The organism is Granulicella aggregans (genome assembly GCF_025685565.1).
Lineage (GTDB): Bacteria > Acidobacteriota > Terriglobia > Terriglobales > Acidobacteriaceae > Edaphobacter > Edaphobacter aggregans_B.
Window position 1 is genome coordinate 229724 of the sequence record NZ_JAGSYE010000001.1, and the last position, 461373, is coordinate 691096.

Genomic DNA, 461373 nt, shown 5'->3' on the forward strand with positions numbered 1-461373 from the left:
TGCACTCCGCGACCCCAGGCAGACCTTGCAGCAGAGTTTGCAGCGAACGCTGCACTTCCAACACAACGCGGCCTCCCCGCTCGGCGACTAACTCCGCATAGCGAGCGAATTGCAGCGTGTCTCCCTGGCCCTGCTCTGCGTAAAGGAGGATTGTCTTACCATCGAGAGGCGAACCATCCCACTGCGGCTGATCGAAGGCGCGGTGCTGGTCGACAAACTTGTCCACCTGCTTGCGCCACTCGTACTCCTTCCAGCCTTCGTGGAACCGTCGATGCAACAGCAGCTTCTCGCCGAAGTTCCAGTGGTACTCCGCCGAATCCGGCTGTTCGCGCACTGTCGCTTCCAGCAGATCGAGACCTTCGGGATCGCCCAGCGATGACTGCACCAATCCCAGGTTGTGGCTTGCGATCGACGAGTCGCGGGAGATCGTCAAGGACTGGCGATAGAAGTCCGCGGCTTCCCTCAACTGGCCGCGATTCTGCGCAATGAAACCAAGCTGCGTGTACGAAGCGGCATTCCGCGGATTGAGCGAAAGTGCGTGCTGCAAGAGCTCAACGGCGGCCGATTCATCGCCAAAGAGGCTGAGGTGCTTTCCGAGATTGAAGAAGGCTTCATCAGACTTCGGATCGAGAGAGGTCGCTTTGCGGAACGCTGCCTCAGCATCGTCAAGCAACTTAAGATCGGCGAGCGTGGCACCAAGGTTGTTCCAGCCTGCTGCATCGGTCGGCGATAGCTCTGTCACCTTGCGATGCATCGCAGCAGCCTCTTCAAGCCTGCCATCGGCTCGCATCAGGTTGCCAAGTTCGAGATGGGCGCCGACATGGCGTGGATCGAGCGAAATCGCCTTCATCAAGTGACCTTCGCCCGCAGCCAGATCACCAAGCAGCACAGCCTGTTTCGCCAGATTGAACCATCCATCGCTGGAGCTGGCGGAGATCTCGATCGACTTCGTAAGCGCGGTCTTGGCCGCCTGATGCTGACCAAGCTCACTCAACGCCAGACCGAGATTGTTCTGAATATCTGACGCGCCCTTCGGCGATAGATCCAGCGCGATCCGGTACAACTCGATGGCTTCAAGAACGCGGCCATCCGCGCGCAGGACGTTGGCGAGATTGAAGTGAGCGTCAGGGCTCTCCGGATCGAGCCGGATCGCTGTGCGATAGCTCTCTTCGGCCTCCTGCGTCTTGTCGAGCAGCAGTTGCGCGTTTCCGGTCGCGATGAACGCAGGAGCGAATGAAGGATTCAGCTTAGAGGCCGTGAGGTAGCAGTTCAGGGCAAGCTGCGCATTGCCTTCGCGCTCTTCAAGACGGCCCACGGACATCTGCGCTTCAACAGAGCGGGCAGACAATCGCTGAGCGGTCTTCAAGGAGCGCCGCGCCTCCCTGTCCCCGCGTTGGAACTGCAGCTTGCCAAGATTCAAATGAGCATCGCCGTTCTGCGGATCGACACGCAGCGCGCGCCTGTAGCTCTTCTCAGCTCCAGCTGTGTCCCCACTCTTTGCAAGAAGATTGCCAAGGTTGTTGTGATAAGCCGACATGCGCGGCTTCAGCGAGATCGCTTCATCGATCAATCGCGCGCCGTTGGAGTAGTCCCCTTGTTGGCCTTTCAGCACTCCCAGCAGATGGAGCGCATCGGAGTTCCGAGGCTCGCGTGCCATAATCTGCAGATAGCACTGCTCCGCGCTTCCGAGATCTCCGCGCTGGTGCAATGCAATGCCTTTGGCCACCAGGTCCGTGACGGGCTGATTCAGAGATGCGATCAATGCTAAATCCTCTTCTAAACACCACGCTGTGAGATCGGCTGTGAAGGTGTCCCCCGAAGTATAGCTAGGCTGTTTCGAAACGCTGTACAACTTTACTGTCATCAAGAACGATGCCTGTCTTCGCTATCATCTTGAGTGTTAGCGTGCCCATCGAAGTAGCACGGTGCCCTGGCCTATGCCGGGATGAGATCGACCGTTATTGATTGTTGTGCTGCACTACCTGGCGTTCCTTCCCCTTTTACGAAAATACCTCGAACTCCTAACGGTCCAACGTCTCGCACTCACTTCATGGATGCTGCTTGAGACGAGAGGACAAGCTTCAGGATGAACAACACAGGTCATGAAAACCTTCCCAGGGTTCTCGGCATCACGATGGTCAAGAACGAGCGGAGCATCATCGAAGCGTTCGTTCGGCACAATATCCGCTTTCTCGAAAAACTGGTGGTGCTCGACAACGGCTCGATCGATGGAACGGGCGAGATTCTGGCTGAGCTGGCGGTGGAGTTCCCTGCCCTGATGGTCGTTCAGGATGAGCGCTTCGGGTACACCCAGTCCGACATCATGACCGCGATGTTGCATCAGTACCAGGCCGCGGTTCGCGCGGACTTCGTGATTGCAATCGATGCAGATGAGTTTCTGGATGTTGCGGATGACGCCTCCTTCTCTGCAGCGTTGAGTCAGATTCCCGCCAGCGGCTTCGGCCTCGTGCCCTGGTGTACGTATGTGGTCACGCCGGACTTCGACCCGGCATCCGAGCCTGACCCGTTGAAGGCCATGCACTGGCGGAGAAGGCAGGAGGCTCCGCAGTATTTCAAGGTAGTGATCCGGCTTGATGGTGCCTCTGCGACTGATCTCTCGCTGGTCCAAGGCAACCACATGATCCAGTCGCGGACTGCCAGGGAGATTCCCGGCGTCGTGATTCGGGGCTTGCGGATGCTTCACTATCCCGTGCGATCGAGAGAGCAGATCGTCGCCAAGACGGTCGTTGGCTGGATGGCGTACCTCGCCGTGAACCCGCAGGCGGGAGAGAGCAAGTTGGGCGATCAGTGGCGGACGAACTTCCGCCGCATCGTCTCCGGAGATCGCCTGGATCACCAGGCGCTGTGCGAGATGTCGCTGCTGTACTCGCAGACTCCACGAAAGATCGACTGGACCAGCGACGTCATTTACGAGCCATCGCGGCTTGTCTACGAGCGGCGATACTCTACGGGCCTCATGCTCGATACGGTTGAGCTACTTGCGCTCTCCTGGGAGCAATCGATCACCAACTCGCGACGCCTCGCGCCCACTGCAAAGATCGCCGCGCTGATCGGCGAAGAGAAGCCATTGGCCGAATCGGCCGAAGCCGTTGCTTCCGTCCTTCCTGCGGCTGAAGTTGTCCCTTCGCCCATTGCCGCGGTCGAGGAGTTGCTCGCCGAAGGCAAGATTGACGAAGCGCTGGAGCTGCTGAGCCAGTCCCTTGCGAAGCAGGAGACTGCGGAGCTATGGAACGACTGGGCGACCATTCAATGCGCTCGGGGACAGCATGATCTGGCTGAGCAAGGCTATCGCCGAGCGCTCTACCTCGAAGCGTCTCACCGGTCGTCCGCTGTGAATCTGGGCATCTTCCTCATGAGTCGCGGCAGGGTGCAGGAAGGAAGCAGCTTCATTCAGCAGTTTGCTTCAACGCTGACGAAAGATGAGCAGGATACAGTTGCAGCGCTCTCGGCATCGTTCGCAGGGACAGAGCAGGCACAGCAAGTGGCTGCGCCGCAGATTGCCTTTGCCCCGCAGAAGAAGCGTTTCCTTGTGGTGGTTCGCGCAGGAGATAATTCGCTTCATCCGCAGTGGCTGCAAGGTTCGGAGGCGAGGAACTGGGACATGATCGTCCACTCCTTCGGCAACGAGTGCCCGTGGCAGAACGAGGAGGGCGTCGAGATCATTCGCGCGTCCGGCGCGGAGATCCAGGGGCCCAAACTGCGCGCGATCCACGCTCTCTACGAACGAAAGAAAGATCACTTTCTCTCCTACGAGTATGTCTTCTTTCCGGATGACGATCTTGCCGCGGATATAGAGACCTTCAACCGCATCTTTCTTCTTGCCGATCACTTTGGGCTTCACTACGCTCAGCCCGCGCTTACGCACGACAGCTTCATGGGCGCGTGGGGAATCACGATGGAGAACCGGTCGTTCCTGTTGCGGTATACCAACTTTGTCGAGGTGATGGCTCCGGTCTTCAGTCGCGCCTATCTCCAACTCTGCGCTCCAAGCTTCATTGAAAATATTAGTGGCTATGGTCTCGACCTTCTATGGTCGAGCTGGGTTCCGTCGCCCTGGAAGATCGGGATCCTCGATGCTTGCCCGGTGAAACATACAAGGCCCTTCCGCGTTGGGAAGTTATACGAGACTTTGAAGGAATTGGGTTCGAATCCGGATCAAGAGCTGGTTGACTTGATCCGCAAGTGGAAGCTGGTCAAAGAAGAAGAGCAGATCGCGGGGAGAGTGGTGATTCCGACGGCCAAGATTACGGGCGGCATCCTGCGAAACCAGACGAAGGTAACAGTTCAGGATGGGCAGGGCATGCTCTTGCTGCAATCGCTCCTCAACGGTTTTCCAGAAGAGATCACGCGAGATCACGAACAAGCGATCGGCCTTCTGCTACCCGTAATCCAAGGCACGATGGATTGCTGGAGCAACTACCGTCTGGTGCAACCCACAAGCTAACTACCGGGCGCTAGGATCTCGGAGAGAATAGATTCTCCGCCAGCAGCAAGCGGCGCATGCCTTCACGCAGGCTGATCTTTGCGTGCCATCCCGGGAGTCGAGTTCCCTGCCACGGCTCCATCACTTCTCGGTCCCGATACGGTCGCGCGCCGAATGTGATCTGAAGCCTTTTCCCGGCAATCTCTTCGAAGATCGCGACAAGTTCACGCAAAGTGTGTCGCTCTTCGCTGCTGACTGCGTAGACCTCATGCCGTGGTTCCTCATGGTTCAGCAAGAGATTGGCAGCGCTGAGAAATGCAGTGCAGACATCGTCCACATGCGTCAGGTCTAGGACCTGATCTCCGAGGGACATGCCCATCGGCTCGCCGCTCTTCAGGGAATCGATGAGGAGAGCCAGGAGCTTGCGGCGGGTGTCGGCTGGGCCATAGGTATCGAAGAGCCGAAGCGTGATCGCCTTGATGCCTGCGGTCTGCACGTAGTAGATCAGGATGTCTTCGAAGGCCTGCTTGGTCGCGGCGTAGAGGTTGACTGGGTTATAAACTGCGCCACTAAAGTTCTGCCATGCGGTCCCGGTATTGACAAGCGCAGTTGCCTTTGCGAGGCGCATCGCCTCAAGCAGCTGTGTGCCGAAGAGGATATTCGAAGAGATCAGCGGCGCGATCTGAGCGGCGTCATGTTGAGCAAGAAAGAGTGACCCAAGGTGAAAGACGACCTGTGGCCGAAACTCAGCAACAGCTTCAACCACTTCAGAGGTCTGTCCGGTATAGGTGTAGACCTTTGGCCCCGCCGGATTCGAGGCTAGGTCCGAGGCAGATGCAGTGCGCGCGATGACCGCGATTTGCCATCCTTCGCGGCTAAGGCGGCCAAGCAGATGTGACCCGATAAAACCGGACGCTCCGGTGACGATCGCGCGTGGAGACTCTACCAGCGGGTTCATAGTTTGAACGGGCTTTCGAAGAAGGAAAGCGGCTGAAGCAGCCTATCTCGCTGGGAGAGTATGGGATCGCTTATTGGCCAGGGGATGTTAGCGGAGTCCCAGCGTATGCCCGCATCGTGCGTGGGCGAATAGACGCTTGACTGCTTGTAGTAGAGAAGAGCTTCGTCGGAGGTCACGCAGAAACCATGTGCGAAGCCTGGCGCAAGATAGACTGCGTTCGACGCCGCGCCGCTCAGGTGGATCACGGCGTGTTCACCATAGGTGGGGGATCCTTTGCGAAGATCGACCGCTACATCGAATACCTCGCCCTTCGCGCAGAACACTACCTTGGCATGCTGCATAGGAGGGAGCTGAAAATGCAGCCCACGAATCGTTCGACGCACCGAATATGTCAGGTACTCCTCTTGGAATTCCGTACAGAGGCCATGCTCTTCCCATAAAGGCTTATGGAATATCTTGGCGAAGAATCCACGCTCGTCCTCAATGACGGTAGGCCGTATCTCAAAGCAGCCTTCGAGCGACGTAGCTACGAATTCGAGCTTTGGGCGCGGCAATTCGATCGGCGGCTGCATCAGCTGCGCCTCAACAGGTGTTCATAAGCAGCGATCTGCCGTAGAGTGAAGTCCTGCATGTTTGAAACGGATTGTTCGTGCGGCTGCCAGGCGCGGTACCAATCCACCAGCCACTCAAGCGCAGTATCGAGCCGCAACTGAGGAACCCAGCGCAGGTGATGCGTTGCGCGACTGATATCAAGCTTGAGGTAGTGGGCTTCATGCGGGCCGCTGTACTCTTCGAAGCTATAGCTCGCACCACTACCCCAGAGGGATGCCATGCGATCGGCGATCCAGGATACGGTCCGGGCATCATCCTGCATCGGGCCGAAGTTGTATGCCGTGGCAAACTCGCTCCGCGCCTCTGGGGAACCCGTTAGCAGTTTCTCCGCCAGGCGAATGTATCCATGCAGAGGCTCAAGCACGTGCTGCCATGGACGAATGGAGTGGGGATTGCGTATAGCAACTGGCTTCCCGGAGAGAAAGCCGCGAACGAGATCCGGGATGAGGCGGTCGCTTGACCAATCGCCGCCACCAATCACATTGCCAGCTCGCGCGGTGGCAATGGCTACGCCATGCTCCGAGAGCTTTTGAGGATGAAAGTACGACTGGCGAAACGATGCGGCCACAAGTTCCGCACACGCCTTCGAACTGGAGTAAGGGTCATAGCCTCCAAGTGGATCCGTCTCACGGTAGGGCCAGAGCCACTCTCTATTTTCGTAGCACTTATCCGTCGTGATGCAGACCACTGCCCGAACGGAAGGCGCGCGTCGCATCGCGTCGAAGAGATGGGCCGTCCCCATGACATTGGTGCTGTAGGTTTCGATGGGCGACTCGTACGAAGTGCGCACCAGAGCCTGCGCGGCGAGGTGAAAGATGACCTCAGGCGCGAACTCGCACATAGAGTGCTCGAGCGCACTAGCATCGCGAATATCTCCGCGGATGTCCTCAACCATGGAGGCGACGCGCGCTGTGTCAAAGAAGCTTGGTTGAGTCGCAGGATCGAGCGAGTAGCCCCGCACCTCCGCGCCGAGCCGCGTAAGCCAAAGCGCCAGCCATCCGCCCTTGAAGCCGGTGTGCCCAGTGAGGAAGACTCGTCTGCCCTTCCAGAAGGACGCGTCTGTTACCAACTCTTCCATGGCGCCGATCCTTTGCTCCACAGCTCTTCAAGTTGCATCTTGTCTCTTAGCGTGTCCATTGCCTGCCAGAAGCCGCGATGATGGAAGGTACACACCTCACCTTGCGAGACAAGCGTCTCCAGGGGTTCGCGTTCAAACATCTGGCTGTCGTCGGTGACGGCTTCAATCGCCTCTGGCGACAGGACAAAAAAGCCGCCGTTGATCCATCCGGCTTCGTCGGGCGGTTTCTCCTGGAACGATGTGACAGTCGTTCCATCGAGACCAAGAACGCCGTAGCGCGACGAAGGCTGAACGCTCGTGATCGTGACGAGCTTTGAATGCTCTTTGTGGAAGGCGATCGAGGCCCCTATGTTGACGTCGGAGACGCCATCGCCATAGGTCATGCAGAAGCTCTCTTCGCCCTCGAGGTATTGAGCCACGCGGCGCAATCTTCCTCCTGTTCCGCTGGTGTCCCCGGTATCAACGAGCGTCACGCGCCAGGGTTCCGCGGCCGAGCCATGGACTGTCATCTTGTTGTTCGTCATATCGAAGGTAACGTCGGAGGTATGAAGGAAGTAGTTTGCGAAGTACTCCTTGATGACGTAGCCCTTGAAGCCGCAGCAAATAATGAAGTCGTTGATGCCGTAGTGCGAGTAGAGTTTCAAGATGTGCCACAGGATGGGACGGCCGCCGACTTCGACCATCGGCTTGGGGCGAACGCTGGTCTCCTCGGCGATGCGAGTTCCCATGCCTCCCGCAAGGATTACTGCCTTCATGCGCGACTTCCTCCGTCAAGCCCATCATAGTCGTGGAAGCCTTGCTTTCATGTTGCTTGCGAAGGTGCGGGCATGACCCAAACGGGGGATGACCTTGTGTGAACTCATCGCTGTGAGCGGCGATTGAAGATGTATTCTGAAGGCACCCATGACGGAAAAAGCCAGCGAACTCCGCAAGCAGATCCTCGAGCTGACGGCTCTGTACCATGCGGAGGCGTTCCCTGAGACCGCCTTCGAGCCGGGCCGGTCCGCAGTGCCAGTATCGGGCAAGGTCATCGACGCGGAAGACATCGCCTCGGTGGTCGACTCCGCGCTGGACGGATGGTTTACTACAGGCCGATTCGCGAAGGAGTTCGAGCGCAAGCTGGCGAAGTTTGTGGGAGTACGCTCCGCGAGCCTGGTCAACTCCGGCTCGAGCGCCAATCTTGTAGCTCTTAGCGCGTTGACGTCTCCGAAGCTCGGCGACCGCGCGTTGAAGCGAGGGGACGAAGTCATCACCGTGGCCGCGGGATTCCCGACCACCGTAAATCCCATCTTTCAGAACGGCCTGGTTCCGGTGTTTCTCGATGTCAACTTGCAGACCTACGACATCGATTGCAGCAAGCTGGAAGAGGCGTACAGCCCCAAAGTAAAAGCCGTCATGATCGCTCATACTCTGGGCAACGTTTTTGATCTGGATGCAATTACCGCTTTTTGCAAGAAACACAATCTATGGCTTGTCGAAGACTGCTGCGACGCTCTGGGGTCGGCTTATAAGGGGCAGCATGTAGGCACCTTCGGAGATATCGCCACGGTAAGTTTTTATCCCGCACACCACATCACCATGGGTGAAGGCGGCGCGGTGCTTACAAACAAGCCCGCGCTTCAGGTATTGATTGAGAGCTTCCGCGACTGGGGCCGCGACTGCTGGTGCGAGCCCGGCAAGGATAATACCTGCGGCAAGCGGTTTGACTGGCAACTCGGCACGCTGCCTTGTGGCTACGACCACAAGTACACGTATAGCCACGTGGGCTATAACCTGAAGGCGACTGATATGCAGGCCGCACTTGGAGTCTCTCAGATTGACAAACTTCCGCATTTTATTGAACGGCGCAAAGAAAACTTCAAATATTTGGCGGAAAAGCTGACTCCTTTAGAGGAATATCTTCTGCTGCCAGTAGCTGCTGAACACTCGGACCCTAGCTGGTTCGGATTTCCCATCGCGGTCAAGCCCGATGCCCCTTTTACTCGCGACCAACTGACTCGGGCACTTACAGCGAAGGGCATCGGAACGCGTCTGCTCTTTGCGGGGAACCTGCTGCGACAGCCGGCCTATGAAGGCTATAAGCACCGAGTAGTTGGAGACTTGAAGAACACAGACTTTGTGATGAACCAGGTCTTCTGGATCGGCGTCTATCCTGGGCTGAGTAAGCCTATGCTGGATTTCATGGTCAGCGTGATCGCGGAGTTTATTCAATCGGCTAAAGATGGCTTGCTGACGATCTGACGACCATGCGCATATCGCTTATCAATCTGGAAAGAAGCACAGAGCGCCTCGCTTCGTTCCTTGAGATCAACAAGCATCTCTCCGATGTCTACCGCGTCCCTGCTGTGGATGGCAGCACTCTCGACCGCGGAAAGCTGCGCGAAGGGGGTATTCTGGCCGACGAGATGCCTCTCTACACGAACGGCGCCCTTGGCTGCGCGCTGTCACATCTCGCCCAATGGAATCTCGCCGCGAACAACGATCGCTTCGTTACGATCGCGGAAGATGATGCGATCTTTCATCTTCAGTTTGAGCCGCTGGCCGAGAAGGTCATCGCATCGCTGCCGCCTGATTGGGACATCATTCAGTGGGGATGGAACTTCGACTCGATCCTAGCGTTTGACCTGATGCCAGGGATCTCTAACTCGGTCGCGGTCTTCGACCAGGTGAAGCTAAGAGAGAACGTCGCTGCCTACATGCAGCTTCCCGTGACGCCGGTTGCGTATCGGCTGCAGCGTTCGCTGGGGACCGTCTGCCAATCGATCTCCCCTACTGGAGCGGCGAAGCTGCTCCGGCACTGCCTGCCGATCCGGCCCATGGAAGCCTTCTACCCCATATTGAACCGAAGCCTTCCGAACACGGGAATCGACAATATGATGAACGACCTTTACCCGCAGATGAATGCTTACGTCTCCTTGCCGCCTTTGGTCATCACGAAGAATGAGATCGGCGCGTCGACGGTACAAGGGAATCGCTAGCGGCTAAGTGCCCAGCGGCACCATATCCACTTCGACCTTCAGGGTGTTGTCGCCTCCACCGAGGATGAGCCCTCGCAAAGGACTGACGTCGCCATAGTCTCGCCCCCACGCAAGCGTCACATGGCCATCCGTGGGCGCGACATTGTTGGTCGGGTCCATGTCGAGCCAGCCCTGGCCTCGGCTGTATGCGGAGATCCACGCATGCGAGGCGTCCGCGCCTACCAGCCGGGGTTTACCGGGAGGCGGGTAGGTACGCAGATAGCCGCTCACATAGCGGGCCGCCACGTTAATCGAACGCAGGCAGGCGATCTCCACATGGGCGAAGTCCTGACAGACGCCGTGGCGCTTTTCGAAGACCTCTTCTGTCGAAGTGCGGACGTTCGTCGCCTTCGAATCGAAGCGGAAGTCTTTGTGGATGCGTGAGGTGAGCTCCATGAGCGCTTCGGCCATCGGTCTTCCTGGCGTGAAGGACTCAAGCGCATATCGCCTGAAGTGTTGATTCAGCCTTATCCGTGGCGAAGCGAATTGAAACTGATGAGCGGCCAGACCTTCCACGGTGTGGTCTTCTGCCAGGGGCGTCGCGGAGTCTTCCCATGCAAGCGAGGGTCCGCTCGACAGCCTTGTCTCGCGATCGACTTGGACCTGGCTCGTCGCCTCTACGATGAGTTCCTTATGCGGCTCTTCAACGGTAAAGAACGAAAGCACGTTGCCAAAGTAATCGGTGCGTTCTGTATAGGCCGTGGGCGCAGGGTGAATGCGCAGCGTGTTCTGCAACACCACATTTTGCGAGAAAGACCGAGGCTTGAGGCACGCCACATGCTCGCCGACAGAGACAGGATACGAGTAGCGATAGGTCGTCCGGTGGCTGACGTTGTAGAGCATCTCAGTCGTTTCCAATCGTGATGGGCAACGTGCGCGCATGGCTGAAGTAGTGGCTGGAAAGATTGTTCGACCACGAGGGCAGCAGGTTTTCGAGCCGCTCCAGAAGATGGTCGATCTCTTCATAAGCATTCGAAGGAGAAGAGCCGGGCTGGCTCGTCGTGTTCGATAAGGCACGCAGGTCAATGCGCTTCAGGGAGTCCACCGCATCGCGGATGGCCTGCAACTCTTCCGGTAGATGGCGAGGCAGCTTCGCGTAGAGATCGGCCAGATGATCGAGCTGGAAGTAGAGGGATCGCGGGTTTGTATCGTCCGCCATGAGGACATCGAGCACAGCGAGCGGCTGTAGGACTGCGTAGTAGCGATTGCGATAGGTCACCGTGCTGTCGGCGACCTCGAGCAGGCGGTCGAGATAGCCCCAGTCTTCCGCGGCGAGGGGTTTGGTGATCTGTCGCAGCTCGCGGGTCTGGTAGATCGCACGCTCCAGCCTGCGACCGATGCTCAGGAAGAGCCATCCCGAGCCTCGAATGACGTTCTCGCGCTCCATCCCAGAGAATGCCGAGAGCAACTCAAGGCACTTGGTCAGCATGGCCGCGTAGCTGGTGAGGAACGTACCTTTCTGCGGTCGAATGGAGCCACGCATCTGTCCCAGCAACAGCGTCATGTCTGCGGAGAGGCGCTCACGCACGCTTTCGCCAATCCGCGACACCTCGTCCAGTGTCGCAGGCAGGCCGTCGGTGCGCTTGCGGTCGGTCAACAGCGCAAGCACCTCTTTCCGCAGCGTTTGAAAGCTGGGATGACCACGCCGCCCCTTCGATCGCTTCGCGGAACGAGAACCCAGGCAACTGACGAGGCATATCAAGCCGCCGAGTTCTGCGTCCTCCGCGAGAGGGAGACGCGGAATGATAGAGCGAAGAATTCGCGCCTGGTTCTCCGCTCGTTCGACATAACGTCCGAGCCAGAAGGTGTTGTCAGCAACGCTGCTGGGAACGACCAGCGGCGCACGTCGTAACTCGACAGGCTCGTTGCGCGGACGCAGCAGGCTGAAGGTGTCCACGGGCCCGTCGGAGAGTACCCATGCGTCCTTGCTGTGGCCTCCCCTTTGCATGGAGACGACGGAGCCCTGGGCTTCAGCGACCCGCACCAGGCCGCCCGGGAAGGCAACCCAGCCGTTGCTGGTGTTGATGACGTACGTGCGCAGCACGACGGCGCGGGAGTGCAGGGACTGATCCTCCCATACCGGCGCGGTCGAGAGCTGCACCTGCTCCTGGGCGACGTACTCGTTGGGCCGGCTGCGCAGCGTGCGCAGGAACTCTTCCCGTTCCGCGCCTTCGAGAGTGGAGCCGAAGACCGGTTCCATGGTGCTCGATGAGAACGCTGCCTTCACCACGACGGATTGCAGATTGTCACAGACCCAGTTCAGGGCGCTCTCCTGCCCGCACCACCAGGTTGCGACGGAGGGAAGCTTCAGCTTCTCTCCCAGCAGATGCCTTGCGAGTCCGGGCAGAAACGGCATGATCGCGGGGGATTCGATCACCCCGCTGCCGAGGGCGTTGGCCACTTTTACATTGCCCGCGACCACCGCTTCCACCAGGCCCGCGACTCCCAGCAACGAATCGCCACGCAGCTCCAGCGGATCACAGAAGTCATCATCCACGCGGCGCAGGATCACGTCGACCGGCTCCAGGCCGCCCACGGTCTTGATGAAGACACAGCGGTCGCGAACGGTCAGGTCCGCGCCTTCGACCAGCGTGAACCCGAGATACTTCGCGAGATACGAGTGCTCGAAGTAGGTCTCGTTATGAGGACCCGGCGTAAGCAGAACGATCCGTGGATTCGTTTTGTCCGAGAGCTGAACCAGCGCCTCGCGCTGTGCCCGGAAGAAAGGCGCGAGCCTTTGTACGTTCGAGGTGCGGAAGAGCTCTGGAAGAAGCTCGGAGACGATGAGACGGTTTTCCAACGCGTATCCGCTGCCGGACGGTGCCTGGGTGCGGTTTGCCAGCACCCACCACTTGCCGTCGGGCGATCGAGCGAGATCGACCGCCAGCATATGCAGGCGGCTCTGACTCGGGACCTCAACGCCAACCAGGGGTCGGAGAAATGCAGGATTGGCGTAGAGCAGCGCCGCCGGAAGCAAGCCTTGCTTCAACAGGCTCTGCGAGCCATAGACGTCATCGAGCAGGAGGTTGAGAAGCTCCGCGCGCTGGATGATTCCGGCCTCGATGTAGCTCCACTCCTCGTGTGGGATCAGGAGCGGAACGAGGTCGATCTTCCATGGCCGATGCGCTCCGAGCGGATCACCGTACATGTTGTAGGTGATCCCGTTCTCGCGGATGCGCTGCTCGGCCTGGGCCCAGCGATAGGTCAGTTCCGCGGGGCCGATCGACTGCAAAGACTCCATCAGTCTTGCCCAGTGCGGGCGCGGCGTAATGCCGTCCGCAGAGGACTCCTCGTAGGCCTCTGCGTAGCGCAGGGGAGACTGATAGAGATCTCCGATCATGCCTTGTCCTTCTTGCCGCCGTCGTCAGCGGGGAATGGCTGCCAGCGCAGGTCAAGCGTCATGGGGAAGACCTGATTGTTCTCCTGCGGAGGAGCTGCCATGTGTCCCTCAGGCGGTGTGGCGACCACGAAACGCCGCAGACGGCGCTCCTTGGCCTCGGATGCGTTCGCGGGACGGTTGAAGTAGAGCGTGCCGTCGGGCTGGTTCGCGTAGTAGATGCAGCGACCGACGGAACGATCCTTCCAGGTGTCGATCAGGTCGAAGGTCAACGGCGTGTGCACCGGGATGGTGGGGTGGAGCGTGGCGGACAACATGCGCGCACGATACCGGATGCCGGCGAGCAACTCGTCGGGCTGGCCTGAGGGGTGCAGCGGCACTCTTCGGCCATTGCACGAGACCGCGTAACGCGAAGACGCGCCGAAGCCGTTCACTTTGACCTGTAAGCGTTCGAGCGACGAATCGACGCTGCGGCCGGTGCCGCCGGAGGTGGTCTCTTCGGCGAGAACGTTCCAGGGTTCAAGCGCCTGCCGCAGTTCGAGGCGAACTCCGTCGGCTTCGATCATTCCGATCTTGGGGAAGCGGAACTCGAGCTGCGCGGCAAACCATCTCTCCGGGAAGAGATATCCAGCGTCGCGAAGGCTGGCGAGAACATCGAGGATGTCGCGCTCGACAAAGTGAGGCAGCATGAAGCGGTCATGCAGAGCGGTCCCCCAGCGCAGCAGGCTGCCGGTGAACGGCTGCTTCCAAAAGACGGCGAAGAGAGCGCGGACGAGCAGGGTCTGAAGCAGCCCCATGCGATAGTGCGGAGGCATCTCGAAGGCGCGAAGCTCCAGCAAGCCAACTCGGAGGCCCTGGCCGACGGGCGGAAAGAGCTTGTCGATGCAGAACTCTGCTCGATGGGCGTTGCCGGTGACATCGACCAGCAGATTGCGGAAGAGGCCGTCGACGATCTCCGGCGGGCAGCCGTCGGGCGGGAGATGGCTGAATGCCAGCTCCAGCTCGTAGAGCGCGTCGGTGCGGGCTTCATCGACGCGGGGGTACTGGCTGGTCGGCCCTACGTACATGCCGGCGAAGAGATAGGAGAGCGACGGATGGTTCTGCCAGAAGGAGACCATGCTGCGCAGAACGTCCGGACGCCGCAGGATCGGGCTGTCGGCAAGCGTTGGTCCGCCCAGAGTGATGTGGCTGCCGCCGCCTGTTGCCAGATGCGTTCCGTCGTAGCCGAACTTGCCTGCGATGAGGCGATGTTCGTGGGCCTCATCGGCGAGCACCTTGTTGAGCATCTCCAACTCATCCCATTCGGAGGTCGCGGGTAGATTGACTTCGAGCACTCCGGGGTCCGGAGTCAGGCTGAAGACGCGCGTTCGCAAGTCGAACGGGGCCGAGTAGCCTTCCACCCATACCGGCTTGTTTAGATAGGCGCTCGTCTCTTCGATGGCTGCGATCAGGTCGAGATAGTCCCCCAGAATCGCGACGTAGGGCACGAAGACATGCAGCCTACCCTCGCGCGCCTGAACACAGAGGGATGGTCGAATGAGTTCCGGCGCGGAGGCTGCGTCGGCTGCGATCGCTGGCAGAGGATCGGGTGCGGGGTTCAGGCCGAACATCTCCGGCCGACGGGTCACCGTCTTCGGCAGAGCTACCTGGCCGTCCGCATCCAGCTCATAGGTCACGGAGTCCGGCGCTACCCAGGGCATGCTCTCAACCGGAATTCGATACCCAATCGGCGAGTCGCCCGGCGACAAGGTAAACCTCTCGGGCCGGTCGAACCATAGCTGGCTGGACCAGCTCAATCGTCCCTCTGGCTGACGCCGTCGCAGCGGCAGGATGTATCCGGCGGGAACTTCATCCTCGCTGAACGGTTCCATGGCAGGCAGGATGTTCTCCGGCTGCGCTCCGAGGCGGCGGCTGAGAGCTTCCAGGAACGCGAGCGCGTCGGCGTTGCTATAGCCATCGTTCTTGCTCTCGAGAGCGAAGAGATCGGCGTTCTCCCAGACAGGAACGCCGTCCTTGCGCGAGATGCAGTGAAACGCCCATCGTGGCAGCGGCTCGCCGGGATACCATTTGCCCTGGCCAAGATGAAGCAGGCCTCCGGTGGCGGTGCGCTGGCGCAGCGAACGGATCAGTCCCAGTCCCGCGCGGCGCTTGTTGGGGCCAAGCGCGGCTACGTTCCACTCGGCGTTCTCCGGCTCGTCGACGCCGACGAAGGTGGGCTCGCCGCCCATCGTCAGGCGCACATCGTGCGCTTTGAGATCGCGATCGACCTGGTAGGCGAGCTCACGTACCTGCTGCCAGTCCTCTTCGCTGAAGGGCGCAGCGAGGCTTGGCACGGCGTCCAGTCTGCGTATCGTCAACACGTGAGTGAACTCGACTCCTGCCGGCTCCACGGTGCCCATGATCGGAGCAACGTCGCTTGGCGTCGTTCCGCAGGCAAGCGGGATGTGGCCTTCGGCCGCCAAGAGGCCAGAGGTTGGGTCCATGCCAATCCAGCCCGCGCCGGGAAGATAGACCTCTACCCAGGCGTGGAGATCGACCGAGTCGGTCTTGCGGGCATCCTCTCCGGCGGTGTCGTTCGCGAGTTGAATGAGATATCCCGAGACAAAGCGAGCTGCGATTCCCATCTGACGGCATAGCTGCACCAGCAGCCAGCTTGAATCGCGACAGGAGCCTGTGCCCAACTGCAGGGTCTCCTCGCAGCTTTGCACGCCATGCTCCAGCCGCGTCGTGTAAGAGACGGTGTCGCGCACTTTGGCATTCAGATTGAGCAGGAACGTGACGGTCGACCCGCTCTTGTTCAATTCTCGAAGAAACCGGCTGACCAGAGGCCCTGCAAGCTCCGGGGCCAGAAATGATTTGAGGTCGCGCTCGACCTCAGCTTTGTACTTGAACGGGACGTTCTCTGCTCCGGGTTCGAGGAGGAAGTCGAACGGATTGACCGGTGCCATATCCGTGACCAGATCCACGTTCGCCGAAAACTCCGCTGTCTTGCTGGGGAAGATGGCCCTGGCGATGTGGTTTGCCAGCGGATCGAACTGCCACGACACGAGGGCGTCGGATGGGGTGATCTCCAGCGAGTAATTCAAAATGGGTGTGCGGCAGTGCGGCGCAGGCCGCAGGAGAATCGTCTGCGGCCCCAGCGAGACTGGCCGTTCGTAGCGGTATCGCGATTCGTGGTGCACTGCGATCTTTGTTCCCATTAAGCCTCGTGTTTTCCAGGGTGTCTTCTTCAGATTCACGTCTGCAGCTTCGTACTTTGGCCTAGGTCGTCGCAGCCTGCGTCTGCGTCGGACTGGCCTGGCTCGCATTGGTCTGCGTCGGCAGGCTGAGTTCCGAAGGATTCATCGGAGCTGCAACAGCCATTCCCGATCCTGGCTGTGGGACTCTGTTCCCCTCCGCATCCAGTTCATAGGAGTCGACGAAGAAGTAAGTTAGATGCGCCGCGCCAAAACTGGTCGTCAGGGCCACATCTGCGGCGTCCCTTCCGGTCGCCATCAGGATTCGCCCGAGCCTGGGGTAGTTGTGGCGGGCGTCCAGGTCGATCCATTGGCCGTCGAGAAAGACCTGGTACCAGGCGCTGAAGTCGCCCGGGCCGCTGGGAGTGCGTCGAATGTCCCCAATATAGCCGGTCACATAGCGGGCCGGGATGTTTTGGCATCGGGTCAGCGCGATCGCGAGATGCTGAAAGTCGCGGCAGACACCGATGCGCTCCGTATAGACGTCCATCGCCGTCTTCGTTGGCCGAGCGGCGTTGTAGTTGAACGTAACTTTTTCGTGGACCCAGTCGCGGATCGCGGTCGCGCGCGCCCACCCTGGCGGAAGAGTGCCAAAGAGATCATTCGCGATGCCGCCAAACCGGTCGACCTCACAGTACCGGCTGGGAAGCAGAAACTGGAGCACCTCGGTCGGCAGGTCCTCGATAGCGGCCTGTTGCGCGTCGGGATAGAGCGTATCTGGTTGCCCATCTGCTTCGATCACGTTTGTTCCGGAGAGGCGCAGGTGTCCGGCGGGAGCGACGAAACGGGAGCAGATATTGCCGAATGAGTCCGTATAGTCGGTCGCTGGGATGGGGACGATCGGGTCAACCCCTGCAAACTGGCTCGTCCCCAGATGCTCGATGAGCAGCTCCTCGTCGGCTTGCAGCCGCCCGTGGACAGACGGGTGCAGGCGCAGGAGAGCAACCATTACAGCCGGGTTCGGCAAATGAAACTGGATGTCGAACGTGGACCGGATTAACATGGAAACGTCACGGAGTCTCTCAAATGAAATGGGTGCGAATCTCAAGTCTAGCGCACACGCAGAAAATGCCTTCTGAGAGGCTTTGACTCATCTGATCGGGCCCATAACACTTACGAGGGAATCGGCTATTTTTGCTTTGTCTTCCTGGGTTGGGGCTGACTCGCACGATCGCAGCAAACGGCGACGATTGCCCCAAACACCTCGTCGACGATCTCAGCGATGGGCCGGGGCTGTTGAAGGACCCAATATTCAGCGCAGATGCCCGTCGCTGAAAGAGCGAGGCTGGCGAGCACATGGTGCTCGATGCCTGCATGACCCTCGTCGCCCTCTCTGCGGGCAAAGGCCGTGGCAATCTCCCGTTCAAGGATTGGCACTTCGAGAAACTGGGCCATTCGCGCGGCCCGGCTGCGCTCAGCGATTTGCAACACGCGTTCGGTGCCACGCAGGTCCGGGAGGAGGACCTTCTTGATGGCGGCCCTGGCTGCGTCGAGCTGGCTGATCTCGCGGCCCTCCGCGGCAATCGCTTTGATCAGGGCTTCTCCGTAGCTCTTCGTCGTCGATGCCATGACATCGTCTTTGGAAGAGAAGTAGCGGAAGAACGTGCGATAAGAGACGCCTGCCCGGCTCGCAATCTGTTCGACAGTGACTTCGTCGAAGCCTTGCTCATGGAAGAGATCGATGGCCGCGTTCCAGATCTCCCGGCGCACCACATCGTGCTTCTTTGCCTGCAGACTCTCCCGGCGTTCCTGTTCGCTGGCATCCATGATCTTCAGTTTAGCGCAAACAGCACTTCATGGCACATTACATCATTTGGGGCATTTTGCGTTGACAATGGCACATTGTGCCGTTAGTCTTCAGGAGCGACCTAACTTGCCGAGCAGAAACGAGAAGCCGGATTCATGCGAACCAGTCGTTCCAGCATTTCAGCAAAATCTACATATTTCCCTCGTCTGCGAGGGCTCGCTTTAACGGGGTCACTTGCGGTCCTGGTAGTTGGCTGTTCCCGTAAACCTTCCGCAAACGAAGCGCCGAAGGCAGCCACGGTTCAGGTGCTCGTGGCAAACGCGCAAAGCCGGTCCGTGCCGGTGTCCCTTGTGGAGACGGGCAGCTTCGTCGCGGATGAGTTATCGCAGGTCGCTCCGGCCCAGGCGGGACGCGTGATCAAGACGCCCGTTTCCGTCGGAGCTTACGTGAAGACCGGAGACGTAATCTGCGAGCTGGACCATCGGGATGCCGCGCTGAAGGTGGCTCAGAGTAAGGCACAGCTTGACCAGGCGATGGCTGCCGTCCGTCAGGCGCAGTCGCGAATCGGTCTGGAAAAAGGCAACTTCGACCCGATGGTCGTGCCTGAAGTATCGGCGGCGCGGGCGAACTATGAGTCGTCTGAGGCGCAGGCGAGATTGGCCACTGCCGATGCCAATCGGTATGCGAACCTCGTGGCCACAGGCGATGTCTCGCAGAGTATCTACGAGAAGCAACGCACCCAGGCGGAGACGGCCGTAGCCCAGGCCAAGGCCTCGAAGCAACAGTACGAAGCGGCAATCAACACCGCGAGGCAGAGCTACCAGGCTGTGGGTTCTTCGCAGGCCTCACTCGAAGCGATGCGGGCCGAGCTGGGACAGGCCGAGAAGGCGCTTGAAGACACGACGATTCGCGCTCCCTTCGATGGCTACGTGAGTGCGCGGCCGGTCTCCGTCGGCGAGTACGTGGCGACCTCAAGCTCAGTCGCCACGGTGGTACGAATCGGCACGCTCAAGCTGCAACTTCAGACGCCGGAGAAGAGCGCTGCCGGGCTGAAGGTGGGCATGCCTGTCACGGCAAGGGTCGCCGCCTACGGAGGGAGAGACTTCCAGGGCGTCACCTCCGCGATCAACCCGGTGGTCAGTTCAGACTCGCGCGCGTTCGTCGTCGAGGCTCGGTTCAACAACTCTGAGAACACGCTGCGGCCGGGAATGTTCGCAAGCGCGCGGGTGCTTCTGCCTGGCACGGAGCTCGCCGTCTTTGTTCCCAAGTCCGCGATCGTCCGCGACCGGACGACCGACTCCAACCAGGTCTTTATCGTCGAGGGCGGCAAGGCGCGCCTGCGAGTCGTCACCCTTGGAGACACCGACAAAGACCAGATTCGAGTGATCTCTGGAGTTACGGATCGAGAGATGGTGGCGCTCAACCACCAGAACGATCTCTACGACGGCGCGCCTGTAAACCCGCAGCCCGTTAAGTAACGGAGTGATGCAATGCATGGTTTAGCAAGTTTGTGTGTCCGTCGCCCGGTCTTTGCGACGATGTTGATTCTTTCGCTCGTCGTGGTCGGCGCGTTCTCTTACTTCACGCTTGGCGTCGACCTGCTGCCCAAGGTGGACGTCCCTACGGTGGCCGTGACTGTCTCCGATCCCGGAGCGTCGCCGGAGGAGATCGAGACCGAGATCAGCAAGAAGATCGAAGACGCTGTGAACACGATCAGCGGTATCGACGAACTTCGCTCGAACTCCTCCGAGGGGCAGGCCCAGGTCATCATCCAGTTCGATCTGGATAAGAACGGCGACGTGGCTGCCGAAGAAGTACAGAACAAGATCAATCTCATCAAGAACGATCTGCCGGCAAACGCCAAGGCACCGGTAGTGCAGAAGTTCGACCCCGATGCAGCCCCGGTGATCCAGATCGCCGTCTCCGCGCCGCGCGCTCTTCGTGATCTCACCCTGATTGCGGACAAGCTCATCCGGCAGAAGCTGGAAAACAGTCGAGGCGTCGGCCAGGTTCAATTGGTGGGCGGAGCGAGGCGCGAGATCCATGTGAATGTAGACCCGGAGAGACTCCGGGCCTACGGACTCACGATCACGGACGTGGTCAATGCGGTACGGCAGCAGAATCTCGAGTTGCCGGGCGGCTCTCTCAACGAAGGCACGCGCGAGTTTACGATCCGGACAATGGGCCGCATCACAAGCCCGGAGCAGTTCAACGACATCGCGATCGCCACAAGGCAGGGCTATGTCGTGAAGGTCAGCGACATTGGCTCCGCCGAGGATAGCTACGTGGAGCCGCGGACCTCGGGGAGACTGGATGGAACTCCCGCCGTGACGCTGGTGGTGTCGAAGCAGTCAGGCGCCAACTCGGTTGAAGTAGCTGACGAGGTCAAGGAGCGGCTGGCAGAGATCTCAGCGACACTGCCGAAAGACGTAAAAACCCAGATCGTGCAGGACCAGTCCGTGTTCATCATCGCGGCGATCGATGCGATCAAGCATCACCTGATCGAAGGCAGCTTTCTCGCTTGCGCGATCATCTTCCTGTTCCTGGCCAACTGGCGAACGACCTTGATTGCGGCGATCGCTATTCCTACCTCCATCATCTCGACATTTGCCTTGATGAAGGCCCTTGGGTTCACGCTCAACCAGATCACGATGCTGGCTCTGACGCTGATGGTCGGCATCGTCATCGACGACGCGATCATCGTGCTCGAAAACATCTATCGCTTCATCGAAGAGAAGGGTATGTCTCCGGTCCAGGCGGCCATCGAGGGAACCCGCGAGATCGGACTGGCAGTGATGGCGACCACGCTGTCGCTGCTTGCGGTCTTTCTTCCTGTGGGCTTCATGGGCGGGATCGTTGGACGGTTCATGAGCTCCTTCGGCTTTACGGCCGCCTTCGCCATCGCTGTCTCGCTGCTGGTGTCCTTCACGCTGACTCCGATGCTCTGCTCGCGCTTTCTCAAGCCGCCCGCGCAGGGAGATACGGAATCTCATGGCTCGAAGGAGTCGAAGTTCTTTCAGTACATCAGCAGCCGCCACCTGCGCTTGCTGACGTGGTCGATGGCGCACCGGAGGATCGTGCTCGCGATCTGTGGATGCACCATCCTGAGCATGGTGCCGTTGTTCATGCTGGTAGGCAAGGACTTCACGCCTGCCGATGACCAGTCGCAGTTCAACATCAATCTGCGTACCCCCGAAGGCACGTCACTGGCATCGACCACGCAGGAAGCGGAGGCCATCGCTCAGCAGATCCGAAACTTCCATGAGGTGAAGACCACGCTGATGACGGCAGGTGGTGGCACGGATGGAGCGGTCAACAGCGCGCAGATCTTCGTGAAGCTTGTCGACGTCAACGAACGGCACACCACCCAGACCGACATCATGCAGAAAGCCCGTGCGTTGCTTGCCAATTACCCCAACCTCCATAGCAGCGTAGAGCTTATCGCTACCGTGAGTAACGGAGGCACCAACGCGCAGGTGCAGTACTACATCCAGGGTCCGGACCTCGACAAGCTGACGCAATATTCCGATGAGCTGCTGAAGCGGATGAAGACGATTCCCGGAGTTACCGACTCCGACTCTTCGCTCAGGGGTGGGAAGCCGGAGATTCGGCTCGATATCGATCGTGCCCGGGCAGCAGACCTCGGCGTCTCCGTAAACAACATCGAAGAGGCGCTGAATACGCTGGTAGCTGGTCAGACAGTTTCGACCTTCAATGCGGGCGACGATCAGTACGACGTCAGGGTCCGCGCGGGCGAACAGTTCCGCAGCAGAGTGGAAGAGCTCAACAAGATCACCGTGCCTTCCTCAAGACAGCTCGGCCCGATCGGGCTCGACGAGGTGGTCTCCTCGCATCCATCGCTCAGCCCTTCAGCGGTGAACCGTATCGCTCGGCAGCGGCAGGCCACGCTGAGCTGCAACATCCTTCCCGGCTACTCGCAGTCGGCCATCATTGCCTCTCTCCAGAAGGCCGCGGCAGAGATGCACATGGATCAGGAGTATAAGACTGGTCTCGCCGGAGCGTCCAAGGAACTCGGGCGCGCGGCGTACTACTTCATCCTTGCCATCGTGCTGACCTTTATCTTCATGTACATCGTGCTGGCTGCGCAGTTCGAATCTTTCCTGCACCCGATTACGATCCTGCTCACGCTGCCTCTGGCAGTGCCCTTCGGAATCCTGTCGCTGCTGCTCACCGGGCAGACGGTCAACATCTTTTCAGGACTTGGGCTCCTTCTCTTGTTCGGCATCGTGAAGAAGAACGCGATCCTGCAGATCGACCATACGAACGGTCTGCGAGCGGGGGGCATGCCGCGATATGAAGCGATCCTTCGAGCAAATCAAGACAGGCTGCGGCCGATCCTTATGACCACTTTGGCGCTGGTGGCTGGCATGCTTCCCCTGGTCATCTCAAGAGGAACAGGGGCCGCGACCAATCGATCCATCGGAGTGCTGGTGGTTGGGGGCCAGTCGCTTTGCCTGCTGCTGACGCTCGTCGCGGTGCCCGTCTTCTACTCCCTCTTCGAAGATCTCTCGGAGCATCCCTTCCTCAAGAGAGCATCCCATCGCGGTCGCATGCTGATCTCGCAAATCCCGAAGAGATCGCGTCGCGTTCCCCCGGTCGTAACCACCTTGAATGGAGGGCTCTAGCGTGAAGAAGACTTTGCTTGCTGCTCTCCTCGCTTCAGTCAGCGCTACCGCTCAACTGCCAACGGTGAATCTGAAAGATCCCGCGTCACCCGCTCTGCCTCCCGCAACTACGCTTGAGATCGCGCCGAGAATCGGGATCACCAGCGAAGTGCAGCTTACTCTGCCGGAAGTGATCCGGGCTGTGCTCTCCAACAATCGTGACGTTGAAGTGTCTCGTCTCTCGCGAGAGAAAGCGGTGTTCACGCTGCGTGCGGCGAAGGGCTACTTCGATCCCGTCTTCGGCGGAAACGGATACGCAAACCGGCAGGTCACTCCCGCGGCGTCTTCTCTGGGCGGCGCAACCAACGGTGCGGTCATTCAGAAGGAGATCTACGCTGACCCGCAGATCACCGGCAGCTCCCCGTGGCTTGGAACGACCTACAAGCTGGACTTTGCCTCTGCGCGGATCGACAGCAACAACACCTTCAATAGCCTCAACCCTACTTATCCCACCTCCACGACCTTGCAACTGACGCAACCGCTCTGGGGAGGACTTTTCTTTGATCAGAACCGTGAGCGCCTGTCGGTTGCGCGGCGAGGCGTCGCGCAGACGCAGGAACAGTTTCGTCAACGAGTGATCGAGACAACGACGCAGGCAATCCACGCCTACTGGGAGCTGGACTACGCTCTCAACAACCTGAACGTTCAGATCGAGGCGGTCCGTCTCGCAGAGCAACAGGACGCCAGCAATCGGCGACAGGTGGAGCAAGGGATTCAAGCACCCGTCGATGTCATCCAGACCCAGACGCAGGTGTCGACCTATCAGCAGAACGTCTTCAACGCGCAGCTGCAACTTACCCAGGCGGAGAACACGCTGAAGGCGCTGATGCTGCCCAATCGCTCCGATCCGCTCTGGGATGCGGCGCTCAAGACCGCGACGAGTCTGGACGAATCGTCCGCCATTCCCACGTTTGAAGAAGCGATCCAGCAGGCTCTCGCGGAGCGTCCAGATCTGAAGGCGGGACAGATTGGCGTAAAGATCAGCGAGATCGATGCGCGCCTGGCGAGAGAGCAGGTGCGGCCTCAGATCAATCTCACCGCACAGGCTGGAGTACAGGGACTTGCTGGACGCACGGTCACACAAGCTGCCAATCCGTTCGGGGCGATCTTTGGCCCGCTCTTCACGCGGGTAGACGAGCTATCGGCACTCGCTGGCTTGCCCCCTGTCGATACATCCGGGCTTAGTGGAGGCAGCTCGGTACCAGGCTTCTTCGTCGGCGGCTACGGCGAGTCCCTGCAGACACTGCGGGACGGCAGGTTTCCAACGGTGCAGGTAGGTCTGCAGATATCGCTGCCAATCGGCAATCGCACCGCTCGCGCCGAGGCCCATATTGCGGAGACCAATACCAGGCAGTCCGTGGCGCAGCAGCAGCAGCTTGAGATGACCGTCGTCAGCGACGTACGGAACAGCCTACAGCAGTTGGTCAACGCCGATCTCGTGTTGACCGCTTCCCATCGTGCGGCCCAGCTTTCTGAGCAGCAGTATGAAAGCGAGCAGCGCCAGCTGAAAGCAGGCACGTCCTCGGTCTATCTCGTGCTTCAACGACAGAATGAGCTCATCAGTGCGAAGCTCCGGGAGATTCGTGCGACCGCGAACCGAGGCGAGGCCGAAGCTGAGTTCGACCGATCGACCGCCAATACGCTCCGCCGTCACAACATCGAGATAGCCGATAAAAAATAGAAGACGGGATATCGGCAGATCTTATTGGGATCGACCGATGACCTCTTCCCTGCCACTAGGGGATCACCCCGCGCCTTTTGACGGAGCCAAAGTTAGGAGCTGTACCAGAATCGCGGGTGCAAATCGCGCGTCCGACACGCCACCGTGGCCGGCAACAGCCCGGAACGATCTGAGGTGTCGCAGTTCGATCCTGCAAGCGGGGTGACGATATTCCTGCCATCGGTTCTCCTGATAGCGGTCATCACAACAAACGGCGTTACTTCTGACCAGTGCCGGGTTTAGATCACTTGAGTATCAAGACCATCGGCGACGAAGAGTTTCAGCGCCCCACGTAGTTGGTCGGCTGTAAATCAGCCCAAACCCAGGGTGGGGCGGTGTCTCGAAAAGTGTTTGGAAATTTGACAACAAGTGACACCAAACGCTCCCAGCAGGAGGCCGCTCGCTATCGCTAAACTATTGATTCGTAGAGGATTGTTTGGTGGACCTGATCGGGATCGAACCGATGACCTCTTCCATGCCATGGAAGCGCGCTCCCAGCTGCGCCACAGGCCCACTCTTGCAGAAGGACTTCTTTCATTCTCAGCTACGCCGCCCGTTTCGTCAATCCGCCTACCTCTGTCACTTTCGAGGCACGCTCAGACTGCCCGGGAACATTTCCCGCCCCCACCGGTGTCTAAGTAAACAGAGTGGTGCGAGACACTCGGTCGCCGGCGGCGCAGTTCAATCGCAAGTTTTATTCCATTTCAGCCACCTCCGGCAACCGTCTCTCGCTCGACTCGACAGACGTACCCCGGAAGCCGTACTTTAGAGGACACCCGACATGCAGGCGGGCACCAGAGTGGCAGATCTAGCGAGCGCAATCGGAATTCGTACCGAGGAAGCATCCCTCGTCGCCGACCTCAAGGCCGGCTCCGAAGAGGCCTTTGCGCAGCTCATCGCCCAGTATCACCAGCCCATCTACTCCCTCGTCGTCCGCTCCCTCAACGATCCCAGCGACGCCCCTGACATCACCCAGGAAGTCTTCATCAAGGTCTTTCGCAGCGTTCGCAGCTTCAACGGCGATGCCAGCCTGCGCACCTGGCTCTATCGCATCGCCCTGCATGAGGCCTCCAACCAGCGCCGCTGGTGGTCGCGCCACAAGCGTCAGGAAGTGACCATCGACGTTCCGGCAGAGACGGAAGAGTCTGGCGAGACCTTCTCTTTAGCTTCTACCCTCGCGGATCAAGGCGATTCGCCCTTCGACCACGCCTCCCAGAACGAGACTCGCATCAAGGTGGAAGCCGCGCTCCGCCAGCTTCCCGAGGTCTTCCGCACCGTCGTCGTCCTTCGCGAGATCGAAGGCTTCTCCTACGAAGAGATCGCCGAGATCCTGGACACGAATCTTGGCACCATCAAATCCCGTCTCACCCGCGGTCGTTCCGCCCTCCGCACCCTGCTCGTTGCCCAGGAATCCACAGCCGGATCTTCGCAGATAACGAGTCTGGGCCTGCTGCCGATGAATCAAAGAAACATGGAGTCGGCGCAATGAACCTGAACCCTTCGCTGGAGATCCTGAATCCGGAGTCCGCACAGGTCTGCGAGACGATGCGTGCTTCCTTCTCGGAGTACCTCGACGGCGCAGTCAACGGCCACGAGATGCACGCCATCGCGACCCATCTCCGCGCCTGCCCGTCGTGCGACGAAGAGTTCTCGAAGCTCCGTGAGATGCAGGCATCGCTCGCTAGTCTCCGGGCACTCAAGGCACCTGCGGACCTCGGCCTCAAGCTTCGCGTCGCCATCTCCCAGCAGAAGGCCAAGCAAAGCCGCACCTGGGCCGACCGGTTCTCTATCCAGTGGGAGAACGCCATCCGCCCGCTTGTGATCCAGGTCTCCGCCGGATTCGCCGGAACCATCGCACTCGTCGGCACCATCGCGATGGTACTCGGCATGGTCGCCGCGCCCGAGGCGGTGATGGCCCACGACGTCCCCCTAAGCGCCATCACGGCTCCGCACTTCCTCTACTCTGCCGCAGCCGAGCGCCCCATCGTCGCGGATCACGACACCACCATCGTCGTCGACGCATCGATCAACGCTCGAGGCCAGGTCTACGACTACAAGTACCTTTCCGGTCCCGAAAACCCGGAGGTCCAGAAGCAGGTCGCCGAGCAGCTCATGCTGAGTGTCTTCACCCCAGCCAGTGTCTTCGGATCGCCCGTCCGCGGCCACATCATTCTGACCTTCGATGGGATCTCCGTCCGCGCCTAGCCGTCCGGACCGCAATAGGTCATCGCAGACCTAAATTCACTTGATTTGTTCCATAACTCAGATCAAACTGCTCTGGGCAGCGACTGTCTGAGGTAGAAGTATGCGCAAACGCATCTCCGGAATCTTCCTGTGTGTCACGGCAGCGGCTTTGGCCTTCCCCACTTTGGGCCAGTTGGCGCGAACCCGGCCCACCATCCCCCGTTCTCCCTACACAGCGCACTACAAGATCACGCGGACCCAGAAGTTGTCGGACGGCAACGTCATCCGCAATGAGTCGACTGAAATCAGCGCCGTAGACTCGCAGGGCCGCCAAATGACTGCCACCACCGGGGCTTTGCCCTTCGGAGGCGACTCACTCCGAACGACGATCTTTGTCTTTGACCCGATCGCCCGAACCCACACCGTCTGGTCTTCTCCCGGCCACCAGGTGACGGTGGGATCGATGCCCGAGCCCGGAGCATCACGCATCTGCACTGCAAGCTCCACCGATGCCGATCCGAACACCAAGGGCGTACGCTCAGAGCGTCCGAAGCCGGTATTCGAGGCTCTTGGGACGGACACGATCCAGGGAATCGAGGCCCGCGGCCGGCGCATCACCACCACCTATCCCGCCGGCGAGATCGGCAATCAATATCCGCTGGTGACTACGTCCGAGGTGTGGACAGCAACCGCCCCGGCCCTTTCGGGCATGATCGTCCGCGAGACGTCGGACGACCCACGAACCGGCACAAGAAGCAAAGAACTTGTCAGCTACGAACAGGGAGACCCAGACGCGGCTATCTTCCAGCCACCCGCCAGCTACGAGATCGTCAAGAACACGACTGAAACCTCCTGTACGACCCAGACAATTTCAGCTCCACAGCAGTAACCGCTGCGGCCCGTGTTTGCATCGCTTCGATGGCTGCCATAAGCTAGCTGAGAACGTCGAATCTATCGTGCCCTCTACTGCTCCACACCCGCGTCAAATGCATCTCTCCAGGCCCCTGACCATGGCGCGACTCTCCAGACCTGCACTTGGTATCGCCGTCGCTGCGCTTCTGCTTCCGTCCTTCAGGCTGACGGCCCAATCCTCTTCGTCTTCCTCGCAGTCGTCCGGCACCGCGCCGCAGGAAGAGAGCCGCTCGACTGCAAAGCGTCCCACCGTCGAAGCCGGAGGCTCCGCCGTCACACTAGAGACCAGCGAACCTCTCTTCTACCTCGCTTCCGCACTCAACCTCTGCGGCTACGACGATGGCCTCGATCAATCCGACCCCGTCCGCGCCAAGGTACGCGCGGACATCGAATCTGCCGCCATCGCCACACCCGAGGCCGCCGACAGCCGCCGCGCGCTGTGCGAATACGTCCACACCCACCAGCTCTCCGACGGCGGCCTCAACCTCGCCCAGTACGTGTCGCTCGCGCTCTACCTTACCCCGCCGCCGGAACTCGCGCCGACCGCCGACGAGACCGATCTGCCCCCCGACTCCACCCAGGTCGTCAACATCCTGCCACTCCTCCGGACCTTCGCCGAGCAGGTCCACCTCCACGCCATCTGGATCAAGTACCGCCCTAACTACGAAGCGCTCGTCGACCTCGTCCACGACCCGCTGACCCGCACCATCCTCAACACAAACATCTACCTCAAGCTCCCCGCCAGCAGCTACGATGGCCGCCGGTTCCTCGTTCTGATCGAGCCTATGCTCGCCCCGGCGGCAAGCAACGCCCGCATCTACGGCAACGACTACACCGTCGTCGTCTCTCCATCTGCCACGCCACCCGGCAACGTCAAGATGGAGCAGGTCCGGCACACCTACCTCCACTACGAGGTCGAGCCGCTCGTCTACTCCCGCGCCACCGCGATGAACCGCCTGCAGCCCCTGCTCCGCACTGTGCAGGACGCTCCGATTGAATTCAGCTACAAATCCGACATCGTCTCGCTCATCGCCGAGTGCATGATCAAGGCTATCGAAGCCCACACCATGGACGCCGGCATTCCGAAGCCCGAAAAGACCACCAGCCACGAGCGCATCGATCAGGAGCGCTATACCGCGGAGATGACGGTATACGACCGCCAGACCGAGGCCGCCCGCCGCAACGCTGCCGAACTCTCTATGCGCCAGGGCTGGGTGCTGACCGGGTACTTCTACGACAGGCTCAGCGAGATGCAGCACGACGGCTCCAGCCTGAAGGACTCCATTGGCCAGATGGTCTACGGCATGGACATCGGACGCGAAGCCCACCACGACCAGCAGATCGTCTTCCTTCCTGAAGCCAGCCACGACGTTGTGCGCCGGACGCCCCGCCAGCCCACGGGCCTCGATCTCGCCGAGATGAAGCTCTTCAAGGGCGACAAAGACGGTGCCAGCGAGATCGCTGAGAAGGTCCTCGCCAGCCCGACCGGGGACCATGCCCGCGCCAACTACTTGATCGCCCGCGTCAACCTGCTCGACCAGCAGCCTGACGACGCCGTGACCCACTTCCACGCCGCGCTCGAGACCTCTCGCGACCCCCGCACCCTGGCCTGGTGCCACATCTATCTCGGACGTCTCTACGACATGCAGCAGACTCCCGACCGCAAGAAAGCCGTCGCCGAGTACAAGCTGGCCCTCAACCTCCGCGACGACCGCCCCGACACCAAGGCCGCCGCCGAAGCCGGCATCCGCGCTCCGTTCGCTCCACCCAAACGCGAAGCCATGCCCGATCCCGACGACAACGACAACACGCCCATCGACCCCACCGGCAAAGCCGAGAAAGACGCCTACAAGCCACCGCCTCCGCAATAACGCCCGAATCCCGAATCCTTGTCGTTTATCCACCTCACCTTGTCATTCTTCGACGAAGTCGGAGGATCTGCTTTCGCACTTGCCGTTGCCTAAACCCTCCCAAAGAAACGTCATCTCGACCGAAGCCGCGCAGCATCCCGCGCGGCGTAGTGGAGAGCCCCGCATCGGCACTGCACTTACCGCCGCCTACACCCTATTCGCTACCCCCTATACCCTGCTTTTCGGTCTAAAGTTAACAACTGGGGAGAGCTATCGACATGCCGCCAAGAAAATCCACACGCTCCCCCTTCGGCCACACCTTCAAGGACCCCTCCCTGCTCGAGCGCGCCCTGACCCACCGCTCGCTCGCCTACGAGACCTCCCCGCACCTGCTCTCCGACACCTCCGCCGACAACGAGCAGCTTGAGTTCCTCGGCGACGCCGTCCTCGGCCTGATCGTCGCCGAAGCCCTCTACCGCCGCTTCCCGCAGTCGCGCGAGGGCGAACTCACACGGCTCCGGGCCTCCATCGTCAGCCGCAAGCACCTTGGCGCGATGGCCGCGCGCATCGATCTTGGCAGCCATCTCCGCCTCGGCAAGGGAGAAGAACGCACCGGCGGCCGCGCCAAGTCCGCCCTGCTCTCGAACGCGCTTGAAGCCGTCATCGCCGCCATCTACCTTGACGGCGGCCTTAAGCCCACCGCCGCATTCATCGAGAAGAACATCCTCGAACCCGCTCTGCCCGAGATCACCCTCGCGCTCTCCACGCCCAACGGAGCAGGCTCCTCCACATTTTCGGGAGCCGTCGGCGACCACAAATCCGCCCTCCAGGAGCATCTGCAGGCCTCCGGTCTCGGCCAGCCCGAGTACCTACTCGTCTCCGAGTCAGGCCCCGACCACCAGAAGCGCTTCCACGTCCAGGTCGTGGTGCACGACCGTACCTCCGCCGCGGATGGTGTCCCAACCATCCTCGCTGAATCTGACGGCCCCACAAAAAAGGCCGCTCAGCAGGAGGCCGCACGCCTAGCCTTCCTGCGCATCGTGGCAGACGGCAACGCAGCCCACGCATCTCAAAAGTCTGTGGCAACCGAATGAGCGATCCCACCGAACTCCAGTCCGCCACCGTCGTGACACAGCCCGTAATCGTCGCGGAGACACTGGTTGTTGAGGATTTCGTCGTCACAACCCTCCCGCCCGGCCATCCCCGCTCACCCGAGTCTCACGGCATGATCCACGCCGTCCAGTCGCTGCTCTACATCATCATCGTCGCCATCTTCATCATCACCTTCGCGGTCCAGCCCTTCCGCATCCCGTCAGAGTCCATGGATCCGACGCTGATGGTCGGCGACTTCCTCCTCGTCGCCAAGCAGAACTTCCCCGCCTCCGCCGGCAATATTCCCCAGCCCTCTACCGCCATCCACCGCGGCGACGTCATCGTCTTCCACTACCCCGTCGATCCCTCCATCCACCTGGTTAAGCGCGTGATCGGCCTCCCCGGCGACCATCTCCGTCTCCGCGAGAACCATGTCTATATCGACGGCCGACCGCTCGACGAACCCTACGCCGTCTACCGCTCCGGCCCCGCAGACAACTTCCGCGATAACTTCCCGCGCCTTGCTAATCCCGATCCCGATGTCTCCTCAGCCTGGTGGATCCAGATGCGTTCGCTGGTCAACCACGGCGAACTCACCGTTCCGCCACACAGCTTCTTCGTCCTTGGCGACAACCGTAACAACAGCGAGGACAGCCGTTACTGGGGCTTCGTTCCCGCCTCCGCCATCGTCGGCAAGCCCCTGCTGATCTACTTCTCCGTCAACTCTTCGCCCAAGCCCGACGATGACGACGATAGCCGAGACCCCGATCCTACCCCCCGAGCATCCGCCCAGCCCATCGTCAAGCCCGCGAAGACTTCCACCTTCGGCGAGATTGCCAACTTCGCCCGCTGGAACCGGATACTCCGCGTGGTCCGCTAAACACCTCACTCCGGACCGAGCCGCCTCACCTCATTCAGCGATACACTGACAGAGCACCAGTGGAGAACGCGTTGACTAACGCCACCGAACCGATCGTGAACGAAACCGCCGAGTCCCAGCCCGTCGAGCAGCAGGAGACCGAGACTCCCCTCGAATCCCTCTCCTCCATCTGCACCGTGCTGGCAGTCGGCCTCTTCGTCATGACCTTCATCTTCCAGAACTTTGAGATCCCTTCGGCCTCGATGGAGAAGACGCTGCTCATCGGCGATCACGTCGTGGTCGACCGCGTCACGCTTGCGCCGCGGAGCCTCTGGGCACCGTTCCTCGACTACCGCCCCGTCCACCGCGGCGACGTCATCGTCTTCCTCAAGCCCAACCCCGAGACCCCCGACCTCTTTCTGGTCAAGCGCGCGATCGGCATCCCCGGAGATCGCATCCACCTTCGCAACGGCATCGTCTATCTCAACGGAGTCGCCCAGGACGAGCCCCAGGCCGGCAAGCCAGCCTACGATGGCAATCCCTATCATGCGTATAACCCCTACCGCGACGACTTCCCCAGCATCCCCGCCTCGGTCGATCAGGGAGCCACCGCGAGCTGGTCGCTGGAGATGCCCAGCCACGTCGAGGGCGACGACCTCGTCGTCCCTCCCGGCAAGATCTTCGCCATGGGAGACAATCGCACCGAGAGTCTCGACGGCCGCTTCTGGGGCTTCGTTCCGCAGGAGAACATCGTCGGCCGCCCCATGTTCGTGTACTGGTCGTTCAAGACCCCAGCCGATCAGATCGACAAGACCAGCATGGGCGATCGCCTGAGCTTCATCGTGCACATCGTTACGCACATCTTCACCGAGACTCGCTGGAGCCGCACCTTCCACGTCGTCCGCTAGATCCCCAAATATCGGGCAAGAATCGGGTGCCCCATCCATCGCGCCTTTGTCTCTCGCGATGGGTGGGATATTGGTGCGAAACACGAACCCCTTCTATTCCCTGAATCACCCCTCCCTGAGAATAGACGTGAGAATAGAATTGCCTCTTGAGTACCTTCATGCCCGAGACCTCCACCCCCGCCGAAGCCCCAGCACGCCCCCGCCGCAATTACTTCTCCTTCGGCTTCGCTCTGCTCTACCTCTTCATCGCCTGCATCATCGCTCTCGCCGTGCTCCCACCGCTGCTGAACGTCAACCGCTTCAAGCGGCGCATCGTGACCAGCATCAGCACCAGCCTCGGCCGCCCCGTCCATCTGGACAGCGTCACCCTCGTCCTGCTTCCGCTCCCCGGCTTCAAGCTTGAAAACTTCGTCGTCGCTGAAGACCCCGCCTTTGGATCCGAGCCCGTCATCCATGCCAATGAGGTCGAGGCCACCCTCCGCATCGCCTCCCTCTACCGCAAGAAGGTCGAATTCTCGAAGATCAGCCTGAAGGAACCCAGCATCAACCTCGTCCATGCCGAGAGCGGCCAGTGGAACATTGAAGGCATCCTCCTCAAGGCCGCGCAGATCTCCGCCGCGCCGACCGCCCAGGCCACCGCCGGCCCCGATCCGCGCTTCCCGTATATCGAAGCCACGGACGCCCGCGTCAACATCAAGTCCGGCCTCGAAAAACTCCCCTTTTCGCTTACTGAAACTGACTTTGCCCTGTGGCTTCCCCAACCCGGCCAGTGGCGCGTGCGCGTCGCGGGTAAACCCACCCGCACCGACACCAGCGCCTCCGACACCGGCATTGTCTCCCTTGAAGGCACACTTGGCCGCGCCGAACGCTTCGACCTCATCCCCATCGACCTCGCCGCCGAGTGGAAAAACGTCCCCCTCGGCGAGGCAAGCCGCGTCCTCACCGGCGACGACGCCGGAGTCCGTGGCGAACTCCGTCTCAGCGCCACGCTTCGCGGCACCGTCGGCACCAGCACCCTCAAGACCTCGATCGACCTCCGCGGTCTACGCCGCGCCGACTTCGTTCCCGACCAGCCAATCCATCTCCGTGCCGACTGCCAGGCCACCACCGCCGAGACCTTCCATGCCCTCCAGCAGATCCGCTGCAGTTGGCCTCCTCCGGGTGAGCCCACTCTCCTCGCCCTGACCGGCGATCTACCCAGCATCCACAATCCCGCCTCCGCCAGCTTCCAGCTCGGCACACCCGGCCTGCCCGCCGCCACACTCCTGCAGTGGCTCCGCGCCGCCAGCCCTCGCGTCTCGCCCGACATCATCGCAACCGGCACCCTGACGGGAAGCGTCTCCCGGACAGCGAATGGCGAACCGCCCACCACACCGTCCGGTCGGCTCGTCCTCACCGGAGTCGAACTCTCCAAAGGCCCGCTCGGCAACACCCCCATGGCCATCGGCGACACCACCATCACCTCAGCGGACTCTGCAGCGGGCTTCGTGCTTGCCCCGACCACTCTCGCTTTAGGAGGCAGGGAGCCAGCAACCCTCGAAGGCCACTTCGACAGCTTCGGCTACAGCCTCCACCTCACCGGCAACGTCCTCCCTTCGCGTCTTCTCGCACTCGGCACTGCGATCCCCCAGTTTGGCGACGGCCTCCCGGCACTCTTTCTCCCGCCGTCGGCCCCCCAGCCCCCGCCGTCGAAGGAACTCCCCATCCATATCGACCTGACCTCGATTCGTACCTGGGGCGGCGGCCAATCCTGGTCCCGTACCATCCCCACAAAGCCGACGGGCTCCACCGTACACGGCAGGCGCTCGCGTAACTAGCGCCCCGTCAGAAGCTCCCCGTTTTGTGTTGTCAAGCCCTGCCGTCTTGGGAAATGGCGGTAAACGAAACATTACAAAAGGCTTAAAGCCTGCAAAAAACTTGCCCATTTACCCCGTGCAAGCTGCTACGATTTAAACAGGAATTAGGAAAGCGCCGGTCTTTCGCCCGAGGCTTCTGAATGATTCGCCGGATGGAGCCTAAAACCTTTGTTTTGACGACTTTGGCTTCTAAGCCTTCTGTTATGAAGACTTTAGCCAGTCGAAACGAACGCACTCCGCTGATTCAAAGGACTTTAGGCAGAATCCGCCCTCTTTTTTTTTGGGGGGGAATGCTCCGTTCACTCAGGAACGATCTTCCGCGTGTGGATATTCTCGCGCAGCTCCGGCACCGTCCCGTCGCCGACGACAACCTCTTCCGGAGTGTCCTGGAAGACAATGCGGATCGCCGCGTTTGACCGCCCCGGAACCCGCAACCGCTCGGTCGCTGTCAGCTTCGCGGACTTCACCGTCACCGGCACCTCCGCCGCAGCGTCCCCGTCATTGCGAACGCTCACTGCCACCAGCCAGCCGTCCGTCTTGCCCGACGCAGCCGATGCCGGACGCGGAGCGACGTTCGCAATGCTCAGCTCCGGCAGACCCTTGTCGTGATACACCCAGTCGTCGAAGAACCACCGCAAATCTTCTTTTGAAGTCTTCTCGAGCACCTGCTCAAACCCTTCATCCGAGGCGTCCGCCGTCTTGTCCTTTCGGTAGAGCTGCAACGCCTGCTTCAGCGCATCGTCGCTCGTAATCGAGCGCAGCATCCAAAGCACCGCCGCCGCCTTCGTCCGGTAATAGATCTCGTTGCTGGCCCCAACCAGGCTCTGCCCCGATCCAGCCTTTTCTCCTTGCGAAAAGTCCGGCTCAGCCAGCGCCAGCGCCGAGGTCGTCTGATGCAGCCGGTCGAGCCCCGCCTGCCGCCCGTCATTCGTCTCCACCCACAGCAGCGACATCAACTGCGCAACTCCCTCGTCCAGCCACGCATGGCTTGAGCCAAACCAGGCATGGGAAAGCGTATGCACCATCACCGGCGTAAGCGCGAAAGGCTCCGCATCCTGCAACGGCGTTACCAGCAGAGCGTCATCCTCAAACGGCTGCCCCTCATGGTCCAGAATATCGAGCGGCTGCAGCGGACTCGTCCCCAGCCAGTCCATCAGCAGCGGCTGCACCTTCGCCGCCGCCTCCGCATACCGCTGCAGAACTCCATCCTGGTCCGTCACCGCGCGAAGCAGAGCGCCGTCGGTGGTCGTCGATACCTTCTCTGTGAGGAATAGGCTCAGCCCACGGAAGCCCATCGGCCTCGCATGGAACTCCGCCGTCGCCACACCGCGGCCTTGTGCTACGGGCAGATCGTCGTTATCGCTGACTGCGGCGAACAGCTCGCGACGCCCGCAAAAATAGACCGCATCGGGAGCGTCGCCGGTGTACTCGACTGTCAGACGCAGCTTCACCGTCGCCGCCTGCTGCCGCAGCTTCGCCCGGCCGACTGAATCGAAGAGCTTCGCTCCATCACCCAGAAAGACTGGCGCTCCAGCGACGGGATACCACATCACATTCCCGTACCCGCGCAGCGCCGTCCCGCTGGCAGAGACCTGGTCCCAGTCAGCCTTCGCCGCCTCGTCATCAGGCGCGCCAATCCGCTCCAGCCGTTCGCCAGACTGCGGAATGCTGCCCGAGTAGATCGCCGTCAGATCGATCGAAGCCCCCGGCGCAAGCGGCTCCGCTAGCGTCAGCAACGCCTCGCGCGCCACTCCGGTATGGTCAGCGTCGGTATTGATCCGGTGCTGAACGAACGTTCCCGCCGCACCCGAACGCACCTTCAGCGTCTCCCACGCCAGCGAAGACGAGACCTGTAGCGGAATCTGCTTCAGCGCCACCTTGCCATCGTTCCGCACTGTCAGATTCGCATGCGCCTCAACCGCCGACTTCGCCGTGACCAGGTGCAGGTCGAGGTCGTAAGTAGTAAACGTGACTGCCTCGCGCTCGTCATCCGATACGCTGACCTCCACATCGGGAGGCCCGGTCCTTCCATCGGGCATCGGTTGGCTCGAAGACTCACCTGTAGCCACGGGCGTAGTTTGATCGGGCATCGCAGTGGGATCAGCGTCAGTCGGCGTCTCCTTGCGCTCGAAGATCACCTTGCCTTTCGGCGGAAGCACCTCATTCGACGCCGGCTCAACCGGCCTGTCCTGGACAACAGGTGAGGCAGGCTTCTCCTGGGCCGGTGGAGCTGGCTCACTCTGCGTCGGCAACTTCTCCGGCGGCGTATAAGGAGCCGGCTCCTGCCCATGCAAACTTCCCGCCACTCCTAACAAAACCGCCGCTGCAAAACCCTTCAAATCAACCTCATCACTTCGTAACCTAGAATCACCGCAGTAAAGAACCGTCATCTCGACCGGAGCGCAGCGTAGTGGAGAGACCCTCGCATTTTTTCGAGGTGCCCCATTCATCGCGATGGGTCCGATCGAACGACCAACCCTCAGGGAAGCCTTTCACGACCCCAGCCCCTTCTGAACCTTCACCTTCTTCGGCGCAACCGGCACTTCGGTTAGACTCCGTCGCTGCCGCATGGCCTCGTACATCACAATCGCTCCCGCTACGGACACGTTCAGCGACGACACCGCTCCCGCCATCGGAATCCGCAGCAGGTGGTCGCAGGTCTTCTTGACCAGATCATGCAGCCCCGCGCCCTCGCGTCCCAGCACTAGCACGCAGTCCGTGCGGAAGTCGAAGTCCATGTAGTCGGGCGACCCGCGCTCATCAAGCCCCAGCACCCACACGTTCTCCTTCTTCAACTGCTCGAGCGACCGGACGAGGTTGGTCACCTTAGCGATCTTCACGTGCTCCGACGCGCCCGCTGAGGTCTTCGCCACCGTCGCGTTGATCGGCGCCGACCTGCGCTCCGGGATCAGCACTCCATCCACTCCGACTGCATCCGCCGTCCGCAGCAGGGCCCCAAGATTGTGCGGATCTTCCACTCCATCCAGAGCTAGGAAGAACTTGTGCCTGCCTTCCTCTGCAACCGGAGCGACCTTCGCCTTGCCGCCCTTCTTGCCCGAGGGGATCAGGTCTTCGATCGCGAGATACTGCCGCTCGCGCACCATCGCCAGGACTCCCTGGTGCTGGTCCGTCTTGGCCAGCCGCGTCATCTCGTCGCGCGACTGCGAAGCTACCCGCACTCCCGCCACCCGGGCCAGAGCGATGACCCGTTCCAGCCGTTCGTCCTTGCGGTCGCGCGCCACAATCACATGGTCCAGACCGCGCTGACCGGACTTCAGCGCCTCCTCCACCGGGTGCAACCCGTACAAAACTTCCATCCCTCAAGTCTACCGCTCCGCTAAGTCTGTGCCCCATTCATCGCGCTCTTGTCTTTCGCGATGAGTGGGTCCGCCACAAACCTTCCACGTTTCCCATCTGAAACATTGCGAACGACTGCCGCGTCTTCTGCTACGGATGATCTGTTGAAGCAGTTGAATTATCTGAGGGTTGCAACCATGCAGCGTCTCCCGGCAGTCCTTCTCGCGTTCTCCGCCATCGCCACGCAACCGGCAGTTGCCCAATCCAGAAACCAGACCACGCAGCTCCCCGCCGGAGTCCGAATCCCCCTCGCTGTCACGCGGCCCGTCTGGTCAGCGGCCGTCAGACCCGGCGACCCCATCTACACCCAGACTACCTTCCCCGCAACCGTCGATGACCACGTCGCTATCCCCTCCGGCACCTACGTCGAAGGCCAGATCGACTCCCTTACCAAGCCCACCCGCAAGCTGAACCACGCCACCTTAGCGATCCACTTCACCAAGATCATCTTCGCCAACGGCTACACCGTCCTTCTGCCCTCACCGGATGCCAATGCCGATTCGGCCGACCGCGCGACTCTGGACATCCAGGCCAGCACCGCCAACGATCTCCTGCTCGACAACGGAGCGAAGATCGAGATGACGCTCGGCTCGCCCCTCACGCTCGACGCCGCACAGGTCTCCGCGGCAATCCCGGCCTCGAAGCCTCTTGACCCCGGAGCCTTCAAGTCCGCCACTCTTTGCCGACCAACATCTGGATTTCCGGGCTCTCCAGGAAGCCCGGACACGGTCATCCCCGGCAGCCCAGGCACGCCATCGATCACCATCCCTGGCGCCGGGGGCTCGCCGGACATCACCATTCCTGGCACCCCGGCGACACCCGCGACCGTCATCCCAGGCTCACCGGGGACGCCCGATACCCCCGGAACCTTCTGCCCTGCGCCGCCTCTCGTCCTCTCAAGCAGCGCAGCCTTTTCCCCCCAAGCCAAGCACAACTAGGAGCTTGCTGAAGAAGGCCGAAATAGAACGAGAACCGTAGCCCAGCAAATACAGCACTTACGGCACGGTTGAAGCCGTGCCCTTAAGCAAAACGGAGTATTTCAACAAGTTCCTAGAAAGCGAACCGTCATGCGCTCCAGCGTCACTGCCGCACTTCTGATCGTCTGCCTCGTGTTCTCTCAACTGCCTGGCTCCGCGTCGGCCCAGGCGGCCCAACCTGCAACCGTCACCGTAGCTGCGGGAACCGTCGTCCCTCTCACCCTCGTCAGCCAGATCAAGAGCAAGTCTTCCAAACCTGGCGACTCGATCCGGGCCGTCGTCGCGTTCCCGGTCACCGTCGGCACCCAGAGCGCCATTCCTGCCGGAACCTACGTCGAAGGCACCCTGCTCACGCCCGCGCCGAAGGTGAAACATCAACCAGACCCCGGGGTAAGGATCCACTTCACCCGGCTCGTCTTCGCAAACGGATACAGCGCTCTGCTCGACGCCACCCAGACCTCTGCGCTGGCAATCCCACCCGTTCCGTCATCTCCCGGCGCACCACCGCAATGGGGTGCCATGGCACTCTCCGCGTCTTTCGGCAGCTTCGACCCTGCCAGCTTTTTGAGCGCAATGGGCTTCCGCATGCCTTCGCTTGCGAGCGGTTGGCGAAGCTGGCTCATGTCTCCGCAGACGACCACGCCTACGGCCCCGCCATCCCTTCCACATGTCGGTCCAAGCACGGGAGCCATCGTCGGTATCGCGCTGGCCAGCGTCGTCCCTCTCGTGCTCGTCGTTCTCTTTCACCACCGGACCGGAAACTCCGACTTCATCGTCCACGACGCCGGATGGCAGTTCCAGATGAAGCTGGACGCCCCACTCACGCTGAATACCGCTCAGATAGTTCCTTAAACTTCAAAGAAATCCCCTAAAATTAAGAGAAACCGCGACTTTTATTCCGAAACCGCCGTCTGATCTCTATATGAAAGCCATGGCCCTACCCCTATCCGCCGCGATGGTCGAGCAGAACGAGCGCGAGAACCTCGCCATTGCCCACGGATTGAAGCGGCAGGACCCTGAGCTCTTAGACAAATTGATCGAGCAGTACCAGCACCGCCTTCTCCGTTATCTTCTCTTTCTCACCGGCAAGCGCGAGGTCGCCGAAGACCTCTTCCAAGAGACCTGGATGCGCGTCCTTCTGCGTGGTGCGCAATACAACGGCAAGGCCCGCTTCGACACCTGGCTGTTCACCATCGCCCGTAACCTCGTCATCGACCTCTCCCGCAAGCGCACCATGGCCAGCCTGGACGAGATGAGCGAGGGCGGCGAGGACGAACGCCCCTTCGAGATCGCCATCGACGGCCCTTCGCCGCTCGACCAGTTCCGCACCCGCGAGGACTCAGCCGAGGTCGCGGAAGTCCTGCTCAAGCTCGAACCGAACTATCGCGAGGTCCTCGTCCTTCGCTTCCATGAGGAGATGTCGCTCGACGAGATCGCTAAGATGACCTCCGCACCGCTTTCGACCGTGAAGTCCCGGCTCTATCGCGGCCTCGCCGCCCTGAAGCCGGAGATGGAACGCATCCGCCGGACGCCTACCGCGATGGGGGTAACCCGCTGATGCAGGATGGAGCTGGACGCGAGACCATACCGAGCAGACTGGACGACGCGATCTCTCAGGCTCCAACTGCGCGAACGGTGCTGCGCGAGATGAACGCGACCGCAAACTCCGCCATGGTCAACCGCACCCACCGGGTCATCCGGGAGCGCGCCCGCACCGTCAAGGAACGCCGCTCGAAGATTCGCAGCCTCTGGATTCCCTTCATCATCTTTTCGTCGCTGCTTCTCGGAGTCTGTTTCGCGGTCTGGACCGTCCTTGAAGAGTACGAGTTGTATGCCGCTGGCTCGCAGGTTGCCGGCTACCAGGTAGTTGTACCTCTACTCTGGTCGATTCCTGTTTCAGCCGCAGTGCTCGCCGTGGTATGGTTCCGTCAATCGCGGTCGGATACAGCCCGCTAGTCCACGCAGGCGAGAGTCATTCCAAGAAGCAGCCAAGGAAATCTGATGAGAGCATTCTGGCATCACGACAACAAAGAGAACGATCGTCAGGAACCCTCGCACAGCGAACTCAGCCTGATTCCTGGCTGGTCGATCGCGCTTGCGGCCATCGCTTTTCTGGCAGCCCAGTATCTCTTCCACTTCGTCCTGCCGCACCACAAGCCTGACATGCTTCCGATGCGGCTGATGATGAGCTACTCCTGCGGAACCCTGCTCGCCAGCTACGTCCTGATGATCGGCTACGTCAGCCGCGACGTTCGCAGGCGCGGCATGTCGGCCCCTCTGTGGATGCTGATCGTCATCATCATGCCCGGCGGCGTTGGAGCGGTGGTCTACTTCCTGCTGCGCCAGCCGATGCTAACGCGCTGCCCGCACTGCTCCACCGAGATCGCTTCCACCTTCCACTTCTGCCCGCAGTGCCAGTTCCAGATGGCCCCCGTGTGCGGCCAGTGCTTCCGCGGCGTGCAGATCACGGACGTCTACTGCACCCAATGCGGACATGACCTGGCTGAGGACCATTCGCCCGCGCGGCTTCGGGTCTTCCGCGACTAGCCGCTTCAAGGACTAAACTGGAAGTCTGATGGCCCCTTATTCCACTCCGGCCGGCAATCCGGGCTTCCCCAGCCCCATACCCTCGACCACTCCGCTCACTGCCATCGTCGTCGACGACGAACCGCTCGCTCGCCAGGAACTTGTCTACCTCCTCGAGCAGTCCGATGGAGTTGAGGTTCTGGCGCAGGGTACGAACGGCATCGAGGCAGTCGATCTTGTCCGCTCCTTTCAGCCAGATCTTGTCTTCCTCGACGTACAGATGCCTGGCCTCGATGGCTTCGCGGTGCTCAAGAAACTCCTCGACAAGAAGATCAGGCTGCCCCAGGTTGTCTTCGCCACGGCGTTCGATCAGTACGCCGTCCGCGCCTTCGAGGTCAATGCCGTTGACTACCTGCTGAAGCCGTTCGATCGCAGCCGTGTGCTCAAGACCATCGAGAAGGCAAGGACGCGCATTGCGGCACCGCTTGAGACGCCGATCGAATCGAACAGCGACAGCCGGATCGACGCACTGTTGAAGTTGATGGAGGAGCAAGTCCAGGCTCCGAAAGCCTCGTCCCTGCGACCGCAGATCGGCAAGGTCGTCGTGCGCGCTCAGAACCGGCTGCTTCTGGTCGACCAGCGAGAGATCTGCTACGCCTCCATCGAAGACGGTGAGATTAATGTCTTCGCTCAGGCGATCGAAGGTCAATCGAACTGTCGAACGCTGGAAGAGTTGATGGACCTGCTTGATCCGGAGATGTTCTGGCGAGCCCACCGGTCCTTCGTCGTGAATATCCAGCACATTCGCGAGGTTGTGCCGTGGTTCAAGTCCAGCTACCAACTGCGCATGGATGACGCGAAGAAGACCGAGATCCCGGTAAGCCGCGCCCAGACCAAGCGTCTGCGTGAGCTTTTCAATCTCTAGGGCTTCGTCGCATCGGGTGCGACCGAGAGCAGCTCCGCATGCACCACGAAGCGCTTCGGAGCTTTGCCGATATAGCTGAACGGATAACAGGTGATGAGCACCAGCCCCGGCGTGGATTGAATATCCAGAACGCTCACCTTGTCCGGCGTCACGATCTCGGTCGAACTCACCCGGTAGTGATAGGTTCCCGTTCGGTCAATCAGCCGGACATCCATTCCCTTCGCCGCTTTGCGAAGCTGTCGGAAGTGCGTATCGCGATGTCCTGCGATCCCCACAGTCCCTAAGCCACCCGGATACGCCGTTCCGGGGATGTGGCCCGCACCCTCACTCAGACTGGTTGAGTCGTCGCCTGCGAGCAGCGGAGTTACAAGACCAATCTCCGGGATCTCAACCCTTCCGACAACCTGAGGCGCCCCCCCTGCTGTGACGTCCCAGGCTTCTCCCGGTTCGGCGGCGCTGCTCGAAGCAGACACCTTCACCGGAACAATTTTTGACCCTGCCGCGCGCGCGGACGACATTCGAACTCCAGCCGCTATGCAGACTGCGAATAGGCCAAGTCCGGCGAGCCATAACGAACTCTCAAGCCTTCGTGAGAAGCTCTTCGGGTCTTCGGCCGGTGATCCGGTCATTGGTGTCTTAGGCATGATGAGGGACTACGCTCTGCCGCGGGCCAGACGCAGCGAACCAGCCGCCATCAACATACCGAGAGACGACAGAGCCAGCAGGGGCAGATCACTGCCCGTCTGCGGAAGGCTGCTGGCTACCGGCTTTGTCTTCACCTTCGAGACACGCGCTGGACCCGAAGCATCAGAGACCGGAGGAGCCGGTCGCGGACTGGCAGCGCGAACTGGCGAAAGCTCTTCTGGCGGTTCGTTCCGCGCAATCTGCGTCGTCGCTGATTCGACCGGAGCGACAAAGCGCTTCGCCTCGATCGCCGGGGTCTCGTTCTTCGGCCCGACGCGCGTTGCTTCCAACATCCAGAGCGTGACCACCTCACGATCCTCCGGCGTGAGCTTCGGATCGGGCTTCCGGCCCTCCGACTCAGGATCAATCGCCGGAACGCTGTAGGTGTTCAGCTTTGCGATGGCGACAGCCTCGTCCTTGGGGTAGACGAACTCAAGAGTGTTCCCGCCGGGAAAAGAGAATCCGCGAATCGCCGCCGAACCCTTCGGGGCGGAGGTCCACAGGATCGGCCCTTGATGATGGAGAGCCACAAAGGGATCGAACTCGGGATTGTGGAGGCCGATGAAGGTTGCCAATGCCCGGCCTGAACTATCATCGACACGCAGGATGTAACGGTCCTTCAAGTGGTCGAGGATTCTGATCGAATAGTTTCCCGGATCGAGGACGTGACCTGGAACCGTCGTCTTGGCGTCCAGATAGAGAGGCGCCGAAACCAGGACGTAGCTGGGCTTCTGCGCTGCAGCGGAGGGGATGGAACAGAGTACCGGGGCTAACGTAAGTGACGTTGCCAGTACGGAACGATAGAGAATTTTCATGGGCGACTCCTGGCACAAGCGGACAAGGTCTCCTTGGAAGCTTGCTCCGGATACCCACATGCCTTGGAGGATCGGATGCCGATTCGGCAACAGGAGTTAGCGCTGTTGCCTAAGACCGACAGCTGCGGAGTAGCGTACGACGCTTTAAGCAGCAGGCGTTCAAGCTCTTATCGGGATGACTCGTTGCTCGGAGTCCGCCCCATGCACCCGGTTGCGACCCGCTGACTTCGCCTGGTAGAGAGCGGCATCGGCGATCTCCAGCAGCCGGGACTCGTCCTCGCCATGGGCCGGGGTCAATGCGGCACAACCGAGCGAGACCGTCACCTGCTCCCCTTCGGCGGCGCGATGCGGAATCGCCAGGTCGAGTACCGCAAGCCGCATCTGCTCCGCGATGTGCATCGCTCCTTCGAGGTCGGTATGCGGCAGCAGAAGCGCAAACTCCTCACCCCCAAAGCGGGCGAGATGGTCCTGACCCCGCTGGACCTTTGCCTGTAGCGCAGCAGCGACAGCCTGCAGACAGCGATCGCCGGCGTGGTGGCCATAGATATCGTTAAATTGCTTGAAGTGGTCGATGTCGATCATCACCAGCGCAAGCGGCGTCTGCACGCGAATCGCGCGGCCCCACTCCTGCGAGAATCGCTCGTCGAGCGAACGGCGGTTCGCAATTCCGGTCAGGCCATCGAGCGAAGCCAGCAGCAGGAGTTGCGCGTTGCGATCGACGAGCTCCGCGGCCATGCGCCGCCGCTCCAGGGTCATGATGGAGGCGGGAAAGAGCGCCACCAGATGGAAGCCCAGGAATAACTGGAAGGCGACATCGCGGGTCACGGGAAGGCCAGCCGGCCATCTGCCGAACGGCCCCATCGCATTCGTCGTCAGATAGACAGAGAGGAACGCGATCGCGGCGACGGCCAGCGCTGACCCGGAGAAGCCGAGGAGGGAGTCGACCAGCAGCAGCGTCGGATACAAGAGAAACAGCAGCGGATACTGGCTGACCGAGAAGACGACTCCGGCAGTGGCAAAGGCCATGCCGAGGACAACCAGCGTACGCCACACCGTCCTGACGCGGAAGAGCGCCAACATCTCCTGCGAACGGATAGAGAGCGCCAGCGGCATGATGGCCGCGATGCCGATGGCATCGGCGGTGGCCCAATCATCGAGCGCGGAGAAGAAGGCCTGGCCCTTCGTGATCTTGAAGTAGACAGCGGCCATGACGCCCGAGAACAGCGGTCCCACCACCAGCGCGCAGACGAAACGGATGAAGATTCGCGGCTTCCGCAACCACTCTTCGAGGGTGGTGAAGCGGGGCAGGAACCATGCGCTGACGACAACCTCGATGAGCGAGAACACCCGCTGCCAGATCGTGGAACCGAGGGTATTGTCGTCGAGAAACTCCCCCAGACCAATCCCCAACTCGATGCCAATCAGCATCGGCAGCCACTCCGACTTCGGACGGCAGATCAGCAGCGCGATGGTGATGCCGTTGAGCGGCCAGAGGATCGTCCACCCGGCGCTGAAGGCGAAGAGATTCAGCGACGTGTCGGCGATGAAGTAGATGAGGAAGAATGCGAACGCGAGTATCGCCGCCGTGCGAAAGGAGACGCGAGTTGGAGCGGCAACGGACAATGGCCCTCTGTCTCCTAACGCACACAGCTGCGCTGAGTATCGCTCACGCGCCGCAGAATGGCTATGGCACCTTTGGGGAGAGCTGGATTTCAGTGATGCGCCATTCTACCGTAGACTGACGGGCGCTAACTCCGGCAAGCGAGAGACTTAAGCGACGCTTACAGACTCGCTTAGCTCTGACGAGCTCTCACGGAGGTGAGGCGCGACGCCAAAGATGCCGATGGTTACGAGGATTACGATCACCGGCTCAATCGGCTGGCGGTAGTCCATCGAGGCGTGGGTGAGGTAGTAGGTCACCGGGAAGCACGCGATGAGAGCAAGAAGCGGAAGTGCCGCTTCCCTGCGTTGTGTCCAAAGACGGCGTGCACCGCGCAGCATCATCACCGTAACCCCCGTGCAGAAGAAGAAGTTGGGAAGGTCCAGCGGTTCCAGCCGCAGATAGGACGGGCTGAAGCTCCAGAATCCCGTCCAGTAGCGAACAAAGCGGCGGACCGTCGCCACGGCAAACCATAGCGGGTGATGGCTGACGAACTCCGCCGCAAGCCAGTGCTTCTTCTCAAGGTACTGGATCTCACCCAGCCGCTGGTATTCGCTCATCTCCACAGGATTGCTGGCGGGGTGCGCCCAGCGGACGTTGGACTCGAAGCTGTCGCCCGAGTTTCCCGCGTAGAACTCCAGCCAGAAGTTGTCGCGGATCGGAACCACGGTGCCCATCGTTCGCGAGACATGGACCGCCCAGGGAGCGAGGACGGCGAAGAGCGCCGCCAATGCAAGCAGGGTCTTCGCGCGCCAGGGCAGAGCCGCTTTGTGACGTTTCCAGATGGCGAGAAGCAGCAGAACGGGCAGCACCGAGAGAATGGCCGGGTTTACCAGCGCGGTAAGGCCATAGACCGCTCCGAAGGCGAGCCAGATCGACGTCCGATGGATCGCGTGGAGGCGGAGCAGGATCGCCAGACAGGAGGTAAAGAGCAGCGCCGTCAGCGACCACTCCCACACTACCGTCGAGTAATAGATGGAGAACGGATAGACGACCCACGCCCAGGCAGCATAGCCAGCGACTCGGCTGGAAGCTGCGGACTTCGCAATGAAGTAGATGGGGATGCAGGTGAGCGCGGAGAAGAGGCTGTCGAGCGAGAGGATGACCACGCCCGCATGCAGCGAGTAGATACCGAAGATCCGGAAGATGCCTGCAAGGAGATAAGGAAAGACGGGCGGAACAAGCGCTGTCGGTCCGGTAGCCGGCCAGAAAGGTGAGCTGAAGCCATGGCCATTTGCGATCGAGCCGGCGACCCAGCCAAGCTCCCAGCCGAAGCTACCGAAGTGCGGGCAGGAGGTGGGAAGGCTGCGGTAGACCAGCAGCACCACAATCATGCGGATAAAGAACGCAGCCGACACGGCGCGAAGCAGCAGAGCGGTGGAAGACCCGGGATCAAGTTGGCGAGCGAGAAGGCGAACGAAGGGAGATTTCGGACGGGGTCTGATGCTCTGAAGTTCTAATACCGGCAAACGGAGTCCTTGGATGGATTCGGGTGGAAAGCCCGTGTCAGCGGCCCGGTAAAAGGCATTCTCTGTGCTGATGTTACTGAAGTGTAAGACGTTCCACCAGAGCAATAGGGATGCACGCCAGTCTCACTTTGCCGGGTTTGCGCTTCACTAAAAAGTCACGGGATGATTGTAGGTGTAGACCCAGCAGGCGATCTCCGTGCCCGCGTCCGGACCGCTTTGAAGAGTTGCGAGGACTCGCTGACGGAGGAAGAGGCTGTTCGCGGGGTCGGAGCGGCGGAAGTCTTCGTAGTCGTCGAGGCGGGCCAGGATGGAGGGGTCGTCGGGCAGGATGAAGAGCTCTCCGGCGACAATGTCGGCGGGATCATCGCTGAGGACGACACCGGGGTAGGGGCCGAGGTCGTAGAGCCGGGCATGAATGGTGGCTCTGCCTCGAGGCTTCAGCAGGCGCGCGGTCGAGGAGATGGCGGCCGGAGCGCGGTCGGGGTGGAGGGTGCCGTAGATGAAGAGGAGGTCGGGCATGGGGCCAGACCTCTATCTTGCACCCTTCGGTCCTCTTGATCTAGGCGACGGTGATGCCGTGCTCTTCCGCAGAAGCCAGGGTCGCGAGCAGGTTGGTGAGCGTCAGCAGGTTCTTCACCTGTTTGCCGAGATGCAGCAGCTTCAACTCGCAGCCTGCGCCCCTGGCGTGGACGTAGAGGCGGACGAGGGTGCCAAGGCCCATGCTGTCGACGTAGGTGAGGTCTTTGAGGTCGAGGGTGAGTAGCTGGCAGGAGGAGGCGACCTCTTTCAGGTCGGCGTAAAACTCGTCGGTGAGGCCGGCTGTGAGGCGGCCGTGGCACTTGACGAAGGCGACTCCAGGCTCACGAACGATCTCGTAGGTGAGCGGCTTGGTGGGTACTTCTTCGGGCATCGATGGCTCCGTGAGGAAGAATGCGTTCGTAGAGACGATACTTGAAAGCGCCTGATCGCGCGAATACATTCATGATGTGGGTTCGAAGACGTTTGCCGGGGTTTGGTTCGCCGCGTACTCGCATGACCACCGCCTCCGCATGTGCATGGACAATATGCGGGTGTTCGCGTGGTGGTCGATCTGCTGACGAATGGGGACGTGCGGCAATCTTCGCGATGGAATGCGGTGACACCGCCCAACGCGAAACGGAGCGACGTGCGGCATATCCTGGCTGTAGCGGCTGGGCATTACGATGATCTGATGGCACTGTGGAGGACGACGCATGGCTGATTTAACAACCGACGAAGAGATCGACGCGGCGCTGGAGCGGGCGAAGGCGTTTGAGAGCTTTCCGCGCATCGTCGAGGCGGTGTATCGGCCTGAGCCGGGGCTTGAGTTCCTGATGCTGCGGCTAAGCGATGGGCGTCGGCTGCTGATTCCGCGCGAGGAGCTTGGGGAGTTGAAGGATGCCACGCCGGAACAGGCTGTCGATCTGACGATTGGGCTGCACGGGGTAGATATCTGGTGGCCGCAGCTGGATGACGGGCTTTATCTGCGGGATTTTCTGGAGTATCGGTGGGGTAAGGGGCAGCGTGGGGTCGCTGCGTAGGCCGAAGATTTCGGCTTTGAAGCACTACAAGCTGGAAGGGTTTTCGGTGGAGCGGTGGAAGGAAGATTTGAGACTGCGGCGGAGGTGGATTGATCAGAGAAGATGCCCCGGCGAGTAGACTATCTGTCGCGAATTAGCTACCACGAGGGCCTTTCCATGTGTATCCGTCGGGATAGGAGCCTGGGCAAAATGGAGTCTCAAGAGGAACAAGAGGGCGCTTATGCTTCTCTGGCTTTTCGAAGTAGCCTTTGTCGAAGAGCAAGGTGGGGTCAAGCTCTAAGGCGGGATCAAAGAAGTTATTCGGAATATTGTGAACAAGCCTAAATCGTTCAATCAGATTCAGGTTCCACCAAGGAGATCCCATCGGGGTTAGACTGTTCAACAAGAGCAGAGCCTGCTCATGGGTGGAAAGCTGTGCTCGTATAGTACTCATGTGTTGTTGAGCGGCGAAGTCAGAAGGTGCATTAGCCTCCACAAAACGAACCATTTGAAAGAGGTGGCGGTAATAGTGCCCTAGCCTTGATTGATGACCCTCAAATGGGAGGTAGGAAAGTTTTTTCTCTTCCCTCACTTCTTCTTTCAGCCCTTGGGAGTTGAGCGCCTTCTCAAGGATATCCACGAATGTGCCCCTGAACCCATCGAGCGACCTGCGGAGCATTCGGGAAGAGTTTGGACCGACACCATAGAACATGCATAAGAAAGAAATTTCTATAAGTTGGCGTTGGGTTAGCTCCTCAGCATTCACCTGTGCTTCATATCTAATGATATTCAGTATCCATCGCCATTCCCGGATCATTAGAACGAAAACCTTTCGTCCCTTCACTTCTTTAACTTCGGTCTCATCTACATTGTCTCTGTGAAGTTGTAAAAGTTGGAAGAAACGATTTTCGAACCGCTCCCTTTTAGCACGTGCATATTCAGTCCGAAATGTTGCGATCAAGAAACAGATGCCAATCAAAGAGATGAGCTGGCCGATATAACCGCCGATGAAATCCCCGAAAACTCCCATCGTTGCAGCGTCTAAGCTGCCGCTTCTGTATGGCGGCAATAGCATCGCGCAATGGATAAGGAGAAAACCTACTATGCCTCCGATTATTTCCCACCTATAGCTCAAGCGTGGCTCGAGGCTTGGCTTAGCTTCTGCTACGAAACCGTCTTTGCTATAGGTTTGAGGCACTCTATCCTTCAATGGGCTCACTTGAGAAGTGGATTTGCTCGCCACTACACACTCTTTGCCATCTTGCCATCCAACATTAACAGAGCGAAGGCTAGATCTTCAATAAGTCACGGACCTGCAAATTATTTATAGTCGCTAGCCTAGCCAAAACTCGCAAATCTTATTCCACCGTCACGCTTTTCGCCAAATTCCTTGGCTGGTCCACGTCACATCCGCGCCTTACGGCGATGTGGTAGGCGAGGAGTTGGAGGGGGACGACTTCGAGGACCGGAAGCAATAGCTCCGGGGCCTGGGGGATGTAGATAACGTGTTCGACCAGTTGGGCGATGTGCTCGTCGCCCTCGATGGCGATGGCGATCACGCGGCCGGAGCGGGCGGTGACCTCCTGGATGTTCGAGAGGGTCTTTTCGTACTTCAGGACGGACGAGGCGTCGTTGGGGTCTTGCGTGGCTATACAAACGCACGGTAAGGTCTCGTCGATGAGGGCGTTGGGGCCGTGCTTCATCTCGCCCGCCGGGTAGCCTTCGGCGTGGATGTAGGAGATCTCCTTGAGCTTGAGGGCGCCTTCGAGGGCGATGGGGTAGTGGATGCCGCGGCCGAGGAAGAGGAAGTCGCGGGCGGTGCTGAAGGACTTCGCTAATTGGCAGCATTGGTCGTCGACAGAGCGCAGGATCTCTTCGATCTTGCCGGGGACTTTCGAGAGCTCGGTGACGAGGTGGATGGACTCTTCCTGGGTGATGGTGCCGCGAAGCTGGGCCAAGTAGAGGGCGAAGACGAAGAGGGCGGTGAGCTGGGCGGTGAAGGCCTTGGTGGAGGCGACGCCGATCTCCGGGCCGGCGTTGGTGGTGATGGTGCCCTGAGCTTCGCGAGTGACGGCGGCGCCGACGACGTTGCAGATGGCGAGGGTCTTCGAACCTTTGGCGATGAGTTCGCGCTGGGCGGCGATGGTGTCGGCGGTCTCGCCGGACTGGGTGATGAGGAGGCCGATGGCGCGGGGGTCGGCGATGGGGTCGCGGTAGCGGTACTCGCTGGCGTAGTCGACCTCGACGGGGAGGCGGGCGAGGCGCTCGATCATGAATTTGCCGGCGAGCCCCGCATGCCATGAAGTCCCGCAGGCGGCGATGGTGATCTGGCTGGCGGTGCGGAAGTCTTCGGGGGTGATCTGCATTTCCTGGAGGAAGACCTGGCCGGTGTCGAGCGAGACGCGGCCCAGGGTGGTGTCGCGGATGGCGCGGGGCTGCTCGTTGATCTCCTTGAGCATGAAGTGCTTGTAGCCGGCCTTCTCGGCCTGGATGGGGTCCCACAGGATGCGCTGCGGTTTCAGGGGGAGCGGGTCGCCGTCGAAATTGGTGAGTTCGACTCCGTTGGTGGTGAGGATGGCGACCTCGTTGTCGGCAAGGAAGTGGATGTTGCGGGTGTGGTGGAGGATGCCGGGGACGTCGGAGGCGAGGAAGAACTCGCCGTCTCCGAGGCCGATGACGGCGGGCGGGCCCATGCGGGCGGCGACGAGCTTGTTGGGCTCGTTGGCGGAGAGGACGCCGATGGCGAAGGCCCCGGTGATGCGCTTGACGGCGCGGCGGACGGCCTCTTCGAGCGGGATGGCGCTGGGGTTGGGGGCGTGGACGACGGCTTCGGCGATGTCGGCGCGGTGGGTGCGTTCGCCGGGCTTGAGGCTGATGCCGCTGGCGAGCTCGATCTCGTCTTCGATGAGGTGGGCGATGATCTCGGTATCGGTCTCGGAGAAGAACTTGTGGCCCTTGGCGATGAGGGCCTGCTTCAGCGTCAGGTAGTTTTCTACGATGCCGTTGTGGACCACCACAAGCGTTCCGGAGCCGTCGCGGTGGGGGTGGGCATTTTCTTCCGTAGGACGACCGTGGGTGGCCCAGCGAGTGTGGCCGATGCCGAAGGTGCCGTCCACCGGCGATTGCGCGATGACGGCTTCCAGGTTGCGAAGCTTGCCGGGGGCGCGGCGGAGTTCGAGGCCGTTGGGGCCTCCAGCGACGGCGATGCCGGCGGAGTCGTAGCCGCGGTATTCTAGCCGGCGAAGGCCTTCAATGATGGTGGGGACGACTGACTTGGGGCCGATGTAACCTACGATTCCGCACATAGAGACAGGGTATAGGGAATAGGGAGAAGGGAGAAGGGGTGGTCCGTCGCCGCATCTAACGGGGGGTGAGGGTCGAATGAACATCGGTTATCTGGGAATGAAGAACTCGTTTTCGATGGAGATGGTGACGCGGCTGCAAGCGGAGTGCCCCGGCGATCGTTTCATCGAGTGGCCGCCTGTGGGGGCGGAGAGTGATCTGGATGTCCTGATCGCGGTGGGGCCGGTGAAGCCGGAGGTGTTCAAGGCGCAGGCGAAGCTGGGGCTTTTCCAGATGGCGTCTGCGGGCTACGACGGGGTGGATGTGGAGGCGGCGACCGAGGCGGGGGTGTGGGTCGCATCGGCGCCGACGGGCAAGACGGGCAATGGCGAATCGGTGGCTGAGCATGCCGTGCTGCTGATGCTGGCTGCGGCGCGGCGACTGAATGAGGAGCTGGCGTTTTCGCGGGCCGGGGCGGAGAACAGGCCGGAGAAACCGCAGGGGAACAAGGCGCTCTTCGGAAAAACGGTCTGCATCGTTGGGCTCGGGGGCATTGGGGAGTTGCTGGTCGAGAGACTGCGCGGCTTTGGGATGGTCTTGACTGGAGTCGATCGGCACCCGGAGCATGCGTCGGCGGGCGTGAAGGCTTATGGCGAGCACGAGCTGCGGACGGCCCTTGCGGATGCGGACTTCGTCGTGCTGGCGCTGCCTGCGACGAAGGAGAACGAGAACATGTTCGATGCGGGCGTGCTGGCGTCGATGAAGGAACACGCCATTCTGGTGAATGTGGCACGGGGTACGCTGGTCGACGAAGCGGCCCTGCTGGCGGCGGTGAGGAGCGGACATCTTTATGGCGCGGGTCTGGATGTGACGAAGGATGAGCCGGTGAGCGCGGGGAATGCGCTGCTCGGTGAGCCAAGGATTGTGGTGACGCCGCATATCGCGGGGTCTACGGACTTGATGCTCGATGGAAGCGTGAAGTTTCTGGTTGAGGTGCTGGAGAACTATCGAAAGGGTTTGAAGTCGGCTGGGATTTTGAATGAGCCGAAGAAGCCAAGGGTTGAGTTGCGGTAGGTGGGTGACGTGGCGGAATGATCTGAGTGCCACGGCCGGTGATTGCTTAGACACTACGCCCGAAGAAGTGGCTTTGCGGGAGTTCCGTTCAAGGTCTCTGACTCTCTAGATAAGTGAGTCGGCGATTTTGCGTAGAGCCAAAAGCCCCATTCTGGGGAAACCCGTCGCCGGACGGGTGCAAGACGAGGGCACTCCTCTAACAGTCGTGGCACTTTCAAAACTTGTTCTGCTTCAACTTGGGAAAGTGAAGAGCTCGACGAACATTTTCACGCGCTCCTTCTGACGGCTGGGTGGAAATCGCTTGGTTCTTGTGAGGTCGGCGATTCCGTGGAGGCCTGCCCAGAAGAGTTCCGTCAGGACAGCCGGCTTCGAGCCCTGTCCCTGAAATAGCTCCATGAGTTGTGCGAACGCGAACCGGAGCTCCGGAGGTGTTTGCGCGTCAGCGAAGGGAATGCTGAGACTGAGCGAAAACATCGCCTCGTAGAGTGCCGGTGAGGACGTGGCGAACTCCAGATAGGCGGTTGCGACTGCTTCGACGATCTTCCCTGGCTTGGCCCGTTTGCGTGCCTTCTCCAAGGCCAGGCCGATCTCCTGGAACCCTTCGATAGCCACCGCAGCGAGGATGCCTTCGCGACTTTCAAAGTGACCGTACAGGACGGGCTGGCTGTAAGAGATTTCGTCGGACAGCCGCCGAACGGTGACGTTGGGCCAGCCCTCCAGCTCCGCGATTCGCCTTGCGGCACTGATAATCTGTGCCCTTCGGGCTTCTCTGTCGCGTTGTTTTCGTTCTGCAATGCGGTTCGGCACGGTAATCTCCATTCGCAAATTATAGCACCGCTAGAACTTATAATTTTGTTAAAAATAATTACGAATGCTCTTGCATCGCGGGGCATCGCCGTGCATCATAAATAGCGTTGCTAGATTTTCTAACAAGGAGATGTTTATGCTCAGCCCAATTTTGCTTTCCCTAGCTGTTCTTATGGCCGTGGCGATCCTCATCATCGGAGGCTTCTACCTCTTTTCCCCGGAGCGAATGACGGGATCGTTCGGTCTCAAGCTGCCCGCAGCGGATGCAGACACTCGTGCATGGCTGCGCTTGAAGGGGGTCAGGGACATCGGATCCGGGCTGGTTGTGATGGCCCTGATGCTGACCACGGGTCCTCGCTCGGTAGGGATCGCGTTGCTGGCGCTGGCGGTCACACCTTTTGGCGACATGTCGGTCGTCCTCAAATCGGGCGGGTCGAAATCGGCGGCGTTCTCGATTCATGGCATAACCTGTGTGGCAATGCTTGTCGTCGGCCTGTTGTTGATCCATGCGCTTTGAGAGACGTGCGCCAACCAGTAGATTGCAAGACAAATTGTTTCTGGAGGAATCACATGGAAGTTCTGAATGTTGTGGTAATCGTCGTCGCTGGGTTGATGGTTGGATGTGAGTTGTCCATCGCCGCGTTTATCCACCCAACTCTGGATAAGCTTCCAGAGGAAGTTCACCTGCCAGCGGCAAGCGCTATCGCCCGGGTGATGGGAGCAGCCATGCCGTTCTGGTATGCGCTTACGCTCCTGCTGACCGTGGTCAAGGGTGCGATCCAATGGCATACCACTGGCCGCTTACCCATCTGGATCGTTGCATCCGCCGTTTTGTGGATGCTGGTGATTGTATTTACGGTGACGACCCTGGTGCCGATCAATAACCGAATTGCATCGTGGGAGACGTCCACTCCGCCTGCGGATTGGAAGCATTACCGGAGCAGATGGGATCTGCTTCACCGCTGGCGCGTTGTCGTGCTCGCGACAGCCTTCGTGTTGCTCATCGTGGGCATTCTGTAACCAACGCTCTTGCGGGCACGATGCGTTCGCAGGACCAACTGAACCACAGAGAGGATAATCCCATGTCTGAGATTGCAGCCACCTACGCTCAACTGCCTGCCGATGATCTTAGCCGCGCGCTGGCGTTTGCCCAGCTAGATAGTCCAACTGCCCAGCATATTGGCCTGGTTGGAAACACGTACACGATCACCGTCGCCGGTAAAGATACCAATGGGCGCTTCTGCGTGATCGACATGCATGTGCCACCTGGTGGCGGGCCGGGGCCGCATCGTCATGACTTTGAAGAGACATTCATCCTGCTGGAAGGCGAGGTGGAGATGACCTTTCGTGGGGAGAAGTCCATCGTTCGGGCGGGTGACACGGTCAACGTTCCGTCCAATGCTCCTCACCAGTTTCACAACTCATCGACGAGCCCAGCCCGGATGATCTGTATCTGCGCTCCAGCGGGCAACGAAAGGTTCTTCGTCGAGCTCGGGGTGCCCGTAGCGACACGTACTACCGCGCCACCCAAGCTCGACAAGATACAGATGTCCGAGTTTGCGAAGAAGGCGAAGGCTGTGGCAGCGAAGTATGGCACGGAACTTCTGGATCAAGCTTAGACAGACCACTTGCTTTGGAACAGATGCCAAGTGGCTTCAACACGCCAACTTGGGTTTAGCTAACGCGAGCGCCTTGAAATCTGGAAGAGCGAGAACAGGCCGATGCATTCATCGAGAATCTCAGATCGCGCGTGGGGCGGGCAGCTACCGCGTCAGACGAGGAGCCGATGCTCGCCTATTCATTTGGCTTGAAGTCCTTGAAGGGTTGGGTGAAGAACTCGTCGACCTTCTTGTTGACTTCGTCGGCGTGCTCGATGACGGTGGGGTGGCCGGAGTTGGGGACGATCCAGAGGTTCGCGTGGGGGAGGTTCTGGTAGATGACCAGGGTGTGCGGGAGCGAGATCACGTCGTGATCGCCGGCCATGATGAGCGATGGTGCCTGGATGGTGCGGAGTTGAGGGAGGGTGATGTGGGGTTCCCACCAGTCGAGGAGGAAGAGCTTGCGGTCGTTCTTCTCTTTGGGCGTGGTGTAGGTCTTGGTGAGGCCGGTGGTGTATGCATGCTCCATCTGGTCCCATAGGCCGGGGGCGAATGGGTCAGGGCCGACCCAGAGGTTGGCGCCGGTGGCGACCAGCTTCTTCACCTTTTCGGGGTGGCGGATGGCCATCAGAAGGGCGTTGATGCCGCCATCGCTCCAGCCGAGGACGTAGGCGGAGTCGATGTGCATGGCGTCAAGCAGGGCGGCGTAGTCGTCAGCCATCATCTCGAAGGTGAGCGGATGGTCGGGATCCAGCGAACGGCCTTGTGACCGGCTGTCGGCGAGGATGACCTTGTAGTGCTGGGCGAAGTACGGGACGTTCTTGCTGAAGGCGGACATGTCGCCGTTGTTGCCGTGGATCATCAGGACGGGCGGGCCTTCGCCGTAGACCTCGGTGTACATCTTGAAGCCGTTGATGTCGTAGAACCTTCCGGCGGCGGGATTGTGGTCGTAAGGAATGGGCTTGGCCTTTTGCGCAACGGTGAACACGACGAAGAAAAGGCTGAAAGCAACGAGGCCAGCGACCGATTTCAGACGAGACACGCGCATGGCCTTCAGGATAGAGGAAGTGAAAGTGCTGAGGCGCAAAAAAGCAGATCCTTCGAGGCCGCGGATCACGATGAGACTGTGATCCGCGGCCTCGAAGGATGACAAGGGTGGGGTTGGTGATACGGGTAGGGTTGGTGATGACGCAAGTTGGATTCGAGCGCGTCTACTCCGGGACGATGACGACTTCCTTCTTGTTGATCTTCGCAAGGAAGTCTTCGCCCGTTGCGATGTGTTGATTGACCAGGCGGGATGGCGTGTGTGCGAGCCATTCGGCGAGCGAGATGTCCTCGTAGTAGGGCGTGGGAAAGACCTCGATGAAGACGAGGTCGGTGTCGCCGGTGTTCTCGACGTAGTGCGGCGCGGACTTGTCGACGTAGCCTACGTCGCCTTCCTGGAAGTCCATGGTGCGGGCGTGGCCACCGGCGGCGAAGACGGTCATACGTCCCTTGCCCGAGACGTAGTACTGCCACTCGTCCTCGTTCGGGTGCCAGTGGAGCTCGCGCAGACCGCCGGGCTTGAGGGTGACGATGGCTGCGGCAATGTTGGTCGCGGGCCAGATCTTGCGGTCGACGATCTTGACCTCTCCACCCTTGCTGACCTTGGTGGGCTTCATCTCGCTGGGGCGGAAGTCGAAGCTGTGTGGCACGCGGCCGGTGCCGGCTTCGGCCTGTTTTTGCTCCTCGGCCAGGGGACGCGGAAGAGGACGCTCGAAGATGAAGAGCTCCTTGGGCGGGACTTTGGCGAAGGTCTCTGCGGGAACGTTGAAGTTCTTTGCCAGCACGTCGGGAGGTGTATGGGTCAGCCAGTCGGTGAGCAGGAAGGTGGCGAACTCGTTGAAGTTGCCGTCGTCGAAGACGAGAAGGAACTGGCAACCATCGTCGCCGAGGCCCTGGATGGAGTGCGGGATACCGCCGGGAAAGATCCAGAGGTCGCCCTTGTTGACGTCACTGACGTGGGAGCGGCCTTCCTGATCGACAGCGGTAATGCGCGCGCTACCGTAGAGCATCAGCGCCCACTCCGCGCCGACGTGCCAGTGGAGCTCCCGGACGCCGCCTTTGATGAGACGCATCTGCACGCCGGCCATCTTCTTGGAGATAGCGAGGTCGCGAACGGTGACCTGACGGGTCCAGCCGCCGCCTTCCATGCGCTTGTGAGAGAGTGAAAAGGAGTACTTGAAAGGGGGCTGACCACCCGCATCGGTCGCCGGAGACCAGACGGAGTTCGGATTCTGTTCGTCGAGCGCGGTGTTCTTCGCTGCCGGTTCGCTCTCGCTGGGGAGATGATGGTCTGGCGTGCGGATGATGGGCTCGTCCTTCGACGAGGTCTCCTGCGCCTGGGCCGAGCCCAGCCCTGCTGCTGCGGCGACGATCGCCGATCCGGCACCAAGAAACTTGCGCCGGCTTACCGTTGCTTCATCCTGCCCTTCAGACATTCGTATCTCCTTAAGGTTGAGTGAGTACATGGGCAGAGTTCTGCCCGAAAAGAGGGGATCACGCTATAAGAATGACACTGAATGAATGGGCCGTCATCAAGGGGCATCTACATCTATAGGGTTAGTGAGCAGGCAGGAGCGGACCGATGCATGTACTGGTGATTAATAGCGGGTCGTCGTCCATCAAGTTCTCGATGTTCGAGGTGGGAGGGCGGGCGAGTTCGCCGATCGCAATTTACGACGGCGAACTAGGCGGGGTCGGGACGCCGAAGCCTGGTTTCAAGTTTGCTGACGCTTCAGGGAACGACCTGTCTGGCGGGGTGGCCGTCCATGCGGGAACGATCGAGGAGGCGATCCAGACGGTCGAGCAGGCTGTTGGCGCTGGCGGGCTCCCGAAGGTGGATGCGGTCGGATACCGTGTGGTGCATCCAGGGGCGAGGCTCAAAGGGCATCAGCGGATCACGAGTGAGGTGCTACAGGCGCTGCGCGATGCGGAGGCGTTCGCTCCGCTGCATGATCCGGTTGCGGTCGAGATCATCGAAGAGATGATGAAGCGGCTGCCGGATGTGCCGCACTTCGCGTGCTTCGATACCGTGTTTCACGAGACCATGCCGGAGGCGGCCAAGACTTATGCCATTCCGTTGGAGTATCGCGAGCAGGGCGTGCGGCGGTATGGATTTCATGGGTTGAGTTGTGAGTCGATCATCGCGCAGTTTCGTGAAGCGGGAATTCCGATGCCCAGGCGGATGGTGATCGCGCACCTTGGCAGTGGATGCAGCGTGACCGCTTTGCTTGATGGCAAGTCGGTGGACACGACGATGGGGCTGACCCCAACCGGAGGCGTGGTGATGGGGACGCGGCCAGGGGATCTTGATCCGGGACTGATGGTTTATCTGCTGCGGCAGCAGAAGAGCGATCAGGCGAAGGAGGTTGAGGCGATGGTCAATCACAAGGCGGGGATGGTGGCGCTTTCGGGCATGGCGAACGATATGAGAGCCGTGCGTGCGGCGGCTGCGAGCGGAGATGCAAAGGCGGTGTTGGCGGTGGAGGTGTTTGTGCGCAGCGTGCGCAAGGCGATTGGTGGGTTCGCGTTTTTGATGGGCGGCCTGGATGCGGTGGTCTTTGCGGGTGGGATTGGAGAGCATGATACCTCGACGCGGCTCGAGGTGATGTCGGGATTGGATGGGGTGGGAATTTTGTTGGACGCGGCGGCGAATACGGCGAAGGGTGATGGGCTGCGGATGGTGAGCAGCGACAATTCAAAGACTGCGGTCTTCGTCATTCCAGCGGCGGAAGACCGGATGATCGCGTGGCACGTGAGAGAGATGACCGGGGCACCGGCGAAATGCGGGGATTCTTCGCTGCGCTCAGAATGACGATCGGGACGGTGGTGGCACTCATCGCCAGCGAGTCGTTGTAACAGGGCGTTGATGTTCGGGCAATCATTTGGGGCTAATTTGATCTTCTGTGACGCTCGTCACGGCTGCGAGCGTCCGGATTGCGTCTTATGTATGTAGAAGCACAGAACTCTGAGTTCTCCGCAAGCGCCAGGCTCACTCAATCGCCTGCCTACCCAACAAGCTAAGCAAGAAGCTCACACAAGGAGCTCCAAATGCCCGCAACGATCACTCAAGACGAACTGGAAATCGAAGTCCCGGCTCTTTCCGGCGAAGAGCTTCGCAAGATGGATGCGTACTGGCGGGCCTGTAACTATCTTTGCGCGGGAATGCTCTATCTGAAGGAGAACCCGTTGCTGCGCGAGCTGCTGAAGCCGGAGCAGATCAAGAACCGCCTGCTGGGACATTGGGGATCGGACCCAGGCCAGACGTTTACGTGGGTTCATCTGAATCGGCTGATCAAGAAGTACGACCTGAACATGATCTACATCTCCGGGCCGGGACATGGAGCGCCGGCGACACTTTCAAACTGCTATCTGGAAGGCGTGTACTCCGAGGTGTATCCGGACAAGAGCCAGGACGAGGCGGGGATGCTGAAGTTCTTCAAGCAGTTCTCCTTTCCGGGCGGCATTGGCAGCCATTGCACGCCGGAGACACCGGGGTCGATCCACGAGGGCGGCGAGCTTGGATACAGCCTCGTGCATGGATTCGGAGCGGCGTTCGACAATCCTGATTTGATTGTGAATGTCGTTGTGGGCGATGGCGAGGCCGAGACTGGCCCGCTGGCTACTAGCTGGCACTCGAACAAGTTTCTGAATCCGATTCGCGATGGCGCAGTGCTGCCAATTCTTCACCTGAACGGCTACAAGATCGCCAATCCTACAATTCTTGCGAGGATTCCCGCAGACGAACTGGAGATGCTCTTCAAGGGCCTGGGATGGAAGCCTTATGTGGTGGAGGGCGACGATCCGGCAGTGATGCACCAGCAGATGGCGGCGACGATGGAGAAGTGCGTACTGGAGATCCGCGCGATCCAGGAACACGCGCGTACGACCGGAGATGTGACGCGGCCCTACTGGCCGATGATTATTCTGCGGACGCCGAAGGGATGGACCGGGCCCAAGGAGGTCGACGGGCACAAGATCGAAGGCTCGTGGAGAGCGCACCAGATTCCGATTCTCGATCCGAAGACGAACCCGGAGAACCTGGCGAAGCTTGAAGCTTGGATGCGGAGCTATAAGCCGGAGGAGCTCTTCGACGAGAAGGGCGCGCTGATCGAAGAGTTGCGCGAGATGGCCCCGAAGGGGCAGCGGAGATTGACCGGCAATCCGCATGCGAACGGCGGGTTGCTAAGGAAGCCGCTGGTTCTGCCGGACTTCCGTGACTATGCGGTGAAGGTGGAGAAACCGGGGCAGGTTGAGGTGTCGCCGACGGCCACGCTGGCTAAGTTTCTGGCCGATGTGATGCGGAACAACATGACGAACTTCCGCGTCTTCGGGCCGGATGAGACGGCTTCGAACAAGCTGGACGGGATCTATGCGGCGAGCCCGAAGACCTGGATGGAGGAGCTGATCGCTCAGGACGCCGACGGCGGCTTCCTGGCCAGAGACGGCCGAGTGATGGAGATGCTGAGTGAGACGACGCTTGAGGGCTGGTTCGAGGGCTATGTGCTGACGGGCCGGCACGGGCTCTTCTCGACGTATGAGGCCTTCGTGCATATCATCGACTCGATGTTCAACCAGCATGCTAAGTGGCTGGAGAAGAGCAAGTCGGAGCTGCGCTGGCGCGCGCCGATCTCTTCGATCAACATCCTCATCAGCTCTGTGGTGTGGCGGCAAGACCACAATGGCTTCACGCATGAAGATCCGGGCTTTCTCGACGTGGTGACGAACAAGAGCCCGGAGGTGACGCGGATCTATCTTCCGCCGGATGCAAACTGCGGATTGAGCGTCGGGGCGCACTGCCTGGCGAGCACGGACTACATCAACGTGATCGTGTCGGACAAGCAGCCGCATCTCTCCTACCTGACGATGGACGAGGCGGTGGCGCACTGCACCAAGGGCATCGGCATCTGGGACTGGGCAAGCAACGATGACGGTTTTGAGCCGGATGTAGTCATCGCATGCGCTGGCGACGTAGCGACGGCTGAGGCTCTAGCCGCGACGGCGATCCTGCGCGAGCACTGTCCGGAGCTGAAGATCCGGTTCGTCAATGTCGTCGACCTGTTCAAGCTGATGCCCAGCACCAAGCATCCGCATGGCCTGTCGGACGCCGACTTCGATTCCCTGTTTACCTGCGACAAGCCGGTGATCTTCAACTTCCATGCCTATCCCTGGCTGATCCATAAGCTGACCTATCGCAGGACGAACCATGCGAACCTGCATGTTCATGGCTATAAGGAGCGGGGCAATATCAATACTCCGCTTGAGCTGGCGATCGTGAACAGCGTGGACCGTTTTCATCTGGCGATCGATGTGATCGACCGGGTGAAGAAGCTGCAGGGTTCGGCGGCGCATACGAAGGAGTGGCTGAAGGGCGAGATCATTGAAGCCGTGAACTACGCGCATGAGAATGGGATCGACAAGAAAGAGTTTCGTGAGTGGAAGTGGCCGGCTTAGGCGAGTTGTACCGGGCGAAGAGAAAGACAAATTCGGGGATTCTTCCCCTTCACTTCGTTTAGGGACAGAATGACGCCCCCATAGATCAGAATGGTGGTCTAAAAGAGAAAAGCCCCACTCCTGTGCAGGAGTGGGGCTTTTGAATTGGCGCAGGTTTGGAGTTCAGCTAGAAGATGATCTTTCCACCGAACTGGGTATTGAAGGGTTCACCCGAACCGATGCCGGGGGCTCCGTTGTAGTCGCCGATGGTGTCGGTGAGCTGTCCACTTCCGCTAGGCGGGGCAAAGTTGTTGCGGTTGAAGAGATTGAACATCTCAGCACGGAGCTGAATGGTCAGGCGTTCGTAGATCTTGAAGTTCTTGAACGCAGAGGCATCAACGTCTGAGAATCCAGGGCCATAGTACTGGTTGCGCCGAAGCGTGCCAAATGTTCCAGGCGTCGCATCTGGGAATAGAGATGTATCGATCCAGACGGCTTGTGGCTTCTGTCCCTGACCTCCGACCTTGACACCCGGTACATAGTCCACCCGGTCAAGCCCCTCGTTGGTTCCACTGATGTCGGATCCGGCGAAGATCTGGAACGGCTGACCGCCATGGAAGTTCATCAGCGCGTTGAACTGCCATCCCTGGGTGAGAAGCCTCATCCTCGAGGAGCCAGGAAGCTCGTAGCTCAAGAAGGTTGTTAGGTTGTGGCGAGTGTCGTAGTCCGAGTTGCCGTAGTCTCCCTTGAAGTTGGTGCTGTCCTGCGGGAGCGTACCACGATACTGCGAGACCTCGTCGAGGTTATGTGCCCAGGTGTAGACGGCCTGCGCGGTGAGGTGGTGCCAGTTGCTCATGCGAAGCTGGGCCTGGAGCGAGTTGTAGTTCGCGGTGCCGATGCTGGAGATCTGGTTGATGTTGCCGTAGTAGTTGTACTGGCTGTAGTACGGACGGGTCTGCTGACGTTTGAAGTCGGCACCGACCAGAACGGCTCCTGTTACGGGGTCAACGGTGTCAGTGTAAACGCCAGGGGCGGCCTGGTTAATGTCCAGTAGGCTGAGCAGATGACGTGCAGATGATCCGACGTAGCCAAGCTGCGCGATGACATTCTTCGACAACGTGCGCTCGATATTCAGGCTGTAGTTCTCGTTGTAGGAGGGACGGAAGTTTGGAGCAACCGTGAAGACACCGCAGGTTGAAGTTGCCTGGCAAGGAAATCCGGCAGAGGACGGAAAGATGGGAACGCCCGCAGTAATCGTGGTGTTATTACCACCGTTAGCCGCAGCGACGGAGAAGACAGGGCTGCCGCCGCCTGGGTTTCCTTCTACTCCGTTCGGGGCCTGGTTGCCGGGACGGTTGTCAAGGAAGGGGTTCAGGTTTGGGGTATCGGCGTACCAGCCGTATCCAGCGCGGAGCACGGTGTTTTCGTCCAGCGAATAGCTGAAGCCGACGCGGGGGCTGATGTTCTTGTAGTACTGCGGATAGAGCGAGCTGATCTGGTTGCCCTGGAAGGCAAGGCCATTGGTGGCGGTAAGCGCTGGACGGAAGACCGAGAGGTTCTGGTACTGGTTGTGAAGCGGGCCTTCGTAGTCGTAACGGATGCCGTAGTTTACGTTCAGCTTCTGCGTGACCTGCCAGTTGTCGCCGGCGTTGAGGAACCAGGTGTTGACGAAGACCTGACGGTCGGGATCGCCAATGGTTATGCTTGCAGCAGAGGTCTTGCCTGCGAGGAAGTCAGCGAGGGACGAAACGAGTATGCCGTCCGCAGTGTCGTAGCTGCTTACGTCAACCTTCGTCTGGCTGCCATCAAACGTGAAAGAGCCGGTGGCGTGGCGGTGATAGAACTCGTCGAGCTGGGCCTGACGATACTCGCCGCCGAAGCGGAACTGGTGCTTGCCCTTGACCCAGGAGACCTGGTCGGTAAGGTGGCCGGTGATGTCGTTACGACCCTCCGGAGGAGTTTGTCCGACCGGGTCGAAGTTCTTGATGGTGATGTTTGGTGCGTTCGGGAAGGTTGCGCCGGTGATAAAGCCGAGGCTCTGCACATTCTGGTTAGTCTTGTAGTCGTCAAATACTTGGTTGAAGTAGTTGACGCCGGCGAGCATTTCGTTCGAGATCGTGGGAGAAATCTGACGGCTATACACGATAGCGAGGTTCTGAACGTGGATGGGAGCTACTTCATAGTAGGCAAGAAGCTGCGAGCCGGCGGGTGCGACCTGGTTGCCTTGACCTACGAACCAGTGAGCGCTGAGTTGATCCTTGTCGCTTAGCTTGTAGTCGACCTTGCCCAGGCCGTTGTAACTGTAGCCGAACTCTGGATCGTTCGAGTGGAAGTTGCTCTGGGTACCGGTGGTGTCTACGGCGAGAACGCTCGTTCCCCATAGGTCATTGAGCACGTTCTGCATGAGGGGATTGACAGCTATTCCTTTAGCGGTCAAAGCAGCGATTGCCTTGCTCTGCCAGCCGACTGAAGGTTCCGTCGCGGTTCCGGACTGGCCAATGACGAAGCGCTGCTGCTCATAAGTGACGAAGCCGAAGAGTTTGTCCTTGAGGAAAGGGCCACCGAGCGAGAATCCAGTATTGTAGTTGCGGACTTTCTGCTTGGTATCTACGAAGGGACTCTTTGCGCCGAAGAGTTCGTTGCGGTTGAAGTAGTAGGCGGTTCCGTGGAGGGTGTTGGTGCCGGACTTGAGGGTCAGGTTTACGGTTCCGCCGGGGTTACGTCCGCCTTCGGGGCCAGCCTGGGTCTGCGCGGAGAACTGATCGACCGCGTCGATGGGAAGAATGATTCCGGCGATGCCGGAGACGCCGCCCTGGTTGACGGCGGGAACGTTATGCCAGAGGTCGTTGTTGTCGACGCCGTCGATCTGCCAGTTGACCTGGTTGGCGCGGGTACCGTTGAGCGATCCGAAGCCGCCGCCGGAGTAGCCGCCGAAGCCGGGCGTGAGGGCGATCATCTGCGTGAAGTCGCGGCCATTGAGCGGGATGTCCTCCACGGTCTTTGAATCGATGACGGTGTTCTGCACAGTGGAAGTAGTGTCGAGCGCGATGGCGCTGGCCTCAACCTCAATGGTCTGCGCCGAGGAGGAGACCGAGAGCTTAACCGGAAGGGTGAAGATGACACCGGCCGAGACCATGATCTTGTCCGTCTTCACCGTGCTGAAACCGGGAGACGAGACGACGACCGAGTAGGTGCCGAGGGGCAGGTCCTGAAACAAAAACTCGCCCGCAGAGGAGCTGGGCGCGGTCTTTACGGCTCCGGTATCCACGTTGGTGATGGTGACGGTCGCGTTCGGAATGACGGCGCCGGAGTTATCGGTGACGGTACCGTTGACACCGCCGCGATACGTCTGCGCGGTCGCCGTGACCGTCCATGCGAATAGCGCGAGCAAGAGACCTAAAGCTGCGGTCTGGAACTTTCTATACATCGTGGGCTTCACGAGTACCTCCTGAAAAATGAATGCAGTTTTCCCCGCCGTATATAACGGGTTTTTTGAAATGGAATGGAAAAAATCCCAGCGTTCGTGGCTGGATCAAGACACAGTTTTCACCGCCGTGCATCACGGGTAATTTTTTGAGAATGGAATGTAGGGATGCACCAGCTTCATGGCTGGGTGCTACATGAAACGGAACGAAATCAGAACCCGGTGCTTACTCGAAAGTTGGGGTACTTGAAAGTTACGTTATGTGAATGAGAGATGAAGCTAAGGTAATTCGGTTGGGCCGGAATTGCAAGCTAGATTTGGAAGTCTTGCCACAAACATCACGCTTCGAGATTGCCACGCAGGCTTTGGCCTCAGGTGCCAGCCACGCTACTTCGAAGGCGTTCCGGAGCGGCGAAGCTCATCCGTCTTGAGGACGATGAGGTACTCGTAGATGGACTGAAGCGCAGCGTAGGTGAGACCGGCGCGGCCATCGAGGATGGCCCGGCGGACCAGTGTCATATAAAGAAACTTGAGGACTGGGCGGAAAGGCAGCCGATAGAAGATGGCCTTCTGGTGCATCCGCCGCTGGTGGAAGTTCCTATCGAAGAGGGCCTTCCTGAGCGACGGATTGCGCAGACCCTGCTGGCGATAGATGAGCTGGGCTTCCATCGTGGAGTAGGTGTTGTGCTTGTCCATCCACTGGGCAATTCCCTTCGAGAAGGGGAAGTGATCGAGCGGAGAAGAGAGATCGCCGATCTCGCCTTTGACCTCAAGAACTTCGTTGATCGCGCGGGTGTAGTGGGCGCACTCGTGGCGGACGAGGCGAATATAGAAGGGCGAGATCTGCGCGTGTTTGAGCCAGGTGCCGAAGAGGAAGTCGCGACGGCGGAGGCGAAAGCCGGCTACTCCTGCAGAGGCGGATGCGACGGCCTTCAACATCTCCGCAGCCAACGGCGGCGCGGCGCGCTCATCGGCGTCGAGCAGGAAGAGCCAGGGATGTTTGAAGGGCACCTCGCGCAGAGCAGCGGTGCGATGCTGGGCGTAGTCGTCGAAGATTCGTTGATGCACGTGGGCACCGGCGGCGCGGGCGATCTCGACGGTCGCATCGACGCTGAAGGAGTCGAAGACGTGCACGTCATCGGACCAGGCAACGGAGGCGAGGCAGGCAGGAAGGTCCTGCTGTTCGTTGCGGGTAAGAATAAGTACGGAGATCATGACGGCCTATCGTACTGCTCGGAACATAAAGAAGCCGCGTTTCATGCAGAGCGGGCGGGAGCATCGTAGCGTTTGAGGGCGACGACGCCGTTGAGGCCGCCGAAGGCGAGCGAGTTCGACAGGGCGATACTGCGGTCGGGATCGGCGGGGCGGGGTTGGTTGAGAATCACATCGAGATGGATCGCGGGATCGATCGTCGTGACGCCAGCGTTGAAGGGTAACTGGCCGGTGTGAAGCGCAAGGATGGTGGCGATGGCTTCAAGAGCGCCAGTCGCGCCGATCGAGTGGCCGTGGAGGCTCTTGGTGGAACTGATGGGAATCTGCGCGGCGCGGTCGCCGAAGACCTTGTGGATGGCGGCGGCCTCGACGGTGTCGTTGGCCTGGGTGCCGGTGCCGTGGGCGTTGATGTAGCCGACGTCATCCGGTGAAGCCCCGGCATCTTTGAGGGCTTTCCGCATCGCCAAGGCTGCGCCGTCGGACTGCGGCTGGGTGATGTGGTGGGCGTCGGCGGACATGCCGAAGCCGACGATCTCGGCGAAGATCGTCGCTTTACGCGCAAGCGCTGAATCCAGGCTCTCGAGGACGAGCATGGCTGCGCCTTCGCCCAGGGTCATGCCGTCGCGGTCGGCTGAGAATGGCCGGCATGCGGTGGGGGAGACGACGCGCATGCTGTCCCAGGCGCGGAGGAATCCGAAGGTGAGCGGGGCCTCGTGGCCGCCGGCGATTGCGGCTTCGGACATGCCCGAGCGGACCATGTGGAAGGCCTGTCCGAGCGCGTGAGTCGAAGAAGCACAAGCGGTAGAGATGTTGAGCACAGGGCCGGTGATGCCGAGGTCGATGGAGATGTGGCTGCCGCCGGCGGAGGCCATGGTTCGGGTGACGGTAAGCGGGTGCACGCGGGCGTTGCGGTAGTAGAGCTTGGCGGTCTCGATCTCTTCCGACGAGCGGCCACCGCACGAGCAGCCGAGGATCACGGCGATGTCTTCCGGAGCGTAGTGCTTCATTAACTCGCTCTGCGCGGCGGCCTGACGAGCGGCGACGATGGCGAACTGAGCTGTGAGATTGGTCGCGGTGATGACGCCGGAGGTGAGGTGCTGATCGGGATCGAAGCCGATGACCGAGGCCATGCGATTGAAGCGGATGCCGTTCTGGCCTTCCACTGCCTCGGGCAGCAGGCCGAACTCGGCGATACCGGTGCGACCGGCGAAGAGAGAGGATTCGAACTCGGGGATTGTGTTGCCGATTGGCGTTACGCAACCCATACCGGTGATGACGACACGCTTCAAGTGGTGGTGCTCCTGCGAAGGTTTAGATGGCCGTGGCTGCCGGCTGGTCGGCAGCTTCGTGCTGCAGACGGATGACGCCGTCGATAACGTCTCCGACCGTTTTCAGGCTGGATATGGATTCGTCGGGGATCTGGATGTTGAAGGCGTCTTCGATCTCGAAAGAGATGTTGATCTTATCGAGGGAGTCGATGGCAAGCTCGTCGAAGGTCTTGTCCCGGGTGACGGTGTCTTCGGGGATGAGCTTGGACTTCGCAATGATGGCGATGCAGCGCTGCTCTACCGACCCTTCATCCATACGCCCTGATACCCTTCCCGGTTTGCGTCTGTCAGGATTGCGACGTTCGCGCGCCAGACAGACGTTCTTTAGGGTACAGCATTCCGCGGAACCGGGGTGGAAACGGAGCTGGGGTGGGCTGGTTTCAGGACGGGTCGCCGGTCGCGCGGCGAAAACCCGGCGTTACCGATATGGATCTCCAGCAGTTTGGCGAAGAGCCAGGGAATGCGGGCCAGAAGATCGATGGAGCAAGTGCGAAGGAGCGGAGAGCTGTCGAGCAGGAGCATGGTGCTGGCCATGAGATGGGGCCTCCGACGCATATGCAGGTGCGAACGCTGGTACGCGGCCAGATCGCCGGCTTGGATGGCGTCAGCGAGCGAAAGCGCCTGGCGAAATGCGAGCGAGAGACCTTCGCCGGTGACGGCGTCGACCGAGCCAGAGGCGTCGCCGAGCAGAGCGACATTGCCTTTGGTGACGCGATGCAGCTTGCGGCTGTAGGTAATAGCTCCGCGTGGGGCATCGCTGGGCTGGGCTCCTTCTAGGCGGGCCGCTAGCTGCGGGAAGTGGGCGAGGGCTTCGGGCACTCCGGCGGCAAACTTGGTGTGGGCTACGAAGGCGACGCAGATCTCGGTTGCGGAGACGGGCGTGACGTATGCCTGACCTCGGTCGCTCCAGTAGACCTCGACGAACTCTGTCCAGGGGGCAATGGCGAAGTGCTGGCGGAGACCGACTCTTTGCGCGGTGATTCTGGCGCGATCGAGGCCGGCGGCGGAGCGGATGCGGGACTGGTGGCCGTCCGCGCCGACGACGTAGCTTGCGTGGAAGCTGCCGCGGTTGGTCTCGACGGTAGTGTGATCGCTTCCTTGCCCTGTGAGGCCACGAACGACCGTCTCCCAGGAGAAGACGACGCCGAGTTCGATGGCGCGGTCGAGCAGAAGCTGATGCAGCGTCTTGCGCTTGACGCCGCGACCTTCTCCAGCGTGGCCCGGGAAACGTGCCTGGACGGTGGTGCCGTCCGCGGTATCGATGAAGCGGATGCCAAGGATACGAGCGGACTCTGCCTCAACCAACGCGGGGAGGTCGATGCCCAGGTTGCGGAGTGCGGCGAGGGTGTCGGGCATAAGTCCCTCGCCACAGGCCTTGTCGATGGGCGGCTTCATGCCGTCGGCCACAAGGACTCTGTGCCCTTTGCGGGCGAGAGCGATGGCACAGGCCAGACCTGCCGGACCGCCGCCCGCGATGAAGACGTCTGCTTCAGGGGCGATGGCAATTGGATGGGCGTAGGGCACTGTTGCTTGAGACTCCCGCTGCTTCAAAACGTATCACGCGGAGTTTGGGGCTTTGGTGCGTCAGACCGTCGATTTGTAGGGGTAAAGAGCGCGGTTCACACAAATGTCCCACCCATCGCCAAAGACAGCAGCACGATGGATGGGGCAGCCTGCGTGGAGTGGTTGCCGAGCGTAAGAGCCAATGCGGGGGGCTCTCCACTGCGCTTCGCTCCGGTCAAGATGACGGGTGTAAGGGGATAGAGTGGCTACCACTGGAGAAGAACGAGTTCCGAACAGAAACCGGGACCCATGGCGGCGAGAATGCTGTAGGTTCCGGGAGCGCCGCGGTGCTTCGCGAGATTTTCTTCGAGCACGCAGAGGACGGAAGCTGCGGAAAGATTGCCGACCTCACGAAGGCTCTTCCAGGAGAGTGCCAGAGCGTCCTCGGGGAGATTGAGCGTGGACTGCATCGCTTCGAGGACCTTGGGACCGCCGCTGTGGAAGATCCAGCTTCCGATGCCGTCGATGGTGACGTTGTTGGCTTCGAGGAAACGGGTGGCGTCGTCGAGGAGGTTCTTCTCGACGACCTTGGGGACTTCGGGCGAGAGGACGATGCGGAAGCCCATGTCGCCGATGTCCCAGCCCATGACGGTCTCGGTGTCGCGGTAGAAAGTGCTCTGCGTGGCGATGACGCGGGGTCCGGGCTGCGGCAGGTTAGGGATAACGGCGTTATCGCCGGCGATGACGACTGCGGCGGCTCCGTCGCCGAAGAGGCCGCAGGAGATTAGGTTCGCGATGGACTGGTCGTCATCCTGCCAGGTGAGGGAGCAGAGTTCGACGGAAAGGAGGAGTGCGATCTGGTCGGGGAAGGCTTTCACGTAGTCGGATGCCCGGGCAATTCCCGCTGCTCCGGCGACGCAGCCGAGGCCGAAGATGGGGGTGCGCTTCACGTGCGTCGGGAAAGGCAGCAGGTTGATCAGGCGGGCGTCGATGGTGGGACTGGCGATGCCGGTGACCGAAGCAAAGAAGATCGCCGAGATGTCCGCGGCGGTGAGGCCGAGGGGATCGAGCGCGTTGGCGATCGCGGCCTGGGCGAGGGTGACGGCGGCGTCGATCCACGCGGTGTTGGTCTGGCCGAAGCCCTTGAGAGTCGGGTAGACGTCGAGCGGATAGACGAGGTAACGGGTATCGACGCCGCAGTTGGCGAAGAAGCGCTTGATGAGGCGCGGCTCTTCCATCTTGCCTTCCCAACGGACGGTGAGAGCTTCAGCGATCTCGGACTGGGAGTACTTGTGCGGCGGGAAGGCTGTTCCTACGGAAGCGATCTGCATTCAGGTCCTTTGAACTGTTAATTTAGACGGAAGAGGTTACAGGCGTGGCAATTAGTGGATGCGGGCGAGTTGGCGTTCGTAGAGAGTGTTGCCGGGGTATTGCTTCATGAGCGCTATAAGGATAGAACGTGCCTGCTGGGGATTACCGTCACGGATCGCGGCTACGGCGAGCATCATGCGGGCGAAGGGTGCGAGATAGTGGCCCTGGTTCGCTGTCAGGGTGAGGAGCTTAATTCCCTGCTCCTTGTCGGTTGAGGCACCAGTGATGCCGAGAATCCAGCGCACGGCAGCGGGTTTCAGGCTGAGCATGTAATTCTCTACTCCACTGGCAAGATAGGCGTCGTACATGTGGGGATCGATGGCGAGGGCCTGCTTTGAATAGGCGCTGGCCTGCTTGGTGAGTGAAAGCGCGGCGAGATCTTTCTTGTCGATCATCAGGGCGTAGTCCGAACGCATGCCGTAGACGAGGGTCTTGGCGTAGAAGGCGCGGGCATCTTTCGGGTTGCGCTGGAGCGCGGCGTCGGCGAGCTTCTCGGCTTGATTGGTGCGGTCGTCGAAGGCCTTGCGGACGGCGGGGTCCGGGGTGAGGCGGCTGCGGTTGTCGAAGCGGCTTTGATCGGCAAAGAGCTGAACGTCGATGATGTGCAAGCGGTCGAACTCGCCGAAGAGGTAGGCGGCGGCGTCGGATGCAGCGGCGAGACCGTCCTCGGGATGCTGGGCAAGCCAATGCTGGAAGACCTTGTGGGCTGCGGGGAAGTTAACGTTGTACATGTCAAAGTAGCCCTGATCGAGGCCGGCAGAATGGTCTTGGATCGGCGTGGTGGCGATGAGAGGGGTCGATTGCGCGTGAAGCTGGCCGACTGGAGCGGCGGCCAGCACGGCGAGGAGGGTGAAAGAGATTGTGCTGGAGACGCGGCCCATCTTCTGGTGCAACTTCATGCGGACTTGCCTCAATTCCATGATGACGGGTCAAGGTTATTACTGCGTGACCAAGCAGTTAGATGCAGATTTTGGCCCTCCATCCCGGAGCGGGAGCTCTGAAGCAGTCGATCGGCGATGGAAGGCGACCTGCTAGCCTTAAGACGTCTGGAAGAAGGCTGGGTTACGAATGAAGTGGTGGCTGAAAGATGGGCAGCGGATGCTGCTGGCACTGCCCGCAGTGGCGCTGGTGCTGTGCCTGGTGGGGCTGTATCTGACGCGGGGAGCGATGGCGAACCTGTCCTTCCTCGGAGATAAAAGCACCGGACTTGTCGACCAGCGGCCCTGGCAGACGATACAGGCGCTTGCCCCGCTAGCGGTCTCGGCGGAGGAGCAGAGCTTCGCGCAGGAGGCGGAGCGACTGGCAGACCACGAGGTCGACCAGGCGTTTGCGCAGGCGCTTCGCGAGGCCAGCACGCAGTCGAAGACGATGACGCCGGAGGCACAGGCGCTCTCCGTGAAGGTCAGCCAGCTTGAAGATGAGGTAAAGGCGGACAAGGCGCGGGTGGTGGCGCTGGGCGGCGATCCGAAGGCAAAGACTGATACCGCAACCGCCGCGGCCTCCGACAGCGGCAATGATGACCTGGATGCAGCTCAGACGCAGCTTCAGCTCGACAGCGATGAGCTGGACGATGCGAATGAGAACCTTGCCAAGGCAACCGGCGACAAGCGCGGAACGATCCAGCAGGAGCTTTTGGCGCGCGAGAATGCGATGAAGAAGAGCGCCGTGGATGGCGGAGGGAAGACGGCGATCGTCTCGGCGAAGAGCAGAGGCACGTTGGCCGCGCGGATTGGAGCGTGGTTCGATCAGCGCAGCAGGCGTGCGCTCATCCTTGAGGCACAGCAGGAGGCAGACAAGGATGCCGAGGCGCTACGGGGGCAGCATGCAAAGATCGAGGCGCAGTCTAGCGCCGCAGCATCGGCGGCGAGCGCGGGTTTGATGGCGGCTGGAACTCAGACGGCGACGGAGCCGGACGCAAAGTCGTCGACACGAGTTGGAAGACTGCAGCGGCTGAGGACGCTCTCCGAGGAGCACTCGATTCTTGAAGACCGACTGGCGACGCAGCAGCAGCTTTCGAAGGTCTACGGCCAATGGGCGGCCCAGGTGGACCAGCAGCACAAGATCGTCTTTCACCTGATGCTGCGGTCGTTCGCGTTGATCGCATTCATCGTCCTGTGCGCGGTGCTGGCGGTATTTGGAATCGATATTCTGGTCGATCGCTCCACGATGGAGCCGCGCCGGATGCACACGATGAAGACGATCGCCCTGCTTGCGGTGCAGGTCGTCTCGCTGGGGCTGGTGCTGCTGGTGATCTTTGGAACTCCAAGCCAGATGCCGACGATTCTTGGCCTCGCGACTGCCGGGGTTACAGTGGTCTTTCAGGACTTCATCCTCGCCTTCTTCGGCTGGTTCGTCCTGATGGGCAAGAACGGCATCCGTGTGGGCGATTGGGTGGAGATCAACTCGGTTGGCGGCGAGGTGGTGGAGATCACACTCTTCCGCACCATGCTGATGGAGACCGGCAACTGGACCGACAAGGGCCATCCGACTGGGCGGCGGGTCACCTTCATCAACAACTTTGCGATTACCGGGCAGTACTTCAACTTCTCGACCGTGGGGCAATGGATGTGGGACGAGATCTCGGTCACCATTGCTTCCGGCGAGGCGGCCTACAAGACGATCGAGGCGATTCGAGACCGCGTCATCGCAGATACGCGCAAGGATGCGGAGCTAGCCGAGCAGGAGTGGAAGCTGGCGACGCGGCAGCAGGGGTTGAGCCAGTTTTCAGCGACGCCCTCAGTGGACCTGCGGCCCGGAGCGGCGGGCATCGACATTATCGTGCGCTACGTGACGCGCGCGGCGAACCGGTTTGAGATGCGGAACAAGCTTTATCAGGCGCTGATGGATATTCTGCAGTTGCAGCCGGAGAAGATGGCGTAGAGCTGATCGCTGCGTTGGTGGAAGAGCGAAATGCGGGGTTCTCTCTCCACTTCGCCAAGCAATGAGACCGCTTGGCTCCGGTCCAGATGACGTTTCTTTTGACGGTCAGTCGAGAGTTAGTTCGGCACCCTGAGGCAGAGTCGACTGGAAGACGACGAGCTCCTGGTGGACGCGCGCGGCGGTGCCGGAGTCGGTCGCGTAGAACTGGACTTCGGTCTCTCCGGCCGAGACCAAGGGCCCGGTGAACGCTAACGTGGCGACGTGGGTCCAGCCCTCAGGAATCTGATCCGGGAACCACTCCTGATAGATGATCGCCAGATGGACTCCATTTGCCGCGACGAAGGCCTGATATTCAGCCGGAGAAGCATGATGTGCGATCATAAGCCGCGCCTGCTCCGAGCCGAGGCCGCCCAGATCGAGCACAGGATACGGGTTGTGATACGAGGCCAATCCGAGGTCGTTCACCGCGACAGGCGCGCGATAGTAGCCATCGATGAAGCGGTGCATCTGCAGCTGCTGTTCATAAACGTTATTCGCTGCCCTGGGAACCTGAGCGGTACTGTTGACATAGCGCGCGCCGACCAGCAGAAGAGCGGCGAAGGCTCCGATGACGAGAACGACGCGGCTGCGGTGGACGACGTCGTAGCGCCTTTCCGGGGACATGGCGAAGCGGACGAGACCTCGCGCGAGGAAGAGGCTCATCAGGCATACGCCGAGCAAAAGGTAGTCCTCGTAGCGCTCGAGCCAGCCGAATCGGCCGGCCACTGCCTGGCCTCCGATCAGACACAATAGAGGAAGCGAGATCAGGCCGTTTGGAGTCCAGGGGCGGCCACGGTGGAAGAGGTCCTGAGAGAATCGGGCCGCCGCGAAGAGGCCAATGAGCAGTAACGGAAGTCCGATGGGGTGTCCAATCATGGTGTCGATAGTCATGATGAGACCGTGCAGGAACTGCTTCGGACCACCTCCCATGCCGCCTGCGACGACGGACTTGACCAGGATGGAGCTGGGAAGCGCGGAGAGGCCCAGATGCTTGAGGAAGAGGCTGAAGCCCGCGACCAGAGCGGTCATGGCGACGAAGGTGGCCAAGGCCGTCCGTAGACGACCGCGCAGTGCAAGCAAGACGATCGTCCCAAAGCTGAGGGCCAATCCCTCGTAGCGGACTAGAGGGGAGAGAACCAGGACAAGTGGCAGCCAGCGCGGCATCTGGTTGCGATCGATGAGAAGGACGGCACCGTAGACTGTCGCAGCCACCAGAGCGATGTGGAGACTGTGCTCGAGGCCGGTGAAGACGACTCCTACAAGATTGAACGAGATCGCGATGAGCGCGAGAGCTGCCGCCTGCGCGAAGCTCGCCAGATTATCGTTGCCCAGGCGAAGGTGGAGAAGGAAGCGGCGAACGATCTCAACGGTTGCGAAGAGACAGACAATGTTGATGATCAGCGGGAAGTATGGGTGCAGCGGAGTTCCCGACGCGATGGCGAGCAGAAACGGGAACAGGATCGAAGAAGAGGGAGCGGCGTGGGTGCCGGGGTAGAGTCCATAGTTGCCATGCCGAATCTGGTCGCTTAGGGCGAGATGGATGTAGGGATCGTCCAGCGTGTAGGTGAAGGTCCCGTGATTGAGCTTGAGGATTCCCGCAAAGAGGACGGCAACCAGCGCGGCGATGGCCGCGTAAGCGAGGGGTGAGGCGAGGCCACGCAGTATCCGCTGCCGATGGGTCGATAGCGCTTGATGCGGATCGACAACGGCAGACGCGGCGGTCGTTCTTGAATCGGTCATCAACACTTATAGCCCAGGGAAGATGCTACCTCGCCTAAGCATATCCGGAACTTCCCCAGAACTGTCCCGAAGACGCTTGAGGCCGCGCAAACCATAGAGGGATTGACCTGGCATCTGCGCGTGAGCTTCGAGACGCCGCGATCGGCGCCCGGCGGCGGGGGAAAGTTGAATTACAGGTTCCTGAGCAGTTCGGAGAGGGAGATCTTCATCCCCAACGCGATGACTTCAAGCATGGGCAGCGAGATGGACTTGCGACCGCGCTCGACGTCCGAGATAAAGCTGCGGTCGATGCCGAAGTCGCGGGCCATGCGGAGCTGCGTGAGATTGCGCTCGCGGCGCAGCTCGCGAAGACGAACGCCGAATCGGCTGCTGACATCGAGAGAAGGCGAGCTTTGCGGGGAGCTCGGGGCAGCGTCCGGCGAGGACATCTCGGCGGCGGCATCGGTCGGCGAATCTGCTGGGTGCCGCGGCGTCGCGGGGCGAATCGAGTCGCTCCATGTGAAGCTGGAAGAGGATGGCCGTGCGGTTGATGTCTTTGAGGGCTCCGCTACGAAGGTCTGAGTCGTTGTAGTTAGCATTGGCCCATTCTTGGTCGAATTTGATTGATGCCTTAGAGGCTGAAGTACACAAGACCCCACTTATCCGCCAGCTGCCAACCAGCTGGAAAAGCCCGGGCGACGATGTGACCTCGAGCCCATTTCAGACAAATTGAGAACTGTTGTTACGGAAGCTTCTATCAATTTGGGAACGATTTCCAAGGGAAATCACGCGAAGTGACTTTTTTGCTTTTCGGCGCGTTACCAGCAGAAATGGCGGCAGAGGCTGTCGTCTGGCTGCGCGAATCCGCCAGTTGACGACAAAGTCGGGGAAATTTGGAGTAAAAGGGGGCACTTGCGTGCCAGCACTAGCCAGGAAGGCATGCGCAACGAGTAACACGGGAAATTATTACTTCTGAAAGTTACCCGGCAGTTCGCCGGATATTGGCCGCTTTTTCACTCGCCGGAGTCGTCCACTGATGGCTTGGCAGGGACAGCCGGTTTGGAAGGATCCGGGGTCTTTGATCCAGGGACAGTGCCCTTACGCGCAGGCTTACGCTTCGAGCTGAGATAGTCCACCAGCGACTTGATCTCGTCGGGCTGGAGGACGTCGGCAAAGGCCGGCATGCCGTTGCCACCCTCGCGGATCTGCTTCTCAATGCGGTCCTTGTGCCACTTCTTACCGATGGTCGAGAGATCGGGGCCACGGTCGGTTCCGGTGGCGTCAGTGCCGTGGCAATGCTGGCAGCCCTTGTCGCTGAAGACTGCCGCACCCGCGGCCCGGGCCTGCTTGGAGGAGGCATGAACAGGGTGAGGAACAGTGGCGAGTAGAAGGCCGAAGACGATCGCTCCAACCGCGACGAAGGACGGAGCGGAGTATCGGTAAATAGTTTTCTGCAGTTGCGGTCGGTCGCTCTTCATAGGGCCCAGGAGGATGGTCTCTTCCCTATTGTGTACCACCACCGGCCATGTCCGCCGAAGTTGGGGCGACGGCGTCAACCTTCTTTGTCGGTGCGTCGAGTTCGTGAACATGCCAGACGACGCTCTCATTCGCGATCTCATTATGACCGCGCAGATATTCGAGCGCGTAGGTGCTGGCGGTGGGGTCGTCCTTCTGATCGGCGAAGATGGCCGCCTGTTCGGCTGCCTTGTCCTTCAGCTTGAGGCGGCGGTAGAGGATGGCGAGGTTGTAGTGCGCGGCGAGGTCGTCGGGGTCGATGCTCTGGACATACTCGTACTCGGAGCGGGCAAGCTCGTACTTGTGCTGCTGGTAGTAGGAGAAGCCAAGCTCGCGATGAGCGTCGCGGGACTGCGGGAAGAGCTTGATGACGGCCTGCAGGTCGAGGATTGCGGCGTCGAGGTCACCCTCGTTGCGTTCGACGAGAGCGCGATAGTAAAGAGCGCGGGCGTTGCCCGGGGAGAGCGACAAAGCCTTAGCGAGGCTGGGGCGGGCGTCGTCGTACTTCTCCCAGAGAATGTCGACGATGGCCTGGTTGGTGAAGGAGTCGGCGTAGTCGGGGCGGAGCTTCTGGACATGCTGAAAGGCGGCGACCGAGGCGGCATACTGCTGCGCGTCGAGCAGAGCGATGCCGTAGTTGTTCCAGCGCATCCACTCCTTGTTTTCGACCTTGGCCTCAGCAGCGGAAAGTGGCGCGGGAGCATTGTCGCCGATGTGAATCGTCCGCGTCTGCGAGACCATGTCGACGACTGGCTGAACGTAGTGCTGCTTGTTCATGCCGAAGTCGATGAAGTGCTGGTTGAAGCGACGGTACTTCACGGTGGCGGTCACGGTGACGTCGCCCGAGGCGGGCATGTGGAAGGAGTAGCGGATCAGCTGCGAACGGCCGGACTGGATGGTGTTGTTGTAGGCGACGACGCGGTTGTTCCAGACCTGGTGCAGGTTGTTGAGGCCGCCTTTGACGTTGATGAGGCGGTTGGTGAAGCTGTGGGCGCGCTCGTCGAGTTCGCCGTTGGTCTTGAGGAAGCCGCTGTCGTCGATGATCTTGCCGGTGGAGTCCTTGACGGTGAAGGCGACCCAGGACTCGTACATATCGCGCTGCTCGGGAACGTGGCTGTGAGCGATGCCCTTGTTCTGGATGATGACGTTTGCGGTGACGAGTTCTTTGGGGGCGATCTTGAAGCTGGTGAGGCCAAGCGGAGCGATGAGCGACTGCGGCTCGCCGGAGCCGGTCTGGGCAGCGACGCCATCAGGCTGCTCGCCGTGTTCGAGGGCGAAGATGTCGACGTTGAAGACGTTGTTTTGCAGGAACTGCACGATGCGTGTGGCCTGCTCGTCGAAGCCGTATATCTTGGGGATCAGGGTGTTTGCGCCGAGCCAGCGGTGCGAGGCAAGTTGGCCGTTCTTCGCGCCGTAGTCGGTCAGCTTCAGGACTTCGCGCTGCATGTGGCAGGTCTGACAGGTGGAGACGGAATCTTTCACATAAAAGGGTAGCGGCGATTGCTTGGCGAAGGAGGAGTTCTGCCACTCGTCATAAAGAGAGATGGCGCGCTGCCATTTGTAGTCATTGAGAGCCCGGGGCAGCGCCGCCTTGTGGCAGGCGGAGCAGTACTCGGAGGTCTTGTAGAACGGCTTCATCACAGCTTTACTGTGGCGGTCGAGATGGGTGAGAATCTCGGCGTCGGTGACTGGGCGGGTGATGGGATTGCCGTCTTCATCGACGAGCACGGCGGGGACGCCCATGACGTAGCTGCCGGTGCCGCGGGTGTCGACGCTCTTGATGGAGTGGCAGACGGTGCAGGTGACGCCGTCCTGATCGTAGGGGCGCTTTTTGGGAGCACCTTCGGTGAGCGCGCCGGCGACGAGAGCGATGGGGTCGTGACAGCCCTCGCAGTGGCGGGAGAACTCAATTCCCTTCTCCGTGTTCAGCAGGCCGACGTTGCGAAGGTAGTAGGGGACGCGGTTGGCGTTTGAGTGCGCGGATTCACGCCACTGCTGATGCGCTTCCTGGTGGCAGTGGCCGCAGTAATCGGCAGTGTAGAAGCTCTTCGGGCTGATGAACTCGCCAGTGTCGGTGGTAGCGTTCGAAGGCAGGAAGGGCTTGTCTTTGCCGTAGCGGAAGTTATAGCTGGTGGCGATCTTTTCGCTGTAAGCGTGGCGAGCAGCGGCGGCTTCATCAGCCTCCGTGCCCGCTTTAACGGTGCGATGTGCCCCTGTTCCCCAGACAGCGAGCAGCGTCGCTCCGAGCAGCGCGGCGGACGCATAGACGATGAAGCTTGAACGGAGTATCGAAGACGATTTGCGGCTGCTGATCAAAACTAAACCCACCCGGCTGCACCTCGAAGAGCCTTCCGCAAGTTTCGTGCTCTGCTGTTGCTGGAAGGCTGCTTCTACGCGTGCATGAGAATGCTATTCCCTGGGCAAAGGACTGACTAGGTGGAAACTGTTCTCCACCTTTCGGTTGATGACCAAGGTGTCATAGAGATGGCCAAAGCCATGCAGCGCCGCGGACTCCGCTGGAATCGCCGAACTTCGCGGGAACGAGGATGGTGTCGGTCTCGCGGCCGAAGACGTACTTCGGCAGAAGCGCGGGAAGATTGATATAGATGCGCCGAAGTAGCGAGAGACCACCGCCGAAGACGAGGATGTCGGGATCGAGAACGTTGATGACGGTCGCGAGGCCTCGGGCAAGGCGGTCTTCGAAACGGTCGAGTGCTTCAAGCGCCTGGGCGTCGCCGGTCTCAGACAGACCGACGATCTGACGGGTGGTAAGCGACTTGCCGGTGACGTCAAGAAAGTCGCGGGCGACGCCGGTACCGGAGATCCACATCTCCATGCAGCCGAGCTTGCCACAGTAGCAGGCGGGGCCGGGGGACTCGTCTGGTGTGGGCCAGGGTAGCGGGTTGTGGCCCCATTCGCCACCTACGCCGTTGGGGCCGGCGTGGACGGAGCCGTCGATGGCTACGCCGCCTCCGCAGCCGGTGCCGAGGATGACGCCGAAGACGACGTGGTGGCCAGCGGCGGCGCCGTCCGTCGCCTCGGAGACTGCGAGGCAGTTGGCGTCGTTGGCGACGCGGACCTCGCGTGCGAGTTCCGCGGAGAGATCTTCTGCGAGCGGCATACCATTGAGCCAGGTGGAGTTGGCGTTCTTGACCAGGCCGGTGCGGCGGGAGACGCTGCCGGGGATGCCCGCGCCGACGGTGCCGGTCGATCCGGTTTCGGACTCCAGGCGGCGGACGAGGCCGGCGATGGCGGTGATGGTGCCGGGGTAGTCGTTGCGCGGCGTGTCGACGCGATAGCGCAGAAGCTCTTTGCCCTCGCGGTCAAGTGCGAGAGCTTCAATCTTGGTTCCTCCAAGATCGATACCGATTCTCATCTCCGGGCAGGTCATAGCTCTCCTGGACACTCGTTTGCGGTGCCCGAGTCCATGATATCGTTCTCAGCGACGAGAACAGCTTTCAGAATCGCATATCCACCCTCTGCTCCGCGAGGACTTAATTGAAGGAATGAGAGTGCGTGTGCTTTGATAGACAGCGGGCGGCGGAGGAGACGGAAGAAGATGATGCGATGGATTCGGTCGGCGGCGCTGGTTTTGGTCCTCGTATTGCTCGCGGGATATCTTGGCGACGCCGCTGTGCTCCAGATACGCCTGAGGCATGGGACGGCCTACCGGGTGATTCAGGTGGATCAATTTCTTAATACTCCGCTGAAGGGGCAGAAGCAGGAGTACGACCTGGCCGGACAGGTCCAGGTCACGTGTGCGCGGTCACTGTTTCCGCAGTTGGGATATCAGCCGTGTTGGTGGGTGGAGCGGCATCGCGAGCAGTGGAATTAGGGCCCTCTTGTGCGGCCGGCCCAACTACAAGAACAAATGCGGGGGTCTCTCCACTACGCTTCGCTCCGGTCGAGATGACGTCTTTCTAGATGTCCTAGACAAATTCAGATGAGGCGGTCGACGGTGAGGACGGTTTGGTCGTCCTGGGCGTGTGCCCCTTTGCAAAAGCCCTTGATGGCATGGAAGAGAGATGGGACAGGATCGGGGCTGGAGAGATAGTGTTTCATCTCTTCGGCGCCAAACTGGGTGCCGTTCGGGTCTTCGGCCTCGCTGATGCCGTCGCTGAGAAGGACGATGCGGTCGCCAGGATCAAGAGTGATCAGGATGGCGTGGAACCTGGCGATCTCCAACAGGCCGACGGGCATGTCTCCATCGTGGATCGTCTCCACGGTGCCGTTCGACCGGACGATTACGGGAGAGACATGGCCGCCGTTGATGAGTTCGATCTGCGCGGGATCGCCAGGAAGCAGGGGGAAGGTGTAGCGCAGGATGGCAAGGGTCACGTACTTTTCGACCGGAGCGCGCAGGCAGACGAAGTTGTTGACCGCCTGTACGGTCTGGGCGAGCGACGTGACGTGGGTGGCCTGGGCCGAGATCTGGGCGTGCAGCATTCCCTGCACCATCGAGGCGAGCAAGGCCGCGGGAACGCCCTTGCCGCAGACATCGCCGACGAGGGCGACGAAGCCGTCTTCGACGGGGATGACATCGTAGAAGTCACCGCCGACGCCGGTGCAGGGGACGCTGCGGGCGGCGAGGCGGACACCGGGAAATTCGGGAAGCGTCTGCGGGATGATCTGCTGCTGGATGGCGGCGGCGATCTCGAGTTCCTTGCGCAGCAGGGCGGACTCGCGTTCGGCCTCGATCATCCGCAGGTTTTCGAGCAGCGTCGCCGCCTGGTGAGCAAGCGCCTGAAGGATCTGCTTGCCGGTGCGGGTGAAGTCGTGGGTGATGGACCGGCTGTCAAGATAGAGCACGCCCAGGAGCCGGTCGGAGTTCTGGCCACGCAGGGGGATAGCGACTACGGAGCGAATGGCGTTGAGGATCAGACTCTCGTGGCCGCGGGCTGCATCGGCGCTGATGTTCGAGAGGATGAAGTCCAGGTGGGAGTCCGCAGCCTCGCGGACAATGGAGTAGGAGATCGCGGGCCGGTCTGCCTGTTCGCCATGGATTGGGGCGAGCGGCACAGAGGCTGTCGTCGCGTTCCCATCCTTGTCCTGCCAGCATTCGAGCCGCAACGTATCGGCAGTGTCGCCGAGGAAGACGAAGCCACGCTCGGCGCCGGTGAGCCGCAGGGTGTATTCCAGCATGGTGCGGAGGACGTCGTTGACCGCGCCGTAGCTGTTGAGGCTCTGCGCGGCCTTGAGGAAGAGCGCCAAGGTCTCGAGCTCTGATTGGCCACCCATAGCCAGAGCGACCTGAGTCTTATCGATTCCCAGACCTGACCCAGGGCCAGAGGTCTTGGTGATCTGGGCGAGCAGGGTGCGGGTACTACTCTCTTCCTCGGCCTGCTCGAAGAGAAGCATGTCGCGCTCACCGGCGTCGGGAAAGAGGGTGATGCGATCACCGGCGCGAAGGCGCGTGGTCGAGACTCGGACACCGTTGACGAAGGTGCCGTGGCGGCTGGCGGTGTCGCGAAGGAAGTAGCCGTCGGAGTCGCGGTCGATGGCGGCGTGCTCGCGCGATACGTGGGGGTGGCCGATGGTGAGATGGCAGTCGTGTCCGCGGCCCAGCGTGAACGGCACATGATCCACGGGAACGGTGCGCCGGGTGCCCTCGGTGTGCAGGACGATCTGAGGCGACGATCTGGATGCGGGGGTCATGACGTGGAATTGCCGCCTGGAGTTACCCGACTGTCGGCTTGAGGCTGTGGGCGGGTTTAAATCGGATGGTATCACTGCGCAAGGGTTACGCGGGGTCAGACGGCGAACGACCGGCTGCCAGGCGAGGCATGCATGGGGTCATATAATCCGATTGAATCGTATGGATGAAGACCTCACGCTCGACATGAACACGCGGCCTTCCACACCGGGTGACGTTCCAGCGGTGCGCGATGCATGGGGAAGGTTCAAGCTGCTGGCGCGGGTGGGCCAGGGAGGGTTTGGCGAGGTCTACCGGGCGTGGGACCCGGACCTGGAGCGCGAGGTCGCTCTGAAGCTGCTTCTGCCTTCGCCGACGGGCTCGGGCCAAAGCGATGAAGAGTACAAGGCGATGCTGCGGGAGGCGCGGGCGCTGGCGTCGGTCCGGCATCCGAACATCGTCCCGGTGTATGGGATCGATCGCCATGATGGGCGGGTGGGGTTCTGGACAGACTTCGTCAAGGGCAAGACGCTCTCCGCACTGCTGGTGTCACAGGGACCGTTCGGATATCGCGAGGCGGTGCTGATTGGGCTCGACGTGACGCGGGCGTTGAGCACGGTACATCGCTCGGGGCTGCTGCACCGCGACATCAAGGCCGAGAACGTGATGCGCGAGGAGGGTGGCCACATCCTGCTGATGGACTTTGGCCTGAGCGCGCTGCCGCACCTGCAGGAGGACATCGCGGGGACGCCGAACTACATGGCGCCGGAGTTGTGGCAGGGCAAGACCGCGACGGTTGCCAGCGACATCTACTCCATGGGCGTGTTGCTGTTTTATCTGGTGACGGGCGAGTATCCAGCGAGGCTCGGCCGTCTGTCGCGGGCAGAGGCAATGGCTGCGCTGGCGCAGAAGCGGACGTTGATGGACCTTCGCAGCGACCTGCCGGACCAGTTTCTGCGAGCGGTGAGCCGGGCGATCGAGACCGATCCGGCGAAGCGGTTCAGCAGCGCAGGGCAGTTGTCCGAGGCTCTGGCGGAGTGCATCGGGACGGCGGTGCCGGTGGAGGCGGAGGTGCAGCGGGCCGCCGAAGTCACGACGGGTTCGCGGCGGTGGATGACCATAGCGGCGGCGATTCTGGCGACCACATTCGTGCTGGCCGCGGCGGACTATATAAGCCTGCACCGGCAGAAGGACGGCGCTGGGGCGAAGACGGCGCTGGCCGTGGCTGGCCCCGGAATTAACGACGAGTACACGCATGCCAGCGAGTTGTTGAAGAAGTCGTATAAGGACTCAAACATCGCAGAGTCCGTGACGATCTTCCAGCACATACTGAAGGAAGACAATACCTTCGCGCTCGCGCAGGCCGGTCTGGGGACAGCGTACTTCAAGCAATACAAGAACGACCCGAGCAAAGGCGATCTGCTGGATGCAGCAAAGGCCGCAACCGAGAAGGCGCTTGGGATGGACAAGGCCTGCGTTCCAGCGCTCGTGACGCGTGCACAGATCGAGGCGATCACAGGCCATAGCGATCTGGCGATCAACGACGCGAATGCGGCGCTTGAGCACGACCCCCATAGCGCTGAGGCCCATGCCGCGCTTGGTGAGGTCTACCAGTCGCTGGGCAAGGGCAAGGAGGCCATCGAGGAGATATCGCAGTCTGTGGCGCTCGATCCGGACAATTCAATGTGGCCGCTGAGGCTGGGCCATTACTACATGGGGGCTGGAAATCTGGCGACCGCGGCGGAGCAGTGGCAGAGTTCTGTACAACTTGATCCGCAGAATACACTCGCGCTGTATGATCTGGGCCTCGTGGATATCCAATTGGACAAACTCGAAGACGCGCGGAAGAACTTTCAAACGGTATTGAGCCTGCAGCCGGACGCATATAGCTACCGGGCCCTGGGCAGCGTCTTCCAGTTGCAAGGCAACTACGCGGACGCAGCAGAGATGGACAAGAAGGCGATTGAACTAAACCCTTCGGACTATCAAGCATGGGGAAGCCTTGGTAGCGTGTATCGCTGGAGCGGCGACAAACGCGAAGAATCGATGGAGACCTATCGGAAGGCGATTGAACTTGCAGAAGTTCAGCGACGAAAGTCACCTGACGATTCGGACCTATTGGCAGACTTGGCAGATTACTATGCTTCTGTCGGAAATACCGGGATGAGTCTTCCGCTGGCTCGGAAAGCGTTGATCCTGGCACCTGATGACCCGGACATCAGCTACATTGCTGGTTACAGTTACGAAATGGCCGGAGAAAGGGGCAAGGCCGTGCAGCTCATCTCTAAGGCGGTGGCACGAGGAATCCATAAAAACGAATTTCTACGAAGTCCGGAATTCGCTAAGCTCCGCAGCGACCCATCCTTTCTTACCGAACTCAACAAAGCGAGATCGATGCTGGCTGTGGACAGCAAGACTAAATTGAACTAATGTGAGGCACACTATGGCACATACCGAAGTCTTTATCTCCAACGATGCAGGAACGCTGGTGCCGAGTCAACCGTCGGTTGCAATAAGCAACGGCGACACGCTGGCGTTCTCTTTGTCCAACGCTGGACCAGTGTTTGCGTTCTTCTCGCCGGATGCCACTGCAGCATTATCGCCGGCCCCAAACGGCCCCGTCTCACTTGGTTCGAAAGGACCGACGGTGTTCACCTTCACAACCTCCGATCCGGGCGCCTACAGCGTCTATTTCGAAGCCACCGCGAGTGCCGCGATACCGGACTTTCCCGGTGGCACTTCGAATCTGCTTCACTTGGAGATCGACACCGACGGGGCCGGTGAAAGCGAAGGACCCGGTTTTGGTGGGATTACAAATCACTCGAGAGGTGGCTAGCGCCAGGCGGCTATGCCAGGGCAGTCGTGTACCGGCGGGTGGCCTCAGTCCGCCGGGGCTACCCGCAGCCTAACTGCCGGGTCGCCGAGCACGGTGTAGTTGCGGGCGTCGTCGCTGGCGATGTGCATCCGGAGGGCAGCGTTCGCGACTGGCGCGGGGTTGGCGTTGTGCAGCAAGCCTTCGATCGCGCCCCAGGTGGTGCTGAAGGCGTCGGCTGCGAGGCCGGCGCGGTTGCCCTGCATCAGGAGTTCCAGCGGCGTGCGGAGCATCTGCACCTGCGAGGTTCCGCTGGTATCGACGAAGCCGTATTTGAAGGCGCGGTCCACGTGGCCGATGACAGCGAGGGCCCCGTTGGCAAGAAGCGCCTGCGCCAGCTTCGAGATGAGCGGAGCTTTGGCGATCATGATGGGCGACCCGTCCGGGTTGGTGGAGTAGCTATCGGTGGCCGGGCAGCCCACGCTGAAGCAGGCGAAGAGGAAGACCATCATTCCCGGCAAGATGCTCTGGGCAGGAATGTCCGTGGCCTCGAAGAGATCGGCTGCGGCGGCGGGCTGGTTGGGAATCCATGACTGAGTGATAAGCGCGCCCTGGGTGCCGCGCTGGTAGGCGATGTCCGCGTCGGTGACGGGTGGGGATGTTTCGGCTCCGTGGGAGCCGGTGAAGAGGATCGATGCTGCGCCTCGAGTGCCGGTGAGGATGTCTAAGAGGCGGGCCTTGGTGGCGTCGGCGCGCAAGGAGAAGTCGGCGGCGAAGCCCCAGTCCTGTCCGAGCGGCGCCTGGGCGATGCCGTCGGTGGCCTGGAAGTCGCCGGAGACGGCGTTGGCGAGCATCGTGGTAGCGACGTCGCCCTGGTTGCTGGTGATCCAGACGGCGGTCTGCGCGGGTTGCACAGGCAGCGGCGGAGCGGTGGTGTTAGCGGGGTCGATCTCCTGAGCGATGACGTGGGCGGCGTAGCGTCCGTAGTCGGCGATGTCGTCGAAGTAGAGACGGCCTACAAGCCACTGGGCTCTAAGGTCGAACTGGAAGCTGAAGGGGATGCGCTCCGGCGAGCCGACGATGAGAACGTAATAAGGGACGATGCTGGGGACCACGGCAGCCGTGAGCGATGCGCCGTGCTGCTGGGTCCACTGCTGGGCGGTCTGCGGGGTGCCGTCGGGGTTGAGGAGGACGCCGCCGGTTGCGGGGTCTGTGCCTTCGAAGATGCGGAAGAGCGGCTTGCGTCCGGGGATGGCGCGCTTCGCGACCTGGCGCTGGCGGAGGTCGAGCAGAGGCTGGAGCTGGGCCTTGATCGCGGGGTCTGCGTCGGACGCGAAGAGGACGGACCATCCGGTCTGGCAGAGGTTGTTGCGGTCGGCCACGCTGCCGTCGGGGCCCAGCGCGGTGACGGATTGGACGCGAGCAAGGGCGGCGGTAGCTGGGGGTACCGTCGCTCTCCCAGCGAGAATGCGGTCTACGTCGGCTTGCGTCAGCGGCGGGTGGGGAGCGCCGGTGTCGATGCGGACGCCTAGCGGGATCGGGAGGGCGTTGGGGTCGTTTTGCGGATCGGACATTTCTGCTCCTCAGATAGCAACGATTGTGGCAGGGGAAGAACGGCTTACATATGCAACAACCAATGCGGGGGTCTCTCCACTACGCTTCGCTCCGGTCGAGATGACGGTTCTATGTAGGGTGGCGGGTTCATCCCCTTGATGAGTGACCCGGTCAAGCGCTAGAGGTCGAGCAGGCAGCTTTCGGGGCCGGTCTCGAAGACGACGGGGCCGGTTGATTCAGCAGCGGCAGCCGATGACCTGCCAAGAACAGGTGCGGCGAAGGTGATGTCGTCGGCGTCGGCGAAGGCCCAGGTTCCTGTGCCGGATCCGAGGGCCCCGCCGGGTGTGGGCTGCCATGTGAGGAGCATCGCCTTGAAGCCGAAGTTGGCGGCGGTGGGCGGCGTGGTCGCACTCTCAAAGGTGATGGCGGAGTTGGTGGCGGAGGATGGCTTGACGCTGACGTTGCCGCCGACGATGCCGTTGATCTCCGGAGCGCTGAGGGAGACGCCGTTGCCTTGGTCGTCGGTCGCCGTGACGGTGATGGAGGTGGAACGGATGACCTCGGTGATGATGTAGACCTGCGAGCCTTCGTCGAGGAAGCGGTGCTTCGTCTCGGGGTTGCCCACGTTGAGGGTGCCCTCGGTGAGATAGTCGCCGATGAGGCCGGTGTCGATCGAGACGGTGGTGACACCGGTGTAGTTAAACTGCAGCGACCTGGCGCTGGTGTGGCTGAGATCGAGCGATGGCGCGCTCGCACCGAAGACGGCGAGTGCTCCCTTGAGCAGGTCGAGGCCGAAGCCCAGCTCGAGCTTGTTGCTATGCGTGTTATTCAGGCTGGAGGCCGCGCTGGGTGGGCCGGGCACCGGGATGGGAGCGGCGGTCTTCCAGAAGGTCGAGATGGTTCCGATCTTGCGCAACTGCGGACTCGACGCATCGTGAGCGAGGAGATCGAGTGGGGCGATGTCCGTGCGCGGCACCTTGATGACGTTGTAGCCGAGGTCGTTCAACTTCGAGATGCTGGGGTCCTTCTGCTTCGGGCTCATTTCGCTCGCTCTGATTGGATTGAATTTCGACTCTCGAAGAGTAAATGAAAATGGACAGGTTCCGGGCTGCGCGGTTCAAGCGGATGAGGTCGAACGGTATGGTAGCGTGTCTGCATGTCGCATTACCGCAAGACCGCAATTGTCCGGCTGGTGTTGCCCAGCGGAGATTCGGGGCAGAGCCTGCCGCTGACCACTGACCGGGCGTATGGCGTGTTCGTGACGATCGAGGGCAAGGACTCACCGGCAGGCTACTTCCGTTCGCCGATCAACGACGACCAGTGGCGGGAGTTCCGCAACAAGCTGAGCAGCTGCAACACGGTGCGGCCCAGCGTGAACGATCCGGCAGCGGATGACCTTGCGTTTCGCAATGCGATGTTCATCCAGGACCTGGGGACAGCGCTGTTCACGGCGCTCTCCGGGCTGAACAAAGAGATGGCCGCGTTTCTTGCCGCGGGCTCCGAGAGCGGCGCGGTGGCGCGGCGGCTGGTGATTCAAACCCAACGGACGGAACTTCACCTGCTGCCCTGGGGCGCGATTTGCGATGGTGATGGCAAGCTGCTGGCGTCGCACGACCTGTCGATCGTGCAGTCATGGGACGACTTCTCCGACTCGCAGACGATGACGAAGTCGCGGCTTACGCTGACCCGGGTCGAGGGGATCGGCACGTCGGGCGCGACCGCCAACGCCTTGACGCAGCTTCTGACGCAATCGGGTGTCGTCGATATTTTGAACACGAAGTCAGGCGGGAGCGATACAGGCGATGGAGTTTCCACGACCGCGGGCCCGGATATTCTGCACGTCGAGGCCCACGGCGATGATGTGACCCACCAGGTAGGCGGAGTGAGCTCGACGCGCTTTGCGCAGCTGTATGGGCAGCCCCGGATGGCGATGCTGTGGAGCTGTTTTTCCGGAGCAGCGAACTCCTGGGGCGACTCTCCCGCGCTCTGGCTGCACCGCGACGGAGCGGCGATGGTGCTCTCGTTTCAAGCGGAGCTGCATGTGCTCGATGCGGCGAGCCTTACCCAGAGCTTCTACAGCGAGGTATTCGGCCCGGCGGCGAGCCGCGACCCCGAGACGGCACTGGTCCATGCGCGCTGCGCCAAGTTCAATGAGGGGTTTCAGAACGCCTGCTGGGCGTCCATGACGGTGTATCTGCGCAGCCCGCTCGACCTGAGCGCGCTGCCGTTGAATGGGCCACGGGTGCCGCAGTCGCAGTGGAGCTCTGCCCCGGCCCCGAGTTCGGAGGTAGGTCCTGCGCAGCCGGCAGCCGGCTCCATCTCCTATGGGCCACCACCTCCCATGACGGGCGGATACGGCGATTCGGCACCGCAGGCAGCAAGCTCGTACGGCTCGGCGCTGAACGCGGTCGCCTCCGCAAGCTCCGCTGCCGATGTTTCAGGAGACGATTCCGAGGAGACCAGCGATGACGCTGGTTCGCCGGACAGTGCAAGCTCTTCCAGCGATGACTCCCCTCCCACGGATGGAGACGTCGCTTCTGCCTCAACACCGACAACGGGCGACGCGGACGCGGAGATTGACGAGTGGGCAGCCGTGGAGCACGAGGTCTGCAAGATGCAGCCGGGTTCCTGGAAGCTGACGGACGCGCCGGTGGCGCTGGCTGAGCCTAACGCAAAGCTCCCTATCGATGTCTTCGGAGGATGGCGCGGCAACGTGATCCGCCTGGATGGCGGAGAGAATCCCGTCACCCGCGATATTCTCTCCGAACTCGATCTGTTGAGGGCCGCTCCGCTGAACGCCAACGCGGCGGAGAAGCTGGTGTGGTTCTTCAAACGGATAAGCAACTTCGGTTCTCCGCTGATCGTCTGGACGAACTGCCAGCGACGGCACATGGAGTTCCTGAAGGTCGTGGTGCCAAGCCCTTCGCTGACCTTTTTGTTACTTCTGGGGCCGGCCCCGGAAGAGACGATTCCCGGACTGGTCGATGAAAACCGGCTGGACGAAGCGCGTGAACTGAGCGCGAAACTGCCTGCCGATACGCCGGGCGCGAAGGTCTCCGACGAGACTCTTTCCGCCGCCTACTATGCCGGGGTGCGCGGTGCCCAGCCTGGGATTGCGAAGGAGTACCTGCAGCGGATCGACAGCTTCCAGGAGTGGCTGCTGTTGATGGGAAACCTTTACAGTCGCGACGATTCCAACACTCTCAGCATCCCCGACCTGCTGGCAACCGGCAGCCGGTTTCTGACCGGCGACTGCGCGGAGACGCGGCGGGAGGAGTTCGAGCTGCTTCGCAAACCGGAGGACTTTTATCGACTGGCGATGAACCAGCCGGTGGCAGCCAGCTCGCCCAGAGAGGAAGCGCGGGCGAAGCATGAGCTTGGCTATCTTCTGCAGGAGCAGGGCCAGCCGAGCACGGCCGAGGCGTTTTACCGGCTGGCTCTTGCCAATCTGGAGTCCTGCGACGACTCGAGCGACGGCACCCGGCATGACTCGCGCTGGTACTTTGCGCTTTCGGCAGTGCTGCGCGACCTGGCCGATCTGCTCTCCGAGAGGAAGAGCCGGGTGAGGGATGCGACAGAGTTGATGAAGCGCGCGATGGCCATCCAGGCATTCCGCGGGATGCGGCTTCAGCTTGCGTACTCCGAGACGACCGCGGCGCGGATCTCGTTGACGGAGGGCGAACATACCAAGGCGATCGACCACGCGCTGCGGGCCGCGAACCGGATGGAAGAGTGTGTCAACTGGACCGGCTGGGGGAAGGCGCTGGGCATCCTCTTCGACTCGCTGGCTGAGACACGCGAGACGGCGCGGATGATCAGCCTGGCAAACATCGCAAACGAGAAGATCCGGGCGTCGAACCTGAGTACGGAGAACATCGCGAGGCTGGAGAGGACGTTCAAGTTCGCCAAGGCGAAGGCTCACTGGATCGCCGGTGAACTGACGGAGGCGCGCGACGAACTTGAGGACATTCATAGAGAGTCTGACCAGGACGAGAAAGGTGCGATGGACCGCGAGATCGACCGCCTGCTGACCTTCTTACGCGTAACCCGGAAGACATCTGAACCACCGCCGGACCCGCAGCGTCCAGCGCATACGAGGAAGTCGCATTGAGTTCGCCGCTGGAGTACGGGATCTTCGAGCATGCTGTGCTGTTTACCGGGCATATGATCGACGCGCCGGTGCGGGAGACGGAGAGGTTTCCGGCACGCGCCGAGGCGGCGGCGAGAGCTGCCCTTGAAGAATCGGTGGCTGCGCTGCTCACGAGGCAGGAAAAGGTAGTGGGGATTGCCGGAGGTGCGAGCGGCGGCGATATCCTCTTTCACGAGGTCTGCGGTGCCTTCGGATTCCCTACGCTGCTCCGGCTGGCGCTTCCGGTAGAAGAGTACATCGCGGCTTCGGTGGCTCCGGCGGGTAACGAATGGGTGAGGCGATTCCGCGCGTTGCTCACAAGGCTGGAGCCGGGGGCGATTGCGGTTCTCGACGACTCAGTCAAGCTGCCCGAGTCTCTGACCGGAGGGGCGAAGTTGAACATCTGGCAGAGGACAAACCTCTGGATGGTCGATGAAACGCTGCGGCTGGCTCCGCGACGGACGCTGCTTGCGCTCTGGGACGGCAAGGTGGGCGATGGGCCGGGAGGGACGGAGCACCTGGTGGAACTGGCACCGGGCTTTGGAATCGAGGTCGCGCCGATCATCTGGACGCGAACCTTCGTTCCGCCGATCGCTTGAACCGTCCCGCGGATGCCAAGTTTCACGCGAGATAGAACCGGGTTCTCTACAATGGGACGGCCAGCAACCACCACTTAGATAGATGAGGTCACGCAAATGCCCTGCCTTCCGCAAGAATTGAAAGATATTCCGCTCTTTTCCCTGCTCGATGAAGACGAACTTGCCATCCTTGCGGCGCAGGTCGAGGTGAAGAAGTTTGCGGCCCGGCAGCGCATCTACAAGATCGGCGATATCGGCAAGAACGCTTTTGTGGTGATGTCAGGGAACGTCCACGTGAGTACGGTCGACAGCGACCACCAGGAAGTTCTACTGCACCAGGTTGGACATGGTGAGTTCTTCGGGTTTGCGTCGATGCTTGAGGAGACGCCGCACCAAACGAATGCCATGGCGATGACCGAAGTCGAGTGCGTCGAGATCGATCGCAACGACATCTCAGTGCTGCTGCAGAAGAAGCCGATGGCGGGGATGGACCTGCTTACCGTGATCGGACGGCAGTTCCACGCGACCCAGGAGCTGGTGCGACTGCGCGCGAGCCGGAATGCGAACGAGTTGATCGACGAGGAGGAGACCTTCGGCGAGCGGATCGCGGACAAGGTGGCGCAGTTCGGCGGATCGTGGACCTTCATCATCACCTTCGGCGTCGTCCTGAGCGCCTACACAGCGATCAATGTGTACCTCAGGGGCAAGGCGTGGGACCCGTATCCGTTCATCCTGCTGAACCTCTTCCTGTCGATGCTCGCCGCGATCCAGGCTCCAGTGATCATGATGAGCCAAAACCGGCAGGACTCTAAGGACCGTGTTCGCAGCGAGCTGGATTACGAGGTGAACCTGCGGGCGGAGACGGAGATCCAGGCGGTGTCGAGCCGGCTGCACCTGCTGACGGATAAGATCGGCGACCTCGATGATCTTATCCGCTCCGTCAAGAAGGAAGGCGAGCAGAAGTAGCGCTACTGCTGAATCGTCGTGTCGGGCTTGGTGAGTTTCTGGCTTACCTGCGCGGGGGTTGGGAGCTGAGTGCGGTCCCACCCTCCGCCAAGGGCCTGGATGAGGTTGACCGAGTAAGTCATCTGCTGGATCTGCAACTGGGTCACGGTCTGCTGATCGGTGAGCAGGGTGGTCTGTGCGATGACCACGTTCGAGTAGGGATCGAGGCCGAGTTTGTAGCGGTCAAGCGCGAGCTGGACGTACTGCTCGGCCGTGACCTGCGCCTGCATCTGCTGGGCGATCTGGTTCGAGCCGATGCGCAGGTTCGAGAGCGCATCTTCGACCTGCTGGAAGGCTGTGAGCACGGTCTGGCGATAGGTCGCGACGTTCGCGTTATAGGTGCCGATGTACTGGTTGACCGTGGCGCGGCGGAGGCCGCCGTCGTAGATCGTCTCGGAGACGCTAGGCCCGATGGACCAGAAGCGGCTGGAGATGTCGAAGAGATGCTTGAAGCTGGAGCTCTCAAAGCCGCCGGTCGCGCTGAGAGTGAGCGAGGGATAGTAGGCCGCGGTGGCGACGCCGATCTGCGCGTTCGACGAGGCCATGGTGCGCTCGGCGGCGGCGATGTCCGGGCGGCGTTCCAGCAACTGCGACGGCACGCCGACGGGGACGGCTGGCGGGGGCACGATGGAGGGCTTGACTGGGATGGTGAAGCTCGACGGATTCGCGCCGATCAGGACTGCGATGGCGTGTTCGTACTGGGCTCGGGCTGTGCCGATGCCGATGGCCGTGGCTTGCGCGTTCTGGAGCGTGTTCTGTGCTTCGACGACGGAGATCTGGTTGTCGACTCCGGTCTCGGCGCGGCTTTGCGCGATGTCAAGCGCGTTCTGGTCGGCGGCGACGGTGTCGGCATAGAGCTTCGCCAGGGCGTCCTGCCCGCGTAGTTCGAAGAAATATTGGGCAAGCGATGCCTGCTCAGTGAGACGTTCGTTTTCGAGGTCAGCGGCGGAGACCTGGGCGCTGTACTGGTCGCTGCGGATCTGGTTACGGATCTTGCCCCAGAGATCAGGCTCCCAGGTGAGAGAGAGAGGCAGACTGCCGAGAGAACTCTCGCGTCCGGTCGTGGTGGTGACGGTTGAGCCGGTGGTTCCTGTTCCCGTGCCAGTGCTTGTCCCGGTGCCCGCTCCTGTTCCGGTTGTAGTGGAGGAGTTCGTCAAGTTCGAGGATGACCGGGTGCGGGTATAGGCGGGCGCGGTGCCCAGTGTGGGGTAGAGTTGCGAACGCGCCTCCGCGATGAGGGCGCGGGCGACCATGAAGTTTTCGAAGTACTGCTTGATGTTCTGGTTGTCGATGTTAAGGCGGTCTTCGAGCGCGTTCAACTCGGGATCGTTGTAGATCTCCCACCACTTGCCGCGAAGCATCGCGTCCTGCGGTTCAGCGACCTTCCAAGTATCGTAGGCGGGCGCGGGAACGACCTGCGGGTTGGTGGAGTTGATGTCGGCCTTGATGACGGCAGGAGCGGGATTGGTTGCGCCCGGAAGCTCGCGATAAGCGGGTGGTGCGGTCTGCGCAGCGGTGGGCGGAACGTTGTACTTAGGCCCGACACGGCAGCCGGAGATCAAACAAAGCAGAGCGACGGAGAATACGGTTGCGGCGGGACGAAGAGAGAGGGTCATATTTGCATTCGATTCGTGGAAGTTATTCTGCATGGTTCGCAAGCTGACCTCCTGCGAGGGATGTGTCCTTGCGGTGGAAGCGCTTTCCTACCCAGAGGCGAAGGCGATCGAGTTCCAGATAGATAACAGGCGTGGTGTAGAGCGTGAGCAACTGGCTGACGATCAATCCTCCGACGATGGTGATGCCGAGCGGGCGGCGCAGCTCCGAGCCGGTGCCGGTGCCGAAGGCCAATGGAAGAGCGCCGAAGAGCGCGGCCATCGTGGTCATCAGAATGGGGCGGAAGCGCAGCATGCAGGCCTGGAAGATCGAGTCTTCCGTGCTAAGACCGTCGCGTTCGGCCTGCAGCGCGAAGTCGATCATCATGATGGCGTTCTTCTTCACGATGCCGATGAGGAGAACGATGCCGATGATGGAGATGACGTTGAGGTCGATCTTAAAGATCAGAAGTGCCAGCATCGCGCCGACGCTGGCCGAGGGGATCGTCGAGATGATGGTGATGGGATGCACGAGGCTCTCGTAGAGAATGCCAAGCACGATAAAAACCGCCAGCAGAGCGGTGACGATCAGAATTCCTTCGGTACTGAGGGACTGCTGGTAGGCGAGGGCCGTACCCGCGAAGACGCCATGGACGCTGGTCGGTGTACCAATCTTTATCTTCATCTCGGCGATCTCTTCGGTGGCCTGCGACAGGGAGACGCCTGGATTGAGGTTAAACGACACCGTCACTGAGGGGAAGAGGCCGGTGTGGTTGATACTGAGCGGCGTGGTGCCAGACTTCGACTTTGCTAGAGAGTAGAGCGGCGTGTTTCCTGTCGCAGTCTTGCTGGAGCTGGTACCACCATGAAAGTAAATGTTCTTGAGACCCTCGGGGCTCTCCAGGTACTCAGGCGCGACTTCCATGACGACGTAATACTGATTGAGCTGAGTGTAGATGAGCGAGACCTCAGACTGGCCGAAGGCAGAGTAGAGGCCGGAGTCGAGCGACTGCGCGGTCAGGCCGAGACGGGCCGCTGTGGAGCGGTCATAGGTGACGAGCTCCTGCAGACCGCCATTCTGCTGGTCGGAGTTGATGTCCGCGAAGCCGGGGAGCTTCTTCATCTCGGCCTGGATCTTCGGGGCCCAGACATTAAGATCGGAGACGTTCTCCGCCTGAATGGTGTACTGGTACTGGGCGTTTCCGCTACGACCACCGATGCGGATATCCTGGCCAGCCTGCATGAACGAAGACGCGACGGGGAGTCGATTGAGGTTAGGACGGATCCGGCCAATGACCTCGGAGGACGTGATCTGACGCGTGCCCGGGCCCTTTCCGATGGGCTTGAGCGACGCGAAGATAAAGCCGGTATTGGTAGGGCCGCCACCACCCGTGAAGCCGATGGCGTGTTTCACAGCGGGATCTTTGCGAATCGTATCGATGATTTGAAGAAGGGAGTCGCGCGTGGCGGGAAATGAGGAGTCCTGCGGGCCCTGGATACCGCCGAAGATGAGGCCGTTATCCTGCTGCGGAAAGAAGCCGGTTGGCGACTTCTTTACGAGGACGACGTTGAATGCGACCGTGAGCATCCACACCGTGAGAATGAGGATTGGGTTCTCAAGGACCCAATGCAGGCTGCGGCGATAGATGGAGAGTATCCAGTCGAAGAACCCCTCGCTGAGCCTGTAGAGGCGGCCGTGCGAGACGTGCTTCTCGTCTTTGAGCAGGTACGCGCACATCATCGGTGTAGTGGTGAGCGAGATGACCATCGAGACGAGGATGGCGGTCGATAGCGTGACTGCGAACTCGCGGAAGAGGCGTCCGACGATGCCGCCCATCAGCAGCAGAGGGATGAAGACAGCGATGAGCGAGATGCTGATGGAGAGGACGGTGAAGCCGATCTCCTGCGCGCCCTTCAAGGTGGCCTGCATGGGCGACATGCCGTCTTCGAGGTGTCGGGTGATGTTCTCCATGACGACAATGGCGTCATCGACCACAAAGCCGGTGGAGATGGTGAGGGCCATCAGCGAGAGATTGTCGAGCGAGAAGCCGAGCAGGTACATCACCGCGAAGGTGCCGATGAGCGAGACCGGGACGGCTACAGCGGGAATCAATGTAGCGCGACCGTTGCGAAGGAACAGGAACACCACGAGGATGACCAGCAGGATCGAGATGACGAGGGTCTTTTCAACGTCGAAGACCGACGCCCTGATGGTGGTGGTGCGGTCCATCATGACATCCATCTCAATGCCATTGGGGATGGAGGCCTTGAGCGCGGGAAGAGCGGCGTAGATGCGCTCAACGGTGTCGATGATGTTTGCGCCGGGCTGGCGCAGGATGGGCATCACCACAGCGCGCTTGCCATCGAAGTATCCGGCGGTGCGGGTGTTCTGGACAGAGTCGATGACGTCGGCGACATCTTCAAGACGGATGGCAGCGCCGTTGCTATAGCCGACGACGATCGGCTTATATTCTTCAGCATGCGAGATCTGGTCGTTGGCGAGGATGTCCATCGTCGTCTGGCCATCGGTGATCTGGCCCTTGGCGAGGTTGGAGTTTTGGAGACTGAGGACGGACTGGATGTTCGACAGTGCCAGACCATAGCTCGCGAGCTTGTTGGGATTGACCTCGACGCGGACGGAGGGCAGCGTTCCGCCGCCGGCGCTGACCTGGCCCACACCCTGGATCTGCGAGAGCTTCTGCACGATGACCGTCGACGCTTCGTCGTAGACCTTGTCCGGACCGTACTTGTCGGAGGTCAACGCGAGGATCATGATGGGCGAATCGGCGGGATTGACCTTGCGATAGGTGGGGTTGCCGGGAAGGTTAGCCGGCAGATAGGCGCGCGCCGCGCTGATGGCAGCTTCAACGTCACGGGCTGCGCCGTCGATGTCGCGCGAGAGGTCGAACTGGATGGTGATGTTTGTAGATCCGAGACCGCTCGAGGAGGTCATCTCGGTGACGCCGGCGATATGTCCGAGCTGGCGTTCGAGCGGCGTGGCGACCGAGGACGCCATGATCTCCGCGCTGGCTCCGGGCAGGCCGGCGTTCACGTTGATGGTTGGAAAGTCGACCTGCGGCAGCGGAGCGACCGGGAGGAAGTTGAAGGCAATCGCCCCGGCGATGGCTACTGCGATCGTAAGCAGCGTGGTCGCTACCGGCCGACGGACGAAGGGCTCGGAGATATTCATACGCCCGCCTCAGCCTCGGCGTGGGTCGCATGCTGAGGCTCATTGCCCGTCGGATTTCCTTTGGAGCGCTTCGAGAATCGGCCTGCGAGGTTATCGAAGAAGATGTAGATGACCGGGGTGGTGTAGAGCGTCAGCACCTGGCTGACGAGCAGTCCGCCGACCATCGCGATGCCGAGGGGACGGCGAAGCTCCGAGCCGATGCCGTGGCCGAAGGCCAGTGGAAGGCCGCCGAGCAGCGCGGCCATCGTCGTCATCATAATGGGGCGGAAGCGGAGCAGGCAGGCCTCGTAGATGGCTTCCGTCGCGGACTTGCCATGTTCGCGCTCTGCCTCGAGCGCGAAGTCGACCATCATGATGCCGTTCTTCTTGACGATACCGATCAGCAGCACGATGCCGATGATGGCGACGACGCTGAGGTCCTGCTTGAAGAGGATGAGCGAAAGGAACGCACCCACACCGGCGGAGGGCAGCGTCGAGAGAATGGTGATGGGATGAATGAAGCTCTCGTAGAGGACGCCGAGGACGATGTAGACGGTGACCAGCGCGGCGAGGATCAGGATGGGCTCGTTCGAGAGCGAGTTGCGAAAGCTGGCCGCCGTGCCCTGGAAGTCTGCCTGCACGCTGGCCGGCATGTTGAGGTCTTTCTGGATCTTGTCGACCTTATCGATGGCACTACTGAGCGATGCGTTCGGGGCGAGGTTGAAGGAGACGGTGATCGCGGGGAACTGTCCCTGGTGTGTGATGGAGAGTGGCGACGTGGTGGTCTCGAAGTGCGAGAACGCACTGAGCGGAACGGCGTTGCTCATGGTGGAGCTGGTCGAGCCCGCTGAGCTCGAGCCGCTGGTGGTTGCGGTGCTTGTCGTGGCCTTCAAAGCATTCGCGGGAGGCGTGAACGACGCCGAGCTTGGCGTGAACAGGAGGGTTCCTGTGAGAGCGTTCGAGCCGGCGGAGGTTGAACCCGAAGCTGAGAACGAGGCCGCCGCGCCCGCACCCGAGGTGCCCGAGGCGGCGTTGGCCTGGATGTAGATGTGGTTGAGCTTGTCGGGATCAACCTGGAACTGCGGCATACTCTCCAGCACCACGTGGTACTGGTTCAACTGCGTGTACATGGTGTTGATCTGGCGCTGCCCGAAGGCATCGTAGAGCGTGTTGTCGATGGTGGTGGGAGCGATGCCGAGACGTGATGCCGTACCGCGATCGATGACAAGCTTCACGGCGAGGCCGCCAGGCTGCTGATCGCTGGCGACATCTTCGAGTTCGGGCTGCTTCTTGAGCTCCGCGATGAACCGGTTGGTCCAGAGATTGAGCTCGGCCTGGTCGGGATCTTCGAGGGTGTACTGATACTGCGTGCGGCTGACGCGGTCGTCGACCGAGATGTTCTGCACCGGCTGCATGAAGAGCTGAATGCCTTCGACGTTGGCAAGTTTCTTTTGCAGGCGGCGGATGACGTCCGCCGCGCTGCGGTCGCGATCTTCAAGCGGCTTGAGGTTGATGGACATGCGACCACTGTTGGTCGTGGTGTTGGTGCCGTCTGCGCCGATGAAGGACGAGAGACTCTGGACCGCAGGATCTTTGAGGATGACCCTGGCGAGTTCCTGCTGTTTTTCGGCCATGGCTTTGCCGGCGATGGCTGGCGGAGCCTGTGAGATGCCCTGGATCACGCCCGTATCCTGCACCGGGAAGAAGCCCTTTGGGATGATGATGTACAGGAAGACGGTCAGCAGCAGGGTGAGGACAGCGACGATCAGGGTCAGGCCCTGGTATTCGAGCACCGTCTTCAGGGTGCGGCCGTAGAAGTCGATCATGCCGACAAAGACGGCCTCCGACTTGCGATAGAACCAGCCTTCCTGGGCCTTTGGATCGTGCTTCAGGATGCGCGAGGCCATCATCGGCGTAAGCGTGAGCGAGACGACGGCGGAGATGATGATGGTGACGGCGAGGGTGACGGCGAACTCGCGGAAGAGCCGGCCGACGACATCGCCCATGAAGAGCAGCGGGATCAGTACGGCGATGAGCGAGACGGTCAGCGAGAGAATGGTGAAGCCGATCTGTTCAGCGCCCTTGAGAGCCGCCTGCATGGGCGGCTCGCCCTCTTCGATGTAGCGCGAGATGTTCTCGACCATCACGATGGCGTCGTCGACAACGAAGCCGGTAGAGATGGTGAGAGCCATGAGCGACAGGTTGTCGAGCGAGTACCCGAGGGCGTACATCGCGGCCAGTGTGCCGATGAGCGACAGCGGGACCGCGACAGCCGGGATAATGGTCGCCCAGAGGTTGCGCAGGAAGAGGAAGATGACCAGGATGACGAGGCCGATGGTCAGAACGAGCTCGAACTCGACGTCATCGACCGAGGCCTGAATCGGAGTCGTAAGGTCGGTCAGCGTGGTGACGTCGATGCCCGCAGGCAGGTTCGCCTTGAGTTGAGGCAGCAGTGCCTTGATGTTCTTGACGACTTCGATGGTGTTGCCGCCGGGCTGCCGCTGGACGTTGACGATCACCGCTGGAGGCAGACTGCCGTCGGAGCTCTGGCCCATCCATGCGGCCTGGTTGTTGTTCTCGATGCCGTCGACGACTTGAGCGACATCGGTCAGGTAGACAGGCGCGCCGTTGCGGAAGGCGACGACAAGCCCCTGGTAGTCCTTGCTGGTGACCAACTGGTCGTTGGCGTCGATCTGGTAGTCCTGGCGCGGACCGTCGAAGTTACCTTTGGCAGCGTTGACGCTGTTTTGAGTGATCGCGGTGCGCAGGCTTTCGAGGTCGATGCCATAGGACGAGAGCGCTGTCGGGTTCGCCTGGATGCGGACAGCGGGCTTCTGGCCTCCGCTGATGCTGACAAGTCCAACGTCCTTGACCTGAGAGATCTTCGGAGCGAGGCGCGTGTCGACGAGGTCCTCTACCGTCGAGAGCGGAATCGTCTTCGAGGTGACGGCAAGGGTCAGGACGGGAGCGTCGGCTGGGTTCGTCTTGCTGTAGGTCGGAGGCGAGGGAAGGTTCGCAGGCAGGAAGCTCTGCGCGGCGTTGATGGCCGACTGCACCTCTTCCTCAGCGATGTCGATGTCGAGGCTCAGGTTGAACTGGAGGACGACGACCGAAGTTCCACCGGAGCTGGTGGAGGTCATCTGGCTTAGTCCCTGGAGCTGTCCCAGTTGACGCTCAAGCGGGGCGGTCACCGTGGTGGCCACGACGTCGGGGCTGGCGCCCGGATAGAAGGTGAGGACCTGAATGGTGGGATAGTCCACCTGCGGCAGAGCCGAGACGGGCAGCTGGGTATAGGCAACGATGCCCACCAGAAGGATCGCGGCCATCAAGAGCGAGGTCGCGACCGGACGCAGAATAAACGGACGCGATGGACTCAAGGAGCCGTACTCCCACTAGTTGCAGCGGACGGAACCGGCTTGGTGGAGATCTTGACGGTCGCCCCAGGAGCTAGCTTGTCGAAGCTGCTGTTGGCCAGAACGTCGCCGGGATTGATTCCCTGCACGGCAGTCGTGTTGCCGTCAGAGACGAGCGTCTTGACCTCCTTCTCCTGGGCCTTTTCGCCCTTGGCGTCAGACTGGATGACATAGACGAAGGAGGTGGTGCCATTGTGCTGGATCGCCGATGAAGGAACCAGCGTAGCGTCGTGCAGCGTGTTCACCAGCAGGCGGGTGTTCACGAACTGGTTGGGGAAGAGGGTTGACTTGCTGTTTGCGTAGAGCGCGCGGCCCTTAACGGTGCCAGTCGTAGTGTCGATCTGATTGTCGAGCGTGAGCAGGCTTCCGCTTTCAAGTTTGGTGATGCTGGTGCGATCGAAGGCGTCGACTGGCAGCTTCGCGCCCTTGACCAGACGAGACTGGACTTGTCCGAGGCTGTCTTCGGGGATGGTGAAGACCACCGTGATGGGCTGCATCTGGGTGACGACGACGAGTGCCGTGGTTCCGTTCGCCTGCACGACGTTGCCGGGGTCGACCAGGCGCAGACCGACCTTGCCGGTGATAGGCGACGTGATGTGACAGTAGCCGACCTGGACTTCGTCATACTGGACGAGGCCCTGGTCGTTCTTCACGGTGCCTTCGTCCTGAAGGACGAGCTTTTCCTGGTCGTCGAGGATCTGCTTCGCGATGGCGTTGCGGGACCACGCCGCCTGATAGCGCTGAAGATCCATCTTCGCCTGGCCGAGGATGTTCTGGTCCTTCTCGAGGGTGCCCTGGGCCTGCAGCAGCGTGGCGCGATAGCTGCGGTCGTCGATATCGATGAGCGGCTCGCCCTTGTGAACGAGCTGGCCCTCGCGGTAGTGGACCGCAACGATCTGGCCGGCCACCTGGCTGGTGATCGATGCCGTATAGACCGGGGTGACGGTACCGATGGCGTCGAGGTAGACGCCGATGTCACCCTTCTGGGCTGTGGCCGAGGTCAGCGTCACTGGGCCGCCGGCTCCAGCTCCGCGACCGCCGCCAGCCGCCTTGGGCGCGCTTTGCCGGGTCCAGACAAGGTAGAAGGCGACGCCAAAGATCAACAGGATGATCAGCCAGACAAGGATACGCACGCCATGGCTGCGGGGCTTTGGAGCAGGTAACTGGTGGTCGAGACCTACATGAGGTGTCGGGTGGGATTCAATCGGATCGGCAGGCAAATGTCTTTCCTTATCTCGTTGCAGGTGTGACGGCAGGGCGATGGTCGCGAGCGGTCAAAAGTTCAGGCGCAATCCTGAGTGCGAATTCTGCGCCCAGCTCCATTATGGACGATTCATCCCGGACGAAAGGACGCAGTGATTTTGAACGTCCACTGCAACTCCGCTCCCGTCCGTAAAGATTGCTAAATGTTATGGATGCAGCTGAGGCAGATAAGTTTACGCTTCTCTTTAGATGCCTGGCAGCTAGAATCCGGAGAAAGATTTATGTCGAAAGATGAGAGAAAGATAGATCCTTCAGCGCGCTCCAGACGGCAGTTTCTCGCCGCCGGGGCGCTGGGGGTGCTTGGAGTTGCGATGGCAGACGGTCCCACGAGCGCCGCACAGAGTCCTCCCGCCACGGTCCCGGCTGCTCCGGCCGGAGCGCCACCGGCGTTTGGGACTGCGCCCGCAGTTGGGCCGGAGGTATCGCCAGCGACTTTTCTTGAGGCGGAGAGGCTGGTGGCTGTCTCTTTAACCGAGAGCGAGCGGGCGCAGGCGGCGGGAAACTGGCGAAACTCGCTGGCACCGGTCTATGAGCGCCGAACCGGGCCGAAGAAGGTTGCCATTGAGTCTTCGGTCGCGCCGTGGTCGCGCTGGGATTGCGCGTTGCCGGGAACAGAACCGGGGCCGGCCACAAATCGGTTCGTAACCAGTCGAATGGATGCCGGGCCACTGCCGTCGAAAGACGAAGACATCGCCTTCGCCCAGGTCACCCAGCTTTCGCAGTGGATCGAGACTCGCAAACTTACTTCGGAGAGGTTGACCACGATCTACCTGGCTCGCCTGAAGAAGTTCGACTCGACGCTGCACTGCGTGATCACTTTGACAGAGGAGCTTGCGCTGGCGCAGGCGAAGCAGGCCGATGCCGAGATCGCCGCAGGACACTACCGCGGGCCGCTGCATGGCATTCCATGGGGATCGAAAGATCTGCTTGACACCGCGGGCATCCATACAACCTACGGTGCGGAGCCCTTTCGCAACCGCATCCCATCAGCAGATGCGACCGTGGTCGAGCGCCTTCATGCGTCGGGAGCGGTTCTCGTCGCCAAGCTGAGCATGGGAGCGTTGGCGCTGAACGATATCTGGTTCGGCGGGGAGACGCTGAATCCGTGGCTGTTGGAAGAAGGATCGTCGGGCTCGAGCGCAGGGCCGGGATCGGCGACTGCGGCTGGGCTGGTGGGCTTCTCTATCGGTAGCGAGACCGGAGGGAGCATCGTCTCGCCCAGCATGCGCTGCGGCCTGACCGGGCTTCGGCCCACCTTTGGACGGGTTCCGCGCACCGGCGCGATGACGCTGTGCTGGTCGCTGGACAAGCTGGGCCCGATGACCCGGGGAGTTGAAGACTCGCTGCTGGTGCTTCAGGCTATTACCGGCCCGGACGTCCACGATGTTTCCTGCGTGCCGTCGAAGTTGGCGTTCGATGCCCACGCAGACGTCAAGGGCCTTCGCGTCGGCTATATCCCCGCGTGGATGAAGGAAGCACCGGCCACGGAGGTCGATCGAGCGGCGCTGGAGATGGTGAAGAAGCTCGGCATGACAGCGGTGCCGGTGTCGCTGCCGGACTGGCCTTACGCGTCACTCAATGTCATCCTGTTTGCCGAAGCGGCAGCAGCCTTTGAGGAGATCACGCTTGACCGCGAGATCGATTCGCTGAAGATGCAGGTGCCCGACGCGTGGCCGAACCTCTTCCGGCAGTCGCGGTTTCTCTCTGCGGTCGACTTCGTCCAGGCCGACCGGCTGCGCCGCAAGGTGGCGATGGAGATGGGCAGAGTGATGTCGGAGGTCGACGTGCTTCTGGTGCCTTCGCTGCGCGACGACATTCTCAACATCACCAACGCGACCGGGCATCCGTCACTGACGTTGAGGGCTGGGTTCGTGGAGGTATCTGAGGCACGGAGCGACTGGGCTCCTGATCCAGCGCGTCCGCTGGCGAAGTTTTCTCCTCCCCGCAGGGTTCCTCATGGCATCACGTTGATTGGAAGGCTCTTCGATGAAGGCACTTTGGGCGAGGTGGGGATGGCGCTTGAGGCGACCTTTAATGTAGCGAAGGAACGTCCCTCGGGCTTCTAAGCGTACGCAAGTTGCTGACTATAAAGAGGTATATCCCGTCTAACGACTGGATATACCTCTTTTGGCTGCACCGTGCATCCTTGAAGGGATATCGTCCGACAGTTGGCGGGCATCCAATGTTCAGTTGTGGGACGGATGCGGGAACGACGCGCACCCCTCATGTAGTTCTGAAGTCTAATCTGCTGGCAACTCAAGGTAGGGCGAAGATCCGAGGAAGAGAGACAAGTCGAATCAGCCGCCGCAGCGCAATGGGTTTGATCGGAGGGACGGCCCTGTCTACGGTTGCGATTCCGAAGGCTGTCGCTGCCGGGCGTACGCAGGTACCTGCAAAAGTACAGGCTCCGCCGGTACGCCTGTCGCGCGAGGACAATGTCTTCCTTGAAGACCTGACACGCCGGGGCTGCATGTTCTTCATCGAGCAGGCAGACGAAGTCTCGGGACAGGTGCTTGATCGTGCCGCGAACAAGGTCTCCAGCGGAGACTTCGACAAGGACCGAAGCATTGCCAGCATCGCAGCGACGGGATTTGGCCTTTCCGCGCTGTGCATAGCAGAACGACGCAGATATATGCCCACCGCGCAGGTGAAGACGCGTGTCCAGGCGACGCTGCAGTTCCACCTGAATAAGATGCCGCACCAGCACGGCTTCCTCTTCCACTTCAACCATGTCCACACGGGCGAGCCCTTCGGCTTCAGCGAAGTCTCCTCGATCGATACCGCGATCTTTCTCTGCGGAGCGCTGACCTGCCGCGCCTACTTCAATGACGGCACGCCGGAGGGTACGGCGATCGGCGAGCTTGCGACGCAGCTCTATGAACGCGTTGACTGGCCGTGGATGCTGAACGGCGGCGACACTTTCGCCATGGGATGGAGGCCGGCGAGCGGCTTCATCCGTTCGCGGTGGAACCACTACTGCGAGTTGATGATGCTTTATCTGTTGGCGATCGGCTCGAAGACCCATCCGGTCGACCCGATCACATGGGATGCGTTTACGCGGCCACCCATGGTCTATGACGAGTACGAATACATCGCCGGGGCCGATCCGCTGTTCGTACACCAGTATTCGCACGCGTGGTTTGACTTTGCGAATAAGCGCGATGCTTACGCGAATTACTTTGAAAACTCCGTCACTGCTACCGAGGCCCACAAGGCCTTTTGCCTGAGTCTTGGGCGGGGTTACAGCGATGATTACTGGGGCGTGAGCGCTTCGGATTGGGAACACGGCTATGTGGCGTGGGGCGGGCCTCCGCTGATGGGACCGGTGAACGGATCGGTCGTGCCGTGCGCTCCGGCAGGGTCACTGCCATTTCTTCCCGCGCAGTGCATCCAGACGCTGCGCGCGATGAAGGATCGTTTCGGCGCCGATGCGTGGGGACGCTATGGGTTCTGCGATGCGTTTCATCCGGAGCTGCTGTGGTACGACCCGGACGTGCTGGGCATCGATCTCGGGATCGGCGTGCTGATGGCGGAGAATCTACGGACAGGACTTATCTGGAAGACGTTCATGCAGAATCCAGAGCCTGTTGCGGCCATGCAACTTTGTGGGTTTCAGGCCGAATAGCTTTCCTGCTATTCAACCTTGCCCACGCCACAGTTCACCCGTTCAATAGGGCCTCCGGGCTTGCTCATGTGCAACTTGAAGGAGCAGTTGACCGACGAGGAACCCGCGCCTACGCCCTGGTAGACGTACAGATCTTTCTCTGCACCGAAGTAGACGCCGAGCTGAGTAGCGGGACCGGTGCCCTGGAGTTGAAACTGCATCGGGCCGGGGTCAGAGGCCGCGCGAACAGTGGACGGAGAGTGGGCAAGCCAGCCAAGAACACCGCCGGCCATTACAGAGAGTGCGATAAGGATCGTGGGTTGAGCCTTCATGGGGATGGTCCTCGACAAAGATTGTGTTTGGAGTGAATTCTTCTTGTAAGACTCGACCGGTGTCCCGGCGTTAGTGATGACTCACTTCGTCAGCAATGCGAGCAGTCCGGCCTCATCCAGCACTGGCACCTGCAGCGACGTGGCCTTGTCGAGCTTCGATCCGGCTTCTTCGCCCGCGACGAGATAGCTCGTCTTCTTGCTGACCGATCCAGAGACTTTGCCTCCCGCCGCTTCTATCTTCTCTTTGGCCTCATCACGCGTAAGCGTAGGCAGGGTGCCAGTCAGAACGAATGTAAGGCCCGCGAGCGTGTCGGTGGTGACGCGCTTCTCCGCGGTGAAGGTGAGGCCAGCTTTGCGGAGGCGCTCGATCAGGGCTATGTTGCGCTCATTCTGGAAGAAGTCAAAGACAGTCTCGGCCACCTTGGGGCCGACATCATTGATGCGGGTCAGGTCTTCGATGGAGGCTTTCATCAGTTCATCGAGCGAGCCGAAGGCGTCGGAGAGCGCCTGCGACGTTCGTTCCCCAACATGACGGATACCGATCCCGAGCAGGACGCGGGCGAGCGGCGCAGTCTTTGAGCGCTCGATCTGCGCGAGCAGCGAGTCGGCGGTCTTTTCGCCGATGCGTTCGAGGCCGAGCAGGTCTTCCTTTTTCAGCGAATAGATATCGGCGATGGAATGGACAAGGGCCTTGCGAGTGGGCTCTGGTGCAGTCTCGGCGGCAGTTTCGACCTCATTCTCCGGTGTCTCCGACGCGCTGTGCCCGAGCAGTTGCGCAATGAGCGATTCGCCTAGGCCTTCGATGTTCATCACGCCGCGCGATGCGAAGTGGCGCAACTCTTCTTCGAGACGCGCGGGGCAGCTCGCGTTGACGCAGCGCAAGTCGACCTCGCCCTCTTCGCGGACGAGCGCGGTCTTGCAGCGCGGGCAGGCCGAGGGAAACTCTATCTCCGTGGTGCCGCGAGGATGGGCCGCATCTTCGACGACTTCGATGATCTTGGGGATGACATCGCCGCCGCGCTCCACCTTGACGAAGTCTCCGAGGCGGACGCCGAGGCGGGCAATCTCGTCGGCGTTGTGCAGCGTCGCGCGGCTTACTGTTGTGCCACCAACGAAGACCGGATCGAGTTCTGCGACCGGCGTGATCTTGCCCGTGCGCCCGGTCTGAAACGCGACACCGAGCAATTGCGTGATGGCGGCGCGTGCGGGGAATTTATAGGCAATCGCCCAGCGCGGAGCCTTGCCCGTAAAGCCGAGGCGGCGCTGCTGCGCGCGGCTGTCGGCCTTGATGACGACGCCGTCGATCTCGTAGCCGAGGGTGTCGCGAAGAGACTCTGCTGCCGCGATGAATGCGATGACTTCGTCGATGTTCGCGACGGTCTTTGCGTGGGTGTTCACGCGGAAGCCGGCAGCGCGAAGGGCAGCGAGGGCCTCAGACTGCGAGGGCATCAGGTAGTCGCCGTCACGAAGCAGAAAGTAGGCGTAGAGATCGAGACGGCGCTGCGCCACGATATTCGGTTCCAGTGTGCGGATGGTTCCCGCAGCCGCGTTGCGTGGGTTGACTGCTGGAGCCAGTCCCGCCGCTTCACGCTCCTGGTTCATCTTTACGAAGGCCGCTTGCGGCAAAACTACTTCGCCGCGTACTTCAAAATCCTGCGGCAGATCGGCGGCTTTCAACTTCGCCGCCGAGATGCTGAGTGGCACAGACTTGATGGTGCGGACGTTCGAAGTGACGTTCTCGCCGATCGTCCCATCTCCACGAGTCAGACCACGTTCGAGGCGTGCCGAACCGTTGGGTCCGGCAACGTAGTGGAGCGCAAGCGAGAGGCCATCGAGCTTCAGTTCGCAGACGTAACGGACGACCTCCGTGCTGGGCAGCGCCTCGCGCAGGCGAGTGTCCCACGCCCGCAGCTCGGCGTCGTTGTAGGCGTTGTCGAGCGAGAGCATGGGCCGCGAGTGCGGCACCTTCACGAAGCCGTCGGCAGGCTTGCCGCCCACACGCTGCGTCGGAGAATCGGGCGTGAGGAACTCCGGATGCTCGGCCTCAAGGGCCTTCAACCGGTTCATCAGCTCGTCGTACTGCGAGTCCGTCAGCTCCGGCGCATCGAGAGCGTAGTAGAGATGCTCGTGGTGATGAATCTCTTCCCGGAGAGAGTTGATCTGAGCTTCAACGGGAGATTCGGATGCGGAGGTCGGCTCGGACGGCATAGGCGAGATTATAGATTCGCGGCAGTGATGGGTTTGACGGATGGCTCGATCCAGCTTCGCCGGGCTTCGATTGACGCCAGGACATCGAAGTCGTAGAAGTCGCGGAAGATGTCGCGGCGATCCCGATAGGCCTGCACGGCAAGCGCGGTGAACTCGACGCGATCAAGAGCTGGATGGGTACCCCGGACAGCGGCAAGCGCCTTGATCCAGAAGACGGTGATGGTCTCGTGGTAGCCGCTAATTTCCCTGTTCTTGCCGCCGACGGCCTCGTTGAACCGGCGCACGCAGAGGCGCATGTGGTCGATCGCCGCGGCTTCATCGAGCATGTGGACGTAGCAGGCTCCGGCGGTCAGATGGCCTGCATGGGTGAACTCCTCTTTGGGTAGTGTTCCGGCTTCAAAGGCTGCCAGGAAGGCGTCAAGCTCCAGCTCCGATGGAGGGCGCGTGTCAGGCAGTATCGGCATGTCTTAAGAATAAAGGACACTGCGCGAGGATAATGGAGGCTGCGCGGTATGCTGGCTGCATGGAACCAGTCACCCACTTTCTTACCGGCGCGTGCCTTTCGCGGGCTGGACTGAATCGCAAGGCCGCGTATGCAACGTTGGCGATGACGCTAGCAGCGGAGGCGCCGGATATCGACACGCTGTGGTCGCTGGGCGGGCCCGTGGTTGGGTTCGAGCATCATCGTGGCTTCACGCACACATTTCTGGGGCTACCCTTCGAGGCAGCGATCATCGTGGGCGGGGTTTGGATCTTTCATCGATGGCGAGTTGGGCGAAATAGGACAACAGTCGCGCCGGTGCGTTGGGGGTTGTTGTACCTCTTCTGTCTGATCGGGCTGCTGAGTCATATCCTGCTGGACTGGACGAACAACTACGGCGTGCGGCCGTTCTTCCCCTTCAACCCGAAGTGGTACGCGGGGTCGATCGTATTCATCTTTGAGCCGGTCATCTTTTTGGCTCTGCTTCTGGCGCTGGTCGCGCCATTTTTCTTCGGGCTCATCAACAGCGAGGTTGGCGCGCGTCGGCAGCCTTTCCGGGGCAGAGGATGGGCGATCTTTGCGCTGGCTGTGATCGTGGGAGTCTGGGGATGGCGTTGGGTGGAGCAGGATAACGCCATCGCTCTGGCAAGGACAGAAGTCGCAGGCGGCAGAGTCTTCGCCAACCCCTATCCGCTGAACCCCTACCGCTGGCAAGTCATCGCCGAGACGCCTGATGCTTACCATTTGCTGACGGTCGATACCCTGCGTGGGATCGCGAGTGAGTCGCCGGAGAAAGATGTTCTTTACAAGCCGCCGACCACACTGGCAACGCTGGCGGCCAAGCGGAGTTTCCTGGGTGAGGTCTACCTCGACTGGTCCATGTTTCCCATCGTCGAACAGAGTGGCGTCGATCCAGACGGCTATACAACGGTCACCTTTCGCGATCTGCGCTTTATGTACGACACCTTTCTGACCAGTGGAAGAGGCAACAGCCGCGACAATCCGCCGCTCATGGGAACCGTAACGGTCGATCCGAATCGGAAGGTTGCGGAGATGGAGATGAACGGGCGAACGCAGAAGTAGCGAGTTGCCGGTTGACCAGAGAGGAAGTACCGAGGACAATCAAGACTGGCGCTAGTTTTGATGTGATTTGCCATCGGCTTCAGCCGCCCACCCTTCGAGGTTCCGACATGTCCGCATATCTTGTACTCCTGCTCGCTGTACTCAGCCGCATCCTGCCGCACACGTTTCATGTTGTCGGCTTGAACTTCACCGCTGTTGGCGGCGGCCTGCTGTTCTTCGGCGCTCGACGGAGCCGCTGGCAGGCGTTGATCGCGATCCTCGCGCTGGCTGCTACCGACTACTACCTGACGGTCTATGCCTACGGATTTCCCTTCCATGTGAGCAGCTACCTTGCTACTTGGGCGTGGTATGGGGCAATCTGCCTGCTGGGCAGCGGACTGCTCGCCAAGCGCGCGACCGCGCTGCGTGTGACTGCAGGCGTGCTTGCAACCTCTACTTCGTTCTTCGTGCTCAGCAACTTCATGGTCTGGGCTGCGGGCGGGATGTACCCCGCAACGACCGCTGGGCTTGGAGCCTGCTACGTTGCGGCAATTCCCTTCTTCGCCAACGACCTGATCTCAACCGCGATCGTCGCCGGTGCGCTCTTCGGAGTTCCCGCCCTGGCAAAGGACATCGCACGGACCGTGTGGCTGCCGGAAGGCTCGAACCAGCCGCTCGCGTAATACGCGATTCGCTTCATCAGGAAAAGGCCGCCACTGTGCGGCCCTTTCTTTTTGCAAACTTCAATCAAGCCAGTTTGAGACGTTCAATCGCTCGCTTCGCAGCAAGATGACCGCACATTCCGTGGACACCGCCGCCTGGGGGCGTAGACGCCGAACAAAGGAAGACCTTCGGAAGGCCGGTGCTGTAGAGCGACGGAGTCGGTCGGAAGATCAGCTGCTTCGCGGTCATGGCACCGCCTGAGATGTCTCCACCGATGAGGTTCGCGTTCCAGGCCTCGAAGTTCGCCGGTGTCGTGATCGTTCTCGCGAGGATGCAGTCGCGAAAGCCCGGAGCGAAACGTTCAATCTGCGCTTCGATGGCTTCGAAGTGTGAGGCAGTGGAGCCGTTGTGGACGTGGCAGTAGCCCCACGCTGTATGTTTGCCCGCAGGCGCGCGAGAGTGGTCGAAGAGACTAGGCTGTACCAGCAGCACGAACGGTCTTTCCTTGACCCTTTCGGAAGACCAAGGCGCAGCCTCGGAGGCGATCATCTCCTCCAAGCTGCCGCCAACATGCACGGTCGCGGCGCGGGAGCAGTCCTTCGCCGTCCATGGGATCGGATCGCTGAGTGCCCAGTCGATCTTGTACGCTCCGGGGCCATAGCGGTAGCTCTCCAGCTGGCGGCGGTAAGAGGCTGGCATGGCGTCTCCAGCGATGGTCAGAAGTTGCCTTGGCGAGATGTCGCAGAGTACGGCTTCGGCAAGCCCTATGTCTTCGAGAGAGGTCACCTGCCGGTTGAGATGAACGCTTCCGCCGAGGCTCTCAAGGTGTTCCACCAAAGCGTCGGAGAGCGACTGCGCTCCTCCCTCCGCGATGGGCCAACCGGTCGCATGTCCGGCTGCGGCAAGCACCAGGCCGACGGCGGACGAGAGTGGACTCGTGAGCGGCAGAACCGAATGAGCGGCCATTCCGGCAAAGAGAGCCCTGGCGCGGGTGCCTTTGAAGGCGCTGCGGGCGAGCGTCGAAGCGGAGAGCATCGCGTAGATGCCGAACCTTGCGAGCAACAAAGGGCTTCGGGGAAGGTGAACGATGGGGCCGAGGATCTCGGTGCAGAGCGCGGGCCAGTCATCTACGAGCGGCCTGATCAGGCTCTTATACGCGGCGGCATCACTGGCGTTGCCCAGGCCGCTGCATGTCGTGGCCATGTCGTGCTCCAGCATGACCGCGGTGCCGTCATCAAAAGGGTGCGCCAAGGGTGCGGGAGGTTCGATCCAGCGATGGCCATGCCGGTGAAGCGGCAGCGAGTTGAAGAAGGGCGACGCCGCTCCCATGGGGTACACGGAGGAGCCGAGATCGTGGCGGAAGCCGGGCAAGGTGATCTCGGCCGTCCGCGCTGCCCCGCCAGCCGTCGCGCCGGCCTCGAAGACAGTCGTCTCGATGCCCGCCTGCGCCATCGTAATGGCCGCGCTCAGTCCGTTCGGGCCCGCGCCGATGATCGATGCCTTCGCCATCTCTGCGTCGAGGATACGCGACATGCAGGCTAAGGGCGGGAAAGCACTACCGCCTGCTCCAGCGTGGTGCCATGGGGGACCGGCGTGTAGCCGGTCTGCACCTCGTCTTGCTGCTCGCCGATGTTCTTGAAGAGCAGCGCCTTGCCGTCGATGTGTACGTGGGTCTCGGTGATCTGCCAGAGCCCAGGCGCGAGTTGGCGGCGCTCCACCCGGAAAGTTCCGCCCTTCACCAGTCGGCCAAAGAAGCCGAAGCCGAAGGTGACATCCTGGGTAAGGCGTCCGCTGATCGTCATGATGCGGTGCTGCGCCTTATCGACGACGACGCTCCCATTCATCGCGGCCAAGACGCGCGATTGCAGCGTCGGCGGATGGAAGTCGGGTCGGGGTTCGAAGTGAAGGCGCACCACCGTTGCGTTCTGGGACTCCATCGTCCAGGTGAAGGCTTCGGGCAGCATGTCGAGGAGTTCGCGGGCGCTCTTGTCGTCAGCCATACCATCTCTCCTTTGCTTTGCGAGCTTGGAGCTGTCATGAACGAAACGGTTCAGCCGATCCTCTTCCTGACTCGCTTCGTCTGGAGAGATTGGCTTGCCGTCGCGCGAGATGAGTCGTTTGACCGAACCGAAGTCGGTCTGCACCACGATGGAGACGATATTGAGGTCTCTTTGCTCATCGCGATATCGCCAGCGCGAGTGGTCGTTATCGTCCGCGTCCAACTCTGTCTTTACAGCCACCTTCAACGTTGCAAGGGGATCGTTAACGGTCTGAGCGAAGGAAGCTTGGGTTGCTACCAGATTCAGGCTTGACATGACTAGCAGAAGAGCGACCCCGCGAAAGCGTTTCACGGAGGAAAAGATGCGAGGTGCGGCAGGCAAGTTGGCCCCTGGGCTCAGCTTCATATGGGTTCGACTATAAACTGGGCGGAAGGTGAGGCAGCCAGCGCGAGCGACAAACGAGGCTTCGAGGTCACCGCTTGCGCAGTTACGCTTTCAGTTCCTGATCTCGTTGGCGATGCGCGCCATCCTTGTCCGGGACGGTATAGCTGAATTGCTCGCAGGCCGACCCTCTGCGCCTTCGCACGAAGGGGATACAAGGCAGATTTTGATCCCAAGCGGATCGCGAGTGCTCGACGGGATGCTCCTGCGGCCTCAAACGGATTCAAAGGCTTCTGTCCTGATCCTGCATGGCATCGGCGAGCGCATGTCCTACTGGCACGAGGCGCAGGAGATGCTTGCAAGGCACGGAATAGCGTCGCTGATCTTCGACTACTCCGGCTATGGGAAGAGCACGGGAGCGACTACGCCAGAGAATCTGCGGCAAGACACGCTAGCTGCCTATGATTCGCTTCGAGCACTGCTTCCAGGGAGTCGGCCACCGTTACTTCTGGGGCTATCGCTGGGAACCGGAGTGGCTATTGATGCGGCCCCGTGCCTGATCCCGGTGCCTTCGGGCGTCGTGCTCTGCGAGGCGTTTTCGTCGTTGCGGGAGGCTGGCGATGCGGTTCTGACGGCAACGCGGCTACCGGGATTTGCGATCCGCGCACTCGCGAGGCTTCTGCCTGATGTGTATCGTACAGCCGAGTCGGTCCGACAGCTGACATCGCCTCTGCTGATCGTTCACAGCGACTCCGACGAGTTGTTTCCCCTGGCGATGGCGCAGGAGATCTTCGCTGCAGCCCGTGAGGACAGCGAACGGCGCGCGGAACTCTTCGTGCCTCGTGGGTTTGCTCACAATGATGCTTACCTGAACCCAACTCTGGGATACTGGCAGCCGATTCTTGATTTCCTGCTCTCGCCGGATGAAGCGCTAAAATGGCCGCATGGAACCCACCGAGATCCAGGAGTTTTCTAACGAGATGAAGGAAGCGGGCGAAAAAGCCCTGACCAGCGTCTCGCTCGCCATCAGCATCCTCGCAGTGCTTGTCGCAATGGTCACCGTTCTAAGCCATCGCAGCCACACCGAAGCGGTGCTGCTGCAGTCGAAGGCCAACGACCAGTGGGAAGAGTACCAGTCGCGTAAGCTGCGCGCGGAGAACCTGCAGGTCACGGTCGATCTGTTGACGCTGCAGCCGGTGACCGACAAGGCCACGACGCAGAAGAAGGTCGACGAGTACACGGCCAAGGTCACCAAGTGGACGGGCCAACTGGAAGAGGACCAGAAGAAAGCAAACGACCTCGAAGAGAAAGTGGAGATGGCTGAAGACAAGGCCTCACACTTCGATCTGGGCGAGGCGTTGCTTCAGATCTCCGTGGTGATGGCGTCCATCACGCTGCTGACCAAGAAGAATGGCTACTTCTTCTTCGGCCTCGCGCTTGGGCTTGCTGGGCTGATTGCCGCGGCGCTTGGCATCGCCATTCACTGACCCCGCAGGCTCGTCACTCCGCAGGCTTGGCGATTACGTTGAGATCGACCATACCGTTGACGAAGTACTGCATGGCCAGGGCCACCAGCAGCAGGCCCATGATGCGGACGAGAATGCGAACGCCGGTCTCCCCAAGAGCATTGGACACTTTGTCTGAGTTTCCCAGAACCAGGTAGCAGATCGCTGCGGTGACGAAGATCGCGGCAAGGATCGCGACCATCCGCCAGGGATGGTCTTCGACCTGGCCAACCAGCACCATGACGGCAGTGATGGAACCCGGGCCGGCAAGCATGGGGATGCCGAGGGGCACGATGCCGGCGTCGTCCTTGGTGGCCGCGTCTTCGGTCTCGCCGGATGCTTCCTGGGTCGCGGAGCGCTTAGCCTGAAGCATGTCCAGGCCGATGAGCAGAAGAATGACGCCGCCTGCGAGTTCAAAGGCTGGCAGAGTAATGCCGAACATCTTGAAGATGTACTGGCCGGCAATCGCAAATGCAGAGAGGACGACCCACGCGGTGAGCGACGCTTTACGGGCCATCACCTTGCGGCGTGCCTTGTCGACTCCCTGGGTGACGGCGAGGAAGGTCGGCAGGGCAGCGAACGGGTCGACGAGGAAGAAGATCGAGCTTAGAGCGAGCAGCGAAAAACGGACGTACACCGAGTGCTGCAACCCGGAGAGGGAGACACTTGCTGGATCAAACATAGAAATCCTTATATGGGGAGGGACGGGGCCGAATCGCAGAGCTACTGCCCGAGGAGACTCGGGCTATGCTCTTTCGTCGATACTTTTGCCGCTTCTACCTCTGTTGCTGGGCAAAGCCGTCTGGAACGGCCGCCACTTCCATTGGATGATGCCCGGTGTCGTTTCGACGCGCACGGACGATCACGACTACTTCTCAAGTATACCGGGCGGCTTCGAAGTTCCTGTTACGAGACCGGTAATTTGCCCTGTCGCAGGTAACCCAAGCGTGGGCTTTTCTCGTGCAGCCTATAATGTTAGGTCTAAGGATTGATGCACTTCAGGAGCGAATATGGCGATACAGGCAACCGACCACATCTGGCATAACGGCGAACTCATCCCCTGGAACAAGGCACAGATCCATGTGATGAGCCACGTCGTCCACTACGGCTCCTCGGTCTTCGAGGGCATTCGCTGTTACTCGCAGCCGAACGGCGCAGGCGTGTTTCGCCTGCCGGAGCACATGCAGCGCCTGGTCGACTCGGCGAAGATCTATCGCATGCCGCTTCCTTACACTGCCGAGGAGCTTGCGACCGCAGTGATCGATGTGATCGAGGCTAACGGCGTCGCTCCCTGCTACATCCGCCCCATCGCCTTCCGCGGCTACGGCGAGATCGGCGTCAATCCGCTCCGGTCGCCCGTAGAGGTGTACATCGCGAACTTCCCGTGGGGCAAGTACGTTCCTGGCAATGAAGGTGCAGACGTCTGCATCTCTAGCTGGAACCGCATGGCTCCGAACACGCTGCCGGCCCTGGCGAAGGCGGGCGCGAACTACATGAATTCTCAGCTCATCCGCATGGAGGCCGAGATTAACGGCTATGCCGAGGGTATCGCGCTCGACGTGAACGGCTACCTGTCGGAGGGCTCGGGCGAGAATCTCTTCCTGGTGCGCGGTGACGTTCTTTACACTACGCCGCTGGCGAACTCAGTGCTCAACGGCCTGACCCGCAGCTCGATCCTGCAGCTCGCGAAGCAGCTTGGCATCACCGTGGTCGAGCAGGCTCTGCCACGCGAGATGCTCTACATCTGCGATGAGGCTTTTTTCACCGGAACCGCTGCCGAGGTGACTCATCTGCGCTCGGTCGACCGCATCGTCATCGGCGACGGGACGATGGGACCAGTCACGACGAAGCTGCATAAGGCCTTCTTCGATATCGTCAATGGGCTTGCTCCCGACCGCTACAACTGGCTTACGCCGGTGAACGTAAAGGTCGCGGAGCCCGTCGGCGCTTAGGTCTGATCACACAAGAGCGGAAACGGGGCGCATGAGTCTTCTCATGCGCCCCGTTTCTCTTGTGTTTCGCAGGAAACAGTTGAACCAGAAAGATGATTCTGCCGATAGAGGCTGACTGGTAACTGGCCAGTTGGAGTTGCAGGATGAAAGTCGAAGACCGTTACACGGTCGGCGCGGCCCTCTTTATGGTGCTGACCTCCGCCGCCTACCTGTTATTTGCAGGAAGATAGGGACGGCGATCCGCTGCCCTGAATTAGAGCAGCTTTCGAAACACCGTCAGCTTCATATCGCGATCGAGCATGGGCTGGGCCTTTGCCAGCGCCGCCTTCGCGCCTTCGCCCGCAAGATGGGCCTCCAGAAACTTCAACTCCGCCCACTCTTCGTAGGTTGAAAAGCTGCCCGGATTCTTCTTGTCTTCGAGCAGATGATATAGCTCGCATCCGGCCTCGGCGCGCGATGGGGCGACGATCTCGTGCAGGATCACACGCACCTCTTCCTCGTGACCGGCCTTCGCCTTGAACTCCGCGATCACGCTGATCTTTTCGTGGTCGTCAAACATGTGGACTCCCTCGGTCATCATCTTTTCGAGCAGTGCTCCCAGCATCTTCTTGTTCCCTCACCTCTACTCGGATGCAGAAAGGCTACAGGTCGACGTGGGCCACGGTTTCATCGAGCGGCTTGGTCGTCTCGTGGCCGCGATAGAGGCCGTCGGTGTAGCCCCAGCCGGGAAGGTCCTGCGAGCCGGTGATGAGGCGGACGCCGTCGTTGAAGGTGAGGTAGGTGTAGGCCCACTGGCGAAAGACGCTGAAGCGGTTGCGGAAGCCGATGAGGAAGAAGATGTGGACGCCCAGCCACATGACCCACGCGGGGAAGCCGCTCATGTGGGCCTTGAAGGGCCACTCCACCTTGGCGACAGCGGCCTTGCGGCCTATGGTCGCCATGTCGCCCTTGTCGAAGTAGCGGAAGCCCTTGTCTTGCTTCCCAGCCAACTTCGCCGAGGCTCCGCCCGCAGCTTGGAGAGCGGCGATGCGCTTAGCCGCGTAGGCACCCATCTGCATGGCTGGCTGGGCGACTCCGGGGACCGGCTTGCCATCCTGCTCGACGTGGGCGAGATCGCCGCAGACGAAGATCTCCGGGTGGCCCTCGGGGTTCAGATGCTCGTCCACCATCACGCAGCCGCGTTTGTCGGTAGGAACGCCGAGCATCTTACCGAGCGGAGATGCCTGTACGCCCGCCGCCCACAAGGTAACGACAGCATCGATCTTCTCTTCGCCGATCATCACGTAGCCCGGTTGGACGTCTGTGACATGCGAACCGGTGCGGACCATCACGCCAAGATCCTTGAGTTGACGAAGCGCGGAGGCCTGAAGATCAGGGGGATAAGCCGTGAGGATGTGCGGCGAACCTTCGAGAATGATGACCTGGGCCGAAGAGGGATTGATGTGGCGGAAGTCTTTCGCCATGTAGAGGCGGGCGATGTCTGAGATGGCCCCCGCCAGCTCGACCCCCGTGGGGCCTCCGCCGATGACAACAAAGTTCAAAGCCGGATGGGTCCCGGTCTCGAGCATCTCGCGTTCGGCGAGCTCGAATGCCAGCAGAACGCGGCGGCGAATCTCGGTGGCGTCTTCGACGGTCTTCAATCCCGGCGCGAGCTTGGCCCAGTCGTCACGCCCAAAGTACGAGTGCGTCGAGCCGGTGGCGAGCACCAGATAGTCATACTCGATCTGCGGGCCTGCCTTCAGCTTGACGCGCTGGTTGGCGGTGTCGATCTCAACGACCTCGTCCATGAGGACATCGACGTTCCTGTACGGCCGAACGATCGAACGAATCGGTTGCGCGATATCACCCGGCGAGAGCACGGCCAACGCAACCTGATAGAGCAGCGGCTGGAAGGTGTGGTAGTTCTTTCGGTCGATCAGGGTGATGTCGAGGGGATAACTCGCGAGGCCGAGCGTCGCGTTGACACCGCCGAAACCACCCCCAACGACGACGACGCGAGGACGAACCCGGGCGGTACGAGGCGCCCCTGAGGGGACCGCTAAACTTGCCATGCGGATGTTCTCCAGTGCGCTGGTCGCGCGGTTGCTTGTCTGGAGTTTAGATGCGTGCCGCCTTGGCGCGATACAGGCAACACTGGCGAAGGTTTGATATCGCCGAGTTTCTTTGCTTTATGGGGTCTTTTGTAACGTCACGGAGACAAAGCCCTGGGTCCCGGTCGAGGCGGCGAGGGTCGTCGTCTGCGGTGAACCGTAAATTTGCTGGACCGTGGCCACGATGAGGCCGTTTGAGTCGGAGTTCGCCGTTGTTTGCGAGGTGGAGTAGACCGGAGCGACCGGGCATCTTCCCGCCGCTGGGCACACCTGGTAACCGGAGACCGTCTGGTAGATCGTCACCGGCGCTCCGATGACCGGGTTCCCGGAGCCGTCCGTGACCTGGAAGACGACGGGCTGCAAGATGCTCGTCGCGGAGACCGTCTGCGCGACACCTTCTATGGCGACTACCGTCCACAGGGAAGGATCAATGCCCACCGCGGTGAAGTTCCCGCAAAGACTTACCGAGGCTCCAATCGTCGCGCAGGCTGAGCCAGTTGCCAGAGTTCCGGCTGGCAGCGAGCTGACACTCGCGCCGATCGCCGCCAGCCCGTTCATGTCGGAGATGCTCTGCGATCCTCCGGGATAGGTTAGCGCTCCGGAGGCGGAGTTCCAGTTCACGGCGATGCCGGGAGCGGCTGCTCCGCTTTGCGAGAGGGATGCCACCGGCGAGAGCAGCACCGTCTGTCCAGCCGCGACATAGAAGGCGGGAGTGAGCACGGTCAATACGGGAGTCTGCGGCAGAGTGGAATTTTCCATGTATGTGAGAGCGGCGTACATGGTCGTCGACCCGCCGCTCATGGGATCGAGCACCGTCACATCGGCGGTCAGAGCGGCACCTGTTCCAAGCGCGGGAAACGGAGGGGCGATGGCAAGAATCGTGGTCGAAGTTGCGGCGATGACCTGGGCTGAGGCTCCTCCCACGGTGACTGTCAGGCCAGCGCGGAATCCGAGGCCGGTGATCGTCACCAGGCCTCCGGCTGGAGAGGTCATTGCGGGCGAGATGCTGTCGGCGTAGAGGACCCGGGCGCGGAAGTGATAGTCGGGGCGGCCGTCGCCACGCTGGTCTGTAATCGCAAGCCGGAGCGAGCCGGTGGCTGCGGTATCGAACTTCAGCAGCGTCAACCCTGCCGCGATGCTGTTGAAGGGTGACGCAGCCTGCGCCACTGTGGGCAAAGATCCGGCGGCATCGGTCTGGTTCCACGCACCCATCACGGGTTGAAGCTTGTTCTCCGTCACAAATGCGGACTCGTCGAGAGCGGTCACCTCTACCGAAAGGTTCCTGTTCGCCTGGACGTTCACGAGACTCCACGAGGTAGCTCCGTAGCCGCAGAGAACGTTGGTCCACCAGCCGGTGGCGGCGACAGGCGTTGGTGCGGCGGCAGTTCCAAGGGCAGTCGCGTCGCAGGTGGCCTCCGAGCCTGGGACGCTCCAGACGTAGAAGTTCTGCTCGTAGGGCATGACGTTGTTGTCGCGCCAGGGAAATGCTGGGCCGGAGGGAGTGACGGGTGCCGAGAGATAGGGCCCGAGCCCATATTGCCCGGTGTAGAGCGGATTGATGGGCTCGCTGGAGATGAAGGTGTCCTGAGCGCCCGCGTTCTGCAACAGGGGGATCGCCATCAGGCTAAACTCACCCTCGAGCGGCGGATTGACAGTGCCCATACTTGCGGCGACGGTCTCTGCTGGCGCGCCGGTCACAGGATTGCCGTTGCTCCATCGGTAGAGGTTCCCACTCACTGCCGAGACGACCGCGCCACGCTCGACATAAGGGGTCTGCAAGTCCGACCGCCGCACCAGGAGGTTCATTCCCTGCATCCCCTGTCCGTCGCCGAACTGCATCCGGCCGGTGATGGAGCTTGCATTACTAAGGGTGTCGGACTTCCCGGAGGGAGCGGTTCCCTGCGTGATGAAATAGAGAGCGCTGAGGGATGCGACGTCGTCCGGACGCAGCGTGAAGGGCGACGGCTGGCACTGATAGGTATACGGGCCGCAGACCACGTCGATGGGATGCATGATGGGCCAATTCTGGACCTCGTCCGCGGTTGGCATTGGCGTGCGTGTAAAGACATCGTCGTTGGTCTGCGACCACGCCAGGCCCAGGACGCGACCAAAGGCGCGCATCAGCTGGTATTGCAGTTGAAGCTGCTGCTCGGCAGCCGAACCGGTGCAGCGGCCATTGAGGATGAGCAGGGCGTGTTGAATCGTCCCCATCGGGGTGATCGAGTCGACACTTTCGGTCACGCCGTTCTGGCGGCACTCGACGGGATCGCTTGCGCCCTGCCCCAGCAGGAGATCGGTGACCGAGCCGTTGGTGTCGTAGATAACGGCGATCTGGATTGTCGCGAAATTCGAACTTGAGACATCCGCCGGGAAGACCGGGCCGTTCGCGCCGAGATAGACATTGGCCGACGAGACGTGTTCGGCGAGTTGGCCACCCTGCTCCAAGGCGATGTTTGCTATCGGGATGTTCCAGACGCCAGCAGCTGCGGCGACGATGGCATCCGCTGCATCGTGGCCAACAGCCGCACTCAGGTCGCCGGGATCGGTGAAGTAGGCGATGTTGGGGGTGTACCAGACGACGGGCTGCGATGCGACGGCGAAGTACGGCGGCCCCGTGACCCAGCGGGGGCCGCTGGCGTGAGCGGCTGGAACTGAGCAGAGCGGGCATAGCGCGAGAATCGCCAGCCGGAGCGCCATCGATTCAGCGCGAGGCATCTTGCTGTCCCGCTGCACTCGCGCAAAGGTTCAGGACGTGGGATAGAGGTTCCGCCTCGATGGTGACAGTCCGCTGTTCCACCCAGGGTCCGGGAAGGGCGTGGACGAGAAGCGGATTGTCGCCTTGAGGCGTCGCGCCTGTGACCTCGGAGTGCGGACCGCCTCCTCGGATCGGGATGGGGCCGCGGCCGGGGACGCCCAGAAGCACCTGACTTCGCAGAGTCTGTGCCTGAAGCCAGCGCACATCTACCATCCACTGGGACGCGCTCGAGGAGCCGTCGTCCGGCCCTGGTGGCGCCCCAGATCCACGGAGTGGAATCAGACCTTCTTCGCCGTGTACGGGCGAACTGAGCCCCGCTGTGTCAGGCGAGTGCAACAGCACTAACAGCCGTTGGCCCGTGCGATAACGTTCCGTTCCGCCCGCCCATAGCCCGCCCCACTCTCGCTGCGTGTAGATCGAGCCCTGTGCAGGACCACGAACCGCCTGATCGACGTAGAGGTCGACCTCGACAACGCCTTCGGCGGCAACCTCTGGCGAGCCGGAAAATCCCGCTCGAGGCTGGCGAACCTCCACGACATGGCCAACGAAGATGACACCCGCCGACCGCGACATTTGCACGATCAGATCGTCCGGGGTCGAGGGAATGCCCGCCGCGGCAACGATAGCTGCGGCTCGACTCGCGCGCGGCTGTGCTGAAGCGGACATACACCCGACGATCTGATCCACGAGAAGGGCCGCGGCCAGAGCCACGCCCGTGAATAAAATCGATCTCCCAACTGTCCAGGTTCGAGTAGACAAGCGACACCTCCGCCTGTCTTCCATTCTTGGAGCGAAGGAAGAAAAAGCGAAGATGGTTTTCGTGTTTTGTTAGACGGGATTCCTGTTACGGGAACACGGTCAACGCTTGAGAGCAGGCTATCCGAGCCGAGTACGTCCCACCCATCCTCGCAAAAGACGCGAGGATGGATGGGGCACCCGAACTCTTGAGGATGGCTAGGATCTCGGACGCACGACCCTAGATCTCGGGGTAAAAATCGAAGAAAGCGTCGATGCTGAGCTTCAACTGGGCCTCGATCTGCTCCCGCGAGCCCTCGAGCACGTGCATTGTGCAGTGTGCCTCGTTGCCATTCTTCAAGGCGATCGGCGCTTCTCCGACGCTTGCTACTTCTTCCGCTGGCAGCAGCCGCATGCCGTAAACCAAAGTCAAATTCGCCATCATGTCACCACTTTCCTGTCTCGTTGGATTCTTACACCTCCGTCTTCGATCCAAACGGCGCGCTGCCCGGAATGAATCCTTTCCGCCCAGCGCGCATTTACACTATGGAAGACCAATATGCCCGACACTATCTCGACTACTCCGACCGCTGCTGAAGTTCGCGACACGGTAATCCTCGGCTCCGGCTGCTCCGGACTCACCGCCGCTATCTACGCTGCTCGCTCGAACCTGAAGCCGCTTGTTCTCGAAGGCCACGAGCCCGGTGGGCAGCTCTCGATCACCACGCTGGTCGAGAACTTTCCCGGCTGGCCGGATGGCATTCAGGGACCGGAGCTGATCGAGAACATGAAGAAGCAGGCAACGCGTTTTGGCGCGGAGCTGCGTATGGCCCATCTCAGCTCGATCGACCTGACCAAGCGGCCCTTCGCACTGAATGTCGGTAAAGAGACGATCCACACGCGGACGCTGATTATTGCGTCCGGGGCGTCGGCACGCTGGCTGAACCTTCCCAGCGAACAAGCCTTGATCGGCCACGGTGTCAGCTCCTGCGCGACCTGCGACGGATTCTTCGCCTCGGGCAAGGAGATTGCAGTGATCGGCGGCGGCGACTCGGCCATGGAAGAGGCGCTGTTCCTAACGCGTTTCGCCAAGAAGGTCACGCTGATCAACCGCAGCGAAAACTTCCGCGCCTCACGCATCATGCTGGAACGAGCGATCGCTCACCCGCAGATCGAGTTCCTGCACAACACGGTCGTTGAAGAGGTGCTGGGAGTCGAGGAGAAGGACGTTCGCGGCCTGAAGCTGAAGAACACCAAGACCGGACAGCAGTCCGAGCTACCCGTCTCCTTCATGTTCCTGGGGATCGGCCACATCCCGAATGCCAGCGCCTTCAAGGGCATGTTGGACCTCGACGATGACGGTTACATCCTGACCCAGGGGAACGTCTTCCCGACGCTGAACGGTCAGCCTATTCCCGGAGTCTTCGCCTGCGGCGACATCCAAGACCGGCGGTATCGGCAGGCGATCACGGCTGCGGGTTCGGGCTGCATGGCCGCGCTTGAGGTCGAGAAGTATCTCGAAGAGCATGGCAGATAAACCCGTCCTGCCCACCGGGACGCTTCAGATCACTTCGTCACAGGAGCTATCGCAGATCGCACGGAGTCAGAGAGATTCCGCGTGATCTGCGGTACTGCGTCTGGGTGGGGATGGATATAGCGAATGTCGCGAACGAAGGTCTCAGGCGGCAGCAGGACGGGCAACGCTGCTGGAAGCGCATCGTAGCGGTGGTTCAGCAGCACAGACACGTTCGTGCATGAAGGGACCGGGGCCACGAAGTAGAGCACTTTGGTCTGAGATGACGCGTACTTTTCGCCCAGCGCCTTCACCCATTCGAAGCGGATGTTGTCGAGCAGCACGGGTGGAAAAGTGCACGGAGATGCGAGCACGCTTGGATCGGTGTTTTCGATGTGCCCGTGAGTGGATGCGAGGGTCTCTTCCTGGCCGGCGTGCGAGACCTTGTGCATCAGAAACTCCCAGGAATCAGCATAGAACCTCAGAGAGAACAGAGCCGCGTCTGCGGGATGTTTGGCTGCAAAGGAGGCTATCTCCTTGAAGGTTCCATGGGCTGCAAGCACCTCTTCGCCCTCGAATACCGGGATCGCATCGAACGACGTGTGGCCATAGTCGAAGTCCCACGGTGCTAGATAAAAGACGATGAGCTTCGGCGGCCGGTTTCCCGAGAGGTAGCGGCGAAGCGGGAGGTCGTCGTTGACCATGAGGCTGCCGCGCGTATTCGGCAGATTCAGTACGGTGACGCCGAGGTCGGACGACATCTGACTGGGATCGACTCCAAGCAGAACCGTTGAGTCGCCAAAAAGGACAATGTCCGCATCCTTTACCGGAGTCTGGAAAGCGTAGTTGAGTGGCCTGGAGTAGAAGGAAAGGCTGCGATGCGCGTAAAACTCGGTACGAACGAGCGCAAGAGGAACGAGATAGAGCACCGAGACAACGAGGAGCACCTTCAGAACATAGCGGTTCATTGCGCGCCGCGCTTCCATCGATTTAGGTGGTTCCATCGCTGTGGTTGGTTCCGTGATTGGTTCCGGGGATTGCATCGAAACCGCCACCTCTTCTCCTAAAGTATCAACATCCCCAGCCATGAATAGGCCCTTGGTTCCAGCCGCTTCGCCTTTTCATCGAAGAAGGCCTAAAACTGAAAATACAGGAAAGTTGACGGTTGCTGTAGCTCCACCAGGACCATGAAGAAGAGCAACCCCACGGCAAGCGCCCAACCGGTCGAAGGCGACCAGAGGAGGAGCCGAGACACTCCTTCCTGATTCCACGCCGTCTTTTGCAGCGACGGCTTGAACTTTGTGAGGATCTGCTGGGTGTTGGGCAGCCCCCACATGATGGCAAGTCCGAGCAGCACCTCTGGAAGTGCGCGGTGCATGTTGATGATGGACATCCAGTCTGCGGCACCCGGCCCACTCTTCGCCCACAGGCCAAACATCGCCGCGAGAATCGATGCTGCATGAGCGACACTATCGGCGCGAAAAAAGACTAAGGAGATCACCATGCAACAAAAGACAGAGCCGATGGTAGCTGCCTTCTTAATCCGCGCTCCGAAACCAGAGGACTCTTCGCGGGCGGATGCGGGTCGGCGATAAAACTGCCGCCAAGCGTTGTTGATGCAGAGATAGATGCCATGCAGGAGGCCGAAGACCATGAACTGCAGCCCCGCTCCATGCCAGATGCCCGCAAGGAACATGGTCAGCATAAGCGGCATGGCTACGACAGCAAGGAAGGCACGAGGCATAGCTCTCTCTCTTCGGGAGATTCCCTTGCCTTGCCTGCGCCGGCGTTCGCTAACCCAGCGGGTGACGGGATTGTAGATATAGGTGAAGATGTAACGGCCCAGCGTCATGTGCCAGCGCTGCCAGACCTCGATGATGCTGGCAGACTTTGCCGGTGAGTTGAAGTTCAGCGGAAAGTCGATGGAGAACATGCGCGCCAGCCCCAGGGCCATGTCGGAGTATCCGGAGAAGTCGAAATAAAGTTGGATCGTATAGGCAAGCGCTCCGACCCATGCGACCGAGGCAGGGAGCCTGTCGCGCGAGTGAAAGACAGCAAAGACGGTGCCCGCAAAGGTGTCCGCGATGAGGACCTTCTTTGCCAGTCCCAGGACAAACCATGTGCCGCCGATGGTGACGTCTGAGAGATTCAGCCCAAGGCGCTTGAGTTTGAACTGCGGCATCATCTCGCGATGATGAAGGATGGGGCCGGCGATCAGGTGAGGGAAGAAGGTTACAAAGAGAAGGTAGTCGGGGAAGCTCTCCTGCTCCGCCGAGCCCTTCGTCAGATCGACCAGGAAGGCGATCTGGGTGAAGGTGAAGAAGGAGATACCAAGCGGGAGCACGACGTCCGCCCAGTGCTTCGAAAGGCCAAAGGAGGTACTGAAGAAGTTCGCGGTCGGTATGAAGTATTTGTAATAGCCAAGAACAAGCAGGTTCAGAACAATCGCAGCGAAGAGCCACGTACCGGGCCTAATACGGTTCGGGATACGACGGCTTATAAGTGCTGCAGCGAGATAGTTGAGCGTTATGGAGCCGACCAGAAGAATCAGCAGGGACGGCTGCCACCAACCGTAGAAGACCAGCGAGATGAATCCCAGCCAGAGGACCACAGCCCGGTAGTGAACTCTGCTGGCTGCCTCATATCCGGCGAGCGCGACAGGTAGGAAGAGGAAGATGAACTGATACGAGTTGAAGAGCATGAGCCGTCAAATCCTTAGAAGTTGCGTTCAACTCGCACTACCCATCAAGGGTATGGCACCGGGGGCATCCGTTCAACGGGATTTCTGATCGAAGAAGCCAAAGCTACGCGTAAGTTGTAGCCGAATCGGAAGTGCGTGATGCATCTTCTCTGGTCGCCAGCCATGCGATCCATCCCAACGCAAGAACAAGACGCGGAGTGACACCGAAGATGCGGATCTGTGAGGGAAGGTAGAGAGGAACGAGAAACAGGAGTGCGTAGACGGTTGAACGCAGTCTTCCGATGGCGAGAAGGCAGATGGGGATGTACATCACGACGCCCATGGTCCAGAGGGAGGTGTTCATGGTCTGCGAGATCAGCGCCATACTGAAGAAGCCAATCTCCGGAGCCACGCGCTTGAAGAAAAGAAGGAACGCTGCCGCCACGGTGAGAGCCAATCCAACAAAGACGCCAGCGTTATCGAGCAGGATCAGCGGGTTGTTATAAGAACCGACGAAGCCCGGACTGAAGCTCAGCCAAGGTCCCGATGTGGACACAACGGACGAGCCCGAAGCCGCCTGCGAATGAAGCGACGTCAGGTTGTGCAGGAAGCTGATGTAGCTTGAAACGCCGAAACGCCATGCGGCCAGGAGACTGAGGACAGCCGTGAAGAGTGTCGCGGTTGCAACTGCTTTGAATCGCCTCTCCAGCAGCCACCAAAGCAGCAAAGCCGCGGGAAAGATCTTGATGGAGATGGCGATGCCCAGAGGGATGCCCGACCAGGATTTGTCCGAGAACCGATAGGCTACGACTACGCAGAGCAGGATCAGCAGATCGACCTGGCCGCGTTGCACGCAGGCAATCGTCGGCAGACTGATTCCGGTCAATACCAGCCAGATTGGATGGATCTCGAATCGCCGTCCGAGATAAAAGAGCACCCAGCAGGAGGCCGCAATGGAGATCAGCTCGAACAGTATCTTTGCGGTGGCAAAAGAAAATAGCCCGAGCGGAGCGACATAGAGCAATGCAGAAGGGGGATAGATCCATCGGCTGATGCCGCTTTCGGTTGCGACATCGACGAATTGCTCTCCGAAGCGGCGATTGTCGGCATAAGGATCAAGATGCGCTTCGGAGGCCTTCGAGGCAACGTAAAAGGCCCTGAAGTCGAGGCCCTCACTTCGGAACGCCAGCAGGATCAGCGGCACCGCAACGATCAAGAGCACCAGGGCCGCAGTCCATCGTCCGCGCAAAGAAAGCGCAAGAGCTGGTGAGAGCGAGTTCGTCGGGCTGTCTGCCATCTCTTGACTCTGAAGGTATCACCGGGAGTCGGGAGAGCGGACTTATGAGTTTCCGACCACAACCGCGTTCAACGCCCGGCGTACAGCTGAAACGGAGCCCAGTAGAACGGACGGCTGAAGTGGCCACCCGAATGAATGAGGGATAACTTGGCCGAACGCAAAGCAGTGGCCGGAGCCTGCCCTTGCCTGAGCCCCGCATACAGGTTGCTCATCAGCTCAGGGGTTGAGGCGTCGCTTACCTCCCATAACGAGCCGATGGCGTTATGGGCTCCGGCGCGCAGAAAGGCCCACGAGAGCCCGACCATGCCTTCGCCCGCAAACGACTTCGACCCGCTGCTGTTGCACGCGGAGATGGTCACCAGTTGCGCGTCGATGGGATGCCGCAGAATATCGCGCGCGTAGAGCCTGTAGGAATTCTCTCCCGTCCCTGCCCCCGACCCTCCCTGCGACAGAATCACCGCAGATTCGAGCGGGTCTGTCCGGCTCGCGGTCCCGTGGGTGACGAAGTGGATGTATTGAAACCTCTCGGGCGTGCTCGCAAGATAGGCCGCTGGCGTGGCCTGCGCGCCCTGGAAGACCTTCGCCGTGCCGGGGAAGTAGCCCTTCACCTTTTCCATCTCGACCGCAGCCATGGGAAGCGCGCGGAACTCCGCTCCTGACGGTGTCGCATCGCCGAAGAGCAGCATCTTGGGCTCACTCTTTCTGACAGCCGACGACGTACGGAGAGACTCCGCAAACATACGAATGGAGGGTGCGGAAAGTACGGTCGCATCCTCGATCCAGAAGTGGGGCGACGGCGATGGGACGACGAGAGACTCGAAGTTCAACTCCCCCATCTCGCCATCGACAAACAGGACCACCGGGCGATCCTGCCTGAGCTGGCCTGATGCGGGAGAGATCAGTTCACGGTAGAGCGAAGACGCATCCTTCGCGGCCTCGCTGTCATTGGCCTTCAATGGGTCCTTGAGCGAAAGGATGGCCCCCTTATAGCGCTCCATCGCCGGCAAAATTTCGGAGCGTGGGGGCAGGGCAACCCACTGCGTTCGTTCTGGTGTGATGACCCATAGATAGGACTGACGTTCTCCCAGCCAGTAGAAGAGCAGGCTCGCATTCGCCTTCCGCGCGATCTCCGCTTGCTTGAGCTTGGGAGCGGCGGTGAAGCTGCCGCTGACCGTCCGGGTGGCGGATTTCGACAGGGAAAGCCCCTGCTGGAGTGTGCGAGCGCGGCTCCAGTCGGCAGCTTCAAGCGCCTCCTGGGTCTTGCCTTCGCTGACCAGAAGATGGAGGTAGTCGTCGTAGATGCTCGACGCATTCTCAAGAAAGGTGAGCTGCGAGACCTCCTGGTTCAGGTCGGCGCGAGCCCCTTCCACAATTCCGAGGGCAGCTTCATACGCGCGCTGAGCGGAGGCCATGTCTCCCTGCGCTTCATACATGCGGCCAAGTGAGTGCTCTGCCTGCCACCGCATGGAAGGCTGGCTGTCTGGCGAGTTGGCGACCTCTTCGAAGAGGCGGAGGGAGCGAGCATAATCATGACGAAGACTTGCAGCTTCTCCCTTCAGGAGGCTGCAGGTCAAAAGGTCGACGGAGCTTCCTGTAGCGGTAGCCATCGAGCTCGCCTGGTTCAGGTATATGTCCGCAGCGTCCGGCTTGTTGAGGCGGATGTAGAGCCGTGCCAGGTCCATAGAAGCATCGATCTCAGTCTGTTTTCTACCGATCTTGCGAGCAAGCTCAATAGCGCGAAGATCGGAGCGCTCTGCCAAGGTCGGCTGCCCGGAGTCAGAGTAGGCAAGCGCCATTCCCGCCAGAATCACCGAATGCAATACAAGGTCGCCAAGAGACTTGGCTCGGTCTTCAGCCGCTGCGTACATCTCCAGCGCCTTCTCCGAGTTGCCCAATGCGTATTGTTCATAACCCTCGTTGAAAAGTGCCCTCTGCAGAAGGTCATTTGCATCAAGCTGTGCTGCTTTCGCAGCACAACGCCGGTAGTATTCGAGCGCCTCGTCGTGATGCTCTTCTTCGGATGCAATGCGGCCCAGATTCAGCAAATCGCTAGCAACAAGCATGCCGTCTTGGTTAGTGCGCCCGACCTCCATGCTCTTGAGAAACGAACTCTTGGACTCTCCTGTCTTCCCTTGCTCCAATTCAAAGAGGCCTTCCGAGCGAAAGACCGTGCCACACTGGCTTGAACCCGTTACGTCGCAGAGTCGCAGTGCTTCTTGAAGCTTCACACCTGCCTCGGAGAGTCGGTGCAGACGAGTCAGTGAACTAGTCTCAAGTGCCAGCCGCTGAACCCTATCATCGGCATCAACCCAGGGAATCCGGTCGTCGGCAAGCGGCTTCAATAGCTCCGCATAGAGCCCGCGCCGTAACATTGCGTTAGCCTGAAGGAGCTGAAACTTTCGCCCCCAGACCGGTTGAGAGAAGAGAAACCTTATGTATCCAGTCTCGGCTTCGAGTTGCGCAGTCTCTAAATAGCCATGCAGAAAGGCCCACTGCGCACGGTCGAAAGACGCCTGAGCGTCCACCAGCGGGACATCGGAGAGCGGCAGGAGAAATAGGAGCGATAGAAAAGCAATGAAGGCGGAGCGCAGCCTTCGACTTCCGACTCCGCCAGCGACTGTTACGGGTCCGTGATGCCGTTCGTCTTTGCCGATGCTGCCGACGCGCTTCCATGGCCAATGCAGCCCAGTGTCGCGTCGACCATCGTCAACTCGACCGTCGTCTTGTGGGGAACTCCGTTCACGAAGTCGTGGTGCAGCATCTTCACTGTCGCAAGGTGAATCGTCCCGAAGTGGGGAACGTACAGTGCGTGTCCGTAAGTCGTTCCCGGAAAGCTCCCCTCGATCTGGTTTACCAGCGAACATTCAACGGTCTCGGTGTCTCCATCTACCACTGCGCCCTGATTGTATCGTCCGTAGCGCTCGCGAGTGACCTCCGGAAGCTCATCGCTGGAGAGGAGATGCTGAGTCTGCTTCATGACGCGGCCCATGAATCCCTCGTCCTTGGTGTAGTGCAGATCGCCCTTGGGCTTCTTGCCAAAGACATCGATGTCCAGCTTCACGTCTACCGGCACGCCACCGATGCGCAGGTTCTCGAAGCGCGTGCCAAGGAACGAGATCGCGGGGACGTAGCCTTCGAGCGGATACTCGGCGAAGACCTGGGCAACGACGCGATCGGCGGTGATCACTTCCAGAATGTTCAATCCCTCGACGACCGAGGTGCTTACCGTGCTCCAGCCGTGTCCGTCCTTGACGTCCTTGTTGCCGGCCACCTGCGTATGCGCGGCACGGTACGAGACGACGCCTTCGGAGCGAAAGGGCAGAGCGTGCTGCGAGAGGTAACCACCGCTTTGTTCGAGCGCGGCGAACGCCTGCGGCTCGATGACGTGCTTCAAAGGGAGAAGGAAGTCTCCGTGGAGGGCCTTCGCTTCGGCGTGATGATAGTGCGTGCGCTTGACCCCATTGACGATGGCCGAATCAGACATTTGGTGTTTTCCTCGCGAGCTCAGGACTGGATCATACCGTTACTTCTTGACTTGCAGATCAAAGAAATGTTGTTGGACGGGAACCACTTCGCCGGTCGAGTTTACCCCGGAGACGGCGAGCTTATAGGTGTCCTGCTTGATGTGGCCGGGCAGCCAGATCGTCTGGGTATCCTGCGCTGGGCTAGAGACCGCAACGGTACGGGTCCAGATGAGCTTGCCCGCGGAGTTGTAGAAGTCAAACTTCCAGGCCGTGTAGCCAGCGCCTTCGGGAACTTCGACGAGGACAGTGCTTCCCTGCACCAGATCCGCATGAACGACCGGAAGAGCGCTGCGCGTGTCGCCGTGAAGCACGGTTGGGGAGGGCAGAATCTGAGGTTCGTTCGCGGCCACTTCGAGCGCGGGATAAGTGACCAAGTTCTGGTACGCGATGACACCGACCAGGCAAGCAAATACCGGCACCATCAGCGCGGGACGCAGCCACGCGAACCAGTCGCGCTTCACGGGCTCGGTCTTCGCGACAGCGGAGCCGCGCGCGGGCGTACGCGACGCCTGCATGGTGGGAAGAATTGCCTTTGCGTGGTCGACGAAGGTCGCGCCGAGTATTGCGTCGCCGGCGCACTCGGTACAGTCGAAGAGATGTTCTTCATAAGCGTCGCGCTGCTCCGGGCTAAGTTCGCCCAGGAGATACCGCTCCGACGCCATGGTTTCTATTGCTTCACGGTGATCCATATTTCCTGCTTTCCTGGCTGCACTCTCGGCGCTCCACCCACCCGGAATCAACCATCCTTCTATTCGCACTGCCTCCGACATAAACATCATGCTTCACCCGTAGCCGGCCCAAAGGGCAGCCGGTTTCCGTTCTTCTTCAGGTAAGCCGCCTTGAAGACGTGCTTGGCCCGATGCAGCAGGACTCGGAGATAGTCGCGATCCACGCCAAACTCGCGGCAGACATCGTCGCGATCGCGCTCGTCGAGAAAGACAGCCTTCAGCAGGGAGCGATCGTGGTCGCCCAAATCTTCGAGAACCTTGAGAACCTGTTCTCCAATTTGTTTCGTTTGGACAGCGTCGAGGACGCTGCCGCCGGGCGCAACTGGTTCGGGAGATCCCTCATCATCGAGAGAGTCGCTGCGCGCCGTTTGACGATAGTGCTCTAACAAAACGTTGTTACAGACGGTGTTGACAAAGGGGCCGAGACGGTCGGGCTGTCGCAGCGAACCTTCCTTACGGATCGCTAACAGGACGCGTGCAAAGGTCTCCTGGCGCACGTCTTCTATGGCCTGCGGAGAACGCAGGCGCGAGCGAAGCTTCAGGTGCAACAGCTCTGTGAAATAGCAGACGAAATGCTCTTGCGTCTGGAGATCTCCGGCACGAAGACTCTCCAGGTAGTCTGCATCGAAGGCATGAAATTGCAAGACTGATCCCATCCTTTGAAGAGGCTTCAAGGATAGCATCGCAGGCCGTCTCGGGCTGTCGGCGGCTGGCTTCACGCCGGGCGTATGTGATTGGTTCCACGAGCCTGAGACCGGGGGAGTGACGATCGGGATGGTCTGGGCGACGCTCATATACAACTCCCGCACTTCGCCTGGACCGCGGAATTGTTCGAGGAGTTTGCGAGGGTTGAGTCCGCCGGGCGACGATCGGTTGACCATACCAGCCGCAGGGCAATCAATCCGACGACTGCCAGCTCCCCGAGGATCTCCACCAGTTCCATCGCCATTCCACTCCAGTCCCCGAGATGAATTGATCCCCCTCCACCAGTCTTGAAGGGAGCCCTGATATCACCGGGAGGGGATTGAGGCTCTCTTCCACTCGTCCGGTGGCCGAGTGCAGCTCAGGTCGGCGTCAGAAAGTAGTGGCGCAGGGCAGCCAAACGTTTCACGCATTCTTTGCGGGATTGGGAAGAGTCTTTGGGGAAGGAGTCCCCGTGATCTAGAACGGGGCCGGTTGATCGAGACGCGCAATCGGCATCGAGTCTTTGCGAGCCAGGAGGGCGAGATAACCCGGCGTAGTCCGGACCTGGCGGAATGCCGGGTCGGTCTGCAAGGTAAGGAATCCAGGGTCGCGACGGTCACAGGCCATCTGAAGATAATGGATGGCGTGGCCGGCGTCGCCTGCAACGCCAAACAGTTGAGCAACGGAATAGGCGGACGCATGTCCGCTGTCCGCGAGCGGAGCATAGCTCAAAGCCAGATTGCGCAACATAAAGACCGGTCCGCGCGTCTCGAGATCTTTGCGCGCCTGGTCAAGGATCGCGACTTTGTTTGAGTCGCTGGACAGCGTCGCGGTCATTCGAGACTCGGAAAGGAACTTTGAGTAGTCCCCCAGATTGAGATAGACCCTCGCCAAGTAAGTGTGAGCCGAGGCAAACTCAGGTTGACTCTGGGCGACTTGTCTCAGCGCCTCCGCGCCACGCTCCGGATCTTCGGAGCTCAGGATCAAGCCACGATCGGCGAGGACCGACACCGATTGCGGCTCCAGTGTCCGGGCCAGATCGATCTGCGCGAGAGCCTCCTTCAGCCGTCCTGCGGAGAAGAGCGCCGTCGCATACCAGTGGTGGGACTGAGAGTTGTTTGGGTCAAGCTCGATGGCGCGAAGATATTCCTTCTCCGCAGCGGCCATGTCCCAGTTCCAGAACCGCAGGACGAACGCGATCGACCGGTGCGCGTCGGGCGAAGAGGGATCGAGCAAGACGGCCTGTCTTGCAGCAGCCAGGGCTCTTGGATAAGCTTCAGCGTCCGTCATGTGGCCATACTGGCGCAGCAGAAGATAGGAGTCCGCGAGTCCCGCGTACGCCGGAGCATATTGAGGATCGTTCACGATGGATTGAGTGAAGAGATCAATGGCCTGGTTGAGGCCGCTCTCGGTTCGCAGGTTCCAGAAGTATCGTCCGCGGAGGTAGAGTTCCTGCGCCTCGGGATTGGATCGCGCTACCTCCCGACCGGGTTGATGAAATCTCCGGTAGTGAACTACGGCGAAGCTCGCACCAGCGATGACGGAAGCAACCAGCAGGAGTGTCATGCCGTAGAGAGCCCATCGAGGCTTCTCTACCGGCTGGGCTTGGGGTGGTGATCTGCGCTCGCGAAAGGAACTTGAGGGAAGCAGGTTGGAGAAGCTGCCAGGGTCCTCTTTCGAAGAGGGAGAGGTCGCTCCCGAGGCGTAGACCGGGGTAGCGGACTCGACTTGGTCCTCTTTCAACGCCTTGACAATCGGCCCCGGAAGCTTGGGGCCAGACGATGAATCAAGCACCAGTGAATCACTGGCTACCGAAGAACTCTCTTCGACGACAGACTCAACGCCAGAGGAAACCGTAGGACTCTCTACCGGCACTGCGTCGGAGGCGCGCAGCCAGCGGTCGAGCTCGTCGACGTAGGCGAAGACGCCGCTACGCTCTCCGCCTGGTACGCGATGTACCGGGAGGCGCCGCTCCCGCTCCCAGCGCCGAACGGTCCGCGCATCGCGATGCAGGTAGGAGGCGATCTCCTTCCACGAATCCAGACGAACGGAGTCGAGAGTGCCAACTGGTGAACCTGACTGATTGTCCCGGTTGCTGTTCTGGCCCATTGCGTTCGAAATCCCTAGGTTTAGTGACTGCGGAACGAATTCGTTTCACAAGTCTACTAGGGAACGCAGGAACGCCCTGTAAAGATTGCCCTTGCGGGAGGCTTTGATGGCGATAGCCTACCACGAACGCGCCTTCGGCAAGGTTGCCGATCGGTGCTAAGCGGGGCGATCCGCATCTTCGATCGGTAGCGGTGTCCCGTTCCGGCGATCGAAGATCTTCCGCGTTACGAACAGAGCAATGAGGACAATGATCGCTCCGATGCCCGCGAGGATCAGACCCAGATGCTCATGGAAGGCGTGGCCGATCGTCTGCACGATGGCCGGGCCGTAGAAGACCGTGATCGCCGCCCAAAGCAGGAAGCGGAAGAACTTGCCGAGAAAGATGGCGGAGAAGAACCAGACTGGCTTCATCTCGAAGACCCCGGCAGCGAACTCGAAGAGCTTGACCGGCATGGGCGGAGGCATCATGGCGGGAACCATAATGGCGAGAAACTCCTGCTTCTCGAAACGGTCGCGGAGCTTCTCGTAGCGCTCGCGATTGACCCTCTTCAGAAGGAAGAGCTCGCCGCCTGCGCGGCCGATGTAATAGGGCACCAGCGATCCGATGGCCGAGCCCAGACCTGCCATGAACGCGTAGATGACGAACTTGGCGTGGTCCGATGCGACATAGCCGATGACGATGGCGTCGATCGGCATGGGGATGGAGCAGGAGTCAACGATAGCCAGCGCACAGACGCCCCAGACGCCTAGCGGCTTGAGGACGAGAAGCATCCAGGCGTTCCATTTATGAAAGAGTGATGCAGGAGCGATCTTCACTTGTATCCGTCAATCTTACCTTCATGTGGGAGTTCGGAAGTCAACGCCGCGTGACTTGAAGACTTCTCGGGTGCGTGGCCTGTCCGGCCTGCCAGGAGATCGAGCGCATGCGGCAACAACGGAAGCACAGCGGCGAGCGAGGTTTGGGCCCCGGAAGGGCTTCCGGGAAGGTTGACAATCAACGTCGAACCGAAGGCCCCACAGACCGCCCGGCTGAGCGGAGCGAACGGACTGTGGCGCAGACCGTCGGTGCGCATTAGCTCGGCAAGGCCCTCAATGAGGCGGTCGCAGACCATCCGGGTGGCTTCGGGGGTAACATCACGCGGCGCAAGGCCCGTTCCTCCCGTGGTGACGATCAGGTTGCAATCGCCGGCATAGCGGCGCAGGGCGGCGGCAATCTGGTCGATCTCGTCCGGCAGCGTCTCTGCCACGATGAGTGCAACTCCAGCGTCATCAAGCAGATCGGCGACGGTGGGGCCGGATAGGTCGACCTGCTCGCCACGGGAGCAGCGGTCACTGATCGTCAACACGGCGGCGCGGGTATCGGGATGGAAGGAAAGAGGCACAGAGGACAGGGTATAGGGTTCAGGGTGTAGGGTGTAACCCCTGCATCGACTTGCTACACGCTAAACCCTGAACCCTACCCCTGCATTTCCGCCAAAGATGAGAAAATAAGTAGATTCGAACATTTTGTGAGAACCGTAAATCCGACGCCTGAGTAACTTTACGTATCTCCGCCTCGTCAGACAGACATAGACATGCCAACCCTAGAGACGCCGCCAAACCCTGCCCCTCCCTCTCCCAGCCAACAGGAGGAGAACCGTCCCGCAGGGAAGGTAAGAGCGGGACGCTTTGGCGAACTGGACCATAGCGACCTCGTCCACCTGCTGGAGACGCTCGACGATGAACGATCCAAGGCGCGATTCCGCGAATCGATCTACATCTCCTTTCTTTTCTGGATGGCGGTTATCGCCGTCATCATCTTCGCGCCGCGCGTCTTTCCGCGCACGCCGGAGTTTATCGTTCCCACCGGTGAGTCCAAAGACCGGAAACTGACGAGCCTGACGATTCCGCCAGAGGTGCAGAGGGCGATCAACAACCCGCCGAAGCTGAAGCCCATGCCGAAGCAGTCAGCCCCTGCTGGACCGTCGGCTCCGCAGTCTCCCACACCCCCGGCTCCCACCCAGCAGGAGCAGCCCCAGGCGCAGCCTCGGCAGTCGCCACAGGCGACGGCTCCGCCGCCTGTGGTGCAGCAGTCGCCACTGCCACAACCTCCGCCGGCGCAGACGGCGGCGCTTCCTTCCGCTCCAACTCCGTCCGTGACTCCAACCAGGCCGAACTTTGGCAATCCGAACACCAGCGCCCACGACATGGTGCAGCAGGCGACACGAGCCCCGAGAGGCAATGGCGGCCTGACGATGGGCGGCGGAACGAATGGACCGGGCGAACATCGTGGGCTGGGGACCGGCGTCGATATCCTCTCCGACACCGAGGGCGTGGACTTCAACCCCTACCTACAGAAGATCATGCGCGAGATCTACGAGACCTGGCTGCCGCTGATCCCCGAAGAGGCGCGGCCGCCGCTGAACAAGCAGGGTGAGACGCAGATCCGGTTCATCATTCTGCCCGATGGGCGAATTGGCGGGATGGCGCTCGAAGGCTCGACCCACGACGACGCGATCAACAAGTCTTGCTGGGGATCAATCACCGGCGTAGGCCAGTTCCCTCCTCTGCCCAGCCAGTTCCACGGACCGAAGCTGGAGTTGCGCGTGCATTACCTGGTGAACAAGGAACAGAGGTAGCTTGAAGCCGCGCACTGAGGTTGAAAGGCGCGAGCAGGAGGGCCGCGAGCGCGTCCGGCAGATTCGCGGGCTGGTCTGGCTCGCGGTTGCGGCGGTCGTCTTTGCGGTCGCGCGGGCGGGCGGGCATCGCGTCTTTACTCCCGGATGGTGGCGCTTTTGGTAGAGAGCTCGCTGATCGTGATTGTTGGAGCAACTGCCAGCGGCAAGAGTGGCCTGGCTATCCGGCTGGCCGAGGAGTTCAACGGCGAGATCGTCAGTTGCGACTCGGTGGCGGTGTATCGCGAGATGGAGATCGGAACGGCTAAGCCTTCGTTTGAAGATAGAGCGAGGGTTCCGCATCACATGATCGATGTCGTCTCGCCGGACGCGTCCTGCACGGCGGGCGACTACAGCCGGGGGGCTCGCGCGGCGATCGCCGGCATCACGGAGCGCGGCAAACTGCCGATCGTGGCTGGCGGAACGGGGCTGTATCTGCGGGCGCTGATCGATGGTCTCTTCCCTGCTCCGCCGCGCCAGCCCGAGCTTCGCGCTGAATTGCGTCGCCACGCCGAAGAACATGGAGCGGAATCGCTGCATGCACGGTTGGCTGCCCTAGATCCGGCCGCGGCGAATCTCATTCACGCGAACGATGTCTCAAAGGTCGTGCGCGCCATCGAGGTGAGCATGGCGGCGAAGCAGCCGATGACCGAGATGTGGGAACAGGGCCGCGACGCTTTGACGGGATATCGGATTCTGCGGCTGGGGCTTGATCCGGGGCGAGAACGGCTCTACGAACGCATCAACCAGCGGGCAGCGGAGATGTTCGAGCGCGGTCTTGTGGAAGAGACGGAACGCCTGGTCGAGCGCTACAGCTATGAGTGCCGACCGCTGGGATCGCTCGGCTACGCCGAGGCTGTCGCTGTGCTGCGCGGTGAGATGACGCGCGATGAAGCAGTCGCAAAGGCTCAGCAGGGACATCGGAACTACGCAAAGCGGCAAGGGACGTGGTTTCGGAGGGATGCGGAGATTACGTGGCTACAGGGTGCAGGTGAAGAGGATGCGGTGGTCATGGAAGCGATCGAGAGAGTCTCGCAATCGCTCAGCAGCTCTCTGTAACCATTACAAGGGGCTGAAGCCTTCGGAAACCCGAATGTTATACTTCGCCCATGCCTCCCAGCATCTCTGAGAAGCGCTCCGAAGGATCCGTCCACATGGATATGGTTCGAGGGGCAGCGGCAATTGTCGTCATGCTCGGGCACTCGCGGGACCTTTTTTTTTCCTCTCTCAACAACACCGAAACTTCTACCTCGACGACCGTCTCCGGGCCGGCCGCTTCTCCGAAACCTCATCGTAATCAGATTTCGATGGGCAACGAAGCCGTGATGATCTTCTTCGTGTTGAGCGGATATCTGGTTGGTGGAAGTGTGCTGCGCTCCTTCCAGCGGGACCGGTGGTCCTGGAAAGACTATCTGTCGAAGAGGTTGGCGAGGTTGTGGGTGGTGCTGCTGCCGGCCCTCGCCCTGACCATCGTTATCGATATTCTTGGGCTTAAGTTGTTTACGGATCCAGCGAGCATCTATCGAGGGCCGGCTGCTCAAAGCGAAGTTAGAGCCCACCTCATCAGCACGCTGGCACCCCACATCGTCATCGGCAATATATTTTTTCTGCAGAAGATCCTCGTGCCTGTTCCCGGCACAAATATCGCCTTGTGGAGTTTGACGAACGAGTTTTGGTATTACCTGCTCTTCCCTTTGTTGATCTATGTCTGCTGGCGTTCGAGCACCATGATCGCTCGGGTCTTCTCTGCGTTGATGTTTACGGCGATCCTCTTTTTTGTAAAGGGGGATATAGCAGTTCTATTTCTTCCATGGCTATTCGGTGCAGCGATTGCCTTGTTGCCGCTCAAGCTGACTGAACGCACATCCTGGTGGATGGTGACGAGCCTTAGCGCCTTGTTAGTTCCTGTGATGATTCTGATTCGGCGATTTCCACTCGACGTTCGCCTCTCACAGATGTGCATGGCGGTCTACTTCAGCGTGCTGCTTTATGCGATGGTGAATCGAATCAGACCGGCGCGGCAGGGGCTGTATCCGAGATTTGCCGGCCTACTCTCCGACCTCTCTTACCCGCTTTATCTCGTACATCTGCCGATCATTGTTTTCTTGTGTGCGTGCACCGACCAACCCTGGCGACAGTGGACCAAGTCGCCGGCACACCTTGCTATGGTGGTCGCGATCGATGCAAGCGCCATGCTGGTTGCCTACATCTTCCATCTCTGCTTTCAGCGGCACACGGACGCGGTTCGTCTTGCAGTCCTGGGCGTTTACGCTCGCGTCAGCGATAACAAGACCTCGAAGACTCTAAGCGCCTGAGAGACGCAGGCGCTCGAGTATCGAAGGTTTGTCGTCGGGGCTGGAAGAGCTATCGCCCCTGCACTACCAGATCGTCCGCCAGCTTGAATCGAACGACGGACTCGGCAGGAATCTCGATATCGCGGTTGCCGGTCAGGCCGCCGATGGCTGTTCCCGTGCCCGCACCAGCAAGTCCGCCGACAAGCAAGCCGACTCCGCCCGTGGCTACTCCACCGACGAGCATACCCAGGCCCGCGCCGCCGCCGATGAAGGCTGCCGAACGCTTGCCCTTGCCCTTCTTTGTGCGGGTTAGGTCATGCGTGTCGAGAGCGTACTGTGTGCCGTTGAGAGTGAGCGTGGTCAACCGCAGTTCGAGAATGGAGCGGCCCTTGAAGTGGCCGCGGCGATGAGACTCATCGACGATGCCTTCGACTGGAACTCCACGAGGAATGATGACGCGATTGTTTGCGTCAACGACCGGCTCTTCGACCTCGCCGGTGAAGCGATCGCCGGCGCGGGTTGTCTTCACGCTGATGTGCTGATTGATGCGGATGGCAAGCGGCGTTCCGGCCTGCACGTGGACGTCAGCGGGACTGATCACCGGCTCAGTTGCCGGGTTGGCCACGGGTGCCGTTTGCGCGACGGGGGCGGCCGCCGTTCCCGAAGGCACGGACTGGCTTGAAGGAGTCGCGGCTACCGATGCGGCTGGCGTCACGGTCGTGGTGACCGCCTGCGTCGTCTGGCCCTGCTGCAGCGGCTGGACAACGGTAGTGCTCACGTTGCCGTTCTTGTCGGTGGAGACGACTTGCTGGGCCTGGCCGGTTGCGTTGGCCTGCTGCTTGGCCTGATCGAGTGCGGCATCCTGTTTCGATTTACAACCGGCGACAAGCGTGAGAGCGACGGCCAGGGCCGCGATGGAGCGGGTGTAACGCAGGGATACAAAGGGTGAGTTCATCGTTCGAGCCTCGTTCAGTTCTTTTGTTTGTTGAAGTGGATGGCGCAAATAGACCATCTAGACCATCTTTGTGTCGGATGACGGTTTGCCGGCCAGTGTTCCAGCCGGGCTGCGGGTCGAGTCCACATGGTTCGACCCTTCACGACACTCCTTAGGATGCAGAACCTGCCCTGCGCAACCGCCTGCGTCGCAAAAGGTTTACGATTTCATCTATGACGACGACCTTCGAACCCGTGACAACGCCTGCTGTAAAGCGGCAGCAACTGGCCCACCTGACCGCGCAGATGGACGCGCTGAAGCAGGGCGGAACCTACTTCAAGCTGCGCGTGCTGGATGACGAACAAGGGCCGGTGTGCAGCTACGATGGCAAGCGTGTGATCAACCTTGCCTCGAATAACTACCTCGGCCTGTGCGAGCACCCGAAGCTAAAAGAAGCAGCGATTGCGGCGACCCGGAAGTTCGGTGCGGGCTCGGGCGCGGTGCGGACGATCGCCGGGACGATGCGTATCCACATGGAGCTTGAGGAGAAGATCGCCGCCTTCAAAAACGTCGAGGCATGCGTGGTCTTTCAATCGGGATTCACCGCGAATGCGGGGACGGTCTCGTCGATCCTGGGCAAGGAAGATTTCATCCTCTCGGACGAGCTGAACCACGCGAGCATCATCGACGGCGCAAGGCTTTCGCGGGCAAAGATTAAGGTCTTCCGCCACAAGGATGTCGCCCATGCTGAGGAGTTGCTGCGCGAGATCCAGAACGAGCCGGGGCGCAAGCTCATCATCACCGACGGCGTCTTCTCCATGGACGGCGACATCGGGCCGGTCGACAAACTGGCTGATCTGGCAGAGAAGTACGGCGCGATCATGATGGTCGACGACGCCCATGCCAGCGGCGTGTTGGGGCGCAACGGACGCGGATCGGTGGACCACTTTGGAGCGCATGGGCGCGTGGATGTGCAGGTCGGCACGCTGTCGAAGGCGATTGGATCGCTGGGCGGATACGTCTGCGGCAGCCGCGACCTGATCGACTATCTCTATCACCGGGCGCGGCCGTTTCTGTTCTCGACGTCGCATCCGCCGAGCGTTGCGGCAAGCTGCATAGCCGCCTTCGACATCCTCGAGAACGAGCCCGAGCGGATCGAGCGGCTATGGTCGAATACGGCGTACTTCAAGCAACAACTGACGGACGCGGGTTTCGACGTGGGCGGCGTGAGCACACCGAAGAGCGAGACACCGATTACACCGATCATCATCGGAGATGGCCGCAAGACGATGGAGTACTCAAAGGCGCTGTTCGAAGCGGGTGTGATGGCTACCGGGATCGCGTTCCCGACCGTGCCCGAGGGCCGGGCGCGCGTTCGGACGATCATGACCAGCGAGCACACGCGGGAGCAGATCGACCAGGCGCTGGACGTCTTTGTAAGCGTCGCGAAGAAGACAGGGATTCTGGCTTAGGGCAAATCCGCCAACTTGCCATACTCAACAACAAAACGTCATTCTGAGGCGTAGCCGAAGAATCCCCGTATTTCTTCCGTGGAGCCATAGGTTTCATGGGTTTAGAAGAGAATGCGGGGATTCTTCACTGCGTTCAGAATGACGTTTTGAGAGGGCTACTTGCCCGTGTAGTAACCATCGCGAGTCTGGACGACCCACTTCTTCTTATCAGAGCTTGTCAGCGCGAGATCGATACGGTGGTAGCCGTCTTCGCTGGCGTCCTTATCCGGCGTGTAGCCGAGGCGGTACTGGGCGCGGAGCTCCTTGCCGATCTCGGCGTAGATGTCGGTGACAGGCTGCTTCTTGCTTACCTCGAAGAGACGTCCCCCGGTCTCGTGGACGATGCGTTCGAGCGTCTTCTTGCCGTCGGCTCGCTGGTCGGGCTCGTTGCTGGGGCCGCCGCCGCGACGTCCGCCGCCGCCGCCGGGATAGCCACCGCCCGGATATCCCCCACCAGGATAGCCACCACCGCGGGGAAATCCGCCGCCGCGATTGCTGTCATTGTAAGAGTCGTGCTGCGGGGCTTCGCCCTTGAAGTAAACAGCGTAGACGATGGTGTCGGCGCGCTGGGTGGCCTCGATGGCGTCGGTCAAGCGCTCCTTCGAGCCTCGGTCGACGCCGTCGGTCAGCACGATGAGCGCCTTGCGGCCCTTCTGCTTCGACATGATCTCGTCTGAGGCGAGAAATACGGCGTCGTACAGCGTGGTCCCGCCACGGGCACGATGAGTGCGGCCGTTCTTGTCGGGGGCGGAGTCGCCGGTGTTGTCGGTATCGGATGGGGAAGCGGTCTGAGTGTCCAGTTCCTTCAGGCCAGCCTGTAGCTTAGCGCGGGAGTTGGTCAGCTCCTGTAGCAGTTCCACAGAGCGGGCGAACTGGATGACGAAGGCCTGGTCCTGCTTGCCGGTGAGCATCTGGTCGAGGAAGGCGGAGCTGGCGGAGCGTTCGTCGTCGAGCGCGTTGCGCTGGCTCTCGCTGGTGTCGACCAGCAGGCCGAGCGTAAGTGGCAGGTTGTTGTCGAGGTCGAAGTAGCGGATGGTCTGGGGCTTGCCGTCGACCTGTAAGCTGAAGTCGGCCTTGGTCAGGTTCTGCACGAGGGCGCCCTTGTTGTCGCGCACGATGACAGGAATGTTCACGAGGCGCGACTCGGCAGTGATGGTGGTCGTGGGCTCAGGCGTATCCGTGGGCTTGACGAGGACAGGCTTATCGGATTGCGCGGCCAGAACGGCAGGCAGCAGGAAAAGAGCGGCAGATGCGAAGCGCAGGCCTTGCGGCAGAGAGCGGTGCATGAGTCTATAGACGGCGAGCCGCGCAGGAGGTTGCGGTAAAGTGTGGACAAAGAAATACGGGCCAGCTTCGACGCCGGCCCGCTCTCAGTGGACCTGAACGAAGTCCTAGCGCCTAACTTCTACTTCGTGGTCGCGTTCGAAGGCCGCAGCCTCCGCAGATTTCGCTTCGGCGTCGTATTTCGCGGAGCGGGCGCGGTCGACGAGGTCTCGGCAGCATCTTTCACGTTGCCCCAGGCTTCGCGGGCTTTGCCTTTGAGTTGGTCTTCCTTACCGGCGTTCTTCAGGGCCGGATCGTTCACAAGGACTCCGGCTGACTCCTCAATGCGACCGCCGATCTTCTGCAGCGTTCCCTTGATGGTGTCGTTATTCATGGCCACTCTCCTACTTGCTCCTGAATAGAGTGGGAAAGATGGCGGCGGGTTGGCTAGTGGTGGCGACGTTTTGGCTTTAGTTCGGCCGATGGGGGAAGGCCCGTCAGAATTGGCTGTACCCACCGCAGATAGTCGTCCGCCGCGTCATCCCAAGGATAGACACCCGAGGTGTTCGGCCAAAGCATCTGAACTGCGGGAAATTCAGTGCCGTCGTAGAACCATTCTGCCCAACCTAAGTGCTCCTTGTATTGATCGAGAGGAAGAGCTTGAAAATAGACCGTGAAGCCAGGCAGAACACCTTCCGCGCTCTCGCCATCGCGAAACGATCTACCGAGCTTAGTTTCATTCTTGATGTAGTTGATGACAGATTGCCGCAGGTCGGACTTCAGTCCGTAGATCAGCACCTCGGGGTGGTTCCTTGTATGCCAAAGCCCGACGGAATAGGAGAACTCCGGCTCTTCTCCTTCCGCGTCGAAGATATGCAAGATGTGGACGCCGGATCTCTTGATGTCAGCGATCAGCTTGCGTTCGCCCTCGTCTGTTGCTCGGCTTGAGGCTACACGTTCGGCGGAGTTCACCGAGCGGTACCGTGGCGATGGACGACACGGCCTTCGCTGATCGTCGCGTGGACTCGTCCTAACATCGGGGCTTGATCGAACGGAGTGTTCTTTGACTTCGAGAGCGACTGCGCCGCTGCGAAGGTCCACTCGGCGGCTGGGTCGAAGAGAACGATGTCCGCGTAGTTCCCTGCCTTCAGGCTGCCGCGATCTTTCAGATGGATGATCTTTGCGGGGTTGTTGCTCATCAATGCGACGATGTGTGCCACGGGCAGGCCGTGTTGGCGGTGGAGGACGCGCAGCGCAAGTCCGAGCGCCGTCTCGATGCCGGTGATACCGTTCGGGGCACGCTCGAACTCGACCTCTTTCTCGTGGGCCGCGTGGGGGGCGTGGTCGGTTGCGATGCAGTCGACGGTGCCGTCGAGGATCGCCTCGATGACGGCAAGGCGGTCGGTCTCGGCGCGAAGAGGCGGGTTCATCTTCGCGTTGGTGTTGTAGCCCTCGAGAGCATCGTCGGTCAGCGTGAAGTGATGGGGTGCGGCCTCGCAGGTGACGTGCAGGCCCTGCTGCTTGGCCTGGCGAATCGCCGCCAGCGCTTTGGCGGTCGAGACGTGCTGGACGTGGAGATGCGGGCGGAGTCCTTCATCGCTCTCGATCTCGCGGAGGAGAGCGATGTCGCGTTCGACGATGTTCGATTCGGCCTCGACCGTCATGCCGCGCAGGCCGAGACGGAAGGCGACCGGGCCAGCGTGCATGCTGCATCCGCCGGTCAGGCGCGTGTCCTCGGCGTGCTGCGAGACCGGAAGTCCCATCCGCGCGGCGGTGACCAAGGCGGCGCGCATGACGTGGTCATCAAGGATGGGCTTGCCGTCATCGGTGAAGCCTACGGCACCGCCCATGGCCAGAGCCTCGTAGTGCGTAAGGTGTTCGCCCAGAGAGCCTTGCGTGGCGGCGGGCATGGCGAGGAGGTTGATCGCGGAGTTGCGCTCGGGCGCAAGCATCCAGGTCAGGGACTCGACCGTGTCGTTGACCGGGACGGTGTTCGGCATGGCGACGACTGTGGTGTAGCCGCCGGCGGCGGCGGCACGGGTGCCGGTCGCGATGGTCTCTTTCCAGGTCTGACCGGGCTCGCGGAGATGGACGTGGACATCGATGAAGCCCGGCGCGAGGGCCAGACCGGCCGCGTCGATCGTGTCTTTGATCTCGAGCGTCGTGAACGCGCCGGGATGTTCGATGGCAGAGATGCGGCCTTCGCGAACGAGAACATCCTTTTGCGCGTCAAGCGAGGTTGCTGGATCGATAACGTGGGCGTTGCGGATAAGGAGGTCGGTCATGCGTTTACTCCCAGCGCTCGCACGAGCAGGGCCGTCCGAATTGCGAGGCCGTGGCGCACCTGCTCTTCGATGGCAGAGTTGGGACCGTCGGCAACCTCGCTCTGAATCTCAAGGCCGCGGATCATCGGACCGGGGTGCATGACGAGCACATTCGGAGCGTGAGCGGCGATGCGGGCCTCCGTCAGTTGATAGCCTTCGATATAGGCAGCAAGATCGAGCGACAGGCCAGCAAGGCGTTCCTTCTGAATTCGGAGCATCATCGCAACGCTTGCCTGTGAGAGCGCTCGGTCGAGGTCGCGTTCGATCTCGATAGCAGGATGGAGGCTTAGGGCCTCCCTGGGCAGCAGAGGTTCCGGCCCGCAGAGAATAACGCGGGCTCCGAGGCGCGGCAGCAGCATCGCATTCGAGCGCGCGACGCGGCTGTGGCGGATGTCGCCGGTGATAACGACCGTGACCCCCTTAAGGCAGGTCTCGCTTGCCGATGCAGCATCAAGGCCGAGCCTGGTGAGCATCGTGCGGAAGTCGAGTAGAGCTTGCGAGGGATGTTCATGCATGCCATCGCCGGCGTTCAATACGGGCAGGCCGGTCATGCGAGCAAGCAGGTCAGGAGCTCCGCTGGCGTTGTGACGAAGGATGATGGCCTCCGCACCCAGCGCACGGAGGGTGATGCCGGTGTCCTTGAGCGACTCGCCCTTTTCGATGGAGGAGGACTTATCGCTGACCAGCGTCGTCGTCGCGCCGAGCGACTTTGCGGCAAGCTCGAAGGAGGTTCGAGTGCGCGTGCTGGACTCGTAAAAGAGCAGAGCGACGCGGCGGCCGGCCAGGAGCTTCGCACGTTCGGGCGCGGGCATGGCCTCGATACGCGCCGTGGCGGCGAGGATCTCGCTTACATCGGGAATGGAGAGGTGGTTGACGCTGAGCAGCGAGCCGGGGTGGTGCGCGGGGAGTGTGTTCTCAGTTGTCAGTTGCCAGTTCTCAGTGTCGGTTAGGCGGGATCGACAAGTTCGACCAGCAGAACCTGCTCCTGGCCGTCGACTTCGTTGAGTTTGACCTCGATGATCTCGCGCTTGGAAGTCGGGACTGTGCGGCCAGTGAACGTCGCCTGGATGGGCAGTTCGCGATGGCCACGGTCGATGAGGACGAGAAGCTGGACGCTCTTGGGGCGGCCGTGATCGAAGAGCGCGTCGAGCGCTGCCCGGATAGTGCGCCCGGTGTAGAGCACGTCGTCCATCAGGACGATGTCGCGGCCGGTTACGTCGAAGCCGATATCGCCCGGATTGACGACGGGGCGCGGACCGGCGGTGGACAGGTCGTCGCGGTAGAAGCTGATGTCGAGGGTGCCGATGTCGACCGGCTGCTTCTCGATCTTGGCGATCATCGCTCCGATGCGCTGGGCCAGCGGGATGCCGCGGCGCTTGATGCCAACCAGGCCGACATTGGCCGATCCGTTGTTCTTTTCGACGATCTCGTGGGCGAGACGAACGAGCGTGCGTTCAATCTCGGAGGCCGACATGAGACGGCCCTTTTCGCGGAGGTTTGGCTTGGGTTTCGACTTGATCTCTTCGGTGATTTCGCTCATAAAAGGCTCGCCAAATGATAGCAGGTAAGGGCCAGCGTCAGGCCTTTCCGCCGAAGCGCCGGGTGCGTAGTAAGCCACCCACGGCACCGCCAAAGATCGAGATGACCAGAATCGCGAAGAGGATCAGCGAAAACGTGCTCAGAAGCCATGCCGTGCGGAACTGGAGCGAGTTGATCAACGAGAGGCTCTCCGGAGGAACCGGACGGGTCGCAGCAAGCTGATCGACCTGCGCCTTCATCGCAAGAGCGAGTTTCGTGTCGAAGCTGCCCATGATCCGCAGGCTGAAGCGGGCTATGCAAAGACCGGCGGAGAGAGTCGCAGCCAGGATAAAGACCAGCATGATGCCGACCAGGAGGCCGATCCTCGCACCCACGCTGGCATTCATCGCCGCCAGTGGCCGGCGGCGCTGGTAGAGCGCCAAGGTGGTGAGCGACGCGCTGACCACCCATACGGACCCGATCGCCGTAAAATCCGGTAATCCGGCAGCGAGCACGCTCAGCGCGGCGGCGACAACCGAGACGAAGATGGCCCCACGAAGTGCCATCGGCCAGTCAATCCGATTGGGCCGCGGCGGTGGTAGTGTACCGGTCGAGGCCGCGCCTGAAGCGTCGACCGATTCGACCCCCGTCGAAAGCGGCTCGGAGTAATCGGACAGGAGCAGCTGCGGCGCGCCGCAGTGCGGACAGAAGGCGGACCTGCCCTCGCTGGCAGCATGGACATCCGGAAGATCGCCGCCGCAACGGTGACAGGTTTCACTCATACCCTTTTGAGGCTACGCCTGCCTGTCGGCGCGGGCAAGAGAAGTGCGAGCGCACGCGCACCGGAAGTTCTGCGAACCTAGCGAAATGCCGTGACTCAAGCTTGCTGCCGTGACTTAAACCGTTTTAGCAGGTATTTTTTTGAGTGCTAGGAAGCGGGTCTACAACCGCCCGGCCCGAGCCTCGCTGTCTGTAGCGATGAATCCCGAATCGTTCGAATACCGGAGAAACCAGTCCATGCTCCCGCAGATCAAGAGTCTATTTTCAGGGATCGCCCTTGTATCGGTCGTGATGGCCGCCTCAGCATCACTGGCACAGCACGTCCTGCACGGCGGCGATATGCCTGGCGCTGGACCTTTGGTGAAGGACCGTCCCTGGATGAATACGGCGCTCTCTCCTGACGAGCGCGCGGACCTGGTGCTGAAGCAGATGACGCTGGATGAGAAGATCGCGCTTCTGCATGGCAACTCGATGCCGGGATGGCCGGGGCCAAAGTCGCCCTACGAGTATCTGAGCAATGGCGGAGCCGGTTTTGTCTTAGGCGTGGAGCGGCTCGGGATTCCTCTGATCCAGATGAGCGACGCAGCCTACGGCGTGCGCAGCAGCGGAGAGAATGGCCGCTATTCGACCGCGCTGCCGTCTAATCTTGGTTCGGCTGCAAGCTGGGATCCCCAGGCGGCCTGCGACTACGGCGCCCTGATCGGCCGCGAGCTTCGTAACCAGGGCTACAACATGACCCTCGGCGGCGGCACCAACGTCACGCGCGATCCGCGCAATGGTCGCACCTTCGAGTACATGGGCGAAGACCCGGTACTCGCTGGAACGCTGGTCGGCAACCGCATCAAGTGCGAGCAGGCGCAGCACGTCATCGGCGACATCAAGCACTACGCCGTCAACGACCAGGAGAGCGGCCGTAACGAGGTCGACTCCATCATCAGCAAGCGAGCGATGCGTGAGAGCGATCTGCTGGCCTTCGAGATCGGGATCAAGATCGGCAATCCCGGAGCGGTGATGTGCAGCTACAACGCGGTGAATGGCGACTTTGCGTGCGAGAACAAGTATCTGTTGACCGATGTGCTGAAGAAGGACTGGAAGTTTCCCGGCTTCGTACTCTCGGACTGGGGTGGGACGCACAGCACCATCAAGGCATCCGAAGCTGGTCTCGACAACGAAGAGCCGCTGGACGAGTTCTTTGGGCCGAAGTTCAAGGAAGCGGTGCAGGCCGGAACGATCTCGCAGGCCGCACTCGACGAGCATGTCCACCGCATCCTTCGTAGCGAGTTCCTGAGCGGCATCGTCGATTATCCAGTGAAGAAGAGCGTCCCAGACATTGAAGGTGGATGGGCCACCTCACGGAAGATCGCGGAGAGCAGCACGGTTCTGCTAAAGAACGCAGGCGGCGTGCTTCCGCTCGATGCCGCGAAGACGCAGACGATCGCCGTCATCGGCAAGAATGCGGACATGGGCATGATCTCGGGCGGCGGCTCGGCACAGGTGGACCCTCCTGGACGCACGCCGCCGCATTGGCAGGAGCATGTCTGGTTCCCGACATCGCCGCTGAAGGCGATCGCGGCGAAGGGTAAGACGATCACAGCGAAGTACGCCTCGGGGGAAGATGTTGCCGCGGCTGCTGCGCTGGCGAAGAGATCTGACATTGCCATCGTCTTTGCGTATCAGTGGACGAGCGAGGGGATGGACCTTCCGAACCTCTCGCTTGAGGACAATCAGGACAAGCTGATCGACGCCGTTGCAGCAGCGAATCCGAAGACCATCGTCGTGCTGGAGACGGGCACAGCCGTGACGATGCCGTGGAAGGACAGTGTGGCCGGTATCGTCGAAGCCTGGTACGCAGGCAGCAAGGGAGCGGATGCCGTCGCAAACATCCTCTTCGGCGACGTGAACCCGAGCGCCAAGCTGCCGATGACCTTCCCCGTGTCAGAAGCTGACCTGCCGCATCCGCAGCTCGTCGTGCCTCCTCCGGGAGCGCAGGGCCGTGAGGCTGTGATGAAGTCCGGAACGGCAAAGCCGACGTTCTCCGTTCACTACGACGAGGGCCTGAAGGTCGGCTACAAGTGGTACGACGAGGAGAAGAAGCCCGTGCTCTTCCCCTTCGGCTTCGGACTCTCGTACACGACGTATGCGTACTCGGGACTTGAGGTAAAGAAGGGGGGCGAGCCTTCCGTGAAGTTCACCGTGAAGAACACGGGCAGCCGCGACGGCATCGAGATCGCGCAGGTCTACGCTTCCCTTCCCGCAGGTTCCGGCGAACCGCCGAAGCGCCTGGTGGGATGGAGCCGCGTTGCGTTGAAGGCTGGTGAGAGCAAGACCGTCTCGGTTGCCATCGATCCAAAGTATCTCTCCGTATACGATGAGCCGAGTGATGCCTGGAAGCTGCTTCCGGGCGAGTACACGTTGCGTGTTGGCGGGTCTTCGGCCGCGCTCGACCTCACCAAGACGGTTGATTTGAAATAGGGCGAAGACTGTTCGGGTGCCCCATCCATCTCGCCGTTGTCTCTTGCGATGGGTGGGAACGTAGACCGCTCAATGGGCTATGTTGATGAAGCAGATTCCCTTCGGGAATGACAAACAAAAGGGGCAACGGTAACAGGAGACACATGGATCTGGGACTGACAGGCAAGGTCGTCATCGTCACGGGCGGCGGGGTAGGCATCGGCGCGGCGATCTCTCATGCCATTGCGGCGGAGGGTGCCGTGCCGGTCATCCTCAACAACGACACGCCCGCCGTACAAGCGAACCTTGCAACGATGCGCGAGAAGGGCCAGCGCTTCGGCTTCTACGAGATGTGGCTGGACTCGCCGGAAAAGTGCAGGGCGGCGGTCGAGCAGACGGTCGCGGAGTTTGGCCGCATCGATGGGCTGGTGAACAACATCGGCGTGAACGACAAGGTGGGCCTTGCGGATGGGACGCCGGATGAGTTCCTCAAGTCCGTCGAGCGGAACCTGTGGCACTACTACTCCATGGCGCACTATTGCCTGCCGCATCTGAAGGCGTCGAAGGGGGCGATCGTGAACACCGCCTCGAAGGTCGGCTACACCGGCCAGGGTGGGACGTCTGGCTACGCCGCAGCGAAGGGTGCGCAACTGGCACTGACGCGAGAGTGGGCAGTCGAACTCTTTCCCTACGGCATCCGCGTGAACGCAGTGGTGCCTTCGGAGGTCGATACGCCCGCCTACCAGGAGTGGTTGGCGAAGTTCGACGACCCGGCAGCAAAGCTGGAAAAGATCGTCAGGAACATCCCGCTTGATAAGCGCATGACTACCCCGGCAGAGATCGCTTCAACCGTGGTCTTCCTGCTATCGCCAGCGTCAGGGCACACGACGGGCCAGCATGTGTTTGTTGATGGCGGATACGTGCATCTGGACCGGGCAGCAACGGCGGAGTAGTCCTTGCCCTTCGCTATGCGGTCGTTGGCCTCTTAGGCATGACGGCGGTGGTGACGAGAGTGAGCGGCCCTATGTGCATGCGGCGCGTAAGTCCACTCCCGCACCGGTCCGGTATCCACGTGAATGAACTGGCTTTTGGGATAGTACCCTACGCCGCCCGCTCCAAGGGAAAGCGCAGCATCCCGCAGATTCGCCGCAGGAACGCCAGGGACCCGGATATCGAGGGCCTTGGCCTCGATATGCTGCGAATGCTCGGCTGCGTTCGTCGTTCCACTAGCACGGAGCGCATCGTTCGTCTCCTGCGTCCGATAGGCGCTCAGGATCTCGATCATGCTGCTGGACCGGTCCAGCTTCGCGAGGATCGTGTGCAGCACGTCAAAGGTGCGCGGATCGTAGTCTTTCACCTCGTCGTTGTGGCTGTCGTGCAGAAAGGAACTAAGCTGGTCCAAAGCCTCGGGGATATACGTGTCGCCGACCCTGTAGACAACGTCGATGATCTCGCCACTCTGGCGGGCCAGCTTGAGCTCGAACTTCTGGCCATCCTCCGATCCATCCGGCACATCGTCATCGTCGTAGGGGATCAGGCCCATTCCAGGCAGGCTCACGTTGAGCAGCAGGTGCTTCATCGCGTGCAGACGTGGGTGCTTGTGACGTGCGGTACTGCGCGCGCTGGCCGCAGGGCAAGCAACTAACAGCACTCCGAGGGCGGCGAACGTGAGAATTTGGGGGGCGGACGTGAGGCGGCGGATCGAGGTGGCGAGATTCAGTGGCAAACGGCAAGGCTCCTGATGTCGGTTTCAGCATCGTCACATCGCACAACCACATCCCAGTCAAGCCGAAGATCCCGGCCCTGCCGTTGGAGGTGATTGGTGTCACGCTACGGGTAACATGACCCATGATACCGAAATCCAGCCGTCAAGGGCGGCGATTCTAAGGATTTATGAGCGTGCGGGCTCTCACACTTCTGGGTCAGGCTCAGGCCACCTACTTCCCCGTTGACACAGTAGGCTGGCGCCGATCCTGAGAAATATCCGCTGGAGAAGCGGATGACGACGCCCGCGGGGATCGCGGCGACGGTGGTGTTTCTGCTATGGCCGATGTCGGGACATACGACCGGGCAGCATGTGTTTGTCGATGGCGGGTATGTGCATCTGGATCGGGCGAGTACGGCGGGGTAGGGTTACCATAGAGCCCGTGGGGCACATATCTGCTTCTCATAAGCAAACTCTTAGTCAGCCTCAAGAGGATTAACATTGGCAATTAGAAGCTGATGGAGAAGCCATATGAATGATGAGACTCCAGGTACTGCAACCGCAGCGATGCAAGAACAATTCGATGCACTACGCACAATGCTGATCGATATGAGGCAAACCCTTGATGGAACCGAAGGTTCATCCGAAAACAGCAAAAGGCTCGAAATATTTAGAGATGGGTTTTTCTGTATAGAGCTTGCTATGACTTTTTATGAAGAAGCAAACCTGGCGCTCGAAGCTGAGGCTTGGTTTGCGGCCTCAGCCCTTGCTTCTTCGGCTTTAGAGTCGGTGCTTCTATATAAGTGCTGCCTGTCGGAAGGAAGTGTCCGAGCTCTCTCGAAATTTCAAGGGTTGCCGCGAAAATACAACTTAGATTTTGGATTGTTCGTTAGGTCGCTAGATTTGGGCAAGTTGCTTGAAATGGCGAACTCTCTTCATTGGTTTCCGGAGGGAGGGATTCCAAAGACTTTCGCCAACTATCTTGCTGAGCATCTGGATGAAGACTCAATGTCAATCTTGCTCGGATTGTTTATCGACAATCCAAATATTGGGTGCCTCTGTGCAGATCACGTCAAGGAGTATCGAAACCTCCTACATCCGGCTGTTTGCCTTAGGGAAGGCAGGCAGCCTTCGAAAGAAGCCGGTATGACCGCTACATTCCTGCTCCTGATTGCTTTCTCTTCCTTAGCTGGACTTTCATGAGATCAGGCGACAAATCTTGCCCTTCGGACACAAAGATGCAACGGTGATTGAGTCGACTATGCCAAAGAGAAAAAAGAACCTGCTATCGCATTGACCCAAGAAGAGGGCAGTGCGAGAGCAGGTTCTTTATTGCCTATCAACTAAAACCTACTTCTCGACGGTAAACGTAAAGACCGTAGTGCTGTGCATGGTCTGGCCGGGCTTTAGTTCCGTGCTGGGGAACTTGGGGTGGTTTGGGGAGTCCGGGAAGTGCTGGGTCTCCAGGCAGAAGCCGGCGTTCTTCACGTAGACGACGCCCGCCTTGCCCTTGAAGAGTCCGGGGATGGATGTGCCGGCGTAGAACTGGACGCCGGGCTCGGTGGTGGTGACGGTGAGGACGCGGCCGGTGGCCGGGTCGAAGACCTTGGCGGCGAGATGAAGTTCGCCCATCTTTCCATTCAGCACCCAGTTGTGGTCGTAGCCGCCGCCGAGCTTCATCTGCGGGTTGGCGTCCGGGTCGGCCTTGCCGATCTCGGTGGGCTTGCGCAGGTCGAAGGGCGTTCCGGCGACGGGGGCGAGTTCGCCGGTGGGGATGAGGCCGGAGTCGACGGGGGTGTAGTGGTCGGCGTCGATGGTGATGTATTCGCCGAGGATGAGACCGCTGCCCTCGCCCGAGAGGTTGAAGTAGGTGTGGTTGGTTAGGTTGAGGACGGTGTCCTTGGTGGTGGTGGCGGAGTAGTCGATGTGGAGGGCGTCGCCGTGGATGGTGTACTTCACATGGGCGGTGAGGGTGCCGGGGTAGCCCATGTCGCCGTCGGGCGAGACGAGGGTGAACTCGACGCCGCCGGGAATCTCTTTGGCGTCCCAGACCTTCTTGTCGAAGCCGACGGTGCCGCCGTGCAAGGTGTTCGCGTTGTTGTTGGTGGGGATGGTGTAGGCCTTGCCGTCAAGCGAGAACTTGCCAAGCGCGATGCGGTTGCCGTAGCGGCCGACGACGGAGCCGACGTAGGTCTTGTTGTCCGCGACGTAGCCTTCGATGTCGTTGTAGCCGAGGGCGACGTCGGCGACCTTGCCAGACTTGTCGGCGGTCTTGATGGAGACGATGCGCGCTCCGTAGGTGATGAGGCCAACTTCAAGGCTGGGGCTCTTCAGGGTGTACTTGTCGACTGCCGTGCCGTCAGGCAGCTTGCCGAAGGAGGCCTTGGTGACTGCGCCGTGCGCCGCGATAGAGGTTGTCATAGTGAGTAGGATAGCGCGTGCCCATTTCATCGTTGGATTTCCCTCAAACGTTTATTGACTGCCAGGATTCGCTTCGGCCGGTCTTCGTTCCCGTCTTCGAGGATGGAGCGAGACCGGCAGGCACAGTCACTATACGTGAAGCATCAAAGGGTAGTGAAGCGCGGGTAGAATGAAGCGGCTGTTGTTGGCATGGGATTTCTAGGAGGTTGGGATGAGCAGTGTTGGGCGTGTGGTCGTGGGTTTGGGTCTGGCAATTGCTTTGGGCGTCGGAACAGGTCATGCAGCGTCACCGCAGGACCATTGGGTGGGGACGTGGGCTACGGCTCCGCTGGGTGAAGCGAATAAGGCCGACGGGCCGGGATCAGCGGACATGACGCTACGCGAGATTGTGCATGTCTCGCGCGGCGGCGACAGGGTTCGGGTGGAGTTTACGAATGAGTTTGGGACTGATCCGCTGACCATTGGCGCAGCCCATGCAGCGCTGAGCGCGGGTGGAAGCGAGATCAAGCTGGCATCAGCGAATGCGCTGACCTTTGGCGGCAAAAGCTCGATCACGATCCCGCCCGGAGCGATGGTGGTGAGCGATCCGGCGGACTTGAAGCTGCCCGCGCTGTCGGACCTGGCAATCAGCGTCTTTATCCCAGCGCAGCCGCTCACGCACGTGACGCAGCACACCTTCGCCGATCAGACGAATTACATGGCTCCAGGCAATGTCGTTGGCGAGAAGACGCTGACTGCGCCGGAGATATTCAAGCAGTGGCGTTTCGTGAAGGGCGTCGACGTGCTGGGAGCCGCGAGCGACGGGGCGATTGTGACGCTGGGCGACTCGATCACCGATGGTGCCTATGCGACGGAGAACGGGAATGCTCGCTGGCCGGATGTGCTCGCACGCAGACTTCAGGCGGACAAGAAGCTGAATGGGCTGGGCGTGTTGAATCAGGGCATCGGCGGCAACCGCGTGCTACGAGACGGCTACGGGCCTTCGGCAGAGGCTCGCTTCGACCGCGACGTGATGGCGCAGGCGGGCGTGAAGTATCTCATCATCATGGAAGGCATCAACGACATCGGCAACGCGACCAGTCCCACGAATCCGCATGATCCGGTGACGACAGAGGAGATGATCGCCGGCCTCAATCAACTCGTTGAGCGGGCACACATCCACGGTATCAAGGTGATTGGCGCGACGCTGACACCGTATGTCGGTGCGAAGTATCAGTCCGATGCGGGAGAGAAAATTCGCCTCGCCGTGAACGACTGGATTCGGTTGAATAAGTCGTTGGACGGATTGATCGACTTCGACATGGTGACGCGCGACCCCGCGAATCCATCGATGTTTCTGCCTGTGATGGACCACGGCGACCACCTGCATCCGGGAGACGCGGGATATAAGGCGATGGGTGAGGCGGTGGATCTGAAGCTGTTTGGCGGGAAGTAGTTCGTTGTTGTGCGTTGTACGTTGTACGTGCAGACAAAACGTACAACGTACAACTGAGAACGTACAACGCTCTTACGCCAGTTCGAGACCAGCGAAGAAGTAGCCGATTTCAAACGCAGCGGTATCTTCTGCGTCGGAGCCGTGGATGGCGTTCTCTTCGATCGATCCGGCGAACTTCTTGCGAATCGTCCCTTCCTCAGCGTTCGCGGGATTCGTTGCGCCCATCAGCTTGCGCAGGTCGGCGATCGCGTTGTCCTTCTCGAGCACCATCGGGAAGATGGGGCCGCTGGACATGAACTGAGTCAAGGACCCGAAGAACGGACGGGCGGAGTGGACGTGGTAGAAGCCCTCGGCCTGCGCGTTCGAGATGCTGATGCGCTTGATGGCAACGATCTTGAAGCCGGCCTTCTCGATCTCGGCGAGGATGGCGGCGGTGTAACCCTTGCGGACGGCGTCCGGCTTGATGATGCTGAAGGTGCGCTGTGACATGGTGCTCCGTTTCAGTGAACTTTTCGCAAGTTCGTTGATTGATTTTCTCTGTCTAGTTTACCTTGCGTCCGCACAGAATGCGGCTTGCAGCACTAAGTGACGATGAATCGCAGGGAGACTAGTACTTCCAGCTCGTAACATCAGCGCCAGCCGGGGCGGTCTTCGCGATGCGATCCATGATCTTCGGCAGGTACATGGTGTTGTAGTGCAGCCGGGAGTACGCATTTGGCAGCGAGGGATCGCCGTTCCAGCAGTGTTCGGCGCGGGGGCCGTAGAGGACTTCGCCCTCATACGGAACGCCAACGCCGGGCGTGCCGGTGGTCTTGAGGAAGTCCTCCATCAGATAGACGGCGTCGTTCAGGAAGTAGGTATCGTCGCTGCCGACGTAGAGATGGATCTTGCCCCGGAGCTTTGGCCCAATCGTCGTCCATTCCCGCTGCAGCTTCGCGTTCAGGTCGAAGTGCTCCTTCCAATAGGCGGCGACCTTGAGGTCGATCTCGCCGGTCTCCTTGTCGAAGATGGGCTGCGGGTAGCCGTCCGCACCGACGGGCGAGTAGACGGCCTGCCAGATGTCGAACTGCTCGCCGGAGCGGCCGTGATCGCCCAAAGCCGCTTCATACGCGATGTTGTCGCGGACGCTGATCAGCGTGTGGCCGAGGTAGTCGCGCATGGCGGGCTGCTCGACCTGCTTGTTCGCACCCTGGATGTAGAACATGTTCTTCTGCGAGTACAGATCGGTCGTCATGTAGGCGTGGAAGTCGACCGGGTCCGGGCAAGCGGCGAAGGCACCGTTATAGAAGTCGGGGTTGAAGAGTTGTACCGCAAGCGACTCCCAGCCGCCGGTCGATCCGCCGTAGACGAAGCGCGCCCAACCCTGGCCGATGCCGCGGAACTGCTTCTCGATCGCTGGAATCAGCTCTTTCTCGATGGCGCTACCGTAAGGGCCAAGATTGGCGGAGTCGACCGCATAGGAGTCGTCGTAGTACGGATTAGCGTGCTGAATCTTGACAACGAGAACACGCGGAAAATTCGGGCCACTCCACAGCTTGTACTCGTTGTACGCCTCCTGCTGCTGGATGCGGTTGTATCCAGCGAGGTGAAAGCGCTGGGAGTAGTCGGGCTTGAGGTCAGGATCGGGCGGCGTGGTGCGGAAGTCCTCGATGCCGTCGACAAAGTGGTCGTGGAAGATCATGAGCGGGAAGTGCGCCTGCGGGTGCTCATCGAAGCCTTCGGGCACAAGCACGATCGCCGAGAGATAGACGGGCGTACCCCAGAACTTCGAGAGCAGGTCAGATTGAATCTTGATGTGGCGAATGTACTTCGTGTCCGGCTCTGGCTTGATCGGCGGAATGACCTGATCGAGCGTCAGCTTGATCGGCGCGCCCTTCGGCCCGATGTGCAGCTTCACCGGCTTGCTGTAGAGATTGCCCGGAGCGATGTTCCAGTGCTGGCCTTCGCCACGGTCCGGCGCGAGCTTGATGGTGTGGCCATCGGCGCGGTGGAAGGTCTGGTAGATGTTCAGCACCGCCTGCACGGTGTAGTCGCCCTCGGGTACGTCAGCGAGCTTGCGCACCGGGTAGCCGGCGGCGTTGGCCTCGAGCTTCATCGGCTGACCGGGCTTCACGCCATCGACCGTCATGCCGAAGACGATCTGCGAACGCGGCGTGTCGTTGATCTGCATGCGGGGCTCCTCGCTGGCATCGTTCGAGAGCAAAAAGAGCAGACGGCCATCGAGCGACTTCGCGGACTGCGCTGCGGGGAATGACACCGTGACCGGCTGAACGCCTTTGGTCTGCGAGGGCGCGGCAATAGTGAAGATGGCAAGGATTCCTGGAACGCATGAGAACAGGAGTGAACGCATGGGGAACAGTATACAAATGGGCCTGGCGTTCCCTGTGGCTGCTATGCTGCGGTCGGACTTCAAGGAGCAAGAACCATGACGACGAAGCGCTGGACACGCCGGCGAGTTCTGACAACTTCCATGGCCGCGGCAGCCATGGCTATGGGAGGCACGGCGACCTCCGCGATAGCTCAGATGCCCGCTCCCGAGGTCCTTGAAGACGAACGCATCTCCATGGTGACGACGACCGAGGCCAGCGCATGGCAGAAGGGCAAGGTCCTCAAGCCGACGTTTCAGTGGGAGCTACTGAACCTGAACATCGACTCCGCGAAGACAGTAGGACGGCCGATGGAGGGCTTTGGCGGCTGCTTCAACGAGCTTGGCTGGACGTCGCTGAGCGCGCTTGGTGAAAGCGATCGCGAGACGGTGATTCGCGAGCTCTTCCATCCCACCGAAGGCGCGCGGTTCACCTACTGCCGCATGCCCATCGGCGCGAACGACTACGCCACCGAACCCTACAGCCTCGACGAAACCGATGGCGACTTCGCGCTGCAGCACTTCAGCATCGACCATGACCGCGCGACGCTGATTCCCTTTATCCACGCAGCCATAAAGCAGCAGCCAGAGCTGAAGCTGTGGGCTTCGCCATGGACGCCGCCGAGCTGGATGAAGCGCAATCACTTCTACGCCGAAGCGAAGGCCTTTGCGGGCATGAAGGAGAATGGCATTCGCCCGGACCAGCTAGGCCACGATGGCGAAGACATGTTTATCCAGAAGCCGGAGTATTTCAAGGCCTACGCGGAATACTTCGGCAAATTCATCGATGCCTATCGCGCGGAAGGCATCCGCGTCGGCATGGTTATGCCGCAGAACGAGTTCAACTCCGCGCAGAACTTTCCCAGTTGCACGTGGACGCCCGAGGGGCTCGCGCGCTTCATTCGTGAGCTTGGCCCGCAGATGCGGAAACGCGATGTCGACGTCTTCTTTGGGACGCTCGAACGCGGCAACCCGAAGCTGCTTGAGACCGTGATGCTGGACAAGGAAGCGGGCAGCCATATCAAAGGCGTCGGTGTGCAGTGGGCGGGTAAGAACGCGGTCGCGACAATCCACGACGAGTACCCGCAACTCGCGATCTTTCAATCCGAGCAGGAGTGCGGTGACGGAAAGAATAGCTGGAGCTACGCCGGCTACTGCTGGGAGTTGATGAAGCAGTACTTCCGCAGTGGCGCGACCGGCTATATGTACTGGAACATTTCTACCGCGGATGGCGGCGTAAGCACCTGGGGATGGCCGCAGAACTCTCTGATCAGCGTGAATACGGCGGAGAAGACCTTCCGTTTCAACCATGACTTTTACCTGCTGAAGCACCTCACGCATTTCGTTGATGTCGGCGCAAAGATTGCGCGGGCGACGGGGACCTGCGACGACGTGCTCGCGTTCGTCAATCCGGGCGGCACGGCGGTGGCACTCTTGCGCAACGAGCTCTCAGTGCCTCGGCTGGTACAGATTACCGCCGATCACACTACATTTGCGGTGGAACTTCCACCAGACTCCATCAGTACAGTTAAGATGAAGCTGAAGTAAGCACTGCGCCCACTCGGCAGACCGCCGTCGAAAACGATTCATCTTTACTGGAGACTTATGAAGATATTCACTTCCCCGAAGAGCTTGCTCCGCACCGCCGCATCGCTGCTGTTGCTCGGCGCGGGACTGCCTTGCGTTGCTGCCGACGCCCCCGCGAAGTTAAAGCTGCCCGAGCTAAAGTACGAACGCTTTACATTGCCAAACGGCCTCGTCGTGCTGACGCACGAAGACCACCGCCTGCCGCTGGTAGCCGTGGACCTCTGGTACCACGTGGGCCCGCTGAACGAACGCGAGGGCCGCACCGGCTTTGCGCATCTCTTCGAGCACATGATGTTCGAGGGCTCCGAGCACGTCGGCGAGAAGGCACACATCAAGTATGTGCAGGGCGCAGGCGCAACGGACGTCAACGGCACCACGAACTTCGACCGAACCAACTACTTCGAGACCATGCCTGCGAACCAGCTTGAGCTGGCGATGTGGCTCGAAAGCGACCGCATGGGCTTCCTGCTCGAAGGCCTCGACCGCGTGAAGCTGACCAACCAGCGCGACGTTGTCCGCAACGAGCGCAGGCAGCATGAGGGCTCGCCCTACGATCTGGCCGAAGAGGCCGGCTATCATCTCCTCTTCCCCAAGGGACATCCTTACTACGCTTCCGTCATCGGATCGCACGCAGACATCGAAGCCGCGCGCATCGCGGACATCCGCGACTTCCACCAGCACTTCTACACGCCGAACAACGCCAGCATCGCCATCGCTGGAGACTTCAAGCCAGCAGAGTTGAAGGCCCTGCTGATGAAGTACTTTGCCCCCATCCCCGCCGGCCCAAAGGTCGACCCGGTCAACGTCGTGACGCCCGCTATCACCACGCAGAAGCGCGAGACCGTCACCGACACCGTGAAGCTGACGCGGCTCGACTTCTTCTTCCTGCTGCCTGCCGCGTACAAGCCCGGCGATGCGGACGCGCAGTTGCTCAGCCATATTCTCGGCGGAGCAAAGGCCAGCCGTCTCGACCAGGAGTTGGTCTATAAGCGCCAGATCGCGCAGGCTGTCTCCTGCGATGATGATGCGCTGACGTTGACCTCGGTCTTCTCATGCTCCATCACCGTGAAGCCGAATGTGAAGGCCGATGAGATCGAAGCCGCGTTCTGGGAGCAGATCGCGAAGCTGCAGACAGAAGGCCCGACGCAGGATGAGCTCGACTCCGCCCGCACCGTCGACCTGACGCGGAAGATCACCGGTCTGCAGCGCCTCGGCGGATTTGGCGGCATCGCCGACACGCTGAACAGCTATAACCAGATCGCTGGCGACCCTGGCTATCTGCCCAAGGACATCGCCCGCTTCGAGGCCGCAACGACTGCAAGCGTGAAGGGCGTCGCAGCGAAGTATCTAAACAAGAACCAGGCAGTCGTGGTGACCACGGTTCCCGGCAAGAAGGTCGTGGACGATGTGCCGCGCAGCCCGGAGAACACCGACGCCGATGTGAAGCTGGTGAATCCTTATACTCCGGAGTTTGAAAAGGCACAGGAGTGGCGCAAGACCGTACCGAAGCCCGGCCCGGAGCTCGCCTTCCACCTGCCCGTTCCGACTACGTTCACGTTGAAGAACGGCCTGAAGGTCTACCTGATCGAAGACTCGAATCTGCCCGTGGTTGCGGCCACATTGGTCAGCCGCGCCGGTGGCGAGGCAAACCCAACGGACAAGCCTGGGCTGGCATCCTTCACCGCATCGATGCTGGGTGAAGGCACGGAACTCCGCACCTCCACACAGCTTGCCGAAGCCGCCGAGCGCCTTGGAACTCGCGTCGGCGTAGGTGCGGGTATGGACAGCGCCAGCGGCGGCATCAGCGTGCTGAGTAACCATGCCGACGCAGCGCTTGACCTGTTGGCCGATGTCGTCGAGCATCCGGCGTTCCGCCCGCAGGACATCGACCGCCTCCGTAAGCAGCGCCTCATCGGCATCCAGCAGGAGTCGGACAACGTTGGGGCCATTGCCCAGCGCGTAGTTCCGCATGTGCTCTATGGCGATCAGCCTTACGGATTCACCGGCTCGGGAACGACGGCCAGCGTCGAAGGCATCTCGCGCGATGAGCTGAAGGCCTTCTGGGCAGGCCACTATGGTCCGGCTGACTCAGCTTTGATCTTCGCTGGAGACATCAAGGAGCGGGAGGCCCGCGAACTCGCCGAGAAGCACTTCGGCGCGTGGACGGGAGCCGCAACTGGAGCCGTCACACTGCCCCCGCCTCCCGCACCGCCGACGCCTCGCGTCGTCCTTGTCGATAAGCCCGGATCACCGCAGTCTGCCCTACAGGCGGCAGGTCTGGGTGTACCGCGCACATCGCCAGACCTCGAAGCCATCCAGGTGCTGAACTACACGCTGGGGGCAAGCTTCGCGAGCCGCATCAACATGAACCTCCGCGAGGTCCATGGCTATACCTACGGCGCTCGTTCCGGCTTCAGCCTCTACCGCGAAGGCGGCCCCTTCACCGCGGGCGGTCTGGTCAAGACCGACGTCACCGCCGCGGCAGCGAAGGAGCTGGACTTCGAACTGAAGCGCATCCTCACCGTGCCTCCCAGCGACGCCGAGATGAAAAGCGCCAAGGACGCGCTGGTGCAGTCGATTCCGGCGCTCTTCGAGACGACGGCTGCGACAGCGGGCGCGATGTCTTCCATCTTCCTCTACGATCGGCCGCTCGATTACTACTCGAAGCTGCCGGAGCGCTACACGAAGGTCGATCTGGCCGACGTGATCCGCGTGTCGAAGGAGACCATCCATCCCGATCAACTCGTCTACGTCATCGTTGGCGATAAGACGAAGATCGAACAAAGCCTGAAGGACCTGAACCTTGCGCCGATCGAGTACCGGGATGCGCTGGGCAACGTAGTGAAGTAAAGCAGGGGGTAGGGGATAGGGTGTAGAGCAGCACTCCGTTCCCTTCACCCAGCACAGAGAACAAGCAAAGGCCTGAGAGCATCCGCTCCCAGGCCTTTGTTTTGCTACACCCTAAACCCTACACCCTGCGAATCTTTGGGTGCCCCATCCATCGCAGCGTCCGGGGTCCCCGGCGAACGCTCTTTGTTCGCTGGGGTGGCAGAGCGATGGGTGGGACGTAAACCCTAAACCTTACCCAGAACCCGTGCCATCGCCTCACCAATCTCCGCGGGCGACTTCACGACATGAATCCCCGCCGCCTCCATGGCCTTCATCTTCTCCGCAGCCGTGCCCTCGCCACCAGAGATGATGGCTCCCGCGTGGCCCATGCGGCGGCCAGGAGGCGCGGTCTGACCGGCGATAAAGCCTACGACCGGCTTCTTCACATGCTCCGCAATGTACTTCGCCGCAGCCTCTTCGGCGGAGCCGCCAATCTCGCCGATCATGATGATCGCCTCGGTCTCGGGGTCTTCGTTCAGCAGCTTCAGCGCGTCGATATGAGTAGTGCCGATGATGGGATCGCCGCCGATGCCAATGGCCGTCGACTGCCCGATACCACGCGTCGTCAATTGATACACCGCCTCATACGTCAGCGTGCCCGACTTCGAGACGATGCCTACGGAGCCTTCCTTATGAATGCGCCCAGGCATGATGCCGATCTTAGCCTTGCCCGGCGAGATGACGCCGGGGCAGTTGGGCCCGATCAGCGTCGATTTCGAAGACTTCACAATCTCCCACACCTTCACCATGTCGAGCGTCGGGATGCCCTCGGTGATGCAGATGACGAGCGAAATATCACTCGCTGCCGCCTCAAGGATTCCGTCAGCGGCAAACGGTGGAGGAACGAAGATGACCGTGGCGTTTGCGCCGGTCGCGTTCACGGCCTCTTCAACCGTGTTGAAGACGGGCCAGCCTTCGTGGGTGGTGCCACCCTTGCCTGGGGTCACTCCGCCGACGACGATGTCGTAGCCGAACTGCTTGGAGTATTCGGAGCAGCCTTTGGCGTGGAAAGTGCCTTCGCGGCCCGTGATGCCTTGAACGATGAGGCGAGTATTTTTATCGACCAAAACTGACATAAACGACCTTTCGAAAGAACAAGAGAACAGATGACTATGTCTTCAGCAATTTGGCGAGTGCCTGTGCAGCTGGAAAATCACGCTCAGGGCTGCCCTTGTCAAGAAATCCGGGTACATGAATCTGGTTTCGCGACCAGCGTTTCTTGTTCAGAAGATCTTGATTCAACGTAATACAGCGATCAATCAATTGCTGCTCTAATTGCTCGATTATGAGTTTTTGCGCCTCGGTGGCATCTTTCTGCGTGACAAACTTACTGTTATTTCTGAGCGCGATTAGGTGGATATCTAAAGCACCCTTCGCAGCAAGATCGGCAAACTTTCCGTTATTGAAATGTTCTACTAACCGTGAACCGAACTCGCGAACTGTTATGCCTACGTACCAAGGTATCGGGTAACCGCTGCTGGAACCGCCGCGACTATGTAAATTCCGATTGCATATTGGAGTTCTGCATCATCAGCTTGGATCTGTCTATATAAGTCGTTGATGCCATGGCTATCGTGTGAAGAGAGCAAAAAGGGACCATATGTATCGAACATAGCTTTTCCCTTAGCCTTTTGCTGCAGCAACTGCCAAATCAGCCGCTTCTTTCATCGTGGCTCCGACTTCAAACTTCAAGCCTGATTCAGCAAGTATCTTTCGGCCCTCTTCAACGTTCGTACCTTCGAGCCGAAGAATAATTGGGAGTTGCACATTCAATTTCTTTGCAGCGGCTACTACAGCAGTAGCTAGAACATCCACGCGCAGAATTCCGCCGAAGATATTAATGAAAATTGCCTTCACATTCTTATCGCTCAGCAGAATTCCGAAAGCATTTTCAATCTGCTCCTGGTTCGCTCCGCCGCCTACGTCGAGGAAGTTCGCAGCCTTGCCACCGGCGTACTCGATGATGTCCATCGTCGCCATCGCTAGGCCGGCACCGTTGACCATGCAGGCGATCGAGCCGTCGAGCTTGATGTAGTTCAGCGCGTACTTGGAGGCCTCTACCTCAAGCGGATCTTCTTCTGCGAGGTCGCGAAGCTCCTTTAGGTCCTTGTGGCGGAACATCGCGTTGTCGTCGAAGTTGATCTTGCAGTCGAGCGCGAGCAGCTTTCCGTCCTTCGTCGTGATGAAGGGATTGATCTCCATCAGCGTCGAGTCGGTATCGACGAAAGCTTTATAGAGGCCGGTCATGAACTTCACCGCATCGTTGATCTGCGTGGGCAGCAGGCCAAGCTTGAACGCCAGCCGCCGCGCCTGATAGGGCTGGAAGCCGACCGCAGGCTCGATGTACTCCTTGTAGATCAGCTCTGGAGTCGCGTGGGCGACCTCTTCGATCTCCATGCCGCCGCTCTGCGAGGCCATGAAGACGATCTTCGCGCTGGCGCGGTCGAGCACGAGACCGAGATAGAGCTCGCGGTCGATCGCCGAGCCCTCTTCGATCAGCAACCGCTGGACCTTCTGTCCCGCCGGGCCAGTCTGATGCGTGACCAGCTGCATTCCCAGGATGTCTTTCGACCGCGCGACGGCATCATCGAGCGTCTTGACGACCTTCACGCCGCCGCCCTTGCCGCGGCCTCCGGCGTGGATCTGCGCCTTCACCACCACAGCGGCGTTGCCCGCGCTGAAGAGCGACTTCGCGGCGGTCTCGGCCTGCTCGATCGTCATCGCCATCTCGCCGCCGGGGACAGGGACGCCGTACTTGCGAAGAATCTCTTTTGCCTGGTACTCGTGGATCTTCATCGGGGAGCGGTACCGCCTTTTCGCGCGCAATTGTAGCCGGGTAAACGTCTACGCTCCGATACTAGCGGAGCCAGAGGAACAGCGGCAACCGATGGCCGGACAGGTTGAGCGTTTATCGGACAGCGCTCAACTTGGTACTCTTCAAAGGATGGTCCTCAAGCCCTACCTTCGTAGATTGATCGAACAACGCGCTTCGCTCACGCGCGAAGAAGCTCGCGACCTGATGCGGCTCGTACTTCAAATGCGGGCGAGCGACATTGAGATCGCTACGATCCTCGGCGCATTGGCCGCGCGTGGAGAGACATCGGAGGAGATCGCGGGATTCGTCGACGCCATGCGCGAGGCGGCTACAGTCGTACCTCTCCATGAGTCGGAACGAGCGCAGTTAGTCGACACCTGCGGCACCGGAGGCGATGGTGCCAACACCTTCAATATCTCTACCGGAGCGGCCCTGGTCGCAGCAGCGGCGGGAGCGAAAGTCGCCAAACACGGCAATCGCGCGGTCACCTCAAAGAGCGGGTCGGCCGATGTCCTCGAAGTGCTTGGCATCCCGGTAGGGCTTCCGCCTGAAGAGGGTGCCGCGGCGATCCGGCAGCAAGGATTCGCCTATCTGCACGCCCCCGCGATGCACCCTGCGATGAAGGCCGTGATGCCGGTCCGCCGCGCCATCGGTGTGCGGACGATCTTTAATCTGCTCGGGCCGCTTTCGAATCCTGCAGGCGCGCGAGCGCAGGTCATGGGCGTCTACGCAGCGGACCGCGTCCCCGTCGTCGCGGAGGCGATGGGCCTGCTCGGAGTGCGGCACGCCTTCGTGGTGCATGGATACGTTGACTCAGAACGTAGCGCGGGGATGGACGAGCTCTCCGTCAGCGGTCCCAGCATGGTCGCCGAGGTTCGTGATGGCGCAGTAGCTTATTCGACGCTAATGCCTGAAGACGTGGGCGTGGAGCGATCGCCCATTGCGATGCTGCGCGGCGGTGACGCCTTGGAGAACGCCAACATCCTGCGTGCGGTCTTCGCGGGCAAGCCGGGTCCGTGCCGCGATGTTGTCGTGCTGAATGCCGCAGCCGTGCTCGTCACAGCAGGTTGGGCATTGGATCTTCGCGCAGGAGTTGCGTTGGCACAGCAGACCATCGATTCGGGCGCGGTCTTGTCCCTATTACATACACTTGGCGGAACTTCCCTTAGCATCGCCACGTAGAATGCTGTGCAAGCGGCACTTGCCGCTGCGTATACAGGAGAGACCACATGTCTGCCTCGCTCGCTGCTCCTTTCAGTCCTTCGATGGTCACCACCGCGCTTGAGATTCCGGGCTTCCGCATCGTGCGCAACTACGGCGTGGTTCGCGGAATCGTCGTGCGCTCGCGTTCGATCTTCGGCAACATCGGCGCGGGACTGCAGACGCTAGTCGGCGGCAACATCACCATCTACACCGACCTCTGCGAAAAGACGCGCAACGACGCCTTCGTGATGATGATGCAGCACGCTGCGGAACGTGGCGGCAATGCCGTAATCGCCGTGCGGTATGATTCGAACGAAGTCATGAACGGGGTCACGGAAGTGCTTGCCTACGGTACAGCCGTCTTCGTTGAAGCAGCGCGGGTTGAACCCGTCTAAAACAGGAGATTTTAGAGATGGCGAGAGTGACCGGAATTGGCGGCGTTTTTCTCAAGGCAAAAGACCCGAAGGCGCTTTACGCCTGGTACGCCGAGCACCTTGGCATCAAGATGAGCGAATGGGGCGGCGCGAGTTTCGAGTGGAGCGATGAAGTCCCAGCCGGCACCGGTACAACCGCGTGGTCGCTCTTCCCGGAGAGCTCGAAGCACTTCGGCGACGGCCCGCAGCAGGCGATGATCAACTACCGCGTCGACAACCTCGACGAGTTGATCGAACAGCTCACCGCCGCCGGGGTGACGATCGATCCGAAGCGCGAAGAGGCTAGCTACGGCAAATTCGCCTGGATCGTCGATCCCGAGGGCAATCGCGTCGAACTTTGGGAGCCTCTGGCTGACTGATCGCGGGAACAGTTTCCGGCCCGCTACGCACAGGCGCGGAGATTAGGATAAAGAGATATTCCTGCTGAAGGCTTATCTCCACGATGAATCCAGTCCCACCCGGCCGCATTGAAGTCATCACCGGCCCCATGTTCTGCGGCAAGAGCGAAGAGCTGATCCGCCGCCTGAAGCGGGCGCGCATCGCCAAGCAACGCGTCGCCTGCTACAAACCCGATATCGACATCCGCTACCACCGCGACGCCATCGCCTCACACAGCCACCACACGCACGAAGCAGTCACGGTGGTGAACGTCGAACGGCTGCGGGCGGAGCTGTTTCCGATCCTGAACGAGGTCGAGGTGATCGGCCTCGACGAGGCGCAGTGGCTGGATGACTCCATCGTCCCGCTGACGATGGAACTGGTGCATCTCGGCAAGCGCATCGTGGTCGCAGGGCTCGATATGACCTTCGCCGGCGAGCCCTTCGGGTCGATCCCGCAGCTGATGGCGATCGCCGATGACGTAACAAAGCTCTCTGCCGTCTGCATGGTCTGCGGCGCTCCAGCTATCCATAGCCAGCGGCTCGGTGCGAGCCAGGAGTTGGTCGTTGTCGGCGCGGCGGGCGTGTATGAGGCACGATGCCGGAGATGCTTCCTGCCCTATGCGGATGAGGCTGGCTCGGAGCAGTTGGAGCTGCCGGTCGGGAACTAGACTTCTTGCCATCAAAAGTGCCGTAATTGCCGTCCTTCTGAGCGTAGTGAAGAATCCCCGCATTCGTTCCCGGGCCACAGACGCCTGAGTGGCCCCACAGGCGAAATGCGGGGATTCTTCGGCTACGCCTCAGAATGACGGGGCGGGAGTGAGCGGAGTGCGTCGTTTACCTGAGCGACGACAGAAGCCCAATCCCCGGGCTGCGGCTGCTGAAAGATGCGCATCGACGGATACCACGGGCTGCCACCGCCGAACTCCGGCCAGCGCCAGTCTGGTGCGAAGGGCAGCATAAGCCACACCGGTACTCCAAGCGCGCCAGCCAGGTGCGCGGTCGTGTTGTCGATGGTGATGACGAGGTCCATGGCGGCGACCTGCGCGGCGAACTCGTCCATGTCGCGCAACTGATCGACCTCTGGATCGACGAGGAGTGACAGGCCAGCAGCGGCGACCTCCGCCTCGAGCGCTGTGGCATCGCCATACTGCAGCGACACCCAGCGCTTGCCGGGCACGTCAAACAGCGGCTTGAGTTGTTCGAGATCAATAGACCGGCCTTTACCGGTCTTTACATTGTTCGAGAACCACGCCAACCCCACAGTCCTTTCGCCATTCGCATAGCGGCCGCGGTAATGCTCGCGTTGCGTTGAGTCGGCGCGTAGATACGGCGAGGACGATGAGGCAAACTCGCTCCACTCCCTGCGATAGAGACCCGGCAGGCTCCCAAGAGGCAACTGCGCTACGATCCTTCGCGCCGGATCGAACCCGGCTTCGCGGTCCGAAATCACTTCAATGTCCGGGAAAGAGCGTGCGAGCAGCGGCTTTAGGCGGGCGTCGCACTCCAGAATGCAGCGGGTCCCGGCGCGGATCACGTCAGGTACCGCCGACGAGAACATGATCTCGTCGCCGATGCCCTGCTCTGGCCAGAGCAGAAGGCTGCCATCGATAGGCTGGCCTTTCCACGCGGGCTGGAGGTACGGGCGCATTGGAGTCGCGTGATCGGCTGAGCTCCAGCGGCATTCATAGGCGGCCCAGCCCTCGCGAAAGTTGCCTTGAAGAAGCAGAAGCAGAGCCTTGGCAAAGCCAGCTCGCGGGTGATCGGGCTCTGCCGCAAGGGCCTCGCGGAAGGCAGCCAGAGCGCCGTCGAGATCGCGGTTGGCGCGCAGCAGGATGCCAAGCTCATGCAGCGCGTCCGCATATCCTGGCTGGAGCGCAATCGCCCGCCGGTACGCGGCGATAGCGAGATCCGTCTTCAACTCAACGCGGTGTGCGTCGCCCAGCTTCTTATGGACTTCGGCCATATCCGGGCGCAGTGCGAGAGCGCGCTCATACCACTCGATGGCATTTCTGGTATCTTCGGCGGCGAGAAAAAGGTGCGCCAGGTTGACCTGCGCCTCCACGAGGTCCGGCTTGATCCTCAGAGCACTTAGGTAGCAGCCACCGGCGTCGCGCGCCAGGTCAAGATGCTGCAGCACGTTGCCCAGGTTCAGGTAGTAGGAAGAGGCGCGAGGGTTGAGCTCAATGGCGTGGCGGATTCGCTCGATCGCGGTCTCGCAGTCGCCGGCCTCGTAGGCGATCATTCCAAGCAGATGGAGGCTGTCCGCATGGTTCGGATCGGCATCGAGAATCTGCCGGTAGCCCAGCTCGGCCTCGGCTGTCCTTCCCTCGCGATGATTCTCGAGGGCTTGATCGAAGATCGTCTCAAGGCTCAAGTGCGCTATTCCAGTTCCCTTCTGAACCGTCGTATAGCTCTTAGACCGGGCCGATCGTGTCAAAGTTTCGAGCCTTTCCAGCGTTCGCGTTATTGAGATGGCCTGCGGCGAGGCCGATCTTCTCTGCTATCACCGGAGAGCCATTTGAGGCGAGATAAGCCCGCCGATAGGCGGTCAACGCGTGGTCGTGTTCGCCGGCGATCAGGAGCGAATCTCCGAGAGCATCATGCAGGGCGGGTGAGTCTTCGCCGAGAGCGAAGGCGCGCAGCAGACTCTGCCGGGCCTCGGCAATACGGCCAAGTCGCAGCAGGCAGATGCCGGCGTAAAGCGGGCCTCGACTGTCTTTTGGGCGCAGGGCGGATGCACGCTGCAGGTAAGGCAATGCCTCTTCGGAATGCTTCCTCTGCAGAAGCTCCGTAATGCCCATCTGCAACTGCGCCTCGAAGCTCTCCGGCTCATGGGCGATCTTCTCCAAGCCGAGCCGGCGATAGAGCCGGACCTTCTCCTCGACCACGTCGGCAGGAGTCTCAACCGGCCCAAAGTGATGGATGCTCAGCGGACCGTTCGTGCGTGTGAGGCCGAGGCTGTCGATGGTGCTTGTCACCTGCTCGTGAACGCGCTCGCGGAAACAGACCTCCGGGTGGGGTCGAAAGAGGCGGGTGTGCACGGAGCGGACATAGCCGGGATATCGACGAGCCTCTAGGAGATCGCTGGAGTTGGGCTCAACGGCGCAGGTGATCTGATCGAAGTACAGACGATCTACATAGTCGCGGCGAGTCAGGGTATAGGCGTGAACCGAGGTGTCGCGAACAAGTTCGGGCAGAAGGGATGCGGCCTCTATCGGGTCGAGCATCTCGTCTGCGTCGAGGACGAGCACCCACTCGCACCGGGCCAGGGCAAGGACCTGATTGCGCGCTGCGGCGAAGTCTTCCTGCCAGGGGATGGAAACGACCTCGGCACCAAAGCTCTCTGCAATTGAGCGCGTATCGTCAGTCGATCCGGTGTCGCCGATTACGATCCGGTCCACCAGCGGCCTTGCACTACGCAAGCAGCGGGCAAGCGAAGCGCCGCCGTTGCGGACGATCATGGACAGCTCGATGGTCGGGTGTGACATTGCCTTCGATCCAGCATCAGGGATTGCCGTATCGCTGAGCAACGCCACGAAAGTAGCAGGGCGCTCCCGTTTGCGACCAACGGGAGCACCACGCGAAGCCCAATACACGTCACGAAGTGACCGCCCCGCGCGTAGCGGACCTCTCTCTTAGTGCTTCTCGACCATCTCCATCACGTCCTTGCGCAGCGAGAGTGAACTGGCGAGCCGCGAATAGTACATGTGGCCGCCGGGATACTCATGCACGGAAATTCGAGTGGGATCGCCCATGATCGGAATCTGGCTGACCGTCAGGACGGAGCCCATGAACGGGCATGAGAGATCGGCCCAGCCGTGCGCAATCAGCACGCGCAGCTTGGGGTCCGTGGCGACCGCGGTGCGAAGATCGGTCGCGGATTCCGAGCCTTCGAAGACCCCCTTGCCGCCCGACCGGTCCCAGTTGCGGTTCACCTCGAAGGAGAGCGCGTTGTAGCGGGCGTCCGTCTTCCAGCCAACGGTGCGGGTGACGAAGTCGACCATCGCGGTCGTCGTTGGAGCGATGATGCTCAGAAGGATGGGGTCCTGCGTCTCCTGCGTCGGGTTGTAAGGGAAGGGATCGTAGGCGGTGACGTTGGGGTCGTAGCGGCTGCCTAGCTTGCCAGTCTCGCGAAACTCCTCCCGCAGAAAGGCCTGCGTCTCGAGGCGACCGCCGGACTGCTTGACGAAGGTGGGATCAAGTCCGGTCAGCTCCGTCACTTTCTTGACGATGCGCGGCGTAGCTGCTGGGTCGGAGAATCCCTTGCCCAGGTCGACCATGTACTCCCCGCGGGTGTAATCGATGACGGCAGCCATGTTCTCCGGCGTCAGCTTGCCCTGGCGCTCATAGTTCGCCGCCACAATCGAAGGCAGCGTAATCATCCACGGAATAGGCGAAAGGTCTTCCGACCCGGTGCTGGGGTTGAGCGCAGGAGAGACGAGAACAAGGCCGTTTACGGCTACCCCAATGGAAGACTGCAGATAGCTGGTAAGGCGCGGGCCGCGATAACCGCCGTAGCTCTCCCCGACGATGTACTTGCGCGACTGCAGCCGCTGGTTCTTGACCAGCCAGTCGTAGACGATCTTCGAGAGATAGGCGATGTCCTGATCGGGACCGTAGAAGAGCTTTTTGGTCTCGTCCATCGCGACCAGCGACCTGCTGAAGCCGGTGCCGATGGGATCGATGAAGACGAGGTCGGTGAAGTCGAGCCAGGTGCCGGGGTTGTCCTTCAATGTGGCGGGGTCCGACGGGCTCTGGCCCTCGGCACCGAAGTCGACGCGTTTAGGGCCGATCGCGCCGAGGTTCAGGTAGACACTGGCCGCGCCGGGGCCGCCGTTGAAGGCGAAGGTGACCGGGCGATTCGGGCCGTCCATCGTGTAGGAGGTAAAGACAACCTCTCCGACAGTCTTACCTTCCCCGTTCTTTACCGGCAGGGTTCCAACTGTGGCCGTGTACTTCAGGGTCTTGCCGCCCAGCTCCATGGTCTGCGCGACGGATTTGTCTGCGGGAAGATCATTGCTTACAGGCTTCACCTCGGCCTTTGCATCGGGCTTGGAATCGGGTTTCGCGTCCTGTGCGCGAGCGAGGCAAGAGGCGGTAGTAAAGCTCATGGTGAGGACGAAGATCAGCGTACGGTTCATGAAAACGAGGATACATTGTGTTGACGGTCATCAGATTTTGTTCGCGACGAGGCTTATTTCAGCGTTTAATGGCATCGAGCAACCCTAAGGAGAGAAAAGAATGCGTCTCGCACTGATTGGAATCACGGCCCTTGCCATCGCAACCCCAGCTTTCGCGAAGCCGAAGAACGAGATTGTCGTCCCCCTCAAGACCTCCACCGGCGAGGACGCGGGTACCGCCACCTTCAAGCAAGGTAAGAAGAATCTCACCATCAAGCTGGACCTGAAGAATCTCCCCTTTGGCGACCATGCCGTGCATATTCACGCCAAGCCGATGTGCGAGGCACCGGACTTCAAGAGCGCGGGCGGCCACTTCAACCCGGATGCCAAGCAGCATGGAACCATGAACCCGATGGGCCACCACAACGGCGATCTGCCAGAGAACATCAGCATCGGTGAGACGCACACCGGAACGGCGACCTTCAAGGTCGACTACCTGTCGATGACCGACGGCTCGCCCAACAACATCCTGGCGAACGGCGGGACGGCGATCATGGTTCACGAGAAGGCTGACGACATGAAGACCGATCCGACCGGCAACGCCGGAAACCGGATCGCCTGCGGCATCATCATGGAGCCGGCTGCGAAATAAGCTCTCGTCCTGACCTCAAGGTTGTAGAAGCCGCTTTTGGCGGATTGAACCACCGGGAACGCCCATGCGTATTAGAGCGCATGGGCGTTCTGCATATGGCCATTCCAGCTTCGATACCGATGTCCTCAAACCTTCACGGCATCCTGCCGCGCCGGCGCTTAAAGCGGCTCGCAACCGCCGAGGTGCAAGTGGTCGCCCTGCCCGTACCGCCAATCGCAACGGCAACGGTCGATTCGCAGGTTAGGACCACGTCGCAGCAAGGTACACTTCTGCCAGTCCCCCCAGTAGAGGTTCAGACGACGTTGGAGCGTACTCCACAGCAGATTGCCGAGCAGGAAGCCATCCTCAAGCTGGTCCGGCAGTGCATCGCGGGCGAGCAGCAGGCGTGGGCGCAGCTCGTCGCCAGCCAGCACCGGCGCATCTACGGCATCTGCTACCGCTTCACGAATTCAGCGTGCGACGCCGAAGATCTCACCCAGGACGTCTTCATCAAGGTCTACAAGAACCTGAACAGCTTCGACCTGCAGAAGGGCAGCTTTCAGACGTGGATGACGACACTGGCGCGTAACCTGCTGGTCGACCACTTCCGCAGGACGCGTCTGGACCGGGCCAGTGACTCGCTGGACGCGAGCCTGGGCAGCGACGACGACGGACCGACCATCGGCGACCGTTTGATGGACTCCGGCATCTCTCAAGATAAGCACGTGGCGGGTCTGGAATTGAAGGCTACAATTCAGGACGCGCTCAAGCAGCTGTCTCCTGAGTTGCGCGAAGCGGTCATCCTTCGCGACCTTGAAGATATGGATTACAAAGAGATTGCGCAGGTCCTCCGCATCCCGGAAGGAACCGTGAAAAGCCGCATCAGTCGCGGTCGCGGGGAACTGGCAAGGCTTTTGCAACGTATAGAAGGGCAGGTGATGTAACGTGGCCTCAAACATGAATCCGCCAAACCAATTCGGAAGCGCAAAGCCGTCAAGAGGCGGCGAAGGAACCACCTGCGCGCAGTGCGAGGCGATGCTGCCCGACTGGATGGACCACGCCGAAGGCGGCGAGATGACGCCGAAAGACCACGCCGCGTTCGAGCTGCACATCGCGACCTGCCCCGAGTGCAGCCAGATGCTGGCCGACGCCCAGCGCGGAGCAGCCCTGCTACAGATGCTGAGGTCCCCCCGGCCGGAGCCTTCTTCCGCCTTGATGGACCGCATACTCGCCAACACCAGCGGCCTTGCGGGGCCGGCCAAAAGCCGGGTATCCGGCGTGCTCGCGATGCCGTCTCTGGATGGAGCCGAGGTGGAGATTCAGAGCGTAATCCCGGCCAACTACATCCTGACCCCGGCCATCGCGCAGCCCGCGTTCGCATCGCCAGCAGGGAATGTCCTGCCCTTCCGCACTCCGGCGGCGTCACGGTTCAGCCTTCGCTCCATCACGCACACGATGATGCAGCCACGGCTCGCGATGACGGCAGCAATGGCGTTCTTCTCGATTGCCCTGACCTTGAACCTTACCGGCGTCCAGCTAAATCAGCTGAGCATCAGCGACCTGAAGCCCTCGAACCTGCGGCGCACTTTCTACCAGGCGGATGCCAGCGTAGTTCGCTACTACGATAATCTCCGCGTGGTGTACGAGCTGGAGTCGCGGGTGCAGGACCTGAAGCGCTCGAGCGACAACTCCGAGACGGATGGCGCTGCCTCCGGCGCGAAGGCAAACCCTGACTCAGAAGAGACGAAGGACAAGTCCAAGCAGGACCAGCAGCATAAGAACGCGCCGAAGGCTGGCAGCGGTACAAGCCAGCGGCATGATCCCATAAATCAGAACTTTAGATTAGCGGCAGCACGAGACCAAAGCCACCCTCCCCGAAGAGATGCATTTGAGCCAGCTTTGCTCACAGGTTTTCTTGAGCGCAAGACTGTAGCAACAAGCAATCAGTCGAAAGAAGAAAGACAGGAAGGGGTGCTGGCATGAACTGCGCAAATCATCAGGATCGGGAACGAGTCGCCTTTTGCCAGAACTGCGGGAAGCCGCTGTGCCAGGAGTGCATGAGAGCCGTCGGCTCCGCTGTCTTCTGCGAGCCTTGCCTCGCTGCCAAGCTCGCCGCCGCCGGAGCTGTCCCAGCGGGTGGCTATAGCTATAGCGACCCAGCCTCCGGAATCAACGCCAGCGGAACGGCTGCTGGCGGGACATACACCTACGCCGACCCGGTGGCAGGCACCTACGCCAGCGGCGTGATCCCTCCGCAGCCTCTCTCCGGAGTTCCAAACCCTATGCTCGCCGGACTTCTGGGTTTCATTCCCGGTGTCGGAGCCATGTACAACGAGCAGTATGCCAAGGGAATCGTCCATCTCATCGTCTTCGCGATCCTGGTCAGCCTTGCGGACAACCACGGCATCTTCGGTCTGTTTGTCGCAGGCTGGATCTTCTACATGGTCATCGAGGCGCATCACACCGCACGCGCTCGTCGCGACGGTCTACCGCTGCCGAATCCCTTTGGCCTGAATGATCTCGGCGAGAGACTTGGCTTTGGCAGGTCCTGGGGAGCCCCCGCGCAGGTTCCGAACATCGATCCAGCAGCGTCTCCGGGAGGTCCCCCAGCCGGGGCTTACACACCTGGCCCCGCCTACATTCCACCGGCAGGTAACCCTTACGTTGCAGGAGCGGTCCCGCCTAACTGGACCTCCGGCGCCTGGACGCCTCCGCCGACGCCCGGCTGGGAGCCCTACGCTCCAATCCCGCCGATTCCGCCCCAGGTTCCTTTGGACACCCAGGTCCCCTACCCCGGCAACCGCTTCCCTGCAGGAGCCCTGTGGCTGATCGGCTTCGGAGCGTTGTTCCTCCTGGGCAACGCGGGACTCTTCCACGGCTTCTCGACACGCCTGTTCCTGCCGTTCCTGCTCATTGGCCTGGCTGTGTACATCTTCGTACACAAGATGACTTCTTCTGGTAGCGGCATGACCAGCGACGGCTCCGCCAGCTATCGTCTGCGCGTCTTCCGCGCACTTCGCGGATCCGTCTGGATCGCTCTCGTCGGTCTGCTCTTCTTCCTGGACCAGTTCGATATCCTCTCGTGGGGACATAGCTGGCCACTGTTCATCATTCTCGCTGGAGTCATGACGGTGCTCGAACGGGCAGCGTACAGCGCGGCAGTAGCCGCCGGCCCGATGCCCATCGACCCTAACTATCCGGCTGGATACCCCAACTACCCGCCAGCGCCCGTGTCGCCCGCACCTCCCTCATCGTCGGTATCGATCGTGCCGGCGACCGAGGACTCCCACGGATTTCACGAATCGGCAATTGAACGCAAGGAAGGAGAATAACGATGTCTGGCTATCCTCCACCTTATCCCCCTCCCGGCTCGCGGCCTCCTTACGGCCCCAACGACTTCCGAGGCGACTGGAAGTACCAACGTCGCATCCTGCGCGACCAGGCGCGCGCCCAACGCGAAGTGTTCCGTGCGCAACGTGACGCCTACCGCGCACAGTACCGTGGACTTCGCCGCGGCTCCATCGTCGGACCGATCATGGTCATCGCGATCGGCGTGGTCTTTCTCCTGGTGCAGTTGGGCAAGCTGCCAAGCTTCGCCGTGTGGGCGTGGCTGGGCCACTGGTGGCCTCTTCTGCTGATCGGAGTCGGCGTCATCGTCCTGATCGAGTGGGGATTCGACCAGACCTTCCGTGGAGATACGGGACAGCCCTACGTCCGGCGCAGTCTCGGTGGAGGCGTAATCACCCTGCTGGTGTTCTTGATCATCGCGGGCGGAATCCACCAGGGAATTCAAGGTAACTTCCACGATGGTCATAACTTCTTTGGCGACAGCTTCAACCAGGAGAACATCGACCAGTTTCTAGGCGACAAGCACGAGAGTGAGCAGACACTCGATCAGGCCTTCGCCGGCGAGGGCACGCTGCAGGTCGACAACCCACGCGGCGATGTGACCATCTCGGGCACGAGCGACGACAACCAGATCCACGTAACCGTCCACAAAGAGGTCTACAGCCGCAGCGACTCGGACGCGGCGAACAAGTCGCAGCAGTTGAGCCCGAAGCTTGACCGCAGCGGCAGCATTACTCACCTCTCACTGTCATCTCTGGACGGAGCGCGGGCCGACCTGGTCATCACGGTTCCGTCCATCTCGTCGAACACGGTCGTCGCAAACCACGGCGATGTGAAAGTAAGCGGCGTGCGTGGCCCGGTGAATATCACGTCGAACCACGGCGATGTGGAGCTGAGCGCCATCACCGGCAGCGTCACCACCCACATTCAGAACTCAGGATCGGACTTCTCCGCCCACAGCATTACCGGCCCGGTCACACTCGAAGGCCGGGGCGGAAGCATCACTCTCTCGGACATCAACGGTCCCGTATCCGTGCAAGGCGACTTCTTCGGCGACACGCACGTGGAGCACATTCGCGCCGCCTTTCGCTTTCACACCAGCCGCACGGACTTTCAGCTTGCCCGCCTCGACGGCCAGCTCGACATCAGCTCCGAGGAGGACCTCTCCGCCGACCAGGTGGTTGGCCCGGTCGTCCTGAATACCCGCAACCGCAATATCACCCTCGATCGCGTCGCTGGCGACGTGACCGTCACCAACAAGAACGGCAAGATCGACCTGACGGGCGCTCCTCCGCTGGGTAACGTCTCCATCGAGAATCGCAACGGCGAAGTCTCGGTGACCGTTCCGGACCAGGCTGGCTTCAATGTTCAGGCAGAGACCACCGAGGGCGACGTGGAGAACGACTTTTCACTGCCTGTCTCGGAGATGGGCAACAGGAAGTCGATCTCTGGAAACGTCGGCAAGCCGGCGGTAAACATCAAGATCACGACAACGCAGGAAGATATCTCCCTGAAGCGTGCCAGCATTGCACCCCTGCCACCGTTGCCACCACCGCCGCCCGCCTTCACGGATATGCCTGCAGGCGCGAAAAAAGCTGTGAAAGATGCAAAGAAAGCAGCGGCTGAGGCTCAGAAGGAGGCTCACGATGCGGTCAAGGCTGCGCAACAGCCTTGAACTGCTAGGGTCTTCCATCCTCGTTTGAGAACTACTCGCTCGAGTTCAAGTTTGCCTAAGGGCCGCTTGAACTCGAGCTTTATAATGGGCGGTACGTTGATCGCGAGCTCTTACTGCTGTAGGGTCAATCTCTCCCACCGAAGCACATCCGAGGAATCTTGCAAACACTCTACGTCAGATACTGCGCCTTCTTCCCGATAACTCGCACTCAGGATATTGCGATCGAGTTATTACTCTCTGTAACGACGTTGGAAGAGCAAGTCTCCCGCTATGCCAACATCACGCTAGTCTTCTATACCCTGTCCGCTTACAAGCAGAACTATCTCGATCTATGCGCGATGTTCAGTTTTCCGTCACGAGTGATTGCGCTTGATGAGGAATACGCCTCCGAACTTACTCGGTGGGAAGAGATTGCCAACGAGATCAAGCACAAGACGAAGACAGACCATCGCTGCATTATCCGGATGTTCGCCGACTTTCATATCCTTCCGCCCGACCAGCACCGCCTACTCATTGGTTGTGACATCTTCTTTCTGAAAGTACCGCAGGAGGTCCTTGCCTTTACTTGGAATCCCAATAAGCAGGCAAAAGTCCTCTATATGGCGGATATGTTTAGCTTCGGCGGTACCTTGTACAAGCTTCGCCACTATAAACCGCCTATCCTTGAAGGCCTGCTTGGCGATTTCTACTGCCTGGCCCCTGGAGTTCACCTAACTGAGGAAGCGATCAAAGGCTGTCTGAGGATGATCGATGACTGGCCCGGAGGCGCACACCGCTGGGACCCGATACCTCGCTTTGATGACGCTCATGCCTGTGAACAACAGGCGGCGGCGATCCTTCTTCACCCCTTTGGCGGCCAGCTTCTACCCGCGGGACGCTACTCCCACAACACCATCCTGGATGAACTCGCTGTGATTCATACCCACTCGATCAGCAATATCACTGTCCTTCTGGCAGACAAGATGAAGGCTCGCGCGAGAGAGTTAGTTGCCGTCTGGCCTGAATAGACGCTGACTTAGCAAGACTGGTCAGCCTTTCGGAAGATACGATAAAGGTAGCTAAGCGAGTCATTCATTTATGTCGCGATGTATTCAACTGACCATAGGCATCCCAACCTATAACCGTGCCGGTCTCCTGGCTGAGCAATTAAATCGGCTCAGCCAGGAGGGACTCGGCGATGAAGTTGAGATCCTCGTCTCAGATAACGCTTCTTTGGACTCCACTGTCGAAATAGCTGAGTCTTTCAGGGAACGAATGGGTCGCCACTTTGTCGTCGCCACCAATGAGCGCAACGCTGGCTTCGACGGAAATATTTTCACCCTCTATAAAAAAGCTCGCGGCCGCTATCTTTGGTTCCTAAGCGATGACGATAGCTTCTTCCCTGGCACCGTCGCCCGACTCCTTCAGATCGTGAGGACCGAAAAGGATTGTGGCCTTATCGCGTTGCCCGGTTTCAATATGCTGCCCTATGAATCCCATGAAGGCGGCCATATCATCCAGCTCTTACCTTGGAGTCCCACCGGCAACGCTATCTCAGTCGTTCTCGGGCAGCGATTTCGTCTCACTGCAAACGAGTTCGAGCGCTTCGGCCTGATCTCTGCTGCGTCACAAATTTCCCATTGCGTTGTGCGTCGCGGTGCAAGCATCGACAACGCCGAGCGAGGCGGCGGCGTACTGCAAAGCCGTATAGCCAATCTCAACTTGCTCAGCGAGCCCCACTATTACATCCTCCCCGAACCTGCTATCAAACAAGGCGATTGGACGGAAGTCTCCAACACGTTCATGGAGTCGACCCTCTTCGGTATCCGCGAACTCTATAGCAGCGCCGACATGCAATTTAGCCGAGAGGTCGTTGACTTCGCCTCAGTTCAAAACTGCCTCTTCGCGATCCGGTTGCTCCGTGCCCACTACGCGGGCGAGAACCCTACTCGCATCAACTTTCCATCCGTTGGCCGTGGATTCGCAGATCGGCTTATGCGGCTCTTCGGAGGGGCTTATCACCAGCTTGACAGCGCAGTAGAAGATCTTCTTGACGTTGCCAAGCAGCATCAACGTTAAACAATAGGCAAAGAACACCAGTGCTGAACGCGATGACGAATACGAGACCACAGCCCAAATAGAAAAGCCCCATCCGAAGATGGGGCTCTCTGTATTATGCCGGCGATCACCTAATCTCCCACACACTTACGCGTGCAGTACCATCGGCCCAACGAGGCTTAACTTCCGTGTTCGGGATGGGAACGGGTGTGACCCTCGCGGTAAACTCACCGGCAAACTTTAGAAACATCGCGCTCGCGATCTTCCACAACTGAATAGATTGGGTGTTCCCAGACGTTTATTACATTGTTGCGTTTTATCCAAAAGTTATAACTACAAAGCTTGTATTGAATGACTCTAGAACAGTGGACATTTCACATAACGTAAAACTCACTGCGCAGAGTAAATTCTATGGACAAGCCGAACGGGCGATTAGTACTGGTAAGCTACATGCATTGCTGCACTTCAACCTCCAGCCTATCAAACAGGTGGTCTTCCTGAGCCCTTCATTTCCCTTTTGGGTTGGGAGATCTCATCTTAGAGCGTGCTTCCCGCTTATATGCATTCAGCGGTTATCACAACCGAACTTCGCTACCCAGCCGTGCCATTGACATGACAACTGGAACACAAGAGGTTCGTCCATCCCGGTCCTCTCGTACTAAGGACAGCCCTCTTCAAATCTCCTACGCCCACAGCAGATAGAGACCGAACTGTCTCGCGACGTTCTGAACCCAGCTCACGTACCACTTTAATCGGCGAACAGCCGAACCCTTGGAACCTTCTACAGCTCCAGGATGTGATGAGCCGACATCGAGGTGCCAAACCGAAGCGTCGATATGAACTCTTGGCTTCGATCAGCCTGTTATCCCCGGCGTACCTTTTATCCGTTGAGCGATGGCCCTTCCATACAGAACCACCGGATCACTAAGGCCTGCTTTCGCATCTGCTCGACTTGTAGGTCTCGCAGTTAACCACACTTATGCCTTTGCACTCGACGGTCGATTTCCAAACGACCTGAGTGTAGCTTCGCGCGCCTCCGTTACAATTTAGGAGGCGACCGCCCCAGTCAAACTACCCGTCTTACTATGTCCCTCTTCCAGATAATGGAAGCAGGTTAGAATCACAACAATCGCAGGGTGGTATCTCACCGTTGGCTCCACCAAACCCAAAAGTCTGGTATCAAAGCCTCCCACCTATCCTGCGCAGCAATGGCCGTAACTCATAGTAAAAGTATAGTAAAGGTGCACGGGGTCTTTTCGTCTAGCTGCGGGTAACCGGCATCTTCACCGGTACTACAAGTTCGCCGAGCAACTCGTTAAGACAGTCGAACGATCGTTACTCCATTCGTGCAGGTCGGAACTTACCCGACAAGGAATTTCGCTACCTTAGGACCGTTATAGTTACGGCCGCCGTTCACCGGGGCTTCAATTCAAAGCTTCGCCTTGCGGCTAACCTCTCCTTTTAACCTTCCGGCACCGGGCAGGAGTCAGCCCCTATACGTCGTTTTTGACTTTGCAGAGACCTGTGTTTTTGTTAAACAGTCGCCGTTCGCGTTTCACTGCGGCCCCACCAGGCTTGCACCCAGGGGGCGACCCTTCTCCCGAAGTTACGGGTCTAATTTGCCGAGTTCCTTAACAAGCTTTCACTCGAGCGCCTTTGGATATTCTCCTCGTCTACCTGTGTCGGTTTGTGGTACGGTTCCCAATCTTTCTCCTTAGAGGTTTTTCTTGGCACCATGAAATCAGCTGCTTTCAGCCATACGGCTTACTGCTTTACACCTCACTGTTAAGTCTCTCCGGATTTGCCTAGAGAAACCAGCTTACGCGTATCGAACCCCATAGTCATAGGAGGTCCAGCTTATCCTTATGCGTCACCCCATCGTGATAACGAATTATTGGGAGGTCCGGAATATTAACCGGATTTCCATCGTCTACGCCTTTCGGCCTCGACTTAGGGACCGCCTAACCCTGAGCGGATTAACCTTCCTCAGGAAACCTTAGACTTTCGGCGTGAAGGGTTCTCACCTTCATTATCGCTACTTATGCCGGCAGGGTCTCTTCTCTAATGTCCACGTATCTTCCCAGTTACGCTTCATCCACGAGAGAATGCTCTCCTACCACGTATCTTTCGATACATTCGCAGCTTCGGTATACAGTTTTAGCCCCGTTGTATTGTCGGCACCGGACCTCTTGACCAGTGAGCTATTACGCTTTCTTTAAAGGATGGCTGCTTCTAAGCCAACCTCCTGGCTGTCTGAGAGTTCCGACTTCCTTTCCCACTTAACTGTAATTTTGGGACCTTAGCTGGCGATCTGGACTGTTTTCCTTTTGACTGTGAAGCTTAGCCCCCACAGTCTGACTGCCGGGCTGGTTGTGATCGGCATTCGAAGTTTGGTTGGATTCAGTAAGCCGGAAAGCCCCCTAGTCCATCCATGTCTCTACCACCGATCCAAATCACCCGACGCTAGCCCTAAAGCTATTTCGGAGAGAACGAGCTATCACGGAATTTGATTAGCCTTTCACCCCTACCCTCAGCTCATCCGAGCTTTTTTCAACAAACACCGGTTCGGTCCTCCAATAGGTATTACCCTATCTTCAACCTGGCCAAGGGTAGATCATCCCGCTTCGCGTCTATTCCTGCCAACTTAACGCCCTATTCAGACTCGCTTTCGCTGCGGCTCGCTCACGCTTAACCTTGCTGACAAGAATAACTAGCCGGCTCATTATGCAATAGGCACGCGGTCAGACATTCCCTTACGGGCATAGTCCTCCCACTGCTTGTAGGCACACGGTTTCAGGTACTTTTCACTCCCCTCAATGGGGTGCTTTTCGCCTTTCCCTCACGGTACTGGTTCACTATCGGTCAGAAACGAGTATTTAGCCTTACGGGATGGTCCCCGTGGATTCAAGCAGGGTTTCTCGTGCCCCGCCTTACTCAGGTACCTGCTTCGAGTCTGGATCGCTTTCGTCTACGGGTCTGTCACCCTCTTTGGATCTCCTTTCCAGAAGATTCGACTAGCAACCAGATTGGTAACTCTACTTTTGCAGGCCCTACAACCCCCGAGACACCGAAATGTCACGGGTTTGGGCTGTTCCGATTTCGCTCGCCACTACTATCGGAATCGAGGTTTCTTTCTCCTCCTGGAGGTACTGAGATGGTTCACTTCCCTCCGTTCGCCTGTTCCAACCTATGAATTCAGTTGGACATACCTAGGTTTTACCTAGGTGGGTTTCCCCATTCGGAAATCTCCGGATCAACGCGTGTGTGCCGCTCCCCGAAGCTTATCGCAGCTTGCCGCGTCCTTCATCGCCTGTTTCTGCCAAGGCATCCACCGTGCGCCCTTAGTAGCTTGACCATAGAATTTACTCGCACGCAGCAGAGTAAGAACCCCTGCAACATCGGTAATCTACGTTTTTTGATAATTTGTCCACGCCTGTGTCGTACTGCTTCGATCTACAACGTGCGAGATCTAAGCAGGTAACACGAAAATAATTATTCTAAAGACACTCAATACTGATTGACAATGTCGCTTTCAGATAAGACCTGATCGCTAAATTGCTCAGCCTTGTAGTTATATTTACCCAATCTATTCAGTTGTCAAAAATCGTCGAGCGAGTCGTATAAAACGTCGTCGCTATCGCGCCCTTGGGCGGCTTGAGCATTCCTGCTCAAGGTTCAACCTCCATCGCGATGCAGTGCGCGGTGGCTCAACCTGAAGCAGATTTGCTTTGAATCGTTGCCTTATCGAGTGATGGTGGAGCTGACCGGGATCGAACCGATGACATCCTGCTTGCAAAGCAGGCGCTCTCCCAACTGAGCTACAGCCCCATCCTGCGTTACTTCGAAGATCAGAATAACATATCTTCGGCGTAAAGTGGTGGGCCTGGGTAGATTCGAACTACCGACCTCACCCTTATCAGGGGTGCGCTCTAACCAACTGAGCTACAGGCCCAAACAGCGACTCGTAGTTTGCAGCCCCTAGCGCGTAGCTAGAAAGCTAACGGCTAGGAGCCTAGCTGGATTTCTCGAAAGGTTTCGAGGACACAGTTGAACGCGCATAGCAGCTACGCCGCTATTGACCATCGGTGTTGACAGATAGCGAAAAAGAGAAGGTTTAGTTCAGGCTCATCGGTAGCCTCCCGGCTTGCGCCGAATGCAACGTCCGATGGTACTCGGCAACATCACTATCAAACTCGGATGGTCGTGAGACCAGAGCCGCTCGCGATACGCGAGGCGCTGAAGTGTGCCGAGACGTTCTCTCTTAGAAAGGAGGTGATCCAGCCGCAGGTTCTCCTACGGCTACCTTGTTACGACTTCACCCCAATCATGAATTACACCTTGGGCGGCTGCTCCCTTGCGGTTAGCGCACCGACTTCTAGTGCAACCCACTTTCGTGATGTGACGGGCGGTGTGTACAAGGCCCGGGAACGTATTCACCGTGGCATGCTGATCCACGATTACTAGCGATTCCAGCTTCATGGAGTCGAGTTGCAGACTCCAATCCGAACTGAGGCCGGCTTTTTCCGATTAGCTCACCCTCGCGGGGTTGCAGCGGTTTGTACCGGCCATTGTAGCACGTGTGTAGCCCTGGACATAAAGGCCATGAGGACTTGACGTCATCCCCACCTTCCTCCCCGTTATCCGAGGCGGTTTCGTCAGAGTGCTCAACTAAATGGTAGCAACTGAAGATAAGGGTTGCGCTCGTTGCGGGACTTAACCCAACATCTCACGACACGAGCTGACGACAGCCATGCAGCACCTATACACAAGTCCATTGCTGGACGCCGACGTTTCTGCCGGATTCTTGTGCATTTCGAGCCCAGGTAAGGTTCTTCGCGTTGCGTCGAATTAAACCACATGCTCCACCGCTTGTGCGGGCCCCCGTCAATTCCTTTGAGTTTCAGCCTTGCGACCGTACTCCCCAGGCGGATTGCTTATCGCGTTAGCTTCGGCACGGCAGGATTGGGTACCTGCCACACCAAGCAATCATCGTTTAGGGCTAGGACTACCAGGGTATCTAATCCTGTTTGCTCCCCTAGCTTTCGTGCATCAGCGTCAGTTATTGTCCAGTGAGCCGCTTTCGCCACAGGTGTTCCTTCCGATATCTACGCATTTCACCGCTACACCGGAAATTCCACTCACCTCTCCAATACTCAAGCCCGACAGTTTCGCCTGCAGACTATGGGTTGAGCCCATAGATTTCACAGATGACTTGTCAAACCGCCTACGCACCCTTTACGCCCAATAATTCCGAACAACGCTTGCCCCCCTCGTATTACCGCGGCTGCTGGCACGAAGTTAGCCGGGGCTTCTTCTATGGGTACCGTCATTATCTTCCCCATCGAAAGGAGTTTACGTACCAAGATACTTCATCCTCCACGCGGCGTTGCTGCGTCAGGGTTTCCCCCATTGCGCAAAATTCCCCACTGCTGCCTCCCGTAGGAGTCTGGACCGTGTTTCAGTTCCAGTGTGTCCGTGCGCCCTCTCAGGCCGGATACCGATCATCGCCTTGGTGGGCCATTACCCCGCCAACTAGCTAATCGGCCGCGACCTCCTCCCCAAGCGCATTGCTGCTTTGACTCGTAAGTGTTATGCGGTATTAGCTAAGATTTCTCTCAGTTATTCCCCACTCGAGGGTAGATTAGTCACGTGTTACTCACCCGTGCGCCACTTTACTCAAGACCGAAGTCCCTTTCTCGTGCGACTTGCATGTGTTAGGCACGCCGCCAGCGTTGATTCTGAGCCAGGATCAAACTCTCGTTTAATCTTGGTTTGCTTGCCAACCATCGACAGGGGTCGGGTTGGATCAAGCCTCCCCGGAGCTCGAAAACTCCCGGAGAGTGTAAAACTAGTGAGAATGACTAAACCAAATTTCGTATCATCTCACGACTGGCACGTTCAACTATGTTGTCAAAGATCCGAACTGATTCCACCTTAGCGGGCAGCTTTGGATCAAGGAACAACCGGGCATAGCCACGGGTGTGTCCTCGAACTTGATGCGCTGTATGTCGACTGGGGGTGCTTGCTGTAGCCTTCCGGCTACTTACTCTACTCGGCGTTTATTCAACCTATTCGAGTGTTGCTCAGCATCGTTCCGTCTTGCGCGAACTTTCTAAGATTACTAAGTTTCATCTCGCTTGTCAACCTTTTCTTTCACTCTTCACTCTCATCCGCCTATGCGGGTAGCAGAGATCGAAGCTACTTATTCAGTCGACAATCGTTCGGCACAGCGCAAAATATCAAAACATCGCAACGACTCTCGAAAGAGGCGCGGAGCACTTAGCTCCAAATTGCTTGCGACAGCCATTTGGCTATCGGTCCGTTCACTTGCAGTAGCTTGGGCTTGGATTGGGTCGGTCATATTCAGCAACGCTAAAACAGTCGCCTAGACTCGTAACCACGATCAAACACTTGGACTGCGCTCCGTCTTCCCCACTACTATCTGCTCTGTACTGCAAGAGCCGGGTGCGAAGCTGCTGTTTGGTACTCACTGAATGTATCAAGCTTTGCAGTGTTTTGCAAGTCTCAATCTTCGGTCATCGCTCACCGCCTTGCCTGCTCTTTACTTCGTTGCAGTGCGCTTGGCTGTTTGCGACTTCCTGAGATTAGCAGTGGGGCCGGGGCAGCGCAACCCCTAAGTGTTGAAAAGCTGTGCAGTTCAGGAGGGAAACGAAAGAATCGTCAATGAATACGGGGTGAATATGGCCTTCATTTTTCTTGCGGGAATTTCGGCCTGCGCCTCGATTGCACCAGAAAGAGGGCAGGCATTAGGGGATAAACTAGGCCCCCTCCCAGGTAACCCGAATCTCTTTCTTCCCGACACGGATGACGGGCGAATCGCCCAAAACTGCCATAGACTCCGCCTGGGCCGTGGTCTTTGCCCCATTCAGGCTTACTGCATTCTCGGCCAGCTTCCGCGTTCCTTCGCCAGCCGATGCCACAAGTCCGGCCAATTGCAGGAGCTTCGCTATCTTCACCATCTTCGGCGCATCCGCCGCAGCAGACGGATCGTGCCGGAAGAGCTCCGGCGTCACAGGGATACGCACGACGGGCGCGTCTTCGGACGACTCCCTCCGCTGGAACTGCCTTGCCCAGTGCTCCGCTGCACCCTCAGCTGCTTCAAGAGAGTGAAAATCCGCAGTAATCGTCCGCGCCAGATCCTTCTTCGCCTGCATGGGATGCAATTCGCCGCTCGCTACCCGCGCCTTCATCGCGTCGATCTCCGACTGCCGCAAATCCGTCAGCAGCGTCCAGTACCGCCACATCAGCTCATCCGAGATCGACATCAGCTTGCCGTACATCTCGTTCGGCACCTCGTGGATGCCGATCGCGTTCCCCAGCGACTTCGACATCTTCTGCACGCCGTCGAGGCCCTCAAGGATCGGCACCATCAGGATGCTCTGCTGCGGCTGGCCGAAGTGCTTCTGCAGATCACGCCCTCGCATCAGGTTGAACTTCTGGTCGGTCCCGCCCAGTTCCACATCGCATTCAAGCGCCACCGAATCGTATCCCTGCGCCACCGGGTACAGCATCTCGTGCATCGAGATCGGCTGCTCCGCCTGGAAGCGCTTATGAAAGTCCTCGCGCTCGAGCATCTGCGAGACCGTGAACTGCGCCATGAGCTTGACCATGTCGTAGTAGCCCAGCTTGTCCAGCCATTCGGAGTTGTAACGGACCTCGGTCTTCACCGGGTCGAGGATCTTGAAGACCTGCTCCTTGTACGTCTCGGCGTTGGCGGCGATCTGCTCTGGAGTCAACGGCTTGCGGGTCACGTTGCGCCCGGTCGGGTCTCCAATCAGCGCGGTCGAATCGCCGATCAGGAAGATCACCGTGTGCCCGAGCTGCTGGAAGTGCCGTAGCTTGCGGATCAGCACCGTATGTCCCAGGTGCAGGTCCGGCGCAGTCGGATCGAACCCGGCCTTGATGCGCAGCGGCTTCCCGCTGACGATGGAGGCGGCGAGCCGCTCCTTCAGCGCTTCGAAGGGGAGGATTTCGGCGGTGCCCTTGGTGATGAGATCGAGTTGGTCTTCAAGCGGAGCGAACGTAGACATATGCCTCAAGTATAGAGAGTTCAAGAGGTCTTTTGGCTTGCGCGGCCTTCTTCGGTCTGAGAGCATGGCGGCATGGTTCCTTGCCCATGCTGCGGCTTTCGCACACTGCATCAAAAGGGCGGCGACGATATATGTCCCGTTTGTTACTGGCAAGACGACGGACAGGATGACTCAGACGCGGATATAGTTCGTGGTGGACCAAACAATCTTTTGAGCTTGTCCGAGGCTCGGAGGAACTTTGCAGAAATTGGGGCTTCTGATCTTCTGTTTATCGGCAATGTGCGAGCCCCTTTGCCGAGCGAGCGGTGAAGCAGAGCTTGAGAGAAACGCTCAATGGAACCTAAAGAACAATTCGCGAAGTACCCCAGCCTGCAAGACCGCGTCGTTCTCATCACCGGCGGCGCATCCGGCATCGGTGAAGTGCTGGTCGAGGCGTTCACGCTTCAGGGAGCGCAGGTCGTCTTCCTCGACATCGCCGACGAAGCAGCCGCAGCCTTGATCGACCGCCTCAGCCCAAACGCTGAACACGTACCCAGCTACGTCCACTGCGATCTAACCGACTCCGCCCAACTCGCCGAAAAGCTCGCAGGGATCATCGCCCGCTTCGGCACCATTGATGTCGTCATCAACAACGCAGGCGACGACACCCGCCACAAGACCGAAGACGTCACCCCGGAGTTCTGGGACCGCTGCATCGCCGTCAACCTCAAGCACCAGTTCTTCGTCTCGCAGGCCGTCATCCCGGGGATGAAGTGGCAGGGACGCGGCGTCATCCTGAACATGAGCTCCATCTCGTGGATGATTCCGTCGACCGGGCTGCCCGTCTACGTCGCCAGCAAGGCAGCGATCGTTGGGCTGACGCGCACGCTCGCGCATGAGCTTGGGCCGCATGGAATCCGTGTCAACTGCATCCTTCCCGGAGCCATCGAGACCGCCCGCCAGCGCAAGAACTGGTACACCGAGGAGTATCTGAACGAGATCCTCAAGCATCAGTCGATCAAGCGGATTCTTCAACCGGACGAGGTGGCGCGGCTGGCGCTCTTCCTGGCGGCCGACGACTCAAGCGGCATCACCAACCAGAGCTATATCGTCGACGGCGGTTGGGTGTAAAGCTCCTCCTTCCACAAATCTGTGCCCCATTCATCGCGCACTTGTCTCTTGCGGTGAGTGGGAGTTCGCCACGGTATCCTGATTCAGCCTGACATGCCCGACAAGAAGCGCAAGCCCGAACGCATCACTCCGCACAAGGACAAGATCTGCAAGCGCTGCGGCCGGGCGTTCTCCTGGCGCAAGAAGTGGGAGCGGGACTGGGACGCGGTGAAGTATTGCAGCGATGCCTGCCGCGGAGAGAAGACCGCCGAGACCGATGCTCAACTGGAAGCCGCCATCCTGGAGCTGCTGGCAGAGCGGGGACGTGACAAGACCATCTGCCCGTCGGAGGCGGCAAAGCTTGTCGGAGGCAAAGACTCGCGCCATGATTGGGAGTCGCTGATGGAGCCGGCCAGGGCAGCTGCACGCCGCCTCGTTTCAGCGGGCAGGATCGTCATCACGCAGAAGGGCAGCGTCGTCGACCCATCGACAGCAAAGGGCCCGATCCGTCTTCGTCTTCCGTAAGAATTATTCGAGCTGCGAGGACTTCGTAACGCTTCCCTGCATCGAACCGCGCATGGCTCTGGATAAATCATCGGATTCGGGCAAGAGCTCGTCCTGCGGCCTCGTCATTACGATCGCGGTCATCATCCTCCTGGCAGTCGCCTACACGGTCTTTCGTGGCATCACAGTTCCGAGGCCTCAAAGTAACCAGACCACACAGCCGACGAAATAGCGCGTGCCCCAGACAGCAACGCAGGCTGCGGTCGAGTCTGACATCAGCATGACCACCGCGAAGAAGTCGACGAAGAAAGCCGCAAGTAAAGGAAATCCCTGCTGGCCAGGATTTGAGCCTACGCCCGGCAAGAAGCCAGGAACGAAGGGAAGCTGCAAGCCGGAGCCCGGTAAACACTCCGCTGCAACCAAGCGCGCCACGCAGAAGGCAGCAGCCGCCTCAAAGCTCGAGAAATCCGGCAAGCCCAATCCAAATAAGTAAGCCGCCGTCGCCGCTAAAAGTGCCGCTATACTCCCGGAATGGACGCCGACCAGGTACGCAAGTTCCTCCTCACCCTGCCGCACGTCGTCGAGACTATGCAGTGGGGCGACAACCTCGTCTACTGGGTTGGGGACAAGGCCGTCGGCGGGAAGATGTTCGTATTGGTCAACTTGGACGACTCGCTCTCACATGGCGTGATCTCTTACTCAGCCGGACCGGAACGCTACGCAGATCTGATGGAGATCGAAGGCCTCTATCCCGCGCCCTACATGGCCCGCATCCACTGGGTCGCCGCCGAGCGGTGGGACGTCTTCCGCAACGCCGAGTGGCAAGAGGAGCTTCGCGCGGCCCACGCCCTCACCTACGCCAAGCATCCCGACAGGGTGAAGGCCACGCTCAATCTTCCCGCCGCGCAGTTGAAGCGCCTGGTAGCTGAGAACACGGCGATTCGGGCGAAGAAGGCTGAAGCGGAGAAAGCCGCCAAGGCCGCTAAGAAAGCGGCGAAGAAGAGCGCGGCAAAGGCCGCGAAGGCCGCTGTTGAGAAGAAGAAAGCCTGACTTGCGTGGAACGGCGCGGCTTGCATGGCCTCCGCCGATTGGATAGCGTCTGTCTATGACCTCTTCCAACACCGGAGTTCCCCTATCGCTGAGCGGCCGCGTGGCGTTGATCACCGGAGGCTCGCGCGGTATCGGCGCGGCTTCGGTGCGGCTCTTCCGTAAGGCCGGGGCGAAGGTCGCCTTCAGCTACCAGTCCGCCGCATCGATAGCAAACAGCCTCGCCGCAGAACTCGGCGGCCCCGATCACTGCATCGCCATCCAGCAGAACCTGGCCAGCGCCGACGACGGCCGCGCCCTCGTCTCTTCCGCTGTCACCGCCTTCGGCCGATTGGACTGCCTCGTCGTCAACCACGGCGTCTGGCCGTCGCACGACGCGCCCATCGCGACCATGTCCACCGAACAGTGGCGCAACACCCTCAGCATCAATCTCGATAGCGCCTTCGGCCTGGTGCAAGCAGCAGTCGCCCAAATGCTGGCGCAACCTGTCTCTGGAGTCACGAACGCCAAGGGCCACATCGTCCTCGTCGCCTCCACTGCCGCCCAGCGCGGCGAGGCCTTCCACGCCGACTACGCCGCCAGCAAGGGCGCGCTGGTCTCGTTGACGAAGAGCCTATCTTCAGAACTTGCTGGCCAGGGCATCTACTGCAACTGCGTCGCACCAGGCTGGGTCGCTACCGAGATGTCGCAGGCTGCCCTCAACGACCCCGCTACGTCCAAGAAGTTGCTGGCGACGATTCCGCTGGGCCGGGTCGGCCACGTTGATGAGATCGCCGGGCCGATACTGTTTCTTTGTACGCCGTTAGCCGGATTCTGCTCGGGAGAGATCTTCAACGTGAACGGCGGCGCGGTACTTGTAGGCTAGACAATCAATTATGAGCAATCTCCCCTCGACAAACGCTAGCACCTTCGAAACCTCCGTCATCCTGAACGGAGTTTGGCGCGCTCCTGCGCCAAACGGAGTTGAAGGACCCCGACGCGGCTCACATCCCCCACGCCGCTCGAACCTTTCTTCCACAAGTACACACAACAAAGCTGCGATGAAATTCGGTTCGGCGCTGTCCTTCTGTGCGCTTCTCATAGCAGCACTCGCTACGCCCGCTCGCCTTCACGCCCAGGCGTCCGAGATCCCAAGTGCGCAGACCGCAGCCCAAAACGGCAGCCAGACCAACGGCGTCGATCAGGACAAGCGCGGCCGCATTCTGCTGGACCAGATGGTCGTCGCGCTCGGCGGGGACGCCTGGCTGAATCGCCGCACCGCGACCTTCCACGGCAACACCGCCGCCTTCTTCCGCGGCGAACCCAACCTCGGCTCCCCGCCATTCTGGGACTTCAAGCAGTTCGCCGACGCTACCCACCCCGAAGCCGACCGCATCGAGTACACCAAGAAGCGCGACATCGTGCAGATCTACACCGCCGGCAACGGCTACGAGATCACCTACAAGGGCAACAAGCCCCTGCCCGCCGAGCAGGTGAAAGACTACTTCCTTCGCCAGCGCCACTCGCTCGAATCCATCATCCACGTCTGGCTCAAGCAGCCTGGGATTGTCGTGCTCTACGAGGGCGCAAGCCAGGTGGAGCGCCGCCAGGCCGAGAAGGTAACGCTCCTCGGAGCCGACAACGACGCCGTCACCGTCGAACTCGATGCATCGAGCCACCTCCCCCTTCGCCGCACCTTCGAAACGCGCAACCAGCAGTTCAAGGACCACGACGAAGATGTGGAGCAGTACGACGACTACCACCTCATCCAGGGCATCATGACGCCGCTGACCATCAGCCGCTATCGCAACGGCGATCTTGCTAATCAGCGCTTCTATCTGGACGTAAAGTACAACGAACCGATCGAGCCGTCGATGTTCAACACCGACCTGCCGCTCAAGGCCAAGGGGAAGTCAAAGGATTGACAAAGGAATAGCAATTTATACTGGTTGCTGCCATGAGCGAGACAGAAGAAGCAGCAGCAGCAGTTCCGTACAAAACGACGATGGACATCGGCGAGATCATGGCGATCCTGCCGCATCGTTACCCGTTCCTCCTCATCGATCGCGTCATCGAGATGGAGCGCAAGACGCGCATCGTCGCCATCAAGAACGTCACCGCCAATGAGCCCCACTTCACCGGCCACTTCCCCGACTACCCGCTGATGCCCGGCGTACTGATCGTTGAGGCCATCGCCCAGGCGGGCGGCGCTCTTCTGCTCACCGAGATCCCCGACCGCGACTCGAAGTTGATGGTCTTCACCGGCATCGACAACGCCAAGTTCCGCCGCCCCGTCGTTCCAGGCGACCAGATTCGCATCGAGGTCACCGTCATCAACTGGCGCAGGACCGCCGTAAAGATGCTCGGCGTCGCGACAGTCGAGGGCAAGGTCGCCTGCGAAGCGACCGTCACCTGCATGGTCGTCCCACGTCCTGCGAAAGAGACGGCAAAGGAAGCCACGAAGCCTGCTGAATTAGCCACAGTCATCGCCCAGCCCGAGGTCACCCTCGCGTGAGCATTCACCCCACGGCGATCGTCGACGAAGGCGCAATCATCCCGGCAAGCTGCAAGATCGGCCCCTTCTGCACCATCGGCCCAAACGTCGTTCTGGGAGAAGAGTGCGAGCTGGTCTCGCACGTCGTGCTTGATGGGCACCTCACCGTCGGGAAGAAGAACCGCATCTTCTCCTTCGCCTGCATCGGCATCGCGCCGCAGGACCTGAAGTACGCAGGCGAGCCGACGCGGGTCACGCTCGGCGACAACAACGACATTCGCGAGTACGTCACCATCTCACGGGGAACTGTTGGCGGCGGTGGCCATACGACTGTCGGCTCCGGCTGCCTCATCATGGCCTACACCCACATCGGCCACGACTCGCACATCGGCAACGGCTGCATCCTGGCGAACTCCGCCACGCTCGCCGGCCACGTCACGGTCGAAGACTTCGCCGTCGTCGGCGCGCTCTGCCCGGTGCACCAGTTCTGCCGCATTGGCAAGTACGCCTACATCGGCGGCGGCACGACGATCACGCAGGACGTGCTGCCTTACTCACTGACCTCGATCGAGCGCAACAACCACGCGTATGGATTGAACAAGGTCGGGCTGGAGCGCAAGGGCTTCACGCCGGAACAGATCAAGGAACTTCGCTCGGCGTACCGGCTGCTGCTGGCCTCGAAGAGGAATACTTCGCAGGCGCTTGAGGCGATTCGCGAAAGTGTTGCGGCGAGTGGGGACGAACACGTCGCTTACCTTGCAGATTTCATCGCTAACAGCCAGCGTGGGATTATCAAGTAGAAAGGAAGGCCTTTCGACGAAGCCCGTCCTAGCCGCCCATCGCTCTCTTCGCGGCTTCGGTTGCCACATCAACTAGAATTTTCCTAAGCACATCTCCTGCGGCAGGCGCGACCTTAGCGATGAGTTTCTTGAAGCGGCTGGCTGCCAACCCAGTTCTGGCTGTCTCGACTGTCAAATCCGGGAAGGTGGCCTTAAGCGCGGCATTGTCCTCAGCGTTCAACTGTTCAAGCTCGTCCGTATATTCCCGAGCAGTTGCGAGGGCCGCTTCAGTCCAAGGAAAAGGCTTGCCGCAAGCACAACAGTAGGAGGGCCTTTCCGAACGATGTTCAATATCGTCGTCAATTATCGTTTCGCAATGCAGGCAACCATTGATGTTGTCGACGCCGCAGCGCGGGCAGAATGCTAGGCGCACAAGTTTTTCCCGCAGCTCTCTTTCCTGCCACTCGTGGAAAACACCCTTATAGCGGAGGCTGGTGTTTTGTTCGGGAGCAAAGCCATTGAAATGGCCGTTTCGGCAATAAATTGCATTCGGTATTACTAAAAATACCACTGCTGCTGGGTGCCCCCATCCGCCGCAACATTGCCTGATTCGGTAAGTGGAGCCTGCGCTTCGGACATCCTACATCCCACCCATGACGATAAAACCGTCATGGATGGGGCACCCGAAAAGTCTATTCCGATATAAATTGTCTCCACTGACCCGAGCAGTCTACTTTGAGACAAATTGTCTTTTCTGACCGAGCAGTCGACGGCGAGACAAGTTTTCTCTTCCTGGCCGAGGAAGCCTGGGTGCCCCATCCGTCGCGCCTCTGTTTCTCGCGACGGGTGGGAGGAACACAGCCCGACCGGAGAGCACTTCGCCCTAAACGGCTTCAACGTCATGGGTGGGACGACGCTCTCTCCCGGCGGTTCCATGTCCACTCCGACTCAATCTCGACTCTTCCAACGACTCCCGTCAAGTAGTGGCAGATGCTCGACCAATGCCAATCCTGCGGCTCCGCCACCAGACCGCGCTTCACCGGATTGCGGTGCATGTAGCGTAGCTTCTCGACCAGCTTGGCAGAGGTCACCACATTGAAGTCGTAGTACCGCGTCTGCCAGAACTGCTTCCGGTTGCCCTTCGCCTGCTTGGACACCTCGACCTTGAGCACATTGAGGGCCGCCGCGAGTTTGTATCGCTTCGGCTCCGAAACAAGCAGATGGACGTGCTCCGGCATCAGAACGTATCCAAAGACATAGAACTCATGCTTCTGTCTCAACCATTCCAGCCGGTCTAAGAACGTCATTCGGATCAGGTCATCGTCCAGATATGGCAGGCGGTGATAGCAACTGAAGGTGACGAAGTGATAGCTCCCACTCTCCTGATATCGCTTGAGGTTGTTGGGCATGTGCGAATCTCACTTCGGACATCCTACGTCCCACCCATGACGGTGAAACTGTCATGGATGGGGCACCCGATCAATCCAGGCCAAGATAGATTTTTCTTGCTGCCCCACAAAGTCCGGGTGCCCCATCCGTCGCGTCCTTGTCTCTCGCGACGGGTGGGAGGAACATTCGCTCCGGAAATCCTGTACCCCAGCCCCTACGCCAAGGACCGAAATCCTACCCCTTCATAAACCCCGTGAAGTCCGACCATTGCTCGACGCGGAACGCCCGGATGTCCCGAACCACCTTGGGGAACCACGGCAGGGCCTTCAGAGCATTCATCGCCAGCATCAGGTTCGCGAGGTCTTCACTCTCGCTCAGGAATACGCTGCCCTGCACCCTCTTGAACTCAAATTGCAAGAGGCTCTGCTCCACTTCGTCATAAGCTGCCCGAACACCTTTCGGGTGATGCTCCAAGGCATCGGCCACAACCAGATCGAACGCAATCGCAAACACTATACGGCCTCGGGGTCCTGAAGCATCTCTTCCACCGGATAGGCGGTAACTTCACCCGTACCAAAGACCCGGATAGTTACGGACTCCTTGCCTTGCACTGAACGCTCGGCTGGCCCGAGGACCTCGTACATCGGGCCTGAGGGGCCGAATGTCTTGAGTGTTCCCGTCAGGTCTTTTCTTGAGGGTGAAACTTCGGTCTGTGGTTGAGCGGCCATCACGAGCCTCCGTACCTGAATTATAGGACTCGTCCCGCCGCGCCGCGCTCTCTGTGCCCCATCCATCGCGCCTCTGCTCCTCGCGATGGGTGGACGTACGAGTTACCTCTGCTGGCTCGTCTTCCGCGCGCCCTCAAACTCATCCCCCGCCTTCCACTCCACCGTCTTCGGAGCGCTCAGCGCCTCCCACCCCAGCTCCATGCCAAACTTCGCCAGCTTCGCGTTGCTGGTGAAGTCCATGTCCGGCGTGTAGTTGTCGCTGAAGTTGTGGTAGCGGTGGGCCACGTAGTCGTCCTCCTTCGCAAGTCCCCACGCCGCATCGTGCCCGGCGAAGAGCGTCCCTTCGCCCACCGAGAACGACGGCACGCCGACGCGGGCGAAGCTGAAGTGGTCGCTGCGATAGTAGTGGCCGGCCTCGGGGTGCGCGTCCGGGACGATGGCCAGATGGAAGCGCTTGGCCGTCGCTTCGACCGTGGGGTAGAAGCTCGTCCTCTCTGAGCCGGCGACGTTCGTCTCCAAAGGATCGCCGAAGGGCTGGATGTCGTCGTAGTTCAGATCGAGCGCGATCTGACCGGCTGGGATCGGCGGATGCTGGCCGAGATACTCCGAGCCTAGCAGCCCCTGCTCCTCCGCAGTGACCGCCGCGAAGATGACTGAGTGCGGCGGCTTCAGCCCCGCCCATACTCTCGCCAGCTCGATCAGAATGCCGCAGCCGGTCGCGTTGTCCGCCGCGCCGTTGTAGATGTTGTCGCCCGCCATGCCAGGAACAAAACCCAGGTGATCGTAGTGCGCCGAGTACATCACGGCCTGATCTTTGCCCTTCATCTCGCCCGGCAGAATTCCTACAACGTTCGCCGACTCAAACGGCCGTACCGTGCTCTCGATATGCGCCTTCAAATGCACCGGCAGTTCGATCGCCTTGAAGCCCCGCCTGCCAGCTGCATCAATCTCAGCATCGGTCGCAGGCATAGCAGCGGCGGCGAAGAGCTTGTCTGCGACATCGTGATGAATCCACGCGGCGGCCTCGACCACCGGCTTGGCATCGTCCGCAAGGAAGGTCTTCTCTCCTGCACCCGAGTTCTGCACCACACTCCAACCATAGCTGGCAAGGTCAGTGCGATGAATGATCAGCGCGCCAATCGCGCCCTTCCGCGCCGCCTGCTCGTACTTGTAGGTCCAGCGTCCGTAGTAGGTCAGAGCCTTGCCGCCGAAGAACTTCGGATCATCAGACGGCGGATCGCCGACGATGATCAGCACCACCTTGCCCTTCACATCGACGCCCGCGTAGTCGTCCCAACCAAACTCCGGCGCGGTCACGCCGTAGCCAACGAAGACGATGGGAGCGTCGATGTTCGCAACAGTCTCATGTCGAGGATTGTTGACGACGTAGTCCGGCCCGAACTTCAGATCAATCGGCGAACCGCTCTTCGACACGAATGCCACTGACGACGCATCACGCTTTACGGTCATTCCAAAAAATCTGACCTGCTGGAAGTAGCTTCCGTTGTCGCCCGCAGGCTTCAGCCCGGAAAGCGCGAACTCCGTGGCAATATACTTCGCCGCAAGCTCACTGCCCCGAAGCCCGGGACCGCGGCCCTCCAGCAGGTCGTCGGCGAGGAAGCGCACATGCGCGCGGATCTTCTCGGCGTCAATGCTAGCTTCGGCCTTCGCGACCTCGGGCGGAACCTGCGCCCATGCGTATCCAGAGATTGATGTCGTCAGCGCAAGAAGAGTAGTTGCTGTGCGAAGGTTCATCGGCAATTCTCCTGAAAGTTCCATTCTGCCACCTCGCAGCCAAAGTAGAACGACCGAACTCTCGCTGCCTAAAACGAATCGTGGTCTTCGTCCTCGTCGACGACCGGCCTGGCTCTGCTCGACTGCGCATGGAACTCCGCAGTCGTCTTCTCAGTAACGACCGGGGCACGCAACGGCCTGACCGGCATCACGTCCAGCCGCTGCAGGACCTTGCGGCAGAGTCCGGTTAGCGGCAACTCCAGAAGCGTTGCCGTTCGAACCCAGTGAAGGTCTGCCTTCGCTATGGGCACGGCACGGCGTAGCGCCTTGTCCGAAGGCCCCATCGGCGCATAGACGCGGGCATAGTAGTTCGTGTTTGTGATCGCATGCCGAATCCGCAGCAGCGGCTCGCGGCTCGCCATCTCGTCTGCCTCCGCGTCCAGAGGAAGCGGCGGCAGCTCGTACATTCCCGCCATCAGGCTTGCCTCCGCCGGTCGCTGGGCAAGTAGAACCTCGGTCGCGACTCCGCGCTTTCGAACCGAGAGCAGGAAGGCGACCTCGCGGCTCCTCAGCTTCGCTCGCGGAGACGTGCTGTGCTCTCCTTTCGTGATGCAAAGCGAGCGCACCGGACAGTGGAGACAGAGCGGCGCTCGCGGAAGGCAGATCGTCGCGCCAAGCTCCATCATCGCCTGGTTGTGATCGCCCGGAGGGTTGCGCCTTGGCCGGGCTGCCGCAATTTGCTTGCCCTTGCCTGCCACTCCCGGATTGATCGCGGAACCAGCGTCGATCGACGCCGGAATGAGCTGTTGCGCGGTCGTTCGCAGGAACGCTCGCCCTGCGGCGGTTCGGTCCTCGGCTCGCCCGGTCAAGCGAAGCAGCACACGCTCCACGTTCCCATCGACGACAGCAACACTCTCACCAAAGGCAATGCTGGCGATAGCCGCCGAGGTATATTCTCCAACGCCGGGAAGGGTACGGAGCGCCACCGAATTTGTTGGCAGAACGCCGCCAAGCTCCTCCGTAATAAACTGTGCCGCCTTGTGCAACATGCGAGCGCGACGGTAGTAGCCAAGGCCACTCCAGGCTGCGAGCACCTCATGTTCCGGAGCAAGAGCAAGCGCCAATAAAGTAGGGAATTTGAGCAGAAACTCGTGATAGTGCTCAATCACAGAGGCGACGCGCGTCTGTTGTAGCATGATCTCCGAGAGCCATATGCAATAGGGGTCGACCGCACCGCGCCACGGAAGTTTACGCGCATGCACCCTGTACCACTCCATCAGGTTGCGTTGAAACAAGGCTGGATCTACTTCTGGCCCCACTTCCGTACGTCGTCCCATTGACCTACAGTCTCATGCCCTCGGGCAGGTTGCCAAACTTCATGCGATGAATCGTTGAACCGACGCCAACCTATGAGGTAAAAGGCGCTGCGTCAGCAGTTTTCATACTTCCAATTCAGCGATTTGCCTTCAGTAATCCATTGCACCGCGGTCTGAATCCGGCGCTCCTTCGTCTCGGCGCGCTTCGCTTCGAGTATCCAGTTTACGTACTCACGGCGGCAGCTTGGCGACAGCGTGGCAAAGGCTTCGGCGGCGCCCGGCTTCTCTTCAATTGCAACAAGGAGCTCAGGCGGCGGCTCTACTTCGGGCTTTGGCTTGCGCACCTTGGCCGGCTTCGGGTCAGTCGATTCGCTGAGGGCGATCGCCTGCCGCACGTACCCGAGCATCACCTTATCGGAAGGAAGATCGGCTATCGACGCAATCCTGCCGAACGCGCCTCGGGATCCCTTGGCGCCATCTTCCCCTGCGCGGCCATCCTGCTTCATCACCGCGGCCATCTCAGAGCTCCAAAAGCCGAAGCTGCAGTGCTGCTTGAACGCGGCCATGAAGCATAGCAGCGATCCGCGATAGAGAAAGAACGGTTGACTCCACTTGATCTCCTCGGAGATCTCCGGCGATGCTCGATGCACCAGTGCCCGCACGTGCGCGAGGATGGGCTGGGCAAAGACAGGCGCATCGGCGATGTACTCGTCGATACGCGCGGACTCACCACGAGATTCGGAAGCTCCACGGGTGGCCAGCTTTTTCATCGCCACAGTCTACCGAAGTGGCGGGAATTCTTACAGCGTGTCGCCGGGAGCCGTCTTCGCCACGATCGGCTCTCGCTTCACCGGGTAAGGCATTCCCTTCGCGAGTACAGCCTGTAGCTGCGCATCGTAGCCGTAGATGTCGTCGAAGAAATGGGTGTCGCCATCGTCCTCGACGAAGCCGGTGACGTAGAAGATGACGATCGGAATCGGCGTCTTCAGATTGACCTGGTGGTTATCGGGGCCTTTGTTCATCGCCTCGGTTACTTTATCGAGGTCCCAATCCTCGTTGTCCCTATCCTTCTGCCCATCGAGCACCCATGCCGCCAGCTTCGCCGGCTCCTGCACGCGGACGCAGCCATGGCTGAAGTCGCGCCGGGTGCGGTTGAAGAGTTCGGTTGCGGGCGTCGAATGCAGATAAACATCGTACTGATTGGGGAACATGAACTTCACCAGCCCCAGCGAGTTCTTAGGCCCAGGCTTCTCCCGCACCATCACCGCACCCTGCGCGACCTGGTGAGCCGTGTAGTCAGTAAGCACATCGCCCTTCGTGTTCGTCACCTCGAAGTTCTTGGTCGCGAGATAGCCCTTATTTGTAACGATATGAGGAACAAGTTCCTTGCGCGCGATATCGACCGGAACGCTCCAGTAAGGCCGGAACACGAGATACTTCATCATGTGCGCGAAGACCGGTGTCTCGTGCTCTCCTATCACCTTGCCCACAACGACCTTCATGGTGAACTCGGGCTGATGCTGCGCGTCGTAAGCGTGCAGTACAAACTCCGGCAGGTTCACGATGATTCGCGCATTCAGATACTGATCCGGTAGCCAGCGCCAGCGTTCCAGCGAGTCCTGCAACTGCGTTACGCGCGCCGATAACGGCACGTTCAGTGACTTAACCGTCTGCGGAGTCAGCTTGCCATCTTCGGTGATGCCGTGGCGATGCTGATACCGCTTCACTGATTCAGATAGAGCCTTGTCATAAACGGTTGTTGCTGTCTCGTCTGTGGGCGCATCCCCCTCCAGTTTTAGGCGATCCAGCAACGCCGGAGCCTCCGCAAGCGATTCGCCCACGCTCACGGGCTTCGCGACAACGGTCAGCGGCGCGGCGTTCGATTGGGTCTGCTGCTTCGCCAGATCGAGATAATGCGCGAGTGCCGCCTCCGTCTTGCGGTACTGCTCCGAGTTCGGCTCGACGGATGCCACCAACTTCGGCACGTCGTCCGCGTCGACGGCCTGGTCGGAGACAAACTCGGCCAAATCGTACTTCTTCGTATTCACGTCGATGTCGAAGTTAAAGTGCGTCGGATTCACACGGCCGATGTGCAGATCGGAGATATAGCGCATCACGGCAATCGTCATCGCCACATCGAACTGCGCGAAGTCGTCCTCGTTCTTGCCAGCCAGCTTCTGGATGCGCGCCGGCCAGCGGGAGGCGTCGTAGTCCTCCGGGTTCAACCCCTTCGCTGCGGCATCCTTGAAGGCCTGGATGAATGCGAGCGCCTGCTTCGTCGGCTTGCCGTCGCGTGTCCAGGCGACCTCGTTGTTGCGGTCGTCATAGAAGGTCGCGACCGCAGGCTGGTAGTCGGAGTAGTTCGGCCAGCGCAAGATTGATAGCGTCGGCGACTTCGTCACGGCCTCAATGTTGTCGGCATAGTCCGTCGTGTTCGGTGCGGAGACGGTCTTGCGATGGCGGTGGCAGCCATCCACAAACAGCAGAGCCGCGAGGAGAGTTGCCGTCGCAATGGTGCGAGAAGAGGGGCGGAGTCTTACTGTCCTGATCGAGTGCATCTGGGCCTGGCCGCCTGGGAGCTTGTATGGGTATTGAGTCGTTTCTTCGGCCCGTGGTCTGGCTTTTATCCAACTACGATGCAGCTTAGCGCATTCCCGCTAAATAGTCCGCGACAAACTGGTGAGAGTGTTGAGACAGAAGAGTACTTGCGCCAGAAGAATGGCGATGGATAGCGCCACAAAGATCCTGCGCTGCTTCGTTTCGAGCGCGTCCGCGAAGACTCCGCCGGCAAAGGTCAACAGGAAAGGAAGTGCCCACAGCCAGGGATAGCTAACCGTCTGCGTGGTTGTCAGCGCGAAGACCGCGAGCACCATCAACAGGGGCGTCGTATTGCCGAAGTAGCGGCAACGCTTGACTCCTAGATAAAGGATGGCAGCAACGCCTGCGGCAACCGCAATCGGGGCGTTGATGAGAGACGCAAAGAATCCCTTAGCCGCATCCAACGAAAACCAGAACCGCGCCCCGCCGCCGGTAAAGACATAGCTGAACGGTGCCAGCCGGAAAGCGAAGGACGCGAAGACGATTCCCAGAGCGCCGACCGCAGAGAAGATCAGGATCTGCATCACGTAGCTGCGCCGACGCTCCGCTAAATAGAACAGAAAGCCCGCAGCCGCCACGAAGCCGACCATCGCTGCGAGTAGATGCGCGCTCGCCGTCAGCCCGAGCGCGAGGACGAAGAGGCCAATCCTCGGCTTCCACTTCCTTCGCGGCCCCTGGAGTGCGTGCGCGACGCCGATGGCCGCATAGACCAGGCCGTAGAGTCCCCACATCGCAAGAATCTCATTGTTTGGCGAGACCGCGTACCGAATCACCGTCGGGCAGAAGCAATAAAGCCCCAGAGAGAGGAACGCGCCCTCGTCGCCGAAGAGCCTGCGGCAGACCCACCAAAGGCCGCCGCCCAGCCAGATCGCGAAGAAGACGAACGGCAGGTGCATCAGGAACTTCACCCCGGTCAGCGAGATCTGGTGGCGCATCTCCCACGTCGATCCGCCCAGAGAGCCGCCGACGTAAAGCCGGTCCTCGGGCTTGCGGAATTTGTCCGCACCCACCAGCACCAGTCGCTGCACTGTGAGAGGAAGCCCGGCGACACGATAGGCCATGGTGCCATCGCCATTCAGATTGCCGCAGGTGGTGAAGTAGCCGGCAAGCGGCGATGGCCGCTCCCACATCTCGCGCCCACAGAGAGCGTAGCGGTAGTCAGCCGGCGACAGCTGCTGCCGGTCGATCACCCACAGGCATTCGCCAAGAAAGAAGAGCAGGAGGAGTGCGGCAATCTGTTGCGGTCGGCCAATGTGGATCTTAGGAAGTTTCATCTTGATAGGAATCGAAGCCTGGTGCGAATGCCTGGGTGCCCCATCCATCGCGCTCTTGTCTCACGCGATGGGTGGGATGTATGAAGTCCAATCAGACAGCTTTTGCAGCCAGACCAACACCCCGACAGCCCCGCATACGAGTGTATCTTGAAGAAGAGAGGTGTCATGCAGTCGCTTTCCTTCACTCCCGGCCGTGCTTTCTTATCGTCAAACTCTACCGCCGTGCCTTGGACGGTCGTCTTTGAAGATGAAGGGGTTGCCGGATACTTTTATGCCTGCGACCGATCGCAGGAGACGCAGGAAAACAGCATCATGGACGCGATGCTGATCTACAACGTGGAAGCGCTTGCCAAGAGCGACGCCGAGCTGAAGCGCCCGGAGGCCACGCGCATCGCCAGCATCGAGTGGTCTCGCGATGGGCAACAAGCAGTCTTGTACCTAGACGGCACCGCCCAGGCGCTCTTCGACTTCCAGCAGCGCTGCGGATACTGCCGCATGGACTTCCCCAACTTCATGGCCGAGAACGGCGACACCTGGCGGAAGAGTTCGCACGCGTGGAATGAAAATGCGCTGCAGAGGTTCGAAGCGGCGCTTTACGTCTGAAATACAGGAAGAAGTGAAAAGGGAGAAGGGATAGGCCAATCCCAAAGCGTTTTTTCTCCCTATTCCCTTTTCACTTCTCCCTGCCCTACAGAAACATCGCTTCCACTTCCCGCCAGTTCTTCACGCGCCGGAAGCCCGTCACCGCAACATTGTGCGGCGATTCGAAGAGAATTCCCTCCCCGCTGAAGAGGCGAAGCTGCCGAGGGTTGTCGTCGATCAGGTAATCCGCGTGAATGATCGATTTGTTGCCGCAGAAGACGATGTGCGATGGCGGAATGAAGGGAAAGTGGCGCTCCAGCCATCGGTACTTCGGCACGAAGGAGGTCGGGAACTCCATGGCCGCCGTCGCAATGAACACCTCGTACTTCCTTTGCAACGCCTCGAGCACCCGTTGCGCGTCAGGCATCACATTCAGCACTTCGAAGAAGTCCTCCGACCGCAGGTACGCCTCGAGCGCGGGGTGGTGATCGAGCGACACCACGTCCCACAGCCACTTCCCGTGCAGATCGTCCTTGGTAATCTTGGCGTCGTGATCGCGGTTATAGCGGAGAATGTGTTCGGCGACGGCGTCCGCTATCACCTCGTCCATATCGATCGCAATTCTCTTCAAACGACCCTCACTCACACCGCCAAAGATACAGGAGTCCCTACAACGACCGGATAATCTGAGCGGCGATACTCTCGACCGGCACCGTCTTCCGCTGCGGAGCGTCCCGCGCCGGATCATAGTACAGCAGCCGCCCGCAGCTCTCGCAAGTCATCATCTGGTCGTCGTTGCTCCGGTCGCGAAGCTCGTTCCAGCGCTGCGGGCGCACCATCATCTGGCATGCCTGGCACTTCTGGTTCAGCGCTTCGGAGACCGCGGTTCCCTTACCCTTTGCGATGCGGTCATAGGTGGAAAGCGCTGCCTCGCTCACCTCGGCCCGCACGGCGGCACGTTGCACCTCGACCGCCGCCAGCAGCGTCTTGTCCTTCGCGACCGTCTCGGTGGCCCGGGCGCTCTCGCGTTCTAGATTCTTTGCGGCGGTTTCGACTGCCTCGTCCGCCAGCTTCTTCTGCGCTTCGAGCGCCTCGCTGCGTTCCATGCTCTCCAGCTCCGCGTCCTCAAAGCCGGAGATCTTGCTCTTGGCAAACGCAATCTCGTGCTCAAACGCTGTCGCCTGCACGGCGTTCGCAGCGTTATCCAGTTGCTTGGTGACCTTGGCGATCTTCGCCTGCTGGTCCTTTATGTCGGACTCCTGCCGGCGGCGCAGCGCCTCTTCTTTGGCGATCAGATCGACCACGACCGCACGCTGGCCCTTTACCGCCTCCAGCCTTGCCGTCAGGCTGGCGACCAGCTTGGGCAGCGCGACCATCTCGTCGCGCAGGCGCTTGGCCTCAATATCGTGGGTCTGCAGAACGATCAGCTTCTCTAGGTCTGGATGCATTACGGCTCCGTGAATCTCTCACCCCCAGCATAAGCGCAATGGGGTTTCGAGCAAATACACGGGCGTGATTCGCGCTGGCCTTAACCGGAGAAATCCCGGTGAGCCCGCTCGAGCAGGGAACGATTGGCGAAAACCTGAGCGTATCCGATACTGATGCACAAGAGTAATAAGGCTACCTCGAACGGGGTTCCGCCTTTGCTGTCCCTTGCAACCCACCATCCGGGCAAGCTCGAACGGGCCGCCAATAGCGCCGTTTGGAGGACCAAAAGCGTCAAGACAAATGCAAAGTGACGCAAGATGAGATTTGGAATCTGTGGCCGGACGGCAGGGCAAGTGAACAGGTATCGCCGCAGCCGTCCAGTAGCGGCAAAAGTTAGAAATACCTCCGCAAGGGTGTATGTGACTGCAGATGCTCGCTGTATTCCGTAAGGCATGTTGGCCCAGAGAAGAAATAGCGAGAAACCGCCTGCGGTCATGCCTAAGGACAGCACTGTCATCAGACCGAAACGGGCGAGCGAAAACGGCGCACTCCGGCAAGGATCGGAATATGGCCACGGTTGCGTTGTCCGAGCTTGGGGATCGAATGACACAATACGATCGACTGGAATGGATTGATGACCAAGAAGGACGCTCGCTTGGGATTGACTTGGCTGGATGACATCGACGACGATCTCGTTAAGTTCGTCGTCGAATTGGACTATCTCGGCGGCGAATTTCTCACCCTCCGCAGTCGTGAAAATACCCACCATGCCAAATTCGGTTTCATCCAGCCACTCTGGGAGTTCTTCGTTTAGCATTTGCAAACCAGCTTAGCAAGGGACGACCATTGCCAGAATCCTCTAGGTCGACACTGCACACGGCCGAAACATCTCCGTCCGACAAATCACGAAGCATGCAGGTCGATGTTGATAGATCCGTCCGGAAAGTCTGCCCGCAGTTCCGTGCCCCCCAGAGCCTCCACATACTCCCGCAATGTACTGAGGTACATATCCGTGCGGCCCTCAATCTTCAATACCGATCCCTGATCGACTCGCAGGCGCTCCGCCACGGCTACCTGGGTCAGGCTGCGGGCCTTCCGCATCTTGTCCAACGGCATCGAAGCCAGCGTCTCCTTCAGGCGAGCGTCCAGGCGCGTCTGGCTCTCCGGTGACATCGCTCCACGAATCTTTGTCCAGGCTCTCCATCGCAAGTCCTGCTGACTTCTCCCTGTTTTAAGCATAAGCGCGCCGGCGATTGCCGAGAGCGCTAATTTGCGTGATGCTAGAGTTCAAACCATGGATCGCCCGATTTCAACACGCAGAGCGGATGGCTGGGTTGAAACAGAAGCAACTATCATCTCGTGTAAACAAACTTTGGGTTCCCGGCTTAGTAGCGGAGCGGTTCAGAGCGATGGATACGATCTACTTCCGGAGTACACGGTCGTATTCCGCTACATCGTTGCCCAGCACGCGTTCACGGGCAAATATCAGGTGCATTCAGAACAGGCGATTGGAAGCACTCTGACAATCGCATATGACCCGATAAGGCCTAAGAGAAACACTGGCACCGATTTGGTTTACAAGCCGTGGGTCAGACTTCTTGCCTGGACTCTTGCGGCAGGTGGAGTCGCACTCGCAATCTACCTGGGGCTACGGCTCCCCGATTACTATCAGCCATTTTAACGACAGCAAGAATAGAAGCAGATTCCCTTCGGTAATGACAAACAAGTGGAGTGATTTGGGGTGGTGAATCTTCCGACTACTTTCTATTCGCTCGCCAGCGCCCCCACCGCACTCCGCTTCTTTTCATCCTTCGCGTCCTGCTCCTTCACCCACTTCGCCAGTTGCTCGGGATTCAGGGTGATGCTGACCATGTCGAGTTCTCGGCCAGCCTCGCCACCATCCAGATCGACTACGATCATCCGCGTGTGTTTGCCATCCGCGTCGCCCTGCACATAGACGAAGGAGTCATCCCCGCCCGCCTCATGCTGGCGGACCATGGGCGACCAGCGCTTGCTCAGCCTCTCCTTCACCAGATCGCCCAGCCCCGTGCGGTCTGACTCGCCCCACTTTGGGACATCTTCGAACTCCACCACCTTCATCCCGTGAACTCCGTCCTTCGTCACAGAGCGGGCGAAGAGGTTTGCCACCCACATCATCGGCACCGATCTCCCTTGGATCTGGTAGCGGTCCGCGATGCTCCGCACCAGACCATCGAAGTCTCGCCGCGCCAGCGCGTCCGCATCGTGAGCAGACGCACCGGCATTAGGAACGAGCATCAGCACCACGGCGAAGGTGACGCCGGCAAGGATCATCAGGATGCCATCCGAATACTCAGCGAGCTTTCTCATTTACCGATTCCTTTCAGCTTGGGGTCGTCCTGCGGGACGCCGTACTTGGCGCCGATCTTGGTCAACTCACGCATGGTCATGTGGCCCTTCAGGTGGACAAAGGTCAGCGCCCTCGGCTCGGCCTCGATGACGATCAGCTCCGTCGTTTGGCCCTCGGTGTCGATCTTCACGCAGACGCTGGTGCTGGAGTGCTCGCTGCGCTCCTTGACCACATAAGACCAGCCGCCCGCGTCGAGCCGCTTCTGGAACTCGGCGAGGTCCGCAATGTTGTACTCGCCCGCTTTGGCGTACTCGTACTCGCGCACCACGATGAAGTCCATCTTCCTCGCGAGATCTTTCTGCTGCTTGTCCCCGTCGCCGTCACCATCGTTGTCCATGAACTTGCCGGCCATGGCGAGCATGTTCTTATCGAGATTTACCTCGGTCGACGACTTCGCGCCCTTGGCAAACTTCTCCGTCCCGGCGAACAGGTCGTCCTGCACCTGCGGCTCCATCGCCCGCGCTCCAACGGTCAGCAGCAGAACCGCCGCCAGCCATCCTGCCTTGATTCGTCTTCGTCCGTTCATAACTCCCCCAATCTCCCTACACAAAAAAACGTCATCTCGACCGGAGCATCGCGAAGTCTCTTCGCGATGCGGAGTGGAGAGACCCCCGCATTTCGCTTGTAACTAATCCACGCCGTGCATAGTCTTCGTCCCTGCCTGATCGATCCGCTGCTGCACCACAAACAGCGTCCTTCCTGTCACCTGCATCGCCAACGCAAACTGCTCCGCCGCCTCACGGGCCTTTGCCTGCTCCTGTTCCTGGAGTTGGCGCTGCTGCTCCACCTGCTCGACATGATGAACGCCGAAGCCGAGAACAATTGCGACCAGCAACACTGCCGCAACCGCCATCCAATGGCGCGCGTTGGTCACCGCCATCGGGAACGACAACAAGCGACCCTGCCTCGATGCCGGAACCCGCTGCATCACGCGGTCCGCGAACCCTTCCGGCGCTTCAACCCGCTGCAGATCGCGCCTCAACCTTGCTTCGAAATCATCCAACTCGCTCACGCTTGAACTCCTTCAACATCACATCCGCCTTGCGCCGCAGCAGGCCAAGTGCGCGCTGCAGATTACTCTTTACCGTCGCCACCGGCTGGCCGAGCAGTGTCGCAATCTCGTCCGGTTCGAGGTCTTCCTGATATCGCAAGACAACGGCTCCCCGCAGAACCTCCGGCAAGGTCGAGACCATCTGCTCCAGCCTCACCTCTGCCCCGCCAACCCGATCGGCAATGGCAGCCTCGTAGCTCTCGTCCCACTGCTCCGCGCTCCAGTCCGGCCTGACTGCTTTTCTACGTAGCCAGTCCGTCGCGCGATTCGCCGTCACTCTTCGCAGCCAGAACCGGACGTGATCTTCCGACTCCATCTTCTTCAGCGCCGCGTACAGCTCGAGAAACGCATCCTGCGCGATCTCCTCCGCCGCTCCCCGGTCGCCCGCTATGCGCAGCGCGATCGAATACACCATGGACTGGTGCTGCTCGACCAGACTGCGGAACTGGCTTTCGGCGATAACTCCCATGCGGCTTACCTACCTATACGCAGCGCGACTCGATTCTGAATGCAAAAATTATCGAGCGGATGAGAATGTCGCCCGTCTGTGTGAATAGAGGGGCTCGGCAGAAGGGGCTTATGACGTCGTTCGAGGGATACAGCTTGGCGTTGCCGACAATCGAAAGTGCCAAGGCGAAAGAGGCCGAACCGCAGAGGGTTGAGTGCGCGATCGACCTTCCGGCTCTCGTCGGGACGTACTCTGCCCTGCTCTTCCGGGTCGCGCATTCGGTGCTGCGCAGCCGGAGCGACGCTGAGGATGTGGTGCAGGACGCGTTTGTCAGAGTATTGGAGCACCGCAGCAAGTTGCCCGAAGTCCGCGAGATGCGCGTTTGGCTGGTGCGGATCGCATGGAACCTGGCGCTCGACCGGCGACGGCGAATCAGGCCGGACCAGATGGACGAGGTCTTCGCGCAATCGCTGGTCGCAACCGGCACGCCCGCCGACCAGGCTTTGCACGAAGCGCAGCAGATGAGCAATGCATTGCGCGAGATAGAGAAACTTCCAGATGCAGAGCGCAATGTGCTCCTGCTCTCGGCCATCGAAGAGTTGGGAACGGCAGAGATTGCCCTGGTGTTGAAGAAGAGCGAGTCGGCAGTAAGAGCTTTGCTGTTCCGGGCAAGGACACGGTTACGCGAGCGGCTGGCGAAAGGAGGCAAGCGATGAGGAACGAGCAGATGAAAGCAGACGCGGCAATCGACCGCGTGCTAACGGGCCTTGCGGGCGTCGAAGCTCCAACCGAGATGGAGCAGAGAGTTCTGAAAGAGGTGCAGCGGCGTGCGACAGAGCAACAAGGATCAAGGTTTGTGTCACTCTCGACGTTTATTCGCTGGCAACCGTGGGCAGTCGCTGCGTGCGTGGTCGTGCTCTCGTTCGCCGCGTCAGTGGCAATACGTAAGCGGCATGAGCCCAGGCATGAAGAGGCTATTCTGAATCAGCACAAATCGCCCAATGTCGCGGCTTCCCCACAGATTGAATTGGCGGAAGCGCGGCCACTTCAATCTGCGTTCTCACCTTCTTTGCATAGGAAGAATGCCGCCACATCGGAAGCCCTGAGCGACGAAGAGGCGCTGGCGATCAGCGAGATGAAAGCGCCCAGCAAGCCAGCTCCACCACTGCCTCTGACCCACCAGGAAAGGTTGCTCGCTGAAGCCGTGCATCAGGACAGTCCCATAGATTTGTCCAGTCTGAGGCCTGAAGTGAGGGCGAAGCAGATGGAGTTGAGCAAAGCAGAGTTCCACGACTTTTTTGAACCGCCCCCCACAAAAAACAACGAATAAAACTGGAAGGAACACGAACGATGAGATCTTCAAAATTAGTCCTGGCCGGTGTCTTGGCCTTCGCCCTCGCCGCAACCGGCGCTCACGCGCAGGAGGATGGAGTTGCCAAGCCGATTACAAACCCAACCCAGGTCTTCCATCTCAGCAACATCAGTAATGCCACTGAAGCCACCGAGATCCTGGTTGCGATCCGAAACATGCTCGATCCAAGGGATAGGGTCGATCTCGTCTCGGCGCAGAGCGCCATCTTCATCCAGGCACCTCCGGATCACCTCGCACTCGCCAAAAAGATCATTGACGATCTTGACCGGCCGCGCAAGACCTACCGCCTCACCTACACCATCACCGAGATCGACGACGGCAAGCGTGTCGGGACCCAGCACTATTCCATGGTTCTTGTCTCCGGCCAGCGGACGACAATGAAGCAGGGAAGCAAGATTCCGGTCGCCACGGGTACGGTCACAGAGAATGGATCGCCCGCTACGCAGACCCAGTTCACCTATCTCGATGTCGGCCTCAACTTCGACGCCACGCTCGATGAGTCTGTCAACGGCGTCCGCCTCCGTTCCAAAGCCGAGCAGTCGAGCCTCGGTAGCGATAAATTGATCGCCGGCATCCAGGAACCGGTGGTTCGCCAGGCCGTCCTCGAAGGCACCTCCATCCTCACCCCCGGCAAGCCACTCATCCTGGGTTCGCTCGACATCCCGGACAGCACCCGTCGGCTGGACATCGAAGTCGTGATGGACGTCGTCAAGTAGTCGAAAAATAAGCGGGTGCCCCATCCATCGCAGTTTCATCGCGATGGGTGGGACGTAAGACGTCACCCAGCCGACTTTATTCATCCGAAGAACACCGCAATCACTGAATCCCTCCGCTTGCTCTGCGAATCCAACTTGGACAAGCATGGCAACCGCGACCGCGTCCCTCTCAGAACAGCAAGCAGCCGAATCCCTGGCCGAGCGCAACTGGCGGCCTCGCGCCAACCCGTGGGCCATCGCGCTCACCGTAACGCTGGCAACGTTTATGGAGGTGCTCGACTCCTCCATCGCCAACGTTGCCCTGCCGCACATCGCCGGCTCACTCGGAGCGTCGCAGGACGAGGCGACCTGGGTGCTCACCAGCTACCTCGTCTCGAACGCCGTGATCCTTCCGGCCAGCGCGTATCTCACGACATTCATTGGCCGCAAGAAGTTCTACATGATCTGCGTGGTCCTCTTCGGCATCAGCTCGATGCTCTGCGGGCTCGCGCCTTCGCTGCCGATCCTCATCTTATGCCGCGTGCTACAGGGTGCTGGCGGTGGTGGTCTCGCGCCGTCTGAGCAGGCAATTCTCGCCGATACGTTCACCCCAAAGCAGCGCGGACAGGCCTTCGCGCTGTACGGCCTCGCAGTGGTCGTCGCTCCGGCCATCGGCCCAACGCTCGGCGGCTGGATCACCGACAACTACAACTGGCGATGGATCTTCTTCATCAATGTTCCGATCGCGATCCTGTCGCTCTTTCTCACCAACCGCCTTGTCGAAGACCCACCGCACATCGCGAAGGAAGTTGCTGAATCGAAGAAGGGCGGATTGAAGCTCGATCTCTTCGGCTTCGGCCTGCTCGCTTCGGGCTTCGGGTCGCTCGAGTTCATCCTCGACAAGGGCCAGGAGGACGACTGGTTCGGTTCCAGCGTCATCGTCTTCTTCACGATTCTCTGCGTCACGTCGCTGGTCACGCTGATCTTCTGGGAGCTGTACCAACTCAGAATCAAGAACCGCCCCGTCCTCAATCTCACGCTCTTCAAGCGCAAGACCTTCGCGATCCCGTTTGTGCTGATGTTTGTGCTCGGCTTCTCGCTCTACGGAACGACCGTGCTGATCCCGCAGATGGTGCAGACCCTCTATGGATATACCGCGGAGCTCGCAGGTCTGGTCATCTCGCCGGGCGGCGTCTGCATCATGCTGATGATGCCCGTTGTGGGCTTTCTGGTCGGCAAGACCGATCCGCGCTATCTCATCTGCTACGGGTTCTTCATCCTCTCCACCTCGATGATCTGGATGCACGGCCTTACGCTCGAAGCCAGCTTCAAACACATCATGTGGCTGCGCGTGTATCAGGCATCAGGCCTCGCCTTCCTCTTCATTCCGATCAATACGGTCACGTACACGGGCGTTCCTCGAGCGCAGAACAACGACGTCTCCGGGCTGACCAATCTCGCCCGTAACATCGGCGGCTCGGTCGGAACGGCGTTTGTGGCAACCATGCTCTCTCGCGGATCGCAGCGCCATGAAGCCCTGATGATCCGTAACCTCACGCCGGCGACCAGCAACTTCAACCATATGGTGGGCCAGCTCAAGGGCTTCTTCGGAGGACACGGCGGCAGCGGCGGCAATAACATGACCGGCCCTGGCACCCATACCGCGCAGGCGTACATCTACAACCAGCTTCATCGCCAGTCCGCGATGCTGGCCTACCTCGACATCATCTCCATCTTCGCCGTCTTCTGCGCGTGCATGATTCCGCTGGTTATTGCCATCGGTAAGATCAAGCCCGCAGCTGACGCTCCGGTACATTAGCTCCTCTGACCGCGTCGATTTCTGAAAACCCGTGTTACACCCTCCGTGGTACAACAACGTGGCGGTCCATCACGATGGCCGCCCCTTGTTGATCCAGGAGGCACGACATGCAAGCACGCAAACTTTTCCGGCGCGGAGCCGTTCTTCTACTTCTTCCGCTACTGTCAGCCTCGACGCTCCTTGCCCAGTATGACCAGAGCTATCAGGGCGACCCGCCGGCCTCCATCGCCCGCATCGGATATCTGAACGGCAACGTCTCGCTGCAGGCCTACGGTTCCGATCAATGGGCGGATGCGCCGATCAACTATCCGATGGTTGGCGGCGACCGACTCTACACCGGGCCGGGATCCCGTGCCGTCGTCCAGCTTGGCGGCGCAGAGATGCGCATCTGGCAGGCCACCGACGTCACGCTCACCAACCTCTCCGACAACTTCGAACAGATCGGGCTTGCCCAGGGAGCGCTTCGCCTGCGCGTCTTCCAGATGGAGCCGGGCAGCCAGATCGAGGTCGACACGCCTAACGGCGCGGCCCTGATCAACAGCCCCGGCGACTATCGCATCGAGGCCTTCGCCCAGGGCGGCGGCCAGTACGGCGATCAGGACGCCAGCTCCATCCTCACCATCAACTCCGGAAACGCCCAGCTCACCGGACCGAACATTAATCTCCCTGTATCGAGCGGCTATTCGGTCGGTCTCTTCGGCCAGAATCCCGTCCAGCTTCAGTATCTCGATGTGCCCGACTACGACGATCTCGACTACTGGAGCATCTCGCTCGACCAGCGCCTGCAGCGGTCGGTCTCCGCTCGCTATGTGAGCCCGCAGATGGTCGGCTACGGCGATCTCGACAGCTACGGGACCTGGTCGCAGGACCCCGAGTACGGCCCGGTCTGGTATCCGACGAGCGTGCCCTATGGATGGCAGCCTTATTCCACCGGCCACTGGGCTTATGTGCAGCCGTGGGGCTACACCTGGGTCGATGACGCACCGTGGGGCTTCGCTCCCTTCCACTATGGCCGCTGGTCGCTGCGGGGCGATCGTTGGGGATGGTTCCCCGGGCCGCCGGCTGTCCGCCCTGTCTACTCGCCCGCGCTCGTGGCCTTCGTCGGCGGAGCGCCCGGCGGCGGTGGCCTCTCGATCGGCATCAGCTTCGGCGGTGGTGGAGGAGGTATCTCCGCATGGTTCCCCATCGGCGTCGGCGAGCCCTACGTCCCCTGGTATCGCTGCAGCCCGCACTACGCCCAGCAGGTCAACGTGACGAACGTGAACGTCAACGTCATCCGCAACGTGACCGTGGTGAACAACTACAACACCTATATCAACAAGACGGTCATCAATAACACGACGATCAACAACACCACCGTCAACAACACGGTCGTGAACAACTTCAACTACTCCAACCGCCGCGCGGTCACTGCCGTTCCAGTCAATGCTGTCGCGTCAGGCGCTCCGGTCGCCCGGCAGATGGTTCACCTGACGCCGCAGCAGGTGCAGCAGGTGGCTCAGGCACCTATCTCCGTCCGTCCGACCGCACCCGCTCCGACCGTTGCCCACCCGTCGCTGGTAGCAGCCGCGAACGTCGCCCGGCCCGTCACCCGCCCAACCCTGATGACCCCTACCGGCCGGCCCGCACGTGCGGTCGCCAGCAGCGCTCCGGCAAGACCCGTCGCCGTCAACCAGTTGCCGCCTGCGCGGATCATGCCGAAGACGCCGCCACCTCCGCCTGCCGCCCCGAAGCCAGTGCAGCAGAGCCGGGTCAACCAGCCGGTGAACGCGAGCGCGCCGATTCGGCCCGTCGTTCAGCCTGCGCCGGTGGCTCGTCCGGGTCAACCGCCGGTGCAGCAGCCGGTCGCGAGGCCGGTGATACCGCCTGCCCAGCAACCCGTGCAGGAGCACTCACAGCCCGCGCCGGTCACACGCCCGGCCCCGGTGACCGCAGCCCCCATTCAGAGGCCTGCGGCTTCGCAGCCACAACCGCAGCCTCGTCCGGTCGCACCGGCGCCGGAGGTGAATCGTCCTGTGCAGCTACCCCAGCGTCCGGCCCCGGCACAGGAGGTCAAGCCACAGCAGGAGCCCGTTCGCCCCGCGCCGCCGGTTCGTCCTGTCGCGCCTCCTCCTCAACCTCAGCCACAGCAGAAACCGCTGCCGAAGCCTCAGGCAAAGCCGCAGCAGAGGCCAGAAGACCGGCCCCAGCCCAGACCGAAGGAAGAGCCTAAGCAGGACGAGAAGCCGAGCTAACTTCCTCGGTACGATGAACCAGAGAGGCCTCGCTTAGGCGAGGCCTCTCTGGTCTGCTCTTCGCCGATCCAGTACCCGGTGTTCTACCATCGACCTCTATGGATGAAGATCTCAAATCTCAATTTTCCGCAATGTCCGACGACGAGATGCTCCGTCTTGGGGCACAGTATGCTTCGCTAACCGACAACGCCCAGACCCTCGTGCGAGACGAGTTCAAACGGCGAAACCTGGAGACCCCGGATGCCGAAGAGGAAGAGCAGCCGGACGCTCTCCTTGGGGTCAAGACCATCCGCCAGTATCGCGACCAAGCTGAAGCGATGCTGGCCCGCAGCGCTCTTGAATCCTCGGGAATTGCATGCTTTCTGCGTGACGAGAACACGATCCGCATCGATTGGCTCTGGTCGAACCTGATGGGAGGGATTCGCCTTCAGGTTGCTGAGGCAGACGTCGAGGCTGCAGAGGCCGTTTTATCTCAACCGATTCCAGAGAGCGTTGCTGTAGAAGGGGAACCGGACTTTCAGCAGCCGCAGTGCCCGAAGTGCGGATCGCTCAATAGCAGGTTCAATAATCTCGATGCCAAAGTAGCAGCGACTTCGATCCTGCTACTTGGATTCCCGGTTCCAGCTCCGCCTGAGAAAGAGTTCTGGCACTGCATCGACTGCGGCACAAATTGGATCGTTCGGGGCGACAGCCTTACCTAGGGCATCAACTCCACTAAATCTCGCAGCAAACGCAAAGAAGCCCCGGATCCCCGGGGCTTCTTTGATCTTTCTGCTAACAAGAGCTTACGCCTGCACCGCGATCACTTCCGCCGGATCGACGATGACGAAGCGGCCGTGCTGGCCACGATCCTGGAAGCGGACAACGCCCGAGACCTTCGCGAAGAGGGTATCGTCTTTACCGCGGCCGACATTCAGGCCGGGCTTCAGCGGTGTGCCGCGCTGACGAACGATGATGCCGCCGCCCAGAATCGCCTGGCCGCCGAATACCTTTACGCCGAGCCGCTGCGCATTTGAGTCGCGGCCGTTTTTCGATGATCCAAGTCCCTTTTTATGTGCCACTTTAGTCCTCTTCCGCGCTCAGTGCGCTCTCTGAAATTTGTGCCGGCCCGAAATGCGGGGATTCTTCGCTCCGCTCAGAATGACGGCATGAAACCTGTGAAACTAAGCCTTGTAGGTCTGTCCGTTGACGAGGATCTCGTTGATCTTCACTTCAACGAAGTTCTGGCGGTGACCCTGCATCTTCTTGTACTGCTTCTTGCGCTTCAGCTTGAAGACCAGGATCTTCTCGCCGCGGCCTTCGCCGAGCACCTGCGCGGTGACCTTCGCTCCGCCAAGCTCCGACTCGAACTTGCCCTCTTCGCCTGAGAAGGCGAGGACATCAGAGAACTCGACGACGCCGTTCTCGTGAGCGGTGCGCTCAATCTTCAACGTGTCGCCGGGAGCGACGCGGTACTGCTTACCACCGGTGCGAATGACTGCGTACATAACGAAAAACCTCAAGCGGGGCAGAAAACGCCGCCGCTTCCTTCAAGAATTGTTCTGCCTGTATCCCTTTTGCTGGGTGGGCGCTCACAGACTGTCTCGTACCGATGCCGGCTCACTCTCAGATCGCAGCTTGAACTCAGCCACAATCCCGATTCGCCAGCTTGCAACCAGACACACCAGTTGCAGCGCCAAACTCTATGAGTGTATCGAGGATTTGGCCGCAGGTCAATCTCCGATTGCGCCCGCGCGCTTGCCCGGTACATCCGTAACCGTACAGACCGAAATCCGGCAATCCGCCGCGATGGGAGGAAGATTCTTGCCGATACTGGCTTTGTCACGGCCTTCTACGCGTCCGCAGGCGCATTCAAGGATACCGCAGCGCTGCCCAGACGCTGGAAGGCTGCTCAACTCTACCGCCGAGGTTTTGACCACCATGAACTTGAGCCTCTTCACCCCAAGCTGGCGCAGAAAGACCGAGATCGACACGACCGTCGCGATCGACGAACGAGTCAATGTTGTCAAGAACCGGCCGGCGACTGAGGCTAAGAAGAGCGAAGAGCGGCGTTTCATCGCCCGGCAGCCGATCCTCGATCGCGAGCTCGCCGTATGCGGCTATGAGCTTCTCTTCCGCTCCGGCTGGGAGAACCGCTTTGCCGACGACAGCGACGACGCCACCCGCAAGATGATCGCCGATGGCGCGCTCTACGGCTTCCACGATCTGACCCACGGCACGGCCACCTTCGTGAACTGCACGCGGGAGTCCCTGGTGAACGGCCTGGTCACCCTGCTTCCGCGCTCGACCGTCCTTGAGATTCTCGAGACGATTGTGGCGGACAAGGAAGTCATCGCCGCCTGCACCCGTTACAAGGCGATGGGATATAAGCTGGCGCTCGACGACTTCCGCATCAACGAGGGCACCCGTCCGCTGGTCCACCTGGCCGACTATGTCAAGGTTGACTTCCGGCTTTCGGACGCGAAAGAGCGGCGGAAGATCATTGAGCTCTTCCGGGGCAGAGAGACGGTGATGATCGCCGAAAAGGTAGAGACCGCCCAGGAGTTTGAGACCGCTAAAGCCGAGGGGTTCAAGCTGTTCCAGGGATACTTCTTCTGCATGCCGACGGTCTTCTCGAAGAAGCGTGCGCCAACCAACGGAATCAACTATCTCTACCTGATCTCCGCTCTCAGCCAGGACCACTTCGATGTCGCTCAGCTGGCTCTGCTGCTCAAGTCCGAGCCCGCGCTCAGTTATCAGTTGCTGCGACTGGTGAACTCGGCGTCGTTCGGCGCGCCGCAGCAGATACGCTCCCTGCAGGATGCCCTGGTGCTTGTGGGCGAGGTGAGATTTCGCAAGCTGATGATGAACGCGATCGCCACGGAGACCTGCCGCGACCGCCCCCGGGAGCTTCTCGTCGATGTGCTGCACCGGGCCCGTTTCCTGGAACTGATGGCCCCGTTCACGCGCGAGAATCCGACCGAGCAGTATCTCTTCGGCCTGCTCTCGATGATGGACGTCATGCTGGGCATGCCGGTCGATGAACTGATCCATGCCCTTCCGCTTCGCGACGAAGTCAAGGTCGCGGTTGCCGGAGCGGCAAACTCCGTGAGCCTCGGATTGAACCTGTACAAGCATTACCGAAGTGCGGATTGGGCCTACTGTGCGACCCAGGCGAAGATGCTTCATATTTCGGAGAACGACCTGAGCGATCTGTACCGCAAGTCCCTGATACTTGCCGAGAAGTCGGTCAACTCGGTACGTGAAAAAGAAGCGCTCGCAAGCTAACTGCCGACCGGCTTTGAGATAGAAGAAAAGCGGGCGTCAGTCTTAAGGTTCGTTTCAGGCTTATCCAAACTGGCCCAAATGCGGTCAGTAGCCTACACCCGTTTGTTTCAATTGTCTAGACGATCCATATTCCATACGTTACCCTCCCGGTAGCAACCGTGTATCTGGAGGAAGTAACGAATGACCCTGGGGAAGCTTTTCTGCTGCACTCTTCTGCTCTCAAGTTCGGCGATGCACGGTTCCGCCCTATCTGCTCCATCCCGCACCGACGGTGTAACGGTAACAAATAACCACCCTCGATTCTCTTCGTCAGTTAAGGCCCTTGGCCCCGTAGAACCCGACACCCAGGTAGAGGTCTCGATCTGGCTGAAACCCCACAACCAGGAAGATTTGGATTTCGTAGCAAGAGACCTGTACGACCCAAAGTCAGCAAACTATCGACGTTGGCTGACGCCGGCAGAGTTCGCCAGGCGATATGCTCCCACCGCCGTTGAAGTTCAGACAATTCGCGACTTTTTCACGGCCAATGGACTGACCACAGTGGCCACCGGGCCGAATAACTTCTTCGTGCGGGCCCGCGGAACCGCCGCAGCCATCTCCAGTGCCTTCCGAGTCACTCTCAATAACTATGAGGTGGATGGAAAGGTCATCCGGGGCAACGTGGAAGATCCTTTTGTCTCCGGCAAGGCCGCGCCCCTGGTGGCCTCGATCTCAGGTCTCGACAACATGGAGTACACCCACCCCATCGCCCAGCAGACCACCATTAACAGCATTCCGATGACGGTGCTTCCGCCGACCTCTCCCAAGGAAGGTGCGCGCAAGACAATTGGCAGCATCCCGCCGTCGGCGTCCGCCTCCGGAACCTCGCTGGCCTTCAACAACCGTTGCTTCGTAGGCCAGACCTCACAGACCTTTACCACCAGCGGAACGCTGCCCCAGGCGACCTACGCCGGCAATGAGTACACGGCTTCGGCGTCCGGATGTGGTTATACGCCGACGGATATCCGCACCGCCTACAACCTCAACGGCCTCTATGCGGAGGGATTTGACGGCACTGGCCAGACCATTGTGATCGTCGACTGGTGCGGCTCGCCGAACGTTCTGAGTGATACCAATGCCTTCTCTTCGCAGTTCAACTTGCCCCAGTTGACCTCCTCGAACTTCAGCATCACCTACACCCCAACACCTTCCTATTGCGAGGCTCCAAGCGCCGAGATCAATATGGACGTACAGTGGGCCCACGCCGTCGCTCCAGGGGCAAAGATTGCGCTCGTAGTTCCTCCCAGCGCGAGCTTCCAGGATCTCGACCAGGGGCTCTTCTACGCGGTGAACTATCAGCTGGGCAACGTCATCTCCGGCAGCTACGGCAGCGAGGAGATCTTCACCCCGTCCACGGTCCTTCAGACCGAGGAGTTCATCACGGAGACTGCGGCCGTTATGGGCATCTCGACGAACTTCTCGACCGGCGACTCCGGCGACTACACCAACGATATGCCCTGGGCCTTCCCGTCCTCGGTCAGCTCTCCGGCTGCTTCTCCCTATGCGACTGCCGTCGGCGGAGTATCTGTTGTCCTGGGTGCGAATAGCACTCTTGCGTACCAGTGGGGATGGGGAACCAACGAGAACGTCCTGGCCCAACAAGGTAAGGTGACGACTCCACCCGCGGGCAATGGCTACTTCAACTTCGGGTCAGGCGGCGGCGCGAGCAGCTTCTTCCTCAAGCCGTCCTTCCAGGCCAAGTTGCCCGGCACCAGCCGGCAGCTCCCGGATGTCTCCTGGATCGGCGATCCGTTCACGGGTGTCTATATCGCCATAAGCCAGTCCGGATCGCTGCCTGCTCTTCAATATCAGGTCTACGCCGGCACCAGCCTTGCGTGCCCCATGTTCTCCGCGCTTTGGGCCATCGCAAACCAGGCAGCCGGTGTCCCTCTGGGTCAGGCTGCACCATATCTGTACACCATGCCAGCCTCGACCATCACCGACATCCTGCCTATGAGCTTCAAGAGCAACGTCGGCGGCACGGTGCAGACCTCGACCGGAACGACGGCCTACACCGCAGATCAGATCGCCGCTCCGCTTGAGGGAACGACATCCTACGTCAGCGCCCTGTGGGACTATCCCATGCTTCCTAACACGGCTGTCCTGCTGACGTTTGGCACGGACACGAGCCTTGCAACCGCGAAGGGATGGGACAACGTGACCGGAGTGGGTGTTCCGAACGCCAAGAACTTCGTCGAGTTCTTCGGTCACTAGAAGCCATCGCCGAACTCAGATAGTCCGTCATTCTGAACCTCGAGCGCAGCGAAGGGGGAACAATCCCCGCATTTTCTGCCCGTGCCATGCGAGTTTCCCGGCGGCACGGGCGAAATGCGGGGATTCTTCGGCTGCACCTTCAGAATGACGGCATCGAGACATGCCTGTACGAGCTCAAACTCACGATCACGAGATCCATTTGAGCAGGCGGATGATTCCCATCGGGGCAGCCTTCGAGTGCGCCGAAACATCCTTGCGGGCATGGATCTCCGCGCGCTGCTCCGCGTAGTAGCGATACGCCTCGATCATCATCGCTTCGTTGGTCAGCGTGGGTGCCCAGCCCAGCTTGGCGCGGATATGGCCCGTCGCAAAGATGAAGTCTTCGGCGATCATGCGATAGTGATACGGCCCCAGCGGTGAGACTCCCAGTTTGTGCGCCAGCTTCATCGCGAAGATGGTCGGGGCCTTGGGAAGCTTCGCCACGCGTGCCTTGGTCCCGGCGGCATCGATCACAGACTGGTAGACCTGTCCGAGCGAGACAACATTCTCCGATCCGATATGGAAGAGGTCCGATTCGGAGTAGTTGAGCGTCAGGACGCAGGCGGTGGCCAGATCCTGTGCATAGATGAACTGGTAGCGGTTCGATCCTTCGCCGACCACCCATACCTTGCGCCCATCCTGGATGAACTCGAAGAGGATTGCCAGCAGGCCGAGCCGACCGCAGTCGATGATGGTCGGGCAGCGGATCGTGACCACCTGCAGGTCGCGCTCATACTCCTTCAACAACTCCTCGGCGGCCAGCTTCGATTTGCCGTAGAGCTCGACGGGATTGGGCGGCTCACCTTCGACCACGTCGTGGCCGAGGTTGCTCGCCCACAGGCAGTTGGTCGAAATGTTGACCAGCTTGGGGACGTTGAACTCGCGGCAGGCATTGGCGATGTTTCGCGTGCCGTCGACGTTCGAAGTCCAGAGCATGGTCTCATCGATGGTGTCGTGGGCAAGCTGCGCCGCGCAGTGGAAGACGGCGTCAAAGTTGCCGTGCTCGAAGAGGTAGCGCAGCAGGCCGTAGTCGCGGATGTCGCCCTGGGTCGCGCCAAGCCGTTCGTGGCTGTCCGTGTCGGCGACCAGGTCGATGTTGTGACAGGTATGGCCCTCGGCCAACAGCCTGCGCTTCAGGATGCCTCCGAAGAAGCCGGAGCCACCGGTAATCAGTATTCTGCTCATTCGTCTTTGCCACCTTCCATTCTATCCGGGTCCACACGCGGCAAACCTGCCGGAGTCCGTAGACTGGAAGCATGCACCCTGTCATTCCGATCAGAATCAAGAAGCTGCATGCGGCTGCGAAGCTGCCGAAGTACGCACACACCGGCCCGTGGGGAGACCTGGCCGCCGATCTCTATGCCGTCCGAGCCGCAACGGTCGAACCCGGTGCCACCACCCTTGTCAGCACCGGCGTCGCGATCGAGCTTCCTTCGGAGTACGGCGCTCTGGTCGAAGACCGGTCCGGTCTGGCGGTGCGCGGCGTCACGACTCTGGCTGGCGTCATCGACCCCGGATACCGGGGAGAGTTGAAGGTAGTCCTGACTAATCTCTCCGCCACTACTGTCGAAGTCGCGGCAGGTGACCGGATCGCTCAGCTTCGCCTGGTGCAACGGATCGAGGCTGAGTTTCTCGAAGCTGAAGAGTTGGAAGAGGCTCCGCGTGGGCTGGGCGGCTTCGGCAGCACAGGAGTTTAGGGGCGTATCGCACCCGCCGCAACGCTGTACAGAACGACCGCAACGACGACGGTCCACGGCGGAGCGTTCAACTTTATGAGCGCGGCAAACGCCGCAAGCGCAACCACCCCATCGAACCAGGTGTGAATCGCCGTCGTCCCGACCGGGCGGATGAGGGCGGCAAACAGGATCCCGACAACACTTGCGTTCACGAAGCGGAGCGCCGATAGAAGTCGAGGGTGCTGGCGCAGTCGCCCCCAGAGCGGCAGCGCAGCCACCATTAGCAAGAGACCCGGCATAAAGATCGCCACGAGCGCCAGGAGCGACATCCCTGCCCGAACGAGCAGGCTTCCGGGGACGGCTCCCGTCGCAGGATCTTTGATGACGGCACCCAGGTACGCCGCAAAGGTGAAGAGCGGTCCGGGGACGGCCTGGGTCACGCCATATCCTGCCAGGAAACTTGACTCATCCACCCAGCCGGGAGCCACGACAGCTCGCTCCAGCAGAGGCAGTACGACGTGGCCGCCGCCGAAGACCAGGGCTCCCGTGCGATAGAACGCTCCGAAGACCGGCAGGATATGCAACTCCGCCGCCTTCGCGGGCAGCAGAGCGACGGACAACAGGGAGACGGCGAGCAGGATGACGAAGGCGGAGACAGCGATCCATCCGGCTTTAGCCGAGACCGTCTCGGTTCGCGCTGAGGCTGGAGTGTTCACTGTCTGCGAGGCTGACTGAAGGAGAGATCCGAGAGCTGCGGCGGAGCCGATGATCGCAATCGTAGTAAACGCCGACGGCAACAGCAGGGTCGCCCCGGCGGCAGCGAGCGCAATAAGCCGCAAGCCCCATGTGGATGCAAGCGAACGTTGCATCGTGAGAACCGCCTGCGCCACGACCGCTACGGCAACCAACTGCAACCCGTGCAGCGCTCGGTCGCCTATTCCTCCGCTGAACCATGCGTGCCCCCACGCAAAACCGAAGAGCAGCAGCGCCGACGGCATCGTAAAGCCAACCCAGGCCGCGAGCGACCCCATCCATCCGCCGCGAAAGAGTCCCAGCGCGAAGGCCACTTGGCTGCTTGCCGGCCCTGGCAGCGACTGCGCGAGCGCAAGGGTCTCCGCGTACTCCTGCTCGGAGCACCAGCGCCGTTGCTGGACAAGTTCAGCATGAAAGTAACCCAGGTGGGCGACCGGACCACCAAACGATCGACATCCAAGGCGAAGGAAGGTGAAGAACACCTCCCGCGCGGAATTCGAGTTTGAGTTCATCGTGATGGAGGGAGTCTAAACCACTCCCGGCCTTGGACTTCCGCCGGTTCTCGAAGGGCGCGTGAACGTGGATTGAATCGACAAGGGGCTCTCACGGCACGTTATTCCGGAACCATACAGAAGCTATTCTCCCAAGGTTAGCGATAACTGCAACTTTCGCTCTATTCCCAACGTTCCGATGTGGCATAGCGTGAACCACTCCGCAACCCAGATGCTCAATCTCACGAAGGACTTATAGAGTCTTTCGCGGCGAAAGGTCCTCCTGAGAAGGAGAGCAAAGATAAGTTCTGCTCCTGGTACCGCACTGACCTCTGACTGAGAGGTCAAATTCGGCCTCATATCGCCTTAAGGCGACATGGGAGACCGTAAATTGATTCAATAATAACGATTCGACCATCCGAGCACTTGCTGTCTACATCCCCGAGGCAGTCACGGTCATCTCAAGCAGCGTCAAAGGTAGGGAACCGGTGGGACAAGAAAAATCGTGCGTTTTGTAGAAAGATTCTGGATTTCGGCAACCCACGCAATCTTTGATCTGGCAATTCCGCATTTGACCTCCTAACCACAGAGAAATCCAACAGAGCCATAAATCGAGCAAAGATCAACAAGGAACGGGATCGTGATCGCGCCGCTACGAAGAACACGCGAGGACAGACTGTCAACGCCCGGAGAGATCGCTCTCCGCTGGCTGACGCGGTCCTGCGACCGGGCGCTTCGCTCCCTGGGCGGCGTCCTCCGACTCTTGCTTGCTGTTCTCGCGGTTTCGGGCCTCACTCCGCTGCACGCGGAGCCTGTCCATTCTTCCTCCTCTCCGGTAGAGCCTCTGACCGGAGACGATATCTTTCAGCATCTCGCCGAGGGTGCCGGCCTTGCCAACCCGGTCATCTCCGGTTTCGCCGAGGATAGCGACGGTTTCCTCTGGATCGCAAGCCAGGGTGGGCTCCAGCGATGGGACGGCTACCGTCTTTGGACCTACAAGACACAGCTCGGCAACTCCTCATCCCTGCCTGACGATCTGACACAGATCCTGCACACCGATGCGTCCGGAACCCTGTTCGTCGGCACCAGCGCCGGCGGTCTGGCCAGCTATGACCGGCACCACGAGCGGTTCGTCCGCTACCGGGCCAGCACCAACGGCCCCGTCCCCGTGAGTGTCCAGGCGATCGACGACGACGGTCAGGGCGGTCTGTGGATCGGCAGCAGCACGGGTCTCGATCGCCTGAACAAGTCCACCGCTACCTTCACCCATATCGAGCCCACCGATGACGCTGGAACTCCCGTCAACGTAGGGTCGATCACGGCGGTGCTTCGCTCCCCCGATGGCACCCTCTGGATTGGAACCAGCCAGGGCCTGCTCCGAAGCCCCGCCGGACCACGGCAGGGCCTGGTGGTGGAGCGCGTAAGGGTGCCCGACACCCGGCATGACGCCATCTCGGTCCAGTGCCTCTACGCTGACGTAACTGGAACCTTATGGGTCGGAACGGACCACGGGATCTACGTCGTGGAACATGCTGTGGCGCAGCCCCAACCAGCCCAAACTTCAAGCGTCCCGGCATCCCAGGGCGCGATCGCGGCCTATCGTCCCCCCTCGAACCGGGCCGTCCCGGACTCTTTGCTATCGAGCCTTATCTCCACGATCAACGCGGACGGGGACGGAGGCGTCTGGATCGGCACTCAGGATCAGGGCGTCTTTATCGTCCAGCCCGCGACCTGGGCGGTGCACCATATCGCCCACGACCCCACTCAGTCGACCAGCCTGACGGACGATTGGGTCGAATCCATCTTCCTCAGCCATGAGGGGATGATGTGGATCGGCTCGCGACACGGCGTCAGCTATATCGACACCGCCCACAAGAGCGTTGCCACCATCCTTGGCGGCGACAGTCCCGGCTACACCATCCGCGATGCCGACATTTATTCTGTCTTTCCGCGGCGCGACGGAAGTATCTGGCTTGGTCTCAGCAAGCACGGAATCGATATCCTCTCTCCTTCGGGCCATCGGATCGCCGAGATACGGTCCGCCTCCGGAACCCGGAGTGCGGAGTCCTCGAACGCGTTGCCAGATGGCACCGTAGGCACGATGCGCGAGGCTCCCAACGGCGGCATCTATATCGTGACGCAGCACGGACTCTTTCTCGCCGAAGACACCGAGATCGCCGGACTAAACAGTGCGGGCGCCGGCAAGAATGCTATCCGCCCGTTCCATCCCAGGCTCAGGCGGCTCCCCATCGGCGAGGCCGCGCAGGGGTTGTTCGACGTTCTTCCCGATCGCGATGCGCGAGGGCACGAGTTCCTGTGGCTGGGCGGATCGAATGGACTCTGGACGTATGATCCTTCCGGCGGCGGCCCCGCCGTACCCGCGAAGCTCAAGCGGCCTCTCACCGACCCGAGAATCCGCGTGCTGTTGCGCGGAGCCGGAGATGTGCTCTGGATTGGAACGCTGAATGGCCTCAACCGGCTGAACGTGGTTACAGGCGATGTCGACACGATCTCTGCAGATGCGACCGATCCCCAGGGGCTTGGCGCGGGGATGATCGCGACCCTGATTACCGACCGGAAGGGCCGCCTTTGGGTGGGCACCTTCACCGGGGGAATCAATGTCCTGCAGGGAATCGACGCCGCTGGCAAAGCGAGGTTTCACCGGATCATCGACGGTCTGCCGAACGATAACGTAGATCGCCTGCTGGAGGCCAACGATGGCAGGATCTGGGCGAGTACCGACGCCGGACTTGCGGTCATCGATCCCTTCAGCTTCGAGGTCCAGGTGTTCAGCCGGGCTGAAGGCGCCTACATCCAGACCTACTGGGATGGACGAGGCGGTAAGGCGGCCAATGGCGATCTGCTCTTCGGCGGTTCGGGCGGTCTGACGATAGTCCGTCCCTCGCTGGTCAAGCCATGGACGTACCAGCCTCCAGTCGTCGTCACTTCCGCCCGCATCGGATACACCGACGTTCCGCTGTCACGATTCAACAGCGGACCCGATGAGGCTCCCATTTGGATTCCGGCAGACCAGAACAACCTGACCGTGGAGTTTGCGGCGCTTGACTATACCTCTCCAGAGCGAAACCGCTACGAGTACAAGATGGAAGGGTTCGATCGGGATTGGATCGCAGCCGATCCGACTCGCCGGCTGTTGCGTTACACCAACCTGCCGCCGGGCCGGTTGACCCTGCTGTTGCGCGGTTCCAACCGTGATGGGCTCTGGTCGCCTGCGCGCCGCATCCGGATCCTGGTGCTTCCGACCTGGTATCAGAAAGCCTGGTTCCGAATTCTGGCCGCCGTAGCTATGCTGTTCTGCCTGTTTGGGATCTTCCTGCTGGCGACAGCCTACATGCGACGCCAGCAGCGCGAGTTGGAGCGGCAGGTAGCCCTGCGAACGGCAGAGCTTGAGCAGAAGACCGTGGAGCTGAAGCAGAGTCAGCAGAAGCTCGAGCACATGGCTTACACCGACAGCCTTACCGGCCTGCCCAACCGGCGCATGTTCACCGAACACTTCCGCCGTCTGCTCGCGCTGAAACGCCGCCAGCAGGGAACGTTCGCCCTGCTGCTGATGGACTTCGACGACTTCAAGAGCATCAACGACACGTACGGCCACGACGCCGGCGACGCCGTGCTGAAGGAGATGGCCGTCCGCATGAGTTCCGTTGTTCGCGAGTCCGACTGCCTCGCGCGGCTGGGAGGCGACGAATACGGGCTTATCCTCGGCCAGTCGCCCGATGCCGAGGCCACCGAGATGGTCTGCCAGAAGATCATCGAGAGCTTCGCCGAGCCCATCCTCTTCCGCGGTGCCGAACTCAGGACCTCGCCCAGCATTGGAGTCGCGCTCTATCCCGCCGACGGGAAGACCCAGGACAAGCTCTACAAGACTGCCGACCTCGCGCTTTACGACTCCAAGCGCAGCGGCGGCAACAGCTACGCCTGGAGCCCTGGTTCAGCCCCGCAGGCTCTGCTGCAATAGCCTGCCATCGCGCCGGGCAGACCCCTCGCAAACAGCCCTAAGACAACTCTTTCCGCCGGATTTGTTACTCTTCAGACTTCAACCCCAGCCCTGGCCCACAAGCCAGTAGCGCCCGGGAGAGGTTCCAGGAGAGAGTCAACGATGAGCAAGTGGTCCCGTTCCGTCGGCAGTCTGGTCGCAGCCGCAGTTCTTACGAGCACCGTCCTGATGGCGTCCGCCGAAGACAAGAAGTCCGGCAAGGACGACAAGAAGGATGAGAAGGTTGTGGTCTCGGGAACTCCCGCTGACAAAGACTCGGCCTTGGTTCAGGACTCGGTCACGGAAGGCTCGGTGACGCTTGCCGCCGGTGGAACGGTGAGCTACCGCGCTGTTGCTGGAACTTTGACTGTTGGCGCGACGGATCAACAGGACGCGATGCTCGGCCTCGACGGCAAGCTGCTGCCCGACTCAGGCGAGAAGGCACCCGACAAGGACAAGCCCGGAGACTCACCCGCCACGGCACGCATCTTCTACACGGCGTACTTCAAGAAGGTTGCCGCAGCGGAGAACCGCCCGGTCACTTTTCTCTACAACGGTGGGCCGGGCTCGGCGACGATGTGGCTGCACATGGGCTCCTTCGGCCCGCGCCGCGTCCTCACCACCGACACCGAGCATGACGCCGCCGCGCCCTACAAGATCGTCAATAATACCTACACTTTGCTCGACGTCAGCGACCTGGTCTTTATCGACGCTCCCGGCACGGGCTTCAGCCGCATCTTCGGCAAGGACAAGGAGAAGGCGTTCTGGGGTACCGATCCCGACGCGCACGCCTTCGAGCGCTTTATCCGCCGCTTCCTGACGAAGTACGATCGCTGGAACTCGCCCAAGTATCTCTTTGGCGAGAGCTATGGAACTCCGCGCTCGGCCGTGCTGAGCGCCGACCTGCAGAACGTCGACTTGAACGGCATCGTTCTGCTCTCCGCCATCCTGAGCTTCGATAACTCCATCGACGGCCCCGTGTACAACCCCGGTGTCGACCAGGCTTATGCGCTCGGCCTGCCCACCTTCGCCGCCACAGCGTACTACCACCACAAGCTGCCCACGCAGCCGGCGGCGCTCGAGCCCTTCCTGGCTGAAGTCGAGAAGTTCGCGCTTGGCGAGTACATGACCGCACTGCTGCAAGGCTCCGATCTCACCGACGCGCAAAAGCAGGCGATCGCGGAAAAGCTGCACGGCTACACCGGTCTGCCCGTGGCGTACCTGCTGAAGGCAAATCTTCGCGTGTCGGGCGGCCAGTTCTCGAAGGAGCTCCAGACCGACCAGGACACCACGACCGGCCGGCTCGACTCGCGCTACAAAGGCCCGGACATCGACCCGCTGAGCGAAAACGCCGACTACGACCCCCAGAGCAACGCCATCAGCTCCGCTTACACGACGGCCATCAACGCCTATATGCGGAACGACCTGAAGTTCGGCAAGGACTGGACGTACAAGCCGGGTGCGTACACGGACTCCGACTTCCAATGGGACCTCCGCCACCAGGCGCCCGGTGGGCCTCCGGTCGGCCAGGGTGAGGGCGGAACGAACGTCATGCCCGACCTCGCCTACACGATGAAGTCCAACCCGAAGACGAAGGTCTTCCTGGCGGGCGGCTACTACGATCTCGCCACGCCCTACTTCGAAGGCAAGTACGAGATGCACCACCTGCCCATCCCGGCGAAGCTGCAGGCCAATATCAGCTACCACTACTACCAGGCGGGGCATATGATCTACGTCAATGACAACGTCCTCCACCAGTTCCACGACGATCTTGCCGCCTTCATCAAGTCGACTGAATCAGCACATTGATCTGCTGGCTCACCTGCTCGATGACTGGTTCAGGATTCCGGGGACGTCGGTTCGCTTCGGGGTCGCTGGAATCATTGGCCTGATCCCGGGCGTGGGCGACATCCTTGGCGGGGTAGTCTCCTGCGTCATTGTGCTGGCGGCGTGGCTTAACGGGGTGCCGAACGTCACCATCGCCCGGATGGTGGCGAACGTCGCCATCGAAGTCGTGGTCGGGATGATTCCCTTCGTCGGCGACGTGTTCGACATTGCCTTCAAGGCCAACCGGCGGAACTATGCCCTGCTTTCGGGAAGCCTGCAACTGGTTCCACGCGACACCACCCGCGACTGGCTGTTCTTCGCCGCAATCGGTGTCTTCATGCTGGCGCTGACGATGATTCCGGTGTTCCTGATGGCCAAGCTGATCAGCATGATGGTGCTGGCTGGAATGCGTCGCTAGGGTTGCAGCCGCTTTCAGCGGCGAAACAAAGGGCTGAGAGTGGCCGGAAATGCGGTATTCTAGAGAGAGTCGGGGCGTAGCGCAGCCTGGTAGCGCATCTGCTTTGGGAGCAGAGGGTCGGGAGTTCGAATCTCTCCGCCCCGACCATCAAATCAATCACTTCCCCTCTTCCCCGCCCAATCAAAGATGTGCTGTAGCGGAAGGCCGCTTTCTAGCCGAGTTCCCTGCAGATATTCGTCTGCTTGCTGCCTCTCGACTACGGTTTTCGATCTCCACGATCCGTGGAGTCCATCGGTCTGATGATTGCAGGCATTCACCGGGAGATGGTCAGACGCACATCGACGACTACGCACTCCGTAAGAAGTCTGGAGTTCAAGACAGGCGATGCCGCTCTCCACGTCGAACTGATGTGCATTTCCACCTAAAGGACGATCCTCAACAACGTGTCAGCGCGTAGGTTTATCTCGGGACAAATGTATGAATGCTGGGTTACGCAATCGAACGATCAGGCTCGGAGCTCTGCTGCCGCTACTCTTGCCATTCAACGCTGTCTTTACGCAGACAGTTGAGAAGGCCGGAACCAGTACACCACAGGGAGGCTCGGCGACGGCGGGTGTCTTCGCTCCGGTCAAGGACTCGGAGATGCGGCCCATCACGGCTGGCGGCTTCGTCAAAGATGGGCCGGTCCTCTTCAAGGACATCGCCAAGGAGGCCGGGCTGACGGCCTGGCACCACACGATGGGGACGCGCGAGAAGAAGTACATCCTGGAGGCGACTGGCTCCGGCGTGGCGCTGCTGGACTACGACAACGACGGCTGGCTTGACATCTACATCGTGAACGGCTCGACCTTCGACGCGATGAAGGGCACGGCCGAAGCTCCCCACGCCGCGCTCTTCCACAACAACCACGACGGCACGTTTACCGACGTCGCGGAGAAGGCTGGCGTCGCCAACGGGCGATGGGGCTTCGGCGTGGCGGTCGGCGATTACGACAACGACGGCTGGCCGGACCTGTACGTGACCAACTTCGGGAAGAACCGGCTGTATCACAACAACCATGACGGAACCTTCACCGATGTGGCCGAGAAGGCGGGTGTGACGCTGGGCAACTGGTCGACCGGCGCGACCTTCGGAGACTACGACGGCGACGGTCTCCTCGACCTCTTCGTGCCGGGATATATCCACTTTGATCTGGACCATCTCCCCGATTCCGGCTCGACCGCGACAAGTTATACCTACTGCAACTTCCGTGGCGCGAAGATCATGTGCGGGCCGCGCGGTCTGCTCGGAGAGCCCGACCACCTCTTCCACAACAACGGTGACGGAACCTTCACGGATGTGAGCGAGAAGGCCGGCGTATCGGACAAGGCCCGCTTCTACGGATTCACAGGGACCTTCGTCGACATTAACAACGATGGCAAGGTGGACCTTGTCGTCACCGACGACTCCTCACCGAACTATCTCTACATCAACAAGGGCGACGGAACCTTCGAGGACACCAGCTACTACTCTGGCTTCGCTCTGAATCAGCAGGGTCGCGATCAGGCGGGCATGGGTCTGGCCATCGGCGACTATCTCAACAACGGCATGGTCGATCTCTACACTGGCACTTTCTCGGATGACTACAAGCCGCTCTTCAAGAATGGCGGAGACATGGGCTTTACCGAGATCAGCCCGGAGCTGGGCATCGCGGCGGCGACGTATCCCTTCCTCACCTGGGCGACCGAGTTCATCGACTACGACAACGATGGCTGGAAGGACATCTTCCTGGTCAACGGCCACGTCTACCCGCAGGTCGACGACCACGACTGGGGGACGTCCTATGCGCAGCGCCCACTGCTCTTCCACAACATCAATCATGGGGCGAAGTTCGATCTGATTCCTCCGGTCATCGGAACGGGACTGGCGGAGGTGATCCCAGGTCGCGGGGCGGCCTTTGGCGACCTCTTCAACGACGGGAAGACAGACGTGGTGATCAACAACATGGACCAGACTCCCTCGCTGATGCGGGACGTGAGCCCGGACCACCACCATTGGGTCGGTTTGAAGCTTATCGGAGGGCCGAAGAGTCCGCGCGACGCGGTAGGGGCAACCGTCTATCTGACCGCGGGCGGCCAGCGGCAGCGCGCCGATGTCCTGAGCGGAGGCAGCTACGAGTCTTCGAACGATCAGCGACCGCACTTCGGCATTGGCGACGCGACCGCGGTGGATTCCGTCGAAGTTCACTGGCCCAGCGGAGCCATCGAGAAGCTGAGCCTGCCCGCAGTCGATCGCTTCTTCACCCTTGAAGAAGGCAAAGGGGTTAGCGCCTACAAAACTTCAGAATCCGGAGCTTCTGAAGGAGCCCGTAAAGTAGCAGACAACCATCCATTGAAGTGAGTAAAATTCGTGTCGCCCCGGCAATCTGCCGCCGGCCCGAGTGAGAGCAAGACCGGGCGAAAGAACTGAGAAGAAGATGCAGCAGCGACTCCAGAGAATTGGCTCGAATACGCAGCGAACCCTGAGCCACGCACGGAGCTCAATCGCCTTCCGCATTGGCTATAGCCTTCTTGTCGCGACCTTCTCAGTCGCCAGCGTCATGGCGTTCCTGCCCAAGCCAAAGATCCACGCCTCCTCCGACGCGAGCACAGCGCAGCAGAAGTTGACCGACCAGGAGATCGCTCGCAAGCAATACGCCGATCACGTCTCTAAGAGCTACAACTTCGCCTTTGGTCCCGGCAACATCTCGCTGCCCGGTAACGGCGCGGTCGAGGGCAACACCTTCCTCCAGCCCGACACCTTCCCCACTGCCGACTACTGCGGCAAGTGTCACAAAGAGGCGTACCACCAGTGGCGTCAGTCGCTGCACTCGAACTCCTTCCGCACGCCTTTTTATCGCACCAGCGTCAACATCCTGATGCGCACCAAGGGCATCGAGTTTGCGCGGCATTGCGATAGCTGCCACAACCCGGTCGCCGTCCTTGGCGGCGGACTCACCCAGGCTTCGGTCGTCGACCGCGGCTTCGACCAGGACGGCCTTACCTGCATGACCTGCCACTCCGTGCAGCAGGTGCAATCGACCAACGGCAACGGTGGGTACGTGATGGGCGTCCCGTCCGTCATGGTCGATGAGAACGGGACTCGCATTCCCGGCCTCGTGCCCGATGCCGAGATCCTCGCCCATCTCGACCGGCACTCGAAGGCGGTGATGCAGCCGCTCTACCGCACGCCGGAGTTCTGCTCCGCGTGCCACAAGGCCAACCTGCCCAACCCGCTCAACGGTTACAAGTTCATCCGCGCTTTCACGGCTTACGACGAGTGGCAGAACTCCAAGTTCTCGCAGCGCAACCCACTCACCTTCTACAAGGCGGACTTCACGAGTTGCCAGGGATGCCATATGAAGCGCGCTGCGGCAGTGCTGCCCGATCCCGGTGCGAAGAACGGGCAGTTCGCCTCGCACCGCTGGCTCGCTGGAAATACCGCTGTTCCCTTCTACTACGGCTTCGACGAGCAGTTGAACAAGACGATCGAGTTTCTCAAGAGCGGAAACTACCTGAACGTTGATCTGTTCGCGATCAAGAAGGCGAACGACGATCGTATGATCGCTCCTCTCGGATCGACCACCTTCGATCTGAAGCCCGGCGAGACGATCCAGGTGATGACCGTCATCCAGAACAAGAACATCGGTCACTCCCTCATCCCCGAGGTCCGCGACCTCTACGAAGGCTGGGTCGAGTTCTCCGCCACGGACTCCACAGGCAAGGAGATCTACCACAGCGGCTTCATCAAGGCCGACGGCAAGCTCGATGAGCGCGCACACAGCTTCACCAACCGTCCCGTCGATACCACGGGCGGATTCGTCGACAACCACAAGGTCTGGACGATCCACTCGGTCGCCTACGACAACTCGATCCAGGCTGGCCGATCGACGCTGATCCGCTACGAGTTCCAGATTCCCGCAAACGCGAAGGGGGCCATCTCGATCACGGCGAAGGTCAACTACCGCCATCTCCGTCAGAGCTACCTCAACAACATCTTCGGCGAGGACCACCCGGCTTATCCCATCGTCGAGATCGCATCGCGCACACGGACGTTGAACATCGGCGAGAATCCCGTCACGAAGCCTGAGCCCAACGACAACGCCGACTGGATGCGCTGGAACAACCTCGGCATCGCTTACCTCGACCAGCTCCAGTACAGCGAGGCCATCGACGCCTTCTCGCACGTCGTCAAGCTTCGCCCGGACTACGCCGACGGCTACACCAACATCGGCCTGACCAACATCGAGTGGGAGAAGTACGAGTCGGCGCGCGGCGGCCTCGAAAAAGCGTTGGAGCTAGCACCGAACAACGCTCGAGCACTCTACTATCTTGCCCTGGTCGAGCGCCGCGCGGGTCACTCCGACGCGGAAGTTGCCGACCTCCAAAAGGTCATCGCGCAGTTTCCGCAGTCGCGGGATGCACGCCGCGAGCTCGGCATCTCGTACTACCAGCAGCGGAAGCCGCAGGAGGCGATGGAGCAGTTCGAAGCGCTTCAGGCCATCGATCCTGACGACCTTGCCGCCCACTACAACCTTGCGCTGCTCTATCGCCGCATGGGCATGAAGGACAAGGCCAAGGAGCAGTCGGCGATGTTCGTCACCAAGAAGATCGATCCCGGCGCGCCGACCTACTCGCTCGACTTCCTGCGAAAGCACCCGGAGATCTCTATCGAGAGCGTTCCGTGGCATGTGCATACCAACATGCCGCATACCGAAAACGCTGTAGCCGATCCTCCGGCCGCAAAGGCAACGCCAGGAGGCACTCCATGAAGCATCTTCGCGGGATTCTGATGGCGGTGACGATTCTCTTCGCCAGCTCAGCCCCATGCTTCGGCCAGACGCAGTGCCCCTGGATGAACGCGGCGACCGCTGGCGGATTTCTGGGCGGCGAGGTGCAGATGGCTGTGACCGGATTCACGGCTGATGGCGACGCCACCTGCCAGTTCACCCGGCCGGGCAACATGCTCCGCATCGCGGTCCACACCATGCCCGATATCTCGAAGGAGTTTCCCGGCTATCTCGCGCAATGCGGGGCCAAGGCCGTCTCCCTGAAGGGCATCGGCAACCTGGCAGTGCAATGCCTGAACAAAGGCGAAGAAGTGATCGTCGGCCGTGTCCGGGAGCGCGCCTTCGTCATTACCATCAAGGCGGATTGGATCAGCAGTCCCCCAACCAGCCCAACCAAGACGAGAAACCCCATCAGCGACGACTCCGAGAACATCGCCGAACAGGTAGCGGGGTCGATGTTCTAGTGATGATTTCAAAGGGAAACCAGCCTCGCCTTACCGCAGACACCCGGGTGCCCCATCCATCGCGCCTTTTCTTCTTGCGATGGGTGGGATGTATGAATCTCATCACGCTCGCTCTCCTGCCCACAGCTATCGCCCAGCAGACTCCGAAGACCGCAACTCCTGCTGCCGCAAAGTCACCCGCCCCGCAGCAGCTACCCGCAGTGCAGCAGATGCTCTCGCGCGGGCAGTTGAAAGAGGCGGAGGCGCAACTGAATGCACTCGCCCAGCAGCATCCAGAACCGGCCGGGACCGAGCGACTGCTTGGCACGATCCACTACCAGCGCAATGAGTTCGCCGCTGCCGACGCTGCCTTTGAGCGCGCCATCGCGCAAGATCCCGACGATCTGCAGGCTGTCCAGATGCGCGGCACTACCCTTTACCGCATGGGTAAGGGTGCCGAAGCGATTCCTTTCCTCGAACGCTCAAACAGCGCCATAGGCGCGGCCAACTCCGACAGCACCTACGTCCTTGCTCTTTGTTACATGGATGTCCGCCGCTACGACGATGCCCGCCGTATCTTTGCCAAGCAGTACAAGCTTACGGCGAACTCCGCCGGTGCTTACCTCTTCCTGGCCCGCATGCTTCTCCGCCGCAATTACCCTGTTGAAGCCGCGCAGATGGCACAAAAGGCGCTGGTGCTTGATCCGCGCCTTCCGCTTGCCCACTTCCTGCTCGGTCAAATCGCGCTCGCGAAGTCGGAGCAGAACGAGGCCATCACGCAGTTCGAAGCTGAGCGTAAGATCAACCCCATGGATGGCGAAGTCTACGAGCGTCTTGGCGACTCCTACATGCACGCCTCCCGGCTCGAAGAGGCGCAGCAGGCGCTTGATTGCGCGGTGCTGCTGGAACCCAATGCGACCGGTCCCTACATCCTCCTTGGCCAGGTGCTGTTGAAGCGCGAAGATGCAGCCACGGCGCTGAACTATCTCGTCCGCGCGGAGAAGATGGACCCCGGCAACCACCTGACCCACCTGCTGCTTGGCCAGGCCTACCGCGCCGCTGGACGCAAGGACGATGCCACGCGCGAGTATAAGACCGCCGAAGCGATCCAGAGCTCTCCCGGAGATCACGACTGAAGATGGCGCGCAAAGTGCCGTCGACCGCGTCCGAACTCCGCCCGTGGCGGCTGCTTCTGCCGGCGCTGCTATGCCTCTCTCTCCAAGACGCTGCCGCCTTTCAAACTTCGGACACTGCTGCCCAGGCCAACCGCGCACTCACCTATCAGCGCGCCGGAGACCTCGACAAGGCGATTGCCACGTACTCCGCTCTCGACGCCGCAGCAAAGGCGCAGCACAAGTCCCTTCCTTCGGCGGTGCTCGCCAACTACGCGCGGGCCCTCGCGGCTACCGGCCACCTCGAAGGAGCAGCCGCAGAGATGAAGGCGGCGATTGCAGGTGACCCACGCAACGCCACGTTTGAGGACGATCTCGGCTCCATCTACGCGCGGCAGCAACAATGGCCCGAGGCGCAGTCACACTTCGCGGCGGCCACAAAGCTCGCTCCCACGCTCGCAACCGCGCACTTGCATTTAGGCCTCGCCATGCAGGCGCAAGGCGCTCCGGAAGCTCTGCACGAACTCGGCCGCGCAGCCAAGCTCGCGCCGCAAAATAGCGCCATCGCGTTCGAGTACGGCAAGGCCCTCGCATCATCGGGAGACGACGCACAGGCAACCAGCGTATTCCAGGCAATCCTTGCGCGGCACAACGCTTCTGCCGATCCGATCCTGATGGACACCACCTACGCTCTCGCCCTCGCGCTGCAGCGCACCGGCAAGATCTCTGAGTCGATTCCTCTGCTCCGCACTGTTCTGACGAAGCAGCCCAACAACGCGGAGGCGATGATTAATCTCGGCATGGCGCTCAGCCAGACGCAGCAGACGGCACAGGCGCTTCCCGTATTACAGCGGGCCGTCGCTCTCGCGCCCAGCAATGTCGTCGCGCATCAGGACCTCGCGGCTGCCCTTGTGCAGTTGAACCAGTTCGCCGACGCCATCGTCGAACTCCGCGCCGCACTCGCTCTGGCACCTGACCTTCCGCAACTTCACTACGACCTCGGCTTTGCCTACAAGATGCAGGACGACGCCGCGAACGCCATCCCAGAGCTTGAAGCCGCCGAACGTCTCGATCCGCAACAGGCCGAATCGCCTTATCTCCTGGGCGTTCTCTACATGCAGACCGGCCGCTACGAAGATGCAGCGAGAGAGTTGAAGACAGCCCTCTCGCTGCATCCGCAGAACGGCGATGGCTGGGCGACCCTCGGCAGTGTCTACAGCAAGTTGGACAAACTTCCTGAAGCGACAGCAGCACTCGAAGAAGCCATCAAGCAACTTCCACAACAGCCCGATCCGCATCTGACCCTCGCCGGTGTGCTGGTAAAGCAGAACCGTCCCGCGGAGGCCACGGAGCAGCGCAAGCAGGCCGCTGTCCTGATGAAGCAGAACATGAATCGCCAGCGCGCGGAGGTCGCCACGCACGCGGGTGAGTCGCAGTTGAAGAGCGGCGACCTTGCGGGCGCGACTATCCAGTTCAACGACGCGCTCAGCTACGACGCCAACTACGTCGAAGCGCACATCGGGTTGGCGAAGGTTTACGATGCACAGGGAAAGAAGATCGAGGCCGCAGCCGAACGCCAGAAGGCGCAGGCCGCAAAGTTGTCTTCATCGACCCGTTGAGCATGAGATCGAAACCGGAGTACATAAAGCCTTGATTCACCGCCTGAGCCCCAAACTAAACCGTCGCAGGTTCATTCGCTCCTTGAGCCGCACCGCCCTTGTGCTTCCATTCGCGGACATCCTGGCCCTGGCCGCACCCGCACAACAGCAGAGTCCAGTGCCAGTTCCGGGCAAGATCGGCCCGCAGGAGCGCAGCTACGAAGCCAAGCCCGCGCCACCACCGCCCGGCCCGAAGTCGCCCATCGAAGGCACACCGCTCGGCGTTACCTTCACCGATGTCGCGGCCCAGGCTGGACTGACGCTCGAGACGATCTACGGCGGCAAGCTCACAAACAAGTATCTGCTCGAGACCACCGGCTGCGGCCTCGCCTTCTACGACTACGACAACGATGGCTGGCAGGACCTCTTCTTCGTCAACGGCTGGAGGCTCGAAGGTTTTCCCGCGGGTTCGGAACCTCGCTGCCACCTCTTCAAAAACAACCGCGACGGTACCTTCACCGACGTCACCAAGGGCTCGGGCCTCGAACACAAGACCGGCTGGGGCCAGGCCTGCTGCGTAGGCGACTACAACAACGATGGCAACGACGATCTCTTCGTCACCTACTACGGCCAGAATGTTCTCTACCGCAACAACGGCAATGGGACGTTCACCGATGTAACGGAGCAAGCTGGGCTGAAGCAGCCTGGCCCGAAGATCCGCTGGAACACCGGCTGCACCTTCGTCGACTACGACAGGGATGGGCACCTCGATCTCTTCGTTGCCAACTACGTCGACTTCGACCTGAAGACGGCACCGCTTCCTGAAGACGGCCCTTGCACCTACAAGGGAATCCTCGTCGCCTGCGGGCCGCCGGGCCTTGCGGGTGGCCGTAACATTCTGTATCACAACAATGGCGATGGAACCTTTAGCGATGTCAGCGAGAAGTCGGGCATGTGGACGGCCGTCGGCACCTACGGCCTCAGTGTCGCCGCGTCCGACCTCGACAACGATGGCTGGCCCGACATCTACGTCGCCAACGACTCCGCGCCCGCCACGCTCTACCAGAACCAGCACGACGGCACCTTCCGCGACATCGCTATCGAGGCCGGCGCAGCGCTCTCCGCCGAGGCCAAACCGCAGGCTGGCATGGGCGTCTCCATCGGCGACTACAACCGCGACGGCAACATGGACGTCGTCAAGACCAACTTCGCCGGCGATACCGACTCGCTCTACACGAACAACGGGGAGGCCGTCTTCGAAGACCGCACCTACCCTGGCGGCCTGGGAGAAAACACCCGGCTTCTTGGCTGGGGCGTTGGCTTCTTCGACATGAACAACGATGGCTGGCCCGACATCCTGATGTCGAACGGCCACGTCTACCCCGAGGTCGACAAGTCGAAGGCGGACTTGAAGTATGCAGAGCACAAGTATCTCTACCGCAACCTGCAGAACGGACGCTTCGAGGACGTAACCAACCAGGGCGGACCCGGTATTCTCGCCAATGTGCCCGCCCGCGGCTGCGCCTTCGGCGACATCGACAACGATGGCGACATCGATGTTGTCGTCAACTGCATCAACTCTGTGCCGCAGTTGCTGCGCTGCGATTCAACCCTCAACCGCAACTGGATCAAGATCAAGCTCGTCGGCACAAAGTCGAATCGCTCCGGAATCGGCAGCCGGGTTATCGTCACGACGATGACGAATCCGGCCTCGCCGAAGCCCCTGCAACAGACCGAAGAGCTTCGCAGCGGTGGCAGCTACTTCTCGCAGAACGATCTGCGGCTGCACTTCGGGCTTGACCAGGCAAAGAAGGTCGACACTGTCGAGATTCGCTGGCTCAGCGGTCACATCGACGTGCTCCATGACCTCAAAATCAACCTCTCGTACACCATTCAGGAGGGCGGGGTCGTCCTTAAAGCGGCGCCGTTGACGCCAGCGAGGGCAAAGACTTCATAGATTGTTCGGAAAAGGCATCGTTTGACTTACCCTGCGCGAACATTTCCCCTGTGCGTCCTGCCGCACGGGCCCGCTGCGCACGGGGCGGTCACTTCGTGACTTGTGTACCGCTTTGCGGGGCCGCCAAGGGCCTAGATGTCACAGAGGTCGACAGCCTGCCGGAGCGAGGTGAGTGGGTCGCGGGTGGGGACGAACTCGTGGGCTACGTAGCCGGTGAAGCCGGTGTCGGCGATGGCTCGCATGACGGCGGGCCACTGGACTTCCTGGGTGTCGTCGAGTTCGTGGCGGCCGGGGACCCCGCCGGTGTGGAAGTGGCCCAGCCATTGATGGTTCGCGCGGATGGTGGCGATGAGGTCACCCTCCATGATCTGCATGTGGTAGATGTCGTAGAGCAGCTTGATGCGCGGCGAATTGACCTCTTCGCAGACTCGGACGCCCCAGGCGGTGTGGTCGCACATGTAGTCGTGGTGGTCGCGCTTGCTGTTGAGCAGCTCCATGTTGATGGTGACGCCGTTGTCTTCGGCGATGGGCTTGAGGCGCTTGAGGCCGACGATGGTGTTGCGGGCTCCTTCTTCGTCTGACAAGCCATTGCGCAGACCGGAGAAGGTGATGACGTTGGGAACGCCTGCCTTTGCGGCCAGCGGGATGTTCTTGCGGAAGGCGGCTTCGATGGCGGCGTGGTTCTCCACGCGGTTCAGGGCGTTGTTGATCTCTCCCCCACCGGCGTAGCCCATGGTGCAGAGGAGTCCGTAGCGTTTGGGTACCTCCCACTCGTCGAGGTTGAGGAGGTCGATGCCCTTGAGGCCCATTTGCGCGGCGGCGGTGCAGAGGGTGTCCAACGGAATCTTCTGGTAGCACCAGCGGCTTACGGATTGATGGATTCGGTTGTGGCGGGTGGGTTTGTCTTCGGCGACAGCGGCGAGCGGGAGAAGAGAGGCGGCGGTCGCGGCGGCTCCGGACTTTAACAGGTTGCGGCGGGTTTGGATCAAAGCGTTGGCTCCCGGGTCTGGTGTAGATGAATGTACTTGGAAATGGAGTTTGTCGGCCGAAAGGGTTTTGATTCGCCGGCCATCTGCTTGCTTGGCATGCCCCCGCAACCCCCCTTCCCTTGTCATCCTTCGTGAAGCGGAGGATCTGCTTTTGCGCCCTGTGCGGAATGGTTCGGAGATAGGTCTGCGGAGAGATCCTCCCATGTCGGATTGGAGGCCTGAATGAGGGCGAGCTTTTCCTCGCGCGTGAAGTGCTTCAGATAGTTTTCTCTTGCGATTGCCTTGTCGATATAGCCGAATCTCTCGAAGTAGACGAGACGGTTGACCCTATACCTGGCGGTAAAGGCATCGGCTTTAGCCTCGCGGTGCTGAAGGATGCGGAGGATGAGATTGTTAGTGACGCCGACGTAAAGCGTACGCGATCGGCTGGCAAGGATGTAGACAAAGTATTGATGCTCGCGCGGCATGGCGGCAGGCTAGCGCGTTGGGCGGCGTGGAGTAAAGGGCAAAGAGTGGAAGCACTGGGTGAAGGAGCCGGAAAAGCAGATCCTCCGCGGTGTTCGATCACGATGAGACTGTGATCGAACACCGCGAAGGATGACAAAGTTTAGGGGGAGGAGGGTTTAGCGCAGATGACAGTTGTATTCTCTGCGTGCCGGTAGAACCCAGAACCGCTCAAAAGCAATAGACTCTCAACAGAACATTCACAATTCCCTTCTCAGGTTTTTGGAGGCCTGCTCTGAATATGCATCTTTTGCGTCGTTCGTCCGTTGCGCTGCTTGCAGTTTCGTCGTTTGGCATTGCGGTGGCTCAGAAGCCGCTCTCGGAGACTTATAAGCCGGCAGCGGACAAGCTGATCGCCGCTTCGCTGGCGGACACGGAGGGGTATGCGAACCTGACGTATCTTTGCGACCACATCGGCAAGCGGATCAGTGGCAGCGAACCGCTGCTGCGGGCGATTGCGTGGAGCGCGGACCTGATGAAGAAAGAGGGTCTCGAGAATGTGACGACGCAGAAGGTGATGGTTCCGAAGTGGGTGCGCGGGAAGGAGTCGGGCGCGATCATCTCGCCGGTGACCAAGCCGCTGCACATGCTAGGGCTGGGGATGAGCGTGGGGACGGTGCCGGGAGGGATTACGGCGGAGGTCGTGGTGGTATCGAACTTCGACGAGCTGAAGAAGCTGGGAGAGGCAGGAGTGAAAGGGAAGATCGTCGTCTATAACGCGCCGTATGAGGGATATGGACGGACGGTGATGTATCGCGTGGCTGGAGCTTCCGAGGCGGCGAAGCTGGGGGCGGTCGCTATGCTGGTGCGGTCGATTACACCACTGGCGATGCAGACTCCGCACACCGGTACGCTTGTGTATGACGAGAAGGTAGCGAAGATTCCGGCGGCGGCGATCTCGCTTGAAGATGCCATGATGCTGGCTCGGCTTTCGACGGAGGGTGTGCCGGTGAAGGTGCACCTCGACATGGAAGCGCACATGGAGCCGGATCAGGAAGCGGCAAATGTCTTCGGGGAGATTGTCGGGTCGGAGAAGCCGGAGGAGATTGTGGCTCTGGGCGGGCACATCGACTCGTGGGACGTGGGCCAGGGGGCGCAGGACGATGGCTCGGGGATCATGGCGACGCTCGAGGCTGTAAACCTGATCAAGAAGTCCGGCCTGAGGCCGAAGCGGACGATCCGCATTGTCTTCTGGGTGAATGAGGAGAATGGCGACCGCGGCGGCGAGGCGTATGCGAAGGCTCTGAGCGGCAAGACGGGGACGCATGTGGCTGCGATTGAGATGGATGGCGGAGCGGAGAAGCCGGTGGGCTTCGGTTACGGTTCGCCGGGGAGGAGACGGGCTACGCCGAATGCTCCGCAGACGGGGCCGGAGTTGAGCGAGGCGGAGATGCACTCGCTGGAGCTGCTGAAGGACATTGGGACCCTGCTGAAGCCGGTGGAGGCGGATACGATTCGGCCGGGCGGCGGCGGGTCGGACATCGAGCCGCTGATGATGGCGGGAGTTCCGGGGCTGGGCGAGCTGACGACGGCGGCACACTACTTCGACTGGCACCACACCGAGGCGGACACGCTGGACAAGGTCGATCCGGTGGAGTTTCGGAAGAATATCGCGTCGCTGGCGGTGATGACGTATGTGCTGGCGGATATGCCGGAGAAGCTGGCCGGGCATAAGGGGCCGGGAACGGAGGACTGATTCCGGATCGTGCAACCTGTGGAAGGCTGTGGAAATCTGGACGGGAAAAAAACGGGGTACTTTTCGCTAAGCTCCTTATTTTGTTCAGCTTGCAAAAATTTTGCGGGCTAATGTCATCGAAACAAACGGGTTAACCCTCAAAGTCGTGCAGATAAAGGAGTTAGCGGCGGCTCCCTGAAGAGAAAGTAGAAAACCCCGGCGATTTGCCGGGGTTTTCTTTCACCTTGATTTAAGCATAGCAGGCTGGCAGCATCCTTTGGGCAAGGAATATCTCTTTTGGATTGTTGCGATTAGGCGATATTGGGACTTGACAGGATTTTAGCTCCGGGTCGTTTATCGGACCGTAAACTGCACTCCGGAGACGATCCCGTCTCCCGTCGTAATCCACTTGAGCGCTTCTGCAGGAACCTCTTTTCCATCGCGATAGACGCGGAGATCGGAGCTGTGTGTGGGGCAGGCTACGTCTCCCTCACCCTGGTCGCCCACCTGGGCCTGCGTGTCCGCGTCGGCTGACGAGACACAATTCAGGCTGACGGTTCCTGCATAGGCGTGCGGCAGCGTGACGCTGAAGGTGCGCTGTTTATTGCAGCTGGCGAGCAGGAAGATGCTGAGAACGATAGGTTTCAAGAGTGTCATGGATATGGGCAATCCTACACGGAAGTAGGGTGTGGGGATTTGCTTTTGTGTGGGGATTGGGAGGGGTGGTTCCGGGGTGGGAAGAACTCTCCACCAGGAAGCCCGAAACTGCTGTGCGGCTTCGGGCGAGATGATAGGGTAGGGCTTTGCGGCGGAACTCCCACATCTGCGATGAAGCCGCCAGATATGGGGCACCTGCCGAGGCTGAAGCCCCGCTCCCCAGCAATCTGGCCCGCGGGCTAAAGCCCGCTGCTACTCCGAGCTCTGATTTTTATCAGAGGTGGTAGAGGTGGTCTGCTCCTAAGACCAAGGCCAGGGTGATGGCAGCGATGGCGACCTCGCCGAGTGCTCCGACGAGGAACGGCCTTGCACCTTGCTTGAAGAGGTCGCGGAGGTTGGTGCGGAGGCCTACGCCGGCAAAGGTGAGCAGGAAGGCCCAGCGGGAGAGGTTGCCTAGAGCGAGGAGCTGCGCTTTGTTGAAGCCGAACGAGGCGTAAGCGGCGAGGTGGGGGTAGAGTTTGGGGTCGAGCGTACCGAGGGTGGCGAGCAGCGAGATCAGGATGAAGCCGAGGACGAACTTGGGGAACTTGGCCCAGAGGAAGGCGGCCTTGTTCTGGAGCTGCGCCTGGTTCGCGGCAGAGGCGAGACCCTTGCGCGCCCATGCGATGGCGTAGCCGAGGACGACGAAGCCGATCAGCGCGTTGCGGCAGGTCTTGGCCAGGACGGCGAATTTGCCGGCGGTGTCGGAGTAGAGAGCGCCGGCGGCGGTGGCTTCGGCGGTGTTGTCGACGGCGAGGCCGGCCCAGATGCCGTAGGCGTGGTCGGACATGTGGAGGGCATGGCCGATGGCGGGGAAGGCGAAGAGGCTGATGGCGCCGAGTGCGAGGATGGCGGCGATGGCGGTAGAGGTGTCCTGCTCATCGGCGTCGATCGAGCCCTGCGTCGCGATGATGGCGGAGACGCCGCAGACCGACGAGCCGACGGCGAGGAGCGTGGTGAGCTTGTCGCCAAGTTTGAAGGCGTGGCAGAGCCAGGTCATGAAAGCCAACGACAGCGTGAACGCGATGGCGACGAGGACGAGGGAGATGCCGCCGAGTTTGAGGATGTCGCCGAGCAGGAAGCGCGCACCGAGCAGGATGATGCCGGCCTTGAGCCAGAACTCGTAGGTGGCGACGCCGGGGCGGAAGATCTTTGGCAGGCCAACGGTGTTGGCGATGAAGATGCCGAAGATGATGGCCCACATGACGTACTCGATGTTGGGGAAGGGGATGTGGTCCGCCTTGGCCCAGGCGTTGATGGCGTGCTCGACGAACTTGCCGGCGTAGCCGACGACAAAGAGGAGAAGGATGCCGGGGATGAGGCCCAGGAGCGAGGTCTTCTGCTCGGGGACGGCGTGGGGGGCGTGCGGCGGATAGGACTCGCGCAGGTCGGGCAGAGAAGTGGAGGTGGACATGATCTTTCTCCTAAGGCTCCGGAGCTACCAGGTGATGGTCTTGACAAGACCGAGCTTGATGACGAGAGCGAGGGCGAGCGAGAGGATGACGGCCCAGGTGTCGAGAGAGAGAAGAGGCTTCTTAGCGGGGGCTTTCGATGGCATGGAGCTGTTCCTTCTGGAGTGGCAGTGGGTACGGACTTACGCGATGGGTCGCGTGGTGCAGCTCTGAATTTTGAGAGGGATGCGCGGAGGGACTAGCTACAACAACAGCGCTGGATCGTGAGGCGCGAGGCCGTACAAACGGGCTTGCAGAGTACGGGATGGCCGGTGTCGATCACGATGAGGAAAGTCTACATTAAGTTGGATGAAGGGCGGAGGGGTGCAGTTGCGGGATTTGTGGAGGTATGTGGCTTGATCTTCGATTGAGAGCGGCGTAGCGTTCGTGCATGACCACGCCCCATGAAGAGCTCGAACCGTGGCGTTCTGGATGGAGTGGAAGGAGTTTTTGAAGACGTGGGATGCGCGCGTTGGTTCTGTGGGTGCGCTTCTGGAGCTAAGGCACGCCAATTTATGGCGCGTCGACAGCTATAGCGTGGATGAGTGGGGAGTGAAGATCAACGTATCGTACTTGCCGATGCCGGGATTCAAGCCGGCGCGAAACGATAGAGCTGAGCTCAGTTCGGCCTGGGAGATGTTTCACATCGATGAGGGCCGCTGGCAGGCGCGATTTTGTTGGAAGTTCCTGCTTGGGGACCATGAGATTGAATCGGTCATCGCCGCAGGAGCTCAGGCAGCCTCTCTTGGTCTTCTGCTCACAGACAGCCAGGTTCAGGCCATCTTCAGGTGGCGGTCTGCGCTTGAATCAAGGGAGAAAGAGAATCTGGGGAATACGGATTTTCCTGCTTTCCTTGATTCCCTATTCAATCCACCGCCGCCGCCGGAGCGTCCCGCCTCTGAGAGCAAGAGTTGAAGCGCGACTGCCTGATTAGCGGTTAGCCCGGTCTGCCGCTACGGCTCCCCAGATCATCGCGATGGGGTGGAGAACGGCGATGGCCCATCCGAAGGTGACAATGCCGAGGACTACGTAGAGGACCAGCATGATGAGTGCTCCTGGCACCGTGCTGTAGAGCATGCCGAAGGGGCCGAGGAAGAAGGTCAGAACCAGGGATAGCAGGACGCTTTTGCGGTTTGGCATGGTTTCTAGGATGCTACAAGAGTGGGTGATTTGCGACCCCAAATGCAATGTGGGGGTCTCTCCACTGCGCCGCGCGATAGTGCCGCGCGGCTTCGGTCGAGACGACGAACTTGTCGCAAAGATGACGTTCAAGAGTGTGAATTTGTGCGGAATGATGGGGGATTTGATTGTTTAATGGGGATACGGTCGCAACACGTGGGGGCGTGAAAGTTGCGCGAAACACGCGGTGATGAAGCGGTGTTCAGTGATGTGTAGCAAGGAGGATGTCATGAACATCGCAAACGTAAAAGGAATGGTGGCAAAGGTACTCACGGTTGGTTTTCTGGCTGGAGCGGTGGTGATGGCGGCTCCGGCAAAGGCTCAGGCGCAGGAGATTTATGTGGGCAACGGTGGCTTCTATGCGCGTCATGACTTCTATGAGCGCGAGCGGGTTGAGGCGATTCGCCGGCACGATGCTTGGGTGAGAGCGGAAGAGTATCGGCGCTTCCATCACGACAGGTTTTATCGCGGATACCGGTAGTTCCCCATCACCGTGCGCTGTTCGCTGGAGGTAACGAGCCCCGCACGGTGAGAGGGGCACCCGGGCCGTATACATCCCACCCATGACGATAAAGCTGTCATGGATGGGGCACCCGAGCAGTTGTGGTGATTCATCCCACATCTCAGAAGCGAGATGTGGGGCACCCGGATTCGGGGCTGGATTTGATGAGGTTCACAGGGCTGACTGCGTGGAGGTGCGCAGTCAGCCTTGTTGTTTATGGAATGGGTTGGTAGTAGCGGGATTCGGGATGGGCGCAGCCCTGGCAGAGGATCTCGGTTTCGACGAGGACCTCGCGGTCGTAGTTAATGCCTTCGCCGCAGACCGAGCAGGCGATGCGTTGCGATTTGTAGCCGGGCATCTCGCGGGGGTGGAGAGGAACGTGGACCCACTGGACTGAAAACAGATCTTCGACCTCCATCTCGCGGTAGGCGCGCATCTGCTGCTGGTTCTTGTCGGTGATGTCAGGGTAGAGTTCGCGGGCACGTTGCTTGGAGGACTCGAGGGCGGCGATGCGGGTGGCTTTCTGATCAGTGCCGTCGGAGGGCTTGAGGTCGATGAAGGTGGCGGCCATCTTGCCCCAGTCGCGGAACTTCAGGGCGCGCTTGCCGAGGCGGCAGCCGGTGACGACAGCGATAGCGTCGGTGGCACATCGATCGATCTCTACGAAGGTGACGAGGCGCTTGCGGTCGAGACCGCGGGGATCGTCGATGCCGAGACGTTCGCAGCCGAGCATGGCCATGCGGACGCCGAGGATCTGGCCGGCGCATAGGTGGCCGTGGGCGATCTCGGCTGCGGTTAGGAGGTCTTCGAAGGACTGCATAAGCTGATGATAGAACCCAACTGTGTCCTGCCGGACGGGCCCGCTGCGCGCGGTGCGGTCACTTCATGACTTGTGTACCGCTTCGCGGTGGCGGACAAGCACTTTACGGGTCTTCGCTGTCGCCTTCTTCGATAAGGGACGTGGTGCCGACTACATCGAAGGTCATCGGAGTTCCGCCGGTGAGTTGGAGGGTTGCGCGCATGGGCTGGCGTTGCCAGGTCGCGGGCTGGCAGGGGGCGGCGGAGCGATCGGGCTGGGGCCAGGGGCCGATCTGTTTGTGGACGATGGGTTTGCGGGTGCTGATCTGGGCAACGACGGCGAAGAGGCCGCCCTTCGCCGTCGTCGCCACACCGCAGTAGGCGGCGTAGTCGCGGAACCAGGAGACTTCGGAGACCATGGGGTCGAAGTCGGGGAGATGGAGGGCGGCGATGTGGCCGGTGGTGCGGTCGACGAGGAGCCAGGGGCCGGGCTGCCAGACCCAGCGGTCGGCTGACTCATCGGGCAGGCGGTCGTTTATGCGTAACGCTCGGCGGATGGTAAAGCTGCGGTCGGTGACGTCGTGGGCGTCGCCGGTGGTCCACTCGCGCTGACGGGAGTCGACGAAGAGAGGGCGGACTTTCAAGGTGGGATCGCCGGAAGATGGGGATTCGGATGCCGGCGGCGTGTAGGGGACTTTTTTTGCTGGGCCGAGGGTGACGGTGTGCAGTTTTGGAGGGGCGGCGAACGTCTGCAAGGGAGTGCAGGCGCAGAGGATCAGCAGCAGAGGCACAGGAGCGGAGCGAAGGGTCTGCATGGCGGGCAGAGTACGCCCGGAGGTGCCCGAATGCAAGCCAGTGCGGCAGGTTTGCACACCGCTGCAGGAAAAGTACCGCAGTTTCCACAGAGGTACCGTTGGAGGTACCGTATTTCTTGCTATTGACGACTCAGGGACTGGCACCAAGACCAGCGACGAGGAGTATGGTTTACACAGAAGCGGTGGAACCGCGTGGGCGCGAGACCCATTCACCTGTCAGGACGACCAGAGCAGGAACGACATCGACACCCAACCCTGCCAACTTCGCGAAGTTGCGCGAACCGCAAACGCGAACCGCAGAGACGAAAGGACACAAAGATATGTGGAAACCGAATCAGCCTGGAACCGGCGCACCTGCAGCACCTGAACCCGTACGGGGCGCTATGCCCCCGGCGATGGAACCCACCCCGACGCGTCCCGCGTCCCCGACACCGGCTGGCATCCCCGCAGCTGCAACCGGCGAACAGGCGACGATCGGCAAGTCGCTGGTGATCAAGGGCGAGGTCTCGGGCTCCGAGTCGCTCTTCATCGACGGCAAGATCGAAGGCGCGATCAACCTCCCTGGCAACCGCGTGACGGTTGGCCGGAACGGGCAAGTTGCGGCCAACATCATGGCTCGCGAAGTCGTCGTCCTGGGCAAGGTGCGCGGCAACGTGCATGCCAGCGACCGTATCGACATTCGCAGCGAAGGCTCGCTGACCGGCGACGTGATTGCGGCAAGGATCTCGATTGAGGATGGCGCGTTCTTCAAGGGCGGCATCGACATTCGTAAGCCTGGGGCGGAAGGTGCCAAGGGCGGCGCGGCTGCGGCTGCTCCGGTGGCCGAGCAGATTCCGGTTACTGTTTAGTTTTTCTTTGCTGGATATGGGAAGCCCCGGTGATGCCGGGGCTTTTCTGCGTGTGGGATGCGTGACCATGAGAGTAAACGCGAGATGCGGGGGGCTCTCCACTACGCATCGCGATAGGACTGCGATGCTCCGGTCGAGATGGGGGTTCTCTTCTCCGGAATGACGAGTTCTTCTGGAATTTGATGGCGCTTCCATCCCACATCTCACAAGCGAGATGTGGGGCACCCGGTTTTGTGGCGGTTAGATGGATTGGCTTTCGGCGGTGGAGATTTGGGTGTCGCGGGTGGCGCGGCTAAAGGCGATGCGAAGATCGGCGACCTTGTTGAGATGGAAAGCGTGGAGCTTGGATGAGTTGGGGGCGGTGATGGCGAACATGTCGGCGCGCGTGACTTCGTCAAGGTAGAAGGAGGGTCGGAAGTCGGGCTGCTGAGGGCGGACTTCGATGTGCGACATCTCGAGGTTCATGATGTGTCGCAAGAAGAATCCCTGCGCGGGCATGGGGCCGAACATCTCGGGGTCGGGGTAGGCAGTGTCTTTTTCGGGCGGACGGATGGCGGCGGCTTCGACGGGAGCGCCGCCCTTGTGCTCGATGAAGATGTTCGAGAGGTGGATGTCTTCGAGCGAGTGGCTGGGGATTCCGGAGAGGATGGAGCAGATATTGGTTCCACCGTTGGAGCTGACGAGGTTGTTCACGCTGATGCGGCGAAGGGCTCCGACCTGCGTGGACTCTTTGGGGCCGCGGAGACGGGAGCCTAAGCGGAAGAAGAGCGGCGCGGAGACGTTATCGCGCATGGTGATGTTGGAGATGGTGATGTCTTCGCAGAGAGCGCCATCTTCGCTCTCGAGGGCGAGACCCTGGCAGCCTTCGAAGACGCAGTTGGAGATGGTGATGTTCTTGAAGCCGCCGTTCGATTCGGTGCCGCACTTGATGCGGCCGGTGCGGTATTTCTGGACGCCGTCGGGGAACTTCTTGAAGGTACCGTCGAGGACGGAGCCGATCTCGTAGCAGCCGGTGACGTAGCAGTTGGTGATGGTGACGTTCTCGGTCGCGCGGGCGTAGCCAAGGGCGAAGCTGCTCTTGGGGCAGATGGCGTCGTCCCAGGGGGAGTTGACGGTGCAGTTGGAGACGCGGACGTTCTTGCAGCAGTCGATGTCCATGCCGTCGCGGTCGGTGTCGATCTTGAGGTTGTCGATGGAGACGTTGTCGACGCCGGTGAGGAGCAGGCCGAAGTGGCCGCCTTTAAGGATGGAGAAGTCGCGGAAGATGACGTTGTGGCAGTTTTTGAGGGCGATGGTCTTGTTGCCTACGCCGGCTTGCTCGGCTTTGAAGGGAACAACTTCGACGACCCAGTCTCGGCCGTTCGAGAGTCCTTTGCCGTGGATGAGGCCGGGGCCGGTGATGGCGATGTCGTGGAGGTCTTCGCCCCAGATGAGGGAGTTGTGCCAGTGATTATGGCCGTAGTCCTGATAGGCGTCGTAGGAGGTTTTGGGCTCGGCCGCGTCGTAGGTACCGCCGTGGTGGCCGGTGGTCTCGCCGGGGAGAGGTGAGTCGGCAGCGACGAGAGTGCAGCCCTGGGCGAGGTAAAGCTCGACGTTGCTCTGAAGGCGGATGGAGAAGGTGAGCCAGGTGCCTGCCGGGAGGTAGACGGTTCCTCCGCCGCTGGCGGCCGCGGCGGCGATGGCGGCGTTGATGGCATTGGTGTCGAGGGCCTTGCCATCGCCTACTGCGCCGTAGGTGCGGATGTCGAAGAGGCTGGCGAGGTCGGTGGCGGCGTGGGGAGCGTTCTGGCGGGCGGCGGCGTGGGGAGCGTTCTGGCGGGCGGCGGCGTGGGCTACCGGAGGGAGCGCAGCGGCGAGGCCGAGGGAGCTGAGACGGAGGAGATCGCGGCGGGCAGAGTCAAAAGGGGACATTGCGGATGATGGTAGCAGTGCGGGGAGAGGTCTGACCACCTGGTTTTGGCTTTCGAATCAAACCATCACTGTGACCGACCCAAGCGTTTGCGATCCAGATGCCACAGAAGTGCGTTTATCAGCAGGAAGAAGGCTGCGCCAAGGCAGGCATTGATTGCAACTGCTACGCACGATCCCACAGTTTCCTGAAAGTCGGTTCCACCGTGGCCTCCGGTGATGAGCAGGTGACAGATCAATCCGGGAAGGGCAACCATCACTGCCATTGTTTGATTGGTTTTCTCTGCGACTACGGTGATCAGTGCCATCAGCAAAGCGCCTATCGCGGCGAAGCCGAGCACTACTGATCGAATCCGAGAAGTGGGCATGCCAGTCATACTCTCAGATCAGCTCTTACCGAGGTGACTCCAACATGCAAGCTTTCGGTGACTAAAGCGCATATCGCGAGCACGTCGAAAAATGAAATGCGGGGGTCGGCGGGTTCAAGGGTCAAGATGACGTGTTTTACAAGGGTGATGAGGAAAAGCGGTTCGTGCTTCGCACGAATGTCCCACTCATCGCGATACGACCGCGATGAATGGGGCACGTGAACATTAGTGGCGCCACTCCCACATCTCAAAGTCGAGATGTGGGGCACCCGATTTTGTCATTCAAGTTCAGGCGGCGAAGAAGGTGCGGATCTTCTCGGCGATGAAGTGGCTCTCCTCTTCGAGAGCGAAGTGGCCGGTGTCGATCAGATTAAGTTCGGCTTTGGGTATGTCGCGGAGGTAGGCCTTTGCGCCCTCGACCGTGAAGAACGGATCGTTCTGGCCCCAGACGATGAGGGTGGGCGGCTGGTAGTTGCGAAAGAACGCCTGCCAGGTGGGGTAGTGCTTGAGGTTGTTCTGGTAGTCGTAGGCGAGGTCGATCTGGATCTCCGCGTTGCCGGGGCGGTCGAGGAAGTACTGGTCGAGGGTGTAGCTGTCGGGACTGATGGCGGCGGGGTTCTTCGTGCCGTGAGTGTACTGGAAGCGTGTGGTCTCGAAGGAGAGCATGGCGGTGCGTGTTGCGGCCTCGTTCTCGGGGGTGCGGTTGGCCCAGAGGGTCTTGAGGGGATCGAAGCCGGCGCCGATGCCTTCGGCGTAGGCGTTGCCGTTCTGGACGATGATGCCGGTGATGGCCTCAGGGTGGGCGGCGGCGATGCGATAGCCGACGGGAGCGCCGTAGTCCTGGACATAGATGGTGAACTTCGTCAGATCGAGGGTGGTGAAGAGGAGTTCATCGATGTAGGCGGCGAGATTGTCGAAGGTGTAGGTGAAGGTCGAGGCAGAGGGAGCGTCGCTGTAGCCGAAGCCGGGAAAATCCGGGGCGATGATATGAAACTTATCCTCGAGCTGGGGGATGAGGTCGCGAAACATGTGCGAAGAGGTGGGGAATCCGTGGAGCAGGACGATGGTGGGAGCGGCTGGGTCTCCGGCTTCGCGGTAGAAGATCTTCTGGTTGCGGACGGTGGCGTAGTTGTAGGTGATCATGGCGGCTCTCCTTTGGGGTGGTGCTTACTGCTTCTGGTTATGAGAGTGAATAACACCTGTAAAAGATTCTTTATTGGTGTTATTGTTTTATTGAGAGGTGGCCTGGCTATGGAACGGCTCGATGGGGATTGGATTGGCGGGTACCTGTTTGTCGGGAACCGGCTGGCTTTGGATTTTTTGAATACGAGGCTGGTGGATGGGGACCAAGACGTGGAGAAGCTGCCGGATTGGGCGGCGTTTTCACGGTGGTGTGTGGCGGCGGGGATTGGGCCGGCGGATGAGGGGAGAACCGGGGAGGGGCGAATCGGAGAGATTCGTGGGTTTCGGGAGCGGCTGCGGGAGGCGGTGACTTCACTGGAGAACGGGAAGGCTCCGGCGGGGGAGTTTCTGGCAGAGGTCAATTCCCTGCTCTCACGGTATCCGGCGCGGGTAGTGCTGGATGCGGGGGCGGATGGAGTGGCGAAGAGGACGAATTATGAAGGTTTTTGGGGAGCGATGGCGGCGGCTGTCGCGGAGTTGCTGACATCGACGGAGTTGCACCGGCTGAGGAAGTGCGAGCACTGCATCGTCCACTTCTACGATGTGAGCAAGAAGGGGTCGCGGCGGTGGTGCAGCATGGGGATGTGCGGAAACCGGGTGAAGGTCGCGGCTTATCAGAAGAGGCGGCGAGAGGAGGGGTGAGTGGCGGGGTCCCACCCATGACGATGGAGCTGTCATGGATGGGGCACCCAGAATGTATGGCTGCTCAGTACTTGGGTAGTTGAGCGGTGGACCATCCTCCGCCGAGGGCTTTGATGAGAAGGACGCTGGCGTCCATCTGGCGGCGCTGGATGGCGATCTCGTTGCGTTCGTTCTGCAGCGCGGTGGTTTGCGCGGTGACTACTTGCAGGTAGGTGTCGATGCCGCCTACGTAGCGGTTGTTGAAGATCTTTACAGCGGCCTGGGCAGCGATGGTGGAGTTGTGCTGCTGCTGGGCTTCGAGGGTAAGGGTGTGCAGGACGGCGAGGTTGTCCTCTACCTGCTGGAAGGCGGTAAGGGTGGCCTGACGGTAGTTGGCGGTCTGCTCGTCGTAGGCGGCGAGGGCCTGCTGCGAGACGGCACCTCGGCGGCCGGCGTCGAAGAGGGTCTGCGAGAGCGTTGGGCCTACGCCCCAGATGTAGTTTGAGCCGTTGACCAGGGTCGAGAGAGCGGTGCTCTCGAAGCCTCCGAAGGCGGAGAGGTTCAGGGTCGGGAAGTAGGCGGCGCGGGCGATGCCGATGCGTTCGTTGGCTTCGTTGACGCGGCGCTCGGCGGCGGCGATGTCGGGGCGGCGCTCGAGGAGCTCGGACGGCAGGCCGACGGGGATGGCGGGCGGGCGGGTATCGAGCGGGGATTCGGCGAGGGTGAAGGCTGCCGGCGGCTTGCCAATGAGCACGGCGATGGCGTGCTCGAACTGGGCGCGCTGGATGTTGACGTCGCTGGCCTGGACACGGGCGCTTTCGAGCTGGGTCTTGGCCTGGTCGACGTCGGACTCGCCGGAGACGCCCCCCTGGAAACGGTTGTTCGTGATGCGGTAGGCCTCTTCGTAGGTCTGGACGGTGTCGAGGAGGAGCTTCTCGTCGGCATCGTTGGCGCGGGCCTCGAAGTAGTCGACGGCGAGTTCGGCCTGGAGGCTGAGCTGGGCGGTCTGAAGGTCGGCGGCGGTGGCCTGGGCTTCTTCTTTGGAGACGTTTACCGTCCGGCGGACGCGGCCCCAGAGGTCGACCTCGTAGTTCAGGTCGAAGGGGAGCTGGAGGTCGGCGGTGCCGTTGTTGTTGGCGGGTGCGGTGAAGTAGGGGCGGGCGTTCGATTCGCGCTCGCCGGCGACGGATGGGGCTACGCCGATGGTCGGGAAGAGGAAAGAGTGGTTGTAGCGAATCTGCGAGCGGGCCTCGACGAGGCGGGCGGCGGCGGCCTTGAGGGACTGATTGTTGGCGGTGACCTGCCGTTCGAGGTCGTTGAGTTGAGGATCGTTGAAGATCGTCCACCAGTCGCCTTTGAGGGCGGTGTCGGCGGGCTGCGCGGACTGCCAGTTCCCTTCCTTGTAGACGCCGTTGGTCCTCATCTCCTTGTAGTCGGGGGCCAGGGGTGTCGTGGGCTTTACGTACTTCGGGCCTACCATGCAGCCGGAGAGCATCAGCATCGCCAGGGTTGATGCGAGTGCGAGACGAGATGCGGGGGTCTCTCCACTCCCGTTGGTCGGTCGAGATGACGTGTCCTTTGGGGTGAAATTGGGTCTGGGGCCGAAAGGTTCGAACGATCTTGGTGATGTGAGATCGTTCGGGGTCCTTCGACTGCGTTCGTCGCAAGTGCGCGACGAACTCCGCTCAGGATGACGGGATTTTTGGGAGGAGAAGAAGGTCATTACTTGGCCCCTTCGGGTGCGGCGGCCTTGGGGTCGGCGATGTGAACCTGCTGGCCGTCGGCGATGGAGTCGGAGGGGTCGATGATGACCTTGTCGGAGGGCTGGAGGCCGGAGGCGATCTCGACCGTTGCGCCCATGTCGTTGCCGATCTTGACCGGGACGAGGTGGACCTTATCGCCGACGACCGTGGCGACCTGAAGACCCTGGCTGCGGAAGATCAGCGTGTTCGAGGGCAGGGTCAGGCTGGTGGAGTGCTGCGGCACCTTGAAGTGGACGAAGACGTAGGCTCCGGGCAGGAGCAGGCCCTTGGCGTTGTCGATGTCGACTTCAACGTTCAGGGTGCGGGAGGCCTGGTCGATCTGGCTGGAGTTGCGGGCCACCTGGCCGACAAAGTTCTGGCCGGGGTACTCGTCTAGGGTGAGGGTCGCCTCAGTGTCGTTGCGGATGGAGGCGGAGTAGGCCTCGGGGACGGCGACGAAGACGCGGATCTTGCCGATGGCGGCGAGGTGGAAGAGCTCCTTGGGGACGGTGTTGGCACCGGCCTCGATGAGCGCGCCGACGTCGGTGTTACGCGCGGTGACGATGCCATCGAAGGGAGCGTAGATGTTCTCGAACGACTGGAGCTGGGTGAGGCGGCGGACGTTGGCCTGAGAGGCGTCGCGGGCGGCACGCTTGGCGGCTTCGTCGCTGGTGGCGACGTCGGTCTCCTGCTTGGAGACGGAGTTGGTCTTGAGCAGGTTCTGGTAGCGAGCGGCGGTGGTCTCGGCGAGATCGAGGTTGGCTTGCGAACTCTTGAGATCGGCCTGTGCGACCTGCAGTTGCTGGTCGAGTTCAGGAGTCTCGATCTGGGCCATGAGCTGGCCCTTGCGGACGTGGGCGCCGATGTCGAAGTACCACGCCTTCAGGTAGCCGCTGGTGCGGGAGTAGATGGGCGTGTCGATGAAGGCCTGGGTGTTGCCGGGGAGGGCGATCTCGTCGGTCATGGCGGAGCCGGTGGGATGGACGATCTCCACCGTGGAGACCGAGGACTGCTGGTTCTCGGTCTCGAGGACAGACTTATCGCGCGAACGCGAAGCGATGCCGAAGACGACGACGGCTGCGAGCACAATCACAACGACGATGAGGCCGATCCATGTGCCACGGGTGAGGCCACGGGCGGGCGGAGTGGTCAGTGATCCGCCCTGCGCCGACTGTCCGGCGGAGCTGGTCATGTCTGTGTTGGTTCCGTCCAGGTTGTTCATACGTTCCTCTAAGAGAGCGATATTCGTTGTACGTTATGCGTTGTACGTTTTAGGCTTGCGCGGTGATCGGATGCGGCTCTGGCGATGGCGCGGGCGCATTCTGCTTGCGGCGGCCGTGGAGCAGAGCGAAGACCGCCGGCACGAAGATGAGCGTGGCGATGGTGGCGAAGAAGAGGCCGCCGATGACGGCGCGGCCGAGAGGGGCGTTCTGCTCGCCGCCCTCGCCAGCTCCGAGCGCCATGGGGATCATGCCGATGATCATAGCCAGCGCCGTCATCATGACCGGGCGGAAGCGCGTGGCACCGGCTTCGATGGCGGCCGTGATGGCGTCGCCGTGGTGATTGAGGCGGTCGGTTGCGAAGGAGACGACGAGAATGCTGTTCGCGGTGGCGACGCCCATGCACATGATCGCTCCCATCAACGCGGGCACGCTGAGCGTGGTTCCGGTGGCGAAGAGGAAGATCACAATTCCAGCGAGCGCAGCGGGCAGCGCGGTGATGATAATGAACGGATCAAGCCACGACTGGAAGTTGACCACGATGAGCAGGTAGACGAGGACGATAGCGAAGGCCAGTCCGGCAATGAGACCGAAGTAAGAGGAGTTCATCGTCTCGATCTGGCCACGGACGCGAAGGAAGCTGCCGCGCGGGAGATCTTTCCTGTTGGCATCGACGATCTTCTGAATGGCCTTGCCGACGGAGCCGAGGTCACGCCCTTGGATATTTCCATAAATATCCAAAGTACGGCGGATGTTGTAGTGATTGATGACCGGCATCTCCGACTTGCGCGAGATGGTGGCCACGTCAGCGAGGATCTCCGGATGCACGGCGGTAGGCGACGTGATGGGGATGTTGCGCAGGTCGTTGAGCGACTGGATGTCGTACTGCGGTGACTGCGCGACGATGGAGTAGTTCACGCCGTTCTTGTAGTTGAGAAAGAACTGGGGCGAGAGCTGGGTGCTTCCGCTGAGGATGTTGAGCAAACTGCCGCCTACATCTTTTTCTGAAAGGCCCCCTTGTTGGGCCTTGGTGCGGTCAACCGACACGGTGAGGACAGGGTAGTCGTCTGGCTGCTGGATGCGCAGATCGACGAGGCCCGGAATCGTATGTAACTGCTCGAGGACTTTATTCGCGACGAGACGATTGGCGGCGATGTCCTGGCCTTCGAACTGAATGTCGATGGGAGCGGGTAGACCGAAGTTCAGGATCTGGGTGACGATATCGGATGGCAAAAAGTAGAAGATGTTGCCGGGGAAGTCTCCGGGAAGACTCTTGCGGAGCGCAGAGACGTAATCGGCGGTGGGGTGGTGGTCTTCCTTGAGCGAGACGGTGATATCGGCGTCCCCCGCACCAAAGAGGCCGGAGGTGGCGTGCTGCGTGTTCAGGGTGCTATAGGGCAGGCCGATGTTGTCGACGATATTGTCGATCTCGCCGGCGGGAATCTGCTTTCGGATATTTTGCTCGATGAGGTCACAGAGACGCGCAGTCTCTTCGATACGGGTACCACTTGGGGCGCGAACGTGCAGGATGAAGGCGCCGTTATCGGTACTGGGGAAGAAGTTCTGGCCAAGGAACGGAACCAGCGCGAAGGCGCAGAGGCAGGCCAGAAGGAAGATGGGAACAAAGATAAGCCGCATGCCAACAAGACGGCCGAGGAGATCCTCGTAAGCCCTGCGAATGTTCTCGAAGATGCTGTTGAAGCCGCGCTGGAAGCGGGCAAAGATATTGTTCGAAGGGACGGCGTGGTGATCGTGCGCCTTGAGCAGGTACATCGCCAGCGTGGGCACAAGCGTACGCGAGAGGACGTAAGACGCGAGCATGGCGAAGACGACAGCTTCAGCGAGCGGCACGAAGAGATATCTCGCTACGCCCGAGAGGAAGAACATGGGCAGGAAGACGATGCAGATGCAGAGCGTCGAGACCAGGGCGGGGACGGAGATCTGCGCCGCGCCTTCAAGGATGGACTCGTTGAGCGGGTTGCCTTCTTCGAGGTAACGCTCGATGTTCTCGATGGTGACGGTGGCGTCGTCGACCAGAATGCCGACCGCGAGCGCCAGACCACCCAGGGTCATGATGTTGATGGTCTGACCGATCAGGCCGAGAACGATGACCGAGGTGAGAATGGAGAGCGGAATCGAGATGGCGATGATGACGGTGCTACGCCAGCTTCCAAGGAAGAGCAGGATCATCAGACCGGTAAGCACAGCGGCGATGATCATCTCGCGAATGACCCCAACGATCGATCCACGGACGAAGATGGACTGGTCGCCGATGGGAGTCATGACGAGCTCTTTGGGAAGGGTCAAGGCGATGCGCGGAAGCAATGCCCTGATCTGGCTAACGACGGAGAGTGTGGAGGCGGTACCAGACTTGAGGACAACGGCCAGCACACCGCGATGACCATCCTGGCGGACGATGTTGGTCTGGGGAATGCTGCCGTCGGCGACGGAACCGATGTCGTGAAGGTAGATGGTCGAACCATTGACCTGCTTGATGGGCAGATTCGCGAGGCCTTCAAGAGTGACGGGTGAGGAGTTGATGTGGATGTCGTACTCGGAGACGCCGATCTTGGCCGTGCCGCCGGGCTGGGTGACGTTCTGGAGCGCGAGAGCATTGATGACGTCGCTGGGAGCCAGGCCCTTGGACTGGAGGGCTTTGGGATCCATGTTGATGACGATGGTGCGTTGCTTGCCGCCGTAGACGCTAGGGATGACGGCACCGGGAACGGTGACGAGCTGGGTGCGGACGAAGTTGAGGCCGAAGTCGTTGAGCTGCTGCTCGGTGAGGCCTTTGCCGGAGAGGCCGATCTGCAGGATGGGCACACTGGAAGCGGAAAAATTGATGATCTGCGGCGGCAGGGTTCCGGGTGGAAGGCTGCGCAGGATGAACTCGGAGGCGCTCGATACCTGGGAGTTTGCGGTATCGAGACTAGCGCCCTGTTGCAGGTAGACCTTCACAATGACCTGCCCGGCGATGGTGGTCGATTCGATGTGCTGGATATTGTCGACCAGCGTGGTGAGTACCTTCTCGTAAGGCGTGGTGAGACGGCCTTCGAGCTCCTCAGGGTTCAGCCCGGTGTACTGCCATGCAATCGAGATGACCGGGATGTTGATGCTGGGGAAGATGTCGGTGGGCGTGCCGAGAATGACGACGGGAGCCGCAATGAGGATGAGGATCGCCAGAACGATGAAGGTATAAGGCCGAGTTAAGGCAATTCGAACAATCCACATACTGAGAGACCTGCCTTGTGCGCGACGGAACTTATGTCTATAAGAATAGACACTTGTTTTGAATGGATGGTTTCGCAGTTTATTCCGAAGTGATTGATCGGAATAGCCGATATGATGAGTGGGGAGAACGGCAAGAGCAGAGACGAATGCGGGGGTCTCTCCAGTGCGCTGCGCTCCGGTCGAGATGACGCTTCTTGGGCTACAGAGAAAATCAGATCCTCCGCCTGCGGCGAAGGATGACAAGGGTAATGAGTGGGGGCGGAGTTTGGAGCTGAGGCATCTGCGGTATTTTTGTGCGGTGGCGGACTCGGGGACGTTCAGCCGGGCCAGTAAGGAACTGCATGTGTCACAGTCGGCGATCAGCGAACAGATTGCCGACCTGGAGCGCGAGATTGGGGGAGCGCTGCTCGACCGGTCGCAACGGCGGGCGAGGCTGACGCCGCAGGGCGAGTTGTTTCTGGCGGAGGCGCGGAAGACGCTGGTGGCGTCGGAGCGAGCTGTGGACATTGCGCGGCGATCGCTCAAGGGCGAGGTGGGGACGCTGGCGATCGGGTTCTTTCTATGGGGAGCGGGCGGTTTTTTTGCGCGGATCATCCGCGAATACCGCAAGCTGCACCCCGAGATTCGGCTGTCGCTCTACGAGATGCATACGTGGGTGCAGATGGACGCTCTGGTCTCTGGCAAGATCGACCTTGGCTTTACCCGGCCCCTGGAGCCACCCTACGACCGCACTCTCCGCGCGGAGCTGCTGTACAGCGATCCGGTTGTGGTGGCGATGCCGGTGGACCATCCGCTGGCGGGCGAGACGGTGCAGGCCTCGGATCTGTCGGCCGAGCCCTTTGTGATGTGTGAGCGCGCGGTGACACCGGCGCTGTTCGATGGGATTCTGGCGCTGTGTTCGAAGGCGGGTTTTTCCCCGCAGATCGTGAACTCGTCGACGACTTGGTCAGGCGTGCTGACGCTGGTGGAGAGCGGCGAAGGGATTGCCATGGTGCCGTCGGGGGCACGACACCTGCGGACGCCTGGAGTGACGTTCGCGACGATCGAGCCGGAGACGACGCATATCGGGATCGCGATTGCGTGGAACCCTGAGAATATGGGGCCGATTCAGCGGGACTTTTTGAAGCTGGTGCTGGCGAACCGGGAAAAGATTCAGAGTTCGGGTGGGTATTGAAGCGAGCTAGTAGGAAGAGGTTCGGCCAAAGGCAGAAGAGCTGCGGCTGTGCAGTGCGAAGAGCTCGCCGCGTGGGGCTGAGGGAAACGGCAATGGAGTCGCGTTCTCCTCGATGGCTTCAAGACGCTCGGCGACGGCCCAGATAAGACGCGCAAGTTGCCAGCGGGCGTAGAGAAAGCCTGCGGTCTTGCCCAGGGCGGCTCCGATAAGACTGACGAGGAGATTGGCGGCGAGCACGGTGATCGGGTGGACGGTGAAGAAGGACCATTGGGCAGCGTCGAAGAGGATGCAGCCGACGAGCGAGGCGATGAGGGCGACGGCGAAGAACTCGTTGCCGGCCTCCGATAGCTGACGGTTGAAGCGGGCTGCGAGGTTTTCCTGCTGCACCTTGGATAGTTCGGGGGAGAAGCTGGGGAGGGCGAGGACGATGCGGGTTCCGCGACGAAGCCAGAGAGTGCGCTGGAGGGAGGTGGGGTCGGTGATGGTGTGAGTTGAGGGCATAAAGCTTTCCTGCCGAGCCGTAGTCGCTGCTCGGGTGTACGGAGGTGTAGTGCGCGGGAGGTGCGGATCGTGACAAAGATTCGGGGAGAGACACGGCCGAGGATGGCCAGAACTAGGCAAGCGATGCCTATAGACCCGGCAAGGAGCGGTTTAGTCTGCAGGGGTTGGATGGTTCCGCACTTTGAGAGGTTCGCATCGAAGCCATGTCTATTGGGGATTCAGCCGATATCATCATATTTCGCGCCAACGGCCCCGTGCGTGCTGTAGACAAGCCGGGAGAACTACAAATGTCGATCTCAAGCTTAGGTTTTAGCGGTGCCGGAGAGATTCTGTCTTTACTCAAGCCTGCAGTGGGTACGCGGGTGTCGTCGGCGGGGAACGAAGGTTCTTATATCCAAACCAGCCCAGACGTATCGCACCCGGTGACAACCGACATCGATGCGATCAACATCATTCTGAGTAACCTGCCCGATCCTCATTCCGCCTCAAACGAGAACTTGCTTGTCTATTCTCTCGATAAGCAGATCTCGTCGAGTTCTGGAGATCTTTCAGGGGTGCAAAGCACGATCAGCACTTATACGGACAGCTTCTCAGGCCCAAATCAATCCACTAACTGGGCGCCTACTCCGTCAGCTCAGTTCCTGGCAGACCTCAAAGCGATCGGGGATGCAGCGGCGTCAGGCGATGTCACTGCTGCGAAATCAGATCTGACCACAGCAGAGAACGATGCTTGGACGAATGTCTCGAAGCCGACCTCCGGAGTCGACGGCGTACTAAGAAGCAACGCCAACATACGAGACGGTTTAGAGATGGAAGGGTACTCTGTCGCCGATGCCACGGCTCAAGCGGACGCGATCACCCTTGGAGGACTTGTGCCTACTACGGGTGACGCGACCGCCGACAAGAAGAGGAGCAGCGAGATCAGCGACCTCGCGCGGGTGCTTTCGCTTGAAGCAGGTTCTTTTGACAAGAAGACTGCCCAGGCGTCGGACGCAGCGCTATCCGATATTGTGAATCGTTTGCTCGGAGCGACTTCGGCCTCTGCGGCTAATCAGACGCTGGCAGCGCTCGATACAGCCTATGGCAGCCAGAACCTATCGGTTCAGGGATAACAAGGGGTGAATGGAGCCTTGGTCAGTCTAAGGCGATGAGGAGGCCCTCGCCGGCTTCGATGGTGATGGGGCCGCCTACGGGGGAGCCTGCGCCGTCCATGATGGTGGTGAGGACGATGTGGCCTTCGTCGCAGTTGACCGTCTGGACGTCATGGGAGAGGTTGAGGAGGATTTGGAAGCGGTCAGGTGAGTTGGGGTGGGTGCGGGTGTAGCTGAGGACGCCGCGCTTAGAACGGAGGTCGTGGATCTCTCCTTCGTGGAGGGCGGGGTGAGCGCGGCGGAGCTCGATGAGGCGGCGGTAGAGGGCGAGCATCGAGCGCGGGTCGGCGGACTCTGTCGCGACGTTGGTGGTGGCGTGGTCGGGGTTGATGGGAAGCCACGGAGTACCGGTGGTGAAGCCGGCGTCGGGGGCGGCGTCCCATTGCATGGGGGTGCGTTCGGGGTCGCGGCCCATGCCTATGCCTGGCTGGTTCTTTTCGGCGGGGTCTTGCACAAGCTCGGGAGGAATGCGCCCGTTGGTCATCCCGATCTCTTCGCCATAGTAGATGGTCGGCGTGCCGCGCAGGGTGAGCAGAAGCATGGCGGCGGCGCGTGCCTGATCGGGGCCGATGCGAGAGGCGAGGCGGGGCTGGTCGTGGTTGCCGAGCACCCAGTTGGGCCATGCTCCTGGCGGCAGGACGCCTTCGTACTCGTGGATGAGGGCGGCGATGTGGTCGGCGGACCAGTCGGTCTGGATGAGGCGGAAGTTGAAGGGCATCTGCGCGCCGTCAAGGACACCGTTTTCGGCTACGCCGTAGTAGCGGACCAGCTCCGGGAGCGGGAGGTAGATCTCGCCGATCAGGACGCGCTGGTCGTAAGCGTCGAGGACGGCTCGCATCTCGCGGACGATGGCGTGGGTCTCGGGCTGGTCGGCGGTGTAGGTGGGAAGGACGCTCCAGAAGCTGGACGCGCCGGGGTGCCACTCGGGGTTGGGTAGGTTGTCGCGGAAGTGCTCGTCCTTGATGAGGAGCCAGAGGACGTCCATGCGGAAGCCGTCGACACCCTTATCGAGCCAGAAGCGCATGGCGGCGTAGATAGCGGCGCGGACCTCGGGGTTATGCCAGTTGAGGTCGGGCTGCTCGGCGAGGAAGGAGTGGTAGTAGAACTGCTGCGTTGTGTCGTCCCAGGTCCAGCCGGGGCCGCCGAAGTTGCTCATCCAGTTGTTGGGGTAGCCGCCGCCTTCCTTCGCATCGTGCCAGAGGTACCAGTCGCGCTTGGGGTTGGTGCGGGAGCTGCGCGACTCGAGGAACCAGGGGTGCTGGTTCGAGGTGTGGTTGGGGACGAAGTCGAGGATTAGCTTGAGATTGCGGGCGTGGGCGGCGGAGAAGAGCGAGTCGAAGTCGGCGAGGGTGCCGAAGATGGGGTCGACGCCCGTGTAGTCGGCGACGTCGTAGCCGAAGTCGGCCATGGGGGAGGGGTAGAAGGGGGAGATCCAGAGGGCGTCGACGCCGAGGGTGACGAGGTGGTCGAGGCGGGACTCGATGCCGGGGAGGTCGCCGATGCCGTCGGCGTTGGAGTCCTGAAAGGAACGCGGGTAGATCTGGTAGACGATGCCGTTTTGCCACCAGAGATTTGTATTGGACATGGGAACCTCAGGTGGAGAAGGCATACCCTTAGGAGATGAACCCCCAAGGGGCATCAGTTTGAAATCTGAAGCGCTATGGTTGAACAGTCCACGTCGCGCCCTTGCTGAACGCTTCTTTGTTCCTTCTCAGAATGCTTCGATACCTAGAATGATGCAGGGGAGATCTGATGTCGTAATACTTCAGCAAGAGAAGAACAAAATCTTCAAGACATACTCTCGATGTCGGGAAGTGCGCGCGAGAGATTTTACGCTCGATCTCGGGGCATCCCATTTGCGGGGTGATCCTCAAATGAAGGTGGGGGGACCGCAGATCGAAATCGTGGGGATGCCAGTGGTAGGCAAGAATTCCGTGGTGGTCAAATTCCGGGGTATCTGAAAACACGTAGCTATATTCACGCGTATGCGCCTTGAAAAGGCCATCTTCGCGTATTTCAGTATTGCAAACCTGCGTTACCTGCAAATAGAAGCGGCTTCCATTGGTGCTGGTTATTGGTATGGCCTTCTCGTAGAGAAGCGAAAAGGTGTTAGCTGCCTTCTGATAAGCCGCAAGGGGTTGATCAGTGAGGCAGCTGAGAGTTTCGTTCATGAAACTCGCAAAATTTTCGATTGCTTCTCTAGCGGTTTTTCCGGGCACTCGGTTTGGCGATCTTGCTGCTAGGAGCTAAAAGGGCGAGTTCGATAATACCGGGACACTGATCCGCATCGAGCTTGGCATACTTTCCGCTATTTCGATTGCGAATGAAAGTCTTCCCGGAAATATTGAGGACGGACCGCGCACGCTCGTTCACGATGGAACTCATCTCGCTATCCGTGATCCAGCGAATCTTTTTTTGTGTCGCCGCCATAATATACCTCTATCGGATACGGAGCATCCTTCATGAGGTTAGGAGGGAACGCATACTGTGGTCAATGACCCTAAAAGGGTTCTCGGAGAGCACTTGACAAATCATTGACGGGGTACGCCTGTGCTGAGCGTACCCCGTCATGTTGCCACAAATCAAGTTAAAAATAAAATTACTGGGCCACCGGGGCGACGAAAGATGACGAGGGTTATGGGGTCGCACTCAAGCCTGGGCGGATTCGACGGCGGCGCCTACGCGAAGGACAGTGGATTCGTCGAAGTGCTTGCCCATGATCTGGACGCCGATGGGCAGGCCTTCAGCGGTGGTGCCGCAAGGGACGCTGATGCCGCAGATCCCGGCGAGCGAGGCGGCTACCGAGTAGATGTCCGCGAGGTACATGGCCATGGGGTCGTCGGACTTTTCGCCGATCTTGAAGGCGGGTGTGGGCGTCATGGGGCCGACGATGACATCGACCTGGACGAAGGCTTCGAGGAAGTCGCGGGTGATGAGGGCACGCACCTGCTGCGCCTTCCTGTAGTAGGCGTCGTAGTAGCCGGCGGAGAGGACATAGGTGCCGAGGAGGATGCGGCGCTTGACCTCGGGGCCGAAGGCTTCGTCGCGAGTCTTTTTGTACATCGCCGACAGGTTGGCGGGGGATTCTGTCCGGTGTCCGAAGCGGACGCCGTCGAAGCGGGAGAGGTTTGAGGATGCCTCGGCAGTCGCGATGACGTAGTAGGTGGGGACAGCGTATTTCGTGTGGGGGAGATGGACTGGGACGATGGTGCAACCGGCGGTTTCGAGCTGGGCGATAGTCTTCTCGACGGCAGCGCGGATCTCGGGGTCGAGGCCTTCGCCGAAGTACTCGGCGGGGACTCCGACCTTGAGGCCGGCCACGGGCTTGGTCAGGGAGGCGACGTAGTCGTCGGCTGGACGGTCGGAGCTGGTGGCGTCGAGGGGGTCCTGTCCGGCGAGGACCTTGAGGACGGTGGCGGCGTCCTTCACCGAATTCGTGACGGGGCCGACGCGATCGAGCGACGAGGCGAAGGCGATGAGGCCGTAGCGGCTGACGCGGCCGTAGGTGGGCAGCAGGCCGACGACGCCGCAGAAGGCTGCGGGCTGGCGGATGGAGCCGCCGGTGTCCGTCCCGAGGGTGGCTACGGCGAAGCCTGCGGCTACGGCTGCTGCGGAGCCTCCGGAAGAGCCGCCAGGGACGCGGTCGAGGGCGCGCGGATTGCGGACGGGGCCGTAGGCGGAGTTTTCGTTCGAGGAGCCCATGGCGAACTCGTCGCAGTTGAGCTTGCCTAGTAGGATGGCTCCGGCCGCGTCGAGCTTTTTCACCGCTGTTGCGTCGTAAGGGGGCATGTAGGCGGCTAGGATCTTCGAACCGGCGGTTGCGGGGCTGCCCTGCATCGCCAAGACATCCTTGATGCCGACCGGCACGCCGGCGAGCAGGGGCAGCGGGTCGCCAAGGGCGGCTAGGTCGTCGATGGCGGCGGCTTTGGCAAGCGCGCGTTCGCGGCTGAGGGCGAGGAAGCTGTTGATTTGCCCGTCTTCGGCGGCGATGCGGGCGTAGTGCTCTTCGGCGAGGGCGGTCGCGGTGAGGCTGCGGGACTCTAGGCCGGTGCGGATTTCGTCGATGGTCTTGGTGGCAGCGGTGGTCAAGGTGGTTCCGTTTCCTTTGTGGTTCGTGCCGGAGTGGTGGAGGGCATACCCCAGGGGCTGAAGCCCCGCTTTTGTGGCGATTCAAATTGCCAAGGCTAAAGCCTTGACTTACCTAGAAGCAAAAGCAAAGGCAAAGACGAAAAGCAGGTCCTCCGCTTCGCGAAGGATGACAAGATTTCGTGTTCAGCGCTCAGAGACGTTTCGCTAGCATTCGATAACTGACTCACTTAGCGCTCGATGACCTTGGGTACTTTGAAGAACTTGCCGTCGGTTTCCGGGGCGGCGGCCATGACGGCGGCGCGGTCGAGCGACGGCTTGATGGCGTCGGGGCGGAGGGTCTCGCCGTGTAGATGCACTTCGCTGCCTAGCATCTCGCCTACTTGCGCCATGGCGGGAACGCCGGTGGTGTCGAGCTCGTTAAGCTGAGTGATGTAGCCGAGGATGGCATTCAGATTGTGCTGCATGTGCGGAAGTTCTTCGGCGGTCAGCTCGAGGTTGGCCAGCTCGGCGACGTGGCTTACGTCTTCCAGCGTTACGACTGCGGTTTCACTCATTTCCTTACCTCTTCTTCAGTTCAAAGTGTATCGCGGTGACCTTGACCTGGGCGATGCGGGCAAGCTCGTTCTGGAGGATGGAGCGCATGGAGAGCATCTGCGAGAGCCAGGCGGGGTCGGAGACCTGGACGGTGACGGTGCCTTCGAAGAAGGCGACGATCTCTCCGTGGGCGGCCATGGCGGGGCCGCAGGCTACGGGCCACGCGGCGGCGAGGCGGTCTTCCGGCGTGAGCGCATTGAGGCTGCGACCGAGAGTTCCACGGAGCATCGAGCGCATGTTTTCGAGGGAGGACATGGTTAGACCATGGTAGACGGTGTGGCGACACTTCCCACATCTGGCGGTAAGGCGGCCCGATATGGGGCACCCGGCTGTTGACGGGAACGCTTTACAATCGGCGCATGGAAGTCGTCGATACCGCACTTACCGATGTGAAGGTTCTGCGTCCGCGCCGTTTTGGCGACGATCGCGGGTGGTTTGCCGAGATGTTCAATCGCGAGGCGTTTGCGAAGCTTGGCATCGACCGCGAGTTTGTGCAGGACAACCAGTCGTTCTCGCGCAAGGGGGTGTTGCGCGGGCTGCACTATCAGCTGGGCAAGCCGCAGGGCAAGCTGCTGCGCGTCCTCTCCGGGCATATCTGGGATGTGGCTGTGGACCTGCGGCCGGACTCTCCGGAGTTCGGGAAGTACATGGGCGTGCATCTGAAGCGCGAAGACCCAATGGACGCGGTGGAGATGGTGTGGATTCCGGAGGGGTTCGCGCACGGGTTTGTGGTGCTGTCGGAGACGGCGGAGGTGCTGTACAAGACGACCGATCTTTACTACCCGCAGGGGGAGCGGTGCGTTCTTTGGAATGATCCTGCGCTGGGGATTCCGTGGCCGCTCGATTTGTTGGATGGGGAGCCGCTGGTGAGCGCGAAGGATGCGGTTGGGGTGCTGTTGAAGCATGCGGATTTGCCGGGTGTGGATGGGAAGTAAAGGCGTACCTCAGCGGCTGAAGCCGCGCCCTTAAGCAAGACAGCGGGTGGCGATTTTACGTCCCACCCATCCGATGAAGCTGGATGGATGGGGCACCCGGGCTCTAGAGACTGTGAAACGAGATCCGGGGCTCTCCACTGCGCTTCGCTCCGATCGAGATGACGCTTCCTTTTCGCTTGCTTCAGGGGTTGGCGAAGAGCCAGGATTCGACTTCGGCGAGGGTGGTTACGGGAAGGAAGTTGGCGGGACAGGCTTCGGGGGGTTCTGTGCCGGCGATGAGGAAGGCCTGGCGGAGCGCGGCGGCGTTGGCGGCGGCGATGTCGGTGCAGCGGTCACCTACGAGGATGGAGTCCGCTAGCGAGATGCCGAGGTCGGTGACGGCACGGCGGAGCATGCCGGTGCCGGGTTTGCGGTCTTCGTGATCGCGTTTGTAGTCGCCGATGCCGTGTTCGGGGTGGTAGGGGGAAAAGTAGACGGCATTGAGGGTGACGCCTTCGCGGGCGAACTCGCTGCGCATCCAGTCCATGAGGGTGTGGAACTCGGCTTCGGTGTACATGCCTCGACCGATGCCGGCCTGGTTGGTGACGACGACCAGCTTGTAGCCGAGAGATTGCGCGGTCCGGCAGAGAGAGAAGATGCCGGGGACGAAGCGGACACCTTCGCGGCGCCAGAGGTAGCTGGCTTCTTCGTTGATGACGCCGTCGCGGTCGAGGAAGAGGGCTTTGAGGTTTGTGGCGTTCCCACTCATTCGCGATACAACCGCGAAGGGGTGGGGCACGGATTTTGCTGCCTGGGCATGAAGAGATTGTATTGGGTTTGCGTAAGCGAGAAGACAAATGCGGGGTCTCTCCACTGGGCATCGCGATGCAGCTGCGATGCTTCGGTCGAGATGACGCTTCTTTCTCACCAATTCCGACTGGGAGCAACGAAGGCGGGCGCGGCGCACTCCTACGAGTAGGAGACGAATATGGCGACAGCTGAGAAGACGAACGAGGTTCCGGCGCAGCAGCCGGGACAGCAGAAGGTGGGAGCGACGCCATCGGGGCCGAAGGGCGATAATCCGGCGACGGCGGGGCCGGGGAAGACGGATGTGAACTCCAATACGACGGAGAATGGTACGGGGCATATCAATCCCTCCGCGCCGGAGGACTCGAACATAACGCCGGGATCGATGCCAGAGAAGTAGGGGCAGAGAAATAAGTTGACGGCCGAGAAACAGCCCTCAGGGCGTGGTACAAGGGAGCGATGCTACGTCGATCGCTCTCCCCTTCCCTGTTTTTGTGTGGGCTGACCGCCCTTGCTTTGCATGCCGCTGCGCAGGATACTGCGAAGACTGAAGCGATCCCAGTTCCGCCGCCTACGATTGCGATGAAGACGGCCGCCATGAGGCATATGGGTGGCCTGTTGCCGCTCGATTGGGATGCGGGCCGGGGCAGACTCTATCTCGAAATTCCCAAGCTCTCACACGACCTGCTTTACACCGATTCGCTGCCCTACGGGACGGGGTCGAACGACCTGGGGCTCGATCGCGGACAGATCGGCTCGGGGCGGATCGTGCGGTTTGAACGGTCGGGGCCGAAGGTGCTGCTGGTGCAGGCGAACGAGGCGTTCCGCAGCAGCGCGACCGATCCGGCTGAGGTGCTGGCGGTGAAGCAGTCGTTTCCGGAGTCGGTGCTGTTTGGCTTTACGGTGGCGGCGGAGGACGCGAGCGGCGCGGTGCTGGTCGATGCGACGGACTTCTTCGTGCGCGACGTGCATGGGGTGGCGGAGACGCTGCAGTCGCTGGAGCAGGGGGCGTACAAGGTGGACGCGACGCGGTCCGCGATCGCTCTCGACGCGACCAAAGCGTTTCCGAAGAATACCGAGGTGGAGGCGATTTTGACCTTCACGACCGAGGGTCGCGCCAAGGGCGAGTTCGTGCGGAACGTCACGCCCGATCCTCATGCGATGACGGTGCGGGAGCACCAGAGCTTTATCGAGCTGCCGCCTGCAGGGTTTGTGCCGCGACGGTTCGATCCGCGAGCAGGGTACTTCGCGATGAGTTATCGGGACTACACGGTGCCGTTAGGGGATGGGTTGGACCAGAAGTTCATCCTGCGGCATCGGCTGGTGAAGAAAGACCCGAACTGCATGAAGGATTGCGAGCCGGTTGCGCCGATCCAGTATTACGTCGATCGCGGGGCGCCGGAACCGATCCGGACGGCACTGCTCGAAGGAGCGCGGTGGTGGAACCAGGCGTTTACGGCAGCGGGATGGAAGAACGCCTTCAAGGTGGACATCCTTCCGGCGGACGCTGACCCGATGGACGTGCGTTACAACATCATCCAGTGGGTGCATCGGTATACACGCGGGTGGAGCTACGGCGAGGCAGTCGCCGACCCGAGGACGGGCGAGATCGTCAAGGGGAACGTGACTCTGGGGTCGCTGCGGGGGCGGCAGGACTACATGATCGCCGAGGCGCTGCTCTCGCCTTATGCGGATGGCAAGGCGCTGCCAGTGAAGGACGATCCTATGCTCGCGATGGTGCTGGCACGGATTCGGCAGCTCTCGGCGCACGAGACCGGGCACACGCTTGGGCTGGCGCATAACTTTGCGGCAAGCAGCTTCTCGCAGTCGGCCAGCGTGATGGACTATCCGCATCCGTATGTGACGCTCGACTCTTCAGGGAAACCGGACCTGAGTAAGGCGTATGCGGTGAATATCGGCGAGTGGGACAAGGTGGCGATCGACTATGGGTATCGCGATCTTCCGACCGATGCGGACCAGGCGACGCTGAGCAGGCCGGTCGATGCGGCGTTGAAGCGCGGCTTGTATTTCATTACGGACGAGGATGCGAGGCCGCTGGGTGGAGCGCATCCTCATGCGCACCTTTGGGACAACGGGCCGGATGCGGTAGATGAGTTGAACCGTGTTCTCGATGTGCGAGCAGCGGCGCTGAAGCGGTTCGGAGGAGCGGCAATTCTCGAAGGCGAGCCGATGGCTGAGTTGGAGGACAAGCTGGTGCCGTTGTATCTGCTGCATCGCTACCAGACGGAGGCCGCGGCGAAGGTGATTGGCGGGCTCGACTATCGGTATGCGTTGCGTGGGGACGGGCAGACAGTGGCTTCGATCGTCGCGCCCGAGGAACAACGCAAGGCGCTCGCGGCGGTGTTGAAGACGCTTTCGCCGGAGACTCTGACTTTGCCGGAGAGTTTGCTGAAGATCCTGCCGCCGATGCCGAATGGGATGGAGCGGACGCGGGAGTCGTTTGCATCGCATACCGGGTTGACCTTCGATGCGGTTGCGACGGCTGAGTCTTCGGCGGACCTGACACTGGAGCTGCTGTTTCATCCGCAGCGAGCGAGCCGACTGGAAGAGCAGCACTCTCTCGAGAGTGGTGTGCCTTCGCTGGGTGAGGTGATCGATCAGACGCTAGCGACGGCACGGCCCGGTTCGGAGGCGGCGGGGTCGATGAAGGCTCTCGTCGCCGACGCCGTCTTTCTGCGGACGGTGGAGGCTCTGCTGCGGCTGGCTGCGAGTCCGACGGCTTCGTCTGTCGCGCGGGCGACGACGATGGCGCGGCTGGATGATCTGAAACAGCGGGCGGATGTGAAGATTCCGGTCTACGCGTACGCCGTCCGCCGGATTGAAGAGTTCGATCGCGAGCCGGAGAAGTTTGCGCCGATGAAGGCGATTGAAGCTCCGCCGGGGATGCCGATCGGAGACGATGAAGGGTCTTTCTGAACGGGGTGAATCATTGGGGCTGATGGCGGGCCGGGTGGAGAAGCAACAGGGTCTGTGGCGGCCCCACTCATCGCGAAGGACAAGAGCGCGATGAATGGGGCGCGGGTCGGTTGCCGGCTTGGAACAAAGGCAAAATGCGGGGGGCTCTCCACTCCGCATCGCGTAACGCCGCGATGCTCCGGTCGAGATGACGGCCTCTTGGGGACAGTTAAGCCGAAGAGCGAGATGACGTTTCTTAGGCTGGGTTGTGCCGGAGTGGCCGGGTTCCAGACGGAGAGGTAAGCGGAAGTAGCACCGTTGGCGGAGCGGTTGCAACTTCGGCGTGATAGTGGAGCAGGACAAATGCGGCGAGAGTAAAGGAATTACAGATGAAAGGGGCCTTCACCTTAACTGAACCCTGCTCTTTGCAAGACTGCTTCGCCGGATTCCAGAGCCTCTCATCCGCAAGCAGGACAACTAAACAACCACTGTCCAGCCGCGATCCCTGCGGGATGAGACCCCACCTGGCCGTCGAAGCCACCAGCGCCATGAAGCTGTAGAATCGGATTTACGGGCCTATAGCTCAATTGGTTAGAGCATCGGACTCATAATCCGCTGGTTCCAGGTTCAAGTCCTGGTGGGCCCACCACCCTGCCTGCAACTCTCCAGACATCAAGCACGCGAATCTGTCGCGTCGATCCCGTATGTTCGGGGCAGGAACGACTTTTGATCTTCCGCGACTCAACCAGCATTGCAAAGCCCCAGGTCTTCCGCGAAGAGACCGGACGCATCGACATGCCAGAGCTGATCTCTGCGCTGTCGTTTGCGCTCGACCTGACGGAGGGGGCCGTTCCCGGCCACGCTTTGCGGAGTTGCGTTCTGGGGATGCGGATCGGGGCGAAGGCCGGACTCTCGCAGGCTGAGCTGAGCGATCTTTACTACGCTCTGCTGCTGAAGGACATCGGTCAGACCAGCAATGCCGCGCATATGAGCGGAATCGTGGATGGGCAGAGCCACCTTTATCTGGCGCAGAGCCGCCGCGAGAACTGGAGAGGTCTGCACGCGACGACCCGGCTTGGCATCACACCTCGCGAGTCGATACGGCGAAGCTTGCTTGCGGAACAAAAGGCCATTGCGGACATCAGTCTGGCGTCTTCGGAGGAACCCTTCGATCTGCTTGCCAGAATCGGGCGACGGGTAGAGCCAATTCCTCCCCAGCAGGAAGACGCGTTCACCGCGAGCTGGGACCGCAGCGCGGCGATCATCGCCAAGATAGGCCTTAGTTACGCGACGGCAGAGGCGGTCCGCGCGATCGACGAGCGCTGGGACGGCACCGGACAGCCGGGACGCTGGCTGGGTCACCGCATCCCCATGCTGGCTCGGATAGCGGCCATCGCGCAGCATCTCGATGTCTTTGCCTCCGACAAGGGTCCGGACAATGCGATTGCGGTGATGCGGACGCGCAGCGGCAAGTGGTTCGACCCTGAACTGGTAAAAGTCGCGGCATCCCTGCACCGCAACGGGACCCTTTGGAACGGATGCCTGGACATCTTGCCTGAGGCAGAGACGCGGGCTGCGGTGCTGGATCTGGAACCCAGGGCCGGGCTGAAGCTGGGGCCGGAGAGGATTGACCGCATCTGCGAAGCGTTCTCCGATGTGGTCGATGCCAAGTCTCCCTTTACCGTCGTCCACTCGCTAGGTGTCGCGGACTCCGCCATGATGATCGCTGAGACGATGGGTCTGTCGCCGAAGAGGACGCAGTTTGTCCGCCGGGCGGCGCTGCTGCACGACCTGGGCAAGCTGCGGATTCCGACTTCGGTGCTGGAGAAGCAAGGCAAGCTGACGGCGGAGGAGTTCATGCTGGTCAAGCAGCATCCCGCCCTAACGAAGAAGATTTTGGGCCGGATCCCCGCATTTCGCGAACTTGCGCAGGTGGCCGGCTCGCACCACGAAAAGCTGGATGGGACGGGGTACCCGAACAACCTGCGGGCCGACGATCTCTCGATGGAGATGCGGATCATCGCGGTTGCGGACGTGTACACCGCCCTCTCAGAGGAGCGGCCGTATCGTGAAAGCCTCGACCTTGCCCAGATCACCGCCATCATGTCCAAGGACATTCCGGGCAAGCTCGATGCTCAAAGCTTTGAGGCGCTGCTGTCAGCGCTGGAGATGAACCGGGCCACTGCATGATTTCAGAGACCGCATGAGACGTAGAACTTGATCGCTATTTGTGGGGCGGGACACACGGAAGTACCTCAGCCTCATCATTGCCCTTAAGCTCGCGCCGATGAACGCTCCATGGCGCCACACCGCAGAAGACATCGCTTAGGAAACCGCATGATGCTGACCGCCGCTGACGCCACTTTCGACCTTGACGCCCACCACGCCCAGACGATCGACATGCCCGAGATCATCTCGGCTCTTTCGTTCGCTCTGGACCTTACGGAAGGCGCGGTCGCCGGCCACGCGCTGCGCAGCTGCGTGCTAGGCATGCGAATCGCAGGCGAGGCGAAGTTGAACGAGTTTCAGCAGAGCGATCTTTACTTCGCTTTGTTGCTGAAGGACGTTGGCTGCAGCAGCAATTCGGCGCGGATGTGCCAGATTGTGGGCGGCGGCGATGACCGCGCGGTGAAGGCAGGCGTGAAGCTGGAGGACTGGACCCAGCCGGGCAAGCCGAAGCTTTCGACGCTGAAGTTGATGTGGAACAACGTGCTGCCGGATGGCAATGCGCTGGAACGGGTGCTGCGCATCGCGCAGATTGGCCGGACCCAGCACAAGAACAATGAAGAGATGATCGGCCTGCGCTGTGATCGCGGCGCGAAGATCGTGACCAAGATCGGGTTGGGGCAGGCGACGGCCGAGGCGGTTCGCTGCCTCGATGAGCATTGGGACGGCACGGGCTATCCCAACGGTTGGCGTGGAGAACGCATCCCGCTGCTGGCGCGCATCGCCGCTGTGGCGCAGCACCTCGACGTCTTTGCGACGGAGAAGGGCACGGAGCAGGCGATCTTAGTTCTGGAAGAGCGGAGCGGAAAGTGGTTCGATCCGGAGCTGGTGCGGGTTGCGGTGTCGCTGCACAAGCGGGGCAAGCTGTGGTTGAACTGCCTGGCAGGAGATAGCGAAGGCTCGACGCGCGACACGGTGCTGGCCTACCAGCCATCCGATACCTTGCCCCTTGGCTCGGACAAGATCGACAACATCTGCGAGGCGTTCTCAGACGTGGTCGACGCAAAGTCGCCGTTCACCAGCCGCCACTCCATGGGCGTCGCTGAGGCAGCGTTGACGATTGCGAATTCGATGGGCCTCTCCGCCGATCGGACGAAATTGATCCATCGGGCGGCGCTGCTGCATGACCTGGGCAAGCTGCGCGTGCCGAACTCGATCCTGGACAAGCCGAGCAAGTTGACGAACGAAGAGTTCACCGTGGTGAAAGAGCACCCGGCGCTTACGCAGCAGATCCTGGAGAGGATACCTTCTTTCCGGCTGATGGCGCAGATTGCGGGGGCGCACCACGAGAAGCTGGACGGAACCGGGTATCCAAATGATTTGTCGGCGGCGGAGCTCTCGCTGGAGTCGCGGATTATCGCGGTGGCTGACGTGTATGCTGCGCTTTCAGAGGAGAGGCCGTACCGCGAGAGCCTCGACCTGGGCCGGGTGAGCGCGATCATGCGGAAGGACATTCCGACGAAGCTCGATCCGGAGTGCTTTGAGGCGCTGCTAACGGGTCTGCAGACGGCTAAGGTTCCGGCTTAGGTTTGGCTTAGGTTTGGGGTAGTCCTGAGAGATAGGGGCCGTCCCACTCATCGCGATACTGCTGCGATGAATGGGGCACAGATTCCACTCCGCGCAGGTTTAGTATGCGATTTCGTTAGGGAAGTAGTCGAGGGTGCCGTCTTTGCTCTCGTGCTTGATGAAGAAGCGTTTCTTTCCGTTGATCGTGACGGCAACGACGACGCCGGTCTTGTCGCGCTTCGAGACATCGACGTGGAAGGTCTTTACCGGGCCGCCCCAGTCGCTGGCCGTGGTCCAGTCTTCGGTGAAGCGCTGTAGCGAGTAGTCGTACTTCTGAGGATGCTGCTTCCAGTCGGGATCGTTCTCCCAGATGCCGTAGGCCTTGGCGTAGTCGCCGGACTGGACGGTTTCCATGAAGACCTTCACGTGGTGCTCGTCGAGAAGGTTCGTGAACAGCCAGCCGTGGCCGAGGATGTATCCCGCGAAGGCCAGGACGGTCCCGAGCAGGACCACAGCGATGGTGCCAACGATCACATTGCGCTTCAGATTTTCGCGACGGGTGTTGTAGGCAGGAGCGTTCAGCAGGGTCATCTCGGGTCCTCAAACTTATTAGACACCGAAGCTCGGCGGTCTGTTCCATCGGGGCGATGGGAGTTCAGATCAGTAAGGGAAGGCCGAGGTGAAGTGTTCGATCTCGGGTGCGGCGCGGCCGGCGGCGGCCGGGGGCAGATAGACGGCGACGACGTCGAAGCGGATGGGGATCTGCGATCTCATGTGCTCGGCAAAACGCTTGCAGAAGACGCGGGCGAGGGAGCGCAGGACGCGCTGCTTGTGCTGGTCGACGGCGAACTCGGCGGGAACGATGTCGCGGCCGGTGCGGGTCTTGACTTCGACGAAGCAGAGGCAGGGGCCGTCCCAGGCTACGAGGTCGACATCCCCGGGGAGGCGAGGTGTCTGCCAGCGGCGGGCGACGACGGTGTAGCCTCGCTGGCGCAGGTAAAAGAGAGCTTCCTCTTCGCCGTGGAGGCCGGTGAGGAGGTGTGCCGGGGTCTGGCTGGCGCGGCCTAGTTTGGCGGCTAAGGAGTCGATGCCGTGGAGCAGACTCTGTTCAATCCCTGGGCCGCTGTGCAAATGCGATGGCGAGGTTTTTGTAGCAATCGGCATGGATCGCCTCCGGGGTTCTGTGGCGATCAGCATAGTCCCGAAACGGCATGGTTGGCGAGAAAGAAGATGGAGCGTGACCAGCTTCGTGGCAATTCCGGACGCCCGTCGGGGCGGGAAGTTTCGGATGGATATCCTCCTTTTGGATGAAGACCGCTCCGCGCCTATGAGGGAAGATGGATCGTTTACAGATCATCGTTTACGGATGAAGGAATTATCGCTTGGGTAGCTTACGTTTGCTCGCGGACATTTCGTGGAAGGCTTCTGGGGTCTGTGTACTCGTAAGTGCCTTGTTGACAGGTCCATCTCACGGCTTTGCTCAGACCGGAGAGAGCCCGGCCAGCATACCGCCGCAGATTCCAGCAGTCTCGCGCGGTATCCAGGGAGGTTCGGCGACCGGTGGTATCTTCGCGCCTGTCTACGACTCGGAAAGGCGTCCGATCACCGCGGGCGGATTCGTCAAGACAGGCCCAATCGTCTTTCAGGACGTTTCGAAGAAGGCGGGCCTGACGGACTGGCACCATAAGGTGGGGACGCTGCAGAAGGACTTCATCATCGAAGTCTCGGGCTCCGGTGTCGCTCTGCTCGATTACGACAAAGACGGCTGGCTCGATATCTATATGGTCAACGGCTCGACCTATGAAGCTATGGATGGAAAGGCTGAGGCGCCGCACGCTGCGCTGTTCCACAACAATCACGATGGCACGTTTACCGATGTGGCGGAAAAGGCAGGCGTGACCAATGACCGCTGGGGATTTGGAGTTGCGGTGGGGGACTATGACAATGATGGTTGGCCCGATTTAGTTGTAACCAACCTGGGACATAACCGCCTCTACCACAACAACCACGATGGCACCTTCACGGATGTGGCGGAGAAGGCGGGCATCACGCTCGGCAACTGGTCCAACGGGCCGACCTTTGGCGACTATGACGGCGATGGCAAGCTGGATCTCTTCATACCGGGCTATGTCCACTACGACATGAAGCATCCTCCGCTGTCGGGCTCAGATGGCATCGACTCTGCGTTCTGCCAGTATCGCGGAGTGAAGGTGATGTGCGGGCCGCGCGGTCTGCCCGGCGAGCCGGATCATCTGTTTCATAACAACGGGGATGGGACTTTCACCGATGTGAGCGAAAAAGCGGGGGTGAGCGATCCGAACCACTACTACGGATTCTCTTCCACGTTCGTCGATGTGAATAACGATGGCAAGGTTGACCTGGTGGTGTCGAACGACTCGTCGCCGAACTATTTGTACCTGAACAACGGTGACGGCACCTTTGAAAATGCCAGCTACTACTCGGGCTTTGCGCTGAACCAGCAGGGGTTCGAGACGGCCAACATGGGCCTGGGCGTGGGCGACTATCTGAACAATGGCCTGGTGGATCTGTTTACGACGACCTTCTCCGACGACTACAAGACGCTGTTCCGCAACCAGGGTGACGGGAACTTTACGGAGGTGAGCCCTGAGATGGGAATAGCGCAGGGAACCTACTCGTTCCTGAGCTGGGCGACCGAGTTTATCGACTATGACAATGACGGCTGGAAGGACATCATGGCCATCAACGGGCATCTCCTTCCCCAGGTGGACCATCATGACTGGGGCACCAGCTATGCGGAACGGCCATTGCTCTTCCACAACATGCAGCATGGGAAGAAGTTTGAGATCGTTCCGGCGGTGGAAGGGACAGGGCTGGCCGATGTGATTCCCGGGCGGGGCGCGGCGTTTGGCGACCTGTTCAACGATGGCAAGCTGGATGTCGTCGTGAACTGCATCGACCACACGCCAGTGTTGCTGCGCAATGTGAATGCCGACACAAACCACTGGGTAGGGCTACAGCTTGTGGGCGGGCCAAAGAGCCCAAAGGACGCCATTGGGGCGACGGTATCCTTGACGACAGGAGAGACCAAGCAACGCGGGGATGTGATGAGCGGTGGCAGCTACGAGTCGTCGAACGATATGCGGCTGCACTTCGGCCTGGGAAAGGCGACTTCAGTGGATGCGGTTGAAGTCCGCTGGCCAAGCGGGCTTGTCGAGCAGGTCGCGCTGCCGGGCATAGACCGATTCTTTATGCTCGAAGAGGGCAAAGGGGTCGTGCCCAGCGTCTACGATGCCATTGCGCAGAGTAATGCCATGAAACATCCTGCCAATCACATCAGCCACAAACCTTAGATCGTCTCCACCAGCTAGGATGGGCCGCCCTTATGCTTTGGACCGGCGGCTTTTCCACGTTGCGTCCGGCACCCGACCCTGCGATACTTAGGAGTGCCCATCCTGCACAAAACTTTCCAGAAAAATATGAGGTCGCGGACATGTCTGCAAAGTACATCTTTGTAACGGGCGGAGTCGTGTCTTCACTCGGTAAGGGACTCGCGGCAGCCTCCATCGGCTGCCTGCTGGAGGCCCGCGGTATCAAGGTCAACATCATGAAGTTTGACCCCTATTTGAACGTCGATCCGGGGACGATGTCGCCGTTTCAGCACGGCGAGGTCTTTGTGACCGACGATGGTGCTGAGACCGATCTCGACCTTGGTCACTATGAGCGGTTTACCCACGCGAAGCTGACTCGGGACAACAACCTGACGACGGGCCGGATCTACGAACAGATCATCACCAAGGAACGTCGCGGCGACTACCTGGGCAAGACCGTGCAGGTGATTCCGCACGTCACCAATGAGATTAAAAACGCGATGCGGAAGATTGGGGCGGACTGCGAGGTCGCGATCGTCGAGATTGGTGGAACGGTGGGCGATATCGAGTCGCTTCCCTTCCTCGAGGCGATCCGGCAGATGCGGCAGGACCTTGGCAGAGAAAATACGTGCTTCGTTCACGTCACGCTGATTCCGTGGATCGCGGCGGCACAGGAGTTAAAGACCAAGCCGACGCAGCACTCGGTGAAGGAGATGCTGTCGATTGGGATCCAGCCGGACATTCTGCTCTGCCGGTCGGACCGTGCGGTGCCGCGCGAGATGCGGGCGAAGATTGCGCTGTTCTGCAACGTAGAGGAGCCGGCGGTGATTGCGGCTCGTGACGTGGACTCGATCTACGAGGTGCCGCTTACCTTTGCCAATGAGCATGTCGATGCGCTGGCGCTGAAGTACCTGAAGATCGACGCGAAGGAACCGGACCTGAGCAAGTGGCAGGACATCGTGCATCGGGCGTATCACCCGAAAGATGAGGTCTCGATCGCCATCGTCGGCAAGTATGTCGAGTATGAAGACAGCTACAAGTCGCTGAAGGAGGCGCTAGTGCATGGCGCGCTCTCGCAGAATTTGAAGCTGCGGGTGACGTGGATCGAGGCCGAGGGTCTGGAGACCAAAGACGAAGAGGGCAAGTCGAGCATGGCGTATGAGTCGCAGCTTGCGGGCTTCGACGGCATCCTGGTTCCGGGCGGATTCGGCAAGCGCGGCATCGAAGGCATGCTGAACGCGATTCGCTATGCGCGTGAGAATGAGGTGCCGTACTTCGGGATCTGTCTCGGCATGCAGACGGCGTGCATCGAGTATGCGCGGAATGTCTGTGGGCTGCATCAGGCGAATTCGGGCGAGTTCGATCCTTCGACGCCGCACCGGATCATCTACAAACTGCGCGAACTGACGGGCGTGGAAGAGATGGGCGGAACCATGCGTCTGGGCGCTTGGACGTGTGTGATGGAGCCGGACTCTCTCGCTGCAAAGGCGTATGGAACGACCGAGATCAGTGAGCGGCACCGGCATCGGTATGAGTTCAACCGCGAGTACGAGGCGCTGCTGGTTGGCGGCGGACTAAGGCTGACCGGCACGACACCGGATGCGACGTATGTGGAGATTGTCGAGATTCCGGGTCACCCGTTCTTCCTGGGCTGCCAGTTCCATCCGGAGTTCAAGTCGAAGCCGCTCGAGCCCCACCCGCTGTTCCGGGAGTTTGTTGCGGCGAGTTATAAGAGTCGCAAGACGCTGATTACCGTGGGCGAGACGCCGCATGAGGCGGTTCCGGCGGCGAAGGCGTAACGAGCATGCCCTGGAGCGTTCAGGCTTCAGGGCTTTTCAGAGGATAAGAACTCAGTAGGACTGGCTGCCTTGCTCTTAAGCTGAGAGCCTTATCAAAGGTAACCAAGTTGATCGATGCTGCTCTCGCAAAGCCCGCAAGATAAGAGTCCGTCCACGTGTTCGGTGCTGAGACCAACTGATCACTCATCTCTCTAAATTCCATGTCGAATCCAAGCGGCTCATCAAGGTAAACAGCACCGCCTTCACGGATCCATTGATCATAGATAGTCCAGGCACCTTTTTGCGTGACGGTTTCGTCTGCGGCAACGGCTCTGTTCGTAAGTAGCCGAAGGAATCCAACCTGCGTGAATCGGCAAAATACTAATTTCTGATGCGGAGCAAGCGATTGATACCAGCTCCACGCGATCGTGTGATGTTGGTGCGCCCTTATAGTAAGCGCGATCCACACATTGACATCAGGGAAAACCGATGAGGTCGTCGATCTTGTCATTGTCCAGTTTCAGCGATCCTGGCTCGCCGTTATTCAAGATAGGCGATTTTAGCCGCTTGACCGGGTTTTGCAAGGGTTCACGTAGAACCAATTCCGATCCTCTCAGCAGGAGTTGCTTGACTGAACCGCCTTCAGCTGCAGCCCTGCTTTTGAGTTGCCGATAAGTCGCGTCCGGAATATCGACCGTCGTTCTCATAGAGAGAATCTACCATCTTTATGGCTAGATCGGCTGCTCAGGCGGCCTTGTGAGATTTGCCGCGCGATCTCAGAGGAGACTGCGTCGAAGTCTTGCCCTCGTCGCGAACCGGTGTGCGCAGAAGGCGAACCAGCAGTTCGATACAGGGAACGGAGAGCGCCAGCACGGCGAGGATGATTACGGAGATGACGTAAGCGACGAGTGTGTCGGACACAGGGAGGGCTCCAGTTCTGCCTTGCGGTTCGCTCCTGGTTGGAAGCCGAGGGCAAGAGAGTGTGAACGGGAGGGGCGGAACGTTTCATGGAGACGATGAAAAACGGCGTTTAGACTTGGATCACCTCTATGAGCCGATTTCTCCCTCTTGCCCTACTGCCGGCCCTCTTTGCGGCCTCCGTCTTCGCTCAAACGCCGGACTACTCCATGCGGACGGTGGAGTTCGCCAACAGCAACCCGACTGGAAATCCGCCGCGGGGTGGGAGCTGGAGTCCGGATGGGAAGCGGCTGACATTCCTGGCGACGGATGCGAGCGTGGCCGGGGACGCTGGCGACATCGTGCAGATCGATGCAGCGACAGGCAAGGCCAGCGTGCTGGCGACGAAGGCGCAGCTCGATGCGCTGACTTCGGATGCGATCAATGAGAAGGACCGCGACCACCGCGAACGATATGGGATGTCGAGCTTTCTCTGGGCGGATGACTCGAAACACCTGCTGCTGGATAAGGGTGGGCGACTGTGGCTCTATTCGATCGCCGATGGTAAGGGGACGATGATCGTCGATACGGGTGCGGGTTCGGGGAGCGATGCGAAGTTCTCTCCGGATGCAAAGTCGGTGTCGTATCTGCGAGGGCACAATCTCTATGTGCATCCTGTTGCAAAGAAGGACGCGAAGGAGACGGCCCTGACGGCCAACGGCAGTGATGCGATGCTGAATGGCGAGGTCGACTGGATCTATCTCGAAGAGCTGGATGTGAGGAGCAACTACTTCTGGTCACCGGATTCAGCGGCGATTGCCTACCTGCAAATGGACGAGGCGAAGGTGCCGCAGTTCCCTATCGCGGACTGGATTCCTACGCACTCGAGCGTCGATATGCAGCGGTATCCGCAGCCGGGCGATCCAAATCCGAGCGTGCGGGTTGGCGTGGTCTCGGCGAAGGGCGGAGCGACGAAGTTTATTGAGGTTCCGTTCAGCGCGGGGAATGACTCGATCCCGCGGTTTGGATGGGTGGATGCCGAGACAGTCTTTGTTGAAGTGCTGACTCGGGACAACCACAACGAAAACCTCTACTTCGCCGATGTGAAGTCGGGCAAGTCGCGGCTGGTCTACACGAACACGGACGCGAAGTATCTGGATGAGAACTACGAGATCACGTTTCTGCCGCATGGGCGGTTTCTGGCTGCGAGCTGGCGGGACGGGCACACGCACCTTTACTTGTACAAGTTTGATGAGAAGCATCCGCTGAACACCGACGCAACGCTCGAGCGCCAGTTGACCTCGGGCGAGTTTGAGGTCGAAGGGTTTGACGGGTTTGATGAGAGGTCAGGCACGGTCTTCTTCACCTCGAACGAGGGGACGTCGCTTGAAAACAACCTGTGGTCGGTGAAGCTGGATGGTTCGGGCAAGCGCAGGCTGACGAGTGGCAACGGGGTACATCACGCGATGGTGTCGCCCGACGGTGCGCACTTCAGCGACGAGTTCAGCACGGCGACTGCTCCGCCGGTGGTAAGTGTGTGTGCGACGGGCGCGGGGAGTTGTGAGGCATTCTGGAGGTCGAAGATGATTCCGGCGGCGACGGGTGTGACTTCGTCGATCGTCACGCTGATGGCGGCGGATGGGAAGACTCCGCTCTACGGGAAGCTGACGCTTCCGGCGAGTACGGCGGCAGCGAGCGTGCCGTTGATTCTGAATCCTTATGGTGGTCCGCTGCCGACGGCGTCTATCCGCAACGCTTGGAGCGGCGCCAATCTCTTCAACGAATTGCTGGCGCAGCACGGCTTCGCGGTGCTGGAGGTGGACAACCGGGGCATGGGCGGGCGTGGGCGCGACTTCCAGCAGGCGGCGTACCGAAACTTTGGGCCGGTGCAGTTCTCCGACCAGATGGCGGCGCTCGACCAGACGCTGGCGAAGTATCCGCAGCTCGACGCCAAGCGCATTGGGTGGTGGGGATGGAGCTGGGGCGGGAGTTTTACGCTGTATGCGATGACGCATACCGATCGGATCAAGGCGGGTGTGGCTGTCGCTCCGGTGACGGACTTCCGCAACTACGATTCGATTTATACGGAGCGCTACCTGGGGTTGCCGAGCGAGAATGTCGAAGTCTACAAGGCGGATGCGGATGTGGCTGCCGCGAAGAATCTGAAGGGGCGGGTGCTGATCGCGCATGGGACGGGCGATGACAATGTTCACATCGCGAACACGATCCAGTTCCTTCAGCCGCTGATCGATGCGGGGATACCGTATGACTTGCAGCTCTTTCCGAGGAAGACGCATTCGATTGCGGGGATGGAGTCGCGGAACGAGTTGTTGCACCGGATTCTTTATCAGTTTGAGACGTATCTGAAGTAAGTGAAACAGGCTGCACGGAGTTTTATAGGCGTTGAAGGCAGACCTATCCCAACCTACCTGTCGGCAAAGGCCAGAGCATCACGTAAGGTGACGTCTTACGTCCCACCCATCGCATAAGACAAAAGCGCGATGGATGGGGCACCCTATGTGATTTTGCCCGCACGGAACAGAGGCAGGGTTACCGCTTGGTCAGGTATCGCGTAGTCTGGAGCGAACGGGTCACCGAGACAAAGACGAAATGCGGGGGTCTCTCCACTCCGCCGTGCGAAAAAGCCGCGTGGCTCCGGTCGAGATGACGATCTGATATACCAGCATCAAAGCAGGAGTGAACGACCGTGATGGCAGTGAGACGATGACGACGCAATACAAATCGGGGCGCAGATCTGGGGGCGGAGGAGGGTTCTTCCTGTTTCTGTTTGCGCTTGTTCTGGGCGGCGTGGCGCTGGCGCTGTTTATCCGGCACGCCACGGCGGGGCCCATGGCGAAGGTGGCGGCGCTGATCGCTGGCCGGACGACGACGATCGACACGTCCGTTCCAGCGGTGGTGGAGAAGATCCAGCGGCTCAGCCGGCTGGAGACGGTCGTCTATTCGCTGGATACGGTGGTCGAAGGCAACAAGACAAGCTCGGTGCTGCCGGATGTTCTGGCCGGCGACAAGCTGCTGCTGATCGTGCATGGGCAGTCGATCGCAGGCATCGATCTCGCACAGCTGAAGCCTGAAGACGTGAAGATCGACTCTGCGGCGCAGAACATCCATGTAACGCTGCCAGCGTCGCAACTCTTTGTGACGACGCTCGATAATCAACACACCCGGATCTACCAGCGAACGACCGGCCTGCTGGTGGCGGCGGACCAGAATCTCGAGTCCGATACGCGGGCGAAGGCGCAGGACCAGTTGCAGCAGGCGGCGCTTTCGGACGGCATTCTGGACGCGGCGCGGAAGAATGCGCGGGCGACGGTGACCGCACTGCTTTATTCGCTGGGATTTCAAAAGGTGGATGTGAACTGATTCCGCTTTTGGGCTATGGCGCATCTGATTGTGCAGGCGCAGCGTAATTTGTGTTGAAGAATTCCGAAACGCATCGGAACATACAGACACCTTCAACCAGGGCAGCCTTGCCCCGGCACGGTTACCCGGAGAGGACGCGCGATGGAAAGCTGCTGCCAAGTTGTACCTGGAGACGATATGATCCTTGGCATGAGGTCCCCTAAGACACGCCGGCTGTTTGGCAAGAAGTTCGGCAGAAAGATTGAGGCTGTTCCCGTGACCCTCCCCCTGCCCTTCGAAAAAGAATCTACGCTGTTCAAGACTGTCGGCTGGGTCTCCGCCGGACTGGGCGCGGTGGCGCTTGGCCTGGTGGTTGGCAACGAGATCCGCCAGCGCTATAAGTTCAATCGCCGCACACCGTATGACAACTATGGCCACTCCGGCGACAGGGCGTATGACATGGACTCGGGCATCGGCGTTTAGAGGCAGGGTTCAGGGTATAGAGGATAGGGTGTAGAAAGCCAAAGGCCTTGCAATCGCGGTATCATCGTGTTCGATGAACGCGATGAAATTGGCCTACCTCTTCCCTGGCCAGGGCTCGCAGGTCGTGGGTATGGGCCGCGATCTGTATGAAAAGTTTCCCGCCGCGCGTGCGGTATTCGACGAGGCTGATGAGGCGCTCGGCTTCTCTCTGTCGAAGCTGTGCTTTGAAGGACCGGCGGAGACTCTCGGCTTTACCGAGAACACGCAACCTGCAATTCTTACTGCTTCCGTAGCCGCGGAGCGCGTCCTGACTCCGCTGCTGGCGGAACATGGCATTACGGCTTCGTTTGCCGCGGGTCACTCGCTGGGCGAATACAGCGCGCATGTGGCTGCGGGAACGTTCAGTTTCGCCGATGCGGTTCGGACGGTACACAAACGCGGACGGTTTATGCAGGAGGCGGTGCCGGCGGGTGAAGGCGGCATGGCGGCAATCCTTGGGCTGGCTGAGCCGGTCATCAACGACTGCTGCGTTCGCGCCTCCGACGAGTTGACCCAGCCGGCGGCTATGAATCCCGCCGACCCGATTGCGCGCGCTGAGTCGCCGAAAAGCGCTGTGGTTGCGCCGGCGAATATGAACTCGCCTGAACAGACGGTGATCTCCGGCAATCTCGCTGCTGTAGAACGCGCGTCGGAACTTTGCAAAGAGGCGGGAGCGAAGCGGGCGATCATGCTGAAGGTGAGCGCGCCCTTCCATTGCGCCTTGATGGCTCCTGCACAGAAGGCGTTGATGGTGCATCTTGAGGGCGTGTCCTTCCAGGACGCGAAGTTCCCGATCGCCTGTAACGTGGATGCGCGGATGATCTATCGTGAGGCGAATGCACGCGACTGCCTGGTGCGGCAGGTGACGGGCGCGGTGCGGTGGGTGGAGTGCGTGCAACTGCTGGTGCAGCAGGGCGCGACCCACTTCGTTGAGATTGGGCCGGGCAAGGTGCTCACAGGGCTGCTGCGGAAGATCGATGCTGAGAAGACGGCCTTGAATGTTGAGGATGCAGCGTCGTTGGAGAAGACGATTGCGGCGTTGACGGCTCCTGCTGAGGTTGCAGGGTAAGTTTGGGCTGTATGGGCAGAAAGGTTTCGGGCGGTTTGGGTAGGATGAACGGTGTCGGGGTCCTTCGACTACGCATCCTGCGGTGAAACTGCGGGATGCTTCGCTCAGGATGACGGAATTTGAAGTTAAAGGGAGATGAAAGGAAGAATATGCAGGCAGGCGATCTGGTAGAAGAGTTTACGTTGCAGAATCAGGATGGCGAGAACGTCTCGCTGAGCCAGTTCAAGGACAAGCCGGTGGTGCTGTTCTTCTATCCGCGCGCGGATACCCCAGGATGCACGATAGAGGCTTGCGGCTTCCGCGACACGTTTGAGAAGCTGCAGGCTGCGGGAGCGGTCGTCCTCGGCATCTCGCGCGATACCGTCAAGGCGCAGAAGAAGTTCAAGGACAAGTACGAGCTGCCGTATGACCTGCTGGCCGATCCCGAGATGGTGCTCATCAAGCGCTACGATCTGCTGAAGAACAAGAGCATGTACGGCAAGCTCGTGACGGGCGTGGAGCGGACGACGCTGGTGATTGGGCCGGACAAAGGCAAAGGCCAGCGTCTGCTGCATGTGTACTCCAAGGTGACACCGAAGGGCCACGCCGAAGAGGTGCTTGCGCTGTTAGAGAAGGCGAAGTAGGCGGCATGGTCACTCCTGCGAGCGCGGCTGGAGTTGCTGCGGTCGCAGGGCTCGCTGTCGGCGGTTGGTTCTATGCGGCGCTCTATCCGACGTCTCAGATATTCGGGCGCGTGGTGATTGCCGGCAACGATCCCGGCGAGATTGCGCTGACTTATGACGATGGGCCTAACCCGGCGGCGACTCCGCGGCTGCTTGAGGTGCTGGCGAAGCAGGATGTTCAGGCGACGTTCTTCCTGATCGGCGAGTTTGTCCGCAAAGAGCCGGGGCTGGTGCGCGAGATTGCCGCAGCGGGGCACGCGATTGGCAATCACACGATGACGCATCCCTGGCTCTCTTATTGCACCTCTTCACATGTGCGCAGCGAGATAGCGGACTCCAAGGCGATCATCGAAGACACGATTGGCGCGGAGATCAGGCTGTTTCGGCCTCCGCATGGAGCGCGAAGGCCGGTGGTGCTTGAGGTTGCGCGAGAGCTTGGGCTGGCGACGGTGAACTGGAACATCATCACCCACGACTGGCGGCCGCAGCCAAGCGAATCGATCGTGGCCAAGGTTCGTAACGGCATCCGACGGAATGAGGCGCATGGGCGCGGATCGAACGTGCTGCTGCATGATGGCAGCCTCGGGCAGCCGAGGATGCATAGCGTTCAGGCGACGGAGACGATTCTTGCGGATGCGAAGGCGAAGGGGATGAAGTTCGTTACTCCGCAGGTTTGGGTGTAAAAGCCCGCTGCGCGCGGGGCGGTCACTTCGTGACTTGTATTGGGCTCCCGTTGGTCGCTGAATTTATTGCAGCAACTGATGCGTGGGGCCGATCTAAACTTGCAAGCGATCATGTCTACAACTCCAACCACTCCTGCGGCGATACCTGAACCTCTTTCGATGGGCGCGGTGCTGCGCATTCCCGTGATGCGGCGGCTCTGGTACGCGCAGATTGTGTCGAACTTCGGGGATTTTCTGGCGTTGTTTGCGGTGATCGGATATCTGACATTTAGTGCGCATGCAAACCCGCAACAGATTACCGGTGTGCAGATTGCGTATCAGTTGCCGATCGCCGTTCTGGGGATTCTGGCAGGTGTCTTCGTGGACCGCTGGCCGCTGAAGCCGACGATGATCGCCAGCGATCTCTCACGCGGCCTGCTGTGCCTTTTGCTTCTGTTGGCGCATAATATCTGGGGCTTCTATGCGGTGCTGGCGGCAATCAGCGTGGTGTCGAGCTTCTTCGGGCCGGCGCAGGGCGTGGCGATCCGGTCGGCTGTTCCGCTGCATGGCTTGAGGGCTGCCAATGCGCTGATGCAGCAGGTGATGTTCCTGGCGAGGATTGCGGGGCCGGCGGTGGCTGCTTTTCTGGTATCGACGTTTGGAGCGACAAGCTGCTACTGGGCGGATGCGGCTAGCTTTCTGGCATCGGCTTGCTTGATTGCTTCGGTGGCGCTGTCGCGGCCTGAGGAGAAGATCGCGACGGCCGTACTTGGCCCTGCGGATAAGGCGGCGGAAGTGAAGGGCGTGGCGCTGGTGTGGGCGGACATGCGGCAGGGCATCGACTTTATCGTGCACCATGCCGCACTGCTGTTCGTGATCCTGGCGATGGCCTCGGGGATGTTTGTGCTGGGGTGTTTTGGCCCGCTGATCGCGGTGTATGTGCGCGACATTCTGCATGGCTCGACGAAGGTGTTTGGCGCGGCCAGCGCGATGATCGGCGTCGGCATTCTGGCAGGCATCAACACACTGAATGTGTTTGGCAAGAAGATCAAAAACACGGTGCTGGTGTACGCAGGGCTGGGCGGCATTGCGGCGGGGCTGGTATTGCTGACGGTGGTGGGACAGGTGTGGTCGACGATTGTGGGGAACCTGGTGATCGGCTTCTCAGTGGCTGGGATCATCATTCCCACGCAGGTGATGATTCAGCAGGAGACGCCGCCGGCGTTGATGGGACGCGTTGGCTCGACCGTGATGTCGACGGTGTTCACGGGGCAGATTCTGGGGCTGGTGGCGAGTGGACTGCTGGCACAGTATCTGGGTGTGCGGCAGGTGTTTGGGATCTGCGCGGGGATGCTGGTGGTGTTGATTGTGATTGGCAAACTATTTATGGAGCCGAAGAGCGAAGCGGCTACAGCCTAACTACGAAGAGCAAGACAATAAAAGGCCGCCCCTCTCAGGCGGCCCTTTTCATTTCGGCTGGAACGAAACTAGCGTGCCTTCGCGTTGTGCTTGTCGCGATAGATGCGTTTCGATTCCTTGTTCTGCTGGCTGCGGATGGTCTTGCGATCCTGCTTGGTCAGATGGCCGTTGTCCTGGGCGCGCATGCCGCGCTCTTCCTTATTGATGCCAGCTTCCTGATGTTCGAGATGTGAGGTTTCACCGGGGGTGAGTTGGCCGCTCTTGACCCCGTTGGCGATGCGATCCTGCTGATCCACCTTGCGCTGGTTGATGGTGGGCTGCGCGGCGGGTGCGGGCGTCTGCGCAAAGGCGCAGACGGAAGCGAGGATAAGTGCTGCAGCGAGGAGAGAGTGCTTTAAGTTCATTGGATTGGCCTCCGTACGATTGCGGCGCTTGGATCATGCTGCGACCGCTTACGGAGGAGATAGACACGATGGTTTGTGGCGTGTTGCGGCAAACGAAAAAAGTATATCTTTGTCGTTTGCCGCAACTGTTCGATCGCTTCAGGGTCACGCCGATGCGCTCTTAGAGCGGCGCGAAATAACTTCCGGAGCCTGGAAGAAAGGTTCAACTTCAGCTTGCGAACGCCTCACGAGCGGCATCGAGCAGCAGTGAGATTTCAGTAGAGCCATGCGCCGTGCCAACGAAGGCCGCTTCGTACTGCGATGGCGGCAGCCAGACTCCGGCGTCGAGCATGGCACGGTGGAACTTCGCGAAGGCGGCGGTGTCGGAGGTCGCGGCTGTGTCGAAGTTCGTTACCGGAGAGCCGGTGAAGAACCAGGTGAACATGCTGCCGACACGGTTCGTCGTGAGCTTCACGCCTGCGTCTTCCGCGATGGCGGCGACGCCCGTGGCGATAGCGGCAGTCGCGGCGTCGATCTGGGGGTAGACCACGTCCTTGTGGGCGATGAGGTGCTTTAGTGTGGCGATGCCGGCGGCCATGGCGAGCGGGTTGCCGCTGAGCGTTCCGGCCTGGTAGACGGGGCCGAGCGGGGCGAGGAAGTTGACGATTTCGGTCCTGCCGCCGAAGGCTCCGCAGGGCAGGCCGCCGCCGACGATCTTGCCAAGGGTGGTGAGGTCGGGCTTGATGCCGTAGAGGCCCTGCGCGCCGCCGAGCGAGAGGCGGAAGCCGGTCATGACTTCGTCGAAGATGAGCAGAGCGCCGTGCTCGTGGGTGAGGGTGCGCAGGCCCTCGAGGTAGCCGGGCGCGGGCGGGATGGTGCCGGCGTTGCCAACGACCGGTTCTACAATGATGCAGGCGATTGCGCCGGGATGATTGGCGAAGGCCAGGCGGACGGCGTCGAGATCGTTGTAGGGGAGCGCTAGGGTGTGCATCGCGGTCTCTTCGGGGACACCAGCGGAACCGGGGATGCCGAAGGTGGCGACGCCGGAGCCGGCCTTCACGAGGAGCGCGTCGGAGTGGCCGTGGTAGCAGCCCTCGAACTTGATGACGAACTTGCGGCCGGTGTATCCGCGGGCGAGGCGGATGGCGGACATGCAGGCTTCGGTGCCCGAGCTGACGAAGCGGAGGCGTTCGATGCTGGGGAAGCAGTGGGTGACGAGCTCGGCGAGGTCGGCTTCGCCGGCGTGCGAGGCTCCGAAGCTGGCGGATTTGGCGGCGGCAGCCTGGATGGCTTCGACGGCGGGCGGGAAGGCGTGGCCGAGGATCATGGGCCCCCAGGAGCCGAACATGTCGAGGTATTTGTTGCCGTCGGCGTCGTAGAGGTAGGCGCCTTCGGCGTGGGTGACGAAGGGTGGGTCGCCGCCGACGGCGCGGAAGGCGCGGACGGGGGAGTCGACGCCGCCGGGAAGGAAGGATTCGGCACGGAGCTGGAGGGCGCGGGAGTTTGAGGTGGGGCGCATAGAGCTAGGGTATAGGGTTCAGGGTGGAGGGTGTAGGGGTGTGTGGCGCGGGCTTCGTTAGGGAGTCGATTTGTGGGCCTGACAGGAACGCGGTTCGTGCGTCGCACGAATATCCCACTCATCGCGGTGAGAATGCGATGAGTGGGGCACAAGGATTTATTGCGGAAAGTTTCGAACGGTTATGGTGATGTGGGCGTCATCGGGGTCCTTCGACTCCGTTTGGCGCAAAGAGCGCGCGCCAAACTCCGCTCAGGATGACGGCAGGTACAAGTGAAAGAACCAATGCGGGGGTCTCTCCACTCCGCTTCGCTCCGGTCGAGATGACGGATCTTGTTAGGGGTTGACGGGACTTTGCGAGTGAGGCGTGGTCGCTTGCATGCTCTTCCTGCACCCTAAGCCCGATCCCCTACACCCTGCCTCACTGCACCGTCGCGTCGAAGACTCCGGTTTCGATGGTGTTGCCGTGCTTCATCTGGATGATGATGCGGTAGGCTCCGGGCGTTGGAAAGCCGTAAGGGAAGTCTACCTCTGGAGGCGTCGGGCCTGTGGACATGCCCTCCATGGCATTCATGCTGCCGTTGGCGATGTCTAAAGCGGCCATGGCGGCGGAGCCTTCGGGATGGGTATGGGCGAAGACGGTGCCGTCATCCTTGACGAAGGCGGCGTGGCCGGTCATGCCCATGTAGGGCTGCATATCTTTGGCTGGTTGCCCGTCGGGGCCGAGGAGGCGGAAGTGCAGGCTGCAGGCGGTGGTGGCGGTCAGGGTCGCGGGCTTGTCCCAGACCATGGTGTAGCCGTCGGGGAGCTTGTAGCTGGGGCCCAGGGGGCCGGAGGAGATGGGCGCGGGGGTGGCTGAGGCGTCGTCTGGGCCGAGGAAGATAGGCCAGTCTGCAGGGCCGCCAACACCTGAGGGCACTTCGATGGTGGTGACCAGCGTCTCAGGAAAGCCGTTGGCGTGGACTACGTCGCCGTAGAGCTTGTAGGTTCCGGGCGGCATCGCGGGCAGCGACATGCGGAAGTCGCCCTTCGAGACCAGCTCCGGGTGGAGGTGGAAGACGGCGTCCATCTGCGGCTCGCGGATGGCGTAGAGGTGCATCAGGTGGTTGTGGTCAGGGAGGAAGTCGGAGTTGGAGCGGTCGTTTCCGTTGAAGTCGGCGGAGTAGCTGGTGCGGTATGGCTTGACCATCAGATCAAGCTGGTCGCCGGACAGCGTAGCCTGGGTGACCAGCGGGCGATAGATGGCTTCGCCGTAGTCAGCGGCTTCGACGTTCCACCACTGCGCTCCCTCGTAGACGAGGAAGACCATGACGGCAAGGCTGGCGGCAAGGGCGATGAGGCCACGGCGGCGGAGCGATGGGGTTGGAGTAGCTCCGGGTGGTAGGCGTGATTCGCGGATCGCGGCGGCGACGACTCCGGCCATGGAAACGACGAGGAAGACGCCAAGGAGAGCGAGTGGGATGCCGAGGCTTCGCTCCATCTTGAGCGTCGAGAGCGCGACGGCAGGGACGGGGATGGAGGTGACCTGGTGGCCGCTGGGGCCGTCGATGGCGAAGCGGACCTGCCAGGAGCCGGAGGCCATGAGCCAGACGCCGCCGGTGTAGAAGCTGGGGTCGGCACCGGAGCGCTTGAGGATATCCGCCGTGGGCGGGTGGCTGGCGGCCTCGCCGGTGAGCGGCGTCGGAGTGATCGACAGGGTGTTGATGGGGGCGCCGGTGGCGCGGACCTCCACCGTGGCAACGCCGGGGATGACGACCGGCGGACGGATGGTGATGAAGAGCCTGTAAGGGCCAGCGGAGACTTGCTCGAAGACGTCTTTGCTGCCCAAGTGGGCGTGGGCTGGGATGGTGGCTAGAAAAAGGAAGGCTAAGAGAGTGGCGAGAGCAAAGGCGAAATGCGGGGGTCTCTCCACTGCGCTTCGCTCCGGTCGAGATGACGCCTTCTTTTTGTAATCAATTTCGTGCTGGGAGATCATCGCTGCACCGTCTTCATCCAGCCTCCGAAGCGGAGGCCGGCCCAGGTGCCGATCATGCCGTAGACGCTCGCCCAGCCAAGGGCCTTTGCGAGTTCGACTCCCGCGGACGGGTGGAAGAAGAGGCGCATGCGAGAGAAGTTGTCGGCGCGGGCGTAGTAGCCGAAGTAGCCGGTACCGAAGAAGCGGTTCTCGCTCGCCTTCGAGAGCAGGAAGTTGGCGAAGGGCCACTCCACCGCGACCAGCAGAGCGGTGAAGACGATACCGGAGACGATAGCGATCTGCCACGCCTTCCAGTTGCGGGTGCGCTGCCAGAGGAGATCGAGCGCGATGGCGGGAACGATGAGCAGGATGGGGAAGTTCGCCGGCACCATGTGCGTGACCGGGTAGTAGACCGGACCGAGCTTCGGGGTGGCGGGAAAGAGCGGGAGGATGAGGATCTCGGCGATGGTGAACGCCATGTAGATGCCGGCGGCGATGGTCGAGGCCCAGGGATGTCCGGAGGCGCGGGCGATCAGCGCGAAGACGATCGGCATGGCGATGCCCATGGTGATGTAGGCGAGGCCGGAGTGGAGCTGGACGTTGTTGGTGAACTCGAAGAGGAAGAACATCTGGCCAACGACCATGAGGCCGCCGAGGTAGAGAAAGAGTCGGCGGAGGCTGAGGTAGCTGGCTTCAGTGAGCGCGTCCGTGTGGGCGCGGTTCATCGCGGCGAGGATGAGGAACATGATGCCGACGGCGACTCCGCGGATGCCGAGGATGAGCAGCGTGTGCGGCGGGCTGACGATCTTGACATCGAGGCCATACGCCGCGTGCCACCAGTTGTCGAACGGGGCGGAGACGAGCATCGCTATGCCGCCCCATGCGGCGATGAACGCTCCTAGCGGAGCGCGGAAGCCCAGGACGTTGACGGAGACGGCTTTCAGCGAGGCTGATTTGCCGAAGGTGGTGGCGAGGATGAGGTAGCCACAGATGACGGCGGCGATGACTCCGCAGGCGTAGATCGCCATGTGGGCTGGCGTAAGAAACGAGTCGCGGCCGATGGAGCGATGCCAGGAGACATCCCACGCTCCGCCGATGGACGCGGAGGTGACCGCCAGTACACCGAACCAGATGTACCAGGGAGCGGAAGCCGTGCGGGGCGCGGAGAGCGTTTCAGGCGAAGCGGCTGTTCCGTACTCGGACACACTGGCAGGATGGATGGAACCGACGGAGGTGTACATGCTGGGTGCCTCATAAAGAATGGAGTTTGGGGCCCGCGCTGGCCTCTATCGTATACCGGTTGCCCGACGCGGGAGCGGACGGTGACGGGTGTGGCGGGGTCGTAACGGCACATCCGATGACCGCACTCATTCGTATACGAGACACACACGGTCTAAGTTCATCCGCATTACGGTGTAAATCATTGAAAGAGTGGAACTGAGAGGATCATTCCGGGGAATTGGCGGACGACTTTTACAAGTTTCCAGCCGCGTCCCTGCTAGACTTGAGCTTCCTGAGCACACGCGGTTCGCGAATATCTGAGAGGTAAAGCTCCCTTGCCGGACGAGACAATTTCAGCCCATACTGAGGCCCTCCCGCCTTCTGAGTCGCAGGATGCTGCGTCTAAACCACGCCAAAAAGCTGTCAGCTACGCCGATGCTGGCGTCGACATCACCAGCGGAGAACGGAGCAAGCAGCGCATCAAGATGCTTGCTCGAAAGACGTTCAACAAGCAGGTGCTCTCGGAGATTGGCGGCTTTGGCGGCCTGTTTGCGCTGGATCTGGAGAAGTTTCCGCAGCCGGTGTTGGTCTCTTCAACCGATGGCGTGGGAACGAAGTTGAAGGTGGCTTTTGAGCTGGGCATCCACCATACCGTAGGGCAGGATCTGGTGAATCACTGCGTGAACGATATCGCAGTACAGGGCGCGACGCCGCTGTTCTTCCTCGACTACCTGGCGACGGGCAAGCTGGAAGACAATATCGTCGAAACCGTCGTGCAGGGGCTAAGCGAGGCTTGCCGCGCCAACGGCTGCGCCCTGATCGGCGGCGAGACAGCGCAGATGCCGGGCTTCTATGGCGATGGCGAGTACGACCTTGCCGGGACGATCATCGGCGCGGTGAATCGCGACAAGATCATCACCGGCGCGAACATTCAGATCGGCGATGTGCTGCTGGGGCTGCCTTCGAACGGGCTGCACACCAATGGCTACTCTCTGGCGCGGAAGCTGCTGTTTGAGGTGGCAAAGTACGGGCCGGACCAGTACATCAACGAGTTGAAGGACAAGACCGGCGCGGCATTGATGCGGACGCACCGCAGCTACCTGGGAGTGATCAAGAAGCTGACAGCGGCTGAGGTTGTCAGCGGCATGGCGCACATCACCGGCGGTGGCATTACGGACAACCTGCCGAGGATCATTCCGAAGGGCATGGGCGCGGTGGTCGACCTGGCGAGCTGGACGGTGCCGCCGCTCTTCGAGCATCTGCGCGAGCTGGGCAATGTAGATCAGGACGAGATGATGCGGACGTTCAACATGGGCATCGGTCTGATCTGCGTGATTCCGGCCGAATTAGTGAAGAAGACCAAGGCGATTCTGAATCGGGCGAACGAGCGGCACTGCATTATCGGAAGGATTGTGAGAGGCGAGCGGAAGGTGACGTACAACTAGGCACTATGCGGGGGCGCTGTTCCCATGGGTAAATTCGACGCTCAGTATGCAGCGTTTATCGTCGCTGCTTGCTGCTTCTGGTTCGCGTGGTCGCTTGCTACCAAGCGAATTCCGTATTTGGCGCGCTACGGACAAGGCCTACCGGCTGATCAGGGTCTCCCGTCGTGGAGAGGTCGATTTCTCCAAGTATTCTGGGTGCTCTATCTTGGTGGCCTAGCCGCGCATTTTTCGCATCTTCGCTGGACTATGCGGGATTCCTACCGAGCGTCATTGTGGTTTGCCGTTTTCATTGCGGTTGCGACTCTTGCTCTGATCGTTACAAGATTATTGAGTTGGGCGCTTCGAAAGAAGACCGAAGGAAGAGCCAAAATCTAATGGAGAGTGTTCCGAGGACTTTAGGTTTGATCGCGATCCTCGGGCTGACAACTTTGTTTGCGGGCTGTGACACTGACTACTCGAAAGATATCGTGCAGCATGTCACCTCCCCTGACGGTCAGATCGAGGCAGTAGTCTACGAAACAAATGGCGGAGCCACCACTTCCTTTGGCTATGAAGTGGATGTGCGGAAGGCTGGAGATGGCTCCGGAGTAAATGTTGCGCAGCTTTATGGTGCCGTAAGAAATGAGGGAGCCTACGGGGTGAATCTGAGATGGGCCGGGCCAGAGGCGCTCCGCGTCGAATATCTGCGTGCAAAATCGATCGTTCGTTGGCAGCCGACGGTTGCGGTCTATGGCAAGCAGGTGAACATTGCTTTAGACGCCGGTATTAGCGATCCAACAGCCCCAAGCGGCGGGATGCTGCACAACTTGCATCAGAAGTAAGTCGAGAATAAGAATGAAAAAACTAAGGATTCTCCTCTCCGGACGTGGTTCGAACTTTCTTGCGATTGCTGGGATGTTGTTATCCACATTTGCGCTTGTGGCTCAAACGACGGGAGAAAACCAATGCAGCGTTGCGCAGGCCACGCCGTGTAGAGTCTCCGGTAAACTTACTGCTCGGCATGTTTATGGTCCGCCCTGGTTCGGAGAGAAAAAGGGAGACAAGCCTAGATTCACCATTTATGTCATAGAACTTCACGCTCCTGTGCATATCGCTTGTATCCGCGATCACGATTCCGATCGGGTAAAGGACTGCGGGACGACAACGCGCCTCCAGATTTATCCTCGCGATGCGAACGTACCGGAGAGCAGGCTTCGCTCGCTGGTAGGGAACGAAGTCGTCGCCATGGGTACAACAGCGGAGCCTGTAGCACCCATGGATCAGACTCCGGGAACGATGGATATTGTTTCGCTGGAACCGGCGACAAAGCACGGGCCGTAAAGCGAAAGACATACCCCAGAGGCTAAAGCCCCGCGTCTGTGGCACGTTAGATTGCCAAGGCTGAAGCCTTGGCTTACCTAGAAGCATAGGCAAGAACTCGCACGGTGGACGGTTTCCATCCCACCCATCGCGATGAAACGGCGATGGGTGGGGCACCCAGTCAGATGGTATCCGGACAGGCATCTAAAAGCAGATTCCCTTCGGGAATGACAAACAAGGTGAGCTGGCAACGGCAAGATCAGACGAGTAACGCAGAAAGATAAGGCAGATGAAAAAATTAGGTATTCTCCTCTCTGGACGTGGTTCGAACTTTCTTGCGATTGCGAATGCGATCCGGCTTGAAATCATCAAAGACGTTGAGATCGCGGTCGTGCTCTCGAACAAGGAAGATGCGCCGGGGCTCGCGGTTGCGCGGGAGATGGGACTTCTCGCGATCGCTATTCCCTCCGCAGGCATGAACCGCTCGGAGCACGACGCCGCGATGATCTCGGAGCTGCGGGCGAACAACGTCGATCTCGTCTGCCTGGCGGGATATATGCGGATCATCTCGCCGGAGTTTGTGGCGGCGTTTCCGGACCGGATTCTGAATGTGCATCCTTCGCTGCTGCCTTCGTTTCCGGGGCTGGAGGCGCAGACGCAGGCACTGGAGTTCGGGGCGAAGGTGGCCGGGTGCACGGTGCATTTTGTGGATGAGAAGGTGGATCACGGGGTGATCGTGCTGCAGCGGGCGGTTACCGTCGAGGATGACGATACGGCAGAGACGCTGTCGGCGCGGATCTTGGAGCAGGAGCACCTGGCGTATCCAGAGGCGATTGCTCGGGTGGTGAGTGGGGAGTATCGCATTCTGGGGCGGCGGTATTTGAAGGGGTAGTCGAGGGTGCCATATTTGGCGATGAAGCTGCCAGATATGCGGCACCCGGTACCGGCCGGGATGCGGTTTACGTCCCACCCATCCGGTGAAGCTGGATGGATGGGGCACCCGGGCTGAGGGGGCGCGGCTATTCTGCAAAAAGCAGATTCCCTGCGGGAATGACAAACAAAGGAGAGGAAAGCGAAATTGCCTGGGGAGATTCGGGGCGGTGGTAGGCTATCGCTACGGAGTCTGCCATGGCCACCACAGCACTGATCTCTCTCGCTGAGTACATGCAAACCACGTACCGGCCCGATCGTGAGTACATCGATGGCGAAGTGCGGGAGCGCAACATGGGTAAGTGGGAGCATGCGCGGCTACAAGCATTGCTGACAAGCTGGTTTGAATCGCAAGAGCCTCAATGGGGCGTGATGGTAGCCACAGAATGGCGCACGAAGGTGTCCGCAACGCGCGTCCGAATTCCCGATGTCGTTCTAGTAAAGGATGAAGATCAACCAGACGTTCTCACCGACCCTCCTGTTCTGATCGTTGAGATTCTTTCGCCGGACGATAGCTACAGCGATACGCAGGAGCGTGCAGCGGATTACCGCAGAATGGGTGTTCAGACGGTATGGATCATCGATCCGAAGACTCGAACCGGCCGGTTTTGCGTTGACGATGTGTGGACAGAGGCGCAACGGCTGATCGTCCCCGGCACTTCGATCTTCGCTGAACTCAACGCGTTATTCGCGCGGCTCAACCGCAATCGAAACAAATCACCTCAAGGCTAGAACTGCCGCCCGTGCGTCTCCGGCACCGCAAACATCAGCGCTCCCAATAAAAAGAGCAGCAGCATGAAGCGCACCATCGTCGGCGTGCTGGGCTTCTCGGGCGCGAAGCCGGTAAAGGTGCGCCAGGCCATGCCCGCAGCGATGAAGAGGAAGACGCCTTCGTGCAGGATCGCGTAGAAGACCAGCGTCGCGATGAGGATGAGGCCGCGCTGGGTGCGGTTGAGGGCGTGAGTGGCCTGGGCTCCGTCGAGACCGAGCACGGGAACTAAGTTGATGAGGTTCAGCCACGCGCCGGTGTAGGCGAGAGCAGCCCATAGGGAGTTGGTGGTCTCCGCCTCCTGCGGGCCGATGGGGCCTCCGCCAGCGAAGTAGATTCCCGCGCAGGTTGCTGCTGCGAGCAGACCGAAGAAGGGTCCGGCAAGTGCGATCTCGGAGAGCGTGTCGAGATTGACGCCCATGCTGTACCAGCGGACGTAAGCTCCAAGACCGGGGAGGAAGACGGGCAGATCGACCTTGAGGCCGCGACGGCGCGCGGCGACGTAGTGGCCGAACTCGTGGATCATGATGGAGAGCGTAAAGCCAAGGCCGAACTTCCAGCCGAACGCGAGCCAATAGAGGCCGAAGAAGGCGAAGAAGCTGAGCAGGAACTTGAACTTGAAGAGGATGAAGATGAGCGACTTCGCCTTGGCCAGAAAGAAGAAGACCGGCGCGAGCGGGCCTAGGCGTCGCGTCCACTTGGCTTTGTTCTCGTCGGCGGCCTTGCCGCGGTCGTCGATGGCCTGGATGCGGGCTTCGATGCCCTCCACCTGCTTGGTCCCGGCAGGGATCCACTGCAGCATGGAAGCCCAGGTGGCGCGGGCTTCAGCCCACTTCTGCTGCTGCTCCTGCTGCGCCGCCAAGGAGGCGAGCAGGCGCAGGTGAGCGGAGTAGACGATGGTCTGGCAGTCCGGGCAGGCGAGTGTGCCTTCAGGCAGCCAGTGGCTGCACTGGGGGCAGTTATGGATGGGCTCGGGCGCGGCGATGTTCGGGTTAGGTGGGGCGGAAGATGCGGTGGCTTCGATCACAGAGTTCGGCAGAAAAAGGCCTCTGCCTCTATGGTATCCGTTTCCGGGCGAATGGCTACTGCGGCAGGCGACGGTCGGCGGTCATGCGCCAGGCAAAGCGGATACCAATGAAGAGGATGAAGAGGCCGATGAGGCCGCTGCCGAAGTTGTGCTGGACCAAAATGAACGGAGAAGCCAAGGCAAACCCGACAAGTAAGCTGATCAACTTCGCGCTGTAGTGGACGAAGGCTCTGTGGCTTTCGTGCATCTCCCAAAGGAATTCGGGGATCTCCGCCATCGATACAGAGAGGTAGGTGAGAGCTGCCGCGACGACCTGGAATTTTCTGCCTCCGAGGCCTTTTGTCGCGTGCAGCATGGCCTTTCCAATGAGGAAGCCGACGCCGACAGCAGCATAGCCGATCGTAATGTGCGTGACGATGTTGAACGCTGCGTAGAGGATGCTTCCGACAATAGCGGCGGCGATGCCATAGGCGACTGCATGAACGAAACGATCATGGTCGGCGCGGTGTTCATAGCTCCGTACGTCGCCGCTGACGATCTGATTCGGATAGACGGGGGCTTCGGGCTGACCAAGATACTCAGCCTTTTCAAAGTCGGGCAGATTGGAGGACATCAGGTTTCCTTCGCGGAACAGGGTGGGGTCTCGCGAAGGATAGCATCGCCACCTGCGCGGCGGAAGATAAAGATTCGATCAAGGCAGGATGTCCCGCCGGACGGGCCCGCTGCGCGCGGAGCGGTCACTTCGTGACTTATATACCGCTTCGCGTGGCGCTCACGTCGTTCGCGACAAAGAGGCTCAGGTTTGCTGGCCTCGGCCGCCTTGGTCCGTTGCGTCGCTCAGGACCACCTTGACCGTCATCTTCTTCTGGCCACGGAAGATGGTGAGAGTCATGGTGTCTCCCGCCCGATGAGAGTTGATGGCGGCGGAGAGATCCTGCGTGTTGGCGATGTCCTGTCCGTCGGCTGCAACGATCAGGTCTCCGCCGAGCATGACGGGCATATTTCCCTGGTAGACGCGCTGGGTGCCACCCTTCAGGCCGGCGCGGTCGGCTGCTCCACCGGGAATGACCTTCTGGATGAGAATGCCGTAGTCGGCGGGCAGGCCGATCTGCTCGGCGACCTCGGGGCCGATGGGGAAGATCACCACGTCGAGTGAGGGGCGGCGGACGCGGCCATACTTTTCGAAGTCCGAGAGCACCTGTTTCGCGCTGTTGATCGGGATGGCGAAGCCGATTCCGGAGGACTGGTCGGCGCCATTGTTCGCGATGAGGGTGGTGATGCCGATGACCTCGCCGCGCGAGTTGAGCAGCGGGCCACCGGAGTTGCCGGGGTTTACGGCGGCGTCGGTCTGGATGGCGTCCTCGATGGGATTGCCCTGCGGGCCTTTGATGGACCGGATGGCGGAGATGATCCCGCGGGTCATGGTGCCCGAGAGTCCGAAGGGATTACCAATGGCGTAGACGCGCTGGCCGACGACGAGGCCGGCGGAGTCCGACAGTGTTGCCGGGACAAGGTTGGGAGCGTCGATCTGAAGCAGGGCGAGATCGTGGTTCTTGTCCGTGACAATCACCTTTGCCTTGTACTTGTGCTTGTCGGAGAGGGTGACCTCGACGTGCTGGGCGTTGTCGATGACGTGGTTGTTGGTGAGGATGTGGCCCTGCTTGTCGAGGATGAAGCCTGAGCCCTGGCCCTGCTGGGGGACCGAACCGTAGAAGAAGTCGAAGGCGACGGCGGTGCTGGTGATGTTGACCACGGAGGGCAGAGCCTTCTTGTAGACGGCGATGTTCTGCTGCTCTTCGGTGTCGAACGCGGGCGCGGCGGCGGCTTCGGTGAGTTCGAAGGTGCCACCGGGGCCGGTTGCGCTGGCTGTGTGGATGGCGTCAGCGTCCGGGATGTTGAGCGCGCGATGCACCATGGGCGCGAACGCACCGCTTGAAACGAAGTGCGTGGTGACGTAGTAGAAGCCCGAGAGCAGCAATAGAACCAGCAGAACGCGACGCAGTTTCATGGCTTTATTGTAGCGATTTCAAGTTTTTTCTGAGATCTGAGCGGCTTCAAGCAGCAACGGCCAGAGCTGGTCGACCTGCCATTCGAGCTCAGTAAGCGGTCCGCCGTTGGTGAGGACGTAGTCGCAGAGCGCGGCCTTCTGGTCGTCGGGGATCTGGAGAGCGATGCGGCGTTGGGCGTCGGCTTCCAGGCTGGCGCGCATCTCGCGGGTGAGAACACCGTTCGGAGCAGTGCGGGCGAGGAAACGGGCGATGCGGAGTTCCTCGGGCGCGGTGACAAGGATCAGCTTGTCGAAGCGTTTTCGCCAGCCCTTTTCGCCGCCGTACCTGGTTTCGAAGATCAAGGCGGACTCGACGATGACGATAGCGTTCGGGTCGCGGTTTGCAAGTTCGTCGGTCAATTCAATCTGCCGGTCGATGGTGGCCGGATGAATGATGGCGTTGAGTTCGTCAGCCCGGTTGTACGTGAAGGCGATGCGCGCCAGGACGGGACGAAACAGGCGTCCATCGGGCAGAACGACAGAGGGTCCAAACTTCGCGACGATTTGATCATAGACAGGCTGGCCGGGTTCCATGAGTTCGCGAGCGATCTCGTCGGCGCTTAGGATGTGTGCGCCGAGCGCAGCGAAGAGAGAGCAGGCGGTCGATTTGCCGCTGCCCAGACCGCCGGTCAGCCCGACGCGAAGCACGGCTAGGCCTGCTTTGCGGGAAGGCCGCGACGCAGCTTGGCCGCGGTCACCGTGTTTTGCATGAGCATAGCGATCGTCAGCGCGCCAACGCCGCCGGGGACTGGCGTGTAGGCTCCCGAAACTTTGAAGGCGGCGGGATGGATATCGCCGACTACGACCGAGCCGCGTTTCGCGAAGCTCTCGAGGCGAGCTGGATCGTCGCCGAAGAAGTCCTCAACCTCTGCGGGTTCGGTGACGCGGCTGATGCCTACGTCGATCAGCACCGCTCCGGGTTTGACCATGTCCCTGGTCACGAAGCCCGGACGTCCGATGGCGGCGACGAGAATGTCCGCGCTGCGCGTAAAGCTGGCGAGGTCCTTCGTCTTGCTGTGGCAGACCGTGACCGTCGCGGAGGCGTTGATGAGCATGACGGCGGCGGGTTTGCCCACAATGTCGGAGCGTCCCAACACGACAGCATTCTTGCCTGCTACAGGCAGGTTGCTGCGCTTCAGAATCTGCATGATGCCGGCGGGCGTGCAGGGCGCAAGCCCCGGCTGGCCTGCCTGCAGGCGTCCGGCGTTGACGGGATGAAAGCCGTCCACATCCTTCTCCGGAAGTACGGAGTCGAGCACGCGGCGGGTGTCGACGTGCTTCGGCAGAGGGAGCTGGATGAGGATGCCGTCTATCTCTTCGCGCGCATTCAGGCTGGCGACCATCGCGAGAAGCTCTTCGGTGGTGATCGATGCGGGCGGCGTCGCCATCTCGCTGTAGATGCCGAGCTCGCCGCAGGTCTTGACCTTGCTGCGGACGTAGATCTGAGAGGCGGGATCTTCGCCGACGAGGATGACGGCGAGACCGGGCTTGATGCCCTGGGCCGCAAGCTCCTGCACTTCGACGCCGACTTCGGACTTGATCGAAGCGGCGATCGCGACTCCGTCGAGGAGGAGAGGAGCGGAGGGAGTATCGATACTCGAAGGGCTCTGCTGTTCCATAAGACTCATATCTCTATGGTATCGCGACAGGGAGGGAGCTTCTGGCTGGGTTCTACAATAAGGGGTGATGGCATCTTCCAGCAGGCAGAGATCGATTTCGCAGGCGCTCAGCGGAAGTCTGAGCGGGTTGCTTCGCTGCCCGGTCTGCAAGGGACCGCTTTCGGTCGAAGATGTTCCCGCGCAGCAACGGATCTCCTGTTTACAGTGCGCACGTTGCTATCCCGTGATCGACGGCCTCCCGGTACTCATACCAGAGAGAGCGATTGCTAAAGTCCCAGACCCATCCTCAACCGGCGATACCGCATCACACTGAAGGTGGGCGTTACGGAATCGCTTCACTGCAGGGTTGAAACGTCGCTTGCCGCTTAAGAAGCGAGGCGATTCTGCCGATATTGAACCTGATGAGGGCCCGTACCACCGTTGGCCAGGGTCAAAGTGGATTGCGTTCAACCAAAGCCGCTTTGATCTTCGCACCTCCCGGACATGGAACGTCCGATCCCATCAAACTTCGCTAACGAGTCGCAATCCGAATCCTGCGGATAGTTCGTACCCCTAGAGCCGGAACAGGCGAACGTTAAGAGATTCTTCCCAGAGGCGACCTAACATGGCACATCTCCCCGCTTCGATCACCATCGAAAAATTCCCCACGACGGAATTGGCCGAGCTCCGTGAAGAATTATTGCAGGCTGGGCTGGACTCACGGCAGTCCGCCGAGCTTATTCGCAGCTTCCTAACCATCCGTGGATATGGTGTATGCCTCGACGAGGCCTCAAAGGCCGTGGCCAGCAATGAGGTGTTGTTTGGTCCTCTGCAACGCATGCAGGAGACCCTGGAGCGGGTCGCTGTTCTGATGTAGAAACGCAAGACGGGCGGGTTTGGACTTCGAGATACTGGCACAGTACGCCGAAGTTCTCTAACGTCTGAGAATGCGCTCTATTCTCTCGCTTGGAACGCCTCGGGGGCTGACGGACGTTCGATCCGCCATTTGGCCCGTTCTGTTTGCGTGCCTGTGGGTACTACTTGCCAGCGCGGGGGCACAGACCCTACCCGCTCCGGATACTGCGCAGCCGACGCCTGCCTCGGCTGTCTCCGCCGCATCGGCCACGGGCGAAAAGCACGATACGCCGGCGAATCCTGAGCATGCGGCTGGGCCAGCTGCGCAGGCGGGTGCAACGAAACCAGCGGCGGGAACGCCGCCGGTTCCGCCATCAATCGCCCCTGCTCTTCCACCCGCAAAGCCGACAGGCCGCCCAGCGATTGGCCTTGCTCTCGGCGGCGGCGGAGCGCCCGCCATGAGCGAGATCGGCGTTCTGCAGTGGTTTGAAGAGCACCACATCCCGGTCGACATGATCGCCGGAACCAGCATGGGCTGCATGGTCAGCGCGCTCTATTCGTCCGGCAAGACGGTCGACGAACTGAAGCGCGTCATGGACGACAGCGTCTTCAATTCCGTGTTCCGCTTTCAGTCTTCCTACCAGAGCCGAAGTTTTCGTCGCCGCGAGGATAGTCGCGACCTGCCCAATGCATTGACCATAGGTCTGCGGCATGGCGTCTCCTTTCGGAACTCGCTACTTACCGACCAGGGACTGAACGCGTTCCTCGACCGCGAGTTTCTGCGCTACTCCGATCAGACCGACTTCAACGCCATGCCCATCCCGCTCCGCTGCCTGGCGACTGATCTGAACGACGCGAAGACGGTGACGTTTGCGCGCGGGTCGCTTCCGGACGCGGTGCGAGCTTCGGTGTCGTTGCCGGGGATCTACCGGCCGTTTGCCATGGACGGCCACGAGTACGTCGATGGTGGAGTGCTCGAGAACCTTCCCACGCAGACGATCCACGCCATGAAGGCCGATGTGGTGCTGGCGGTGAGTCTTCCGCTGCCGCCGGTAGGCAAGGGCGAACTCGATTCGATCGTTGGCGTGCTGCAGCGCAGCTTCTCCGTCGCGATCGAAGACAGCGAGGAGCGATCGCGGAAGCTGGCCGATGTGGTGATGATGCCGGATGTGTCGGGGTTCAGTGCGGCGGATTATCTGAAAACAATCGACCTGGCGAAGCGGGGATACGCAGCCGCCGAGGCGCAGAAGGCAGCGCTGCTGAAGTACTCTCTGCCGGACGATCAATGGGCCGACTACCTGGCCGAACGTCAGGCGCGGCGGCGAGGGCCGGCGGGAACCGTCCTGCGGGTTCGCGTGCAGGCCCCGAACAAAGACCTGACGCACGCCGTGGAGCGTAGCTTCCAGCCGCTGATTGGACAACCCGTCAACACCACGAAGATAGATGGCCTGCTGGACGAGGTTCGCGGCGACGGGCGTTATGACGCGGACTACAGCGTGAGCTACGATCCCGCATCGGCGACGCAGCCAAGCATCCTGGTCACCGTGGCCGACAAAAAGATCGGGCCACCGTTCCTGCTGGTCGGCGCAAACGTCGAAGCGCAGACTGGCGGCGTCACGCGCGCTACGCTCGAGGGCATTCTGCTGGACCAGGACCTGGGCGGGTACGGGTCCGAGTTGCGCACGCATATCAAGGCGGGCTTTCTGACTGAGCTCAGTAGCGAGTACTACCGGGCTCTGCCTGACTTTCTTGCTCGAGGTAACGGAAGGCTCTTCGCCGCCCCGCGCATCGACCTGTTACGTGAGCCGTTCTACATCTACCAGAACCAGCGTCGCATCGCCGAACGGCAACTGGAGAACGGTGGTGGTGGGCTCGATCTGGGATGGAGCAACAAGAGCAGCAAGGAGCTGCGCCTGGGCTGGGAGATGGCGGGCATCCGATGGGAGAGCGTGGTTGGCACCGACGGCCAACCGGACATATCTGGATCGATGCAGCGCGTCCGCGCGCAGTACATCTACGACAACGAGGACCGGGCGCTGGTGCCGCAGTTCGGGCTGCACTCGGTCACGCGCGTGGGGTATCTCTACAACGCGACCGAGAGCGAGAATGCTCCCGAGATCACCACGAACAATACGTACGCGCACCAGATCGGCAACAACCTCTTCGTGATGGGCGGACAGGCGGGAACGCTCTTCAACCGCAACGTTGCCGAGCCGTTTCGGTTTACGCTGGGTGGGCCATTGAAGCTGTCAGCCAGCGCCATCGACGAGTATCGCGGCACGGACTATTACCTGCTGCAGCCATCGTTCCTGCGCCGCATCGCGACGCTGCCAGCGCCACTTGGGCAGAGCATCTACCTCGGATTTTCTTATGAGGCGGGACAGATGTATGCCCCGCATACACCGACGATCACGCGCCAGAACATACTTTTCGGGGTGGTTGCGGAGACGCCGCTGGGGATTGTCACGCTGGCGCCGGCGATTGGAGATAGTGGCCACCGAAAGCTTGTCTTCACGCTGGGCAAGTTTTTTTAGGATGAGCTTGTTACGTCCCGGGCACGAGAGGCAGGTTATAGCGGCATAACCCGACTGGTAGACGGACAAGGCATAATCAAAGCATGTCTTTGTGGACCCCGACCGACTGGCCCCAGCGCCTCGCCGAACTGCAGGCTGCCAAAGGTGAACTGAAAGAAGCTCCTCTGCGGCGCGATGTTCGCTCGCTAGGTATGTTGCTGGGCGATGTGCTGCGCGAGCAGGCTGGCCCGGCGCTCTTCAACGCGGTGGAAGAGCTTCGCCGCACCGCTATCGGCCGCCGTGAGGCGGAACAATCCGGTGACTCCCAGGCCGCTGCCAGCAGCCAGCTCCAGCAGGCGCTCTTCAGCGTTCACAAGTACGCCGACGACCCACTGACCGCGTATCAACTGGCACGCGCCTTCAGCCTCTACTTCGAGCTGATCAACCTGGCGGAGACCAATCACCGCAAGCGGCGCAGGCTGGCCAACCAGCTCGACGAGACAAGCTCGCGTGAGAACACGATCCAGCGCGGCAGTCTGCGCGGGACGCTGCGTCAGCTCAAAGCGGCCGATATTGCACCGGAGCAGGTGCTCGAGCTACTGGACAAGGTGTGCATCTACCCGGTCTTCACGGCGCACCCGACCGAGGTCGCGCGACGCTCCGTGATGTTCAAGCGGAGACGGATCTCGGACTTGCTCGAACAGCTCGACCGCGTCCCATTGCCTGCGGCCCAGATGGATGCCCTGGAACGCGATCTTACGGCTGAGATCACGGCGCTGTGGCAGACCGACGACGTGCGCAGCGCTCGGCCCACGGTGCGCGATGAGATCCGCATGGCACTCGACTACTACGAGTCGTCGCTCTTCGACACGCTGCCCGTTCTCTACAAGGAGGTCGCTTCAGCGCTGGCAGCCGAGTACGATCTGCTGCCCGAGATCACTGAACTGCCCATCCTGGTGCGCTTTGGATCGTGGATCGGCGGCGATCGTGACGGCAATCCGTTCGTCACACCGGCGCAGACCCGCGAAGCGCTGGCGATGTCGCATGGCCTGCTGATGCACCATTACCTGCGCCGCATGCAGACGGTCTTCGACCAGCTCGGCAGCTCGACGCAGCAGGCACCGGTATCCGATGCGCTGAACGCGAAGCTCGAGGAGTATCTCGACAAGCTGCGGACGGCCAACCAGAACGCGCTGGCCGAGCGCTTCCCCATGGAGCGCACGCGGCTGCTGCTGGCCTGCATCATGATGCGGCTGGGCGGGGTGGCGCAATCGAGTGCGCAGTTGACGATCGCGCAGGGGCCGCCGGCGCTCGCGCCTTATACGCGGGCAGCCGACCTGCTCGCCGACCTGACACTGATCCGCGAGTCGCTGGTTGAGAATCGCGGCGTGCGGCTTAGCGAGCTGCTAATCGACCCGTTGCTGATGGAGGTCCGCACGTACGGGCTGCATCTGCAGGCGCTGGATATCCGGCAGCACGCGAAGGTACACGCGAAGGCCATCGAAGAGCTTGCGGCATGGAAGCAAGGAGATGATTCGCTGGAGCTGCCGCCAGCGCTCTCCGCGCAGACGCAGGAGGTGCTGGACACCTTCCGCACCATCGCTGAACTGAAGCGGCAGTATGCTCCGGAGGCGATTCGGCAGTACGTCATCAGCGGCGCGACCTCGGCGGAAGATGTGCTCCGCGTGCTTTGGCTGGCGAGGCTAGGCGGCGTCCGAGTAGAAGCTGCTACGGATGATGACGGATGCGATCCGGGTCTAATGCCAGTTCCCTTGTTCGAGTCCATCGAAGACTTGCAGAACGCGCCTGCCATCTGCCGCCAGCTATGGACGAGCGATGCTTACAAGCCGCTGCTGGAGTCCTGGGGCCATCGGCAGGAGGTGATGCTGGGTTATTCGGACTCCAACAAGGATGGCGGCATGATCGCCAGCACCTGGGAGATCTTCAAGGCGCACCGGGCGCTCCACGATGTGGCGCGAGATTGCGGGGTGAACCTGCGGCTCTTCCATGGTCGCGGCGGCACGGTGGGACGCGGCGGTGGGCCGACGCATCGCGCTATCTTCGCGCAGCCGGTTGACGGCTTCAACGGCGAGCTGCGCATCACCGAGCAAGGCGAGGTGCTCAACTGGAAGTACTCGGATGTAGTGCTCGCAGAGCGCAATCTGGAGCTGATGATCGCCGCTTCGATTGACGCATTGGCACGGCCCAACGCCATTCTGCAGCACGCGGCCACGTCTGACCCGGCCGCCTACATCCCGCACCTTACCGGAGAGCTTCTGCCTGCATGGGAAGAGATCATCGACGAGCTCTCGGAGACTTCGTACCGCTTCTATCGCGCCGAGATCATCGACAATCCGGAGACCTTCGCCTACTTCGAACAGGCGACGCCGATGGCGGAACTCGAGCATGCCCGGATCGGATCGCGGCCCGTCCGTCGCACGGGCAAGCGTACGTTCGCCGATTTGCGCGCGATTCCGTGGGTCTTTGGCTGGATGCAGTCGCGGCAGCTGGTTCCGGCGTGGTTCGGCGTGGGCTATGCGCTGGAGCGATTCGCCAGCCGTCCCGGCGGTCTTGCGCAGCTTCAGAGCATGACGGCGAACTTCCCGCTGTTCCTCGACATCGTCCGCAACGTGGAGATGGCGCTGGCGAAGGCCGACTTCGGCATCGCGCGGCTTTATGCTTCTTTGGTGGAAGACGAGGAGCTGCGCAAGCGTGTCTTCTCGACGCTGGAAGCAGAGTTTCTACTGACGCGAAGGATGATCCTCGAGATCACCGGGCAGACCACGTTGCTGGAACGTAACCCGGTGCTGGAGCGCTCGATCCGCCTGCGCAATCCGTATGTCGACCCGATGTCGCTGATCCAGGTGGAGCTGATGCGCCGCAAGCGGGCGTTTGAAGCGGCGAATCCCGATGCCGATGCGAATGCGCCTGAGGCTCAAGCGCTGAATAGGGCGATTACGGCGACCATCAATGGCATCAGCGCGGGGCTGCGCAATACGGGCTGAGGCTCAGAACTCCGCCTACGATTTTCACGCATTTATTCAGGCATAAAGGAGCCTCCATGCGCCTGTTCTCGCTCGCCGTCCTGCTTGTCGTTGCCACTCCCGCTCTGCCCCAGCAGCCGCCAGCGGGAATGATCTCCCCGTCACGTCCTGTTGCAAAGGGCATGGCTCCCGGAATGAAGTTCAAGCTGGTGCATACGAGTCCGGGCGAGCGCGTCTACGCCATCATGTTCAGCAAGGGCGACGAAGTCATCAGCGGCCTTACCGACTTTGCTCGCCAGAACCACATCAGCGATGCGCACTTCACCGCGATTGGAGCGTGCGAGAGCGCGCTCCTGGCATGGTTCGATATTCCGCAGAAGAACTACCGGCCTATCCCGGTGAACGAGCAGAGCGAGGTACTCTCCATGACCGGGGACATCGCGGGCTATCTCGGGCAGCCCATCGTCCATGCACACTCGATACTCAGCCGTCCCGATGGCTCGACGCGCGGAGGACATACCTTCGAGCTTCATGTGAACCCGACGCTCGAGGTCTTCCTTACGGCGGACGACATACCGCTCGAGAAGAAGCAGGACCCTAGTGGGCTTAAGCTGATCGACCCGGCGGAGTAAGTGAGGGGAGAAACCTCTACGAAGCTTTCCACCATCAGTTATTGTGGTGACACCATGCTGAGTCTCCGCTTAAGGCTGTCTCTCTGCGTTCTGTTGCTTCTCGCCGGAACTGCTCTCAACGCCTCCGCCCAATCGACCGAACAGGACATCAAGAGTCGGCTGAAAGGTAAGCCCCTCTATCTGCGTGGCTCATGGAGTGAAGAGACCTTGCGTTTCGACTCCAAAGGAAGACTGATCGGTAACCCGAAGCCGATTAGCTTCACTCTGGCGGGCTTTGATTTCAAGTCCGTGAAGGTGAAGTCCGATCAAGTCGTTCTTCGCGGCGATCGTATCGGGACCGAGTTCGACAAAGATATTGCAAAGCGGGTAGAAATCGGGCCGTTGCAGATCGTGATTGCGAAGCCCGCAGATGGCGATGTCAATGCCGCGCTCGATGCGATCTTTGCGGACGATCTCGAAGCACTTGCGCCGTCACTGCCTTGGTACTGGCAGGGTTACGCCAACTGCAAACTACTGCCGACCACAGATGCCCCTAGGTGTTCGCTCTACCAGAAGGCGGTGCCGTCAAAGGACGGATCAGCGATGAAGTCAAACAAATGGGATTTGCCCCCACATATCACGCACCGGGTTGATGCAACCTTCAGTGCCTACGCGTCGCAAATGCGCTATTCCGGAGCGACGATCGTAAGCGTTGTCATCAAGCCCGATGGTAATCCTTCCCAGCTTGCCGTGATCCATCCAGTTGGCCTCGGTTTAGACGAGCAGGCTCTGGCGGCAGTTGCGCAGTACAAGTTCGCTGCTGCCACACGGAATCAGGTTCCCATTGCCAGCGAGGTCGAGATACAGGTCGACTTTCATATCTTTTGACTCTGCCGCAACCGTCTTCAATGAATCGCAGTCACCTTGTTGTGCTCGAACGTCACGTCCACCGGATGCCCTTGGTTATCGAAGTTCACCGTCCGGTTGCCGACGTCCTGACTTTGGCTCTTGCTCACCTGTCCCAGCGCGAGGACGACCTGGCGCTCGCTCATGCCCATGACGACCTTGTGCGCGTCGACTGCGGCCCAGACGTCGGCAGGCCAGTTGTAGAGCTTGTGAGGGTCATCATAGAAGAAGATCTGGTCGGTGAGAAAGGTGTACTGCCCCTCGTCGTGGTAGCCCACGGGGGTTGCATAGACAGCCGAAGGATCGCTCGATTTAGGCAGGGTGAAGGCGAGTAGCACCTGGCGGTCGCCGCCGGGGATGCGGAAGGTCGCCGTCTTAGGGGCGACCTGCTCGAAGGCGTCTTTAACGACGAGCGGATCAGCGCCGAGCAGAAGGCCTGCTGAGTGGGCGTAGTCCGCCTTGTGGTTCGCGTACTTGAAGTAGTCGAGCTGGCCGCCGGCGGAGACCCAGATCGTCTTGCCGATGAGCTCTTTGATGTCCTTCATGGAGTCGGGGCGCATCTGCTTGAGAAAGACCAGATCGTCCGGGTCCATCTTCGCCTGGGCGACCTCGACCGGCTTGGCCTCTTCGTGCCGGCTCTTGTAGATCATGCCTACGCGCACGCCCACGGCGAGTATCAGTACTACCGTCGCTCCAATCGCTGCCTTCTTCCCAGTCTCCATCCATCCCCCATAGCTCTGTTGTACAACGATCTTATTCTGGCTCCGCGACGCTTAGTTCCAGGTCTGCCCCACGCAGCGATTCTGCCGTCAATTGATCTGCTCGACGCAGCGCGGGGAACAACACCGTTGCCGCGCCGGTGACGATGAGTGATCCGATGCCACCGATCACGACGGCCCGAACCGCTCCCCACCAGTGTGCCGTGAGGCCGCTTTCAAACTCGCCAAACTCGTTCGATGCGCCGATGAACAACCAGTTCACCGCTGAGACCCGGCCGCGCATCTCGGGCGGCGTCGCAAGCTGAAGGACGCTGCTGCGGATGACGACGCTCACCATGTCGCTTGCTCCGACCAGCACCAGGGCAATCAAGCTGATCCACATCGTCGTCGACAATCCAAAGACGACCGTGGCCGCGCCAAAGACTCCTACGCAACCCAGCATGACCTTGCCGGCATGGTGCTTGATGGGCCGCCAGACCATAGTCAGGCTGACCACCAGCGCTCCGACGGAGGGCATCGCTCGCAGCAGGCCTAGCCCCTGCGGCCCGGCATGAAGAATCTCCGTCGCATAGATCGGAAGCAATGCCACAGCGCCGCCCAGCATAACGGCAAAGAGGTCCAGCGAGATCGAACCAAGCAGCAGCTTCGTCTCCCAGACGTAGTGCATTCCGGCAAGCATGGTCTTCAGGTTGAAGGCCTTCTTCTCTGTGCGCTCCACGCGCGTGCGGATCATCGAGACCAGCACGATGAAGAGGCCCAGCATAATCAACGTAAAGCTGTAGACGATCGCCGCGCCGTCCATCTTCGCCATCGATCCGGCCAGGGGAAGCGTGAAGAGCAGACCACCTACCGCCGGGCCTGCCATGTTGGCGATCTGGTAGATGGTCGCGCCCCAGGTGATCGCATTCACGAAGTGGCCCTTCGGCACCAGGCTGGGCACCATCGCGGACGATGCCGGGCCGCTGAATGCCCTGCCCAGACCGATTCCCACCAGCACCGTATAAATGGGCCAGATATCTTGAATGCCATGCAGCGCGAACCAAAGCAGCATCGCCGTACAGACGAACTGGACGGTGTAACAGATGAGGATGATCTTGCGGCGGTCGTAGCGATCGGCCACGTGTCCGGCTGCCAGCATGAAGAAGAGTCCCGGCAGGAAGAGCGCTAGACCGGTGTATCCGAGATCGAGCGCGGAGTGCGTGATCTGGTAGACCTGCCACGCGACGGCGACCGACTGAGCCTCCGCGCCCAGGATCACAAAGAGGCGCGCGCTCTGATACAGCCGGAAGTCGCGCGAGCGAAACGCGCTTCCGATCTCAGACTCAGGTTCGTTTGCTGCGACAGCCATGCTCCTATGCTTTCACAGCCGGCGGAAACTCTCCATCTCCCGCGTGAATGTCTCGCTAGAAGATCAGCCGTGACCCTTCGGCAACGCCAGCAGCCGCTGCACCAGCTCCGAGAGCCGGTTCAGATCTTCGAGCGCCTGCCGCCCCCAATCCCTTGCCCCGTCGCCACAATGCCCATCCGACGCGAGATAGAGGACATTCGTCAGGCTCTGGAGAGGATTGTTGATCTTATGGGCCAGATCGTCCGCCATAGCCGCCGCGGCCGCGGCGCTCGCCTTGTCTACGAGCAGTTGCTGCTGACGCTGCTGCCTGACGCCCATCGCGGCGAAGTCGGCAAGTACCTGCATCAGGCGAAGGTCCTCACCGTCGAACGCCATCCGGCGATTGTGCGCCATGATCCATACCGCGCCCTGACGCCCGTCTACCTGCCAGGGCAGCAGAATTCCGTCAGTCACCGTCGACCCCTCGATCCCCATCAGCTCAAAGTGCCGCTGGGAGACGCGAAAGAGCTGCGGACGACCGCGCTCCAGGCAGATGCCACTCGCGCTCGGGTAACGCGGAAGGATGGTGTTCAGAAAGCCGGCGTAGCTGCCTGCCGTCGCAATCCAGTGATAGTAGTCAGCTTCCGTCTTGTCCGGGCGTTCGACGCTGATGCCGGCGCTGTCGGCACCGCACAGGCTGACGGCGGCGTCCACAAGCTCCTGCAGGATCGTCTCTGGACGTTCCACGAAGGCCCGAGCGAGTCGCTGCAGGCCTTCGATCTGTTTCGCAGGATCGTGAACGTGGAGCCGCCGCTCCACAAATTCTGCATCGCTGAAGAGGTCAATCACCTCGAGACCGGTATCGAGCGGGTCCCAGGCAACCGTAGTCATGGAGTTTGCATCAAGTGACGCACCTATGTGAGGTAGCCTACACGAATTGCGTCACTCGAGTGACATTGGCTCATGCCGATAGCGTGGCGTTGCCTCCAGCCAGCCGTGCGGACTTCACCTTATCGCTGATCATGTCCACAGCACGGCGAGCGCTCAAGGCCGCGCCCTCCTGCCAGCCGACGATGTGGCTGGCGGTGTCGCCAGCGAAGTAAATGGGGCCGTCGGCCTTGATGACCGTCTCGTATCCCTGCTTACCGCCGCCGTAGCTCTGAATCCACGAGCCTTCGTTCCACTTCACCATGCGCCAGCCGCAGTAGATGGGGTTGGTCAGCTCTTTGCCGTGACCGGGGTGCAGCTTCTCGATGGTGCCGCGGGAGATGGCGAACTTCTGTTCCATGGTCATGTCGGAGAAGCCCTTTACCTGCGACTCGTCCATATAGCCGGCGACCACGATGCCGGTGGGGTGCATCAGGCGCCCGCTGGGATACCAGACCGGGCTCGGCCCCTGCGCGACGAACGAAAGACCGCCGTAGATGTTGTAGTCCTGCTCCCAGAAACGGCGCGACTCCCAGGCGATCTTGAGGGAGTGGCCCATGGTGCTGCCGTCGATCACGGACTTCATCTCCGGCGAAAAGTCGTTCGGGGTCTTCTTGAGGATCGAGAACGGCATCGCGCAGATGCAGTATGCGGCTTCGATCTTCTTCTCGGCTCCACCCTGCGTGTAGGAGATCGCGACACCCTTGCTGGTCTTGCGGATTTGGGTCACCGGGGAGCTGTACTGAACGATGTCGCCCAGCGATTTTGCGAAGGCATACGGAATGCGGTCCATGCCGCCGACCGGCTGCATCATGGTCGCCTGCCAGTCGTTCGCCTCCTCATAGAGCAGGCCGTTCCAAAAGTTTTCGTCGAGCAGGGTGTGCATGTCCATGGGCATCTCGTTGACCGGCTCCTGGTCGCCGGCTCCCGGATACACCTTGTACCCCGCCCGATCCGAACCGACATACTTGCCCGACTTGTCCAGCGGCCCATAAACACCCAGGAAGGACACCATCCGCTCGCGATCTTCTTTTGTGATCTCGGCGTCCAGCGCTCCCTGGTTGATACACTTTGCCAGCAGTTCGGAGACGTGGCCGCGGGTATCGTTGACCGCCTTGCGCTGCACTACTGGCTTGCCGTCATTGGCTTTATCGTTCTGCAGCAGCGACGAGCGCGTGGTGTTGATCTCCACTTCCATGGGCACGCCGAGCTCGCGGGCGTAGCCCAGCATCGTCCAGTGAGTGCTCGGCAGACGAGCGGGGCCGAGGTTCTGGTAGTTGCCCTCTTCCCACTTGATCTCCTGCACGGTGCCATCGGTGAACTCCACCTTGGTGCCCTTGCGGCCGGTCCAGTTGCGTCCGCCGGGGCGCTCGCGGGCCTCAAGGACGGTGACTTCGTAGCCAAGCTTGCGAAGCTCATAGGCTGAAACGAGGCCTCCGATGCCAGCGCCGAGGACGACCACCTTCGTTCCTTTACCAACGCCCGGAGCGGCATGGATGGCCTCAGCCAGCACGCCCTTCATCGGCAGCAACCCCAGCGATTGCATCGTCGAAAACGCAGCGCCGTATCCGCCAGCCTGCCCAACACGCATAAGAAAATCGCGCCGTGAAATGCCCCGAGCCAATGCCATGGTTCACACCTCTGAAATTTTGAAAAGGAAGGCCGCCCGCGATCAAAAGAGTGAAGATACACCGAAGCTCCCGCGTCGTGGCAGGTGAGCTGGGAACTCTTTTGGGGTAACAGGTGGTATCCCAATCTTCGGGTTCGGGTACAGATTTGTCAATTGAGGAGGCGAGAGGGTGTCAGGCAGGTTTGAACAGGCCGCTGCCTGAATCGACAACAAAGTGGACTAGCAGGATCGCTTAGGCCTTGGCAGATTCTCCGCCGGAGCGGAATTGCAGTGGCGACGCGGATTCATTGGTTGGACGGTCGCGTAGTAAATTTGCGTTCCACGGTAGACACAGGACGTTTCATGGATCACAAAGTCTGCTGCTTCCACCAATAAGGAGAACGCTCTCAGGCAGTCGGAGCAACTGATGAGCACCTTCGCCCGCGACGAAGCATCACGCTCGGTGGGCGATATCCAGATTGGAGTGGCTGCGCTGTTTCGATTTCGCGATACTCTATCCAGTGCGTTCTGCAGGATCTCGAAGAGGTGTTTGAGACCCGTGGCCTTGGCGTAATAGGCGTCCGCTGCGATCCCGTGCGGCACTCGCTCTCCCGCGAACGCCCCGCTGGTGGCAATGACGTAGACGCCGGGGATGCGCCTTCGCACGACGGACAGAAGCTCGAATCCCGACATCCCCGGCATGTTCAGGTCGGACAGAATGATATCTGGAGGCTCTGCCCTGATCTGCTATAGAGCCGTGAAACCATCCTTCGCCGAGCAGACCTCGTGCCCGCGGTTGGCTAAAGACCTGGGACAGCAACTCTCTTGTAACAGGTTCGTCGTCGACGATCAGGAGCGTTGGTTTTCGTTGAGTCATTTGCAATCTCCTCATTGGGGACAGCGTGCTCAAGCGCGAACATTATCCGTCAGCTTTGATCGTTTTTTCCCAACCGCTGAGAGAGCAGCCTGGCTGCGCTCCGCGTCTGGCACGCGACCCGATCCGTCCTCGGACAATTGATCGTGCAGGATGACATTCAAGAGTGATTTGTGCACCTTGATCCGGCCGTTGTACTCGATAAATCCAAGCTTTCTGAACCGGTTCATAAAGAAGCTCACCCGGGAGCGCGTGGTGCCGATCATCTCGGCAAGCGTCTCCTGCGTGATCTTTGGAATCAGCGTCTCGGGATCATCGACTTTGCCGAACTCAGCCATCAGCAGGAGAATACGGGCAAGGCGCTTCTCACTGGAGTTGAAGAGTTGATCGACCAGGTCTGCCTGAATCCTCATGCTCCGGGCCAGCAGGAATTTGAGGAAGAGGTCCGAGAAGGCGTGCTCTTCGCTCATGACGCGAATCATCTCTCCTCGTTCAATCTTCAAGGCGGTGCATCCGGTGATCGCTGTGGCCGTCGCCATGCGAAGACCGAGAGGACCGGCGATGGACTCTTCCCCAATAAAGTCCCCGGCAGCCAGAAGCGTGATCGTGGCCTCCTTGCCGGTCTTGGATACGACCGTGAGCTTGGCTCGGCCTGTTTGCAGATAAAGGACGAAGTCAGCCGGCCCACCCTGTGAAAAAAAATTCTCAGTTGGCTTGAGATGAACGATCTTGCGCCCCAATCCTGCATTCGCGAGAAACTTGGCGAGATCGAATGAGTCTGGGGTTAGCGGGGTCATATGTCGTTCTTCCGTAAGTGAGCTAGATGACATAAGCATCGCATCTCAGAGACGGTGGAGACTGTTCTCTTTTGCTCATCCGGTCGAAACATACAGCCAAAGATCTGAAGCCAGCCATCCGGCGAACGTCGCTGGGTACAATGATTCAAGGCTTGGGTGAGGGACACGTTCTGCTCGCTGCGTCGTCCCTTGGCCATCCGCTTACTCCTCATGAACAAACCGGTCCTGAAGCGCTCGCAACGAACTACGATCTGTCTGGCGGCGCTGGTCGCCCTTTCGCTCTCTGCAAAGACGCCCGCGCAGACGCTGGCGCGGCCTGGGTGGGTGGGTTCCGGGATGACGGCCCGGACGTGGTTCAAACACGCCGTACTGTATCGGATCGATCCCCGCACCTTTGCGCAGAGCAGCAAGGAGCCGGAAGGCTTGGGCGGGACGCTGAAGGGGATCACGGAGCGGCTGGACTACATCCACGACCTGGGCGTCGATGCGATCCTGCTGGATGAACTGGCCTCCGGCCCGGGCACGGTCGATCCTGCCCTAGGGACGATCGATGACTTTGATGAGCTTTCGCTCCAAGCCAGCAGGCGCAATCTCCGCATCCTGCTGACGATCTCGCACCCGGACCCTGCGCTGGCCCGCTACTGGCTGACTCGCGGCGTCGCCGGGTTTTACGTTCCGGGCGACCCCAACTCGCCGGCCGTGGCGGCCATCCGGAGGTTGCTGCCGAGCTTCGTCGGCCAACGTGTGCTTATCACCGACGCGGACCTGTCCAGTGATGCCGCCAAGTCCCCAGCGAATGAACTCCAGCTCGACACAGCTCTGCTGAAGCTGCCGACACCGCCCGCAACCAACGCAGCGGCGGAGTTGAGAGGCGCACTCGAGGGCGATCAGGCGCTCCTGCGGACCGGATCTCCGGCCATGGCAACCGATGCCCAGGGACTTCCGCACAGTGTGAACCGCTTTGCGCCCGCGGGATCAGAGCGTGAGGCAGCGAAGATGATCGCCGTGGTTCTTCTGCTGAATCGCTCGGTTCCGGTGATCTACGCGGGACAGGAACTCGGAGTACATTCAGGGGCGGCGGCGATGATGCCGTGGGGCAAGCCTCCCGTTACGGAGCCTGAGCCGACCGAGGAAGCGGCTGCGCCGAAACCGGCCCCACCGCCAGCACCGTTTACCCCTTCAGAGCGTTACGTGCCCTACGTCGCACCGGTCAAGCCGGTAAAACCGGCCAAGCCGGCGCCGCCTGATCCGGCGACAGCAGCGGGGCAGGAGCTCAATCCCAACTCCGTGCTCAGCTTCTATCGCCAACTGATCCAACTGCACCATGGAAGGAACTCCGTCCGGGATGGCGACGATGTCCTTCTCAACTACGACAGCTCCAATGCGCTCGTCTGGGTGCGGAAGACTGCTAATCCCAGCCTGGCCAATCCTCCGCTAGTGGTGGTCTGCAACCTCTCGGCAAAGCCTTTGAGTCTTCCTATCAAGGCTGACCTGACCAATCTTCACCTGCGCGGCAGCTTCCTGCGGTCGGTGCTGAATCCTGAGTCGCAGCCGGTCTCGATGGACCTCAATCCGGTCGTGCTGCCGCCGTATGGCGTCTACGTTGGCGAGTTGCGTTACTGAGTACGACAGAATGCGGGGGTCTCTCCACTACGCCGCGCGATAGAGCCGCGCGACTCCGGTCGAGATGACGGAGTTGATTCAGGTTAGAACCTTCGCTAGGGGACTAGAGCGTCTTGATAGGCGTCATAGACACGGCCGAAGACAGCGTCCCAGCTACAGCCGAGGGCGTACTCACGGGCGGCGAGGCGCATCCTGTTCAGGCGATCCGGGTCAGTCGCGAGCGTGGCTACGGATGAGGCAAAGTCTTCGTCCTTCGCCACGAAGCCGGTGACTTCGTGGGTAACGATGTACTTTGGGCCGCCGTCGGGCGTCACGACGGCGGGGACGCCGCTCGCCAGCGCTTCAAGAACGACGTTGCCAAAGGTGTCCGTGTGCGAGGGGAAGACGAAGATGTCCATGTCGGCGTAGGCCTCGGCGAGGGCTTCGCCACGGAGCACGCCAGCGAATTCAGCCTGGGGAAGCTGTTCGCGCAGAAGGGCCTCGTCACCACCCTGGCCGACGATCAGGAAGTGGACATCGATCCGCATCGTTCGCAGCTGTTCGGCGACCCGGACCAGCAAGGCGATGTTCTTTTCGATCGAAAGCCGGCCGACGTATCCGAGGGTGATGCTCCGGTCTTCCGCCAGACGGCGGCGCTTGGCGGGCGTGAAGAGGTTCGTATCCACTCCACGCTGCATGAGGTGGCAGGGCTTGCCGGTCGCCTTCTCGAGCATCGCGCAGAGTTCGAGGTTTGGCGCGAAGAGCACGCGAGCCAGGCGATAGAAGCGAGCAGTTGCCGCGAGGGTAGCGTTCTCGATGCCGCGCTCGGCGGCGGGGATGTTTCCGGCTGGCAGCAGACCAGTCAGGCCGCGCATGCGCTTGGCGAGGTATTCATGCACGTTCGTGTGCCAGGAGGCCGCTAGAGGGATGCCTATCTTCCAGGCGAAGAGAGCACCGAAGATGCCCAGTTCGCTGGGGCCGGTGATGTGAATGATGTCGGGCTGGAAGATTTTGAGCTGCCACTCAATCTGGTCGTAGTGCCGCCAGAAGATTGCGTCGAACTCGAGGTCTTTTTCAAGACGGATCGAAGTCCGGCTGCGCATGAGTTCGAGCGAGCGAACCTCTCCGCTTTGCACGACTGGCTCATCGCGATCGCCCGCGCGCACACAAAGAAAGGGCAGGTTCCTGCGCAACGCATAGGCCTCGAAGTTGCGGCTGGTATGCGCGACGCCGTTGACCTCGTGGAACGAGTCGGGAAAGTAGGCTACGCGAGGCACGAGCATCGCCTAAGAGTATCGCGATCCGGTTGAACGCTTGGTGAAGAAGTGAGACCGCAGGCCTGCAGCCTACACGTGCAAGAACGAAATGCGGGGGTCTCTCCACTGCGCGGCGGACGATAGTGCTGTCCGCCGTTCCGGTCGAGATGGCACTTCCATTGGATCTGACGGCTCTTTGTCCGCTGAGGGACGCTATGCGTCGATTTCGGCGAGGGCGGCGCGCATCTCTCCGGCGTCGCTCCAGGCCATCTTCAGGCCGCGGGCGACCGGCCGGGCCTCCATCATGCGCACGATCTTCATCGCTCCCGTAACCACCCGGGGCACCACGTTGTCCTTCCACAGAGTTGAGAGCGGACGGATGATGCCGTTCGAATCCGGGTGGAAGACGCGCTCGTCCCACGTCCGCATCCCTTCAGGGAAGTGAGGGTAGTCGCGGATGGCGTCCAGCGTACCCTGCAGAATGCGGTGCTTCCAGGGCTCGCGGTATTGGGGCATGAAGAGGGTGTGGCTGATGCGCTCGCGGCGCACTTCGTGGACGAACTCGTTGAAGGTGGTCGCGTTGGTCAGGTTGACGTTGGCGTTCGGCTCGATGCCGTGACGGTCGCCGCCCGAGATCGTGATCTGGTTCCACTTGCCTGCGAGCACGGTGACGGCGGCGTTTTCCTTCCAGGTGCGCAGGCCGTTGAGTTCGAGCGCATGGATGTACTGGCCGTTGATGGCGAGGAACTCGTTGACCGAGACGCCGTGCTTGTCGGCCCCGACGCGGTAGAGGTCCCAGAGCGGGTGATTGAAGATGAGCAGGACGCCGGGAATCTCATCGAGTTCGGCGAGGATCTGTGTCAGCAGCTTGGGGTCACGGCCTTCGATGGGCAGGGCGGTGAACTCGGCGAGGCGCTCCTGCCACGCGGTTCCAGTCGCGCTGGGCAGATTGTGAACGCCAAGATGGAAGGCGGTCGGACCGAAGGGGACAGTCCACTCGAGCGAGACCGGAATGTGCCGGGCGGAGTTAAGCGAGCGCAGCAGCATCGGAGCGTTGATATCGTCGTGGTCCGAGATGGAGACCAGGGCGGGAAGCTGCAACTGATTCTGGATCTGCTGCTCTTCAAGGTCGAAGGCCAGCTTCGGCGTCAATGGCGGAGTCCAGTAGCTCTTCGTGTATTGCGGGCGGATGCCCGTCTTCTCGGCAGAGCGGTCTTCGGCCCAGCGCATGATCGGCATGAGCCATGGCCAGTCCTGGCTCATCTCCGCGATGAAATCCAGCGTCTCCTTCGACTGATTGGTGTGGCTGTGGAGCGATACGCCTGCTTTGAAGCCCTCAGCCGACTTCGGCTCCCGCCAGAGATAAGAGATGCTGGTATTACCCATTCGCCGCCCCCAAATGCACCAGGTTGAGAATCCTACGCATTCAGTATCCCGGAGCGATGTGAAGTTCGCGTGACTGCACTGAGAACGGTGCTTCAATATCCCGTAAAAGGTACCAAAGTGGATACAACTAAAGTACCTTTCCGGCGGTTATCGCGTCTTGGCGATGTCCGGACCCAGGATCTCCTGGGCGGAGAGTTCCGGCGTCTCGGGAATGGCTTCGCCGCGGCCGTGCTCCATGTGGTGCTCCAAGAGCCCTGCCTTAAGAACCTCGAAGGCCTCCTCGGGTGTATCGACATACTGGAAGAGGTCGCGGTCTTTCATGGCAATCGCTCCCTTTTGGGCCAGCAGGTCCAGGTTGATGACGTTCTTCCAGTAGTCCGGACCGTAGATGAGGATGGTGATCTTCTTGGCGAGCTTGTTCGTCTGTGAGAGCGTGAGCAGCTCGAACATCTCGTCCAACGTGCCGAAGCCGCCGGGAAAGACCACCAGCGCCTTCGCCAGGTAGGCGAACCAGTACTTCCGCATGAAGAAGTAGTGGAACTCGAAGTTGAGCTCTGGGGTGATGTAGGGGTTGGGAAGCTGCTCGAAGGGCAGCTTGATGTTGAGGCCGATGCTCTTGCCGCCCGCCTCGTAGGCGCCTCGGTTGGCGGCCTCCATGATGCCTGGGCCACCGCCGCTGGTGACGACAAAGCGGTGCCTGCGGCCGGGGAGCGTCTTCGACCAGGTCGTAAGCATGTAGGCGAGCTTGCGGGCGTCCTCGTAGTAGCGGGCCATCTCGACGGCAGATTCGGCGAGCATGAGCTTTACTTCGCTGGCTTCGCCGCTCTCGACCTCTTCGGGGCGCGCGGGCTGCTCGGCTGGAGGAGCTGGATTGGCAGAGCCTGTGTTCTCAAGGAGTTCCAGAGCCTCGTTCGCTTCATCAAGAGCGCGGAAACGTGCCGAGCCGAAGAAGACGACCGTGTCCTCGATACGCTGGCGGCGGAAACGCGCCATGGGCTCCGAGTACTCGGCCATCATGCGGAAGAGGCGACCGTCGGGCGAATCGATAAATTGGCTGTTCTCATAGGCAAGGGGCGCTCGTTCGAGGCGTTCCGGTTTGGGTCGCGACATGGATGACTCACCTTTGCGTGTGCTTTCGTGGCGCGGCAGCAGCGTTTAGCCTCGCGATTCGCGGTAGTGGATGGCCTCGGAGATGCCAATCCAGATGTCGAGCGCGCCCAGACCGGAGATCAGCCCGCGAATGGCGCCGTTATGCAGGATGCTGGCAAGCTGGGGGCGGGCGTCGATGAACATGTTCTGGTCCCACATGCGCGGCCACCACGGCAGCACCATGACCAGCACGCCCAGGTAGACGCAGAACAAGACGAGCACGAAGAGCGACATGCGCTGCAGCCAGATGGGAGCGCCTGTCGAAGACTCTGCCCTGGGCGGAGGCGGAGCGATCGTAGATGGAGCCGACTGGGGCTCCTGCTCGGGGAAGAGTTGTGGCTGTACCGGCATCGATCTCCCAACCCCGAAGATATCAGACGGCGGCGGGGCGACTGCACAGAAAAGGAACGATCTCCTGGATGGGAAGAGCAAGGAAGGTGTTAGGCTTTTCAAAATTCCATTGATGGAGTGGAGGAAACCATGCGGCGAATCCTCTTAGCGCTTCTGCTTTGCTGCGGTCTAAGCGAAGCCCAGCAGGCCATCGCCCCAGTTCCCGGCGAGCCGGCCAACCTCGACGCACTGAAGACGCGGCTAACCCAATATCACTCCTGCACGGAGACCGACTGCTATACCCCGCAGATGGAGCGGCAGGCCGACCTTGCCATTCAATTCCTGAAACAGAGCGTGGCGGCGGCACCACCGAAGGCGAAGCTGGCCATGGTGTTGGATATCGACGAGACCTCGCTTTCGAACTGGGCCGTCGAAGTTCACGACGACTTCGGATATATCCCAACGGATTCGAACTGGTGTGTCGCGTTGCATTGCAGCCCGGCGATCCCTTCCACTCTGCGCCTATTCCGCGAGGCGTCGAAGGCGGGAGTCGCCGTGTTCTTCATCACCGGCCGGCCTGAGGGTCAGCGAGCCGACACAGCTGCAAACCTGAAGGCAGCGGGGTTCGATCACTGGCAGGAGCTGTACCTGCGACCCGAGAACCATCCGAAGTCGCAGACAACGATCGAGTTCAAGTCCGGCGAACGGGCGAAGATCGTCGCACAGGGCTACAAGATCATCCTGAACGTCGGTGATCAGCTAAGCGACCTCGCTGGAGAGCCCCAGGCGGAACACTCGGTGAAACTTCCGAATCCTTTCTACCTCATCCCCTAGTCTTTGAGTGGCTTGATTTGCGGAACTACTTGCCCGTCTCCTTTGCGATCCGCAGGTCGAGCTGCTTCCTTGCGTTCTCCGCAAGTTGCCTGCAGGCTCCGGGATCGACCATCGGATCGGGTGTGACGCCAGCCTTGCGCTGCTCCATCTTGTCCCAGATGTCGGCGACCTCAGGATGGGCGGTGAGCAGGATATCGCAGGGGACCGCTTCCAGAAACGCGAAGCTCTTGTCGAAGTCCTGGATGGCATGCGGGTTGGTGGAGTTGTGGGTGAACTTGTAGCTGTCGGAGGAGACTGCGCTGACACTGTCCGCGTAGACCATGCTGTGACAGAGATTGCCCTCGCAGGAGGTCCACGTCCAGCTGGTTCCGCCGGAGGTGTGGCCCGGAGTGGGATGCGAAGTGAGCGCCAGAGGGCCGACGTGGACGGTCTCGCCTGGGGTGAGCACCTTCACCTTGGCGACCTTCTCAAGCGGCAGAAGTATCTCAAACTGTGGATCGGCGGGATCGTTTTCGCCTGTTGAGAGCACTCTGGCGCTGGATGGGCTGGCCATTACGGTTGCGCCGGTCATGCGCTGGAGTTCGGCGATACCACCGGCGTGGTCGAAGTGGATGTGGGTGCTGAGGATGAGCTTTACGTCTTCTACGCGGAAGCCCAGCGCGCGGATGTGGGCGGCGATCTGCGGAGCGGATTCGGCGATGGCACCGTCGATCAGGATGTGTCCGGCGGGCGAGGTGATCAGGATGGAGCTGATGCCGTGCGGTCCAACATAGTAAGTGTTGCCGAAGATGCGGAAGGGTTCCTGCGGCGTGTTCCACTCGGCACAATGGCTGCAGTTTGGCGTGGGGTTCTGCGCAGGCAGCCGAACCGTAGCGGAGATCGCGAGAAGCAGCGTCAGAGAAGCCAAGAGGGCGCGGGGGAGATTCATCGAAGACGAGTCCTGGAGAGACGTGATTCTCCGATCGTAAACTCGGCAGAGGCACGGCGGAGGCTGGGTCTCGTTTCCACAGGCCTCGCCGGGTTGGCGATTCGGGTTCGGAGCTAGAACATCTTCTTCATGTCGACGCCGAAGTGCGGATCGGACTTGGTGCCCTTGATGGTGATGGGGATTTCGAGGCCTGCACCGTTTTTTCTGAGGAGCGGATCGACGGCCTTGAGCAGCATGCTCTTCCAGCCTGTGGTCATGTGGGAGGCGGTGGCGTCGGTGCGGACGACGCCCTGGAAGTCGAAGCTGTTCCCGGGCAGGGTGTAGGTGCCCTTCAGCCGGATGACCGCACCGGGTATGGTGTAGTCGAGCGTCGAGAAGTGCATCGTGCCGTTCGCCTGGACGAACTCGCCACTGACGCTGGAGGCGACGGGGGTGGCGTCCTGGGCGTTGGCGGCCTTGGGATTGCCCTGGGCGCGCATGCTCATCTCGTTAATCTTAAGCTGCATGGCCGGATTACCGAAGGAGGCCTGGTCGACGCTGAAGGTGCCTGCGAGCTTCATGCGTCTGGAAACCGTCTCCTTGCCTGGCGGGATGCTGAGATTCTGGTGGAGCGAGAGATAGCCTTCGAGGACAGGTGGCGCGGTCTTGGTCGCAAGGGTGAGGACATCCTCCATCCGGCCCTTGGTCATATCCACGATCAGTTCGACGTCATGGCCGGTGACTCCGGTCTCTGGAACTCCGATGCGCATCACCGATCCCGAACAGTGGAAGACGGACTTCTGCAGCCGCGCATCGACGCGGGTCAGCGTGGTGTCGCCGGTCGTCCCGTTAACGATGGCGGTGAAGTCCGTGTGCAGCGGCACTGGGTGATCGCTGATGTCGAGGCGAAAGTCTGGGGTATCGGTCACGCCCTCGACGTTGATGTGGTCGAGCTTGCCTTTGAACTTTCCTGTCGAAGAAAGAATGCCCGCGATGCCCTTGAACGGGCCGAGGTCGGCGTTGGTGAAGGAGTAGTCGCCGTCGATGGGTGTGTCACGCGGGTCGTCGGCCTGCCACGGGCCGAAGTGGCCGGTGGAGTGGATCTGGCCGACCGGGCGGGCGTTGGTGAGGACGGCGTCGTAGAGCAGCGGCTTGCTCGCGCCGACGTCGGTGAGGGTGATGTTCGAGAGATTGAAGACGAGTGGGAGTTTACCGGGCTTGGTGGTCTCGATGACGAGGCGGGAGTTCTCGCAGATGATCTTGTCGAAGACCAGGCTGATCTTGGGTTGTTTTTGCGGCTTTGGGTTATCCAGCTTGCGCGGGATGTGGCCCATGCCGTGCGGTGGGACATGCAGATCGAGACCGGAGACGTGGACAGTGACGATGCGCGTGGTGGGTTCGAGCAGGGCCTTGAAGTTCGTTTCGAACTCGAAACGGTCCACGCTGATCATGGGAGCGGGATTGTTCGGGTTGGCGTCCGGCTTGGTCGGTCCGGCTAAGTACAGGATGCGCAAGCCGCCACCCGTGACGTGAATCGTGGGGCCGATATCGAGGTGGAAGGAGTCCAGCTCGACGGGACTGTTGAAGCGGGCTGAGAGCGAGGCAACAACCCGATCGCGCAGGATCTGATCGGCGTGCGTGCGGAGGTACTTGTACTTCGCCCAGAAGGCGATGCCGGTAACCGCTCCGGCGACAACAACCACCGTAATCATGATGAACCACCACCGCCGCCAAAGAGGTTTGCGCCGCGTTTCCGCCGCCCCCGATACGCCTTCCATCGATTCTCTCTCCTACCGATTAGGATGCACGTCTATCGGATGCGAAAATAGAAGAAATGCTGCAACTCTCACAAGCTGGCAAACGCTTCGGCCAGAAGCTACTCTTCGAAGACGCGAACTGGCTCATCACTCCTGACGAACGTACCGGCCTGGTCGGCGGGAACGGTACGGGCAAGTCTACCTTGCTGAAGATCCTGGCGGGCGTGGAGACGCTCGACTATGGGACGCTGACCCGCGTCAAAGGCATGACCCTGGGCTACCTGCCGCAGGATGGCCTGGCGATGCGCGGCAAGACCGTCTTCGAGGAGTGCCATTCGGTCTTCGACCACCTCTATGCGCTTGAGGCGGAGTCGATTGAGCTGACGCATATTTTGTCGGACAAAGACCCTAAGTCGAAGGAGTATCTCGCGGCAGCGGAGCGGTACTCGGACATCGCCGACCAGTTGCATGTCCACGACATCTACACGCTCGACTCGCAAGTGGGCGCGGTGCTCGGCGGTCTGGGCTTCTCGAAGGAAGACTGGGAGCGCAAGACCGAGGAGTTCTCGGGCGGCTGGCAGATGCGCATCGCGCTGGCCAAGCTGCTGTTGCAGAAGCCCAGCTTGCTGCTGCTGGACGAGCCCACGAACCATCTCGACATCGAGTCGCGCAACTGGCTTGAAGAGTATCTACACGGGTACGAAAACGCCTTCATCCTGATCTCGCATGATCGCTACTTTCTGGACGTGACCGTGAACAAGACGGTCGAGATCTGGAACAAGCGGATGCAGACGTACCACGGCAACTACGAGAAGTACGTCACGCAGAAGGAAGAGCGCAAGACGCAGTTGCTGAACGCCTACAAGAACCAGAAGGACCGCATCGACGCGCTGGAGGCGTTCATCAACCGCTTCCGCGCACAGGCGACCAAGGCCAAGCAGGTGCAGTCGAGGATCAAGGAACTCGAAAAGATTGAGCGAATCGAGATTCCGGAAGAAGAGGCGACGATTCACTTTACGATTCCGCAGCCGCCTGCTTCAGGGCGCACGGTGATCGAAGTAAATCATCTGACGAAGGTCTATCCGAGGCCCGATGGCAGCGATAAGACCATCCTTGAGGATGTAAGCTTCCAGATCGATCGCGGCGACCGCATCGCACTTGTAGGCGCAAACGGCGCGGGTAAATCGACGCTGATTCGTATGCTGTCGCTGCTGGAAGCGCCGACCTCGGGCGAGGTCAAGATGGGGCACAATGTGCTCGCCGACTACTTCGCGCAGGACCAGTACAAGGTGCTGGACCACAACGCGCAGATGCTGGACGACATCAGCGGCATCGCTCCCAAGGTGCCGCAGACGGAGCTTCGGAGTCTGCTGGGGTGCTTCATGTTCTCGGGCGATGATGTCTTCAAGAAGCTCGGCGTGCTCTCCGGCGGAGAGCGCAACCGCTATGCGATGGCGAAGATGCTGGTCTCTCCCGCGAACATGCTGCTGCTCGACGAGCCGACGAACCATCTCGATCTTCGCGCGAAGGACGTGCTGCTGGATGCGATCAGGAACTTCTCGGGCACGGTGCTGTTTGTCTCGCACGACCGGTACTTTATCGATGGGCTGGCAACACGGGTCTTCGAAGTAGAAGACCGCCGGGTGCATATCTATCCGGGGAATTACGAGGACTACCTGTGGCGCAAGCAGGGAGGGCCGGAGAAAGTAACCGTCGCAATTACAAATTCATTTCAAGCTCCTGCAGCGGTTACAAATACGCCACAACCTGCGGCTGTGCCTGCTCCGGCGGCACCGACGGTGAAGCGGTTGAATCCGATCAAGCTGAAGCAGCTTGAGGATCGGCTTGCGTTTGCTGAGGCGGAGATTCCACGACTGGATGACGCGATCATTGCGGTGGAAGAGAAGCTGGGGGCCTATACAACGGCTGAGGATGCTTCGAAGAACGCTAGAGATCTTGAGTCGCTGCGGGAACAGCGGACGAAGATGCTGGCGGAGTGGGAAGAGGTTTCGTTGACGCTTGAGGAGCAGGCTACGGCGGTTTAGGGCTGCGGAGGCCGATCCCACATCTGGCGATGGAGCCGCCAGATATGGGGCACCCGGCGGTCCAGCTGTTTATGAACAAAGGCAAAGGCCAATGCGGGGGTCTCTCCACTGCGCATCGCGATAATGCTGCGATGCTTCGGTCGAGATGACGTTTCTATGTGGCAGTTACCGCGTTTCTACAGAGCCTCTACTGCGTCGTGCCGGTGAGGAAGATCTGCTCGGAACGAGTGGCAATCACGCGATAGAGGGCGAACTGCCGTGCGCTTTGGCCGCGTAGCTCGAAGAGCAGGCTGGCACGATTCGAGGCGTCGGCGTCGACGGCATCGACGATCCTCATCCAGGGCGTGCGGTCGAGGTGAGCGGCGTCTGTGACGCTCTGGATGGCGGGCTTGAGCTCGCCGAAGGTATCGCGCTGGGCCACGATCGTGACATAGCGCAGGTTGTCTCCCTCGCCATTGGTGTGGGCCGAGTAGACGTAGGTCGCGGCACCGCCATAGCTCAGCGTGTAGCCGTTGAGCTGCTCGTCGAGCAGAGGCGGTGCCGGAGTGACGCTTTCCGGCACGGTGGAGTGACGGAGCTTGCTATTAGGCTTCTTCACGGCAGCGATCTTTGCCGGTGCCGTCGCAGGCTTGGGAGACGGAGCGTTCATGGTCGCATAAGCGGTCAGTTGCGCCTGAGCTAGAGTCCGCATCTTGCCGAGGACCGTGGCGCGCTCTGCATCGTCCTCCCATGGGCGGGAGAAGTCATGCACAGGGCGGTTGCTGGCGTCGGAGACAGCGACAGCCTGGTTCAGGCCGGCGGGAATGCCTTTGATCAGCGGAAGGTCAGCCTCGACCAGCTCCTGCTGGCCGCGTCCGCGACGCAAAGTGGGGCGGTCGGGGTCGTCGTTCAGCGAGGTCGCCAGGCCTCTCGCGCTGGACTGCTCAGCCTCTTTGCGAGCCTTCTTTGCCTCCTCCGGCGATCGCTTGCGCAATGTCGGCCGGTCGGCGTCGGGAGCAGGCGTTCCGGAGGTCGTGGCGGGCGGTGTTTTGTCGACGGGCGCATCGGCGGTTGCGGACTTGTCGTCAGTGGCCGCCGGCGTGGTCGAGTCCGGCTTCTTCGAGAGATGCGGCCGGTCGGGATCGTCCGGAGGCGCGGGCGAGCCGGCTGCCGGAGTTGCGGAGGACGTAGATCCGACCTCGGTATGGTCGACGCGACGAGCGAAGGTCGGCCGGTCGGAGTCCTTGTCCAGCTTATCGCTGGTGATCGTCGCCGTGGCGGTTGACGGCTTCAGGGGAACGGTCTTCTTCACCTTCGGCGCGGCAAACTTTCCGTAGCCGACCCAGCCATCGTCGAACCTATCCGTGTCGCCAACCGGCTTCAACCTGCGGGCAGAGATCAGTTCGATATTGCCGCCGGGAACCCCGGACTTGTCGACCTCGTAGATGGTCCCGGTATCGAGCGCGAACGGAACCGGCCGCGAGAGGTAGATGCCGGCGTCCTGGAACTCGTCGTTGATGAAGAGGCTCACGGGGATCAATCGCGTGGCTGTGGGCTTGGCGCGGTCGCCGATCCACTCGTAGACGCCGACAGCGCGCACCACGTCCTCCGGCTTTGCCACCTTGTGCATCTGGCCAAGCAGAGCGCCCGGCAGGCCGGCTGCCGAGAGTGATGCAATCGCGAGTATCAACTTCTGTCGCATAGACTCCCCAAAGTAGTTAGACGCAGGCTGGATGCAAACGGGACGCAAGGCCGGCGCCGCAGTCTCGCGGGCCTGCGGCAGATTTGGCGAGCGGATTTTGCTACCATTCAGCCCAGTGCCTGAAGCGATTCTTACCGTCGACGACCTTTCTATCGAGTTTGCAGGCTCAGGCCGCAAGGCAGTCTCCAATATCTCATTCTCGATCAATGAGGGGGAGACGCTGGGCCTGGTGGGCGAGTCGGGATCGGGAAAGTCAGCGACCTCGCTGGCAGTTCTGCGCCTCTTGCCGCCCTCCGCGCGGATGACGGGCAGGATATCCTTTCGCGGCCGCGACCTGCTGACGCTAAGCAGCGAGGAGATGAGGCGATATCGCGGCCAGGAGATCGCCATGATCTTCCAGGAGCCGATGACTGCGCTGAATCCGTCGATGCGAGTCGGCGAGCAGATCGCAGAGGCGGTCCGTGCGCACCATCCGGAGATAGGCCGTGCGAGCGTGCGGGACCGCGTGATCGAGTCCATGCGCGAGGTAGGAATTCCCGATGTGGAAAGACGCGTACGTGACTATCCGCACCAGTTTTCCGGCGGCCAGAGACAGCGAATTCTGATCGCCATGGCGATCGTGAACCGGCCGCGACTTCTGATTGCGGACGAGCCAACGACGGCGCTCGATGTGACGGTGCAGGCCCAGATCCTGGCGCTGCTGCGCCGCCTCACGAATGAATACAAGCTCGCTATGCTGTTCATCTCGCACGATCTCGCAGTGGTCAGCCAGGTGGCGGACCGGGTCGCGGTGATGCAGCACGGTGAGATCGTTGAGCAGGCAATTGCGGGCAATCTCTTTAGGGAGCCCAAGCATCCGTATTCGCGGAGACTGCTGTCGGCCGCGCCGACCATGACGACCGACCGCGAACGTCCGCTGGCCGCGAGCTACTGATAGCGGTAGCGCATCTCGCTTCGCAGCAAGGGCTCGTTGACACAGCGTTCATGTTGGGCTAGTTTTCCCTATCCAAGTAAATCCGGAAATGCAGTTGTCTCCCATCGCGCTTCTTTGAAGCGGCTTCCGTTTTTCTAACGGAAGCCACGGAAGATCAACCCAAGCTGTATGACCTGTGGTTCGCAGGCTCCGCTGTCGCATTTCTCTCGATGCTCTTTTCTGTCCGAGCGCAAGGTTGCCATCGCCGGCACGGTCGACAATGAAGTCGGCCTCGCTCCAGCAACTCTGAACTTAGCTGACCCCAAGCCTCACCGCGAGAGGCTCCCGCCTCCTCATGACTTAAATCACAGCTTGTTTCATCCCTTCTGGAGGACGTTTCCATGGTTCTGGCACTGAGAGTTCCACGCCGCTTTTTGACGATTTTCATCGCCCTCCTGATCGCAGCTCCCAGCCTCTGGGCACAGTCCAACTACGGCGCGATCCGCGGCATCATCTCGACCAGTCCCGCCGAGCTCCGCTGTACGAGAGCTACTCGTTCGACGTGGAGCGCGAGCTTCCCTTCAACATCGCGCTTAAGGTCGGCTATGTAGGAGGCCACGGACGCAATCTCCCTAACAGCGAAAACATCAACCAGCTTCCCGATAACCAGTATGCTCTAGGTTCGGGGCTCACCACGAAGGTAGCCAACAAGTACGCCGGACTCGGCAACTTCGGCACGGGAACGGTCAGCACCTACCAGACGCTGCTTCCCTTCCCGCAATACCAGGGCATCACAGACTCGCTCAGCATCGGCCGCTCGGACTACAACGCGCTGGACGTGAAGGTGCAGAAACAGATGAGCCACGGGCTGACCGTGCTGGTCGGCTACACATGGTCGTCGAACTGGGACAACATTTGGGGAGCCTATGGCTCTTCGAACACGCTCAACCCCGGCAACAACGGCCCGCAGGACATCTACGACATCTCGAAGGAGTACGCTCGGGCCACCAACGATATCCCCAACCGCTTCACGGTCGCTGGCACGTATGAGCTTCCCTTCGGACACAACAAGCAGTTCCTTGGCACCGCGAACCGCTGGTTAGATCTCGCTGTCGGCGGATGGAAGTTCAACGACATCATGATCCTGCAGAACGGCGGTCCGCTGGCCCTGACGCAGAGCACCAACAGCAACTCCTCTTACGGCAATAGCACACAGCGGCCGACGATCGTGCCGGGTGTGAACCCTTGCTACAGCGGCTCACCCGAGAGCCGGCTTGGCGGCGCGGGCAACAAGTCCTACTTCAACCCCGCTGCCTTTACCACCACACCCGCGTTCCAATACGGCAACCAGCCCCGCGCCAGCAACTGTTACGGCCCGGGATACGTCAATAGCGACCTGTCGCTGAACAAGGACTTCACGCTCACCGAGCGCGTGCATGCCGAGTTCCGCGCCGAGGCGCTCAACGCCTTCAACACGCCTGAGTTCAACGGCCCCAGCCTGGCAGTCGACTCCGGTGCAGCCAACGCCGGCAAGATCACCGGTACACTCGGCTTCCCACGCCTGGTTCAGCTCGGAGGTCGCCTGACCTTCTAAGCCGCAATCCATTCCACAACCCATACCAGAACGGAACGGAGCGAGAGAAACTTCCCTCGCTCCGTTTCTTTGTTGCACTCAGCGCGCATAGCACAGAGGTGGGGTGAGCCTGATGAACTCTGGATGAAATGCCGATGATGGGTAGGCATCCTGGCGAGTGAAATGGCCACTCCTGACGCTCGATCCAGCGATGGCGAACTCGAAGGGAAGAGGTGCCTATGTTCAGCGAAACTCAGTCCCTGCGTCAGCTATTCCACAAGGTTGTCGCCGATTGCTACTCGCGCTATACCGGTCTGCGCGACGCCGAACTGACCTCCTACGTCGCTGACATCCTCTCCGACTTCGCCGATCTGGACCGTCTCTATGGCATGCGCGATGAGCAGGGCACTCCTCTCGAAGAAGTCTCAAGGATGCTGGAGGCCAGCGATCCCGTCTACGGAACGGCACCTTCGTTCATCGCCGAACGCACGATGCGGAAGCACATTGGCGACTACTCGCTCTTTCACGCGGGCATGTACCCGGAGATCTTTCGCTCGCAGGACCGTCACGAGGGCGAGCTCTACCAGGAGATCGTTCAAGCTGGCCGGAGCAGCTACTACGTCGTGAGCCAGTTCAACGTCTTCGAGTATGCGGCAGAAGCGGAGCTGTTCGAGCGCCTCGCGGAGAACTTCGAGCTCTGCGTCTATGGGCTGAACAAGGTGCGCTGCGAGTTTGATCGCCTCTGCCTGCGCTCGGGTGCGGAGCTTGCGCAGTTTGAAGAGCACGCTATCTAGACTCGAAACCGATGGTGGTGGGCTGGCGGTGCGCTAGGTGGTCTCTTACGTTCCCACCCATCGCGATGAAGCTGCGATGGATGGGGCACCCGATCTTTTGGGGCTTGACCATTCTTGCTGTCCTTGTTTCAGTAGGTCGCTCGCTTTCCCCGCGAGGGAAATCCCTATAAGCTAGAGACTTCGTGCTCTCCCCGGCACGAGCTTGTCTATGCGCGCACTCGTCCTCTCCGATATCCATGGAAATCTCGAAGCCCTGACCGCCGTCCTCGACGCAGCGGGAGTGACCGACCAGCTCTGGAATCTGGGCGATGTGGTGGGATATGGAGGCAGTCCGAATCAGGTTATCGATAAGGTGCGTCCGCTGTCGAGCCTGGTCGTGCGCGGGAACCACGACCGCGTCTGTTGCGGTCTGGCCTCGGCGGTGGGCTTCAACCCAGTCGCACGCGCGGCTGCCATGTGGACCCAGAGCGAGCTTACCCCAGTGAACCTGGAGTGGCTTAAGGCCCTGCCGCAGGGACCGATCCTTCCTCACTACAGGCCTCACTACAGTGTGATCGACTCGGGCATTGTCGCCTCGATCGCTGGCGAAGCTGTGGACGAGATCGATCTCGACGTGAGCTGTGTCCACGGCTCGCCGCTCAACGAAGACCAGTACATTCTGAGCATGCGCGACGCATGGGCGCCGCTTCAGCAGATGGTCAGCGATGTGACCTTCTTTGGACACACGCATGTGCAGGGTGGATTTTCAAGCAGCGGATCGGAGTGGAAAGAGATCCGGCCTGCGTACCGATCGCGCAAGGACGCCGAGTCATGGACGGTCAAGCTGTCCTCTGGCTCGCGCCACCTGATCAATCCCGGATCGGTCGGGCAGCCGCGCGACTTCGACTGGCGCGCGGCCTTTGCGATCTATGACTTTGAGGCGTCCGAGGTGACCTACCATCGCGTCCCCTACGACCTTACGTCGTCGCAGGGGCGCATCTTGATGGCCGGATTGCCGGAACGGCTTGCCGCGCGGCTGCGCGAAGGACGCTAGCTACGCTCCGACCGTTTCGGGCTGCAGCGAGGGATAGTCGATGTAGCCTTCCGGACCATGGGAGTAGAAGGTCTTTACGTCCGGCACGTTCAGAGGCGCACCCTTTGCGAACCGGATCGGAAGATCAGGGTTGGCGATGAAGAGCTTGCCGTATGCGACGGCATCGGCCTTGCCCTCGTCGAGTAGCTGCTGGCCAGTCTTCTGATCGAGTGCCTCGTTGGCCACGTAGACGCCACCAAACTGCTGCTTCAGCGTAGGTCCGAGCGAGTCCGGGGCGACAGCCTCGCGGGCAGCGATGAAGGCGATCTTCTTCTTGCCAAGTTCCGTCGCCAGGTAGCCGAAGGTCGCGGGCAGGTTCGAGTCCGAGATGCCGTGGACGCCACTGCGCGGGGCGAGGTGCATGCCGACGCGGCCCGGGCCGAAGACGGAGATGGCGGCATCGGTGACTTCGAGGTGCAGGCGGGCCCGATTCTCGATAGGGCCGCCGTACTCGTCAGTGCGGTGGTTGGTGCCGTCCTGCAGGAACTGGTCGAGAAGATAGCCGTTTGCGCCATGAATCTCAACGCCGTCGAAACCGGCGTCCTGGGCGTTTTGCGCTCCGCGACGGAAGGCTTCAACGACGCCCTTCACCTCTTCGAGCGTGAGCGCACGCGGCGTGACGAAAGGGCGCTCCGGACGCAGGTGTGAGACGTGTCCGGCCGCGGCGATGGCCGAGGGAGCGACCGGCGTCTGGCCGCTGAGGAAGACGGGATCGGAGATGCGGCCTACGTGCCAGATCTGCGCGAAGATGCGGCCACCGGCGTTGTGGACAGCCTTGGTGATGGGCTTCCACGCCTCGGTCTGCTCTTTCGACCAGATACCAGGCACCTGAGCGTAGCCGACGCCGAGCGGATCGACGGGCGTGCCCTCAGATATGATGAGGCCGGCCGATGCGCGCTGCGCATAGTACTCCGCGATGATCGGTGTTGCGACGTGGTCGACGGTGCCGCGAAGACGCGTCAGAGGCGCCATAATGACGCGGTTGGGCAGGTGAAGGTCGCCTAGCTGAATGGGGTCGAGAAGGTTTGGGGTCGTGTTTGCCATGTCACTCGTTTGATGTGATATGGCAGGATGGGGATTCTCATTCCGCATCCAAACAAGATGGAGGCTCCCTACAGCGGAAAATTTTTGAGAAAGTCGCGGAAGCCATCGCCGAGCTGCGGATGCTTCAGGCCGAACTCTACTGTTGCTTTCAGGAAGCCGAGTTTGTCGCCGGCGTCGTGGCGCTTGCCTTCGTAGCTGTAACCGTAGACCTTCTCGTACTGCATCAAGGCCTTGATGGCGTCTGTCAGCTGGAGCTCACCGCCTGCGCCGGGGGTGATGCCTTCGATCATCTCGAAGATGCGCGGCGTCAGGATGTAGCGGCCGATGATGGCGTTCTGCGAAGGTGCCTCTTCAGCCTTGGGCTTCTCGACCATATCGGTGACTTCGAGCAGGCGTGGATTGGAGGCGACCGGCTTGACTGCGAGGCAGCCGTAAGCGGAGATGGCCGCGCCTTCGACGACTTCGGAGCCGAGGATCGTCGACTGGGTCTCGTTGAAGGCCTCGACCATCTGCTTCATGCAAGGGATGGTCGCATCGACGATGTCATCGGGCAGAAGCACGCAGAAGGGCTCGTTACCGACCACTTCCTTCGCCATCAGGACAGCGTGGCCGAGGCCGAGGGCTTCGGGCTGGCGGACATAGACGATCTTGGCGAGCTTCGAGACCGAGCGTGCGACCTCGAGCAGGGCGGTCTTATTCTTCGCGGCGAGCGAGGCTTCGAGCTCCGCCGACTTGTCGAAGTGGTCTTCCATGGTCGTCTTGCCGCGGCCGGTGACGATGATGATCTCGGTGCAGCCCGCGGCCACAGCCTCTTCTACGCCGTATTGGATCAGCGGCTTGTCGACCAGGCAGAGCATCTCCTTCGGCGTGGCCTTGGTTGCAGGCAAGAAACGGGTGCCCATACCGGCGGCAGGAAACACAGCTTTGCGAATCTTCATGGTCATGAGATGCAAATTCCTTTGTCGATGCGAAGGGGGAGTAGGCGTTACCTAAGTCATGCTAACAAAAGGGGTGATGACGCGGGTATGAAACCTTTGTGGGAGAAAAGCGAGCAGGACGCAGACAGGAAAACCCTAGTCAATCAGTTCCCTTACTCTTGCCCAATCGATAGTGCAGCGGCTGCCGGGAAGCTCCTGCACCCCTTCACCGATCTCGGCGAGATCTCCCTTAAGAAACTGAGAGATCGTCTGCAATGCGGGATCGATAACCATGATGGTCCGGATGCCCATCTGTTCGTACTCCTTCAACTTCACCATCATGCGTGACATCCGGTCCTCGGGAGACAAGACCTCGAAGACCGCGATCGGAGGGATAGTAAGGATCTGTTCGATCGGGTTATCGCGATCGAAGACGACAACGTCAGGGACGCGGAAGTTGAAGCGGGTCGTCTGCACGCGAAGCTCAGGACGGACGCGGACGTTCCACTCGCGCGAATGATTAAGGAACCAGTGCTGGATCGCCTGTTGCCAGGAGGCATGGTCGTACTGGCCCATCGGTCGCTCCTCAATGTGCCCATCAACATACTCGGCGTCCGGCTCATAGTCGGACATCAAGTACACTTCAACGGGAACCTGTGCAGTAGTCGCCATGGCCCGACCTCCATCTTCAGAAGCAGCTAGATAAAAAGTATCACTTCCACGAAGCGTCGACGCGCGATTTACAGAACCGGCGAATCATCCTGCAGCATCGCCTTGCGGATGACCTTTATGGGGGCAAGTCCCTGCAGCATCAGGTTGTCGTGAAACTGTTGCAGGTTGAAGGCCGCTCCCTGTTTCTTCTTCAGGTCCTCGCGAAGCTTCATGATCTCGAGCTTGCCTAGCGTGTAGTAGAGATACGTCGCATCCGAGGTGCCGCGCTTGGTCTCCATTAGGCCGACCGACCGAGACTGATAGCCTTCCTTCACGAAGAAGTCGACCGCCTGGTCGATGCTCCACGGCGTATTGCCGGTTTCTCCCTGTCCAGTGTGCAGCTTGATGGCGACGATAAAGCGGGCATCACGCAGCAGAGCGTCCTGCAGTTGCCCAAGGCGAATGAGCTTTGCCTCACGCACTTGCTCCGGCGTCGCATTCGCTGGAGGAGCGGCGTATCCCTGGTCCAGCATCATCTGCTCGCAGTAGTGCGCCCAGCCTTCGATGTTCGTGTTGGCACCGATCAGTTTGCGGATCTTCGAAGGGAAACGGTCCTGCCAGAGGAACTGGACGTAGTGGCCGGGATAGGCCTCGTGCACGCTGGTGCTGACGATGGTGCCGACGTTGAACGCGGCCATGTGCTCCGCGACATGCTCCGGGGTCCAGTCCTTCTCCGGCAGCGTCACGTTGAAGTAGGCCTTCTTCGAGTGCGTCTCAAACGGGCCTGGCGAGTCCATCGAGGCCTGGGTCGTGGCCCGCATGAACGGAGGCGTCTCTTCGAGCGTGGGCTCAACCTCGCTGGGGATGGTGATGATGTGGTTCGCGCGAATGAACGTGATCAGAGAGGTAAAGGTGTCCTGGAAGGAACCCAGCAGCTTGTCCGGGGCAGGATGAATCGTTGCAAGTTCAGCGAGCACCTGCTGCGGCGTCTTCGAGGGATCGACCTCTTTGGCGATGCGGGCGAACTCCGCCTGGTTGCGATGCAAGTCGGCGTATCCCACCTCAAGCAGGCGGTCAAGCGGGATGTCGACCATCTCGTCGTAGCTGAGCTTCTTGGCGTAGGTCTCCGCACCGAGCTTGTAGTCGCCATTGGAGCGGGCGAGCAGGTCAGACTTCATCCACGCCGAGTAGCTCTTGAGCGCGTCGATGACGGCCATGTTGGACTTCGCGAATGCAACTTTCGTGGCAGCGTCCGTGGCATCCGTGAACGCTGCCGGCACGTCATCAGAGAAGAAGGAGATGATTCCGTCGATCTGTTCAAGCGCGATCTCGGTGAAGATGCGGGGAGGGTTCTTGAGGTTCTTGCGGGCCTCCACCAGAGCCTCGGGCATGCGCTGCTCGCGCGCGACCAGGGCCTTCAGCCGGGTGTTGGGAGGGGCGTAGTTGCGGCTCATAATGACAAAAGCGGAGTTAGCGAGACTTGAAGAATAGGTGTCGGGATTCTTCTCCAGCGGGCGGATCACTTCAAGCTCGAGCAGAGAGGAGTGGATGCTGTTGAGCAGGATCTCCCGGTCTGCCGCGACGGGAAGGTCAAGCGCGGCCGGATCGATGGCGGCGATCTTCGCCTCGTAACTTTTGAGGGCGGCAACCTGTCGCGCGAGGCTTGCGGCGGAGTAGTCTTCAAGCTGGGCATCATATTGATGCAGGCCGGCGGAAGTTCCCGCCGTGGGCGAGAAGTGGAACAGGACGTCGGTGAAGTACTGGTCGGCAAGAAACTGGAACGTTTGAGGAGCTCCATCAGCAGAGATTCTCTGGGAGTTGCTCTGAAGTGCAGGAAGAAGCATGGAAGCTCCAAGCAGTAGGATAGAAAGTCGCACCATGGAATGCATGTCCTCATAGGGAAGTCTATGGGATTATGGTGGGGAAGAGAATTGCGTCGATTCTGCGCTGCGCTCGACGGACGATAGGATCAGACAGATAGGGAACGTGCGGCACCGCAGTAGCAGGATCTTGTTTTGCCGGGGCTAAGAAGAATGGCGGCTTCTGTAGTGCAGCGTGGCAGCGACATTAGGACGGAAAGCTCCCTGCTGCGCGGGAACCAGATGCCTATGTGGATCTACGACCGCCAGACGCTGCGCGTCGTTGAGGTAAGCGAAGGAGCGCTGCGGCAGTATGGCTATACCCGCGAGGAGTTCCTGGCGCTGACGCCGCAGCGATTACTCGCTGCCAAAACTGCCAGGAAGAGCGCATTCCCCGAAGTCGCGAAGAATGGCCATTCGGGCCGGACTGAGGTGCATCGCCACGCGGACGGCACAAGCTTTCCCGTCCGCGTTCACTCGAACGCCCTCATCTACAACGGTCGCGTGTCGCGCCTTGTCGTTGCTTCTCCCTCACCGATACCGCCCGAGCCCGCCCGTACGCTGCCCCATACAAGAGACAGCTGGACCATGGGACTGACCGACCGTAGCCTGCTCGAGCATCGCGCGGCAGAGGCCCTGGCCCATGCCGACCGCAGGCGTCGCAGAGTGGCGGTTGTTTCTATGGACATCGACCACTTTGACGAAGTGGCTGAGCGGTACGGAGATGCTGCCTGCGATACCTGCCTGGAGCGAGTGGCGTATTGGCTCCATCGCAGGGTCCGAGGGATGGACACGGTCGCCCGCACTGGAGTCCATGGGTTCACGATCGTGCTTGCCGAGCTCGACGACCACTTCGATATCTACCGTGTGGCGGAAGCGCTGCTCAAGATCTTTGCGGAACCAGTGAAGGTGGGTGATGAATCGGTCATCCTGACAGCCAGTGTCGGGATCGCGGTCTATCCCGATGATGCCCGCGAGCTGGAGCGCCTGCAGCACGCAGCGGATACGGCGATGCACCAGGCCCGCGCAAGCGGAGGCCATCGCATCGCCATGTTCTCGCTTGCCTCCAAGGAGCGGACGGAGCTTGCCGCCTACATGCAGAATGCTCTGAAGGCAGGCAGCTTTCGCCTGCACTATCAGCCGCAGTACTCGCCAGCGGGAACGGTGTGCAAGTTTGAAGCCCTGCTGCGTTTGCCCAGGAAAGAAGGTGGCTTCATTCCTCCAGACCTCTTCATCCCTGTCGCCGAAGAGACAGGCATGATCGAAGAGCTGGGTATGTGGGTCATTGAAGAGGCGGCGTGCCAGTTAAAGATGTGGAAAGACCAGCTTGGCGGCACAATTCCCATCGCGGTAAACGTCTCTCCGCTGCAGTTGAAGAGCGCCGGGTTCGCAAAGGCCGCGCTGGAAAGGATCAGGGGTTGCGGCGCAGATCCCGCATGCATTGAGTTCGAGATCACCGAACGCGCCGTATTGAACTTCACCGAAGCCCAGGAGCCGATGCAGGAGCTCGCCCGGGCCGGCATTGTCTTCGCAGTCGACGACTTCGGTACGGGATACTCCTCGCTGCAGCACCTGCACCGCCTGCCCATCTCGGTTCTCAAGATCGACCGCTACTTCATCAATCGCCTTGGCGTGCAACGTGACGCGGGCGCGATTGTAGAGGCCATCGTCTCCATGGCTCATGCTCTTGGTATGAAGGTGGTCGCAGAAGGCGTGGAGACCCAGGAACAAAGAGACACGGCGACGTTCATGGGATGCGACGTGATCCAGGGATTTCTGCATTCGGCAGCGATCGAGGCACAGTATGTCCCCTTGCTCCTGGGTTGGCCTGAAGTGTCCTTATAAGCCAAGCCTGGACTCAGGCAGCGGAACGCGTACTGTCCAGCGAATCGAGCAGCGCCCGCGTCTCCGCCAGAACATCTTCAGCCTTCGCTGAAGTTAGCGGCCAACGCAGCACTCCCTGGGGCGTGAACTGCGCGCCACGCTTCGCATTGCGGCTGATGAGACGCATCAAGACTCCGGGCTCGACCATGCGATCCTTCGCGGGGGCCACACCTGGCGCCGTCGCGGGAGCGCCGCCTGCCAGCTTCTCCGCGAACTTGATGTTCAGCATCTCGACGAAGCCCTTCTGCGGGACCTTGATCTGATTGCGTCCTGTGCCTTGAATCTTCGGCGGACCAATCTCAATCTGCGTCCGCTTGCGATCGAGCTGGGCGATGCCGAGCTGCTCACAGTGGAGACGAATCTCCGCAGCAGCGAGGAGATTGAGCACAGCATCGGGAGGAGTGCCGTAGCGGTCCTGCAGCTCGGCGCGGACATCGGCGAGCGCGGCAAAGTCTTCCGCTCCCGCGATGCGCTTGTACATGCGCAGCCGCTGGTTCTCTTCGGGTATGTAACCGGAGTCGATACGTACTGAGATGCCGAGGTTGATGCTGACGCCTTCGTGCGCGGGCTTTTCGGCCTCGCCCTTCATCTTGCGGACGGCCTCTTCGAGCATCGTCGTGTACATCTCGAAGCCTATGGCTTCGATGTGGCCGGATTGTTCACCGCCTAGCATGTTGCCCGCTCCCCGGAGTTCGAGATCGAGCGCCGCGATCTTGAAGCCGGCACCGAGGTCCGAGAACTCCTTCAACGCAGCAAGGCGGCGGCGCGAGATCTCCGTAAGCTCCTTCTCGGGCGGGATCAGGAGATAGCTGTAGGCGCGGCGATTCGAGCGACCCACGCGACCGCGAAGCTGGTAGAGTTCGCTCAGTCCGTGGCGATCAGCGCGGTTGATGATGATCGTGTTCGCCAGCGGAATGTCGAGGCCGTTCTCGATGATGCTAGTCGCGACCAACACGTCGTACTCGTGGTTCATGAAGGCGAGCATGACGCGTTCAAGCTCCGCTTCGGGCAACTGGCCATGGCCGATGACGACGCGCGCCGACGGCACGAGCTCGCGAATCTTCGCGGCCAATTCGTAGATGGTCTCGACACGATTGTGGACGAAGTAGGTCTGGCCGCCGCGCTCCATCTCCATCTCGATAGCCGTGCGGACGAGCTTCTCATCGAACTTCGCGACGATGGTCTGAATCGCCATGCGGTCCTTCGGCGGCGTCTCAATGACGCTCATGTCGCGAAGGCCGATGAGCGACATGTGCAGCGTGCGTGGGATCGGCGTTGCGGACATGGCCAGCACGTCGATGGAGGCCCGCAACTGCTTCAGCTTCTCCTTGTGCTTCACGCCAAAGCGCTGCTCTTCATCGACAATGAGCAGGCCGAGATCCTGGAACTTCAAGTCCTTCGAGAAGATTCGGTGCGTCCCGATAAGGATGTCGACCTTGCCAGCAGCGACCTTCTCGAGAATCTCCTTCTGCTCCTTGGCCGTGCGGAAGCGCGAGATCATCTCGATGTTGACCGGGAAGTTCGCGAAGCGCTTCTTGAAGGATTCAAAGTGCTGGAAGCTAAGAACGGTCGTCGGTGTGAGCACAGCGACCTGCTTCGAATCCTGCACGGCCTTGAAGGCCGCCCGCATGGCGACTTCCGTCTTGCCATAGCCGACGTCGCCGCAGAGCAGGCGGTCCATCGGCTGCGTCGACTCCATATCGGCCTTGATGTCCGCGATGGCGGCGAGTTGGTCGTCGGTCTCGTTGAAGTCGAAGGCGTCTTCAAACTCGCGCTGCATGTTGGTGTCGGGTGAGAAGGGCGTGCCCTGTGCCGCCTTGCGCTGCGCGTAGAGGATCAGCAGCTCGGCGGTCATATCCGCCATCGCCTTTTTGACGCGCGCTTTGGTCTTCTGCCAAGCCTGTGTGCCCAGCTTGTTCAACTGCGGTGCCGGGCCGGTGTCGGTGCTGCGGTACTTCTGGATCAGGTCGAGGCGTGTGAGCGGTACGTAAAGCTTGGCCTCGTCGGCGAACTCTAGGATCATCAACTCAAGCGGAGGAGCATCAGGCTCTTCAATCACGCGCAGTCCGGCGTACTGCGCGATGCCGTGCTCCACGTGGACGACGTAATCGCCAACGGTAAGGTCGCGGAAGTCCGAGATGAAGGCGGAGGTCTTCGACTTGCTCCGGCGAACCGGGCGAGCCGTGACGTCAGCATCATCAACAAGGTCCTGCGCTCCAAAGATGACGATCTGCCGCGCAGTCGCCTTGTCGAGATCGAGTACCTGCACTCCCGCTGCAATCGTCGTCTTCACGATGACCGGCGTGCGCAGATCGCCTCCGAGGTAGCTCGATTCCGAGTACACCGTCGAGGAACCCGGCGCATCGTTGCGCGAGCCAAGACGATATGGGATCTTGTACTCCTGCAGCAGACCAGCTAGACGTTCTACTTCGCCTTGATTGTGCGCCGTAAGCAGGATGCGAGCATCCTGCTTCATCAACGAGTTCAGCGCATCGATCAGCGCGGGAATGCTGCCGTGGAATCGCTGCGTGGGCCGCGTGCTGAAATCGACCTCAGAGAGGTCCGAGCGGTCGCCGTCAAGCACATCGACCAGGCCAAGCTGGTCGAGCTCGCAGCCACTGAAGGCGCGCATGCGGTCGTCGAGGTGCCAGGGCGAAAGGTAGATATCTTCAGGCCGCACGAGGTTGCCGATGCCGGAGCGCTCATGCCGCTGCTCGATCTTGTTCCACCATCGCTCGCCTTGGTTCTTCACCATCGAAGGCTCTTCGATGAAGACGCGCGGCTTTGGGCCATCGCCAGAGGCAAGCAGATCAAGCAGCGTGCAGGTGGCTCCAGCGACGGGAGCGAAGAACTCCCACCCGGGGAAGATGGTTGCCTCCCCAGCCCGCGAGCTGACGTGCGTTAGAAGCTCGTTTGGCTCTTCCCCGCCCTCAAGTGCGGCTCCCGCTGAGCCTGCGCGCGTGAGGCGCGCGTTGATCGCTGTTAGCAGCTTCTCGGTGACTGGCGTCTCGGTGAGAGGCAGAAGAAGAACATCTTCAAGCTGCGAGCTCGATTGCGTAAGCGAGCGCTGCGTATCGGGATCGAACTTGCGCAGAGATTCAATCTCGTCGCCAAAGAAGTCGATGCGAACGGGCCGGTCAGTCTCGGGGCCGTAGACGTCGATGATTCCGCCGCGCAGTGTGACCTGGCCAGGCATCTCGACCACATCTACCTTTGTGTAACCAACGGAGAGGAGATGCTCGACGAGCATCTCCGGGATGTACTCCTCGCCGCGGCGAAGGTGCAGGGCGAGCGCCTTGTAGTACTCGCGCTTGAAGAGCTTCATGCAGGCGGCTTCAAGTGGGACGATGACAAGCCGCGCAGGCTGCGACTTGGGCGCGTTGGCGATCTTCCAGAGGGTCGCGGCGCGATGCTCCTGGATCTCCGGGTGTGGCGACAGATTCTCGAACGGGAGCACATCGTGCGCGGGCAGGCGAAGGACGGCTTCTGCCGGTAGCGCACCGGTAAGCTCACAGGCGCTGAGCACGGCTGCGTGCAGCGCCTCCGCTGCCTTATTGTCCGCGACGATGATGACGCAGGGCGCGTTCGCCGCCCTCACAAAAGACGGCAGATAGAGCGCCCGGGCCGTGGCCGTCAGCCCGGAGACACGCCTTCGCCCGGTGCCTGCGCTCAGATGGCGCTGGACACGTTCGAAGGCGACTGAGTGTTCGAGGTCCGCAAGCAGATCGCGGACAAAAGGAAGGACCATGCCAGCTTTAATTTTATCAGCGGGCGAGGCTTGACATTGCCGCTCGCAGCTAGTTCGATGCCTTATATGAAATTGTTTGCTATATGGAGTGTTCTTAGCATTGGAGCCGTAGCCGGCGTGGCTGCCGGACAGGGGGCTGCGATCGCGCCGCACAACTTCACCGCACAGTGGATCACGGCGGCGGGCGCTCCTGGGCATGACCCGGTCGTGCTGCGCATGCGCAAAGAGCTGACGCTTGCGGCCGTACCGGCGCATTTCGTGGTACACGTCTCGGCCGACAATCAGTTCCTGCTGATGGTCAACGGCGAGCGCATCGGCTTTGGGCCGTCCGTAGGCGACGTGCAGCACTGGCGGTACGAGACCTACGACCTTGCCCCTGCGCTGCACGCGGGCAAGAACCTGATCGCGGCGACGGTGTGGAACCTCGGCGATCTGGCTCCGATTCGCCAGATAAGCTCGCGGCTGGGCTTCGTGCTCGATCCCGATACGGCTGCGGAAAAGGCCATCGCGACGAACTCCTCCTGGATGGCGAAGGTAGACACGGGCTTTAACTTCCCGACGAAGACTCCAGGATTGGGCGACAACTACTACGTGGCCTCTCCGGGAGAACAGCTTGATGCGGCGTCTCTCGACTGGGGATGGAGCCGCCCGGAAGATAACAGCCCGAGCTGGCAGCCGGCGGTCTCAGTGGGCGGCGCGGTGACCCGTGGGGTTCATTCCGAGAGCAACTCGTGGCTGCTTGTGCCGGATACGCTTCCGGCGATGGAAGTCTCACCTGCTCCGGCAGGTAAGGTCGTCCGAAGCACGGGAATATCTGGTGCACCTAGCTTTCCGGCAGGACCGGTCGAGATCTCAGCCAACAGCCACGTAACGTTGCTGCTCGATCGCGAGACGCTGACCACTGCGTTTCCCACGCTTACTGTCTCCGGCGGCAAGGGAGCGAAGGTGCAGGTCACCTACGCCGAAGCGCTGATGGATGACGCAGGCAACAAGGGCAATCGCAACGAGATCGCGGGCAAACACATCGTCGGGATGATGGATGAATTTATGCCCGACGGGGCCGAGGCCCGCGCGTTTACGCCGCTCGACTGGCGCACATGGCGATATATGCAGATCGACGTGACGACTGGTGCGCAGCCGCTGCGGCTCGATTCGCTGTCGCTGATGTTCACGGCATTTCCCTTCGAGCATCGCGCGAAGTTCGCAAGCGACGATCCCGGACTCACCGACATATGGAACGTAGGCTGGCGCACGGCACGGCTCTGCGCGCACGACGCCTACATGGACACGCCCTACTGGGAGCGGCTGCAGTACGTCGGCGACACCCGCATCCAGACACTGATCTCCTACACCAACGCGGGCGACGACCGCCTCGCGCGTCAGGCCATCGAGGCCTTCCACGCATCGCTGCTACCCGAAGGCATCGGACAGAGCCGCTATCCCTCGCGGCATCTGCAGGTCATCCAGAACTTCTCTCTGCTGTGGATCGGCATGGTGCACGACTTCTGGTACTTCCGCGACGACCCGAAGTTCGTCGCCGCGCAGCTTCCCGGCATTCGCGGCGAACTGAGCTACTTCCGCGAGCGGCGCGACGCTGACGGCCTGCCCGCGCTGCGCGACTGGTGGCCGTTTGTGGACTGGGCGACGGGCTTCCCTGGCGGCGATTCGCCGATGCTCGATGGCGTAAGCGCGTCGGGTGCGCTGTTCTATCTAGAGGCGCTACGCAACGCTGCGGAGATGGAGGCTGCGCTCGGCGATGCCGCCCTGGCACGCGAAGATGTGGCGGAGGCCGAGCACGTTCGCGCCACGATACTGGCAAAGTTCTGGTCGAAGGACGAAGGATTGATCGCGGACACGACCGAGCTGAAGCACTTCAGCCAGCAGGCGAATGCGCTCGCGGTGTGGCTCGATGTCGTTCCTGCGGCCCAGCAGGGAGATGTAGTCACGCGCATCTTCTCGGCGACCGATAGCGGTTTCAAACTGGCAGCCGGACAGAAGCCTTTGCCCAAGGAGTTCTCGCCTGCCTCGAACTACTTCCGCTTCTACCTGGCGAAGGCGTTGGTTCATGCAGGAATGGCCGACCGCTACATCGAGACGCTTGCGCCGTGGCGGACGATGCTGGCCAACGGCCTGAGCACCTGGGCCGAGCAGCCGGAGCCGACTCGCTCCGACTCGCACGCGTGGAGCGCCCACCCGAACATCGATCTGCTGACGACCGTGGCTGGAATCATGCCCGCGTCGCCGCAGTTCAAGACTGTCGTGATCTCTCCAGCGCTGGGGTCGCTGAAGCATCTCAGCGTGACGTATCCGTCACCGCATGGGTTGATTCTCGTGGAGTACACGGTGGGTGCATCAGGAACGACCGCAAAGGTGACGCTTCCGCCAGAACTTACCGGGACACTAAAGTGGGACGGAAAAAACTATCCGCTGAGCAGCGGAGCGAATGCACTGATACTTCGACCTTGAATGACACATAGCGTGAAACCATGTAGCGGCATTCTTCCGGCATCTTGACGTGCAAATCGCCCGCATCTACTCTCGAACCATGCAGGTGAGCCTCAAATACGCGGAAGAACACCTTGCCGACCTCATGTCGGCCGCCTATCGTGGCGAAGAGGTCGAGATCGCCGCGCCGGACCAGCCGCCGGTTCGTCTAGCGCTCGTCGTTCCGGAGGCCTCTGTGAAGCGCTCGCAACGTCTGCTCGGGAGCGGCAAGGGCGAGATATGGCTTGCCGACGACTGGGACTCGGAAGAGACAAACAATGAGATCGCGGACCTCTTCGAAAACTCCGTCATCTTCCCGGAGATCGTTCCAGAGCATCCAGAAGCGTGAAGCTCCTGCTGGACACGCATACCTTCCTCTGGAGCGTCGGCGACGATCCTCGGCTGTCTCCGGTTGCTCGGCAACACATTGCCGATCCATCCAACGACCTCTTCATCAGCATCGCCTCGCTTTGGGAGGCGACCATCAAGATCGCAGCGGGAAAGATGCGTGTCCCGGGCGACACGGTCGATTACCTGTTGAACCGTACCGCTGAGACCGGTACCAACATCCTTCCGATTCTGCCGAAGCACCTTCAGCACCTGCAAGGGCTACCGATGCTCCATCGTGACCCTTTCGACCGTATGCTGATCTCTCAATCCTTGGTTGAGAAGATGCCGCTAGTCTCGGTTGATGCTCAACTCCGGAGATACGAGGTCGAGATTCTTTGGTGATGTTCGTTGCACGGTAGCGGGCGAATGACCTAGCCCAGCGCATCCAACTTCTTCACCACTAACTCATTCAGCAGCGCCGGGTTCGCCTGCCCTTTCGACAGCCGCATCACATTCCCGACGAAGAAAGCGGCCACGGTCTTCTTGCCGCCGCGATACTGTTCCACCTGCTTGGGGTTGGCGGCGATGACTTCGTCGATCATGGCTTCAATCGCGCCGGTGTCGGAGATCTGCTTCGGCTTGTCGCGCTCGTAGATCTCGGGGAAGTCCTTGCTCTCGGCGAAGCTGGTGTCGAAGAGCTGCTTGAGCATCTTGCTTGAGAGTTCGCCTGATTCGGCCAGGTCCGCGGCCATCACGATGCCGTCGAGTGAGACCGGCGACTGTTCGAGCTCAAGGCCAGCCAAGCGGAGGCGCATGGTGATCTCGCTGGTCAGAAGGGCGGCGACGCGGCGCGGGCTCTTCGCCTTCTTGGCGGCGGCTTCGAACTGGTCGGCGAAGGCCCCCGTGGCGGTGAAGGTGGCGGCGTCCTGGGCGCTGATCTCGTACTCGGCGATCATGCGGGCGCGGCGGGCTTCGGGAAGCTCGGGCATGGACTTCAGAATCTCAGCCTGCCATGCGGCTCCAACGACCAGCGGCGGAAGGTCGGGCTCAGGGAAGTAGCGGTAGTCGTGCGCGGCTTCCTTGCTGCGCATGGAGTACGTCCGGCCCTCGGCGTTGTTCCAGAGGCGCGACTCCTGCACGACGCGGCCGCCGTCTTCGATCACGCCGATCTGGCGCTCGATCTCGTACTCGACTGCGGAGCGGATGTAGCGGAAGCTGTTGACATTCTTTACTTCGGCCTTGGTGCCGAACTCTTTCGCGCCCTTGAGCATGACGCTCACGTTGGCGTCGCACCGTAAGGAGCCTTCTTCCATGTTGCAGTCGCTGACGCCGGTGTAAAGCAGGATCTCCTTGAGCTTGGTGAGGTACTCGAAGACCTCGTCGGCGGTGCGGAGGTCGGGCTCGGAGACGATCTCGACCAGCGGCGTGCCGCAGCGGTTGAGGTCGATGTAAGTCTTCGAGATGGAGTCCGCGAAGCCGTCGTGGATGCTCTTGCCCGCGTCCTCTTCCATGTGCAGGCGGGTGACGCCGATGCGCTTGGGCGCGCCGGCCGCGTCCGGGACGTCGATCCATCCGTTTTCGGCGATGGGCTTGTCGAACTGCGAGATCTGGTAGCCCTTGGGCGAGTCCGGATAGAAGTAGTTTTTGCGCGAGAAGACGCTGGTCTCGCGGATCTCGCAGTTGATGGCCTTCGCTGCGAGCACGGCGAACTCGACCGCCTTGCGGTTCAGCACGGGCAGAGCTCCGGGCAGGCCGAGGCAGGTGGGACAGACGTGGGTGTTGGGGTCGCCGCCGTACTTGTTCACGCAGCCGCAGAAGGCCTTGGACTCGGTAAGGAGCTGGACGTGGACTTCGAGCCCGATGACGGGCTGATACTTGGCGAGAATCTCAGGGGAAAGTGCGGTGGCGGTCGACATAATCAGCTTGATTCTATCAACCTGCCGCGTTCAAGACCGCGAGTTGGCATCAGAGTCAGTGGAGCCACTACTCAGCAAGGAACGTGATGCCCTTTCGACTTAGACGCCAGCAAGCTGCCGCGCCGCCTCCGGCACAAGACTCCCAGAAGCACCTGGAGCGCCCCAGCGCCGAAGAGATCTACGAGCAGGTAGCCAATAATGCCCGGCAGGAGCTTGGCCGATCCACCGTATCGCTCATCATCTCGGGGCTTGCCGGTGGCATCTTCATGGGCCTCTCGGCGCTCGGCACGGCCATCGCACTGGCGATGCTGACGCCGCCTGGCACCCACCCCTCGGGGACGGTTGAGTTCATCGCAAAGATGTTCTACCCGATCGGCTTCATCGTCGTCATCATTGGGCGCTCGCAGCTCTTCACGGAGAACACTCTCTACCCCGTGGCACTCGTTCTGTCGGAGAAGCGGCACTTCTGGAACACGATGCGTCTATGGGCGGCGGTGCTTCCGTCGAACGTCCTCGGAGCGTTCGCCTTCGCCTGCCTGGTCTCGCTGACGCACGCGTTGAAGCCGGAGTTCGTGCAGTCGCTCGCTGCGCTGGGGTTGGAAGCGGCGCACAATCCTTCTTCCACCATCTTCTGGAGCGGCGTCATGGGCGGGTGGATCATCGCGCTGACGGCGTGGCTGGTATCGGGATCGCACTCGATCACGGGCTCGGTGATGATTATCTGGATGCTGACGTTCGTCGTCGGCCTCGGCGGCTTTGCACACTGCATCGCGACCAGCGGGGAGGTGCTCGTAGCGATATTGGTTCACCAGGCTCCATGGACTGCTTACCCTGCATGGTTCTTCCCTGCTGTGGCGGGAAACATCTGTGGCGGGGTGGGCATGGTGACGCTGCTGGAGTACGGGCAGGTCATCTACGGCGGGGACGCCGAGGCCGAGGCCGTCCCGGCAAAGGACTCCGAAGCGGCGTAGCTTTGCTGAGACTTTCAGACTTGAGATTCATCCAAAGACGAGCAACTCAGCACAACGAATCAAGGGAGATCGCAATGCCGCAGGAGACACCCGCTACCGTGAAGATCGTTCGCTTCCATCAGACCGGAGCAGCCGATGTACTGCAGATCGACGAGATGCCGCTACCCGAGCCCGGACCGGGCGAGGTTCGCCTACGCGTAAAGGCGATTGGCCTGAACCGCGCTGAAGTGATGTTCCGCATGGGCCGCTATCTGGCGCAACCGGTTCTTCCGTCCAAACTCGGTTACGAGGCATCCGGAACAGTGGAAGCAGTCGGAGAGGGCGTCGATCCAGCATGGCTCGGCAAGACCGCCAGCACGGTCCCTGCCTTCCCTGCCGATCGCTACGGCGTCTATGGCGAAGTAGCCATCGTCCCCGCGCACGCGCTGGCCGAGTATCCCGCAAAGCTCTCCTACGAAGAAGGCACCAGCATCTGGATGCAGTACCTCACCGCGTACGGCGCACTGATCCACTACGGCAAGCTGAGCAAGGGCGACTTCATGGTCATCACTGCGGCCAGCAGCTCCGTGGGCATCGCCGCCATCGAGATCGCCAAGGCAGAGGGAGCGATCTCCATCGCTACGACGCGGACGGCAGCCAAGAAGGCGGAGCTGCTCGCGCTCGGGGCCGACCATGTCATCGTCACGGACGAGGAAGACCTGGCGGCGCGCGTGCTCGAAATCACAGGAGGCAAGGGAGCTCGCCTCGTCTTCGACCCAGTCGCCGGCAAGGGTATCGAAGCTCTCGCCAAGGCCACAGCGCATCGCGGAACCATCTTCGAATACGGCGCGCTGGCCGCCGAGCCGACGCCATACCCTCTCTTCGCCGCCCTCTCAAAAGGGCTCTCGATCCAGGGCTACACCTTGTTTGAAGTCGTCTCCGATCCGGAGGTCTTCGCTGCCAGCAAGCGCTACACCTTCGACCACATCGAAGCAGGCGACTTCAAGCCGAAGGTCGATAAGACCTTCCCGTTGTCCGAGATCGTCGAAGCGCACAAGTACATGGAGTCCAACGCGCAGATCGGGAAGATCGTCGTCACCGTCTGATCGATTCCACCTCCGATGCAACTTGAATCAAGTGGATAGATTCTCAGTTGCATCGGAGGTTCACCCAGATGGCGACGAAGAAAAGTTCCGCGAAGAAGGCCCGGGCAAAGAAGGCCGCGACCCGGAAGTACAGCCCCGCCGCGAGCAAGAGCGTCGAGCGCGAGATGAAGGCCATGCACGAAGGGAAGCTGAAGAGCGGGAGCGGCCAGACGGTAACGAATCCGAAACAGGCAATCGCCATCGGCCTTTCAGAGGCTCGACGCGCAGGCAAGAAGGTTCCAGCCTCACCAAAAAACTAGCCCGGGCCACGCTATGCTGAGAGCATGAACGATTCGCTCTGGGACGAAACAAAGCTACAGCATTACCGCGAGATGCTGCGGGTGGCCCTTGGAGAAGCGCAGACCGGGCGCGGCGAAGGCGGCGTCCCGGTGGGAGCGGCGCTCTTCGATGGCGAAGGGAAGCTGCTTGCCTCGGGCCGAAATCGCCGCGTGCAGGAGAACGATCCATCCATCCACGGCGAGACGGACGCCTTTCGCCGCGCTGGCCGCCAGAAGAGTTATCGCGATGCCACCATGGTCACCACGCTTGCGCCGTGCTGGTACTGCAGCGGGCTGATCGTGCAGTTCGGCATTGGAACCGTGATCGTCGGCGAAAGCCGCACCTTCGCCGGTGGAGTGGAGTGGCTGAAGACTCTCGGCGTGAAGGTCATCGACCTCGACTCCGCCGAGTGCCGCGCTCTGATGGAAGGATTCATCCAGGAACACCCGGAGATCTGGAACGAGGACATCGGCGAGCCATAGCCTCAGGCCGTCACGGTGCGTCGTCTCGCGCTCATCAGATACCAGACCGTGCCACACGCCAGGTAGACGAGATACAGATAAGGCAGCCAGTTATAGGGGCGGTCAGGCACGGGGTAGAGCGTGCCGGCGAGCGCCAGGACCATCGCCAGCGTCGCAGCAATCGACAGCAGCAGAGTGCCCGCGGAGAGCTGCCCAATACGCTTCAGATAAATAGGCAGAGCGACTGCGGCCAGACTGTACGCCGTGATGAACCCGTACACGGAGAGCGATCCCATCCAGCCGTAGATGTCACGGCTGTCGAAGCCCCGCCCGGCGAGATACGCCACCGGCAGCAGCATCGCTACCCCAATCGAAAGCACGGCGAGATGCGGGGTTGCGTTCTTACTGTGTGCGACTCCGAACGAGCGATGCACGATCCCATTCTGCCCCATGCGCAGCATCACGCGCGCCGCCGCCGTCAGGCACGCCAGCGTGCAGGCAAACATGCTGACCAGAGCTCCTAGGTCGATGAAGACTCCAAGCGCGCTGACACCTGCAAGTTGCGCCAGTGAGCGCATGGGCGCGGTCGCTTCGCCGAGGTTCTGATGGAGCGCGTGCATGCCCAGCGTCTCAAGGTAGGCGCAAAGAATGAAGAAAAGGCCGGCGAACACCGCGCTCTGAATCACCGCGCGAGGGATCGTCCGCAGCGGATTTACCGCCTCGGTGCCCAGGCTGGTCGCGCTCTCAAAGCCCACGAAGCTGAAGAGAGCTAGGACGACGCCAAGCCGCACGCCAGAGGCGGTGACCCCGGTGAGATGAAGCTGGCCGGGATCGACGTGCAGTCCGTTGCGCCACAGCAGCAGCGCCAGGACGATGCCGATCATGATGACCGCGGCAGCCTCGATCCAGAGCATCAATCGCGCAGAGACCTGAACATCGCGGTAGGCAGTGAACGTTGCTCCGCCGACACAGAGAATCGCCATCAACACCGGAGGCGCAGGGCGGTGCAGGAACTCCAGCGCGAAGACATTTGCGTAGTTGATGAAGCCGCCCACCACAGACATTCCCGTAGCCGCGTAGGCCAGCAGCATCGCCCAGCCAGCGATGTCACTGACGATGGGCGGAAAGCACGAGGTCGCATAGGTATAGAGCGATCCGGAGCACGAAGAGTATCGAGCGAACTTGCTGACGACGAAGGCCATCAGCAGAATGGCGCTGGTGGCGAAGAGATAGGCGAGCCAGGTTCCGTTGCCCGCGAGGACGAAGACCAGCGGCACAGTCATCGTCGGCGAGGCGGTAGGGGCGATGGTGGAGATGGACTGCGCGAGCGTCTCTAGGGGCGAAAGGACGCCGGAGCGCAGGCCGCTGGCGGCGGGCTCGGCGGCTATGGGATCGACAGTTGCGGAGATGCCCTGCTCCATCGGCTAGTGTCCCTCGGCGTAAGGAATCTGAAGCTGGGTAAAGCTGTTCCCGGCCACGGCAAGAAGCATGGCGATGCGAACGACTCTTCGATACGGGAGTTGCTTAGAGCATAGCCGATGTTAGGACTGCGCCAAAGGTCAAAAAACGCCGAGCAACGACTAAGGTGTACCGACATAAAACGAGCAGAGGAATCGGAAGATCCCAATCATCGACGTAGGCCGTCATTCTTCCCCTTCCCTTCAGAAGGACGGCATCGGAATATGTCGATGCAGCCTAAGGCTTGGTTGCGGGCGCAGAGGCCGCCGACGCGGCAGGAGCAGCAGCGGGAGCCGGGGTGGATGCGACCGTGCTATCACCCGACGGCTTGCTCTCGGACTTCGCCGAGTCCCCACCCTGGTTGCCGCCTTCGCTCGAACCACCGGCCGCGGGCTTGGTGCTGCCGTAGCCGTCCGCGTACCAGCCTCCGCCCTTGAAGGTGACCGCGGGTGCGGAGAGGACACGCTCCAGACGGCCGCCGCACTTGGGGCAGTCGGTGATCTCGGGGTCGGAGAACTTCTGGATCTTCTCGGTGCGCTTATGGCAGGCGGTGCATTCGTACTCGTAAAGAGGCATTGTGCGTCATATCCCTTGTTGCGAGGTGCTGTATCCAGTTTAGCGCCTCTTGTCGGGTCAGACCTGTCCGATGCACTCGTTCCAGAGATCGGGGCGGCGCTGCTGGAAGTCGGCGATCAGGTCGATGCACTCTTGAGAGTGAAGATCGAGGATGTCGATTCCCTGCTCGCGCAGCCATTTCGTTCCCCCCTGAGCGTTGACGGAGTCGCCCACGATGATCTGCCGGAATCGGAACTGGTAGATCAGCCCGGAGCAGTACCAGCACGGCGCAAGCGTGGTGACGAGGATGGTGTCGTGCCAGTGGGGACGGCGGCCAGCGGCGCGGAAGGCGTCGGTCTCGCCGTGGAGCGAGCCGTTGCCCTCCTGCACCAGCCGGTTGCGGCCAGCGCCAAGCAGGGTTCCGTCGACATGAAAGACAGCGCCGCCAACGGGAACTCCGCCTTCGGATGCGCCGAGGCGGGCCTGTTCAAGGGCGACAGCGAGCATTGCGTGTAGGTCAGGGATTGCCATGTGAGGAAGCTAACACAGCTCTTACCGCACCGGCCTCAGACGAGCTTTCAGACGCGATGATGCCCGTCAAAAGCTGACGGGCATCATCGATGCAGATCCAATGAACTGTTTACAGCTTGCCGAGTTCAACCAGCCGCACGCTTGCGATGGCCTCTACCTTGCGCAGCGCTTCGACAGCGGCAGACGCCTCGCTAGCGCTGGGAACGTCGATCTGCACGACCGCCAGCGCCTGCCCCTGCGGCACACGCTGCGAGCGGACGGAGCGGCCGAGAGCGAAGTTTGCGATGTTTAGCGAGTGTTCGCCGAGGATCGTTCCGATGCGGCCAATCACGCCGGGAACGTCGTGGTTACGAATAGCAACCAGCGTGCCATTGAGCGGCGCTTCGATGTCGATGCCGTCGTAAGCCAGAAGCCGTGGCGAAGTTCCGTGCAGCACGGTGGCGGAAGCGCTCACGTCGCCATCCGACGAGTGCAGCACCAGCTTCAGCACCGAGCCCGATCCGCCGGTAACGAACTCCTTCTTGTCTTCCTGAATGCGGATGCCACGGTCTGCGGCAATGGCCGCAGCGTTGATGCGGTTGACCGGGTCGCCGCTTGGGTCGGAGTGCGCAAAGATACCGGCAATTGCGGCGTTCCGGACCAGCTCCGTCTTGCCCTGCGCGATCCGGCCGGAATAGGTGATCTGGATGTTTTCGAGATTACCGGGAGTTGCGTGCGAGAGGAAGTGGCCGAGGCGCTCCGCCATCTCGATGTACGGCGCAAGCTCGGCGTACTCCTCATGCGAGAGAGACGGGAGATTGACGGCGTTCTGGACCACGCCGAGCTTGAGGTAGTCGCGCACCTGGCATGCAAGCTGAATGCCGATGGCCTCCTGCGCCTCGTCAGTCGAGCCGGCGATGTGCGGGCTGAGCAGAACATTGTCGAGGTTGAAGTAGGGCGAGTCCTTGAGCGGCTCCTGACGGAAGACATCGAGCGCAGCGCCGCCAATCTGGCCGGACTTCAAGCCTTCGACCAACGCCTCATCGACGATGAGTTCGCCGCGAGCACAGTTGATGATGCGCACGCCCTTCTTCATGATCGCGATCGAGTGCGCGTTGATCAGGCCTTCGGTCTGCGTGGTCAGGCCAACGTGCAGCGTGAGGTAGTCCGAGCCACGGAAGATGTCGTCGATGCCGACGAGGGTCACGTCGTTCTCACGCGCGATCACCGGCGCAATGAAGGGATCGTAGCCGATCACGTCCATGCCAAAGGCGTTTGCGCGGCGGGCCACTTCGAGCCCGATGCGACCAAGCCCAACGATGCCGAGCGTCTTGCCGCGTAGCTCCGAACCCTGCAGCGACTTTTTGTCCCACTTGCCGCTGTGCATGGTGCTGTTGGCACGCGGGATGCTGCGTCCCATCGCGATCATCAGGCCCAGGGTGAGTTCGGCGACGGCAACCGCGTTCGCTCCCGGCGTGTTCATCACCACGATGCCCTGCCTTGTCGCGGCATCGGTATCGATGTTGTCCACGCCGACTCCGGCGCGGCCAATCACGCGAAGCTTGGGAGCATGCGAGAGAAGTGCGGCATCGGCCTGCACCGCCGAACGAACGACAAGCGCATCCGCATCGGCAAGTTCAGCTGCGAGGCCATTCTTGATCTGGTCGGGGGTTACGATCTGCCAGCCGGGTTCTTGTTGGAAGACGGCTAGGGTGGCGGGCGAGACTTTTTCGGCGAGAACGATCTTCATGTCTCCACCATCTTACGATGAGGAGGCAAGTCAGAGTATTACAGGGCTTCGATCACACGAAGCGAGAGGGCTTCCACCTTCGACCGTGCTTCGTCCAGCGTTTTGCCGTATACCAGCGCGCCAGGCAGAGATGGAATCTCCGCGATCCAACGACCATCGTCTTCCCGCTCGAGTTCGATCTCGCCAATCATAGGCTTTGCCATCGTTACCCTATGGACTACTTTAGCGCTGGCCAGAGGCGCTCCGCGCGGAGCACAAAGCCCGCCACCGGCTCGCCCGCTTCGACCAGCTCCGGGCGCTCCAGCTTACGCACAGCTTCGCCCGGAACGTAGATGGTCACGTTCGCATCGATCGGATCGACTAGCCACGCAAGCTGCGCCCCGTTATCCATCCAGAGCTGCATCTTCTCTTCGACTATGCGTCGGGAGTCGCTGCGCGAACGCACTTCGATCAAGAACTCCGGGCACAGCGGCGGAAAACTCGCCTGCTCTTCGGGCGTAAGGGCGTTCCAGCGCGCCAGTGACACCCATGCCGCATCGGGCGAGAGACAGGAGCCATCGGGAAGGTTGAAGCCAGTATTCGGACTGAAGGAGACGCCGGTGCCAGTCTCGTCAGTCCAACTTGCGAGTGCCCCTGAGACCCGCATCTCGTTCGTTCCGCCGATTCCGCCAATGGGAGTCATCATCACGATCTCTCCATACTTGTTCCGCTCAAATCGGTAGGGTTTGTTGACTTCGGAGAAGTGAATCAGTTCTTCATCGGTGAGAGGCACGGCGGGGCGGATAAGGACTGGGGGAGCCAGGCTAGACAGGTCGAGGTTCATCATGGCGTACAGGCACCTCCGCTGCTTCCATCTTATTCTCTGCGATCCGCGACCATCAGACGAAAAAGTGCGGCACGAAGCTGCTGAGATTGTCCGTAATCGGCCCTGCGGATTCGCGGATGCCCAGCCCGCAGCACTCCTGGTCGACCATCCAAAGGCCGAGCACCGGGTAGCGCAGATTGCCGTTCGTCTCCTCGAAGACTGCGTCGGGCGCAAGCGCCTGGCAGATCGTTCTGCCGCCCGCATACGGGCCATCGGTCACGATCGGCTGCGCGTCCGGCCGGACAAGCGTGATATTCGCGCCCTCGCGCGACAGCAACGGCTTGCGCACGTAGCTAGGCATGCCATTGGGCGCGTCGAAGTAGGCCTCGAGCAGGTTCGGATGGTTGGGATACAGCTCCCAAAGGATCGGCAGGATGCCCTTGTTCGAGAGCAGCATCTTCCAGATAGGCTCGATCCAGCGGACGGCCTGGTAGGTGTCCAGAGCGTGTGGGCCAAACTCCTCGGCCAACATCGTCTCCCACGGATATAGCTTGAAGATCGAGAACATCTGGTCTTCATTGGGGTCAAGGAACGCCTGTAACTCGTCGTTCCATCCAATCTCCGACATGAACATCTGTAGCGTCGGGATGCCCGCCTGCTCTGCCGTATCGCGCAGATAGACCGTGGTCAACTGGTCTTCGGGATAGTCGAGCGCCGCGAAGTACACCGGCTTCGAGAGATAGTTGTCGAGGTCCTTCCACTTCGCGATCAGCTTCTCGTGGATCGAGCTGAACTGATCGCGATTCGCCGAAACCAGCGACTCCGGCATCTCTTCCAGCCAGTTCCACTGGACGACGGCTGCTTCGAGCAGCGAAGTCGGTGTATCGGCGTTGTACTCAAGCAGTTTCGGAGCCTCACCGCTCTCCGCGCCTATCCAACTAAAGTCGAAGCGGCCATAGATCGCCGGCGGCTCGTTCTCCCAGGCCCACTCGATCGCAGGAATCGCGGACCATGGGATGCCGAGGTCTTCGTAGCGCTTGTTGTCGATGATGTGCTGTGCCGCAGCCAGGCACATGGTCTGCATCTCGTTGCCCGCAGCCTCAAGGGTGTCGATCTCTGCGGCCGTGAACTCGTACGCGTTGGACTCATCCCAATACGGGCGGTCCATGCTGTCGTCGTCGGGCGTGTGATAGACAAGGCCGACGGACTCGACCTTCTGCTGCCAGTTCTCTCTTGGATCGATCGCAATGCGACGCATTATTCTCCTGCTCCCCCGCCACCTTCGCTGCCCGAGAACGAACTGCCAAAACCACCGCGTGCAGTCGTCGAGTACGACCGTCCCGGAACAGGTGTAAAGCTGCCTCCGCCGACGACGCTGCCAAGCCCGTAACCGCCGTATCCACCGTAATAGTAGTGGTACGGCATCGGAATAAAGATGAATCCGCCATGACCGTCGGGCCGCTGCACCTGGCCTGTCTGTTGGCAAAAAGACTGGTCGACTACCTTGTTGTTCTCGTCGACGCAGCGCTGCATCTCCTGGTGATGGCAGCCGGAGAGCATCGCCATGGCCGCAGCGGCGACGAGAGGAGCGGCGACTTTCGTTGAGCGCTTCACGAGCAATATCTCACCAAAAGCAGGGTATCAGGATGGCGAACTACTTCGACTTCGGAATTACCTCGATCTCGAAGACATTAGGCCATTGCTTGCCCGTTACGAAAAGCCGGTCTCCCTTCGCATCGTAAGCGATGCCGTTGAGAACCGACTCGGAGTTGATTCTTTGATCGTCCGGCAGAAGGCCCGTCAGATCGATCCATCCGAGGATACGTCCGTCCTGAGGAGAGATCCTTGCAATGCGGTCAGAGTGCCAGATGTTCGCGTAGATCTCGCCCTTGACCATCTCAAGCTCGTTCAGTTGATCGACGGCGCGCGTGCCATCCTTCACGACAATGTGGCGCGTCTCCTGAAATGTCCGTGGGTTGCGAAAGCGAAGCGTGGCGCTACCATCGCTGGTAATGATCTCGGAGGCGGTTCGAGTCATGCCCCAGCCTTCGCCGTCGTACTTGAACTGTCCGACGACCCGGAAGGAGAACCGGTCGTAGACAAAGCCAGTATGAGACCGCCACGTCCAACCGAGGATATTCGGCCCCCAGTCCACGATGCCTTCGCCGAAGTAGTTCGGAGCAAGACTAACTTGCTGAATGGGCTTACCCGTCGCAGGCGTAATCGCCAGCACTTCAGAGTGTCCCTCAAGCCCGGTGCTCTCGTAAAAGAGGCCGTTGAGATAGAAGAAGCCTTCTGTATAGCTCGAGGTCGAGTGAGGATACGTAGCGACGACCTTATACGTGTAGACAGGCGCTGCTACGCAACGCATCGACACGGTAGCGAGAAGAAGCAGCAAGCGAATTCGAAGGATAATACGCAGAGAAACCCCGAAGAGAGACACACCGAACTTCGATTGGCACTAAGGGTGCCCCACGTCTCAGAATCGAGACGTGGGGCACCCGCGTTTATCGGCACAACTGGTTATGCGCTTAAGCCTCTTGCGCCGCGATCCAGTCGAGCGCGGCACCCATAGCGGCAATCAGCGCAACCGGCGGTGTGTAGGCCATCTCGCCTTGCCTCGCGCTTTTGCGCTGCTTGCGCAGGTCGAAGTAGTAGCGCGGGTTGTAGCTCGCCTCCATGCGGCCCCAGGTCTTCTCTGAGAGAGCGAGGAAGCTCAGCCCGGGCGAAACCATCAGCGACTGCGACGCGCCGATCAGAGCATCGATCCCCCAGGCATCCACCTGGAGCTCGGTGTTGCCCAGCGCGGCGATGGCATCGACCACAAGCAGCGCCTCGCTCTCGGTCTCCTTGAGCAACTTCGCAACGGACTCGACCGGGTGATGCACACCTGCCAAGCTCTCAGTGGCCTGCATGAAGACGCATCGCGTCTCCAGCTTCAGCTTCGCCTTAATCTCGTCGAGCGAGAACGTGCCCTCGTGAGGAGCAGAGACCACATCGACCGCGCACCCGAAGTTCGCCGCCAGCGCCGTCCAGCGCTCGCCATACTTCCCGGCGCTCAGCACCAGGACGCGGTCTCCGGGAGAGGTGAGGTTCGAGACCGAGGCCTCCATCGCGCCGGTTCCGGAGGCGGAGAGGCATACCACGTCGTTCTCCGTGCCGAGGAACTCCTTGAGCTGCGAAAGCACGTGGAGGTAGAGCGTGCGGAACTCCGGAGACTCCGGTTGCATATCAGCAGCAGCCATGGCTTGCTGCGCGGCGGGAAGCAAAGGAGTAGGGCTCGGCGTGAAGAGGCGAGTCTTGCGGATCATGCCCTCATTGTATCGAGGCCTCACCCCGGCGAGTTGGTGCAACGCCTGCCGAAACAGAGTCTCTTGAAGCAAGAAAAATCCGGAGACGCCGCCCAACTGCGGCCGCGCCTCCGGGTGCGAAATTCGAAAACTACTTGATGGTTCCGTTCATCCCAGCCGGATAGAAGACACCCTTATTGCCTGCACCACCACCGGTGACGATCTGCAGTACCTGCTGAGGGGTGCGCGCAAATCCCTGGCTGTAGCTGGTCGCAGCGCTCGATTCACTGATGTCCACGTCTACCAGCGTGGTCACGGGGTAGGTTGCCGAAGTTCCCTGCAACGCTACGGTCGTGTTCATGATGCCGAAGTCGTCCTGCGAGAGCGGCTTGCCACCGGGGTTCGCCAGTGCGGAGCGCGTCGCCGAGATCTTCTGCGTATATCCAAGCAGCGTTCCCGAGCCCGCATCCAGCCGGTTGATCGAGAGACGAACCAGGCCCGCGTGATAGGCCTCGACCGCGTGAATACCGACGGCTGCTGTCAGTGTCGACTTACTACTGATCGACCCTGCAGCACCGTGATACGCGGTCACGCCTACGTCTTCGAAGATGTACGCACCAATGAGGAATGTCGCGTCGCTGGCGAACGGATCGAAGGCCGGTCCGATGCCAGCAGCCGCAGCTAGCGTGTTGAACGAGGTGTAAAGGTCGATGTTGGGCATCGAAACCGCAGCGGTACTGAGTGCGCCCTGAAGGAAGGTCACGTGCTTGCCTTCTTCGATCGCTGTCTCTGCGGCGTAGGCTGCGATTGCCGTATCGGTGAACGGCACCTTCGCGAAGTTGGGCTTGAGCGCCACCGTTCCGCCGGTTCCACCGTTGACGCTGATCGGAATCGGTGTCGGCAGGTGGTCGATGGTGACGCCGGAGACGGCGAGGTTGTAGAACTGGGCCTCGAGGTACTCGAGGTTCAGCGCGAAGTTGAGGATGTCCGCGTCAGTCAATGCAGTCGTTTGTGCATTCGCCTTGGTCACTCCGGCTACAGCGAGGCCGGCGAGTGCGGCGCTACCCAGCGAAAGCATCTTGCGGCGGCTCTTGACGATGACTTCGTCCAGTATCTGTGTCTCTAAATTTGCCATGGGGTCCCTGTCCTTAAGATGCGGTTACGCTGATGTTGCCGTTGAGTCCGTTGGGGAAGAATGCGCCGCTCTTGACGCCGGCAGCGGGAGCCGCACCATAGACGATGTGCAGCACCTCGTCTGTCGTGCGCGCGAAGGCGATGGCGTTGGCGGAGCTCGCCGCGACGATGCTGTTGATGCTGAGCGTCGTCTCGTTGCCGCCACCCAGCGTCCCGCGAAGGACGGAGATCTGGTTGGCTGCGGTCAGGTAAGTCTGCGATGCTCCGGAGACTGAAGCTGCACCGGCGATGATCGTGCGGATGATGCCAGCGTGGTAGGCCTCAACCGCCTGAATGCCAGCCGCAGCACTGAGGTTGGCAACCGAGGTAAGTAGAGCAGCCGCTCCCGTGTACGCCGTGACGCCCACATCTTCAAACGCGAAGGCACCGACGAGGAAAGAGTTCTCATCCGCGAAGGCGTTGAACGTCGATCCGATTCCAGCCGCCGATGCGACTGCGTTGAAGCCAGCCGTCAGGTCGATGTTCGGCCGAGCGACGGCAGACGATCCGAGCGCGGCGCGCAGCAGGCGGACATGGTTCAGCTCATCCTGCGCGATCATATTCGCGTAGTTGGCGTAGGCCGAAGTCGCGAACTGTACCTGAGCGCCACCCGTTACCGTCCCAGCGCCTGAACCGGCATCCGTGGATGAGAGGCCATTGCCGGTCGCGGCGCGAAGATAGAACTCTGCTTCGAGATACTCGAGGTTCAGCGCAAAGTTGAGATAGTCGGCGTCTGTAAGAGTTGTCGCAGGCGGCGTTACCGGGGTGGTGGTTGAGGTACTGTCGCCGCATCCCACAAGGACGGCAGCGGCAGCCACGGTGCCCGAACCCACAAGAAAGTTCCTGCGCGAAAGGGCTTTATCTACAAGATTTGTCAGTTTCGTTTCCACAATATGCCTCTCCTTGTAACGAGTGCGTTGCGACGCAGTCCCGCGCTGCCGCAGCAAGCCGTGCCAGCGCGCCGTTACTCAATCAACCAGGGATGTTGGGGGCATGAACAACGTGCGACGGTCCCGAGCGGAACCGCCTTGAAACAGGCCCAGGGTCAAGTGGACTACTCCACCTGTATTGCTCTGAGAACGGCATCTGATACCGACTGGATTGCACAAAAGTTTTCTTATTCTGCATCCGAAAAAAGGTTGCCTGCGTACTTCGAGACCGTTACAAGAAAGGCAATTTAGAATTGATCCCATGACAATTGCAGCGAAGATACAGACCGACATCATTACCGCGATGAAGGCCAAGGACGAGCACAAGCTGACCACGCTGCGCATGGTGAAGTCCGCGCTGAAGAACAAAGAGATCGACAAGCGCGAGCCGCTGACCGACGCCGAAGAGGCGCAGATCCTGACCACGCTGCTGAAGCAGCGGCGCGAGTCCGTCGAGTCCTTCACCAAGGGCGGACGGCCAGAGCTTGCGGCAAAGGAGCAGGAAGAGATCGCGATGATCGAAGGCTACCTCCCGCAGGCAGCCAGCGAAGAACAGATTCGCGAAGTCGTCCAAGGCGCGATCGCGACCCTCGCCGAAGCCGGCACCAAGCCCGGCATGAAAGACATGGGCGCGGCGATGAAGGTAGTCCAGCAGCGCATCCTCGCCGATGGCCTGCGCGCCGACGGCAAGCTGGTCAGCGAGATCGTCAAGGCCGAGTTGGCGAAGTAGTAGCTCTATCTGCCGGCCCGGTTCCAGACATAGGCGACGCCGCCCATAATCGTCCGGCCGGGCAGAGGAACTCCGGGAATCTCCTCGTAGCCAGTGTTTGAGAGATTGATAAGACGGAGATACGGCTGTACGCGGCCCTGGCTGCGGGCGATCGAGAGATCCCACAGCGGATACACAGTGTGCTGGGTCCGCTGCACTGCCGCTACCTGCGTCCGCGCGATGACCTGATGCAGAAGCTCGCCACTCCAGGAGAAGACCGCTCGCTGCGCGGCATAGTTATACGCGTACTCGGAGATGAGGCCTGCCGGTGGCGCAGCCGCCCTCACCGCAGTGTAGGAAAGCCCGATCTCCTGCGATCCGGAGAGCCGCACATGCGCGCTCGTCTCAGCGCCGGTGAAGTTAAGGTGATCGACGTTGATCGCCTGCCACTTATCAGCCAGCGAATACTTGCTGTAGTCGATGGCGTTGTGTTGATTCAACTGGAAACCCGTCGCTGAGAAGCGGAACCGTCCGCCAGGCGTCCAGTCGAGACCACCCTCGTAGCTCCACGAGGTCTCGGGCTTGAGGTTCGGATTGCCGATCGTGGTTGGGTCGGAGTAGTTCAAGTCGACGTAGGTAGGCAGGCGAAATCCGTGCCCCGCCGCACCGCGCAGCCTGAGGTTTCCAGTCAAGCGAAACGCTTCGGCGAAGCTCGGCGAAAAGACGTTGTCCCCGCCGCTCAGAACCTCTTCGCGTGCTCCAATTGTGAGTGAGAGGCGTTTGAACTCGTGCAGATTGAGATTCGCATAGCCCGCGCCCTGATTTCTTCCATGGTGGCCGAGGTTGGAGCTGGCGATGGTATCGGCATCGGCCTCCAGGCCGTAGGAGACAGTGCTTTGTTTGCCTAGATCGTCAGTCCGGCGAAGTGCGCCTTCCCAATTGCTCGCAACATGGTTGTTCTCATAGATGCTCGGCTGGCCGTCGAAGAGGACAAAAAGATCCGTGTGCTTGAGGTACGCAAAGTCGAGCGCGGTCTTCGGTCCCAGTTGCTGCTGCACCGACCCGAACCATCCCTTCGTCCGCTCCCACGAGGGATACGGTCCATAGAAGAGATTGGCCCCGTAGGGGCGATCGCTCCCGGCTACAAGGATGTCGGTTGTGCCAAGTTCGCTGTGGTGCAGCCAGGTCTCGGCGGCGAGGGCGTTCGAGTGATAGCCGCGATCGTTGCTCCCGCCGGAGTAGAAGCCGTTTGAGGTGTCGCGGCTGCCGGTGAGTTGACCATCGATAGCGTCGAGATGAAGGCCCGCCTGCAGATGCTGTTCTTCGGCTCCGAGGTTGCCGAAGCCCGCCTTGGTGATGATCGAAGTCACGGCTGGTGGGCGCGTGATCAGGTTCACCGCTCCGCCGATGGCGTCCGAACCGTAGACCGTCGAACCCGAGCCGTGCAGGACATCGATCCTCGCGATCGCCTCGAGCGGGACGGGGATATCGAGGTTCAAGTGGCCGGTCTCGGGATCGTTGATCCGCAGCCCGTTCACCAGCACGAGCGTCTGCTCGAAGGTCGTTCCCCGAATCGAGAGGTCGGCCTGAACGCCATTGCCCGCACGCGATTCCAGGTTCAGCGCCGCGTCCTGCCGCAGGTAGTCGACCGGATTGTTGAAGAGCAGGGGATGCTCGCGGAGGTCGAACTGGACGACGGAGCGTTCGGGAAGGTCTTCAGAGAAGAGCATGGGCTCGACCGTGGTCACGTCGACGCTGAGCTTCACCTGCGGGAGAGGAATAGGGGCTGGAGACAGGGGAACGGGAGCTGGCTCCTGAGCTATCGAAACCGCCGAAACAAGAGGGCTGAGGCACAACAGGAACAACGTCGAACGCATGGAACTCGCTTCAAAAGCCGGAAGATTGAATGGGAGAAAGGTTCGAAGCTCACGGGCCGTACGAGCTTCCTCGGGGTCCTTCGGCTTCGTTCGGCGCGTACCCGCCGAACGAAGCTCAGGATGACGGCAGTTCCCTTTACACGTTTACTCGCGGATGATCTTGACGAAGACGCCTTCGGGCAGCCTCTCCTCGCCGAGGATATGAATGACGCCGTCACGAGTGAAGCCGCGCAGCATCGCGCCTGAACTGGCAACCTGCGGAACCGCAGGCTTCTGAGCATAGGCGATCGGCACCGGCGGGGCAGTGGATCGCACAGGATAAGGTGTTGCCCTGGGAGCCGTAGGCGCAGTGGAACCCGGCTTCTTCATTCCCCGATCCATCGCCTCGTTCGCGAGCCGGTCGGCGTCCTTATTCTTGTGCCGGAGTGCGTGGCTGATCTCGAACCCCTCCAGCTTAGCGATCCGGCGCTTGGCCTCGTCGTAGAGCGGCTTCAGGTCGGGGCTCTTGACCTGGTACTTGCCCTGGATCTGCTTCACCATCAGCTCGGAGTCTGAGACCAGCTTCAACCGCGAATGGCCGTGATCGAGCGCGTACTGCAGGCAGCCCAGGAGTCCCGAATACTCCGCGAAGTTGTTTGTTTTGAAGCCGAGGAACTCTGAAAGCTCGGCGATCACGCTGCCATCCGCCGCCTGAATGAGCGCCCCATACCCCGCCGGACCAGGATTTCCCCGGGCTCCGCCGTCGCAGTGGGCGGAGATCCACTCGCCTCGCTTCGCAGCGTCTTTCGAGACCGGGGAGGGACCTTCACGGTCGGTAAACAAGGAGTTTCGGCTTTCAGGAGCAAGGGTGGAACGGGTGGTCATGGCTCCAGTCTACCGAACTGGAAACTCAAAGACAGGGGCCAGGAATTCGCTGCGAATTTTTTTGCCGCACTCGCTCACTTTCCACCGCAATCCGTGTCTATCAATGTGAACGAACAGTTCCTGACTCCGGAGTCGGAAACAGATGAATGCAGAAGCGTTAGGCCTCACCCCAGACGGCGAGTTCGCCCTCCAGACCACCTCACCCTCGGGATCCTCGCGGGCGAGCCGAGTAAGCCCCTTCGCTCTAGCACTTGGAGCGCAACCCGCTCTGCTGCGCAATTCGGCCACGTTATCGGTAGAATCATTGCCAGCGATGCCGAAGATCGGGACACACTCGGAAGAGCGCCACCAGCGCTCGGGACGCGGTGGAAAGCTCACCCAGGCGCAGATGGACGCCCGCGCTCTGCAGCGCACCGAGGACGACGATCTGATTCGCGAGGCGCAACGCGGAGAGCGCGCGGCCTTCGACTCGCTGGTTCGGCGCTACGACCAGTCCGTGCTTCGCCTGGCGCTGCATATGCTGGGCAATGAGCAGGACGCCCAGGATGTTCACCAGGAGGCCTTTATCAAGGCGTACCGCCACCTTGGGAACTTCCGGTTCGAGTGCTCGTTCTACACCTGGCTATACCGGATCGTGACGAACCTGTGCCTCGACCAGCTTCGCCGCCGCAAGTCGCGCCGTGAAGACCCGGCGACCGTGCTCGACGCCAGCGGCGACGAGATGGACCTTATGGCGAACGTCCCTGACACCCGGGCGATGGCGAACCCGGGCCGCGAGCTCGAGCGGAAGGCGATGAGCGAGTCGATCAGCGACGCGTTAAACCAGTTGACGCCGCGCGAACGCACGGTCTTCGAGTTGAAGCACTACCAGGGGTTGAAGCTGCGCACCATCGGCGACATGTTGAACACGACGGAGGAGACGGCGAAGAATACGCTTTTCCGGGCGACAAGAAAACTAAGGCTCAACCTGGCCAATATCAGGTAGTGAGTGGGTAAGGATCTACCCGGCGCAAGCTCCACGCCGGTTTGAAGCGAGATGACGAAGGGCGAGTTGCATAGACCCGACGCATAGCGGTACATCTTTGAGGCTGAAGAGGCGGAAGCACATGAAGTGCGAAATTGCTCAACAAAATATGGTCTTTGCCGGATACGGCGAACTCCACGACGAACAAATCGACGGACTTGAAGAGCACCTTGCGGGCTGCGAGGCTTGCAGGCAGGAGTTCGAGGAACTGAAGCTTCTACAGGAGCAGCTTGCGCTGTATCCCATGCTCGAACCTTCGCCCAACCTTCTCGCCCAATCGCGGATGCGGCTGGAAGAAGAGCTGGACCAGATTCCGGCGCACGGCTTCTTCACTCACTGTCGCAGCCTCTTCTTCGGCTCGCTCGCCAGCATCCGCCAATCACCCGCTCTTACCGTGCTTCTGATTGGCGCGGGATTCTTTGGCGGCTTCCTCACCAATCGGTACCAGGCGAGGAACGCACCTCACCTTTCCGGCACGTTTCACTTTAGAAACGAGGCCAATAGCAGCATCGCCAACATTACTGGAATTGTGCGCACCCCAGAGTCCGAAGTCGTTCAAGTGACCTACAACAAGGTCACACCCGAGACCGTGCAAGGCTCTCTGGACGAGCCGGAGATCCGCAAGCTGCTGATGCTGGGCTCGATGGAGCGCGGGACGAACAGCGTGCGCGAGGACTCCGTCGCGCTGCTGGCGAAGGAATGTATTGCTGGACATCGCTGCTTGCCGGCGGGCCATGGCGATACAGCCGACGGCGAAGATATCCGCACCGTGCTGATGGTTGCCCTGCGCTACGATCAGAATCCAGCAGTTCGCCTGACTGCTCTCGAAGGCCTTGAGCCCTATGTGGCCAAGGATAAGCGCGTCCGCGACGCGATCCTCGAATCCATGGTGCACGACCCCAGCATGACCGTCCGGCAGGCGGAGTTCAAAGCGATCCCGCCGGTACAATCGGACTCCAGCGTGCGCCAGGTGCTTCGCAAGCTCTCGGTCGAGGACGAGAACCCGTACATCCGCACCGCCTCGTTCAATGCCTTACAAAGCTCTGGCGATATTCAGTAAACTCCGGCAGTCTATATCCATTGAAGTAACCGACCTGCCATGATCTCGACGACGTCGACACCGACAAGACAACCGAACCGGATGGCCGGGGCTGCCATACTGGCCATCGCGCTTGGCCTGCCGTCGCTGTGCCCAAGCCCTGCCGCCGCGCAGCAGATGCATATTGGCCTGATAGCATTTCCCCTCGGCGGCCACGGCGGAGCCCGCGGAGCAGCAGCCGCACCCGCAAGTGCGCCTTCGGGCTTCCTCGGAATCGGCTTCCGCGATGTCACTGAAGATCGCCTGACGCTGCTCAAGTTGAAGGAGGCTCGCGGAGCCGAAGTGACGCAAGTCGACCACGACGGTCCAGCGGGAATCGCCGGCCTCACCGAACATGACGTGATCCTCCAGGTGAATGGTCAGTCGATCGAAGGCGAGGAGCAGCTTCGCCGCATCCTGCACGAGACGCCGGTCGGCCGCAACGTCACGATCCTCTTCAGCCGCTACGGCCAGCAGTTGACACTCACCATGCAGACGGCCGACCGGGCCGTGCTCGAGCGTCAGGCCTGGGAGCAACACCAGAGCGTCCCCGATCCTTCGCGCACCTCAGGATTTCACGGCGGCAACAGCTTCATGGGCGGGACGACAATTAATAACAACACACCCATCACCGCCCCACCCGATCCACATGGGCACAGCCTGATCCCGTCGATGCTGCTGAACTCGTCCTATACCGGCGTGGTGTTGGAGATGATCGGGCCGCAGCTTGCCCAGTACTTTGGCTCGCAGGGCGGAAACGGCCTTCTGGTGCGAAGCGTCGACCCTAACAGCCCGGCAGCAGCCGCTGGACTGCGTGCCGGCGATGTCGTCGTCCGCGCCAACGCGGTCATCGTAACCGGTACAAGCGAGTGGTACAAGCTCGTCCGTGAGAATCGGGGCAAACCCGTCTCCGTCGTGATCGTCCGCGACCGCCAGGAAGAAACTCTGGTCCTTGTACCCGACTCGAAGAAACGCTCCAGCATCGAAGGTCTGAAACCCTGGCAGCAGAGTGCCACGATCGACCAGGCCCACGCCGGCGTTCCTGAGATCAACTAATATCGCTCTGCGGTACCGTTCGCCAACAATCCCTCCGCATTTCATCCCGAACCCGGTCGCCGTGGCGTAAACTTGCAGCCATCTGCAATTTACCTTGCCTATGTCCTATCGGAGGATCCATGAAATCTCTTCTCAAGCTCAATATTGTCGCTGCGTGCGCCCTTACGGCCATCGCCGCATTTGGTGCGGACGCCACCCCGAAGACGGTAACGGTCGATGGTTGGATCAGTGAGACGGGTTGCGGCGTCGAGCACGCCAGCTCCAAGGGCGCAAACCCCGGGTGTGTCGCCAAGTGCATCAAGGAAGGCGCGAAGCCGATCTTCGTTGACGACGCCAAACAGCAGATCTGGAGCATCGACAATCCGGATGCCGTCAAGGACCACTACGGCCATCACATCAAGTTCACCGGCACCGAGGACGCAACCAAGAAGCAGGTACACATCACCAAGGTGACCATGCTGGCCGACCAGGGCGCCAAGACCGACAGCATGATGAAGTAGTCTTTACTTTCCTCAGCCGAAATGCCAGGGCACCCCATCCATGCGCAGTCTCATCGCGCATGGGTGGGGTACCCTGCTCTACGCCTGACAGCAGACTCTTTCCCTGCATGTAAAATTAAAGCCATGGCTTCGCAGACTCAAAGCGTGGAAACTCCCGCCGTTCGAACGATCAAGGACGTCAAACCTTCGAGCAAGGGCACCCGGCGCATGAAGGCCGTGACGCGCAAGCTCCGCGAACTTGGCTCAATCGGCTCCGCCCTGGCCTCGACCGGCCACCCGTACATGGCGCACATCGTGCCCATGCGGCGCTGCAACCTCGCCTGTACCTACTGCAACGAGTTCGATGACTTCTCCGACCCCGTCGCGGTCGATGAGATGCTCCGCCGCATCGACCACCTCGGTCGCCTCGGCACCTCGGTCATCACCATCTCCGGCGGCGAGCCGCTGCTGCATCCCGAGCTTGACCAGATCATCGCTCGGATTCGCAAGACCGGTGCCATCGCCGGCATGATCACCAACGGCTACCTGCTGATGCCCGAGCGCATCGAGCGCCTGAACCAGGCCGGCCTCGACCACATGCAGATCTCGATCGACAACGTCATGCCCGACGAGGTCTCGAAGAAGTCGCTCAAGGTCCTCGACAAGAAGCTGGAGATGCTGGCCGAGTACGCCGACTTCCACGTCAACATCAACTCGGTCGTCGGTGGCGGAACGCCCCCGCAGGACGCTCTGGTCGTCTCCGAACGCGCCCTAGGCCTCGGCTTCAGCTCGACCATCGGCATCATTCACGATGGCAGTGGCCAGTTGAAGCCTCTCGGCGAAGAAGAACGCAACGTCTGGGACAAGGTCCGCAACTTGACCCGCCGCAGCTACTCCCGCTTCAACCACTTCCAGGAAGCCATCGCCAACGGCAAGCCGAATGACTGGCGTTGCCGGGCGGGCGGGCGCTATCTCTACATCTGCGAGAACGGCCTGGTGCACTACTGCAGCCAGCAGCGCGGCTATCCCGGAGTTCCGCTCTCCGGATACCAGACGGCGGACGTGAAGCGGGAGTTCCTGACTGAGAAGAGCTGCGCTCCGAACTGCACCATCAGCTGCGTGCACCAGGTCAGCTACATCGACCACTGGCGCGCGCCGCAGACCTCGCAAATCACGCCTGGATCGACGTCACATGGCTCGCCTGAGCTGGTGCAGATTCGCTAGCGGAAGCGGCCTTTCATTCGAATTGCCACCAGAGTCCGGGTGCCCCATCCATCGCGCCGCTGGCTTTCGCGATGGGTGGGACGTAAGACGCGTCCGCGCTGTCTTTACAGGCCGGACTGCTTCTTCGCCGTAGTCTTAGCCGCTGGCTTCGCAGCCGTAGCCGGTCCTGCCTGCGCCAATGCCTGGTCGATCGTCTGGTAGAGATAGTTCGGATCCATGATCTGGGTCCAGCCCTTGGTCGTGACTACGAAGATGGTCGGCGTCTGGCTCAGACCAATCCGCTCACCCAGCGTCTCGTCAGCCTGCACCTCGGCGCGGAATAGACCGCTCGGGTCCATCACGAACGGCATGTTCTGGCCGTGCTGCTGAAACCACCGCCGCGTGAAGTTTTCGAGATCGTCCTTGCTGGCAATGGCCGTCTGGGAGGCAAAGACATCGCGGCGGAAGTCTTCGGCCACCTTGGGCGAGACCTTGTCCTGGAGGTAACGCGCGGTGATGGCCGCGTCGAAGCTCCAGACGTGCATCTTCAACGGAAAGTCATGCCGAACCAGCGGAATCTTGTAGCGTTCAATCGCCGAATGGACGATGGGGAACGCATGCGCACAGGCCGGGCACTCCAGGTCCTCGAACTCGTAGATCGCAACCTTCGCGCCTGCCGGCGGCTTCACCATGGAGGTGTCGCGGAAGCTGTTCCCCTTGCCCGGAGGAACCGCGTTCTGGGCCAGAGCCGGAAGGCTGGCAGTAACGATAAGGGCAGCGGCGAAGAGCGAGCGAGCGAGCGAGCGGTTCATGGCAGTTAGACGCATAAGGTTCCTGTTCTTCTCCAGCACCCCCATTTTAGATGGAATCGCAACCCCGTGACAGTCTGAGTCTCTACTTTGGCTTCGGCGGCGCGACAGCAATTGCACTACAAATGGGGCATAGCGGCTGGAGCCGGAGCGATCGGCCAAGGAATTTCGCAACCTCAGCCGGTTCGTGGCACTCTAACTAAAGTGAAGATGAGATCGCGCTGTACCTCCACAACAACTTACGGGATATCCCGGGCTGTGATCGCACCGGCTCTGGCGCTCGCCTTCGGCGCAGCCAGCCTCGTCGCGCAGGCTCCTTCCGACCTGCCCGAGGCCCCGACACCGAATGTCGCGACGATCAACCGGACCCTCACCGCGGGAACGAACGGCTTTCCCATCCTCACGGCCACTCCCGCGCCCCTGCGTCTCAGCCTTGACGACGCCATTGATCAAGGGATGGAGTACAACCTGCAACAGGTGCTCGCCCAGCAGAACGAGCGCGCGATTCACGGCGAGATCCTCACCGTCGGCAATGCCCTGCTTCCGAATCTCACCGCCCAGGTCAAATCCACCGCCCAGGAGCTGAATCTCGCTGCGATGGGCTTCAAGCCGTCCTCGCTCGCGGGCCTCGACATTCCCGCCGGCTCGTTCGCCGAGATCGTCAAGGTAAACACCACCTCCGCGCAGGTGAACGTCAACCAGGCGCTCTTCAATCTACCTGCCTATGAGTTCTATCGCGCCGCGCAGAAGGCAGAGCTGGTCGCCCAGTTGACCACCAAGCTGGGCCGCGGAAATGTGGCGCTCAGTGTCGGCACGCAGTATCTTCAGTGCCTCGCGGACGCCTCGCAGATCACGAACGCCATTGCGCTCGAAAAGTCCGACGAAGTCGCCCTGCGCCAGGCAACGCTCTCGCATGACGCCGGCGTTGGCATCAACCTGGACGTGCTTCGCGCCAAGGTGCAGCTTCAGAACCAGCAGCAGGTCCGCATCAGCGCCGAGAACAAGCTCGCGAAAGACAAGATCTCGCTTCTGCGCCTGATCGGTCTTCCCGCCGACCAGGAACTTGAACTGACCGATACAGTTCCCTTCGCGGATTACGGAGTGATGACCCGGCCCGAGGCTCTGCAGCTCGCCTTCACACGACGCAAGGACTATCTGTCGCTTCTGGCCCAGCTCGAGGTCGCACAGCGGACTCAGAAGGCCGTCCGCTACCAGCGCCTTCCGACCCTCTCCGCCAACGGCTTCTACGGCGTTCTGGGCGAGACGACGGGCCTTTACCACGGCGACTTTGTTGCCGCCGGAAAGCTGCAGTTCCCCATCTTCCAGGAGGCGACGCTGCGCGGCGAGACCGAGGTTGCCAACGCCCAGATCGACAAGGTCCGCCAGCAGATCGCAAGCGTCAAGACCGACATCGACCAGCAGATCCGCTCCAACATGCTGGACGTTCAATCCAATGCGGAGCTGGTAAGGGTCGCCCGCAGCAACGTAGAGCTCTCAAGACAGGAGCTCTCGGACGCTACCGACCGGTTCTCGGCGGGTGTTACCGACAATCTTCCCCTGGTCCAGGCGGAGGCAACACTGGCAGCCGCCCAGGACCGCCTCGTGCAGAGCGAGTTTCAGTACAACCGCTCGAAGCTTGCGCTGGCCCGCAGCATCGGCGTCGTGGAGACGCAGTACAAGAGCTACCTGGGTCGCTAAACGTCGATCCAGTTTGTGTGCCTCGCAAATCAATCCCACCTTGGTTTTATAAAACCGAAAAAAAACTGTATTTCTCCAGTGACCGCTCCGTATGACTTCGCATACTATGGGCTTTCTCTTTAGAGAGAGTCTTTAGGGCGACCTTGCCGTTGGAGTGCCGGAGCTTTCTCACTGGTCCAGCCGGAACTATCCGTCGGTCAAGTTTGCCCACGTCCTGACGGAACATCGAACTGAGGGGTAACAAGATGGCAGTCAACGCGTATCTGACGCTCAAGGGCCAGAAGCAAGGGATGATTGCGGGCCCAGTCACCGATAAGGGCCGGGAAAACAGCATGGAGCTGCTCTCGTTTTCCAATAAGATCGTAAGCCCGCGCGACCCTGCCTCCGGTCTGGCGACAGGAAATAGGCAGCACCAGCCCATCTGCATCGTCAAAGAGATCGACGAAGCCTCAACGGCACTGCGCAGCGCCTTCGTCGACAACGAAAACCTCACCTCGTGGGCGCTACAGTTCTGGACCGCAGGCGCGGTCGATCCCGTGATGGATACCGAGATCTACACCATCCGCCTGACCAACGCGAGCATCGCGTCGATCCGCGAGTTCCTGGTCGAGAGCGAAGACCCCGCCAACAACGGCCTGCCGCTGCGCGAAGAGATCACCTTCACCTACCAGAAGATCGAATGGATCTGGACCGAAGGGGAGACCACGGCTGAGGACGACTGGCAGTCGCAGGCATAGGAGGCGAAGAAATCGTCATCTCGACCGAAGCATTGCGGCTTCATCGCAATGCGGAGTGGAGAGCCCCCCGCATTGGCTTTCCTTCTAAAGCTACTTCTCTGAGTACTTCGTCTCGATGGCCGCCGTGGACTTCAACTCCCTCGCCCGCTGCTCCACCGCCTTCATTACCCGCAGCAAGTTGCCGCCGTAGATCTTCTTGATGTCCTCAGCCGAGTAGCCCTTCTCAAGCAGCGCCCGCGTCAGCGCCGGGAACTTGTCGTAGGAGTCAAGTTCCTTCGGCACGCAGCCCACGCCGTCGAAATCGGTGCCGATGCCGACGTGGTCGATGCCGCCCACCTTCACCGCGTGGTCGATCTGTGCGACCACATCGGCCAGCGTTGCCGGGGGAATCTTGCCGCCCACCGAAGCCTCAAGCGCCTCCATGGCCGCCTTCTTCTGCTCCGGATCCTGGATCTTCAGGACCTCAAGATACTTCGCGCGCATCTCGTTCATCAGAGGCTTCGACTTGTCGTAGTACTCCTGCGAGAGGAAGTCACAGCCGAAGTTGATCTGCATCGTTCCACCCTTGGCCGCCAGTGCCTTGATCATCTCGTCGGTCATGTTGCGCGTAAAGTTCGAAACTGCCCGGCACGCCGAGTGCGACGCGATGATCGGCGCAGTGCTGGTCTCGAGCGCGTCGTAGAACGTCTTGTCGGCGACGTGCGAGATGTCGACCATCATGCCGAGCCTATTCATCTCGCGAACGACATCCTTGCCGAACGGCGTCAGGCCGTTGTGCTTGGGCACGGAGGCGTCGTCGACATCGCCCTGCGAGTCCGCCCAGTGGTTCGTGTTGAAGTGCGTCAGCGTCATGTAGCGCACGCCCAGCGCATAGTAATCGCGCAGCAGCCGTAGCGAGTCCTCGATGGCATGGCCGCCTTCGATTCCCATCAGCGCGGCGATCTTGTGGTCTTTGTGCGCGGCGATGATCTCGTCGGCGGTGGTCGCGAAGACAAAGTCGTTCGGGTGCGCCGCGACCACGTCCGTCCTTACCGTGTCGATCATCTCGAGCGCCCGGTTGGCCGCGTGATTGTCCTTCACATACTCCGCGCCCACGTAGACGGCGAAGAACTCCGCGCCAAGATATCCCTTCATGCGCGGCAGATCGGTCTGGCCGGTCTTGTTCGGCGTCCCAATGTCGTAGCCTTCGACCGTCCGCGAGGTGACATCGTTGTGCGTGTCGATCAGGATGGCTTCGCGCGTGATCTTTGCAACCTCGGCGTCGGTGACTTTGTGCTGGGCAAATGCGGGAGAGGCTGTCAGGAGAGCGACGGCGGCTAGACGTGTGAGGCTGGGCAAGGCGGTTCCCTTTCGTGCAATCTTTTCATTACTCGATCATTGAGCTTATACGTCCCACCCATGACGATGAAACTGTCATGGATGGGGCACCCGGTCGACGGTGGCTGTAATAACGAAGCCCCGGCGAGAGTGCGGCCGGGGCATCGTTGACTTGAGGTTGATCTACGCGAGGTCAGGAAGGCCGTTGCCTTCGAAGGGGTTGTGGAGAGCAGCCGTTGCTGGCTTGTCCATGACTTCCTTGAACGCCACCTTGAACTTCGCCATGTCATCCGGGCTGCCCACGGTGACGCGAACCATGTTCGGCCAGATCGGCCAGGTCCGCCCGATGAAGACGTTCTTCGCCTGCATCTCTGCGATGACGCTCTTGCCGTTACGGCCAGTGTCGATCATGAAGCAGTTCGACTGTGACGGGATGAACTTGTAGTTATTCTTCGCGAGGAAGTCGAAGGTATCGTTGCGGATGTCGCCGATGATCTTCTTGCGCGTCGGCACGAGCTCTGCATCAAGCAGACTGACGTTCGCGGCAGCGGAGCCGGTGATGGGCATCGCGTTCTGCCCGTAGGCTTCGAGCTTCTTCAGAAGGTCAGGACGGCCAACCGCGAAGCCGCAGCGGATACCGGCCATGCCGTAGACCTTCGAGAAGGTGCGCAGGACGATCACATCCTTGTCCGCAGCAACCATGTCGAGCACCGAGGGCGAATCCGAGAGATGGATGTAGGCCTCGTCGACGAGCACGATCGCGCCCTTCGGCTTGTTCGCTACGGCCCAGGCAATGTCTTCCCTGCTGGTGAGCGTGCCGGTCGGATTGTTGGGGTTGCAGATGTAGATCACGCCTGCGTTAGGATCTGCGGCAACCATCGCCTTCACGTCGTGCGCGTAGGTCGAAGTGAGCGGCACCTTGCTGATCTTCGCGCCGGAGATCTGCGCGGCGCGCATGCCTGCTTCGTATGACGGATCGCCGGTGACGAAGCCCGCGGTCGGCGAGGTGAACGCAAGGGTCGTGAAGTGCAGCGGCTCGGACGATCCGGCATAGACCGAGATGTAGTCCTCTTTGAGGCCGTTCTGCTGGGCGAAGGTGGTGGTCAGTTTCGCGGTCTCGCCGTCGATATCGTAACGGCCGCCCTTGTGAGCGATGGCTGCGATGGCTTCGCAGGCCGCTTTACAAGGTCCGAGCGGGTTCTCGTTCGCGTTGATCAGCACAGCGCCCTCAGGGAAGGTCATGCGGCGGCGTGGCTTTGCCGGAGCGGCCTTGCCCGCCGTAGCAGCAGCCTGCATCGCCGCCTGCGCGAAGTGAGCTTCGGTGAAGATGGGCATGGCTGCTGCGGCGGCGCCCGCAAAGCGCATGAAGGAACGGCGTGAGACGCCAGAGTTGAATCGGCTGGAATTCATGGAAGGCTCCTTAGTTGCGGAATCGTAGGAATCAGAACTTTGCTGAAGCGGGATCGACGAAACACGTCGGAAGACGGGCCGAATGCTGCAAGAGCTTCTTCAATCGGAGGAGAAGGTATCTTCACGCCGAAAAGACAAATTGTGGGTTTGGAGTCGGAGTTCGGGACGGCGGGGTCTGATTCTCCGGAGTGGGTTAACTGTAGCTCACATACGCACGTTCATCAAGAAATCCGCGAAACGACCGGTCCACAACGGCTTTACCGACAAGGATTTCAGAAGGGGATAGGCAATCGGCCGTGGTTCCTGATAGCTTGGTAAACGCTTACTCATGGTCGGACAGACGCTGTATCAGCCAGAGAGCGGAGGGTTTGAACGTGGCTATCGTTGCAGGTGTGGACTTTGGAACTTTGAGTGTACGAGTAACGCTGCTCGACAGCGAAAAGGGCCGTTTGGGCACGGCCTCCTCCGAGTACCCGCTCAACCGCAAGCGCGAGGACCCCGACTTCGCCACGCAGTCGCACGACGAGCAGATGAAGGCCCTCGTCCGCGCCACCCGCAAGGTCCTCGAAGAGACCGGCGTCGACGGCCAGCAGGTCGCCGCCATCGCGCTCGACACCACCGGCTCCAGCGTCATCCCCGTCGACGCGCACATGCAGCCGCTGAACGACTACTACCTCTGGTGCGACCACCGCGCGCTCGAAGAGGCCCGCCACATTACAGCGCTCGCACGTGCCGAAAAGCTCGAGGCCATCGAGTGGTGCGGCAACGTCTACTCGCACGAGTGGGGCTTCGCCAAGCTGCTGCACTGGCTGAAGCACAACCCCGACAGGCGCGACCAGTTCGCCACCGCGCTCGAGCACTGCGACATGGTCGCCGCCACGCTAACCGGCGTCACCGACCCCAAGCTGGTCAAGCGCAGCATCTGCGCCATGGGCCACAAGTGGATGTGGAACCCCAAGTGGGGTGGCCTGCCCTCGCAGGAGTTCCTCTCGAAGGTTGACCCGCTCTTCGACGGCATCCGCGAAAAACTTGGCGGCGAGTACCTCACCTCCGACCACATCGCCGGTCATCTCTCTGACTTCTGGGCCGCCGAGATGGGCCTGAAGGCCGGAATCCCCATTCCTGTCGGCGCATTCGACGCCCACTGGGACGCCATCGGCGCAGGCTGCAAAGAGGGCGACGTGGTCAACGTCGTCGGCACCTCGACCTGCATCATCGCCATGGCCAAGACGGCTGAGCTTGTCCCCGGAGTCTGCGGCGTAGTCCCCGGTAGCGTCGATCCAGCGCTTACCGGCATCGAAGCGGGTCTCTCCGCGACAGGCGACATATTCGAAGCGATCGCGAGGCGTGCAGGCGTAAAGGTCCGCGAGCTTGCACAGGGCATCGAGGCCTATAAGGCTGGCCAGACTGGCCTGCTCCGCCTGAGCTGGGACAACGGCGACCGCACCGTCCTAGTCAACCCTGAGCTCGGCGGCGTCACCTTCGGATGGAACCTGCTGACGACCGCTCAGGATGAGCTCTACGCGGCCATCGAAGGCACCGCGTTCCACACCCGCATCATCCTCGAGCGCATGGCCGAGCACGGTGTGCCGGTCGAGCGCGTCATCAACGCCGGCGGCATCCCGCAGAACAATCTCGTCCTGAACCAAATCTACGCCGACGTCCTAGGAAAGCCCGTGCTCGTTCCGGATGGAACACCGACCAGCCTCGGTTCGGGAATCTTCGCGCTCTTGTCAGCCGGAGTCTTCCCGTCAGTCCAGGCCGCACAGGAGAAGATCTGCCTGCCCTTCAAGACCTACACTCCCGAATCCGGTGCCGTCGCCGTCTACGAGCAGCTCTATCAGCTCTACCGTTCTGCCTACTTCGCTCTGGGCACGCCCGATGCAGAGGCGCTGCCGCTGGGCAAGATCCTTCCGGAGCTTCGCCGGATCGCTGCGATAGCGCGCAATTAGCCGTTCGCCCGTAGAGTGCACCGGTAGAGCCAGTCGCCCGACGCCCACTGTGGATAGTTGGTGCCCCATGCATTGTTGAAGAGGCAGACGTGGACTCCCTTGCGCAGATTAGGCTGCAGCCGCGAGAAGTTCAACGGCGAACGTGTGCCCAGCGCAATCACCGGGGCATCGTGCGTCGCAATATGCAGCAACGCGCCGCCCTGTCCTAGCGTGAGCGCGTCGACCGCGTGCATCGCACGGCCACCGCCGCTGACAACTTCGTCGTAATCGATGTTTTGACCTGTCTTGTAGAACGAGCATCTCAGAGGCTTGACTGCAGGCGAGTTGAATGTGAGCCACATCGCCTCCGGCATGCGGTTCGCGATCTTGCCGAGCGTCGTCAAACGCATCTCGATTACCGGCATGCTGTTGGGCAGCAGCAGCTCCATGTAGAACTCCGCAGGCCACGCGACATTGCCTGTTGCCGCGGCTTTGAAATCATCAATCTCCATGTGAAGCACGACGCGAAGGCCGTCTTTCTCATGCGAGGAGAAGGAGCGAAGGAGCTTCGGATGCCACTCCTCCGATCTTGCGTTGAAGTGCTCGATGTTGGGCTTGCCGAAGTCGCGAGGGGCCCAGTCCGCCTTGATTTGCACGTAGCGATCGAGGTAATCGGCAAAGTCCGGCTCCGAAAGAGTCTGATAAGTCAACAAGGCAATTGGCGCGGAGGATGATGCGTAATCGTACTTGTCCGCCAAAGCGATAAGGCTGACGATCGCACCTGTCTGCGAATCGATCTGCAACGTGAAGTGTCTGCCTTCGATCTTCTTCGTCACGTCGAGGGGCTTCATCGAATCTATTGAAACCTTACCCGCTTGAAGCCTCTTCAAGCTTGCCGCCGCCTGCTCGCGAAGCCCTGCTGGAAGCGTGGCGACGCCGAGATCGAGATCATCGCGCTTCTCCTGCCAGCTTGTGGTCATGGTCTTGTACGGCGGCTGATCGATCACCGCTGCAAGGTCCGCTGGCCGGTAGTGATCGTTGTCGAGATAGCTCTTCGTATCAGTACCCCACGTGTGCTCAACCGAAAGCAGCAGCCGTCGCAGAAGTTGCCGGTCAGTCGCGTCGCCCGCAGCGAAGCGATGCTCGGCGATCCACTGCTGCCGTAGCCTAGCAACCTCGCGATAACGCGCAACCTTCGCGGGATCGCTGGGAATTCCATAGATCCACGTATCGCCGATCTCTCCGGTAAAGATGGGCAATTGCGCGCGGTACGGTTCCATCGCAGCGGCGACATCGCTCAGCGTCGACGCCTCCACTTTCGCTTCAGGGAACTGCGCCCTCAGCTTTCCGTAGATCGCCCTAATCTCTTCAAGCGTGTGCGGCCCGCTGTTGTCGTTGCGCACCTCTACGGACACCGCAAGGTCCGAGCCAGGGATGCGGATCACGCTGCCGTAGTCGTGGCGGTGATAGATCATCGCCAGCGAATTGCCCTCGGCGTCGCGCCATAGAAATGCATCCGGCACATCAGGGGGAACGCTCGCCGCGTTGATGCCAATGTCGAGCATGAGAACTCCCGCAGCCTGCAGCGGAGCGATGATGCCGCGCGAATGCCCAGGCACATCCGTCATCTTGGCACCAATCGTCTTGCGGCCAAAGCGAGCATCGAGATCAGCAGAGAACCCCAGCGCACCGGCGATCATCGAGCGATCGAGCATCTCGGTCTGCCAACTGAACGGAAGAGCATGCCAGGTAATGTCACCCGCATGAATCGCGGCTTCCATCGTCTTGCGCTGTTCGGGCGTGGCCTGATCAAGATACTCGTAGAGCAACCATGATCCTGTCGTCCAGATATAGCGATCAGAGCCAGCCGCGCGCATCTCCGCAGCACGAGCCATCGCTGCCGGATAGTATTCGTCGAAGTACTTCCGCATCACCTGCGCTTGAGTCTGAGTGAATCCAACATCAAGGTGGCACTTGAAGATAATGAGGACGCGCTTTACCGGCAGCGCCTCTTGCGCGGCAGATGCGAGAAGGCGCGCTGGAGAGGCGCTTGCAGCAGCTGCGAGCGTGGCTAGTTTCAAGACGCGACGACGTTCCATGCAGACACTCCAGCAACTTAAACATGCTGGCGTCCGCGAACTGCGTGAAGAGTGCAGCCCGCGAACGCCGATTGTCGAACTAGACCGTCTCTGAAGGAACAGCAGAGAGCCTGAAGCTCACACTCTGTGAGCCAAGGCGTGGATGCTTCGCCTTGAGCGTGACCGTGCCGGCCATCTCCTTCGCGCGAACCCATACCGCCCCGGTTCCCCCAACAAGAGAGAAGGGATTCTCACCAATCAATTCGCCTGGCCCTTCAAGCGTAAACTCGATCGGATCGTCCGCGTACGTGCGCAGCGCACCGAACTCATCGGTAACGCGAAGCACGACGCGCGTGGTATCTGTACCATCGGCCAACAGAGCTTCGTCATCAGGCAGCAGAGTGAACTTCTTGTTGTTCCCATCGCCCGAGAGCGACTTCGAGATCACCTGCTTACCATCGATGAAGCCGTCGATACGCAGATCACCCCAGAACTGGTCGATCTTCTTGTAGTCGATCTCGTCCTTCTTGATGACAAACGGAGCGTACTTCAGATGCTCGAACTGTTTGCGGTCGGGATCGGCCTCGGCAGCGAGCTTCCACTCAGCGGCCGTGTTGCCCGACTCGCGGATGTAGAACTTCAAGTGCTCGCAGTTGGAGCAGATAACCATCTCGCTGAAACCGACACTCTCGTCGCTGTTGGCCCAGTGGAACGCAGGCTCGAGGACGATCTCTTCCGCAGGATCACACTGCGACTTGTAGAAACCCGCCGCAGGCTTGTTCTCGCGGAAGATGTCGATGACCCCGTGATAGCAGATTCGGTCGCCCGCACCGAAGTTCGCGTGTGTGTTGTAGTCGAACGCGCACCAGCCGATGCCGCCCGCATACTGCGGATCCGAAGCGAGCTGGTTGTGGATACGCGCATGGCGCAACGTGTGCTCGCGCTGGCGCTCGTCATCGTCGGTGGTCTTCGTCGGATAGGTGTGTCCGACAAACTCGGTGTTGAGGTACTTGCCGTGAACGGGCTTCTTCAACGGGAATCCGAAGTCGTTCATCGTGAAGACATCTTCAAGGAACTCCGACTCCTGGAAGTAGCGGATGCCGCCAGTCTGCCGTGTCGTATCGAGCGCATGGGAGAGCGCATTCGTGCGGATGTAGAAGTCGTGATCATCCTTCGACTCGTTGATGCGAACGCCCCACAAGATAATCGAGGGATGGTTCCAGTCGCGTCGCACCATGCGGCCAACATTGTCGATGGCAACCAGCTTCCACGGCTCGGGGCCGATGTGCTGCCAGCCTGGAATCTCTTCAAGCACCAGCAATCCGATCTCATCGCAACGGTCTAAGAAGTGTCTGGATTGTGGATAATGAGAGGTACGCACCAGGTTGCAATGCAGCCCCTTACGCAGGATGTCCGCATCTTTCTTTTGCACCCGCGCAGGCATCGCCTGGCCAACGAAGGGGAAAGTCTGGTGACGATCGAGGCCGCGCAGCTTGACGATCTTACCGTTCAGCGAGAAGCCGCCGTCGGTGAACATCGCCTCGCGGAAGCCGATGCGGCGCGAGTCCACATCGATCACCTTACCGTCTTTTAGCAACAGCACATGCACCGTATACAGGTTGGGCTCCTGAATATCCCAGAGCTTGATGTTCTTGAGGTCCTTGAGCGTGACGGTGTGCTTCGCCGGATCGGTCGTCGTCTGCGTGCTGGCATAAGGCGATGCCGGCGTCTCGGGATCCTTGCCCGCCGAAGGATCAGGCGACGTGTTCAACGCGATCGACTGCTCCTGCCGCGCGATCTCCTTACCCTCTGCGTCGCTCAACTTCACGACGAGGGAGTACGCGCCATCGGCGGACTCCGCAGCGATGAAGCAATCAACATCGACGAACGGCGATGCACTAAGAACGTTCTTCGGCGCGGCAAAGATGTTGTCGATATAGGTCGGCGAGACGATGCGCAGCGAGACCTCGCGATAGATGCCGCCGAAAGTCATGTAGTCAATCTCATAGCCGAACGGGGGTATGTCCGCGCGTTCGGTCGAGTCGAGATGCACCACGAGAACGTTTTCGCCCTCGGCCTTCAGATACTTCGTCAACTCGAACGAGAACGGCGTGAAGCCGCCCTTATACTCGCCGAGATTGTGGCCATTGATGTAGACCGTCGACGCGGTCATCGCGCCTTCGAAGTCGACAAAGACACGCTTGCCCTTCGCGGCGGCAGGCGTCTTGAAGCGGCGGCGATAGGTGGAGACGAACTCGTACATCTTGTCGTCGAAGTTGTGCCACGGCATCTTGATGTTCGTGTGCGGGATGACGATACGCTCGAACTTCGAGTCATCGAAGGCGGGTGTCTCCGCGCCGCTGACCTTCGTCGGGTGGTAGCGCCAGTTGCGGTTGATGGCGAGCACGGTGCGTGGGCTCTCCATCGATGCAGGCGCGGCGAAGGCGACTGCGGGAAGCGTGGTTGCGGCTGCTACGGTGGCTGAGGTCTTGAGGAATTCCCGTCTACGCATTTCGATCTTTCTCCAGATATGTAACTAAATAGGTTGCAATTATCTTTACTTGCCTTCTTCGACGATGACTAGGTCCCAGGGCGCAAGATCCACGTCTTGAGCGGCTGCAATCGACTTGCCCGTGAGCAGGTCGGTCCCCGGCTTCTGGTTGTAGGTGAAACTCTGCTTATCGCTCGAGTAGTTGAAGAAGTAGTGCAGCGTATTCCCTTTACCGTTCACGCCGCTCTTTTCGCGGACCGGCGCAGGCAGCCTGTTGGGATTGGGTGCGATATGTGCGTCAGCAAGCGCTGCGAGAACGACCTGCCCCTGCAGCTTATCGGTGAGCACGGTGCCCTCATACGTCAGCGAGCCGGAGCCGAACTCATTGCGGGTGATCGCCGGCCACTGCCCAAAGAAAGGATGATCATAGAAAGCCAAGGGCTTCGCATGCTCGAGCTTTAAAAACTCCGCCCAGTGCGAGACCTTGTTCTCGTCACCACTCTTGAAGGGATCATCCTTCAGCGCGAGAGGCTTCTCAAGGTTGGAGAACTCCTGGTAGCTGAAACCCGCCGCCTCGCGCAATGGCCCCGGAGCCATCACCCAGCGGACAGCGGAGTTCTCGTTGGCGAAGCCAGACTTGAAACACATCAATACATGCCCGCCGCCTTTGACGTAATCGGAGATGCGCATAAGCAGGGCATCGTCCGCGATGTAGAGCGGTGGAACAACGATCAGCTTGTACTGAGAGAGATCGGCCGCGGTCGACGTGGGAAAGATAAAGTCCGCGCCGACATTGGCGTTGAAGAGAGCGCGATGAAGCTGATGCACCAGAGTGCTGTAGTCCGCGGTAGTCCGCCCCATCGCCCAGCCCTGGCGCGGCTCGGAGGCAAAGGGCATGAAGTCAAGAGCGTTGGCCGAGTCGACGCTGTAGAGAATCGCCACGTCGTTCTCGATCTTGAGGTTCACCAATTGCGGCCCAATCTTCTTCAACTCATGCGCGGTCTTTGACACCTCGGCATAGGCGCGGTTGGGTTCAAGATCATGCGAGAGCACACCCTTCCAGTAAGTCTCCTGCCCGGAGTGGATCGATGCCCAGTGCCAATACTCGACCATGTTCGCACCGCTTGAAAGGTGGGTGTAGACATCGAGGCGAAGCTGGCCGTCGTAAGGCGGATATTGATAGGACGAGGACCAATCGGTGGTCTGCGCGTTGGTCTCCGTTACAAGATAGTTCATGTGCTTCAGAGAACGCGTGTAGTCGCCCTGCTCGGCCTGGTTCTGCCCGTCGAAATGGTCCTGCGTCGCGTGGTATGGGTTGTCCGCAACGATATCGAGTGTCTTGCTCACTTCAAGCTCGTTGACATCGCGCTTCATCACGCCACCAAGATCCTGCGTCACAAACTGGTTCGGTCCACGATACTCACGAACCAGCGCGGCCTGCCACGCCAGATAGTTCGTCACGCGCATCTGCGACCATCGCGTCCACTCCAACTTGTACCCGGTGCTGATCGTGCCATCGCGCGGCGGCATGTTCTCCCAGCCGTTCACATCCTCGCCCCAGTAGTTCAGGAACCATGCCTTGTTCAAGTTGTCGGTCGTGCCAAACTTCTGCTTAAGGTGATCCACGAAGCCCGTGAAAACATCGTTGTTGGAGGCACCATAGGAAGCCGTCTCGTTATCGATCTGCCATCCGATGACATTGGGGTTGCTCTTGTAGTGCTCCACCATGTTGCGGATCACGCGCTGTGCGTAAAAACGGAAGGTTGGATTGTCCGTGTCCATGTTCTGCCGCATGCCGTAGAAGGTCTGCGCTCCGCCCAGCGGACGGGCGAGCACCTCGGGATGCTCGTGATACATCCACGTCGGGATAGAGTAGGTGGGCGTGCCCATGATGACCTTGATGCCGGCCTTACCCATCGCATCGACGACACGATCCATCCAAGCGTACTCGAACCTGCCGTCTTCTGGCTCCCACAGACTCCACGTCGATTCGCCCATGCGAACAACTGTAATGTCGGCTGCCTTCATCAGGGCGATGTCCTTATCGAGCCGCCCTGGCTGCAGCTCCGCCGGCATGTACTCGTTGTAGTAGGCAGCACCATAGAGAACATCGTTCATGGCTCCCACAGCGGGCTTGTTCTGCCCGGAAACCGTCAACGCCGTAAGCAGCAAAGTAGCTGCCGCCGCAATTTGTAACTTTTTCACGATCAATCTCCTAGCGCGCGGCGAGCTCGCCGGTCAACGGCAGTGAGTGAAGGCGGATGCGAACGACTTGCCCGAGAACTCCGGCGTGAAACTGCAGGCCGCGGTCGGTCTGATCGCCGTTCCAGATGCGCGTCATCTTCCACACACCGTTCTCGTAGTTCCCTTCCTCGGCGCGGAGAATCTCGAGCTGCGCGTTGTGCGCCTTCCCGTACTCGGGCGAGAACGTGAAAGTCACGCTTGCGTCGAAGCCGGTTGCAAGGAACTCATATTCGCCGGGCTTGCCATCGATCTGCGCAACCAGGGCGCGGCCATGCGAGTCCGCCGTTCCCGGCGGCACTTCACCATCCTTCTGCGGAAAACCGAACGACGCCGTTGCAACGACATCGCCAAAATGTAGCTGCTGACGCGCCATTGCTGGGTCTTCCACCGCGGTCTGCAACTTTCCTTCGAGGTTGAACTGCGCGATCTCGCTCTGCATCGGTCCGATCAGCGCATAGTCCGCTGAAAGAAACTCCGGCATCTCGTGCTTCTTCAGCGTCCAGTCGGTGTAGTCGATGCCGAAGGGCGAGAAGCCGATCGCACCGTGACCAAGAGCGTAGAAGAAGTAGCGGCCGAAGTTCTTCGCAATTCCGGTCTCGGGGATGAAGAGCGGGTTATCCGAACGATGATAGGCCGCGACGACCGAGTGATAGAAGGGCACGTCATCCGAGTAAAAGTCGGGCGCGAGAACATCGATGTTCGGCGCGGCCGCCTTCCAGATCGCAATGTTCTGCTGCTGCGCTCCGCCGCTGGGATACTCCTGCCCCGCGCTGGCCTTGTCGCGATTCTCGAGCGCATGCACCGGATAGGTCACCCACACGTTGCAGTACATCGGCAGCGGATACTCCGCCTTGCCCGCCTTCGCGACCTCGTTGATGTAGCTCGACGTTGCATAGGCAGCGAAGCTCTCATCGGCATCGGCACCGAAGGTCTGCGACCACGTACCAGTCTTCGCCGTGTGGAGTGTGGAAGTCAGCGACTCAGGCACAGCGCCCTCGAAGAGCTTCTCCGCCGCAGGCGAGTAGTCGCGCACCGAGCCAACCGATCCCGACTCGTTTTCCACCTGGATCATGATGACGGTGTGCTTTGATCCATCGATCTCCTTCACATGGCGCATCAGCGCGGCGAAGGCGTGCTTGTCTGCTTCAAGGTTGTTGGCAGAGTGCGGTGACATCACGTCGAGCAGTTTGCCGTATGCCGTCTGCTCACGCGGATACTTGATCGGATCGGTCTTGATCCACTCCGGCACGTAGTGGTTCTGGCCGTTCTTCCATGTGCCAAACCAGAGCAGCACCAGATGAAGATTGTGCTCGCGCGCTCCCTTTACCAGCAGGTCGACATTGGCAAAATCGAACTTGCCCGGCGTAGGCTCCATCAACTCCCAATAGACCGGCGCTTCGACCGTGTTCACATGAAGGTCGGCAAGAGCGGGCCAGACATCCGGCAGTGTGCTCGCCCAGGAGCTGGAGTTGTTAATCTGCGCGCCGAGCACAAGGAACGGCTTGCCATCGACGGTCATGGCGAAGTTGTCGCCGCGCTTTTCGATATGGGGCATCTGCGCGTTCAGCGTAAGAGGAAGGGCAAGCGTGGCGGCGAGGAAGATCCGGCAGAGGTTCAAGAGTTCGCTCCTGGTCGTTACTGAAACGGGGCATCGGTAAAACGTTTTCGCGGCGGACTGCTCTGGAGTTGGACATACCTACTAAACGCTATCGAGATAAGGAATGTAAAGGCTTACATAGAAGTTTCATGCCGCCGCCGCAAGACCACCCATGCCCTTCAGGCAAGGAGTTGAAGTAACCCGGCAAGCTTCATGGACGAGTCCGACACCGTGCCTCGCGGCAGGTCCGGACCGATAGCGATTGCCTGGTTATGACCTTCGAACCATGCCAGAAAACGGGACTGGTCTGAACCCGGAAGCCGCTGCAGGTTCAGCCACGTGTAATACGCTCCCATGTCGGCATCGACCAGCGACCCTTCGGGATCTGCCTTCGGCCCTCCGCCTTCAATCGGCGCGCCGCTGAGCATCGCATTCATAGGCTGCTGCTCCTGCCGCGGAGCGTAGCGAAGGACAAGCGTAGAAGGCTGGGCGCGGCGCAGGCACTCGCGCCCGGCCCACTGAACGAAGGTGGTCGAGAAGATCTGCGTCCCCGATCCCTGGGTCAACAAACTCAGTTGAAAACGGTTCAGTACTTCGCTATCGGGCCCCGAGGCAAGGCCCACATCCTGCGGCTTCATCTGCGCCAGCAGCGAACGCAACGCCTCTGGTCCGGAGGTGCCGGAGCTGATCGTCTGCTGCGTGCGGCCAAGCAATGCGCTCCTCGCCGGAGCGAGAGCATCGTAGGAGACCTGCGTCAGCCGAGTTGCCGGCGCGGCGGTTCCGCCATCGACATACCAGTGGGCGAAGGCAGAGTTCTCCGAACTCTTCTGCGCCCGTGCAGAAGCATGTGCCAGGATCTGCCCCACGCCATCATCCGGCTTCACCTTCGTGAAGTAGATCCCATGCTGCCGAAGCTTGCTGAACGGCCGGAAGCTGGTCTGGTCGACTCCGTTGCCAACAATGACGATTGCGAGCCTTGGCGTAGCAGGCGGCGGCGTAGGCGCGGCTACCGCAAGCTGTGTCGTGTAGTTGTCCGCAGCCGCATGGAAAGCATCCATCTGATGCGTGCTCCAGAGCCACGCCGTCAGTTGCTCGAGAAACGAAGACGGCACGTTGACCCAATCGACGGCTTCGAGGTCCGCGTTCAGCCGCAGCGCCGCGAACTCCTTGGTACGATCCGCCAACTGTGAGGACGACATGGCACCAAGCCACTGAATCTGGCGATCGATCTGCGCGCGCTCTGCGGGCAGCTTCCAGTCGTAGCCGCTCACCTCGTTCAGCAGGCTGGGAAGCAGGGCAAGCGGCATCTGCTGCAGGATGGCGATGTGCTCCGTCGCGAAGGCGCGGGCCTGCGGTGGATACGCGGCGAAATCAGCGGGCTTCAACTGCGCAGGCAGCATGGCTACAGCACCTCCCGCAGCGGAGAGCCTTTAGCACAGGTGGGCGAAAAGCCCAGCAGGCTGCCGAGCGTCGGCACCAGGTCCAGCGAGTCCACAGGCCGATCCACCACAGCGTTTTGCCGCACGCCAGGTCCTAGCACCATCATCCACGTCGTTCTAGATAGCGCATCGCCGGTGCGGTGATGCTGGAAGCCGTTGCCTCCCGGCGAGATGTCCGAGTCCCGGCCAAAGTCGGGAAGGATAAACATCGTCGTCTTGCCCTTGTACTCCGGATCCGTCTCGATCGCCTTCCAGATGTCACTGCACAGGCGATCCGACCTGCGGATGCCGTCGAGATAAAGCGAGTACGCCCCCGAGTGCGCGATGTCGATATCGTGCAGCGTGATCCAGAGTAGGCTCGGCGAGAGCTGCCGCATCAACTGCCGGGCTATAAACACCGACAGTTCGTCGGGGCTCGCCAGCGAGCGCGCATGCGATGTGAAGTCATCCACCGAGAGCTTCAGGATGTCGGCGACCTTTTCGATCTCCACATCGTGCGATCCGCTGCCCCCGCCAACTGCCGAGGTATAGAGTGGCGACTCGTAGTTATCGCGGAGCAGGTGCTCATAGTCGTTGCCGGACTTGCCGCCCATCGCCGCGGCAAGCAGTTGTTTCGGCAGCAGCACCTCCGCGCCAAGCTCCGGCCCGAAGCCGCGACGATCGCTCGCGCCGATGCGGTTAAAGCCGTTGCTTGGAGCCACGATCCACGCATCGTGCGCGGGCCGCTTCAGGTCTTTGCGGAAGTATTCGAAGACCGTTGGGTTCTCAGGCGGCGTCTGCGCGAAGTTGTTGAAGGTCTCATACGCTCCCGTGGCCAGCGAAGCCGTCGCGACGTAGTGCCCAAGGATGCCGTGATTGATGACCTGCGTGAAGAACGTGCTCTGCGGGATTAACTCGCTGAGCATATGCGGGATGTTCTCCTGGCCTTCGGGAGCAAACGTCTCCTCATCGCGCGCTCCGCCGCCAAATGTAACGACGACAGCCTTCTGCCCGCGTGGAAGCTGTTGCGCGCGCAGCGGCGTAAACCCACTCAGCGAGGTCGCCGTGGCCGCGCCAATCGCGGTACGCAGAAACTCGCGACGGTCCCAGCCTCGCTTCGCTCCCATCTCGCGAAGCGTCGCGCTGAGACTTTCGCCGGCGAGGTTCAGCCCCGCGTTTAGTTGGATTTGACGAGGAATGTCACGACCTCCTGCAGACGCGCGTTCACGGTGTCCTTGGCCTGCTGCGTGTACTTCTGTTGCAACGCAATCTCCTCTTGCGCCTTGTCTTTCATCCCTAGGTGCGCGTACGCCCGCGAGAGCCTGTAGTGCGCCTCGGGATACGTCGGTCGCAACTCGATGGCCCGCTGCAGCGGAGCGACGCTCTCCTGCCATTGCAACTGCGACTGCTCCAGCACCGCAAGCTGGAAGTGCGCCTCGGGCAGCTTTGGGTCGGCTGCAATCGCCTGGTCGAGCAGCCGCTTCACCTCAGGCCTGTCCTGCTCTGCCGAAGGCCGATGCAGCAGGCTCACCGCCGCAAAGGTCGCCGCCTGCGCGTTCTCCGGATGCCGGTGAGCGAACTCCGATAGGCCGTTGCACTGTGCGCTGGCGTCCTCCGCAATGGCGGAGCAGCTCCGGCCAAGCAGGTCCGCGTAGAGCGCGTTTTCGGGCTCTTTCTGTAGCAGGTCGGAGAATGTCACGACCGCCTCTGGATAGTGCTGCCCGCCAAACTGCGCGATGCCTTTCGCAACCTCAAAGTGCTTGCTTGCGGGATAACGCGAAGTGCCAAAGTCAGCCATGGTCACGGCTTCGTCCCAGGTCCAATGCCGCATCAGTTCAAGCGTAAGCGCATAGAGATTGGCATCGCTGGGGTTCGACTTTGCCGCCGCTTGATAATGCGCAATGGCCTGTTGAAACTCGCCCAGCTTCTCCTCGATGTCCCCGGCGAGGGCGTCCGTCTGGTCGTTGGACTCCGTCGCCGGAATGCGGTCGATCGCGGCTTTGGCTTCCTTCAGCGAACCCGAGTCAAACAATGCCAGCGCTAGGTTGTATTCCACCGAAGCGTCCGCAGGCTGCAGCGCTGCGGCAGCGGCAAAGGCCTTCGCGGCTTCCACGGGTTGAGCTTTGAGCATAAGGGCCTGGCCGAGGTTCGACTGTGTTGCTGCGTTCTTGGGATCGAGTCTGAGCGCGGACCTTAGCTCCGGAATCGCCGCGTCCGGCTTACTCAACTTCAGATAAGCGGCACCCAGATTCGCATGGGCGATGGCCGCATGAGGAGCGACTGCGCAGGCTCGTCGCAGGTAAGGCAATGCCGCGGTCGTGCGGTCGCTCTCCGCATACAGGCTACCCAGGGCCTCATTGGCCTGATAGTTCGCGGGGAAGCGTGCGGTCAGGTCTGCAAGTAAAGGTTCGGAGGTCTTGAGGTCACCCTGGTCGTATGCGTCGAGAGCGCGCTTCAATATCGCCTGGTCGGCGGCAGACAAGGGACGCTTTGCGGAAGATTGAGCCGAAACCCTGGGATTCAGGGGAAGCGCGAAGAGGACGATTGCCAGGAACCTTGAGGCCCTCAAAGAAACGCGAATTTGAGGTCGAGACATAGATAAAAGTCCTTGGCGGATGCGCCCCGTTAAGGAGACGCATCCGCCTTGGATTCTAGTGCAGTGGATTGGTGATCGCCTAGAAGGTGTACTTCAGAGCGAATTGGAAGTAGCGCGAGTCAGGGGCATTCGCAGCGAAGACACGAGCGCTAGTGATCTGACCGCCATTACCAGAGATGCCCGTGTTGCTGGGCGTACCGTAGCCGGGTGTGTTGAGAGCGTTGAAGATGTCCGCGCGGAACTGGAGGCTCTGTTCGCGGAAGGTTGGGAAAGACTTGAAGAGAGAAGCATCGACGCGTTCGTATCCCGGAGCAGTCGTCTGGCCACGGTTGCTGCCGACATAAGGCAGGGCCGCCGCACCAGAAACGGTGTTCGGGATGAGTTGCGTGGTGCCAGGGTAGAAGTTGGTCGTATAGCCGATGTTATCCGGCAGTGGGTTTGCGAAGGCGCAGGGGTTATACCAGTTGATGACCGTCCGCACCTTGGTGGGACAGGCAATGCCGGGGTTGGAAGCGTTGGGGCTGCCACCACCACTGAAGGGATCGCCAACTCGGTTGGCGTTAGCCGATGCGCCGCTGGGACTGTTGATGCTATTCGTTCCGATGGTAATGGGCTGACCCGTCTCCGCTCGGAAGACGAAGCTGCTCGACCAACCCCCGATTGCGTAGTCGGCAATCTTTCCACTGTTGTTGAAGTACTTGCGTCCCTTACCGACAGGAAGCTCATAGTTGCCGTTGATGGTGAGACGATGGCGGACATCAAAACCAGACGGACCATAATCTCCCCTCCAGCCAAGGATGTTGATGCCACGGTCGCCCTGGTCGCCCGTGGTACCAAGCGGGGTGTCCGCATTGTCCAGCGACTTCCCGTAGGTGTAGGTCGTGAGGAAGCTGAGGCCATTGGTCAAGCGCTTTTCGAGCTTGGCCTGCAGCGAGTTGTAGTTGGAGGCAGCGTCATAGGCGGTGTACGAGAAGTTGACGTGCGGGAAGGGTTCGAGCGGATTGGTATGGTCGCCGTTCGCATCGGTGTAGCCGCTGAAGTCGTGTGGCGCCAGCGCGGTCTGGCCGTTGGCGTTGGGAAATGACTGCAGGTGATGGGAGACCGCACCGACATACCCGATCGACCCGACCAGCGAATTGCTGATACCGTACTCCACCGTTAGGTTGTACTGCTGGCTATAAGGCGTGCGGATCTTCGCTTCCCCACCGCGCAGCGTGGGCTGTGCGGGAGCCGTGAGCAAGCCGGTAGGCGAGTTCAACAGAGCGCTGAATCCATTCTCGAGGGTAAAGCCGTTGTTGGTGCAAGAGGTCTGCGTGCAGCTTGATGCGCTGTAGGTTGAGTCGAACTCGAACGGGAAGTTTTCGCCGAAGTTCGGGTAATAGCCGACGCTTTCGAGACCGCCGAAGAAGATACCGTATCCGCCGTGGACTACAGCTTTGTCAGTCGCCTTGTAGGCAAATCCGACACGAGGCGCCACGTTTGTCTTCTGCGGCTGTTCGAGATAGCGATTGCTTACATACTTGATGGTGATGCCATCCTCGGCGAGCAGATTGACGAACTTGCTCGGAATCGTCACCTTGCCCTGTTGGCTGATTGGAATACGGTACTCACCCGTGCTGGCGCTGGCGACAAACGGGCTGGTTGGAATGAAAGCAGCCTGGTTATCGTGACGCTCAAGATACGGCGTGGAGTAATCGTAGCGAGCACCGTAGTTGACGGTGAGGCGCTGGCTGACCTTCCAGTCGTCCTGAGCATAGAAGGAGCGATTGAAGCGAAGGTCATCTGAAGTGAAGATGTTGGAGACAGCCGTACTATTCTGGTTATTTGTCAGGAAGTCGGCGATGCCATAACCCGTATTTGGAATAGTCTGTCCGGCTTGATTGAAACCGGTGGTATAAGTTCCGGTGAAGTTATAGGTACCGCGGGGTTGGGTGGGCTGAGACGTCGAGAACCGAATGCGCTGGATGTTGATACCGGTCTTGAAGGTGTGATTTCCCCAAACCTTAGTGACGTTGTCGAGAATCTGATAGACGTTTTCATACTCGTTCGTTGCGTAAAACTGAGGCGAACCGAAGACGGACAGACCGCCCACGTTGATGTACGGCAGACCGCCATTGTTCGGAGCATACGGCACGCCACCAAGTCCAAGACTAGAGGCGAGTGTAGGGTTGTTGGCGTTCTCGTGCAGACCGTCGAAGTGGCCGTAGTTGTATCCAAAACGAAACTCGTTCGTGAGCGTCGGAGTGAAGATGTGGGTCTCGCTTCCGGCAAAGTTTTCGCCCAACTGAACGACCTGGCCAGTATCACCGAAGCCGCCACCATCCAGGATCGGCCCAAGAGGCGCCGGATGAGTTGCAGGTTCGTGGTTGTAGCTGTAGCGCCCGAATGCCTGATCCCTGGAACTGATATTCCAGTCCATACGGGTGTCCCACTGGAAGGTATTGTCCAGAGTGTTCGTCTGGCTGGTGAAGTTGCTATAGGTCTGCCCCGCAACGCCGATGTTCGGGCTCGGGAACAGGCTAAGTAGCTTGAGAGCGACCGGATCAAGCGTGATGCCCGATTGGTCGAGCCGGTTACCGGCGATTGGCGTCGTTCCCGGCGCTGTTGGATTCGGCGCATAGAGCTGGATCGTATTGCCGTTGACCAGCGCAGGATTGAGTAGTTCGCTGAAGTTTCCCGTGCGTTCAAGCGCCGTCGGGACGGTAAGCCCGGAGTGCGTCTCGCCGAAGACGATACGGTTCGCCTCCACGTCGCCGAAGAAGAACAGCTTGTCCTTGATGATTGGCAGACCGAGCGTGGCACCGAACTGGTTTTGGCGATACTCAGCGATGGGCGAAGAGCCCTGGAAGAACTCGCGCACGTCGAAGGCGTCGTTACGAATGTATTCCCAGGCAGATCCGTGGATGTGGTTGGTACCGGACTTAATGGAAGCGTTTACAACAGCGCCCGCAGAATGGCCGAACTCTGAGCTGTAGGCTCCGGTCTGTACTTTGAACTCCGCCAGAGCATCCGGCGGAGGACGTACGACGTAGCTGGCACCGTTGAAGAAGTCGACCACGTTTACGTTGTTGTCGACGCCGTCCATGATGTAGTTGTTCTGCTCTGCGCGCTGACCGTTGGCGTTGAAGTCACCGCCCTTTTGGCCACGGGCTCCGTTTGCGGGAGCGACGCCGGCAGTGAGTTGCGCGATGAAGACCCAGTTACGGCCGTTGAGCGGGGTGTCGTTGATTGTCTTCGATTCGATGACTTGGCCAGTCGAACCTTCTTCCGTCTGCAGCAGGGGCGGAGCAGAAGTTACTGTTACGGTCTCGGTTGTCGCTCCGCTCTTCAGTTGGATTTGCAGGGCGATGCGGTCCTGAACGTGCAAGGCAACGTTTTCCTGCGTTGTCGTCTCAAAGCCGGAGGCTGAGGCGGAAACAGTATAGGTACCGATCTTCAACGGCGAGAAGACGAAGACGCCGCTTGCATCGGTCGTTCCCTTCAAAGTGAGACCCGTTTCCGTGCTGCTTACCGTCACCGCCGCGTTTGGAACTACCGCGCCGGTGGAATCCGTTACTGTTCCGGTGATTGCGCCCTGATCGGCCTGCGAGAACGCCGGCTGGGCCGCAAAGATCGCCACGCAGAGGCATAAAGCCATCTGCACAAACTTGCGTAGTCTCCCAAAGGTCGTGCTGTTGCTCTTTATCATTTTGATTCTTCCTTGTTGTCGGACATCTGTGGTTGAAGCATTTCCGTCGGATCGCATCCCTGCTCTTTGTCTCTGCAGTGCCCGGGCGCAAATCTTGAGCGAGCCGAGGCTTACAGCCGATTTTGACGGAACTTTTCCAAGCAGGCCGAACCGTATTCCTGTTCGCAGTTCGCTGTCAAGCAACTTTTGTAGATATCGATATCAATTGACTTTTTTGCAATGTAACTGGTTTCATTTCGGGTCTTCCAGCTTGCGCGTACATCGAAAAGCTCACTGCCGGCATCGAATACGCAAGGTCACGAAGTGTAGCTTCAAGCCTTCGCGACACCCCGACGATTCGCCCTGAGATCAGCTATCCTGCGTTACCAACTCTTTTACAACTTGCTTCTACGGCACGACCCGGCTCTACCATCTGACTCACTCGAGGACACTCCTTGTTCGAAACGGCGTACCGAAAGACCTTCACCGCCATCCACTTCAGCCTTAGCTCCGTGGTCGCCGTATCTGTAGCGCTTTCTCTTTGCACGCCTGGAAGGGGCCAGTCCACCAGTTCGCCACACCTCGTGCAGACAAATCTCTACCGGACTGAAGGTCTGGCGGAGCTTCCAGAGGCGCCTGCACCTCAGGGCGAACTCGCTATCGGCTCTTCCTCCAGCTTTGGCGAAGGCGAAGCAGAGTCTGCGGGTGCACCCGCACGTACTCCCAGGTTCGCGCCTAAGCCTCTTGCGCCGCTCTATGACAAATACATTGAACCCAGCCAGCGCGCGCAGCCGTTGACCGGCTTGACGCGGAAGTTGCTCTTCGGCGCAGACCAGATCATCTCGCCTTACTTCTTCGTCGCCGTCGTGGGCTCAGCTTCGTACGAGCAGGCAGCGAATGGGAGTCCAAACTACGGCACCAACGGCGGAGCCTACGGCCAGCGCCTCGGAGCCGCCGCAATCCGAGACGCGTCTCAGTCCATCTTCACCGACGGCCTAATGCCCGCAGTCTTCCACCAGGATCCCCGCTACTACGTCAGGGGCAAGAGCCACAACGCCTTTTTCCGTGGAACCTACGCCGTGTCGCGCGTCTTCATCACCCGCACCGACGGCGGGGCCAACGCGCCAAACTACTCGCTCTTTGCAGGACATGCTGCGACAGCCATCCTCCAGAATGCCTACTATCCGGATGTGAACCACGGCGCGGAAGAGACGGCCAAGGGCTTCGCCGGCTCCTTCGCGGGCGCTGCCCTGAGCAACACCGTACGCGAGTTCTTCCCTGACCTGCTGCATCTGGTGCATCTCGAATAGCTTCAACGGTTTCGGCCCAGTCGCCATCCGTCGGCGTCCGTCCACAACCTATGTCGTTTTGCCGCCGAAATCGACGCTGCAGATTAACCCGCTCCTTGCGCACTTTAATGCAGAATCTTGCAGCCCAGCCTTAATTGCTTCCGATGGACGTTGCCCCTACGTAGGCTAGGGCTTGTGATATTGCGGGAAGATGTAATAGATAGAACCACATTGCCCACTCCCGCATCTATTTGCGGTGCCCTAGAGTTAAAGAGATGCTCCCGAAATTGAACGGCATCATCCGAGCCCGTTGTTTCAGAGCCGCAAGCTTCACACTATAAAGATCCACACGGAGACAGAGACAAACATGGCGAAGCCAGCAAAATTGATGGAGAAGGCCCTCGTTCTGGGAGCCAAGGGAGGTTGGGCAGTCTTCAACAAGCTCAACTCGATCAGCCCCAACGCAAGCTTTACCCCCAAGTGGAGCGATAAGCCCCTCCTCAAGAGCTATCAGAAAGAGAAGCCGCCCCTCGGCTGGCCGCGCACCACCGACTCTCTCTGCCCCAAGTGCATCCCTGAGATCCGCCAGCAGATCGTCGACGGCAAGCTGCCCCACGAGATCCTGCTCAACGAGAAGGTCGGCGAGATCAAGGCCCAGATCATCGAGCGCGACGGCCAGATCCTGATGGTTAAGGACTGCCCCATCCACGGGCACTTCGAAGACGTCATGTCGATCGACACGGCCTTCTTCAAGCACCTCGAAGAGGTCTTCCCTGGCCGCGACATCAAGGCGCACAACGACGAGAAGCTGCACAACCACGGTACGTCCACTGTGACCCACGGCCGCGGCTCGGTCCTCACCATCGACCTGACCAACCGCTGCAACATGATGTGCGACCCCTGCTTCATGGACGCCAACCAGGTCGGCTTCGTCCACGAACTGACGTGGGATGAGATCAAGACCATGCTCGACAACGCGGTCACGATCAAGCCCAAGCGCCAGATGTCGGTCCAGTTCTCCGGCGGCGAGCCCACGCTCAGCCCCTACTTCCTCGACGCCGTCGCCTACGCCCGCAAGGTCGGTTACACCTCCGTCCAGGCCGCGACCAACGGCATCGAGTTTGCCAAGTCCAAGGAGTTCTCGAAGGCCGCCGCTGAAGCCGGTCTCCGCTACGCTTACCTGCAGTTCGACGGCATCGGCAACGCTGCCAACTCGCACCGCAAGGTCGGCAACGCGTTCGACGTGAAGCTCCAGGCCATCCACAACCTGCACGAAGCCGGCGTCGACATCGTTCCCGTAACGACGATCATCAACGGCATCAACAACGAGCAGGTTGGCAACATCATCAACTTCGCGCTCGACAACCCGAAGAAGATCAACTTCCTCAGCTTCCAGCCCGTCAGCTTCACCGGCCGCGACGAAGACATCTCCGACGAGCGCCGCAAGGCACAGCGCTACACGCTCTCGCACATGGCGCACGATGTGAAGAACCAGACCGGCCTCGGCGAGCCCGTCCGCGACTGGTTCCCCATCTCCTTCATGTCGACCTTCTCGGACTGGGCCGACCTCGTCCACGGCCCGAACCACGACTGGGGCCAGCTCTCCTGCGGCTGCCACCCGAACTGCGGTATTGGCATGGCGCTGATGATCGACAAGGAGACCAAGGAAGCCGTTCCGGTGACCGCGTTCCTCAATGCCGATCGTCTTGCGAAGGACGTTGCCCGCATCAACGACGCGGCCCGCGGCAAGTGGCTCTCCATCATCGGTGTCTCGCTCGCGCTGCTCCGCAACTACGAGCCCGAGAAGGCCCCGACCCACTTCAAGATCAAGGACCTGCTGCAGAAGTTCGACAAGTGCTTCGGCGCAACCGGCAAGAACTACGGCAAGGTCACCGCGGACCGCACGATGGAAGACATCAACATGCGCCGCGCGGACCGCTGGAACTTCCTCTTCATCGCCGGCATGTGGTTCCAGGACCTCTTCAACTACGACTTCCGCCGCACCGAGCAGTGCATCATTCCTTACGCGACGCAGGAAGGCGAGATCAGCTTCTGCGCGTACAACACCGGCGTAGGCTGGCGCAACATCATCGAGAAGATGCACATGACCTCTACCCTCACCAAGTGGTACGAGGAGCATGGCCGTCACGAGATCTTTGCCGGCGGTAAGAAGGTCGGTCTCGAGAAGGAAGCGAAGTACGATCTCGTCATCAACGAAGCGCACGTCAACGCGGCGGCCAACGATACGTTCGATAAGAGCGGCATCGCCAAGAACGCCCGCGAAGAGAAGATCCGCGCACGCGATGCGAAGATCAAGCAGGATGCCGAGAACGCCCGCATGGCCAAGCTCTACCGCAAGGAGATTCTGCAGGAGCCCGATGCTCCCGCAGGTTTCATCTCGCTGGGCGACATCAAGCCAGCCGCTCCCGTAGCTTCGAAGGCGGAAGTAGAAGAGACCGTCTCCGGCGACTAGGCATTGCATGCAGCAGACGCGCTTCGCGCGAAACCCTGAACTACAGCAACAAATACGAAGGCCGCCAGCAATGGCGGCCTTTGTCTTCTTAGTAGTAGTAGAAAAGCGGTCGGGACATCTTGTACGCTTCCTGCCGAAGAGATAGATTCATCTCATCGCCCAATCTGGAGTTCGAAATGGGGTTCGGCTTTCGCAAGACCTTTAGCTCGGGCCCGTTCCGGTTCACAGCTTCGCCGAGCGGTTTTAGCAGCTCCGTCGGTGTGCCCGGCGCCCGCCTCAGTTCGGGACCACGAGGCACGTTTGTAACCGTGTCCTCACATGGAGCCTATTACCGGCACAGAATTGACGCTCCTAAGAGGAAGGTAGATTCTGGCCCGCCCAGTCGCCCAGCGATAGATCAAGACGTGATCGACTCGGTCTTTCAAGTCCCTCTTGCCGAACTGATTGCGTCCAATCAAAGCGATGTGGTTGATAAGCTGAATGCGAATGTTGGAGCGACAAACCCGGCTGTCTTCGTATTCATTCTTTCCGGATTTTCACTCCTAGTCGCAGTGACTTTTCCGACTCTTGGTGCTTTATTATCCATTCTGCTGCTTCTCAGCGGAATCGTTGTTTATAAGCGCTTCAAAGACTCTCACACCCTGCACATCCATTATTCGCTAGATGCGGTAGCGACGATCAACTTCAGCAAGACAGTGAAGGCGCTGGAATCTTTAGCATCTTGCTACAGAATTTGGACGCTAAACACGAGGACCGCATCCCACGACAGCAAGAGAAATGCCGGTGCGGGGCAATTAATTACCCGAAAAACAGCTGGCGTCGGAGTCTTTGCGACAGAAGGTTTCTCATCCTCACTTGCCTTCTCTTCGATCAAAGCTAACGATATGCTGCTGCACTTTCTTCCGGACCAAATTCTTCTCTTCGCCAATAATCGGTATGCCGCGATCCGATACGAAGACTTGAACGTGGACGCCATCTGCACTCGCTTTATCGAAACCGAAGGCGTACCGCCAGATAGCAAAAAAGTCGATACTACTTGGCGATTCGTGAATAAGAATGGTGGACCAGACAGAAGATTCAATAACAACACTCAAATCCCCGTCGTGCAATATGGGGAGGTCACACTCTATACGGCCAGCGGACTACAGATAATTCTTCAAACTTCGAGCTACGAGAAAGGTGCCGCTTTCACAGCTCGCTTCAATGAGAATGATAAAGCCCGGGAGACTCGAGATACGCATAAAGCGCCAGATGACATGTCGGACGTTGAGTTACTACTTGACTGCTATAAGTTGCTTGGCATTGCCTATCCAGCTTCGCTGGAAGAGGTCTCAGCGGCTTACCGTCGACAGGCATCTCTCTACCATCCCGACAAATACGAACATCTGGCGCCTGAGATGAAGCATCTTGCTTCCATAAAGATGCAGCAGATCAATGCTGCTTATGAGCTGATGAAGTCCGAGATAGGATGCCGATAGGTCAAAACTCCACCAACTCCACACCCAACCTCTCAAAGTGCTTCCGGTTCCGCGTCGCCACCTTCAATCCATGCACCCTCGCTGTTGCCGCGATATAGGCGTCGGTATTTTCTGGGTGGAACCCGGCCAAGTCCTTGCTGCCGAGCATTCGTCCGCACAAATCTGCGATCTCGAGCGTCACGGGCAGAAGCCTGGCTTCGTATTTCACCAATACGAAGTCACTGAGCCACGCATCCAGGCCGCTTCTCTTTCTGCCTGCGGGCAGCCGTTCAATTCCCGTTCGAAGCTCCTGGATCGTGACGACGCTGATGTACGTCTCTTCGAGCACAATCGTTGCAAGCCAGCTTGCAACCTGAGCGTCTGGCACTGGTTTCGACCACTGCGAGACGACATCCGTGTCCAGCAGGCTAGCCAAGGTCTACTGGCCTCGACTGCCAATCCCTTTCGGGAAGTTCAAGATCGAACCGGTCCTCAAACGAAGGCCGCAGCGCCTCCCACGCGCTAACGAACTTTTTCGGCTCGCTTTCGGCGGCTTTCACGGGCTCCTCCTGCTGATCTTGTTTCGCTGTAATGACGAACGTCCTGCCCTTTTGCCGGATCACCTGTGGGCCTTCATCCGCCGCCGCGTCCAGCAGCGCGCTGAATCTTGCTTCTGCGTCCACAGCTTGCCATGTTCCCATCGCACCCTCCGGTTCAGCCGTTCAACTGCTTGCCGCCAACGATGGACGGAGCTTTGAATGGCATAGAGCCCGCATGCAGCCCAGCAACAGTTTAGCAACTCCGAAGCAAGGGTGAGTGCAACTCAGAACTCCACCAACTCCACACCCAGCTTCTCTAAGTGCTTCCGGTTAAGCGTCGCCACCTGCAACCCATGCACCCGCGCCGTCGCCGCGATCAGGAAGTCTGTCAGATCGAGATTTAAACCAACTCTCTCCGCCTCAACCGAGAGCTGACCAGCTAAATCCGCGACCACCACATCCACAGGAAATATCCGCTTGCCGTATTCCACGGCAACCTCGGCTCCGAGCCAAACCTCCAACTCACGCCGCTTCCTGCCTTCGGGCAACTTCTCGGCTCCACGGCGAAGCTCCGCAAACGTAATGGCGCTCAGAAATGTTTCAGTCAGATCTACGGTTCCGAGCCAGGCGATCGCAGCACCCTGTGGCCTGTCCTTGGCAGTCTGAGAGATCACGCTGGTATCGAGAAGATATTTCAGAACTCAACCTCTCCAAACTTCCCTTTGATAGGTTTCAGCTTGATGCCTGACCCGCGCAGAGGAGAGTTGAGCCAGAAGTCCGCCGCACTTTGCTTCGGCTTCGCCCGCTCAAGCCACTGTTTCTTCGACACGATCACGACGGCGTCCTTGCCGCTCTTGGTGACCTCCTGCGGACCCTCGGTCATGGCCTTCTCGATGACTTCACTGAACTGCGCCTTAGCCTGTGCTACTCCCCATGTACCCATAGATATTTGCCTCCGCATGACCATTCTAGTCAGAATGACCACAATAGTCATTTCATGCCAGATAAATGTCCAGCATGTGGGCACCGGAACCTTCCACGATAAAGGCAAGCTGCGCTGATGATCCGGCGGCTTGGATCCTGGAGCTTTGCTCTTCGCCATCCACCAGAGTCTGCTTTGCTACCATGCCCGGCGGCAGCGGAATCGTTATCTCGAAACGCTTCGCCGAGCCGGTAAAGGCAAACTCTATCCGCTTCGTCGCAGGATCAAAGCGATACCGATAATGCGCGTAGCCGCGCGAAGCCGGATAGCGGACAGAGACGGTTGCGGTGCTTACACCTGAAGAGAGCCAACGCGGCGTTAGCTCTACACGGCTAAACGCTGCTCCCTGGTCCTGCACGCCGGCCAAGCCTTCAATGAGCGCTGCCGTTAGAGCAGCTGCCCCCCAGTTGTTGGGCATGCCAAACGAGACATCATTCCACGGAGGCAGATACATCGCCGCATCGGAGAGCGTGAGGCCCAGCACCATCCACTTGGCGTCCGTCTCTAGGCAATCGAGATCGATGGAAGCAATCGTCTTCTCCGGATGGGGATGCGAGAAGCCCGCAACATACACGCCAACGTTCCCAAACTTCTGGTTGGCTCCGCGCCACGCAACCTGTAGCCGGTCTGGACTCGTCGGCCCGGAGCGATAGTCAAACTCCCCGTCTGCCGGTCCCCACCAATGACCTATGTTGACTCCCGCCCTGATGTACTCAGTAGAGGTGCTGCCGTCGGCATAGCGAACGGTGAGACTGCCCACAAGATCGTCGCCACCCTTGGTATGCAGCAGGTAGAAGCTTCGAGCGCTCGCGTGAACCGGGATGCTCACATGCCGCGCGAATCCTTCTGCGCTTGAGATGGCGATACACGCACGCTGCGCGTTGGCCGCTGGGTCGATCAGGTCGAAAGGCACACCTCGGAAGCTCTGCCTTCCATGCGGTACAGCGCGAAGGTCATTCTCCGGCTCACCCATCCAACCCACCACGCCAGGCCTTCCGGCTCCTGTATCGGCGTTCGCAAGATCGCGCAGATTCACTTCAGCGAACGTTCGAGCAGGCGGCTCCGTCGCCTTACCTCGCAGTATCGCGGGAACAAAGCCATTGTGCGCCCGGGCCATGACCGCATAGCGATGCAGGATATCTACCCCATAGCTCTCAAACCCATGTTCGAACGCGCCCAGGGCGAGCTCCCCCGCAACACAGGACATCACGCCGCCATTCATGTACTCCCACTTCGCATTCTCACTCTCGAAGCCACGTTCGAACGGCGGATAGATGGAGTAGAACTCACCCGGCGAAGTCGAAGGCATCTCCTGCCGAATCCGCTGATAGGTCCGCACGATGGCCGAACATCTCTCGTCGCTCACACCGTAGTTCAGGCTGTATGCGTTCGAAAGCGAGATCTGGCGCGCAAGATCCACTCCGAGATCGAGCTTCAGCGCCGCATCTTCCGAAGTCCAGTGAGTAAAGAACTCGCCGTTCCAGCAAAGCGCGTTCACGCGCTCTTCGATCTGGTCGGCCAGCGCGTTCATCCCTGCAACTTCACTCTCGCGACCGGCCGCATGCAGCATCTCCGCTAGTTTTCGCAGCGAGCTGACGAGGTGCGTGTTGTCGCCAAAGAAGATCCCGAAGTGCGTCTTCTTCAAATCAATGACCATCGGATCGCCACCGACGAGATTGCTCTCACTCGCGCAAAGAAAGTCCCACGTATCGACGGTAAAACCGCGCTTCAGCAGCTTGAATTTTTCGGACCAGCGGTAAGGATCAGACGTCGCGTAGTGAACCGCACGAATCGCTGCATCCACCTTCAGGCTCATCCACGGCGTGTCGCCCGTGGTCTTCCACGCCGTGTAGATGCTTTCGATTAGATACGCTTCCACGTGATTCTCGACCGGCGCACGACGCAGGAGCAGGCGGCCATTCTCAATCCGTCGCACGAAGCCACCGTAGCCAAACCGGCGCTCCCAGTCAGTCTCTGCAGGCGTACATGGCTCGAAGTTCTCCCACACCATTCCGTCTTCGCGCTGATTCGCCATATAGAAATCGATGCTCGACTTCACCTCGGGCCAGAAGTAACGCATGCCTTTCAGGGTGTTCGTGTTGTCCATCACCCAGGTGTTGAAACCGGTGTACAGCGCGTCGCCGTTACGAACGGCGCTGACCGGACCATCGCTGAACATCGTCCATTCAAGGTCCTTCAGCAGGCGCCTGAACTTGCCGCCTTCGTCATCGATATCAGTCTGGCAGTCGAGCTGGAACAAGCGCCTTGAAAGCACCCGGCCCTCGGCATCTATGAGGGTGACACTGTGTGTTCCCAGCGCCCCCGCAGCCGCAAATTGAAACGATTTCGCGGCATCGCTCCGAAAGTAGACTTGATGATCGCCGTCACGGACCTCGAGCCGCCCCACAACGACTGAATTGACATGGATGTCATCCAGAGGACGAAACGGAGATAGCGGCTCGGGTGAGAGCTTCAGCAGCTCTTCATGATTCTCAGCATTGCCCTCAGGCTTGGACGCCGAAGCAGCGTCCAGCGTCAGGCCGTATCCGGATAGCGGCAAAGACTTCAGAAAGCTGCGCCGTGTTGTCATCGAGCCTCAGCGTCCCAGAGTGCTGGGTCTCTGAACTATAGCCTTTCGGCGGAAACTCTCGTCCTGAAACGGACCCTAGTTGCCGTAGTGATGAATCACAGCACGCCGTGCGCGTCCGTGGCGATGCACCGCTGCTGTCCGCAGACGTCCCTTACCCCGCGTGCTTTCGCCGAAAGACCACGTCCGTACCGGCCCCACATCCACATGGACGAACTGCGAGACGGGATAGTACCCCACGCCCCCGGCCTCGAAGGACTCGGCCGTGTCGCGAAGCTTCGCGGTCTGCACGCCGGGGACGCGAATGTCGATGGCCTTCGCTTCCATGTGCTGGCTGTGCTCGGCAACCCCGCTGGAGGCGCTGCCATGCCGCAGGAAGGCGTTGCTCCAGGGTGTGCGATAGCCACAGACGATGTCGATGATCCCGTTCGGCTTGCCCAGCCGCGCCATGATGGAGTGCAGCAGGTCGAACTCCTTCACGTCGTAGTGGCTGGCGTCGTCCGTCCGGTGGTCGCGCAGGAAGTGGTTCAACTGCGCCAGCGCCTCCGGGATGTAGGTGTCTCCGATGCGGTAGACCACGTCAAGGCTTTCGCCCGTATGCAGATGATGCAGATGCAGGCTGTACACCTTGCCCGCAAGAGTTGAAGAGCCCATCAACAGCGAATCTGACGGCGAAGCCCCGGCAACTGCCCCCACTGCAGGAAGCTCAACCGATTGCCCCTTCGCGCTCCCGCCTGATACAGCCAGCGAGAGAACACCGATCAGCCCCGCCATGTAGAGTCTTGTTGCAAAACGCATCCGCACGCCCCAAATTGAGTCTCGCGAATGACAAATGCAAATCGCCATTCACTCCTTTCAGTTTACCGCAGCGTAACCTGGGCCAGACCTGGGGTTTGTAACACTTTCGTATGCAATCGGGTTCCCCTTCGGGAAAGCCATATTCCCCCGCAATTCGTCAATTTTTCTTAACATCCGTGGAATCGATCGCTGCTTCGACGTTTCCCTGCATCATACGGTCTGTAGCCTGTCAGACATTCTTTCTCAATGGGACGCCCGCAGGCCGATTCAACAGGAGATTTCATGAAAACCATCTTGTGGGCAACCACGCTCGCTGTGGCATCGGTAGCAACGATGCCGATCCATGCAGAAACCAAGCTGTCTGACCTGAACGACCGTCTCGCAGCCGCGACACAGGTTATCCATGAGATCCAGGCGACCCCCGATGGCGGCATTCCGGACGCAATCGTCAGCGACGCAACCTGCATTGCCGTTATCCCCAGCGTCAAGAAGGCCGCCTTCATCGTTGGAGCCTCGTACGGCCAGGGTGTCGTCACCTGCCGCACGCCCAAGGGCTGGAGCGCGCCGGTGTTCATCCGTCTCGCAGGCGGAAGCGTCGGCTTCCAGATCGGCGGCCAGGCGACCGACCTCGTTCTGGTCGCGGTCAACGACAAGGGCTTCCAGGACCTTCTGAAGTCGAAGTTCAAGATTGGCGCTGACGCCGCTGCCGCAGCCGGTCCGGTTGGCCGCAACGCCGCCGCAGCCACCGACTGGAAGCTGAACGCGGAGCTGCTCACCTACTCGCGCTCGAAGGGCCTCTTCGCCGGCATCGACCTGAACGGCGCAGTCGTCTCGCAGAATACGGAAGACACCGACGTCTTCTACGGCGGCACCGCGAAGCCGTTTGAAGAGATCCTGCATGGTGCGATCGCCGTTCCCGCGGGCGCGAAGGCCTTCGTCCGCACCGTGGCCCGTTACTTCCACGCTGTAAAGTAATCCGGATACCATCCCCCAAAGGCCGCATGGGCTCAGCTCATGCGGCCTTTGTGCGTGGACAGGCAAGCCCGCATCAAGCGGCTTTGTGGCACCCTAGAGTCATGACCTTCGATCCCATCCAGCTCCGCGTTCTGGGCGCGCTTATCGAAAAAGAGATCACGACGCCGGAGAACTATCCGCTCTCGCTGAACTCGCTGATCTCCGCCTGCAACCAGCGTTCGAGCCGCGAGCCCGTCCTCGATCTCACCGAAGATCAAGTTCGCCAGGCCGTACACTCGCTGGAAGACATGGGGCTCGTGTCTCCTGTGCGCGACGCCCGCGTGCCCAAGTACGAGCACCGCATCCGCACCGTACTCAACCTTCGCCGCGACGAGACGGCGATCCTCTGCCTGCTTCTACTGCGAGGCCCGCAGACGCCCGGAGAGCTTCGCGGCCGCGCCGACCGCATGTACAGCTTCGACGACATTGCCGCTGTCCAGTCCACGCTGGAGCGCATGGCGAATCGCAGCGCTTCCGCGCCGGATAGCACTTCGGAGCAGTCGACGCCGTTAGTGGTTCAGCTCGCCCGCCAACCCGGCTCCCGCGAGTCGCGCTACGCGCACCTTCTTGGCGGCCCGGTCGCCTCCGCTCCGCAACCGAGCACTTCGTATGCCTCCGACCGTTCCTTCGCCGCCAAAAATTCTTCCGAAGACGAGCATCTGTCCGCGCGCATCCAAGCTTTAGAAGCGGCACTTATGGCGCTGGAGGCGCGTGTCGACGCCATGGAGAAAGCCAAGCTCGAAGATTCAACCGAAGAGCCGCCGCCAGCGTAGAATCCTGCTACTTCGTCTATGCTGGGTACGGAAGCGATCGAGAAGCGCCGCACATTGGCAGGATTCGCGCACGTATTGAAACTCCGTGGGTACAAGGGCTCTGGCATCGATGGAGAAGTATCCTGCGTTATTTGAATGGAACTCTGCCGACACGACGTCCGCCCGCATGGAGGCGCAGATGACATCCCTGCTGGAGCGGCTATCCGACGGCGTGCTAATGATCGACCGCGAGTGGAGAGTGATCTACGCCAACCCCGCGGCCATGCGCATCAGCCGGCTGCGTCCGGAAGACCTGAACTCCCGCACCCACTGGGAGCTGTATCCCGAGACCGTCGGCACCGTCATCGAGCGAATGTACCGCGACGTCATGAACGGCGGAGAAGATGCGCTGATCGTCTACTACCACGAGCCCTTTGACGTCTGGCTTGATATCCACATCTTCTCCATAAAAGAAGGCATCGCGCTGCACTATAGCGACGTTACAGGCCGTATGCGCGCAGAGCAGGCTCGCGACGAATCCATGCGCAAGCTGGAACAGGTGATGGCAGCGATCACTGACTCCGTCGTCTGCATCGACCGCGACTGGAACTGCACCTTCGCCAACGACGCCGCGCTGAAGATCCTGCAGACGGACTCCCTTATCGGTGAGAACCTCTGGACGCGCTTCCCCGGCAACAACGAGGAACCCTTCGCCTCCAACTACCGCGCCACCATGGAGCGGCGCGTCAGCACGGAGTTCGAGGCATACTACGCCGAGCCGCTGGATATCTGGTTCCGCGTCAGTGCGCATCCCTTCGAAGACGGCATCATCATCCTTTCGAGCGACATCACCGAATGGAAGCATGCGGAAGCGCTCCGCGAAGCGGCTGCGCGACGACTCGCCCAGGTACTGGAAGTCACGACGGACTGCGTCGTCACCCTTGATCGCAGCTGGCGGTACTCCTTCGTCAACGGCAGGGCGGCGGCACTTCTTCAGCGATTCGACCTGCTCGGGAAGAACCTCTGGGAGGAGTTTCCCGAGGCGATCCATAGCCAAGCCCCTGCCTTCTATCAACGTTGCATGGACAACGGTGTGCCCTGCGACTTTGAAGACTTCTACCCGGAGCCTTTGAATCTGTGGCTGTCGCAGCAGTGCAGACCCTACGACGACGGGATCGCAATCTTCTTCCGTGACACCACGGAAGAGCGCAAGTCCCGCAGCGTCTATCGCCAGCAGCGCGACCTCATCACCTTCGTCCAGCAATCGGCTCGCATCGCGTTCTGGACCCTCGAAATCTCCACCGGCAAACTCGAGTTCGATGTCGGCTCCTACCCCGTGTATGGCCACTCGCTCTCCGCTCTCGATAACGTAGTCGCCTTCCGCGCCATCGTGCACCCCGATGACCGAGAGGCAGTTGCCGCCACTGCCCGGCGCGCCATCGCAGCCTCTGACCTGGTGATCAACGACTTCCGCGTAATCGACGCGGAAGGAAAGGTTCGTTGGCTCGAGGCAAGGTCGCAGCGTGTTCTGGAAGACGGCCAGCCCGTGCGCCTCGGTGGCATGACCATCGACATCTCCGCCCGCAAGCAGGGCGAGCAGGCACTCGCCGCAAGCGAAGAGCGCTACCGCGTCCTCACCGAGCTCAGCCCTCAGTTCATCTGGACCGGCGCGCCAGACGGACAGATCACCTACGCGAATCAAGGCTTTCTCGACTACCTGGGCTTTACGGCCGCCGAGTTCTGCGGGACGGGGTGGTTGAACGGATTCGAACCAGAGGACCGGACCCGGGTCCACGACACCTGGCTGGCCTCCGTCGCAACCGGGGAGCTCTTCGACATCGAAGCTCAGATCGTGAACGGCGACACACGACTCCACCGATGGTGGTGGATTCGCGCTCGCCCACTGCGGGATGCCTTTGGGAAGATCGTCAACTGGCTCGGCGTGGCAGTCGATATCCACGACCGCAAGACCGCAGTCGACGCTCTCCGCGAGAAGCAGCTCGAGACCGAACGCCAGCGGGCCGAACTGGAGACAGTCTATCGAACCGCGCCGATTGGCCTCGCACTCTTCGATCCGGTCGAGTTCCGCTACCTTCGCTTGAACGATCGCCAGGCCGAGCTCGTCGGCCTGCCCATGGACCAGATTCTGGGTCGGCAGGTCGCTGAGATCGCTCCGATTCCCGGACTCAACGAGATGTTCTCCCAGGTTGCGCGCGGGACGCCCATCAAGAACGCTCTGATCGAAGGCGTCACCGCCGCTCGCCCTGACGAGCACCGCTACTGGAACGTCAACTACTTTCCCGTGATGAGCAGCGACGGCACGGTGCGCGCCATCACCGCCGCCTCGCTCGAGATCACCAACCAGAAGAAGGCCGAGCTGGCGTTGATCCAAAGCGAGAAACTCGCCGCCGTGGGCCGCCTGGCCAGCTCCATCTCCCACGAGATCAATAACCCGCTCGAAGCCGTAACCAACCTGCTCTATCTGATCGCAAACGAACCCGATCTGCCCGGATCGGCAGTCCCCTTCGTTGAAACGGCGCAGAGCGAGCTCGCGCGCGTCTCAGAGATCGCCCGCCAGGCCCTGCGCTTCCATCGCCAGGCGGTGAGCGCGACATGGGTCACTGCGGAGTCTTTGGTCGGTGCCGTCCTGAATCTCTATCGCGGTCGTCTTGTGAACTCGAACATCGTGATCGACGCCAGCTACCGGACCCAGACCCCGGTCCTCTGTTTTGAAAACGATATACGGCAGGTCCTGACCAACCTTATCGCCAACGCCATCGACGCGATGCGTCTCGGCGGCCGACTGATTGTGCGGGCTCACGACGCAACCAGCTACTCGGCGGAACACCCGGAGGGAAGGCGAGGCCTGCGCATCGCGATAGCCGATACCGGACACGGCATGCCCGGAAAAGTCCTCGAGCGCATCTTCGAACCCTTCTACACTACCAAGGCGCTGAACGGCACGGGGCTGGGCCTCTGGATCTCCCACGGCATCATCGAGCGACATGGAGGCCAGCTCCGAATCCGCAGCAGCGAAGATATCGGCCACCGTGGAACCGTCGCCATCATCTTTCTGCCTCATCTCAGCGCCGAGAGCGATAGCCCCACTCTCTCCTCGGACCATCCGTTCTCCAGCTGACGCCGTCGAGCGGCCTGATCGCAGCCGCGCTACTCGCCCGGAGACTTGTGCTCACTCTTCTTGAGCAAAGCGTCCAGGTGACTCTGCGCATCGGTCGCATCCGGCTTGGCTGCGAGCACCCGCCGATAGTAGCCGGTCGCCTCGTCAGGGTGTTCGAGCGCCTCTGCCGCGATGCCGCGCAGAAGGTTGTCCTGCCACTCCGGGTGTAGCTTCTCATCGCCGAAGGCAGTCCAGACATCCACCGGTGCCTCCGAAGGAAGCACCCGCACCGTCATCGACGCAACTGCGGCCCGTGGAGCGGAGGGGTCGATCGCGCGAAGGACGAGCCGGTAGGTCCCCTGACGCAGGTTCGCAGTATCGACGGTGTAGCCAGAGACGAGGTTTCCCGCATCGTCGGCATCGGTAGTCGAGACCTCTTCATCTCCCTCGACGCGGTTCGGGTCTCCCGACGAGAGAGCGATCGATCCCAGCGTGTAGTGCACCTTGATCATGCGAGGTGCCGCCTTCGGGCTCGCGCCAACCGTCGTCTGAGCCGGCCGGGGAAGCCAAAGTTGATAGACGAGTGGCAGCTTGTCCCCCTGGTGCAGCTCGATCAATTGCTCGCCCCGCGGTGGGAAACGCAGTCCGGCTAAGGTGAATGGAAGCTGTTCACGAGAGGTCTGCAGCGCGCGGCCCTGGTAGACCATCAAACCGGAGACTCCCAGACTGTCTGGCTGGGGCGCCGGAACCACGACATGTTGTGAGGCGCGGGTGGACTCATGCGTGATCTCGTTGGTAAGGATCGCCTCGATGACATAGCTCCCCGGAACCAGGGGGAGCCGCCCCTCTGCCGCAAAGATCTTCGCCTTCCCGGCGATCGCACCAGCAGGAGACGTCTGACCGATCAGATGATCAACGCGCTGATACGCCGCCTTGCCAGCCTCAGTTGAAACATGCGTTTCAAGGGTCATGGCGTAGCCCGTCCGCTTGTCGGGAAGTACGCCGATCAATCCGGCGTCGGGCTGCTCCTTGCGTACTAGGTAGTGCACCGAGCTTAGCCCGCGACTGTCGCGGAGAACCACCGTCTGAAGCTCCGTAGCATTGAATCCAGTAAAGATTCGGCTCGTCACCACCTCGCGCGATGCGGCGCGTTGCCGGGCGATCCGCTCTTTCTCCAGCTTCTGGTCAGGGAGGCTGCGTACCGCCTCCAGCAGCAGGTCAGACTGCATCGTGGGCTCAGGGTGGTCCACACTGATCGGCTCACCAGGCAGCAGGCTCACCATCGCATGGGTCGCCTCCGCACCCATCGACTGATCGATCGTCCGCAGCGCCTTCGCGTCGTCGTGCTCGTCGTTGGTAACGATCTTCGTCGGACCATCGCTCACTGGCGAGTAGAGCTTATAGTTATCGGTCTCGCTGGGCTTGTAAAAGACAAGATTGAAGGCTGGCGGAAGAGCGGGCGTGGGCGAGTGGTAGAACCAGATCTCTACCGGACGCGTGCTGATTCCCTGGTGCAGGTTTGACCTCTGTTGCGGAGGCCCAAGCGTGATGTAGACCCGCCCCATGTCAGTGCGCCAGCCATCGTTGTAGCGCTCGTCCCCGAAGTTCGCACGGACATAAGCCAGCCGCCGGTAATGCTCTTCCTTGAAGGTGTTGATCGGGCTGTGCGGGGTCGGATTCCGCGACTCCCAGAACTGCTCGATGAACTTCTCCCGCTCGTCATCGGTCTGCAGACGCAGGAACTCTTTCCGTTCATCCTGGGTGATGATGTACGGCACATCCTCTTCGATCCACTGCCGAAAGTACGGAGGAAGATTCTTCGGACTTACCGCATGAAGTGACAGCGTCGAAGCGCACCAGGTAAAGCACAGGAGCAGGACGGGAAGGGAGCGGAAGTGTCGCAAGCAGGTACCTCACAAAAAAAGACAGAAGGGAGAGAGTTCTCCCTTCTGCCTATTTTACTAATCAATCAGGTTGAAGTAGATCAGGGTTAGTTAGAAGCTGAGAACGACGTTGAACCGTGCGTGGAACGCGGTCACGAAGCTCGCTGGTTTGCCGTAGTCCGCGTTGATGACGCCCGGAGCTGTGTCAAGGTTCTGGTTCTTGGTGATGATGGGCTGGCTGTTGAAGATGTTGAATCCGTCGAATCCCATCTTGACGGTGTACTTCTCAAGGAAGTTGAAGCTGTCCGAAATGCTGGCGTCGTCGTAAAAGTTGACCGGTGTCGTACCCAAAGTGCCACGACCGCCGACGGGAACTTCACCCGGATTCAAATAGACAGGATGGCTCTCGTAAGCGCTAAGCGGAGTTCCCGAAAGGGCGTGAATCCAGGTACCAACGGTAACCCCGCTCAACTTGCTCAGATACGGCGTATCTTTGCCGAGCGTGTAGGTCACAAGAGCGTTTGCCACGCTGCGGCGGTCTTCGTTGAGATAACCACGCTTGAACTGATCGCCCAGCAACCCGAGCGCACCCTGCGTGAAGTCGAACAGCGAACTGATTCCGGGGTCGGACTGGCCGTTGTCGTTGCGGTAGAAGCCTTCATAATTACCCCAGAGCTTCGCGTAGCGATAGTTGACCATCGCCTGCCAGTGGTGGCTGAAGGCCTTATCGAACTCGAGCTCGAGGCCCTGGTAGTGCCGGCGCGGGTTGGCGAAGCCATCCGGAATTCCGTCCGCCCCAAGACTCGCACCGTTCGTGCTCGCATTGGTGATGCAGGCTCCGTTGTAAGGGGTTCCGTCGAAGTGGGTAAAGAACGAACCATAAGCGACAGACGTGTCATTCGATACAGTGCAGCCCGCTACTGGGGCGACGTAGTTGGCAGCGGTCGCCTGTCCAGGAGTCCGACCTCCATTGGCTGCGGTGTACTGGGCAGGGGTGTAGGTCACTTCCTTCTCATTCACGAACAGGTCGGTGCTGGCCGTGGGGTTTGCAATACCACCAGCGTAGTTAGCATCCACATAAGCGCCTTCCGGTGACGTAGAGCCGATATCCTCTACGATGCGAGCGAATTGACGATCAATGTAGCGCGCTTTGACGATCATGCCAGGCTTGAGCTCATGCTCCACGCTCAGCATGTACTCGTCGGCAAACTCCATCTTCGTGCCCGGGATAATACCCTCTCCAGTGGATGAACCGAAGTTCGGTGCACCGAAGTTGCCTGCGTTGGAGGACTTGGCAGTACCGTTCAAGACGGTTGAGGTGTTGGGCGTTACCGCTCCAGTAGCGTCGACCACAGCGTTGCCGCTAGCGTCAGTGACAGGGGCGAAGTAGAAGGTCGTATCGTCCTGCTCGTTGCCTAGCTGCCGAACCGCTGCATCCAGGGGAAGCGGATTCTGGTAGCGCGAGTAGGCAAACTTGACTGCATTCTTGCGGGTGCCAAACGGATCAATCGTCATGCCGACGCGTGGCGACCAGTTATCCCGCCAGTTGTAAGTAACCAGCGAGCCGCCATAGGTCTGCTGTTCCCAACGAAGACCTGCGTTAACCGTCACGTACTTGTTTGGCGAATAAACTTCGTTTCCGTAGGCCGACTTGTAACGCGAGAGAGCCGAAACAGTCGATCCGTTATAAGTACCGCGGATTTGCTGAAGGTACACGTCGTTGCCCTTGTAGTGCCCGCAATAAGCGCAGCCCGAGGTGCCAGCCGCATAGGGCGTCGCACCGTCTGCCTCCAGAACAGGCTCAAGGTAGAAGGTCGCGTTTGTCAGCTTGCCAACCGCTGCTGCTGGGACGTTGGAATAGAGCGAAGTGATCGAATCCCCAGCTGCGTTGGTTCCGGGGATGGCGAAGCTGGCTCCGGTCCGCAATGTCGAGTTCGCAAAGTCGACATGGTTGTAGTAGTAGCCAACCATCGCTGTGTGCTTACCGAAGAAGTTGCCCGTGGCCTGCATTTCACCGGTCAGCGTGTAGTTGGCGTCCTTGGTCTTATAGTAGGTGCCGAAGCCATAAGGCGTGTAGGGCTGCGAGGTGCGATCGCTGATCGAGTAGGTGTCGGCCAGCGGCGAATCCGTAAAGTGCTCGGTGCTGTAGGCGTAGGCGGCAAACCCAGTGAGACCCTTGTAAAGCACAGAGTTGACGCGGGCGATCGAGTTGCGCGTTCCGTAGTTATAGGAGTCGCTGACGATGTTGAAGTTGGTACCCGAGAAACTTTCCGGCGCGACGTTGCGACGCGAAGGATCCCCGTAGGAGGAAAGCTCGACCACCGTGCTGCCGAAGGGCGTGTAGGTTAGCTTGCCGGACCAACTCAGGCTGGTCGTGCTGAAAGCGCGTTGCCCCTGAGAGTAGAGTGCGCCCGCCGGATTCGCAAGGCCAATAGTTTGATTCAGCGTGGGGTCGAACGCGCCGAAGAAGAAGAGCTTATCACGGAGGATGTAGCCGCCGAAGGTCGCCCCACCCTCATATTGAGGTGTCGAGAGCGTCTGCGAGGGAGTAGTCACTACGTAGTTATATTGGTAAAGCTGCTTGCGGTTCGCATACCCCCAACCCGGAGACAGGTAGCCTTCGAGCGAACCGTGATACCTGTTTGAGCCCGACTTGGTTACGATCTCGACAATACCGCCGTCGCCCAGGCCATACTTGGGCTCAAATGCGGCAGTCTTGATGTCGACTTCCTTCACGAAGAGTTGGTTGATGCCGGTGCCGAGCGAGCCATACTGAGGCGTATAGACACCCAGTCCGCCGTATGCCTGGTCCGTGATCGTCACTCCGTCGGCAGAATAATTATTCTCAAGGCCGCTAGACCCGCCGATGGAGGGGTTCGCCGTGCCGGTACCGCCGCCGCTGACCACGCCCGGTGCGGCATAGAACGCGCCTGATACGTTACGCGGCAAGGGAAGATCGCTAATGAAAGTGTCCGAAAGTTGGGTATTGACGGAGCTGTTTTCGACGTCAATGGCGGTCGCGCCGCCTTCAACCTCAACCGTGACGCCGGCATCGCCGACCGACAGCGAGGCGCTTAGGTTCGCGGTGTGATCGATGCTGACTTCGTTGTCCTTGGAGATGAAGGTACTGAAACCTGCAGCCTTGACCGTCACGGTGTAAAGGCCAGGCGTAAGCCCGCGGGCCTCATAAGCCCCCTTCGCATCGGAGACCAGATTGGTGGTTCCCTGCGGCCCCACGATGGTGATCTTGGCGTTTGGAACTGCGGCACCCGTGGAGTCCGTAATCAAGCCAGCAAGTCCGCCGCTGACCGCGTTGTTCTGCTGGGCAGATGCCAACGGTGCGGCAATGACGGCAGCACTAAGCAGACTCGCCGCAAAAATGGCCTTCCGAAGTAAAGAGAGAGAAATCGACATCTAGTGAAGCTCCTTGAAAGAAGGTGAAAGATCGCCCGAATCGGAGTTAGGTGAATCAAGCAAGATTTGAGCCCCGGCTGAGACATGGGGCAACTCTAGCGAAAGAGAGTCAACAATTTGTGGTTGGTGACGTACGATGCAATTGCAGTGCCATACCGAACCTGCCGAACGGAATTTCTTGCGCAGATCCCATCAGAGGCGGCAATCCCACTTCCGGGGCATCAGCCTGTTCTTTGAAGGGACGCGCAGGGGGCTAACTGTCTCATTGCAGAGATTTCCATCCCGCAGCCGTGGCCGGAACCGGTCGGGGGAGGGAGGGTGAAGTCCAGAACCTCGTCGATGCCGCAGAACCCTGTGAGGGCCTCACAGGACCGCCAACATCCGGTTTCAGAGAGCAAGCCAGGCCAATTCTCCAAAAAATAATATATGTTGGCGATCTTTTGAACACCCCGTCACCCAACTCGAAACCGGGCCAGGTAGAGCGGGCTCACGGCCGGCAAACTCCACTTATAATAGAGACTGACTATGGCTGACGAACTGTTTCCCGAAGACCCGAACAAACTCCCCGACCCACAAGACGCCGCATCGAACGCTCCTCCTGCCGCTGGCTCTCCGCCCGACGATGGCGGTTCCACCGTCAAGGGTCGCGGCGCCGCCTTCATGCTCTCGATCAACATCGAGGACGAGATGCGCCGCAGCTATCTCGACTACTCGATGTCGGTCATCATCGGCCGCGCTCTGCCCGACGTCCGCGACGGCCTGAAGCCGGTGCATCGCCGTATCTTGTACGGCATGCAGGAGATGGGCCTCCAGTTCAACAAGAAGTACACGAAGTCTGCGAAGGTCGTCGGCCACGTGATGGGGAACTACCACCCCCACGGCGACTCCGCCATCTACGACACCATGGTTCGCATGGCGCAGGACTTCTCCCTCCGCTACCCGATCATCGATGGCCAGGGCAACTTCGGCTCCGTCGACGGCGACCCACCGGCCGCCATGCGTTACACCGAGTCCCGCCTGACCCGCATCGCCGGCGAGATGCTCGCCGACATCGACTCCGACACCGTCGACTTCGTGCCCAACTACGACGAATCGACGCAAGAGCCGTCGGTCCTCCCGGCGCGCATCCCGAACCTCATCATTAATGGTAGCTCCGGCATCGCCGTAGGCATGGCGACCAACATTCCTCCGCACAATTTGAAGGAAGTGGTCAACGCCGCCATCGCGCTGCTGTCGAAGTCGCCGCAGGACCACCGTTCCGACCTCGACCTCTGCCTCGAACACGTCATGGGCCCGGACTTCCCCACCGGAGGCTTCTTATTCGGTCGCACCAACATCCCGAACGCCTACCGAACTGGCCGTGGCCGCTTCATGATGCGCGCCAAGTGCGCCATCGAGAACATCTCCGGCGGCCGCCAGGCCATCATCGTCACCGAGATCCCCTACCAGGTCAACAAGTCGAAGCTCATTGAGCGCATCGCCGAACTGGTTAACGAAGGCGTCATCACCGACATCGCCCGCGACGAGTTCCGCGACGAGTCCGACCGCGACGGCATGCGCATCGTCATCGGCCTCAAGCGCGGCGCCGAGCACCAGATCGTCCTCAACCAGCTCCACAAGCACACCCAGATGCAGGAGTCCTTCTCGATGATCTTCCTGGCCGTCCACAACGGCCAGCCGAAGGAGCTCCCGCTCGACCAGGCCATCCGCGCCTTCCTCGACCACAGGGTCGAAGTCGTCCGCCGCCGGACTGCATTTTTGTTGGCCAAGGCCCGCGAGCGCGAGCACGTCTTGCTCGGCTACCAGATCGCCCTCGACCACCTCGACCAGGTCATCCGCATCATCCGCCAGTCCGGCAGCCGCGCCGAAGCCCGCGAGAAGCTGTTCCAATACTTCTCCGGCAAGACCATCGACCTCCGCGGCACGGAACTCGCCGGCATCACGCTCGACCCGGCAAAGTACGGCGTCGACATGACCTTCTCCGTCACCGGCACGCTGATCCTCAGCTACCGCCAGGTCGACGCGATCCTCGAACTCCAGCTCTACCGCCTCACCCAGCTCTCGATCGACGAACTCCTCAAGGAGCTCTCCGAGGTCCGCGCCAACATCGCCGAGTTCGAATCGATTCTGGCCTCGCAAGCGAAGCTCCGCGCCGTCATCGTCAAGGAGCTCGAAGAGATCCGCGACAAGTACGGCGACGCCCGCCGCACCACCATCATCGACGAGACCGCCGAGCTCCAGCTCGAAGACCTCATCGCCGACGAGCAGGTCGCCGTCACCGTCTCCAACACCGGCTACCTCAAGCGCACGCCCATATCCATATATAGGCAGCAGCGTCGCGGCGGCACCGGCCGGCTCGGCATGAAGACGCGCGAAGAGGACTTCGTCGCGCAGCTCATCATCGACTCCACCCACGCCTACCTGCTCTGCTTCACCAACACCGGCCGCGTCTACTGGCTCAAGGTCTACGAGATCCCCGACATCTCCGCCGCCGGCAAGGGCAAGGCCATGGCCTCGCTCATCGACCTCCAGCCAGGCGAGAAGGTCGTCACCATCCTTCCCGTCCGTGACCTGAACGAGGAAGGCAAGAACATCCTCTTCGCCACCCGCAACGGCACGGTGAAGAAGACCCCGCTCAAAGACTTCTCGAACGTGATGGCGCGCGGCATCATCGCGATCGGCATCGACAAGGACGACGAGCTGATCACCGCCCGCATCACCGACGGCCAGCAGGTCATCTTCCTCGCCACCCACGACGGCATGGCGATCCGCTTCAACGAGCAGGACCTTCGCCCCATGGGCCGGCCCGCCTACGGCAACAAGGGCATCGACCTGCGCAAGGGCGACTACGTCGTCGGCGCGGCGGTCACGCCTTCGGACGCCAGCCGCGAGGCCAAACGCCTCGAACTCGCCGAGAAGAAAGGGCTAGCCGACGCTCTGAAGGCCGCCGTCGCCGAAGCCATCGAGACCACACCGCTCGCGCTCTCGGGCTCGCCCGAAGACGTGCCGGTAAAGCCCGAGGCGGCCAAATCCGCCAAGCTAGAGAAGCTCGAAAAGCAGCTCGGCCTCACGCCCTGCCTCATCCTCTCGGTCACCGAGAACGGCTTCGGCAAGCGCACCGACGTCGACGAGTACCGCCTCCAGAGCCGCGGCGGCAAGGGCGTCATCAACGTCAAGACCTCGGCCAAGAACGGCAAGGTAACGGGCATCAACCTGGTCGACGAGACCAGCGAGCTGATGGTGATCAGCCAGTTCGGCAAGATCATCCGCATCGACACCAAGAGCATCCGCGCCGCCGGCCGCAGCACCATGGGCGTCAAGCTCCTCGACCTGGAACCCCAGGACAAGGTAGCCGCCGCCGTGGTCATCCCACCGGAAGAGGCAAAGGTGCAGCCGGAAGAGGGAACGCTGTTGCAGTAGTCTTCCATCACATATCAACAGCAAAGGCTCCGCAATCGCGGAGCCTTTGCTGTTCTGGCGAACACTGCTAAAGTGGCTCATCCGCACAGAGGACTATCGGATGGCTCGTGTATCCCTTCAGATCAAGAACGTTACGTCCATCCTGCTCGCCGCGGCAGCGAGCGCCTCGTCCGGCATCACCGTCAAAATGTACCTCGACCATAAGAGCTGGGCGTTTCCCGCCGTGTGCCTCGCAGTAGCACTCTCGTGCCAGCTCGGCCTGATCTTTGTGGAGTCGAAAGAGGAGGAAGAGCTATCATTAACCCGAAAGCAGCGGTTGGAGGCAGTGAAAGCCGAGATCGCTGAGGATAGGGCGCTCACCGTGCGTATTCAACACGAGATCGAAGTCGGCGATCCAGAGGCAGCGGCAAGGTGGATTCGGTTTAGAAAGGACAAGGATGGAAAACACGATCTACATCGCGAATAAATTTGCCGATTCCCTCAAGCATCGCCCTGACGATGAGCAGGAGCGGATCGCAGATATGATCGACTCGCTCGCCGGAGACGGCTGGAAAGACAGCGAGATTGCCAGTCCCGACGGTTCTCTCGGCGGAGGTCTGCGCGCGCGCCGATCCGGCAACTTGAGCCTCCTCTTTCGCTATGCCCCCGAACAGCACGCCATCATCGTGGCAAACGTCATGCCCGCCGCCGATTACGAACTGGCCACGAAGGCATAGATTCGCGAATGGGCGTGAATAGCAGGACTGCCATGACTCCCGTCCAGGAACTCACCGACGAGCAGTTTCAAGAGCATGCGCTCTCAATTCTTGAGCGCGAACTCGGACTGGATGGCCTTGTTCGTTTCCTGCGCCTCTACCGCCCCGGCACAGGCGACTACACCGCAGAGCGGCACAAGTGGCTTGCCGGAATCACGGTCGCCGACATCGCCCGCGAATTGAACTCTGAAGGCTGACTCAAGCCAGTTTGGCAAGGTCACCCGCATCGACACCAAGAGCATCCGCGCCGCCGGCCGCAGCACCATGGGCGTCAGGCTCCTCGACCTGGAACCTTAGGCCAAGGAAGCCGCCGCCGTGGTAATCACGCCAGAATAAGTGAAAGTGCAGCCGGAAGCGGGAGTGTTGTTACAGTAGATAGAAAATCGAGAACCGAGAGCTGAGTGCACTCGTGGGAGATCAGAAGTGATAAAGACGATTGTCTCGCTCGGGACCGGCTATGTGATTGCCGAGAACGTTAGGAATATTGCCTATAACTCGTCGGATTCTCTTCTCGACGCAGACATTATTCTCGTCGGGCCCGATCTGAGACCCTATCGGTCATCCTCGCATGAAACCTTTCAAGGGCTTCCGTGCCTGGATGACGATCAGTCCTTCCGACTGAGAAACGATACCTCCCATTGGAGAGCAGAAATCAATTCGGCCCTCAAGTCAGGTAAGACCGTGATCGTTTGGCTCCTGAATGTGCCGATCGTTGCTGTAGCTACCGGCGAGAAGCGATATTCCGGAACAGGACGGAATAGACAAACTACCAGAATCGTCGAAGAATTCGACCCCTACTGCGTAATTCCAGGAAATTTTGGGAAGATCGTGCGAAGAGGCGGACAGAGAATAAGAATTGCGCACGATCTTGGAATCATTGCGACCTATTGGCATGAATTTGGAGAAAATTCGCAGTTTGAAGCATATGTCGATCCCTTCAAGGGTACGAGTCTTCTCGAAACTCAAACCGGCAATAAGACAGTCGGTGGAATTATCAAGTATCAAAATATTACTGGCTCTCTCTTGCTTCTGCCGCCTCCACCACTTGACGAAACTATTTCCGGGCGCATTGAAACGCTCTTAGCGAAGGCGCCTAGCAGATCGACTAAAAATCCGGATGACAATGCGAAAGCGAGGCGCGTGGCATCTGCAAAGAAGAAAGCAGAGACCTCGGTACTAAACCAGTTCATCGCAACGATAGTAAACATAGACAAATCAGCCCAAGAAGAAGGGGCGGCAACCCCACCGCCTACATGGACCGAAGAGCCGGCATGGTCTCTACAAGCTGAAAGTGAATTGAAGGAACAACTGAAGTCCAACGCAGCGCTGATTTCAGCCCTCGAATCCAAGCGCAATGATCTAAATATCCAGTTACAAAAAGCCTCAGAGCTCCGCGCGTTGTTATTTGAAAAGGGAGAGGTACTTGAGCGAGCGATCCTAGCAGCGCTTCATCTTCTTGGCTTCAACGCGGAAAATTTTACCGAAGGCGATTCTGAGTTCGACGCGATCATGACTGATCCCTCAGGTATTCGCTTGATTGGCGAAGCGGAAGGAAAAGATAGCAAGGCAATCAACGTCGACAAATTAGATCAGCTCGATAGGAACATAAAAGAGGATTTTGCTCGCCAGCCGGAGAATACGGCGGCTTATGCGCAAGGAGTTTTGTTCGGAAACGCGCACAGACTAAGCTCGCCAAATGAGCGAGGAGAATTTTTCACTGCAAAGTGTATGCTCGCCGCAGGGAGGTCGAGCATCAGTTTGGTGAGAACGACGGACTTATTTGAGGTCGCGCGCTATCTCCAAAAGACAGTAGATGAAGAATTTGCCGCGCTATGTCGCGGCGCGATAGCCGGAGGCGCGGGAAAGATTGTTGTCTTTCCTCCTCTTCCCACGATTAGTGAATGAAGATGACCGTAGTGGGCTCAACTACTCGAAATTCGTTTACTCACTTGCTGCTGTAAGCGAGTTCCGTAGCCGTCGCGGCCTCTCTCAAGACAGAGGAAGACGCCGTGTCTCAGCCATATCTGATGCAACCATTACGCGCTTCTTCCATCCAACTTACCGGATTTTTTAGCGGCGATTGAACCCGGCGTGAACGCAAGTGATATGAACTACTTCGCCACCATCTCCGCGTTCAAGTGAACCGACCCACTCCCCACCGTCATGCTGCGAGTCCAATCGTCATAGCCGGTCTTCTTCACGACAATGTCATGCTTGCCAGCGGTAAGGTTCAGCGTCGAAGGCGTGTTGCCCATGAAGCTGCCATCGACCTCGATGTCGCAGTTCGGAGCGTTCGCGTCGACCGTGATGGCAGCCAGCCCCGATGCAGCCGCAGCCGGTGAGACCCCGGCCGCAGGCGCGGCGACAAACTTTGCCATGTCCAGCTTCATGTCGCCTTCGACGAAGGCCGTCACCTCGGTCCCCTTGGGGATCGTGATGTCCTTGCCGTGGATGAACAGGAACAGCGGAGCGGCGGGGAAGAAGACGATCGCTGTCGCCACCATCGCTCCCGTCATCGCGCCGACATGACCGCCGCCCTTGTTGTCCTGCACCGCGCGCAGCTGCACCTTTTCGCCGTCGGCAAGGCGGGCGGAGTCGACATTGACGTTCAGCTTGCCACCCCGGCCCATGCTCTTCTTCGCGTTGGCCTCGGTGACGGTGGCCACGGCCTGCGCGCCCTTTGGCAGCACGACGACGCCCTGGACGAGCACGTCTTCGGTGACCTCAAACGGAATCTCCTGCCCGGTCTTCGCATGCGCCGAGGAGATCGTCTCCGCCAGCCTGAGCTTCACCGCCGTGCCATCCAGCAAAGTGTTCGGAGCCGGTGGGACGCCAGCGGCCTTCTCAGTTTTTACAGGGGGTGTAGCAGTGGCTGGCGAGGGAGCCTGTGAAAGGGCGGGATCGCCCACTGCTAACGCAAATACCAACGGACACACTACAAGCAACTTAACCAAGGCGATCTCCACGGTGAGCCCAGTCGAATAGAAGTCGAACAGATTGAAGGGACGCTTCAAACTATCCCACTTCGGCACTGGAGAACAAGCGTGGAGTTATAAATTCAAAAATACCGGCTAAACCTGCTTCAACTCCGCCAGCATCCGTTCGCGGAGCATCTGGTTGACGCGGGTCTGATAGCCCTCGCCGTCCTTCTTCAGCCACGCGAGAACGTCCGCGTCGAGGCGCAAGCTGACGGCCCGCTTCACTGGGCGGTAGAACTTGCCGCGAACAGTATTCTTCCACGCCTCTTCAGGAAGTTCAGGAGCGTCCGAAAGGTCGATCGGGCGACCTTTCAGCGCCTTCAATTCTGCTCGTTGTTCCTCGGTCAGCGGCGTTCCTGGTTCCCGTCTATAGACCACGTTCATATCGTCTCCTCTCCTTCGGCGTTGCCTCGCGCGCAGAGATGATGCGTACGACTTCCTCGTCTTCTTCTTCATCGGTTGCTAGCAAGTGAACGACGAGTAGAAGGTAGTCGTCATCGACCCGTCCGACCGTCTGCCATCGAGTCTCGCCGACTTCAATACGATCCAACTCCATCTGGAGATGAGGATCGTCGAACGTGACAGCCGCCGTTTCAAAGCGAACACCGCGCTTCTTCAGATTGCTCTCGTTCTTCCGGTCATCCCATTCGAAGCGCAGACGAGCCGCCTATACATTTATGTATATACAAAATGAGGGACTGCGGCAAACACCCTTCGCCTAAACTGGAAAGAGGCAGGCGAATTTCACGATGAGTTATGCAGTAAAGGAAATCTTCTACACCCTACAGGGCGAGGGCCGGAATGCCGGTCGTCCCGCAGTGTTTTGCCGCTTCTCGGGCTGCAATCTCTGGTCCGGGCGAGAGAGTGACCGGGCCGAGGCCATCTGCAAGTTCTGCGACACGGACTTTGTCGGCGTCGACGGTCTGGGCGGCGACAAGTTCACCGCCGCCGCCGAGCTGGCATCAGCGATCGATGCGATGTGGCCCGATGGCCACCAAGCAAGGAAGCTGGTCGTCTGCACCGGCGGCGAGCCGCTGCTTCAGCTAGACGAGCCTCTGATCGCAGAGCTTCACGCCCGCAGCTTCGAGGTCGCCATCGAGACCAACGGCACCCTGCCCGTCCCGGCCGGGGTGGATTGGGTCTGCGTCAGCCCCAAGTTCGGAGCAAAGCTCGTAGTCGAGCGCGGCAACGAGCTGAAGCTGGTCTATCCGCAAGAGTTCAATCCACTCGACTTCGAACGCATGCGCTTCGACCACTTCTACATCCAGGCGATGGACAGCCCGCAGCAGGCGGAGAACCTCGCCAAGGCGGTACAGTTCTGCCTCGATCACCCGAAGTGGAGCCTGAGCCTGCAGACACACAAGCTATTGAACATCCGCTAGGCCCAGGGTATAGCGACTACGGCTTCGGTGTGTCCTCGGGCATGATCGCCCCGGCCTTCACCCACTGCTCCACCGTGGCGATATCGGCGTCAGAGATCTTCGGCTTATTTGGCGGCATGGGCATCGGGTCGTCTGCGGGGCCTTCGTGGCGGATCAGCTTGACCAGCAGGCTCGACTCCGGATGGCCCGGGACGAGCACCTTGCCATCGTGGCCACCCTTTTCCATGCCAGCCTTGGTGTCCATCACGAAGCCGCCGCGATGGTTCATGCCGCCGTGGCAGCGATAGCAGTTGGCCTGGAAGATGGGGACGACCTTCTCGTTGTACATCTTGAGCGTGGCCGCGTCGGTCGCCGACTGTGGGGCTGCCGCAGCGCTCACCCGCACCGGACTGCCTGTAAACGCCGCCATCACCAGTCCTGCCACACCGAGACCCAAGAGAATCCGCCGCATGCTTGCCCTGCCTTGTGAGGTTTTCTTTTAGTATACGGGCGACCGCGAGGAAAGACGCGGCGTACCGGAGTCGCCACTTACCGACAGCATCCGATCCGTCTAGAGTAGGAATTGCTCTGGCGTCTCCGCGCCCTCCACAACTTGAATGCGCGCGAACGCCCCCTTCCCCGTCCTGCTGGCGCTTACCGGTATTGTGTCTCTCATCGGGCTCCTTGCTGTGCCTGCTTCTCTGCGCGCGATGACGCGCCAGCCGATGCGCGTCTCTGAATCCCGCAATACGAAGCTGTCTCCATCCCATCGTTCCCGCGTCAAGGCCGTGAAGCCTCAAAAGCCCGTGAAGCAGCGCAAGTCCGCGCATCCTGCCCCACATCACCCGGAGATCGGACATCATCCCGCGCCCCGTGTGAAGAAGCCGAAGGCGGCCTCGGAGACGCCAGCACGCGAGACCCCAGCCAGCCGCCGCGTCCACGCCTGGCTGCGTGATCAACGCAAGACCTCCGAGCCCGAGCCAAAGACCAAGGCCACCATGCCTGAAGCGACCGGCACCGCCTCGACCTCCGAAGTCATGGGAACCCTCGACGCCGTCACCCCGCCGCCTGCCGGCGTCCCGACCATGGCCAGCATGATCCCAACGGAAGATCTCGCAGCGCAGCCGATGATTCTTCCCTCTCTATACGACAAGCGCGGTCGCCTGATCGTGCCTCCCGCCCTTAAGGGCTCGCACGAGATCCTCGTCCACCAGAACCTGATGGCGGACAGCGACGGCCTCGACCGCATCCGCGACGACGAAGACCTCAACAAGATGCGCCACGCAGGCATGCTCTCTCCCATCCCGGAGAACGCCACCCTGCATGTAGACGATCGTCTCCCCGCGAACCGCCGTTATGCACGGCCGTGGACCGCGCTCTTCGTGGACACGCTCGCGCGGCAACACTACGCCCGCTTCCAGACCCCGCTGCAGCTCACCTCCGCCGTCCGCACCGTCGACTTCCAGCAACACCTCATCCACATCAACGGCAACGCCGCGCCCGCACAGGGTGATACTGCATCGCCGCACCTCACCGGCCAGGCCATCGACATCGGCAAGAAGGGTCTCACCATGGCGGAGATCGCCTGGATGCGCGGCTATCTCCTGCCGCTGGTGCAGCAGGGCAAGCTCGACGTGGAAGAGGAGTTCCAACAATCCTGCTTCCACATCAGCGTCTACAAGAAGTACATGCCGCAGATGGCAACACCCCGCCGCGCCATTGCAACGACGCATCGCGAAGGCACGGACGTGCTCAACGAAAGCCTGCGATAGGGGCAAACAACGCCCGCACATCGTGCCGCATCAGAATTTGCGAGAGGGTTTATGCACACCATTCGCAAGGTTCTTGCAATCGCCATCGTTGCCTCCAGCCTCACTGGCGGCGCGCTCTACGCTCAGGATCACCACGACGACCACCACGAAAACCACCCCTACGTCCGGCACGACGAGTGGCGCAAGGGCTATCACATGAAGCAGGAAGACTGGAACCGAGGCCAACGCATCGACTACCGCGCCTACCATCTGAACGCTCCGCCCCGTGGCTACGAGTGGCGCGAGGTGGATGGTAACTATGTTCTGGCAGCCGTCGCGACAGGCGTCATCGCTTCGGCGATCGTCGCCTCAACCATTCACTAAATCTCTGCACCCGCAGAAAAGCCGGAGCGACGCGAGGGATTGCGTCTCTCCGGCTTTCTTGATCTCTGGCTTATTACTTCGCAGCAGCGACGGGTGCGGCCGGAGCCGGCGCAATCCCAAGGTACTTGTCGTACCATCCCATCCACCTTACAAATCGATCTTTCACGAAGCTGGGCCGCTGGAAACCGTGGAACTCTCCGGGATAGACGATCAACTCCGCAGGTGTCCCGACGCTCTTCAGCGCCTGGTACATCTGCTCCCCGCCCTCCAGCGGCACGTTGAAGTCCTTGTCGCCGCCCATGAACAGCGTAGGCGTCTTGATGCGGTCCGCATGGAAGAAGGGATACGAGAGCTTCAGGTACAGATCGGTATTCTTCCACGGCGGCCCAATCTCGTTCTCGTACTGCAGGATGTACTCATCAATGCCGTAGAGCACGATCAGATTGCCCATGCCCGCGCCGCTTGACGCCGCCTTGAAGCGGTTCGTGCTGGCGATGGAGTAGTCCGTCAGAATGCCGCCGTAGCTCCATCCGCCGACGACCAGCTTGTCGGCATCGATCCTCCCTGTCGCAATCGCCGCATCGACAGACGCCATCAGGTCGATGACCTCCTTATGCCCCCAGTCGGCATTGATGGCATAGCTGTACGCATGGCCCCGGCCCGTGCTGCCACGGTAGTTCACGTTCAGCACCGCGTAGCCATGCCCCGCAAAGATCTGCCGGTATGGGTCGAACTCATGCGCATCCTGTCCCGTCGGGCCGCCGTGGATGAACAGCAGCATGGGCACCTTGGTTCCCGCCTTATAACCGACCGGCATCGTCAGCAGGCTATGCACGTCATTGCCATCCGAAGTCTTCGCCGAAAGTTCTTCCGTCGACGCAAGGTTGAGCGACGCGACGGCCTCGTCGTTATGCGACGTGAGCTTGTGCAGCGTGCCACCTTCGAGCGAATAGATCTCGGGACTGGAAGAGTCGGTCGTCCACAGCAGCGCGACGTGGCCCGCCTTCTGCGTAAGCCCACTAGCTGATCCAGACTCGCTCACCAGCCGCTTCACGGTGCCGCTAAGCGAGACCTCCGCAGGATAGTTGAGCCGGTCATCCTGAACTGTAGTGAGAATCGACTTGCCATCGGCCGCGAAGACCGGTCCGCTGGTCCAGTTATCCAGCGACTTCGCCACCAGCCCTACCTTGCCCGTCGCAACCTCAACGGTCGCAAGTTGCGGCATCTCGTAGATCGAATACTTCTCTCCGGTCCCTTGCCGGTACGCGATCATGGTGCCATCAGGCGACCACGACAGTGGCCCCTCATCGGTACCAGCAAACGTCGTCAGCTTGCGCGGAGTAGACCCCGCCTTCGCGTCGACGACGAAGACATCGCTGTTCACCGTGCGGTCAGGATCGGGAACGCTCTGGTTGCTGACGAACGCGATCTGCTTACCATCGGGCGACCACTGCGCCTGCGACTCCTCGTATCTCTCATCGATTGGCTTGTCTTTTTCAGGCAGCGGCCCGATCAGCTTCAAAAGCTTCTTCGACTCCAAATCGAAGAGATAGAGGTGCTCCTTCTTCTCCGTCAGATAGCCCTCGACATCCTGCTTGAAGTGGAACCGGTCCAGCACGATCGGCTTCGGCGGAACCGGCTTTCCGCCCTTCTCCGGCTCAGGCTCGTCCTTCACGCGCAGGCTCAACAGCAGCGTCTTCGAGTCCGGCGACCAGCTATATCCGCCGAGCTCTTCCTTCACCTCGGTCAACTGCCGCGCCTCGCCGCCGCGCCGGTCGAGCAGCCACACCTGCGATCCCTTCGCTTTGCCCTCGCGAGAGCTGGTGAAGGAAAGATAGCGGCCATCGGGGCTCCACTGCGGGTTGCCGGCGGAGTCCTTACCGTAAGTGAGCTGCACGTCGTTCTGGCCGTCGTAGCCGATCATCCATAGCTCGTTCGTGCGCTTGTCTTCCTCGGTGTTGATGCGCGAGACCGTATAGGCGATCAGCTTGCCGTCCGGCGACAGCACAGGGGCGCTCACACGCACAAACTTCGCCAGGTCATCCGGCGTCATGTTGTGCTTCGCCGTCTGCGCACCGGACGCGAAGGGCAACACAAAAGAGAGCAACAAGGCCGGTGGCACAAGGCGCAAAGCGGGACGCGACAACACGGAGAGGCACAGATTTCGCATGACGCAAAGTCTAGCAGAGCGCAACCGCTCTAAATTGGGTCAACTCCGTGTCGTCAACAACGCTGGCGGCCCACTTTCGATGCGTCATCGATCACAATCTGCAAGGGCGTGCCACGGATGTATTTCGACAGTAATGCGGATGGTCTAGCATTCTTTTCTGTAGCAAGAACGAACCGCACCCCTCGGGAGTCCTACCAGAATGCGCATCTTCGAAAGCAGACTCCTGCTGCTTCTTTCGATCAGTATCGGAGCAGCCGCTCCCGCACAGACCGTTGGCGTACCGCCCGCCGATAAGCTCCTCGCAGAAGGGCACTATCGCCGCGCCGAAGCGGTCATCCGCGCAGCGCTGGCCCGGACGCCGAACGATGCGCACTATCTCAGCGATCTCTCCATCGTGGACTGGGCCTTCAACCGGCTGGACTCCGCCATCGCCAACAGTGAAAAGGCCGTCGCCGCCGACCCGCGCAGCGCCGAAGCCCACGCCCATCTCGCCGACGCGATCGGCGCAAAGGTGATCGCCAGCAACGCCAGCACCTTCGAGAAGATCTCGCTAATTCACCGCTTCCGCAAGGAGGTCGACAAGACGCTGGAACTCGACCCCAACGACGTCGATGCGCTTCAGGACCTAGCCCAGTTCTACTGGAACGCCCCAGGCATGGTGGGCGGCGACAAGAACAAGGCCCGGCAGACGGCCGACAGGCTCAACGCCATCTCGCCCTTCCGCGCTGCCACCGCGCGCGCGGACTTCCTTAACGACGACGCCAACCTTCCACGTCGCAACGCTGCCGTGATCGCAATCTGGCGCACGGCAGTTGCAGCAAGGCCCGACGACTACGAAGCCCGCGCCGCCCTTGCGGCTGCATGCCTCGAAGACTCCGCGCACTTCAGCGACGCTGAGACAGAAGCAAAGCGCGCCATCGCCATCGACCCCGCACGCGTTAGCGCCTGGAGCTCTCTTGCCACTCTTTACGCGAAGACCGGGCGCTGGGCTGAACTGGACACGAGCATCAAGCAGGCGCGCACAAGAGTTCCCGACGACCGAACACCACAGTACCGCGCCGCCGTAGCGATCCTCACCAGCAATGCAACCGCCCAGCTTCCCCTCGCCGAGACGATGCTTCGCGACTACCTCACCCAGCCGCCGGAGGGGCAGGCACCGTCCCACGCGGGAGCCCACTGGCGCCTCGGCCTCATCCTTGAAAAGCAGGGTCGGAAGTCCGACGCAATCCGCGAGCTGCAAACGGCGGTACAGATGGACGGATCACTGGATCTAGCGAAGAAGGACCTGAAGCGCCTTACCTGATCAAGCCGCGCCAGCCGACTCCTTCTTCTTCGCACCAAAGAACTTCCACGCCAGCCCGATGCCAGCCGCAAGCGTCGACAAAATCCACTGCCAGTTGTTCTGTACAAAGCCCTCGACCGCTCCCACCGGATCCACCGATACCGCGATCTCGCGATCGACCGTGGTGAAGTCACGCGAAACATTGTTAAGCTCGACCGCTGCGTCGAGATGCAGCCGCAACGTGCCTGAGTGCTTCGGCGACACCGTCCACTCCCACTCGGTCGGCTTCGTTCCTCCCACCAACTGCTCCTCGGAGCTAAGCGGCGTGATATCGAAGTCGGCGCTCTTCAGCGTCATCTTCATGGTGACCGAGATGGGCGTGCCGACGGTGTTCACCGTCCCTCCATTCTGGCCCAGCCCCTGCGTAAGCGCTCCGTTGTCTACCTGCTCCGATCCAATACGGGCGGTCACCGTCTGCGAATCGCCCATCTCCATCTTCGCCGGCGTCTCATAGGCAAGCTTTCCCTGCTTCAGATTCCGCAGGCTCTGCTCGATCTGTTCGTCCTCTGTCGGCTGAGTGTCGCCAGACACAGCCGGATGGCCTGGAGTGTATTCATAGTGATCGTGCTTCGAACTCTCAACGGGCGGCGCCTTCTTAGGCGAGCCTTCGTTCGCCTTCTGCTGCGGAGTTCCAGCAGGGTATTCGCGCGGGGCTCTGCTACTGCTGCACGATGAAACGAGCAGCACCATGGCGGCCAGCAGAGCGAGGTGTACCGGAGGACGCAGGAATCTCAATGTCACGGGCATGTCTCCATCTTGAATGGCAACGACTATACCCTATGGCCGCGGCCGTAATGGCCCGGTCGTATTGGCCGCGGTCGTATTGGCCCGGTCGCTAGCTGTCCTTGAGGCCGCGAAGTATCTCGTCGACCATTCGCCCTGTGACAGGGTCGATCATTCCCGGCGCGATCTCAGCAAGCGGCTCGAGAACGAATCGACGCTCCCACATGGCATGATGAGGAAGGATCAGAGTCTCCGTCCGCATGATGGTCCTGCCGAACAGCAACAGGTCCAGGTCGATCACCCTCGGCCCCTTCGCCACAGTCGCAGAACGATCCCGGCCCATCGTCTTCTCGATCGCCAGTAGTCGCTCCAGAAGATCAAGCGGCGTAAGTTCCGTCTCGAGCAGGACAGCAGCATTCAGGAAACGTGGCTGCTCAAGGTAGCCGACCGGTGCCGTGTCATAGAAGCTCGATACAGCGGTGACGTTGCCAAGGTCCACGAGATGGTGAATCGCGAGTCGAAGATTAGCAGCGCGGTCCCCGACCGGCGAGTCGAGGTTCGATCCAAGAGCGATTGCAGCGACGTTCAAACTTCGAATCACCTTTAGGCAATCGCGGAGACGAGCGCTGCCTGTGCATGGGCCTTTTCAGCGACAGGCTCGACATAGCCATACGCAAGCTCCCACGCCGACCGGTCTGCCATCAGCTTCTTCACCAGCGCCGTATGCATCGCGTGTCCCGCCCGCTCGGCGACGACCCTGCCCTGGATCCGCTTGCCCGCCAGCGCCAGGTCGCCGATCAGGTCCAGCACCTTGTGCCGGACGAACTCATCCGCAAACCGCAACGGGCCGTTCTCGATTCCCTTGCGCGTAAGAATGATCGCGCAGGCCTCGGACGCCCCGCGGATCAACCCCATGTTCCGCAACATCGGCTCGTCTTCCTTCCAGCCGAAGGTACGGGCCGGAGCGATCAGGTCGGCGTAGACACCGCTTTCAAGATCGCCAGAGAAGGTTCCGAAGCCGATGGGATCGGGAAAGTCGATGCGGTACTCGATGGAGTAGCCGGAGCCGGGATAGACCCCGATAAATTTGCTGCCGTCTTCCACCTCAACGTCCTTGAGGATGCGGATGTACTCCCGCTTGCGCCGCTGCTGTTTCAGCCCAACCGTCTGAAACGCCCGTACGTAGGGCAGAGCGCTCCCATCCAGGATGGGCACCTCAAGATTATCGATTTGCACAATCACGTTATCGACGCCGTAGCCGATAAGAGCGGAAAGAAGATGTTCGGTGGTTGAGATCAGCACGCTCTGTCGCATCAAGCTGGTCGCATAACTCACCTTCGCGACGTTGCGGCCCGTGGCAGGAATCTCGAAGTTGTCCAGATCGGTGCGTCTAAAGACGATGCCTGAACCGGCAGGTGCCGGGATCAGTTTCATCGAGACTGGGGCTCCGCTGTGGAGTCCTATTCCTTCAAAGGCAATCTCGGAACGGATTGTGTGCTCAAAGTGAGCTTCGATCGCCACGCGCGATAGTCCCTCGAATAACAACCTTCTAATTCTAGAATTTTTATTCCATGTCTACCTGTGTCAGAAAAGCCACACTCTGCTGCTGGAATGAGCCATTTACCGGCGTTACTCGCTGTTACTAACGTGCGTGCCTGCTATACGATGCGGTCATGAAGAAGGCTCACCTTAAACTTCGGACACTCGCCTCTGCCATCGCGGAAGACGAAATCTGGCTCACAAAAAACCTCCGGTCGCTGGTTGAGATCGAGTCCCCGAGCGACAATCCCGCAGGCGTAAATCGCGCCAACGACTTCGTGGCCGAGTTGGCCAAAGCCCTCGGTGCGAGGGCAAAGATACACAAACAGAAGCACTTCGGCCACGTCCTCGAGCTCCGCTTCGGCCCCTCGCGTTCCAAACAGAAGCCCCTGCTGCTGCTCGGCCACCTCGACACCGTTTGGCCTATGGGCACTCTGAAGACAATGCCCTGGCGCGAAGCGGACGGCAGGTTTTGGGGCCCCGGCGTCCTCGACATGAAGGCTGGCGTCATGATGGCGCTGACTGCGCTCCGATGCCTGCAAGAGTCCGACGCCCTCATCCGCCCCGTCATCCTCCTCCTCAACAGCGACGAAGAGGTCGGCAGCACGGTCTCGCGCCCCATCACCGAACGCCTGGCAGGCGAGTCGGCAGCCGTCTTCGTCCTTGAACCCGCCCAGGGCCTCGCCTACAAGACCGCCCGCAAAGGTGTCGGCGAGTACCGCCTCCACGTCACCGGCGTCGCCTCCCACAGCGGCGTCGACTTCGACCGCGGCCACTCCGCCATCCGCGAGATCGCCCGCCTCGTCGAGACCGTCTCCGGCTTCACCGACCCCACGCGCAAACGCACCGTGAACTGCGGCGTCATCGGTGGCGGGACCCGCTCGAACGTGATCGCCGCCGAAGCCTTCGCCGAAGTCGACGTCCGCATTGCGAAAGCCAGCGACGGCGCGCGCGTAGACCGCCTCTTCCGTAGCCTGAAAGTGACCGACAAGGCCTGCCGTCTCACCGTCGAAGGCGGCATCAACCGCCCACCCATGGAGCGCACGCCCGGCACGGTCGCCCTCTTCAAACAGGCGAAGCGACTGGCCGCCGAACTCGGCTTCACCCTCGACGAGGCCTCAACCGGCGGCGGCTCCGACGGCAACTTCACCTCCGCCCTCGGCGTCCCCACGCTCGACGGCATGGGCGCAGTCGGCGACGGCGCACATGCCGCCCACGAGTCCATCGTGATCGAACACCTCACGCCACGAACAGCGCTACTCGCAGCGATGGTCGCCACAACATAGGGTAGTGTTTCAGGGCTCCTGACCGGCCCAAACAGTTCGGGTGCCCCATCCATACTCGCGTCTTTTGCGAGGATGGGTGGGACGTAGGCGGCTGGGATGACGCACACCACCAGCTTCGCTTACCGTTGCAACTCCGCCAGCATCGCCGTGACCCGCGCCAACGGCAGCCCGACCACGTTCGAGTAGTCCCCGGAGATCCTGGGAATGAACTTCGCCGCGCGTCCCTGAATCGCATACGCCCCGGCCTTGCCCATCGGCTCTCCGGTCGAGACATACGCCGCAATCTGCGCTTCCGTCAGCGAACTGAACTCTACTTCGGTCACCTCTGCCGCCACCATCGGCGGGGCGAACGCGGTGATAAGCGCGACGCCTGTGATCACCTGGTGCGTCGCGCCCGCCAGCAGGCGAAGCATCCGCGCAGCATCGGCCTCATCTACGGGTTTCCCTAGTATCTGGCCGCGAGCAACGACCGTCGTGTCCGCACCGAGCACCACTAGCCGCGAACGATTCGCCTGACGAGCGAAAACAGCAGCCGCCTTATGCTCGGCGAGCCGCCTCACATAGGCCGTCGGATCTTCCGCGATATGCGGTGTCTCGTCGATGTCCGCCGTCTCCACCTCAAACGTCAGGCCAATCTGTTCCAGCAGGTCTTTGCGGCGCGGCGATGCAGAAGCCAGTATCAGCATCAGTCGAGATCAACCGAGATGACGCACCCCATGTGGTGAACCTCTCCGTGCGCCAGGGTGATGCTGGCATCGGCAGCATTCGCGCTCTCGATGCAGATCATCCCCTCCCAGCCTCCCGGCTCCATATCGGCCATCTTCGCCGTCAGCTCGGTCCAGGGGTTCCAAACGATCGTCGTCGACGAGTTCGTCTTCGCCACATTGATCTTCCGCTTGTTGCCCTTGTCGTCGATCACGCATGTACTCTGCGTGTCCAGATAGACGCGGTCGGTATCGCGCGTCAGCACCAGCGGATCTTCCACCTGCGTCTTCTTCGCCCCGCCATCGCGCTTGTCCAGATACTCGACGTTGTGCAGCCCGGTCACCGAGACGTCGCGCACATCGGCCACCGCAAAGTACGTGTGGAATGCCTCTTCGTAGACCAGCGGAGTCTCGGCGTCGCTCACCACCGAAAGCTTCAGGTGCAGTTCCTTCCCGATCACCAGGTGATACACCACGCGGAAGTGGTCGAACCCCAGCTTGCGCGATGTCTCATTCGGAGTCAGCAGCAGGCTCATATGCAGATCGTCGCCAGCCAGCGCCGCGAAGCCGAACTCCCACTCCTCCGTGCGCGCGAAGCCATGCGCGGGTCCCGCCTGCCCGTCATGCCGGTCTCCAAACCACGGAAAGATCACCGGAATGCCGCCGCGGATCGCCTTGCCCTTCTTGTACGCGGAGTTGCCGCTGGTAAACAGCACCGGGTTCGTCCCGGCAGGTTGCCACTCCGCCACATGGCCGCCCTGCAGATACACGCTGGCCGAGGCGGAGGGTGTCGTGATCACGGCCCGGGTCAGCTCGCCATGTTCTTCAAACACGAGCACGCCAGGAATTCCAAAGTTCTCATTGAGCGAGGCGATATCCATAGGAATAAGAGTGTAGCCGCTTTGCCGTTTCAATGGCAGTTGTGCGGATCGCGACAGCCGTGTTCTCATCGGGTTGACTGCCACGAGAAAAACAAGTTACCCACGGACTTTCCGTGTACACAGGATCCTTCCCAGAATATTCAAGGAGCGTTCATGGTTTACCAGATCAGCCGCGGCGGACAGACCTACGGCCCTTACACCCTCGCCGACCTGAAGCGCTACGTAGAGTCCGGCCACATTCTGCTCAGCGACATGGCCAGGGGCGATGAGATGCTGGAGTGGGTTCCAGTCTCCGCGATCCTGAACCCGTCGGGCATTCCCCCCGTTGCTCCGCCCGAACCGGTCGCCGATCCCACGTATCAAACGGCCTACGCGCCGCAGCCGGTCTACGCTCCCACAGCCCAATTCCCCGACCCGCCGAATCTTCACTGGGGCCTGGTGCTCCTCTTCGACTTGCTCACGGCCAAGCTGTTCCAGATGGTGTGGAACCTCATCTTTGCCTCGTGGATGAAGCGTGTCCAGCAGAACAGCAAGGCCGTGATTTACTACGCCGCGGGGTACATCCTGGGGTTCTTCTACACCTTCCTGTATCTTCCCTCGGTCCTGGAGCAGGTACGGCATATCATGGCCGGCGACACGGGCTTTCACCCGCACCAATCCCACGCTGGACTCATGTACTTGGTCGGGATTGCGGCATGGATCTTTAAGTTGCTGGCGCGATTCGATATGAAGCGCTCGCTCGAGGAGCACTTCAACACCGTCGAACCCATTGGCTTCCGTATGAGCGGAGTGCTCACCTTCTTCTTCGGCGGCCTCTATATCCAGTCGCAGTTGAACCGCATTAACGAGATCAAGCAGGCGATTCGCTACCAGCAGACCGGACGCTAGAGCGCGTTGGGGAAGAGATTCGTCATCTCGGTTTTATCTTCAAGCCTAGCTTGGAGGAGCGGTCTGTTCCGGTTGCGGAGCCGGCTGGGCTGGCGGAGCCTTGGGAAGCGTCTGCGCCGGACCCGGAGCATCCTGAATCCGCGGTGGCTCACCACTCTGCGTCGGCTGAATAGCTGGATCGCCCGCAAGCGGCTGAGATCCTGGCCCTGGAGCATCCTGGATCCGGGGCTCTGCTTGTTGCGCCTCACGCTCCTTCACCACATTTCCAGTCGTGATCGCGTTCTGCCGCGCAATCTCCGCTGACTGCGCCTTTTGCGCCGCCAGGATCTGAGCATCACGGGTTCGCTGTGCGGCATCGGGCGCTACTGTCTGAGGGGTTGCCGGTGTCTGCGCCGCGGTCGATGGATTGACGTAGCGCCGTCGAGCTCTGCGGCTGGATCGCCGGCTCGGAGCCGGTGAGCTGCCATCGGCCTGCGTGCTCGTAGATGCTGGCTGGGTTGTACCTTGACCCGACTGCGCGGCCACGGGTGCAGGAGAAGCCGTCTGGCTCAGTCCCGGCAACGCTACCACCGAGGCCAACGTCAGCAAGCCTGCCAACCGAAACGACACTCCGTATCCGCGAATTGCCATGACGCACCTTACTGCTAAGCATTTGGATGCTTAACGTCTGCAATCTGGCCCAAATTGCGAAAAAAATAGCTGGAACGGGACGTGGGTGTCCTGTTCCAGCTATTTCAGGAGGAAAACTTGCTACTGGTGGCCGTGTGGCTCGTTATGCGGCTCCGGGTGGGATTGAGGCGCAGGATGCTGCTGCGGCTGAGGATGAGGCTGGGGACGAGCTGCCGGTTGCGGCCTGGGCTGCGGCTCCGGACGCGCCTGGGGAGCAGGACGAGCCTGCTGCTCCGGGCGAGCTTGCGGGGCGGGGCGAGCCGCAGGCTGCGGGGCGGGGCGAGCCGCAGGCTGCGGGGCCGGACGAGCCGCGGGCTGTGGGCGTGTCTGAGGAGCCGGACGTGCTTCGGGCTGCTGGGGTCGAACCTGCTGCTGGGGAGCGGGACGCGCCTCAGGCTGGTTCGGACGGCCGGCTTGAGCGACCGGTCGAGTCTGCTGCTCCGGCCTTGCAGCTTGCGCCGGACGGCCTGGCTGCGCCGTTGGAGCTGCGGCCGGTCTCGCCGCCTGCTGCGAACGAAACTGCTCCGCCTGCTGGCGCTGTTGCTCTTGAACCGGCGCTGAGCGGTTGATCTCCGCAGTGGTATGCGGAGGCGGCGCGATGCCGCGGTCGGCTACCAGCGGACGAGGAGCAGCTACTTCCGCCGGACGACCCTGGTTGTGCGCGTAGAACTGCTGCGGGTTGGCCGCCGCCGCCCGCGCCTGCTGAACCTGCGCCTGCATGGGGGGAACGCGCTGCTCGTGCAGTACAGCCAGCTCCGCCGGACGGGGCTGTACCGCGATGCCGCCACGGCCGCCGTTATAGCTGACGTTGTTGATCCGCGTGTTGTTGATCGTCGTGTTGTTGTAGGTTGTGTTGTTCACCACGCGATTGTTAATGACCGTGTTATTGACGATCACATTGTGCTGGTAGACCGCTTGCCGAAACCCAGGATTGATATTGATGTTGATGTTGTTGGCGTACCGGTTGTAGAAGAAGTGCGGACCATTCCAATAACCGCCCTGGTAGCCGACACCAACATACCCGAAGCCATAGTTGATGCCGCCATAGAAGCCGATATGCGCGGCCCAGAAGCCATGATGGAAGCGGTATCCACTGCCGTATCCGCCCCAGTAGCCGGGAGTCCAGAGCGCACCCGTGTAAGGTGCCTCGACCCACGCGCCGGGGACCCAGTAGTAGCCCTGCGGCGTGTAGCTCCAATAGCCGGGCGTCCAGATGTAGTTCGGATCGGGTGCTGGGGGCTGCGCGTACTCAGGTAGCGGAGGTGGCGGCTGCGGTGCCTGGATGTCGCTAAGCGTAGCATCGTATCCGGCGTCGGCGTCCTGGTCCGAATAGCCCTGATCGGAGTACCCCTGGTCGCCGCTGTTTGATGGCGCGCGACGCTCGATCGGGGCAGGAGCCGCATTGCTGTAGCTCTGCTGCGTGGGCTGCGCCTCCTGCGAATAGCCCGCAACCTGCGTCGGTCCCTGCGTGGACGTCGTATCCGCAGGCGCCATATTTGCCTGGGTCGGGTCCGGAGCGTTGGGATCGCTCGCCGTCGTGCCATCGGCAGGGTTCGTAGTGTCTGCGCTCTTGCATCCTGCGAAGGTCATGGTAGCCAACGCTGCGCCAAGCGTCGCGTATAGCGCAAGCCGGGGCAATCTTGACGGGCCAGAAGGTACCTGGGGATCTAAAAACTTCGAAATATGCATCGTTCTCTCTTTCTCCCTACGTATTGCAGTGAGATGCACAGGAGTACACCCACGGCGAGACAATCCGTTGAATTTTCCGTCATCTCGCCGAACAGAGGAACCCGGCCCCGGGTAAAGAGTTCTGCAGGCGTTCCCCCCTCATTTCAGTCAGGAGATCACTTTCGCCACGGTCGCAGGTGGAGTTATGCTGTTGGGGAGCGAGAGTGGAATGAACGGAACGATTCGAATCAAACGGTTTCGCCACGGTCGCCCTGACCGCGGTCGCTGACCTGCGCCCCGCAGACATTCTGCTGCAGCGGACGAATCCATCCGAATCCATCGCACCCTCAAATTCAGCCCCTCCCTTACTCGCCCTGGGGCCGCCCACCCAACTTCATCATTCCCGCTCATAATTGAGAGCGCAGAAGTTCAGGAGAAACTCGCAATGTCTCAGCCTCATCCGAACTCCTTCCAGAGTGCCGCTACCCTCACCTCCGGTGCAAGCACCGTTCACTACTTCAGCCTTCCCGCGCTCGAATCGCAGGGCGTCTCGCTCGCTCGCCTGCCCTTCTCGCTTCGCATCCTGCTTGAGAACCTCCTCCGCTGCGAAGACAGTCGGACGGTCACCGCAGACGATATCCAATTCCTCGCCGCCTGGGACCCCAAAGCCGAGCCCTCCCGCGAGATCGCCTACATGCCCGCCCGCGTCCTCATGCAGGACTTCACCGGCGTCCCCGCCATCGTCGACCTCGCCGCCATGCGCGACGCCATGAAGGCTCTCGGCGGCGACCCCGAAAAGATCAACCCGCTCCAGCCCGCGGAGCTCGTCATCGACCACTCCGTCCAGGTCGACGAGTTCGGGACCCTCCACGCCTACGACTTGAACGCGGCGCTAGAGTTCCAGCGCAACCGCGAGCGCTACGCCTTCCTCAAGTGGGGCCAGACCGCCTTCAACAACTTCTCCGCTGTGCCTCCGGGCATGGGCATCTGCCACCAGGTCAACCTCGAGTACCTCGCCCGCGTCGTCTTCACCACCGCGCCCGACGCCGAAGGCAAGGTCTATGCCTACCCCGACACCCTCGTCGGCACAGACTCCCACACCACCATGGTCAACGGTCTCGGCGTCCTCGGCTGGGGCGTCGGCGGCATCGAGGCCGAGGCTGCCATGCTCGGCCAGCCCGTCTCCATGCTGCTGCCGCAGGTCGTCGGCTTCCGCCTCACCGGCAAGCTCAAGGAAGGCACCACCGCCACCGACCTCGTCCTCACCGTGACCGAGGCCCTCCGCAAACACGGCGTCGTCGGCAAGTTCGTCGAGTTCTACGGCCCCGGCATCTCCGAGCTTCCGCTCGCAGACCGCGCCACCATCGCCAACATGGCACCCGAGTACGGCGCGACCTGCGGCATCTTCCCCGTCGACGCCGAAACCCTCCGCTACCTCCGCCTTACCGGACGCAGCGAGGAACACATCGCCCTGGTTGAGGCCTACTGCAAAGCACAAGGACTCTTCCACACTCCCGACGCCCCAGAGGCCGAGTACTCCGCCACGCTCTCGCTCGACCTCAGCACCGTAGAACCCAGCGTAGCCGGCCCCAAGCGCCCACAAGATCGCGTGCTTCTATCAGGCGCTGCCGCCAGCTTCCAGCAGCAGCTTCCCGCTCTCCTTGGCCCCGCCGGCAACAAGTCCGCCGCCCGCCAGATGCTCCGCTGGGAGGGCGAAGGCGGCACCGCCAGCCTGCGCGGCGACATCACCAGCGGCAAGGGCGCAGCCTCACCCGCGCCCGAAGGCGGCGACTCGGTAGCCGTCGAAACCCTTCCCGTCGATGCCCTCAAAGTCGCCCCCACCAGCATCGCCGAACGCTTCGGCGTCGATCCCGACCCCTACCTCGACCACGGCAGCATCGTCATCGCCGCCATCACCTCCTGCACCAACACCTCAAACCCCTACGTCATGATGGCCGCCGGCCTGCTCGCCAAGAAGGCCGTCGAGAAGGGCCTGCGCACGCCGCCATGGGTCAAGAGCTCGCTCGCTCCCGGCTCCCGCGTCGTCACCGACTACTACGTCAAATCGGGCCTCATGCAGTATCTCGACGAGCTCCGCTTCCAGGTCGTCGGCTACGGCTGCACCACCTGCATCGGCAACTCCGGCCCGCTGCCCACCGACGTCTCGAAGGCCATCGAAGACCACGGCCTGGTCGCCGTCTCCGTCCTCTCCGGAAATCGCAACTTCGAGGGCCGCATCTCGCCCGAGGTCCGCGCCAACTACCTGATGAGCCCGCCGCTGGTCGTCGCCTACGCCCTCGCCGGACACATCGGCCACAACTTCGACACCGACCCGCTCGGCCGCGACAAGGACGGCTCTCCCGTCTTCCTCAAAGACATCTGGCCCACCCAGGCCGAGGTTGCGGAGACCGTCGCATCGTCGATTGATTCAGCCATGTTCCGCCACCAGTACTCCACCGTCTCAGACGGCGACCAGAACTGGCAGAACCTCAAGTTCCCCTCCGGCGAGACCTACGGCTGGGAGCCCGACTCCACGTACATCCGCAAGGCCCCGTACTTCGACGGCATGCCCGCCAAGCCCGCGCCGGTCCAGGACATCCACGCCGCCCGCATCTTAGCGGTGCTGGGAGACTCTGTCACCACCGACCACATCTCCCCCGCCGGCTCCATCAAGCTGAACGGCCCCGCCGGCAAGTACCTCACCGAACACGGCGTGAAACCCGCTGACTTCAACAGCTACGGAAGCCGTCGCGGCAACCACGAAGTCATGGTGCGCGGTACGTTCGCGAATGTCCGTCTCCGCAACAAGCTCGCCCCCGGCACCGAGGGCGGTGTCACGCGGCTCTTCCCCGACGACGTCCCCATGTCCATCTACGACGCCAGCGTCGAGTACGCCAAGCGCACCATCCCCCTCGCCATCCTCGCTGGCAAGGAGTACGGCTCCGGCTCCTCCCGCGACTGGGCCGCCAAGGGCCCGCGGCTTCTTGGAATTAGATTTGTCATCGCCGAAAGCTACGAGCGCATCCACCGCTCGAACCTCGTCGGCATGGGCATCCTTCCGCTGCAGTTTGAGCCCGGCGAGTCCGCCGAATCCCTCGGCCTCTCCGGCCAGGAGCTCTACTCCGTGGGAGCCGAACCGGGCGAACTAGCCTCCATGCTCGACGGCAAGTTCCCCAACGGAAAGAACATCACCGTCACGGCCGAATCCGACACCGGCCACACGGTCGTCTTCCCGGTGACGGTGCGCATCGACACCCCGCAGGAGATCCTCTATTACCAGCACGGCGGCATCCTCCAGTATGTGCTTCGGCAACTGGCAGCGTCGTCGTAAGATTGCCCGTCGAGGTCTATCGCTCGCGGGTTACGCGAGCGATAGACTAAAACAGCGGAGGTTGCGATGATGAGTCCCGGCGATGTGCGAACCTTTCAGCAGGGCAACGGAAACGCAGTTGTAATTGGCCTGGGTCTGTGGGCGAAGAAGCAAGGCAGGTGGATTCAGATCCACATGACTGGACCGAACGACCTGCACACCACCGTAACAAATAATCCTGATTCCGTGAGATATCACAAGACTCTATATCGGGATCTTAGGCGGACATTGGTAGATCAGGGCTGCTGGCCTTATGGAGATGAGGGCGCGGAAGTTGGCGCAGAACGCGCTGACTCAGAGTATGCACCTGTGCCCATGACTACGACTATCAGAGAAGAGTCGCGCCCTAGGTTCCAGCCCCTCAAGTTGCGGGGAGACGGCCCATCCGCCTCGGAGATCGTCATAGCCGACCGGGAGAGGTTCTAGATCCTTCATTTCATCGACACCAGCGCATTTCTCAAACTCCTCATACAGGAGTCGGGCAGTGAGAGGATGCTGCAATTCTGGCTTGCGGAAGACAACCGAAACATGGTCGTCTCCGCCATAGCTCAGACCGAAGCTCGATCCGCGATTTGTAGGCTTCGGAATGAAGGGAGGATCGTCCCGGACGAAGCCAACTTTGCATTCGCTTCAATCACCGCTGAGATTAGGCGTCTGATCGAGCAGCCGGTGAATCCGCCTGTGCTAGACGCAGCGAACGGCTTGATCGATAAACATAATTTGCGGACTCTGGACGCTGTACAGCTAGCCAGCGCCGTCGTTGTTCGCAGTCTGATGTCTGCTCCGGAGATGCGCTTCGTCGCTTCTGATCACGCACTACTGATTGCCGCTGAGCAGGAAGGATTCGGAATCTGGAATCCATGCAAGTAAAAGCTAGCCGATCACTTTCGGGACAATGATCTCTCCCGCGTCGACTTGATCACTGCATTAATCTGCCTGTCACTCAGCGAATTCGTCCGCGTACGCTCGGAGTCCTCACCCAGAAGCTTCAGCACCTCCGGCTCCGGTGCGGCAAGCTTGACGTAATCGCGAAGGCTCAGCAATACGGCCTTCGACGCACCGCGCTTCTCGATCCCCATCAGATCACCTTTATACTTCGCCTGTCTGCACTGTACCGTCCGCTAAATTCCCGGTGAAACCATGCAGCACTTACCTACGGCTCTATCAGAAACTGTTCCAGCTTCCCATCCGACTGCGTATAAGTCGTCAGCGTGACCGTCTTCTCCTTCTCGTCTGCCCCGAACTTCACCGTAAACGCGCGAAACGTCATGCCGCCTCGCAACTGCTTAGCCCGCTGGGTCAGCTCCGTAATTGGCCCGAGTGGCCCGAGGCTCGAACTGAAGTCGTTAATCGCTTCTTTCGAAAAGTAGAAGTTGCAGTCCTCGGTGAAGAGGCTACGGTCGATCTTGCCCGCCGCCAGCCCCGCGAGGATCGTCTTTGCCTGCGTCTCCGCTGCTACCTTACTCGCGTCTGCCGTTGGTGCAGGTGCCAGGGACGGGATCAGCAGCGGCGTAATCGCCTTCGCGATCTGGCTCGCAGCCGAGCTCGCCTCCTGGTTCGTCAGCACCGCAATCGCGATCCGGTCGTCCGGCAGAACGACGTTCTCCGCCACAAACCCTCCCACCTCGCCCGAGTGCTCAATCTCCCGATGCCCATTGCGGACCCGCACATCCACGCCCAACCCATACCCGGTCGGCTTGCCGTCCTTCAGCCTCACATCAGCGAAGAAGTCGTCATAGCTCTTCGGCGCGAGCACGCTGCGATTCATTAGCGTGATGTCCCAAGTCAGCAGGCTCGCCACCGGCATCGCCAGGTCGCCATCGCCGAAGTACCACCCCGGAGCCTCCAACACCGCCGGACGCAGCGTCCCCAGAGCATTCCGCATATATCCCGTCGGCTCCACCTTCGCCTGGTCGACGTTCAGGTTCAACGCATCCTTGATCCCCGCCGGCCCCAGCACCCGCGTCTTCAGAAACTCCGCAAACGGCATCCCGCTCGCCTTCTCCACGATAAGCGCGGCCAGCACGAAGTTCGTATTGCTGTACTGCCATTGCGTCCCCGGATCGAAGTCCAGCGGCTTCTCCGCCCACTTATGCACCACGTCGATCGGCCGCGTCGGCTTCGTCCATTCGGGGATCGTGTAGTCCTGCGGCGCATAGTCCTCGTAGCCGCTGGTATGCGAGAGCAGCTCGCGAATCGTCACCTCGTTCGCCCGCGTCAGTTCCGGAAAGAACTTGCTCACCGTGTCGTCGAGCGACAGCTTCCCATCCTGCTGCAGCAGCAGAACCGCGCTCGCCGTAAACTGCTTCGAGATCGATCCAATGGGATAAGCCATCGCCCCAGTAGCCTTCAGCGGCGGAGTCAAACGCGCGTCGCCGTATGCCGTCGCAAGCACAATCTTTCCATCGATCACGATGCCCACCGCAGCGCTCGGAACTCCTGTGTCGGCGAGCACCTTGTTTGCCGCGGCATCAATCATCGAGCGCAGCACGGGCGTCATTTGTGCAGAGGCACTAAGCGTAGAAGCAAGCAACAGGAGTGGAAGCGTTCGCACGGAGAGCATGGAGAGATTCTAGCGAAGCGCATCCGGCCTAAGGAAAAGTCACGCCCGTGAGCTCTTCACATCTCTCCCAAAGCCGCGCGGCAGCAGATTCATCCTTCGCCTGCGGCGCAACCTCCGCCACGCCCACATCGCCGCCCCGCATCTCCTGGAAGCCCTGCGGCCCATAGTAGCCGCCCGGCTGCGCCTCAACCGCCGCAGCCGCATAGATCGTCGGCAGAGCGCCATCGAGAGCCGTTCCCAGCAACGCTCCAATCAACGGTCCCACCATCCGTCGTATCGCTTTCTCCAGGGGATTGAACTCACCCACCTGGAAGAGATTCGTGTTCGCCACGCCAGGATGCGCCGCGATCGATTCGGTCGTCGACCCCTTCGCCTTCAACCGGCGATCAAGCTCAAACGCCAGCATCAAGTCAGCCAGCTTCGTCTGTGCATAAGCCCGCATTGGGACGTAAGACCGAGTCGACTGCAGATCCTCAAAGTCGATCCGGCCGCGCTTGTGCGCGATCGACGCAACGAGAACAACTCGCGGAGCCTGTGGCACCACCGCCGCCGACATCGTCACTGCGGCTTCGATCGCAGGAAAGAGTAGCCCCGTCAGCGCAAAGTGCCCCAGCACATTCGTCCCGAACTGCAACTCAAACCCGTCCTTTGTCTGCAGCCGCTTTGGCGGAGCCATCACGCCCGCATTATCGATCAGCACATCGAGCGGCAGACCGCGATCAAGCTCCAGCGCCGCAAACTCCCGCACTGAATCGAGCGACGCGAGGTCGAAGACACTTAACTCCACGCTTGCCGCGGGCACCTCCGAGCGCAGCTGCGCCACCGCTGCCTCGCCCTTTGCGCGGTCGCGCGATCCCAGCAGAACATGCGCCCCAGCGCGTGCAAGCTCCCGCGCCGTGGGATACCCAATGCCACTGTTCGCGCCGGTGATCAATATCCGGCGGCCAGCTTGATTCGGAATATGCTCTGCAAAATCTCGCGTGTGCCACACTAGAGAAGGCTGTAATGATGCGGTCTTGTTTGACACTAGAGTTTTAGATCCTCGTTCCAGATGGGGCCCTGCGGAGGTTCACTGGGAAAATAGTTTCCCTGAAATCTCTACCTTGCATCTGACCAATGGTAACTTTTGACAAAGTGAATCGTCACCAACTATGCGCGTGACCTTCTTATCGAATCGAGCGAATCGCTGGGGTCTGGCCCTCGGGCTGGTCTCAGTCTGCGTTACTGCTTTACTGCTTCACCGGTTCCAACATGCCGCGGCGAACGGTTCGTCGCACGCGGAGGCTGGCTGGTCGTTGAGCATCGTCGCGGACATGGTGCTCACCATCAGCTACTTCATCCTCGCCGGCGCCTTCCTCTCCATGTACAGCAAGTCCAAGGGACTGCTGCAGATCCGCGGGATCTTCCTGATCTTCGCGCTCTTCATGACCATCTCCGGCGCCACCCGCATTCTGGGCCTGCTCGCGATGTCCCGCCAGGAGCTAAACTTCTCCGCCCAGGCCGAGATGATCTCCGCCACCCTCGCCGTGGTCAGCGCCGGAATCGTCGCCGCGCTCGTCGGACGCACCCGCGACTTCCTCGCCACCGCGCGTAAGAGCCAGCAGAACGAAGCCCGCTTCATCGCCGCCTCCGAGAGCAGCCTCGACGCCTTCTATACCCTCCAATCCGTCCGCGGCAGCGATGGCCAGATCATCGACTTCGAGTTCACCTACCTCAACTCCAACGGTGAAAAACTTATCGGCCTTCCCCGCGAGGAGATCATCGGCCAGTACCTGTGCGCGCTCATCCCGGTCAACCGCAGCGGCGGCTTCTTCGACGAGTACAAGCAGGTCGTCATGTCCGGCCAGCCCGTCGTGCAGGAGTTCCCCATGGAGCTCGAGGACGACATCCCGCGCTGGATCCGCCATGAAGTCGTCCGTCTCGAAGACGGCATCGCCATCTCCGCCGCCGACATCACCGAACGCAAGCTGCTCGAGCGCGCCGCTCAGCACCGCGCCCAGCATGACGTCCTCACTGGCCTGCCCAACCGCAGCCTCCTCAACGACCGTGTGCAACAGGCCATCGACCGCGCCATCCGCTATAAGAACAAGGTCGGCCTCTTCGTCGTCGATATGGACATGTTCAAGGAGGTCAACGACTCTCTCGGCCACGCCGCCGGCGACCTCGTCCTGGTCACCGCCGCTCAGCGCCTGCGCGAGTCCGTCCGCGGCAGCGACTCCGTCCTGCGCATCGGTGGCGACGAGTTCATCATCGTCATGCCCGACGTGCAGCAGGAGGTCGACGTCCGCCGCGTCGCCGCGAAGATCACTGCCGCCATCGGCAACGGAGGCCCCGTGGGTCTCGAGAACGTCCGTATGAGCTGCAGCATCGGCATCGCCATCTATCCCACCCAGGCCGCCAACTCCGACGAGCTCTTCTCCCGCGCCGATGCCGCGATGTATGAGGCCAAGCGCCGTGGCGGCGGATGCTTCGAGGTCTACAGCGAAGGCACTCCGGGCTTCAATCCGCAGCCCAGGCCCGTGCGCCGGGTTCCCGGCCCGCGCCCGGCCCTGGTCGTCCCACGCAAGCCCAGGCCCAAGCCCACCCCGCTCTTCCCCGACGCCTAGAAACGTTGTGCGTTGTAACTCGTAAGTTTTTTGTTTTTACTTACAACTTAGAACGCACAACGTACAACTCCGCTTCTACATCTCCGACCACTGCCTCAACAGGTTGTGATACACCCCGGTCAACTGCACGCCCGTCTGCGCAATCGCGGGATTCCCTCCAGGCGACTGCGCCGTAACGCCCGCAAGCCGCTGAATGGATGAGTCGAGATCGAAGAGCAGCGTCCGCTGCATGTCCTGCCGAACCATGCTCTGGATCCAGAAGAAGCTCGATACTCGCGCCCCGCGCGTCACCGGCTCGACGCGGTGCAGGCTCGTCGCCGGATACAACACCATGTGGCCAGCAGGCAGTTTCACACTGTGCGTTCCATAGGCATCCTCGACGACCAGTTCCCCACCGTCGTACTCCTCAGGCGCGGTCAAAAACAGCGTTGCCGAAAGGTCGGTGCGAATGCGCTGGCCCGTCGACGCAATCTGCCGGATCGCCGTATCCACATGCGTCCCGAAGGTCTGCCCGCCGCTGTAGCTGTTGAACATCGGCGGGAAGACCCTCAGCGGAAGCGCCGCGGACATAAACAACGGCGAGCGTGCAAGCCCCTTCAGCACCATGTCTCCCAGCGCTACCGCAACGGGACTGCCCTCCGGGATCTGCATGTTGTTCTTCACTTCGCGCGCCTGGTAGCCGGCGGTGACCTTGCCGTCCACCCAGTTCGCCTCGGCCAGCGCCTTGCGCGCCTCGGCCACTTGTTCAGCGGTAAATACATCAGGAATCGTAATCAGCATTCTGTAACTCTTTCAGTTGCTTGGATCTTTTCATGGAAAGGCTTGCAAGCTTCGCGGGCGGCGACCACCTCTAACCTTTGTCATTCCCGGAGGGAATCTGCGTTTCGCGTTGCTTAGGATTGCGACGGGATACCAGGTCGTAGCCCAGCCATGCAAAGACAAACGCAGATCCCCTTCGGGGATGACAAACAAGAAGAGCGAGGCGACCGCCGCAGTGTCTAGATCTAGAACTTGAAGTTCACCCCAATCAACGCGCTCAGTCCAGCGCCTGGAATCAGATGGCTCGGATGTGGCTGGTCAATGTAGAACTTGTTCGCCAGGTTATAGACGTTGGCCTGCAACTCGAGCCGGTCGGTCAACGGACGATTGACCATCGCGTTGAACACCCAGTAGCTCGGAACCGCCTTCATCGCAACGCTGGTAACGACATACCCGGCCCCATTGGGATTGACGGCATAGCCCGTCGGGACATACGGCACCGTGGAGCTGGCCGTCCGGCTCGAGAGCGAGTTGCCGCCGAAGCCCGCATTCATCCGCAGCGGCAGACGATGCGTCACGAAGAAGTTGAACGTCTGCCGCGGAACGTTCGCCAACGGAAATCCGATCGACGTTGGGAAGAGCTTCGAGAACGTCACCGCCGAATCCAGATACGCGTAGCCCAGGATCAGATCCGTCCCCTGCGGCAGCTTGCCGACGATACTGGCCTGCGCCCCTTTCACCAGTTGGTTCCCGGCCAGCACGATGTTGTTCGAGTTCGTCGGATCGGTCTCGCGGGCATTGTCCTTCGTCGTGTGGAACCACGCGCCATCGACCATCAGGCGGTCGTGGATGAAGCTGTACTTCGCTCCCGCCTCGTAGGTCTCATTCTCTTCCGGCGGAAGAAGACTGGTCGCCACGCTCAGCGAGAGCGACTCCGCCGACGGGTTGAAGCTGGTCCCGTAGTCGAAGTAGACGCTGCCATGCTGCGTCGGCTTGTAGACGAAGGCAGCGCGGTAGGTCGGCTTTCTGACGATCTGCTCGATCGGTGGTATCGCCGCGCTGACCGTGCCTCCCGTCGGCGGAGCAACCGGCTGGTACGAGTTGAAGACGGTATCGAAGTAGTCCCAGCGAACGCCGCCGCTCATCTCAAACAATCGTCCCAGGTGGACCGTATCGACGAAGTACGCGCCACCACTCTTCGACGTCGTGTGGACCACGGTCGAGATATAGCCTATGCCGCCAAACGAGTCTGCGGGATTGGGGTGCAGGAGGTTCGTCGAAGGAACGGTATTGATGCCATTGATGGCGTAGCTGGTACGGATCGGGTTCGAGACCTCACGTCCACCCTCGGCTCCTCCGGCAAAACTATTCTGAACTCCGAGCAGCTTGAACCGCGCTGTCAGTTCGGTCTGCTCCCACAGATCGCCTTCGACGCTCTTGATCTGGATCTGATTTCGGTTGACGGCGATGGTCGCTGGATCGCTTTGGGGGGTGTACGGGCAGGGAAGCGTCGTATTGATCGCCGATGTAGGCAGCTTGGCCACGACCGTTCCCACCGGCACACTCACCGACGCATTCGAACAGATCTGCGGCTCGGTAATCTGCGCCTGCCGCGGATAGTTCGCCCATCGCGCAATCGAGTGAAGAGCGACGTTAGGACCGAAGTCGTGGTCCAGCTTTCCAGTCAGGATGTCGTCATTCGTGCGGAGATAGTTCTGGTCCGGGAAGCCGAAGTAGTTATGGCGGCTGGTTGGCGCGACCTTGTTGAAGAACCATGGCAAACCGTAGTCCGGGGTGTCGCTCTCCGTGAAGTGGAAGTAGCTCACCGTATACCGCGTCTTCGAGTTCATCCCAAAGGTGATCGACGGCGCGACGCCGTAGTGCCGGTTCTCCGCATAGGGGCGCCCTGCGACTCCACCCTCGGTAGCCACGACGTTTAGCCGGAACGCAGTCCCATCGCCCAGATCCGGCAGCGGCTTGTTGATGTCAGCAGTGACTCGGCGGGTAAGGTCTGTCCCGAAGACCGCGCCCACCTTGACGAAGTCCTGCGCCTGCGGAACCTTGCTCTCCTGGTTGATCACGCCGCCCGTCGATCCCCGGCCGAACTGCACGCCCGCTGGCCCTTCCAGCACTTCGACCTGTTCGTAATCGAAGCTGTCGCGATAGTAGCTGCCAAAGTCGCGAATGCCATCGAGGAAGATGTCGTTACGCGCCGTAAAGCCGCGAATGGTCAGGTTGTCGCCCTGCGCTCCGGACTCGCCCGCCGCCATGCTGATGCCGGGAACGTTGCGCAGCGCATCGCGCAACGTGGTGTTGCCCTCGTCTTCCAGCACGAACTTGGGCACCGCGACGATCGTCTGCGGCGTGTCCAGCAGCGGCTCAGTGAACTTCGTTATGGCCACGGCGTCGGGCAGGCCCGCGCTCACATCCACAGTATCCGCGTGCCGGGCAATACCCACGACCAGCGACCGCGCTTCCGCCGCCGGCGTCGCTTCCAGGCCCGTCCCGGCAAGGATCAGCTTCAACGCCTCCTCATTGGTGTAAAGTCCGCTAACGCCACGGCTATCGAAGGGAGCGAGGGTTTTTCCGGGGAGGGAAGTAGAGATCGTAAGCCCAGTCAGAGCCTCATACGTCGCAATCGCGGCGTCCAGAGGGCCAGCGGGAATATTGAACTGCCTGACCGGCTTGGTCGTCACCGGCGGTTCGCCAGCCGCAATTCCATCCTCGTTCGGCGTGGACGCCATCGCGGGCCGGGCCGCGCCCATCACGGTATAAGCCGCCAGTGTTCCAAGTGCGAGCCAGGGGCTCTTCCGGGTGCTCAGGGTCTCTTGCATGTGTGCTCCTTCGTACAGACGTGCGGGGTCGTTCGGGGCAAATGTCCCGTCTTCAATATCCGACTGAATAAGTCTGGATTGCTCTCGAGTTCGAATATACGACAGCATCAGTCCGAGATCAAGCGCACTCGTCGAAATCTCCGCGACCCTGACGGAGGAGTCTCCCCCGAACAAACGGAAGTGTGCCCACCCAACGCATTCATCCTTGGAAATAGAAGTTTTTTGCAATACCCGCTCTCGCTCTTGTCGCAACAGCCGGCCTTGTCCTCGAGCAAGGCGGACGGTGAACCAGCGACAACTTGCAATACCCGGCCTTGCTTAAGGGCACGGCTTCAGCCGTGCCGTAAACGAGTTAGTTGCCATGCGGCTTTAGCCGCTGGGGTACGCCTTCGTTCCGGCTTTTGCAACGAGCTCTGAGGACCATGTGACCCGTAGGTACTCTCAGGAAGCGCGGCTGCGGATGCCGCTAAACACTTTCCCGGATACACTCGGATCATCCTTATCGAAAGCGGCAACTATGACCTCTCAGGACCTGCGTCGCCTGGTCTTCCATCCGCTTCAGCGCGACGAACAAAAGGGGACACAAGCGCATCTTGTACAACTCGACTCGCTGCGCGGTCTGGCGGCCATGTCTGTATTGCTGCTTCACTTCCTCGAAGGATGGCTCGAAGCCTCCCCGCCGCACTTCGTCCGGTACATCGGCTACATCCCGTTGCTCACAAACGGGAGCGCCGCAGTGGTCCTCTTCTTTGTCCTGAGCGGCTTCGTGCTGACGCTGCCGCAGATGGCGCCGAGGGCGCAAAGCTATCCCGCCTACGTGATTCGCCGCATCTGCCGCATCTATCTGCCCTACCTGGCGGCCCTGGCATTGGCGGTCCTGGGCTGCTGGCGATTTCATGGCCTGGAGCTGTACGGCATTCAGTTTCACCTGACCTGGCGCAACCCGCCCTCCGCACACCTGATCGCCGAACATCTCGTCTTTCTAGGCAGATATGACGTCTACGCCTATGACTCGCCCATCTGGTCGCTTGTGCACGAGATGCGCATCTCCCTCATCTTTCCAGTCCTCTGTCTCATAAGCCTCAGGCTCAGGGCCTGGGTGGCCTTCCTCATCGCTCTCACGCTTCCCGTCGTGGATCGCATCATCGAACGGTTCTCAGGTCCCTACCTGGGTGCCGGATACCCCGGAGTGCAGTCGGTCTTCTGGTCGTACACCGTCGGCTTTTGCGGCATCTTCCTCGTAGGGTCGCTGCTCGCCCGCTATCGCCAACCCATCATCGACTGGCTCGCCCGGCTGCCCGCCTGGACTGCCTCTGCCCTGTCGCTGGTGGCGCTCGTGCTCTATCAGTACGCCTCGCTGCTTCACATCCCGAGGTTCCTGTGGGACTTTACCGTGGGTCTGGGGGCGGGATACTTCGTCATGCTGGCGCTGGTGCCCAATAGCTGGCTGTCGCGATTCCTGCACCTGGGGCCGATCCGCTGGCTGGGCAGCGTCTCGTACAGCCTCTACCTGCTGCACGTGCCCGTGCTGCTGGTCGTTTCGATTGTGCTGTATCGCAAGGTACCGGACGGAGTGATGCTGGCGACGTTTCTCGTGCTCTCGCTACTGGCGGCCGCGGCGTTTCATCGCTGGATCGAGCTACCGTCGATTCGACTGGGCAGGGCCCTCGCTCATCGCGTTCAGCGGAGAATTGAACCCTCTGCAAACGAAGCATCGCCAGACGTGATGCTTTCCACCTAGGTGTCCTGAGCGAACTCTAACTAGCTCGCCGAGTGCCCGTTCATCGCGGCTTCAATCTCGGAGTTCACTTTGGCCTGCGCGAACTCCGCCGCCACCCGGATGCCGTTCATAATCGCCCGATCGTTCGACGACCCATGGCCAACAATGCACACGCCGCGCACACCCAGCAGCGGCGCTCCGCCGTACTCCGAGTAATCGAGCCGTTTCTTGAAGTCGCCAAACGCCTGCCGCGATAGCAGCGCACCTACCTGCGAGGTCACCGTAGACTTCAGCGACTCCCGCAGCAGCGAGCGAAACAGATGCGCCGCGCCTTCGACTGACTTCAGCGCCACGTTGCCGACGAAGCCGTCGCACACCGTCACGTCGGTGTTGTTGTTGAAGAGGTCACGCCCTTCGACGTTGCCAATGAAGTTGATGGGAAGAGTTCGCAGGAGCGGCAGCGTGTCGCGCGTTAGCGCATTGCCCTTCGAGTCTTCCTCGCCAATCGACAACAGGCCAACCCGCGGGTTCGCTATGCCCAGCACATCGCGCGCGTAGATCGAGCCCATCACGGCAAACTGACAGAGATTCTCGGGCTCGCTGTCGACATTCGCGCCCACATCCATCAGAAAGGACGGGCTTCCTGAGATCGTAGGCAGAATCGTCGCCAGCGCCGGCCGATCGACCCCGGCCAGCATCCCGAAGACCATCTTCGCCGTGGCCATGGCTGCGCCGGTATTGCCGGCGGTAAAGAACCCCGCCGCGCGTCCCTCGCGCACCATCTTCACGCCGACTCGCATGGAGGAGTCGCGCTTGCTGCGCACCGCCGCCGCAGCCTTGTCCGTCATCGTGATCCACTCGCTGGCAGGGACGATGAAGACAGGCAGCTTCGCGCCTTTCAGATGGGTACGCAGGATTGGTCGGACTATATCTTCCGGCCCCACCAGATGCACCCGCACATCAAACTGGCGAGCAGCAAGAATTGCCCCGCGAACCTCAGGTTCGGGGGCCTTGTCGGAGCCCATTGCGTCTACAACGATGTCGATTGGCATCAGCGGGCTTGATTCACCTTGTACGTCCCACCCACGACGATAAGACCGCCATGGATGGGGCACCCCGGGTATGGGTGCCGGAGACTTAGCTTGCCTGTGCGACCGCGACCACTTCGCGACCCTTGTACGTTCCGCACTTCTTGCAGACGCGGTGGGGCAGCTTGCGCTCGTGGCAGTTCGGGCACTCGGAGATGCCGGTGGGGGTGAGGAAGTCGTGGCTGCGGCGCTTTGCGGTGCGCTGCTTGGAGTGGCGCCGTTTCGGATTAGGCATTGCAGTTCCCTTTCGGTCGGATCAAACACACGCTCACGAAAAAACGAGCGTATGCCGTAGAGACGACCCTGAAAAATCGAAATATGCTGCTAGTTCTTGAGCTTGATCGTGCCTGCCAGGTCGGCTAGAGCATTCCATCGTGGATCGGCCGAGGCCTTCTCACAGTTGCAGGACGCGCTATTCAGATTCTGGCCACAGCTCGGACAAAGTCCCTTGCAGTCCGGCGTGCAGAGCGTGCGATTGGGCAAGGAAAGAAGCACCTGCTCGCGCACGACATCCTCAAGCAAAAGACCGCTCTCTTCATAATACCCGATTTCCGTCTCGTCGACGGTAATTGCTCGCTCGCCCGACACGGCATCCGCGCTCGCAGGCCGGAAGATCAGGTCAAAGTTCCCCGAAAGTGGCACCGGAACCGGATCCAGACACCGCGCGCACAGCACCTCGAAGTTCGCGCTGAAGTCCGCGCGCAGCCGGATATCGTTCACGAACTCGTGCGATCCACGATGTTCCACAATCAAGTCGGCCTGTCCGTCGACCGGCATCGCGCCGATCTGCGAGATATCGACGGCATAGTCGATCACGCCAGCAGCAATGGATTCGTGAATCTGAAGCGACTCTTTTTCGAGATCGAACGGGGTAATTAGCACAGCTTTAACGGTACGGAGAATGGCGGTGCGGGTCAAATGCGGCGTGCCAGTTGGAGCGGTTTTCTCAATTGGACTGAGCCCCGAAGTCGGCAGGCCTAGCCGAGAGCCACTGCAACCGGCGTGAGGGTAAGCGTAAGCACGGTAATGTCGTCGTCCTGCCCAAACTGTTGCGCCGTTCTGGCGATCTCTTCCGACGTGTCTCCGCTGATTTCGGCGATGCGCGCGAAGCCGAAGAGTTCGCCATCGGCCCGGCGCGCTTCGAGCAGGCCGTCTGTGTACAAGGTGAGCCGGTCGCCGGCGGCAAGATGGAGCGCGGTCGTCTCAAACTCTGCCTCGGGCAACAGGCCGAGGGGAAGTGCAGGCGAGAGCGGAAACTCACTCCCGTTAAGGAACGGGGGCAGGTGACCTGCGTTGGCGATCGTCCCGCGTCCCAATGCATCGAGCCGAAGAACGAGGCAGGTGGCAAAGCCGTTTTGCATCCGGCCATAAAGGCGGCGGTTGAGGGCGGCGAGGATCTCTGCCGGGTCCTGCGTGATCTCGACGGTACTGTGGATGGCTCCAACAAGTAAAGAGACCGTCATGGCCGCCTTCAGGCCCTTGCCGCTCACATCTCCGAGCGCGATGATGGCGCCCTCTTCACCTGACTCGCTGCCGAGCGGGATGATCTGGAAGAAGTCGCCGCCGACCTCCTGCGCGGGAAAGTATGCGCTGGTCACGGTATAGCCGGCGATTGCAGGCAGAACTTCCGGAATCAGGATCTGCTGAATCTCCTGCGCGCTGCGGAACTCCTGCTCGATCGCGCTCTGCCGCTGGTTCTGCTCCACGGAATAACGCCACGCAGCGTAGAGGATGGAGACCAGCAGAAAAAGCTCGACGAGGGTGGACACGTTGATGGGAGTGCCCGCGATCTTGAACAGGGTGCGATAGAGCTGATGATGCAGCGGCCAGTGCGTCCAGCGAACTCCCAGCCCGCTGATGTCGCTTACGCCTGTTTCCAGCGCGGAGACAACGCTGGCGATGGCGACCAGCCAGCGCGCGGCATCGAGGCGTTTACGGAGAGCGAAGCCGACGATGACGAGCACATACATCTCCAGAAGTTCAATCGGTATGGTGGATGCAACGTCGAAGTAGACGAACTGGCGTGGAAAGAGGCGTGTCCAGTCAAGACAAACCATCACGGTGTCGATGAGGCTCAGCCCTACGGTCACAGAAGCGAGGATCTTCGTCCAACGCACCAGCCTCCGGTCGAACCGCAGATCGAGCAGATACAGCAGAAGGAACCAGGTGGCCGCGTCGGTGATGGCGACGGCTTCGCCAATGCTTCCGTAAGCCAGCCTGAATGTGGAGAAGCCCGGGAGATCGAAGATAACCAACTGCGCAAGAGGCTTGAGCATGGGGATGGCCAGCCAGAAGAGCATCCAGCGCGTGCGGTCGCGCAACCAGGAAGACAAGGCCAGCAGGCCAATGATGGCGCATACAAGACAGACCGCGAAGTGGAACTGGTTGCGTTGCAGCCAAAGGTAATGGTCTGCGGTCGCGAGCGCCGCGACTCCCTCGACCGTCCCGATCCGCGGCGTGATCCACAGGCCTCCCTGCTCCGGGTAGTTGAGGTAGACAATAGGAGCGCTCCAGACGCGGATGGCGAGAACGCCGGACTGCGCCGGGCCCAGAGAATAGGTCTGCGGAGATTGCTGGGGATACCAGACAGGGTGCGGCGGCACCTTGCCGTAGCTGCCAACCAGCCTGCCGTTCCAGTAGACCTCGGCGGCATCGTCTACGCCGGGAAGAAAGAGTGCGAGCTCCGCGTGCGCGGGCGTGCCGGCCGGAACCACGATGTGTCGGCGATACCAGGCGAAGCCGGTGTAGTCACGGTGACCTTGCCCCTCCCACGACCGGCCGACTTTGATGGGCTGCCAGCGGGAGTCGTCGAGCGCAGGCGAGGCCCAGGCGAGGTCATCGCCGACCTGGAACTGCCACACGCCATCGACCGGATCCGTCATGCGGCCCAGTCCATTCAGCACCAGCGGAGCCGCCGGGCCTTGACCCTGGCCGACTCCGACTCCGACTCCAAAGATCGGCAGAAGCAAAAGCAGCAATAGCCTATATCTACGCACGAAGCGCTCCGGCAAAAGTTGAGTGTGAGGACAGTGTTAGCGGCTGGATCTCGTCAGTTATTTCTAACAGGCCCCGGCGCTCAAAGGGCAGCTCCCCGCAGTTGCTCCATCAAAGGCTCGCCTTGATGGGAATACTCGGAAACCGCCGCCCATACTGCCCCGCCCCCGAAATGATTAGAACTCTCACAGAACTAAAGCCTTCCCGCTGGCCTGTCGATTGCCTTGGATGGGGCTATAAGCGGCCCACCACGTGGAAGCGGCAAGCGCGGTCTGGGATCGGCACGGAGCACAACCGGGCAGGAGGCGTCCATGCACATTCATGCGAACAACAATCTGTTGCTGGCATCCATCGGTGCCGGCCGGGAAGAACTCAGCGAGATCCAGGCAAAACGCGCGGCCGAGGTGCGAAAGAAACTCGCATCCGCCACGCGCCTGATGGACGACTCCGATTCCGATTCCGATTCCGATTCCGAAGACCTGCTCGGCCCAGCGCAACGCATCGAACGCCGCACCTACGAATCGGAGCCGCAGCCGGGCGAGGACGAAACCTTCGGCCGCCGCTTCTCCGCCAAGGCCTGAACGCTGACCCGGTCGCATCCGGTGCAGGCGACTCAGTGTGGCAGGTTCAGAGAAAGAAGCGGATCGCGGCAATCCCACTTGCTCCCGCCGCGACGCACGCCTGCGCATTCTCCAGCGTGACGCCGCCCAGCGCGAGCACCGGCGTCTCTCCCGCCGCGTGACAAGCCTCCGACAGACGCTCCAGCCCCAAGCCAGCAAGGGTCTCGCCTCCGGGAATCACCTTCCCAAAGACCGGGCTGAAGAGAATCAAATCGGCACCGTCCCCGCTCGCGCGCTCAACCTCCGCAAGCGTATGGCAGGCGACACTGACAATTGCCTCTCTCGCCGCAAAGATCCGCCGCACCTGACCCACCGTGAGCTGCTCCGCACCCGACGGAAGATGCAGCCCATCCGCCCCCGCAGCCAGCGCCACATCCGGCCTTCCGTTCACCAGCACCCGCAAAACGGACCCGTCTCCCGCTCGCCCCTCGCGCGCGGCGGTGATGATCCTTCTCGCCACGCCGATGAGTTCCTTAGCTTCAAGGTCCTTCTCCCGCAACTGGAGAAAATCGACGCCCTCCGCAGCCAGCCGCTTCGCCTGGTCAACCAGCCCGGCGAAGCGGTCTGATTCCGGAGATTGGCTCGGCTCACCTTTGACTGAGCGGCGATCGGTAATGGCGTATCGAAACATTAATTTTGGGAACGGGCACCAGACAGGGCGTAAGTTGTGCCACAGCAACTGTGTTATTTTTGGACAGTATACGAGTGCAAACCAACGTCGCCGCGTCAAAGCGGCGATAACTACGTCCGGCCTTGAGATTCAAGCTCCGCCGGGCAACTACCAGTACCCGAAGTTGCAGGTGCAGGAAGAGCGCCAGACCGCATGAGTAGTGTTTACGATCTGATCGTCATCGGGTCCGGTCCAGCCGGACAGCGGGCAGCCATCTACGGCGCGAAGCTGGGGAAAAAAGTCGCCCTCATCGAGATGCGTGAAGTCGTCGGGGGAGCCTGCATCAACACTGGCACCATCCCCTCGAAGACCATGCGCGAGGCCGTCCTCCACCTCTCCGGATACAACTACAAGTCCATCTACGGGATGAACTACCGGGTGAAGGAACGCATCACCATGGCGGATCTCGCCTTCCGGGTTCAACACGTCATCAAGACCGAGGTCGACGTCACCGAAGCCCAGCTCTCGCGCAACAACATCGAGATGCTCGTCGGCACCGCAAGCTTCGAGGACGCCAACCACGTCCGCGTCACCAACTCGCGCGGCAGCACCGTGTACGAGACCAAGAACGTCCTCATCGCGACCGGCACCAAGCCCGCCGCCTCGGCCAAGGTGCCCATCAACGGCACCAGCATCATCAACAGCGACCTGGTCCTCGACCTGCCCTCGCTGCCCAAGACGATGATCGTCGTCGGCGGCGGCGTCATCGGCGTTGAGTACACCTGCATGTTCTCCGCCCTCGGCGTCCGCGTCACCTTGATCGAACGCCGCCCGCGCCTGCTCGAGTTCGCCGATCAGGAGATCGTCGAGGCCCTCAGCTACCATCTCCGCGACTCACGAGTCACCATGCGACTCAACGAAGAAGTGGAGAGCGTCGAAGAGATGCCCGACGGCACCGTCGTCGCCAATCTCGAAAGCAAGAAGAAGCTTCAGGGCGACGCGCTGCTCTACGCCGTCGGCCGCCAGGGCAACGTCGACGAACTCAATTTGGAAAAGGTCGGAGTCGAGTCCGACTCCCGCGGCCGTATCCCGGTCGACAAGGACTTTCGGACCAAGGTTCCCAACATCTTCGCCGGTGGCGACGTCATCGGCTTCCCCTCGCTCGCCTCGGTATCGATGGAGCAGGGCCGCATCGCTGCTGCTCGCGCCTTTGGCGACGAGACCGTGATCTCGAACCCCAGCTTCTACCCCTACGGCATCTACACCATTCCCGAGATCAGCTTCATCGGGAAGACCGAAGAGCAGTTGACCGAGGAAGACGTTCCCTACGAGGTTGGCGTCGCCTACTACCGCGAGATCGCCCGCGGCCAGATTCGCGGCGATACGACCGGCCGCCTGAAGATCATCTTCCACCGCGTCACCCACGCGATCCTCGGCGTCCATATCATCGGCGAGGGTGCCAGCGAGCTCCTTCACATTGGGCAGGCCGTCATGGCGCTCGGCGGAAAGCTCGATTATTTCGTCGAAACAGTCTTCAACTACCCAACTCTCGCAGAATGTTATAAAGTAGCGGCTTTCAACGGGTTGAACCGTGTGAGCAAGTTCGACTAGGCATCCCGGCTATCGATCGCACGGGCAATACCGGCAACCCGAACGGTTCTCCGAAGCGGAGTAGGGATACCTATGGCGAAGATAATTGGCGTGACCTTGTCAGAACGCGTTCAGGCAGCACTGGTCGTCGACCACAAACTGGCCGGCCCGCTGCAATGCTTCCCCGATGATGGCGGCGAGGACGATGGCGCTCTCATCGAGATGCCCACCGACGACCTGGTCAAGATGCTGTGCGAGCAGATCACCTGCGCCGCCCAAGGTGCGACAGACATCTCCGCCGTCGGTGTCGCCCTTCCCGGCGTCATCCGCAACGGCGTCGTCGAAGACTCTCCTAATCTTCCTCAGCTCAAGGGCGCGCGCATCGCGGATCTTCTCACCCTCAAGCTTGCAGAACACGGCCTCTCGAACGTCGCCGTCAACGTGATGAACGATGCCGACAGCATGGCCGCCGGTCTCGCCGCGACCCGGCAAAAGCTCGACCGCCTCATTCGCGTCTGGACCCTGGGCATCGGCATTGGATACGGTCGCTACCCCTTCATCGACGGCGTGTGGGAGGGCGGCCACGGCGTCGTCTCGCTCGACGATAAAGAGCGTTACTGCGGCTGCGGTGGACGCGGCCACCTCGAGGGCATCATGGGCCATCGCGCTATGCGGCTTCGCTTCCTCGACATGGAGCCCGAAGAGGTCTTCGAGGCCGCCAACGCGGCCAATCCCGACAAGCGCTGCCTCGACTTCAAGCGCCTCTGGCATAAGGCCCTCGCCGCCGCCACCGCCACCGAGATCCACCAGGAAGGTGCCGGCAAGTTCTTCATTACCGGATTCAACGTCCGCTTCCTCGACCTGCCCATGCTGAAGGACTACCTCCAGCAGATGGTCAAGATGAGCCCTCTGCAAAGCTACTCGCTCGAGATCGTCAAGGACGACGCCGAGACGCGCGTCATAGGCGCCGCCGTCTCGGCAGAACAGGCCGCAGCTCGGGGCTGATTACCGGGAGCCGATCGCTTATTGCTGCGTCTTGCTACGCCGCGATCGTGCGCTTTTTCCTAATGCCCACAAAGAAGCTGCTCTCAAGAAACTGGAGCGCCACGTCATTGCCTGAGATTCGAACGACCTCTCCGCGTGCCCAATGTCCAGGCGCACCGTTCTTGACGTCCACCTCAGGCCTGGCGAAGTCGCACATGATGACGTCTCCCAGCGACAGGTCAATCGGCGTGTCGAAGCGCAGCAGAGCACCGTTGGAGTTCAGATTCACCGTCATCGCCGGATTCGGCAGCGGCCAGTCCCGCAGCGTGACACTCGCCCCAATTGCGATAGGAAGCCGCACTTCGGCCCTTTTTTCCTTCTTAAATCCATTCATAAATCCAGTTCACCCTTCGTTCAATCAGCCCGCAGGCTGCAAAGTTTCATTCCTCGAATCTATCGGCCCCGGCGTTCTAAGACCATGCTCCCTCTCGTTTCAAGAGACCAACTTTCGTGGGAGTCGCTATCATGTGGCGTGCCCGCTGAGCCCAAATCCGCCGCGCTCTCACTCACCTTCCAGCGCATAGGCTGGCTGCTCGCCGTCGTCCTCTCGCTCTTCGCGCCGCCGGCCAAACTCCCGGCCCAGTTCGGCACACCCGCCACCGGCAGCCCCTTAGCGACGCTCGCGCCCACCGGAACCCGCGTCGTTGTCCTTTTCTTCGTCGCCTCCGACTGTCCCATCTCTGACCGCACCTTCCCCGAGATGAAGCGCCTCCGCGAGCAGTTCACCCCACGCGGCGTGAAATTCTACTTCGTCTATCCCAACTCCACCGAACACGCCGCGGAGATCACCACCCACCAGCGTGCCTTCGATCCGGGCGGCGAGATTCTCCTCGACCCAACCGGCGATCTCCTCCGCTTGACCCACGCCCGCGTCACGCCGGAAGTTTCAGTCCTGGTCCCGGATAAAACCAGGTGGCAGCCCCTCTACACCGGCCGTATCGACGACCGCTACATCCACCTCGGCCTCGAACGCCCCCGCCCCAACCACATCTTCGCCGAGGAAGCCCTGAACGCCGTCCTCGCCAACAAACCCGCACCAAAACCCACCGGAACCCCGGTCGGCTGCAGTATCGTCAACCCGGCCACTACCGGCTCACCGGAGGGCCGTTGAACCTCCCTACCCTGACCGGCCACCAAAGCCGGGTGCCCCTTCTTCGCGACGGCTTCATCGTCGCTATGGTAGGCATTCGCGCCCGCGCGAACCGCCTCCATCTCCTGCGACCCAAGACCTTCCTCGTCCTACTCGCAACCACGATCTCCGCCCACGCCGCCCCTCCCGAAAAACCCACATGGCGAACTCACATCGCCCCCATCGTCTACGCCCGCTGCACCACCTGCCACCACTCCGGCGGCTCCGGCCCATTCCCTCTCACCACCTACGCCGACGTCAAACGCTACGCCTCCGTCATCGCCCCTGCCGTCGAGAGCCGCTACATGCCACCGTGGCTCCCCGTTCCTGGCCACGGCGACCTGGCCGACTCCCGTCGCCTCTCCGACTCCGAACTCGCCCTCATCCGCCGCTGGATAGCCGCCAGCACCCCCGAAGGCGACGGCCCCATCCCCACCGCGCCTACCTACAACGCCGACTGGCAGCTAGGCCCTCCCGACCTCGTACTGGAAACAGAGAACCCGGTTGAAGTCCCCGCCACCGGAACCGACCTCTTCGTCAACGTGATCCTCCCGAACCCTACGAAAGGAACTCACTGGGTCCGCGCCATGGAGATCAAGCCCGGCTCCCCGCGCATCGTCCACCACGCCAACGTCCTCATCGACCGCACCGCCTCCCTCCGCCACGCCCATCCAGCCGACTGGCAGCAAGGCATCCCCGGCATGGACATCAACGTCGACTCCGGCGACAA

At 60.6% G+C, this 461373-nt stretch carries 386 protein-coding genes, 5 tRNA genes, 3 rRNA genes and 2 pseudogenes (2 of these 396 only partly in view); 180 read left to right on the forward strand and 216 right to left on the reverse strand.

From position 1 onward, the window contains the following. A protein-coding gene (locus OHL18_RS00915; RefSeq protein ID WP_263372954.1) for a tetratricopeptide repeat protein crosses the window boundary here: on the reverse strand, positions 1 to 1762 show its 5' portion. 644 nt of this gene lie to the left of the window's left edge; the window shows 1762 of its 2406 coding nt (coding positions 1-1762); it begins with the start codon at positions 1760 to 1762; its stop codon lies off the left edge, out of view. Between the two features lie 324 nt (positions 1763 to 2086). Between OHL18_RS00915 and OHL18_RS00920 the strand changes: the two genes are divergently transcribed. Next, positions 2087 to 4465 (forward strand): glycosyltransferase family 2 protein, encoded by a 2379-nt coding sequence (locus OHL18_RS00920; RefSeq protein WP_263372955.1) that lies wholly within the window; start codon positions 2087 to 2089, stop codon positions 4463 to 4465. Positions 4466 to 4475: 10 nt separating this feature from the next. Here OHL18_RS00920 and OHL18_RS00925 read toward each other — a convergent pair whose 3' ends face one another. From OHL18_RS00925 to rfbF, 4 genes are read right to left on the reverse strand one after another with little or no spacing between them, the layout of a single operon-like run. Next, positions 4476 to 5402 (reverse strand): NAD-dependent epimerase/dehydratase family protein, encoded by a 927-nt coding sequence (locus OHL18_RS00925; RefSeq protein ID WP_263372956.1) that lies wholly within the window; start codon positions 5400 to 5402, stop codon positions 4476 to 4478. Beyond that, positions 5399 to 5974, reverse strand: a complete 576-nt coding sequence (rfbC, locus tag OHL18_RS00930; RefSeq protein WP_263372957.1) for a dTDP-4-dehydrorhamnose 3,5-epimerase — start codon at positions 5972 to 5974, stop codon at positions 5399 to 5401. Before rfbC (OHL18_RS00930) ends, OHL18_RS00925 begins: the two co-directional genes overlap by 4 nt. Next, positions 5974 to 7092 carry a CDP-glucose 4,6-dehydratase gene (gene rfbG / locus OHL18_RS00935; protein ID WP_263372958.1) on the reverse strand — a complete coding sequence of 373 codons (1119 nt, stop codon included), beginning with the start codon at positions 7090 to 7092 and terminating at the stop codon, positions 5974 to 5976. Before rfbG ends, rfbC (OHL18_RS00930) begins: the two co-directional genes overlap by 1 nt. Next, entirely contained in the window at positions 7077 to 7847 is a 771-nt protein-coding gene (gene rfbF, locus OHL18_RS00940) for a glucose-1-phosphate cytidylyltransferase (RefSeq protein WP_263372959.1), read from the reverse strand. The genes rfbG and rfbF overlap by 16 nt, the downstream gene beginning before the upstream one ends. 148 nt (positions 7848 to 7995) lie before the next feature. On the opposite strand from rfbF, the gene rfbH reads away from it, so the two are divergent. Continuing rightward, positions 7996 to 9333, forward strand: a complete 1338-nt coding sequence (gene rfbH, locus OHL18_RS00945) for a lipopolysaccharide biosynthesis protein RfbH (RefSeq protein ID WP_263372960.1) — start codon at positions 7996 to 7998, stop codon at positions 9331 to 9333. Between the two features lie 5 nt (positions 9334 to 9338). Next, positions 9339 to 10070, forward strand: a complete 732-nt coding sequence (locus OHL18_RS00950; protein ID WP_263372961.1) for a glycosyltransferase family 25 protein — start codon at positions 9339 to 9341, stop codon at positions 10068 to 10070. A 3-nt stretch (positions 10071 to 10073) separates the two neighbouring features. Here OHL18_RS00950 and OHL18_RS00955 read toward each other — a convergent pair whose 3' ends face one another. The 5 genes from OHL18_RS00955 to OHL18_RS00975 form a co-directional block, all read right to left on the reverse strand. After that, positions 10074 to 10952 carry a transglutaminase family protein gene (locus OHL18_RS00955; protein ID WP_263372962.1) on the reverse strand — a complete coding sequence of 293 codons (879 nt, stop codon included), beginning with the start codon at positions 10950 to 10952 and terminating at the stop codon, positions 10074 to 10076. 1 nt (position 10953) lies between these two features. Continuing rightward, on the reverse strand, positions 10954 to 13449 hold the full coding sequence (locus OHL18_RS00960) for a circularly permuted type 2 ATP-grasp protein (protein WP_263372963.1): 2496 nt from the start codon (positions 13447 to 13449) through the stop codon (positions 10954 to 10956). After that, positions 13446 to 16646, reverse strand: coding sequence for a transglutaminase family protein (locus OHL18_RS00965; RefSeq protein WP_263372964.1), 3201 nt, complete (start codon positions 16644 to 16646; stop codon positions 13446 to 13448). Before OHL18_RS00965 ends, OHL18_RS00960 begins: the two co-directional genes overlap by 4 nt. A 61-nt stretch (positions 16647 to 16707) precedes the next feature. After that, a complete protein-coding gene (locus OHL18_RS00970) occupies positions 16708 to 17685 on the reverse strand; it encodes a transglutaminase-like domain-containing protein (protein WP_263372965.1) in 978 nt (325 codons plus the stop codon). A 125-nt stretch (positions 17686 to 17810) separates the two neighbouring features. Further along, positions 17811 to 18449 carry a TetR family transcriptional regulator gene (locus OHL18_RS00975; protein WP_263372966.1) on the reverse strand — a complete coding sequence of 213 codons (639 nt, stop codon included), beginning with the start codon at positions 18447 to 18449 and terminating at the stop codon, positions 17811 to 17813. 315 nt (positions 18450 to 18764) lie between these two features. Here OHL18_RS00975 and OHL18_RS00980 point away from each other — a divergent pair, with 315 nt between their 5' ends. Genes OHL18_RS00980 through OHL18_RS00990 form a run of 3 tightly spaced genes read left to right on the forward strand, consistent with a single transcriptional unit; the run spans position 18765 to position 24795 of the window. Then, the gene (locus OHL18_RS00980) at positions 18765 to 19907 is read left to right on the forward strand and encodes an efflux RND transporter periplasmic adaptor subunit (protein ID WP_263372967.1); all 1143 of its coding nucleotides are present in this window, start codon (positions 18765 to 18767) and stop codon (positions 19905 to 19907) included. Between the two features lie 12 nt (positions 19908 to 19919). Next, positions 19920 to 23075: an efflux RND transporter permease subunit gene (locus tag OHL18_RS00985; protein ID WP_263372968.1), complete on the forward strand. Its 3156-nt coding sequence runs from the start codon at positions 19920 to 19922 to the stop codon at positions 23073 to 23075. Position 23076: 1 nt separating this feature from the next. Continuing rightward, positions 23077 to 24795, forward strand: a complete 1719-nt coding sequence (locus OHL18_RS00990; protein ID WP_263372969.1) for a TolC family protein — start codon at positions 23077 to 23079, stop codon at positions 24793 to 24795. Between the two features lie 476 nt (positions 24796 to 25271). On the opposite strand, the gene OHL18_RS00995 is transcribed toward OHL18_RS00990, so the two are convergent. Next, positions 25272 to 25347 (reverse strand) — tRNA-Ala (locus OHL18_RS00995). A 268-nt stretch (positions 25348 to 25615) separates the two neighbouring features. On the opposite strand from OHL18_RS00995, the gene OHL18_RS01000 reads away from it, so the two are divergent. From OHL18_RS01000 to OHL18_RS01035, 8 genes are all read left to right on the forward strand, one after another. After that, complete coding sequence (locus OHL18_RS01000; protein WP_263372970.1) at positions 25616 to 26323, forward strand: sigma-70 family RNA polymerase sigma factor; 708 nt, start codon at positions 25616 to 25618, stop codon at positions 26321 to 26323. Beyond that, a complete protein-coding gene (locus tag OHL18_RS01005) occupies positions 26320 to 27039 on the forward strand; it encodes an anti-sigma factor family protein (RefSeq protein WP_263372971.1) in 720 nt (239 codons plus the stop codon). The genes OHL18_RS01000 and OHL18_RS01005 overlap by 4 nt, the downstream gene beginning before the upstream one ends. Before the next feature lie 100 nt (positions 27040 to 27139). After that, positions 27140 to 27907: a hypothetical protein gene (locus tag OHL18_RS01010; protein WP_263372972.1), complete on the forward strand. Its 768-nt coding sequence runs from the start codon at positions 27140 to 27142 to the stop codon at positions 27905 to 27907. Positions 27908 to 28028: 121 nt separating this feature from the next. Continuing rightward, a complete protein-coding gene (locus OHL18_RS01015; RefSeq protein WP_263372973.1) occupies positions 28029 to 29801 on the forward strand; it encodes a tetratricopeptide repeat protein in 1773 nt (590 codons plus the stop codon). Positions 29802 to 30058: 257 nt separating this feature from the next. Next, positions 30059 to 30874 (forward strand): ribonuclease III, encoded by an 816-nt coding sequence (gene rnc / locus OHL18_RS01020; RefSeq protein WP_263372974.1) that lies wholly within the window; start codon positions 30059 to 30061, stop codon positions 30872 to 30874. Then, complete coding sequence (gene lepB, locus OHL18_RS01025) at positions 30871 to 31752, forward strand: signal peptidase I (protein ID WP_263372975.1); 882 nt, start codon at positions 30871 to 30873, stop codon at positions 31750 to 31752. Before rnc ends, lepB (OHL18_RS01025) begins: the two co-directional genes overlap by 4 nt. A 71-nt stretch (positions 31753 to 31823) precedes the next feature. After that, a complete protein-coding gene (gene lepB, locus OHL18_RS01030) occupies positions 31824 to 32639 on the forward strand; it encodes a signal peptidase I (protein ID WP_263372976.1) in 816 nt (271 codons plus the stop codon). Positions 32640 to 32797: 158 nt separating this feature from the next. Next, positions 32798 to 34456 carry an AsmA family protein gene (locus OHL18_RS01035; protein WP_263372977.1) on the forward strand — a complete coding sequence of 553 codons (1659 nt, stop codon included), beginning with the start codon at positions 32798 to 32800 and terminating at the stop codon, positions 34454 to 34456. A gap of 338 nt (positions 34457 to 34794) precedes the next feature. On the opposite strand, the gene OHL18_RS01040 is transcribed toward OHL18_RS01035, so the two are convergent. Together OHL18_RS01040 and rlmB are read right to left on the reverse strand one after the other, a co-directional pair. Further along, complete coding sequence (locus tag OHL18_RS01040) at positions 34795 to 36834, reverse strand: M1 family aminopeptidase (protein ID WP_263372978.1); 2040 nt, start codon at positions 36832 to 36834, stop codon at positions 34795 to 34797. A gap of 153 nt (positions 36835 to 36987) precedes the next feature. After that, a complete protein-coding gene (gene rlmB, locus OHL18_RS01045; RefSeq protein WP_263372979.1) occupies positions 36988 to 37812 on the reverse strand; it encodes a 23S rRNA (guanosine(2251)-2'-O)-methyltransferase RlmB in 825 nt (274 codons plus the stop codon). A 144-nt stretch (positions 37813 to 37956) separates the two neighbouring features. Between rlmB and OHL18_RS01050 the strand changes: the two genes are divergently transcribed. The 6 genes from OHL18_RS01050 to OHL18_RS01075 all read left to right on the forward strand — a co-directional run bounded on the left by OHL18_RS01050 (position 37957) and on the right by OHL18_RS01075 (position 42280). Continuing rightward, the gene (locus tag OHL18_RS01050) at positions 37957 to 38790 is read left to right on the forward strand and encodes a hypothetical protein (RefSeq protein WP_263372980.1); all 834 of its coding nucleotides are present in this window, start codon (positions 37957 to 37959) and stop codon (positions 38788 to 38790) included. 129 nt (positions 38791 to 38919) lie between these two features. Next, positions 38920 to 39681 carry a hypothetical protein gene (locus tag OHL18_RS01055; RefSeq protein ID WP_263372981.1) on the forward strand — a complete coding sequence of 254 codons (762 nt, stop codon included), beginning with the start codon at positions 38920 to 38922 and terminating at the stop codon, positions 39679 to 39681. A gap of 79 nt (positions 39682 to 39760) precedes the next feature. After that, the gene (locus tag OHL18_RS01060; protein ID WP_263372982.1) at positions 39761 to 40387 is read left to right on the forward strand and encodes an RNA polymerase sigma factor; all 627 of its coding nucleotides are present in this window, start codon (positions 39761 to 39763) and stop codon (positions 40385 to 40387) included. Continuing rightward, entirely contained in the window at positions 40387 to 40785 is a 399-nt protein-coding gene (locus OHL18_RS01065) for a hypothetical protein (RefSeq protein ID WP_263372983.1), read from the forward strand. Before OHL18_RS01060 ends, OHL18_RS01065 begins: the two co-directional genes overlap by 1 nt. A gap of 45 nt (positions 40786 to 40830) precedes the next feature. Next, the gene (locus OHL18_RS01070; RefSeq protein WP_263372984.1) at positions 40831 to 41376 is read left to right on the forward strand and encodes a zinc ribbon domain-containing protein; all 546 of its coding nucleotides are present in this window, start codon (positions 40831 to 40833) and stop codon (positions 41374 to 41376) included. A gap of 28 nt (positions 41377 to 41404) precedes the next feature. Beyond that, positions 41405 to 42280 (forward strand): LytR/AlgR family response regulator transcription factor, encoded by an 876-nt coding sequence (locus OHL18_RS01075; protein ID WP_263372985.1) that lies wholly within the window; start codon positions 41405 to 41407, stop codon positions 42278 to 42280. Here OHL18_RS01075 and OHL18_RS01080 read toward each other — a convergent pair. The 6 genes from OHL18_RS01080 to OHL18_RS01105 all read right to left on the reverse strand — a co-directional run bounded on the left by OHL18_RS01080 (position 42277) and on the right by OHL18_RS01105 (position 47818). Continuing rightward, positions 42277 to 42798 (reverse strand): class D sortase, encoded by a 522-nt coding sequence (locus OHL18_RS01080; RefSeq protein ID WP_263372986.1) that lies wholly within the window; start codon positions 42796 to 42798, stop codon positions 42277 to 42279. The genes OHL18_RS01075 and OHL18_RS01080 overlap by 4 nt on opposite strands. A gap of 135 nt (positions 42799 to 42933) precedes the next feature. After that, entirely contained in the window at positions 42934 to 43779 is an 846-nt protein-coding gene (locus OHL18_RS01085) for a hypothetical protein (protein ID WP_263372987.1), read from the reverse strand. A 159-nt stretch (positions 43780 to 43938) separates the two neighbouring features. Then, the gene (locus OHL18_RS01090; protein WP_263372988.1) at positions 43939 to 45402 is read right to left on the reverse strand and encodes a GGDEF domain-containing protein; all 1464 of its coding nucleotides are present in this window, start codon (positions 45400 to 45402) and stop codon (positions 43939 to 43941) included. A 147-nt stretch (positions 45403 to 45549) separates the two neighbouring features. Continuing rightward, positions 45550 to 46908 carry a glycosyltransferase family 39 protein gene (locus tag OHL18_RS01095; RefSeq protein ID WP_263372989.1) on the reverse strand — a complete coding sequence of 453 codons (1359 nt, stop codon included), beginning with the start codon at positions 46906 to 46908 and terminating at the stop codon, positions 45550 to 45552. A gap of 147 nt (positions 46909 to 47055) precedes the next feature. After that, positions 47056 to 47427, reverse strand: a complete 372-nt coding sequence (locus OHL18_RS01100; RefSeq protein WP_263372990.1) for a gamma-glutamylcyclotransferase family protein — start codon at positions 47425 to 47427, stop codon at positions 47056 to 47058. 40 nt (positions 47428 to 47467) lie between these two features. Further along, positions 47468 to 47818 carry an STAS domain-containing protein gene (locus OHL18_RS01105; RefSeq protein WP_263372991.1) on the reverse strand — a complete coding sequence of 117 codons (351 nt, stop codon included), beginning with the start codon at positions 47816 to 47818 and terminating at the stop codon, positions 47468 to 47470. Between the two features lie 322 nt (positions 47819 to 48140). Between OHL18_RS01105 and OHL18_RS01110 the strand changes: the two genes are divergently transcribed. Next, entirely contained in the window at positions 48141 to 48467 is a 327-nt protein-coding gene (locus tag OHL18_RS01110; RefSeq protein WP_263372992.1) for a DUF2442 domain-containing protein, read from the forward strand. Between the two features lie 133 nt (positions 48468 to 48600). Here OHL18_RS01110 and OHL18_RS01115 read toward each other — a convergent pair whose 3' ends face one another. Together OHL18_RS01115 and glmS are read right to left on the reverse strand one after the other, a co-directional pair. After that, positions 48601 to 49689 (reverse strand): putative phage abortive infection protein, encoded by a 1089-nt coding sequence (locus OHL18_RS01115; protein ID WP_263372993.1) that lies wholly within the window; start codon positions 49687 to 49689, stop codon positions 48601 to 48603. Positions 49690 to 49804: 115 nt separating this feature from the next. Continuing rightward, complete coding sequence (gene glmS / locus OHL18_RS01120; RefSeq protein ID WP_263372994.1) at positions 49805 to 51751, reverse strand: glutamine--fructose-6-phosphate transaminase (isomerizing); 1947 nt, start codon at positions 51749 to 51751, stop codon at positions 49805 to 49807. A 76-nt stretch (positions 51752 to 51827) separates the two neighbouring features. On the opposite strand from glmS, the gene OHL18_RS01125 reads away from it, so the two are divergent. Further along, positions 51828 to 52802 carry an NAD(P)-dependent oxidoreductase gene (locus tag OHL18_RS01125; protein WP_263372995.1) on the forward strand — a complete coding sequence of 325 codons (975 nt, stop codon included), beginning with the start codon at positions 51828 to 51830 and terminating at the stop codon, positions 52800 to 52802. 231 nt (positions 52803 to 53033) lie between these two features. Here the strand turns inward: OHL18_RS01125 and OHL18_RS01130 are convergent, their stop codons facing one another. Further along, the gene (locus OHL18_RS01130; protein ID WP_263372996.1) at positions 53034 to 53609 is read right to left on the reverse strand and encodes a TetR/AcrR family transcriptional regulator; all 576 of its coding nucleotides are present in this window, start codon (positions 53607 to 53609) and stop codon (positions 53034 to 53036) included. 136 nt (positions 53610 to 53745) lie between these two features. Here OHL18_RS01130 and OHL18_RS01135 point away from each other — a divergent pair, with 136 nt between their 5' ends. The 3 genes from OHL18_RS01135 (at position 53746) to OHL18_RS01145 (ending at position 55228) form a co-directional block, all read left to right on the forward strand. Continuing rightward, entirely contained in the window at positions 53746 to 54126 is a 381-nt protein-coding gene (locus OHL18_RS01135) for a DUF4267 domain-containing protein (protein WP_263372997.1), read from the forward strand. A gap of 53 nt (positions 54127 to 54179) precedes the next feature. Beyond that, entirely contained in the window at positions 54180 to 54629 is a 450-nt protein-coding gene (locus OHL18_RS01140) for a DUF1772 domain-containing protein (RefSeq protein ID WP_263372998.1), read from the forward strand. A 62-nt stretch (positions 54630 to 54691) separates the two neighbouring features. Then, entirely contained in the window at positions 54692 to 55228 is a 537-nt protein-coding gene (locus OHL18_RS01145; RefSeq protein ID WP_263372999.1) for a cupin domain-containing protein, read from the forward strand. A gap of 175 nt (positions 55229 to 55403) precedes the next feature. On the opposite strand, the gene OHL18_RS01150 is transcribed toward OHL18_RS01145, so the two are convergent. Next, positions 55404 to 56249 carry an alpha/beta fold hydrolase gene (locus tag OHL18_RS01150; RefSeq protein WP_263373000.1) on the reverse strand — a complete coding sequence of 282 codons (846 nt, stop codon included), beginning with the start codon at positions 56247 to 56249 and terminating at the stop codon, positions 55404 to 55406. A gap of 169 nt (positions 56250 to 56418) precedes the next feature. Next, the gene (locus tag OHL18_RS01155; protein WP_263373001.1) at positions 56419 to 57687 is read right to left on the reverse strand and encodes a cupin domain-containing protein; all 1269 of its coding nucleotides are present in this window, start codon (positions 57685 to 57687) and stop codon (positions 56419 to 56421) included. A gap of 146 nt (positions 57688 to 57833) precedes the next feature. Here OHL18_RS01155 and OHL18_RS01160 point away from each other — a divergent pair, with 146 nt between their 5' ends. Together OHL18_RS01160 and OHL18_RS01165 are read left to right on the forward strand one after the other, a co-directional pair. Continuing rightward, a complete protein-coding gene (locus OHL18_RS01160; RefSeq protein WP_263373002.1) occupies positions 57834 to 59063 on the forward strand; it encodes an acetate/propionate family kinase in 1230 nt (409 codons plus the stop codon). Positions 59064 to 59299: 236 nt separating this feature from the next. Continuing rightward, positions 59300 to 61702, forward strand: coding sequence for a phosphoketolase family protein (locus OHL18_RS01165; protein ID WP_263373003.1), 2403 nt, complete (start codon positions 59300 to 59302; stop codon positions 61700 to 61702). Between the two features lie 166 nt (positions 61703 to 61868). Here OHL18_RS01165 and OHL18_RS01170 read toward each other — a convergent pair whose 3' ends face one another. The 7 genes from OHL18_RS01170 to OHL18_RS01200 all read right to left on the reverse strand — a co-directional run bounded on the left by OHL18_RS01170 (position 61869) and on the right by OHL18_RS01200 (position 71418). Continuing rightward, the gene (locus tag OHL18_RS01170) at positions 61869 to 65120 is read right to left on the reverse strand and encodes a TonB-dependent receptor (protein WP_263373004.1); all 3252 of its coding nucleotides are present in this window, start codon (positions 65118 to 65120) and stop codon (positions 61869 to 61871) included. A 372-nt stretch (positions 65121 to 65492) separates the two neighbouring features. Continuing rightward, on the reverse strand, positions 65493 to 66320 hold the full coding sequence (locus tag OHL18_RS01175) for a glycosyltransferase family 2 protein (protein ID WP_263373005.1): 828 nt from the start codon (positions 66318 to 66320) through the stop codon (positions 65493 to 65495). A gap of 41 nt (positions 66321 to 66361) precedes the next feature. Next, a complete protein-coding gene (locus OHL18_RS01180) occupies positions 66362 to 67606 on the reverse strand; it encodes a beta-ketoacyl-[acyl-carrier-protein] synthase family protein (protein WP_263373006.1) in 1245 nt (414 codons plus the stop codon). Positions 67607 to 67628: 22 nt separating this feature from the next. Further along, complete coding sequence (locus OHL18_RS01185; protein ID WP_263373007.1) at positions 67629 to 67901, reverse strand: acyl carrier protein; 273 nt, start codon at positions 67899 to 67901, stop codon at positions 67629 to 67631. A 68-nt stretch (positions 67902 to 67969) separates the two neighbouring features. After that, complete coding sequence (locus tag OHL18_RS01190) at positions 67970 to 69169, reverse strand: NAD(P)/FAD-dependent oxidoreductase (protein WP_263373008.1); 1200 nt, start codon at positions 69167 to 69169, stop codon at positions 67970 to 67972. Between the two features lie 245 nt (positions 69170 to 69414). After that, complete coding sequence (locus OHL18_RS01195; RefSeq protein WP_263373009.1) at positions 69415 to 70479, reverse strand: type III polyketide synthase; 1065 nt, start codon at positions 70477 to 70479, stop codon at positions 69415 to 69417. 51 nt (positions 70480 to 70530) lie between these two features. Continuing rightward, on the reverse strand, positions 70531 to 71418 hold the full coding sequence (locus tag OHL18_RS01200; protein WP_263373010.1) for a TTC39/IML2 family protein: 888 nt from the start codon (positions 71416 to 71418) through the stop codon (positions 70531 to 70533). A gap of 169 nt (positions 71419 to 71587) precedes the next feature. Between OHL18_RS01200 and OHL18_RS01205 the strand changes: the two genes are divergently transcribed. Next, a complete protein-coding gene (locus OHL18_RS01205) occupies positions 71588 to 73399 on the forward strand; it encodes a mechanosensitive ion channel family protein (RefSeq protein ID WP_263373011.1) in 1812 nt (603 codons plus the stop codon). Positions 73400 to 73504: 105 nt separating this feature from the next. Here the strand turns inward: OHL18_RS01205 and OHL18_RS01210 are convergent, their stop codons facing one another. From OHL18_RS01210 to mak, 5 genes are all read right to left on the reverse strand, one after another. Continuing rightward, complete coding sequence (locus OHL18_RS01210) at positions 73505 to 75178, reverse strand: hypothetical protein (RefSeq protein ID WP_263373012.1); 1674 nt, start codon at positions 75176 to 75178, stop codon at positions 73505 to 73507. Positions 75179 to 75348: 170 nt separating this feature from the next. Beyond that, the gene (locus OHL18_RS01215) at positions 75349 to 75756 is read right to left on the reverse strand and encodes a helix-turn-helix domain-containing protein (RefSeq protein ID WP_263373013.1); all 408 of its coding nucleotides are present in this window, start codon (positions 75754 to 75756) and stop codon (positions 75349 to 75351) included. Positions 75757 to 76170: 414 nt separating this feature from the next. Next, complete coding sequence (locus OHL18_RS01220; RefSeq protein ID WP_263373014.1) at positions 76171 to 76635, reverse strand: c-type cytochrome; 465 nt, start codon at positions 76633 to 76635, stop codon at positions 76171 to 76173. A gap of 25 nt (positions 76636 to 76660) precedes the next feature. Then, a complete protein-coding gene (locus tag OHL18_RS01225) occupies positions 76661 to 79000 on the reverse strand; it encodes a tetratricopeptide repeat protein (protein WP_263373015.1) in 2340 nt (779 codons plus the stop codon). Between the two features lie 148 nt (positions 79001 to 79148). After that, positions 79149 to 80063 (reverse strand): fructokinase, encoded by a 915-nt coding sequence (mak, locus tag OHL18_RS01230; RefSeq protein ID WP_263373016.1) that lies wholly within the window; start codon positions 80061 to 80063, stop codon positions 79149 to 79151. A gap of 168 nt (positions 80064 to 80231) precedes the next feature. Here mak and OHL18_RS01235 point away from each other — a divergent pair, with 168 nt between their 5' ends. Then, positions 80232 to 80507 carry a hypothetical protein gene (locus OHL18_RS01235; protein ID WP_263373017.1) on the forward strand — a complete coding sequence of 92 codons (276 nt, stop codon included), beginning with the start codon at positions 80232 to 80234 and terminating at the stop codon, positions 80505 to 80507. 104 nt (positions 80508 to 80611) lie between these two features. Here OHL18_RS01235 and OHL18_RS01240 read toward each other — a convergent pair whose 3' ends face one another. After that, positions 80612 to 82327, reverse strand: coding sequence for a SpoIIE family protein phosphatase (locus tag OHL18_RS01240; RefSeq protein ID WP_263373018.1), 1716 nt, complete (start codon positions 82325 to 82327; stop codon positions 80612 to 80614). 160 nt (positions 82328 to 82487) lie between these two features. On the opposite strand from OHL18_RS01240, the gene OHL18_RS01245 reads away from it, so the two are divergent. Both OHL18_RS01245 and OHL18_RS01250 read left to right on the forward strand, forming a co-directional pair. Next, positions 82488 to 84734, forward strand: a complete 2247-nt coding sequence (locus OHL18_RS01245) for a serine/threonine-protein kinase (protein WP_263373019.1) — start codon at positions 82488 to 82490, stop codon at positions 84732 to 84734. A 13-nt stretch (positions 84735 to 84747) separates the two neighbouring features. Further along, entirely contained in the window at positions 84748 to 85140 is a 393-nt protein-coding gene (locus tag OHL18_RS01250) for a cupredoxin domain-containing protein (RefSeq protein WP_263373020.1), read from the forward strand. Between the two features lie 44 nt (positions 85141 to 85184). On the opposite strand, the gene OHL18_RS01255 is transcribed toward OHL18_RS01250, so the two are convergent. Together OHL18_RS01255 and OHL18_RS01260 are read right to left on the reverse strand one after the other, a co-directional pair. Beyond that, complete coding sequence (locus OHL18_RS01255) at positions 85185 to 86690, reverse strand: hypothetical protein (protein ID WP_263373021.1); 1506 nt, start codon at positions 86688 to 86690, stop codon at positions 85185 to 85187. Between the two features lie 158 nt (positions 86691 to 86848). After that, positions 86849 to 87712 (reverse strand): gasdermin, encoded by an 864-nt coding sequence (locus tag OHL18_RS01260; RefSeq protein WP_263373022.1) that lies wholly within the window; start codon positions 87710 to 87712, stop codon positions 86849 to 86851. A 114-nt stretch (positions 87713 to 87826) separates the two neighbouring features. Here OHL18_RS01260 and OHL18_RS01265 point away from each other — a divergent pair, with 114 nt between their 5' ends. From OHL18_RS01265 to OHL18_RS01275, 3 genes are all read left to right on the forward strand, one after another. Further along, positions 87827 to 90781 carry a coiled-coil domain-containing protein gene (locus OHL18_RS01265; protein WP_263373023.1) on the forward strand — a complete coding sequence of 985 codons (2955 nt, stop codon included), beginning with the start codon at positions 87827 to 87829 and terminating at the stop codon, positions 90779 to 90781. Beyond that, positions 90778 to 91398, forward strand: coding sequence for a hypothetical protein (locus OHL18_RS01270; protein WP_263373024.1), 621 nt, complete (start codon positions 90778 to 90780; stop codon positions 91396 to 91398). The genes OHL18_RS01265 and OHL18_RS01270 overlap by 4 nt, the downstream gene beginning before the upstream one ends. Before the next feature lie 96 nt (positions 91399 to 91494). Next, a complete protein-coding gene (locus OHL18_RS01275; protein WP_263373025.1) occupies positions 91495 to 92343 on the forward strand; it encodes a DUF1003 domain-containing protein in 849 nt (282 codons plus the stop codon). A 2-nt stretch (positions 92344 to 92345) separates the two neighbouring features. Here OHL18_RS01275 and OHL18_RS01280 read toward each other — a convergent pair whose 3' ends face one another. The 4 genes from OHL18_RS01280 to OHL18_RS01295 are packed head-to-tail and all read right to left on the reverse strand — an operon-like array spanning position 92346 to position 101776. Further along, positions 92346 to 94031 carry an efflux transporter outer membrane subunit gene (locus tag OHL18_RS01280; protein WP_263374566.1) on the reverse strand — a complete coding sequence of 562 codons (1686 nt, stop codon included), beginning with the start codon at positions 94029 to 94031 and terminating at the stop codon, positions 92346 to 92348. Then, a complete protein-coding gene (locus OHL18_RS01285; RefSeq protein WP_263373026.1) occupies positions 94021 to 97164 on the reverse strand; it encodes an efflux RND transporter permease subunit in 3144 nt (1047 codons plus the stop codon). The genes OHL18_RS01280 and OHL18_RS01285 overlap by 11 nt, the downstream gene beginning before the upstream one ends. Continuing rightward, complete coding sequence (locus OHL18_RS01290) at positions 97161 to 100520, reverse strand: efflux RND transporter permease subunit (RefSeq protein WP_263373027.1); 3360 nt, start codon at positions 100518 to 100520, stop codon at positions 97161 to 97163. The genes OHL18_RS01285 and OHL18_RS01290 overlap by 4 nt, the downstream gene beginning before the upstream one ends. Beyond that, positions 100517 to 101776: an efflux RND transporter periplasmic adaptor subunit gene (locus OHL18_RS01295; protein ID WP_263373028.1), complete on the reverse strand. Its 1260-nt coding sequence runs from the start codon at positions 101774 to 101776 to the stop codon at positions 100517 to 100519. Before OHL18_RS01295 ends, OHL18_RS01290 begins: the two co-directional genes overlap by 4 nt. Positions 101777 to 102130: 354 nt before the next feature. Here OHL18_RS01295 and OHL18_RS01300 point away from each other — a divergent pair, with 354 nt between their 5' ends. Continuing rightward, positions 102131 to 103885: an amidase gene (locus OHL18_RS01300; protein ID WP_263373029.1), complete on the forward strand. Its 1755-nt coding sequence runs from the start codon at positions 102131 to 102133 to the stop codon at positions 103883 to 103885. A gap of 248 nt (positions 103886 to 104133) precedes the next feature. After that, a complete protein-coding gene (locus OHL18_RS01305; protein WP_263373030.1) occupies positions 104134 to 105444 on the forward strand; it encodes a glucoamylase family protein in 1311 nt (436 codons plus the stop codon). A gap of 8 nt (positions 105445 to 105452) precedes the next feature. On the opposite strand, the gene OHL18_RS01310 is transcribed toward OHL18_RS01305, so the two are convergent. From OHL18_RS01310 to OHL18_RS01320, 3 genes are all read right to left on the reverse strand, one after another. Then, positions 105453 to 105755 (reverse strand): hypothetical protein, encoded by a 303-nt coding sequence (locus OHL18_RS01310; RefSeq protein ID WP_263373031.1) that lies wholly within the window; start codon positions 105753 to 105755, stop codon positions 105453 to 105455. An 81-nt stretch (positions 105756 to 105836) separates the two neighbouring features. After that, positions 105837 to 107963, reverse strand: coding sequence for an NAD-dependent DNA ligase LigA (ligA, locus tag OHL18_RS01315; RefSeq protein WP_263373032.1), 2127 nt, complete (start codon positions 107961 to 107963; stop codon positions 105837 to 105839). Positions 107964 to 107971: 8 nt separating this feature from the next. Then, a complete protein-coding gene (locus OHL18_RS01320) occupies positions 107972 to 108427 on the reverse strand; it encodes a hypothetical protein (protein ID WP_263373033.1) in 456 nt (151 codons plus the stop codon). Between the two features lie 59 nt (positions 108428 to 108486). Here OHL18_RS01320 and OHL18_RS01325 point away from each other — a divergent pair, with 59 nt between their 5' ends. Next, a complete protein-coding gene (locus OHL18_RS01325) occupies positions 108487 to 109527 on the forward strand; it encodes a metal-dependent hydrolase (RefSeq protein WP_263373034.1) in 1041 nt (346 codons plus the stop codon). A gap of 107 nt (positions 109528 to 109634) precedes the next feature. Next, positions 109635 to 110189, forward strand: coding sequence for a DUF6580 family putative transport protein (locus OHL18_RS01330; RefSeq protein ID WP_263373035.1), 555 nt, complete (start codon positions 109635 to 109637; stop codon positions 110187 to 110189). A gap of 64 nt (positions 110190 to 110253) precedes the next feature. Here OHL18_RS01330 and OHL18_RS01335 read toward each other — a convergent pair whose 3' ends face one another. Together OHL18_RS01335 and OHL18_RS01340 are read right to left on the reverse strand one after the other, a co-directional pair. Beyond that, a complete protein-coding gene (locus OHL18_RS01335; RefSeq protein ID WP_263373036.1) occupies positions 110254 to 111702 on the reverse strand; it encodes a phytoene desaturase family protein in 1449 nt (482 codons plus the stop codon). A gap of 5 nt (positions 111703 to 111707) precedes the next feature. After that, positions 111708 to 112484 (reverse strand): hypothetical protein, encoded by a 777-nt coding sequence (locus OHL18_RS01340; protein ID WP_263373037.1) that lies wholly within the window; start codon positions 112482 to 112484, stop codon positions 111708 to 111710. Positions 112485 to 112776: 292 nt separating this feature from the next. Between OHL18_RS01340 and OHL18_RS01345 the strand changes: the two genes are divergently transcribed. Both OHL18_RS01345 and OHL18_RS01350 read left to right on the forward strand, forming a co-directional pair. After that, positions 112777 to 113526, forward strand: coding sequence for an alpha/beta hydrolase (locus OHL18_RS01345; protein WP_263373038.1), 750 nt, complete (start codon positions 112777 to 112779; stop codon positions 113524 to 113526). After that, entirely contained in the window at positions 113495 to 114037 is a 543-nt protein-coding gene (locus OHL18_RS01350) for a DUF4337 domain-containing protein (RefSeq protein ID WP_263373039.1), read from the forward strand. The genes OHL18_RS01345 and OHL18_RS01350 overlap by 32 nt, the downstream gene beginning before the upstream one ends. 13 nt (positions 114038 to 114050) lie before the next feature. Here the strand turns inward: OHL18_RS01350 and OHL18_RS01355 are convergent, their stop codons facing one another. Further along, positions 114051 to 114737, reverse strand: a complete 687-nt coding sequence (locus OHL18_RS01355; RefSeq protein ID WP_263373040.1) for a MarC family protein — start codon at positions 114735 to 114737, stop codon at positions 114051 to 114053. Positions 114738 to 115065: 328 nt separating this feature from the next. On the opposite strand from OHL18_RS01355, the gene OHL18_RS01360 reads away from it, so the two are divergent. Continuing rightward, positions 115066 to 116007, forward strand: coding sequence for a branched-chain amino acid transaminase (locus tag OHL18_RS01360; protein WP_263373041.1), 942 nt, complete (start codon positions 115066 to 115068; stop codon positions 116005 to 116007). Positions 116008 to 116260: 253 nt separating this feature from the next. Here the strand turns inward: OHL18_RS01360 and OHL18_RS01365 are convergent, their stop codons facing one another. The 5 genes from OHL18_RS01365 to OHL18_RS01385 form a co-directional block, all read right to left on the reverse strand. Then, on the reverse strand, positions 116261 to 116611 hold the full coding sequence (locus OHL18_RS01365; protein WP_263373042.1) for a putative quinol monooxygenase: 351 nt from the start codon (positions 116609 to 116611) through the stop codon (positions 116261 to 116263). A gap of 37 nt (positions 116612 to 116648) precedes the next feature. Then, positions 116649 to 118058 carry an NAD(P)/FAD-dependent oxidoreductase gene (locus tag OHL18_RS01370; RefSeq protein WP_263373043.1) on the reverse strand — a complete coding sequence of 470 codons (1410 nt, stop codon included), beginning with the start codon at positions 118056 to 118058 and terminating at the stop codon, positions 116649 to 116651. A 117-nt stretch (positions 118059 to 118175) separates the two neighbouring features. Then, the gene (locus tag OHL18_RS01375; RefSeq protein ID WP_263373044.1) at positions 118176 to 120812 is read right to left on the reverse strand and encodes an IPT/TIG domain-containing protein; all 2637 of its coding nucleotides are present in this window, start codon (positions 120810 to 120812) and stop codon (positions 118176 to 118178) included. Beyond that, on the reverse strand, positions 120799 to 121518 hold the full coding sequence (locus tag OHL18_RS01380; protein ID WP_263373045.1) for a hypothetical protein: 720 nt from the start codon (positions 121516 to 121518) through the stop codon (positions 120799 to 120801). Before OHL18_RS01380 ends, OHL18_RS01375 begins: the two co-directional genes overlap by 14 nt. Before the next feature lie 310 nt (positions 121519 to 121828). Beyond that, positions 121829 to 122032, reverse strand: coding sequence for an allantoinase (locus OHL18_RS01385; RefSeq protein ID WP_263373046.1), 204 nt, complete (start codon positions 122030 to 122032; stop codon positions 121829 to 121831). A 114-nt stretch (positions 122033 to 122146) separates the two neighbouring features. On the opposite strand from OHL18_RS01385, the gene trxB reads away from it, so the two are divergent. Then, complete coding sequence (gene trxB, locus OHL18_RS01390; protein WP_263373047.1) at positions 122147 to 123124, forward strand: thioredoxin-disulfide reductase; 978 nt, start codon at positions 122147 to 122149, stop codon at positions 123122 to 123124. A gap of 29 nt (positions 123125 to 123153) precedes the next feature. Here trxB and OHL18_RS01395 read toward each other — a convergent pair whose 3' ends face one another. The 10 genes from OHL18_RS01395 to OHL18_RS01440 all read right to left on the reverse strand — a co-directional run bounded on the left by OHL18_RS01395 (position 123154) and on the right by OHL18_RS01440 (position 135504). Then, positions 123154 to 124068 carry a hypothetical protein gene (locus OHL18_RS01395; protein WP_263373048.1) on the reverse strand — a complete coding sequence of 305 codons (915 nt, stop codon included), beginning with the start codon at positions 124066 to 124068 and terminating at the stop codon, positions 123154 to 123156. A 167-nt stretch (positions 124069 to 124235) separates the two neighbouring features. Then, positions 124236 to 125801, reverse strand: a complete 1566-nt coding sequence (locus OHL18_RS01400) for an MBOAT family O-acyltransferase (RefSeq protein WP_263373049.1) — start codon at positions 125799 to 125801, stop codon at positions 124236 to 124238. A gap of 103 nt (positions 125802 to 125904) precedes the next feature. Beyond that, positions 125905 to 127077 carry a glycosyltransferase family 87 protein gene (locus tag OHL18_RS01405; protein ID WP_263373050.1) on the reverse strand — a complete coding sequence of 391 codons (1173 nt, stop codon included), beginning with the start codon at positions 127075 to 127077 and terminating at the stop codon, positions 125905 to 125907. Positions 127078 to 127145: 68 nt separating this feature from the next. Further along, entirely contained in the window at positions 127146 to 129140 is a 1995-nt protein-coding gene (locus tag OHL18_RS01410; RefSeq protein ID WP_263373051.1) for a CHAT domain-containing protein, read from the reverse strand. A 557-nt stretch (positions 129141 to 129697) separates the two neighbouring features. After that, a complete protein-coding gene (locus tag OHL18_RS01415) occupies positions 129698 to 130561 on the reverse strand; it encodes a choice-of-anchor P family protein (RefSeq protein ID WP_263373052.1) in 864 nt (287 codons plus the stop codon). 39 nt (positions 130562 to 130600) lie between these two features. Beyond that, on the reverse strand, positions 130601 to 131290 hold the full coding sequence (locus OHL18_RS01420) for an anti-sigma factor family protein (RefSeq protein WP_263373053.1): 690 nt from the start codon (positions 131288 to 131290) through the stop codon (positions 130601 to 130603). An 86-nt stretch (positions 131291 to 131376) separates the two neighbouring features. Continuing rightward, positions 131377 to 132123, reverse strand: coding sequence for an RNA polymerase sigma factor (locus tag OHL18_RS01425; protein WP_263373054.1), 747 nt, complete (start codon positions 132121 to 132123; stop codon positions 131377 to 131379). 367 nt (positions 132124 to 132490) lie between these two features. After that, positions 132491 to 134122 (reverse strand): tetratricopeptide repeat protein, encoded by a 1632-nt coding sequence (locus OHL18_RS01430; RefSeq protein ID WP_263373055.1) that lies wholly within the window; start codon positions 134120 to 134122, stop codon positions 132491 to 132493. Between the two features lie 156 nt (positions 134123 to 134278). Beyond that, positions 134279 to 134893 carry a YqaA family protein gene (locus OHL18_RS01435; RefSeq protein ID WP_263373056.1) on the reverse strand — a complete coding sequence of 205 codons (615 nt, stop codon included), beginning with the start codon at positions 134891 to 134893 and terminating at the stop codon, positions 134279 to 134281. Positions 134894 to 134934: 41 nt separating this feature from the next. After that, on the reverse strand, positions 134935 to 135504 hold the full coding sequence (locus OHL18_RS01440; protein WP_263373057.1) for a MogA/MoaB family molybdenum cofactor biosynthesis protein: 570 nt from the start codon (positions 135502 to 135504) through the stop codon (positions 134935 to 134937). Positions 135505 to 135696: 192 nt separating this feature from the next. Here OHL18_RS01440 and OHL18_RS01445 point away from each other — a divergent pair, with 192 nt between their 5' ends. The 4 genes from OHL18_RS01445 (at position 135697) to OHL18_RS01460 (ending at position 139091) form a co-directional block, all read left to right on the forward strand. Next, entirely contained in the window at positions 135697 to 136740 is a 1044-nt protein-coding gene (locus tag OHL18_RS01445; protein ID WP_263373058.1) for a TonB C-terminal domain-containing protein, read from the forward strand. A 1-nt stretch (position 136741) separates the two neighbouring features. After that, positions 136742 to 136903, forward strand: a complete 162-nt coding sequence (locus tag OHL18_RS01450) for a hypothetical protein (protein WP_263373059.1) — start codon at positions 136742 to 136744, stop codon at positions 136901 to 136903. Further along, positions 136897 to 137835: a tRNA (adenosine(37)-N6)-dimethylallyltransferase MiaA gene (gene miaA, locus OHL18_RS01455; RefSeq protein WP_263373060.1), complete on the forward strand. Its 939-nt coding sequence runs from the start codon at positions 136897 to 136899 to the stop codon at positions 137833 to 137835. The genes OHL18_RS01450 and miaA overlap by 7 nt, the downstream gene beginning before the upstream one ends. A gap of 101 nt (positions 137836 to 137936) precedes the next feature. Then, entirely contained in the window at positions 137937 to 139091 is a 1155-nt protein-coding gene (locus OHL18_RS01460; protein WP_263374567.1) for an acyltransferase family protein, read from the forward strand. 49 nt (positions 139092 to 139140) lie between these two features. Here the strand turns inward: OHL18_RS01460 and OHL18_RS01465 are convergent, their stop codons facing one another. Then, positions 139141 to 140025 (reverse strand): hypothetical protein, encoded by an 885-nt coding sequence (locus tag OHL18_RS01465; RefSeq protein ID WP_263373061.1) that lies wholly within the window; start codon positions 140023 to 140025, stop codon positions 139141 to 139143. Positions 140026 to 140237: 212 nt separating this feature from the next. Here OHL18_RS01465 and OHL18_RS01470 point away from each other — a divergent pair, with 212 nt between their 5' ends. Continuing rightward, positions 140238 to 141476 (forward strand): glycine C-acetyltransferase, encoded by a 1239-nt coding sequence (locus OHL18_RS01470; RefSeq protein WP_263373062.1) that lies wholly within the window; start codon positions 140238 to 140240, stop codon positions 141474 to 141476. 155 nt (positions 141477 to 141631) lie between these two features. On the opposite strand, the gene OHL18_RS01475 is transcribed toward OHL18_RS01470, so the two are convergent. From OHL18_RS01475 to OHL18_RS01505, 7 genes are all read right to left on the reverse strand, one after another. After that, complete coding sequence (locus OHL18_RS01475) at positions 141632 to 142801, reverse strand: VWA domain-containing protein (protein ID WP_263373063.1); 1170 nt, start codon at positions 142799 to 142801, stop codon at positions 141632 to 141634. 119 nt (positions 142802 to 142920) lie between these two features. Beyond that, entirely contained in the window at positions 142921 to 143172 is a 252-nt protein-coding gene (locus OHL18_RS01480; protein WP_263373064.1) for a CsbD family protein, read from the reverse strand. Positions 143173 to 143225: 53 nt separating this feature from the next. Further along, positions 143226 to 143750, reverse strand: a complete 525-nt coding sequence (locus OHL18_RS01485) for a DUF4262 domain-containing protein (protein ID WP_263373065.1) — start codon at positions 143748 to 143750, stop codon at positions 143226 to 143228. Further along, positions 143747 to 145063 (reverse strand): dihydroorotase, encoded by a 1317-nt coding sequence (locus OHL18_RS01490; RefSeq protein ID WP_263373066.1) that lies wholly within the window; start codon positions 145061 to 145063, stop codon positions 143747 to 143749. The genes OHL18_RS01485 and OHL18_RS01490 overlap by 4 nt, the downstream gene beginning before the upstream one ends. Then, positions 145060 to 146028, reverse strand: a complete 969-nt coding sequence (locus tag OHL18_RS01495) for an aspartate carbamoyltransferase catalytic subunit (protein ID WP_263374568.1) — start codon at positions 146026 to 146028, stop codon at positions 145060 to 145062. The genes OHL18_RS01490 and OHL18_RS01495 overlap by 4 nt, the downstream gene beginning before the upstream one ends. 20 nt (positions 146029 to 146048) lie before the next feature. After that, positions 146049 to 146642 carry a bifunctional pyr operon transcriptional regulator/uracil phosphoribosyltransferase PyrR gene (gene pyrR, locus OHL18_RS01500; RefSeq protein WP_263373067.1) on the reverse strand — a complete coding sequence of 198 codons (594 nt, stop codon included), beginning with the start codon at positions 146640 to 146642 and terminating at the stop codon, positions 146049 to 146051. A 37-nt stretch (positions 146643 to 146679) separates the two neighbouring features. Beyond that, complete coding sequence (locus OHL18_RS01505; protein WP_263373068.1) at positions 146680 to 147402, reverse strand: hypothetical protein; 723 nt, start codon at positions 147400 to 147402, stop codon at positions 146680 to 146682. Positions 147403 to 147637: 235 nt separating this feature from the next. On the opposite strand from OHL18_RS01505, the gene OHL18_RS01510 reads away from it, so the two are divergent. Continuing rightward, positions 147638 to 149872 carry a beta-glucosidase gene (locus OHL18_RS01510; RefSeq protein ID WP_263373069.1) on the forward strand — a complete coding sequence of 745 codons (2235 nt, stop codon included), beginning with the start codon at positions 147638 to 147640 and terminating at the stop codon, positions 149870 to 149872. 143 nt (positions 149873 to 150015) lie between these two features. Beyond that, positions 150016 to 150804 (forward strand): SDR family oxidoreductase, encoded by a 789-nt coding sequence (locus OHL18_RS01515; RefSeq protein WP_263373070.1) that lies wholly within the window; start codon positions 150016 to 150018, stop codon positions 150802 to 150804. Positions 150805 to 150836: 32 nt separating this feature from the next. Here the strand turns inward: OHL18_RS01515 and OHL18_RS01520 are convergent, their stop codons facing one another. After that, positions 150837 to 151577: a YcbK family protein gene (locus tag OHL18_RS01520; protein WP_263373071.1), complete on the reverse strand. Its 741-nt coding sequence runs from the start codon at positions 151575 to 151577 to the stop codon at positions 150837 to 150839. Positions 151578 to 151838: 261 nt separating this feature from the next. Here OHL18_RS01520 and OHL18_RS01525 point away from each other — a divergent pair, with 261 nt between their 5' ends. After that, positions 151839 to 151982: an SDR family oxidoreductase gene (locus OHL18_RS01525; RefSeq protein ID WP_263374569.1), complete on the forward strand. Its 144-nt coding sequence runs from the start codon at positions 151839 to 151841 to the stop codon at positions 151980 to 151982. 105 nt (positions 151983 to 152087) lie between these two features. Beyond that, positions 152088 to 152759, forward strand: a complete 672-nt coding sequence (locus OHL18_RS01530; RefSeq protein WP_263373072.1) for a hypothetical protein — start codon at positions 152088 to 152090, stop codon at positions 152757 to 152759. A 147-nt stretch (positions 152760 to 152906) separates the two neighbouring features. Here OHL18_RS01530 and OHL18_RS01535 read toward each other — a convergent pair whose 3' ends face one another. After that, positions 152907 to 153977 (reverse strand): aldose epimerase family protein, encoded by a 1071-nt coding sequence (locus tag OHL18_RS01535; protein ID WP_263373073.1) that lies wholly within the window; start codon positions 153975 to 153977, stop codon positions 152907 to 152909. 211 nt (positions 153978 to 154188) lie between these two features. On the opposite strand from OHL18_RS01535, the gene OHL18_RS01540 reads away from it, so the two are divergent. Beyond that, positions 154189 to 155412, forward strand: a complete 1224-nt coding sequence (locus tag OHL18_RS01540) for an SGNH/GDSL hydrolase family protein (RefSeq protein WP_263373074.1) — start codon at positions 154189 to 154191, stop codon at positions 155410 to 155412. Between the two features lie 72 nt (positions 155413 to 155484). Here OHL18_RS01540 and ndk read toward each other — a convergent pair whose 3' ends face one another. Both ndk and OHL18_RS01550 read right to left on the reverse strand, forming a co-directional pair. After that, positions 155485 to 155901, reverse strand: coding sequence for a nucleoside-diphosphate kinase (gene ndk / locus OHL18_RS01545; protein WP_263373075.1), 417 nt, complete (start codon positions 155899 to 155901; stop codon positions 155485 to 155487). 118 nt (positions 155902 to 156019) lie between these two features. Beyond that, complete coding sequence (locus OHL18_RS01550; RefSeq protein WP_396274220.1) at positions 156020 to 157582, reverse strand: alpha/beta hydrolase-fold protein; 1563 nt, start codon at positions 157580 to 157582, stop codon at positions 156020 to 156022. A 255-nt stretch (positions 157583 to 157837) separates the two neighbouring features. Here OHL18_RS01550 and OHL18_RS01555 point away from each other — a divergent pair, with 255 nt between their 5' ends. Both OHL18_RS01555 and OHL18_RS01560 read left to right on the forward strand, forming a co-directional pair. Then, complete coding sequence (locus OHL18_RS01555) at positions 157838 to 159325, forward strand: glycoside hydrolase family 30 protein (RefSeq protein ID WP_263373077.1); 1488 nt, start codon at positions 157838 to 157840, stop codon at positions 159323 to 159325. 57 nt (positions 159326 to 159382) lie between these two features. Further along, entirely contained in the window at positions 159383 to 162214 is a 2832-nt protein-coding gene (locus OHL18_RS01560; protein WP_263373078.1) for a M16 family metallopeptidase, read from the forward strand. A gap of 224 nt (positions 162215 to 162438) precedes the next feature. Here OHL18_RS01560 and sucD read toward each other — a convergent pair whose 3' ends face one another. Beyond that, positions 162439 to 163329 carry a succinate--CoA ligase subunit alpha gene (gene sucD, locus OHL18_RS01565; RefSeq protein ID WP_263373079.1) on the reverse strand — a complete coding sequence of 297 codons (891 nt, stop codon included), beginning with the start codon at positions 163327 to 163329 and terminating at the stop codon, positions 162439 to 162441. Positions 163330 to 163876: 547 nt separating this feature from the next. Then, complete coding sequence (gene sucC / locus OHL18_RS01570) at positions 163877 to 165049, reverse strand: ADP-forming succinate--CoA ligase subunit beta (protein WP_184218465.1); 1173 nt, start codon at positions 165047 to 165049, stop codon at positions 163877 to 163879. A 91-nt stretch (positions 165050 to 165140) separates the two neighbouring features. Between sucC and trpD the strand changes: the two genes are divergently transcribed. The 4 genes from trpD (at position 165141) to OHL18_RS01590 (ending at position 167753) form a co-directional block, all read left to right on the forward strand. Beyond that, positions 165141 to 166250: an anthranilate phosphoribosyltransferase gene (trpD, locus tag OHL18_RS01575; protein WP_263373080.1), complete on the forward strand. Its 1110-nt coding sequence runs from the start codon at positions 165141 to 165143 to the stop codon at positions 166248 to 166250. Positions 166251 to 166297: 47 nt separating this feature from the next. After that, a complete protein-coding gene (locus tag OHL18_RS01580; protein WP_263373081.1) occupies positions 166298 to 166666 on the forward strand; it encodes a YbjQ family protein in 369 nt (122 codons plus the stop codon). 17 nt (positions 166667 to 166683) lie between these two features. After that, on the forward strand, positions 166684 to 167064 hold the full coding sequence (locus OHL18_RS01585; RefSeq protein WP_263373082.1) for a VOC family protein: 381 nt from the start codon (positions 166684 to 166686) through the stop codon (positions 167062 to 167064). A gap of 83 nt (positions 167065 to 167147) precedes the next feature. Continuing rightward, on the forward strand, positions 167148 to 167753 hold the full coding sequence (locus OHL18_RS01590; protein WP_263373083.1) for a thymidine kinase: 606 nt from the start codon (positions 167148 to 167150) through the stop codon (positions 167751 to 167753). 122 nt (positions 167754 to 167875) lie between these two features. Here the strand turns inward: OHL18_RS01590 and OHL18_RS01595 are convergent, their stop codons facing one another. The 3 genes from OHL18_RS01595 to OHL18_RS01605 all read right to left on the reverse strand — a co-directional run bounded on the left by OHL18_RS01595 (position 167876) and on the right by OHL18_RS01605 (position 172226). Continuing rightward, positions 167876 to 169459 (reverse strand): tetratricopeptide repeat protein, encoded by a 1584-nt coding sequence (locus OHL18_RS01595; RefSeq protein WP_263373084.1) that lies wholly within the window; start codon positions 169457 to 169459, stop codon positions 167876 to 167878. Positions 169460 to 169499: 40 nt separating this feature from the next. Beyond that, a complete protein-coding gene (locus OHL18_RS01600) occupies positions 169500 to 170573 on the reverse strand; it encodes a glycosyltransferase family 2 protein (RefSeq protein ID WP_263373085.1) in 1074 nt (357 codons plus the stop codon). Positions 170574 to 170720: 147 nt separating this feature from the next. Continuing rightward, on the reverse strand, positions 170721 to 172226 hold the full coding sequence (locus OHL18_RS01605) for a S10 family peptidase (protein WP_263373086.1): 1506 nt from the start codon (positions 172224 to 172226) through the stop codon (positions 170721 to 170723). A 100-nt stretch (positions 172227 to 172326) separates the two neighbouring features. On the opposite strand from OHL18_RS01605, the gene OHL18_RS01610 reads away from it, so the two are divergent. The 8 genes and pseudogenes from OHL18_RS01610 (at position 172327) to OHL18_RS01640 (ending at position 179917) form a co-directional block, all read left to right on the forward strand. Then, complete coding sequence (locus tag OHL18_RS01610) at positions 172327 to 172857, forward strand: superoxide dismutase family protein (protein ID WP_263373087.1); 531 nt, start codon at positions 172327 to 172329, stop codon at positions 172855 to 172857. Positions 172858 to 172976: 119 nt separating this feature from the next. Next, complete coding sequence (locus tag OHL18_RS01615) at positions 172977 to 173780, forward strand: RNA polymerase sigma factor (protein WP_263373088.1); 804 nt, start codon at positions 172977 to 172979, stop codon at positions 173778 to 173780. Positions 173781 to 173793: 13 nt separating this feature from the next. Continuing rightward, on the forward strand, positions 173794 to 174819 hold the full coding sequence (locus OHL18_RS01620) for an anti-sigma factor family protein (protein ID WP_263373089.1): 1026 nt from the start codon (positions 173794 to 173796) through the stop codon (positions 174817 to 174819). After that, positions 174816 to 174884: pseudogene (locus OHL18_RS23175) on the forward strand (B-box zinc finger protein); the annotation flags it as partial. The gene OHL18_RS01620 and the pseudogene OHL18_RS23175, both read left to right, overlap by 4 nt. 9 nt (positions 174885 to 174893) lie before the next feature. Continuing rightward, positions 174894 to 176168, forward strand: a complete 1275-nt coding sequence (locus OHL18_RS01625; RefSeq protein ID WP_263373090.1) for a hypothetical protein — start codon at positions 174894 to 174896, stop codon at positions 176166 to 176168. Positions 176169 to 176170: 2 nt separating this feature from the next. After that, positions 176171 to 177859: a DUF4097 family beta strand repeat-containing protein gene (locus tag OHL18_RS01630; protein ID WP_263373091.1), complete on the forward strand. Its 1689-nt coding sequence runs from the start codon at positions 176171 to 176173 to the stop codon at positions 177857 to 177859. Positions 177860 to 178017: 158 nt separating this feature from the next. Beyond that, positions 178018 to 178866 carry a hypothetical protein gene (locus OHL18_RS01635; protein ID WP_263373092.1) on the forward strand — a complete coding sequence of 283 codons (849 nt, stop codon included), beginning with the start codon at positions 178018 to 178020 and terminating at the stop codon, positions 178864 to 178866. Between the two features lie 70 nt (positions 178867 to 178936). Further along, positions 178937 to 179917, forward strand: a complete 981-nt coding sequence (locus tag OHL18_RS01640) for a glycosyltransferase family 2 protein (protein WP_263373093.1) — start codon at positions 178937 to 178939, stop codon at positions 179915 to 179917. Between the two features lie 97 nt (positions 179918 to 180014). Here OHL18_RS01640 and rrf read toward each other — a convergent pair. The 6 genes from rrf to tyrS form a co-directional block, all read right to left on the reverse strand. Beyond that, a 5S ribosomal RNA gene (gene rrf, locus OHL18_RS01645) occupies positions 180015 to 180131 on the reverse strand. 176 nt (positions 180132 to 180307) lie between these two features. Next, positions 180308 to 183251: ribosomal RNA gene (locus tag OHL18_RS01650) — 23S ribosomal RNA — on the reverse strand. Between the two features lie 397 nt (positions 183252 to 183648). Beyond that, positions 183649 to 183724, reverse strand: a tRNA-Ala gene (locus OHL18_RS01655). Between the two features lie 47 nt (positions 183725 to 183771). Further along, positions 183772 to 183848: transfer RNA gene (locus tag OHL18_RS01660), tRNA-Ile, on the reverse strand. Between the two features lie 313 nt (positions 183849 to 184161). Then, a 16S ribosomal RNA gene (locus OHL18_RS01665) occupies positions 184162 to 185661 on the reverse strand. Together the 16S, 23S and 5S rRNA genes with 2 tRNA genes alongside form the textbook arrangement of a ribosomal RNA operon. 1014 nt (positions 185662 to 186675) lie before the next feature. Further along, positions 186676 to 187947 carry a tyrosine--tRNA ligase gene (gene tyrS, locus OHL18_RS01670; RefSeq protein ID WP_263373094.1) on the reverse strand — a complete coding sequence of 424 codons (1272 nt, stop codon included), beginning with the start codon at positions 187945 to 187947 and terminating at the stop codon, positions 186676 to 186678. A gap of 72 nt (positions 187948 to 188019) precedes the next feature. On the opposite strand from tyrS, the gene OHL18_RS01675 reads away from it, so the two are divergent. From OHL18_RS01675 to lpxA, 10 genes are all read left to right on the forward strand, one after another. Next, positions 188020 to 188256: a CPCC family cysteine-rich protein gene (locus OHL18_RS01675; RefSeq protein ID WP_263373095.1), complete on the forward strand. Its 237-nt coding sequence runs from the start codon at positions 188020 to 188022 to the stop codon at positions 188254 to 188256. Between the two features lie 24 nt (positions 188257 to 188280). Continuing rightward, a complete protein-coding gene (locus OHL18_RS01680; RefSeq protein ID WP_263373096.1) occupies positions 188281 to 189057 on the forward strand; it encodes an SDR family NAD(P)-dependent oxidoreductase in 777 nt (258 codons plus the stop codon). 93 nt (positions 189058 to 189150) lie between these two features. Beyond that, positions 189151 to 189561: a DUF2256 and DUF3253 domain-containing protein gene (locus tag OHL18_RS01685; RefSeq protein WP_263373097.1), complete on the forward strand. Its 411-nt coding sequence runs from the start codon at positions 189151 to 189153 to the stop codon at positions 189559 to 189561. A gap of 52 nt (positions 189562 to 189613) precedes the next feature. Further along, a complete protein-coding gene (locus tag OHL18_RS01690; protein WP_263373098.1) occupies positions 189614 to 189772 on the forward strand; it encodes a hypothetical protein in 159 nt (52 codons plus the stop codon). A 3-nt stretch (positions 189773 to 189775) separates the two neighbouring features. Continuing rightward, positions 189776 to 190033 carry a hypothetical protein gene (locus tag OHL18_RS01695; RefSeq protein WP_263373099.1) on the forward strand — a complete coding sequence of 86 codons (258 nt, stop codon included), beginning with the start codon at positions 189776 to 189778 and terminating at the stop codon, positions 190031 to 190033. Positions 190034 to 190071: 38 nt separating this feature from the next. Continuing rightward, the gene (locus OHL18_RS01700; protein ID WP_263373100.1) at positions 190072 to 190590 is read left to right on the forward strand and encodes an MmcQ/YjbR family DNA-binding protein; all 519 of its coding nucleotides are present in this window, start codon (positions 190072 to 190074) and stop codon (positions 190588 to 190590) included. A gap of 55 nt (positions 190591 to 190645) precedes the next feature. Beyond that, positions 190646 to 191452, forward strand: coding sequence for an SDR family NAD(P)-dependent oxidoreductase (locus tag OHL18_RS01705; RefSeq protein ID WP_263373101.1), 807 nt, complete (start codon positions 190646 to 190648; stop codon positions 191450 to 191452). A gap of 175 nt (positions 191453 to 191627) precedes the next feature. Beyond that, positions 191628 to 192491, forward strand: a complete 864-nt coding sequence (locus OHL18_RS01710; protein ID WP_263373102.1) for a hypothetical protein — start codon at positions 191628 to 191630, stop codon at positions 192489 to 192491. Positions 192492 to 192523: 32 nt separating this feature from the next. Continuing rightward, positions 192524 to 193081, forward strand: a complete 558-nt coding sequence (gene fabZ / locus OHL18_RS01715; RefSeq protein WP_263373103.1) for a 3-hydroxyacyl-ACP dehydratase FabZ — start codon at positions 192524 to 192526, stop codon at positions 193079 to 193081. Further along, positions 193078 to 193860: an acyl-ACP--UDP-N-acetylglucosamine O-acyltransferase gene (gene lpxA, locus OHL18_RS01720; protein ID WP_263373104.1), complete on the forward strand. Its 783-nt coding sequence runs from the start codon at positions 193078 to 193080 to the stop codon at positions 193858 to 193860. The genes fabZ and lpxA overlap by 4 nt, the downstream gene beginning before the upstream one ends. 28 nt (positions 193861 to 193888) lie before the next feature. On the opposite strand, the gene OHL18_RS01725 is transcribed toward lpxA, so the two are convergent. The 9 genes from OHL18_RS01725 to OHL18_RS01765 form a co-directional block, all read right to left on the reverse strand. Next, entirely contained in the window at positions 193889 to 194410 is a 522-nt protein-coding gene (locus tag OHL18_RS01725) for a DUF2321 domain-containing protein (protein ID WP_263373105.1), read from the reverse strand. A 328-nt stretch (positions 194411 to 194738) separates the two neighbouring features. Continuing rightward, entirely contained in the window at positions 194739 to 195248 is a 510-nt protein-coding gene (locus OHL18_RS01730) for an REP-associated tyrosine transposase (RefSeq protein WP_263373106.1), read from the reverse strand. Between the two features lie 214 nt (positions 195249 to 195462). Beyond that, the gene (locus OHL18_RS01735; RefSeq protein ID WP_263373107.1) at positions 195463 to 195741 is read right to left on the reverse strand and encodes a virulence factor; all 279 of its coding nucleotides are present in this window, start codon (positions 195739 to 195741) and stop codon (positions 195463 to 195465) included. After that, positions 195741 to 195956: a DUF5397 domain-containing protein gene (locus OHL18_RS01740; protein ID WP_263373108.1), complete on the reverse strand. Its 216-nt coding sequence runs from the start codon at positions 195954 to 195956 to the stop codon at positions 195741 to 195743. The genes OHL18_RS01735 and OHL18_RS01740 overlap by 1 nt, the downstream gene beginning before the upstream one ends. 102 nt (positions 195957 to 196058) lie before the next feature. Next, the gene (locus tag OHL18_RS01745) at positions 196059 to 197711 is read right to left on the reverse strand and encodes a M28 family peptidase (RefSeq protein WP_263373109.1); all 1653 of its coding nucleotides are present in this window, start codon (positions 197709 to 197711) and stop codon (positions 196059 to 196061) included. A 68-nt stretch (positions 197712 to 197779) separates the two neighbouring features. Continuing rightward, positions 197780 to 199027, reverse strand: a complete 1248-nt coding sequence (locus tag OHL18_RS01750; RefSeq protein ID WP_263373110.1) for an A/G-specific adenine glycosylase — start codon at positions 199025 to 199027, stop codon at positions 197780 to 197782. A gap of 92 nt (positions 199028 to 199119) precedes the next feature. After that, positions 199120 to 199776, reverse strand: a complete 657-nt coding sequence (locus tag OHL18_RS01755) for a YdeI/OmpD-associated family protein (protein ID WP_263373111.1) — start codon at positions 199774 to 199776, stop codon at positions 199120 to 199122. 30 nt (positions 199777 to 199806) lie between these two features. Beyond that, on the reverse strand, positions 199807 to 201564 hold the full coding sequence (locus OHL18_RS01760) for a L,D-transpeptidase family protein (RefSeq protein WP_263373112.1): 1758 nt from the start codon (positions 201562 to 201564) through the stop codon (positions 199807 to 199809). A 99-nt stretch (positions 201565 to 201663) separates the two neighbouring features. After that, a complete protein-coding gene (locus OHL18_RS01765) occupies positions 201664 to 202878 on the reverse strand; it encodes a hypothetical protein (protein WP_263373113.1) in 1215 nt (404 codons plus the stop codon). A gap of 165 nt (positions 202879 to 203043) precedes the next feature. On the opposite strand from OHL18_RS01765, the gene OHL18_RS01770 reads away from it, so the two are divergent. After that, positions 203044 to 203481, forward strand: a complete 438-nt coding sequence (locus tag OHL18_RS01770) for a DUF2251 domain-containing protein (protein ID WP_263373114.1) — start codon at positions 203044 to 203046, stop codon at positions 203479 to 203481. Positions 203482 to 203566: 85 nt separating this feature from the next. Here the strand turns inward: OHL18_RS01770 and OHL18_RS01775 are convergent, their stop codons facing one another. The 8 genes from OHL18_RS01775 to OHL18_RS01810 form a co-directional block, all read right to left on the reverse strand. Then, a complete protein-coding gene (locus tag OHL18_RS01775) occupies positions 203567 to 204091 on the reverse strand; it encodes a 5' nucleotidase, NT5C type (protein WP_317890454.1) in 525 nt (174 codons plus the stop codon). A 37-nt stretch (positions 204092 to 204128) separates the two neighbouring features. Then, the gene (locus OHL18_RS01780; RefSeq protein WP_263373115.1) at positions 204129 to 204908 is read right to left on the reverse strand and encodes a zinc ribbon domain-containing protein; all 780 of its coding nucleotides are present in this window, start codon (positions 204906 to 204908) and stop codon (positions 204129 to 204131) included. An 80-nt stretch (positions 204909 to 204988) separates the two neighbouring features. Beyond that, complete coding sequence (locus OHL18_RS01785) at positions 204989 to 205705, reverse strand: hypothetical protein (protein ID WP_263373116.1); 717 nt, start codon at positions 205703 to 205705, stop codon at positions 204989 to 204991. 86 nt (positions 205706 to 205791) lie between these two features. Next, on the reverse strand, positions 205792 to 206061 hold the full coding sequence (locus OHL18_RS01790) for a helix-turn-helix domain-containing protein (RefSeq protein WP_263373117.1): 270 nt from the start codon (positions 206059 to 206061) through the stop codon (positions 205792 to 205794). 591 nt (positions 206062 to 206652) lie between these two features. Continuing rightward, complete coding sequence (locus OHL18_RS01795; RefSeq protein ID WP_263373118.1) at positions 206653 to 207237, reverse strand: hypothetical protein; 585 nt, start codon at positions 207235 to 207237, stop codon at positions 206653 to 206655. After that, positions 207234 to 207803 (reverse strand): DUF4252 domain-containing protein, encoded by a 570-nt coding sequence (locus tag OHL18_RS01800; RefSeq protein WP_263373119.1) that lies wholly within the window; start codon positions 207801 to 207803, stop codon positions 207234 to 207236. The genes OHL18_RS01795 and OHL18_RS01800 overlap by 4 nt, the downstream gene beginning before the upstream one ends. Positions 207804 to 207905: 102 nt before the next feature. Further along, complete coding sequence (locus OHL18_RS01805) at positions 207906 to 208289, reverse strand: hypothetical protein (protein ID WP_263373120.1); 384 nt, start codon at positions 208287 to 208289, stop codon at positions 207906 to 207908. Next, the gene (locus OHL18_RS01810) at positions 208273 to 208797 is read right to left on the reverse strand and encodes an RNA polymerase sigma factor (protein ID WP_263373121.1); all 525 of its coding nucleotides are present in this window, start codon (positions 208795 to 208797) and stop codon (positions 208273 to 208275) included. The genes OHL18_RS01805 and OHL18_RS01810 overlap by 17 nt, the downstream gene beginning before the upstream one ends. A gap of 110 nt (positions 208798 to 208907) precedes the next feature. Between OHL18_RS01810 and OHL18_RS01815 the strand changes: the two genes are divergently transcribed. The 6 genes from OHL18_RS01815 (at position 208908) to OHL18_RS01840 (ending at position 215597) form a co-directional block, all read left to right on the forward strand. Next, complete coding sequence (locus OHL18_RS01815; RefSeq protein ID WP_263373122.1) at positions 208908 to 209492, forward strand: RNA polymerase sigma factor; 585 nt, start codon at positions 208908 to 208910, stop codon at positions 209490 to 209492. A gap of 77 nt (positions 209493 to 209569) precedes the next feature. Then, positions 209570 to 210106, forward strand: coding sequence for a hypothetical protein (locus tag OHL18_RS01820; RefSeq protein ID WP_263373123.1), 537 nt, complete (start codon positions 209570 to 209572; stop codon positions 210104 to 210106). A 20-nt stretch (positions 210107 to 210126) separates the two neighbouring features. Further along, a complete protein-coding gene (locus tag OHL18_RS01825) occupies positions 210127 to 210864 on the forward strand; it encodes a hypothetical protein (RefSeq protein ID WP_263373124.1) in 738 nt (245 codons plus the stop codon). Between the two features lie 145 nt (positions 210865 to 211009). Beyond that, a complete protein-coding gene (locus OHL18_RS01830; protein ID WP_263373125.1) occupies positions 211010 to 212662 on the forward strand; it encodes a DHA2 family efflux MFS transporter permease subunit in 1653 nt (550 codons plus the stop codon). Between the two features lie 107 nt (positions 212663 to 212769). Next, positions 212770 to 214896: a DUF6600 domain-containing protein gene (locus OHL18_RS01835; RefSeq protein WP_263373126.1), complete on the forward strand. Its 2127-nt coding sequence runs from the start codon at positions 212770 to 212772 to the stop codon at positions 214894 to 214896. Between the two features lie 131 nt (positions 214897 to 215027). Further along, positions 215028 to 215597, forward strand: a complete 570-nt coding sequence (locus OHL18_RS01840) for a DUF2007 domain-containing protein (RefSeq protein WP_263373127.1) — start codon at positions 215028 to 215030, stop codon at positions 215595 to 215597. An 84-nt stretch (positions 215598 to 215681) separates the two neighbouring features. Here the strand turns inward: OHL18_RS01840 and rpmA are convergent, their stop codons facing one another. Together rpmA and rplU are read right to left on the reverse strand one after the other, a co-directional pair. After that, positions 215682 to 215957, reverse strand: coding sequence for a 50S ribosomal protein L27 (gene rpmA / locus OHL18_RS01845; RefSeq protein ID WP_263373128.1), 276 nt, complete (start codon positions 215955 to 215957; stop codon positions 215682 to 215684). Between the two features lie 102 nt (positions 215958 to 216059). Beyond that, entirely contained in the window at positions 216060 to 216383 is a 324-nt protein-coding gene (gene rplU, locus OHL18_RS01850; protein ID WP_263373129.1) for a 50S ribosomal protein L21, read from the reverse strand. 433 nt (positions 216384 to 216816) lie between these two features. Between rplU and OHL18_RS01855 the strand changes: the two genes are divergently transcribed. Together OHL18_RS01855 and OHL18_RS01860 are read left to right on the forward strand one after the other, a co-directional pair. Further along, positions 216817 to 218163, forward strand: a complete 1347-nt coding sequence (locus OHL18_RS01855) for an EAL and HDOD domain-containing protein (RefSeq protein ID WP_263373130.1) — start codon at positions 216817 to 216819, stop codon at positions 218161 to 218163. 180 nt (positions 218164 to 218343) lie between these two features. Next, positions 218344 to 220416 carry a S53 family peptidase gene (locus tag OHL18_RS01860; RefSeq protein WP_263373131.1) on the forward strand — a complete coding sequence of 691 codons (2073 nt, stop codon included), beginning with the start codon at positions 218344 to 218346 and terminating at the stop codon, positions 220414 to 220416. 186 nt (positions 220417 to 220602) lie between these two features. Here the strand turns inward: OHL18_RS01860 and OHL18_RS01865 are convergent, their stop codons facing one another. Next, positions 220603 to 221640, reverse strand: a complete 1038-nt coding sequence (locus OHL18_RS01865) for an NAD-dependent epimerase/dehydratase family protein (RefSeq protein ID WP_263373132.1) — start codon at positions 221638 to 221640, stop codon at positions 220603 to 220605. Between the two features lie 71 nt (positions 221641 to 221711). Between OHL18_RS01865 and dut the strand changes: the two genes are divergently transcribed. After that, positions 221712 to 222152 (forward strand): dUTP diphosphatase, encoded by a 441-nt coding sequence (dut, locus tag OHL18_RS01870; RefSeq protein WP_263373133.1) that lies wholly within the window; start codon positions 221712 to 221714, stop codon positions 222150 to 222152. Here the strand turns inward: dut and chrA are convergent. Then, the gene (chrA, locus tag OHL18_RS01875) at positions 222149 to 223396 is read right to left on the reverse strand and encodes a chromate efflux transporter (RefSeq protein ID WP_263373134.1); all 1248 of its coding nucleotides are present in this window, start codon (positions 223394 to 223396) and stop codon (positions 222149 to 222151) included. The two genes, dut and chrA, sit on opposite strands and share 4 nt — an antisense overlap. A gap of 619 nt (positions 223397 to 224015) precedes the next feature. Here chrA and OHL18_RS01880 point away from each other — a divergent pair. The 10 genes from OHL18_RS01880 to OHL18_RS01925 all read left to right on the forward strand — a co-directional run bounded on the left by OHL18_RS01880 (position 224016) and on the right by OHL18_RS01925 (position 239534). Further along, positions 224016 to 227354 carry a ligand-binding sensor domain-containing diguanylate cyclase gene (locus OHL18_RS01880; protein ID WP_263373135.1) on the forward strand — a complete coding sequence of 1113 codons (3339 nt, stop codon included), beginning with the start codon at positions 224016 to 224018 and terminating at the stop codon, positions 227352 to 227354. 141 nt (positions 227355 to 227495) lie between these two features. Continuing rightward, positions 227496 to 229181, forward strand: coding sequence for a S10 family peptidase (locus tag OHL18_RS01885; RefSeq protein WP_263373136.1), 1686 nt, complete (start codon positions 227496 to 227498; stop codon positions 229179 to 229181). Next, entirely contained in the window at positions 229144 to 229617 is a 474-nt protein-coding gene (locus OHL18_RS01890) for a DUF4112 domain-containing protein (RefSeq protein WP_263373137.1), read from the forward strand. Before OHL18_RS01885 ends, OHL18_RS01890 begins: the two co-directional genes overlap by 38 nt. Before the next feature lie 70 nt (positions 229618 to 229687). Continuing rightward, positions 229688 to 229764: transfer RNA gene (locus OHL18_RS01895), tRNA-Pro, on the forward strand. A 330-nt stretch (positions 229765 to 230094) separates the two neighbouring features. Then, on the forward strand, positions 230095 to 231996 hold the full coding sequence (locus tag OHL18_RS01900) for a CRTAC1 family protein (protein ID WP_263373138.1): 1902 nt from the start codon (positions 230095 to 230097) through the stop codon (positions 231994 to 231996). 76 nt (positions 231997 to 232072) lie between these two features. Next, the gene (locus OHL18_RS01905) at positions 232073 to 234406 is read left to right on the forward strand and encodes a tetratricopeptide repeat protein (protein ID WP_263373139.1); all 2334 of its coding nucleotides are present in this window, start codon (positions 232073 to 232075) and stop codon (positions 234404 to 234406) included. Further along, positions 234403 to 234888: a hypothetical protein gene (locus OHL18_RS01910; RefSeq protein WP_263373140.1), complete on the forward strand. Its 486-nt coding sequence runs from the start codon at positions 234403 to 234405 to the stop codon at positions 234886 to 234888. Before OHL18_RS01905 ends, OHL18_RS01910 begins: the two co-directional genes overlap by 4 nt. Positions 234889 to 234980: 92 nt before the next feature. After that, a complete protein-coding gene (locus tag OHL18_RS01915) occupies positions 234981 to 236003 on the forward strand; it encodes a tetratricopeptide repeat protein (protein WP_263373141.1) in 1023 nt (340 codons plus the stop codon). 2 nt (positions 236004 to 236005) lie between these two features. Further along, entirely contained in the window at positions 236006 to 237598 is a 1593-nt protein-coding gene (locus OHL18_RS01920) for a tetratricopeptide repeat protein (RefSeq protein WP_263373142.1), read from the forward strand. Positions 237599 to 237629: 31 nt separating this feature from the next. Beyond that, entirely contained in the window at positions 237630 to 239534 is a 1905-nt protein-coding gene (locus OHL18_RS01925; RefSeq protein ID WP_263373143.1) for a CRTAC1 family protein, read from the forward strand. Positions 239535 to 239665: 131 nt separating this feature from the next. On the opposite strand, the gene OHL18_RS01930 is transcribed toward OHL18_RS01925, so the two are convergent. Both OHL18_RS01930 and OHL18_RS01935 read right to left on the reverse strand, forming a co-directional pair. After that, positions 239666 to 240523 (reverse strand): TIM barrel protein, encoded by an 858-nt coding sequence (locus OHL18_RS01930; RefSeq protein ID WP_263373144.1) that lies wholly within the window; start codon positions 240521 to 240523, stop codon positions 239666 to 239668. A gap of 122 nt (positions 240524 to 240645) precedes the next feature. Further along, on the reverse strand, positions 240646 to 240990 hold the full coding sequence (locus OHL18_RS01935; protein ID WP_263373145.1) for a GIY-YIG nuclease family protein: 345 nt from the start codon (positions 240988 to 240990) through the stop codon (positions 240646 to 240648). A gap of 278 nt (positions 240991 to 241268) precedes the next feature. On the opposite strand from OHL18_RS01935, the gene OHL18_RS01940 reads away from it, so the two are divergent. After that, positions 241269 to 242723 (forward strand): M20/M25/M40 family metallo-hydrolase, encoded by a 1455-nt coding sequence (locus OHL18_RS01940; protein ID WP_263373146.1) that lies wholly within the window; start codon positions 241269 to 241271, stop codon positions 242721 to 242723. Positions 242724 to 243056: 333 nt separating this feature from the next. Here the strand turns inward: OHL18_RS01940 and OHL18_RS01945 are convergent, their stop codons facing one another. Beyond that, positions 243057 to 243359 (reverse strand): hypothetical protein, encoded by a 303-nt coding sequence (locus tag OHL18_RS01945; RefSeq protein ID WP_263373147.1) that lies wholly within the window; start codon positions 243357 to 243359, stop codon positions 243057 to 243059. Between the two features lie 274 nt (positions 243360 to 243633). After that, a complete protein-coding gene (locus OHL18_RS01950; protein ID WP_263373148.1) occupies positions 243634 to 244812 on the reverse strand; it encodes a YeiH family protein in 1179 nt (392 codons plus the stop codon). A 457-nt stretch (positions 244813 to 245269) separates the two neighbouring features. Between OHL18_RS01950 and OHL18_RS01955 the strand changes: the two genes are divergently transcribed. After that, entirely contained in the window at positions 245270 to 245764 is a 495-nt protein-coding gene (locus tag OHL18_RS01955; RefSeq protein ID WP_263373149.1) for a hypothetical protein, read from the forward strand. 15 nt (positions 245765 to 245779) lie between these two features. Here the strand turns inward: OHL18_RS01955 and OHL18_RS01960 are convergent, their stop codons facing one another. Beyond that, positions 245780 to 245989, reverse strand: coding sequence for a hypothetical protein (locus OHL18_RS01960; protein ID WP_263373150.1), 210 nt, complete (start codon positions 245987 to 245989; stop codon positions 245780 to 245782). A 268-nt stretch (positions 245990 to 246257) separates the two neighbouring features. Here OHL18_RS01960 and OHL18_RS01965 point away from each other — a divergent pair, with 268 nt between their 5' ends. After that, positions 246258 to 246509: a hypothetical protein gene (locus tag OHL18_RS01965; RefSeq protein ID WP_263373151.1), complete on the forward strand. Its 252-nt coding sequence runs from the start codon at positions 246258 to 246260 to the stop codon at positions 246507 to 246509. A 235-nt stretch (positions 246510 to 246744) separates the two neighbouring features. On the opposite strand, the gene OHL18_RS01970 is transcribed toward OHL18_RS01965, so the two are convergent. Together OHL18_RS01970 and OHL18_RS01975 are read right to left on the reverse strand one after the other, a co-directional pair. Beyond that, positions 246745 to 247350 (reverse strand): FmdE family protein, encoded by a 606-nt coding sequence (locus tag OHL18_RS01970; protein WP_263373152.1) that lies wholly within the window; start codon positions 247348 to 247350, stop codon positions 246745 to 246747. A 103-nt stretch (positions 247351 to 247453) separates the two neighbouring features. Beyond that, positions 247454 to 248143 (reverse strand): hypothetical protein, encoded by a 690-nt coding sequence (locus OHL18_RS01975; protein WP_263373153.1) that lies wholly within the window; start codon positions 248141 to 248143, stop codon positions 247454 to 247456. A gap of 320 nt (positions 248144 to 248463) precedes the next feature. Between OHL18_RS01975 and OHL18_RS01980 the strand changes: the two genes are divergently transcribed. Beyond that, a complete protein-coding gene (locus OHL18_RS01980; protein ID WP_263373154.1) occupies positions 248464 to 248991 on the forward strand; it encodes a bactofilin family protein in 528 nt (175 codons plus the stop codon). 240 nt (positions 248992 to 249231) lie between these two features. Here the strand turns inward: OHL18_RS01980 and OHL18_RS01985 are convergent, their stop codons facing one another. Then, positions 249232 to 250902, reverse strand: a complete 1671-nt coding sequence (locus OHL18_RS01985) for a rhamnogalacturonidase (protein WP_263373155.1) — start codon at positions 250900 to 250902, stop codon at positions 249232 to 249234. A 98-nt stretch (positions 250903 to 251000) separates the two neighbouring features. Between OHL18_RS01985 and OHL18_RS01990 the strand changes: the two genes are divergently transcribed. After that, positions 251001 to 251246, forward strand: coding sequence for a hypothetical protein (locus OHL18_RS01990; RefSeq protein ID WP_263373156.1), 246 nt, complete (start codon positions 251001 to 251003; stop codon positions 251244 to 251246). Between the two features lie 309 nt (positions 251247 to 251555). Here OHL18_RS01990 and OHL18_RS01995 read toward each other — a convergent pair whose 3' ends face one another. Next, a complete protein-coding gene (locus tag OHL18_RS01995) occupies positions 251556 to 252410 on the reverse strand; it encodes an alpha/beta fold hydrolase (protein WP_263373157.1) in 855 nt (284 codons plus the stop codon). Between the two features lie 108 nt (positions 252411 to 252518). Here OHL18_RS01995 and OHL18_RS02000 point away from each other — a divergent pair, with 108 nt between their 5' ends. Further along, positions 252519 to 253091, forward strand: coding sequence for a CGNR zinc finger domain-containing protein (locus tag OHL18_RS02000; RefSeq protein ID WP_263373158.1), 573 nt, complete (start codon positions 252519 to 252521; stop codon positions 253089 to 253091). A 64-nt stretch (positions 253092 to 253155) separates the two neighbouring features. On the opposite strand, the gene OHL18_RS02005 is transcribed toward OHL18_RS02000, so the two are convergent. The 3 genes from OHL18_RS02005 to OHL18_RS02015 form a co-directional block, all read right to left on the reverse strand. Further along, positions 253156 to 254565: an efflux transporter outer membrane subunit gene (locus OHL18_RS02005; RefSeq protein ID WP_263373159.1), complete on the reverse strand. Its 1410-nt coding sequence runs from the start codon at positions 254563 to 254565 to the stop codon at positions 253156 to 253158. A 227-nt stretch (positions 254566 to 254792) separates the two neighbouring features. After that, the gene (locus OHL18_RS02010) at positions 254793 to 256034 is read right to left on the reverse strand and encodes an efflux RND transporter periplasmic adaptor subunit (protein WP_263373160.1); all 1242 of its coding nucleotides are present in this window, start codon (positions 256032 to 256034) and stop codon (positions 254793 to 254795) included. 49 nt (positions 256035 to 256083) lie between these two features. After that, positions 256084 to 259263 (reverse strand): efflux RND transporter permease subunit, encoded by a 3180-nt coding sequence (locus OHL18_RS02015; RefSeq protein WP_263373161.1) that lies wholly within the window; start codon positions 259261 to 259263, stop codon positions 256084 to 256086. A gap of 265 nt (positions 259264 to 259528) precedes the next feature. Between OHL18_RS02015 and OHL18_RS02020 the strand changes: the two genes are divergently transcribed. Further along, on the forward strand, positions 259529 to 260437 hold the full coding sequence (locus tag OHL18_RS02020) for a LysR family transcriptional regulator (protein WP_263373162.1): 909 nt from the start codon (positions 259529 to 259531) through the stop codon (positions 260435 to 260437). Between the two features lie 6 nt (positions 260438 to 260443). Here the strand turns inward: OHL18_RS02020 and OHL18_RS02025 are convergent, their stop codons facing one another. Further along, positions 260444 to 260938, reverse strand: a complete 495-nt coding sequence (locus OHL18_RS02025; protein WP_263373163.1) for a hypothetical protein — start codon at positions 260936 to 260938, stop codon at positions 260444 to 260446. Positions 260939 to 261225: 287 nt separating this feature from the next. Here OHL18_RS02025 and OHL18_RS02030 point away from each other — a divergent pair, with 287 nt between their 5' ends. Then, on the forward strand, positions 261226 to 262050 hold the full coding sequence (locus tag OHL18_RS02030) for a hypothetical protein (protein ID WP_263373164.1): 825 nt from the start codon (positions 261226 to 261228) through the stop codon (positions 262048 to 262050). A gap of 22 nt (positions 262051 to 262072) precedes the next feature. On the opposite strand, the gene OHL18_RS02035 is transcribed toward OHL18_RS02030, so the two are convergent. From OHL18_RS02035 to OHL18_RS02060, 6 genes are all read right to left on the reverse strand, one after another. Beyond that, positions 262073 to 263674 (reverse strand): alpha-amylase family glycosyl hydrolase, encoded by a 1602-nt coding sequence (locus tag OHL18_RS02035; RefSeq protein ID WP_263373165.1) that lies wholly within the window; start codon positions 263672 to 263674, stop codon positions 262073 to 262075. A 73-nt stretch (positions 263675 to 263747) separates the two neighbouring features. Then, a complete protein-coding gene (locus OHL18_RS02040; protein WP_263373166.1) occupies positions 263748 to 264260 on the reverse strand; it encodes a hypothetical protein in 513 nt (170 codons plus the stop codon). Between the two features lie 28 nt (positions 264261 to 264288). Further along, positions 264289 to 264519 (reverse strand): hypothetical protein, encoded by a 231-nt coding sequence (locus tag OHL18_RS02045; protein ID WP_263373167.1) that lies wholly within the window; start codon positions 264517 to 264519, stop codon positions 264289 to 264291. A gap of 219 nt (positions 264520 to 264738) precedes the next feature. Next, on the reverse strand, positions 264739 to 266178 hold the full coding sequence (gatA, locus tag OHL18_RS02050; protein ID WP_263373168.1) for an Asp-tRNA(Asn)/Glu-tRNA(Gln) amidotransferase subunit GatA: 1440 nt from the start codon (positions 266176 to 266178) through the stop codon (positions 264739 to 264741). A 227-nt stretch (positions 266179 to 266405) separates the two neighbouring features. Continuing rightward, complete coding sequence (gatC, locus tag OHL18_RS02055; RefSeq protein WP_263373169.1) at positions 266406 to 266732, reverse strand: Asp-tRNA(Asn)/Glu-tRNA(Gln) amidotransferase subunit GatC; 327 nt, start codon at positions 266730 to 266732, stop codon at positions 266406 to 266408. Positions 266733 to 266736: 4 nt separating this feature from the next. Then, complete coding sequence (locus tag OHL18_RS02060) at positions 266737 to 267027, reverse strand: DUF721 domain-containing protein (protein WP_263373170.1); 291 nt, start codon at positions 267025 to 267027, stop codon at positions 266737 to 266739. Between the two features lie 104 nt (positions 267028 to 267131). Between OHL18_RS02060 and rfbC (OHL18_RS02065) the strand changes: the two genes are divergently transcribed. Beyond that, a complete protein-coding gene (gene rfbC / locus OHL18_RS02065; protein ID WP_263373171.1) occupies positions 267132 to 267707 on the forward strand; it encodes a dTDP-4-dehydrorhamnose 3,5-epimerase in 576 nt (191 codons plus the stop codon). 181 nt (positions 267708 to 267888) lie between these two features. Here the strand turns inward: rfbC (OHL18_RS02065) and OHL18_RS02070 are convergent, their stop codons facing one another. Beyond that, the gene (locus OHL18_RS02070) at positions 267889 to 268455 is read right to left on the reverse strand and encodes a D-glycero-alpha-D-manno-heptose-1,7-bisphosphate 7-phosphatase (RefSeq protein ID WP_263373172.1); all 567 of its coding nucleotides are present in this window, start codon (positions 268453 to 268455) and stop codon (positions 267889 to 267891) included. Between the two features lie 219 nt (positions 268456 to 268674). On the opposite strand from OHL18_RS02070, the gene OHL18_RS02075 reads away from it, so the two are divergent. From OHL18_RS02075 to OHL18_RS02095, 5 genes are all read left to right on the forward strand, one after another. Further along, positions 268675 to 268893 carry a hypothetical protein gene (locus OHL18_RS02075; RefSeq protein WP_263373173.1) on the forward strand — a complete coding sequence of 73 codons (219 nt, stop codon included), beginning with the start codon at positions 268675 to 268677 and terminating at the stop codon, positions 268891 to 268893. 182 nt (positions 268894 to 269075) lie between these two features. Beyond that, entirely contained in the window at positions 269076 to 271430 is a 2355-nt protein-coding gene (locus OHL18_RS02080) for a zinc-dependent metalloprotease (protein ID WP_263373174.1), read from the forward strand. Between the two features lie 551 nt (positions 271431 to 271981). Continuing rightward, positions 271982 to 272058 (forward strand) — tRNA-Ile (locus tag OHL18_RS02085). 77 nt (positions 272059 to 272135) lie between these two features. Continuing rightward, entirely contained in the window at positions 272136 to 273599 is a 1464-nt protein-coding gene (locus tag OHL18_RS02090; RefSeq protein WP_263373175.1) for an HD-GYP domain-containing protein, read from the forward strand. Between the two features lie 147 nt (positions 273600 to 273746). Next, a complete protein-coding gene (locus tag OHL18_RS02095) occupies positions 273747 to 275162 on the forward strand; it encodes an HD-GYP domain-containing protein (protein WP_263373176.1) in 1416 nt (471 codons plus the stop codon). A gap of 99 nt (positions 275163 to 275261) precedes the next feature. Here the strand turns inward: OHL18_RS02095 and OHL18_RS02100 are convergent, their stop codons facing one another. Both OHL18_RS02100 and OHL18_RS02105 read right to left on the reverse strand, forming a co-directional pair. Next, complete coding sequence (locus tag OHL18_RS02100; RefSeq protein ID WP_263373177.1) at positions 275262 to 275732, reverse strand: hypothetical protein; 471 nt, start codon at positions 275730 to 275732, stop codon at positions 275262 to 275264. Positions 275733 to 275801: 69 nt separating this feature from the next. Next, on the reverse strand, positions 275802 to 276305 hold the full coding sequence (locus tag OHL18_RS02105; RefSeq protein ID WP_263373178.1) for a YraN family protein: 504 nt from the start codon (positions 276303 to 276305) through the stop codon (positions 275802 to 275804). Between the two features lie 290 nt (positions 276306 to 276595). Here OHL18_RS02105 and OHL18_RS02110 point away from each other — a divergent pair, with 290 nt between their 5' ends. Both OHL18_RS02110 and OHL18_RS02115 read left to right on the forward strand, forming a co-directional pair. Beyond that, the gene (locus OHL18_RS02110; protein WP_263373179.1) at positions 276596 to 278473 is read left to right on the forward strand and encodes a CRTAC1 family protein; all 1878 of its coding nucleotides are present in this window, start codon (positions 276596 to 276598) and stop codon (positions 278471 to 278473) included. Between the two features lie 140 nt (positions 278474 to 278613). Then, positions 278614 to 280290 carry a CTP synthase gene (locus OHL18_RS02115; protein WP_263373180.1) on the forward strand — a complete coding sequence of 559 codons (1677 nt, stop codon included), beginning with the start codon at positions 278614 to 278616 and terminating at the stop codon, positions 280288 to 280290. A 19-nt stretch (positions 280291 to 280309) separates the two neighbouring features. Here the strand turns inward: OHL18_RS02115 and OHL18_RS23185 are convergent, their stop codons facing one another. Genes OHL18_RS23185 through OHL18_RS02125 form a run of 3 tightly spaced genes read right to left on the reverse strand, consistent with a single transcriptional unit; the run spans position 280310 to position 281190 of the window. Next, positions 280310 to 280780, reverse strand: coding sequence for a TA system VapC family ribonuclease toxin (locus OHL18_RS23185; protein WP_396273757.1), 471 nt, complete (start codon positions 280778 to 280780; stop codon positions 280310 to 280312). Then, positions 280746 to 280976, reverse strand: coding sequence for a hypothetical protein (locus tag OHL18_RS02120; RefSeq protein WP_263373181.1), 231 nt, complete (start codon positions 280974 to 280976; stop codon positions 280746 to 280748). Before OHL18_RS02120 ends, OHL18_RS23185 begins: the two co-directional genes overlap by 35 nt. A gap of 37 nt (positions 280977 to 281013) precedes the next feature. Continuing rightward, complete coding sequence (locus tag OHL18_RS02125; RefSeq protein ID WP_263373182.1) at positions 281014 to 281190, reverse strand: hypothetical protein; 177 nt, start codon at positions 281188 to 281190, stop codon at positions 281014 to 281016. Between the two features lie 128 nt (positions 281191 to 281318). Between OHL18_RS02125 and OHL18_RS02130 the strand changes: the two genes are divergently transcribed. The 7 genes from OHL18_RS02130 (at position 281319) to OHL18_RS02160 (ending at position 288860) form a co-directional block, all read left to right on the forward strand. Then, on the forward strand, positions 281319 to 283538 hold the full coding sequence (locus OHL18_RS02130; protein ID WP_263373183.1) for a S9 family peptidase: 2220 nt from the start codon (positions 281319 to 281321) through the stop codon (positions 283536 to 283538). A gap of 325 nt (positions 283539 to 283863) precedes the next feature. Then, positions 283864 to 284547: a DUF4230 domain-containing protein gene (locus OHL18_RS02135; RefSeq protein WP_263373184.1), complete on the forward strand. Its 684-nt coding sequence runs from the start codon at positions 283864 to 283866 to the stop codon at positions 284545 to 284547. A 189-nt stretch (positions 284548 to 284736) separates the two neighbouring features. Then, positions 284737 to 285009 (forward strand): hypothetical protein, encoded by a 273-nt coding sequence (locus tag OHL18_RS02140; protein ID WP_263373185.1) that lies wholly within the window; start codon positions 284737 to 284739, stop codon positions 285007 to 285009. Between the two features lie 73 nt (positions 285010 to 285082). Beyond that, positions 285083 to 286117: an ACP S-malonyltransferase gene (locus tag OHL18_RS02145; protein WP_263373186.1), complete on the forward strand. Its 1035-nt coding sequence runs from the start codon at positions 285083 to 285085 to the stop codon at positions 286115 to 286117. A 149-nt stretch (positions 286118 to 286266) separates the two neighbouring features. Beyond that, positions 286267 to 286740 (forward strand): peroxiredoxin, encoded by a 474-nt coding sequence (locus OHL18_RS02150; protein WP_263373187.1) that lies wholly within the window; start codon positions 286267 to 286269, stop codon positions 286738 to 286740. A gap of 5 nt (positions 286741 to 286745) precedes the next feature. After that, positions 286746 to 287462 carry a polysaccharide deacetylase family protein gene (locus OHL18_RS02155; RefSeq protein ID WP_263373188.1) on the forward strand — a complete coding sequence of 239 codons (717 nt, stop codon included), beginning with the start codon at positions 286746 to 286748 and terminating at the stop codon, positions 287460 to 287462. Positions 287463 to 287573: 111 nt separating this feature from the next. Next, on the forward strand, positions 287574 to 288860 hold the full coding sequence (locus tag OHL18_RS02160) for an MFS transporter (RefSeq protein ID WP_263373189.1): 1287 nt from the start codon (positions 287574 to 287576) through the stop codon (positions 288858 to 288860). Positions 288861 to 288928: 68 nt separating this feature from the next. Here the strand turns inward: OHL18_RS02160 and OHL18_RS02165 are convergent, their stop codons facing one another. The 4 genes from OHL18_RS02165 to OHL18_RS02180 all read right to left on the reverse strand — a co-directional run bounded on the left by OHL18_RS02165 (position 288929) and on the right by OHL18_RS02180 (position 293954). Continuing rightward, positions 288929 to 289264 (reverse strand): hypothetical protein, encoded by a 336-nt coding sequence (locus tag OHL18_RS02165; protein WP_263373190.1) that lies wholly within the window; start codon positions 289262 to 289264, stop codon positions 288929 to 288931. A gap of 208 nt (positions 289265 to 289472) precedes the next feature. Then, positions 289473 to 290762 (reverse strand): glutamate-1-semialdehyde 2,1-aminomutase, encoded by a 1290-nt coding sequence (gene hemL / locus OHL18_RS02170; RefSeq protein ID WP_263373191.1) that lies wholly within the window; start codon positions 290760 to 290762, stop codon positions 289473 to 289475. 418 nt (positions 290763 to 291180) lie between these two features. Further along, a complete protein-coding gene (locus OHL18_RS02175) occupies positions 291181 to 292671 on the reverse strand; it encodes a hypothetical protein (protein ID WP_263373192.1) in 1491 nt (496 codons plus the stop codon). A 59-nt stretch (positions 292672 to 292730) separates the two neighbouring features. Beyond that, positions 292731 to 293954 (reverse strand): hypothetical protein, encoded by a 1224-nt coding sequence (locus OHL18_RS02180; protein ID WP_263373193.1) that lies wholly within the window; start codon positions 293952 to 293954, stop codon positions 292731 to 292733. A 315-nt stretch (positions 293955 to 294269) separates the two neighbouring features. Here OHL18_RS02180 and purM point away from each other — a divergent pair, with 315 nt between their 5' ends. The 4 genes from purM to OHL18_RS02200 all read left to right on the forward strand — a co-directional run bounded on the left by purM (position 294270) and on the right by OHL18_RS02200 (position 298340). After that, complete coding sequence (purM, locus tag OHL18_RS02185; RefSeq protein ID WP_263373194.1) at positions 294270 to 295379, forward strand: phosphoribosylformylglycinamidine cyclo-ligase; 1110 nt, start codon at positions 294270 to 294272, stop codon at positions 295377 to 295379. Between the two features lie 401 nt (positions 295380 to 295780). After that, positions 295781 to 296200, forward strand: a complete 420-nt coding sequence (locus tag OHL18_RS02190; protein WP_263373195.1) for a DUF5412 domain-containing protein — start codon at positions 295781 to 295783, stop codon at positions 296198 to 296200. Positions 296201 to 296967: 767 nt separating this feature from the next. Next, the gene (gene purN / locus OHL18_RS02195) at positions 296968 to 297570 is read left to right on the forward strand and encodes a phosphoribosylglycinamide formyltransferase (RefSeq protein ID WP_263373196.1); all 603 of its coding nucleotides are present in this window, start codon (positions 296968 to 296970) and stop codon (positions 297568 to 297570) included. A 236-nt stretch (positions 297571 to 297806) separates the two neighbouring features. Then, a complete protein-coding gene (locus OHL18_RS02200) occupies positions 297807 to 298340 on the forward strand; it encodes a Uma2 family endonuclease (protein ID WP_263373197.1) in 534 nt (177 codons plus the stop codon). Here the strand turns inward: OHL18_RS02200 and OHL18_RS02205 are convergent. From OHL18_RS02205 to OHL18_RS02225, 5 genes are all read right to left on the reverse strand, one after another. After that, on the reverse strand, positions 298337 to 299404 hold the full coding sequence (locus OHL18_RS02205) for a site-2 protease family protein (protein ID WP_263373198.1): 1068 nt from the start codon (positions 299402 to 299404) through the stop codon (positions 298337 to 298339). The two genes, OHL18_RS02200 and OHL18_RS02205, sit on opposite strands and share 4 nt — an antisense overlap. Positions 299405 to 299459: 55 nt before the next feature. Beyond that, positions 299460 to 300017, reverse strand: a complete 558-nt coding sequence (locus OHL18_RS02210; protein WP_263373199.1) for a hypothetical protein — start codon at positions 300015 to 300017, stop codon at positions 299460 to 299462. A 183-nt stretch (positions 300018 to 300200) separates the two neighbouring features. Next, positions 300201 to 301412 carry a S1C family serine protease gene (locus OHL18_RS02215; RefSeq protein WP_263373200.1) on the reverse strand — a complete coding sequence of 404 codons (1212 nt, stop codon included), beginning with the start codon at positions 301410 to 301412 and terminating at the stop codon, positions 300201 to 300203. A gap of 18 nt (positions 301413 to 301430) precedes the next feature. After that, complete coding sequence (coaE, locus tag OHL18_RS02220) at positions 301431 to 302099, reverse strand: dephospho-CoA kinase (protein WP_263373201.1); 669 nt, start codon at positions 302097 to 302099, stop codon at positions 301431 to 301433. 2 nt (positions 302100 to 302101) lie between these two features. Further along, positions 302102 to 303070: a bifunctional 5,10-methylenetetrahydrofolate dehydrogenase/5,10-methenyltetrahydrofolate cyclohydrolase gene (locus OHL18_RS02225; protein ID WP_263373202.1), complete on the reverse strand. Its 969-nt coding sequence runs from the start codon at positions 303068 to 303070 to the stop codon at positions 302102 to 302104. Positions 303071 to 303137: 67 nt separating this feature from the next. Here OHL18_RS02225 and OHL18_RS23190 point away from each other — a divergent pair, with 67 nt between their 5' ends. The 6 genes from OHL18_RS23190 (at position 303138) to OHL18_RS02250 (ending at position 310900) form a co-directional block, all read left to right on the forward strand. Then, positions 303138 to 303383 carry a Trm112 family protein gene (locus OHL18_RS23190; RefSeq protein WP_396273766.1) on the forward strand — a complete coding sequence of 82 codons (246 nt, stop codon included), beginning with the start codon at positions 303138 to 303140 and terminating at the stop codon, positions 303381 to 303383. A gap of 291 nt (positions 303384 to 303674) precedes the next feature. Beyond that, entirely contained in the window at positions 303675 to 303926 is a 252-nt protein-coding gene (locus OHL18_RS02230; RefSeq protein ID WP_263373203.1) for a hypothetical protein, read from the forward strand. A gap of 70 nt (positions 303927 to 303996) precedes the next feature. Then, entirely contained in the window at positions 303997 to 306438 is a 2442-nt protein-coding gene (locus OHL18_RS02235; protein WP_263373204.1) for a patatin-like phospholipase family protein, read from the forward strand. An 83-nt stretch (positions 306439 to 306521) separates the two neighbouring features. Continuing rightward, positions 306522 to 309422 carry a phosphoenolpyruvate carboxylase gene (locus OHL18_RS02240; protein WP_263373205.1) on the forward strand — a complete coding sequence of 967 codons (2901 nt, stop codon included), beginning with the start codon at positions 306522 to 306524 and terminating at the stop codon, positions 309420 to 309422. 56 nt (positions 309423 to 309478) lie between these two features. Next, on the forward strand, positions 309479 to 310033 hold the full coding sequence (locus OHL18_RS02245; RefSeq protein WP_263373206.1) for a PPC domain-containing DNA-binding protein: 555 nt from the start codon (positions 309479 to 309481) through the stop codon (positions 310031 to 310033). Between the two features lie 54 nt (positions 310034 to 310087). Then, complete coding sequence (locus tag OHL18_RS02250) at positions 310088 to 310900, forward strand: energy transducer TonB (protein ID WP_263373207.1); 813 nt, start codon at positions 310088 to 310090, stop codon at positions 310898 to 310900. Positions 310901 to 310917: 17 nt separating this feature from the next. Here the strand turns inward: OHL18_RS02250 and OHL18_RS02255 are convergent, their stop codons facing one another. From OHL18_RS02255 to OHL18_RS02280, 6 genes are all read right to left on the reverse strand, one after another. Then, complete coding sequence (locus tag OHL18_RS02255) at positions 310918 to 311640, reverse strand: hypothetical protein (RefSeq protein WP_263373208.1); 723 nt, start codon at positions 311638 to 311640, stop codon at positions 310918 to 310920. A gap of 31 nt (positions 311641 to 311671) precedes the next feature. After that, positions 311672 to 312985 carry an MFS transporter gene (locus OHL18_RS02260; RefSeq protein WP_263373209.1) on the reverse strand — a complete coding sequence of 438 codons (1314 nt, stop codon included), beginning with the start codon at positions 312983 to 312985 and terminating at the stop codon, positions 311672 to 311674. Positions 312986 to 313048: 63 nt separating this feature from the next. Then, a complete protein-coding gene (locus OHL18_RS02265; RefSeq protein WP_263373210.1) occupies positions 313049 to 313855 on the reverse strand; it encodes a GAF domain-containing protein in 807 nt (268 codons plus the stop codon). Positions 313856 to 313925: 70 nt separating this feature from the next. Continuing rightward, positions 313926 to 315482, reverse strand: a complete 1557-nt coding sequence (locus OHL18_RS02270) for a flavin monoamine oxidase family protein (RefSeq protein ID WP_263373211.1) — start codon at positions 315480 to 315482, stop codon at positions 313926 to 313928. A 258-nt stretch (positions 315483 to 315740) separates the two neighbouring features. Further along, positions 315741 to 316244: a response regulator gene (locus OHL18_RS02275; protein ID WP_263374571.1), complete on the reverse strand. Its 504-nt coding sequence runs from the start codon at positions 316242 to 316244 to the stop codon at positions 315741 to 315743. A 162-nt stretch (positions 316245 to 316406) separates the two neighbouring features. Next, positions 316407 to 317171 (reverse strand): Crp/Fnr family transcriptional regulator, encoded by a 765-nt coding sequence (locus OHL18_RS02280; protein WP_263373212.1) that lies wholly within the window; start codon positions 317169 to 317171, stop codon positions 316407 to 316409. A gap of 210 nt (positions 317172 to 317381) precedes the next feature. Between OHL18_RS02280 and OHL18_RS02285 the strand changes: the two genes are divergently transcribed. Then, positions 317382 to 318794, forward strand: a complete 1413-nt coding sequence (locus OHL18_RS02285; RefSeq protein WP_263373213.1) for an alpha-amylase family protein — start codon at positions 317382 to 317384, stop codon at positions 318792 to 318794. A 95-nt stretch (positions 318795 to 318889) separates the two neighbouring features. Here the strand turns inward: OHL18_RS02285 and OHL18_RS02290 are convergent, their stop codons facing one another. From OHL18_RS02290 to OHL18_RS02305, 4 genes are all read right to left on the reverse strand, one after another. Continuing rightward, a complete protein-coding gene (locus tag OHL18_RS02290) occupies positions 318890 to 320056 on the reverse strand; it encodes a glycosyltransferase (RefSeq protein ID WP_263373214.1) in 1167 nt (388 codons plus the stop codon). Positions 320057 to 320242: 186 nt separating this feature from the next. Then, on the reverse strand, positions 320243 to 321415 hold the full coding sequence (locus tag OHL18_RS02295; protein WP_263373215.1) for a hypothetical protein: 1173 nt from the start codon (positions 321413 to 321415) through the stop codon (positions 320243 to 320245). 147 nt (positions 321416 to 321562) lie between these two features. Then, positions 321563 to 322525: an LOG family protein gene (locus tag OHL18_RS02300; protein WP_263373216.1), complete on the reverse strand. Its 963-nt coding sequence runs from the start codon at positions 322523 to 322525 to the stop codon at positions 321563 to 321565. A gap of 45 nt (positions 322526 to 322570) precedes the next feature. After that, the gene (locus tag OHL18_RS02305; RefSeq protein ID WP_263373217.1) at positions 322571 to 322915 is read right to left on the reverse strand and encodes a hypothetical protein; all 345 of its coding nucleotides are present in this window, start codon (positions 322913 to 322915) and stop codon (positions 322571 to 322573) included. Positions 322916 to 323044: 129 nt separating this feature from the next. Between OHL18_RS02305 and OHL18_RS02310 the strand changes: the two genes are divergently transcribed. Then, entirely contained in the window at positions 323045 to 323728 is a 684-nt protein-coding gene (locus OHL18_RS02310; RefSeq protein WP_263373218.1) for an HAD family acid phosphatase, read from the forward strand. Positions 323729 to 323753: 25 nt separating this feature from the next. Here the strand turns inward: OHL18_RS02310 and bla are convergent, their stop codons facing one another. Together bla and OHL18_RS02320 are read right to left on the reverse strand one after the other, a co-directional pair. Further along, entirely contained in the window at positions 323754 to 324656 is a 903-nt protein-coding gene (gene bla / locus OHL18_RS02315; protein WP_263373219.1) for a subclass B3 metallo-beta-lactamase, read from the reverse strand. Between the two features lie 113 nt (positions 324657 to 324769). Further along, positions 324770 to 326413 (reverse strand): AsmA-like C-terminal region-containing protein, encoded by a 1644-nt coding sequence (locus OHL18_RS02320; RefSeq protein ID WP_263373220.1) that lies wholly within the window; start codon positions 326411 to 326413, stop codon positions 324770 to 324772. Positions 326414 to 326469: 56 nt separating this feature from the next. Here OHL18_RS02320 and OHL18_RS02325 point away from each other — a divergent pair, with 56 nt between their 5' ends. Then, the gene (locus OHL18_RS02325; protein WP_263373221.1) at positions 326470 to 328437 is read left to right on the forward strand and encodes an ABC-F family ATP-binding cassette domain-containing protein; all 1968 of its coding nucleotides are present in this window, start codon (positions 326470 to 326472) and stop codon (positions 328435 to 328437) included. 187 nt (positions 328438 to 328624) lie between these two features. Here the strand turns inward: OHL18_RS02325 and OHL18_RS02330 are convergent, their stop codons facing one another. Then, positions 328625 to 330118 carry a hypothetical protein gene (locus tag OHL18_RS02330; RefSeq protein WP_263373222.1) on the reverse strand — a complete coding sequence of 498 codons (1494 nt, stop codon included), beginning with the start codon at positions 330116 to 330118 and terminating at the stop codon, positions 328625 to 328627. 31 nt (positions 330119 to 330149) lie between these two features. On the opposite strand from OHL18_RS02330, the gene OHL18_RS02335 reads away from it, so the two are divergent. From OHL18_RS02335 to OHL18_RS02350, 4 genes are all read left to right on the forward strand, one after another. Beyond that, positions 330150 to 331052 (forward strand): ABC transporter ATP-binding protein, encoded by a 903-nt coding sequence (locus tag OHL18_RS02335; RefSeq protein ID WP_263373223.1) that lies wholly within the window; start codon positions 330150 to 330152, stop codon positions 331050 to 331052. A gap of 454 nt (positions 331053 to 331506) precedes the next feature. Beyond that, positions 331507 to 332625 carry a hypothetical protein gene (locus OHL18_RS02340; RefSeq protein WP_449727815.1) on the forward strand — a complete coding sequence of 373 codons (1119 nt, stop codon included), beginning with the start codon at positions 331507 to 331509 and terminating at the stop codon, positions 332623 to 332625. Positions 332626 to 332843: 218 nt separating this feature from the next. After that, complete coding sequence (locus OHL18_RS02345) at positions 332844 to 333398, forward strand: hypothetical protein (protein ID WP_263373225.1); 555 nt, start codon at positions 332844 to 332846, stop codon at positions 333396 to 333398. Between the two features lie 208 nt (positions 333399 to 333606). Further along, positions 333607 to 334431 carry a metallophosphoesterase family protein gene (locus OHL18_RS02350; protein WP_263373226.1) on the forward strand — a complete coding sequence of 275 codons (825 nt, stop codon included), beginning with the start codon at positions 333607 to 333609 and terminating at the stop codon, positions 334429 to 334431. Here the strand turns inward: OHL18_RS02350 and OHL18_RS02355 are convergent, their stop codons facing one another. The 4 genes from OHL18_RS02355 to OHL18_RS02370 form a co-directional block, all read right to left on the reverse strand. Continuing rightward, positions 334432 to 335514, reverse strand: coding sequence for an alkene reductase (locus OHL18_RS02355; RefSeq protein WP_263373227.1), 1083 nt, complete (start codon positions 335512 to 335514; stop codon positions 334432 to 334434). A 68-nt stretch (positions 335515 to 335582) separates the two neighbouring features. Beyond that, positions 335583 to 336458, reverse strand: coding sequence for a UTP--glucose-1-phosphate uridylyltransferase GalU (gene galU / locus OHL18_RS02360; protein WP_263373228.1), 876 nt, complete (start codon positions 336456 to 336458; stop codon positions 335583 to 335585). Positions 336459 to 336587: 129 nt separating this feature from the next. Then, the gene (locus OHL18_RS02365) at positions 336588 to 337103 is read right to left on the reverse strand and encodes a Uma2 family endonuclease (protein WP_263373229.1); all 516 of its coding nucleotides are present in this window, start codon (positions 337101 to 337103) and stop codon (positions 336588 to 336590) included. A 68-nt stretch (positions 337104 to 337171) separates the two neighbouring features. Then, a complete protein-coding gene (locus OHL18_RS02370) occupies positions 337172 to 338926 on the reverse strand; it encodes a DUF885 domain-containing protein (protein WP_263373230.1) in 1755 nt (584 codons plus the stop codon). Positions 338927 to 339115: 189 nt separating this feature from the next. Here OHL18_RS02370 and OHL18_RS02375 point away from each other — a divergent pair, with 189 nt between their 5' ends. After that, a complete protein-coding gene (locus tag OHL18_RS02375) occupies positions 339116 to 340786 on the forward strand; it encodes an EAL domain-containing protein (protein ID WP_263373231.1) in 1671 nt (556 codons plus the stop codon). A 13-nt stretch (positions 340787 to 340799) separates the two neighbouring features. On the opposite strand, the gene mfd is transcribed toward OHL18_RS02375, so the two are convergent. Beyond that, positions 340800 to 344573 (reverse strand): transcription-repair coupling factor, encoded by a 3774-nt coding sequence (gene mfd / locus OHL18_RS02380; protein WP_263373232.1) that lies wholly within the window; start codon positions 344571 to 344573, stop codon positions 340800 to 340802. Positions 344574 to 344639: 66 nt separating this feature from the next. On the opposite strand from mfd, the gene OHL18_RS02385 reads away from it, so the two are divergent. The 3 genes from OHL18_RS02385 (at position 344640) to OHL18_RS02395 (ending at position 347789) form a co-directional block, all read left to right on the forward strand. Further along, the gene (locus OHL18_RS02385) at positions 344640 to 347039 is read left to right on the forward strand and encodes an alpha-L-rhamnosidase-related protein (RefSeq protein ID WP_263373233.1); all 2400 of its coding nucleotides are present in this window, start codon (positions 344640 to 344642) and stop codon (positions 347037 to 347039) included. Positions 347040 to 347118: 79 nt separating this feature from the next. Continuing rightward, positions 347119 to 347406, forward strand: a complete 288-nt coding sequence (locus OHL18_RS02390; protein ID WP_263374572.1) for a type II toxin-antitoxin system Phd/YefM family antitoxin — start codon at positions 347119 to 347121, stop codon at positions 347404 to 347406. Continuing rightward, positions 347403 to 347789 (forward strand): type II toxin-antitoxin system VapC family toxin, encoded by a 387-nt coding sequence (locus OHL18_RS02395; protein WP_263373234.1) that lies wholly within the window; start codon positions 347403 to 347405, stop codon positions 347787 to 347789. Before OHL18_RS02390 ends, OHL18_RS02395 begins: the two co-directional genes overlap by 4 nt. Before the next feature lie 29 nt (positions 347790 to 347818). Here OHL18_RS02395 and gatB read toward each other — a convergent pair whose 3' ends face one another. Beyond that, complete coding sequence (gene gatB, locus OHL18_RS02400; protein WP_263373235.1) at positions 347819 to 349303, reverse strand: Asp-tRNA(Asn)/Glu-tRNA(Gln) amidotransferase subunit GatB; 1485 nt, start codon at positions 349301 to 349303, stop codon at positions 347819 to 347821. A gap of 86 nt (positions 349304 to 349389) precedes the next feature. Between gatB and OHL18_RS02405 the strand changes: the two genes are divergently transcribed. The 4 genes from OHL18_RS02405 (at position 349390) to OHL18_RS02420 (ending at position 352159) form a co-directional block, all read left to right on the forward strand. Beyond that, entirely contained in the window at positions 349390 to 350274 is an 885-nt protein-coding gene (locus tag OHL18_RS02405; RefSeq protein ID WP_263373236.1) for a formate/nitrite transporter family protein, read from the forward strand. Between the two features lie 74 nt (positions 350275 to 350348). Further along, positions 350349 to 351359 (forward strand): zinc-dependent alcohol dehydrogenase family protein, encoded by a 1011-nt coding sequence (locus OHL18_RS02410; RefSeq protein WP_263373237.1) that lies wholly within the window; start codon positions 350349 to 350351, stop codon positions 351357 to 351359. A gap of 68 nt (positions 351360 to 351427) precedes the next feature. Beyond that, a complete protein-coding gene (locus OHL18_RS02415; RefSeq protein WP_263373238.1) occupies positions 351428 to 351658 on the forward strand; it encodes a DUF6496 domain-containing protein in 231 nt (76 codons plus the stop codon). A gap of 24 nt (positions 351659 to 351682) precedes the next feature. Beyond that, a complete protein-coding gene (locus OHL18_RS02420) occupies positions 351683 to 352159 on the forward strand; it encodes a nucleoside deaminase (RefSeq protein ID WP_263373239.1) in 477 nt (158 codons plus the stop codon). A gap of 2 nt (positions 352160 to 352161) precedes the next feature. On the opposite strand, the gene OHL18_RS02425 is transcribed toward OHL18_RS02420, so the two are convergent. The 12 genes from OHL18_RS02425 to OHL18_RS02480 form a co-directional block, all read right to left on the reverse strand. After that, the gene (locus OHL18_RS02425) at positions 352162 to 353559 is read right to left on the reverse strand and encodes an APC family permease (protein ID WP_263373240.1); all 1398 of its coding nucleotides are present in this window, start codon (positions 353557 to 353559) and stop codon (positions 352162 to 352164) included. A 274-nt stretch (positions 353560 to 353833) separates the two neighbouring features. After that, the gene (locus OHL18_RS02430) at positions 353834 to 354172 is read right to left on the reverse strand and encodes an FmdB family zinc ribbon protein (protein WP_263373241.1); all 339 of its coding nucleotides are present in this window, start codon (positions 354170 to 354172) and stop codon (positions 353834 to 353836) included. A 57-nt stretch (positions 354173 to 354229) separates the two neighbouring features. After that, on the reverse strand, positions 354230 to 354682 hold the full coding sequence (locus tag OHL18_RS02435) for a nucleoside deaminase (RefSeq protein ID WP_263373242.1): 453 nt from the start codon (positions 354680 to 354682) through the stop codon (positions 354230 to 354232). 109 nt (positions 354683 to 354791) lie between these two features. Next, the gene (gene serA / locus OHL18_RS02440) at positions 354792 to 356411 is read right to left on the reverse strand and encodes a phosphoglycerate dehydrogenase (RefSeq protein ID WP_263373243.1); all 1620 of its coding nucleotides are present in this window, start codon (positions 356409 to 356411) and stop codon (positions 354792 to 354794) included. Between the two features lie 38 nt (positions 356412 to 356449). Then, positions 356450 to 356614: a type II toxin-antitoxin system HicB family antitoxin gene (locus OHL18_RS02445; RefSeq protein ID WP_263373244.1), complete on the reverse strand. Its 165-nt coding sequence runs from the start codon at positions 356612 to 356614 to the stop codon at positions 356450 to 356452. 14 nt (positions 356615 to 356628) lie between these two features. Beyond that, entirely contained in the window at positions 356629 to 357237 is a 609-nt protein-coding gene (locus OHL18_RS02450; protein WP_263373245.1) for a Uma2 family endonuclease, read from the reverse strand. 52 nt (positions 357238 to 357289) lie between these two features. Next, entirely contained in the window at positions 357290 to 358474 is a 1185-nt protein-coding gene (locus OHL18_RS02455; protein ID WP_263373246.1) for a glutathionylspermidine synthase family protein, read from the reverse strand. Then, positions 358474 to 358830 carry a hypothetical protein gene (locus tag OHL18_RS02460; protein ID WP_263373247.1) on the reverse strand — a complete coding sequence of 119 codons (357 nt, stop codon included), beginning with the start codon at positions 358828 to 358830 and terminating at the stop codon, positions 358474 to 358476. The genes OHL18_RS02455 and OHL18_RS02460 overlap by 1 nt, the downstream gene beginning before the upstream one ends. 40 nt (positions 358831 to 358870) lie before the next feature. After that, a complete protein-coding gene (locus tag OHL18_RS02465) occupies positions 358871 to 359614 on the reverse strand; it encodes a glutaminyl-peptide cyclotransferase (protein ID WP_263373248.1) in 744 nt (247 codons plus the stop codon). A gap of 133 nt (positions 359615 to 359747) precedes the next feature. Next, positions 359748 to 360527 carry a pyridoxal-phosphate-dependent aminotransferase family protein gene (locus OHL18_RS02470; RefSeq protein ID WP_317890455.1) on the reverse strand — a complete coding sequence of 260 codons (780 nt, stop codon included), beginning with the start codon at positions 360525 to 360527 and terminating at the stop codon, positions 359748 to 359750. A 130-nt stretch (positions 360528 to 360657) separates the two neighbouring features. Then, positions 360658 to 361641, reverse strand: a complete 984-nt coding sequence (locus OHL18_RS02475; protein WP_263373249.1) for a ferritin-like domain-containing protein — start codon at positions 361639 to 361641, stop codon at positions 360658 to 360660. Between the two features lie 13 nt (positions 361642 to 361654). Then, a complete protein-coding gene (locus OHL18_RS02480) occupies positions 361655 to 362569 on the reverse strand; it encodes a ferritin-like domain-containing protein (protein ID WP_263373250.1) in 915 nt (304 codons plus the stop codon). 301 nt (positions 362570 to 362870) lie between these two features. On the opposite strand from OHL18_RS02480, the gene OHL18_RS02485 reads away from it, so the two are divergent. Continuing rightward, positions 362871 to 363338, forward strand: a complete 468-nt coding sequence (locus tag OHL18_RS02485) for a GatB/YqeY domain-containing protein (RefSeq protein WP_263373251.1) — start codon at positions 362871 to 362873, stop codon at positions 363336 to 363338. A 5-nt stretch (positions 363339 to 363343) separates the two neighbouring features. Here OHL18_RS02485 and OHL18_RS02490 read toward each other — a convergent pair whose 3' ends face one another. Both OHL18_RS02490 and OHL18_RS02495 read right to left on the reverse strand, forming a co-directional pair. Next, positions 363344 to 365194: a TonB-dependent receptor plug domain-containing protein gene (locus OHL18_RS02490; RefSeq protein WP_263373252.1), complete on the reverse strand. Its 1851-nt coding sequence runs from the start codon at positions 365192 to 365194 to the stop codon at positions 363344 to 363346. Positions 365195 to 365338: 144 nt separating this feature from the next. Then, positions 365339 to 366058: a ribonuclease HI family protein gene (locus OHL18_RS02495; protein ID WP_263373253.1), complete on the reverse strand. Its 720-nt coding sequence runs from the start codon at positions 366056 to 366058 to the stop codon at positions 365339 to 365341. A 142-nt stretch (positions 366059 to 366200) separates the two neighbouring features. On the opposite strand from OHL18_RS02495, the gene OHL18_RS02500 reads away from it, so the two are divergent. From OHL18_RS02500 to OHL18_RS02520, 5 genes are all read left to right on the forward strand, one after another. Continuing rightward, positions 366201 to 367043 carry an RNA polymerase sigma factor gene (locus tag OHL18_RS02500; RefSeq protein ID WP_263373254.1) on the forward strand — a complete coding sequence of 281 codons (843 nt, stop codon included), beginning with the start codon at positions 366201 to 366203 and terminating at the stop codon, positions 367041 to 367043. 121 nt (positions 367044 to 367164) lie between these two features. After that, the gene (locus tag OHL18_RS02505; RefSeq protein ID WP_263373255.1) at positions 367165 to 368142 is read left to right on the forward strand and encodes a HEAT repeat domain-containing protein; all 978 of its coding nucleotides are present in this window, start codon (positions 367165 to 367167) and stop codon (positions 368140 to 368142) included. 39 nt (positions 368143 to 368181) lie between these two features. Continuing rightward, positions 368182 to 369216 carry a PDZ domain-containing protein gene (locus tag OHL18_RS02510; RefSeq protein ID WP_263373256.1) on the forward strand — a complete coding sequence of 345 codons (1035 nt, stop codon included), beginning with the start codon at positions 368182 to 368184 and terminating at the stop codon, positions 369214 to 369216. A 119-nt stretch (positions 369217 to 369335) separates the two neighbouring features. Continuing rightward, a complete protein-coding gene (locus OHL18_RS02515) occupies positions 369336 to 369716 on the forward strand; it encodes a hypothetical protein (protein WP_263373257.1) in 381 nt (126 codons plus the stop codon). 207 nt (positions 369717 to 369923) lie between these two features. Further along, a complete protein-coding gene (locus tag OHL18_RS02520) occupies positions 369924 to 370919 on the forward strand; it encodes a radical SAM protein (protein ID WP_263374573.1) in 996 nt (331 codons plus the stop codon). 104 nt (positions 370920 to 371023) lie between these two features. Here OHL18_RS02520 and OHL18_RS02525 read toward each other — a convergent pair whose 3' ends face one another. Continuing rightward, complete coding sequence (locus tag OHL18_RS02525; RefSeq protein ID WP_263373258.1) at positions 371024 to 371725, reverse strand: DsbA family protein; 702 nt, start codon at positions 371723 to 371725, stop codon at positions 371024 to 371026. Between the two features lie 240 nt (positions 371726 to 371965). Here OHL18_RS02525 and OHL18_RS02530 point away from each other — a divergent pair, with 240 nt between their 5' ends. Both OHL18_RS02530 and tssD read left to right on the forward strand, forming a co-directional pair. Next, positions 371966 to 373405, forward strand: coding sequence for a TolC family protein (locus OHL18_RS02530; RefSeq protein ID WP_263373259.1), 1440 nt, complete (start codon positions 371966 to 371968; stop codon positions 373403 to 373405). 245 nt (positions 373406 to 373650) lie between these two features. Next, positions 373651 to 374142: a type VI secretion system tube protein TssD gene (tssD, locus tag OHL18_RS02535; protein WP_263373260.1), complete on the forward strand. Its 492-nt coding sequence runs from the start codon at positions 373651 to 373653 to the stop codon at positions 374140 to 374142. Positions 374143 to 374232: 90 nt separating this feature from the next. On the opposite strand, the gene OHL18_RS02540 is transcribed toward tssD, so the two are convergent. Both OHL18_RS02540 and OHL18_RS02545 read right to left on the reverse strand, forming a co-directional pair. Continuing rightward, positions 374233 to 375480: a dipeptidase gene (locus OHL18_RS02540; RefSeq protein ID WP_263373261.1), complete on the reverse strand. Its 1248-nt coding sequence runs from the start codon at positions 375478 to 375480 to the stop codon at positions 374233 to 374235. Between the two features lie 162 nt (positions 375481 to 375642). After that, complete coding sequence (locus OHL18_RS02545) at positions 375643 to 376869, reverse strand: pyridoxal phosphate-dependent aminotransferase (protein WP_263373262.1); 1227 nt, start codon at positions 376867 to 376869, stop codon at positions 375643 to 375645. A gap of 374 nt (positions 376870 to 377243) precedes the next feature. On the opposite strand from OHL18_RS02545, the gene OHL18_RS02550 reads away from it, so the two are divergent. Continuing rightward, complete coding sequence (locus OHL18_RS02550; protein WP_263373263.1) at positions 377244 to 378821, forward strand: ribulokinase; 1578 nt, start codon at positions 377244 to 377246, stop codon at positions 378819 to 378821. On the opposite strand, the gene OHL18_RS02555 is transcribed toward OHL18_RS02550, so the two are convergent. The 8 genes from OHL18_RS02555 to OHL18_RS02590 all read right to left on the reverse strand — a co-directional run bounded on the left by OHL18_RS02555 (position 378818) and on the right by OHL18_RS02590 (position 394912). Beyond that, positions 378818 to 380899, reverse strand: a complete 2082-nt coding sequence (locus OHL18_RS02555; RefSeq protein ID WP_263373264.1) for a DUF5054 domain-containing protein — start codon at positions 380897 to 380899, stop codon at positions 378818 to 378820. The genes OHL18_RS02550 and OHL18_RS02555 overlap by 4 nt on opposite strands. 79 nt (positions 380900 to 380978) lie before the next feature. Further along, positions 380979 to 383390 (reverse strand): glycoside hydrolase family 2 protein, encoded by a 2412-nt coding sequence (locus OHL18_RS02560; RefSeq protein WP_263373265.1) that lies wholly within the window; start codon positions 383388 to 383390, stop codon positions 380979 to 380981. A gap of 45 nt (positions 383391 to 383435) precedes the next feature. Then, on the reverse strand, positions 383436 to 385574 hold the full coding sequence (locus tag OHL18_RS02565; RefSeq protein WP_263373266.1) for a beta-galactosidase: 2139 nt from the start codon (positions 385572 to 385574) through the stop codon (positions 383436 to 383438). Positions 385575 to 385584: 10 nt separating this feature from the next. Next, a complete protein-coding gene (locus tag OHL18_RS02570) occupies positions 385585 to 387231 on the reverse strand; it encodes a GH35 family beta-galactosidase (RefSeq protein ID WP_263373267.1) in 1647 nt (548 codons plus the stop codon). Positions 387232 to 387389: 158 nt separating this feature from the next. Continuing rightward, positions 387390 to 388610: a hypothetical protein gene (locus OHL18_RS02575; RefSeq protein WP_263373268.1), complete on the reverse strand. Its 1221-nt coding sequence runs from the start codon at positions 388608 to 388610 to the stop codon at positions 387390 to 387392. 2 nt (positions 388611 to 388612) lie between these two features. Then, positions 388613 to 389755, reverse strand: coding sequence for an alkaline phosphatase family protein (locus OHL18_RS02580; RefSeq protein WP_263373269.1), 1143 nt, complete (start codon positions 389753 to 389755; stop codon positions 388613 to 388615). Between the two features lie 50 nt (positions 389756 to 389805). Next, positions 389806 to 391110: a tetratricopeptide repeat protein gene (locus OHL18_RS02585; protein ID WP_263373270.1), complete on the reverse strand. Its 1305-nt coding sequence runs from the start codon at positions 391108 to 391110 to the stop codon at positions 389806 to 389808. A 193-nt stretch (positions 391111 to 391303) separates the two neighbouring features. Further along, positions 391304 to 394912 (reverse strand): TonB-dependent receptor, encoded by a 3609-nt coding sequence (locus tag OHL18_RS02590; protein WP_263373271.1) that lies wholly within the window; start codon positions 394910 to 394912, stop codon positions 391304 to 391306. 434 nt (positions 394913 to 395346) lie between these two features. Here OHL18_RS02590 and OHL18_RS02595 point away from each other — a divergent pair, with 434 nt between their 5' ends. The 4 genes and pseudogenes from OHL18_RS02595 to OHL18_RS02605 all read left to right on the forward strand — a co-directional run bounded on the left by OHL18_RS02595 (position 395347) and on the right by OHL18_RS02605 (position 400131). Beyond that, positions 395347 to 396201 carry a hypothetical protein gene (locus tag OHL18_RS02595; RefSeq protein ID WP_263373272.1) on the forward strand — a complete coding sequence of 285 codons (855 nt, stop codon included), beginning with the start codon at positions 395347 to 395349 and terminating at the stop codon, positions 396199 to 396201. Positions 396202 to 396547: 346 nt separating this feature from the next. Continuing rightward, on the forward strand, positions 396548 to 398653 hold the full coding sequence (locus tag OHL18_RS02600) for a radical SAM protein (protein WP_263373273.1): 2106 nt from the start codon (positions 396548 to 396550) through the stop codon (positions 398651 to 398653). A 176-nt stretch (positions 398654 to 398829) separates the two neighbouring features. Beyond that, positions 398830 to 398976, forward strand: a pseudogene (locus tag OHL18_RS23195) (DUF4236 domain-containing protein); the annotation flags it as partial. Between the two features lie 81 nt (positions 398977 to 399057). Continuing rightward, entirely contained in the window at positions 399058 to 400131 is a 1074-nt protein-coding gene (locus OHL18_RS02605) for a J domain-containing protein (RefSeq protein ID WP_263373274.1), read from the forward strand. Between the two features lies 1 nt (position 400132). Here OHL18_RS02605 and OHL18_RS02610 read toward each other — a convergent pair whose 3' ends face one another. The 6 genes from OHL18_RS02610 to OHL18_RS02635 all read right to left on the reverse strand — a co-directional run bounded on the left by OHL18_RS02610 (position 400133) and on the right by OHL18_RS02635 (position 405016). Beyond that, on the reverse strand, positions 400133 to 400546 hold the full coding sequence (locus OHL18_RS02610; RefSeq protein WP_263373275.1) for a type II toxin-antitoxin system VapC family toxin: 414 nt from the start codon (positions 400544 to 400546) through the stop codon (positions 400133 to 400135). Next, positions 400539 to 400811 carry a type II toxin-antitoxin system prevent-host-death family antitoxin gene (locus tag OHL18_RS02615; protein ID WP_263373276.1) on the reverse strand — a complete coding sequence of 91 codons (273 nt, stop codon included), beginning with the start codon at positions 400809 to 400811 and terminating at the stop codon, positions 400539 to 400541. The genes OHL18_RS02610 and OHL18_RS02615 overlap by 8 nt, the downstream gene beginning before the upstream one ends. A gap of 122 nt (positions 400812 to 400933) precedes the next feature. Beyond that, on the reverse strand, positions 400934 to 401347 hold the full coding sequence (locus tag OHL18_RS02620; RefSeq protein WP_263374574.1) for a type II toxin-antitoxin system VapC family toxin: 414 nt from the start codon (positions 401345 to 401347) through the stop codon (positions 400934 to 400936). Next, positions 401344 to 401592 (reverse strand): type II toxin-antitoxin system Phd/YefM family antitoxin, encoded by a 249-nt coding sequence (locus tag OHL18_RS02625; protein ID WP_263373277.1) that lies wholly within the window; start codon positions 401590 to 401592, stop codon positions 401344 to 401346. The genes OHL18_RS02620 and OHL18_RS02625 overlap by 4 nt, the downstream gene beginning before the upstream one ends. Positions 401593 to 401644: 52 nt before the next feature. Beyond that, entirely contained in the window at positions 401645 to 404221 is a 2577-nt protein-coding gene (locus OHL18_RS02630; RefSeq protein ID WP_263373278.1) for a hypothetical protein, read from the reverse strand. Positions 404222 to 404296: 75 nt separating this feature from the next. Then, the gene (locus tag OHL18_RS02635; RefSeq protein WP_263373279.1) at positions 404297 to 405016 is read right to left on the reverse strand and encodes a DUF882 domain-containing protein; all 720 of its coding nucleotides are present in this window, start codon (positions 405014 to 405016) and stop codon (positions 404297 to 404299) included. A 282-nt stretch (positions 405017 to 405298) separates the two neighbouring features. Here OHL18_RS02635 and OHL18_RS02640 point away from each other — a divergent pair, with 282 nt between their 5' ends. The 3 genes from OHL18_RS02640 (at position 405299) to OHL18_RS02650 (ending at position 409921) form a co-directional block, all read left to right on the forward strand. Further along, positions 405299 to 405991, forward strand: coding sequence for a lipid-binding SYLF domain-containing protein (locus OHL18_RS02640; RefSeq protein ID WP_263373280.1), 693 nt, complete (start codon positions 405299 to 405301; stop codon positions 405989 to 405991). A gap of 101 nt (positions 405992 to 406092) precedes the next feature. Further along, positions 406093 to 406803, forward strand: coding sequence for a YceH family protein (locus OHL18_RS02645; protein WP_263373281.1), 711 nt, complete (start codon positions 406093 to 406095; stop codon positions 406801 to 406803). A gap of 109 nt (positions 406804 to 406912) precedes the next feature. Beyond that, positions 406913 to 409921, forward strand: a complete 3009-nt coding sequence (locus OHL18_RS02650; RefSeq protein WP_263373282.1) for a PAS domain-containing protein — start codon at positions 406913 to 406915, stop codon at positions 409919 to 409921. Between the two features lie 29 nt (positions 409922 to 409950). Here OHL18_RS02650 and OHL18_RS02655 read toward each other — a convergent pair whose 3' ends face one another. Continuing rightward, positions 409951 to 411804, reverse strand: a complete 1854-nt coding sequence (locus tag OHL18_RS02655; RefSeq protein ID WP_263373283.1) for a GWxTD domain-containing protein — start codon at positions 411802 to 411804, stop codon at positions 409951 to 409953. A 90-nt stretch (positions 411805 to 411894) separates the two neighbouring features. Continuing rightward, positions 411895 to 415197 (reverse strand): TonB-dependent receptor, encoded by a 3303-nt coding sequence (locus tag OHL18_RS02660; RefSeq protein WP_263373284.1) that lies wholly within the window; start codon positions 415195 to 415197, stop codon positions 411895 to 411897. Positions 415198 to 415722: 525 nt separating this feature from the next. Here OHL18_RS02660 and gyrA point away from each other — a divergent pair. The 5 genes from gyrA (at position 415723) to OHL18_RS02685 (ending at position 421277) form a co-directional block, all read left to right on the forward strand. Next, positions 415723 to 418617, forward strand: a complete 2895-nt coding sequence (gene gyrA / locus OHL18_RS02665; protein ID WP_263373285.1) for a DNA gyrase subunit A — start codon at positions 415723 to 415725, stop codon at positions 418615 to 418617. Between the two features lie 100 nt (positions 418618 to 418717). Next, entirely contained in the window at positions 418718 to 419083 is a 366-nt protein-coding gene (locus tag OHL18_RS02670; RefSeq protein ID WP_263373286.1) for a hypothetical protein, read from the forward strand. Continuing rightward, positions 419055 to 419333, forward strand: coding sequence for a hypothetical protein (locus OHL18_RS02675; RefSeq protein ID WP_263373287.1), 279 nt, complete (start codon positions 419055 to 419057; stop codon positions 419331 to 419333). Before OHL18_RS02670 ends, OHL18_RS02675 begins: the two co-directional genes overlap by 29 nt. Positions 419334 to 419365: 32 nt before the next feature. Beyond that, positions 419366 to 419569: a hypothetical protein gene (locus OHL18_RS02680; RefSeq protein ID WP_263373288.1), complete on the forward strand. Its 204-nt coding sequence runs from the start codon at positions 419366 to 419368 to the stop codon at positions 419567 to 419569. A 226-nt stretch (positions 419570 to 419795) separates the two neighbouring features. After that, positions 419796 to 421277, forward strand: a complete 1482-nt coding sequence (locus OHL18_RS02685; RefSeq protein WP_263373289.1) for a hypothetical protein — start codon at positions 419796 to 419798, stop codon at positions 421275 to 421277. A gap of 206 nt (positions 421278 to 421483) precedes the next feature. Here OHL18_RS02685 and OHL18_RS02690 read toward each other — a convergent pair whose 3' ends face one another. The 3 genes from OHL18_RS02690 to OHL18_RS02700 all read right to left on the reverse strand — a co-directional run bounded on the left by OHL18_RS02690 (position 421484) and on the right by OHL18_RS02700 (position 423008). Beyond that, on the reverse strand, positions 421484 to 422326 hold the full coding sequence (locus tag OHL18_RS02690) for a PEGA domain-containing protein (protein ID WP_263373290.1): 843 nt from the start codon (positions 422324 to 422326) through the stop codon (positions 421484 to 421486). Between the two features lie 117 nt (positions 422327 to 422443). Beyond that, positions 422444 to 422734, reverse strand: coding sequence for a BrnA antitoxin family protein (locus OHL18_RS02695; RefSeq protein ID WP_263373291.1), 291 nt, complete (start codon positions 422732 to 422734; stop codon positions 422444 to 422446). Next, positions 422718 to 423008: a BrnT family toxin gene (locus OHL18_RS02700; RefSeq protein ID WP_263374575.1), complete on the reverse strand. Its 291-nt coding sequence runs from the start codon at positions 423006 to 423008 to the stop codon at positions 422718 to 422720. Before OHL18_RS02700 ends, OHL18_RS02695 begins: the two co-directional genes overlap by 17 nt. Before the next feature lie 91 nt (positions 423009 to 423099). Here OHL18_RS02700 and queE point away from each other — a divergent pair, with 91 nt between their 5' ends. Then, complete coding sequence (queE, locus tag OHL18_RS02705) at positions 423100 to 423732, forward strand: 7-carboxy-7-deazaguanine synthase (protein WP_263373292.1); 633 nt, start codon at positions 423100 to 423102, stop codon at positions 423730 to 423732. A 16-nt stretch (positions 423733 to 423748) separates the two neighbouring features. Here queE and OHL18_RS02710 read toward each other — a convergent pair whose 3' ends face one another. Then, positions 423749 to 424183, reverse strand: a complete 435-nt coding sequence (locus tag OHL18_RS02710; RefSeq protein WP_263373293.1) for a c-type cytochrome domain-containing protein — start codon at positions 424181 to 424183, stop codon at positions 423749 to 423751. A gap of 145 nt (positions 424184 to 424328) precedes the next feature. Here OHL18_RS02710 and OHL18_RS02715 point away from each other — a divergent pair, with 145 nt between their 5' ends. Next, positions 424329 to 425483, forward strand: a complete 1155-nt coding sequence (locus OHL18_RS02715; RefSeq protein ID WP_263373294.1) for a DUF5715 family protein — start codon at positions 424329 to 424331, stop codon at positions 425481 to 425483. A 51-nt stretch (positions 425484 to 425534) separates the two neighbouring features. Then, complete coding sequence (locus OHL18_RS02720; protein WP_263373295.1) at positions 425535 to 425846, forward strand: RcnB family protein; 312 nt, start codon at positions 425535 to 425537, stop codon at positions 425844 to 425846. A gap of 73 nt (positions 425847 to 425919) precedes the next feature. Here the strand turns inward: OHL18_RS02720 and OHL18_RS02725 are convergent, their stop codons facing one another. Then, a complete protein-coding gene (locus OHL18_RS02725; RefSeq protein WP_263373296.1) occupies positions 425920 to 428016 on the reverse strand; it encodes a S9 family peptidase in 2097 nt (698 codons plus the stop codon). 199 nt (positions 428017 to 428215) lie between these two features. Here OHL18_RS02725 and OHL18_RS02730 point away from each other — a divergent pair, with 199 nt between their 5' ends. Next, positions 428216 to 429319, forward strand: coding sequence for a tetratricopeptide repeat protein (locus OHL18_RS02730; RefSeq protein WP_263373297.1), 1104 nt, complete (start codon positions 428216 to 428218; stop codon positions 429317 to 429319). Here the strand turns inward: OHL18_RS02730 and OHL18_RS02735 are convergent, their stop codons facing one another. From OHL18_RS02735 to lpxC, 3 genes are all read right to left on the reverse strand, one after another. After that, a complete protein-coding gene (locus tag OHL18_RS02735) occupies positions 429320 to 430099 on the reverse strand; it encodes a hypothetical protein (RefSeq protein ID WP_263373298.1) in 780 nt (259 codons plus the stop codon). 94 nt (positions 430100 to 430193) lie between these two features. Further along, complete coding sequence (folK, locus tag OHL18_RS02740; RefSeq protein WP_263373299.1) at positions 430194 to 430670, reverse strand: 2-amino-4-hydroxy-6-hydroxymethyldihydropteridine diphosphokinase; 477 nt, start codon at positions 430668 to 430670, stop codon at positions 430194 to 430196. A gap of 14 nt (positions 430671 to 430684) precedes the next feature. Further along, positions 430685 to 431602, reverse strand: coding sequence for a UDP-3-O-acyl-N-acetylglucosamine deacetylase (lpxC, locus tag OHL18_RS02745; RefSeq protein WP_263373300.1), 918 nt, complete (start codon positions 431600 to 431602; stop codon positions 430685 to 430687). Between the two features lie 152 nt (positions 431603 to 431754). Between lpxC and OHL18_RS02750 the strand changes: the two genes are divergently transcribed. Next, entirely contained in the window at positions 431755 to 432906 is a 1152-nt protein-coding gene (locus OHL18_RS02750) for a M20 family metallopeptidase (RefSeq protein ID WP_263373301.1), read from the forward strand. A gap of 119 nt (positions 432907 to 433025) precedes the next feature. Here OHL18_RS02750 and OHL18_RS02755 read toward each other — a convergent pair whose 3' ends face one another. Both OHL18_RS02755 and OHL18_RS02760 read right to left on the reverse strand, forming a co-directional pair. After that, entirely contained in the window at positions 433026 to 433592 is a 567-nt protein-coding gene (locus OHL18_RS02755) for a Maf family protein (protein ID WP_263373302.1), read from the reverse strand. Next, positions 433592 to 434491, reverse strand: a complete 900-nt coding sequence (locus OHL18_RS02760) for a D-hexose-6-phosphate mutarotase (RefSeq protein WP_263373303.1) — start codon at positions 434489 to 434491, stop codon at positions 433592 to 433594. The genes OHL18_RS02755 and OHL18_RS02760 overlap by 1 nt, the downstream gene beginning before the upstream one ends. A gap of 153 nt (positions 434492 to 434644) precedes the next feature. Here OHL18_RS02760 and OHL18_RS02765 point away from each other — a divergent pair, with 153 nt between their 5' ends. Next, positions 434645 to 435379 (forward strand): DUF4339 domain-containing protein, encoded by a 735-nt coding sequence (locus OHL18_RS02765; protein WP_263373304.1) that lies wholly within the window; start codon positions 434645 to 434647, stop codon positions 435377 to 435379. A gap of 45 nt (positions 435380 to 435424) precedes the next feature. Here OHL18_RS02765 and OHL18_RS02770 read toward each other — a convergent pair whose 3' ends face one another. Both OHL18_RS02770 and OHL18_RS02775 read right to left on the reverse strand, forming a co-directional pair. Then, complete coding sequence (locus tag OHL18_RS02770) at positions 435425 to 436009, reverse strand: hypothetical protein (protein WP_263373305.1); 585 nt, start codon at positions 436007 to 436009, stop codon at positions 435425 to 435427. Between the two features lie 120 nt (positions 436010 to 436129). Next, complete coding sequence (locus OHL18_RS02775) at positions 436130 to 437737, reverse strand: YXWGXW repeat-containing protein (protein WP_263373306.1); 1608 nt, start codon at positions 437735 to 437737, stop codon at positions 436130 to 436132. A 424-nt stretch (positions 437738 to 438161) separates the two neighbouring features. Between OHL18_RS02775 and acnA the strand changes: the two genes are divergently transcribed. Together acnA and OHL18_RS02785 are read left to right on the forward strand one after the other, a co-directional pair. Continuing rightward, positions 438162 to 441047 (forward strand): aconitate hydratase, encoded by a 2886-nt coding sequence (gene acnA, locus OHL18_RS02780; protein WP_263373307.1) that lies wholly within the window; start codon positions 438162 to 438164, stop codon positions 441045 to 441047. A 477-nt stretch (positions 441048 to 441524) separates the two neighbouring features. Continuing rightward, complete coding sequence (locus tag OHL18_RS02785; protein WP_263374576.1) at positions 441525 to 441956, forward strand: type II toxin-antitoxin system VapC family toxin; 432 nt, start codon at positions 441525 to 441527, stop codon at positions 441954 to 441956. Between the two features lie 283 nt (positions 441957 to 442239). On the opposite strand, the gene OHL18_RS02790 is transcribed toward OHL18_RS02785, so the two are convergent. Both OHL18_RS02790 and OHL18_RS02795 read right to left on the reverse strand, forming a co-directional pair. Next, positions 442240 to 443649, reverse strand: a complete 1410-nt coding sequence (locus tag OHL18_RS02790; RefSeq protein WP_263373308.1) for a serine hydrolase domain-containing protein — start codon at positions 443647 to 443649, stop codon at positions 442240 to 442242. Between the two features lie 28 nt (positions 443650 to 443677). Then, positions 443678 to 444676, reverse strand: a complete 999-nt coding sequence (locus tag OHL18_RS02795) for an oxidoreductase (RefSeq protein ID WP_263373309.1) — start codon at positions 444674 to 444676, stop codon at positions 443678 to 443680. Between the two features lie 124 nt (positions 444677 to 444800). On the opposite strand from OHL18_RS02795, the gene OHL18_RS02800 reads away from it, so the two are divergent. Further along, positions 444801 to 446255 carry a sensor domain-containing diguanylate cyclase gene (locus OHL18_RS02800; RefSeq protein WP_263373310.1) on the forward strand — a complete coding sequence of 485 codons (1455 nt, stop codon included), beginning with the start codon at positions 444801 to 444803 and terminating at the stop codon, positions 446253 to 446255. 75 nt (positions 446256 to 446330) lie between these two features. Here the strand turns inward: OHL18_RS02800 and OHL18_RS02805 are convergent, their stop codons facing one another. Together OHL18_RS02805 and OHL18_RS02810 are read right to left on the reverse strand one after the other, a co-directional pair. Then, the gene (locus OHL18_RS02805; protein WP_263373311.1) at positions 446331 to 447035 is read right to left on the reverse strand and encodes a Fe2+-dependent dioxygenase; all 705 of its coding nucleotides are present in this window, start codon (positions 447033 to 447035) and stop codon (positions 446331 to 446333) included. Between the two features lie 224 nt (positions 447036 to 447259). Further along, positions 447260 to 449848, reverse strand: a complete 2589-nt coding sequence (locus tag OHL18_RS02810) for a TonB-dependent receptor (RefSeq protein ID WP_263373312.1) — start codon at positions 449846 to 449848, stop codon at positions 447260 to 447262. Positions 449849 to 450365: 517 nt separating this feature from the next. Between OHL18_RS02810 and OHL18_RS02815 the strand changes: the two genes are divergently transcribed. After that, entirely contained in the window at positions 450366 to 451589 is a 1224-nt protein-coding gene (locus tag OHL18_RS02815; RefSeq protein WP_263373313.1) for an acyltransferase family protein, read from the forward strand. Positions 451590 to 451609: 20 nt separating this feature from the next. Here OHL18_RS02815 and plsX read toward each other — a convergent pair whose 3' ends face one another. The 4 genes from plsX to OHL18_RS02835 all read right to left on the reverse strand — a co-directional run bounded on the left by plsX (position 451610) and on the right by OHL18_RS02835 (position 455634). Further along, on the reverse strand, positions 451610 to 452620 hold the full coding sequence (plsX, locus tag OHL18_RS02820; RefSeq protein ID WP_263373314.1) for a phosphate acyltransferase PlsX: 1011 nt from the start codon (positions 452618 to 452620) through the stop codon (positions 451610 to 451612). Positions 452621 to 452705: 85 nt separating this feature from the next. Beyond that, on the reverse strand, positions 452706 to 452891 hold the full coding sequence (gene rpmF / locus OHL18_RS02825; RefSeq protein WP_263373315.1) for a 50S ribosomal protein L32: 186 nt from the start codon (positions 452889 to 452891) through the stop codon (positions 452706 to 452708). A gap of 89 nt (positions 452892 to 452980) precedes the next feature. Further along, the gene (locus tag OHL18_RS02830; RefSeq protein ID WP_263373316.1) at positions 452981 to 453574 is read right to left on the reverse strand and encodes a YceD family protein; all 594 of its coding nucleotides are present in this window, start codon (positions 453572 to 453574) and stop codon (positions 452981 to 452983) included. 59 nt (positions 453575 to 453633) lie between these two features. Then, a complete protein-coding gene (locus OHL18_RS02835; RefSeq protein ID WP_263373317.1) occupies positions 453634 to 455634 on the reverse strand; it encodes a PP2C family protein-serine/threonine phosphatase in 2001 nt (666 codons plus the stop codon). A gap of 327 nt (positions 455635 to 455961) precedes the next feature. On the opposite strand from OHL18_RS02835, the gene OHL18_RS02840 reads away from it, so the two are divergent. Further along, entirely contained in the window at positions 455962 to 456231 is a 270-nt protein-coding gene (locus tag OHL18_RS02840) for a hypothetical protein (protein ID WP_263373318.1), read from the forward strand. A 46-nt stretch (positions 456232 to 456277) separates the two neighbouring features. Here OHL18_RS02840 and OHL18_RS02845 read toward each other — a convergent pair whose 3' ends face one another. Beyond that, the gene (locus OHL18_RS02845) at positions 456278 to 456901 is read right to left on the reverse strand and encodes a thiamine phosphate synthase (RefSeq protein WP_263373319.1); all 624 of its coding nucleotides are present in this window, start codon (positions 456899 to 456901) and stop codon (positions 456278 to 456280) included. Between the two features lie 192 nt (positions 456902 to 457093). Between OHL18_RS02845 and sthA the strand changes: the two genes are divergently transcribed. Both sthA and OHL18_RS02855 read left to right on the forward strand, forming a co-directional pair. Then, entirely contained in the window at positions 457094 to 458491 is a 1398-nt protein-coding gene (sthA, locus tag OHL18_RS02850) for a Si-specific NAD(P)(+) transhydrogenase (protein WP_263373320.1), read from the forward strand. 72 nt (positions 458492 to 458563) lie between these two features. Further along, entirely contained in the window at positions 458564 to 459475 is a 912-nt protein-coding gene (locus tag OHL18_RS02855; RefSeq protein ID WP_263373321.1) for an ROK family protein, read from the forward strand. 34 nt (positions 459476 to 459509) lie between these two features. Here the strand turns inward: OHL18_RS02855 and OHL18_RS02860 are convergent, their stop codons facing one another. Then, positions 459510 to 459848, reverse strand: a complete 339-nt coding sequence (locus OHL18_RS02860) for a PilZ domain-containing protein (protein WP_263373322.1) — start codon at positions 459846 to 459848, stop codon at positions 459510 to 459512. A gap of 138 nt (positions 459849 to 459986) precedes the next feature. Between OHL18_RS02860 and OHL18_RS02865 the strand changes: the two genes are divergently transcribed. Together OHL18_RS02865 and OHL18_RS02870 are read left to right on the forward strand one after the other, a co-directional pair. Further along, entirely contained in the window at positions 459987 to 460625 is a 639-nt protein-coding gene (locus OHL18_RS02865; RefSeq protein ID WP_263373323.1) for a redoxin domain-containing protein, read from the forward strand. Beyond that, on the forward strand, positions 460622 to 461373 hold the beginning of the coding sequence (locus OHL18_RS02870; protein WP_263373324.1) for a tetratricopeptide repeat protein. 1363 nt of this gene lie beyond the right edge of the window; the window shows 752 of its 2115 coding nt (coding positions 1-752); the start codon lies at positions 460622 to 460624; its stop codon lies beyond the right edge, outside the window. Before OHL18_RS02865 ends, OHL18_RS02870 begins: the two co-directional genes overlap by 4 nt.

Bases quoted from the DNA above. Each gene is read 5' to 3' on its own strand.
- OHL18_RS00920 (WP_263372955.1), top strand. From the start codon at position 2,087: ATGAACAACACAGGTCATGAAAACCTTCCCAGGGTTCTCGGCATCACG.
- OHL18_RS00925 (WP_263372956.1), bottom strand. From the start codon at position 5,402: ATGAACCCGCTGGTAGAGTCTCCACGCGCGATCGTCACCGGAGCGTCC.
- rfbC (WP_263372957.1), bottom strand. From the start codon at position 5,974: ATGCAGCCGCCGATCGAATTGCCGCGCCCAAAGCTCGAATTCGTAGCT.
- rfbG (WP_263372958.1), bottom strand. From the start codon at position 7,092: ATGGAAGAGTTGGTAACAGACGCGTCCTTCTGGAAGGGCAGACGAGTC.
- rfbF (WP_263372959.1), bottom strand. From the start codon at position 7,847: ATGAAGGCAGTAATCCTTGCGGGAGGCATGGGAACTCGCATCGCCGAG.
- rfbH (WP_263372960.1), top strand. From the start codon at position 7,996: ATGACGGAAAAAGCCAGCGAACTCCGCAAGCAGATCCTCGAGCTGACG.
- OHL18_RS00950 (WP_263372961.1), top strand. From the start codon at position 9,339: ATGCGCATATCGCTTATCAATCTGGAAAGAAGCACAGAGCGCCTCGCT.
- OHL18_RS00955 (WP_263372962.1), bottom strand. From the start codon at position 10,952: ATGCTCTACAACGTCAGCCACCGGACGACCTATCGCTACTCGTATCCT.
- OHL18_RS00960 (WP_263372963.1), bottom strand. From the start codon at position 13,449: ATGATCGGAGATCTCTATCAGTCTCCCCTGCGCTACGCAGAGGCCTAC.
- OHL18_RS00965 (WP_263372964.1), bottom strand. From the start codon at position 16,646: ATGGGAACAAAGATCGCAGTGCACCACGAATCGCGATACCGCTACGAA.
- OHL18_RS00970 (WP_263372965.1), bottom strand. From the start codon at position 17,685: ATGTTAATCCGGTCCACGTTCGACATCCAGTTTCATTTGCCGAACCCG.
- OHL18_RS00975 (WP_263372966.1), bottom strand. From the start codon at position 18,449: ATGGATGCCAGCGAACAGGAACGCCGGGAGAGTCTGCAGGCAAAGAAG.
- OHL18_RS00985 (WP_263372968.1), top strand. From the start codon at position 19,920: ATGCATGGTTTAGCAAGTTTGTGTGTCCGTCGCCCGGTCTTTGCGACG.
- OHL18_RS01000 (WP_263372970.1), top strand. From the start codon at position 25,616: ATGCAGGCGGGCACCAGAGTGGCAGATCTAGCGAGCGCAATCGGAATT.
- OHL18_RS01005 (WP_263372971.1), top strand. From the start codon at position 26,320: ATGAACCTGAACCCTTCGCTGGAGATCCTGAATCCGGAGTCCGCACAG.
- OHL18_RS01010 (WP_263372972.1), top strand. From the start codon at position 27,140: ATGCGCAAACGCATCTCCGGAATCTTCCTGTGTGTCACGGCAGCGGCT.
- OHL18_RS01015 (WP_263372973.1), top strand. From the start codon at position 28,029: ATGGCGCGACTCTCCAGACCTGCACTTGGTATCGCCGTCGCTGCGCTT.
- rnc (WP_263372974.1), top strand. From the start codon at position 30,059: ATGCCGCCAAGAAAATCCACACGCTCCCCCTTCGGCCACACCTTCAAG.
- lepB (WP_263372975.1), top strand. From the start codon at position 30,871: ATGAGCGATCCCACCGAACTCCAGTCCGCCACCGTCGTGACACAGCCC.
- OHL18_RS01035 (WP_263372977.1), top strand. From the start codon at position 32,798: ATGCCCGAGACCTCCACCCCCGCCGAAGCCCCAGCACGCCCCCGCCGC.
- rlmB (WP_263372979.1), bottom strand. From the start codon at position 37,812: ATGGAAGTTTTGTACGGGTTGCACCCGGTGGAGGAGGCGCTGAAGTCC.
- OHL18_RS01055 (WP_263372981.1), top strand. From the start codon at position 38,920: ATGCGCTCCAGCGTCACTGCCGCACTTCTGATCGTCTGCCTCGTGTTC.
- OHL18_RS01060 (WP_263372982.1), top strand. From the start codon at position 39,761: ATGGCCCTACCCCTATCCGCCGCGATGGTCGAGCAGAACGAGCGCGAG.
- OHL18_RS01065 (WP_263372983.1), top strand. From the start codon at position 40,387: ATGCAGGATGGAGCTGGACGCGAGACCATACCGAGCAGACTGGACGAC.
- OHL18_RS01070 (WP_263372984.1), top strand. From the start codon at position 40,831: ATGAGAGCATTCTGGCATCACGACAACAAAGAGAACGATCGTCAGGAA.
- OHL18_RS01075 (WP_263372985.1), top strand. From the start codon at position 41,405: ATGGCCCCTTATTCCACTCCGGCCGGCAATCCGGGCTTCCCCAGCCCC.
- OHL18_RS01080 (WP_263372986.1), bottom strand. From the start codon at position 42,798: ATGTCGTCCGCGCGCGCGGCAGGGTCAAAAATTGTTCCGGTGAAGGTG.
- OHL18_RS01085 (WP_263372987.1), bottom strand. From the start codon at position 43,779: ATGAAAATTCTCTATCGTTCCGTACTGGCAACGTCACTTACGTTAGCC.
- OHL18_RS01100 (WP_263372990.1), bottom strand. From the start codon at position 47,427: ATGCCCGACCTCCTCTTCATCTACGGCACCCTCCACCCCGACCGCGCT.
- OHL18_RS01105 (WP_263372991.1), bottom strand. From the start codon at position 47,818: ATGCCCGAAGAAGTACCCACCAAGCCGCTCACCTACGAGATCGTTCGT.
- OHL18_RS01110 (WP_263372992.1), top strand. From the start codon at position 48,141: ATGGCTGATTTAACAACCGACGAAGAGATCGACGCGGCGCTGGAGCGG.
- glmS (WP_263372994.1), bottom strand. From the start codon at position 51,751: ATGTGCGGAATCGTAGGTTACATCGGCCCCAAGTCAGTCGTCCCCACC.
- OHL18_RS01125 (WP_263372995.1), top strand. From the start codon at position 51,828: ATGAACATCGGTTATCTGGGAATGAAGAACTCGTTTTCGATGGAGATG.
- OHL18_RS01135 (WP_263372997.1), top strand. From the start codon at position 53,746: ATGCTCAGCCCAATTTTGCTTTCCCTAGCTGTTCTTATGGCCGTGGCG.
- OHL18_RS01140 (WP_263372998.1), top strand. From the start codon at position 54,180: ATGGAAGTTCTGAATGTTGTGGTAATCGTCGTCGCTGGGTTGATGGTT.
- OHL18_RS01145 (WP_263372999.1), top strand. From the start codon at position 54,692: ATGTCTGAGATTGCAGCCACCTACGCTCAACTGCCTGCCGATGATCTT.
- OHL18_RS01155 (WP_263373001.1), bottom strand. From the start codon at position 57,687: ATGTCTGAAGGGCAGGATGAAGCAACGGTAAGCCGGCGCAAGTTTCTT.
- OHL18_RS01160 (WP_263373002.1), top strand. From the start codon at position 57,834: ATGCATGTACTGGTGATTAATAGCGGGTCGTCGTCCATCAAGTTCTCG.
- OHL18_RS01165 (WP_263373003.1), top strand. From the start codon at position 59,300: ATGCCCGCAACGATCACTCAAGACGAACTGGAAATCGAAGTCCCGGCT.
- OHL18_RS01175 (WP_263373005.1), bottom strand. From the start codon at position 66,320: ATGATCTCCGTACTTATTCTTACCCGCAACGAACAGCAGGACCTTCCT.
- OHL18_RS01185 (WP_263373007.1), bottom strand. From the start codon at position 67,901: ATGGATGAAGGGTCGGTAGAGCAGCGCTGCATCGCCATCATTGCGAAG.
- OHL18_RS01195 (WP_263373009.1), bottom strand. From the start codon at position 70,479: ATGCAGATCGCTTCCGTAGGAACAGCCTTCCCGCCGCACAAGTACTCC.
- OHL18_RS01200 (WP_263373010.1), bottom strand. From the start codon at position 71,418: ATGAAGTTGCACCAGAAGATGGGCCGCGTCTCCAGCACAATCTCTTTC.
- OHL18_RS01205 (WP_263373011.1), top strand. From the start codon at position 71,588: ATGAAGTGGTGGCTGAAAGATGGGCAGCGGATGCTGCTGGCACTGCCC.
- OHL18_RS01210 (WP_263373012.1), bottom strand. From the start codon at position 75,178: ATGACCGATTCAAGAACGACCGCCGCGTCTGCCGTTGTCGATCCGCAT.
- OHL18_RS01215 (WP_263373013.1), bottom strand. From the start codon at position 75,756: ATGCTAACTACAACGACTCAGACCTTCGTAGCGGAGCCCTCAAAGACA.
- OHL18_RS01220 (WP_263373014.1), bottom strand. From the start codon at position 76,635: ATGAAGAGCGACCGACCGCAACTGCAGAAAACTATTTACCGATACTCC.
- mak (WP_263373016.1), bottom strand. From the start codon at position 80,063: ATGACCTGCCCGGAGATGAGAATCGGTATCGATCTTGGAGGAACCAAG.
- OHL18_RS01235 (WP_263373017.1), top strand. From the start codon at position 80,232: ATGATGCGATGGATTCGGTCGGCGGCGCTGGTTTTGGTCCTCGTATTG.
- OHL18_RS01240 (WP_263373018.1), bottom strand. From the start codon at position 82,327: ATGACCCCCGCATCCAGATCGTCGCCTCAGATCGTCCTGCACACCGAG.
- OHL18_RS01245 (WP_263373019.1), top strand. From the start codon at position 82,488: ATGGATGAAGACCTCACGCTCGACATGAACACGCGGCCTTCCACACCG.
- OHL18_RS01250 (WP_263373020.1), top strand. From the start codon at position 84,748: ATGGCACATACCGAAGTCTTTATCTCCAACGATGCAGGAACGCTGGTG.
- OHL18_RS01255 (WP_263373021.1), bottom strand. From the start codon at position 86,690: ATGTCCGATCCGCAAAACGACCCCAACGCCCTCCCGATCCCGCTAGGC.
- OHL18_RS01260 (WP_263373022.1), bottom strand. From the start codon at position 87,712: ATGAGCCCGAAGCAGAAGGACCCCAGCATCTCGAAGTTGAACGACCTC.
- OHL18_RS01265 (WP_263373023.1), top strand. From the start codon at position 87,827: ATGTCGCATTACCGCAAGACCGCAATTGTCCGGCTGGTGTTGCCCAGC.
- OHL18_RS01275 (WP_263373025.1), top strand. From the start codon at position 91,495: ATGCCCTGCCTTCCGCAAGAATTGAAAGATATTCCGCTCTTTTCCCTG.
- OHL18_RS01280 (WP_263374566.1), bottom strand. From the start codon at position 94,031: ATGCAGAATAACTTCCACGAATCGAATGCAAATATGACCCTCTCTCTT.
- OHL18_RS01285 (WP_263373026.1), bottom strand. From the start codon at position 97,164: ATGAATATCTCCGAGCCCTTCGTCCGTCGGCCGGTAGCGACCACGCTG.
- OHL18_RS01300 (WP_263373029.1), top strand. From the start codon at position 102,131: ATGGCAGACGGTCCCACGAGCGCCGCACAGAGTCCTCCCGCCACGGTC.
- OHL18_RS01305 (WP_263373030.1), top strand. From the start codon at position 104,134: ATGGGTTTGATCGGAGGGACGGCCCTGTCTACGGTTGCGATTCCGAAG.
- OHL18_RS01310 (WP_263373031.1), bottom strand. From the start codon at position 105,755: ATGAAGGCTCAACCCACGATCCTTATCGCACTCTCTGTAATGGCCGGC.
- ligA (WP_263373032.1), bottom strand. From the start codon at position 107,963: ATGCCGTCCGAGCCGACCTCCGCATCCGAATCTCCCGTTGAAGCTCAG.
- OHL18_RS01320 (WP_263373033.1), bottom strand. From the start codon at position 108,427: ATGCCGATACTGCCTGACACGCGCCCTCCATCGGAGCTGGAGCTTGAC.
- OHL18_RS01325 (WP_263373034.1), top strand. From the start codon at position 108,487: ATGGAACCAGTCACCCACTTTCTTACCGGCGCGTGCCTTTCGCGGGCT.
- OHL18_RS01330 (WP_263373035.1), top strand. From the start codon at position 109,635: ATGTCCGCATATCTTGTACTCCTGCTCGCTGTACTCAGCCGCATCCTG.
- OHL18_RS01335 (WP_263373036.1), bottom strand. From the start codon at position 111,702: ATGTCGCGTATCCTCGACGCAGAGATGGCGAAGGCATCGATCATCGGC.
- OHL18_RS01340 (WP_263373037.1), bottom strand. From the start codon at position 112,484: ATGTCAAGCCTGAATCTGGTAGCAACCCAAGCTTCCTTCGCTCAGACC.
- OHL18_RS01350 (WP_263373039.1), top strand. From the start codon at position 113,495: ATGGAACCCACCGAGATCCAGGAGTTTTCTAACGAGATGAAGGAAGCG.
- OHL18_RS01355 (WP_263373040.1), bottom strand. From the start codon at position 114,737: ATGTTTGATCCAGCAAGTGTCTCCCTCTCCGGGTTGCAGCACTCGGTG.
- OHL18_RS01360 (WP_263373041.1), top strand. From the start codon at position 115,066: ATGGCGATACAGGCAACCGACCACATCTGGCATAACGGCGAACTCATC.
- OHL18_RS01365 (WP_263373042.1), bottom strand. From the start codon at position 116,611: ATGCTGGGAGCACTGCTCGAAAAGATGATGACCGAGGGAGTCCACATG.
- OHL18_RS01370 (WP_263373043.1), bottom strand. From the start codon at position 118,058: ATGGCAAGTTTAGCGGTCCCCTCAGGGGCGCCTCGTACCGCCCGGGTT.
- OHL18_RS01375 (WP_263373044.1), bottom strand. From the start codon at position 120,812: ATGCCTCGCGCTGAATCGATGGCGCTCCGGCTGGCGATTCTCGCGCTA.
- OHL18_RS01380 (WP_263373045.1), bottom strand. From the start codon at position 121,518: ATGTCCGCTTCAGCACAGCCGCGCGCGAGTCGAGCCGCAGCTATCGTT.
- OHL18_RS01385 (WP_263373046.1), bottom strand. From the start codon at position 122,032: ATGATGGCGAATTTGACTTTGGTTTACGGCATGCGGCTGCTGCCAGCG.
- trxB (WP_263373047.1), top strand. From the start codon at position 122,147: ATGCCCGACACTATCTCGACTACTCCGACCGCTGCTGAAGTTCGCGAC.
- OHL18_RS01395 (WP_263373048.1), bottom strand. From the start codon at position 124,068: ATGAACCGCTATGTTCTGAAGGTGCTCCTCGTTGTCTCGGTGCTCTAT.
- OHL18_RS01400 (WP_263373049.1), bottom strand. From the start codon at position 125,801: ATGCTCTTCAACTCGTATCAGTTCATCTTCCTCTTCCTACCTGTCGCG.
- OHL18_RS01405 (WP_263373050.1), bottom strand. From the start codon at position 127,077: ATGGCAGACAGCCCGACGAACTCGCTCTCACCAGCTCTTGCGCTTTCT.
- OHL18_RS01410 (WP_263373051.1), bottom strand. From the start codon at position 129,140: ATGCTTGTTGCTAGCGATTTGCTGAATCTGGGCCGCATTGCATCCGAA.
- OHL18_RS01415 (WP_263373052.1), bottom strand. From the start codon at position 130,561: ATGTCTGATTCGGCCATCGTCAATGGGGTCAAGCGCACGCACTATCAT.
- OHL18_RS01420 (WP_263373053.1), bottom strand. From the start codon at position 131,290: ATGGATCACCGTGAAGCAATAGAAACCATGGCGTCGGAGCGGTATCTC.
- OHL18_RS01425 (WP_263373054.1), bottom strand. From the start codon at position 132,123: ATGAGCGTCGCCCAGACCATCCCGATCGTCACTCCCCCGGTCTCAGGC.
- OHL18_RS01430 (WP_263373055.1), bottom strand. From the start codon at position 134,122: ATGGGCCAGAACAGCAACCGGGACAATCAGTCAGGTTCACCAGTTGGC.
- OHL18_RS01435 (WP_263373056.1), bottom strand. From the start codon at position 134,893: ATGCTTCTCGTCCTCAAGCCGCTAGGCGTCTGGGGCGTCTGTGCGCTG.
- OHL18_RS01445 (WP_263373058.1), top strand. From the start codon at position 135,697: ATGCCAACCCTAGAGACGCCGCCAAACCCTGCCCCTCCCTCTCCCAGC.
- OHL18_RS01460 (WP_263374567.1), top strand. From the start codon at position 137,937: ATGGTTCGAGGGGCAGCGGCAATTGTCGTCATGCTCGGGCACTCGCGG.
- OHL18_RS01465 (WP_263373061.1), bottom strand. From the start codon at position 140,025: ATGAACTCACCCTTTGTATCCCTGCGTTACACCCGCTCCATCGCGGCC.
- OHL18_RS01470 (WP_263373062.1), top strand. From the start codon at position 140,238: ATGACGACGACCTTCGAACCCGTGACAACGCCTGCTGTAAAGCGGCAG.
- OHL18_RS01475 (WP_263373063.1), bottom strand. From the start codon at position 142,801: ATGCACCGCTCTCTGCCGCAAGGCCTGCGCTTCGCATCTGCCGCTCTT.
- OHL18_RS01480 (WP_263373064.1), bottom strand. From the start codon at position 143,172: ATGAATAACGACACCATCAAGGGAACGCTGCAGAAGATCGGCGGTCGC.
- OHL18_RS01490 (WP_263373066.1), bottom strand. From the start codon at position 145,063: ATGACCGACCTCCTTATCCGCAACGCCCACGTTATCGATCCAGCAACC.
- pyrR (WP_263373067.1), bottom strand. From the start codon at position 146,642: ATGAGCGAAATCACCGAAGAGATCAAGTCGAAACCCAAGCCAAACCTC.
- OHL18_RS01505 (WP_263373068.1), bottom strand. From the start codon at position 147,402: ATGAGTGAAACCTGTCACCGTTGCGGCGGCGATCTTCCGGATGTCCAT.
- OHL18_RS01510 (WP_263373069.1), top strand. From the start codon at position 147,638: ATGCTCCCGCAGATCAAGAGTCTATTTTCAGGGATCGCCCTTGTATCG.
- OHL18_RS01515 (WP_263373070.1), top strand. From the start codon at position 150,016: ATGGATCTGGGACTGACAGGCAAGGTCGTCATCGTCACGGGCGGCGGG.
- OHL18_RS01530 (WP_263373072.1), top strand. From the start codon at position 152,088: ATGAATGATGAGACTCCAGGTACTGCAACCGCAGCGATGCAAGAACAA.
- OHL18_RS01535 (WP_263373073.1), bottom strand. From the start codon at position 153,977: ATGACAACCTCTATCGCGGCGCACGGCGCAGTCACCAAGGCCTCCTTC.
- OHL18_RS01540 (WP_263373074.1), top strand. From the start codon at position 154,189: ATGAGCAGTGTTGGGCGTGTGGTCGTGGGTTTGGGTCTGGCAATTGCT.
- ndk (WP_263373075.1), bottom strand. From the start codon at position 155,901: ATGTCACAGCGCACCTTCAGCATCATCAAGCCGGACGCCGTCCGCAAG.
- OHL18_RS01550 (WP_396274220.1), bottom strand. From the start codon at position 157,582: ATGCAGATCAACGACACGCCGCGTTCGCAGATCGTCTTCGGCATGACG.
- OHL18_RS01555 (WP_263373077.1), top strand. From the start codon at position 157,838: ATGACGACGAAGCGCTGGACACGCCGGCGAGTTCTGACAACTTCCATG.
- OHL18_RS01560 (WP_263373078.1), top strand. From the start codon at position 159,383: ATGAAGATATTCACTTCCCCGAAGAGCTTGCTCCGCACCGCCGCATCG.
- sucD (WP_263373079.1), bottom strand. From the start codon at position 163,329: ATGTCAGTTTTGGTCGATAAAAATACTCGCCTCATCGTTCAAGGCATC.
- sucC (WP_184218465.1), bottom strand. From the start codon at position 165,049: ATGAAGATCCACGAGTACCAGGCAAAAGAGATTCTTCGCAAGTACGGC.
- trpD (WP_263373080.1), top strand. From the start codon at position 165,141: ATGGCCGGACAGGTTGAGCGTTTATCGGACAGCGCTCAACTTGGTACT.
- OHL18_RS01580 (WP_263373081.1), top strand. From the start codon at position 166,298: ATGTCTGCCTCGCTCGCTGCTCCTTTCAGTCCTTCGATGGTCACCACC.
- OHL18_RS01585 (WP_263373082.1), top strand. From the start codon at position 166,684: ATGGCGAGAGTGACCGGAATTGGCGGCGTTTTTCTCAAGGCAAAAGAC.
- OHL18_RS01590 (WP_263373083.1), top strand. From the start codon at position 167,148: ATGAATCCAGTCCCACCCGGCCGCATTGAAGTCATCACCGGCCCCATG.
- OHL18_RS01600 (WP_263373085.1), bottom strand. From the start codon at position 170,573: ATGTCACACCCGACCATCGAGCTGTCCATGATCGTCCGCAACGGCGGC.
- OHL18_RS01605 (WP_263373086.1), bottom strand. From the start codon at position 172,226: ATGAACCGTACGCTGATCTTCGTCCTCACCATGAGCTTTACTACCGCC.
- OHL18_RS01610 (WP_263373087.1), top strand. From the start codon at position 172,327: ATGCGTCTCGCACTGATTGGAATCACGGCCCTTGCCATCGCAACCCCA.
- OHL18_RS01615 (WP_263373088.1), top strand. From the start codon at position 172,977: ATGTCCTCAAACCTTCACGGCATCCTGCCGCGCCGGCGCTTAAAGCGG.
- OHL18_RS01620 (WP_263373089.1), top strand. From the start codon at position 173,794: ATGAATCCGCCAAACCAATTCGGAAGCGCAAAGCCGTCAAGAGGCGGC.
- OHL18_RS01625 (WP_263373090.1), top strand. From the start codon at position 174,894: ATGAGAGCCGTCGGCTCCGCTGTCTTCTGCGAGCCTTGCCTCGCTGCC.
- OHL18_RS01630 (WP_263373091.1), top strand. From the start codon at position 176,171: ATGTCTGGCTATCCTCCACCTTATCCCCCTCCCGGCTCGCGGCCTCCT.
- OHL18_RS01640 (WP_263373093.1), top strand. From the start codon at position 178,937: ATGTCGCGATGTATTCAACTGACCATAGGCATCCCAACCTATAACCGT.
- tyrS (WP_263373094.1), bottom strand. From the start codon at position 187,947: ATGTCTACGTTCGCTCCGCTTGAAGACCAACTCGATCTCATCACCAAG.
- OHL18_RS01675 (WP_263373095.1), top strand. From the start codon at position 188,020: ATGGTTCCTTGCCCATGCTGCGGCTTTCGCACACTGCATCAAAAGGGC.
- OHL18_RS01680 (WP_263373096.1), top strand. From the start codon at position 188,281: ATGGAACCTAAAGAACAATTCGCGAAGTACCCCAGCCTGCAAGACCGC.
- OHL18_RS01685 (WP_263373097.1), top strand. From the start codon at position 189,151: ATGCCCGACAAGAAGCGCAAGCCCGAACGCATCACTCCGCACAAGGAC.
- OHL18_RS01690 (WP_263373098.1), top strand. From the start codon at position 189,614: ATGGCTCTGGATAAATCATCGGATTCGGGCAAGAGCTCGTCCTGCGGC.
- OHL18_RS01700 (WP_263373100.1), top strand. From the start codon at position 190,072: ATGGACGCCGACCAGGTACGCAAGTTCCTCCTCACCCTGCCGCACGTC.
- OHL18_RS01705 (WP_263373101.1), top strand. From the start codon at position 190,646: ATGACCTCTTCCAACACCGGAGTTCCCCTATCGCTGAGCGGCCGCGTG.
- OHL18_RS01710 (WP_263373102.1), top strand. From the start codon at position 191,628: ATGAAATTCGGTTCGGCGCTGTCCTTCTGTGCGCTTCTCATAGCAGCA.
- fabZ (WP_263373103.1), top strand. From the start codon at position 192,524: ATGAGCGAGACAGAAGAAGCAGCAGCAGCAGTTCCGTACAAAACGACG.
- OHL18_RS01730 (WP_263373106.1), bottom strand. From the start codon at position 195,248: ATGCCCAACAACCTCAAGCGATATCAGGAGAGTGGGAGCTATCACTTC.
- OHL18_RS01740 (WP_263373108.1), bottom strand. From the start codon at position 195,956: ATGGCCGCTCAACCACAGACCGAAGTTTCACCCTCAAGAAAAGACCTG.
- OHL18_RS01745 (WP_263373109.1), bottom strand. From the start codon at position 197,711: ATGAACCTTCGCACAGCAACTACTCTTCTTGCGCTGACGACATCAATC.
- OHL18_RS01750 (WP_263373110.1), bottom strand. From the start codon at position 199,027: ATGGGACGACGTACGGAAGTGGGGCCAGAAGTAGATCCAGCCTTGTTT.
- OHL18_RS01755 (WP_263373111.1), bottom strand. From the start codon at position 199,776: ATGAAAAAGCTGGCCACCCGTGGAGCTTCCGAATCTCGTGGTGAGTCC.
- OHL18_RS01760 (WP_263373112.1), bottom strand. From the start codon at position 201,564: ATGCACTCGATCAGGACAGTAAGACTCCGCCCCTCTTCTCGCACCATT.
- OHL18_RS01765 (WP_263373113.1), bottom strand. From the start codon at position 202,878: ATGAAACTTCCTAAGATCCACATTGGCCGACCGCAACAGATTGCCGCA.
- OHL18_RS01770 (WP_263373114.1), top strand. From the start codon at position 203,044: ATGCAGTCGCTTTCCTTCACTCCCGGCCGTGCTTTCTTATCGTCAAAC.
- OHL18_RS01780 (WP_263373115.1), bottom strand. From the start codon at position 204,908: ATGCATCCAGACCTAGAGAAGCTGATCGTTCTGCAGACCCACGATATT.
- OHL18_RS01785 (WP_263373116.1), bottom strand. From the start codon at position 205,705: ATGCTAAACGAAGAACTCCCAGAGTGGCTGGATGAAACCGAATTTGGC.
- OHL18_RS01790 (WP_263373117.1), bottom strand. From the start codon at position 206,061: ATGTCACCGGAGAGCCAGACGCGCCTGGACGCTCGCCTGAAGGAGACG.
- OHL18_RS01795 (WP_263373118.1), bottom strand. From the start codon at position 207,237: ATGAGAAAGCTCGCTGAGTATTCGGATGGCATCCTGATGATCCTTGCC.
- OHL18_RS01800 (WP_263373119.1), bottom strand. From the start codon at position 207,803: ATGAACGGACGAAGACGAATCAAGGCAGGATGGCTGGCGGCGGTTCTG.
- OHL18_RS01810 (WP_263373121.1), bottom strand. From the start codon at position 208,797: ATGGGAGTTATCGCCGAAAGCCAGTTCCGCAGTCTGGTCGAGCAGCAC.
- OHL18_RS01815 (WP_263373122.1), top strand. From the start codon at position 208,908: ATGACGTCGTTCGAGGGATACAGCTTGGCGTTGCCGACAATCGAAAGT.
- OHL18_RS01820 (WP_263373123.1), top strand. From the start codon at position 209,570: ATGGAGCAGAGAGTTCTGAAAGAGGTGCAGCGGCGTGCGACAGAGCAA.
- OHL18_RS01825 (WP_263373124.1), top strand. From the start codon at position 210,127: ATGAGATCTTCAAAATTAGTCCTGGCCGGTGTCTTGGCCTTCGCCCTC.
- OHL18_RS01830 (WP_263373125.1), top strand. From the start codon at position 211,010: ATGGCAACCGCGACCGCGTCCCTCTCAGAACAGCAAGCAGCCGAATCC.
- OHL18_RS01835 (WP_263373126.1), top strand. From the start codon at position 212,770: ATGCAAGCACGCAAACTTTTCCGGCGCGGAGCCGTTCTTCTACTTCTT.
- OHL18_RS01840 (WP_263373127.1), top strand. From the start codon at position 215,028: ATGTCCGACGACGAGATGCTCCGTCTTGGGGCACAGTATGCTTCGCTA.
- rplU (WP_263373129.1), bottom strand. From the start codon at position 216,383: ATGTACGCAGTCATTCGCACCGGTGGTAAGCAGTACCGCGTCGCTCCC.
- OHL18_RS01855 (WP_263373130.1), top strand. From the start codon at position 216,817: ATGAACTTGAGCCTCTTCACCCCAAGCTGGCGCAGAAAGACCGAGATC.
- OHL18_RS01860 (WP_263373131.1), top strand. From the start codon at position 218,344: ATGACCCTGGGGAAGCTTTTCTGCTGCACTCTTCTGCTCTCAAGTTCG.
- OHL18_RS01865 (WP_263373132.1), bottom strand. From the start codon at position 221,640: ATGAGCAGAATACTGATTACCGGTGGCTCCGGCTTCTTCGGAGGCATC.
- dut (WP_263373133.1), top strand. From the start codon at position 221,712: ATGCACCCTGTCATTCCGATCAGAATCAAGAAGCTGCATGCGGCTGCG.
- chrA (WP_263373134.1), bottom strand. From the start codon at position 223,396: ATGAACTCAAACTCGAATTCCGCGCGGGAGGTGTTCTTCACCTTCCTT.
- OHL18_RS01885 (WP_263373136.1), top strand. From the start codon at position 227,496: ATGAGCAAGTGGTCCCGTTCCGTCGGCAGTCTGGTCGCAGCCGCAGTT.
- OHL18_RS01900 (WP_263373138.1), top strand. From the start codon at position 230,095: ATGAATGCTGGGTTACGCAATCGAACGATCAGGCTCGGAGCTCTGCTG.
- OHL18_RS01905 (WP_263373139.1), top strand. From the start codon at position 232,073: ATGCAGCAGCGACTCCAGAGAATTGGCTCGAATACGCAGCGAACCCTG.
- OHL18_RS01910 (WP_263373140.1), top strand. From the start codon at position 234,403: ATGAAGCATCTTCGCGGGATTCTGATGGCGGTGACGATTCTCTTCGCC.
- OHL18_RS01915 (WP_263373141.1), top strand. From the start codon at position 234,981: ATGAATCTCATCACGCTCGCTCTCCTGCCCACAGCTATCGCCCAGCAG.
- OHL18_RS01920 (WP_263373142.1), top strand. From the start codon at position 236,006: ATGGCGCGCAAAGTGCCGTCGACCGCGTCCGAACTCCGCCCGTGGCGG.
- OHL18_RS01935 (WP_263373145.1), bottom strand. From the start codon at position 240,990: ATGCCGCGCGAGCATCAATACTTTGTCTACATCCTTGCCAGCCGATCG.
- OHL18_RS01940 (WP_263373146.1), top strand. From the start codon at position 241,269: ATGCATCTTTTGCGTCGTTCGTCCGTTGCGCTGCTTGCAGTTTCGTCG.
- OHL18_RS01945 (WP_263373147.1), bottom strand. From the start codon at position 243,359: ATGACACTCTTGAAACCTATCGTTCTCAGCATCTTCCTGCTCGCCAGC.
- OHL18_RS01950 (WP_263373148.1), bottom strand. From the start codon at position 244,812: ATGTCCACCTCCACTTCTCTGCCCGACCTGCGCGAGTCCTATCCGCCG.
- OHL18_RS01960 (WP_263373150.1), bottom strand. From the start codon at position 245,989: ATGCCAAACCGCAAAAGCGTCCTGCTATCCCTGGTTCTGACCTTCTTC.
- OHL18_RS01965 (WP_263373151.1), top strand. From the start codon at position 246,258: ATGAACATCGCAAACGTAAAAGGAATGGTGGCAAAGGTACTCACGGTT.
- OHL18_RS01970 (WP_263373152.1), bottom strand. From the start codon at position 247,350: ATGCAGTCCTTCGAAGACCTCCTAACCGCAGCCGAGATCGCCCACGGC.
- OHL18_RS01975 (WP_263373153.1), bottom strand. From the start codon at position 248,143: ATGCAGACCCTTCGCTCCGCTCCTGTGCCTCTGCTGCTGATCCTCTGC.
- OHL18_RS01980 (WP_263373154.1), top strand. From the start codon at position 248,464: ATGTGGAAACCGAATCAGCCTGGAACCGGCGCACCTGCAGCACCTGAA.
- OHL18_RS01985 (WP_263373155.1), bottom strand. From the start codon at position 250,902: ATGTCCCCTTTTGACTCTGCCCGCCGCGATCTCCTCCGTCTCAGCTCC.
- OHL18_RS01990 (WP_263373156.1), top strand. From the start codon at position 251,001: ATGCCACAGAAGTGCGTTTATCAGCAGGAAGAAGGCTGCGCCAAGGCA.
- OHL18_RS01995 (WP_263373157.1), bottom strand. From the start codon at position 252,410: ATGATCACCTACAACTACGCCACCGTCCGCAACCAGAAGATCTTCTAC.
- OHL18_RS02000 (WP_263373158.1), top strand. From the start codon at position 252,519: ATGGAACGGCTCGATGGGGATTGGATTGGCGGGTACCTGTTTGTCGGG.
- OHL18_RS02005 (WP_263373159.1), bottom strand. From the start codon at position 254,565: ATGCTCTCCGGCTGCATGGTAGGCCCGAAGTACGTAAAGCCCACGACA.
- OHL18_RS02010 (WP_263373160.1), bottom strand. From the start codon at position 256,034: ATGAACAACCTGGACGGAACCAACACAGACATGACCAGCTCCGCCGGA.
- OHL18_RS02015 (WP_263373161.1), bottom strand. From the start codon at position 259,263: ATGTGGATTGTTCGAATTGCCTTAACTCGGCCTTATACCTTCATCGTT.
- OHL18_RS02025 (WP_263373163.1), bottom strand. From the start codon at position 260,938: ATGCCCTCAACTCACACCATCACCGACCCCACCTCCCTCCAGCGCACT.
- OHL18_RS02030 (WP_263373164.1), top strand. From the start codon at position 261,226: ATGTCGATCTCAAGCTTAGGTTTTAGCGGTGCCGGAGAGATTCTGTCT.
- OHL18_RS02035 (WP_263373165.1), bottom strand. From the start codon at position 263,674: ATGTCCAATACAAATCTCTGGTGGCAAAACGGCATCGTCTACCAGATC.
- OHL18_RS02040 (WP_263373166.1), bottom strand. From the start codon at position 264,260: ATGAACGAAACTCTCAGCTGCCTCACTGATCAACCCCTTGCGGCTTAT.
- OHL18_RS02045 (WP_263373167.1), bottom strand. From the start codon at position 264,519: ATGGCGGCGACACAAAAAAAGATTCGCTGGATCACGGATAGCGAGATG.
- gatC (WP_263373169.1), bottom strand. From the start codon at position 266,732: ATGAGTGAAACCGCAGTCGTAACGCTGGAAGACGTAAGCCACGTCGCC.
- OHL18_RS02060 (WP_263373170.1), bottom strand. From the start codon at position 267,027: ATGTCCTCCCTCGAAAACATGCGCTCGATGCTCCGTGGAACTCTCGGT.
- rfbC (WP_263373171.1), top strand. From the start codon at position 267,132: ATGGAAGTCGTCGATACCGCACTTACCGATGTGAAGGTTCTGCGTCCG.
- OHL18_RS02070 (WP_263373172.1), bottom strand. From the start codon at position 268,455: ATGAGTGGGAACGCCACAAACCTCAAAGCCCTCTTCCTCGACCGCGAC.
- OHL18_RS02075 (WP_263373173.1), top strand. From the start codon at position 268,675: ATGGCGACAGCTGAGAAGACGAACGAGGTTCCGGCGCAGCAGCCGGGA.
- OHL18_RS02080 (WP_263373174.1), top strand. From the start codon at position 269,076: ATGAAGACGGCCGCCATGAGGCATATGGGTGGCCTGTTGCCGCTCGAT.
- OHL18_RS02095 (WP_263373176.1), top strand. From the start codon at position 273,747: ATGATGCTGACCGCCGCTGACGCCACTTTCGACCTTGACGCCCACCAC.
- OHL18_RS02100 (WP_263373177.1), bottom strand. From the start codon at position 275,732: ATGACCCTGCTGAACGCTCCTGCCTACAACACCCGTCGCGAAAATCTG.
- OHL18_RS02105 (WP_263373178.1), bottom strand. From the start codon at position 276,305: ATGCCGATTGCTACAAAAACCTCGCCATCGCATTTGCACAGCGGCCCA.
- OHL18_RS02115 (WP_263373180.1), top strand. From the start codon at position 278,614: ATGTCTGCAAAGTACATCTTTGTAACGGGCGGAGTCGTGTCTTCACTC.
- OHL18_RS23185 (WP_396273757.1), bottom strand. From the start codon at position 280,780: ATGACAAGATCGACGACCTCATCGGTTTTCCCTGATGTCAATGTGTGG.
- OHL18_RS02120 (WP_263373181.1), bottom strand. From the start codon at position 280,976: ATGAGAACGACGGTCGATATTCCGGACGCGACTTATCGGCAACTCAAA.
- OHL18_RS02130 (WP_263373183.1), top strand. From the start codon at position 281,319: ATGAGCCGATTTCTCCCTCTTGCCCTACTGCCGGCCCTCTTTGCGGCC.
- OHL18_RS02140 (WP_263373185.1), top strand. From the start codon at position 284,737: ATGAGGTCCCCTAAGACACGCCGGCTGTTTGGCAAGAAGTTCGGCAGA.
- OHL18_RS02145 (WP_263373186.1), top strand. From the start codon at position 285,083: ATGAACGCGATGAAATTGGCCTACCTCTTCCCTGGCCAGGGCTCGCAG.
- OHL18_RS02150 (WP_263373187.1), top strand. From the start codon at position 286,267: ATGCAGGCAGGCGATCTGGTAGAAGAGTTTACGTTGCAGAATCAGGAT.
- OHL18_RS02155 (WP_263373188.1), top strand. From the start codon at position 286,746: ATGGTCACTCCTGCGAGCGCGGCTGGAGTTGCTGCGGTCGCAGGGCTC.
- OHL18_RS02160 (WP_263373189.1), top strand. From the start codon at position 287,574: ATGTCTACAACTCCAACCACTCCTGCGGCGATACCTGAACCTCTTTCG.
- OHL18_RS02165 (WP_263373190.1), bottom strand. From the start codon at position 289,264: ATGAACTTAAAGCACTCTCTCCTCGCTGCAGCACTTATCCTCGCTTCC.
- hemL (WP_263373191.1), bottom strand. From the start codon at position 290,762: ATGCGCCCCACCTCAAACTCCCGCGCCCTCCAGCTCCGTGCCGAATCC.
- OHL18_RS02180 (WP_263373193.1), bottom strand. From the start codon at position 293,954: ATGTACACCTCCGTCGGTTCCATCCATCCTGCCAGTGTGTCCGAGTAC.
- purN (WP_263373196.1), top strand. From the start codon at position 296,968: ATGAAAAAATTAGGTATTCTCCTCTCTGGACGTGGTTCGAACTTTCTT.
- OHL18_RS02200 (WP_263373197.1), top strand. From the start codon at position 297,807: ATGGCCACCACAGCACTGATCTCTCTCGCTGAGTACATGCAAACCACG.
- OHL18_RS02210 (WP_263373199.1), bottom strand. From the start codon at position 300,017: ATGTCCTCCAATCTGCCCGACTTTGAAAAGGCTGAGTATCTTGGTCAG.
- OHL18_RS02215 (WP_263373200.1), bottom strand. From the start codon at position 301,412: ATGAAACTGCGTCGCGTTCTGCTGGTTCTATTGCTGCTCTCGGGCTTC.
- OHL18_RS02225 (WP_263373202.1), bottom strand. From the start codon at position 303,070: ATGGAACAGCAGAGCCCTTCGAGTATCGATACTCCCTCCGCTCCTCTC.
- OHL18_RS23190 (WP_396273766.1), top strand. From the start codon at position 303,138: ATGGCATCTTCCAGCAGGCAGAGATCGATTTCGCAGGCGCTCAGCGGA.
- OHL18_RS02230 (WP_263373203.1), top strand. From the start codon at position 303,675: ATGGCACATCTCCCCGCTTCGATCACCATCGAAAAATTCCCCACGACG.
- OHL18_RS02235 (WP_263373204.1), top strand. From the start codon at position 303,997: ATGCGCTCTATTCTCTCGCTTGGAACGCCTCGGGGGCTGACGGACGTT.
- OHL18_RS02240 (WP_263373205.1), top strand. From the start codon at position 306,522: ATGTCTTTGTGGACCCCGACCGACTGGCCCCAGCGCCTCGCCGAACTG.
- OHL18_RS02245 (WP_263373206.1), top strand. From the start codon at position 309,479: ATGCGCCTGTTCTCGCTCGCCGTCCTGCTTGTCGTTGCCACTCCCGCT.
- OHL18_RS02250 (WP_263373207.1), top strand. From the start codon at position 310,088: ATGCTGAGTCTCCGCTTAAGGCTGTCTCTCTGCGTTCTGTTGCTTCTC.
- OHL18_RS02255 (WP_263373208.1), bottom strand. From the start codon at position 311,640: ATGGAGACTGGGAAGAAGGCAGCGATTGGAGCGACGGTAGTACTGATA.
- OHL18_RS02260 (WP_263373209.1), bottom strand. From the start codon at position 312,985: ATGGCTGTCGCAGCAAACGAACCTGAGTCTGAGATCGGAAGCGCGTTT.
- OHL18_RS02265 (WP_263373210.1), bottom strand. From the start codon at position 313,855: ATGACTACGGTTGCCTGGGACCCGCTCGATACCGGTCTCGAGGTGATT.
- OHL18_RS02270 (WP_263373211.1), bottom strand. From the start codon at position 315,482: ATGCGTGTTGGGCAGGCTGGCGGATACGGCGCTGCGTTTTCGACGATG.
- OHL18_RS02280 (WP_263373212.1), bottom strand. From the start codon at position 317,171: ATGACCCCGCTAACCCCAGACTCATTCGATCTCGCCAAGTTTCTCGCG.
- OHL18_RS02285 (WP_263373213.1), top strand. From the start codon at position 317,382: ATGAACAAACCGGTCCTGAAGCGCTCGCAACGAACTACGATCTGTCTG.
- OHL18_RS02290 (WP_263373214.1), bottom strand. From the start codon at position 320,056: ATGCTCGTGCCTCGCGTAGCCTACTTTCCCGACTCGTTCCACGAGGTC.
- OHL18_RS02295 (WP_263373215.1), bottom strand. From the start codon at position 321,415: ATGGGTAATACCAGCATCTCTTATCTCTGGCGGGAGCCGAAGTCGGCT.
- OHL18_RS02300 (WP_263373216.1), bottom strand. From the start codon at position 322,525: ATGTCGCGACCCAAACCGGAACGCCTCGAACGAGCGCCCCTTGCCTAT.
- OHL18_RS02305 (WP_263373217.1), bottom strand. From the start codon at position 322,915: ATGCCGGTACAGCCACAACTCTTCCCCGAGCAGGAGCCCCAGTCGGCT.
- OHL18_RS02310 (WP_263373218.1), top strand. From the start codon at position 323,045: ATGCGGCGAATCCTCTTAGCGCTTCTGCTTTGCTGCGGTCTAAGCGAA.
- bla (WP_263373219.1), bottom strand. From the start codon at position 324,656: ATGAATCTCCCCCGCGCCCTCTTGGCTTCTCTGACGCTGCTTCTCGCG.
- OHL18_RS02320 (WP_263373220.1), bottom strand. From the start codon at position 326,413: ATGGAAGGCGTATCGGGGGCGGCGGAAACGCGGCGCAAACCTCTTTGG.
- OHL18_RS02325 (WP_263373221.1), top strand. From the start codon at position 326,470: ATGCTGCAACTCTCACAAGCTGGCAAACGCTTCGGCCAGAAGCTACTC.
- OHL18_RS02330 (WP_263373222.1), bottom strand. From the start codon at position 330,118: ATGCGACAGAAGTTGATACTCGCGATTGCATCACTCTCGGCAGCCGGC.
- OHL18_RS02335 (WP_263373223.1), top strand. From the start codon at position 330,150: ATGCAAACGGGACGCAAGGCCGGCGCCGCAGTCTCGCGGGCCTGCGGC.
- OHL18_RS02345 (WP_263373225.1), top strand. From the start codon at position 332,844: ATGTTCAGCGAAACTCAGTCCCTGCGTCAGCTATTCCACAAGGTTGTC.
- OHL18_RS02350 (WP_263373226.1), top strand. From the start codon at position 333,607: ATGCGCGCACTCGTCCTCTCCGATATCCATGGAAATCTCGAAGCCCTG.
- OHL18_RS02355 (WP_263373227.1), bottom strand. From the start codon at position 335,514: ATGGCAAACACGACCCCAAACCTTCTCGACCCCATTCAGCTAGGCGAC.
- galU (WP_263373228.1), bottom strand. From the start codon at position 336,458: ATGACCATGAAGATTCGCAAAGCTGTGTTTCCTGCCGCCGGTATGGGC.
- OHL18_RS02365 (WP_263373229.1), bottom strand. From the start codon at position 337,103: ATGGCGACTACTGCACAGGTTCCCGTTGAAGTGTACTTGATGTCCGAC.
- OHL18_RS02370 (WP_263373230.1), bottom strand. From the start codon at position 338,926: ATGCTTCTTCCTGCACTTCAGAGCAACTCCCAGAGAATCTCTGCTGAT.
- OHL18_RS02375 (WP_263373231.1), top strand. From the start codon at position 339,116: ATGGCGGCTTCTGTAGTGCAGCGTGGCAGCGACATTAGGACGGAAAGC.
- mfd (WP_263373232.1), bottom strand. From the start codon at position 344,573: ATGGTCCTTCCTTTTGTCCGCGATCTGCTTGCGGACCTCGAACACTCA.
- OHL18_RS02385 (WP_263373233.1), top strand. From the start codon at position 344,640: ATGAAATTGTTTGCTATATGGAGTGTTCTTAGCATTGGAGCCGTAGCC.
- OHL18_RS02390 (WP_263374572.1), top strand. From the start codon at position 347,119: ATGCAGGTGAGCCTCAAATACGCGGAAGAACACCTTGCCGACCTCATG.
- gatB (WP_263373235.1), bottom strand. From the start codon at position 349,303: ATGTCGACCGCCACCGCACTTTCCCCTGAGATTCTCGCCAAGTATCAG.
- OHL18_RS02405 (WP_263373236.1), top strand. From the start codon at position 349,390: ATGCCCTTTCGACTTAGACGCCAGCAAGCTGCCGCGCCGCCTCCGGCA.
- OHL18_RS02410 (WP_263373237.1), top strand. From the start codon at position 350,349: ATGCCGCAGGAGACACCCGCTACCGTGAAGATCGTTCGCTTCCATCAG.
- OHL18_RS02415 (WP_263373238.1), top strand. From the start codon at position 351,428: ATGGCGACGAAGAAAAGTTCCGCGAAGAAGGCCCGGGCAAAGAAGGCC.
- OHL18_RS02420 (WP_263373239.1), top strand. From the start codon at position 351,683: ATGAACGATTCGCTCTGGGACGAAACAAAGCTACAGCATTACCGCGAG.
- OHL18_RS02425 (WP_263373240.1), bottom strand. From the start codon at position 353,559: ATGGAGCAGGGCATCTCCGCAACTGTCGATCCCATAGCCGCCGAGCCC.
- OHL18_RS02430 (WP_263373241.1), bottom strand. From the start codon at position 354,172: ATGCCTCTTTACGAGTACGAATGCACCGCCTGCCATAAGCGCACCGAG.
- OHL18_RS02435 (WP_263373242.1), bottom strand. From the start codon at position 354,682: ATGGCAATCCCTGACCTACACGCAATGCTCGCTGTCGCCCTTGAACAG.
- serA (WP_263373243.1), bottom strand. From the start codon at position 356,411: ATGAAGATCGTTCTCGCCGAAAAAGTCTCGCCCGCCACCCTAGCCGTC.
- OHL18_RS02445 (WP_263373244.1), bottom strand. From the start codon at position 356,614: ATGGCAAAGCCTATGATTGGCGAGATCGAACTCGAGCGGGAAGACGAT.
- OHL18_RS02450 (WP_263373245.1), bottom strand. From the start codon at position 357,237: ATGATGAACCTCGACCTGTCTAGCCTGGCTCCCCCAGTCCTTATCCGC.
- OHL18_RS02455 (WP_263373246.1), bottom strand. From the start codon at position 358,474: ATGCGTCGCATTGCGATCGATCCAAGAGAGAACTGGCAGCAGAAGGTC.
- OHL18_RS02470 (WP_317890455.1), bottom strand. From the start codon at position 360,527: ATGATCCGCAAGACTCGCCTCTTCACGCCGAGCCCTACTCCTTTGCTT.
- OHL18_RS02475 (WP_263373249.1), bottom strand. From the start codon at position 361,641: ATGGCAAATTTAGAGACACAGATACTGGACGAAGTCATCGTCAAGAGC.
- OHL18_RS02485 (WP_263373251.1), top strand. From the start codon at position 362,871: ATGACAATTGCAGCGAAGATACAGACCGACATCATTACCGCGATGAAG.
- OHL18_RS02490 (WP_263373252.1), bottom strand. From the start codon at position 365,194: ATGCGTTCGACGTTGTTCCTGTTGTGCCTCAGCCCTCTTGTTTCGGCG.
- OHL18_RS02495 (WP_263373253.1), bottom strand. From the start codon at position 366,058: ATGACCACCCGTTCCACCCTTGCTCCTGAAAGCCGAAACTCCTTGTTT.
- OHL18_RS02500 (WP_263373254.1), top strand. From the start codon at position 366,201: ATGAATGCAGAAGCGTTAGGCCTCACCCCAGACGGCGAGTTCGCCCTC.
- OHL18_RS02505 (WP_263373255.1), top strand. From the start codon at position 367,165: ATGAAGTGCGAAATTGCTCAACAAAATATGGTCTTTGCCGGATACGGC.
- OHL18_RS02510 (WP_263373256.1), top strand. From the start codon at position 368,182: ATGATCTCGACGACGTCGACACCGACAAGACAACCGAACCGGATGGCC.
- OHL18_RS02515 (WP_263373257.1), top strand. From the start codon at position 369,336: ATGAAATCTCTTCTCAAGCTCAATATTGTCGCTGCGTGCGCCCTTACG.
- OHL18_RS02520 (WP_263374573.1), top strand. From the start codon at position 369,924: ATGAAGGCCGTGACGCGCAAGCTCCGCGAACTTGGCTCAATCGGCTCC.
- OHL18_RS02525 (WP_263373258.1), bottom strand. From the start codon at position 371,725: ATGCGTCTAACTGCCATGAACCGCTCGCTCGCTCGCTCGCTCTTCGCC.
- tssD (WP_263373260.1), top strand. From the start codon at position 373,651: ATGGCAGTCAACGCGTATCTGACGCTCAAGGGCCAGAAGCAAGGGATG.
- OHL18_RS02545 (WP_263373262.1), bottom strand. From the start codon at position 376,869: ATGAATTCCAGCCGATTCAACTCTGGCGTCTCACGCCGTTCCTTCATG.
- OHL18_RS02555 (WP_263373264.1), bottom strand. From the start codon at position 380,899: ATGGAACGTCGTCGCGTCTTGAAACTAGCCACGCTCGCAGCTGCTGCA.
- OHL18_RS02560 (WP_263373265.1), bottom strand. From the start codon at position 383,390: ATGCGTAGACGGGAATTCCTCAAGACCTCAGCCACCGTAGCAGCCGCA.
- OHL18_RS02575 (WP_263373268.1), bottom strand. From the start codon at position 388,610: ATGCTGCCTGCGCAGTTGAAGCCCGCTGATTTCGCCGCGTATCCACCG.
- OHL18_RS02580 (WP_263373269.1), bottom strand. From the start codon at position 389,755: ATGGGAGCGAAGCGAGGCTGGGACCGTCGCGAGTTTCTGCGTACCGCG.
- OHL18_RS02590 (WP_263373271.1), bottom strand. From the start codon at position 394,912: ATGATAAAGAGCAACAGCACGACCTTTGGGAGACTACGCAAGTTTGTG.
- OHL18_RS02600 (WP_263373273.1), top strand. From the start codon at position 396,548: ATGGCGAAGCCAGCAAAATTGATGGAGAAGGCCCTCGTTCTGGGAGCC.
- OHL18_RS02615 (WP_263373276.1), bottom strand. From the start codon at position 400,811: ATGGGAACATGGCAAGCTGTGGACGCAGAAGCAAGATTCAGCGCGCTG.
- OHL18_RS02625 (WP_263373277.1), bottom strand. From the start codon at position 401,592: ATGGGTACATGGGGAGTAGCACAGGCTAAGGCGCAGTTCAGTGAAGTC.
- OHL18_RS02630 (WP_263373278.1), bottom strand. From the start codon at position 404,221: ATGACAACACGGCGCAGCTTTCTGAAGTCTTTGCCGCTATCCGGATAC.
- OHL18_RS02635 (WP_263373279.1), bottom strand. From the start codon at position 405,016: ATGCGTTTTGCAACAAGACTCTACATGGCGGGGCTGATCGGTGTTCTC.
- OHL18_RS02640 (WP_263373280.1), top strand. From the start codon at position 405,299: ATGAAAACCATCTTGTGGGCAACCACGCTCGCTGTGGCATCGGTAGCA.
- OHL18_RS02645 (WP_263373281.1), top strand. From the start codon at position 406,093: ATGACCTTCGATCCCATCCAGCTCCGCGTTCTGGGCGCGCTTATCGAA.
- OHL18_RS02650 (WP_263373282.1), top strand. From the start codon at position 406,913: ATGGAGAAGTATCCTGCGTTATTTGAATGGAACTCTGCCGACACGACG.
- OHL18_RS02660 (WP_263373284.1), bottom strand. From the start codon at position 415,197: ATGTCGATTTCTCTCTCTTTACTTCGGAAGGCCATTTTTGCGGCGAGT.
- gyrA (WP_263373285.1), top strand. From the start codon at position 415,723: ATGGCTGACGAACTGTTTCCCGAAGACCCGAACAAACTCCCCGACCCA.
- OHL18_RS02670 (WP_263373286.1), top strand. From the start codon at position 418,718: ATGGCTCGTGTATCCCTTCAGATCAAGAACGTTACGTCCATCCTGCTC.
- OHL18_RS02675 (WP_263373287.1), top strand. From the start codon at position 419,055: ATGGAAAACACGATCTACATCGCGAATAAATTTGCCGATTCCCTCAAG.
- OHL18_RS02680 (WP_263373288.1), top strand. From the start codon at position 419,366: ATGACTCCCGTCCAGGAACTCACCGACGAGCAGTTTCAAGAGCATGCG.
- OHL18_RS02695 (WP_263373291.1), bottom strand. From the start codon at position 422,734: ATGAACGTGGTCTATAGACGGGAACCAGGAACGCCGCTGACCGAGGAA.
- queE (WP_263373292.1), top strand. From the start codon at position 423,100: ATGAGTTATGCAGTAAAGGAAATCTTCTACACCCTACAGGGCGAGGGC.
- OHL18_RS02710 (WP_263373293.1), bottom strand. From the start codon at position 424,183: ATGCGGCGGATTCTCTTGGGTCTCGGTGTGGCAGGACTGGTGATGGCG.
- OHL18_RS02715 (WP_263373294.1), top strand. From the start codon at position 424,329: ATGCGCGCGAACGCCCCCTTCCCCGTCCTGCTGGCGCTTACCGGTATT.
- OHL18_RS02720 (WP_263373295.1), top strand. From the start codon at position 425,535: ATGCACACCATTCGCAAGGTTCTTGCAATCGCCATCGTTGCCTCCAGC.
- OHL18_RS02725 (WP_263373296.1), bottom strand. From the start codon at position 428,016: ATGCGAAATCTGTGCCTCTCCGTGTTGTCGCGTCCCGCTTTGCGCCTT.
- OHL18_RS02730 (WP_263373297.1), top strand. From the start codon at position 428,216: ATGCGCATCTTCGAAAGCAGACTCCTGCTGCTTCTTTCGATCAGTATC.
- OHL18_RS02750 (WP_263373301.1), top strand. From the start codon at position 431,755: ATGAAGAAGGCTCACCTTAAACTTCGGACACTCGCCTCTGCCATCGCG.
- OHL18_RS02755 (WP_263373302.1), bottom strand. From the start codon at position 433,592: ATGCTGATACTGGCTTCTGCATCGCCGCGCCGCAAAGACCTGCTGGAA.
- OHL18_RS02760 (WP_263373303.1), bottom strand. From the start codon at position 434,491: ATGGATATCGCCTCGCTCAATGAGAACTTTGGAATTCCTGGCGTGCTC.
- OHL18_RS02765 (WP_263373304.1), top strand. From the start codon at position 434,645: ATGGTTTACCAGATCAGCCGCGGCGGACAGACCTACGGCCCTTACACC.
- OHL18_RS02770 (WP_263373305.1), bottom strand. From the start codon at position 436,009: ATGGCAATTCGCGGATACGGAGTGTCGTTTCGGTTGGCAGGCTTGCTG.
- OHL18_RS02775 (WP_263373306.1), bottom strand. From the start codon at position 437,737: ATGCATATTTCGAAGTTTTTAGATCCCCAGGTACCTTCTGGCCCGTCA.
- acnA (WP_263373307.1), top strand. From the start codon at position 438,162: ATGTCTCAGCCTCATCCGAACTCCTTCCAGAGTGCCGCTACCCTCACC.
- OHL18_RS02790 (WP_263373308.1), bottom strand. From the start codon at position 443,649: ATGCTCTCCGTGCGAACGCTTCCACTCCTGTTGCTTGCTTCTACGCTT.
- OHL18_RS02800 (WP_263373310.1), top strand. From the start codon at position 444,801: ATGCGCGTGACCTTCTTATCGAATCGAGCGAATCGCTGGGGTCTGGCC.
- OHL18_RS02805 (WP_263373311.1), bottom strand. From the start codon at position 447,035: ATGCTGATTACGATTCCTGATGTATTTACCGCTGAACAAGTGGCCGAG.
- OHL18_RS02810 (WP_263373312.1), bottom strand. From the start codon at position 449,848: ATGCAAGAGACCCTGAGCACCCGGAAGAGCCCCTGGCTCGCACTTGGA.
- OHL18_RS02815 (WP_263373313.1), top strand. From the start codon at position 450,366: ATGACCTCTCAGGACCTGCGTCGCCTGGTCTTCCATCCGCTTCAGCGC.
- plsX (WP_263373314.1), bottom strand. From the start codon at position 452,620: ATGCCAATCGACATCGTTGTAGACGCAATGGGCTCCGACAAGGCCCCC.
- rpmF (WP_263373315.1), bottom strand. From the start codon at position 452,891: ATGCCTAATCCGAAACGGCGCCACTCCAAGCAGCGCACCGCAAAGCGC.
- OHL18_RS02840 (WP_263373318.1), top strand. From the start codon at position 455,962: ATGCACATTCATGCGAACAACAATCTGTTGCTGGCATCCATCGGTGCC.
- OHL18_RS02845 (WP_263373319.1), bottom strand. From the start codon at position 456,901: ATGTTTCGATACGCCATTACCGATCGCCGCTCAGTCAAAGGTGAGCCG.
- sthA (WP_263373320.1), top strand. From the start codon at position 457,094: ATGAGTAGTGTTTACGATCTGATCGTCATCGGGTCCGGTCCAGCCGGA.
- OHL18_RS02855 (WP_263373321.1), top strand. From the start codon at position 458,564: ATGGCGAAGATAATTGGCGTGACCTTGTCAGAACGCGTTCAGGCAGCA.
- OHL18_RS02860 (WP_263373322.1), bottom strand. From the start codon at position 459,848: ATGAATGGATTTAAGAAGGAAAAAAGGGCCGAAGTGCGGCTTCCTATC.